The organism is Pseudoalteromonas xiamenensis (genome assembly GCF_030994125.1).
Lineage (GTDB): Bacteria > Pseudomonadota > Gammaproteobacteria > Enterobacterales > Alteromonadaceae > Pseudoalteromonas > Pseudoalteromonas xiamenensis_B.
This window is the reverse complement of sequence record NZ_CP099917.1, coordinates 3,017,672-3,479,044: the sequence shown is the minus strand read 5'-3', so window position 1 is coordinate 3,479,044 and position 461,373 is coordinate 3,017,672. Positions and strand designations below refer to the sequence as shown.

Here is a 461,373-nt window from a genome sequence, read left to right as displayed (position 1 = left end):
AATTAACGACATGACCACGTTAATCGCTGCTGCAACGGAAGAGCAAAGCAATGTTGTGGCGGATGTTGGAAGAACGATTGAACAAATTAGTGGTATTAGTGACGATGTCATGAGCGATCAGCTTGCTACTGAAAAATCAATTCAAGCTCTTGCCGATTCCGCACGTGCATTGGATACACTTGTTGCCACGTTCGAACGATAACATTACGTTACAATCTAACATAGTCTGTCCTCAATTTTCGTACTACACTGAAACGAACAGTAGTAAAAAGTTGAGGACAGTGCCATGCGCCAAACAACTTTTAGAGTTACCTCCGTTTTCATCATTTTATTGTCGCTCGCGGGATGCCAAACAACGAATCAAACAACCGCTTCGCACCCTTATGAGCTTCTAAAACAACCTCAATTTCGGTCTATGCCCGTGGAGTCTCAAAAGGAAATTTTTGCTTTAGATGCCGATATTCGAAGTAATTTAGACCGATTATTTGGCGATGAAGATGGCAGTGTGATGCGCGCTAAACAATTGATGGCCTTTTTGATGAAAAATGGTGATAACGCCATGTCGTATCAATCTGGTGCCAACTTGACGGCAAGCGAGACCTTTAGAAATCTCAATGCAAACTGCTTGTCCTTGTCTATTCTCGCGCACAGCATGTCTGAATACGTTGGCTTAAAGTCGCAATTTCAACGTGTCATGATCCCTGAATTTTGGGATCAAAGTCATGGCTATAGCTTGTTAACTGGTCATGTAAATTTGAAGGTCTCACAAAAACGTCTTCGCAACAATGGCTACTATTCTTACTCACTCACCGAACCGGATTCGTTGATTGTTGACTTTGATCCAAACAGTAGACAACAGCACTTCAAAACCGAATACATTACCAAAGATCGAATCACCGCAATGTTTTACAACAATAAAGGCGCAATTGCGTTAATTGAAAGAGATTACGACCAAGCGTTTAGTTACATGAAGGCGGCGATTGAACTCGATCCTGAATACTCTTCATCATGGGGTAATTTGGGAGTGCTGCTACGAGCAAGCGGCGCAATAGAGTCTGCAGAGAGGGCTTACGATCACGCCTATGAACTCGATAACAATGTTACCGCTCTTGGTAATTTAGCCATTCTCTATCGCATGACAGCAAGAGAAAACAAAGCCGCCAACATAGAAAGTCGATTAGAGCAACGTCGAGCTGCAAACCCCTACTACCAAATCATGCTAGGGAATGAGGCATTTGAGAGCCATGATCTCTATGGAGCACTTGCACACTATCGAAAAGCACGTACTTTAGACCCTCAACTACATTTCAGCTATTTTGGTATCGCAAAGGTTTACTACATGTTAGGTGATAGCTCAAAAGCCCGAGCAAATCTGGAGGCGGCTTATAAACTCGCGGATTACGATCACGACAAGCTAAAATATACCAATAAATTACGGTGGTTGAATGCGGTTGTTAAGAATTAGCCTTATTGCACTTAGCCTTTCGAGTGGAACCTCTATTGCAAATCCTCAATTAATTGGGGATTTGCAAACCTTAACAAGTCCTCAGTATCTAGGTCGAGAATCGGGGTCGTTAGAACCGAACCAGAGTGCGCAGTATTTGTATACTCGTCTGCGGGCATCCGGTTATAAGCCTCAAATTCAATCATTCGATTTTCACACTGGATGGTCCGCCAGTCAACGAGGTCACAATGTCCTCGCTGTTTTACCCTGCAAGAGAAATCCATGTCTACCGAGCATCATCATCACCGCACACTATGACCATTTAGGTGGTGTAGAAAGTAGATATTATCCAGGTGCAAACGATAATGCGTCAGGCGTGGCTGCGCTGCTCTTTCTTGCAGATAGACTGAAACAACAGCAAACTAATCGAGACATCGTATTTCTCGCGACTGATGCTGAAGAAAAAGGCTTATTCGGTTCACATTATTACGCAAGCAATACACCGCTAGAGAACATTGGGCTAAACATCAATCTCGATATGCTGGCGGTCAATAAAAAACGAACGTTGTATGTTTTATCAAGCAGACACTCAGGCTATGAACAAATCGTGCAACAGTTAGCACCTCTAAATATTAAATTCCGCTACACGGAGTCGGTAAAACGATTGGGAAAATGGACTGACACACCAAGAACTGACTGGCTCCGTGCATCCGATCATTACCCTTTCTTTAAACAAGGGATCCCGTTTCTTTACATTGGTATGGGTGAGGATGAAAAACATCATTCAGTTAGAGATACATTTCAAAACGTCGATGTCGACGCCTATCAAGATGCTGTCTACGCAGTTTCAGAACTGATCGATTCAATTGTCGCGCCACAAGTTGATACATAGAGGCGTTTTTTCGCTTTAGTTAATCGTTTTACTTTATATTCAAGTATTGCAGCTTCGCTTTTACTGCCAACCGCTATTTGAAAAATAAGCTTTAAAGGTCCCTTCCCTCGTAAGCTTTTCGCACCTTTGCCAGACTCGTGTTTTGCGATACGCATTTCCACGTCTGGCGTGATGCCGGTGTACCAAATACCTGTTGCTGTTTCAACGATGTACAATGACCAAATTACCGCTTTTTCTTCACTCACAATAAACTTTCTTCAATTTGAATGGTCGAACTTAGCCAAAAGAGTATTTAATCTTCTTAGCCACTACAGTATGATGCTCGCTATAAAAAATAAGGATACACCAAATCATGTTGTCTTATAAAACGCTTCTAGCGCGACTTTTTTCAGCGCTACTCATTGTTTCTTTGTCTGGTTGTGCAAACTGGGTTTATCGTATCAACATTCCTCAGGGTAACTATTTGGAACAAAGCGATATAGATAAGCTACGGATCAATATGACGCGTGAGCAAGTGTTGTTTGTACTTGGTAATCCTGTTGCAAAAGACGCCTTTGGTAACGACTCATGGCATTATGCCTATACCCTGAATTTGGGTCGTGACACTGAAGAACGCCAAAAGCTCACCGTGTATTTCGATAACGACAAGTTGACCAAAATTGAAGGTGATTTTGAAACACCTAAAGATTTTAATGTACCTCTTGAGAAATAAGTAAACTCGGCGTGGACATTGGACTTACGCACAGTCAGTCTAAACAAAACAGGCACCTTATGGTGCCTGTTTTGTTTAGCGTTATTTAAGCGGTCTTCCGCCTGTCACCGGGTTTGCTCGACCTTCTTGCTTGGCTTTTTCTGCTCGATTTCTGCGAGCAGCTTTAGGGTCTGCAATCAAAGGGCGATAAATTTCTATTCTGTCCCCTTCGCGAACAACTTGATGACCTTTACAGGTTCGATTCCAAATGCCCAACGTTAAGTTAGTTGGATCAATTTCTGGACATTTTTCCAAAATACCGGACTGTAAAACCACCTGCTCAGCTGTTGAACCTTCAGCCACATCAACAGACAAACACGTGGCCTGCTGTGGTAATGCATAAACAACTTCCACTTTGATCACTATCGGACTCCGTATACCTGTTTAGCTCGCTGTGTAAAAGCCGCCACCATGTTTTTAGCAACCTCGTTAAACACTTTACCAAAAGCAAGCTCTACCAACTTATTTGAAAACTCAAAGTCTAATTTAAGCGCTACTTTACAAGCGTGTTCATCCAACGCGATAAATTGCCAACGCCCTTTTAAAAATTTAAAAGGGCCGTCTACTAACTGCATAGCAACTTCGTGATTTTCTACCAGCTGATTTTCAGTGGTAAACCATTTACTCATACCTGCCTTGGAAATTTCCAAACTCGCCGTCATTTTTTGACCTTCTACGGCAATGACTTTTGCACCAGAACAATGCGGTAAAAACTCAGGGTATGCATTCACTTCATTGACTAAGTCGAACATCTCTTTGGTGCTATACATGACCAATGCACTTTTTTCTATCTGCGGCATAGTTACTCCAAATACTTTGCGGTATTCTATCAGCCTTTCTCGTTGATATGCCATGTTTTAGTCGCTTACGACATTTTTGAACGGAAAAGAAAAAGCACTGTCAAGTTTTCAGCTTTAAAGGTAAACTACGTCATTATGACAAAGAAAAAATCTCCTAAATCAACCAGTAATACCATCGCGTTAAACAAAAAAGCACGCCATGAGTATGCACTGCACGACAAATACGAAGCTGGCCTTGAGTTACAAGGTTGGGAAGTAAAAAGTATTCGCGCAGGTAAAGTAAATATCTCAGATACCTATATCCATTTAAAAGATGGCGAAGCATTCCTGTTAGGTAGCCAAATCCAACCTCTCAACAGTGCATCGACTCATGTTATCTGCGATCCAATGCGCTATCGTAAACTATTGTTGAGTCGCCGAGAATTAGACCGTTTAGTCGGTGCTGTCGAACGTGAAGGTTTCTCGCTCATTGCTACGGCAATGTACTGGCGAAAATGTTGGGTGAAACTTGAATTCCATCTTGCCAAAGGTAAGAAAACTCACGATAAGCGAGCAGACATTAAAGACCGTGACTGGGCTCGAGATAAAGACAGATTAATGAAACATAAGGCAAGGTAACTTGCCTTTTTTATATAAATCCCCCCTCAGGCTTATCAATTTTTCTGCATTCTTAATTCAACACGTTTTTCTGTGGATTCACCTTACCGATACATGTTTTGTTGCAATTTATGCGTTATCTAGACGTTCATTTATCACTACACTACAGTCAAGCAGTGGTATACAAAAAATAGAATTATGAACTTAACCAAAATTGCACTCAAAAACCCAGCTGGCGTAATCGTTGTGCTGGTGTTAGTTGCCTTGTTTGGCACACTCAGTATTTTTAAGCTCCCTATTCAACTCACACCAGATATCGAGGAGCCTCAAATTACCATTATTTCCGGATGGCGGCAGGCTGCACCGGAAGAGATGGAATCCATGATCATTGAGCCCCTTGAAAACGCGGTGAAAAACACCCCTGGGGCACTCGAAGTAAACACCAATATTAGCCAGGGATTTGGTTCAATCAATTTGACCTTTGCTGTAGGTACCGATATGCAGCAAGCGACACTCGATGTTCTGACAAATTTAAACCAAGCTCCACCTTTACCACTTGATGCAATGGATCCAATTGTGAGTGCCGGTGGCAGTGGTCAGGCGGGCGGCCCCAATGTCGCTACGTTACTTGTCGTGCCATTGGTGTATGGCGAACACACGGACATGGCCCAGTACCAAAAAGCCATCGATGACTTAATTGAACCACGTCTTGCACGTATCCCTGGTATTTCTCGAGTTAACTTAGCCTCCGAACGTCCCAAAGAGCTTCGTGTTACATTCGATCCTCACAAAGCGGCTGCGCTGGGCATAAGTATTAACGATATTCGTCGTACTCTTGCTTCCGCAAACGACACCTCAGGTGGTGTCGCTGACGTAGGAAGACGTCAATATACTGTACGATTTACGGGAAAGTACGATATCAATAATCTCGCACAAATGCGCATTGGCTATTCTCAAGAAAGACCTATTTACTTGGGGGACATCGCAGAAGTCTCTGAAACGACGACAGACCGTAGAGCACTTACATTAAGAAATGGCAAGCCCGCATATTACATTACACTGTCGCGAAGCAACGGGGCTAATACCGTTGCTGTTCTCGACGAATTGAACCAAACACTTAAAGAGCTTAATGAAGGTGTGTTGAAAGAAGCCGGTCTATCAATCGAGCTCAGCTACGATGCTTCCGTTCATATCCGTAATGCTCTGCAATTGGTGAAAAGCAACCTAGGTCTCGGTGTACTGCTCGCGCTCAGTATCTTATGGTTATTTTTACGTGGTATCCGAACCACGTTGATTATTGCCTCGACGATACCCGTTTCACTGTGTGTCGCATTTCTTGCATTAGCGGCATTTGACCGCAGTTTGAACGTTGTGTCTCTTGCCGGACTCGCCTTTGCTGTTGGCTTAGTGTTGGATGCGGCCATCATCGTTCAAGAAAACATAAGCCGTCTTAAATCGGAGGGGCTCGAAAACAATAAAGCGGCGCTTCGCGGGGCAACACAAGTTGCAGGAGCCTTATTTGCATCAACAGCAACCAGCGTCGCTATCTTCCTGCCCATCTTATTTATGGCAGGTATCGAAGGCCAGCTTTTCTCCGATCTAGCACTAACCTTATCCATTGCAGTGGTTGCCTCGCTGATTAGCGCAGTCACATTAATCCCTATTGCAAACCGTTATTGGCCAGAAACGCCTAAAGCCGACCCTTTTTCGAAGTATTGGCATCGCTTAACCGCAACAATTATGAAATCGACCAACACCAAGGTAAAACAACTTACTTGGATTGGTGCGCTTTTGGGCGGTTCTGCCGCCATTACCATTTTAATGTTGCCACAGACAGACTTTATGCCAAGAGCGCCAACTGACGGATTCTTTTATTCACTTATTACCCCTCCAGGTGGCAACATTGGTTACATGGAGGATGAACTCGCAAAACGCGTCAAAGCAAGGCTTGACCCGCATTACCATAAAGAGAAAGCACCCTATATTAAAGACTACAACTTCTATGTTTTCGGTTCAAATGCAGGAGGCTTTGTCTACTCCGCTGACCCACAACGTGTAGAAGAATTGATGAAAGTCGCACGTGAAGAAATTTTCACGGACCTACCTGATACACAAGTATTTCTGTTCCGTGGCTCGATGATCCAAGTAGCAAATGGCGGAGATGGTCGCACCATAAACTTGGATTTGAGTGGCCCAGACATGCCCGCATTGTTGGATGCGGCAAAAACAGCCCTTGCCGCTGTAACGGAGGCCATGCCTGATGCAACGGCTCAGCCACAGCCCAGTCTCGACTTGTCAGAACCAGAATTGCGTCTAGCACCAAACGATCGTCGAATCACACAAGCGGGATTAACACGTCAAGACGTAGCTCAAGCAGTGCAAGCGTTTACCAATGGTATGTTTATCAGTGAGTACTTTAACGGTAATGAACGCATGAACGTCATTTTACGTTCAAAACCATGGCAGAATCCGGAAGAGTTGTCCGAACTCCCTATTTCAACACCGTTGTCCGGAATTCAAACACTTGGTGAATTGACGTCGATTGAACGCACTGTGGGCCCAACACAACTTCGTCGGATTAATGGAAAACGTACTGTCAGTGTCCTAATAACACCACCCGCAAGTATGAGCTTACAAGAAGCACAAACAATCCTTCAAACCCAAGTATTACCTAAAGTGAAAGCCGTGCTCCCCGCAAGTTCCAGTGCTATATTGGCTGGCAATGCGCAAAAGATGAATTCTGCTATTGATGAAATGACCATCAATTTCTTTCTAGCGCTGTTTATTCTTTTCTTATTGATGACGGCATTATTCAAGTCTGCAAAAGATAGCATCTTGGTGTTGCTTGTCATGCCTATGGCGGTAGCAGGTGGAGTCATTGCACTGTGGTTATTAAATTTGTTTACTTTCCAGTCTCTCGATTTACTGACGATGATTGGTTTTATCATTCTGCTTGGTCTGGTCGTCAATAATGCCATTTTGCTAGTTGATCAAACACGCGAAGGGGAACGTGATGGTTTAACAAAATCAGAAGCAGTAAAGCAAGCAGTACTTATTCGTGCTCGTCCTGTCTATCTTAGTACTTTAACTAGCCTCTTTGGCATGCTGCCATTGATGCTCATGCCTGGCGTTGGCTCAGAAATCTATCGGGGCCTCGCTACCGTTATCGTTGGCGGTATGGCGGTCAGTGCAATATTTACGCTTTTCTTGATGCCAAGCCTGCTACTTCTTGGGAAACAACCAAAACCAACAAGTAAACAAGAATCGCAGAAGCCGCATCTCAATTTAGTTGCCAATCAATAGGAGTTATTATGTTAGGCAAATCAAAATTTCTATTATTGTCTGCATGTTTGTGGATTTACCCAGAGGCGTGGGCCGCACTTCCAGTAAAAGTGGAAAACTTAACATCGGAGCCCCTTATTTCTGAGTTGCAAATCCATGGAACAGTCAATGGTAAAAACGATGTTGAATTAGCCGCGGGGACGGCAGGATTGCTTGAAATGGTGATGCCTCCGGGTTCCTATATAAAGCAAGGTGAGCTGATTGCTAAAATTGATACCATTTCGCTCGAACTCGAAAAGGCACAGTATCAAGAGACTCTGAATCGCGCCAAAATCAATTTGCATTTTTATGAACAAGAGCTTACCCGATTAACGTCGCTTGCCAAAACAAACAGTGCCGCTGTGTCACAAGTGGACTCGATGCGAAATCAACGCGATCTGGCTAAGTCGGACATCGCGATGGCTGAAATTCGTTTACGGCAGGTCGACGACAAGATAAATCGTGCTTCGCTTCGTGCTCCTTTCGATGGTGTGGTAAGCGAACGGATGAAAATGGCAAACAGTGAGGTTAATCGTGCAGATGAACTTGTAAAGTTTATTGATATTAACAACTTAGAAGTCAGAGTTTTCGTCCCAGTGAAATACATTGATGCTGTCTCTTTGCAACAGGTTGTAAAAATTCAATCGAGCAGTAGTCTCAATACGGCTCGAGCAGAAGCTCAGGTTGATGCGATTATTCCTGCTACAGATACTCGTTCTCAAACCTTTGAAATTCGCGCCACACTTGAAAAACAAGCTTCAGGTAAATGGGCAAGTGGGCAATTGGTTGATGTTACCGTGCCGCTGCTTAACCAAAAGAATGTGCTGCTTGTTGACCGTGATGCACTTATTCTTCGTCAAGGTGGCGTACATATTGTTAAAATTAACGATGACAATACAGCGAAGCGAGTTACGGTTACAGTCGGTAAAGGACAGGGAAATCGTGTTGAAATCACCCCTGAAGATACGTCATTGTTAAAAGTTGGGGACAAAATAGCGGTTCGCGGTGCTGAACGTTTAAATGACGGACAAGCCGTAGAAATCCAATAACCTCCTCTCAGGCAGGTTACGATTCAACCTGCCTTGTGACCTCATCTTTCTAAAACACCGACTCGACTATAAAAATGCAAGTAATTGATGCCCTGCTGCAACCGAATGCGTTTCACCATGAAACACATTGTCTGCAGTTTGGCTGACAAATACTCCGCTTAACCAATCAAATACTTCTTTGTTGAAAGCAACCAAAAAAGGATAAGGAATATCTTGTGCATTTTCGACAATCGCCAGTTTTTTCGCTACTTCATCAATGATGAGTGCTCCATCGTTGAACTCAATACAAAAATACAGATTGTTAGCCACTTCTTGAAAACGTTGAGCGATATTTTTAATTCGTTGTGGTGATATACCTTGTGATTCCAAGAACCCAATCTCGGTGTCCACTTCTTCAATTGATTCAAGAAGTGCAGATAGGTCACTGGCTTCGATTGGTTGCTCAGACATAAATACTTCAGCAGAAATCGGGGGTTTTTCATCTCTGCCTGCAAGCGCTCCATTCATACCGGGCGAAAAGTCGAAGAATGCCTCTTCAAACAATTCACTGGTGTCTGCATCTCGCAAACTCGACGCGTAAATTTTTTCGTTTTGTATTAACGCATCGACCACCTCGTGTTCTTTCCGTAGTCCTCTCTCAATACTTGACCTGTGTTTAATATAGAATTGTTTAAAAATTTTATTTGAATCGCGGATTTGAGTGGCCAAGTGCTTCATATTGGTCAAATCTTTTTGGATTGAAATGTAATGCGTGACCTTACCGTCCGTATCTTTAATTTCGCTGATATTCCACTCAACAGGATAAATCGAACCATCTTTACGGTAGTTGACCGATGCACCATAGAAAAAACCTTTCTCGGCTAATTCTGGTTTTATCCTTTTTATCACTTGAAAGTTACTTTCAGGGCCTTGAAGTATTCTCGGCGACATGCCAACGAGTTCCGCCAATGAATAGCCGGTATTTTTGCAAAATACCTGATTTGCATAAACAATTTTATGCCCATTGTCTTCATCGGCGTCAGTAATGACCACTGCATGATGCGAGTGCATTAAAAGCTGTTTCAAAAGTTCCAGAGCCGAGCATTGCGCGACGAGTTGACCGAAAAACATGTGTTCTTCAAGCTCTTGTTCTCTCACTGACATACAAATTCTCCAAAGCAGATTACTGAAAGTCTAGTCAGCAATTCGTACCTTGTCAGAATCTAGCGAAAGAATTATTTCCCATTACTTCGCTGCTGCCACCGAAAAAATTCTTGCTGTTCACGAGTAAGACTTCCCCCTTAGATTCCACAATCTGACCATGCTCGGCCAGCATAGCTTCAGCGTTGTGCTCAATGGCGGCAAGGGTCACTTTCAATCGTTCAATATCATCATTTTCCAAACCAGCAAGTAGCTTCTCTGTCCTAAATTCAATTAATTCAACCAGTTTCCGATAGAGTACAACGCCTTCATCACTCAACATTACCGGCTTTGCTCTGCCCACGGAAAGTTCTGCCGGTTTCACTAAGCCGCGTTTAGTTAAGTCGTTTATTGCTCTGGTCACAGAGTACGGATCCAGTCTCGACTGATAGGCAACGTCCGCTGCCGTAATCGGTGAGTATGACCCGATGTTTAAAAGTACTCGAATTGAACGCGCATCGAGATCCATTTCGTAGCGAATTAAAGGATCTCTATCCAAGATCAGTAAGTTGCTTACTATCGCGATTCGATACGGAAAATGAGCCAATAAATCAAAAGGCTTTTCAATCTCTGTCGAAAGTACAAAAGCATCTCTTCGTGCTTGTGTTGGTTTTTTTGTAGACATTTATTTCAAACACTCTTACATTATGTTGCATATGCAACATAAATAAACAACAGGAAATATACCATGCCATTAGTTACCCCTTTGCCGCAAGATGCAAATGAAGAAGTTAAAGCGCTCGCGACCTTTTTCAATGAAACGTTAGGGTTTTGTCCAAACAGTGTGTTGACCATGCAGCGTAGGCCGCATATTGCAAAAGCGTTCATTAATTTGAACAAAGCGGTAATGGAAAATCATGGCCGAGTCACCTCTGAACAAAAGCGACTCATTGGCTATCTAACTTCAGCAAACACAGGATGTAACTACTGCCAGGCCCACACGATCTTAGCTGCACAGCGCTATGGCGGTAGTGATGAACGCTTGGCTGCCATTTGGCAATTTAGAGAAAGCACGTTGTTTAGTGCCGCGGAAAAAGCCGCATTTGAATTTGCACTTGCTGCTTCAAGTGTTCCTAATGCCGTAGATGAAATCATTGAACGCAATCTATCTTTGCATTGGGACGAAGGAGAAATCGTCGAAATTCTTGGCGTTATCTCACTTTTTGGCTATTTAAACCGTTGGAATGATTCAATGGCAACGACATTGGAAACCGGAGCAATTGATGCAGGGAAAACGTTGTTAACGACGTCGGATTGGCAGGTAGGTAAACATACCCAGTAGTAAAGTGAAAGCGCGCTCGGCGCGCTTTCTTATCGAGCTTGTGTCAGTGTTGACAAATCTAGTTTTAGAATTTTTGAACGTCGTTGGTAGTTGTATAGCGATTTTTTCTTCGCCGGTAAATCTTCAACATCCGCAAATTCAAAGCCCTGCTCTAAAAACCAATGAATACTACGTGTTGTTAATGCAAACAGTGTTTTGAACTGCATGTGTTTCGCTTGGTTAATCACAGAGCGCAGCAATACACTGCCTCGGTCAGCATCACGATATTGTGGATGTACCACTAAACACGCAAACTCTCCAGCTTCTTCTTCAGGAAATGGGTAAAGCGCCGCACATCCAATAATCAGACCATCACGGTCTATTACGCTAAATTGTTCAATTTCCATTTCAAGCTGTTCACGAGAACGACGCACTAAAAAGCCTTGTTCCTCAAGCGGACGGATCAAATCCAAAATACCACCAATGTCGCCGATGCAGGCGCGTCGGAGTTGCTCCGAACTCTGTGGTGCGATTTGCGTACCAATCCCATCGAGCGAGAATAACTCTTGCAGCAATGCACCATCTTCGCAGTAACTGACAATGTGACAGCGATGCACGCCTCCACGACACGCCTCGATAGCCGCTTGTAAAAAAGCAACTGTACTCATGCACGGTGGAATAATTTTGCGGTAGCGCTCAACGACTTTCTCCGCTTCGTTTGGCATCAGTTCAGGAATTACTTCACCTTTTTCATCGACAACACCACTCTCCATACAAAAACCGATCATTTTATCGGCCTTTAACTTAAGTGCTACTTGAGTCGCGACTTCTTCTGCCGTTAGGTTAAAGCTTTCACCGGTAACTGAAGCCGCCACCGGCCCAAGTAATACAATCCCATTGGTGTCTAATTGGCGACGGATGCCATTTACATCAATGCGTCTAACACGACCTGAATGACAATAATCCACCCCTTGGTCAACGCCCAAAGGTTGAGCGATTACAAAGTTACCACTTACGACGTTAATGTGGTTTCCCATCATTGGCGTGCTACTTAAAGACGTGCTCAAGCGCGCAGTAATATCTAATTGCATCGCTCCCGCGACTTGTTTGATCACTTTAAACGACGCATCGTCCGTCACACGGACGCCTTCATGAAATTGACAATCAATGCCTGACATCGCCAATGCTTCATCAATCTGAGGACGAGCGCCGTATACCAGCACAATTTTAATCCCAAGACTATTTAATAGCGCCACATCGTTAATAATACTGCGGTAACCACGTTGATTTACCGCTTCTCCACCGAGCATAACCACAAAGGTCTTGCCGCGGTGAGCATTAACATAAGGTGCTGACTGACGAAAACCATCAACAAGTTCGGTTGTACGCACTGATTTACTTTCCTCTTTATAAAACGTGAGCCAATCTCAACAATAGAAAGGTGACTATAGAGAATTTATATTCACAAATAAAGAATTAATATTCGTTTTTATCATTTTTTTATTTCGCTAATTTATGCGCTTCTCAATTTCCAAGTAAACATTTGTTTATGACCGTTCTGTCGTAAAGCTTATGCAAGACACTTTGACGGTTCTTTTTATGCTGCCGCAGGCTTAAACGCAATGCAACAAGACTCACAATGAGTATTTATTCATCACTAAATTATGTTATCCCGTTGCTGTGTTGACGCAGCTATCTTTACCTCCGCAAGTCATCAGAAGATGCGCCTTCCATTTTTTGATAGCTAAAATAATAGTCAGTGATTTTCTCTCCGCCAATTTGGAAGGCATCTTTCTCAATCGACATCAGAGTAAAGCCTGCACGCTCAAGTACTTTCATCGATCCAACATTGCCCTCGGAAACGACCGCGGCAAATTCGGTTACTTCTATCTCTATCTCACACCAACGAATCAGTTCATTTAGTGCTTCACTTGCGTATCCTTTACCATGAAACTCAGGTAAATAAAGATAGCCAATTTCACGGACCTGTTTTTCGTTAAATGAATACCCCAAAATCCCTATTTTTTGACCATCCTGCGTAAGAACACATAAACACAATGGCATTGATGTACTGTGATTCCCGCTCCCCAACCGCTCCGCAAATTTCAGTTGAAGCTCTTTATTGGTCGGTGGGTCAAAACATTGAGCGATAACACTTGGCGTTCGATGTAATGTTTCAAAAAGCACCCAGTCTTCCTTTGCCAAAGGCCGCAATTGCAAACGCTCCGAGTAAATTTCCAATTTCTTATTCATTTTAGAATTCCTTTAAAACCATATTGATAAACGGATAATTACAATTTCTTACTTGAATCTCAACCATGGCTTGGTTACCGTCTAACTTATAGCTTTTACGTTCAAGGAATGACATGCTCAAGCGAGTTACCTTTGCAATATCCTGTGTTGTCTTAATTTGCTTAGGTAGTTGGCAGTATAGAAATTCAATTGCTCTGTACATGATTAACCATTATCTGAAGCAGTATGATGCCCACGTGACATGTTTAGCCTTTTCATTGGACAAGCAGGCAAACATCCATATTGAATCCATGTGCATGGACTCCCCTATCGTTGCTGGGGTAATCAATAATATCGACATTATCTGGTCTTTCGAAGATAGACTTGCGCCTCGCATCCATTCTATTTCTATTCTATCTGCTGCTCTCGAGCAACTGACTTTAGCGCCGATGCCAAACGCTCAGCCAATGTCGATAGAAGACCAAGTCAATTCGGCGTTTATTCAACTGACCTCGATTAAAGTCCCCTTCTCCGTAGAGATTGCCAAGTTGCAAATGCTGTTGCCTGTTATCAACGAGCCCGTTTTACTTCGTGCGAAGTTATCCAGCACGAAAAAGTCTTTCTACATTAAAAACACAGAGCCAGCACAAAACCTTGCTTTGACATTAGAGATTGGCGAAGACGAGATATGCGCCGAGGGTAAAATAAACCTTCACTCAATTCATAGCCGACTCAAAGCTGTTCCACCATATGCCGAGTGGTTAAATACGATCACTAAGCTGGAAGGCGAGTTGGCCTATAAAATAGTGTGGGACAAACATCGATTAAACGCGCATGTAACGACAAACGGTCTTGACCTTGCACTTAGTAAAAAAAATCCCGACTATCCAATCTCTGTATATGGTGAACTCATTGCCGACTTTATCTTAGAAAAAAACCTACTTTCGATAAATATGCGTGACCAGCCTAAATTTAATGTGCAGTTTTCGACGCACCACTTCAACGAGTTGCTGGAAACGTACCAGTTGTCTGCTGCCTCATCGCAGTTCGTTTTGGAAAACGTATCCCCTTTATTCGAAATACAACCGAAAGGTCAACTCACGTTCAACCTTAACACGTTTGAAACCACGGCCGACGCGTTCAGTATTACGAATCAAAATCTCCAGTTTGAACTCGAATCGCTGCGTTATCACTTGAACGAAGAACAGGTAGTTTTATCTTTACTAAGCAAGGGTGAGTTATCTCTTGCATCTCTCTCCCCTCAATTTGTAAGCACTATGCATTACAACGGTCACGTTCAGCTGGTCCATGCAAAAGAACGAACGAATGTCATCATCGCACCTATTGAGCTATCGACACCTTTACTAAACGATGAGTTAACAGCACTAAAAGTTCAAAAACCAACTCTCACTTTATCTGGGTATGTGAACTTAACACCGAATCAAGCACCTGAATTTGAGTTAAAGCTTACTGCGAAAAGCGAGAGTGTGGCTAAAAACACCGATTTCATCGTGCCAGAAGTGACGACCGACTTCACTATTTTGGGTTCTGAAGGGAATGTTACGATAAGTGGTGAAGTGCTCAGTGACGCACTGCCCCTTGGCCGGTTAAACGTGCATGGCCCGATTAGCGCAACTCATGTAACCTTCAGTGGTGAAAAGATAAACGTGGCTAAACTCTTAAAGCAGATTAAAGCTCACGCTCTATCGCCCCTAAAGCCAACCAGCGGAACGCTCTCTTATAATTTTGAGTTAAACAATCTCAATCTATTTGAACCAAAACTAAACACCGCAAACGCGTCAGTAACCTTTCATAAGCTGTCAGGCAAGTGGCAAGATACGGCGTTTTCAACTTTAAGTTTCCATGATCAATTTAGTTTCGAAGACGCTCATTGGCAGAGCCAATCCACCGATGGTGTGCTTACTGTTGCCAGCATGCTGTCAGATAATACGCTGACTTCTCTACGTACAAACGTAAAGTTACGTCAAGTTCAGGAGTCATTCACTGTGCAGTTGCAAAATTTATCTGTAGAGGTGATGGGTGGGCAATTGAGTGTACCAGCCTTGCAATTGCCATTGGGTGAAGTGCAATCCATTGTCGTCTCAGTTGATAGCTTAAGTTTAAAGGAATTAGTCTCGGCACAACAGTCGCAAGGTATTGTTGTTGAGGGAACGATTTCAGGCAAGCTACCCGTGGAAATTGGCCAAAACACGAAAGGCGATGTTTCCATCCTTATTTCCAAAGGCTTGTTAAAGAATGATGGAGATGGCGTGATAAAAGTGAAAGATAATCCCGCGGTGTCTAGAATGAAGTCGCAACAAAGTAACTTGAGAATCGCATTTGAAGCCCTAGAAAATCTGCAATATCACTTGCTGAGCGCAAAAGTAAACATGGATGAAACGGGAGAAATGATACTGGATACCAAAATCCAAGGATATAACCCAGATATTGATAACGATGTAAATTTTAACTTGAACTTGAACTACGATTTACCCGGTTTACTTCAATCTTTGCTAATTGCCGAGCAGCTTGAGAAGAAGTTAACGGATCGCCTTATCCCAAAGGAGTCAAAATGAAACAGTTACTACTGAGTTTGCTTGCGGCAAGTGCACTTGCCGGTTGCACACATCGAATTGAAGTTGCAGCAAAAGAGCCAATCACCATCAACATGAATTTGAAAATAGATCATGAGATCCGCGTCAAAGTAGACAAGGAACTCGACACTTTATTTGAAGAAAACGAAAGCCTATTCTAAGGAGCAGACATGAACTTATTACACGTAATTAAAACTTCTGCCGTGACTATGATTGCATTGGCGTTCAGCGCAAGTGTGTTTGCTATGAGCTTACAAGATGCCAAAGACCAAGGTTTAGTTGGTGAACTGAGAAATGGCTATTTAGGGGTTGCTGTATCAAGCCAAGAAGTTGAAAGTTTGGTTAAAGACATCAATCAGAAACGTAAGATAGCCTATGAAGAAATTGCTGAGCGCAATAACCTCACGCTGGACCAAGTTGCGGCTCGAGCTGGGATAAAAAACCTCGAGCGAACGCAAGCGGGATTGCTGGTCGAAAATGCTCAGGGCCAATTAGTAAAAAAATAAACTTAAAAAAACAGGGGCATACTAATTGCCCCTCAACGTTTTAAGACCAGCCAAGAAAGACAGAAACGTTTTGAGGTGAATTCGATTAACAAAACACCGCCTATTCTGACATCCTACATCCCCAACAAAGGAAGGTGTTTGCGTTGGTGATAGGTAAGCGCTACTTCTACGCAATGTTTGATAGATGAAACAGGCCAAGGCTCCGCCAGATTTAATACAATTGCTCGATTGCCCTGAAAAACAAGCTCTGTGCCATACACTTCTTTGAACGTCTCAACTAACCGTGTTTGACAATGAAAAAAAAGAAAGCAATTTGTCGGGGAAGATACTGTCCAATCCATTCTAAGCGGACTGCCTTTGCTTACACTAAAACTAGGCGCACCCCATTTAAGTGACTCCGTCACGTCCCCCAATTTCAATTCATTGGCAAGTTCGAACACCATTTCACGAAGGTAACCTAACCTCACACGTGCTGTTTCAGGGTAGTTTGCAAAATGCTGTTCAATGTCTCTATTCATTTACGCTCCTTGTCACCTTACTTGCCAACTCGTACAACACCTAAAAATTCCCTTGGATAACAATAGCCTAATTATTTGCTTGGGTTCGCCTGGAGTTGTTGAAAGATACTCAGACGGTCGGCAACTTGCCAGTGTCCCGATATTCTATTATTTTCAAAAAAATACACGGTAGCGCCTGACATATGCAGTGTCTTTCCTGATGAGGGAAAACCGGCGATTTCACCTAAGTGTGTCCCTTTCCACAACCATGTCATACAAACATTGTCTTCATTTTCAAACAGCGATTGTATTTCAAAGCATTGATCTGGCACTGGCGCACGTGAAATCAATACCCTATTCTGAAATCCTGCGACATCTAACGTCATGCCATCCCATGGATCCCCAGGATCATGCATAATGTGATAAGAATCGGCCAAATATTCAGAGATAGCGCTTATGTCACCCTCATTCCAGACTCTTTGAATAAAATCTTTTAATATCTCTTTTTTCATCGTAAATCGCCCTTTTTATGATTAAACATCCTTGTTTTCATGCATTACAGCAAGGTCTTCAACAAAACAGATAGCTGATTTTGTTGAGTGTTATCTAGCGATGAAAACAACACGCGAGACGATTCAGTAAAAGACACTTTAGCCTCTTCATAAATCTGTTTTCCCGTCGCTGTAAGTTTGACTAGGCTTACTCGACTATCTCGCGGATTCGTTTCTTTTTCCACCAGACCGATTTTTTCTAGTGGATTTAATAGACGAGTGATCCCTGACGGGCTCAAACCGACTCGCTCTGCTAATTCATTACGACTCATTATATGTGAAGTCGTAATATACAACTGATTTAAAACGAAATAGTCTGATAAACCTAAACCATGAATAGAAAGCGAACTGCCTACACGCTTTTGAATCTTACTTTGCAGATTCATTAAATCTATCACCAACTGATCGACTGACTCTCCTAACATTTCACATATCCTTGATATATATTTGACTACACAAACATACATCAAAGATACTTGCTTAGTCAAGCATATATCAAAGATCAAGCATCAAAATTCACACAGCTCTAAATTATTTGAGGAATGTGGTATGTAACAAAATGACAGGATTGATTATTTTTTCAAAATCCCCCTGTATTAGACACACACTTTATCATCCGAACATAGTGATAGCAGCCACCCAATGAGTCGTTCGCCTGCTACCATTTCAGCAAAATTAACTTACGACAATATCTGCGATATTTTTAATACAACGTCGAGCCGTTTCGCTTATCCCGGATAATTGAAAAAATCCATGTATTACACCAAGATAACGCTCACAGTACGCATCAACACCTTGCGTCAACAAGTCCCTATACAACGCTTCACCTTCATCGCGGAGCGGGTCAAATTCGGCCGTAAAAATGTACGTAGCAGGCAAACCGCTATAATCCATTCCTTCAACTAAATTAAGTTCAGCTAACGTTTTGTGCGTTGCCCCGTTTCCCGCGTAAAGTGAAAAACCGGAAAGTAACATTTGTGCGGTAATGACAAAATCATCACCATATTGACGGTAACTTTCAGAGCGACCAAATGGGTCAAGCATTGGATAAATTAGAACTAACTTACGCGGTAGTGCAAAGTTATTGCGTTTCAAACGTAGCGCAGTTGCCAGTGCCAAATGTCCACCTGCACTGTCTCCGGCGAAAACCACGTTAGCAACGTCGCCGCCGACAATACAACCTTGCTGCATAATACCTTGCACAGCATGAAACACATCATCATGCGCTGCGGGGTAAGTAAATTCAGGCGCGAGACGATAAGAAATACACACGACAATGGCATTCGCCGCAGTTGCGATTTGTCGCAGCTGTATTTCATGAGTTTCAGTACCTCCACTGATAAAACATCCACCGTGAAAATAAATAACAATAGGCAACGTTTCGCCATGCACTGGACGATACACTGTAATTGGGATGCCGTTCGCCACATCCGTATGCTTTTCAATAGCACCGTGACATTCCCCCGCTAAAACCGTACTGGCTAAGTAGCCTGCTCGTCTTTCGTGAATGCTGCTTTTGGAGGGGCAAGGCTTCCCGATTGCTTGAAACTCATCGACTAGCTTTTGGATCCCTGATTCTAGAACATTGCTCATGTTAATTCAGTTTAAATTACAGTATATGGTCGCAATAATACCGCAACAACCCATGTATATAAACACAGTAATGGCCAATAAACTGTCATCGATGATCACGATTTATTCTATGCCGCGTGTTCAATCAACATACTGAGAACGTTGAGATTTGAGCGTTGCATCCGCCACCAAAGTTCACGTATGGTGAACAGAATAGCGTCAATTCTTTTAGCACATAGGTTCACACGTCGAAAGGACCTTCCATGACATTTCACTGCTGATGCTACTTCTCATATCCACAAGGTTGTTTGCGTACATCGGTGAGATCCAAGGTACACGGGAAAGCGCACTAAAGCATGCTTAGGCTAAAGCAAGCATCATAACTTAGAACGATGGAAAGTTTACTGTTGCGGACACATGAAAATGGCTTTGTCTGCCTTGTGTTCAGCGGTGAACATGGTCGATTAGAACCTTCGTGTCTAAATCGGGCAACCATGACCGCCGATTTTTCCAGTGTATGAGTACCAAACACACATGCTGCGAAACGGATACACATAGAGCCAATTTATTATGATGGTTTCTGAAGATTTGCGTTTGGTTCGTTTGTGTCACTCTTTTTATCAATCGGACTGTCACTAGCCCAATTTGTAAATCGGCCTCGTACAACGACGGTATTGGATATTTTATCTTGAATGGCCTGACGATTCGGATCCCAATAAATTTGGAAAAAGCCCATTAAACCTGTTGCAAATCCAGCACCGTAACCGCCATAACGACCAAACGTGTCCATTAACGAAAGTGCTTTACCATTGAGGTTAACTACGCTGATACCAAGAAGTCGTTTACCTGGTGTTTGCCCATCCCAAAGTAAGGTAAACAAACTAAAATAAGCAGCAGCCCAGCCAAATCCGAAGCCTAAATCTTCTATTAAGTCGCGGCCGTAATCTAAAATGCTGGTTGTGGGCTGTTGTGTGTCTTTTGTTAGGGCTGTAATTTCAGCTGGTTGACTAGTTGCCGTATGCTTGGGCGCAACAATTGACGTTGTACTCTCAGGCTGTGTCGAAACCAAGTCGACCATATCACCAAATACAACTAATGAAGTGATGACCATCATCCCAATCGCAATCAGTTTAGCCGGTTTTCGCCAAAGGAATGCGAGTCGGTGACTCATGCCTCGTTTTTGACTCAGATAAAAACCATAAGAGAAAAACAACCACAAGAGCGTGCTGCTCACCTCAGTCGCTAAAAAAATTAAAGCCACATCAATCATCATCGCTAAACCTCGTTCCCAAGGCTTCGCAAGTGGAAACCCCAGCAGTGGTTTGTGTACTTTAAATGCGTAAGGTGTAATGATTTCACGCGTTTCTTTATTCGTGAGGTGTAACGCTTCAAAATCTTTGGGTTCCATGCCTAAAGTCTCTTTTTTATTTTTACATTCGCTGTACTCAGTTTCACTCAGCCATGAAAGCCGCTAAGATATCTTTGACGCTAGTCATCTTAACGTGTCCATTTATTGTCAACAAGTGAGACTTTACTAGGCACTTGAGAGCAAACATTTTAAAAAAATAGACCATTATCACCTACGGAGATCGCCATGGATAGCGCAGCTATCGAGTTTTTAAGCTTACTCAAAAATCGTAGCAGTCAGCAAATTCGTGACGCGTTTGTACAGCTAGACGATTCTGCTAAAAATCACGTTTTAGAATGGCTATTTAAACAAAGCTCAAACCCCGAAGTCTACTCGGACATGCAAGGGCTCAGCGTTTTACTCATCGATGTTGACTCAATCCCAACGGGCTTTATGTCTTCTCTCGTAGAGGAAGATCGATTTGCTTTTTTTTACCTTGCTCTGCAATCAAAACAGCTATTACAAATGCAAAACCATCAAGGTAATACCCTGCTCCATCTGATGTTTGCGAACCCAAAGAAAACCACTCCACCATTCAATTTTATTCGTTCCCTACTGCTTTTTGAGCGAAATGAAGACATCGCAAAATGTTTGACGGTTCGAAATCAACAAGGCCTAACGCCGATTGAAGCCTACCTAGCCCATCACACTTCACTTGCGCCACTTGCCACGCCTGAAATGGGCGCGCTGATTGGTCTGATGGAAGCAGAAAAATCGCAACTCACCTCGGTGGACTTGAACAACTTGGGATTGATCTTAAAACACCTTTGCCATGTTCATGGCAAAACCACACTACTTAAAGCAAAGCATCGCCTAATTTTGCTTGGTGCGTATTTCAATTACAGTGAATCTGACATAGAGCAGCGCATACACGCAGCTCTATTTTAAGGCGGGAGAGCTATAATGCTGTTTGTCCGACATCAAAAACAACAAGCGCATTATTCTTTCCAAGTGCCACAAACAACAATTGTTTGTGTTCATCTAACGTAATGGATGAAATACCGCTGAGCTTCCCTTTTGAAGTATGAACAAGCTTCCGTTGCAAACTTAAGTGCCCTGCACTATCAATATTGAATTCTAACAACCCTTCTCCCCCTCTCCTGCGGCGAAAAGTCGTTTTCCGTTACTTGAAAGTGCCAAACTACTCGCCCCCTCTAATCCGCTTCCACCGATGTCTCTACTGTCAATAATGTCGAAAGGGACAAATAAGTCATCTGCAGAGCGCTTAAACACGTTGATTGCACCGCTTTTTGCCGAGGCTACGTACAGAAATCGTCCATTTTTTGAAGCGACAATTTTTTGCGGTTGAAGTAAGTCCTTAACACCATTTTCGCCGTTTTTGATGACTTGCATTAACGTCAAGGCACCTTGATCATTGCGGTGGAACACGGTGACTTGATTTCCTTCAAACCCGCTAACATATAGCTCATGATCATTGTCAGCTAGTGCAAGTCCAATTGGATTACCAAGTGATTGTGCGTCATCCTCAGTCGCTTTTATAATGTGTGATAAGGTCAACGTATTCGTCGCTGTAATGTTAAATACCGCAACGGCATTACTCATGTAACTTGCAACAAACAGTTGGGTTGAATCCTTCGTTTTAACAACGTCCCAAGCACCTAGCAATCCGAGCTTGTCTAAAGCACCAACAGACTCGTTGCCATGGAACACCTGTTCATACCCAAGTTTATCTGAAAGTGTTTGTAGTGAATGGAGACCGTCACTCTTGGCCGTAAATACTGAGATTGCGCCGTCATAAAACCCAGAGACAACCGCTGAACTATTACCTAGCGCAACAACACCGGTTGCTCCTTCTAGACCAAAGGTATCTGGCTGAGAATTCTTTGCAATACCTTGAAATGACAGTGTTCCACTGGCATCAATTGCAAATGTCGCCAACGCGTTGTCATCACCGCTTGCAACAAAGACACGTAAGCCATCTCCCGATACGGCTATGTTACGAGGGTTTCCTAGTCCATCTACTCCCATCACGTCATCGAGAAGATATTGTTTCAGCGCCAACGGATTTGTTGCCTCGTTTGCGTTACACAGCCATGTTAAACCCGCGCATAACGCAAGTATTACGCTTCTTTTACGCATAGTAAGATTCAACTTCCTTTCGTTGGTATCGTATTTATTTTGATTGGTGCTTGGTTATGTCGTGATATTGCCATAGCACATTGATAATTTGCCAGTTACCTTGTTCATTTTTGACCAGATGCATGTAATCTATCCAATCATCTGCGGTCAATTTAACTGAGGCAACACGGTTGGTGATATCTAAGATTTGGATCTCTTTTTTAGGCACCTTGGGGAATTTATCCCCCGCTATGTTGTACGTTTTCGCGACACTCAGCATAACCGATTTGTCAGACTCCAATAGGGTGTCATTACCCTCGCCGTCAAGCCAATAGGTCCGTTTCGCGAGTTTAGAGTGCAATGCCCTATCCATTCGCGCTTCATTTGATTGGTGTTGTGATTCGATGTAATCAAGCGCGGCTTGTCTAACTTTATCCTCGTCCGAGGCCTGAACGTGTCCCGCAATGGATAAAAATAGGAGGCTTCCTGACATCAATAATTTCATTTTCTTAATTCCTTAATAAATTCAACTTCACCATCATCATACCGCTTAACGAGCTTCCAGCCGTTTTTCAAATAAAAACGAGCAGCTCGTGTATTGTTGTCTGTTGATAGATTCGCATGTGTATGTCCTAAGTACGCTAACCACGTGATCATTTGTGACATTAATTTTTGGCCGATCCCCAGTCGTTCAAATTCAGGGTCGATAAACAGCGCCCAAATGTTCGCCGTATCACGATTCGCTGCAGCAAAACCCACAATTTTACCTTTGCTTTCACACACCCAAGTACGCCCACATTTATCCAGATAGTCCACGTACATCTCTGTCGTCACTTTTCGAGGGTCGCTCAAAATGTTCTCTTTAACTGCACCACGGATTACTTGTAATTGAGGTATGTCGTTAGAAACGGCTAATCGATAGATAAACTGACTCAATGGGATTCCTCATGAAAGTTAGGTCTCTGTACTAGACCTATATATTGTTGAATTTATTTCAAGTAGTTTACCTGATTAACACGCTTTCGCCTGTCGTAAAAAAGTTTGCATTTCGTAACAGTATGTTAAGTTTGATTTGTTCGGGTCAGACATAACACATAAGGAAGCACATTTTGGAAATAGCAATTTATCAAGTAGATGCGTTTGCAAGCCAGGTATTTTCAGGAAACCCTGCCGCGGTTTGCCCCTTAAGCGAATGGCTTGAAGACGGACTATTACAATCGATAGCCGAAGCAAATAATTTGTCTGAAACGGCCTTTTTTGTGTTCAAGCAGAATTTCGTTGAACTCCGATGGTTTACCCCAAATAGCGAGGTCGACTTGTGCGGACATGCGACGCTTGCGGCCGCTCACGTGTTGTTTCAACATCTCAACTACTGTAAACAAGCCATCCATTTTCAGACTCGTAGCGGTGAACTCGTTGTGGAGAAAAACGGTGACGCTTACGCGCTGAATTTTCCTGCCTCTATGCCGACTCTAACTGCACCACCTCCTGCGCTACTTGAGGGTTTAGGCGTTGCACCTAAAGCCGTCTATTGTGCATTTGATTATATTGTCGAACTTGAAGATGAAGCGAGTGTTAAGTCTCTCGAACCTAATTTAATGGCATGGAAACAATTAGATAAACGCGGTGTTGTGGTCACGGCTCCAGGTCTTTGCGTTGATTTTGTGAGTCGTTGTTTTTTCCCCCGTCTTGACGTAGATGAAGACCCTGTAACCGGTTCAGCGCACTGCGAACTCGCGCCACTTTGGTCAAACCTACTGGAAAAAAAGACGTTACAAGCAAAACAATGCTCCAAACGAGGTGGTGAAATGACGTGTATCGTCGAGGGCGAACGAGTTACGCTCATAGGTCATGCGGTTGACTATATGAAAGGCACCATCACACTCGACTCGACCTGCAGGTAATGGTTTTTTGTCATTGCTCAATGGCGACGCATAACACGGCATGCTTCGCCATACTTAGATTTCGTTAAAGTACATTAAACATGTTCGAACTTGTAACCCACGCCATAAATAGAATGAATGAATTCAAGTTCAGGAGCGATGGTCGCAAGCTTCTTCCGCACCTTTTTTATGTGACTGTCAATTGTGCGGTCACTCACAATGCGATCGTCTTCATAAATACTATCCATAAGTTGGTCGCGGTTATAGATTCGCCCAGGATGCATATACAGTTTTTGCAATAATTGAAATTCAACGGCTGTCAAACTGACTTTATTTGACTGAAAGGTGGCAAATAATGTTGTTTCATCAATAGCCAGCCCTTCATTTTGCTGGATTTCCACGGGTGTCTGCATAAACGATACCCGTCTCAAAATCGCTTTAACTCGGGCAACCACTTCTCTTGGGCTGTAAGGTTTGCACACGTAGTCATCTGCACCCAGCTCAAGCCCTAACAGGCGATCAACCTCTTCCACTTTAGCGGTAGTCATCACAATAGGCACCGTAGAACGTTGACGAATGTGTTTACAAATAGTGATACCATCAACGTTTGGCAGCATAAGGTCCAACAGGACCACGTTTGGTTGGAACGCTTCAAATGCCGAAATCGCTTCACCACCGTCGTACACCACTTTTACCGAATAATTACTCTGTTCAAGGTATTTCGCCAGTATATCCGCAAGTTTCTTCTCGTCCTCAACTACTAGAATGCGCTCAGACACCTATTACTCCTTAAAAAACTCTATTTGCATTGACACACCACCTAATGGACTGGTTCTCGCTTGAATTTCACCGTGGTGGGCTGAAACTATGCTACGACAAATCGCCAAGCCGAGTCCAGAACCACCAGAGGCTCGGTTTCTATCATCTTCAACACGATACAAACGCTCAAATAGTTTCTCAATTTTATCCGCACTCACACCCGGCGCACTGTCTTCCCAATTGACGAAAATACGTTCAGCCGATTCGGCAATCGTAACTTGAATTTGGCCCGGCTGAGTGACACTTGAATCAGTATAGCGCAATGTATTTTGCATGAGATTATCAAAAAGTTGAGTTAAGCGCTCAGCGTCACCGAGTAACTTCCCACTAGAAACCGCGTCAAATTGCACTTGGAAGCCACGCTGTAACAAGATCCCCTCATGCTTATCCAACACTCTGCGCACCACATCGCTGACATTGATTGTTGCCATGGTGTAAGTCAGCGCGCCTCGGTCTGCAAGTGACAACTGATGTAAATCGTCAACTAAACGGGTTAAGCGGGCCATTTCATCATGCAACGATTTAACCGCATAGTCATTCATTTCAATAATGCCATCCATCATGCCTTCGAGCTCTGCTCGAATAACGGCGATAGGTGTCCGTAATTCGTGGGAAATATCTGCAATCCATTGCCGTTGAGCTAACCTATTTGCGCTCAACGTTTCAGCTAGACGATTCATATCACGTGCAAGCTGCCCAATTTCATCTTTGCTTTTGGGTTTTAATTTTACTTGATAGTTTCCACTCGCCAGTTCACGTGCATTGAACCGCAACGTTAAAATGGGTTTGACGAGGTATTTACTGAATGGCAAGGCAACAACGAAAGACAATATAAGGACAATGATTGCGATGTAGGTAAACTGCCTTTGTTGTTCTTTTTCAAACAGCAGATCAAACTTTGCGTTTACGCGAGAGCCATTCTCAATGCCCAAATAACCTAATATTCGGCCAGTTCCTGCTGTTTCACCGCTATCATCGCCTTCGCGTAACGGGATCCAAAGTGCGGATTCCGCCATACGCTCAGTACCAAGAATAATTAGGTTCGACGCTGTTTTAAACATCAAACGTTCTTCACCCGCGCCTCGTCTTGGTGGTCTTGGTTCGAATCCTGAATCATCGCGAGGCCGGCGGAACTCGTCTTCATCTTCAGGTCGCGGTCTTCTTAGTCGACCTTCATCTTCGGCTCGCGGTCTCTGAAAGCCATTATTGTCATCGAACCGCGGACGTCTTGGCCGTTCACCTTGCTGATCGTCTCTTGGTGGCGGAGGTGGTGGTGGCCTTCTTGCGAAACCATCCTGTTGATTTTGTTGATATCCAAGCTCATTTCTGCGCTGTATGGCACTGGGGGAAAGATCCCCTTTTTGGCGATAAACCATCACAATAGCTTCAAACGGCTCACTGCCTGGATGGATCCAGTCAACGTTTTGTTGTTGCTTTAGCTCTTTAACGAATGCCTCAATGACGGGAATCAACGATACCCGAGCAGTACCTTGAATGTATTGAGAAAAACTCTTTTCGAACGCGATTTGATTCGCAATAAAAATAGCCAATACGACAAGCGTATTGGCTGCTAAGATCATTACAAGTAGTTTGGCTCGAATCGAGTTCAACATTTTAAAGCGGATTGCCTCGCCCATCGGTTGCATTAAGCCTTAAATTATCAGGATTAGTTTGTTGATTGCTAGGAATAAATTGAGAAATACACGTTTTATCTTTCGCACAATGATCAGTAAGTGATTCTAAGAACGCCACCAAATCCTGTTGTTGCGCTTGGTTTAGTCGCGCAGGCTGGAAAGGTGACTGCCCAAGTAAACGCAATGCTTCTTCCGAGTTTTCAATTGCATTTTGGTTCAAAGTCTCACAATCGGTAAAGCGACTGAACTGACGAAGGCTACATGCTCCTCCTCTTGCAAAGAACGCATCAACACTCGCAGGTGGATTGGTATAATGGCGTACCACTTCCGGCAAGTTACGGTAAGCCCCAGCATGTCCGTAAGGTGCTGTAAGAGAGACGTTAATCAAACTTGGTACTTTAAAAGCAAACTGATCGCGAGGTACGTTTGACAGTAAACCTCGACCTTTATCACTGTGATCGGCTTCCTTTCCAGGACCAAGCTGTGGAAACGCTAAGTTAAAGAAACCGTCATTGGTGAATCGCTCGCCACTATGACATCCAACACAACCTGCTCCACCTTGGTTTTGCGGTGTAAAGAATAAAACTGCGCCGCGTTTTTGCGCGTCATTTAATGCGGCTTTGTCACCTCGAACATAACGGTGCCAGTCCGTATCTACAAAGGTCATGGATTGTTGGTAGCTGCTTAGCGCCATTGCAACACTGTCAAACGTGATTAACGATTCTCGGCTTTCATTCGAATTAAACGCACTTCTGAATTCAGTAAGCCAATCATTCGTCGCTAAATCGCCTTCTTCTGAACCATAATCCCCAATTCGAGAAGCAATGTGTTGGCGAATTTCTGCGGTAGTTGTCGCCTCTGGAAATCCAGTACCTCGCATTTCCTCCGTAGACGTGACTGGAAAACGAGATAACGCATCGACTAGATTATCCGGTACAGCCACATCAATTACACCTAAACCAGAATCTGGCGTGCTAACACCCGTTGCAACACTGCCATCCGGTTGTGTCTGAGTCACTCGCTCAACACGCCCATCCCAGAAAAGCGCTCGCGGTGCGAGTCCTGTGTTAAACACAGTGGGAGAGTTGCGAGGAATATTAATTTCCTCATCCACAGGACGTCGACCAGGTCCTACAACGTCTTCTCGAACAGCATTCACGCCAACGGCTAACGACAACGAATCCGTGCCGCCGAGCGATGGATGATGACAGCTTGCACAAGCAACCGACTTTTCGCCACCGATCCCTTTGGTAAAGAACAGTTTCATTCCAAGTTGAGCAATCGGGTCGCTAATATGTGGCTGATGTTCTGCAGCAGGGATAACACCTGTCAGCCCTTGATTTTGAATAATTGTCGCCAGTGTATCGTCTAATGCACCAGTCTCTACCGTTGGTGGAGGCGGGTTACGTGGCGGAGGCGGTGGTGGTAAAGGTCTCGGTGCAAACGCTGCTACACTCGGTAAACTCACAACCGCGGTTGATAAAATTCCTATCGCTAAAGCCTGTTTCATGACGTTCATTGTTCTTCTCCAACGGTATCCTTACCATGAAGATGAACCAGAATTGTGCAAACAATATGCACAATGCAAAAATAATACAACAAAGCCTATTTTATAAGCTCGCTCTCATCAGGGTAATGAACTACAGGAAAACTGAAGGCAACTTTCGTCATAAACAAAAAACTGGCAACAAACATCCAACGCGATAAATCGAGAGCAGAAACAAACAGTAAGCCAACAGCTAAACACAACCCAGCAACAAACAATTGCAAACGGTGACCGTTCAACAAGTTAACTAAAGTAGCCATTAAAATGGTCACTACCCACACAAAACTCGCTTCAAGCAAAAACGCATTCAATAACAAAGCAAAGAGAAGAATATGAACATGAGAGGCAATAAACCACCAGCGACGTTTCTCGTTTTCCATGTAATAGCGATTTGTCCCACGAGTGAAATTTGCCAGACAACCGCAAAGGACATCCGCTAGAATGATGTGTGCAATAACAACACGCCAAGGGCTGACCGAATTGCTCGGTTCAAGCCACGGTGTATAGAAATACAACCAAATAAATAACGTACCGACCACACCAAATACGAATGTAGCCGCTATTTCAAATGGACTTTGTTGTTTGCCAAATACCTCATGAAGAGATTTTGGCATCGGGTTAGGTTCAAACATAAACAACTCCTTGCCGTTCTAAAAGTTTGAAAACAATCAGCGTGAATTTGACACTGAATGAGTATGACACCAGTAATAGATTAACTCGGGGTTTTGGTCAGCTGCCACCCATTTCTTACCACCATTGCGCTCGATCACTTGTTGTGACGCCCGATTTGTTTTATCTGCAATAACAAGGACTTTGTCTAACCCCAAGTTTTTCGCTGCAATCAAGGCTTGTTTTAGCATTTTTGTCGCGACTCCTCTGCCGCGAAAGCTCGGTGCGACGTCGTATCCGATATGCCCCACCTCCCTTTTTAAAAAAGGACTCTCGATATGATGTCGAATTCTTATCGCGCCAACAATTTGATTTATTTCATCACAAAACCAAAAATGATGGCACGGTGGCATATCTCCTTGGTTTTTATATTGTTGAGCTTGTAACCACTCAACATATTCAGAAAATGGCAGATTAGATTGATAAAATGCCGCATTGTCAGGGTCTCGTGCTTTAAAATCAGCTAAGAATGCTTGAAAAGCGAATTCGAGTTCTTCGCAGGGTGACACTAACCGCATGGGATTTCCTTATTTCTGAATTAACACTCAACGTGCGCTTCCAAACAAACGTTAAACTCCTTTGCTTTTATGACCATATCAATGGGTGAGCCGTAAGTTTGGAACGTAAATCTGAGATTAGGTAGGCAAATTTCGGATAGCAAAGTGATTGCGACAGACTCACTTTCTGTCGCGTTAAAGGTATGGAATTAAAACAAAAATGACTGCAGATAGGAAAATTGAAACCTTATCTGAACTTAGAGAGCAGATGATTTTTCACACTAGGCCATTCATGGGCCAAAATTGAATACACTGCCGTATCTCGGATTGAACCATCCTTCAAAATTTGATGGCTGCGCAAAATCCCATCCTGCTTGGCACCTAGACGCTCTATCGCTTGTCGCGAAGCCTGATTAAACACATGTGTTCTAAACTCCGCTGCGATGGCCTTTTCTCGTTCAAACAATTGAGCCAACAGCATTAACTTACATTCTGTGTTTACCGCGGTGCGTCTAACTGCATCCGCATACCACGTGTAACCTATACAGGCCCGCTTATGTTCATGACTTACGTCGTAATAGCGCGTAGTACCTACCACCTGAGCGGTTTGATTATCACGTACTGCGTAGGCAATATTGCCCTTTTTTGCCATCTCCATCGCGTTTAAAACATACGCGCTCATTTCTTGTGGTTTGGGCACATTCGCATACCAAAGATTGAAATGTTGGCCGTCCATAACTGCGACTTCCAACGCTTCTATATGTGCTTCACTTAAGAGTTCAAGGGTGACGTGCGCCCCTTTCAATTCAGAGGGTTGTTCAAACATTTTTATTCTTCTTCCGTTATTTGAGAGACATCGATCATGCTCACAGTAGCGGAGTGTAAGGCATCCATTTTAGTAACCCAAGCATTAAATTGTGGTTTTTCACGGGCGGTTAATTGCACATCACTCACGCCTTTTAATGAAAGTGGATTAATGGCTTTATCAAATTGATGAACTTCATAGTGAAGGTGGCGACTTTGACTCAATCCCGTATTACCAAGATACCCAATAACTTGCCCCTGCTTGACTTTTTTGCCTACTTTGATGGCGTTGCCAAAGCCTTTGAGGTGGGCATATAACGTGGTGTAACCATTATTATGTTTAATTTTTACCATGTTGCCGAAGCTACCGGCTCGACTCGCGTGCACGATTTTGCCATTTCCCGCCGCCATAACTGGTGTGCCGAGTGGCGCACTAAAATCTAACCCTTTGTGTACACGTGTATAACCAAGTACGGGGTGATGCCGCTTGCCAAATTTAGAAGATAACTTGGCCCCATCCACTGGCGTTTTCAAAAGAAAACTTTGTGCCAGCGTGCCATCTTTATGGTAAAACGCGCTGTTTCCCTCGTCATCAGTGAAACGGTAAAGCGCAAGCTGGTGTAATTGTCCCACTAAGGCAACTTGTTGCAGCTCTCCGATCAGCTGCTCTCCTCGGCTATTTTCAAGTACTTCATAGACAATATTGAGTGTGTCACCTTGCCGAATATCTCGTTGAAAATCCACAAAGTGAGAAAGCGCCAACATCAGTTGGTTAAACACATCCATAGAGACATTTGTGTTGCTGACTAACTCATACAAACTCGACTCGATTCGAACAGACGCAGTGGCATATTGGCTTGTGACCTCAAAATGCTGATCTTCGCGAAGCCATTCAGAATCCACTTTAACTAAACAAATTTCCTTTTCAAAACTGCTTTTCATGCATATTTTTGTAAGAACATTGTGCTCCTGTGTAATTGCAAATTGCACCCCCGACTTTAGTTTATTCACTTTAATTTCGGGTGAGACCAGTTTTGCAAACAAATAGAGTTCTTTAGCAGAAACCCCCAACGGCTCAAACAATGACGTTAATGTTTGACCTGACTGTAAAGTTAAAATCGCTTGATGAACCATTTCACGTTCCGGAAATCCATCTAAGTCAGGCTCCAAAATCACGGCTTGCGATTCGACTTTCTCATTAACAACGTCGGTGTTTTTAACTGCAGTTGGTGTTGCATTTTCTTCCCCCTCACAACCTTGTAAGAAAAAAGCACGCAAAATCCTAGCCCTTTTACCAATTTGGTAAGGGACTTCGTGTTTAACTTTTTCATGTTTAATCCAATTTTATAGGGTTTACGACTCGGTTGTTTTCATGAATTTCAAAATGAAGATGAGGTCCTGTTACCTTCCCAGTTTGTCCAACCGTACCTATTATTTGACCTGCTAAAACGTAGCTGCCAACTTTAACGTCGATGGAGTCTAAGTGAGCATAAACAGACTGAACCTGAACATCATGTTCAATTACGATGACATTTCCGAAACCTTCAGGGTAAGTCTGGTTATCCGCAATACGAACTCGGCCAAATTTAGCGGCTAAAACAGGTGTCCCCACTGGCGCTGCAAAGTCAACACCGCGATGAGGATTGTTATTACGGACAGGGTGCACATGACCAAATCGACTGCTGATATTTGGCTTAACTACGGGAATGACCCAATCACTGATTTCCTGTGAAACCAACCTAGCACCCGCGGAAGGAATAAATGAAAGTGCACACAATAAGCTTACAAACACCATTGAGAGCACAGTAGAGTGAGTTGATTTTGGACGTACAATTACTTTGATCCGTTCTTCAATCACGTTATTTGGTAATGCATGTGCTGCAATGGCTTGATGCAAATGATATTTCGGTTGTTGTTTTGCGAATTTTAGATTTTCAATAATGGTGTTTGCATATAAACGACTCGCATCCGTGAACGAAAGCTCATGATGTCGAACCAAATGCTTTACGACATTCTTATCACAGCGAAATTCTATCGCTTCGTTATACCAAACCGGTAACGCACGAAAAAGCGGGTTGAACCACAGCAATGACTTTAAGACTGAGAATAGCGATAGCCACAACGGATCCCTAAAATGAATATGCGTTTGTTCGTGTGTTACAACCACTTGCTGCTGCACAGTCGTTAACTGATGAAAATAGCTTGGTACGTAAATTTTCGGTTGCCACCACCCTATTGCAAATGCACTTGGCATTTCATTTGATTCGTAAAGTGCATGTCCCAATACAGATGCACGACGTAATCGACACCTAAACAACCATTGCCGATAAAGTAGACGCATCAGGTTTATCAAGCTTATTGCAAGGACGGATAAGATGAGTAAAATCGTGTCCTGCCCACTCCCAAGTATAATGCCTGTTTGATTTTCAACGACGTCTAAGGTGTTGACTAAAGAGATACGCTGAAACGATGTCGCGTTCAAGTTAGGTAAATTAGGAGATGGCGAACTAAAACAAAGGTACGTGACTGTACAGTTTAACAGTACTAATAATTGTAACTGACGCGGTGAAAACTGGATTGCAAAACGTCTGCAAATAGACATGCCTAACCAAATGAACACTCCACTACTAATAAATAATACCAAGAGCACCAAACTATCAGTCATGGCCTTTCTCGTGCTCAGCATTATTCACAAGCTGTTCGAGTCGTTTGATTTCATCTTCAGACATCATTTTACTGTCTGAAAACATCGCGATAGGTAATGGCCCTTCGAAATCAAAAACTTTTTTAAAAAAGTCTTTGGCGACACCCGCAAGGGTTGGTACTTTTTCAAGGGGCGTGCGATAAAAGTTTTTATTGCCATGACTCACGACACTTAAAAGGCCTTTGTCAGACATTCTTTCGAGTGTCTTTCGCGTTGATGAGTAGGTCCAATCAAATTGAGCGGTCAGTTCATCGTGAATTTGTCTTGCACTGCGAGGCTGCTCTCGCCACAACGATTTGAGAATCGCTAATTCTGGCTCTGTTAACATCTTTACTTTCCAACTTCTTCGGGATACAGATATAGTGCGACAAATGTCGCACTATATCAATGAAAAATTCTGATGGATGCTAATTTTAACGTAACGCTATTTAAACCAGAGAGTTAGTGATAATACTAAAGGCGTTAGATTGGCACAGGCGACAACCATCGCCATTGTTTTTGGCGAGCGCCGAATATCCTTTTTGAGTTCAATTAATTTGGTCAACGCCACAACACCAAGCAGTAAAGGCATTAAAGTCAGCAAACTCAAGACAGGCAACATTGCTGATACGACTAAGCTTATCAACAAGATAATGGCTAACAGGAGAAAAACACTGTAAACCGTAATTGCCATATCATCTCCATAGGCTATCGCCAAGTGACGTCGACCGCCTTGACGGTCAGCTTCAATATCGGGAAGTTGATTAACTATCAGTAAATTATTTATGGGAAAAAGGGACACAAACGAGACTAACAAAATCAGCATGCTAGCTGGGGCATTTTGGGTTAGATAACCCCCAACGGACATCAACACACCAAATCCAACGCCCGGCGCGATTGCACAGAGCCAAGGTAATTTGTTCAGTTGTCGAGTGTAAGTCAACACAATAACAACACCTAAACAGCCAATGGGTATGAGCGAAGTGCCTAACTCGTAGACAAGAACGGCTCCGACTAACAACGTGACCGCCGCACTGAGGTAGAGCCACCCTTTCACCGCGTTAAAAAGCGCTGGGGTTTGCACCAATATGCCACTTCCACCGCTAAAGGGGGTACGCAGAGTTAGAAAATCCAATCCACTGGTAAAATCCTGAAGTTCATTGAGCGTATTCACCCATATTGCTGCAAAAATGGCCCCGACGAGGGCAAGCATGGCAAACCATTCCGAAAACGCATGACCTTCATAATGTGCGGTTGCAAGTCCTACGTTAACACAAATAGGCGCGAGAATAAGAAAAGGTGGTCGAATTGCGGGTATCGCTTTGAAAAATGATCGCATAAAAAACTCCCTTTAGTCGCGATGCACTTCAGTTTAAAAAATCGCCTGTACGACCACAACCTTTACCGCTTTTACCTTTGATAAAGATCATGATTCTTAAGCTCATTAGTTCGCCAATGCGTAAACATTCTTAGCGACATTATAAAACTTGAGATAACCATTGCTCGAATTGAACTCGTGGCAATGCACCCGAGATTCGAGCGACTTCTTTACCCTGTTTGAACACCATAAGTGTAGGAATCGAACGGATCTGGTAAGTGCTTGAAACCTGTTGATTCGCATCCGTATCCAGTTTAGCAAACACCGCTCGGGAGCCCCAATGCTGGGCTACCTCTTCAAAAATCGGCGCAAAGTTTTGGCAAGGACCACACCAAGTAGCCCAGAAATCAACGACAACAGGCAAATCCGTTTTCTCAATACTACGTTGGAAATTACTATCAAATAATGCGATGGGTTTACCAACCAAAAGCTTCTCTTTGCATTTACCACACAGAGGATTAGCGTCAATTTTGGTACTTGGAACTCGATTAATACCGCCACAGTAGGAGCAAACAAGTTGTGTCGAAGAATTCATTTAAATGGCTCAATGGGTAGTCTAGGTTTGTAAACTAATAAATGGGGCTGCATTGCGCTTTTTCAAGAAAGCGTGTCACCCTAAGCCGACTAGTTACTTGAGCAAGTCACGTTTCATCAATACCGCATGTTCGCCATAGGTGGTTGGTAAACGGGCTACACCTACACGTTTAAATTCGAAACGAGACCAAAAACCTTGGCTGTTTTGAATGGAAATTAACATCGCCTCTTTCAGGCCACTTGCTTTAGCCGCTTGTAATACCGCTTGAACAAGTTGTTGACCAATAGACCGACCACTACCTCGCGTTGAAACCGCTAAGTCATGAATAAACAGCATGGTTCCTTCATTTTTTGTTGTGGACGTATAGAGCGATGGAGGACGCGAGTCATTCCATTGATGCGCAAGAATATAAGCGATAGGAACACCTTTTTCGTCTCGAAACACGAAGCAAAGATCCGGTGACGTGCGCCACTTGCTAAGCAACGTTTCTAAGGACTCTGGTTCAACGTCAAAATAAACTTGTGACTGAATAGCAAGAATGTCTTCCCAGTCCGATGTTTCAATACTAGATATTCCCATCACGCCATGCTTTCTCCTGAGATAACGACGATATAACCCTGTTTAGCCATGGCATTTTAACTTTTGTGAACCTATTTTACGTAAAGATGAGACCAAAACTTAAAAACTAGAGTGCGGCATGGAAAGGAAGGCAACCTCCTCGTCAGTGGAACGCCGACCCAGTTGTTTATTTCGGTGTGGATATCGACCGAACTGTTCGATGATACTGCGGTGCTTACTTTCAAAATCAACCGTCGAAGCGGATGTGAATTCTTGAAAAAATGGCTCAGCATAATGATGAATAGCGAGTGATTCGCTGTGCATAAAAGGTAAAAGCAAAAAATTACATTCAATTTGTGTTAACCGATGCAGCGCCCCATGTGAAATAGCCTCTTGAGCTAACACCAACGCCATCGCGTCATTTTTAAATGCATCGGCCTGGCCGCGATACACATTACGAGAAAATTGATCCAATACAATGATTTCCGCCAAACGTCCTTCAGAACTGTTTCGCCACGGAAATAATTCGCCCGCTTCAGCCTGTTGTAACACGTCACCAAATCGCAGCTGGATTAATTCATCAAACTGTTCATCAACGGTAAACCATTGTTTAGATTCTACTTCTTCAAACCAAAAATGCAGTACTGCTTGTTGCATAAACGTCCTCCTTGATAGGCTATGACGATACTGATGTTAATATCTTGATCCTAGCCTACTGCGATTCGAGTTGCCAAATTCTTGTGCGGCAATTGGCCACCTTGCAAGGGACCAGTATGACAGACTCACGCGTTACAATTTAGAAGTCTAAACCAATAAAAGCGCCTCGATTACGCTTTGCAACAGCCTGCATGAACGCTGCGAATTGTGCGGCATTACCATCATGAGGCCGATAAAAACCAACACCATGTATACGCATCTTCGATTTTCCCTGACTATCCCGATTCAGACGTGTGATTTCTGTTACGACGTCATCCAGCGTGCCAGGTCGGTAGTCATCACCAAACACATACAACGAGACTTTGCCTGGTTCTTTTTTGTACAAACTAAGAGCTCGTTTTATGCCGACTTCAGGGGCACTCGCTCCCCCAGTAAAACTGGTCAAGCGCGATATCACTTTCTGTCTGAATGTTGGCGTATCGGTTAACCAACGCCCTTCTCGGCCTGAATACATGTGTTCACCATCCGCCGCTAAAATCTGAAAGCCTTTCATTTGTGGGTGATTTTTCAAAATATCGGATACGACTGACACAACCTGCTTCCACTTTCCACCAGATGACATCGATCCCGAATTATCAATTACGAAAATGACGTAATCCGCATCGGTTGGTATTCCCCCAACGGCTTGATCTGGCATAGCCGGTTTACTTTCGTTGTTGAGACGGGCATTGGCTAGGCGCACTTCCTGCAAAAGACTCGCTGCTTGGTCACGCAATTGCTGGAGTGTCGCTTCTGCTCGAGGGACAGCACCACTCAGTTGGTTTGACTGTGCCCTGCGCTCGGCTAAGGTTAACTCTGCGTTGTTCACCTCTTGTTGGGTTACGTCTACTTGCTTTACAAGGCTATCAAGCGACGCTTTAGCTTGGGCGACCTCTTTTATCAAATTTTGGATTGGAGTAGAGATAATGGCTACATCCTCATCGCCCTTTTTGGACATCAACACTAGCATCACTATTGCAGCAAATGCACAGGAGATAATGTCTAAAAAACTTAACGTAAAAATCTCGAGCGGCGGTCGGGCAATTTTCTTCATTGTGGCCACTCCTGTGCAGGCGCTAAAAAGCGACCACCTGTGACTTGAGTCCAACTCCAATACATTGACGAAGCATAGGGGTCGCCTTCAATTGGCAGCAATATCACGTTCATATGCGCTGATTTTTTAAATCGCGAGATCGTTTCTAATAACAACTGTTGTCTGCATTCTGAAGAAATGGATTTTTTATTGGTGAGTAAGCCTTTACAGCGAAGATTCAAACCATCTCCAAGTGTTGGTAAGCCATCCGTAATTAAGTAAATATCACTCACATTCGGCTGTGTAGACAACGCGGTTTGTAGGCCAAGTTGCAAATTCGTTCCTCCGTTTGGCACCACGTCATGTGCAGACTGTGCTAAAGCAATTAACTGGCGACTGTCCTTTCCACTAATTATTTTACTTTGTCCGAGCGTTTTCGCCGTATCTGAAAATGCGATAAGAGAAACTTCAGAATCTGATGGCACTCGCGCGAACAACCAATTTACAACTCGTAATGTTCGTTGCCATTTTGCTTTTGCCTTTCGAGCTTTATCATTGAGCGCCATCGCACTCAACACCCCCACCAAATTGTCGTCCATCATCGATGCACTTTTATCAAGCAAAACAACTATGTGCTTGCCTTCGACTTTCATCCCTGTCAGGTACTGCTGTGCATATTTACCCTGTATTTCAAGCGTAGATTCTTTGGCTGGAATACTGGATACGGCTTTGAGTTCGGCTTCGAGCTTTGCAATTATGGCTAATTGTGTCGATATCTCATTAAGAAGCGCGGCTTGCTCATCATTTGCAGCCGCATCCTTCGCATTTTCGGTTTTCAACTTAGACTTAATGGTTTCCAGTTGAGCCAATAAAGAGTCATGAGAACGCGTGTATTCTGTAATTTTTTCTTGAGTCGACTGCAGTGATTGCTCTAGCCGAGTTTCTTCCTCCGTCGGAGGGTGTCCCCCCGAAAAGTCCACCAAAATAAAAATGAGGATTACAGCGCCCAAGCCACATGCCATTACATCTAAGAATGACATATTGAAGCCATCGACTACCGCTCGCTTTTTTCTCATGAGCAATATCTTCTACTGATGAAGATGAGCAAGTAAATGACGCTCACAACTTTCTTGAGTTTTCAACACCATAGAATCTTGGCGACTGTTAAGTAAATGCATGAAGTACATCAAAATAAGCGAAATAAACAGCGCAACTAACGTGGAGTTGAAGGCAACACCGAGTGAGGCAGTCATGCCTGAAATGTCGCCTGCAAGCGCCTTATCAGCCTGCGCTAACGCTTGTCCTATTCCTCTAACCGTACCGACGAAACCAATGCTTGGGATTGCCCAAATAATATATCGGATCATGTTATTTCCGCTTTCTAATTGAGCGGCAAGACTGTCAACAGAAGAAGCGATGGCGCTCGCTGCATGCTGTACATTGCGGGTGTTTTTATAGCGGCGGATACAATTAATCCACGTTAACATCGCTGGATTTTCACGGAATGTAGACGACTCCAACTCATGTAGGGCAATGTCTATATCCAATGGTTTTGACTTGTCGTAGTCTGCTAGAAAATCACAGGTATAAATGGCTTCTTCATCCAGTAATCGCCAGAGTTTATAGCCCATCAGAAACAAACAATAAAACAGCAGTGAGAAACAGATCTGCTGTTCCATGTCTTTCAAGATAACCCAGACAGAAGAAAGCGATTGCGACCCTTGCGCCATTAATACCGCTTCTGCTTTAGGCGTAATCCAACCTGCAAACAGCACCTGCATCAATGTGAAACAGCCGAGCAAGACCAAGGCGCTTAACCATAAAGGTGGGTTCATCGTTGCATTTGATGTTCTGTTACTCATACCACCGCCTCTAAATATTCACGGGAAAATCTTGTGGTGCGTCCAAAGACACGAAATACGCGCTTGCGGCGCCCATCAACATGAGCAGCGTCAAGCCAAGCAATAGTTTCTTTTTCATCTGTATTCCTATTTCCTATAACCAGTTTGGCTAACGTGCCTCGTAGCGTGCAATCCTAAAACCAACGTCTTCTAATTGACCATCGCTTTTGCCTTTAACGCTTGCGCGGAGCATCTTTAACCGCCCGGTTTTGAACGACCCACCCTTAATGACGTGGTTCAGTTCCTCTATTGCTATAATTGGATTTATCAAAACGTTAGCATCACCCACTTTCATCACTTGATACCCATCGCTCACCCATTCACGCACGTTGCCATCAAGGTCATACAATCCATTCCGGTCTGCATTAAAACTTTTCACAGGGGCTCTTTGTGCAAAACCATCTTGATACTTTTCTAAAATAAAGGTTTGCTTTCCTCGTATACTTTCATCAGCAAAATTGCCTTGTCCTTTACGAACACGGTCCTCATTGCCCCAAACGTAGGTTGTGCGCGCCGCACGTTGGAAATGTTTAGCAACAAATTCCCACTCTGCTTCCGATAGCAGCCGATAGCCTTCTGTTAATTCTGGAATTGATACTCTGCTACCTTGTACTCGATAAAACGGTTTCAACCCTTCTCGTTCGCTTAACCAATTACAATAGCGCACTGCGTCAAGCCAAGTCACGTTGACCATCGGTAAGTTCGAAGGTGTAACGGACTTATCAAACGAGTTATATTGCGCTTCTGTAATTTCTGTTGTCGCAACCAAAAAAGCGTTCGTCAATTCTACAGATAACTGATGTTCATCTCTAAAGCGCTCAGCTTCGTTCACCGGCGACCCCATTTCAAATGAGCCTCCTGCGACTTTGATAAAATCAATACCGAGTTTGGATACCGCCGATGGCTTCCCCTCTTTTCGACGCGCCTCAAATTCAGTGAGTAACTCCACTTCAACATTCAGCGCGTTTTTCCTCACTGGCAAAATGGTTCTAGTTTGGCTTCGGTAGCCTTGTTTTGAAAAGGTGACATCGAGTGGCACCGTCTGTAACGACAGGGACAAAGGCGTGTGACCGAGCGTTTTGCCATTGACACTAACCGTCGCATTAACGTTGCTGGAAAACTTCACTTGACCCAAGTCGGGTTCAAGCGACAGCGCTAATTCGCCTTGTTGCTTTGGCGATAACGTAACGCGTCGAACTTGTGTAATAAATCCTTGTTTTTGGTATTGCACAGTGAGCAACGTATTAGCATCGACACTGATTTTAGCGCCCTCATCGGGTGTTTTAGGTATACCGTTGACGGTTAACAACCCGCCTTCTGGTAAAAGTGTCATCTTGAGCGTCGCTTGTAATGGCATCAACGTATAGGTGCGTTCAATTGCAGTAATCGACTGATTTAGTGAAAACTGATCCAACGATTGTTCATACCCCTCGGCTTGAATACCAAGTTGGTAGTTGCCTGCACTCCACGTTGCTTGATAGGGCGTTATCCCAACTACATTTCCATTTATACTGACAGCAGCCCCCTTTGGCACAGAAGCAATCGTCACGGTGCCTGCGCGTTTCGTCGGATGAAGTTGAACCTCATCGTTACTTGCTTTGACTGCATCGTAATTGAGTACGGTGTTTTCATACCATTCATGTTTGGCGATAATTTCATGGCGTCCTGGAGCCAACTCAATTTCAAGGGCATTGCCACGTGTTTTCCTGTTTCCAGTGCACCGATTCGACATCGGTTGTAAAACGAAGTACAGCTGGTTTGGGCAATAATTCAATCAATTTCAAGGGCAGTAGATTCGACGGGGTTTGTGCATTTACCTGAATCACTTTTGATTTAAACGTCGTTGCTTCAATTTGAAGTTCTGCTTCACCAAATAGAACATAAGCGGTTTGGTTACGTATAATGCCAAGGCCTTTATTTATCGAAATGCTTGCTTCTTGCTGTGCGTCTATGGGTGAAATTGAAACGTTAAAACCTTTCACTAGAAATAGAACCGACAAATAAACACTCAAAAAGGCGATGAATATCGTCACGCCTACAAGCACTAGACTTTTTCGACGTGTTTTTGCCTTTTTAATTTGACTGTCGATGGTATGCTCAAAAGCCATACTACACTTTCTCCTTGCACATAAGCGTTACTTCGAGTGGCTTTATCGTCTGCTGGACATCAACCTCTAGAATTTCAGTTTTGTAGCCTTTTCGACTTGCTTCAAAACGATACCGACCTGGTTTAAGCTCAATTTGCTTACTTTTAATTTCACCTATCACCCCAACACCCAAAACCTTGAGTGTTGAGCGGTTATCACTATGCACTGTCACATTGATTTTTGAACTATAACTTTCAACTTCTCGGCTCAACAGGTCTGCGCGTTTCGACAATTTAGGACTCTGGAGCAATAACGGCTCAATGGATTTTAGAAACTCCGTGGCTTTTGTTTTAATCCCAACATCACTCAACCTTTCGGCACGCGATAAATAACTAGCGAGCTTTTTATCCGCACGCAGTATTTCTTCTGCAGTCTGACTCACTTGCGCAAAACTCACATTGTCAGGAAACCGAGCGGTTGCTTTGTTGGCAATAAGCGCAACCGTTTCCCACTCATCATTTTGTTGGAACAATTTGAGTTGTTCGCTAAATTGCTGGGTCTGCTGGTTATCCGAAAGCGCCTGAATTTGTGCATTTAATGTCGCTATAATTGGATTTTGCGGCTCGGCTTGCTGGGCTTTGCGTAGCGCATTTTTAGCCTCTTCAACCCGTTGGTTTTTGATGGCTACAAGCACCTGTTCAACTAATCTCTCAAAGTGGTTAACTGCACTTTGTTGCTTGACTTGCGCGAGCAATTCGTGTGCCTCTTGATTCTGTGTATCAGCACTTACTATTTGTTCCAACGCCCTAATTTGCGTTTGAAAGTCACCTTTTGCTTTTGCTGCTTTGAATTGTTCAAACCATTTCGCAACATCGCCCTGAATAGCAATACGCGTCAGTAGATTTTCAGCATCAACGTGGTTAGGGTTGATTAGAAGTACATGTTCAAGCAACCCCTTTGCGGCGTCAAATTCCATCTTGTTGAACGCAATGATACCAGCCTGATAGGTGCTTTCTAGCGTGGTTTGATAGTCGTTTGCGATACGTTGTACTTCATCTAACAACTCCTCCAATTGATCCGATAATCCAGTAAATTGTCCCTGTGCATAGTGAGCATAAGCGCCCTGTAAACCAGCCGACACCGAATCAATTCGTTTAGCAGCCCATTTTGACAACGCCTCGTCTGCCTGAACCCTATCAAGTGCATTTTGCAGCGCCAGTAAATTTTCCTGCAATTGGTGGCGCTGCGCTTGTGTAACTTCGCTCGCTTGTTGCACTTGTGACTGCTCGTCGGAGTTTAGCTTTGATGTAACGTCACTCGATTCAAATGAGATATAAACACCTATCACCAATAACAAGCTAACCAGAGCCACACCGCCTAGCACCTTCCACTTCTGTTGCTGCTGATGTTTTACCGCATTTAATGTAGAGTCGAGCGACGAACCATTTGGAGTCATTTTTTCCATTACAGCGCAGTATCCGGTGTCGCTTCTAACTGATAAATTTCATACAATTTTTGGCGCAGTTGACCATATTGCTCTTTCGCTGTACCACTCAATTCAATTGTTTGATCGTTAAACTCAACAACTTGTGGTGTCACTTTAATGTCTAGATTTTGGCCTTGCTCTTCGAGCATTTCTCGCTGAGCCCCTATCGCTTTATTTTGCTGAACTGCATCCGCCAAATTATATGCGCCAATCGCTGTGGCCACGACAGCACCGATATTTCCAGCGGTTGAATCCGAATTCTTACTTAATAACACGCCACCGATGATACCAACTGCAGCCCATGCTTGTGCTTTAGTACGTTGCGCCTTCTTACGGCGGATCTCAGCTGCAATCGGCAGAGCCTCTCGTTGATAAGTACGGTATGCTTCGTTCGTTTCAGCGTAAAACGCTTCATAATTGGTCTGCAGATTGTCAACAAACTGTTCATCTTTAGCCCTAACCTGATCAATTCGCAGGAACATAGGATCTTGTTCAGACGGTAAGCCATTTAATGAAAATTGCTGTTTTCGATTTTGGTTAAGATAAGATCCAAAGCTTTCAGGGCTGTACATTGCCGCATATCGCATATCCGCAATCTGCTGTATTTGCTCTTTTTCTGCATCACTACGTTTCACCATTAATCGAAATACATAATTTGCAATATCGCGGAATACAGGGCCATAAGGGTCTTCACTTTGGCGTAATGCATCTCGGAAAAATCCTTCATTTACTTGATGTTCGAAGGTTTTTTCACCCCAAATCACGTTGCTTGCATCTATTACACGGACGCCGATATTCACAACTTCTGCATCAGAATGGTTTATCCGACCAATTATAAAAAGATCTGCCGATGAGGAGGCATCTGGCGTAACACTAATTGCCCCAAACGCTTTTGTTGTTGCGAGGGCCTTTTTAGTCTCGATGGCGAAACGATTCGCTTCCAAGCGACGAACTTGTGGCCAAATATCTTGCTCAACCATTTCTTCATCATCGATTTGACCACTCTTAGTTAGTGGAAAACCAGGGTCAAAAACAGGAATTGCCACGTCCATAAAAACTCGACCATCATACGGATATGGCTTTTCCATTGTGCCTTTCAAGGAGGCACTACTTGGGCCTGACATGCTTGGTCCAACAGTGGTCACTCGACTGAGCTGATTACTAGAAGTAGATTGGCAACCCGATAAAAACACCAAGACACCGAAAAAAACCACTCGAGTGACGTTTAGGTGTTTTCCAAGTTGAGATAAAAAATTGACTTTCATTGCGTGTATCCTTTTACTCGCAGCGGTATTCTTTTGCTAGTTTTTCAAAATGTTGTTTTTCATTGTCGGTTTTTGCCTGCGCTAAACCTTGCTTGATAGCATCACACACCGCGGAAGAGCCGCCAGAGACTTTCCCCTTGATGTGTTGTTTGGAATTCGACGTCTGGGTGGGATTAGTTTCTTTTTGTTGTGATGAAACTGAATTCATCTCCTCTGGACGTGACTCCTCGTTTTGCTCTTTCGCATGACTTTCGCTAACTGAAGAAGACTCTCCACTGCGGCTATTTGACTCTCGAAGGCGCTGTTGGTTGGACTGCATAGCCTCATCCATGCACTCTGCAGAGCTGTTTAAGCTTGCTTCAAGCTTTTGTTCTTTGAGTAAAATGCGCTCTGCTTGGGTTAATTCTGCTTCATCAATGTCCTCAAACTTCATCACGGAACAATCTCGGTAATAACTCGGTTTATTTGGTGTGGAAGTTTGAGGGTTAGATTGAGATTCCGCCGCATGGGCAAGCATGTTTACTGCATTGAAAACAGTCAGTAAAGAAACAAAAGTAACCAATATTCGATTCATAACAAGTCCTACATCACGTTACTCACAACAAATAGTTGCTCGTAATAAACGTTATACAAAAACTTTTGCTTCAACACTTTAGGAAAATTGTAAAAACTCGTAATGAGTCTTTACAAATTCTCCGAGTAACTCGGTCTGTCAGTCTATCGCGTAAACAGGTTTATCTTTTCCTTCAATAACCCAGTTAACCCATATCTTGTGGTCAGTGCCCATTTTCAATGTAGTGAAATTACGCGTACGAATATATTTATCACCGCCTGTCGGTTTAATCATGCGTGCCACAATATGTTTGGCCCCATCTAAATATTCATCGTCATCGTTGGTCAGTGCACAAATACCCAACCATTGCATAAATGTTGGTGATGGATGCACTATACCTGATGAAATCACTTGGTGAATACGCGTGATGTCTGACTGACTTTCGTCTCGTATAATACCTAGTGCGCCAACATGTACATCGCCTGACAACAATACCGTCTTACCTTGGCGACGCTTTGCGTTTGCCAGCAACCGCATGATCAGTCGGCTTCGCTCACCTTCATGTTCTTTTGCTCGCCAGTGATCTTTCAAGTCATCGGTAACTTCTTCTTCCCACGGTGTTGCATCGACCGCTCGCTCTGCAAACGAGAAATCACGGTACACCACGGGCACGCCTGTCATTACGAGTAAATCACCCGAAGTACAATTGTCCAAAAAGTGAATGACATCCTGCCAATGAGCTTCGCTCATGACGCGATTTAATGTACGTTCGCTGCGATTATCGAGTACTAATATTTGATAGTTCTTAAACTGAACAACAGCACCAAAATGGCATGGTTCAGCTTGGTTTACATTTGCTGAAGCCTTCCTTAATAAGGTGGAGTTTTTGTTGGCACTGCGTAATTGCAGTAAATCGAAATGGTTTTTCGCTTCGGCAAAAATGGCCCCATAAACCTCACACGTTTGAATGTCTTCAGGGTAACTTCCCCATCCATCGAAAATATCGTGATCATCCCACATCATAATAGAGGGAATAGACGCGAGCATTTTAGCGACGTCTGGTTTGTTCCAACGGTCCAAGTACAACTCGCTATAAAAACGGCGAATTTGCGCTTTCATTTGTTTACTTGCCTTGGCTTTAATTTTCTTTTCTCTTGGCAATTCATTCCATTGTTTAAGTGATGGAACCATTGTCCAAATCGAATCAGCGTAAATCTGATCGCCGCCCATTAGTAGCAACGAAAAAGGTGCTTCGTCATGCTGTTCAGACATCGCTTGCCAAAGCGCATACGGCCGCTCCGTTGAGGTCATTAATTTGAAATCTGAAAAACCATTGCACGAGGCATAAGCGAGTTTAGGTGTTTCAGTTTGTGCAGGAACATGAAACGACCACTGAGACTCTCCTGATTTACTGGTCGCGAATTCATTTTCTATCAGTATTCGGTAATTCACACAGGAGTTTGGTTCAAGATGCGGGTCAAATTCAACTCGCCAAACCCGCCCAATATGTAAAGTACCCACCAGTTCAAACGACAAAGTATCTTGATGGATTTCGAGTAACACACTGGACACCGTATCGTCTGTAACCACTAATGTGGTGTAAAGCGTGTCAGATTCAAGACCTAAAATTGGCCCGAGCAAAAGTTGATTGGACATATCAATCCTTGTAAAGAATTCCAAAATCTGATCCTAGATTTTAGCAGTATATTCTTAGAATGTTTGCTTTTCGATCGAGTTAGAATCGTTAGTGAAGCGTATTGAACTCGAATTAATTTACCCAGAGCGCTTGAAAAAAGCCGATTGAAATTAAGACGACAAAAAAAACAGAAATGCGGCGTTGGTTCTTATGAAAATCGTTTATTTTGGGGTCATCCACTGTCGCCAGAAAACCACTCAGCATCGACGCCTCTAGATTAGCCATAAACGCAGCTCTGGCGCTCAATTTCATGGGATTTTTTTGTAACCGGTCCCATTCTTCAGGGTAGTGTTTTTCAATATGTTTAGACAGTAATTTCAGCTGATGTACTCGAATCCACAAATATAATGACACCAATACGACGGGGACCCACATTATCATTTTTATGTCGCGCTCTTCATAGTGTTAACCAAACAAGTATGCACGAGTCTTCTTCGCTAAATCAACAAACTATGCATTTTCTTCTATTAAATACTCTCGTTGATCATGATGCTAAGTCGACTCGATTATTTCACTTTATACAAAAACCTTTCACTAAACCGTCATCGATTTGTAAAAAAGCACTCTTAGGATAGGGACATTAAATCTGGACTAGACCAGAAAATTAACCCAAAGAGACTCTAAATCATGAAAAAACATTTACTCACTGTGGCCACCTTGTTGGCATTAAGTCCCCTGTCCTCTTACGCAGCCAGTAAGATTGTTGGTTCGGTCAACGATGGCAAGCACCAATTGTCTGGCGCGACCATACGCATCCAAGGCCAAACCCAGTCTACGGTGACGGATTACCAAGGCCGCTTTGAGTTACCTTCTTTAGAGTCTGGTCAATATACTTTGGTTGTGACTTATTTGGGTTATCCGGAAAAAACGCTCGACGTAACCGTCGTTGATGGCAAGTTGACGCAACTAGCACCTATTGTGCTTGCCAATCAAACATCTGAAATCGAAGAAGTCGTGTCAATTGGACGCATTGTGCGTGGTGAAATGGCTGCTGCAAATAACCAAAAAAATGCCAGCAACATTCGCAATATTATTTCGGCAGACGGCATTGGCAAACTACCCGACCGCAACGCGGCAGAAGCGGTTCAGCGTATTCCGGGTGTATCAATTGAACGTGACCAAGGCGAAGGCCGATTTGTAGCCGTACGTGGTTTACCTTCGCAGTGGAGCTCAGCAAGCATCAATGGCAATCGCCTGCCAACCGCAGAGGAAGAAACCACAAGCCGTGCAACCGCCTTTGATTTCTTTCCAAGCGAACTCATTGAATTTGTAGAAGTATCGAAAGCGATAACGCCGGATATGGAAGGTGATGCAATCGGCGGTAACGTGAACTTTGTGACCAAAAAATCGGCTGATGATTTCCTTCTTAAAGCCTCTGTTGCTGCAGGTCAAAATGAGTTAGCTGATGGCTCAAACTATTCCGCTAATCTGGTTTATGGCGATCGTCTTTTAGACGACAAATTAGGTTTTATTGTCAACGCAACGGCATGGAAACGCGAATGGGCAACCGACAACTACGAGCCTCGACGCGGCAATGATGGAATTGGTATTTATCGTTTAGAACTGCGTGATTACACAGGCACCCGTGAGACGTATGGCCTTAACGGTTCGATGGAATATCAACTCGACAATGGCTCAATCAGTGCTAGCGCTCTCTATGGCACGCTTCGTGATGACGAAACGCATTACAAACATCGTATGCGCTTTGACAAAGACCGCGTCGAACTTCAGCACATTCGCAATGAACTAATCACAGAAATGAAAGGCTTTGAATTGGCTGGCGAACACGATTTCGGATTTGATAAATCGCTCAATTGGCAAGTCGCCAGCTATGAAAATGAATTCCGTTACGGTGATAGCCCAAACGCTGACGATCACAGCTATTTTGTGGTGCGTTTCGATCAGAAGAACGTCGGCTATGTGGGGCTTGAAGACCGTGATACGGGTAAAAACTACGCCTACAACACCGTTGATGGTGGTCAAGATCCGTGGAATGCCATCCGCAACCACCTACCGAGCGGATTTACAATGGACCCCACACAAAGCAAGCTTTCGTGGGTCGAACTCTACAAAGTTTACGTGAATGAAAAAGACCGTGTGGTCGCTAACATCGATTTTGATTGGCAATATTCACAGCAACTCGCCTTAAAATTTGGTGCTAAATATCGCGACAAAGTACGCACAGCCGATTTTGCTGATGAATTTTATAGTTGGAATAGCGACGTGTATGGTGATGCCCCTACGCTTGCTGATTTTCCGCTGTCGGACCAACCCGGTAGAAAAGATTATTTAAGTGAAGCACACTTCGATTACCAATCTCAGTTCTCACAGGTTGCCAATACCGATACGCTCGCAAAATTCTGGACGGCAAATCGTGATAAGTTTGTCCTAGACCCAAGTGAGTCCGCGCTTATCAGTAATGGTGGTGCATTGGGCCGAAATTTTGATGTCAACGAAACACACACGTCGGTTTATTCCATGGGCACATATCAACTCGATAGCCAATGGGAAATTCTTGCAGGTTTACGATTAACGCACACCGAAACTGAGGTCAAAGGATTTACGTATCTCGCCGACTCGAACGAAGTCGCAGCCAATGCAAGCAGTAACGATTATTGGTCAGTGCTACCGGCGATACACGTAACTTACCGCGCAGATGATTCAACTAATTATCGTTTGGCGCTCACTCGCACGTTTGCTCGCCCTGATTTTGGCTCATTAACACCGGGAGGTTCCTACTTAGAGCAGGACAACCAACTTATTTCGGGTAACCCGAGCCTATCACCGACTTACTCAAATAACCTCGATGTAATGTATGAGTATTATTTCGATCGCGTCGGATTAGTTTCTGCTGGTATTTTCTACAAAGACATCCAAGATCCGATATTCCAAGCAACGCGCGTAGGCGAATACAACGGTAAACAAGGTGTCACACTCATTCGTCCAGAAAATGGTGACAGTGCGTGGCTTGCCGGTATTGAATTGGCGTTCAACCGCTCACTTGAGTTTGTGGATGAGTCACTGAGTGACTTCGGGATCATGACCAATGCCACGTTTATGGATTCAGAAATGACTATCCCTGAACGCGCTGATAAAGTCGCCATCCCACGCCAAGCCAATGCGTTGTACAACTTTACGCTGTATTACGACAACAACCAATTTGCCGCACGTTTAGCCGTAAACCACAAAGGTGCTTATATCGAAGAGCATGGCGCAGATAAAAACACGGACAGCTTTTACGGTGCAAATACCAGCATTGATTTCACCACCTCCTATCAGCTTAGCGACAACGCACAGGTTTACCTTGAGTTGAATAACTTAAGCAATGAACCACTGAAGTACTACTTAGGTAATGAAGACCGTCCATTGCAAGTCGAATATTACGGCGTGCGTGGCATGCTTGGCTTTAGCTACGAGTTTTAAGTCCACGTTTTCGATTTACTGACCAACTCGCCCAAGCCTATAGGCTTGGGCATCGAGGTGTTAGATGTTTGCTCCTTTATTTCGTCATCCACCCACTTGGCTCGCGAAAGCCCAAGGGACTGCGTTTGTGGTGTTTGCGGCCACCAGCGCATTTTTAACCTATTTCAGTATGTATGCTTTTCGAAAGCCTTTTTCGGTCAATACCTACAGCGAATTCGACAACAAGCACTGGCTGGTGAGCTTCAAAATTGCCCTGATTTTAGCGCAGGTGTTTGGTTATTTGTGTGCCAAATTTATTGGTGTAAAAGTCGTTTCGGAAATGCCCCCTGCTCATCGTGGTAAAGCCATTCTGTTTATGATCTTAGGGGCACAGTTCGCGTTGGTGATGTTTGCTATTACACCAATCGGTTGGAATATCCCTTGGCTATTCATCAACGGCCTGTCACTTGGCATGATCTGGGGGATCGTATTCAGTTTTTTGGAAGGTCGTCGTACGACTGAAATTCTCGGCGCGGTGCTCAGTGTCACCTTTATTTTAGCCTCTGGGTTAGTCCGTACGGTCGGTAAATGGTTAGTAACCGAAGTCAACGTACCCGAGCTTTGGATGCCTGCCGCAACGGGTGCGTTGTTTTTACCTTTGCTAATCCTCAGTGTTGCATGTTTAACCTCCTTGCCAAAGCCGACGCTCGACGATGAAGTTGCTCGCCAAAAGCGCGCACCGATGGACAGCAAAGCGCGCTGGTCCTTCTTTAAAGCCCATTGGTTTGGAATTACCGTTCTTATCTTGAGTTTTTTACTGTTTACGGGCTTTCGCGACTTTCGTGACAACTTTTCGGCCGAGATTTGGCAGGCACTCGGCTACGGCGAAGAACCCGCAATCTTTGCCTACGCCGGTATTCGTATCGCGTTTATCGTGTTGTTGGCGCTCGGCGCGCTCGTGCTGATAAAAGACAATACTAAAGCCTTTTTTGTCAATCACGGCTTTATCCTCTTTGGTGCTGTGATGCTTGCCGCCAGCACCTACGGATTTGAACAACAATGGCTGGATGCAAAATCATGGATGGTGCTGCTTGGCGCGGGCTTATACATCAGTTACATCCCGTACAATTGTTTTTTGTTTGACCGCATGATCTCTGCGCTTGGCAGTACGGCAAACGCAGGGTTCTTAATTTATCTCGCGGATTCAGCGGGATACGTTGGATCTGTTGGCATTTTGCTTTATCGCACTTTAGAAGCACCCGAATTAAGTTGGCTGACGTTCTTTATTTCGGCGTGCTATTGGGTTGCGTTGCTGGCAGGTTTGTTAGTGATAAGTAGCTTACTCTACTTTATTGCACACTTGCCAAAACACACGCAACCACCGCTTGAAGCACCGGCTTCTTCAACCCCTTCACTTATCAAAGGTACTGTATGAAACATTTAGAAGCGCTCATTTTAGATTGGGCAGGCACGGTCGTTGATTTTGGCTCAATAGCCCCAACCAGCATTTTTGTTGAAGCTTTTGCAAAGGCCTACGACTTCACGATTTCGCTTGATGAGGCCCGTATTCCCATGGGCATGGGCAAATGGGATCACATCAACACCTTGTTGAATTTAGACGAGATCCAAGTACGTTGGCAGAAACAATTTGGCCGTCTGCCAAGCAAAGGCGACGTTGACCACATTTATCAAACATTTATGCCATTGCAACAAGCCAAAGTCGCCGAACGCGCTGAACCTATTACGGGTGTACTACCCGTTTTGAACCGCCTTAAAGCGCAAGGGATGAAAATTGGCAGTTGCTCTGGCTACCCCAAACCCGTGATGGACGTCTTACTACCTGCAGCCAAGGCACATGGCTATGAACCCGATCATAGTGTCGGCAGTGACGAATGCGAAGCAGGTTCACGTCCTGGTCCATGGATGGCGCTGGCGAACGTACTTGCGTTGGGTATTAATCGTGTCGCAGCGTGTGTCAAAGTGGACGATTCTGTTCCGGGGATCAGTGAAGGCTTAAACGCGGGAATGTGGACCGTGGGCATTGCAGTCACAGGCAACGCCATTGGTCTTAGCGAAGAAGAATGGAATGCCCTTTCAGAGAGCGAACAAAACGCGCTCACCTTGAATGCATACCATACACTTTACAGTGCTGGTGCACATTTCGTCATTGATTCACTGGCCGATATTGAACCTGTGCTCTTTGAAATAGAAAGCCGTTTGGCTCGCGGGGAGCGCCCTTGATGCGCTTCCAACCTTTTTGGTTTGACAGCGCCATACGCGCTGAATCGCTCAATTGCACCTTACAGTCTCTCCCCAATAGTACCGATGTTGTCATCATTGGTGGTGGCTTTACTGGGCTTTGGACTGCAATTATGACCAAGCTGCAATCACCAGAAACCGATCTTGTTGTCATTGAAAAAGGCCTCTGTGGCCAAGGTGCTTCGGGTCGAAATGGCGGTGCCATGCTCACTTGGTCCACCAAGTTCATGAGTCTGATGACGTTATTTGGTCTAGAGCAAGCTAAATTTTTAGCTGTTGCGTCCGAACAAGCCGTACATGAAATCAAAGCATTTACTGAAAAGCATCAAATAGCCTGTGATTGCCGAGTTGATGGAACGTACTATACGTATTCGAATCGTGCCCAGCATGGTGCACTTGAACCCGTGATAAAAGCGCTCAGCAGCAACGCAATCAATCACTGGCGAAAAATGACGGCTCATGATGTGACATTGACGGGGTCAACAACCAATTCCGCGGGCTGGTACTCCCCACATGCAGGCAGTGTGCAACCGGCCTTGCTCGTACGAGGTTTGCGTCGTGTCGCAATCAGTCTAGGGATCAAGGTGGTTGAACATACGGAATATCACCAGCACTCTGAAACGAACTCGTTATCTATTGAAACCAGCAAGGGAACAATCAACGCACGCAAGCTTGTGTTTGCCGTCAACGCTTGGTTGCCAAGTTTGGTCCCAAGCTTTGCCCGCAAAGTGGTCTTAGTGTCAAGCGACATGGTCATCACCAAACCAATACCCGATACCCTTCGCGAGCTCAATTTAACGCATGGTGCCCCCATCATCGACAGTCGGATCTTTGTGAATTATTACCGCACAACTTCCTGTGGTCGTTTGATGTTAGGTAAAGGCGGTAACTACTTTAGTGTTAATAACCGTGTCAGTGGGACTTTTGATGCCCCAAGTCGCTATCAAACGATCCTGAACCACTCACTAAAGCGGTTTTTTCCGAATCACGATTTTGCCATCGAACGCAGCTGGACTGGCCCATCGGATAGAAGTGTCACGGGCATGCCATTTTTTGGTCATCTCAATGGTAGTTCGAACATACTTTTTGGTTCAGGTTATTCTGGTAATGGGGTTGTGCAATCCTTTTTAGGCGGCAAAATTCTCTCAAGTCTTGTGCTTGAGTTGAATAACGAATGGACGGACTGCGCGCTGGTCGACCAAACGCTCCCTAACTTCCCGCCAGACCCAATTAGAACAATAGGTGCGTATGTGGTGCGTGACGCCATTCGTCGCAAAGAACACGCTGAAGATGAGAATAAAGTCCCTTGGCAATTGGACACGTGGCTTAGCCGCTTGAGCGGTTCTGCGGCAAAAGTCGATATGTCGGCGAAGGAGGCAACATGAAAGCCGTTTTAGACATCCTACAAGAACTGCAAGGCTTGTTTACGTTATATGGTCAAGACCATTACGAAGAAGCCTGCACTCAGCAAAGTCACGCAGAGCAATGTGCAACACTTGCTTGGCAACAAGGGTGTGATGAAGAAACACAAATTGCGGCGTTTTTGCATGATATCGGTCATTTCGTCGCCAAGTATCAACACCACCCCGACTTTACGGCGTTTGGGCTTGCCGCACACGCGTCACTTGGAGCCTGCTATTTAAAGGAACTTGGGTTTAGCTGCAAAGTCGTTGCATTAGTGCAAGGCCACGTGCTGGCAAAACGTTACTTGCTGAGTGTGGATAAGCAGTACCGATATCGCTTGTCCAAGGCAAGTCGGGAAACAGCCATTCAACAAGGAGGCACACTTTCGGAAACAGAAATCCTACAGTTCGAGTCCTCACCGTGGTGCAATGAAATGATTTTATTGCGCCGTTTCGATGACCACGGCAAAGACCCCGCTCTTCAATCATTCAAGAGTGAATATTGGTTTTCAGTGGTAGCACAACATTTAGCTCATCGCCGATAACGTCACGTGCGGCTGACCACGCAGCCGCCTCTCTGTTCATTGTATTTTCATTTTAAACGGGTGTAGTAACCATCTATTACCCACTGCACCTTATAAACTGGTCTAATAATACGGTAACAAGCCTGTTACTCACATTTATAGGAACACATAATGAAAATATTAATGATTACTGGCGACTACGTTGAAGACTATGAAAATATGGTGCCGTTCCAAGCCCTTCAAGCGTGTGGATATGAGGTAGACGCGGTCTGCCCAAATAAAGTCAAAGGCGACACCATTTCCACTTCAATCCATGATTTTGAAGGTGAGCAAACCTACTCCGAAAAACGCGGTCATAACTTTGCTCTTAATGCTAATTTCGCTGACATTGACGTCGCTAACTATGATGGTCTGTATTTGCCTGGAGGCCGAGCACCGGAATACTTACGCTTAAATGCTCGCGTTATCGAAATCATCCTAGCGTTTGAGGCCGCGCAAAAACCAATCGCGTCTATCTGCCATGGCCCACAATTGCTCACCGCGGCCAACGTTATTCGTGGCAAACGCGTTTCCGCTTATCCAGCATGTGAACCTGAGGTGCGTTTAGCTGGTGCAGATTATATTTCGCTTGAAATGGACCAAGCAATCACCGATGGTAACTTAGTAACCGCACCGGCATGGCCTGCACACCCTGAGTTTTTAAAACAGTTCATGGCGCTTTTAGCCGCACGCTAAAGGGATAAAACACGACTCATGCCAACGTATACGCGCTCGTTGGTCATTAAATCTAAGGAGGTACCGCATGTGCCAATTGTTCGTTAAAGCTGACGCTAACCTATGGGAAAGCCACACTCGTTCACTGCGCATTGCGGGTGTAGTTACCTCTATTCGACTAGAGCAGTATTTCTGGAATGTGTTGCAAGAGGTCGCCTATCGCGACCAAATGAATGTGAACCAGCTCATTACCAAACTGTATCTAGAGTCGTTAGACGCCGATCACGATATAGGTAATTTCACGTCATTTTTACGAGTATGTTGCGCCCGTTACCTTTCACTCATGGCTGATGGATACGTAGAAAGACAACTCAATTCGTCATTATCAACGCTGGAATCAGAAACCATTATGGACAAGGAAACGAAGGACATTCAGTTGCGAAAACTCACGTTTTCAAATATCCGTAACGAGCAACATTAAAGGACATCGACAATGCTTATTGCCCAGAAAGACTTATTCCGCCAGCTTGAAGTCGTTGTTGGAAAGTCCCATTTACTGACGTCGCCTCGCAAAATTGCCCCTTATGCAAAAGGCTTTCGTGAGGGTCAAGGTAAGGCAATTGCCGTTGTCAAACCTCAAAGTTTGCTGGCACTGTGGCAAACACTGGAAATACTTGTACCTAAAAATATCGCCATCATAATGCAAGCCGCGAATACCGGACTCACGGGCGGCTCCACACCGAACGATGCATGCGACCGTGACGCGGTTATCATTTCCACTCTTGCGCTGGATGACATTCACCTATTGGAAAGCCACAACCAATTTATCGCGCTCCCTGGCGCAAGTTTATTTAAGTTAGAAAAAACGCTCGACCCGTTAGGCCGCGTGCCTCATTCCGTAATTGGTTCATCCTGTATAGGTGCATCCATTGTCGGCGGTGTTTGCAATAATTCTGGTGGTGCATTAGTAGAGCGCGGACCGGCCTATACAGAATTATCACTTTACGCACACGTTGATGCGCACGGTGAATTACAACTCGTTAATGAGCTTGACGTTGACCTTGGTGAAACACCCGTGGAGATCCTCACCAATTTACAACGTCGACAGTACCAAGCACATGATATCAAGGTAACAAATAAACAAGCCTCTGATAGCGAATACAAATCGTGGGTCCGCGACACACAAAGCGATCGCCCCGCACGTTACAATGCCGATAAACGTCGTTTGCATACGGCAAGCGGCTGCGCAGGAAAGCTTGTGGTCTTTGCCGTACGTTTAGACAGCTTTGTAAAACCTGACCACAAACAAACTTTTTTTATCAGCACCAACAGCGTGCAAAGTTTAAATGCACTGCGAGTGGCGACTTTAAAATCGATGACCGAGCTACCTATTTCAGCTGAATATATGCATCGTGATGTAATCGACCTCACCGATAGGTATGGCCGCGATACCATGTTAGTGCTAAAACATTTTGGTACAGACGTCATGCCTCGCTTTTTTAATTATAAGAAATCACTAGAGCGCTTTTGCCGTTCATTTCCATTGATGCATGAACACACCGTTGATTGGCTCAGTAATCGACTCGCCAAATGCTTTCCGAGCCAAGTATCCAAACAAATTAAAGAATTAAAAACACGATACGAGCATCATTTACTGCTCACGATTAAGGGTCAGTCCTTGAGTGAGCTCAAAACTATCCTCGCTCAGGTGAATAACCTTTCGTCACTTCATATCTTGGAATGTGATGAAAATGAGGCAAAGCAAGCGTATTTACTACGATTTGCCGCAGCAGGTGCTGCCATTCAATATCAAAAGCTCAACCATCGCAGAAGTGCCGGACTGCTCGCGCTCGACATTGCGTTGCCCCGCAACTGCAGTGAATGGTATGAACAACTCCCTATCGAGCTCAAACAAAAAATCAGTCATCATTTTTATTATGGCCATTACCTTTGCCACGTATTTCATCAAGACTACATCGTGAAGGCGGGCTATGACCCTCTAGAAGTGAAAGCGGAATTATTGTCGTTCATTGATTCACGCGGCGCGGAATACCCAGCAGAGCACAATGTGGGGCACTTGTACGTTGCAAAACCCGACTTGGCGATGAATTACACACGGCTCGACCCAACCAACACCTTTAATCCAGGCATTGGTAAAATGTCGAAAAGACGGTTTTACCAATAAGTTTCTCTATCATTAAGTCAGACTCTTGACCCCATTTTGTCATACTAGATTGCTAACATCGTCGAATTGACATTGAAAATGGGGTAGCTATGTCGAGTATCAGGCATACTTTTTTCGAATTTCTCTCTTTAATTACGCTTATATTCACCGCTTTTACTGTATCAGCTAACCAGATTGAACTCGGTCCACGACCTTACTATTTGATTTCAACGATGAATGAAGGACCGTTAAAAGACGCTTTATCTAGCTGTCAAAATAGCGCCATGACAGCGAACCGATTTTCTTTAGGTCACCGTGGTGCTCCGATGCAATTTCCGGAACATACTAAGGCGGCTTATGAAGCCGGCGCACGAATGGGCGCTGGGATCCTAGAATGCGATGTGACCTTTACCAAAGACAAACATTTAGTGTGTCGCCATTCCCAATGTGATTTACACACCACAACGAACATCCTCACAACACCCCTTGCCCAAAAGTGTAGCCAAACGTTCACGCCGTTCAATGTGGCAACACAAACACCCGCGAGCGCAAGTTGCTGTACCAGTGACATTACACTTGATGAGTTCAAAACACTAAAAGGCAAAATGGATTCATTCAATCCGCACGCAACTTCGCCGGAAGATTACCAACAAGGCACGCCGAGTTGGCGTACCGATTTGTACGCACACCAAGGTCAATTGATGACCCATTCTGAAAGCATCGCACTGTTTAAATCGCTCGGCGTTGACATGACACCCGAGCTCAAAACTCCGTCTGTTACAATGCCCTTTAACGGACTTACGCAGACACAATATGCACAAACAATTATCGATGACTACAAATCGCAACATGTGCCTGCAAAGCAAGTTTGGCTTCAGTCTTTTCACCTACCAGACCATTTGTATTGGCAAAAACAGGAACCCGAATTCGCGAAACAAGCCATTTATTTAGATGACCGTGACGAACCTCAGTCTTCCGCGTTAGAGAATCAACTAAGCCCAAGAGAAATGGTCGACCATCCAGAGCGACTTAAACCCACGATGGCCGAACTTAAAGCTATGGGCATCAACATTATCGCCCCGCCTATTTGGGCACTTATACGAAATACCGATGGTAAATTGGTCCCGTCCAATTACGCCAAAGCAGCAAAAAAGGCAGGCCTTAACATTATTGCATGGAGTTTCGAGCGTTCAGCACCGCTGCACACGGGAGGCGGATGGTATTACCAAAGCGTCAATGGCACGCTTGGCGGAAAAAACCTTATTACGCGCGATGGCGACGTTTACGAAGTACTTGATGTGCTTGCTCAGCAAGTAGGGGTCATTGGTGTATTTTCCGATTGGGCGGCCACAACTACGTACTACGCCAATTGCCGTATAGCGAAAAATCGAAACAAGAGTGGTTAAAATTCATCTGAGATTTAGTTTAGGGCTGATATGCTACTACACAACTAATCGAAAAGGAGAAACCGATGAAACCATTACTCGCACTCTTAGTTGTGGTCAGTAGCGCACTCGTATTGACAGCGTGTGAAGACGCTAACGAAGTAAAAGAGTCAGCTCAAAAAGCACAAACGTCTGTCAAAGAAGCATGGAATGACGCGGTAGCAGAAGTTAAAAGTAAAAAAGACGAATGGAACAGCCAATCCATAAACGACATGGTCAAAGAAGCCAAAGAACTTGCCGCGGAAGCGACAAGTGAAGGCCAAGACAACTTATCTGACTTACTGGAAGAATCTCGCAAATTGGCCCTAGAAGCGTGGGATGAATCGAAAGACGAAGCGGGTGAGCTTAGTCAGGAAGCAAAAGAAAAACTGGCTGAACTACAAGCTAAAATCGCCGAAGCTAAGGCGAAACTAGCCTCAAAGTAATCCGTTTTAATTGAGTAAGACATCCAACCCAACCTAAAAAAAGAGCGCAAAGCGCTCTTTTATCTTCCATTCTCATTTTGTTGTGAGCACGTGCATTTTTGAATTGTTGGCTAATCAAGCGTTGTAAGACTCACAACACAAAAACGTGCAAAACGTCGAAAACAACGTATCGCTCTACCCTATCTTGCCCTGCCGTATGGTTTCTAGATTGTTGACATTGCCTAATCTTGGTTATAATCGGCTTTTCCTGCCGCAATGATTTGCCAAACAGACTGGATACCCACAATGAAAAAACTTTCTGCCGTACAATTAAAACAACAAGCTCTCGTGTTAGACGTCGCAGATAGACTTGAAGAACAAGGTCGAGCTGAAATTCCTGGCATGCTGCAATGTTGGTTCACAATGGAATACCATTTGTTTCCAAGCTCCCTGTTACTGTGTTTTCAATTTGAAAATGAACAAACCTTAGAAACGGCAAAACCGGACTTGTTGAAATGGCAAAAGCGCTTAAGTGGTGCGATGTTGAAAAAAGGCGTTATTCTAAAGGACATGCGCAAGCACCTAATTTTTACAACGAAAGGACCAGAGGACTGAGTCTCTTATTCAAACGCATTGAAAATACCAGTGATGATGCGCGACGCCAACAAGTCTTAAAAGTGTCATAAAGCAACGATACACTTAAAACGGATTTAGGAACTCTATTTGCTATGCTACTTTACCAACAAATTCGTCATCATTTGCAAGAAAGACTGGCTACAGGTGAATTGCAACCCGGTTGCAAGCTCCCTTCAGAGCGAACACTACAAGATCAATTCAACTCAACTCGTATAACCGTTAGAGAAGCGCTCGCGCGCCTCGAAGCAGAAGGGTTGATTTACAGTCAAAAGCGTCGCGGTTGGTTTGTAACACCTGAAAAACTCAAGTGGAATCCTGCAAAAAAAGTAAACTTCAATTTACTCGCACAAGAACAAAATTTTACGCCTCAAACACGCATCGTATCACTCAACACATTGTTGGATAACACGATGTGTACAGAGCTTGGCAATGGTGCACTTTATTGCCTGAGCCGTGTACGCTCTTTGAATGAACGGGCTATCATGTTTGAAGCAATTCATTGTGCCAAAGCGCGGTTTGTCGATTTAGAAAAACAACGCTTAGACGGTTCGATTACTGAGGTTATGGCAAACATCTATGCCGTAGAAATAAGCCATGAAACCTGTCAGATAAGTGTGACCGTATTACCGGATGATGTTGCCGAAGTCCTCGAAAAGAACAATGGCGCCCCTTGCTTGAAAATCACCCGCTCTCGTTATAGTGCGGACAATGATTTGATTGATTTCAATATTGAATATTGGCTTCACGACGCCATCGAGATGGTTGTTGAAGGCCATTAAGGTCGAGCCTGTGACAAAGAGACAACAAAACATTCTATTATCTTTGTTCTTTCGGTCTTTAAAAAAATAAGGCAACTACCATCTAACTGGTTCGTTATTAAACCAATAGAAGTTAGTCGCCTTCAGCTTGTTACTCTCTTTTACACTCAAAAACTACCAGAATTTTACTGTTGCAATCGCACTCAGTAATCGCTCAATGTCTTCGCGATAGATTTCGCCAATATTACCAATCCTAAAGCAATCTGCATTAGATACTTTGCCGGGATAGATGACAAACCCCTCCTGCTTCAACGCATCGTAAAAGCGCTTAAAATCGTAATTAGACGCTTTTGGCGAATAGAACGAAGTGATGATAGGTGAATGCAAACCATCTGCGAGCAAAGTTTCAAATCCTAATTCACGCATCCCTTGCACTAACAACCTTTGATTTTGTTGGTAACGTTGGAAACGCGCTTCTATGCCACCTTCTTGCGCCAACTCATCTAACGCCGTACTGAATGCACGAACGACGTGCGTTGGCGAAGTAAAACGCCATTTACCACGAGATTTTTCCATTGTTTCCCATTGTGAGACCAAGTCGAGCGATAGCGACCTCGCAATGCCTTTGGAAGCCGCCATGATGCTTTTTTTTGCGATAACAAAACCGAATCCTGGGACACCTTGAATGCATTTATTAGACGAACTGATCATTACGTCAATGTTCCAGTCAGCTAAATCAAAAGGAATCCCACCAAAGCTACTCATTGCGTCCAGAATCATGACTTTGCCAAAACGTTTTGCAAGCAGCGCAATATCTGAAACGGGATTTAACATACCCGTTGTCGTTTCACAGTGGACTACCGCAACGTGAGTAATACCTTCCTCTTCTTGTAACACACGCTCGATGACTGCAAGGCTCGGTGACTCAGTTTCACCAAACTCGAGTACCACCGATTCTATTCCTAAATACTCCGTAATTTCCGCAATTCGAGCGCCGTATGCACCGTTGTTCACCACCAACAATTTGCCTGTCGATGGGATCAGTGAACCAATCGCTGATTCGACACTTGCCGTACCACTGCCTTGCATTAACGTCACCGTATATTCGGAATTTTTTGATGCAAGTTGGCCCAACTCGGTACGAATTTTCTGAACCACATCAACATTGTAATCGTCATCCCAAGTACAGAAATCTTGCATCATCACCGCTTTAACCGATTGCGATGTACTCAATGGCCCTGGGGTTAAAAGTAAATATTTGTTTTTCATTGCTTCGCCTCTAGCTGGTCTATACCAGATATTAAACCCGCTAGGTATGACAATTTAATGGCAGAAAAAAGACATTTAGCGATTAACGAGACAGGTCACAACCCTCTCAAGCACGTACTGCATACTTTGGTCGTTTACAAAGCTTTCATTTTTTAGCAGAGGCCTCTCGGGTCAATGATTCATATTCATTCTAAGGTCAAAGTGGTATTAAGAAAGCATGGCAAGAGAAAATAAATACGGTGTAACAAAGTGTTAGATTACCTAGATGGTTATTTATGAAGATAATTTTTGGCACATTTTCCAACAAAGCGCCTTCCGGGGTTTTCACCCTCAATCCATTCATCTACCGTAAACAACTCGAACAGGCCCACTTTAATAAGTGTTGGTACAGCAAGCCGAAGTTCTTCTTCAACCTTGCCGCGCTGACCTTGATTGTACAGCGCGACATTGTGAAGCATCGTTGCGACCGTTCCGGTTTGAACTTGAGTACCATCTTTTAACACCACCGATGGCAGTACTTCTCCGTCCTTCACCACTTTTAAATTCACGCAAGCCAATTGTTCGTTGTTTTCGCTCAACTGAGTCATGCTCAATTCCTTTTGAGTCAATTTATTTTTACTTAATAACAGAGAGTTAGAGCAAAGTTAGCAGCCACAACACCGTGCCCGCAGTGCCCCATATAAAAACTGGGAGCAACTTTTTCTTGTTTGGCAGTAACAACCAGAGCCCCGACAAACAGAAAACAACAATGATGACAGCCATCACGTCCAGCATCCAGTTCCACAACTTGGGAGTGTGTCTGCCTTTATGCCAATCGTTTAGTTTTGCCATCCAGCCATAGTCAATATGAGTCGCAACAACCTCTTTTGTTTCACCATCAATTTCAAGTTGCCACTGCTCACCGGCGAGCTGAGCATCAATCAACCATAGTCCCTCATCGTGCTCGATGGTCGCATCAGCAAAATCAAAATTGGTTTTCGCTTCAATACTGGCTTGAATGTCTGCTTCGTTTACCGTGTCTGCGCCACTCGATATTGTCCATGTATGTTTGGTGATAGCAGGCTCACCGACCCAATTCGCATGGTTTAATGTAATGCCCGTAATTGCAAAGAAACACAATACAAACAGCATTAACACGGCGGTATAAACGTGAATACTGCGCGCAAACTTAACTGCCTGACTGTTTGCCTTTACAGGCCAAATAGCACGCTTAACCTTCATAACGCATCAACTGTTCTAGGTTTTTAATGTTCGCACGAAGTTCATGGCGCTCTGGGTTGTGTTTTAGCACTTTGCGAAGTAACGCAACAGCATTGGCGTAGTCTTTGTCATCAATATAGAGTTGAGCTTGGCCTAGGAGTGCAGCCTCTTTGACTTCTTCAATGGCACTGGCACGCTGATAATAAACTACGGCATCCACGCTATTGCCTGCCTCGCGATACAAATTGGCCAGTAACAGCAAGCCATTGCCGTCACTCGGTGACGTCGATAATCCATCAAGTAACAGCTTTTCAGCTTTTGAAACTTGCTTTGTTGCTAATGCGTGTTTCGCTCTCGCGAGCCACATTGCAGACGACGCTTTGCTCAGTTTACGTTTTTCACTCAAGGTAAATAAGTCTTGCAAGGCACTCCATTTTTCCAAAGACGCAAACCACGCGGCCAATTGCACAACATCATGCTCCGCTTTTGCTGTGTCTTTTTTGTCCGTTTGACTAAGTGCGGAATCAAGTGCTGTCAGACCCGCTTGCGTACTGCCATATTGAATGTGTAATTTCGCGAGTAGCAACAAATTGTCCGCGTTGTAGCTCGTCGACTTTTGCACTTTAGCCAATCGCATAGCTACGTCCAAGCGATGTAACGCTTTTTCGAATTGCTGCTGATTTAATTCTAAGAATGCAGCTTGTAGCCACCACTGCACGTTGTCAGTATCTTGATTGATCAGTTCTGCTAGCAGGGCACCGGCCTCACTGTATGCATGGGCTTGAGTTAGCGCATGCGCCAAACCTTGTTTCCACTGCACGTTGGTTGGTTCTAAAAAAAGCGCCTGACGGTAACCTGCAATCGCACTCCAAGGCCCATATTGCTGTAAATTCAAAAACGCGAGTTGACCGTATAGCGCAGCTTCGTTTGCCCCCAAACTTAACGCCGTTTGGATTGGCGCTCTTGCTTCGTTTGGTTGCTTATTTAAAATGTAGGCAAGCGCTAAACTGCGCTGCGCACTGACTAGCTCCGGCGCTTTCGATACGGCTGCATTCAGCACCTTAATGGCTTCTGGGTAACGTTTTAACGTAAGTAGAACCTGTCCTTGTAACTGTAAAAGGGCCGGACTGTCTTTTTCAATGACTCGACCTGAAAATGCTTCGGCCACTTTCGCATACTGTTGTTTTTCGAGCAGTGGCCTTAGGTCTGTCATAAAGGCGGCTTCGTGAGGTGCAACGGTCAAACTTTGTTGTTTGTCTCGATAAGTAAAAACAGGCACAGACACTGAAGGAGCTTCCAGCAACAATTCCGAGCGACTGTAATCAATACCCGCAAAGGCACTTGGCACAGCACTAAACAGACCGAGAGATAACCAGATAAAAGAAAACTTAACCATCTAAATTCTTACTATTGAGTTAATTCAATTGGCCAGACGAAACGAGCTCTGACCGCTTGTTGATTTTGTTTTGGCGCCGTAAATCGACTTTGTTTCACTAACTTGTCAATTTGCGGTTTCAGTTCAGGGTAAGGATTGCTTACAACACTCACCAGTGTTACTGCACCCTGCTCGTCTATCACGACATCCAACTTAACCAGAACCGTTTTAACGCCCTGGCTTACCAATGACTTTGGAAACACCACGCGTAAAGGTGTCAGCAGACTCGGCAGACCATCCAGTGAATCTAAATTAACGGCTTGCCAATCAACTTCTACGTCCTGCCACTGTGGATCGGTAATACTAAGTTGAGGTGTATCAATAGTGACGTCCAATGAAGGCGCCGTTAAATCAAGCGTGATAGGGAGACTTGCTCCTGCGCCAGGTACTGCCAGTGCCAACATTTGCGATTGCTGCGGTTGTTCTGCTGCAGGCGGTGGTGGCGGTGGCGGTGGAAGTGGCAAAGCCAGTTCCACTTCACGAACGGTATACGTTGGCTCCACTTCACTTTGCAGTAATTGGACCCCTTTGAGCAGCAGCATCAAGGCAGCAACTAAAACCAAACTGGCGGCAACAGCCCGTTGCTGTACTTGCTTACTTACATTTGCTTTCATCAATGCGCGCCTACTGCTTTGTTGCGATACTAACGGCAGCGGCTCCAGCCAATTTGGCTTCATCCATCACCTGAACGAGCAGTGACGTCGGTACTGTTTTATCAACTTGCAACAACACCGGTTTATCATCTTGTGCCAGCAAGGGTTGTAACGTAGCCCGAATCCCCGCGACACCAATGTTTGCACCATCGTAAAACACCTGACCTTGCGCGGTAATACCAAGCAGGATAACTCGACTTGGTATCTGACTCGCTGTCATGGATTGAGGCTTATCAACCTCAACCCCTGTTTCACGTACAAATACAGTAGTAACAATAAAGAAAATCAGCAGAATAAATACAACGTCGATTAACGGCGACATATCAATGCCTTTATCCTGTGATTCTAAACGATGTTGGAGCCGGCTTTGCATCAGTTCAAAGCTCCGCTTGATTTAGGCTTTTGTGAACCGAGTAACCAACCTGGGATAGCTAACAGTAACCCCAGTTCTGTTGTATACAAGGCATCAGCAATACCCGCGGTTAAACTGGCGCTGTCTGCCCCTAATCCTAGAGATAATGCATTGAAAGATTGTAATAACCCCACAATCGTACCAAGTAGCCCAAGTAGCGGCAATGCCGCGGTTAGTACTTGCGCTGTATCAAGCCCCAACATCACTTTAGGGCAAACTTGCTCACTGAATAAACACACAAAGCTGTAGTAATAACTTGCCGCTGCCACGACAAACATAAACCAACACAATGGATTCGTTAGGATCTCATTCATGCGGCCTCCTTCGTGATATTGTCCGCGCCGACGACTTGCTGACTCAACGACAACGCGATGCTTTCCAACTGATGGTAATAACTTTTTACCTTGCGATTAAGTAACGCATGACAAATCAATGCAGGGATCGCAACCACAAGACCGAGTTCGGTCGTGATCAACGCTTGTGAAATTCCGCCTGAAACGACTTGAGGGTCACCGGCGCCAAACAACGTCATCATTTTGAAGGTGTCTATCATCCCAGAAACCGTACCAAGTAGACCAAGCAAAGGCGCAACGGATGCGGTAATCGCGATGGCACCGACATAACGTTCTAGCTTTTCACGCGCGGCTAACAAGGTGTTATATAACTCGTCGTCACGCTGCTGACCCGGAGCGAATTGATGCCACACATGTAAAAGTTGACCAGCGATGCCCATTGCAGCAAATCGCTCAGGAGAGGACTGCAAGACACGAAGCCCTGCAACACTTGGCAGACTAGGAAGTCGCCACAATTGCAGCGCTTTGTATGCCGCGATACACAACGCGAACAGTGCAAATAGCACAATCGGAATAACCCACACACCACCTTTAGTGAGGTGCTGATAAACGGTTTCTTTGGTTTGCGCTTGCAAAAGGGCGCGGCTTTGGCTTGGATCAAACACTAACTGAGCATTTTTTTCACCCTGCCAAGACTGAGATTGCGTTGCTGAATAGGCATATTCTGCACGCCATGTGTTGTCGATGAACGACGCCAGCCCAACTTCACCGGAATGTTGGTATAGTTTTACAGGACCTAAATCTAGAATGTGCCCCAGCTCAATTTTGCCATCTGTGAGTACTAAAGACTGAGATTGCCATTTTGGCGTCAAACTCTCAGCCATGTTTTTGGCAACAACATTCAGTGCGTCTAACTGCGCTTCAAAATCAGAACCTGTATCAACTTTAACGTCACGCGCGAAAGTAGAGAGCATATGCTGTTGATACTGAGCTTGCTCTTTCCATGTTTGTAGACGTTTCTCTAGCGTACTCAAACTTAGATTTTGTTCGTCTAATACGCGCTGAGCAACCGCAGCTTGTTCACGCAACTTTTCGACTGCCTGAGATTGCTTAAATAACGCTTTTCCAAGTTGACGACGTTCTACACGGATTTGCTCTGTTGTTTTAGCAAGCGCTTGCTGACTTTTTTGAATATCGTTTAGTAGACTTTGTTCGGTAGATGCGGCATTCACATCCAGACTCGCAAACACGCAGGAAACAGCCAAAAGAGCGGGTAATGTAAAGTTAAGCTTAACCATTTGAAGGGCCTCCTAACGTCGGTGTTGCAACGTAAGGCAACTGGATAAGAGACGCCGGCTGCTGTTTGCGATACATTGCAATCGCGCTGACCAGTGCTGCAGTATCTAAGTCATTCACGGCAGTCCAAACCCATGATGTTCCCTTGGGCGCACCTACCCCAGTGGTTTTTCCATCTTTACTAATAAACCACGCTTGGCTTACGCCAACATAAAGCTGATCTACCATAAACTCTTCGCCATTGAGCTGAATTGGCGCTTCGTGAACCACTATACGTTTTTGAAAATCAGCCCACTGTTGATAAAGCGCGAGTACATCTTGTAACTGATTGGCATCCGTTTGTGCACTGATGTCTCCTTGCCATTTAAGCAAGGTCTCATTCCAAGCATTTTGCAGTACTGGCGGTAAACGCGAAACAATTTGGGTCAATTGTTTACGATGGAATTTCAACGCGGATTGCAACTCGAATTGTTGTTTTTCAAGGCGTTGCTGTTCACTAACCAACGACTCACGCTTCTGAGCGACTTCAGATTGCCCCCCTTGTTTCGAGGAGACATTCCGATTTAATGTTTCAAATTCTTGTTGAAGCAATTGCAGCTGTTGCTCTAACAATGGTTTTTCCGCCGCCCATTCGCTTTCAACTCGCTGTTGCTGCGCACTTAATTGCAGCCATTTCTCAACTAAATTTGGCATGCTGTCAGCTTGGTTATTGGCTTTAACCGACAATACTGGCATAGCCAGTATTGTCGTTACGATTAGTATCGCTTTTTTGCTTTTCCCCATCCCTTTCATTGCGTTAGTTCACCTGCACTTCTAAAGCGAGACCCAGTGAACTGCGCAGGAATTTGGCTTCTGCATCGTTCTCAAGCTCTTCGGAGACACCCGCTTTAACCCAATATCGACCAGCATCATCTAACGTGACACTCAATTTGCCCGCCTCATCCGTGGTAAACGTCCATGATTGTGGCTGGTCAAGGTACGCACCGCCTTCTTTCACAAACGTCACTTCAAGTTGGCTTGCCGCTTTACCTTGGTTGAAGAATTGCAGTTCAAACGCTTCTTCTGCAACGATATCCGCAGGCGGTGTTAACGCTTTAACATCCAGATAATTCGCTGCCACCTCCGTTGATGCCGTCGGCGCGCCAACGGTTAAGAAGCTCACTAAACGAGTGAACGTGCGCGTTGGTGGACGTTTACTTTTTGTCCCTGGCTTTGGTTTACGGACGGTTGGGCCAAACTCAGCGACTAGCTTATGCGTACCTTCATGCTGAAGTTCAACTAAAACATTACTTTTGAGACTATTAAGTGCCGTTACTTCTAATGTGTGCACTGTATTTTTTGCGTCAATCAGTTTTACAGCATCTGGTTTTAATGCTCGTTCAATTTCAAAGGGATGCTCACCAAGCGCGATATCGACATCAACAAATTGCGCACGCTCCTCCTTTGGAAGATTAAAAACAGACGGCTTAAACCACATCGTGTGGGCAGCTGCGGTTGTCGACATCAAAGCAAGTGCTGCAACAAGGATGGATTTTTTCATGAGGACTCCTAAGACTTAACAACAAACGAAATAGCGGCTAGCTCGTGCGAACCTTGCACTGATTTAGCGTCTTTACCATACTGGAAAGGCAAACATTGAATTTCACGCCCACCTTTTTCACGTGCTGCTTCAACGCAAAGACTATAGTGACCTTGTGCCAACACTTCATTGCTATCCGATAATCCATTCCATAGGATCTGATGTTGGCCCGGGCCCTTCGTTGCACCGGTGAATCCATCCAGCGCCGTTTCATTCGCACGAAGCACTCGACGGTAATAACGTTTTAGATCAGGCAACCATTTGTCTTTTTGCTTCCAAAGCGCCAAATTTTTCAATACTTGCTTGCTGTCATCTTCAATCCAGATAGCCACGTATGGGCGGTGGTACTGGCCTTCACTAATAACAGGCAACTCGACATTCAATTCATATTCAACAGCAGTTGCATTTGCCGCGGCACTCGCGACAAGGCCCCAAAATGTAAACGCTTTAATTACCTTCATATCGTTATTATTCAGTCTAATAGGATGATGTTCTGAATTATGCCCTGTATAAAATAATAGTTCAAGCGATAATTATTCTCATTTACATTGGTGTTTATGTTTGCTAGAGTTCGCTCCGATTTTAACAACAATGCCGTTATCAATTTTACGGCGCGCTCGAATAATTGGAGTCAAAATGTCTAATTCTGTTTCTTCAAAAGGTAAATTGGTGAAGCTAGCACCAATGTTGCCATTGGCTGTTGCAGGTGTTGTTAGCACCGCTCATGCGACTGAAATTAAAGAACTTGCAGTTTCAAAAGCAAAAGCTGAACAGCAGCAGAGTTACCAAGCTACGCAATCTACAAACCACAAAAACACACAATCACTTGCTGAAACGCCTAAAACAGTCAGCGTGATCACACAATCTCTTATGCAAGACCAAGGTGTTGACAGCCTACGTGACGCGCTTCGCAACGTTGCTGGTATTTCTCTTGCCGCAGGTGAAGGTGGTGCACCAACAGGTGATAGCTTGTCTATCCGTGGTTTTAGCGCAAGCACAGACATCTTCATCGATGGTATCCGTGATGTTGCTGGCTACTATCGTGACACGTATAACTTGGAAGCCGTTGAAGTAAGCAAAGGCCCAAGTTCAGCACAAGCTGGCCGTGGTTCAACAGGCGGTAGCATTAACCTTGCAACTAAAGGAGCTAAACTAGACAACTTCAACGAAGTTTCAGCGCGTCTAGGTAGCGAAAGCGATTATCGTGCGACTATCGATTCAAACGTTCAAATTAATGACACAAGTGCCGTGCGCGTAAACGCGGTCATCGACGATGCTGACGTGTCAGGCCGTGATTTTGTCAATAACAGCAAACATGCTATCGCCGTTTCAGCCGCTACGGGCCTTGGCACAGATACACGTTTCCAAATCAATGGCGAATACCAATCACAGGACAACCTGCCAGATTATGGTTTGCCATGGGTACCAACGGGTACGGTTGAAAAGCCGTTAATTGACGCTCTTAAATCGCAAGAAAACAGCGCGCCAAATGTACCGTTCTCTAACTTCTATGGCAGCGTTGACCGTGACTACGAAGAAATTGATGCACATTCGATTACGGCGAAATTCGAGCACGATTTGTCTGCGAACACAACGGTTCGCGTGCAAGGTCGTGTCGGTTCTGTAGAGCGTGAATCGATTGTTTCAGCACCTCGTTTTAAAGATGCGTCAAAGTCAGCTGAAATCCGTCTAGATACACAAAAAACACGTGATACCAAAGACAGCTTAACTGCAATCCAAGCTGACCTGTTAGGCCGCTATTTTGTGGGTTCTGTACAACATGACGTGGTTGCAGGTGTTGAATATTCAAAAGAAAGTTTCAAACGCTGGAATTTGGTTAGCGACACGGACAACTACAAGAACGACAAAGTCACGATTGATCTGTTTAACCCAGTTCAAATTGACTTTACCGGCAGCTACACTCGCGCGCCTGGTAGCACGTTAGCAGAAGGTGTAACGAAAGCAGCGTACGTATTCGATACCATAACGCTGAATGAACAATGGCAACTGACTGGTGGCCTTCGTTTAGATCACTTTGATGTTGATTATCAATATGATTATGACGACCCATCACTTTCAGTATCAAAAACAGAAAGCGAACTCAGCTGGAATGCCGCTGCACTTTACAAGCTAAACGCAGAATCTAATCTGTACTTTGCGATGGGCAACAGCTTCAACCCGTCTGCTGAAGGTTTAACTATCCGTACCGGTCGTGGCCTTGAAGACCTTGATCCTGAAGAAACACGCAGCGCGGAATTCGGTATCAAACAACAGTGGTTTGATGGTGATTTAAGCACACACGTTGCACTTTTCCGTGTTGAGAAAGACAATGCGCGTACACGTGAATTAGACGACACGTATACCTTAAACGGTGGTCAACGCGTTCAAGGTATCGAATTTAGTGCGATGGGCCAGGTCAACCGTGACTTTAACATCGTGACATCATTTAGCTTCCAAGACAGTGAAGTGTTGTCTGCAAGCGAGCGTGAGATTGCAACGGTGGGTTCAGAATTAGCACGAACGCCTAAATTCTCAAGCTCAATTTGGGGTCGCTACCAAATTTCAGAGAAACTCGCTGTTGGCTTAGGTGCTAACTACGTGGGTAAACGTTACAACAGTGCTGATGCAAACACGCGTAAAGAAGCGGACGCCTACGCCTTACTTAACTTGATGGTAACCTATCAAGTAAACAAAGATTTAGGTGTACAATTCAACGCAACAAACCTAACTGACAAAGAATACATTGAACAGCTCGGTGGTGGTCACTTTGTACCTGGCGAAGGCCGTTACATGGGTCTATCAGCGAACTATAAGTTCTAATCGCTGTTCTGGGGTAAAAGCATGTCTTTTACCCCAATTCAATCTAGAATGTTGAGGAGTAGTCATGTTACTAAAAATCCCTGGTGTTTTGACCAAAGAACAAGTCGCCCAGTGTAAAGCAAAGCTGGAAGATGCTGAGTGGCTAGACGGCAACGTCACTGCAGGTTATCAATCAAGCCAAGCAAAAAACAACTTACAACTACCTGAGCAGTCTGCAACGGCCATTGAGATTGGTGATGTCATTTTACGCGCGCTTGCACAAAACAATTTGTTTATGTCTGCGGCCCTCCCTCTCAAGATTTTCCCTCCTCTTTTCAACTGCTATCAAGGTGGTCAAAATTTCGGTATTCACGTAGACAACGCGATTCGCCAAGTCCCTGGGACACCCGTAAAGGTGCGTACAGATTTGAGCATGACCGTGTTCTTTTCAGAACCCGAAGAATACCAAGGTGGCGAGCTGGTCATCGAGGATACCTACGGCGCACATTCAGTGAAACTCGCGGCGGGCGATATGGTGTTATACCCCTCTACCAGTCTACACCGGGTGATGCCTGTGACTGCAGGTCGTCGTTTAGCCTCGTTTTTCTGGCTTCAGTCGATGGTGAGCAGCGACGAGAAGCGTACGCTGTTGTTCGACATGGACATGGCCATTCAGCAGCTCCGTTCTCAAGTCCAAGACTCACCTGATATTGTAAAATTAACAGGTGTTTACCATAACTTATTGCGCCAGTGGGCTGTGACTTAATTTAACCCTTTACCCACTCACCTTTCCTCTCCCTAGACGGTGGATGCAGAAATTGACATCTGCCGTCAAACTTACTTCGATTTCGAGTTGCACGAGTTCGCGCGCTGGCTATGATTAAAAAACCCCTTCCTTTTCAGGATTTGGATTATGTTTTTAGTGCGATTGGTCTATGTCAGTACTTTTAGCAAAGACTTTCAAAGTCAGGACATTGAAGCCATTCTCAATGTCTCTCGAGAAAATAATCTGAAGAAGTATGTCACCGGTATGTTGTGTTTTAACCGCAAGTATTTTTTACAATGTATTGAAGGTACTAGGCAGAACGTTAACGAAACCTATAACCGCATTGTGACAGATCCTCGCCACCACAATCTAATCATATTGGACTACAAAGAAATTGCGGTGAGGGAATTTTCAGATTGGTCTATGGGTTATATCCCCGAGTCAAAACTCACGAATGACATCAACATTAATTTTGGCGGCACCAGTGTTTTTTCGCCCTATGACATGTCGGGTGAGAGTGCATTTATGATGATGCTTGCGCTGAAAAGTACCGTACCAGCATTGTAAGCGACAGAAACACGTTGTATTTCTGCCGCAATAGGTAGTCTGACTAAGATTTGTCGAGTAGTTGAGTTATATCAATGAGTGGCATTGCTCGATAACTTGGCCGAGCTCCTTGTAGCAAAGTGTGTGCTCAGCAGCATTTACTTCAAACCATTTAACAAGGGCCGGACTGCTCGTAAAGTACGGCTTTTCTGCTCCTTTACTGCATTTTAAATAACCATTTTCAACGTAACAGGTCGTAGTGCCGTCGGCTTGTATACCGAATACGGCATTCAACCCTTTAAGGTGTGTTTGATAACGAGCTGCATTGTCACCCACACATGCCCAACTTAAATCAACGAATTGAGCACACACCGTGCTATTGTCGACGGCGTCCAGCTTCACTACGTTGCTCAAACTCAAAACGGCTGAATTAATCAGCTCATTTTGACCTGCGCACGAGGCAATGTCATCGCTATCCAACACACAGGCATAATTACCTTTCGTTATGACCTGACGCGGTGCAGTAAACACCTTAGCGAAGGTCAAAGCTTGATAACGGTCATCCTTACATTGGATGCTTCGAGCACTCCAAGTGCATTGATACATATCGCCTTTTACGGTGTAGTAACTGCTTGTTTTAATTGACACATTCGACTCAATTTCATTTTGGTTTGCGTCTTTTGCCACTAACTTGAATGAAGGTTCTAACGAGAAACTATCGCTTACCGTTACTTTTGTTACAGCGTTGTTTGGATTCTGAATAACGTGTTTCGTGCTGTTTGTTACTTGCCATGTTCCGTTGAACGGCTGTGCTTCGTCTTTGTTGAGTACAAGACCTGTGAGGTAAAACGAACTACCTTGCAGATACTGCTCTTCTAGGCCCGTATAGGCTTTCAATTTAGAGGTCGAAAGCACGGCATTCAAATTATGGCGAGAAACGTATGTGCCGGTTTTCAATAAGGCAACAATAGGCACAGAAGATTCTCGCAGTGGTGTGTCTATCCGAGCAGTCACGGTAACATAACGACCTTGTCTGCGCACATCAAGCACATTAAAGGTATTTAGACTTGAACTCGATTCAAGACCAATTGAATCTACAAGGTTGTTAGGGTCGCTTAACGTATAAACGTGGTCTATTTGCTCTCGAGGATAAATATGCATTGTACTCGAGCTCGTGAGCCCAATCTGACTCGCAACGGCTGCATTGCCATAATACGTGATGGTCGTTTTTGCCGTTTGCGTTTGTCCTGATTTGAGTTTCGCTGTGTAGGTAAAAAGATATGGTAATGCCTCAGCATTCACATTTGGAAACGTCACTTCTAATTGGCCTTTGCTGCTAACCACAAATTGTTGACCAAGGTTGCCAATTTCCCATTGAAACTCAGTAACCTCATCAAGGTCTATTTCTGTGACAGAAATCACCGCAGTATGACCCGTCGCTACGGCTTTCCTGTCCGCTTTTAAAATAACCGGTGAAGCCGCCGTGGCGTTTTTCACCGTCACTTTCGTCGTATCCGACGCTTGTAAACCTGATTTGGTTGTCAATTTGAGGGACACATCAAAGGTGGTATCCCTGTCCACTTCAGGTGCTTTATAGCTAAATTGTTTAGTACCAATACTGATGATTTCAGGTTCCGGTTTTGGTAGCCAATCCCATTCAATAAACTCTATTTCTTCATCTGTCATCACATTTGCAATCAACTCCCCTTCGTGGCTTTCGATTATTTCGACAGGCTCAGGTAAATCGACTGTAATGAAATGCGTGGTTTCCGCTTTTACGGCTAGTTTCGTTTTAGCTTCATACTGTGCTTGGGTAGTAGACAGGGTAACAACAACGTTAAAGTCGGCATTTTGGCTCAATGTTGGCGCGCGGAATTGTGCCGAAGTGGTGCCTGAATAGTCTGAATAATCGCTGTTTTTTTGAAGCTCTCGCGGCGTAAATCCAACAAATGACCAATCCACAGCGGTAATTGGATACGGGCTATCAAACTTCACGGGAATTTTAATAACGTCGTTTTGCTGTACAGAATATTCTGCAGCCAAGTCAAACAAAGCAACACCGGTTGGCACGTTAGGCGTTACTGTAAGAACATGGGTCTTGATCGTCGAATTATTTGCTGAGTCAGTTACCTTTGCTGTGAGCGTAACCGTGGTTAACGTTTCAACGGCTGGAATTGATACTTCAGCTTGTGAATTGCTAACATTTGAAAAAACAACACCAGCTAGACTGCTTGACCACTCAATTTTTAACGTATCATTTTCGTTGTCGTGCAACTGAGTTTTCAATACGAATTGGGATAATGCAAGTACCTTTGTTTCGCCTTCGATCACAATCGTTGGCGCTTGGTTCTTTGTTTCTACGGTGGTGCCTGTACCTGAAGAGCCTCCCCCACCACCGCAGGCTGTTAATGTAAGCATCAGACTAGCGAGCAAGCATTTACGCATAATTTATCCTTATCCATGCGAATGTTTCCAAATCAAATACTAGCTGAACATTGCTTCAAGAAACAAGCGAATCAACAAAATATTTTTCGTCTAACCTAACCACGTAACTCTTTGTAAATAGATAAATTATTGTTAAAATCTAGGGTTCAATTCTATGCCAACGTTTCGAAATTCAGAACAAAAAACCAACACATTGAAATCACACAAATTACTGGTCGCGAAAAACGCAAGAATTAAGTTCGACTCTGGAGCGATAGTTTTAGATAATGTGAGGCTGAGTGTACGTTCAATCACGTAGATTGGCATTTAATTACTGAGTTCTTCTCAACGTTCTCAAAGAACAATGAATACAGAAGGTATATATCACCATGACGCAGCTAGTTCTTATCAACCCGAAAAGCCCAACGAATGTCGGAGGAGTCATGCGCGCAGCCGGATGCTATGGCGCACAACGGGTTTGGTATACCGGAGAACGATATGGTTATGCGAGAAAATTTGCGACAGACACCAAACAGCGCGTAGATGATATTCCCCTCGAGGCCCTCGCAAGCCTTTCAGACATCAAAACAGCTGAGACTCGTGTGGTTGCCGTTGAACTCGTCGATGGCGCTACTCCGCTTCCTTTCTACGAGCACCCTGAAAACGCTATTTATGTGTTCGGGCCGGAAGATGGCTCCCTAAAACAGGATGTTTTATCGATTTGCGACGATGTTGTTTACATCCCAACTACGGGCTGTATGAATCTCGCTGCTACGGTGAATGTGGTGCTTTACGACCGCACGGCCAAGAGCCAACATACTGACTATTCGCGCGAATTTATATTAAAAAATCGCGATACCAACAATCGGGTGAAAGTTAAATAATAGGTGGTTTTGGAACCACATAAGTTGCTTGCCAAACTTAGTTGTCCAGACTAGGAAACACTATAGAGATTTTCGCTCCACCCAACTCGGAACAACCGATGTGACATGATGCACGGTGCCAAGTCGCAATGCGTTTTACTATCGCTAAACCGAGGCCAAACCCGTTGCTTGTTCGGTTATCTGACGTAAATTGTTTAAAAGGTTCAAACGCGGAATCTCTTTGCTGAACATCAATGCCGTTGCCATTATCTTCAACGGATACGATGTACTCGTTTTGGCATTCAACGAGACTAACCTTAATTTGCCCATGACCATATTTCACCGCATTTGACAGCAAATTGGAAAAGAGTCTGTCGAGTTGAGCTTCATCACCAATCACCGTCGCACTCAGGTAATGCTGAATAGCTAGTTGTACTTTCACTTCCGTCACTTTTTCACAAGCCCGAGCCACGCAATCTCGAAGGTCCAGACGTGTTGAAGGTGCTTGAACCGTCGCTTCTTCCAGTCGAGCATAGCTCAGCATTTCATCAATCAACCGTTCCATTTCGCTGATATTCTGATTAATTTCATGGTTGTGTTTAGGCTCTCCAGAACTTCGCATTGCTAATGCGAACTTGAGCCTAGCCAGCGGCGTTCTCAATTCATGAGAAACAGCGTTGACCAAATAACGCTGGCTTTCCAACAATGAAGCAACCTTTTCGGTAAGTTTCTTAATTTCACCCGTTAATGATGCGATAGCAGAAAAATGGATAGGCACGTAGTTAAGTTCAACTTTGCCCTGAGATAACTGGAAAGTGATCCGCTTCAGTTGAGTAAGATCTCGCCAAAGAGGCCTCAACCAAAGCAACAAACAGGCGATGAGTGAAAAATAAGACAACACGCTAATCGCAACTTTAATTCGCCAATCAGCAACCGGAAGTCTATAAGGCCCCATTTCATAGACTTGGTCTTCACTGGCGAGAAAGTAAAAGTTCAGCACATTTTCGCTGCTATAAAGCGTGACCAGCTCACCATTTTTAAGTGCATCTAATTGTTCAGGTAACCACGCAAAATGAGCCAAGGGTACCGTATTCGTTGAAGTTTGGGTCTGGTTACTGACGAGGTTTTTTATTTCCGTTGCCATTTGTTTAGCGAGTATTTGAATATCGGTCGCAGGTTGAACTTGCTGCCAAACATATTCACTAACGTGATTAATGACAAAAATACTAAAAAACAAGACGAGCAGTAAACTAAGGGCCAATCGACTCATAAAATGGCTTCATCCCACGCTGTCGTAGAGCACATGTAACCTTTACCCCATACGGTGAGTAGTCGCTGTGGATTCGAGATGTTGTCGCCAAGTTTTTTACGAAGTTTGCAGACCCTGATATCTATACTTCGATCGAGCCCATCGTATTCTCTGTTTAACACGCGCTGATAAATATCATCACGCTTCAATACGTGTCCTGCATTATTCGCAAGTAGCCAAAGTAAATCGTATTCTTGCGTGGTCAATTCGATGTTTTGTTCTTGGAGATAGACTTGGCGCGCTTGATGAACCAGCTTAAGTTGCCCCAATTGAACAACATTAACTTGTGGTTCCAGTGTTTGCGTTCGACGTAAGAGCGCGCCGATACGCGCCAACAGCACATAGGGTTCAGCTGGCTTTACAACGTAATCATCTCCTCCGAGCTCAAATCCTTTCACTTGGTCAAAATTATTGTCTTTCGCCGTTAAAAACAGCACTGGGCCTCGGTAACTGGGGCGTATGTGTTTACACACTGCAAAACCGTCGATGTCCGGCAACATAACATCTAAAATGACGAGATCTGGAGTTTGACGAAGAATTTGGCCAATGGCCGCTTTGCCACTTGTAACGATTTCTACAGAGTGCCCATGTTCACCTAAAAACTCTGCCGTTAACCGAGCTAACCGCTCATCATCTTCAACCAATACAATTGAGGCCATTAAAAGATACTCCACTCACTTTTTAATCGTCTTCTCAGTCTTGAACTTGTTGCCCAGACAACCTTCACCGTTTGCGTAGAAATGATCACACCTTCTTTAGAGGCGATATAAAATTCGTCTTCATTCTCAATTCTCAACGTCAATGAGTCTTGGAGTCTAACTGCGTCATTCCAACATCTTAATGTTTGCCCTTTTTGCAGCAAACAATACTGACCCTTTCGGTCAAATTGCCATGAAATTTTGACGTCCATCTCACAAAATGTCGCTTGCTTTTTAGCGATGCACGTCCCAGGAAGAATAAATTTTGACGTCGTTGTTGACTCAATCTGAGTAGAGTTGGCCGATGTTTTTAAGCTCACTAAGAGCGCACATACAGCCCAACTAAAACGCATAACTCACTGAAACGAAATAGTCAAGGGTCTGACTTTTCACCACTAATGGACTTGAGACCATGGCTGAATTGAGCTTTTTATAATTCAGCGTTACATTTAAATTCAAACTGGGTGAAATAGGTTTACGATAAGAAATACCTGTTGTGTAGGCAACACCACTTCCAAGTTGGATATAATCGAACGGATTGTTTGTATCTCGCTCACCGATTCCGAAATAATAGTTATTTAAGTGCGCGCTTTGGTAACTTAGCCCGAGCCCTAATGCAAGCGTGTCATCCTGACTAAACACGCTTTTGAAATAATGCGTTGCATTCAAATCGACATGATTACCTTGATAAACCCCCGAGATATCATGTAGCCATGTGAGTCTGACTTTGTTTGCATCATTTGGATACCAATGCATCAACAACCCTGCATCAACCGCAAGCGATCGTTTTGCCACTGTTTTAACTGAAATGGGTAGTGTTTTTTCATGATCACTAACCAGCAGTGCACCGTCGTTAAATCCAGCAAACACGTTAGATGGATGATAACGATGGAAGTACGCAGCTTGTCGGTTCAACGCGACAATGGCACTGACATCAAAACTCGCGTGCTCGCTAAACGTATAACCAATCTCTGTATTTTCTAAAAACCATTTCTCGCCGTAATAGCTGACATGAGGTACTACATATAGTGGAAAGTCCGTACCACCTTGTAATGGGTTGTCAATCTGACCGTAACCAAATGCAAGGCTAAATTGCCACGAACTCACGGGTTGACAGGGTACAGTGTCTAAGTCGCATGGTTCCTCGGCAAGCGCAGAGAACGAAAGACTTAAAGCTAAAATCCATGCCCCTTTTTTCACATTCTTCTCCACATTATGACATACGTTCACTGTAACCAATTTATTGCCCTTCAAAAAGCAGCAATAACAGAAAATAACATTCCATATCACTCAAAAACAGAAACTCAAATCGTCCTGTGCCAAGGTTAATAGCATCACGTTATACCTAAGGAGAACATCGTGAACAAACTAGCTTTGCCCTCAATTATTTGTTTAAGTGTGGTATGTGGTTGCTCGAATGAGCAAACCGTCGAAGTGAAAGTACCGGATCTTAATCAACTGCAACCCGCTATTTCTTCATTAAAGCAGGCTGATAGCGTGACTTTTGCAAGGAATTTAAAAAACGGCATCTATCAACGCAATGTAGGTGCTTGGAATAGTGGACTGTATGACTCAATCAGAGAAAATGCGCCTATTTCTGCAAGCTTCAGCCAAACTAATCGGCAAGAGCAGAACGTTGACGAAGCCAATCGAGTGCAATACAACGGCACCTACCTGTTTATTGCTGCCAATCACGCGGATGATTTAAACGCAACTCAATCACCCAACAGTTACATTCGAGTTTTAAAAACAGCGAACAACGATGTGATTACGCCCGTTTCTACAATGGAACTCGAAGACGACGATAGATTAAATGCCATGTACTTGTCGGATTCGTCGCTTGTAACCCTGCGCCAGCCCATGTTATTTGACATTATGCCATTTGCTTATCAACCGATAGAGCAAAGCGTTAAAATCGACAACTTTGACGTTTCGGATCCTGAACAACCTCATTCATCCGCCTCCTTCAGTATCGACGGACAGCTCGTCGATAGTCGTGTCATCAACGGCAACCTGTACTTGGTGATGAATTACTTTCCAACGGTTGAATCGTTAAACCAAGATAATTCCGCTGTTGCTCAAATAGAAAATTTTAATCTTATTCAACGGCAAACTACCCGCAGTTTATTGCCAAAAATTACCAATAATCTGACTAAATCAGAGGATGTGCTGTTTAATGACGATAGTTGCTTAATTGCAGAGAATGCGACGGAAAAAGATGGCTACGATGGTATTACTACGCTGATTAAAATTAATTTGAGTAATCCTGATGAACGCTCAGCGGTATGTATCAATACGCAAGTAGATGGACTGTATGCCACAGACAAATCGCTTTACGTATACACGACGGACTGGGCGGCGCAACAGCGTACAGTCTTTCATCAATTTTCACTCAACGAATCACAAATTACTTACCAAGCTTCCGGCGTTGTTGCTGGACGACTTTCAGGCACGATGGCAAATCTAAGGATCAGTGAACACGAAAATACGTTGAGAGTACTAACAACTCAAGACAATGACCTTGCCTCATTCAAACACACACTCCATATTTTGAAACCGCAAGGAAATGAATTGCTTGAAGTAGGTAAATACCCAAATGAAGTCACCGACCAACCTATTGGCAAAACAGATGAACGTGGCGAGGTTATTGAAGACGTGTACGCCGTGCGATTTTTTGGTAACAAAGCTTTTGTCGTGACATTTCAACGCACAGATCCACTCTATAGCTTCGATTTGAATGACCCAACCGCACCTAAACTTTTGGGTACACTTGAGATCCCCGGTTTTTCTTCCTACCTACATCCTATATCTGAACGTTTGTTACTCGGTATTGGCCAAGACGTAGATATTATTACGGACGATTCGGGACGAGAACTTATCCAAGGTAAAGGGACGAAAGTCGCCCTGTTTGATATTCAAGATTTACAACATCCGACACAAATTGCGTCGCACACCTTTGAACAGGCCTATACACCTGTAGAATACGATTATCATGCGTTTACGTATCTTAACGCGAATAGTCAGACGACACGCATTGCCCTTCCCCTCGAAACCTGGGTAGAACAAACCAGTTCTGACGGTATGCGTTGGGAGAACCACAACGAGCTTGCGCTTTTTGATATTCAAGATACGGACACACCAGCAATGACCTTCAATGGTACGAGTCTCGTGCAATACGAAACTCAACCTGAGTTTCCAATCGGTTATGGTTTTGACGACCGCTCAGTTATCCATAATGACACGCTTTATTACATTCATGGCAATTATGTTTGGCAGAGCCATTGGCTAACTCCGTCGGAAAACATTGGACCTAGGTAAACCTCAAAGTGCCTCATCCTACATTATTGGGGCACTTTTTTACACTGCCACACATCAGCTGTATACCCCTCATCGACACTGACAAAAATGGTTTTTTCTGAACTGTTCTAACAATGCGCATGCTTTCACGACTCCCTTCAGAATGTTTAAATATTCGAGAACTAACTGCAGTTGACGTTTAGGCGTATGTAAAATGGTGGATGAGGCATTCGACGTTTGGTCATCGAGCATTCCTTGCAACTCTATCGAATGCCTCAAAATAGCGGATTATGTATGCTGCGGCGAAGGTTCAAGCGCAGTAACCGGTGTCTGAGTTTCTGCTTTTGCCTTTTTACGGCGTAGTAAGAAGTAGAACACTGGCGTTAAAATTAAGCCAAATACGGTTACCCCTATCATCCCGGAGAACACTGCAATTCCCATTGCCTGACGCATTTCGGCCCCTGCGCCTGTCGATGTCACCATCGGTAAGACACCCATAATGAAGGCGATTGACGTCATTAAAATTGGACGCAGACGCAAGCGACTCGCTTCTTTAATTGCATTAAGCGTAGACATCCCCTTGTCTTCAAGCTCTTTAGCAAACTCTACAATCAATATCGCGTTTTTCGTTGCAAGACCAACCAATACAATAAAACCAATTTGCGTGAAAATATTGTTGTCACCGCCATATAGGATCACGCCGGTCATCGCAGACAACAAGGTCATAGGCACAATGAGAATAATCGCAAGCGGTAACGATAAACTTTCATACTGCGCAGCCAGTACCATGAACACCAACACCACAACTAATGGGAACACCAGTAACGATGTGTTGCCAGCTAGGATCTGTTGATACGTTAGCTCAGTCCATTCGTAACTCATGCCAAGTGGCAACGTCTCATCTAAGATTTTCTCAATTGCTGCGCGCGCTTGACCCGAGCTGAATCCTGGTGCTGGTGCGCCATTTACTTCCGCAGTCGGATAGGCATTGTAATGCATCACTCTATCCGGCCCTGCCGCATGCTGCACTGACAGGAACGCGCCAAGTGGTACCATTTCACCAAATTGATTACGGACTTTAATTTGACGGATCTGTTCTGGCTCTTGTCGGAAAGAGTCTTCCGCTTGCACATTCACCTGATAAGTACGACCAAAGCGGTTAAAGTCGTTCACGTACAGCGAACCTAAGTACGCTTGCATTGTATCGAAAATAGTATCCACATCAACGCCTTGACTCATTGCTTTGGTGCGATCCAAATCAACATCAAGTTGTGGCACATTCACTTGGAAGCTTGAAAAGTTGCCCGTCAGTTCTGGTGCCGCCCATGCTTTGCCCACTACCTGCTGAGTTACTTGATAAAGCGTTTCAAAACCTAAACCCGCTTTATCTTGAATCTGTAATCGGAATCCACCTATCGTCCCCAAACCTTGTACTGGCGGCGGTGGGAATATGGCAACAAATGCCCCTTGAATTGCACCGAACTGTTGATTGAGTTGTGCAGCAATTGCCCCCGCAGAAAGCTCTGGTGATTGGCGTTCTGCGAATGATTTCAAGCGCACAAACACAATGCCGCTGCTCGGACTATTAGTAAAACCATTGATGTTAAGACCCGGAAACGCTACGGCATGTTCAACCCCAGGGTGTTTCAACATAATGTCTGACATCTGACGAATCACGTCTTCGGTTCTGTCCAACGACGCCGCATCTGGTAATTGAGCAAACGACACCAAATATTCTTTGTCTTGTCCTGGCACATAACCCGTGGGCGTTGATGAAAATTGATGATACGTCAATCCAATGAGTCCAGCGTACAACACCACGATAATCCCACTCATTCGTACTAACTTACCGACACCTTTGGTGTAACTGCTGGCACCACGGTCAAACAATCGATTGAACGGTGCAAAGAGCCAACGGCCAAAGGCTTTGTCCATAAACTTGGTGAGCCAATCTTTCGGCGCATGAGGTGATTTAAGCAATAACGCAGACAACGCAGGACTCAGCGTTAATGAGTTTATCGCCGAAATCACGGTCGATATGGTGATAGTCAGGGCAAACTGTTTGTAGAATTGACCCGTTAAACCTGACATAAAAGCGGTAGGGATAAATACCGCACCAAGCACTAGTGTCGTTGCCACGATTGGCCCAGTAACTTCCTGCATTGCGCGTTTTGTTGCCTCGATTGGCGTGAGCCCTTCATGAATGTTGCGCTCCACGTTTTCGACAACAACGATGGCGTCATCAACAACAATACCAATCGCCAGTACCAGACCAAAAAGGGACAGCGCGTTGAGTGAGAATCCCATCATGTGCATAAAGGCAAATGTACCGACAAGCGAAATCGGCACGGCCACCAGCGGGATAACCGACGCTCGCCAATTTTGTAAAAACAACACCACAACAAGTACAACCAGTAAAATAGCTTCAAACAGCGTATTTACAACGGCTTTAATCGAACCACGCACAAACACGGTTGGATCGTAAACAATGCTGTAGTCTACCCCTTCTGGGAATGACTTTTTCAATTCAGCCATTTTCGCACGTACATCATCCGAAATTTGGATAGCGTTAGAGCCAGGCGCTTGGAAAACAGGCAACGCAACAGCAGGTTGATTATCAAGCAATGAACGCAACGCATAGGTACTAGCGCCAAGTTCAATTCGAGCCACATCGCGCAGACGCGTCACTGCGCCATTCTCACCCACTTTGATGATGATGTCCGCAAACTCATTTTCATCTGTTAAACGTCCTTTAACGTTGATCAACAATTGAAAATCGCTATCGCCAGTTGGTTGAGCACCTAAACTCCCCGCTGCTGCTTGCTGGTTTTGGCTTCGTATCGCATTGACAATGTCCGATGGGTTCAAACCAATTGCCGCTACTTTCTGAGGGTCAAGCCACACACGCATTGAGTATTCGCCCGCACCAAACATACGTACGTTACCCACACCGTCAATACGCGCGAGCTCATCTTTGACGTTTTGCTCAGCAAAGTTCGACAGATACAGCATGTCGTAGCGATTATCCGGTGACGTTAAATGCACCACCATCGTCAGGTCGGGTGAAGACTTTTCCGTAACCACGCCTAAACGCTGCACCTCTTGAGGTAAACGAGGAACTGCACGTGCAACACGGTTTTGCACCAATGTCGTGGCGTTGTCTGGATCAGTACCAATGGCGAAAGTAATCGTTAACGTCATACGGCCATCAGAAGTGGCTTGTGAGGACATATACAACATGTCTTCAACACCATTAATGGCGCGCTCAAGCGGTGTTGCAACGGTTTCTGCGATTACTTTTGGGTTTGCACCTGGGTAATTTGCCGTCACCACAACGGTAGGTGGCACCACTTCAGGGTATTCAGTGATAGGCAATTGCCAAACGGAAATCGCACCACCGATGAAAATCAGCAGTGAGATAACCGCAGCAAAAATCGGCCGATGAATAAAAAACTGAGAAAACTTCATCTTAGTCCTCCAAACCTAAACCCGCGGTCGCCGTTAACAGCGCCATTTGCGAATCTTCCAGCTGCTCATCTAATCGCTTTTGCAATTTGTTGAGTTGTTGAAGGTTATAGGCGTTACCCATGTCGACTTGCTGTGGCGAAACAGGCGTACCTGGTCGTACGCGTTGCAAACCGTTAACCACAATTTGTTCGTTGCCAGCGAGGCCCGATTTGATGACGCGAAGGCCTGCTATTTTATTGCCAAGTTCAACCGCGCGGTATTGCACCGTGTTCGATTCATCTAAAACCAGTACAAACTTATGGTTTAAATCAGTACCAATGGCCTTATCTTCGATCAGCACACCGTTGTAGCTCTCGCCACCGCTGAGTTTAATACGGGCAAACATACCGGGTAAAAATGAACCATCTTGGTTTTTAAAGACAGCGCGAGCACGTATCGTTCCCGTCGTTGGGTCGATTTGGTTATCCATAAAGTCCACCACACCCGAGTGCGTAAACTCCTCTTCGCCAGCAAGTTGCATAAAGACAGGGTGTGCAACTTCACGGATTTCTTGCTGGCTACTTGCTTTCGCAAAACGCATATACTCTAAGAAGGTTTGTTCATCTGCATCAAAATACGCGTACACACGATCGCTGGAAACCAACGTGGTTAATAAACTTTGGCCTGCATTCACAAAGTTACCGCGAGTGATAAGCGCACGTGAAACTCGACCGCTAATTGGGGCTTTAACTTCAGTGTACTGCAAATCAAGTAATGCAAGCTGCAATGACGATTGTACCGATTTAACTTGGCCTTCCATTTGCTGGACTTGGGCCTTGCGCTTATCGACTTCTTCTTCTGCAATCGCCGCACTTTGACGTAATTTGCTGGCGCGAGCGAACTCGGTTTTGGCAAGTTGTAGGCGGCTATTTGCTTGCACAAGTTCAGCTTCTAATCGCGCTACTTCTGCTTTGAAAGGCGCTTGATCGATAACAAAAAGCGTCTCCCCTTCTTCCACCATTGCGCCTTCAGCGAATGTAACGCGACTGATATAACCTGAAACGCGTGGACGAAGTGCTACGTGCTCCGGCGCTTCTAGACGACCGGTGAACTCGTCCCAATCACTGATTTTTTCATTAATAACCTGAGCGACCGACACTTGTGGTGCGGCGTGTGGCATAGGTTCCGAACTTGATACATCACTACACGCCGACAACGTTAATATCCCTAACATTGCAAACGCGCTGACCAATTTATTTAGTTTCATGATGCCTTCCTCATTGATGACCATTTTTCAATAAGTGCATTATGAACAGAACGAATAAATAAAAATAATTATTTGTTTATATGAAATACATCATGGATAATGATGTATATTAGAGAAGATAAATCGCAAAAACCCCGTGTTAAACGAGGTGCTTGTCTGGAAAAAAGTAAAAGAAAGCAATCCCTTGCCTTCATAGGTAAGAAATCGTTATTCGGACGCTTCTAGCGTTCTGGTCTCATCGGTTAATAACCATGCGGCTAATCGACGAACCATCGGCCCAACTACGAGGATTGTAGGAAATGCAACAACAAATGCTCCAGCCCATGCTCGAAGCCAAATGGTTAAAAGATGGTTCACGAATCCGGCATTCATAACCGTGATTACAAATGACATGATGCATGACATAAACAAAGCCATCAGAAAAGGGAATAATAGATTCTCGTATTTTCTCGGGATCATCGTCTTTTCCTTCTTCAAATTGAGACTATTTTGGTCTCAGTATTTACTGATGTGCAATTATGACCAAGTTCGAAAAATAAAAAAAATGATTTGTTGATATAGCATTCATCATATATTTTTATATATTGAATGAGGTGATAGGAGAATCGAGTTGCGAACTCAAGATTTGAATTTATTGATGGTATTTGATGCCATCATGACTGAAGGCTCGATAACTCGGGCTGCCAATCGCTTAGCCATGACTCAACCAGCCGTCTCCAATGCGTTGTCGCGCATGCGTGTCGCTTGGAAAGACGAGTTATTTGTAAAGGATGGCCGTGGTGTTCAACCCACTGCGTACGCTCGCAACTTGTGGACTCAGATCCGCGATCCATTGCGTTTACTCGAAGAAGCTGTGGATCCAGAACAGTTCGATCCCGCAACCGCTAAGCGCACATTCCGTGTTGTCGTGTCAGACATCATGGTGAACACCATTTGGGCACCGCTTCGTAAACACATTGAACAACACGCACCCAATGTGAACGTCTACGCAATTCCAAACACCATCATAAACAATGAGTCCGTGCTTCATGATGCTGAAGTCGATTTGGTGTGCGGTACGCCCATGGTGGTTGATACCGTGCTTCGCTCAGAGTTTCTTTTTAACCCTCGTTATGTTTGCGTAATGCGCCCAGAACACCCTTTGGCCTCGCCGTCTCTCAGTCTTGATGCGTTTTTAAGTGCTGACCATTTGTTGGTTTCCATGTCTGGCGATACGACGGGGCTGACCGATGTCGCTTTATTGCAAATGGGTTTGCAACGCCGTGTCGCAATGACAGTCAACCATTTTTCAGCTGTTGCCCCCTTGGTCAAATCGTCAGATTTGATAAGCGTCGTGCCCTCAATGGCCGTTGATAGAGAGATCTTTAATGGTGAACTGGCGGTTTATGAAACGCCCGTCAATATGCAATACAATCAGATAGGGATGCTTTGGCACAAACGGCAAGATAATGACCAAGGGCTTATTTGGTTAAGACGCCTCATCGGTGACATTGTGAAAGAAAGCGCGAATGACCATTTCTCTCGTCTTGAAAAATGCTGCCGCAAAGGAAATTGCCCGTCGAGACCGGGCAATTCAGCCGCCTATTTAACTGAAGTTAGTTAATTACGATGGATTAGTGAGAATGTGTTTCACCGTTTTCATGGGTGTGCACATTCGCTTCCTCATGAGCGTGAGCGCGTCGAGCCAATTGTGGAGCCGCTGAAAACGAGTTGTCAATCGTGCCTTTGAAACAATTCAGTACCCACGGATACTGATCTGTAACGTAATAACCGTACACGCCATTTCGTGTCATCCCATTACATTCATCGAGATCGCCAAGTCCAGCCTGATAGGCCCAATCACCACGAAATTGTCCGTCATAGTGGTTGCTTGCAATTGAACCTTGCCCTGCGACCGGCGTTTGATAACCGCTGACACTTTGCCTTACGCCACCATTATCTTTGAGTGTGTAGCTGCTGACCACTTTTCGCGCTTCACCACTTTGTGGATCAATGATGCAGCTGCCAAAAAGTGGAAAACCGTCTGCGGCAAACCCAATTACGCCGGACTCTATACCATTACACTCTTGATTGAAGAGCGCCATTGGATTGCCATGGTAATGATATTCACCCGAGGGTTGAACATGCGCATGATGCTCATCCGTACCAAATTGGTTTAGTGAGGACATTGGGTCATAGCGCCATGGATTATCATTTTGACTTGGTCCGCATCCAATTTTTTCCTCACCTAAAGGCTCATTTCCAACACCGTAACAGGCTGCTGCAAGTAAATCGACGGTGACACCATTAAGTAAAATAGCCTCGGTCGTACCGAGTGACAGTGCCGTGGTTGATGCCGCCATACTCGGTTGCACAACGACTTTGAAAGTCATGGATTGTTCACTCACATTCGTCGCAAACGCGGCAGATTGGTCGTTAAAATCGTGGTTGGGAATCGCATTTGAATTAAACACACAATAAGTTGTGTTCTCTATGATTTCGACGTCACCAACAAATTCCGCATTGCGCTTAATGTCTGTCACGCTCGCGTAAAACTGGCCAATATAATTTCGACAATCATTGGAGCGGTTTTCAAAAATTCGATTGGTAATGTCCGTCGAATCGCTGCTTGCCGTTATCATCACAAAATCTTTTTCTGATTGAGTGCCATTGATGGTCACTTGCAATCCAATTTCATAGGCTCCGGGGCTGTCTACCGCAAGTGTAGTCTGCTGTGCAGTCGCCTGCTGGATAGCGGCATTGCTCGTGTCAGGCTTATTCTCTAAGGTCCAAAGGTAACTTACGCTATCACCCGTCTGCGCATTACTACTGCCAGTTAACGTTGCTGTTTCACCCACGTTAACTTGAATATCCAGCCCCGCATTCGCCACTGGCGTTATGGGTGTACTGGGTGTTGAAGGCTCCGTTACCACAGGTGTTGCAACGTCATTGGATGTTGAGCTGCTTGTGCCACCACAGCCATTTAATAAAACACTACTGATTGCCATCACCAGCAGCTGAAGTTGGAAGTGAGTTTTCATTCTGCGACCCTTTAACGAACTTAACCAAATTACATTAGTTATATCTCGTTTTTGGGCAGAAAGTGTGCAAACAATGTGCATTTACACTGCTTTACGTTTTCAGACATGACGATATTTTTGTAAAGTACAATCGTTTAGAGACTCACTCGGAGCCTGCTAGCGTTAAAGCGTTGAGCCTATGATGCTAAAGTTGAAGCGTGACAAAAATGACCTGTTATAAAAAGACAACGCTCGGCCAACAAAGACCGAGCGACTGACTCACAGTTAGAATGGTTAAGCTTGAATAACACGGATCAGTGCAGCAAACGCGCTCTCCAATTCTTCAAAGGATTCCCCGGTGACCGCTTTGATGTCTTCGCCTTGATAAATTTTCAAATACGTATCGAAGCCAAAGCGCTCAATTAAAAACTGAGTAAACGCCCCTTCTTGGGTATAGGCAAGTTGACGACCTAAGCCAGACTCCGATTTATTACGTACTTTTTCACAATCGGCCAGTGGCACGAGCCCTTTATTTTCCAGCGCTTTTTCAGCGACGACCTGATAAAGGTCGCGCCCAAAGTCAGGATACTCTTGTGATTCTCCAAAACGGTGCTGTAAAAATACAGCAAGCCCATCGTCATAAAAACGATGCCCTTTACCTTCCTCTTCCCCTTGGCGATACGAACTGACAGCATAGACATGTGTCAATTCATGAATAACAGCTAATCCGGACTGTTCAGCGTTATTTTGATCATTTGAAAAAGCGGCCAGCACGCGTTTTTCGGGAATATAGATCTGATTTTTAGCTTGGAAAGGTATATTCACTTTTTTCGAAATGTTCGCAATCAATCGCTCTTTAATGGGTGTCCCTTTGTATTCAACGGATTGACTTAGATAAGCGAGCACAACTTGTCTATTTTTTTCGACGCGTTGCGAGAATTTTTTGGCGATTTCAAGTGGCACATTGTCATCGTATTGAACAGTAAAATGCTCCGTTTCATACGTTGCAGCCAGTAGATTTGCAGACCAGACGTAGAAGAAAAGACCTAACCATTTTTTCAAAACTCTTTTTCCTTTTAGTTTATTATTATTGAACAAATATAAAGTGAAAAATAACGTATAACCACTTGATATTATGTAAACAAAATTAACATACATACAAAAAAGGAACAAGATTTGAAATAACCAATATTGAGGTTACGTCATTAATATAGACTTACTCGCTAACCATAATTTTCTTTGGCGTGTAGTTAATCCAGTCCTCTTGTAAAACGATTTTTCCTGATGCGTTAAATTCTTGCCAAATCACAAACTCCCACGGCCCCATAGTCTTTCCATTGAAAGAAAACGCGTTAAATGTTCCTTTGGTCACCACGCTTTGTTGATTGATCATTTGCTGAGTGATAGTCAGCGTAGGTTGGCTATCAAGGGTTGAAAACTGCCCCGAAGACCAGTCGAAAAACGACGCTATTTGCGTCTTATTTTCCGCTACATGCCCATAAATAACATCGTTCAACTTGGCATCTTCGGCATAAAACGCCATAAACGCGTCAAAATCTGTTCTTTTCGCATACGTCGAGAAATACGCATCTACCGTAGATTGAAGCGCCTCATTTGCACGAACTGACACGCACAATATCACCAGTATCAAGCCTAAAAATCGTTTCATCGTAGTCTCCTCAACCATCAACACCTATTTAATATAATGAAAATTTCATTCAAGATACATGGCATAACGATATGCTTTACAGACAGTTGCGGACTTGGATAAGTGACGAATGTCCGATTAAGTCACACTTCAATTGGTGTCTAATCATCAATACCTGAGGCATATAACGAAAGGAATTTTGAGAATAAGTAAGGTTTGGCACAATGAAGGGATAAGATGAATCAGTCCTAACTTGCACTTTCAGATTTCTCTAATTGAACTGAATCAAATCAGACCGTCGCTTGTGCGCTAGAAGCGGACCTTAAGGAGTAACCCATTTTGCCCCATTTCGATTCAGCTTGTGGTGAAAGTTAACGAATGCCTTAAACCAATATAGGTAGGTTTTTTCTGTTTTAATGCTGTAACCACGCATACGCATTTCTTCCTGAAGACCTTTCAGAAATGGGCTTTTTAGACTCATGATAACTCCGCACCTTACAGGGCTGTGTATATACAGTGCTATTTGAATTTCTCGGATATCAAGGGAAATAATGAAAAATTTTTGCGCGTTTACGCATGAATAAATTAAGAATATTATTGTTTATCAACAAGTTATTTATTTGCGATTTGAGATAATAGGTTTGGGAAACGCGCATGCGCATTTTTCCTGATGGTATATTTAGCAGAATGCTGATAAGTTCTTTACATACAGATAGTTAACTGTGCGCGTTTTCACTGGTCCAACGAGGTAAGCGCGCATGCGCACGAATAAAATGTTATGTTCTTTCCAGCCGTGTCAAAGTGCTTATTATCAACTACTTGCAAACAATTAGCATAGTGCTTTGCATAGTGATAAGTAATAAATGAAAAAGGAGTGTATTTTATGTCAATTGAAACGTGCCCAAATACGGGCTGTGGCAAGAAATTTTCGGTAGAAGATCAAATGGGAGTGCCAGGAGGTAGCCGAGAGTCAGAGGACTACAATTGTCCTTATTGCCTTAAACATGCTGGTAGCATGAAAGCCTATGGTATCCCAGTAACTAGCAAACGTGATCACTTAAACGACAAAGATAAGAAGTAGTTCATTAGCTTGAGTTAATCCCATTTAGCGCAATAGGGTGGCTTAGAACATAACAAACTGTTTAAGGGTGATTCGCAACGCGTGGCATTTTTACTATGCGTTGCGTTTGGTGTTTAAGGTGGTATGCGGGAGCTTCGGTATTGCGTTGCTCACACCTTAACAGGGCGTTATATTTCTAGGAGAGTTCTGCTCTATGTCAGCTGAAATCATATCAATTATTGCTGTTTTAGTTGCAGGCTTATCAGCTTTATATGCTCGCTGGGCTGTTAGGGAAGCTAAAAAGGCAAACGAGCTGAATCGATTTAAAGCTCTACTTGATTTAAAAAGTGGTTACATAGCTGAGATGAATAATCAGATGAAAGCCGCTAAAGATTGGGGCAAAGATGATAGCTTTGCTCAAGCTTGCAGAGATAAATTTGCAGAAGCTGAAATCAAGTATCGAGAAGTTTGTAAAGAACTTGATATTTATCACTCACGTTTAGTGAAAAACGAAATATAACAAGGCAAGTCAGAATCGCACCTTCGGTGCTGGACTCGCTTACGCTCGCCGCTGCTTGCGGCGTTAGGAAAACCTAGTGTAGATATGGAGAAAAATGATGCTAGAACCAAATTTAGTAGGGGAGTATCTAGAGAGCGTATTAAAAGCTCGCCCTCAAAGAACTACTAACTATTCCTCTATCGCTGAGGTATTTGGCCTTCCTGACTTTGATGGGGCATGGTCATCGCACCCCTTGAGTCAGATATTTGAAGTTCTTGACCAACAGGATGCTAATTCGGGGCGCCCGTTTAGAACATCAGTTGTCATTGGTGTAAACAGTAACTCTCCTGGCCCTGGTTTTTATGAGGCTATGGAGCGACTAAACCGTAAGCCTGATCCAAAGACAAAAGAGGCCAGAGAAGAATTGTGGATAGCGGAGCTGAGTAAGGCTTACTCTTACCCATGGCCATAAGTTTACCTAACAGGGCGTTATATGCGATGTAGGAAATTTACATGGAAGAGTTTTTAGTAAAAAATGCTAGTGCAGTATTTGCTTTATCTGGAGCCATAGTAGGCTCTTTGATTACCGGCTTAATCAATTACGCTACTAAAACTAAAGAGTCTAAGCTTCGAGTAACAGAGAAACTTCTAGATAAAAAATTGGAAGCTCACGAGTCCCTACTCTCAATGGTTAGTTGGATCAGAACTATGGTCTTGCTAGGAGGCGAGGATAGCCAAGGTGAGCTAAAAAGATGTCCAATAATCATGGAGTCTCAGAAAAGTAAAGATGAGTTCCTCGAAGCATTTGTATCTCTTCAAAATAGATGCGACAGGTGGTTTTCTGCTTCAGTTAAAAGAGAAGTGAGTTTCTTCTTAGATTACTTCGTAAATCTTAATGAGCACTCAAGAGAAGCTAGTGATAATTCACTTCAAGAGGCAGGCGTTATCATACGTAACGATTTTATTGATATAGCAAGCGAATTAGAAAACTGCGCACATCAATTTTTCAATAAGGATCTGCTTAAACTAAATTATAAAACAGATAGGAACTGGCATAAGTTCACGTCAAAAGAAACAATAGCTAGATTAAACAAAACGGAATTTTATAAGCGTAAAAAGCAAGTATTGCAGGTTTTATCGGGGCGCATATAACAATCGCATTAAATCGCTCGCAGGCTCGCTGGGACAGTAACACATGGGCACTGTCGCTTCGCTCTAATTATTGCCCTTTATGCGGGCGTTGGTATGACTCCCACAGTAGTTTAGTAGTTTAAGGGGTCAGGTCTTGCTTTGTGCAGACTTTGCACGATTCAAGACCTGACCCTAGTATTCTCGTGACCCGATTCAAGACCTGACCCTAGTATTCTCGTGACCCTAGTATTCTGCGGAAGAAGTCAGGCAATTGAAGAGCGGTGACTAATATGTACTAATTCAGGCTTGATCTGACAGCTGCTTATCTCGCTTTTTTAAAGGAGTTAAATTTGCTATATCCAATGTCCGCTATGGTTTTTCTCACCTTTTTTATTGGCCTTGTAGCAATCCTCAATCGGGTACGAAGCGTCAAATGTGGAACTACAAAGGTCAAGGTTAAGTCAGCAAGAATATCTCATGTTGCCGACTTAATTGCATATTTCCTAATTAAGCCATCATAGTTTTCGCCAAGAGTGATACTATTATTTTTACCCATCGCATTCTCCTGATGCGAAATACTACCTACGATATGACCATTGGAAAATAAGCTGAATCGGTGCAAGCTCTACCTTGTTTATATAAATAAACAAGGTGTTAAGTTATAGATGATTGTTCAATTAGTAATATGGTAATAAGCTGCGTCTATCTATTTTTTAAAGCTTAGTTAAAAGAAGTGACTATGACAGGGATTATTATTGGTGCAGGGATAGGCGGGCTTTCTTCTGCTATTGCCTTGCAAGCCAAAAATATTGATGTAGAGGTATTTGATGCCACTCCTTTATTAACTGTTGTTGGTGCTGGGATTCTACTTCCGCCTAATGCGATGGCTGTTTTAGAGCAGTATCAACTTGCGGATCAAATAGAGTCGATTGGTTACCCTGTTCACTCATTTTCTATTTTGGATTACAAGGGGAAGTCTATTACACGGAGCTCGTCTTGTTATCAGGTAGCAAACCGCGAGTATCATACAATTGCATTGCATCGAGGTGTATTACAGCAAGTATTACTCAACGCTTTTGGGAAAGAGAAGGTTCATACAGGGCACGAATGTGTAAGGGTGAAGGTTGCTTCAGAGGGCGTTGGCGTTGATTTTAACAATTCGGTGAGTAAACGTGGCGACTTCTTAATCGGTGCAGATGGTATTCATTCTGTAATAAGGAAACAGCTATTTCCGAGCAGTGCATTACGCTACTCTGGTCAAAGGTGTTGGCGAGGCATTGCGAATTTTTCGCTTTCATCCAAGTGGCTAAACCAGTTTACCGAAATATGGGGTAACGGGTCTCGTTTTGGGTTTGTTCAGATTTCTAATGATCAAGTGTACTGGTATGCAACCTTGTATCAAAAGAATGTCAATATCACAGATTCTGAATGTCCCAGCGATATATTGTTACGGGAGTTCTGCCATTATTGCGCCCCTGTACTAGAACTTATAAGGCATACACCCCCTGAGGCATTGATCGATTCATTCCTGCATGACTTGTCACCTTTAGCTCAATGGTATCAAAAGTCTATTGTATTAATAGGGGATGCTGCTCATGCTATGACCCCTAATTTGGGTCAGGGAGGGGCTCAAGCAATTGAAGATTCCTTTGTTTTGGCAGAGCAGCTTGCTCAATATGAAAGTCCTGCCAAGGCCTTTCAGCAGTTTCAAACGGTACGTTTTAAAAAAGTAAGGCAGGTGGTAAGTCTATCTTGGCAGATAGGTAAAGCAACTAACCTTTCTAACCCTTGGGTATGTGCTGCGCGTAATCGGCTAGTGCGCCAGTTTTCGCCTATTTCTGGTGGCACAGCACTTCAAAATTTTTATAAATGGCCTTAGTCCAATTTGTTAGGGCCGACTTCAGTTTTTTTGTTTACTCTGCCATTTTGCCGCAGGCTTTTAAAAAGTAGTGCCGATAGAGTTGATAAAATCGGGTGATGTGCTGCGGTTTCTCACCTGCGTATTGATGCAAAAAGTAGAAATGCCAGTCTCTGCCACGAAGGTTTGGTAGCACTCTTTGTAATGCCCCGCTTTCAATATGAGCTTGAGCAATAAACTCTGGTAGAAGGGCGATGCCCATGTCTAATAGCGTAGCTTCAAGTGCCGTGATTAGGCTATTTACTTTAACGCTATGAGGCGGTGAAATTAGCTGCTTGTTCTCCAAGTGATTATCGAACACTTCTATTTTTGGTCTATGCCATGCAGTGGAGATGAATTTGTAGTGGTCAAGTTCATCAAGATTTTTAGGCATCCCAAATTGAGCAAGATAGCGTGAGGATGCGCAGAAAACTTCTGAAACGCTGCTAACTGGCAGTGCTCGGTAATCACAATCTTTAATATCCCCACCGAATATAGCCGCGTCGAGATTATGCTCTATCAGATCTTGCCATTTCTCTGTGATCACAACTTCAGGAATAAGCTTGGGGAATTCTATACACAGTTGTCGAACTGCAGGCATCACCACTTCTTTTTCCGAAAAGGGGGGAATAGACACTTTAAATGGCCCGCTGGGTTGAGTTTTCACTCGGTTGAGCTCTTTAAATGCCATATTGAGCTGCTCATCTAATAGCTCGCTACGGGCCAGTAAGGTTTCACCCGCAGAGGTTAGCACAACGCCTCGGGTACTGCGGATGAGAAGCTGCTGACCTAGATCTTCTTCTAGTCGCTTAATCTGCTGACTGATAGCGGATTTACTGATGCCAAGCTTTTTAGCGGCGGCGGTATAGGAGCGTTTTGTCGCCACTTCGGCAAAAATAAGCAGCAGTGGTGCGAGTCTTATGTTGTTCATATTTTTAAACAGAGTGTTAATTTTTTTAATATTGTTCAATCATCAGCACAATAATAAGCTATATCTGTTCATTCATCTACACAAGGAGAAACAACATGACGAGCTTTATTATTGTCGAAGCAACCGTTATCAATCCAGAAAAATTAGCCGAGTACAGTGCACAGGCACAACCCACGTTAGAGTCGTATGGTGGGCATTTTATTGCCAAGGGTGAAGTGGAAATATTGCATGGCGAAACCCTGCATACTACAAAAGCCATTATCGAGTTTCCAGATAAAGACAGCGCCAGAAACTGGTATAACAGTGAGGCGTATCAGAAACTGACCTCCCTTCGTGAACAGGGTATTCAAAGTACTTTCCAGCTTCTGTAAAAGAGTATCAGAAGCGACAATGGGTCAGCGTTTGCTGGTAGATTCGGTATCCAGTGTAAGGGGTCAGGTCTTGCTTTGTGCAGACTTTGCACGATTCAAGACCTGATCCTGGTATTTATGCGCACCTTACAGGGCTGTGTATATACAGTGCTATTTGAAATTCTCGGATATCAAGGGAAATAATGAAAAAGTCTTTGCGCGTTTACGCATGAATAAATTAAGAATGTTATTTTTTTATCAACAAGTTATTTATTTGCGATTTGAGATAATAGGTTTGGGAAACGCGCATGCGCATTTTTCCTAATGGTATATTTAGCAGAATGCTGATAAGTTCTTTACATACAGATAGTTAACTGTGCGCGTTTTCACTGGTCCAACGAGGTAAGCGCGCATGCGCACGAATAAAATGTTAACTTACGAAGGTTTATCTGCCTGATTAAAATCTGAAAGAGGATTGTAAACTGTGAGCATTAGGAAAATAAGAAATACGTAAATTATGAACCCTAATAAGCCTCCAACGAAGGCTTCTAGCTTCTCTTGAGCCCAGAAATTAGCTAAATCTGAGTTACCAACTAGTTCGAGTTCGAAATTTAAAAACATCAAAATCAAAATGGCTATAGTACTCGATACCCAATTCATTACACTAATACAGTTATATACTTTTGCATAGATTATTTTCGGTTCGATTTTTGATTTTTCAATATTATACTTTTTGAATACATTGGTGCTAAAAAATATAATGATTCTTGTAGTCAAAATATCATAGAACTTCATGTACCTATTGATTTGCGTCTTTATTTTGTGGTTCGTTTTATCAAATAATACAACGTAACTATCTTTTACTGTTTTGTTCTTTAAGTGAATAATTTGTGGTATTTTTCGAAAAGACAACAATACAGGTGGCAAAAGAGCCGCAATTGTCAACGTATAGATTAGTTTATAATCGTTAACAATGCTTAGGTAAAGCCAATCACATAACTTAATTGTTGCAATGGTAGGGAAAATGTAAAGTAAGTATTTCATCACGCATTCAATTTTCATTCAATGGTTTACAATTGTATTTATTAATTTCAATGCGTCAATGAAAAATGTAAGTTAACAAAGCATTTAAGAGTGATTCGCAACGCTTGGCATTTTCGCTTCGCTCAAGTATAGCCAAGCGCCGCTCACACCTTAACAGGGCGTTAACCCATAGAAATTTTTATGCGGAATTCGCCGAATACAGCCATCGCCCTAAAACGTTTATGTCCAGGAACTACCCTGAGCTATCGTCCGCTTTTCGCATAGCGTCTGTCAGATAAAGCCTAAATCTATTCACATAAACTGTGTTCATTTAAACTGTATCTTCTGAGATGAGCGAGTACAGATAAGAAAGCCAAGACATACACCTTGGCTTTCCCCTTGTTCACGAGTTACGATTTTTTCGCGGCAATTGCTGCGCGTGCTTTGTGAAGTTTTTGATAGCTTTCGATTAGACGTAAATGGCGGTCTAATCCCTCTAATTTCATACTCGTTGGCGTCAGACCGTAGAATCGTACGTCACCATTGATAGAACCGATAACCGCATCCATTACTTCCTTACCGAACATGCGCGTGAAGTTGTGAATGTAGTCTTCCATTTCGAGTTCTTCTTCATCCAACGCGATTTCTAACGTGGCATGCATTGCTTGATAGAACAAGTTACGCGCTACTGTATTACTGTTGAACTGCAAATACGCTTCAACTAATTCATGCGCTTCTTCAATTTCGCCTAGTGCAAGATAAATCAGAATCTTAAGTTCAATAATGGTCAGTTGGCCCCACACGGTATTTTCATCGAACTCAATACCAATAAGCGTGATGATGTCGATGTAATTGTCGAGCTGACTTTCTTCTAAGCGCTCCACAAGCGCAACGAGTTGTTCTTCGTCTAATGAATGCAGGTTTAAAATATCTTCGCGATACGCCAATGCTTTATTGGTGTTGTCCCAAACAAGATCTTCAACTGGATAGACTTCTGAATAGTCCGGTACAAGAATACGACATGCACAGCCTAAGTCCGTAAATTCAGCAATGTACGCCTCTTTCCCCATCGATTCGAGGATAGCAAACAAACGCTCGCACTCTTCTTCATTACTTCCTGAGAAATCCCATTCTACGAAGTCATAATCTTTCTTTGCGCTAAAGAAACGCCATGAGATCACACCAGTTGAATCGATAAAGTGTTCAACAAAGTTTTCTGGCTCTTGAACTGCCATACTATTGAAGGTTGGCTTCGGTACATCATTTAAGCCCTCAAAACTGCGACCCTGCAACAGTTCGGTTAGACTGCGCTCAAGTGCTACTTCAAGACTTGGGTGTGCACCAAATGAGGCAAACACGCCGCCTGTTTTCGGGTTCATGAGTGTCACGCACATCACTGGGAATTGACCACCAAGTGATGCATCCTTAACGACTACCGGGAAGCCCTGCTCTTCAAGTCCCTTGATACCTGCAACAACTTTTGGAAACTTCGCAAGAACGTCTTGCGGGACGTCCGGCAACACAATTTCTTGTTCGATAATTTGGCGTTTAACCGCGCGTTCAAAGATTTCAGAAAGACACTGTACCTTCGCTTCAAACAGATTGTTGCCCGCGCTCATGCCATTACTTAAGAACAAGTTTTCAATTAAGTTTGATGGGAAGTATACCGTTTCTCCATCTGAGTGACGTTTAAACGGCAAAGCACAAATTCCACGCTCAACATTGCCCGAATTCGTATCAATCAAATGTGAACCACAAAGCTCGCCGTCTGGGTTGTATATTTCTAGACAGTATTCATCCAAAATGCCTTCTGGCAATTCGTCTTCTTCACCCAGTTTGAACCACTGCTCATTTGGATAATGCACGAAGTCGGCATTGGCAATTTCTTCGCCAAAGAACTGATCATTGTAGAAGAAGTTACAATTCAAACGTTCAATAAATTCACCCAGAGCCGAACACAACGCACTTTCTTTAGTCGCCCCTTTCCCGTTTGTAAAACACATTGGAGACGCGGCATCTCGAATGTGCAAAGACCAAACGTTTGGCACAATGTTACGCCAAGATGAAATCTCGATTTTCATGCCTAAGTCTTCAAGGATGGAAGTCATGTTGGCAATCGTTTGTTCAAGTGGCAAATCTTTACCTAAAATAAACGTATTCGCGTCATCATCCGGATGCACCATGAGCATTGCTTGTGCATCTACATCTAAGTTTTCGACGACTTCGATTTGGAATTCTGGCCCATTTTGCACAACACGCTTAACCGTACAACGGTCGATTGAACGCACAATTCCTTCACGGTCTTTTTCCGAAATACTCTCAGGTAATTCAACTTGGATCTTAAAGATTTGGTTGTAGCGGTTTTCAGGATCAACGATGTTGTTTTGCGACAGACGGATCCCATCAGTCGGGATCTCACGCGCATTACAATATACTTTTACGAAGTACGCCGCACACAGCGCTGAAGACGCTAGAAAATAATCGAATGGACCTGGCGCAGAGCCATCGCCTTTGTAACGAATTGGTTGGTCAGCTATAACCGTAAAATCATCAAACTTGGCTTCTAAGCGCAAGTTATCAAGAAAATTAACTTTAATTTCCATGGAATGTGTCCCGACTTGGTCAGTTTAGGCCAGCAAGAAATCGTTACCATCAAACTTGATGTCGAAGGCATGCTGGTTAGATGTTCTCAATAGTAGCAATTATCCTGTTTTTTGAGGCATTAGTCTTGGACTATTTCGAATTCTTTATTTTGACAATCGATATTCGCGCCGCTTGAACCCATTATGTAAAAGGAAGGTTTGTTCGATAAGAGCAGAAAACGCCTGCTGGAATAGAGTGGCCTCGTTGATCACACCGAGGCCAGAACAGCCGTTGTTATCTTTTAAACAACACCAATTCTTTTGGCACACCGTCTTGGGCATACTCAACTTTTAAACTGCGTTCAATGAGGTTATAAACACGCTCGTCCTGTTTCGCGGTATTCAGCAACAAATGACCAAAAAAGCGCACATAGAAACCTTGCTCGCCCATATCATCAAAAAGGCGGTAAGCTTTTGTTAAGACTTCTTTTTTGCCGTTTAATGCGACCGCTTGATTAAGTAACGCAAAACCTTCAATCACATGCTGAACATCAATTCGGATACTCGGATGCGTATGGCAAACGTGCGCAATAAGAGAATGGCTTCCTTTTTTCTCCAATCCTTTTCTTTATTCCCTGCGGCTGAATAGCCGTATTTTTTGAGCAGTTTACAGGTGCTGTCCCCTATTCCATCGGTAGTTTTTAAATCGCCTTGCAAGATCGCTTCAAAAATAGGGGTATAAAAGAAAGTGCGCACACCAGTTGACCTAACTTCTTTCAAGCCACTATGCAAAGGAAGCGCTGCAGCCAACGATTTAGCAATTATCGCTGTAGGCAAAGAAGTCACCAATGGCAAAAGTTTTCTTAACCCACTCGGTTTAACATGAAGTGATTTGATAAACTTAATGTCGCTGGCGTGCATTAGATTCGTTTCAAGGTCCTGCTTCAATTCGCTTATTTGTTCAAGACTGGCAAGGTCCCAGATGATAAGGTCATCTACGATGTTTTCGATATCGCTTGAATCAATCGTTCCTTCCTCCAGTGTATGAGTAAGGTTCAAGCTTAAGTCAAACGAATTGACCGTGATCGCTTGAAGTGCCTCATAGTCCGGCATGACTGCGTCAAATTCGATATAGAAATTGCGTTTATTTCCACCGACCTTATCTTGGTATCCACGTTTTGCGACCGTTGATAATTGCACGAGTCCCGAAGTATCCCGGTTTTCTATGTATTGAATTTTATCGAAGTCTTTACTCGACGCTTTCCATTTTGCAAAACCAAGGTTAAAACCCCAAGACTGTTCAATCGTGGTGCTTTTTTGCCAAAAGAAATTCTCAATGTCGATGTCGTCACTGAGTTGCGACAGCGCCGTAATCTCTAAAATACGTCCAGAAATAGCGAGTTGATGTACTTGCGCAAACTTTGCCGGTTTCACTACAACCTCTAATATCGACTTGCTCGCTGACAAACGAGCATATTCATACGCGAAACTGAGTTCGGCTTTTTCACTCGCCGCCTTTTTAAGTTCTGAGGCAACACTCTCTTTAATTGCTTTGACTTTGGCTTGCAATTTCTGAAGTTGCTCAAGTTCATCATCAATCCCAAATCGAGCAATCAACGCTTCAACAACTTGTTTGTCGCCATCCTCTAACGTCTCTAACGAGACATAATTTGCAATTGCATCCACCACAGCCTGCGGCTGTTTAAAAATGGCCTCTAACGTCTCATCCACAAGAGTATTGAATTGTGGCGTTTCCTGTAATTGCGCCGTAATACCGGCACTGACAGCCACACCACCCCCACGATTACTTGAGCGTTTGATACCAACACGCAGGTTGGCCGGCGTAGTCGCATCTTTGGAAAACACCACTTTAAAACCGCCTTCGATCACCACCTGCATTTGTGCTTTGAGTGAAGCGTCTAGTTTTAGGTTGATCACCTCCCCTTCACCTAGCCATTGGCTGAACAGGCTCATTCGCTGTGCAAATATATCCCCCCAACTAAACGTCGCTTCTGCCTTTAGTGTGCCGACTGTATCGAAAACCATCGCTTCCGCGTGAGACAAGTTATCTAGATCACTTTGATCAAAGACAAACGGCATCACTTGAAGGTCGCTAACAATCGTTTGTCCAAGGAACTTATTCGCTTCGTGCTTTTTATAGGCTGATACATAGGAGGTGACATTAGCATTGGCGCCAATCGCTAAGTCATTTATCGAATGTTGAGCGGACCCTTTTAACGTTGTTTTCACCTTATATTTCATCCAACAAGCGTTACCATCAAATTCAATGGCAGGCGAAAGACTCGTCATATCAACCTTGCTGGGTTTAACACCGATAATAGCGTCACTGTCTGTGTCATCTTTTGAGTTGAATAACTCAATAGACAGGTCACCAGACAGTTTCCCTTTTCCTGCAGCAAAGTCAAAATTCCATGCTTCAATCGGCAGGTTTTCTTCAAAGACAGTTTGCTTGGCAAAATCGCCAAGCGAGGACGTTAGGGTATTGAAAATAGTGGTAGAGGTTTGTAAATCGATTTGCTTTGTCATAATGGGCTTCCTTGTTTGACCGCCTCAATTTGGCGAGCCAATACGTGTTTGAGTGACCTAACAAGCGACTGCAAAACGCTCGAATTCCTATAGGAGCGAACAAAGACTATAACCACAAAAATGAAACAATCAAGTTACCGTTTTGTGCTTAATTAATTACACCAGAAAGCACTAAGGAAGGCGAATTCGAACGCTCTTCACGCTCTTTTTTGATGAAAAACAAGAGCGAACCAACCGTCAGAACTCCCCCAACTAGCCCTGTTACGATGCTAAGTTGTGTCAAGAAAGAGTTCCAATTCACTTCAGAAGTTGAAAGGCTTTGATACAGCATGACACCAACCGTACCCAAATAACCGAATGAGTCAGCAAGATACGTGAGAAAGCCGACATTTGCAGGTCGATTGAATGTTGCAATTAAGCGTTCAAAAAGACTGGAGGTAAACGGCACATAGGCCAAATAAAGCCCAATGCCATTTAGAACCATCCAAGTAATGGGCTCAAGCATTTGATTGGCGTAAGCCAAGGACGTACAAAAACAAAGTAAAAAACCGACGAATATCAGAGCATGGTTTAAAACCATCGCCACATGATTGTTCCGAATAAGCTTAAGTAACGCCACGAGTGCAAGCACGACAAGCGCAATCGGAATTTCCGTGTACGTAAAGAGCGCCGGTGTGCCAGACAATCCGGTTTCGAGCCAAATGTCCGCCATGAAGCTGTCTCTCAAATCACGTAGAATAGTCAGTAAAATGTAGCCAATAATCAGCAAGGTCAAACCAAAGCCTAGAGCACGCAGCAGCGCTTTGCGGTCTGATTTGGTCATGGGCTCACGCTTTTTCCTATGAGCGATATCTTGTGGATTCGGTGGCGGTACTTGGCTTAACATCCAAACCGATAATCCGAGCAAAGGAAAAAACACGGTTGCGGTGGCAAATGGCATCCAATATTCCGATACAGACCAGTCTAACATCAAATAGCTGCCCACACTTTTCACCAATCCCGATGCCACGATAAAACTGGTGCATAAGCCGGCCGCGAGGACTTCCGTCACTCTACGCCCTTCTAAATAGCTAAAAACAATTCCCCAAACCATACCTAACGGGAGACCGTTAATGAGCATAAAGACACTATTCCAAGGTGCGGGGATGAGTGCAAATCCTAATAACGCAAGCCACGCAATCGTTACTAAGAAGAGAATCGCTTTTTCACGGCCGTGACTTTCTAATTCGGAAATAATCTTAATGCCGATAAATTTGGATAGCGCATAACCTAATATTTGCGACGCAAGGTACAGGGCTTTTAATGACAACCCAAAGAGAGACGCTTCTTGAAATAAACCAACCGCAATGGGCTTACGAAAACCATACATAAACGCGTACGTACTGCATGCTGCAATAATCGTATAAATACAAAACAACACACTATTTCGGCTGAGATAAGATTGGAGTTGAAAATTCATGCACATCACTTCGATGAAATAAGCATTTAGACGGATTTGGTATGGACCAGTACGTCATCTCTACATCATCAAAAGTGTAATAAAAGAGTATTGCAGTTGTTTTACAAACTGAATAAGGGACACGTCGCACTCGTCAGTCGGGCATACGTTGGACACGAAAAAAGAGGTGTAACGTAAATAACAGCCCCGCTAACGCGGTTTAGCCTAGCTCATTCGGCTATCAAAACAATTAACAGAGCAAACTAAAAGACTGACCATAATTACACAGGCTCCAAAGTAACGCCATACTAAGTCGCCACCACAGGCATTAAAAGTTGAGTTTGGTTTTGTTCTCAATCATAAGCGCATCGTGTCGCCAAAATTCACGATCGTACTCAAAAGGCACTCCGTCTTTATCGCGTACAATACGCGTTACTTTCAAGCCTAAAGCACCATCGTAAGTATCAAGGTGCTGCGCAATTGGGTTAAACAAACAACAGGACTCGACGCTGATATCATAGAATACGTCATGATGGTGATAATGGTTTTTTAATAATAAGGTAATGGACAGCGACAGATCATGTTTATCGATGTCAGGTAATAATTTGTTTGAGAAATTAAGATCTTCAACCACAACCGCACGGCCATCGACAGAGCGAACACGTAAAATACTGGTGATGCTTTGTCGCCCATCCAGTTCGAGTGCCGTACCAATTTCTTTTGTTGGCTTTTGTTTTCTCTGCTCAATCAATTCTGTTGAAGGCTGAAAACCTTGTGCGGTTGTGTAATGCAAAAAAGAAACGTGCTGCATGGGGTCATATTTAAGTTTACGTGGGCACACGTACCACCCACTACGATTCTTTCGATAAATTAGCCCCATATTTTCAAGCTGACCAAGAGCCTGCCGAAGCGTAGACCTTGCAACATTAAATTCGGCACACAACTCACGCTCAGCAGGTAAACTCCCTGACATGGTTTGCTCCACAATTTTTTGTGTTATCGCTTCTCGAACTTGAGCATAGGCATAGTTTGGGGTGGTCATTACTCTTCTAACTTTTCATCGTAAATCATCGACATGATATGTAAGCACAAAAAGATTAGAGCAACAACTCCAGCCCAAAAAATAAAATTTTTGGTATGTACCAAAAAATTAAATTATACATATTTCTGTAAACTCTCTGTAATAAGACGTGATTAGTATTTGTCCCGCTTTCTACTTTGGTATGTACCAATTCGTTACGAGGATAAAATGAAAACACGTACTCTCTCTGCGCTCTCTAAACCTAATTTACTTGCTTTAGCCATTGCGGCGACCTTTACAACGCACGCATTTGCTGAAGAAACAGCAACAAAAGCGACGGACAAAGAAATCGAAGAAGTCGTTGCCGTTGGCAAAAGCGTGTCTTATGCAAACAACGCAACGTCTGAAGAAATGTTCAAGCAACAATCTTCAATGACCAGTGCACTTGCCGTTATTGATAACCTTCCTGGTGTTTTGGTAAACGAAGGTGACACATTTGGTTCCGACGATTGGTCAACGACGGTGTCGATTCGTGGCTTCCAATTGAGCTTAGATGAACAGCAAGTAGGTATCACGATTGATGGTATCGCGAATGGTAACTCAAACTACGGCGGCGGTGCGAAAGCGAATCGTTACATTGATACTGAAAACTTAGAAACAGTTGAAGTATCACAAGGTACTGCGGATATCGGCTCTCGTTCTAATGAAGCACTTGGTGGTACTCTCAACTTTACAACTATTAATCCAGGTACAGACAAGGCGATTATTACCAGCCTTTCATTAGGTAACTTTGACGCGCAGAAATATTACATGCGCATTGAAACGGGTGAACTGTTTAAAGATACCTATGGCTGGGTTAGCTACTCGAACTCGACCAACAGCGACTGGATCACAGGCACCGCAGAAAACAAACGTGACCACTTTGCTGCAAAATTCGTTAACGGTATGGACAGCAACTTTGAAGTAACCGCTTACCTATCTTACGACGACGTGCATGAAGACAACTACCAACGTGTGTCTTTAGCTGATTTCAAGAAAAACCCAGAGTCAGATGGTCTTTTAGGCGAATGGACTGGCATTCCGTACGTCGATCAAGTGTACCGTCAAGGTTGGTCTACGCTTCGTGAAAACCTGTTTGGTTATGTTGAAGTCAACACCATGATCGGTGAAGTAGAGTTAAAAGCGAATGCTTACTTCCACAATAACGAAGGCCGTGGCGACTGGGTACCACCGTACTTAGTAGACGTTACAAACGATGGTACGAATGGAAACAGCGAACTGATTTCAGGTAATACGGTTCATGGCGGCAGCTCACTTGGCAAAATTTTCTTCGTGGATGCCGACGGTAAAGCGCTTGCACCAAATGCGGGTTGCCAAAGCGCTATCACCTTCCCTTACGGCGGTGCAGGTGCAGAATACGACCCTGCTTGTTACGAAAATGGCGCAATCCCAGTGGGTTCTTACCGTCATACACACTATGAAAAAGACCGCTACGGGATCAATGCGGATTTAACATGGGAAAAGAAAATCGGCGAAGACACAAACGTCGTTCGTGCGGGTTTCTGGTACGAAGATTACGAGCGTTCAGAGCACCGTGATTGGCATAAGATTCTTGATTCTAAGAGCAGCTACGAATTTGACCATACACCATACTGGGTACAATACGACCGTACATACCCTGTAGAAACGATGATGGCTTACCTTGAAGATTCTTATGAGATGGAGTCGTTAACACTCCGTGCTGGCGTGAAGCAATACTTCGTTGACCTAGAAAGCAAAGACCATTACAACAATGCGTCAAAATCAGTTAACTCAGATTCTGACTTATTGTTCTCAGCAGGTGCGGTGTGGTTCACGCCAGTTGAAGGCTTAGAAGTATTTGCCGGTTATGCCGAAAACTTCGCCGCAATTAAAGACCAAGTGCTTGAAGCAGACTCATCCGCACTTAGCAACGTTGAGCCAGAAACGGCTGAAAACAAAGACTTTGGTGTTCGCTTTAACAACGCAGCGGTAAGCGCAAGTGTTACCGTGTACAGCATCGATTTCGAAAACCGTTTAACGTTCATCGCGCCAGGCTCACAAACTGGCAACGATTATCTTGTTGGAACAAACGGGAGCTACGTCAACACAGGTGGTATTAAATCGTCTGGTGTTGAAACGGCGGTAACGTACTACCCAACGAATGAGTTCTCTATCTATGCCTCATACACCAGCAACGATTCAGAATACTCAACCGGTACTATCGGCTACGCCGCAGGTAACACGGTATTTGGCTCTGTTGAGAAAATGGGTGTGCTTTCACTTGACTGGCAGTCAGAGCAATATTCGGCTGGTATTTCAACAAAATGGCTAGGTGACCGTTGGATGGACCCACAAAACACTATCCGCATCGATGGTTATGCCGTAAGCGACTTGTACGTCGGTGTTGACCTAAAAGACTTAGGTGGCGCATTTGACGGTGCAAGCATTCGTTTCACCGTAAACAACCTGTTCGACAAGAGCTACATGGGTGGCGTTGCCGGTGGCTGGGGTGGCTGGATTGGCGCTCCTCGCACAGCAGCTATCAATTTCCAAGCTCGCTTCTAACCAGAAAGTTTGGGGCAATGGATGCCCCTTCTGCCCACATTAAGAGTCTGACTTCCCTGAGTCGGACTTTTTTCATAAACGAGTAAGAGGAATAACGATGAGAACGCTTTGTGCCCTTTTATTAACTGGTTTTTCTACCCTTTGTAGTGCTGCTCCAAACGTGGTTTTGGTGACGATTGATGGCCTTCGCTGGCAAGAAGTCTTTCGTGGCGCTGATGAAACCTTGCTATCCCATAAAGAATCCGTTAAACATCCTGAACAGTTAAAAACCGAATTCTGGGCTGAAAAACCATCCGAGCGGCGTGAAAAATTGATGCCCTTCCTTTGGCAAACCGTCTCAAAACAAGGCGTGTTAATTGGCGATCGCGATACTGACTCGCGTATGTCCGTGTCGAACAATTGGTATTTTTCGTACCCTGGCTACAATGAAATTTTAACCGGTAAAGCCGACCCTAAAATTGATAGTAATGCGTTGAAAAACAATCCCAATATCACCTTTTTAGAATGGCTGAATCAAAAACCACGCTACGAACAGAAACTCGCAGCATTTGGAAGTTGGGATGCCTTTCCCTTCATTTACAACGAATCTCGTTCAGGTTTATACGTCAATGCAAATGGTGACCGTTACGACATTCAACCTCAGTCTGAGAAAATGGCTATTTTGAATACGTTGCAGGCTATTACACCAAGTCCTTGGCAAGAAGTTCGTCAAGACAGTTTTACCCATCTGTTTGCGCTTGATTATCTCACTCACATTCAGCCAAAAACCTTAGTCATTTCGTACGGCGAAACAGACGATTTTGCGCATGAAGGTCATTATGATCGTTATTTACGTGCTGCAAAACGTACTGATGCCTACCTTGCTCAACTATGGCAAACCATCCAAACGACCCCCGGCTATCGCAATAACACGGTCATGATTGTGGTTACCGATCATGGCCGTGGTCAACGCCTTGAAGACTGGCAACACCACGCCTCAAAGCAAGCCGTGCTCGGTTACATGAAAAATTTAGATACCTTTCCTGAAGGAATTGTGGGCGCAAACGAAATTTGGATGGCCGCCATTGGACCTCAAATCAAGCCACTTGGCGTAATGAAAACGCAAACTGAAATTAAACAAAACCAAATCGCGGCGACGGTGTTGACGTTGCTTGGCGAGGATTATCAAACGTTTGATAACACCATTGGCAAACCAATTAATGAGATTGTGGCAAAATGAAAAAATTCCTATTAGCACTTAGTGCATTATTGCTGACACAAGTTGGCCAAGCAAAAACGCTCGATCATATTTTGTTTGGTTCATGCAGCCATCAAGACAAACCTATGCCAATATTTGACGCCATCAATAAGGATAACGCCGATTTGTTTATCTTTCTGGGCGATAACGTGTATGGCGACACAGAAAACATGGATGAATTACGCGATAAATATCGTCGCTTAGCCGCCAAAAAAGGCTTTCAAGAACTCTCGACTAACGTGCCAACGATTGCCATTTGGGATGACCATGATTTCGGTGAGAATGACGCAGGCCGCGAGTATCCGTTCAAGGAAACGTCCAGAGCGATCATGCTGGATTTTTGGAATGAGCCACAAGATAGTGAACGTAGAACACGTGACAGTGGCATATATACATCTTATTTGTATGGTGAAAATGAACAAACGGTACAAGTGATCATGCCAGATCTGCGCTGGAATCGCCCTGCGCTTAATTCCATTGGCGAATGGGGTTATTGGCTGCAAAGTTTCTTTAATAACAAAGGACCTTATCGAGAAGCAGACGCGCAAACATCCATGCTCGGAGAAGCGCAGTGGCAATGGCTTGAGCAAGAACTGCTAAAACCAGCCAAAGTAAAAATCATCGCATCCAGTTTACAACTGATCCCAGAATTTACAGGATGGGAGAGTTGGGCCAATTTCCCCAATGACCGAAAACGCCTGTTTGATTTCATCGCGAAACATAAAATTGGGGGGGTCGTCATGATTAGTGGAGACACTCACTGGGGCGAGCTTTCTAAGTATTATGTCAACAACAGCTACCCGTTTTGGGAAGTAACAAGCTCGGGTCTTACACAAGAATGGAAAGACGTGAGCCCGAACAAACACCGCGTGGGTGAGCCTATTTCAACCGTCAATTATGGTTTCATCGACATAGACTGGGCTAAGTCTGATCCCACTATCCAGTTTGGTTTAAAAGACGTCAAAGGCATGGTCACTCACCAGCAGTCTGTGTCGTTATCATCACTGCAATTTAAATAAACAGAGACTCTATGAAGTTTATTAAAATGATTATATTGGGCTATTGGGTTACGCTGCTTTGTGCCTGCACGTCAGCCACCCCTCCCCAAACAACACAAGTTAAAACCAGCGCCAAAGTTAAAAACGTGATTTTAATGATTGGCGATGGCATGGGTCCACAGCAAGTGGGGCTTTTACAAGAGTATGCGAAGCGTGCACCACAGTCGATTTATCATGGTCAAGACAGCGCCATTGCGCAACTCGCGAATCTTGGAGTGGTTGGCATGTCGCTGCATGGACCAGCCGATAGATTGGTGGTGGACTCGGCCTGTTCCGCAACACAACTTGCAACGGGTGAACCTGCTGGCAATGAGATGATTGGCCTCAATCGTCAAGGCATGGTGGTTCACACTATTTTGGAAAAAGCGAAAGCCAAGGGCAAAGCGACAGGATTAGTGTCAGACACCCGAATCACTCATGCGACACCAGCGGCATTTGCTGCGCATCAAATTCATCGCTCGAAAGAGAATGATATTGCGCTAGAAATGCTGACCAAAGGCCAAGTCGACGTGATGCTCTCTGGAGGGCTTAGGCATTTTTTACCGAAAGGCTACACGCTGCCATCAACGCCGACCCATCACTTCGAACAAGGTTTGAAAGAAGCGGCCTTGTCGCTTGCATCAAAACGCACTGACGATCAAAACGTGTTGTTGCTCGCTGAACAATCGGGCTATGAATTTGCCTTTAGTAAACAACAGTTAAACCAGACAAAATCCAATAAAGTCTTGGGACTTTTTGCAAACAGTGCGATGGCGGATGCGATTGAAAGTAAACAAGGTGAAAAACCGAACGAGCCAACACTGTCCGAAATGGCCATGCAGGCAGTAAAGATGCTTTCGCAAAACGACGATGGGTTCTTTTTGATGATTGAAGGCGGGCAAATCGATTGGGCTGGCCATAACAATGATGCAGGAACCTTACTCAACGAAATGGTCAAATTTGATACAGCCGTTGAAGCCGTACTCAATTGGGCTGCAAAACGTGATGACACCTTGGTTGTCGTAACGGCTGACCATGAAACGGGCGGTTTTGGTTTCAGTTACAATGCGATTGATTTGCCGCAAGCGGAAGTGCTGGCAAATCCGAATCATGACCGCTATCAGCCTAACTTCAATTTCGGACAGCTTGAAGTACTCGATAAATTGTTTGCGCAGTCAAAAAGCTACCAAAATATGTGGTCTACCGCGCATGCATTGAAAACGCCATTAGCTGAGAACCTTGTCAACGTTGTTAACGCTGCCAGTGAGTTTAAAATAAACAAAACGGATGCAGCAACAATTCTAGCGACCTCTAAAAATGCCTTTTTCAAACGCGGTCACTCGTCTCTTGGTAGTGAAACAGCAAGCACTATCAATGACTTTTCGTCGTTTTATGTTTACTTGGCTGAGCGTCCGTTAAACCTTATCGGACGCGCGCTCTCTGCACAGCAAAATATTGTGTGGTCGACAGGCACACATACGCACACCCCTGTTAATGTCTTTGCTTTTGGACCGCAGGAAGCCATTCGTCCTTTCGGTCAAATGCAAACCCATGTTGAACTCGGCAAAAAGCTACAAACGGCACTTAATCTTGAATAAGATGGATTGTTAGGCAACCAAGATTGGTTGCCTTTTTACCTACCAATCCTAGGCAAAGTACACGTCCACATCGTGACTAACGAACAAACCCGCTGCGGCTTGCACCATCAAAGAATCGCACTTCAATATCATCGCAAAGCGCGGGCTCGACCATACGAAAGTTCACCGCAACCTTTTGCTTTTGTGACTTGTCCGTCATGGTGTAGTGCGTCGTGCATCCACAGCTTGAACAGTGATGAAAGCGGATATACATGTCGCCGTGGCAATATGCCCCAGCAGCGGTTTTATCTTCAACATAAACATCAACTTCATTCGGCTCAAAGTAGCCCCACAGCGCACCAATTCGATAGCAAAATGAGCAGTTACAGCTCGTCAGTTGATTCGGCCGATGGCCAATACGGATTGAAATGTTTTTACAATGACAACGTGCTTCCATGATAACGTTCACTCCAATGAATGTAGTTTCTCCCTCTCCCACTTTGTGGGAACGCGACTTCTTGTTTTATTATTAGGTATGAAGGATAAACGTCAATAATGTTTATCCTTTTTCTAATTTAACGCATCCGTGATGACCGTTAATTCACCGATAAATCCAACCCATTGACGATATACAAGGTATTACTGTCAACTCGGCTTTGCGTGCTATCTAAGTATTTCTGTTCCAGTACGCCGTCCGTTGACCACGTGGCGAAATCATCATCATTCAACACACCTAAACGACCATCGTCTATCACCCACAGTCCTTCCATTTTGTCATGTGGGTAATTAACCACACTGACCATATCAACGATTAAATCGACTTTTTCTACGGGTGTAATACCAACTGATGCAAGCTTTGCCCATCCCGCTGAAAAATCGTTACCTACCGCATTGTTTTTAATGACTTGCTCTAACGTTTCACCCGAAAGCATTAACCCAAAGCTTGCGTCTTGTGTTACCGAACCGGACGCGATAATACTTTCTAGGTTTGTTGCGTTACTTACGTCAATTTTGTACACATGTTTCATTGCACTTGGCGTGCGATTGAAAAACGCACCGTCACGCTCAAGCACCAAAAATTGTGTTGCACTGAGTGCTTTGATGGCAGAATTCGAGTTAGAGCCTTTCTCTTGCTTATATAAATATTGTGCCTGCACACCGGTTTCGAGGTTAATGGTCACAATACGAGTAAGATCGGTTCGATTTTTACTTGGATTATCCAAACTTGATTGCATAATACCGACTAAGGTTTTTTCGTCAGGTGTGACCGTTAATCCTTCCATCCCACGGTTTGCCCATCGATTGGCAAACTCGACGGGTAAGTTAAAATGGGTACGTGCATCGTCTGGAAACGCATTGATACGATCAATTTCAACGCCGTCTGCGCTGTAATGCACAATGTGAGGACCGTATTCGTCACTGACCCAAAAAGTACCATCGCTCATTGCAACAAGACCTTCTGAATCTAATCCATCGTCGTCTGTTTTGATTGGGTTGGTGAGTGCGTCATACGGTTGACTCATGTCAACACGGATCACTTCGCCATGCGCATCATAGGGGGTTTCTCCCGTGCCACCCAGTGCTGAGCTATTCGGTAAGCCACTAATTGGATTGCCAGCTCGGTCTTTTAAAAGAATATTTTTAACAAGGGAGACCGAGCCTCCAGCGTGGATTTCAAACAAACCAATTCTCGGCGTATAATCTGGAACCGGGAACATTTTTCCACTCCCTTGAGCACCCGAAAATACCGCATTTGGCCCACGATCCGTCAAGGCATAAAACTGCATTGGGTTACTTGGGTGACCATCTAAATCTGAACCATAACCACCGTTTCGGATTTCAAACGTAGAACCCGGAATTGCGCCATTTTCGAGATCATTGCGAAGCACAGAATACGGTAAGCTCACCCCACTTGACGCAAAATTATCTGGATTACAAAGATAAGAGGTCTGCGTAACTTCACTGCTGTCCAGCAAGCCATTACGGTCTTGGTCTAATCCGGAATCAACTTGCACACCACCAAGCCAGCAGTGCGTATTGCCTGCATTAAGCTTGGATTGAAGCACCAAACTACTTAGCCCATTGACGCCATCTGTACCATTTAGTCCTGCTTGACCATCACTGCCGTCATTACATGCGGTGAGTAATACGGAGCTTGCCGCAACTAACCAAATCAAATTCCTGTTTTTCATTTTGTTTAACCTTGAGTCTTTGCAATAAAATCGGATCAAGATAAAACCTAAACATGACGAAATTGGTCAGAAAACGTTAAAGAACAATGACATTACACATCACTATGTCATGAGAAGCCGCTTTGGTTAGCGATAAAATATCGCCAACCAAATCGTGATTGGGTCAACGCTTGTTGCGCTGACTCGATGTTTCACGTGTGCGGGAATATTCACATAATCCCCAACGTTGAGGGTTTTTGTCGACCCATCAGCAAATTCCAATGTGCCTCTGCCTTGTAGAATGCAAACCCACTCATGTTCGTCTTGGTCGTACCAAGAATTTTCAGGTGTCTCATGCCCTTTTGACACAATTCGTTCGACGCGAATGGACTGGCTGGTGATAATTGATTCAAACACTTCTTCAGATAAATCCGTAGGGATTGCATTAAATAAATTACCCACTTTTACTCCTTTGATCTTTAATCGCATTATCGAGCTTTTCACTCTGGTTCAGCGCTAATGTGCCTTTTGGTCAGCGCGTAGCTTTGCCTCAACCAGCTGTTTTGTATTCGAAATTAACGCTGAAGTCCCACTCTCACCATGTCCTGGCACAACAAATTGAATATCAGGGTACGTTGCAGTGACATTCTCTAAACTTCCATACCATGTATTCAATGTTGCGTCTTTCAAATTACCAAGACTTTTTGCCCCGTTACTTCGAATAAAACAACCACCAAATAACATTTTTTGATTTGGGATCCAAACTACAACATTGTCTTTTGTGTGTCCGCCACCAGGGTATAACACTTCCAAGGTGCTACCTGCGACGTTTATTTCTCTGTCGGAACGTAACTCGTGAGTGGCTTTAGGTTTGCCTTTTTGAGACAGGATTTGATTCGTCAGGCTGCTTGCATAGGTTGCGACGCCATGTTCATTCAACCACTCAATTCCTGCTGTGCGGTCCTCATGATAGTGCGTTGACAAAGAAGCTTTTACGGAGATCTGCTGCGCTTCAATCCAATCAACAAGTGCCTCCGTGTCTTCAACTGACCAAGGAGTATCAACTATGTAGGCTTTTTGATCTTCAATAACGACGAGACCATTTGAACCAACCACACCAAATCCCGGCACAGCTTGATAAGACGTGTGCTGATATACCCCTTTGGCAATAGGCTTAATGTCGAATTTGGGCATCTCAGGTGCGGCCACTACAGAAAAAGTCGCACTCAGCGCAAGTGCCAAGGAAATGAATTTGTTCATGGTATGTTTATCCACGTTGGAAAACGTGTATCTTGACCTAGATCGTCTGAAACTACCATGAACAAAATTAACTAAGCCCTTATTTTAAATCACCTTTGGTGACTGGATACCTTAGACTTGTTGAAATGGATAGACAGATCCCAATCCTAAAAGGCCAGTCAATTCATCCAACGCAGACTGACTTTCAAGCAGCAAATTTGGATCCGCCAAATCGGATTCAGTCAGTCGATCGCGATAGTGTTTATTTATCCAAGCAGCTAGAGTTTGATAGCGAGATTCGTTTAACAGGCAGTGGCTATTTACCGCATTCAGTTCATCGCTTGAAAGCGCCACACGCAACCTTAAACACGCAGGTCCACCGCCATTTTGCATACTCTGTTTAAGGTCTAAGTAGATCACTTCCTCTATGGGGTTACTGGCTTTACACAGCGAGGCCAAATAGCGCTCTACGCCATCAATCGTCTGACATTCACTGGGGGCAATGATCGCCATTCCTCCTGTGGGCAAACTGACCAGTTGGCTATTAAACAAGTAGCTTTTCACCGCAGCCTCTACGCTGATATCGTGATTGCTGACTTCAATTAAATGAAGTGGTCGCGAACCTTGATACTTGCGACCAATTTCCTCTATGACCTGTTTTTGTTGATAAAATGCCTGCTCATGGAACAAAAATACGTTTTCATTGCCAATTGCGATAACGTCATTATGGAATACGCCTTGGTCAATAACCTCGGGATTTTGCTGTACAAAGAGTGTATGTGTATCGTCAAGCAGATGGCTACGCGCTATCGCTTCGCTCGCTTGCTTGGTCTGTCTTGCTGGAAACACCTTTGGCTTTATATTTGAATTCGCATCTTCACCGTAGACAAATATCGCCAACCCCGTGTGCCCATAACTATCGACAAGACGCGTGTAATTGGCCGCGCCCTCATCGCCAAACAGAGGGTGCTGAGGTAAGCAGGGATGATGAACAAATATCTGCTCATCTGGAAAAGTGGCTTTTAAAACCAAACTGGTTGTCTTGGCTTCTATCGCTCGATGCAGTTTGTTGCTTAAATTGGCGGGAGTGAAATGGACTTTCCCATTAGACGTATCACAACTTGGCGAGACCGTTGCTGCATTGGCCGTCCACATTGAAGATGCTGAATAACAAGCTTTCAACAGGTAAGGCTCTGTTTTGGCTACCTTATTAATCACTTGAGCGTCTGTGCCACTAAACCCGAGTGCTCGTAAAGTCTCCAGATCGGGGCGGCAATTGGGCGCGAATACACCTTGATGCAACCCAAGCTGGGTCAATGTCCACATTTTTTCTAAGCCCTGCAGAGCCGCCTGTTTTGGGTTCGCAACCTTGTTTGCATTCGATTTTGACGCAACGTTGCCAAACGATAATCCTGCGTAGTTGTGTGTTGGGCCCACTAACCCATCGAAATTGACTTCGTAATAACTCACCTTGCCCCCTTGTGGTGCATCGACTGCACCATAATAGTTCTTATGTCGGATTGGTTGCTTACGAACAAAATGCGCGTTTATTTAATAATATGACAGCGTTTCACAATGCATAATATTAGCGACCCTCATACAATTCCCGAGCTTTACGCTTTGTCGAACCCCGCTTTTTCTCCTTTTGTTCAGGATAGAAGACGAAAGAAAGTTCATGAGGCAGCTTGCACAGACTTGTATAGTTCATCCCCTTTTTATGAAGATTGACCCATTTGTAATCGCAACATCAACAACCTTGAAGAACAAATGAGTCAATTCCTATGCCAGCTTTCAAATCGAGTAGAAGCGAGAGGACATTATGTTCTCACGACGTTTTACTTATCTAGAATTGCCTTTCTTTTAGCGAAGTAAGGCTTGCTTGCAGCATTTCAAGGTATTTATCGTTGTGCTCCTTTGCAATCGACACTGCTTTTTCCATGTGTGTAATCGCTGCCGATTTATCGCCTTTTAGTGCCAGAGCATCGGCTTTTGATTTGTACGCCCACTGAGAATTTGGAAACATCGTTAGATGAACATCGCTCGCGACCAAAGCCTTATTCGCGTCTTTCAACTCGTTCACGATATGCTGTACCGGTTGTCCGATTTCCCACTCCTGACCTTGAGCCGTTGTGCCAAATTTCGCATTTATCGTTTGGTAATGTGTGATAAAACGTTGTGGGTTACTCACTACATCGTCAAAAGAGAGCAGCCAATCAGCAAATTGCGCTCGAAATGCCCCAATTTGCGACAATAAAGGCGTCGTCATATGATCTTCATTGGGAAACTCTTGAAAAACCGCATTCGGATAGACTTCTGAAAGTTTAGCTTGGTAATTTTGATAGGCTGTTCTTTGCTTACCTTGCTCGTTTGCAATACTCATATACACAAACGGCAATGTTGCTCTTGATTTGAAATCAGTGTGTTTAGCTAACACCTCGTTATCCCACCAAAGAGATGGGCTAAACAAATAGTAAGCATCAAACATATCAGGTTGTGACTGAAGGATATATGCGCAGAAAAGCCCTCCTAACGAGTGTCCTGCGACCATATTAAAACCAGAAACGCGATAATTTTTATTTATCTCTGGCATTAATTCCGACGTTAAAAATTGCGCGTAAAGGTCAGCCTTTCCTGAATCCCGTCCACTGTTTTTGTCCAAAGTCGGCGTGAAATAGGTAAATCGCTCTACCGTAGATATCGCCACAACGATAAGCTCAGGCATGACGCCTGTTGAATTCAGGAACGCCGAATTGGTGACAGTATGGTTTGCGTGTGCGTCCCCATCTAAGAGGTAAATAACCGGATAGTTCGTTTTATTAACCAAGTCATACGACTTTGGTGTATAAATTTTAACATTAATCGATTGATTTAATCGTGCTGAGTCAATATTTAACGTCGACTCTGCGGCCTGTGAACTCATCGATGTAATGAGAAACAGAAATATAAGTAATAATCGCACAAAACCTCCTTGCGCTAATATTGATAGGGTCGAAAGGCGCATTTGCTCCTTCCACGTTTAATATCATTAAGGTACGTGGTACTGATATGCATTATTGGGAAAGAGCAATGGGCTTGACGTAGACGTGTGACGTTTTGGACAGATTAAAACCAATCGATGGATAGAATGCATGGGATGCATCGCGTGCGACATTTGACCTTACAAATAGCTGCGTTAAATCATGTTCTCGCCCCCATAATTCCGCTGAGTTCACAAGCGCCTCTGCAATACCTTGACGACGAAAATTTGCGCCGACCACCAATCCCGTGATTTCAGCTGCAAAGCCAGACTCTAAAAACAACCTTTTTTCAATCACTAACCAGCCACATATCGATGTGCCTGTTACCGCGACTAATACCAAATGAACGGGAGACGCGATTAACTCACGTAACCACACGCTTGTATCTTCAACGCGTACTTCGTAGCCTAATTCCAAGGTCAAATGTGCAATCGCATCGGCGTTCTCTAAACTTGCGGGTATCACTTCAAATCGCATTTTCTCTCCATGACCTAAACTCATTTTTATTGTCTTAAAGGTGTTTTTATAAAATGAATGACTTACAGGAAGTCGCTAATCGCTACTTTCTATGGCATGTGTGTTGCAAACTACATTATTGTCGCTTTGTTACACACCAATATCCTCCATCCTGATTTGCCTGTCCCAGTGAATCACAGCGTGTCACTTTTTGCAGTGTTTTTGGTATCGATAGTTCAATCCAATGGTAGCCACTAGGCGGTGAAGTCGCCCACCCTAAGAGCGGTGCTATGGTCAATTTTTGTGGTCGAGTTGGCGACATCAATACAAAATATGGGGTTACATTGAGCCAGTTTTTACCAATAGCACCGAAAATAGTGCGTAGGCGATCCGCTTTGGAAATGGTCTGCGCGTTCGACCATCCCGTGACCCCTTTCGCTTCAATGCAAATTAAGTGAACATGTCTATTACGCTCAAACGCAATAAGAAAATCAACGTCCTCTTGCTGACCTTTAACCTCTCCATGGTTATTGTTGTATAACGATTGTGGTTGGTAGGTTTTGCAAAGTGCTGCGTAAATCCAATCAAGGTGATAATCCATTGCACAAAAAAGTGCGTCAGGAAACGAAATTCCCAAGGCCTCTTCAAGTTGACTTAAAAATTCACTCGAAGGCGAAAATGACCGGTTACCTAAAATATATCCAAGTAAATAAAAGCGTTCTTTGCTATTAAACGCTGCCAATTGTTCAATGATGTCCAACTCACTTTGACTTCTCATTGGTCACTCCATATGGCACAACCTACCTATCCAATATGCTTGATTAGTTAAAACGATACTCTCTTTTAATTTCAACAACTTGAACAATATATGATTCATACCATGTTTTGCGCCCAAGCGATTGAGCCAACGTATGCTCTGAATCACTCTTCCATTGTTTAATCGCATCTTCACTTTCCCAATAGGAAATTGCCACTTCTTCCTCGCCAGCAGTGGCGGCAACAAACTCAAGACAGCCGTACTTTTCAAATGCCAGCGTGCGCATTTTGGCGACCGTAATTTCATAGTCTTCGTCTTGAACACCCGGTTTTGCTCTAAATATAACGGCGTACATGTGATTTCCTTCAAGTAAGCGCAATGGACGATTAAGATAAACTGACGAGGGCAGAAACGCTGATAGCTAGAAACACAACCCAAGATACATGTTTGCCTCTAGAACCAAGTAACGCGACAAGACCATGCACAATGAATGTCGCCGCAATGACATAAATCAAACTGGCCTTTTCAGTTCCAGGTGTAGCTAGAAGCGCGAGAATCGCGGCAAAGCCCAGCCATGCAATTGACGTGATATGCCAAGCAAATCGTAACGTACGCTTAGTAAAGTCATCACTTCCAAATAGCTTTGGGAGATCTCGCTTAAACAATCGCGTCAAGATGTAACGTTCGCCAAGGAACGAATGAACAAACGCAATGACCAACAATAAAACGGCAGAAATGTATAAAGCAAAGCTCATTTGATTTTTGTCCTTCTAATCAAACTAACAACAGAGGTGTGCATTAATTAACGGTAAAAGTGAGTTTCTTAGCATCTGAACTCTTTCGTTTTCAGCATTTAATTGAATCCACCCGTCAGTGCCCATCATTTCGAGAGAGTAAATTTGGCACGTAAAGTCGGGTGTATCTCGCCAAACGCCTGATAATTTGAAAATCCCGAAATTCGTAGTGAGTCGATTGATCGTAAATTGCCTCATGGGAACATTCCGTTGAGTCAAAGCGAATTAGACACGTTGTTTCATAAATGCGACGGCTAAACCCGACGTAACAAAGGTGATTCCCGCCCCAACATTGAGACCATTTATAAATTTAGGTCTATTTTGTAGCCACCAACTCAATTTGGATGCAAACACACCCATTAGCGAAAAGCCAATAGCGGTGAGTAGTGCAAACCAGCCACCATAAACCAACATCTGACTGGTCACCGAACCCAGTTCTGGATTAACAAACTGAGGGACGAACGCCAAAACGAACAAGCCCGGCTTTGGATTCAATGCTGCCGATAAAAAACCAGTCCCAAAGATAGTTTTTAACGACTGTTTCTGTGCCTTCGCCAAAGAAAATAAGCTTTTGGATTTAAGCACTTTTATCCCTAACCAAATTAAATACGCGGCACCAATCATTTTTACGATGTAAAAGGCAATCGTGGACGTTTGCAATAGCAAAGTAAGGCCAAACGTTGCTGTTAACACATGGAATAATATACCCACACCAGAGGATAACCCTGACATCACCGCTGCTGCTTTACCTTGACTGAGTCCTCTACCGATGGCCAACAAATTATCGGGACCTGGAGAGAGCACTAAAAGAAGGCATGCCAACGTATAGGCTAGCCAAACATCCACTGGAAACATGGTTACTCCTGTTTATGCCATGAGCATTGGTGCTACTTAGAACAATATTGATTATTAAACACCCATTAAAATGCCCCCAAAAATGAAACTTCGCAAGCGAAAACTTCGACGATTAGCAATTAACTTCCAGCCTATTTTCTGTGTTCTGGTGACAACACACAGGCCTATTTCGATCGAAAATACTTACAGTCACGATTAGACATCATTTGAACGACCACTGCTGCTTGAAATCATAGCGAAAGCCTATGGAAATAGAGTCAAACTCAGTGTCATTTACAAATGACTTGGATAGGTATTCCAAATGAACGCGCAGTGGCGCAATGGGTAACCACTCAAGCGTCACGTTATAGCCATCGAAACTTTGATTCTCAGATGAGGTGCTGGCATAACCATCCTCGAAATCAAAGATACCCGCTTTGAGTTTGTATTGTGGTGATAATTGATAAGCCAATGACAAATCAAATGTATGGCCGTCACGCGATAGATCTGCCACCAATCGCTGGTACGTTTTATCTTGGTACGCAACGGCGGCATAAAAACGGTCAGTGAATTGATACGCTAATGCACCTGCCCAAATTTGATTTTCACCGAGCCGAGTGTCTGCCTCATACACCTTACTTTGCTGGTAAGTGACCGCAGCATGAAGACCATTCGCATCATAACTCAGCCCAGCGTTAAGCATATCGTTTTGATCATCGCCTTTTTGACCATCAAATTGACCGACTGCGATAAATGTTAAAGGTCCATATTCAAAGCGATATGACAGTAAATTATCGACGAAGAACAAGCTTTCTGGATCATACGAAAACGGGCTACTGGAGTGGTTAAAAATATCAACTGGATCGGCAATAAACAAATATTGGGCTGGTCTTTGTTTCCCGATCCCAAATCGACCATAAGGCGTTTTTAGTGCGGTATAAGCACGCCTCGATTTGCCGAAATTCCCCTCATTCGCCAAATCAATTCCCCACTCTCCTTGCAGTTCAACCTGCCAATCGGGCATAAATTCATGTGTTACTTTGAATCCCGCGTGGGAAAGTGCATCGCGTACATCCCAATTATTGCCACCAGATTCTTTAAGATAACCAAATGTCGGACGAATTGTGGCATAAAGATCAACAAACGAGCGAGTTGAAGTGAGTTCAGTCTGTGGGGAAGATGCCGTACTTGACGCACTTTGTGGGGGTTGTACTTGCTGTGCTTGCAGCCTTGCTTTTAACTCGGCTAGTTGTGCTTCCAGAGCTTCAATATCAGCCATCGTAACAGGACGTTCCGTGCTGGAGGCTGAGACGGTGAAACTTGAAAGACAGCAGAGCAACAGCAGTTCATTGCAGCGAGAGAAGGGCATTGTTTTTCACCTTCATTTATTGCCATTAATCAAATAATAGACAACACTTTTGAAGTTGGGATAATTTTTTAGGCAACAAAAAATGCAGATACGCACTAAGTTTTCGGTGACTTCCGCTGTTGTAATACTAATAATTATTTGCGTCACTACGACATCAACCTATTGGTTTGTGAGTGATTCGCTACAAACTAAAAATCATGCCTATGTAAGTGATAGCACACAATTGCTCGCTATCAGCATCGACAACTGGTTGACGGCAAAAGCTGATCAAATCAATTTAGTTAAAAGCCAAATCGAGCAACATTTTAGCTCGGATGCTTTTCAAGCTGCGCTGAATTCGCCTTTTTTCACTCAATCTTTTCTACTCGCTTTTGGGACCTTAGATAACGAGACGCAGTTACGCTCTAACGACTTGAATCGCCGTAACCCCAAAGATATCGATTTTAGGCAAAGAGCTTGGTATCAGTTAGCAAAAGAAAAACAACATACGGTTTTTACTAGTCCATATACAGATGCAGCAAGCGGTGAACTGCTTTTGTCGGTTGTATCACCGATTATTGTAGGAGGCAGATTACAAGGGGTTATTGGGGGGGATTTAAGCCTTGAGGCTATTGCAAAAAGTGTTAATACGATTAATTTTGATAACACTGGGTATGCCTTCTTGGTTGATAGCACAAGCGCTATCGTTACCCATCCTCAAAAACAATTTTACGGTCAACCGATTAGCAAAATATACCCTGAATTGTCCCTCTCTAAAACCGACCAAATTACTGAGATAAAGACCGCAGATGGAACGAAATTGTTTTACTTACATGCACTTGATAACCGTTTTGGTACAGATTGGTATCTTGCCGTATTAATTGATAAATCCCTTGCTTACAAAACCTTATTTGATATTACCTTGAACTCATTTGTCATCGCAGTACTTGCCGTATTGTTTGGCGTGATCTGTATGCGAGCATTAGCGCTACACCTGCTCAAGCCGCTTCAAGTCTTAGAAGCTGCAATTACCGGTATGGCCAGTGGTGGAGGCAACCTTACTCAGCGTTTAACCGTTAAAAATAATGATGAATGTGGTGTTGTGGCCAGTCAATTCAATCGCTTTTTAGCCTCATTACAGCAATTAGTGTGCGATGTAAAAGAAAGAGCCGATCAAGTACTTGGCAGCAGCGACGCGGCAAAAGAGCTGTCGACGCAATCAATGAAAAAGCTGGATCAACAAGTGAGTTTAATTGAGAGCTTAGCCACGGCGATGCATGAAATGAGTACCACGTCGATAGAAATAGCGGGTAACGCGCAACAAGCCGCGGGCTCGATTACGTCGGTCAATGAAAAAGCCGCGCAAGGGCAAGAAGTGTTTTTGCAAGCTAAGAACCAAATTACGGCGCTCGCCGACGATATTAACCATTCTCACAAGTTGAGTACCCAATTAGCACAGTACAGCCAAAGCATTGAAAATATTCTTTCGGTTATCAATGGTATCGCCGAGCAAACTAACTTACTAGCGCTAAACGCGGCAATTGAAGCCGCGCGAGCGGGTGAGCAAGGCCGTGGGTTTGCCGTAGTGGCCGATGAGGTCAGATCATTGGCGTCAAAAACTCAACAATCGACCACTGAAATAAAGACCATGATTGACCAAATCCAAGCATCGTCAAGTCAAGTTCAAGAAGCCATGGGCAGCAGCCGAGATAAAACCCTGAGCTGTGTGACACAAACTGAGCAAGCGACAGATATGTTGAATGAAATCTCAGAGGCCGTTAAAGAATTAATGGATCGTAATATTCAAATCGCCACGGCCATAGAGCAACAAAGTGTGGTCATTGAAGAAATAAACAAAAACACCAACTACATTAATGATATCAGTGTTGAAGTTGGGCGTTTTGCGGACAAGCAATACTGCGCCAGTGATAAACTGGCCAAACAAGCGCATGAGCAAGAAAGTCTTCTATCTAAATTTAAGGTGTAATCGTGGTGTGCGATCTGTTGGGATTCCGTGTGGCACGTCTGACAGCCAATAGTGCCGTACATCACGTATTGAGAAATGGCTTCCTCAGTGTTGGCAAATTAATGTTGCTGTTGCTCCTTTTTGCAACAAGAACCATGGCCGAACCACAATATCGCGTGAGTATCATGGTGGATGAAAGCTATCCGCCTTACACGTACATGATTAACGGTGAACTCAACGGTATCTATGTGGATCTCGTGCGCCAAGCGGCACGTTTAATTGATAGTAAGTACCAAGTTGAACTTGTACCTGTACCATGGAAACGTGGGCTTGCTGATCTCGAGCATGGTGCCGCATTCGCCATAATGCCACCTTACAAACACATTCAAAAGCGACCTTACATTTGGCCATACTCGGTACCGCTTTTGGAGGAAGTTGTGGTGGCTTATTGCAATTCGGGCTTTACCCTAAAAAATATCGAACACCGAGATACGTCAAAAAATCCGATTAATCTAGGTATTAACGCCGGTTATCTGATTTTAGATGATGTACTGACCCAGGCACTGGCACAGAATAAAATCCAAGTATGGGAAAATAAAGACACCTATTCCAATGTAATGAAATTGGTGAAAGGACGAATAGATTGTTACCTGAACGACAGATTGTCTACTGTACTGGTCATGCGAAACATAAAACGTAGTGAACCCGACATCGAGTTGAGTGGTGTTCTAGAAGACCGCGTGATACTGCGGCGTACCGCACACATTGGTTACGTCAAAGATGGGCTTGAGCAATATCCTTATAAACTTGATTTCATTGCACAAATGGATGAAGCTTTGTTGAAAGTGATGGCGAGTCAAACGCCTGAATTAGAGATCAATTAAGCACGAATAAGATAACGTCCTAACTCGGTCTTTTGCCAAGTGACTAAACGTTCTTGGTTGGCGACGTGGTCTTTCCGCTTCACGTGGTTTTTCACCGCTTTGTTCAAAACACGATCCACTTTGATTTCTGATGAAATGCACTAAAATTTACCAGGCGTCGTACGCGCGATTGCAGAAAACTCCCTTGTCATGTGTGCCTGATCGCTAAAGCCAAACTGAACCGCAACGTCAGCCAAATTTGCCCCGCTATTGTGCTTTAAATAGTCGATTACGTGCTTCACACGTATGAGACGCTGATACGCCTTCGGCGTCATTCCTAACCACAACTTAAATAGGCGCTCAATTTGCCGCTGACTGTGCGTTACAACCGAACTAAGATCTCCAACAGAATGCCCCTGTCTAATACGCGCTAGCGCATGCTCAAGTGAATGAGGTAACACTAGCGATAAGTCAAGGTAGGCCTTAGCCCACGAGTTTAACAACGCAATTTGGGCTTTCACATTTGGTTCTTTATCGAGTGAATGAAACAGGGTGTATAAATGAAACTGGTTGTCCTCAGACTCCTCAAGTCTTTGGTATCTATCAACATGAGAGCCCAACAACCCAAATCCAATTGCCGGATGAAATCGTACTCCCGCCAAACGTGCATCAGCCCCAAAAGTAATATGCTGAGTAACGTTACTCACTGGCAATAAAATCACACCTCGAGGTAAGATTTGTTCACCGATTTGAACCTTACCTGAAAAATTAAACATCAGTCCACTGCCCGCATCACAATGCAATGGCTTACGGATGACGTCACTCTGTGAAGTCACCTTTGCAGCCCATATTCCCTGCAACAACGCACTGAGCTGCCCCGATGGATGAAACAGCTCTAAATGGAATGGATTTAAGTTCAAATCGTTAGGCTTGATAGTGTCCCACCTCTGGCTTAAAGACTTTAACAATGCGATTCCAGCTATTAATCGCGTTAATGGCGAACGTCAGTATCACTAACGCTTTTTCGCCAAACACCTCTATCGCCATTTGATAATTTGTCTCATCAATTGACTTAGCCAATGTCAATTGTTCGGCCAAATCGAGCGCTGTACGCTCGCTATTCGAATACTGTGGCATATCTCGCCACGCGCTGAGCCCCACAATACGTGACCACGTTTCGCCCAGCTTTAACGCATCCTTAGAATGCATATCAATACAATAGGCGCATTGATTGATTTGTGAAACACGTAATTTTACTAATTCCCAAATAGAAATGGTCAACGTCTCGGACTGTTCAAATTGCGTTCTTAAAAAGCCTTCCTGTTCCAGTAAAATTTTCAGACCTTGTGGTGCTAGTTCAATGTAGTTTGCTCGGCTACTCATGGCTATTCTCCTGTTTTGATACGTACCAAGATACTGGCTTTACCAACTCAGGTATTGAATATTTTCGACACATAAAGAAAGGCCTTCAAAAGGCCCTTCTCTATTTATTTGAGTAATATCCGTTAGATTTTAACGCCATCTATTTGCCTTTGGACTTCTTACCGCAACTACTCTGCGCAGCAGACTCAACCAAGGCTTCACCTTCCGCTTCAGACAACAATCCCATATTAATCTGTGCATTTTTCGCATGGGCAACACAACTCACATATTGTCCATGATTTTTCCAAAGCACGCCCTCTTCGGGTCCGCTGCAAGCGCACGAATTGCCGACATTCTGTTCACCCGAACAGCCATATTGATCGACCGAAGCACCGCTTGCAGTTCCTTCGCACATGTCATCACCATCCATCACGCCATCCCCATCAGAGTCCACAACGGGAGTACTGGAACCGTCATTAGGGTTACTGCCTGCGCTCACTTCCTCACCGTCGCTAAACCCATCGCCATCACTATCTGGATTATTTGGGTCCGTTTGCGTTAACACTTCTTCTGGATCGGTAAGACCATCGCCGTCCGTATCAGGAAATTGCGTGCCAGTATTTGTTTCAAGTTTAAACATGCCCCCCGCTAAACCGCCACCGTCATAAATTAGAAAATCCAACGTATGCGTACCACTTAAGGAAACAGGGTATTGTTGTGAATACGATGTCACACCTTGAAACCCAACTAAGTTTCCATCAATGTAAACCCACGAACAATTATCCGCTAATAGATCTAATACAAATTCGCCTGTTCCCGAAACTTCTTGCGTGTAGCGAGTCCAACTTTGTCCTTGCGGCCCCTGTGAACTTAAATTGTTCCAAGCGTTAATCCAACTTGCGTAATTATTGTTTTGATTTTGCCAAGGATGAGCTGCGGTACCAAAAGAATAGGCTGAATGCGGATTAACCCAATTGTCCGCTAAGGTGATTTCGGGATTTACAACACACGGCGCAGCCCAATTGCTATAGGCTGACGCGGGATAAATCGGATCCCAAGCGGTTACACTTGAGTCACTTGTATAAACTGTATTTGCGAATACTTGAAACGACCCTATCAAGCATCCTACTATAACCGCCGTTTTAACTGGCGCTGCCAATACTTTCATTGTATTTACCTCAATAATACGTTTGTATTTATGAGCAATTCCGTGATGGTGCACCATTACAAACTTCTTCCTTGGCCCTAGATTGATGCCATTGACTATTCAAGCTCACTCAGTGAAGCGTAGAACACCCCTTCAATCATTCCAGTTTTAGCAATAAAAACAGAGAAAACGCTGAAGTAGTAAAAAAGCACTAGTACTTTTTACCAATGTTCAATTTAGAAACAACCGACAGAAAGAAATTTAACTCTTACTAAACAGCAAGTTGACCCCGGAAACCGACAACAACACAGCACAGCCTTTGTTAAAACGACCCGCTGTTTTTGGTCGAGTAAACCACTGACTTAGATACATACCGAACAATGCATAACCACTCAATGCGACCATTTCTAATAACAAAAATAGGCCGCCTAACGTCACGAACTGTTGTTGTACATTGCGGTTTACATCGACAAATTGAGGCAAGAATGAAGTAAAGATTAAAATCGCCTTAGGGTTCCCAGCAGCAAGCATAAATTCCTGTTTAATTAGCTCTTTATTACCAGAACCATTGGCGACTTTTTTGGCTATGTGCAATGCGCTTGAACACCAGAGTTTAAAGGCTAGCCAAAACAGGTAAACAGCGCCTAACATTTTAATCGTATAAAACAATGTTTCTGATGCATACAAAACAGCAGCAAGTCCGGATGCGGCCAAAGTAATCATAATAATAAACGCAACAATACGACCCAACCCAGCAATAAAGGCCACGTTAAAACCATAGTTACGCCCATTGTTCATCGCTAATAAATTATTTGGACCTGGCGCCATATTGAGTGCAAAACACGCAGGGAGAAACAACAAAAGAGACCAATACATTTTTTCAGTCCTTCAATGGCGCTTTAATGATAAACCCTTTTTCAATACCCGCTTGAAAACCGATTTTTTCGTACAATCGATGTGCTTCAGATCTTAACTCACCTGACAACAGCATGACTTTATAGCACGAATTTTCCCAAGCCAATTGCAATGCATGTTCCATTACACGTTGGCTCAATCCCCTACGCCGAAACAAAGGACTCGTTATTACATGTTCGATCACGCCAAAAGGCCTCGCACCATTAGTGAGCGTAGGAATGATCCCAAGCTGACATGTTGATGCTATTTTGCCTTCCACAAGCGCCACAATTAACTTCGTATTTGAGACTCTCAACAATTGTGCCCCGTGAAGGTCTATTTGTTGCTGATTGAGAGTGGGATCATGCGGTCGCAATTCGTTATAAAGCGATAGAATGCCAAGCAAGTCTTCTTTCTCTGCCAACCGCACACATATCATCTTAACTTCCTTATATAAATTAGTATTGCCGGGACATATTATTTAGGTTGCCAGAGCTCAATAGGGTTACCTTCTGGGTCGTAAAGTCTCGCAAACGATCCATTCGGGTAGGCTTCTGGGTCGACGGTGACGTCTATCCCCTGCGATTGCAACTGAGCAACCATTTTACCTAAATCGGTAACTCTAAAATTAATCATCCAACGCTGGCTATCTCTTCCAAAATAAGTCGTGTCTTTTGCAAAAGGCGCAAATACCGTTGGGCCTGCATCTTGTGTCCACGGTGTTTCTCCATAACTTTTCGGCACAAGATTAACCCCTAAATGTTGTTCATACCAATTTGCCAACGTCTCTGGATCTTCTGACTTAAAAAAGAGACCACCAATACCCGTAACTTTTTCCATTTTTTCTTCCATCTCATCGTGATTCGTCGTCTTAATTTAGACTACGGGGTCGAAACGAACAAAATACATCGAGCGCTTTGCGAATTTGCTGCACCATATGCTCATCGTCTAAAATGCCTTCATACGACAGCTCGGAGCCAAGTAAAGGAAGCGTTAAGCAAGCCTGCGTATCAATATTGCCCGACATCGTACGAATAATTTCATGGAGCGCATTGATTGCATGTGAAGCGCGAGGCGAGGTATTAAAAATGGCCACTCGTTTATCGACAAACTCAGCTTCACTCACTAACCAATCTAGGGCATTTTTCAACACACCACTTACACCATGAGCATATTCTGGACTTGAAATAATCAGCCCACTAGACAATGCTAAAAGCTGTTTAAGTTTCAACACGCTCTTTACGCTACTCGCTTCAACGTCTGGATTGAAGGGGGGAATGTCCGCCAATCCATCAAAGAGAATAATTTCTGTTGAATCTGGCGCCAGCACTTGGCAAGCCTTTAAGAGCGCAGAATTATAAGACTTTTTCCTTAAACTCCCTGATATTGCTAATATTTTCAAAGTCATTATCCTTAATTGATGTAGACTCACCATAACACAATTAATTGCGGTAAATAAAAACAACTTGTTGCGTTAGTACTCGCTCCAATCAATGTTATGATAACGAACACGTTAAACGCTTGCTCAACCTTGACCAGAATTATGATGACCAAACCTCTTATCGACTCCGCTCAATCTAAAGAAATGACAAAAGCCAAACGAGGTAGACCGACAGGAGATCGGGATAAAAAAAGAGAGGAATTACTCGATGTTGCAATTACAACGCTCGCACGTGAAGGTTATTCAGGTTTATCTATCCGCAAAGTGGCACAAAATGCAGGTGGCTCAACAGGAACGATTACTTACTACTTTGCAAACAAAGACGAGTTAATACTCGGCATCGCGGATGAGTTGTTTAAACGTTTTGAAGCACTTTTGGTTAGCAAAGGCGAACCGACTGATATTGCGACGGCTATAGAACAATGGTCTCTTTGGAGTAGCGCTGACAATACCGATCTGGTCCGGGCTTTTTTACAGCTTCAATCTTACGCGACCATTGAGCCAACGTTTGCTGATTTTGTGCAAAAGCGAAACGAGCTGATCCTATCTCAGGTCATCAACATGATAGAAAAAGGCCAACAGGCAAACACCGTTCGAAAGGATATTCCAGCCGACATTCTCGCCGAACAACTCAGTGCCATGGGCGATGGATTCATGATTTCACTCTCTATCTACCCAAATCGACTCTCAAAGGAGAAAGTCAACGTTCTACATCAGTGCATTAAAACGTTGATTTCCCCTAACTAAGCTAAGCGCGGTTGTTCCCACACACTAAAAATAACCGTTCAATTAATCGCCTTGTGCTTTAAAAATCAAGGCGTAGAGAATCGGTAAAACGACCATTGTGAGTACCGTAGCAAAGACGAGCCCTCCAATAATAGTGATAGCCATCGACACAAAAAAAGCGTCAAAAATCAATGGGATCATCCCAAGCGCTGTCGTCAATGCAGCCATTGCAACAGGACGTAAACGACTAACACCGGAGTCAATAATGGCCGGCAATAGTGGTTTACCTTCACCTTGCTCAAGGTTGATTTCTTCAACAAGTACAATCGCATTTTTGATAAGCATGCCAATTAAACTTAGAAAGCCAAGTAAAGCCATAAAACCAAATGGTTGATTTGTCGCCAATAACCCCGCCGTGACACCAATTACGGCCAATGGCACACAAAGCCAAATAACCAAGGTTTGTTTTAGAGAATTAAACATGATGACCGTTAATAAAATCATCGCCAAAATAAACACTGGGATCGATTTACTTAGCCCTTCTTCAGCCTTAGAGGCGTCTTCAAACTCCCCGCCCCACTCTAATGTATATCCTTTGGGCAGTGTCAACGCTTCCACTTTTGGTCTCAGTCGCGCGAACAATTCACTTGCTGTACCTTCCGTTGGATCTGCAAAAATCGTTATCGTACGCGCGCGATTTCGACGGTAAATAACTCCGTCCTCAAATTCAGTTTGAAACGATTGCACCACTTGACGCAACGGGATCATCTTTTGGGCTATCGGACTCCAAATTTGAATATTCTCAAGATTGCTAATATCAGCATGGACTTGCTCATCGGCACGTACAATGATGGGAAGCAATAAGTTTTTGTCTCGGAAGACGCCCGTTGTTACACCTTCGAAAGATTCTCGAATAGTGTGTGCGACCATCGAGCGCGAAATACCATTAAGATTGGCTTGCTCTTCAGACAATACCGCCTTCACCACTTTGACTTTTTGTCGCCAATCCGTCCGCACTGCTTTCGTATTGCTATCCTCATTAAAAATCGCTACGACTTCTTGCGCGCTTTTCCTTAGTTGGTCAATGTCCTCACCGCTTAAACGGGCTTGAATTTTTCCTACGGTCCCTGTGCCAAGTTCAAATGGTGCGGCATAAATTAACGCGTCAGAGTAGCGCTGTGATAACTGAAGCTCAACTTGGGGCATCAGTTCACTGAGTGCGGTGTAATCATCAACGCTTACAAGAAACTGAGCGTAGCTACTGTTTGAAAGCTGAGGTTGATACGTCAACAAAAACCGTAATCCTCCTTCACCAATCGTGCTTGTCACGTGTGTGACATGCGTTTGTTGCTTTAAATAGCGTTCAATCTCTTTTGCGTTCTCATGAGTTTTATCAATATGCGTGCCCTGAGGTAACCACACGTCCACCATAAATTGTGGCCGAGTTGAGCTCGGGAAAAAGCTCTGTTCTACGAGAGAAAAACCCCAAAGCGATAACGCAAATACGACCGTGACAGAGGCTGAACTAAGGTAACGGTGTCGAATGCATAGAGTTAAAAACGCTCGATATCCAGAGTAGAATGCACCGCCATAGGGGTCTCTTTGTGCTTCATTTTGTGCGGGTGGTTTTAAAAAGAGTACACACAACAATGGCGTAATTGTGACCGCGGTAACCCAACTCAATAGCAAAGACACCATCACCACTTGGAACAACGAGCGACAATATTCCCCTGTTGCGTCGTTAGAGGTACCAATCGCGGCGAATGCGAGTATGGCTATCAATGTCGCTGCCAGTAGTGGCCAAGCCGATTGGCTTACGACTTTCGGGGCAGCATTTCGCGCACTTTCCCCTTTTTGCATGCGGATCAGTACCCCATCCACGACCACGATTGCATTGTCGACTAACATGCCGAGTGCAATAATCAACGCGCCTAGTGAAATTCGCTCAAGTGCAACGCCCATAGGCTCAAGAAAAATAAATGAACCCGCAATGGTCAAAATAAGAACAAAACCAATCAACATGCCGCTGCGTATGCCCATAAAAACCAGTAATACTGCAATCACTATCACAACGGCTTCAACAAGGCTGATAACAAACCCTGAAATGGCTTCTGTCACCGCTTCTGATTGCAGCGACACATAACCAAACTCAATACCAATAGGACGTACATCTTCAAGTTCTGCTAGTCGATTTAGTACGGCTTCCCCCATATCAACTACGTTTCCACCAGACACTGTCGACACACCAAGTCCTATGCCTGATTTACCATCAAAACGGATAATGGCACTTTGCGGATCTGAATATCCGCGTTTTACGGATGCAATGTCACGTAAATAGAATTGCTTCTCAGCGCCATCGCTGATTAATAGCGATTCAAAATCAGCTAAGGAATCAAATCCACCTGTTGGTGTAACGTTCACATAGGCAGCACCTAACTTTGCGCGACCACCATCAACGACAAGCCCTTTGCTACTTAATTGCTGAATGATCATGTCGGGAGATAGACCGAGTTGCGCTAATCTATCTCTGTTGAATTCGATGTAAATCGCCTCAAGACGTTCACCAAATGTGGTGATTTTTCCGACGCCTTTCACCTGTAACAATTGCTGCTGCAACTTGTCTACGTAACGTTTCAGCTCGTGATATTCATAGCCATCGCCAGTGACCACCATAAAAATGCTGTAAACATCACCGTAGTCATCCATCACTAATGGTGTAGAAGCACCTGGAGGCAAATACGGCTGAACATCGCTTACTTTCTGACGCAGCTTGTTCCAAACTTGAGGCAGCGTTTCTTTATTATATTGCTCCTTTATCGTTACGGTGATGGTAGACAGCCCCTGCTCTGACTTCGACACGACTCTGTCGAGCTCGCCAAGCTGTTGCACCGTTTTTTCCAAAAGTTCGGTGACCTCCTGCTCAACTTCTTCGGCTGATGCACCTGGATACGAAGTAATAATTAGGGCGTCTTTAATTGTGAATTCAGGGTCTTCCAAACGGCTCATCGATGAAAAAACCATGAGACCGGCCACCAGCATAACCACGGTTAAAACTAACGTGACAATTCGATTTTTAATTGCGATACAAGCTAAATTCATACTTTTAGCCCTCTAAAGCATGAACTAATGCGCCATTGCGAAGGCTAGATAGCCCCGAAGTCGCAATACGGTCGCCTTTTTCCAGGCCTTGTTTCACTTCAACCAAATCCGCTGAGATTGCACCGAGCTCCACTGGGGTTTTATATACTGCGCCTGTTTCATTATCTAAACGCCAAACAAATGGAGAGCTGTCCGTTTCCCCAAGCACAGCATCCACTGGTATATAGAGCGCCCCCTCTTTGCCATCCGTGTTTTTAGGTTGATAAAGTACATGTCCGGTCATCCCTGGGCTTATAGAAAGATTGGAAGTGGAGGAAAATCCCACGGTCACTTTAAATGTGCGCGTTATTGAGTCTGCCTTGCCAGAAAACTCCGTGATTTGACCGTCGAAACGTTCATTGGGGAGCGCACTGACTTCGACAAAAAGCTGATCTTCCAACTTGATCTCCCTCGCAGACCGAACATTCCGCCCTTTTGCCCAATCGACCTCAGGCACTTCGACCACCATTTCAAGTTCAGTGTCACTGTGAATGTGCATAACGGGTTGTTTCGCGTAAACCGTTGCAAACTGCTCGATTTCTTTACTGGTGATTCGACCAGAAAATGGGGCGATCAATCGCGTATCGTCGAGCGCCTTTTTCGCTTGGGTTAACCCGGATTCGGCTACCTCAAAGGCACTTTTTGCTTGTTCATACGCTTGCGTGGTTACCGCATTTGCTTTGAGGGCTGCGCTGAAACGCTCAAAGTCCAACTTGGCTATGTCTTTCTCTGTTTCAGCTCGCTCAAGTTGAGCTTGATAGTCTCTAGCATCAAGCGTGGCTAATACATCACCCGCTTCGACCAAGTCACCCTCATTGACTCGCACGTCAATGATTTTTCCCGGGACTTCAAATGCGAGCACAGATTGCTTAACCGCTGACACGCTACCCGGGTAGCGGAGCGATTTTTGGATGTGTCCACTGCCCACAGCGAACAGTTTGACCGGTCTTGAAACCGGTTTGGAATTGTATTGGTCTGACGGTTCGCAGCCCATCAACAACGTAACTACACCGAGTACTGAGGCATGCGTCAGGAGCAGTCGGTAAAAGTATTTCATGCAGTTCTCCAATTTAACAACGAGGAAATTGACGTTATTTGCAGGGAATTTTATGCCTCTCACCTGATGATAAAAGCAGCAATGGACGCCCAGCGGGGGCGATTATAGAACACTTAAAACAATTAACACAACACTTGTTATGTTAATTAAGTTGGACGAATAGCGTATGCCTCGATTTCCTTGCCTGCAGAATTAAGAGAAAAGTGAACTATATCTTGGACTTGAAAACGAAGATCGCCACGAAAATGCCGAGTATAAAATTAAAACAATGTGTTGCGGTTAGAAGTGACAGGAAAATGCGTGGTGAATGAGTTGGCTGTGCGGCAATGCCGCAATGAAGGGTGAACAGACCACTCAATTAGCTATCGTTAAAAGTGTGCACACCCCACGCTAAGGTTAACTGGTTAACTTTTGTCAAATCAACGCGGACTTTCGTAAATACGTTTCTGGCGCATCAATGACTTGAAACCCAAACTTTTCATACAGTGCGGCCGCATCATTGGTACGAAGTAACCAATTTACGGTTTGTAACTTTTCATGGTTCAAAATGTGGCTTAACAATTGTTTCCCTACGCCTTTACCTTGATGGTTTTCCAAAACGAATACATCGAGTAAGTAAGCAAAAACGACCGTATCTGTGATCACTCGCGCAAAGGCGATTAATTCACCATTAACATAGGCACCAAAGCACATGGAGTGTTCTAAGGATTGTTGCACCTGTGCCATTGTTCTACCCTGAGCCCAGTAAGATTGATTTGCGAGATAGTCATGAATAATTTCTAAATCAAGGGCTCGTATGTCGTTTGAAATCGTAATTGACGTGTTCATGTTCGCTCCTTTATGTGCCGAATAGCAACAAACTCTGCAGATGGTAACTAAGTATTTCGCCTTCTTTGCTGGATATATCCATGACGAATTGCGTGCAATTGTGCGCATAGCGCTTAATTACCGCGTGCTCACTATAACAATTAAAAATATGCGAGAAAACGATGTGTTGGATAAGCTAATCAAATGAATTTTAAATACTTGCTCAAGTTTTCTCACGCTCAAATGTATCGCTTTATGTTATTGTACGCACTTACCAATTTACACATTGAAATGTCATAGTAGATTCAACTACTTTGCCCTGCACATTTTATTTGGTTCTCAAGGAAACCGAACCCCATGCGTCTATCTGTCGTTTGCCTAGCCGTCAACGCTTGCCTATTTGCACCCTATAGTGATGCGGCTGAACCTATTGAAACGATTACGGTGACTGGAAACCGAGTTGCAGAGGCAAACGTAGACCAAGCCCTCAGTGTTTCTGTTGTTGCTAACGGCACGATTAAGCAAGACAACCCGCAGCATATCGGTGAAACTCTCGCCTCTGTCGCTGGTGTGTTAGTCAATCAATTAGCTGGCGGACAAGGCCACAATTCGGCTATTCGTATGCCAATGAACTATGGTGGTTACACACTTTATTTACAGGATAATGTGCCGCTGCAAAGTGCCGCTTTTTATAGCCATAACGCGCTCTGGTGGTCGAGCAGTAATGCGGATCTAGGACGTATTGAAGTCATCAAAGGAGCTGGCACTAGCCTTTATGGCTCTGGAGCCGTCGCTGGCACCGTCAATGTCATATCTTCACCGCTCGTTAGCGACCGTAAACACATGGCCGCTACTTTTGGCGATGTTGGTTATCAACGAATTCAAATGACGATTGAAAAGAAAGACCATCTCGGTGTATCGATTGCTTCTTTGAGTAATGGTGGCTGGCGAGCCCATTCTGCTGTTGAAAAATACGAACTCAACGCTAAATACCGCACATTCATCAACACCCATACGGCAATAACGACTCACCTGATAGCGTCTTCGTTAAACCAACAACTGACCGGCGCATTATCACCGGAACAATACGCTAACGATCCGACACAATCCGCGTTACCCGAAGCAATTGAGGCCGTTGATCCGCGCCGTAAGACCGATTACCTCCGATTAAGTAGTTCAGTGGTGGTCAATGACGACAACATTGAATGGTCTGCTATACCGTTTTTGCGTTACCGTACCAATGATTACATTGCAACATGGCAGCCTAACATGCCGCAAATGGAAACGACCAACAAAAGTGTAGGTTTGCTCGCTATGTCTCGTGTTAACTTTTCGCGCGAACAGCAAAGTATTCTCGGTCTCGACTTAGAAATTACTCAAGGCGATAGCCTTTCGTATCAAGCAAACACCGTTTCGACCTCTGGTTGGAACGGTAAACTTTATCCTGAAGGTCACATTTTTTACGACAATCGGGTCACATTCAGAAATATTTCACCTTATTTTCAGCATCAATCAGAGCTATCTGACGTACTTTCGTTGTTGGTTGGGGTGCGATATGACATTAATGAATATGAATTAAATAATCATTTACAGGAATACGACGACGATGGTTTTGGTAATCGTTCTCTTGCCAACCGCCAAGATCGTATCACCCACTTATCACCCAAAGCGAGCATCAACTATCGATTGAACGAGGATGCGAATGTGTATGCACGTTTTGCCAACGCAATCCGGATCCCGACCGCAGCTGAACTGTACCAATTAAAAACGCAAGATAGCAGTGCGCAAGTTGGACAACTTTCAGAAGAAACGTCAAACACCTATGAGATTGGCTATAAACATAATTTTACTAATGCGAGTGTCGAAGCGGCGTTCTATCGCATGGATGTCGACGATGCAATTGTAACCACCTATGACGACTTTGGTGCATCGTATCGCGTCAATGCTGCCAAAGTAAGACATCAAGGGATTGAGCTGGCGTTAACCTACCCGATTTCCAAACATTGGCAACTCGCATTAGCTGCTAGCCGTTCACGTCACACCTACGTCGATTACACGCAAGATGCTGGCCGAATTGATGCGAATACGGGCGACTCTAAGGCAATCACATTAGATGGTAACGATCTTCCGCTTGCGCCTGATTACATCGCTAACCTGCGTCTAATTTACACGCCAACGTTTATATCGGGGTTTTCTGCACAGATTGAGATAAAAAGTATTGGTGACTATTACGGTGACGAAGTAAATCAACGTCGTTTCAATGGTTATACCACATCGAATTTGAAGCTCAACTATCGTATAACCAATGCATTCGCAATTAATGCCCGAATCGCAAACCTCGGCAACGACAAGTACATTCTCCAAAACGAAGTCCGCTTTGGAAAAACTCAGATCCATCCTGGAGACCCAAGAACCGCATACCTAGCGCTTTCTTATACGTTTTGAGATGTCGCCCTCCAAAATGGTATTTGGAGGGATCCACCACACTGCTTCTATAATCGATATTATGCAGTGTGGTCTGAAATAAAATGAACACTCACCGAGAAATCGGAGTGCTTTGAATTACAGATCAATACTCATTATTTTGGCATGCCAATTGGCAACACAGTACGACCAAATTGTTCATTTAAAACCGTTGCCATAGCAAGATAAATGGCCAAACAGCCCACGAATATACCTTCATATGCCGCAATGACACCAATCAATGTATGACCTGTGAAATCGCGAATGGCCAGCAAGAAAAACAACAACGTTAAACCAGCAAAAATAGCTTGTTCCACCTTGTTGTATTTAAACGTGCCTAATGTCATAAACAAGGTAAACACACCCCACATAAACAAATAGCATCCCATATATTCTGGTGATGTTGGCTCTGCCAGACCCATTTTAGGTAAAACTAAAGTCAGCACCAGACTCCACCAAAACAGACCATAAGATAGGAAAGCTGTCATACCAAATGTATTATTGCGACGATATTCCATAATACCCGCGATTATCTGAGCGAGTCCGCCATAACAAAGCCCCATCGCCAAAATCATGGCGCTAATTGGGAAAAAACCGGCATTATGAATGTTCAAAAGAACGGTTGTCATTCCAAAGCCCATTAAACCGAGAGGGGCTGGATTGGCAAAAGTGGGATTCACGATAACACTCCAAAAAAGACCCCAGTATCAGGGGCGCGGCATTGTAGAGTCGTCTTTTGAATAGAGCAAGAGTGAAGAAGATGGATTTATTTCAAGTCGCGAATCGGACCCAATAAGCATTCGCTCAATACAAGACGAGCAAGCACGCGTTGCTTTTCCTTGTTGTGACATACAATTTTTTGATTTTCCGTTTAATGCTTTAATACATTGGATTTCAAATGAATATTACACACTCAACTTACATTGACTCGACCGTCGAGCTTTTCATTAAAAACGCGATTTTTTCTATTCCGTGCGATGGTGTCCAACGCTTATATTCTGTAAACCCTTGTTTTTGATATAAAGTAATGGCTGGAGCATTAGCAGCCGCCGTTTCCACTGTTGCTTCTGTATGCTCAAAATTCGCTAAAACAAAGTGAATCAGCTGAGTCGCTATTCCTTTTTTAAAATGGTCCGGATCTACCGTTAAACTGTCAATGTCTAACTGCTCATACTGGAGTGAGACCTCGATAACCCCTGCTAACGCTTCATTTTCAAAATAACCAAAAAAATGGGTGGTAGAGTCAGCAATATCTAAAACACGACGAGATAATGGGGGGAAATGTTGTGTGCCTATAAGTTTGGCTTCTATGGCGTAAGAACGCTGAAAAACATTATATATCTGACGTGCAACATCTTTATTAGCTTGGTTCAACTTAGTGATCATATATAAACATTCTTACTGCGTCATTTTATTCTATGCTACGGGCTTCGGTTCTGATTTCAATTGTTCTTATCTATTCCCTCAATTCAAAGAATAGTTCAAATAGCACCTTAAACGTGAATAGTTTGAGTATCAAACTGCTTCGCAAAACCGCCTACCCTAACCTGAGTGATTGTTTGTCCTTGAAGTTTAATAGACGCCGATAACTTTGACATACAGCCCATGGCTCGACCTTGCTCAAACAAAAATTGCGTCTCTATACCGTCAATGTGTTTAGTTAAATAACTCGCTAGCGCACCGGTTGAACTCCCCGTCGCAGATTCTTCCGAAATACCAAACAAAGGTGCAAAGTTCCGGCAACTCGCTGTGACTTCGTGCTCCTGATTACATAATTCAAACGCATGCAATCCCACCACATTATGCTCCTTGCAAAACGCCATGAGTTTCGGCTCATCAACGATAAGACTATCAAGACTGCCATACGGAACCGCGACGATTAGATCTGACAACCCGGTTGAAACCACTTCAATAGGTAGATTGGTTGACGCTAAACGTTCAGCTTCAATACCAATAAGCGGCGCAATGAGCTCGTAGTCAAATACGTCTTTAAATTCGGGCAGTCGTTGCTCCATCACTACATGCCCCGTTGCATCGACATTTACACCAAGTAAGCCCGCTTTAGTTCTTTGGATATAGTGCCCCTCAGTGATTAAACCGTGAGCATACATCGTTGAAAACGCGGCTAACGTTGCGTGACCGCAGAAGTCGACCTCATCAGTCACCGTAAAAAACGACACGGCGAAATCAACTTCGTTATCCTGACATACGAACGCCGTTTCAGAAAAGCCAACCTCTTTCGCGATAGCCAATTTTTGTTGGTCTGATAATGAGTCTGCGTGTAACACAACACCGGCTGGATTACCGCCTGTTCCATCGGCTGTAAAGGCATTCACTAAATACGCTTGAACGGTTTCCAAAAGTTCATCTCCAACTCTGATTAAAACTACACGTTTTTGCAAATAGTGTAAAAAGGCTTACGCGAAATGCAATTCCATAATGGTTTCATCAAATTCGTCTTGTTCTACCACGTTAAAATCAAAACGTTCAAAAAAGGCTTTCATCACATCATGACCCTCAACATAACAAATTGAGACTGAATTGAATCCTTTTAATTGTTTAATTTCCTCTAAAGCCAATTTGACCGCCTCGGTGCCGTAACCTTGGCCTTGTACACTAACGTCAATGAGCAACTGATCAATGAAAATTTCGTTCGGTTTTCCATCGCCTAAATTTGGGTAATATTGAATAAAACCAACAGGTTTATCACCAAAGTAAATACCACGGTTTATATAGTGGTCATAGAATTTAGACGCTGCAATCGCTTCAGAAGGCAGCGCGACAAAGCGCTCTTGTTCTTTTGAAATTTCAAGGTTAATCATATCAACCCAATTGTCTTTCGTGATGTCTCTTAAAGTGATGGCCATTTCTCAACTTCCTTTCTGTTCTATTGAATTATCAAACCCACAAAATCCAATGAATTCTATGTGCATATCGACACGCCTGTTTTTGTTTTACCACAAACAGGAGACCGTAAGCACAAAGAATTACCCAAATCTAACACAACGCTATTTAATCGCATTGAATTAAAAAGGATTACGATGAAAAAAGACGACTCTCGATGTATGCAACTAAACCTCGCAAAACTTCAACAATGCTATTCTTTTGGAACCACCACCTCGCCATCTTTCACGACAAATGCGATGTCCTGAGTATTTAGGATAGTTTTGGTTGGTGAGTTGTTTAGCACAACAAAATTTGCTCGCTCTCCTTCATTTGTACCGACTTTTATTCCTAAGAATTCAGCAGAGTACGTTGTTGCGGCCGCGATTGCCTCCTCTGGTGTAAACCCAGCTTCAGTCAGTAATTTCATCTCGCGGTGCACGGAGTAGCCTTGAACCGTATTCCAATTTCCAGCGTCCGTACCCACTAAAACTCGAACGCCAGCCTTATGCATTGCATTAACAGCAGCAAACGCGATTCGATTACGTTCCTCAAATTCAGCCTTACGGTCTTTATATTTTTCCAAAAGGGATGGGGCTCGATATGCTGCGATGAGCGATTCAGGCACCAACTGTTTCAATAGCGGCGCATCTAAAACGGAGTCGTCGAACAGAAAATTGATAAAATCATTGTGAACAGCCAGTGTCGGTATCATTGTCATTCCCGACTTTGCCATCAACACAAGCACATCCAAAGGAATTTCCCCCCGCGGGACATGCGTAATCGCACTCGCGCCAACCTCAACGGCATCTCTTACATCTTGCCATGTCTTGATATGTACAATTGTTTTGATGCCAAATTCATCTGCCGATTTCACTAATTGCGCAAAGATTTCCTTGGATATAGATGGTTGGTCGTCAGTCGGTTGGTACACAATTTTAATTACATCGGGTTTATATTGCGCGAGGTCGTCCATTTGGCTTATCGCCTCTTCAACCGTCGTCACGGTCCGCGTTGGAATTCCATATTCGGAACAATGTCCTTTTGGCGCAGTGAAACAGGTTAAACTGGCATACATGTCGGCACCAATAAATGCGCCACTGCGTTGCTTTGCTCTTACCTCTAATAGCTTTTGTTCGTAGCCAAACAAGTCTACAAATCCAGTAACGCCAGCTTTAAGCACACGTTGAGCAATGATTTCTGTGCCGGGAGAGTCATTTTTCGCATTTGGAATGAAGTTACCATACGAGTGCGTATGCATATCAATAAGTCCAGGGATCACCCACTTCCCCGCTAAGTTGACCACTTTTCCAGAAAAATCCGATGTTAAATTGTCAACATTTGCAATTACAGAACCTTCTCTTACGATGAATACCTCATCCACAAAGCCATTTTCAGCGCTAAAAATGTGACCATTTACAAATGCCACATCGCTTACCAAATACTTGGCCTGAGGTTCATTTTGATTGTCTGATGCGCAGCCGAATACGCCGAGTGTTAAGACAAAAATCACACTTCGCTTGAGACGGGTAACCAAATTCATGTTCTTATCCCTAAATAGTTGGCAAGGCCAGTTGTTGTTTTCAATCGCGATAAGTTGAGATTTAAGGATGGCAGGTGTGAATTTGTCTATAACTATAAAGGACTCAATAACCCAACGATCTGCAATCTCGCATACCGGTCTTTTTGAATAAGACGAGAGCAATTTTCGAAAGGTTTAAAAAGCCTGCAATTATATTTAAGCGTGCCATTTCAATGCATGCTCTCCAATGGCATCGAGACTGAGCGTGACACAACCATTGAAATGTGCAAATTTTTCAAGCTCTTCTAGCAAGGCACTAAAGAATGCCTGCTCATTAAAGACCACATTTTCTAGATGTAAACTAATGACCTCAAGCCGCTTTTCTGCTCTGTGCGCTTTGCAATCCAATCGCGCCACTAATTTATCACCGAATAAAATAGGCAAACAAAAATACCCGTATTGGCGTTTATTCGCCGTCACATAGCACTCTATTTTATAGTCAAAATTGAACAACGCTTTTAGTCGTTCTCGATGGATCACCAAGTTATCAAATGGCGATAAAATCTTAAGTAACTTATTGGGAGACGTGGTCTGCTCAAGAAGTTGACTCTCAACGTAAAGATCTCCCCCTTTTTCTTGTTTAATGACCTTAATATCACCAGTTTGCACATGGTCAAGAAGGAGCTGTCGCATTTGCTCTCTCAGTGATTGTCCTTTTCGTAGATGAACGAGTTGTTTCCAATTGAATACACCATGTGCCCGTTTCGTCGTATTGAATAAATATTCTGCGAATTCGCTGATTGTAGGTACTCTGGTATTAAGCTCGCTTGGCAAGCAGCGCTCTGCTAAGTCGTACTCCTTCTCCATTCCATGTCGCTGCGTTACCATCAGTTCACCACGCATAAAAAGTTGTTCAATGGTGCGCTTCACTGGGCCATAATTCCACCAGCTGCCACTGCCACCTCCCCCACCTTGGTTATCCAGTGTTCGAAGTCGCATAGGCCCCTCAGACTTAATACGCGAGAGAACTTCGTGCTCTAATTTAGGATTGGTCTTTTGATGGTATGGGCTTTCACCATTTCGTATGCTGTTCATTTTGACGAGTGCAAATCGATAGTCATCCATCGGTAAATATGCCGCAGCATGAAACCAATATTCGAAAATAGATTGTTGTTTTACAAGTTGATTTAGGTAGTCAGGTTGATAACTTGGAACTCGACTCCACAACACATGGTGGTGTGCTCGTTCAACAACACTCAGTGTGTCGATTTGCACATAACCTAAATGTTTAATGGCTTGTTTAGTTGCGAGTAAGTCGTCATGTGCTTTAACTTCCGACTGCAATCCTTGCGAGGCAATCGCGATTCCTCTTAATTGTTCAAGCAGTTCCATATTATTTTTTTCATCCCATAAAAATCAATGGCATTGGCACTAACGACACCTTTCCAACATTCAAATATGTAACCTTTTGTACAGACAACTTACTCACAGGTCTGGGCATCCAAACTACACTCTATCGAAAAAACAAACTGACTTGATTTTCCAATAGCCTTATCACCTGTTCTAGCCAATGCTACACCTCAGATAATTGTACAGCAGCACGTATGTCTGAACGAATGAATAGAGACAAAGGTCAATTAGCAAGATTAATTAAAAATACGATTAGTAAAATTTCATTTAAAAATTTCTTAAAATTAGCAATATATCTTCACCCAATCAACCGCTATTAGTTACAATATAACCACGCCATGTGCATAAACTAGCCATCGTTGGCTAGTTATGAAAACTCGATATGATATTTTCCTCAACCTTGTTCATTACCACAAGTTTCATTCCAAGATAAAGGAGTCAAATTTTTTGTATGGCATAACGAGTTTATGGCTTATAAAACAATGATGCTTCGCTTTTAAAGCAAGTCAAGCAATTGAACAGTGATTGTTTTATTTTTTGCCGAAAGCTGAATAACCTAACTTCGCATCCTACTAACTTCGCTTTGAAATTTTCGCCGAATTTCACTTTTATTGACTATCGAATTTAAAGCTTTGCTACTGGGTGAAATCGACAAAAAATTCAGGTGTAAAGTAACTTGATTTTGGTATGAATTTTAATGTTCGAGTGATTATTTATATTACGGTTGGATTTTGAATAAAAATATTAACTTGATAAACTTCATAATGATTTTATATTAAGTGGGGATGGAATATTTTTAGGAGATTGTAGCGACTTTCACTTCGAACTGTTTGCAGTTTGAAGTGTAACATTGCAAAAAGTGACCGACCTTGTCCAATCCACGCAGACTTTACTATCGACTAACTAAATGCGATGAGAAGCCTGTGTGTTCTGCCAATCAAAATATCCCAAAAGCGGACCATCAGCGTAACTCGCTTCTGACCCAAATCGAGTTAGGTTAGCAGTTTAAATATTGTGAACTCAGGAGGTTGAAAGTGTTCGTATTACTTATTTAATCCGTCGACAAAAATTAGTAAAACAGATGACACTGATCACAACGCCAATCTTAGCTCTATAAATTGCCAGAGGGAACTTTATAGAGCATATAAGCGTAAACTTTCTACAATTACTTATTACGAATATGATTTTTGAACTGAATCAGTCGGCCTGATTTTTTTCTTCCTTAAAGTCGCAACTGGTTAAGCGAAACATCAACACCCAATCCGATAGGCATTCGGTGTCATGAATATCCCCTGGTAGGTAGGTCGTCACGTTGCCTGGTTTTACAATATTTGATCCTCGACTAACGAGAGTCGTATGGCCGTCCTGATTAGTTATTTGTTTATAGGTTGAAACTTCCATTTCCCCGCTATGTAAAGCGTAAAAGACCCATCCTGCACCATGATTATGAGGAACTCTGTATAGCGCCTTTTTTTCAAAGTGGGCAAGCAAGATAAAGCCGAGTTTATCATCCCGATGTAACTCTTGGCTTTCTGGTTTTTCTTGAAGTAAACGCTCAAACCACGGCTCTGTAACTGGGGTTTGAGCCAATCGCTGCAATTGTGCTCGCGTTTGTTCAACTGTATGAGAGTTCAACCCTTGCCAATGCGATTGAATTTCACTAATGACTTCATTTAATGTATTTTTCATCGTAGTTAACCTCTATTTTGGTTGTTTAAAAATGAAGGGTTTTAGGCAGTATTGACTTGGTTCTTACCCTTAGTCTGCTTATTAAAAAATTGAATGCTTAAAGCCGTAAATAGGGCTAGAAGTGCGACGAAATACACCATGTTTACGCCGTCAGACAAAAGAAGTGGGCTAGGCTCTGCTTGTTGAGACAAGCCTGTGATGAATGAATATAAGTTGCTGCTTATTGTAGCTCCTATCATTAGTCCCAAGTTTCTAGATAAGCTTAAAGTACCGGAAAGCAAACCTTTGTTGCTGGAATTAACTTTTAACATAGTGAGCGTATTGTTCGCTGAGGTGAAAGTCGCATATCCAGAGCCCATAATCACCAGTCCAATTATGTAACCTATAGTGCCGTCAGTTGCGGTTATCTGTGTCATCCATACTGCACCCAAGGTAATCACGGTGATACCAACAAGTGCCAAGTTGTCTAGATTAATCTTGTTAGTTAACTTACCGGACAGAAAGGCGAACATGGCAACCGTGACAGGGCTAGCTATCATGACGAACCCCGTTTCTACAATTGATAGTTGTAACGCCAATGTCAGATAAAATGGGCCAATGATAAGAGAAATCATGACGACATTAGCGATCAAGAAATTTGTAAATAGGCTGATTAATAGCGTTGGTTCTTTTAGTGTTTCCACATTGAATAAGGGTTGATTTGTTTGCCTTTCATAGGTAACAAAGGCTGCTAACATGCCGATGGAAACCATTGTCAAAATTAGAGTAAAACTGCCCAAACCAGACTCTGTTGTTTTTAAGGTTGTGGTTGAAAATGCAATTGTTAAAAAAACAGAAGGGCGGCCTTGTAATTTATCGACTGGCTCGTCTTGGTTTTATTAGCTGGCAAGTAATAAAGGGCAAGAACTAAGATTGCAGCGGCAATAGGTATGTTGATTAGAAATACACTTTGCCAGCTCCAATATTCAATCAAGAAGCTCGCCGCCACTGGACCCGCTCCTGTACCGATTGCTGACATGCTGCCAATCAACCCAATTGCGGAACCAACTTTGTTCTTTTCAAATGTTTTGCTCGCAATCACCATATTTACTGCGATTAGCATTGCGCCCCCGATGCCTTGGATAGCTCTGAAAAAAATCAAATGGTAAAGATCTGTGTTCGTACCTAAAGCGATGGATGCGCCAATGAATATCATTAGCCCGATAATAAGTACCTTTTTCTCGCCTTTTGCATCAATGACTTTGCCTGCGATGACTAGGGTTGACGTCAGACTTAACATATAAGCTATGGTCAACCATTGAACTTGTGAAAATGATACGTCCAGTTGTGTGGCAAGAATGGGGAATGTGAGATTCACGCTGCTGATTGCAAGCGAAGGTAATAGCGTAGCAAATGCCAGCATAGCTAAGATCATACGGTGCGATATTGTCTTTGGTTCTTGATTTTTTCGTCTAAGAGAGGACTTCATAGGGAACCTCTTGAAGTTAATCGGCTTGAAAACTATACTACGACTTCAAGTCGACTTGAGGTCAAGAGGTATGAGCGAAAAACCTGAACTAGATATTCAGCAAGTATCAAAATTATCAGGAGTTCCTTCTTCAACCATTCGTTATTACGAAGAAAAAGGTCTTATCAAACCAATTGGGCGCAAAGGGCTGACGCGAATATTTAAGGCAAATGTTGTGGAAAAATTGTCTGTCATTTCCTTAGCGCAGTTTGGTGGTTTTTCGCTGGATGAAATCTGTGTGCTGCTTGAGTCTGGGTTAAATGCTGAAATTGACAGAAGCCAGTTGCTTGAAAAAGCGGAAGAGATTGAAAAGAGTATCGCGTTATTAAGTGTAATCAGTGATACATTGCGACATGTAGCTCATTGTCCAAAAGCCAATCAATTTGATTGCCCCAAATTCCAAAATTTATTGAAAAAAGCCGTACGCCTGCAACATCAAGGCGTTAAGAAAATGAAGCTCAAATAGCAAAATTTACTCTAAAATAATTGAAATCACTAGCAAAAGTGCACTGAGATGCTTTCTTACAATCACGATATTAATACAAGAGACATGTTTTGTAGTTTGAAGTAACTTACAGTTCAAACAGCAAACATCATTTTGCAGTTTGAACTGTAAGTTTGCATAAAATACCAAACATACATCAACAGCTTAGCAGCATGATTGAAGCATAAGTTGACATAACAATGAAGCCTAAGTTTGCAAAAAGTTACCGACCTTGTCCAATCCACGCAAAATTTACTAGTTGACCAACTTGATGCTATGAGAAGCCTGTGTATTCTACAAATCAAAATGTCCCAAAAGCGGGCAATCAGCGTAACTCGCTTCTGCCCCAAAACGAGTCTAGTCGAGCGTCGCGAATAAGCGATAACCGGTCACTCAGATGAGTCTTTTTTAACTTAGAACGAATAAGAGGATACTTTCCTCTTTTTTACATATTTATTATATAAGTTGCATAAATCAGAATATATAGTTAGCAATAACTTATGCTTTTTGCTATTAATAGAAACTCATAAAATAAGGACGTTTTCGCGCTGAAATAGGGGAAATCCCCTGCAATAAAGCTGTTATATATTTAGGAGGACAAGTTGACACCCGAGCAACAATTACTAGTTTTAAAGTTTCAAATAGCCGCTAGCATTTTGATGGGGCTTGATTATTTTATGCCAGAATCATGGCGTGAAAAGGCAAATGAAAAAGCCAAGGCATATTTTTCAGGAGTTCAAAGTCGCGTTGATTCTGACATTACATCCACATGGGAGTATATAAAAAGTAAAATTGCAAAAATAATTACCGCAGTTGTAATGCTTGGTTTGGGATTTTTAATGCTTAACTTTAATAGTCTTCCAATTCTTGTAGAGAGTCCAGCTTTTCTATCTTTGTGGTCTATAGCTGCATTATTGTTATTAACTGGCGGATTCTTAACTCTTTCAAATATATTCATGTATATATTGATACCCGTCGGTTTAGGTGGTTTATTTCGATCGTTTACAACATTTATTCTAGGCTCCCCTAAAGGGCCATTAGCCGCAATAGGTTTTATTTGTCTTTGCGTTTCATTTGGTCTGAGATACAACTATTTAGTAAATGTATAACATATTACTTTTGATCAAAATGCGTTAACAACTTGATAAGTCCTTACTCTAGTCGGTTACGCTGATAATACTCGTAAAGTCTGCGGTATTGAAAATATTCATTTATCTGTGGTTCAACATTTACGATTTCGGTTAAGCAGAGATTTAACTCTTCCGGTGCCCATTGCTGTTCTTCAACGACCGCATCTAACAACGCTAATGCGGTTAATGGGAACCGTGTACATAAACCGGATTCGTATAGCACATTAATTACGTGACTCGGGTTGTCCGTTGGTTGTAACCAGTCCTTTACCGCTTCAAATGCAGTCGGGAATTCTCCTTTAGCTGCAATCGCAGTGCGGGCCAAATAACCTGCAAGGCGAGGTGAAACCAAATTGAGTGTTTTAGGCCATATATACAACCAGAAACGATGTGAGCGATTTATCCAATAATCTTCAGCTCGTTCAGCTGCTCCTTGAAGTGCTTGTAAAAACGCTCGTGCCGCGCTTTCTAAAGCGTTTTGCGGAAGCAAGCTGTACACCAAGCGGAGCTCTTCATTCGTATATTCTTTTGGGGGCTCTAACGCTAAATACGTCAAAAATGTCGCAAATTGGTCGTTATATTCACCTAATTTATCGTAATGTTTTGCACAGTCTAGAAACTGTGATTTAAACGCATTCAGCAAAGGGGCATATAAACGTGGAGACCAAAGAAAACCTTGCCATATCGCCATAGCCTCAGTGGTCTTATTCCAATCTAGTAAAGGTAAAAGATGTTGTTCTGTCCACCTTGGGTCTACTCGATAAAATGCTATTAGTCGGCTACCCATCAACACTCTTGCGTGGCAAAAATGCTCTAAATTTGCGTCACAAAGTGTCGTAAAAAAAGGTTTAATATCGTTCGGGAGTAAATCATAATCCTTCGGTGCGCGTTTTAACCAAAGGTTAAGCAACGCACGCGTTACATGCCCTATCGGATGATTAATCGCAGATGTTAAATAGTCATGAGTCTCTATGCCATTACGGGTTAATCGAGCTCCCGTACCAACAACCATTGGCAATGCAGTAAATCGTTGACACAGGTTTAGGAAGGCATCCTCGTCAAGATTTACAAACTCCGCGGCTTTCTCTAGCCACCTGGTTGCGGCATGAGCTACTTCAAGCAAAAAGCCATCTGGTGCCTCTTGTAAAAGCGGCGCGACACATTGCCAAGAACGATTGATATGTTCCTGCCCTTGCCACACCTCCAGTGCTTCATTCCATCGGGCGGCAGGCCACTTACCAAGAATCGTTAAATCGCGCAGTGCAAATACACTATGATAAAAGCGCGATTTACACACTTCCATCCAAGTGTCGTTATAAAAAGGACGTTGTTTTGGTAAAGATCTTACTAGCCATTTAACGAGTTCGTTTCTTTTTCGTGGGGCTATATCATCAACTTCAAGCTTCTCATAGTCAGGTTCATCGCCTGAACTCATCCAAAACATAAACTCATCGCTCTCATCTGAGTGTAATTGCCAGCAAGGGTTTGCCCGTGACAACTCGATATATTTTGAATATGCTAGCGCGCCTAGGTTAAGGCCTGAACTTTTAAGTTTGGCAAGAAATAACCAAATTGCGCGAGATGCCAAATTTTGCCAATCATTTTCTTCTAGATCGGGTTGAAACATTTCTCGCGCTGGCCCCATCAATATGGCCTTTTCTAAGTCAGCCTGGGAATCTGAATCCAAATTGTGACCTTGTATAACTAAAAGCCTTAGCACCTCTCGCCTGATACACCTGCTCCAAAGCCACCAGGCATCGTCAGCCAAAAGCCAGCTCACCCAATGCGAAGGCATGATGCAATTGTTGAAACTCGCCGTATATAGCGCCATTCTCTTAAATGTTGGATAGGGTATGTCGAACCACATTTGACCAATTCTAGAGGCTCTTGGAAGATTATTCGCGTATACATCCTCCCACCCTTTTCGCAAGAATTCTATCAAACATACCCAGTCATCAAATCTCCTGTTTTGCGGGTGCGGCGAAATTGAGGGTAGATACCAATTTGAGTGATCTGTACGGTCATCAATCTCTCCAATCTCGTGCAACAAATCTAAAGCATCTCGCAGTAATAGCTGGAAGTCTTCCATAAGGTCCGGTAATGCAGCCGTCCAAACTTTGTCAGCGTCCTTATCTAAAGTCGAGTGAGCAAAATCAGCGGTTAACTCGAGTGCAAAATCAACTTGCTTTTTCACTTGCAAAGGCGAGTCAGGACATGCGTGAAACTCGTTGTATGACTGTAAAACGTCTTTTAACCTAATTTTAGGTGTTAGTAATTCTCTTAATTCAGCACGCATTGATGCTGTCATTCCCTCGCGCTTTAAGCGCTGCTGCCAACTAATGAGAGAATGTGTGTGCCGAATTGATTTGAGTCTCCCTGTTAGCATTAGGCGCCACAGTACTTTCATCATAGGGTTCGGAATTGCTTGCGGAGATTGCAAGCGAATTTCGTCAAGTTCGGAGGGATTTTTATTTAATTCAAGTTGAGCATAATAGTCTAGTTTTTGTTCAATTATATATTTAAATCTTGGATGTAACTCTCCCCCTTGCTTCATAAGCCACATAATCAACCTTGAATCGTTTAAGTGACAAAGTAACCAGCGAGCAAGATAAAACATACAATCATCCCACATACAGCTTTCGTCGCCTCGAGAAACAAGTTGCATTCTAGGTGTTTTCTCAAAGGGTGCAGGCCGCTGAACTAAGCTAAACCGAACGTTAGGCGTTGTTTTACCGGACGGGTGCACTCCAAATCGAATCAAATCTTTCAACTCAAAGCGCTGTTGGCAAAAAGGTTCGATTAGCCAATCAAGTGGTGGTGTTGGATTAAACTCGGCAAATCGCTTAGCTGGCAAACCAGTTTTATCTGAAATCGCCCAAATCATTCGCCCTACGAAATCATCTTGTTGTGTACTAGCTTGTGGATGAGCAAGTGCATGTTTGACAACTATAGCTTCTTTTCCTTGAACTCCATCACGGTACGTTTCAGACCATGCTTGAAGAGTTTGGTGCATTGCTGAATGATCGCGGCCATCACCTGAGACCTTGTAAAGTATTGGTGTGACGCCTTTTGCTACCCATTCGATTGTTTTGCGTTGTTCTTGCCCAGGCTCACATTCACCAAACGCCCAAGCTTGATGGGTAACTTCTCCTTGCATCCTATCGGCAGCTAATGCATCCATCATATATCTAAGCACAGGGTCGTTGATACTGTACCCAACAAAGCAAACTATATAATTTCGAAATAATTCGCTGACGAAACGCGCGGCCCAACGCTCGGTAAGATATGCTAAGCCAAAATCACCACTAGTAACAATTAATCTCTGCAATGCAGACAAGTCTTCTTTTTGTGGCAACAATCCATGTAAAAAAACCAAGCCGTTCCAGCGGCTGTCTTTAGGGATAGGGAGCATAGGAGCTGCATACGTTTCAAATAACTGCCCTGAACGTTTCGCTGCAGCGTGAAACGTACGATCAAAGTTAGTTGTGACTAGTCGCAAAGCTCTATCTTCTCGACTTCGGGCTAAACGCAACAATGCTGTTTGTGTATCTAATGCCCCTTTGCGGCGAAGTTTAGGTTTCAATATCTCTGCCAGTTTTTTTCTGACAGCTACTCGTTGGCCAGGGAGACGACGTTCCAATAAATCAAGAGTTACATCGTATTGGCCTCGGTTGAATACCTCCTTCTCCATTGCTAAGAGATCAGTCCCAGTCAAGCGGTATATGTCTTTTACTAGACCTTTGAACCCGGGTAGGCCCGCTGGATAGGAAATACCTGCACCACAAAAAAATACAACACGCCCTTCTTCATGAGCTTGAAGAAGTTCGTCAGGTATATCGGGCCCATTCGTTATAAACTGCATTGGTTATGGTACCTTTAAAAAAAACGCAAATTTGGCTCGAGGCGATTCATTGGTCTTTACATACATGTATGACATCTTGTGAGAGTTAAGAACTCAGCGAATTTCTAGATAACCCACAAAAGCTTTTCTTCCAAAAACAAAAGCAAAACCAATAAGGATAATCGGTACCAGATAAAATAAAAAAGAGAAGTATTCAAATAGGTATGTGATTGGACGTTCGCCAGATACAGTGACCAGTTCGTGAGCCCAAGAGATGGCCTTAAATGATGCCAGAACAAGCAAAGCGCTGACTAAAGCACTAAATTGCCAAAAGTCAGACGCTAATTCAAATAGTTGACCTAAAGTGCTTTCAATTAACTTACGCGCCATATTTCCTCCCTTGGAAATGTTTGACAAAGGTACTTAGCTCTAAAAACATATCACCAAATTAATCAATACGATAGATTTTTAATATCGCTTGTTATAACGAAACTATAGTCAGCCAATCTAACCAACAATAAAGACATCAAATATGAAATACATATCAACCTATTTGAATCTATGTAATGAAAAAGCCCCGGTAAATTCCGGGGTTTTTATGTTTGTTGCTGCCTTTTCGGCAGGTTGATGTCATATGATGTGGTTGTATAGTTCCTGGCCTAATTTCAGCTGCCTATGCGGCAAGTCACACTCCCAGTTGGGAATATTGCTTTCCCAAATGATTTCCAGCTACCTATGCGGCAGGTCACGCAAGCTAAGCAGACTAACAAAAGCACATTCGATTTCCAGCTACCTATGCGGCAGGTCACTATTAAAGTTAGACTAAAACTTCATAAATTCCATACCATTAAGTCGAATTTCAGTAAATAACCTTTGTTTTACCATCTACACTTAACTCTTTGATATACGGCACTCCAAGAGCGATCGATATTTAAATGGCTAATACCGGAACGCTGCCTTTATAAACTTCGTTTGTTGCAAAACCATAGCTGTTAAAAGTGCTTTGTATTGAGTCTGTTGGCTCTAACCTTAAGTGCAATACAAAGTCGTTTTGGTTGTTTTTGCTTGCGATGGGTATTTTATGAAATGCGCTAATTTCTGTGTCGGTCGGCACGTACTGCGGAGTATATTCTTCACCTCTGGCTTCGGCTCTGCGTTTTGCGCGTTCCATTCTCCGACGTTTTTCGCCCATGCATAACTTACCTAAGCTTTGGTCGCGGATAATGCGAACTTCTGGGGTATCGACTGGTACTGGCTTTATGGCCGATATTTCAAACAGCTTGTCGTGGGCCATCATTTCAAAATAGTTTTGCTGGCTTAGGTATTTAAGTGCGGCTTTATCTTCACTCACAAAAGCTATCTGATTACCTAAGTCTTTGTCGGTCCATTTTGGGAAGCTTACACCAATGTGATTGCAGCTTTGTTTGTTCATAAAGCCGTGTAATATGCCAATACAGCGGCCTGCTAATAGGGTTACGTCACAATTTTTTGGTAGATAAGTAATGGTAAAATAACTTCGGCTCATTCTTTGGTCCTTTGGAATAACCCGCCTTTGATTAAAACTGCTGCTATGTAGTGAATATGGCTGGCTTGCTCTTGATTCTTTAGGCCGTTTTGATCCATTTCTTTTACGTATAACGCCACTTTTTGTAGCAGTGAATAAAAGTCTAATCGGTTGCTTGGTGCGCGTCTGGCAATTACGTTTTTGTAATCTGCGCCGTATTCGTGAATTCTTAACCGCTTGTTTGCGTCTTCATCGTACCAGTCATCAATCATTTGAATGGCTGCCCCCACTTTTTGAGAGTGAAGGCAGGCTGCGTCTTGACCCGCTACTTGGGTGTAGGCGTAAGTTCTTGCTACGTCATCGTTCTCTGCGAATGATTGGCTAGGGTAAATCTCCTGTCCAAAGTAAGTGTCGAGCTTGGCGGTTACTTCTAAAAAGCAAAAACTATATGGGTCTTCTAGCCCTGTTTGGATCACTTCTGTGAGTGTATGCAACGCGTCTTCAGCCTCGCGCCATTTGCCATCCCAGCGTAAACGGTTTGCTTTGGTAATGCTGATAGGGTCAAACCCTTCGCCAATTATCTCTAATTCCACATTGGGTGATGTTTTGTTTCGCCATAGCCACTCACACATAAGAATGTTTTTGGCGTAGCGCTTTGCCAACTCCCCAAAGCCACCATGTTGTTTGTAGGTGTTCATAAACCGTGTTAGCCAGTAACTTACTTTCGGTTCACCACATACGTTAGGTTCTAGGCTGTTTGCTTCTACTCTGAGTGAAAACCGGCAATAGAGTTGTTGCACGGTGGGCGGCACGTAACAAAGCTCTATGGTGTGTGGATTACCAAAGGCTAGGTCTTGCGGGGCTAGCTCTTTGGGTGTGGCTTCATTTTTGTAGGCTTCGGCGAAACCTGACTTTTGACCACGGATCTTTTGCCGTTCAATTTGTAGTGGTTCAAAATCGCTTTCGGGTGTTTTATAAAAGAACACCGCCTTACCTGGCGAGAGCGAACGGGTGTATGAGAGCTGGCGCGGGAGTTTCATTAGTCGTACTCAAACTTGGCTTTTTTCATAAGCATAGATGCTTTTTTGCAATGCATGGCCCAAAACCCGTGATTAAAAAAGTGCCGAGCACCAGACAATCGAACCGTGACTGCATCTACACATTCAAGCAATCCAATTACAGGCTCAACATAGCAGTGTAACTGGGTGATTGAGCCTTGCCTTGGCTTTGGTTCTTCAAGGGCTAAATAACCCAGTGCAGCTGGCCGCATAGTGGGCCGCAGCGCTAACTGCTCAGCTAGTTCTTCAAAACTGCTCACCTCAACCGAGGTTGGATAAAGCCATGAACCACCTTTAGGCAAAGAGCGAATACGCTCAAATAATGCCAATGGTTTTGCATAAACTTGGCACCAATCAACTTGATCATATAACGAGGGCGGATGAAGCGTACCACCTGCATAGCGCGATGGAAATGCCGCTTTCAGAAGGTTTTCAGACAAGTCGTTAGCAACAGCTTGATTATCAGTTTGCACTCTAAATACCAAATCAAAACATATATCGCACTTGGGTATTTGCATAATTGCCGAACGCAGTGGCACACGCTTTTGACCGTCTTTTTTGAGTTTGTTGGGCTCAGGCAACTGCTTGTTGTTGTGCAATTGAGACGAGCGAACATACGCAGCAACACCAATCACATGTACGCCAACGCCTAACAACTTTTGCAGCTTACGCTGAAATTGATGCCCCAAACCTTCAAGCGCGGTGATTGACGGCATACCCTTTAAGTAAGGATTCGGCATTGCCTCAGCGTTGTAGACGCGTTAATTCTGACAATGCACGTACTGAATATGCTCCGCCTCAAATTCATCATCTTGGTTATTTTGATGCGATAGCACATAACTAAGTTGTGCTTTTAAGATAGGCATTAGTTCTGGGTGATAAGCGTAACGCTTTAAGTATTTAAGCCCACTCATTTGCTTATTTAACTCTTGGCTTAAAACAAGCTCTAACTGCTTGTATTCTTGCGTGGCTAAAAGTTTTACTGGCTCAGAGTCTGAGTCATTTATCGCTTCGTTTTGCGCCAACTTTATGAGCTTTTCTAACCATCCATAAAGTGCTGTTCGTAACGCTTTAGTTGCAGCAATACGTGCCAAACGCTTTTGCCTTAGCGTGTTAAAAGGCTTTGACTTTGACAGCACTAGCAAAGCCTCACTCACTGTTTTGCTATTTAATGCCGACACATTAAAAAGCCGCTGCTCGTTTTGGCTGTAGTAGTCATTAACGGTAGTCGCACTGTAGGTTTTGGCAAAGTATTTAAGCACGTTCACTCTGCCGCCCAGTGCGCTTGGCAGCTCTCCCACATTTGCGGGTCGATTGTGCTCAATAACCCCACGTTTAAGCAAACCGCTGCGCGTTGCCATTTGCAGCGCAGCTAAAACGGCATGGCTCACAACGGGCGATACGCTCAAATAGTCATGTTCAATTGGAATAAGTAACTGAGGGGTGTAATTACTAATTTGCTCAGGCAGTTCTTGATTAGGGAGCTGCGCCACTATTTGCTCACACACAGCAATCACATCCTTTTTTAGCAATCCTAGCGCTCTAAACTGCGCTACCCAAAAGCCCTCTTGCTTTGCAAGCAGCTGTGCCAAACACACATATTCACCACACCAAACAAAGCCTGTTAAAAACAACTTAGCATGATTGATTTTAGCGCTATCGTGCGACCAGCCAAATTGCATTGGGTAACTGGCGCTGCTGACTACCCTAAGCCCATCATCAACCACTTGCGCCAATAGCCTTTGGTGGCTGACTCGAATATCGGGGTATTTAAAATTATGGGTGTGATACCACTTCACTTCATCAATACAGGTTTTAAGGTGTTGCTCATCGCGTAGCGCAGCTTTGGCACTACTCACACACGCTAAATCTTTGATGTCTTTTCGCTTGTAGGTGAGGTTAATTAAAATCACCAATGCTTGAGGCTCACTCCCTGTAATATCAACATGTTCAGAGTATGGGGCAAATGCCGCTCGTAGCGTTTGGGTAAGCTCTTTGCTTGAGGTATTTTGCAGTAGTGTGTGCAGTTCCATTGATCACCATGGTGGTACGAATTGTTGTTGGTTATTAGGCATGTTCGGTGCAAAAGACTGCTGTAGGTCTATAACCTGCCTGAGGTAAAACACGTTATCGCTCGGCTTTAAAAATGTATTCTTTTTAGGTGGTTGAGCAGCGGCTAAAAAGCCCTCTTCGTACAACCTAAACACTTGCTCGGTACTTGTGCCAAGAATGACTGCGGCATCAAGCATAGAAAGTAGTAGATCACCCAAGTTTGGGTGCTTTTTCTTTGGGTTTTGCTCAACGAGCTTGGTTAAAAATGTAATGATGGCCAACTGCACCGTGTTATAGCCTTGCGAGCCAGCGGCGGCCAGTTTGCTGTCTTTAAGTAAGCTGCCGAATACATCATTTAATGGTGTGTGGTTAAACGGCCTAAGCTGTTTTACTTTAGCAAGTTCAGCGGTGTTACTTAGTTCATCCTCAAATCCACTGGGCCAGTTAGAAAAGTAGCTTACAAACAGCTCGCTAAACTCATCGTCATGATAGCTGATAGCTCGCCACTGACTAAACCAAGCCAGAAGCCCGACAAGTTTTGCAACGGCGTTACTTGCAAGGGTATTTGCCAATTTCAAGTCCGCGTGACTTGCCTTTGGGCCTTGCTTGATTGCAGCGCCACACTCACAATCTAAAAACGCCTCAGACGCTCTGTAATCAATTTCAGCATCACATTGCCCACATATTCTAGTTAACTGCTGATTATGCTTATGACAGGCTTTATAGACTCTTAAATGCCAAAGGTAAGTTATGTGCACATCTTGCTTTAAACATTCGGTGCAAACAGGAATGCCAGACTTACGAAGCAACTGACGAGGCACCAATAACCCACCACGAGAAACCGCCGTGATAGCACCAAACTGCGTATTACTGCGAAGCCAGCACATATTAAGCAACTTAGACGCCTCAACTCCTGCTAACTGCGCAACCAACCGCAGCGCTCGAACCCGAAAATTACTTGATTGTGATGCCTTATACACATCAACCGATTGCAACTCGTTTGGAAAAGCTCCCTCCAGCTCATGATCTTGCGTTACCAGCCAATCCCACAAAATATCGGCCATATCAGCAAAACCAAGGTAGCCATTGTCTTGTGACAAACGAAGCAAATAGCTTTCAATGGTTTCATCTGGATAAGGAGTTGTTTGAGAAAGGAATTGCATTTAAAACCTAAACTAAGGAAAACTTAGTTTAGGTTTAGACTGTGTTAAATGTACAGTCAAATAATCTTTCCTAACATATAACGTAAAATATAGGCATGTTCTTATAGTTCAGGAGTATAGCGACTTAACTCTTTTATGATTTCGCTCCGTCGTGAACTATGAATATAACGCAAGATTAGTTCCGGATACTTACCTTTGTCTAAGTCTAAAAAACGAGAAACTCTTGAACTTAGGCTCTTTCTGTTAAAGGATCTTAGTACACCTTCGTAATCTCCATTTTCAATATAATCCGAAAATTCTTTGTAATACCTTTGGTAAATCGATTGAATATCAATAGACTCAGTCACCGTTTTGAAGTGATTTGATAAGCCTTCTACGCCAACGGCATTGTCATTGAATAGGTTTAATTTAAACTTGATATCAAATGAAGACTTTTTTGAAGCTTGGGCTTCTAGTTCCTTTTGAAACTCTTTAAATATAAAGGCTTTAACATTTTCAAAAGCAAGTGTCGGATCAAGCTCTAGGCTCTCAGCGACAAGCTTTATCAGCCCTTCTGTACAATATAAATTTTCCACCTCAGCCACATTAATAGCCTCAATACCACTCGCTTTTAATGATGCTAGCTCTTCATCTGTTCGATAATCTCTATCAATCAACCCCCTAGCATCTAAATGATGAAAAGAGGGGTTAGATCTTAAAGCTCTCGTTGATTCAATAACTTTTACACAACTTCCCCTGGGAATTACTAGATAATTGGAATAGATAGCTTGATAGATCTTATGGTCATTTTTATTTCTTTCTCCCTCAACAAAAAGGACTGGTTTCCTACTACCAATTATCTCAAGAACAATTTCTTCACTTAGTTGTTCGGTTTGAGGGACTTTCTCCCAATCCCAAGAATTGCCATCAAAAGAGCGGAGCCAGATCTTAGCACTTGTATTTCTATGGGCTGCAAAATCTAAATCATGAGTTAAGTAAACAAAACAACAATCTTCTCTCAAAGCTTCAATTTTATTCCAAAGGCTGTTTTGTAATGATCTATGTATATGAATCTCAGGCTCATCAATAATAACTATTGAATTACTTGGAGCTAGTAAACACTGGCCCAATAGGTAAAAAGTAATTCTTTCCCCATCACTTAGCTCTGAAGCAGAGTATTCCTCACCTTGCTCAGTCGATGCGATAAATTTATTACCAACCAAATCGATCTTACGCTGAGTAAAGAGCTCTTGCCATATTTCCTTCAGCACATCTAATGATGAAGCAGGCAATTTAACTTTTCTTTTTGATATTTTTACTTGGGCAACATACTCCCTATTTCTTTTATCCTCCTCTGCATATAAAAGACTTAAAACTGAATCAAAGTCCCAGGCCATACCAGTTACAGGTTCATCTCCCCAGCGACCATATTTTGGGTCCTTTTTAGCTTTTCGTTTGTTGGACGAGTTCCCAAACAATAAGTACCTTTCCGCTTCTTCGTAGTCTTGAGGCCAGACTTCCGAGTCCATTTGAGCAACTCGCTGAGCTGAAACACGATGTACGAATTGCTCTTCCACTTGATTGTATTCCATCCAATGTCCAAGACGGCTTTTTCCAGCTCCATTTGCCCCGACTATAACCATTGAACGCACATCTGTAACTTCTGTAATTGTCTGAGAGTTACCACTTTTAGGGAGTAATACTGAACATGATTTCATAGTATTTAGAATATCCTTTTTTATTAAAATCAAAACAACCCGTCATTTTTTAATCAGCTTCTTCTTTGAAGACATACGCCGTATTCGATACATTGCTAGCGTTTTTTTAGAGATGCCAGTAACACTTCTTGCTCTTTGGAGCTAAGTGTACCTAGAATTTTAATTAGCTCTGCAAGCTGAGGTTCTTCACAATAAAAATAAGCCACAGGCACACCCAACTCATCAGCGATTCGCTTCATGGTTGTATAGTCTGGTGCATGTTTACCTTTTTCGTACTGGTTCATTCTTGCACTGGCCGTGTTGGGCTCCATACCTAATGCAATGCCTAGCTGCTGTTGCGTATAGCCAGCGGCTTTGCGGGCTTCTTTTAGGCGTAAGGGCGTTGGTGATTCCATGATTACCTTAGCTACTAACTTCAATAGCTAAGATTCTCTTAGTATAGCGCCCTCATTGGTACTAAGGAATACTTAGTTAAGTAAGGCGTAATTTTTAAGTATATTTTTAAATCAACTGTAATAAAGAGCGCAAGGAATGAAGAATTGCTCATTTTTGCACGCAACAAACTAGGTAAACTAGTCTCAATTAATGACGTTCCCAATGGCAAGTTATGTCAATGCACATGTCCTGGCTGTGATGATGAACTCGTAGCAAGAAACAGAGGAAAGATAAAAGCTCACTCCTTTGCGCACACCTCAAAACCTGAGAAAAGCTCTTGCTTAATGACTGCGCTACATAGGTTCGCACAAGAATATTTAGCCGCTCAAGAGCAAATATTACTTCCTTCCGTTAAATGTAAGCACATGGGTAAAACCAAAGTACGACCCCAAAAACTCGTCAAAATATTACAAGGTTCGGTAGAGTCTTCCTTGGATAAATACAAAATGGATGTTGAATTGGAAACATCTGTGGGAAAAATATTCATCGAAGTTAAAGTCACTGCTCCCTGTAGCGATGAGAAAGTAAACTTTATAAAAAGCAACAAAGTACCAACGCTAGAAGTCGACCTATCTCAATTCATTGAGCAGCCCTTGGAAGCTGTTATTGATGCGCTTCGTAACTTAGAGCCTTACTCAAATTGGATTTATAGTTGGTGTGATGATGCGCTAAAAAATGAGATAAAAATAGAAGTCGAAGCTGAACGACTCGCTGCCCAACGAGCATTAGAGCTAGAAGTAGAGCGCAAGAAAAAAATAACCAAGCGAGCAATTGATAACCTAACTAGGAATAGCGCTATCGGTTTACCCGCAAAAGAGTTCCCATTTACGACATTTATCGGGGCCAGAGAGTATAAATTACAAGCGAAAGTACTCAATGCTGCTTCTTGGAACTTCAACAACTTCAATGTAATGATCGACACAGAGGACTATATATTAGTGACTTGCCAAATGCTGAGCAAAAAAGGAAAGGAAGGTAATAAGCTCTATATACTATTTCCATTTAATGATGATGCATTACGTAATTTTAAGCCCGTACCCAACTCTGCGGTACTTTGCAGGTTGTTTAGAAAAGGAAGCTACCCTTATAAGTGGTTATCATTTCCAGAGCCTAGCCCTCATAAGCTGCAACAGGCTCAACTAAAAGCAAAACAGCTAAAACGTGAATCACTCGAGTATTTTGAGAGTTATTAGTGAATTGTGAAAAGAATATCTCGAAAACAACCAAGCACTCAGCTAGTTCATTCCCTCCCCCTTTTGTGTTAAAAAATTTGGATTACTCATTTATTAACGCATTATTGATCCAATAGCCAAAAGCGATTAATTTCTTGAACATAAAAAACCCTTGACTATCTTCACTTGCATAAGGTAATCATAGATAAAAATAAGAGGGAATTTCGTGGACTCAAATCATTTATTTATTATAGGTAATGGCTTTGACTTGTGGCATGACATGCCTACAAATTACAAAGATTTTTATCAAAAATACCGTGAATATCTAGATCAAATCGAGCACTACTTCCCAAATGGATTACGAGAAGAAGAACTTTGGAGTGACTTTGAAAATGTTTTAGGTAAATTTGACGAGTCTATTTTGATTGATGAAAATGACTTTATGGATTTCTCTGGCGATGATTTTCCAACACAGCAAATGTATGGACTTGAAGACGCTGTAGATAATTTCAGTAGTGATGTTATCCAAAATATAACTAGAAGTTTTACTGCATGGATCAAAGGTATAAATTTAGAAAGTTCAAAGCGGCAAATGACTTTCCCTGATACAGCTCACTTCATTAACTTCAACTACACCTCTACACTACAACAGTTATACAAAATTCCTATGGAGAACGTTTATCATATTCACGGCAATGTAGAACAGGCAAAGCCTTTGATTTTTGGTCACACTGAAGCTGTGATCAATGCTACGGCTGAAAAAGATTCTTATTATACGGTAGCAATTAATAATGGTCGGAGAGTACTAGAAGCTCTTCAAAAGCCCGTAACTAAAATTATAAGAGATAGGCTTAATCCTTTATTAGAAAGTAGCAAGCATATATCAGTGATTACCGTAATTGGCCATTCACTCAATAAAATAGATGTTCCATATTTTTCGCGTATCGTTAATCAATTTCCTAATGCTCTCTGGCAGTGTTACTCATACAACCTAAACGAAGCCATTGCTCACAAAGCTATACTCGAGCAAATTGGCATTCCAAAAAATAACTTAAGTATCGGAACCTATAAGCAGCTCGTTCAAAAATATCCGTTGTAGAGGGCTATTGTGAAACAGAGAGTTTGCTATGTGGCAAGCAAGTGACTTGCCTTTGTCACGCTTTGAGTAATATTCAAAAATGAGTTGACTCAACATCTCCATAAATCAATTCAGTTTAGTTGTTCTCATTGTTTAGATTTCCAAAAATCTAAGCGATTTTGAAAGGCTTCTTTTGCTTGGTGTATTTCGGAAGAACCGCGTACAACTGGATACTCCACCTTATTAGCAAGAGGTCTAGAGACTTTAAGACCATACGCTGACTCACTAAAAGAGATTAAATCATAACAATCAAACAGCTTCATTAAATCATCAACTTCACTCGCTCCCAAAAAAACCTCTTCTTCTCGAGCCTTTTCCATAACAATAAACCATGCAGCTGCGCTAGCATTTAAAGCAGCCTCAAATGATGCTAATTTCCCGTGATGTTTTGTTGCGTTGTTTTCATCTCGTCCTTCTATTTTCAACTTGTCATTTGTAACTAATGAAAAAGGCATTAGCACTTCCAATACAGGCCAATATGTAAACCGAACCTTAATCTCTTCCCATTTCCACTCTTGAGAACTGCCCCATCTCGTTATTTCAGGCCAAAATTCTCTGCTACAAAATGCGGCCTCGTGGAGATTTGCAGCTTCATTAAGAATAGAGGTAAAAGCCAAGCTAGTAGTTTGCCTATTTTCTTCTAAACTGGGATGTACATGAAAAAATTCGTTTTCCAAGCGCTTCAATAGGTAATTAAGCCTTCTAATTAAAATATGAACAGCTCTTTCCTTATTATTCATTTAAACCTCTTTAATTCGTTTGGCACTACTACTAACTTTCCCTCTCTGATTCAGATCTATTACAATCACCTCTATAGCATTAACTGTTGGATATTCTTTGGATATTAAAGTCCAATAATTCATCAGCGCATCACGTAATTCATCAAGAGAAACACTTTGGTTATCTATTTGCCAAGTCTTATTTGTCTTGGCTGAAACCAAGAGGAATACACCACAAGATGCTCCATTGGCCCTGAGGTAATCACCAACTAATTGGTTTCTTAATCGCTCACACAACTGGTTTCCCGACCAGCTTTTGTCTAATAATTTTAGTTCAATAGGTACTGGCGCATTAACATAGTTGCTGTTCAGCCAAATATCCATTCTTTGATCATTTGCTAATTCAGGTTCTTGAGCCGTTGTGTATTGATCTCGACAATTTTGATTAAGCCAACCGGTTACTAAGTTGCGCATCTCATTTTCTTGCTCAGCCTTTTGCCAAGTTCTCCATGGACTATCGTTTCCTTGCTCTAGCCAAGTTTTCATGTTCTTCAGTTTCAAAACTCCCAGCTCAAACAGCTGCTTATGGGTTCTTGGAGTGACTAACTGATAGGTAGCATACTGGCAAACTTGCTCACAACTCCATGGCTCTAAATCAGCATCGGCTTCAGCTCGTTTATATGCTTGCTTTTTCATCCAGTGACGGTAATTAGGTTCTGGATGTTCTTGTTCTAGCTCTTTCATCGCGTCATAAGCAGCTTTGTCTGGTAACTCAGTTAGTAGTGAAAAAAGACGGTTTCTTGCATCTTGTGCATCGTCTCGAAGCCCTGGTGTATAGGCCCCGCCTGTAGATCTTTTAATATCATCTTCAGCTCGAATAAACCTATACGCTAAAATATAAAGTTGTTTTAAGTATTGAGGGGTAATGTATGTTTCCATGCCGCCAATCCCCCCGCGACCACTTCTATCGCCGACCAAATAAGTTACAAAAGTTTCAGCGGTAATTTTAGCTTTCTCATCAGACAACTCTTCTAACCACGCTTCAAGCGCAGGTATTGCTTGCTCGGCTTCCCAGTCGACCCACATGGCGTACCAACGAGCCTGAATTTCCGTGGGAGTTCCTCTGCTTAGCTCACGTTTCGCTAATGCGACCAGAGCTTCTCTAGGGTATTTCCCACCAACCATGATCTGAACACAATACTCTGGAAACTTAATGATTTTTCCTGGGTTGTTATATAGCCAGTCAAATATCGCGGGAGCAATAGCTTCATGTACCCATGGAGCTTGGTGCAGTATATTACTTAATATGTAGTGCACTTTGTCATCTTTAGAGGCATATTCAAGCTCCCAGATGACTTCTTTTGCCATCGCCTCAGTCGTTTCTAATGGATAAACTTTGAATAGTTCTTCAAGCCAACTAGGGAAGCCATTGAGTTCTTTACCTAAAAACCTCAATGCTTGATTTAATTCGGTACCTGAAAGGTTATGAGGGAATGCCGATGACTCGCGCGATTCGATTTCAAGGCCACCAAGGGCAACATTAAGAGCATAAGAGTGACTATTTATATACGACTTGTGCTCTGACTGTAGAGGCACATTGAAACTGCGCCATAGCTTTTGTGCAATTGCTCGGTACTCCATTGCTACTTTTTCACCAAACTCCGGTATAAGCTTTTGCCAATCAGCTCCACCTGCACTTGTCGTAATTAGCCCTTCTTGAACAATTTCAGAGTAAAGCCATACAATGTTATTGGATATTTTACCATTGTTAAGAAGCGATTCCACCACGAGTTGATTTGGTGCACTACGTAGCCTCTCTATCCACTCTTGCCGTTGCTGCTGTTCTTTTTTTCCACAACTTCTTGCCTTTTTCTGCTGGCATAAAGTCGCCTTTGAGTGTCACTAATTTCAGTTAGTGTTGGACCAAGCCTTACTTGCATTAACCCTTGCAAGGAAGAGTTAGTCTGAGCTGCTACTTTTAAATCGTCTAACATCTTTTTTGGTTTATTAGTCCACCAATAAAGATCAATCACTGTACTTAACGCAGCTAACTGCTCTTCCTCGCACTCTAAATTAGAAATACTTTTCAATAGCCTTGTATATGAGTTTTCGTCAATCACCCAAAAGCTATTGTGACTAGCAACACCCCAGAGTTCTGCTCCTCCATTTCCAACTTTCTCATAAGAGGTTCGAGCTTGATACAATGTCTCCCAATATAGCGCGTCATTTAATTCGGGCCACTCAGGTATTAGTTCCCCAAGACTATCCTCGTAATCATTATAGCCACTATGTCCCCAAGAAGATTTCACTTGAGCAATTGAGATGAGTACAGACAGAGCTCGTTGAGAAAACACGGACTCACACTTCGATTCAATCATTTTTTCCAACATCAACGCGGCATAACTAATCAACCAAGCATGATTTGCTGAAACCTTGCAATATTCATCGTTTATGAATGGTTTACACCTAAACAGCCTATCCAAGCCATCTATTAGCTTATTTAGCACCTCAACATTATTATTAATTGTAACTTTACATATAAAGTCATCCATTGCATTGCGCAAAGAGTAGAAGTCACTTTTTCTTTTATCACAATCAATTACTTCAAGGGACTTTAGTAGGTGTTCAACATTGTGTACATTAGGGCAGGCCTCTTCCAACAGTTCAGCTAATAGACGTTGCTCAATAGCATGAGCTGAGCAATTTAATTTAGCCCATAATTCTGCACTATAGTTGGGTTCAGCCAATGTTGCGATTGCCCTCACTCCAGCTACTCTGGCATATATATCTCTGCCAGCATCCAGAGCAATTTTCTCAAACAACACTACGGCATCAACCATTTTTCCTTGCCATACTAAACGCCCAAGAAAAAAATGGCCTCATCGTTATCAAAATACTCTTTTATTAATTCGACCGTTTTAGGTGTTAAATCTTCTCTAGCAATTCTTGCTATAGCAGTATTGTCTCTAGCGCCACGGTCATCTTTATTTGTGGCAATTTCAAGCACAATCTTCTCTAGTAACCGTTCTCGTGTCGGTAGTGGCAATATGGCTGGATCACCGCCTTCAACAGCTATTTCCGGTGCAATGCTTATTGCCTGCTGATAGAAAATATCATCAAATAGAATCAACCAGCTTAAAACTGAGCGAAGCCTTGGTGTAATTATTTTTTCGCCATATTGCTCCTTGAAAAAAAGCGCGGCAATTGAGCTTCTATCAGCTCCAGATTGCAGCAAAGAGTCAAACCACTCTGCTGCTAATAACTCTCTGATTTCTCTGTGACGGAATCTAACCGTATCGTAAATAATATCATTGAAGATACCCAGTTCTAGTAATGCTCGAATATCTTTTGGAGCCCAATCACTTAATACTTCACAGGCTTGTATTCCTTTCAGTTTTGATATTGAATCTGGAATAACAATGCCTGCGGTATCAGTTAATATAACTGCAGCCGCTAGCTTACGGGCCCCATTTAAGGCTTGTTCCAAAACCAAGTGCTGGCTGTCGGCTCTATCAACAGAGTGTTGTTCGGTCAGTTTTGATTTAATATTGTGCTTTAACAGCTCTATTCGACTACCAAGAACGCCTGCCTCTCGCCATTTATCAATGATGTTTTCCAGATCAAAAGGGCGCTCTGCTAAGGTCCACAAATTTAACCGTTCTATTTCTTCTAGAAGGGAGTCAACACTCTGTGCATCACGCGCTTCACAGTAACTTTTTATTCTGTCACTATCAAGCGGCTTTAACATCATCACGGTTAACGCACTAAGATCATTCTCTGTCTCGTCGCCATCATGGACTGAAGGCTCTTTCGTATTCTGGCACTGAGGTAGATATAATTTATCATCTACAATGCTTCTATCTTCTTTTGGCCTCCACGCATAAGGTCGACTCGAAATAAATATATGCGCTCGGTGTTTAGCGTTTGAGATGCATGTGGCGAATCTATTAATAGCTTTTTTGAAAGCATTTGGGTTTGTTAACCTAGCTTCATCGACTGAGTCTAAAAAAAACCAAGCTTCGCCACTACCATCTAACCAATCTCTAAACTCCTGCTGAGAACCTATTTCAAACGCATCCTCAAAGTCGCTATCAATGTCTTCGATACGAATAAAAAACGATGTAACACCTCGTTTCATCAAATTGGAAGCCTGTTGCCTAAACTCTTCTGTTTTGCCTGCTCCCGCCTCTGCAAGTATGACGCAACGGTATTCTTTTAGTACATCGCTCCAACCTTTTTCCTTTGAACTACCAAGAAAAGAACCCCACTCATCTTGGTATTCCCTTTCCTGACTTTCAGGTATCAAAGCAAAAGCTCTGTTTAAGTTTATGTAGTTTTCCATAAGCTCCTTGCTGCTTTGATATGTGCGAAATACAAACTAACTCATGAGTTCAAAGCTGTTGATTTTTAATGTTAGCTTATTTACATAAGCTAAAGTCAAACCTTTGCGTTTTGGCGTCTGTACGACTCACTTCTTCAACAACTGCACCAGTGACACCTTCTTACAAAACTGGGTATCAATAAATGGGTCTTCATCTTGAGGCCCATCGGGTTTAAAAGTGGAATACTGTTCCACCTCACAGCCTTGAATTTTATTAACATTCATCTCAAATACATTGTCGAGTTCTGGCCGCCATGCCTTAAACGCAGAACTTAAACATTGCTTATTTAGTGTTACAGCATCGCTTATTAGCGCTTCAGTAAGTGCTGAGTCTAAGAAGTTTTTCAGCTTTCTAAGGCAGCCATTTGAAATGGCAAAAAGTGACAATGCGATATCCAAATCCTCAAAACGAGGCTTGTCTGAAAATGGCAATCGATTTGCAAACCCTTTAAGCACACGAATAAAAAGTTGAAGATCTTCTTTTTTTGAGATTTTAAAATAAGGAATAAAGCGGCGAATAAAAATGCGTGATGACCACTGAGGCTCATCGGCTATTTGGTCTATCCAAGGCATACCGACTAATACAATGGAGATCCCCGCTTTTTCATTGATGTATTTAAACTGATTGGCAATGTCTCGGCGCTTTTTACCTAAGTTGTTTTCAACAAGTTCTTGAAACTCGTCAATAATAATTAACTCTGTACCCGAGCGCTTTAATTGCTCAACTAAACTTTCAGCCAGCGCTATCTCATTGCCATGTTTAAGTCGTTTGCTAGATTTAGCTCCAAACTGTCCTAGGTCGTGCAGCAACTGCTTTAAAGTAGATTCAATTGATGGGTTACTCGGTATTCGGCTCAGCAATACGGGGACTTTACGCCGGCCATCAGCAAAGTGCGGTGGGTTGTTATCGTAATAATGTTGAATCAGTGCCGATTTGCCACACCCAGTATCACCACTTAACATCATGCACGGCTTTTCACCTGCAAGATCATGGTGCAAACGCAGTTTGTCGAAATCATTTATGATGGTCTTTGGTATGGTGTATTCAATAAACACCGCTTTAAATTGATTGAGTTTTGCCTTTTTAGCCTCGGTCAGCATAACTAAAACGCCTCAAGATCTGAGACAAAATCATCCCAGTTATCGTCGTCTTTTTTAGGCTTAGTGTCAGCGGGGCTTGGTTCAGCTTGCTTTGCCTCTGGTATTGTCGCAATGGATTTAACTTGAGTATTATCTACGCCCTGCGCCCTAGCAATTGCTTTGGTGCCAGTGACTTTGCTTTTTGACCCTACGTTTTTAAGCTGCCGCGCTTCTTCTTTCACTCGCTCATCAATAAATTGCCGCGCCTTGGCAAGCCCCAATAGATCTACTTTGCCTTGAATATAGTCTCTGTGAAACTTAAGGTGTATTTTATGCCTGATCAGCGACAAACCCATTGTATAGCCCTCTGAATCAATGCTTGGCACTTTTATATAGTGCTCTAGCGCATCTAGGAAGACGTATACATACGACAGGTCATCTGGGTTTATTTTAACCTTAACCTTTATGCTCTTTTTGGGACTGTATCGCTTGCGATATAAAGAGAGCTCGTCACTGTCATAGTTAATATGTAGGTTTTTAATACCCCCTTTGCGCAATGTTTTCTCTTTCGCCATGCACATAACAACATCAAGCTTGTCTGTATCTTGCTGTGTAAGCTTAGCAGGAGGCAGTAGAGCAAACCCTTTGTTCCAGTCTTTATAGGGGATATATCTAAATCTCGCATCAGCGGATTGATGATGAACATCTACAATCCATTTATGAAACAGCATGGTAAAGGTGCCAAAACGCAATATGGCATCTTTTTTCGGGTTATAATCATGCCTCGCGAGCATGTTTGAGAATGTTTTACCGGGAAATGGCGAAAGCATCATTTCGTTAATGGTTTTAAAAAACTGCTCAACGAAGGGCTTCAGCCAAGGTTTGCCAACGGGGTTATAGCTAATATTTATCCCAACCTCTTCACACGCAAGCTCTAATGACTGACACCAAAATTCGGCACCATTATCAACCACTAAAGTTTCTATCTTCCCACAACACGGCCATTCATTTACGACTTCTGGATAGGTACTTTTAAGATAGCTTTTTGGCTTCATCGCATGACTTATCGCTCTGCGCACAGCATCGTAACCAGGACTCTGAAAACCAAGGTAAAAGCCAACAACGCAGTGGCTATAAACATCAATGAGCAAGGTTAGGGTTGGTCTTCCCAGTGGCACATCAAGCTCATCGTCCAATAGAATGAGATCCAATGGTGTATGGTCTATTTCAACACGCTCAAGCACTCTCGTGGGCCTTTTATGACTCATCACTTTGTTGTATTCAATGTCGGCTAAGCGTTTACCATAGCGTTCAAGCATCACCTCATATTGAGGTAGGTTATCAATGCGGTTTTTAAACGCTTTATAAGTGAGTGGTTTTAGTGGCTCACCTAACACTTTGTCATTTTCTAAAACGATTTGGTCGCAATAAAAACGGTGTGCTGATGCTACATTCGGGATCTCTTTAGTCAGATAACGTGTAAGAGCAAGTTCAAAAAATTTGTCCGTATCGGTGCGGGCTTGGCGGTTGCCCTTACGATGATGCTTTGGGATCAAAGCATGAATGTCTTCTTCGGCTTTAATATAGTCCGCGTGCCACCCAGCAACCGTACGCCACTTTGGCTTTTCTTGCCCTTGAAACTCAGGCATTTCAACGAGTAATGGTGCTAAGTTTTTTTGTGTCCAACCACCGATTAAACGCTGTTTAAGCCATTTGACGCATTTAAGTCGAGCGAGTGTGGCATCCTGCACTTCCTTGGGCAGTGACTCTAAATCACGAGGTTGAAGGTTAGGCTCTTCCGCTTTAGCGGTTTCAGCTAACTTTTGCGGTGCTTCCTCAAAGTTAAACTCGTCTTCAAACTCCATCAGTCCAAATCACCGATTCTAAGGTAAGTTCTGTGTTTAAGTCTGAATTAACATTGCCTAAAGACAATAAACGATATACCGAGGCAAACACCTCACCGATGGAGGCTTTTAGGGTCACTACCAAATCTTGAATAGTGAGTTTTCGCCATTGGTTAAGTAGCTGAATGATGGAAAGCTGAAGGTCTGTTAAAGACTGAAGACCAGAGTAACGATGAAGCAACTTTAAGTTGTCTAAAGTTGGATAAACACGAATTTGTTTGTCAGTGACTAATATCAGCTCAATGCCCATTTGTTCTTTGGCAACTAACTGTTTTTGCGCAAAGCGTGCTCTAAATTCAGGGTTTGATATTTTACTAAAGGGTTTAACTTCAATAAGTTTTTGCGGCTTTTTATGGTGCGTTATCAAAAAATCAGGAGTGTACCCGCAAACCTTGCCATTGAATTCATATCCAAATACTAACGGTTGAGCCTCAAAGGCTTTTATTTCACGAGAGTATTCAAAGTGAAAGCACGCATCGAACTCTAAGGATGATTCAACTAAGCAAGTAGTTTTGTTCTTTTGACTTGCGAACTTGTAAAGGTTTTTGACTCTGGAGCGACTTATTTTATGCCTGATCATAACCATCACCGAATATGTGAGACGATTTAAAAGTAGGCTATGCAGGGTTATATTTCAATTTTTATGCGGGGTTTTACTACAAATTTGCAGACTTACACTTCAAACAACACATTTTGCAGATTTGGGTGGCAGTCTTACCAGCCACATCCCGGCACACAAGTCATACGCTGTGGCTGCTTCGTTCCCGACCTGACCAGGTTCACGTACTATTGTTGCGAGAGGACCAATAAGACTACCACAGAGAGCCGTCTTAGGCGCGGGATGGATTATCTCGGGTTTCCCCTCGAGTTTCAAGGGAAAACCGCAAGAAAAACGTCAACTGACCAAATATCGGACAAATTGTCTTTTTATTGATGTTTTAATTCTTTTTGTACAGCACGCAGTGTCACTTTCAATTTTTCCATATTTTCAGGTCCCATACGCAAAAAGAGTTTTTGTGCATCAGAAAGTTGCTCCCACTCGGTGCTAACGTATTTGTACGTGACTGATTCTTTGATCAGTGGCAGCGGTGCTTTTGGAATGGGTGTATCTATCAGCTCTTGAATCGCACTTTCCAGCGTACCTTCAAACTGGTCACCCTCGTAACCAATCTCTTGATAGGCTTCAACAAATAATGGTTGGAACTCGTTATACATGCGCACCAGTTGTGCACCGCTAAAACGAGTAACGAGCTCAACATACGGTGTATAGCGCTCAAAACTATTTGGGTCAATCGTGACGATGTCCCCTTCTATTGCTGTAAACTTCTCTTTTGGTTGCTGTACAGGGCTGTGTTTTTTAGCGATGTCGCCCTTTGCTAGGTTATCAATAAAAACCACCGTACGACGGATTAAGTCGTCGTTTGCAAGTAACTTAACGGCTGAGTTCGTTACCTTATTTTCTATCGCTTGAATGACCGTCGCATCACTATTATCAAGACTTGGAAGCGCTGGCTTAGTAGGTTGTTCCGGCTCTAAACGTGGCGTTGATTCGGATTGTTCAGGTTTTGGCAGTTCAACCGATGCCGAGTCCTCAGGCATCATTGTTGTAGGTTCAACCAATGCGACTTGAGGCTCAAGTGGTTTTGTTGGGATCACATCTGGCACAGGCATTGGTTCAGACGATGCGATTGATTCCCCTTGCTTTGTCATTACATACGCGACAACCACCGCTAAAATCACAAGGATGGCTGACGCAAACAATAAACTCGCCTTTTTGTTATTGTTTGCAGCTTGATGGTCGGATTGTTGTTCTGACATGAAGTCTCCCTTTATATAAACTTCTTCACTTTCGATGCTGGAGCTTCCTCCAGTATTGGCATAAACTAAAATTAAATCAGAAAGTAACGTGCGTTTTCTGAATGCAACCTTACTCTCACAGCACACATACTTATTATAGGTATGAGCGCGACAAAACCAATTAGTTCACTCACATTTAATGGTAATTATGGGTAGAAAGCAACAAAACCAAGACAAACCAAACGTTGCACTGCTATTAACGGGTGGTGGTGCGCGTGCAGCCTATCAAGTTGGCGTGTTAAAGGCGCTGGCTCATAGTATGGCCAGAACAGCGCCCCTTCCCTTTCAAATCATTAATGGCACCTCTGCGGGCGCGATAAACTCCTGCGCACTGGCATGCTATGCATCCTGTATGCATTTGGCCGTTCGAAAAATCGAATGGGTGTGGAAGAACTTTCATACTTCAATGGTGTATCGCAGTGATTTTGTAGGTGTATACAGTAATATCTTTGGTAACATGCTGCGTAGTTTCCAGTCCGAACATTTAAATCATCCCCCAGCAAGTCTTTTAGATAATGCGCCTCTGCGTCGCTTGCTGAGTGAAGTGTTGGATTTGGCGCGTATTGACCGAAATATCCATCGCAATTTTTTAGACGCGGTTTCAGTCACTGCGTCTTGTTATTCCACGGGCGAATCGGTTGCCTTCTACCAAGCCCGAGATGCAGAACCGTGGAAACGTGCACGTCGCCGTGGCCAACATATGCAACTGACTATTGACCACTTGATGGCGTCGAGTGCTATTCCGCTGGTTTTTCCGAGTGTGAGAGTGAAACACCATTATTACGGCGATGGTTCAATCCACCAGCTCTCGCCATTAAGCCCACCGATTCATTTAGGTGCGGACAAAATTTTCATCATCGGTGTCGACCAACCAAAGCCAGATACCCCGGTTGGTTATGAGCCTCATTTTCCAGGAATGTCAGCGGTTGCGGGTCATTTACTCGATAGTATTTTTAGTGACACGCTCCAATCCGACTTAGAGCGGTTATCGCGCATCAATCGCACCGTCGATTCAGTTTGTGAAGAAGACAGCAAAACCGAATTAAAGCGTATCGATACGTTACTGGTTAACCCCTCCGAAAACTTTAACCAAATTGCACAAGAGCTCTACGATGACATGCCCTTGGCAATTCGCTCTATGCTTCGGTTAATCGGTGTGAAGAAAACAACCGATTCCAGCTTGCCAAGCTATCTAATGTTCGAAAAAGCGTTTACGCAGCGCTTGATCGAAATTGGTTATCAAGATGGACTACGTAAACTACCTGAAATTAGGGCATTCCTTGAATTAAATTAATCACCAAGTCTTTACCTTAAAAATTTTTTATATGCCAACAAATCGTGGTTGGTCCCATGTCATGAGGTAGATCTGAATTGCTAAGATGACGTTATGGCAAACCATCGAGCAAAAACTGCTCAGCGCGTTCAACCCGTCTTGGCTTTCCTTTTAAAAGAACCACATCGTGCGCACGAATTTGTGTTTCTTCATCCGGCATGGAAATCTCAGCGCCATTTCGCCTTAACGCACTGATCTCGACTTTGCGCTGCAACAGTCCAAGTTCTTTTATGGTTTTATTTACGGCAAACGCATTCTCGGGAAGAGCAATGGCGTGCAAAAATTCAAGTCGGTCTTGCTGTTCCATTCGCAAATCTTCCGTATCTCCTGCAAAGAACCCATGCAAAAACGCGTAGCGATTTTGACGCTCCTTGCTTACACGTCTAAGGATACGTTTCATCGGTACGCCAGACATAAACAACACGTGAGAAACAAGCATCAAACTGGCTTCCAACTCTTCCGGCACAACTTCTGTTACGCCCACTAATTTCAATTGCTCTACATGAGTGTCATCACGGGTCCGCACAAGAATATTTACTTCAGGTGCCACGCGTTTGATGGTATCAATAATCTCTAGACTCTTTTCATATTCCACGAAAGAGATGATAACGAGCCGAGCTTTCTCAATTCCAGCTGACTTTAGAATTGCTTTTTGACCCGCATGACCGAAATAGACCGCTTCTCCCGCTGCTTTTGCCTCTTGAACTAAGGTAGGGTTAAAATCGACTGCGACATAGGGGATCGCCTCTGGTTTTAAAAAGCGCGCAATAGTTTGCCCAACACGACCAAATCCAACAATAACAACATGGTTCGACAGTGAATTTAAGTCATTATTTTGAGGTTGCTCGCCTTCATCATGGCCGCCAGAGACATTGAGCTTATCAAGAATGAAATCCAGCTTATCAATGATGTATGGTGTAGCTGCCATCGACAGTACGCCTAAAGCGATGAGAAATGATGCAGTACCTGCATCAAGCATATGATGTTTGCTCGCCAAAGCTACTAACACGAAGCCAAATTCCCCCATCTGCCATAGCATTAGTCCTGCAGCAATGGAGTCACGCTTTCGTTCTCCCATCGTTTGAGCAGCGGCTGCCAATATAATCACTTTACAAACGAGTAACCCTATCAATGAGACGGCAACCCAACCCCAAACGTCTGCGAGGTAATTTAGGTTTAACTCCATGCCTACGGTAACAAAAAACAGCCCCATCAAGATGTCGCGAAATGGTCTAATCTCGGCTTCAAGTTGATGCCGATAGTGGCTTTCACCTAGCATCATACCCGCTAAAAAGGCCCCGAGCGCCATAGATAACCCAAAGGCGTAAGTCATCATGCCAGCGCAAAGTGCGACGAGTATGGTCGTCAGTACAAACAGTTCATCTGATCGTGCAGAGGCTACTTCATTGAATACTTTTGGTAGTAACCACTTACCTACAGCTAAAAGAAAGATACACACAAACGCGCCTTTCGCGAATGCAAATAAAATGGCTCCAGCCACATCTTTGCCGCCCGAATTAGCAAGAAGCGGTAACGCAATCAATAACGGCACAACGGCAATATCTTGGAACAGCAATACGCCGATAGCAAGTTGGCCTCGACGGATATTCAGAGTGCCACTTTCTTTTAATACCTTAACAACCACAGCCGTTGAAGAAAGGGCCATTAATGCCGCAATCGTAAAGGCCGTGAGCGTGTTATAGCCAATGAGCTTCAACACCATCATGCCAATACCAGTGGTGACTAGCACTTGTAACGTACCAAGACCGAACACAATATTACGCATTGCCATTAAACGCGGCAACGAAAACTCAAGGCCTAAACTAAACAGCAAAAAGACGATCCCTAATTCGGCAATAAGGTGTATTTCCTCACTATTGGTCATCCAGCCAATACCATGGCTTCCCGCTAATAGTCCTGTCGCCAGATAGGCTAAAATCGCGGGTAAACCGATGCGCTTAAATACCCATACAAGCACTACGGCAGCTGCGATTAACGCAAAGATTTGCGCAAATATGTTTTGCAAACGCTGTCTCCGTCAAACTCTTGGCTACGTGACAGTCGTTTACACGCCATCACCCCTCTTTTGCCGACCCATTGCCGCATCATTTCTTATTAAATATAGCAACCAGCTGTTTTATATCCAGTTTAAAAAACTGGCACAGTATTCGCTTAATCCAATACGAAAGTTGTACTAAAGGGGTTAACGATGGAAAATGTCCATATTCTGTCACAGCGCATGCCAACACGCGGCGAATTTTTGCCGTTTGGTTCCGCATTGCAATCGCAGTCAAGTCAAAACGAGTATCAAAAACTCGTTGAGAAATTACAGACATCTTTAGATTTAACCGAGCTCGTTACAATCTATGCTGACTTTGCTGCACGTGTTTTTAAATTTAGTGGAATGCAATTTCACTGCTCACTTGGCGTGTTTCCAATGAAAAACGCTGATTTGAGTAATACCCCATCATCATTTGAATTGCATCTAAGCGGTGAGCATTTAGGTCAACTGGTTTATTTTAGCCAATACCCAGTGTCTGAAAGCATTACCGATAAATTAGGTAAATTACATCAATGTCTTTTGTATCCGCTTCGAAATGCGTTGATGTACACGCGTGTACTAAAACTTGCAACAAAAGATTCTTTAACAGGACTTAACAATCGCAGTCAGTTTAATGAAATTTTGAAACAGAAAATTGAAACAGCCCGTCGTCAACATCGTCCGTTCGGTTTAATGCTGTTGGATTTAGACAATTTTAAGCAAGTTAACGACGTATACGGACACAAGGCAGGAGACGAAGTACTTGTCGAATTTGCGACGATTTTGGATAACAGTGTCCGCGCGACGGATTCCGTGTTTCGATTCGGTGGAGATGAATTTGCCATTCTCATTGATGACCCAGCTATCATGACCAATAAAGTTGTTGCTGAGCGCATTATGAAAACAGTGACAAAATCAGCGCTAATGAACCGTTATGGCGTAACCAGCAGTATCGGCTATACACTTGCGCTTAGCAAAGATGGAGAAGACGAGCTGTTTGCCCGCGCAGACAAAGGCCTTTATCAAGCGAAAAACGCTGGCCGTAATTGCGCTCGAAGCGCCTAAAACACGTTTGAGTTTCCCGTGGCTCAGATCCCCTTGCTGAGCCATTTTTTTATCCGCTTAATTCTTACTTTTTGCAGCAAGGCTGTTCCTGCTAGCAATAATGCAAAACCAAAGAAAAAACCAACAACTGCAAAACCAAGTGCAATGACGCTTGGGATCGGTGCAAACACGATATGAACCAAAGGCATTAGTAGGCTCAACATAAACCAAACACCGCCCTTACCATGCCAATACCCAAGTAACATTAAGGCTGACAAACCACCAAACCCAACGCCTTGTAAACCAACCGGCCAAGGTCCAGCTGAATAAGCAAACAACCCTGCTGCGATGAACGTTAAAATGACCAAACCCATTGGTGATTTGCGGATAATGCCTGAACCTATTTTTTGTTCCACCCTTGCCTCTCTACTGCGCTAACGCTTTGTGGGATTTTGGACTCAATTGCCAGCGGATCCCATTGTCGACTAAATGGGAGTGTGCGATACCAACCCCGATAATTTGCACGGGTGTATCGTTATAAAAAATCACCGGAATGTTACCGCGCTCCCAAGACGGAATTTTCGCATCTTTCAACCAGTGTTTGATGGTATTTGAACCCGGTTTGTGACTCAAGTGAATGCGAACCAATGGACAATTGAAACGAACACTGATGGTTTCGTCATTGCGCGGTAATCGAAGCCCTTTGGTTGTATGAACTTGCTCTAAAATCATCGCCCCAAAATCAATGTGAAGACCTAACTCTACTGTTTGATTTGAGTATTGCTTACAGGGTCTGACTAAATAAAGCCTATCTCGGTAGCGCTTTACAGACAGACCTTTTAGTTTAATATCGATTTGTGCGTCGTCTTTCGAGGACACCGCTTGAATACGGATTTGTTCCAAGATGGCAAAAGACGGCATTGGTAACTGTCCAAGCCTAATAAAAGCACGCAGGACATTACGTTGCCGCGATACACTCATGTCACGCACGGTGTTTAAACAGAGCGTGCCATTATCTAGTGCAGCCTGCAAATCAAGATCCGTATATTCATCCAGCAAGTTTTGCTGCTCTCGCAAAAGTGTGGCGCTTCGCGTGATCGCTCGCAGCAACCCTGGCTGCAAACGCTCCCATAAAGGGATAACGTTATTGCGTAAAAAGTTGCGTGCGAATCTATCGTCAGAATTGGATTCATCTTCAATATGTTGAATTTGAAAGGTTTCAACAAACGCATCAATCTCTTTTCGGGTAGACTCCAACAACGGTCGGAAACACAGCGCCCCATTATCTAACAAACGAGATTCTGCCATACCGGCAAGCCCAAGGCTTCCAGCACCACGTTGCAATCGAAGAAGCACGGTTTCAAGTTGATCGTTTGCATGATGTCCAAGCAAAACAATCGTTGTTTCATCTGAGTGCTTTTCAAACGCGGCATATCGCGCGATTCGAGCCTGTTCTTCAATGCTATATCGAGCTCTTTCAACAACGTGTACGGCTTCTGCATAAAAAGGTATGTTCAGCGAGCGACAACTACGCTGCGCATGTGCTTGCCAAGCATCGGCATTTATCGATAGACCATGATGTACGTACAGGGCTTTCATCTCTAACGAATGCGATTGACAAAACGTTTGGCAAAGATGCAACAGTACCATTGAATCCGCGCCGCCCGACAGCGCAACCAGCAGTGTCGTTCTGGAGGGATGTTGAGACAAAAAACACGCTAGTTTCGACTCCACGCTTTTATACAAAGGATGTGAAGAAATGAATAGTGTCATCGTCTTCCTTTTTCTGGCTTGAATACAACATAGTTTGAAATACAAAGGCTCGAAATAGAAAAAGCCGCTTAAAGCGGCTTTTTCTCACAGTTTGCATCCAAGTGCAAGTCGATTAGCAATAACCAAACGACATCAAACGCTTGTAACGTTGGTCTAGCATGTCTTCTGTGCTTAATGCGTCTAAATCGGCAAGGTCACGCTTAAGTTGATTCTTAAGATTCTTTGCCATTGCATCGTAGTTACGGTGTGCTCCACCCATTGGCTCATCAATAATGTTATTGATAAGGTCTAGCTCTTTAACGCGAGACGCAGAAACCCCCATCGCTTCAGCCGCGAGAGGCGCTTTTTCAGCACTTTTCCAAAGAATTGACGCACAACCTTCAGGTGAAATAACAGAGTACGTGCTGTACTGCAGCATGTTAACGCGATCGCCAACACCGATTGCCAAAGCACCACCTGAACCACCTTCACCAATCACTGTACAAATTGTTGGTACTTTAAGCGCCGCCATCACTTTTAAATTACGTGCGATAGCTTCACTTTGACCACGTTCTTCTGCTCCAACACCTGGATAAGCGCCCGGCGTGTCAATGAACGTGATAATTGGCATTTTGAAGCGCTCAGCCATTTCCATTAAACGTAATGCTTTACGGTAACCTTCTGGCTTTGGCATACCAAAGTTACGTTTGATCTTCTCAGCCGTATCACGACCTTTTTGTTGACCGATAACCATAACTGGACGACCATCTAAACGCGCAACACCACCTAAAATAGCGGGATCATTGGCAAACACGCGATCCCCAGCAAATTCATCAAATTCAGTGAAAATGCGGTCAATGTAGTCACGTGTATACGGGCGAAGTGGATGACGCGCTAACTGAGAAACTTGCCATGCACCTAAGTTAGCAAAAATCTTTTGTGTTAGTTCGACGTTTTTTTCTTTTAGTTTGCTGATCTCGTCTTCAAGACTTAAGTCTAAAGTGCCCGATCGGCTCACGTTTTGTAACTCTTTAATCTTTGCTTCTAGCTCCGCAATTGGAAGCTCAAAATCAAGATAATTGAGACTCATGCTCTAAACTACCTTTTAGTTAAATTCTAATTCTATTTCTTGTGCCGCCAAGAGCGATAGTCGACGGATCAAATCATCGCTTGGCGTCACACACCATTCTGTACCGAGTGTTAGCTCAGCCCATGCATCTGGACGCTGATAACCAATTTTTATAGGGCAAGTGCCAAATTTGTATGGTTCTAACACTTTTTTCAAACTTTCAATGAAGTTCGCATCAATTTGCGTCATATTCAGCGTCATTCTTAACGCTTTAATCCGCTTTTCGCGCGCTGCAGCTAAGGTACAGACGTCTCTAGCGGTCATTGTAATGCCACCAGAGAAGTTATCAAAGCTGACCTGTCCAGATATTACCAATATTTGGTTAATTTGCAGCAAATCTTGGTACATTTCAAACTGTTCAGGAAATAATCGTACATCTAATCGCGCACTTTTGTCATCAAGCGTAATTAGTCCCCAACGCGCGCCCTTTTTATTAATAAGGGTTCTTGCACTAATTACCAAGCCCGCTGCGGTAGCCTGCCCATCTCTTGGGGTAGGCTGCAAATCAACCAGTTTTCCAGAGGTATAATATTTCAGCTCTTTCCTGTATTGGTTGATTGGGTGACCCGTAAGATACAAGCCTAATGTTTCTTTTTCACCTTCGAGCCATTCTTTATCGGATAATTTCGGCACTATCACAAAAGCATTGGCAACTTCTTCCGGCTCAACCGCAAGTAAGCCGAATAAATCACTTTGCCCAAGTTGTTCCGCTTTATGGTGTTGTTCAGCCGATTTCATTGCGTCAGGTAGGCTTGCCAACAAAGTCGCTCGCCCACCTTGGGTTTTATCTGGCCCTAGATTGTCGAGCGCACCGGCATATATCAGCTTTTCGATGACGCGACGATTCATTTTCTTTAAATCTACGCGTGCGCAGAAATCAAACAAGTCTTTAAATGGTCCGTCTTTTTCACGCGCTTCTAGGATAGTTTCAACAGGACCTTCACCGACCCCTTTTATCGCACCAATGCCATACACAATTTCACGTTGTTCATTCACCGTGAATTTGTACATACCCGCATTCACATCCGGTGGCAACAACGTAAGCTTCATGTTCTCGCATTCGTCAACAAGCGTGACGATTTTATCGGTGTTATCCATATCCGCGGACATTACCGCCGCCATAAACTCTGACGGATAATGCGTCTTCATCCAAAGCGTTTGATACGATACCAGTGCATAGGCTGCAGAGTGAGATTTGTTAAAGCCGTAACCTGCGAATTTCTCTACCAGGTCGAAAATTTTCATCGCAAGTTCGCCATCGACTCCATTTTGCACAGAGCCTTCTTCGAAAGTCGAACGTTGCTTTGCCATCTCTTCTGGCTTTTTCTTACCCATCGCACGACGGAGTAAGTCAGCGCCGCCAAGACTGTAACCTGCAAGCACCTGCGCAATTTGCATTACCTGTTCTTGGTAAAGAATGATGCCGTAAGTAGGTTCAAGTATTGGTGCCAAACTTTCGTGCTGGTACTGCGCATCTGGAAACGAGATTTCTTCACGTCCGTGTTTTCGGTCAATGAAGTTGTCTACCATGCCTGATTGTAAAGGGCCTGGTCGGAATAGCGCCACGAGGGCTATCATGTCTTCAAAGCAGTCGGGTTTCAAACGACGAATAAGGTCTTTCATCCCGCGCGATTCTAGCTGGAACACTGCGGTTGTTTCAGCACGCAGCAAGAGATCAAAGCTCGGTTGATCTGTCAGTGGAATTGCGGCGATGTCGACAGGCTTTTTACCATCACGCACGAGCCGCTCATTCGCCATATCCAGTGCCCACTGCAAAATCGTCAGCGTACGAAGGCCCAAGAAGTCGAATTTAACCAATCCTGCGGTTTCAACGTCATTCTTATCGAACTGAGTAACCGGAAACTTACCTTCTTCATCGCAATAAATGGCTGCAAAGTCGGTGATTGTGGTGGGTGAAATCACAACACCACCCGCATGTTTACCGGCGTTTCGCGTACACCCTTCTAACTTGCGACACATGTCTATGAGTTCACGAACTTCTTCATCATTGTCGTAGGCTTCAGGCAAACGAGGTTCAGCTTCGAACGCCTTCGCAAGTGTCATACCGGGGTCCGGTGGAACTAACTTGGAGATTCGGTCAACAAACCCATATGGGTGACCAAGAACACGGCCAACGTCGCGGATTACCGCTTTTGCTGCCATTGTTCCAAAAGTAATGATCTGGGAAACGGCGTCTCGACCGTAGAGTGCAGAAACGTGGTCGATTACCTCATCACGTCTATCCATACAGAAGTCGATATCAAAATCGGGCATTGATACACGTTCTGGGTTCAAGAAACGTTCGAAAAGTAAGTCGAATTGCAGCGGGTCCAAATCAGTGATTTTCAGCGCATAAGCAACCAATGAACCCGCACCAGACCCCCGGCCTGGGCCGACGGGTATGTTATTGTCTTTACTCCACTGAATGAACTCCATAACGATGAGGAAGTAACCGGGGAACCCCATCTGGTTAATACAGTTCAATTCGATGTCTAAACGTTCATCGTACTCTTTACGTTTTTCTTTGCGCTCTTCATCGTCAGGGAAAAGAAAGAGTAACCGTTCTTCCAAACCATCTTTAGAAACCTTGACCAAGAAGTCTTCGATTTTTAAATCGCCAGTCGGATAATCGGGTAAGAAGTATTTACCAAGCTGCACCGTAACGTTACAGCGCTTTGCGATTTCAACGGTGTTCTGCAACGCTTCGGGAATATCCGCAAATAGCTCCGCCATTTGCTCTGGTGTTTTAAAATACTGTTCTTTAGAAAATCGCTTTGGACGCTTGGTATCATCCAACGCATAGCCATCGTGAATCGCAACGCGAATTTCATGTGCTTCAAATTCGTCTTCTCTTAAGAAAACCACTTCATTTGTTGCAACAACGGGTAAATCGTGTTGCTCGGCTAGTGCAACTGCGGCATGCAAATATTCTTCTTCTTGAGCTCGGCCTGTACGATGTAGTTCTAAAAAGAAATGATCCGCGAAATGCGTTTGGTAAAAAGAAAGTGTTTCATCTACCAAAGCGCTGTTGTTTTTTAACAGTGCTTTACCCACATCCCCATCTTTAGCGCCAGAGAGCAAGATAAGCCCTTCTTTGTATTCTTCCAGCCACGCTTTATCTACAACAGGACGTTGAAACACATGACCACGTCGATAGGCTTTCGAAATCAGCAGCGTCAGGTTTTGATAACCTTGATTGTTTTTCGCCAGCACGACTAAACGACTAGGTTCGTCAGGGAATTGATCCGAACGAAGCCATAGGTCTGCGCCAATAATAGGTTTGATGCCCGCACCGTGTGCGCCACCATAAAACCGTACCAATCCACATAAGTTCATTTGATCGGTAATTGCAAAGGCGGGCATTTCAAGTTGTGCCGCATGCCCTACTATTGGCTTGGTTTTAGCCAAACCATCTACCATCGAAAAGTCACTATGCACGCGAAGGTGTACAAACCTTGGTTCCGGCATTACCTCTCCTAACGAGTAATCTTTGTTCTTATCTGTTTACTATTTAGTTATTCAACAACGCTTGCTGAACAGGTTTGAAGCTTCGACGATGATGTGGCGTAACACCATGTTTTTCAAGCGCTTCAAAATGAGCTTTCGTGGGATAACCTTTGTGCCCTGCAAACCCATACTCAGGATATGCCGCATCCAAGTCAACCATTTCTTGGTCACGTGTCACTTTAGCTAAAATAGAAGCAGCACTGATTTCAGGCACTAAACTATCCCCTTTCACAACAGCCTGTGCAGGTACACTTAACGCAGGCAAACGATTCCCATCCACAAACACAAATTCGGCTTTGATGGAAAGACCTTCCACAGCTCGTGTCATCGCAAGCATCGTCGCATGCAGAATGTTAAGCTCGTCGATTTCAGCGACTGAGGCGCGCGCAATACAGTAGCATAAGGCTTTCGCTTTGATTTCTTCAGCAAGCAAAAGACGCTTTTTTTCACTTAATTTTTTAGAATCCGCCAATCCATCAATCGGATTGTTTGGGTCTAGGATCACCGCAGCGGTAACCACATCCCCAACAAGAGGGCCACGCCCGACTTCGTCTACACCGGCAATCAAAGAAAAATGAGGGCGTTCAATGTGCATTAATAAGTTCCTTAACGGCTAGAGCCGCTTGTGTGCTTGCTTCTAAGCGAATGCTTTCATGAATTGCCATGAATTTAGCTTTCAAAGCACCGTTGTCTTGTCTCAGCATTGGCAAAAGTGCATCGGCTAACGCGTCTGGATTACAGTCTTCTTGCAAAAACTCAGGAACTAAAGACGCATCCGCTAATAAATTGGGTAAGGAAAAATACTTAATATTGAATTTGAAGAACGTTGTAAAAATCCAATAGCTCAGCGGTTTAAAGCGATAACCTACTACCATAGGCTTTTTGTACAACATCGCTTCAAGTGTTGCAGTACCAGAAGCGAGTAAAATTGCATCCGCTGCTTTCATCGCTGTTGCCGACTGACCATCAAGCAATATCGGATGAAAGTCCGGAAGAATACGCGATAAGGCGTCGCTAAACTGTTGTTTGCGCGCGTCATTCACAAGTGGCACTACCACTTTGAGATTAGGCAGATGGTTCAGTAATTTCTTCACTGCCAACAAATAGGGTTCACTCAATAACCCCACTTCAGAACCTCGACTGCCCGGTAACAAGGCAAGGACAGTGTCGTCCGCAGACAAGCCAAGTTGCGCTCTTGCAGCTAAGGTGTCGTTGATTAGTGGTATCTCGTCCGCTAATGTATGTCCCACAAACGTGCAGGGTACTTGATGTTTGTCATAAAACGCTTTTTCAAAAGGCAGTAGCGACAAAACTAAATTGGTTGCTTCTGCGATGGTGAAAATTCGCTTCTCACGCCATGCCCACACAGACGGGCTGACGTATTGAACCGTTTTTATTCCAGCCGCTTTAAGTGGTTTTTCAACGCGCAAATTAAAATCTGGCGCGTCGATGCCCACAAATACATCCGGTGGATTATCGATAAAATATTGAACAAGTTGTTTCTTAATACGAAGTAAACGAGGCAATCTACCCAGTACTTCAATCAAGCCCATTACCGCAAGCTCTTCCATATCAAACAAAGACTCACAGCCTTCCGCTTGCATTTTGGGGCCTGCAATACCGACAAATTTTGCGTTAGGGTAATGGACTTTAAGCGCACGAATTAAACCTGCACCAAGGATATCACCTGAGTGTTCGCCTGCAACGAGGCCGATTGTGATTGGAGTGTCTGTCATATCTTTTTTAAGTACACTAAACAAAAACGCCATACTCGCAAAGGTATGGCGTTTGACTCGTTCAACCGTTGCTTAACGAATAATGCCACGGTCCGACGTGCTCAGGAAATCGAGCATTAACTTTACTGCTGGGTACGTTTGCGCATCTTCCTGAAGCGCCGCTGTCGCCTCTTCGATACTCAACCCTTTACGGTAAAGTGTTTTGTAGGCACGACGTGTAGCCATGATCTCATCAGATGAAAATCCACGACGTTTCATGCCTTCGGTATTAATAGCTGCTGGCTTCGCTGGCGTGCCTGTTGTCGTAACAAATGGTGGGACGTCTTTATTCACACCGGAGTACATGCCAATAAAGGCATGAGCACCAATTTTACAAAACTGATGTACACCTGTGTTGCCTGCAAGTATTACCCAATCACCAACGTGTACGTGGCCGGCTACACTCGCGTTATTTGCAAAAATAACGTTACTGCCGATAACAGCATCGTGAGCTACGTGGGTGTATGCCATAAATAAGTTATTGGAGCCAATTGAAGTGATCCCTTTATCTTGAATCGTACCACGGTGGATAGTCGCACATTCACGGATAATGTTGTTGTCACCAATAATTAGCTGAGTGGGTTCATCCTTGTACTTTTTATCTTGGCAAGCTTCGCCAACCGACGCGAATTGATAGATATGATTACCTGAACCGATTGTTGTTGGGCCTTTCACCACAACGTGCGATTCGATAATACAATTGTCACCAATTACGACGTCATTTCCAATATAGCTATAAGGGCCGACTTTTACGTTTTCGCCGAGCCTAGCGCCTGACTCAATAATCGCTGTAGGATGTATCACTCTATAACTCTCTTCTTGCACACATAAGTTCAGCAGTACACACTGTCTTACCTTCAACCTTTGCTTCTACTGCAAATTTCCATAAATTGCGGCGCTCTTTCAAAAATTGAACGTGCAAATGCATGGTGTCGCCTGGTGTTACAGGGTGTTTAAAACGTGCTTCGTCAATTGCTGCAAATAAGTATAGCTCATTATCGCCACGGTTCTCGACCGTTTTGAAGCCCAATAGACCCGTCGCTTGCGCTAATGCTTCCAGAATTAACACACCAGGAAAAATTGGTTGATCTGGGAAATGGCCTGTAAAAATTGGCTCATTAGCTGTCACGTTTTTAATGGCGTGTAAATACTCGCCTGGTTTGTAATCCAACACGCGATCGACCAAAAGCATTGGGTAGCGGTGTGGCAATAATTTCAAGATTTCTTGAATATCAAAGCTATTTAATTCGTTAGCCAAAATAGCATCCTTTTATTCAGGGTGTTTAAGTTGTTCGACTTGGTTTTCAAGGGCTCTAATGCGCGCCTTAAAATCCGATAAATTTCGTAAATGGGCCATGCTCTTGCGCCACTCAAGGTTTGTGCTATGTGGCACACCTGAGGAGTAAACACCAGGCTCAGTGATGGAACTAATGACCATCGACATGCCAGTGATCACAACACCATCACAGATTTCATTATGTCCGTTAATTGCAACCATTCCGCCAATCTGACAGAACTTACCTATGCGTACGCTCCCCGCTAAAACGGTCGCGCCCGCAATCGCAGTACCTGACCCAATTTCAACGTTATGCGCAATTTGACATAAATTATCAATGATCACGTTGTCGTGTACTATGGTGTCATCAATGGCACCACGGTCAATTACCGTGTTTGCGCCTACTTCAACATGATTACCGATAATGACTCGACCAACCTGAGGGATTTTAATCCAGCGGCCTTGTTTATTTGCATAACCAAAACCGTCACTTCCTATGACAGCACCCGTTTGAAATAAGCAGTCTTCACCTATTTCAACTTCATGGTAAACCGTTACATTTGCCCACAATTTTGTGCGGGCGGCAATTTTGGCATATTTTCCAATGAAACAGTTAGCACCAATTTCAACATTGTCGCCAATTATTGCTCCAGACTCGATTACCGCATTTGCACCAATATGTGCCGACGCGCTCACAACCGCATCGGAAGCAATGGTTGCACTTGGGTGCACACCATTTGCCGATGCAGGTGTTGTATCTAATTCTTGTGCAATAATGGCATAAGCAGTGTATGGGTCACTTGTAATAAGTTTATGACCCGAAAAGAACTCTGCTTCACTCGGTGCTAGGATAACTGCTCCCGCTTGAGTAGTAGTTAACTGACTGCGGTATTTCTTATTAGCCAAAAACGCAATGTCTTGGCTTGATGCATTTGCCAGTGTGGCAATTTTGTTTACCACAAAATTGCCATCTCCGTGTACTTCAGCGTCAATCAGTTTCGCAAGCATCGCGAGTGTATAGTGTTTTTCCATTACTTCTTGCTTACCACTTCAACAACTTCTTCAGACAAGTCAGTCACTTTTTCTGGGTTAAAGTAAACTGTTGTGTCTTTCGTTTTCACTTCGTCAAACTTGCCTTTCTTAGCCACTTCTTCGATAGCAGAAACGATGATCGTTTGTACCTTTTGCAGTTCCTGCTGCTGACGAGCTTTAAGTTCTTGCTCTAGTGGGCGACCTTTTTCAGCCAGTACTTTTTGCAAGCCTTGAATTTTCTCGCGAAGCTTTTCTTTTTGGTCTTCACTCATTGTTGTTTGCTCGCGCTTGAACTTTTCAGCTTCAAAACGGATGTCGCCTTGAATCTTCTCAAGCTCTTGACGGCGCTCAGCAAATTCGCTTTGAAGCGCCTGCTCGATTTTGCCCATTTGTGGAATTTGTTGATACACTTTTTGCATATCCACTAAACCCACTTTGTGCGCAAGCGCACTTGCTGATGTACCCATTAGGAATGCTGCTAGCAGGCTAACTGCTGAAGTCTTTACAAATTTGTTCACAATAATACTCCTTAGAAAGTGTTACTAATATTGAAGCTAATCGTTTCAGTGTCGTCATCTTCTTCTTTTTTGAGCGGATAAGCGAAACTGATTAGCATAGGTCCCATAGGTGAAATCCACTGTACAGAGAGACCGGCAGAAGCACGGTAGCGAGAAGGATCTGAGTAATCATCCAATTTCGCAATTTGATCTCGTTGCAATTCGGTATAACGACCTAAATCGAATTCGGTATCCCAAACGTTTGCCACATCGACAAATAAGCTTGTACGAACTGAACTTGATTTATCTTCATCCATAAATGGTGTTGGCACAATAAGTTCAACGCCAGCAAGTGCCTTCGCGTTACCACCAATACGACCGTATGGTTGTAGAACGTCGAACTGCTCGTCACCACCGATACCGGTCGTTGATGAACCATCGGCATTCGGCGTACCTGGGATTAAGTTAGGCTCGCGACGGATAGCTTGTGGCAAAATAGTGTTACGTTTGAAACCACGTAATTCCATTTCACTGATTCGGAAAAACTCTTGGAACGGCAAGGTTTGCTCTGCACCATTGGTTTTACCGTAACCATTACCGTAACCAAACGCGGCTCTTGCTGAGAATACCCAGCTGTGGTCGTTAGTGATTGGCCAATAGAAACGCGAATCATAGTTGAGCTTAAAGAAGTTCAAATCTGAGTTTGGCGTTGTCATCATAAAGGATGCAGATTGACGCGAACCATCCGTCGGGAACATACCGCGGTTAATGGTTACGCGTGACCAACCAACACTCAGTTCATATTTCGTAAAATTAAATGGTGCGTCTGGGTTTAATGGATCAGTAAACGACTCACGTAGAACACGGTTTTGTTCAAATTCGGTAATGTTATCAAGTTCTTCTTCAAGCCAACGAAGACCAAAGTTCACACGATTTACCGCATCAATTGGGAAACCGATGTTAGTACCAATACCGTATGTTTTTGAGTTATACCCAACGATACCAAAATCGCTACCATCGAAGTCACGATAAAAAATACTGCTGCCTTGTGAAACACCATCTGGCGTAAAGTATGGGTCGGTATAAGAAATACTGTAAGAGTTTGAGCCACGAGCGGTGTTGATGTTAAACGCAAGCTGGTTACCCGTTCCCAAAAAGTTAGATTCACTCACACCGATGTTAAACTGAAGACCTGCATACGAACCATAAGCAAGACCAGCTTGGAAACTACCCGCAGGCTGCTCCTTTACTTTAAAATCGACGTCGACCAAATCGTCTTGACCCGGTACTGGATTGATAGCAAAGTCTACCGTTTCCATGTATGGCAAACGTTGAATTTGTAACTTCGAGCGTTCAAGTTGCTGGTTCGACAACCAAGCACCTTCTAACTGAGTCATCTCACGGCGTACAACTTCATCTGCCGTGATTTGGTTACCTTCGACAATAATACGACGCACATAAACGCGTTTGCCTGGGTTTACGGATAGTGTCAGTTTAACTTCTTTCTTTTCATCGTCGATTTCGGGGATCGTACGAACTTCCGCATTAGCATAACCAAAACGCGCTAAGAAGCTTTTGATGAATTCTTCAGACGATGTTACAACTGAGCCGTTGTAAAGTTCGCCTGAGCGGAGCGGCAATACAGCGCGTACTAACTCTTCGCGACCAAGTAAATCACCAATAAAGTCAAAACCTTTAACAGTGTATTGCTCGCCTTCAGTCATGTTGGCTGTCACGTAAACCGCGTCCCTTTCCGGACTGACCGACACTTGCGTTGAATCAATATTGAAACGCAAATAACCACGGTCTAGATAGAAACTCTTAATTTTTTCTAAATCGCCTTCAATCGTTTTCTTTTGATAACGGTCGTTCGACAGAAATTGCCACCATGGCAAATCTTGTTGTGATTCGAACAACTGAAGAAGGTCTTCATCAGAGAATAGTTCGTTACCAACTAAGTTAATTTGGCGTACTGAGGCGGCATCACCTTCTTCAAAGTTCAACTGTAACTTCACGCGGTTTCGTGGCAACGAGGTTACTTTGATGTCCACTTTGGCGTTGTATTTACCAATGCTATGGAAGAACTCAGTAAGGCCTTTTTCAATGTTATCAAGTACGGTTCTGTCTAATGGCTCACCTTGACGGATGTTTTGCTCTTCCAAACTTTGCGTGAGCTGCTCATCTTTAATGTCTTTGTTACCATCATATTCAATCGAGCTGATAGTCGGGCGCTCAATGACCTGAATGACCAGTAATCCACCATCACGTAATACTTTGATGTTGTCAAAGTGACCTGACTGATAAAGCGCCTTAATTGTTTTTGATACAGTAAAGTCGTCAATCGTATCGCCGATGTTGATAGGGATATGAGTCAGTGCAGCACCTAATGCAACACGTTGTAAACCTTCAACTTTTAAATCTTCAACGATAAAGGAATTTTGCCCCAAGGCCGCAAAGCTTGCGCCAAGTAAACTGGTAACTGCTAAATGTTTTTTTATAGGCATCTTATTATCTTTGTCCTTTACAACTTTCTAGCGGTATTGCGCCTAAATTCTTTTTACTAATAGGTAAGAAACCTAAAGTCTCGCAACATCATTCATTAACGCAAAACAGGTTAAAGCGAGCAAAAGCATTGCACCGACTTTAAAACCTAACTCTTGTGTCTTTTCAGAGACTGGTTTTTTGCGAATTAGTTCAATTATGTAATACATTAAGTGCCCGCCATCGAGGACGGGCAGCGGCAATAAGTTGAAAACACCTAGGTTTACACTAATTAGCGCTAAAAAACTTAAAAAGGCAACTAAACCATAACTTACGCTAGCTCCAGCACCTACCGCGATGCCAACGGGCCCACTGAGGTTTTTAACTGAAACTTGACCAGTCAGAAGATTACCTATCATATCGAAACTGAGCGTGATTAATTCCCACGTCTTTTTCACGCCAAGCACCATACTATCCAATGGACCAAAATGTCTAGTTTCGATGTAATTTGTTGGCCAATTTTCTAATGCAGGTGCAACACCTAAGACACCTTGCTCAGTCCCGTTATCGGCTACTTGCAGCGCGGGTATGGCAGTGAGTGTAACCTGTTGACTTTGACGTTTTATGTCAATAGCCAATGGTTTATTCGGTGATTGCTGGATCAGCGTTACGAGTTCCTGCCAAGTGCTAACAGGAGCACCATTTACCGCTAAAATTCGGTCACCGACCAAAAGACCTGCTTTCTCTGCCGCTGAGCCCTTACTTACCAAAGCAAGGTTAAGCGTAATTGCGGGACGAAATGGCGTGATACCTAAAGATTCTGTTGGTGGAACGTCTTGTTGGTCTAGCTTCCAATTTTGAATATCAAGATGGCGATATTGGATGCGTCCTGACTCATCAGTCACTTTCAGTGTCATGTCTTTCTCGCCGAGCGAAGACATAAAGGCAAACATGACATCTTGCCAGTCATGCACCGACTTTTCATTGACTTCGAGAATGAGATCGTGTGGTTGCATTCCGCTTTGCGCTGCACGGCTTTGCTCTGCAACACTGCCAACAACAGGCTTAATGCTTTGCACACCAAGCATGTACATGGCACCTAAGGCGACGATTGCAAAAAGAAAATTAGCCATTGGCCCTGCGGCGACCACGGCTATGCGCTTAGAGACAGGTTTATTGTTAAACGCGAGATGTCGTTCATGTTCAGCGACCTCTTCTACCCGCTCATCCAGCATTTTCACATACCCGCCGAGTGGAATAAGCGCAATAACGTATTCTGTACCGAGCTTGTCGTACCAAGTAAAAATTGGCTTACCAAAACCGACTGAAAAGCGTAGAACTTTGATCCCTGCTTTTCGTGCAACCCAGAAATGCCCATATTCGTGCACCGTGACCAAAATACCAAGCGCAAGAATAAACGATCCCAGATTCCACAAAAATTCCAGCATAGCTACCTCAATTCCTCTATTACGTTTTGGGCAATACGACGCGCTTGTGCATCCAGAGCCAATATCGCGTCCAATGAATCTGTCGCCGTCATCGATTGACGACTCAGTGATTCAGCATTGACTCGATAAATATCGCAAAACCCTATTTGTTCCTTTAAAAACGCCGCAACGGCAATTTCATTTGCCGCATTCACCGTCGTTGTGGCGGCTTGTCCCACTTTACACGCTTCCATAGCTAAACGTAAGTTCGGATAGCGTTCAAAATCAGGTTTTGTGAATGAGAAATTCATGAGTGTTGAAAAATCGATTGGTGCAACACCTGCATCGATTCGATTTGGATAGGCAAGGCCATAAGCGATAGGTGTGCGCATGTCTGGTTGACCTAGCTGCGCAATCACTGAACCATCTTTGTATTGCACCATTGAGTGGATCATACTTTGAGGGTGAATCACAACTTCAATGTTATCGACTTGGCAATTAAACAACCATTTTGCTTCGATAAACTCGAGCCCTTTATTCATCATTGTCGCAGAGTCAACTGATATTTTTTGACCCATAGACCAATTCGGGTGCGTTACGGCTTCTCGCACTGTGACCTGCTCGAGGGTATCCAAAGCTCGGGTCAAAAATGGCCCACCAGAGCCCGTTAGGAGTATTTTGCTGATGCCAACGTCCGCAATATTGCCTTGGTTGTTTTGTTGTAAGCAGGTCGGCAAACACTGATATATTGCGTTATGTTCACTGTCGATCGGCAACAAAGTAGCCTTGTGTTTACGGACCTTATCCATAAACAACTGCCCAGACATAACCAGCGCTTCTTTGTTTGCTAATAAAACCTTTTTGCCCGCTTCAACTGCACTCAATGTCGGCAGCAACCCCGCAGCCCCAACTATTGCCGCCATTACGATGTCTACGCTTTCGTGCGAAGCCATTGCTTGCATTGCCTCAACCCCGTATAGCACTTCGGGTTTAACTGGCATAGAGGAGGATTTAAGGTGAGTTTCAAATACACGGGCATGCGCTTCATCACTGAGCACAACGTAGTTGGGTTGATGCGTTACACATTGTTCGAATAATCGTTCAACGTTCGTACCTGCAACCAGCGCAAAAACGTGAAACGCGCTTCTGTTACGGGCAATCACATCTAACGTGGATTGCCCTATTGACCCGGTAGACCCAAGAACAACAACTTGTTCTGTCATAGAGTAACCGTCCAGGCATAACAAAGTGCGAAAATTGGCGCTGCCGCGGTTAGGCTATCAATGCGGTCTAAAATACCGCCATGCCCAGGTAAACAAGAACCAGAATCTTTAAGTCCAACTTCACGTTTAAACATACTTTCAAGCAGGTCACCAATGGCAGAGAACAGTGCGATAAATATTGTTAATCCCGCATAAACGGCCCAAAGGCTTTTAGGTACCGCTGCGAAATAACAAAACACCACAACAAAAACCACTGACGTTGCCAAGCCACCTAACAAACCTTCTATCGTTTTGTTTGGGCTTACTTTTGGCATCAACTTACGCTTGCCAAAGTTCTTACCCGTAAAATAGGCACCGATGTCTGCACTCCACACAATACCTAAAACCACCATAATTAACGTCGAACCAAAATGGTGTTCATCAGCAAAGTGAGCGCTACGCAAGGTATTCAATGCAAGCCATAATGGCACGAGTGTTAATAACCCTGCTACGCCTCGAAGCACGATCCCTTCGCTCCATGCACTGGACATACGTGGATACTTGACGACCAATATCGTTGCGACAATCCACCAAGCAAACGACAGCGTGAAGATGTAATTCGCATCAGCGGTAAGCTGGCCCGATGATTGCCATAAAGATTCGATGGGCCAATGAAGATGAAGCGCACCAAGAATAAGGGCGACTAAAGTCGTGTAGCCAAATCGTGCACGCTTTGCCGATAATCCCATGAACGCTGACCACTCCCATGCACCTAGAAGAACAATGAGACCGGCAATAAAACTAAATTGCGCAAGAGGTGTATAAAACACCAACAGTAAAGCCAGCGGTGCAAGCACTGCTGACGTCAAAATACGTTGTTTTAACAAATTCTATACCTTCAACTCTGTTTGCTTTGAAGCGAGTAATTCTTTTATTTGTTCGCCAGTACAGCCAAAGCGTCGTTCACGCGACACATAGCAGGCAATCGCTTCTGCAAAGGCAGCCTCATCAAAATCAGGCCACAATGTTTGAGTAAAATACAATTCGGCGTAAGCCGCTTGCCACAACAAAAAGTTGCTAATTCGCAAATCACCACCAGTACGAATAAGCAGATCCAGCTCAGGCTGTTCCGCCATCGATAGGCGAGAGGTAATTGCGTCTTCTGTGATATCGGATGGTTGCAGCTTACCGCTTGCAACATCACTTGCCAATTGTTGCGCAGCATTCGTGATGTCCCAACGTCCACCGTAATTGGCCGCTATATTCAACTGTAACCCAGTATTATCTTGGGTCAATGTTTCACTGTCGACCACTTTCTGTTGCAAGTTTTCTGGAAATTTAGACAAATCACCGATGATAGTCAGCTTGACATTATTTTTATGGAGTTTCTTTACTTCCTTTGTCAACACGAACAAAAAAAGCTCCATTAATGTACTCACTTCATCTTCAGGACGGCGCCAGTTTTCACTGCTAAATGCAAATAGAGTTAGTGACTTTACTCCTAATTTTGAACAAAACTGAACAGCACTACGGACAGCATCAACGCCTTTTTTGTGGCCAAAAACTCGAGGACGATGACGCGCTTGCGCCCAGCGTCCATTACCATCCATGATAATCGCGATGTGCTTAGGTAATGACTGTTGTGAAATTGTTTCCGCGTTCAGAGCCATACTATTTCGTGAGTAAAAAAAAACGCCGCCTAGTATACCCTAGGTGGCGTTTCTAACCTAATAAATTTAGGATGCAGAAAAATCTGCGAAGCGTATTTGCTTAGAATTCCATCAACTCTGCTTCTTTTGCAGCCAGTTGTGTATCCATCTCTTTGATGAACTTGTCCGTTAGCTTTTGAACGTCTTCTTCGCCTTGACGCGCTTCATCTTCAGAAATTGACTTGTCTTTAAGCAATGACTTAATGTCACCATTTGCGTCACGACGAATATTACGTACTGCCACACGGCCCGCTTCAACTTCACCACGTACAACTTTGATAAGGTCTTTACGACGCTCTTCCGTTAACGGAGGAAGTGGAACACGGATAATCGCACCCGCCGACATTGGGTTCAAACCTAAGTCTGACGCCATGATCGCTTTTTCAACAGCTTGCGCTAAAGAGCGGTCAAATACGCTGATTGCCAATGTACGCGCATCTTCAACAGATACGTTTGCAACTTGGTTAAGCGGCGTGTCAGCACCGTAGTAAGACACTGAAATGCCATCTAATAACGCAGGGTGCGCACGGCCTGTGCGGATTTTAGAAAGTTGGCTTGCAAGCGCAGCCACACTTTTTTGCATACGCTCTTGGGCGTCTTTTTTAATATCGTTAATCACAATGCTATCCTAGTCTGTATTTTATTCAGAGGCTTGTGAAGAAATAAGCGTGCCTTCTTCTTCACCCATAATCACGCGTTTTAGCGCACCCGGTTTATTCATATTGAATACACTGATTGGCATATCGTGATCACGCGCAAGCGTAAACGCCGCCAAGTCCATCACTTTCAATTCTTGATCAATAACTTCATTATAGGTCAATTGGCGGTAAAGTGTTGCTTCTGGGTTTTTCACCGGATCATCACTGTAAACACCATCAACCTTAGTCGCTTTGATTACTGTGTCAGCTTCGATTTCGATACCACGTAAACAAGCGGCTGAATCTGTTGTAAAGAACGGGTTACCTGTACCCGCAGCAAAAATAACTACTCGGCCAGATTTAAGAAGACTGATCGCTTCCGCCCAGTTGTATGCATCACACACGCCATTAAGCGGGATTGCAGACATCAAGCGAGCATTCACGTATGCGCGGTGCAGTGCATCACGCATCGCAAGACCGTTCATTACCGTTGCTAACATCCCCATGTGGTCCCCCACTACGCGGTTCATACCAGCTTGTGCTAATGAACCACCGCGTAAGAAGTTACCACCGCCGATAACCAAACCCACTTCTACGTCGAGTTCTACTAGTTCTTTGATTTCTTGAGCCATGCGATCCAAAATTTTCGGATCGATACCAAAGCCTTCGTCTCCCATTAAAGCTTCACCACTTAATTTGAGAAGAACGCGTCTAAAAACAGGTTTTCGATTGATAGTCATAAAATCCGGGCCAATTAAAAGTGAGGTAAAAAATAACCGCGCTTATGTTCACACACAAGCGCGGCTATTTTAAAGAATTTTCGCGTTTGACGCAAAGTAAAGTGTGGTGGTCCCACCTGCAAAACGATGCGTCAAGCTAAGCGATTATTCGCCTTTTGCAGCAGCTACTTGTGCAGCAACTTCAGCAGCGAAGTCATCTACTTTCTTCTCGATGCCTTCACCTACTTCTAGGCGAACGAATGCGCTAACTGTAGCGCCGCTTTCTTTAAGGAATTCACCAACTGATTTCTTAGGCTCCATGATGAAAGCTTGACCAGTAAGAGAAACTTCACCAGTGAATTTCTTCATACGGCCTTCAACCATCTTCTCAGCGATTTCAGCAGGCTTGCCTTCGTTCATAGCGATGTCGATTTGAACTTCACGCTCTTTAGCAACAACTTCAGCTGGAACGTCTTCTGGGTTCACGTACTCTGGACGTGACGCAGCAACGTGCATTGCAACTTGCTTAAGCACTTCTTCGTTAGCAGAACCAGCAACAACTACACCGATACGGTCGCCGTGACGGTATGCAGAAAGTGTTTCGCCTTGGATGTACTGTACGCGACGAACATTGATGTTTTCGCCGATTTTAGCAACTAGAGCAACACGCTTCTCTTCGAATTGTGCTTGTAGCTCTTCAACTGTTGTAGGAGACGCGATTGCAGCATCTGCAACTTCGTTAGCGAACGCTAGGAAGTTTGCATCTTTAGCAACGAAGTCTGTTTGACAGTTAACTTCAACTAGTGCAGCAACACCAGCAGCTTGCTTGATAAGGATTGTACCTTCAGCAGCAATGTTACCAGCTTTCTTAGCAGCTTTAGCAGCACCGCTCTTACGCATGTTCTCAATCGCAAGCTCGATATCACCGTTAGTTTCAGTTAGCGCTTTTTTACAATCCATCATGCCAGCGCCAGTACGGTCGCGTAGCTCTTTAACTAGGGCAGCAGTTACAGCCATTTGAATATCCTCAAATCTGAATTCGGTTTTCTGTAAGCGGTTATCCGCTTTTTAAAGAATATCAAGTCTTCACCTATTTTAGATGAAGACTTGATGACAGCTTATTACTCAGCTTCTACGAAGTCGTCTTTCTCAGCTTGAACAACGATGTTGCGCTCACGACCTTCAGTAACTGCTTGAGCTACTGCGCCAGTGTATAGCTGGATAGCACGGATAGCGTCGTCGTTACCAGGAACAACAAAGTCAACGCCATCTGGGTTTGAGTTAGTATCAACGATAGATACTACTGGAATACCTAGGTTGTTAGCTTCGCGGATAGCGATGTGCTCGTGGTCTGCGTCGATAACGAAGATAGCGTCTGGAAGACCGCCCATATCTTTGATACCGCCAAGGCTTTTCTCAAGCTTTTCCATTTCACGAGTAAGCATTAACGCTTCTTTCTTAGTTAACTTCTCGAAAGTACCGTCTTGGCTTTGGATCTCAAGATCTTTAAGACGTTTGATTGATTGACGAACTGTTTTCCAGTTAGTCAACATACCACCTAACCAACGGTGGTTAACGTAGAATTGATCACAACCTTGAGCTGCTTCTTTCACTGCTTCGCTTGCTGCACGCTTAGTACCAACGAAAAGAATTTTACCTTTGTTTGATGCAACGTTCGTAAGGAACTTAAGTGCATCGTTGAACATTGGAACTGTTTTCTCTAGGTTGATGATGTGAACGCGGTTACGAGCACCGAAGATGAACGGCTTCATCTTAGGGTTCCAGTAACGAGCTTGGTGACCAAAGTGAACACCAGCTTGAAGCATATCGCGCATTGAAACGTTTGCCATTTGTATTTTCCTCAATTAAGGGTTAGGCCTCCACATATCCCATAGCACCAACACGTTACTTTTCAGTAATCATGCACCCAAGTGTATGTGTCGATATGTGTGTGTGTTAATATTTAAGTTAAGTGCCTTGCAAACAAAAAACGCAAAGTCGATTTCGACCGAGAATTTATTTGTAAAAAGACGGCGCGCTTTATACCATATAAATCGCGTCGACTCAATGATACGTATAAAATTTATACCACGAAAACTGTAAACAAAAATGGGAGCTTGAATGAGCGCAGTGATTAAAACCCCTGATGAAATTGAAAAAATGCGCGTTGCGGGACGTCTTGCAGCAGAAGTGTTGGAAATGATCGAGCCGTATGTCAAAGCTGGGGTAACAACTGACGAGCTGAACACGATTTGTCATGACTATATTGTCGATGTGCAAAAAGCGATCCCTGCTCCTCTTAATTACCACGGTTTTCCAAAATCGATTTGTACTTCGGTAAACCACGTTATTTGTCATGGGATTCCAAATGACAAACCGCTGAAAGATGGCGACATCATCAATATTGATATCACCGTCATTAAAGATGGTTACCATGGTGATACGTCAAAAATGTTCTATGTTGGCACGCCAACAATTCAAGGCAAACGTTTGACTGAAGTGACACAAGAAAGTCTTTATCTTGCCATTCGTATGGTTAAGCCTGGCGTTCGCTTAGGTGATATCGGCGCCGCGATTCAAAAGTATGCAGAAGGGTTTAGCTACTCTATTGTTCGCGAATACTGTGGTCATGGGATCGGAGCGCAATTCCACGAGGAACCTCAGGTTATGCACTACGGCAAAGCCGGCACGGGGGACGTACTAAAATCAGGTATGTGCTTAACGATTGAGCCTATGGTCAATGCGGGTAAACGTCATTGTAAACTATTGAAAGACGACTGGACTGTTGTCACGAAAGACCGTAGTCTATCAGCTCAATGGGAGCATACATTATTGGTCACTGACAATGGCGTGGAAATCCTTACTCACCGTAAAGATGACACCATTGAGAGGATCATCGAACACTAGGAATTTATCCGTTGGCCTTGCCGAATAAATTAAAACAGCTGCTCGATTCTGCCGAGCAGCTTCAAGAATACAAAGATTGTTCAGCTTACTTCTACAAATGGTTGCATAATGAGTTTACGAAGCAGCCAGTCAGAAACCTTATCAATGCTCGCGCCGAGTTTGTCGACCGTCTACTCATAAAATTGTTCAATCAATGCGGACTTGCTTTGCAAGCCGATATGGCATTAATTGCAATTGGCGGCTATGGCCGTGGCGAATTGCATCCCTACTCCGATATCGACTTTTTATTATTGGTCCACGATAAACCAAGCGAAACGGTTATCCAGCAGTTAGAGCAGTTCGTTACATTCCTTTGGGACCTCAATCTCGATATCGGCCACAGTGTTCGTACTCATCAAGAAGTGCTTGAACAAAAACAGCATGATGTCCACTTTACCACCAGCCTTCTTGAGAGCCGCTTAATTTGTGGCAACCACATCGCGTATGAACGGTTAAAGCGTCATATTCAAGACAGTCCTCTATGGCGTTCGGATGAATTTTTTATTGCGAAAGTCAATGAGCAAAACCTTCGACATAAGAAGTGCCATGGTACCGCGTACAACCTCGAACCAAACATCAAAGAAAATCCAGGGGGACTTCGCGATATTCAGACCATTCTTTGGGTCGCCAAAAAACACTTCCAAGCTGAAACGCTTGAAGAGTTAATAGACCACGGTTACTTAACTCACGAAGAGTCGCAGGAATTACTAGAGTGTCTGGAAAACTTGTGGAACATCCGTTTTGCACTGCACCTTGCGGCGGGTCGCTCTGAAAACCGATTGTTGTTTGACCATCAACCTCATGCTGCCGAACTGCTTGGTTTCGGTGCCGAAGGCAAAGCGTCCGTTGAGCGCATGATGAAGCGCCTATTTAGGATTATGAGTCGTATTCGCGAAATGAACGAAATGCTGCTTGCCTATTTTGAAGAGAGCATCGTTCCTGAAGAACATCAACATGTGCCGGTCCCACTTGATCGTAACTTTGAGAAAGTTGGCAACAAAATTAGAGTAAAAGACCCATCGGTGTTTTTCCGTCGTGAACAACTTTTCGTGTTGTTTGAGCACATTGCCGAAAACCCCAGCATTACCCAAATTGAACCGAATACTATTCGAACCATGCGCCAAGTTCGTCGTCGCTTACTTGGCGATCTGCAAGATTATGCAGCATGCCGCGATGCCTTACTGCGTTTGATTAAACACCCAAATGGGATGGGACGTGCGTTCACACTCATGCACAAACATGGCATTATTGCAGCGTATTTACCGCAGTGGCGAAATATTTTCGGCCAAATGCAGTTCGACCTTTTTCATGCCTATACGGTAGATGAACACACGCATAAGCTCATCAACAATATTTACCAATATTTCGACCGCTCTCAGCAAACACTTTTTCCACTGTGTTCTGAAATCGTTACGCGCATGGACAAACCAGAACTGCTTTATCTTGCTGCTATTTTCCACGATATTGCGAAAGGAAGAGGTGGTGACCACTCTGAGTTAGGTGCTGTTGATGCCCTCGCCTTTTGTAAAATGCACGGTTTCACCTCTTCGGATTCAAAACTCGTCGCGTGGCTTGTTGAAAATCACTTATTGATGTCGGTTACAGCACAACGCAAAGACATCAATGACCCCGATGTTATCGCTGAATTTGCTTCAAAAATTAAGAACGAGCGTCAACTTGATTATTTGTACTGTCTAACAGTAGCAGACATACGTGCAACCAACGACAACCTGTGGAACGACTGGAAAAATACGCTGTTAAGAGAGCTATATCTCCATACGCAGCGCGCGCTGCGACTTGGCCTTGAAAACCCGATGGACATGCGTGACCAAATCCGTGATAAAAAGCAACAAGCAAAGCAGCGCTTGGTGTTGAAAGGCTTCCGAGATGATTTAGTCGATTTAATTTGGACACGCTTTAAAGCGAACTACTTTACCGCTTTCAGTGAAGAGCAAATTTCTTGGCATACTCGACACTTATTGGAATCTAAAGATCTCAGTCAACCCAGCGTAACGGTGTCTTCGAAGCCTCTCCATGGCGGCACACAAGTATTTGTGTATAGTCCTTACGAATCCAGCTTATTCGTAAAATTAGTCAGCGTCATCGGTTCCAAAAAGGCACAAATTCAACATGCTCAAGTGATGACCACGAAAGATGGCTACGTGGTCTACAATTTCGTTATTTTGGAAACCAACGGCGATGCAATTTCCAGCAGCCGAGCTCAATCGATTCACAAAGGGATTGAGCAAATGCTCTCTGACCCGAAAAAGAAAGTTCGGATTAAGAAAAATCGTTCACAGCGTTTCAAAGACTTTAATATTAAACCGCAAGTCATTGTGCGTCCTCACGCACGTGAAGACCGGAACCTAATTGAAATTCAAGCAATTGATATTCAAGGTTTACTTACGAAAATCGCGGAAGTGTTTGAAGATCTAGAATTACACATTCACGCCGCTCGAATTACGACGGTTGGCGAACGCGCAGAAGACTTTTTCGTCGTATCAAATAAAGCTTACTTGTCACTTTCAGATGAAGAGCAAGTGAAAGTTCATCGTGCATTACTTAAAAAATTAAATGCCGAATCGGAATAAGAGGAAACTATGTCTGATTTAAAAACCATCATTGAAACAGCTTGGGATAACCGAGACAGTATTAGCCCAAGCACTGTTGCACCAGATGTTGCATCTGCAATTAACCAAGCACTTTCACTTTTGGACTCAGGCGCTGCGCGCGTGGCTGAAAAGATTAGTGGTGAGTGGGTTGTACATCAGTGGCTGAAAAAAGCTGTATTGCTGTCATTCCGTATTCGAGACAACCAACCCATGCACGATGGTGTTAATCAGTACTTCGATAAAGTCCCACTGAAGTTCTCTGATTACACTCCAGAACAGTTTAAACAGGAAGGTATGCGCGTTGTACCTAACGCAGTGGCACGCCAAGGTAGTTATGTGGGTAAAAACGTCGTGTTGATGCCTTCCTATGTCAATATTGGCGCTTATGTAGATGATGGTACAATGGTTGATACATGGGCCACCGTGGGCTCATGTGCGCAAATTGGTAAGAATGTTCACCTATCAGGTGGCGTTGGCATAGGCGGCGTTCTAGAGCCCCTACAAGCGAATCCGACCATTATCGAAGACAATTGTTTCATCGGTGCGCGTTCTGAAATCGTCGAAGGCGTCATTGTTGAAGAAGGTGCGGTTATCTCAATGGGTGTATATATTTCACAAAGTACCCGCATTTATGACCGTGAGACGGGTGAAATTCACTATGGCAGAGTCCCTGCTGGTGCAGTGGTCGTGCCAGGCTCACTTCCGAGCAAAGATGGTTCACATAGCCTATATGCGGCCATCATCGTGAAAAAAGTTGACAAGCAAACTCGTGAAAAAGTGGGTATTAACGCCCTACTTCGTTCGGTTGAATAAAAAAAGCGCCTCGTGCGCTTTTTTAACGTTAGATGCATGAGCATCTACTTTCAAATATCTGAACGAATTAAATCGCTTCTTCGTCTTCTTCACCTGTACGGATACGAATAACTCGTTCAACTTCCGTGACAAAGATTTTACCGTCGCCAATCTTTCCGGTTTGTGCCGTTTTAAGTATGACTTCGATAGCACGGTCTACGTCTTCATCAGCGAGCACAATGTCTAGCTTAACCTTAGGTAAAAAATCCACCATATATTCCGCGCCGCGATAGAGCTCAGTATGGCCTTTTTGGCGTCCAAACCCTTTCACTTCGCACACAGTCATACCCGTAATGCCAATGTCAGAGAGCGCTTCTCGAACATCATCTAGCTTAAAGGGCTTAATAATTGCTTCGATCTTTTTCATCTTTTGAGCTTTATTTTCTATTTGTTGCGTCGATTTTAGACAATCTCGAGAGTGTTCGCAAACAAACTCATTGAACCTAATACAAAAATCGCGTCATAATGAAATATATTCAGCTTCTAGGAAGTAAGTATGAAAAAGTCAGTTAGTGGTTTTACACTTATGGAAGTGATTGTTGCTATCGCAATTTTGGCGATTATTGCAAGTTTTGCTCTCATCAGTAATAAAACCTTATTAGAGACAAACAGAGCAGAAAGTTTTTTGCTCGAGCTGAAACGTAATTTTATGTTTGCACGCGCGAAATCGACCGCTTCAGATGAAATTATCGTACTTTGCGCAGCACCACCGGCAAACATCAGTGCACGATCTTCCTTTACTTGTCAGGGGAATTGGCAGGCCAATCAGGTTGTTGTATTTGTAGACTATGATGAAGATTATAACTTTGATAGCGGTACAGATGTGCTTTTAAGGACGATGGAGTTAATTCCAACGCACGATAACTTGAAAATGAGTGTCACTCGTTTCAAATATGATTCAAGTGGCCGTTTGGCGGATGGACAAGCAACCACGATTGTTTATTGCCCTAATACCGATGATGAAAACAACCAACAATTAACCGTCTCGCAAGGTGGTACTGCACTATTTAATGGCGATACGACATCGAGTTGCGGTTAGCAAAGTAATTTAGACATTACGTAGCTGGTGTTATTTCGCTTGTACACAGCACTCACCAGCTTGATGTTTTCTCAAGCTTCTTGCAAACCGCCTTTTCTAGACTAAATTTCCCTACACTGTTTGGCTTCTGCTCATTCGGCTACTCGCGGCTTTGGGTAGTAACATCTTAGTATCTAAGTAATTTCAAAAGCAGCAAGTTCAAGCAAACAAATAACTTACACAACTTCTCAGCTTCCTCACGCTACACGAGCACACTGGAACATTCAGAAAATACGTCTCTATCAAAACAAGGATTGTTTATGATGCATTTTTCCAAACAGGGCGGTTTCACGCTTATTGAAACCATAGTGAGCATGGCCATTTTAGTTATATTAACCTGTATCGGCCTACCTAATATCCATGATTTATTGCTCAAATATCGCATGCAGAACGATATGTTGAGCTACAAACACTATGTTCATTTAACGCGTCATCATGCTATCACTCACACCGCCCTTGTGACATTCTGCCCACTTGTAGAAAAACGCTGTAAATTAACCGATTGGGGTCAGAGCCCCACGATATTTGTCGATACCAATGATAATAGCGAGCTTGACCAAGATGAAAAAGTCATACACATCGGCGAATCTCTACACGAGTACGTAGAATTTGCCTATCCTAGAAAAGCCATTACTTTCAGACCTGATGGCACACCTAAGGGGCTTCACAACGGAACGTTTACTTATTGCATCAAATTATTGAATGGAGAAAAAGTAGGCCAATCACTGTCACTAAACCATTCCGGAAGAACTAAGCTTCGAGACGAATTTAAATGTGAAGAGTGATTTACAGCCAAGCAAGTCAAAGATAGCTGAAAATTGGACTACCTTTGACCTGGTTTGCCATGTTGGGTCGCTTAACGCTCCCAACAGGTGTGAGCACCACCTGATCCTGTTGCGCCTTTCACCCCTATTTCATTGATAGTTAACGTCGAACAAATCGAATCTCCACGGACAGGTCCCGCTATGGGCGTTGCCGTGATAGTAAATTCATTACCCACCACATTGACTGTAAGAGAATAAAAACCGTTCTCCGTCGTTGATTTCAAGCCTAAATTCGCTAAATCTGTCGCATAGACGCGGTTATCAACAAAGTATTGCTCTTGCTTATTTGCGGCATCAAGTAAGCTCGTCATGGCTTCTGAGCGAGCTGAACGCACGACATAATGTTGATACGAAGGTACTGCAACAGAGGCGAGGATCCCAACAATAGCAATTGTAATCATGAGCTCCATTAAGGAGAATCCATCGCTACTTTTATTATTTCTTCTCATCATGTTCTTCTTTCTTATAGATATACATTTGGATTGTTCTTAAGCCAAAGCCAATTGGCGCATTGTCATTTGTTAACTTAGCTTTACCGTCAATAAAGACAGGTTCAGGCCCTAAAATCTCCACTGGCGCCCAAGGAGTACCACCTTGCGGTCCCGCTTTTTGACTGCCATCATTAGTCGTCACTTTCTTTATCGCCGGTCCAACCATGCGAACTGTCGCCGTACATGCTTCGCTGCCCGAATTCTTTTCACAGTTAAAAAATAATTTGGGGGTATCTGGCACATCATAACTCGTTTCATATTTCAGCTGCTCGTATACCTGTGTTCCATAGTGCATATGAAACGCGTAAAGCTGTCCTTTACCACCAGAAAGTGAACACTGGTTAGTGTTAAGATCTGCAGGTGTAAAGCTTGTAAAATACGCAATACCACCCGCAACCGACGCTGCGGCGAGTGATTTTTCACCAACACCCAAACTGTATTTCCAGCCTTTGAACGAGGCTAGAGTCACTTCAATGTTGACAAAGCCATTGTAGTCGTCGACTTTTCCTTTGAATGGATCGCTCGTTATATCCATCAGATCATTTATAGTGACAGCAGCAGGAATATTTGACGTAAAGGACTGTGTAACAGTGTTTTCATCACGAATCGCAAACAGCATGTCATTTGCTGAAGTCTCATTCGGATGAGAGCGGTTACCGGACCCCAGTAATATAGCCTCATATGGAGTATCTCTTCGTGTTTTGAACACTTTCCCATCAATAACCTTGTTTGTCACTTTACTAAATACAGTTCTTGCAACCATTGGGCGATAGAAGAATTTTCGGTCACCCGCAGAATTGGAACCTGCAAGATCCGCTAGTTGAAAATGCGTCCAAGGTGTTTTCGAATCCGTTGGATTTTCTCCTGGTAAATCAACTCGCCAGACCCCTCCACCGAGATCTGAAGCATATATTCTATCCGTAAAACCGTCGTAATCAGAATCAAGTAATGCGACATCCGCAGGCATACTGTGTTTGCCTTTAAAACCGGTTGATGGTGTTAATGCCCAAACAAGTTTACCCGTTAACGCTTCTACGATGTATATCCCACGACCTTTAGTATCATTGGACTTCGTCACATTATCTTTGTTTGTATCAAAGCCAGCCGCAAAAATTGCCACAGGGGTTTTCCCCAATTTTTTAATGTAAGTAAACTTCGCGGAAGACCACGTTTGTGCAAGCTCTTGGAAATCTCCTGCACCACCTTTGATGGTCCATTTGAGAAAAGGTTGATCTGGGTTTGTAATATCAATCGCGTAATAGCTCGTTCCACCCCGACGCATACCAGCGATAACAACAACCGAGTCTCCTGAATCAACGACACCATTTTGGTTTTTATCATCAAAATGAACCGAAAGAGGACCGTCCATACCGTAATACTTCTTACTTGGCTCTTTATCCATTGTCGGTTTAAGAATAGGTAGAAGCTCGCCTGGTATAAACGCCCATGATTCCGAAGCCGTTGTGTCGCTATCTTTAAACATGTGCACAAAACCCGCGTTTGTGCCAACGAGCACTCGGATATCATTATTCCCGTAATCCATCGTTACAGGCTTAGAATGTAATGGGTCACCGAATATGTCTTCACGTCTATCGGTATAACTTTTATCACCGTCCTCATCGTTAACATCAATACCTCTAGCCCATGAGATAATATTGGCCACATCCCCGGCATTCGCATTGAACGCGGTACCTAACTTTGAAGTTGTTCCATAGGTATTTAATGCCGTTGTGTAATCGAAACTTTTGAGACTAGACCCATTGTAATTCGAATACACAGTGCGAGATGTCTGTTTAGCGAGCACCTCAGCAACCCCTCCTTGTCGCACTTGGTTCCCATCTTGAGACTGAGGCGTAGACCAAAAAGTGGTGGTCTTTTGGTCAATAAGTCCTGCATCGTTAAGCGCCTGTTGACCGCTCAAATCAACAATTTGCGCATTTTGAACTTTCAGCTTCTTAAGGTTTCCACCCCATCTCGCATTCGTTTCAGGATAAAACATCGTGAAATAGAGAGAATCTCGACTTTGAGTTTGATCTGAGCTACTAACAGCAACAGCCGGTGAACTAAAACTGTCGTTAACTTTTCGAATATTGTTGATTTGCTTTTCTAGCGCTTCAACTAATTCTGACGCTGTATTGGCGTGAAGATACTGTCCGCCGCCATCTTTTGCTGTTTGCTCAAGCAGCGTTTTGCCTGCCGATGACATACCAGTACCGAAGCCGATGGTATAAACACGTGAAAAATCTTTGGTGGTCGACGTTGCAGGATAAAGATCGACAATTTGGTCAGAAGAGCCATATAAAATTTTTGCTAACGAATTGAGATAACTACCAGATGTTGAGCTTGGGTACGAGCCAAAATAATCGTAATATTTATAGTAAATATTGTAGTTTTGCTCCGAATCATTTGTCGGATCGCCATCGGTCATTAGAATCATATTGACCGAATTATCGCAGCGAGTCAGTGTCGTGTTTGAAAAAGGGGAAATATACCGACTACTACTTTCGACGTTCTTATCTCTATCACTGTGGCTTGACGCATAATAGGTATTTTGGCCTGTCATATAAAGATACGCTTCCCACAACGTTTCCGATATCGGTGTCGAACCATTGGCTGGTAAGTTTGCAATTTGATTAACTAGACTCGATTGTGATGCCCCCAATCCATTCAGAATATAGCCCCCCTTATCGCTGTATAAACGCATTAAGCCAAAATCAATGTCGCTATTTTCTTGGACTAGTTTTGTTATGGCACTTTGCGCGACAGACAATCGGCTTGGACCACAAGTTGTTGAATAATACTCCCGATAGCGTGAGTTGTATTTATAACAGGTCGTTTTCGTTTGAGTACTGTCAAAGCAGTCAACTTCATAAAAGTAACGGTCGCGCTTGTTATAAAGGTAGCAAGCATTTCCATCATTTACATCCCAAGCCATACTCCCTGATGTATCGAACAAGATCATCACTCGCGGACGTTCTTTTGTGCTCGAGTTGTGCGTCACATAAAGCTCAATGTCTTCTGCAAAAGAAGGGCTCGGCACAATCACAAGTAACATCAGTAAAACAACAAGTTTGCGAAACATTTTAATTTACCTCCGACGTACTCAACATCTCTTGAGCGATACCTGACACCACCGTTACCCGATGCCTACTCTTCGAACCATATTCAACCGACGTTTCTAATTGAGTCATGTTACAAACCACCCCTTCGGTATAGCCATAGCTTCGAGGACAACGTAATGCTAGCGGGCCATTATTTAAATTGGTTAGAACGTTGTTTGTTTTTCCTTCGGTAAACTCTATTTTCCCGCCAGGCATTTGTGGTTGAGTACGCATGAAAACGCTCAAGTTTCCTTTTAGATCTTGTTGTTCAGAAATGATTTCTTGAACCGCACCATACAGCTGGTTTTCGGCCATTTCACGCTCTTGAGCCGCATTGGTTATTTTTAAATCGATACTACTGCTACTCATGAGCGACACCGCCACAGTGGTCACAGCCACAATCATGACCATCGCCATAACTAACACGATGCCTTTTTGACGTTTCATTACATGCGCCATAAATTTGCCCCCATATTACTCAGCTTAATAGTGGTACTAAAGACCGTTCGGCGGTATTTATCTGTGAATGTATGAACACGTTTGTTCGGATCGTGACCGAGTGTATAAGTTTGGTTTTTAAGAGATAAGTCTGCATCAGGTTCCAAACTCCGAACTAGGATAAATAATTGAACCGTTAAAATAGCATCTTCGTTTTCCCAATCCGACGCTGTCATTGCGGATGTTGCTTTATACTGGTTTACACGACCATCCGCGGTGGTATCGAGGCCAAATAACAAGCGCATGTCTTCAACCCCTTCCATAATGGCTTCATCGGTGATCCCGCCATTCACTGTCAATCTTTTGCGTCGTAGCACTGGCACAGTGAGTGATTTGCCACTTAAAATTAAGGTCTCGTTGGCAATGTAATATACATGATGGCTATAAGGCCAAAGCGTGGCGTTCACATTTAGAATCGCAGCTTGTAAATTAGCCCCAGTCATAAACTGCGATTGCTCTAATTCCGCAACAAAATAATATTTGTTTGTCAGTGCACCACCTTGATTCGCAAGTGGGCTCCCCTCTAGAAACTTGAGTTGAATGGCTTCTGTGCCCTGCTTCCCGTTTGTTACACAGCTAAGAGCTGTAGTTCCTGTTATAACGTCCGCGTAAATTGGACGAAAATTAGTCGGCTCTGTATCGGGAAAACTCCCGTTATTTAACCCACCAAAACAATCGCCAGCAGGATTACCAGGGGACGAATTATTTTGATTGGTAAACCCATCTTCATAAAATGTGCCCCAGAAACCGATTTGCTCGATGTCTCGCTGCATTATCGTCATTGCCAGACGCCCAGTTTCTTGCAGCTCACCTATCGCCATCGTGTCTCGAGTGGTGGATTTCATGCTGAGGTAAGTGAACATCACCCCCCTAAAATCAATCCCCCAATGAACAAAGAGATCATCAATTCGATCAGTGTAAAGCCCCGTACTTTATTCATGTTTTACACTCGCACTAATAGGAAGCTTGTCATTTGGACTACTCTTCGTTTATTGGACGCGGTGCCACAACTAATCGCATTTGTAGCATCTGTTCCTTCTAATTTTTGTCGGCCTTCCCAACTAACCACTACCTCAATATTGTAACGGTTGCCTTTACCTCCCGCCGCCTTTGTTGGCGTGATACAAACGGTGGTATTTTCAAGTGCCCCGGTATTCTCTCGAGCGCGGATCGCGAGTTTCCACTGCTCAATATCTAGATTTGCTATTTGCTGTGATGTGCAAGAATTAGAAAAGCAACTATTTGATTGAGATAGTGCCGTCTGACTAGTAAAGGTGACTTTATAGAGGTTTGATAACGTGCTGAAATCATTGACTCGAATACGCTGCATAATATCGTTCGCTAATGCTACGGCTGCCGCGCGTTGCATCGAATCAAAACTGGCTTGTTTGGCTTTTGCTTGAAGCGCTACGGCACCGAGTAAACCAAAACTCAGCACGAAAAATGCAATCAACACTTCAATTAAGGTAAATCCGCGATTTGATCTCATAGTTAAACTCAAACTTTTCGACACGGTAACCATAATCTAGCTAAATCTAAACACCAACAAGTATCGGATGGAAGGTTCTTCCTTCGGATAAACGGTCGTTGTCGAACGAATTTGCATTCCATTTTACTATTTATCTATTAGATATAAAAAAATAGAACGACGTACTCTTTGCAATGACAAGCGACTAACGCGCTAGAATAGTCTTTAGCTCGTGATATGCCCGACGACTTATCGCTAAAGGTTCAGCGATGCCTTTCACGCACGCGAAATGAGATTGCTCGACAGTCTTAATCCCAGTTAATAATGCTCGATTCACTATCGTGTTGCGATGAATCTGAATAAATACATCACTGTATTTTGCAACTAATTGCTTTAACGGCATATCAACGTAGTGCACACCTTCTTGATGAACGAGCTTGGTTAATTTATCTTCCGAGAATGCAGCCATGATACCGCTGATAGTGACCCAACTTGTCACATTGCCATGTTGTACTGTGATTTTATCTGGACGCTGAGAGGGCCCCAACGGGAACTGTCCAACAAGTTGCTCAAGTTTTTTTGGGTCAATTGGTTTTAGCAAGTAACCTTTAGCGAAGACCTCAAACGCATCCAACGCATGTTCTGGGTAGGCAGTCACAAAAACAAGATTCAGCGTTGGCTGCGATGAACTGAGTTTTTTTGCCAATTCGAGACCGCTCTCTTCTGGCATATTGATATCCAAAAAAACCGTCGAGGGAGAAGTACTTTGAATGACTTCAAACGCCTGTTTAGCATTTTGCGCTTCTCCTACACACTGCCAATTAAACGCATTAAGCAATCGTTTCAGCCTTTCACGCGCCAACATCTCATCATCAACGACGACGTACTTCATTGTCGATAATACCTCGGTATAGTGAGCTCCACTTTAAATATGTTATCATTTTCGCGGACTTGTAAACTTGCTTTCATGTTATAAAACAACGCAAGCCTCGCGCGAAGATTATCAAGCGCGATGCCACTTCCTTTTTTGCTTGTCGATTGTTTAGCTCTTGGATTACTCACCGAGATTGTGACTAACGTATCGTTAGATGCCACCACCACATCGATAAAACCTCCTGCACACGAAGTTTGAATACCATGCTTAATCGCATTTTCGATGAGAGGTTGGAGAATGAGACAAGGAACAATGACAGAATTGGTTTTGGTGTCGATGTCCCAGTTTACCTGCAAGCGCTCACCAATCCGCCATTTTTCAATATTAACAAACGCAAGAGCCACCTCAATTTCTTCTTCTAAAGTGGTGTGACTGCGCTCCATTAACGCATTTCGCGATAACTTGGCTAAATCGAGTAACATATTTTCAGCCGCTTGTGCATTGATATGAGTGAGTTCAGCTGCAGCATTTAAACTATTGAACAGAAAATGGGGATGCATTCTGGCTTGTAGTGCCTGTAATTTTGCTTCGGCAAGCAATTCAACTTTATGAATGTTTTCAGCGTAAAAAGACAGCACTAGCAGCATCAAAACGACAACAAGTATACTCACAAACACGGCGCTCAAGACAAATGTTGGCGATTCTTGTGCGACTAAACTTGGCTCGAACGTGACTAGCCCCAAACTGAACGATACAGTTGTGAGGACCACACTTATAGTGATGGCTACGCATTGCAGTATAAGCCCAAAACGCATGACAACGCGTTGACTAACATACAAAAGTGTCAGCGAAATAAGCAATACGCATTGAGAAAATAACGTTACTGTCCCAAGGGCTATCCATGGTTCTGCTTCGTTTAAGGGTGAAAATGCGAGTATAAAATTGAGGAGCTGGATGAGGATAATTGCGCCTAACACACCTCGAGAGCTGAATAAAGCGGGCAAGAGGTGTTGCTCAAGTTGAGTGACTGAGCGCATTTCTCTTGCCCTACAATACTAACGAAGTTCCACTGGCACGGCGAACACGATGTTCTCTTTCTCGCCAGGGTTTTCAAATACAGTTTGACCACCGAATTCTTTCAAACGGGTGATAACATTTTGTACCAACACTTCTGGTGCGGATGCGCCTGCGGTAACACCCACTTTCTGAACACCATCAAACCACTGACTCTCTAAGCAGCTCGCATCATCAATTAAGTGCGCTTTTGTGCCCATTTTTTCAGCCAGTTCGCGTAAACGGTTTGAGTTTGAGCTGTTTTTAGCACCTACAACTAGTATTAGTTCTACTTTTTCAGCTAAATCACGCACCGCATCTTGACGATTTTGTGTTGCATAACAAATGTCGTCTTTACGCGGTCCGTGGATGTTCGGATATTTAGCACGCAATGCATCTATCACTTCTGAAGTATCATCTACCGATAACGTGGTTTGACTGCAATAAAACAAATTATCAGCGTCTTTTACTTCAAGTTTAGCAACATCCTCTGGCGTTTCAACGAGGTATATTCCCCCTTTCGGGTTGTCATATTGTCCCATTGTGCCTTCCACCTCAGGATGACCGTGGTGACCGATAAGTACGCATTCCGTCCCTTTACGACTGGCTCGCGTCACTTCCATATGGACTTTTGTGACTAGCGGACAAGTTGCATCGAACACTTTGAGTTCACGTCGTTTCGCTTCACTTCTTACTGCCTGAGACACTCCGTGCGCACTGAAGATAACGATACTATCATCTGGCACTTGGTGTAGCTCTTCGACGAAAACCGCTCCACGATTACGCAGGCCTTCAACAACGTATTTGTTATGAACCACTTCATGTCTTACGTAGATTGGTTTTTCAAACAAATCTAATGCACGTTCTACGATGCTGATTGCACGATCGACGCCAGCGCAAAAACCACGAGGGTTGGCCAACAAAATATCCATTAGTTTTTGACCTCTAAAATGTCGACTTCAAACGTCACGACTTGGCCTGCAAGCGGGTGGTTAAAGTCAACCGTTACAGAGTCACCAGCAACATCACGAACAATCCCCGGTAAGTCCGTGCCATCAGGCTGAGTAAAAGCAATGATGGCTCCTACTTTCGGCTCAACTTCAACGCTAAATTTACTGCGATCAACGTAGTAAATATTATCTGGGTTTGGCATACCAAACGCGTCTTGAGGCTGAAGTTCGAATGACTTATTGTCACCTTGTTTCAAACCAAGTAAACACTTTTCAAAGTTTGCGGTTAAGCTACCGTCACCCATAACCAACTTAGCAGGCTTATCGTGGACTTTGGTAGAATCCGCGGCCGAACCGTCCGATAGTTTAACTGAGAAATGAAATACAACTTCCGAGTTTGCGCCGATCACTTGCTCACTCATGCATTAGTCTCCTGCTTATCGTTGTTGCTTCGAAAAGCATCAAGAATTAACAACCCTGCACCACAAACGATAGCGATGTCAGCAATATTGAATGCTGGGTAGTGCCATTGTTGATAATAAAAGTGGATAAAATCGACAACATAACCGTGAATTAAACGGTCTAATAAGTTACCAATTGCGCCACCTAATACCATGGCATACGCAGCGCATAGCTGCCATTGGTCTGCACGTAACTTTTTAAGCCAATAGGTTAGCAACACACTCACCGTCACGGCGATAATGCTTAAGAACCATCGTTGCCAACCACCTGCTTCGCTTAAAAAGCTAAAGGCCGCTCCATAGTTATGCATATAGGTAAAATTAAACACCGGAAGAATCTCGATTGATTCTCCCAATTGCATTGTGTTCATTACGACGTATTTAGTCAGCACGTCTGCTGCAAGTAGCAGCAGACTAAACCATAACCAAATTAAGCCGCTTTTTTCAATGGTGTATCGCTCACCAGCTACTCCTAAGCGAATTGGCGGACTTCGCCGTCTCCATCTACGTTGCTAACACAACGTCCACAGATTGTTTCATGACCTGCGTGTGCACCAACATCATCGCAGTAGTGCCAGCAACGCTCACATTTCTGCGCATCCGTTGCAGCAACCGCAATAAACAAACCGTCGATTTCAGAGTCCACGGCATGGTCTGGCTTGCTTTGTACCACTTCTACAGAAGCTTTCGATGTTAGTAACACAAAGCGCAACTCATCACCTAGCGAAGCTAACTGCTCAGCAAGCTCACCGCCTGTGTACAAGATGACTTCCGCTTGCAGTGCAGAGCCGATACGTTCTTCTTTACGCTCATTCTCAAGTACACGGTTTACTTCATCACGAACGTGTAACACTGTTTGCCAGAAGTCGTTATTGAGTGAACCTTCAGATACCGAGTTTATTACGTCATACCAGGTTTCTGTGAACACGAACGGGCTGCGTTTACCCGGTAACAATTCCCAAATTTCCTGAGCAGTGAAGCTCATGATTGGTGCCATCCAACGTGTCATTGCTTCTGCGATATGGAACAGCGCAGTTTGGCAAGAACGACGGGCATGGCTGTCACTCTTCGCGGTATATTGTCTGTCTTTGATAACATCTAGGTAGAATGAGCCCAACTCACCAGTACAGAAGTTCATTAGTTTTTGAGTTACTTCTAAAGTCTTGTAACTGTCATAAGACTTAATCAATTCTGCTTGAAGATCCGCTGCACGCGCTAAAATCCAACGATCCAACTCAACCAGTTCGTCTACTGCAACCATGTCCGTTTCAGGATTAAAGCCATTTAGGTTCGCTAACAAATAACGACCTGTATTACGAATACGACGGTAGCGATCTGCAGAGCGTTTGAAAATCTCATCCGACACGGTCATTTCAGCAGTGTAATCCGTTGAAGCAACCCATAAACGCAGAATGTCTGCGCCCATTTTATTCATCACGTCTTGTGGCGAAATCACGTTACCTAATGATTTCGACATTTTACGGCCATTTTCATCAACCGTGAAACCGTGCGTTAACACCTGTTTGTATGGCGCATGACCATTGATTGCAACAGACGTCATCATTGAAGACATAAACCAGCCACGGTGTTGATCAGAACCTTCTAGATAAAGATCAGCAGGACCCGTTAGGTCTGGACGCGCATCAACAACACACGCGTGCGTCACACCCGAGTCGAACCACACATCCAACGTGTCTAATACTTTTACATACGTTTGTGCATCATCACCGATCAACGTTTCAGCGTCTAAATCGTACCAAGCTTGAATACCCGCTTGTTCTACGCGCTTTGCGACGTCTTCAATTAGTGCTTCTGTATTCGGGTGCAATGCACCGGTATCTTTATGAACGAACAAAGCAATTGGCACACCCCATGTACGTTGGCGTGAAATACACCAATCAGGACGACCTTCAACCATGTTCGCAATACGGCTCTCGCCCCATTCTGGAAGCCATTGAGTTTTCTTGATTTCGGCAAGCGACTGCTGACGAAGACCGGCCTGATCCATACTGACAAACCATTGTGGCGTCGCACGGAAAATAATAGGCGTTTTATGTCTCCAACAGTGTGGATAACTGTGGTTAAGGGCTTTATGACGTAACAAAGCACCTTTCTCTTTAAGTAATTCAATTACGTTATCGTTTGCTTTGAAAACGTGCTGGCCTGCAAAAATCGGCGTATCTGGTAGATACACACCATTTGCGCCAACTGGATTTGCTACTTCAAGACCGTAACCTAAGCCCGCTGCAAAGTCTTCCTGACCGTGACCTGGTGCTGTGTGCACAATACCCGTACCCGAATCAGTTGTAACGTGATCGCCTAGGATCACTGGCACGTCAAATTCATAAAATGGATGCGCTACTCGTAAATTCTCAAGCGCTGCACCTTTTACGTAACCAAGAACGTGGTAATGCGCAAAACCAAAACGGTCCATCGCGTCTTTAACTAGCTCAGAGCCGAGTACTAGACGTTGCTCTTGGCCTTCGTCTTCAACTTGAACTAATGCGTATTCAAGATTCGCGTTTACTGCAACTGCGCGGTTTGCAGGAAGTGTCCATGGTGTTGTCGTCCAAATAACTGTGCTTACAAGACCTTTGCCGTTGTGACCGTCTTTGGTATCAAACGCGGCGACAACAGCTGCTTCATCAATAAAGCTAAAACGTACGTCAATCGCTGGTGATTGCTTGTCTTGATATTCCACTTCCGCTTCGGCAAGGGCTGAGCCACAATCTGTACACCAGTGAACAGGTTTTGCACCTTTGTGTAGATGACCATTTTTAATAATGCGGCCAAGTACACGAATTGCATTAGCTTCAAAATCAAAGTTCATCGTTAAATATGGATTGTCCCAATCACCAAAAACGCCTAAACGTTTAAAGTCGGCTTTTTGACCTGCTACTTGTTTCGCAGCGTACTTACGGCATTCTTCACGAAATTCAGCAGCAGTAACTTTTACGCCTGGTTTACCGATTTTTTTCTCAACTTGTAGCTCAATTGGTAGGCCGTGACAGTCCCAGCCAGGAACGTATGGCGCATCGAAATCAGATAATGTCTTCGATTTAACAATAATGTCTTTAAGGATTTTGTTTACTGAGTGCCCAAGGTGAATATCACCATTTGCGTATGGCGGGCCGTCATGAAGAATAAACGGCGTTTTACCTTTCTTTGCGTTACGGATTTGACCGTATAAATCTTGTTCGTACCAAGCTTTAAGCATTTTTGGTTCGCGTTGCGCCAAATTGCCACGCATCGGAAACTCTGTTTCCGGCAAATTTAAAGTATGTTTGTAGTCGCTCATTTATCCTACTTTCCGTATCGGCTACTGATTAATTAACACTAAACCATTGCTGTGCATCTGCCACATCTTGATGAATTTGTGTGACGAGGTGTGCTAAGGTTTCAAACTTTTTCTCGTTGCGAAGCTTATGAAGAAGCTCCACATGAATAAACTGACCGTAGATCTCTTGTTGGAAGTCAAAAAGATGGACTTCTAACAACGCTTTTGTGCCATTCAATGTAGGCTTGGTGCCAACATTGGCAACCCCTTTAAACTGTTTACCGTTTAAAGATACCTGAACGGCAAACACGCCATGCACGGGACTAACTTCACGTTTCAGTGCAACATTGGCAGTTCGAAAACCAAGCTCGCGCCCTTTCTTCCAGCCATGTATGACACGTCCAGCAATCGCATATGGGTGACCTAGCATGCCATTGGCAACACCTATCTCCCCTTTTGCAAGCGCTTCGCGTATTAGGGTGCTACTAACCCGAGCATTTAAATTCTTGAAACTAGCTGTGCTTTTAACGGCCATTCCACTTTGTTCACCAAGCGAATGCAGCATATCGAAATCACCTACACGCTTATGTCCAAAACGGAAATCATCGCCTACCGTTAACGCTTTGACACCCAACTTGTTTACAAGGATATCTTGAACAAATTGATCTGCCGCCATATTGGCGAATCGGTGATTAAAACTAACACAGATGACGCGTTCTACGCCTAACTCCGCGAGTAATTTCAATTTGTCTCTTAAACGCGTCAACCGCGCAGGCGCTTTGTCTTTTGCAAAAAACTCTTGAGGCTGAGGTTCAAACAACATCACTGTGCTCGGTAACCCCAACCTTTTTGCATCTTGCATGAGACCGTTGATCACCGCCGCATGCCCCAAATGCACACCATCAAAGTTTCCAATCGTCAGCACGCAACCAAAGTGGCAAGGACGAATATTGTGGATACCTCGAATTAACTGCATTTTTAACCTGCTTGGCCGCTCAAAAATTTCACTAAAGTGCCCGATTATACCCAAGTTATGCCCATTTGCACACACACTACAGGGTAGAATTTGACACGTCTTTGATGGTTTTAAGTCGAATGCCTAATATAAAGAGAATACTAAAGTAAACAACGCCAGCCACCATTAGCACGCCACACAGAAACCCAACTTGCTCGGCCAATGCCCAAGTTTGCCAAGAAAAGGCCTGTGATACTTGCAAGACTACAAACGCCATCACAACACTTGCGACCACGCACTTTGCCGTGAACCACACACTAAAATTAGACAATGTGTAGACGTTTTGTTTTTTCAGATGGCGATACAATAACCAAGCATTGCACGTGGCTGATAGCGATGTTGCTAAAGCCAAGCCCAAATAACCAATGAATGGGGCAAGCATTAAATTGAACGCCATATTCAACACTAACATCTTGATGCCGATTTTAACTGGGGTTTTGGTGTCCTGACGTGAATAAAAACCAGGCGCCAGGACTTTTATGAGCATAAAACTGACCAAACCTGCCGAATAGGCCATCACGCCGAGTGATACAGCTCGAACGTTGTCGACGTCAGTGGCGCTAAACGCTCCATGATCGAAAAGCACAGTAATAATGAGAGGGCTAATAACCGACAACCCTAACATCGCCGGAAAGCCAAGCAATAAAACAAAGCGAACCCCCCAGTCCAATGTGTGTTGGAAATCCTCAAGTTTCGCATTGGCGTGCAATTTTGATAGAGCGGGTAAAATAACGGTCGCAATACCGATACCAAATAACCCAAGTGGAAATTCAATCAATCTATCGGAATAATAGAGCCAAGCAATAGAGCCCTTTTCCAATAAAGACGCTATGACGGTATCTAAAAGCAAGTTGATTTGACTAATAGATACTCCAAACAGCGCTGGGATCATCAACTTACGGACTTTTGTGATTTCAGGTGAGCGCCATGCAAAGGTTGGCATTTTTAGCATGCCCAGCTTCGCCAAAAACGGTAATTGGAACAAAAATTGAACCACTCCGCCAATAAACACCCCTAATGCAAGCGCATAGGCACTCACTTCAAACTTATCGTGCAAATAAATTGCACACAATATGATTGAGATATTTAACAGCACAGGCGTAAATGCAGCAGCGGCGAAGCGATTGTAAACATTCAGCACCGCACCACTTAGTGCAACTAAACTAATGAAAAAAAGATAGGGAAACGTGAGTTTCAATAGACTCGAGGCTAATTCAAACCGATAAGCATCTTCCCCGCCTTGCCACCAATCAATAAACCACCCTGTTCCAAATAGTGCAGCAACTATGGGGGAACCAATAACACCGAGCAGCGTAACCAGCATCAAAATTGTGCCCAATGTTCCCGCTGCTTGAGCAACGAAGAGACGAACTTTGTCATCACCATGTTGTTCTTTTATTTCCGCCAGTACTGGCACAAATGCTTGTGCAAACGCCCCTTCGGCAAATAAACGGCGTAAAAAATTAGGAATTCGGTTGGCGAATAGAAAGACGTCCGCTGCCGCCCCAGCCCCTAAAATATTCGCAACCACAGAGTCGCGTACTAGCCCCATCACACGCGATATCATCGTCATCGCGCTTACAATCATCCCAGAACGAAATAAGCCTTTGGCCACAACTACTCTTCCCAAAACACCTTAACCGACGCATTATGCCACAGCTTTACAACGGCAGAGATTAAAAACCACAACATTATTAGAATTTAGACTATGCGGCATACTTCAGCTTTGTTACAATGCGCGCCAATAACTGCTTAAACGGCCAGGTGATGGTGAAATCAAGCAGTTCAATTGCCTGAGTGACCCACACTTCATTGCCAAATTGGTCAACGAGCAAGTGTACTACAGGCCAATTAATGAAGTAGTAAAAGGCGCGTGGAAGTGAAATTAACGTTGACTTTCATGGTGAAAACAGGCATAGTCCTCGGCCTTTAAATTAAGCTTATTTTAAGATTGTTAGGAGCATACCTTGGCTAACATCAAGTCTGCAAAAAAACGCGCTGTAACTAGCGAAAAAAGCCGCAAGCACAACGCAAGCCGTCGTTCAATGATGCGTACTTTCACTAAGAAAGTAATCGCTGCTATCCAAGCTGGCGATAAAGAAGCTGCAACTCAAGCACTAGCTGTAGCTACGCCAATCCTTGACCGTTACGCGTCAAAAGGTCTAATTCACAAAAACAAAGCTGCTCGTCACAAGAGCCGTCTAGTTGCTAAAATCAAAGCACTATAATTTGTTTTTGCAAGACTAAAAAAACCGGCTTTGCCGGTTTTTTGCTTTCTAAAGTCCAGCCATTTTGCTGAGACGAAATCACATCAAGCCATTAAGCTAATTCAAGCTCTGGATAAAACTTCTTTAACATTGCCGCTATTTTCTTAGGTGAAAATGGTTTTACGACAAATCCTTTCGCGCCGCGTTCAATTGCATCTTTCACATTTTCTACCGTTGAATGAGCTGACACCATCACGACATTCACATCTGGAATTATTTCGCTCAGTCGCGCAATCAGATCTTTACCGTCACCATCAGGTAACTCGATATCAAGAAACACTATATCAAAATGCCTTTCTTCGCACGCCTTTACACATTGAGTCGCCGTAGATGCCTCTCTAACATTATCAATTCCCAAGTGAGTTAGCGTTTGGTGTAAAAAACTGCGCACTGTCCCTACATCATCAACAATTAAAATTGAGATTTGTGATTCCATATTCCTTTCCCATAGGCTGACATAGCAAAATACGCTATATTAATAGCATAGAACTATTATAGAGTCCTGCAACAAAAGGCGACAAGCTTCTCATGGCAAATCAACAACAAAAAAAACAAGCACTGCTTGGTGCAACGTCGGCAAAAAAGCAAATAAAGCGTCCAGCGAGCAAAAAGCCGTCACCTCAGCAATTACAGCGCCAACAACAGCTTTTACGTCAACAGCAATTGGCACAACAAGCTGAACAACCGAAGAAATTTAATACCAAACGCTGGGGAAGCGCAGCCGTCTTGCTCATAATCGCAATCTTGTTTCCAAAGCCACAACTGATTACTTACGAAAAGTTGGGTATGGTGGCAGAAAGTGTTTACTGGCCTGGATTACCCGGCTTGAATCCGGTCTTGTTCGACTCAAACTTACACCCAAGGCCAGCGCTTGATCGCAACACACTGTATTTATGTGTTGAAGAGAACAATCCTGACAGTTGTCAGCGTTATCAAATTGTAGCAAAAAAAGGCTTTTTCGCCGCGATGATGAAATTGATTTCGAATTAAAATAACTAATCCGAAATAGAGAAAAATACTCGTTTGAAAGGTGGTTAAAGGATCACCATAATGGCCACCTTCCTGACCACCATGATTAAACGAGAAAATGCTCAACGAACTTCACTGGCTTGTAAATGTAATTCTATTAGTACTTGGCTTAGGTGCCTTTTTCATCACCCAAGTACGCTTGCTGCGCATTGCTGCGACCGCAGCATGTAGTATGCTATTTTTGTCTTTTGCTTTTGACTTAATGAATACCAGTGTCGTGTCTAATTTGAGCCTTATCTTAATAAATACGTTTTATTTATTTAAAGTGTTCACTTATAGCCCACTTAGCCTTGGTAAGCACGCTTAAAGATTGCATCCTGTCGGTTGTTCGCTAAAATCAACGCATCTGAGCTTTTCTCTGGAGCGATTGTATGGCGATGACCGATTCAGAACTTTTTTAGCTTCGATGGGCGATGTCGTTCCCTTGGCAAAGGACAACAACGTCGCCTTAAAACAAGCAAAACACGACCCAACCCTATCACAGTTGCTACGACGTGAAGCAGCGGAAAAAGAGTTAGAATTCGATCCTAATTATTTATCTACTGAATACGTTGATTTTCTCGACCCTCATGACGTTTTGGCCTTCAAAAAATCAGGGGTTCAAGATGGCGTTTATAAAAATTTGCGATTAGCAAAGTATCAAATTGATGCGACGTTGGACTTGCACGGCAAACCCTTCAGAGAAGCTAGGCAAACCCTTTTCGAGTTTATCCGCGACTGCCACCAGCGTAATATTCGTGTTCTCCTCGTGAGGCATGGAAAAGGGATCAACAGTAAACCATTTCCAGCGGTGTTAAAAAGCTACGTGAATAAATGGCTTCAGGAAATGCCTGAAGTGCTCGCATTTCATAGTGCGATGGCCTGCCATGGTGGCACTGGCTCTACGTATGTTTTACTGAAAAAAAGTGATGAGAAAAAAGCGGAAAACAGAGAACTTCACGCAAAACGATGATCTCAATGAAAAAGACATCAGGGGCAACAGCTTACATAACGTTATTATTTGCTTAATAGTATTAAATTGAAAAGCCACAATTAATTGTGGCTTTTTTGATGATTCAACTTAACGTGTGAGGTACTTGCTGGACGTTCACTTGCCTGTGCTTGGGTAAACCAAGCCGAGACACCGAGGACTAAAACAGACAGCAGAACAAAACCGAACTTAACCCCACCTTGGTTGTTTCTCATCGCTTGCACCTTTATTTTATTTTTATTATCACGCTTACGTTACTTAATGGTTACAAAATCATCAATATGTTTTTTTATACAGTAATTGACCTAATTAAGTATGAGTTTAAGCGTAATCTCAATAAAACCGATTGTTTTCTAATAGACAACGATATTTTCGAATCAATATCGCTGACTAATAACCTTTTCTTTTATCGACTAAATGTTGAATTTCTTTATTCGACGCCACATTCAATACATTCTCAGCGATTTGATGGATAGCCGTCTTGAGACAAGTCAAAGCAGCCGCATGTGGTGTGATCGTTATTTTCTCATGAGACCAAAATACATGGTTTGCCGGAAGAGGTTCAACCGTAAACACATCCAATGTTGCTGCTCGAAGCTCCCCCGCATTCAAAGCATCCACTAAATCTTGCTCGACAAGATGTTTACCGCGCGCAACATTAATCAGCACGGCATGCTCTGGCATTTTCTTAAAAAAATCTCGGTTTAGCATTCCCGTTGTCTCTTTCGTTAATGGCAGTAAACACACGACATAATCGACTGCCTCAACGAGCTGCCACAGGCCTTCCTGACCATGAACACAATGCACCCTATCGTGGTGTTTCTCGCGTGCAGACCACGCGCTCACTTCAAAGCCATTTTGTAACAGCCTATCAGCCGCGGCTTGCCCTAACTGCCCAAAACCGAGAATGCCAACCTTGTTGTGGGAGAATGCGCGGTTTGGTTTCCATATTTGCTCTTTTTGCTGACGAATGTACTGGGTAAGGCGCAATTTATGCGCGAGCACATGAGTTAAAACATATTCAGCCATATCAGTCGCGAGACTGGTGTCAACGATGCGAGCAACCTGCACCCCCTCAGGCAAAGAGTCAAAATCGATGCTGTCTACGCCAGCACCGTAAGACTGAACAAGTTTCAGGTTTGGTAATTGAGTCCAAAGACTTGAAGGCGCATTCCAAGCCAAGACTACTTCTATTGTTTCAAAGGAAGTAATGTCAGGCCAAATTTGAATATCGGTATCTGGCAAGCGTTGTTGGAGTTTATCAATCAGCTTTGAATTATCGCGATTTGGTACACAAACTAACAATGACATAGTCGTTTCCTAAGAAATTTAGCGCCAGCACCGCTACAACCGACAAAAAAATGCCACACTTTTGCAACATGCTTGTCATGTGTTCTTTTTAGGCTTGCAGCATTCTCTCTACGATGTTTGAGGTCCGTATGCTTAGCGTCGATAAGGTTATCGAAACCAATTTACCACAACTTGAAAACTCTCCCAAAATAAAAGGACTCGTAAAAAAAGGCCTCGGATATCTACTTCACGAACAAGAATTTGTCGCATTTGCGGATACTTACCCGCATCTTCAAGGGCTTGAGTTCGTTGAACAAGTTTTGGAAGAGTTAAATTTCGACGCTCGATTCAAGCCCAAACAAGTCGAACACATTCCAAGTGAAGGAAAAGTCGTTATCATTGCAAACCACCCTATCGGTTCGCTTGATGCGCTCGCGCTGGTTAGTATGATTGCCAAAGTGAGACCCGATATCAAAGTGGTCGCCAATCGAATGCTGATGTCTTTAACCCCGATGCATTCATTACTGCTTCCCGTTGATAACTTATCTGGTTCAAGTAAAAAGCAAGAACTCGCAAACATTCACAACCATCTAAAAAATGATGGTGCCCTATTGATATTCCCAGCGGGTGAAGTGTCTCGCTTAAGTCCAACTGGTGTTAAAGATTGCAAATGGAATTCTGGTTTTTTACGTATGGCTAAAAAGGCCAACTGTCCTATCTTACCCATCTTAGTTAAAGCCAAAAACAGTCCGTTGTTTTACGGCACATCCATGATTTACAAACCGCTCGCCAGTCTGTTGCTCGTTAAAGAGATGTTCAAGCAACGCCAAAAATCGCTAGAATTTGAAATTGGCGCATGTATTCCTCCAGAGTCTTATCAAGTCGGCGGCGTAGATGACAAAGAGATTGTGAATCTCATCCGCAAACAGTTGTACCGTTTAGGGTCGAAAAAAAGTCTGCCGCTTAAAACACAATCGCCAATCGCTCAGCCTGAATGTCGCAAAGAGCTTAAAAAAGCGATTGAAGCGTGTGAGCGTATTGGCGAAACACAAGATGGCATGCACATTTATTTATACAACTATCAAGGTAGTTCTACTATTTTCCGCGAATTGGGCCGCCTACGCGAAGTTGCATTTCGGGCGGTTGGTGAAGGCAGTGGGAAACGCCGAGATACTGATAAGTATGATATGCACTACATACATCTCTTATTATGGGATGCGAACCAACTTGAACTTGTTGGCGCCTATCGTTTTGCCAGCAGCTCGAAAGTGCTCGAACTCTATGGTAAAGAAGGGTTATACACCGACACACTCTTTCAATACTCAGACCATATGGCACCCTATTTTAAAGAAGGACTAGAACTCGGTCGTAGTTTCGTTCAGCCTAAGTATTGGGGCAGAAAAAGCTTAGACTATCTTTGGTATGGTATTGGTGCATTTATAAAGCGCTACCCTGAACATCGTTATCTGTTTGGTGCCGTAAGTTTGTCTAATGCGCTTCCCGAAGACGCCAAAGCACTACTTGTACACTATTACCAACACTATTATGGCAATCAAAATGCGTTAGCTAAGCCAAATCATGAATTCAAACTTACTCCATTACAGTTAGAATATTGCCAGCAAGTTTTTGCAGGCGATGACATGAAAGAAGATTTCGCAGAATTGAAATATATCTTAGGTAATATGGGCGCTCAGGTTCCGACTCTTTTCAAACAGTACACCGAATTGTGTGAACCCAACGGCGTGAGTTTTTTGAGTTTTAGTATCGATCCAGAGTTTAATAACTGTATTGATGGCCTTGTACTTGTTGATTTACAAGGTATTAAAGCAAACAAAGCGAAACGATACCTTGGGGATGCGAAGAGTTAACCAATCGATTCCACTTGCAATTACAAACGCCATTTGCGATAAGCAATTGGCGTTTTTTTATTGATAAACATGATGAAGTCCGTTCTACAGTATTTTCTTATTATTCTGGTTTTCCTCGGGCTATCCTGGTGGCAAAGCAGAAACATGTTGAACACCAACGAGTCGCCTGCGCCTTATTTCAATTTATCGACACTTCAAAACCCTGCTGCTCGAATCACTCTAAAAGCACTGCAAGGAAAACAAACGATCGTCTATTTCTTTGCACCTTGGTGCCACATTTGTCGCTATAGCATGCCCAATCTGGAAAAGCTTTATGTACAAGGCGAGATTAACGCCATTGCTATTGCTCTGAATTACGACAACCAAGACGAAGTCAATGCGTTTGCCAACTCATTATCACTGACCATGCCAATACTTCTCGGCACAGAAACAACGGCCAATGATTATCGAGTGACCGCGTTTCCATCTTACTATGTTATCAACGAACGGCTAAAAATCACTGCAAAAAGCGTCGGTTACAGTAGTGAAGTCGGCCTGCGTATTCGAAATAGACTCCAATAATGTGAGAATTTGTAATAAATTCGCACACTTAAACACATCTTTATCAAATATTTAAACGTGTTTCCTTGCATAAAATAAGGTCATTCAGCATTGGTTCAAGGAAAAATCATGAAAACGTCTTTCTCTCCCATTACACAAGCAATTGTACTTGCCTGTACATGCTTCACTTCAATTGTTGCAGCCGAAGAAGATGATCAATCACGCGCTTCTCAAAAAAGCATGGAACGCGTTGAAGTCATTTACAAACGCAGTAGCATAACGAGTGAAATCACCGAAGATGCGCAAAAACTGATGGATATGCCAGGTGCAATGGGCGACCCATTAAGCGCCGCATTTGCGCTTCCTGGTGTAGTCGCAGCAGGCGGTGCGATGGGAGCACCTGCGGTGCGAGGTTCCTCTCCAGATGACAATATTTTCGAAGTGGACTTTATGCCGGCTGGCTATATTTTCCACGACTTTGGTAGTTCAATTTTTAACAAAAATTTGGTGCAGGATTTCCAACTTTATTCTGCTGGCTATGGTGCATCTTATGGCAACGTAACGGGCGCCGTGTTTGACGTTTCACTCCGAAATCCTAAATATCAACCAATCACCACCACCGTCGATTTAAGTATGTTAAATGCAGGGGCATTTGTCGAAGGTCAAGCCACTGAAAACAGTGCTTTCTATTTCTCTTATCGTAAAAGTATGCTGCCGATATTCTTTAAAGAAGGCGAAGAACTTGAAGATGATGATGGTGAAAAAACCGGTGTAATCGTGAATGAAGCGCCTGATGATTATGATTATCAGGGGAAATGGGTGTGGGATGCGAATGACCATAATGTCTTGTCTTTTAGCGTCACAGGAGCGGAAGACTCTGCCGCCGCGGGCTTTAACGAACGAGCAGATCTTGCTCAAAAAACGCCTGAGTTTCAGGGAGATGCTCGATTCATTCGTAAGTTCAACAGCCAGTCTGTATTGTGGGAATATTTCAGCAAAAAGTTATACGTAAAAACTGGTTTAGGTACGCTTTCTAGTGACGAAAAACTGGCCTATGGTAAACGAGCCACCTTAACTGATGGCTATTTCGAACAAGCCAAATTCAGGAAAAACACACTTAAAACTCGCGTAAACTATCGATTTACTAGCGAACATCGCTTAGTTGCTGATGCCGCTTACGAAGATAACCAAACAACGTTTAATTACGATACGTTTTTATACGTCTGTACTGAACAAGATCCTGATTGTGATATCAATAAACGCGAACGTATTAATGGTACTCAAGAGGCCTCTCACGACATCATACGTGGTAGTGTCGCGCACGTGTGGAACCCAAATGACAGATGGCAAACGGATGTCGGCGTTCAGTTTACTCGCTACCAGTACTCAAAGGAAAACTTCGTTGCACCCAGAGTCGCTGTAGATTACTTTTTATCCCCAACACAAACCATTAGTGTAAAAGTGGGTGCTTACAATCGTGAGCAAGACATCAACTATTTACTGCCAGAAGTTGGTAACCCAGAACTTAAATCACAACAAGCACAGCACTTAACGCTTGGCTATAAACAACAATTAGCAAACGAATGGTCATGGTCTTTAGAAACCTACTACAAAACCATGAAAGACTTGCCGTATGCACTGGACGCAAGTTCAACATCAAACTCAGCGCTTTACAGTAACGATGTAGAAGGAAAAGCCTACGGTGTTGACCTACTCATCAACAAGAACAAAACCGAGAACTGGTACGGTTGGCTCGCAATAAGCGCATCAAAGAGTGAGCGTACGGAATTACCAACCAACATAACCCGAGATTACTTTGCTGATACGCCTTTGGTGATCAATGCAGTTGTGCAGTATGACATAAATGAAATTTGGAATATTGGTTTTAACTTTACGGCTCGAAGTGGACAAGCTTACACCCCTATCGTTGCCGTTCGAGAAAACCCTGACTTTTCTGGACACTTTCTTCCGGTATACGGTGAACCCTTTTCAAAACGCCACGATTTGTCACACCGTTTAGATATCAGAGCTGAGCGCAAGACAGATTGGTTTGGTCTTGATGGTAAACTTGTTTTTGAGTTAATGAATGCCTATGGACAAGAAAACATTGTTTACATCGATTTAGACTACGACAAAGTCCATTCGACCAATGACCTCATCATCAAAGAAGAGGAAGATGATTTCGCTATGCGACCGTCCATTGGTTACAGCTTCAAATTTTAGTATGAGCAACCCTTAAGGGAGACTCGCTCTCCCTTTTTGTAATCGCTTCGAGGCTATGGTCGGAGTAATGGACTAGAGCCCCTATATCTCAATCATGATGGTGTTTACGTCATTTCAAATACGTTCATGAGTTACTTCTGCTCATCACGGGTAATACTGAGATTCAACGAAAAACCAGAATCTGGTAAAATCCGAGACTACTTTCTTCTGTTATTTGGAATTACACCATGCCAAGAGCTTGTGCCTACCACATCCTCGTCAAAAGTGAAAAACTTTGCCTAGAATTAAAAGAGAAATTAGCGAAAGGTGCTGACTTCAATAAGCTCGCAAAGCAACATTCTACATGCCCGTCGAAAAGACGTGGTGGTGACTTAGGTGAATTTAACCAAGGTGAGATGGTTAAACCATTTGATGATGTCGTGTTTAACAAGCCGTTATTTGAAGTACATGGTCCCGTGAAAACCCAATTTGGCTATCACCTGATCAAAACGGTATATCGGAACTAATCGCTTTTTTGAATTAAGACTATCGTTTTAATTCGCTTTTACTGACAAAGAATTACGCTACACTGTGTCCAGTGATTGAAAACCAACTGGAGAGAACATGTTTACCGTAATTTTTGGCCGTGAAGGCTGCCCGTACTGCGTGAGAGCAAAAGAGTTAGCTGAGCGTTTAAAGAATGAACGTGATGATTTCAATTATCGATACGTAGACATCATCGCCGAAGGCGTCAGTAAAGCCGATTTAGAAAAGTCAGCTGGTAAACCTTGCCCTACTGTTCCTCAAATTTTTGTGGACCAAGACCACATCGGTGGTTTTACCGACTTTGAAGCTTATGCAAAGACGAATTTAGGGCTTTATCAATAATTTTGTCGGTTTTGAAAAAGTCAAACTGATTAAATTTTAACCAATAACAACCACATATAAAATAATCCTATTTTATACAAGCTTTTGCTGTTTCATTCCTGTACAATGCGCGCCTCTTTAAAATCGTTGAGGCGCATTAATGTCAGAACCAGTTACGTTTGAATCTTTGAATCTTTCTCCTGCAATTTTGAGAGCAGTTGAAGAGTTAGGATATAAGACGCCATCTGAAATCCAAGCTCAATGTATTCCGTTATTGCTAGAAAGAAAGGACGTGCTGGGACTAGCGCAGACGGGTACGGGGAAAACAGCAGCATTTGCATTGCCGTTGTTAAATAATATCGACGCATCCGTCAAGCAACCACAAATTTTAGTTTTAACGCCAACTCGCGAGTTGGCAATCCAAGTAGCAGAAGCGTTTGAAGCTTATGCGAAATACACCAAAGGTGTAGAAGTTTTGGCGTTGTATGGTGGCCAAAGCTACGGTATCCAATTAAGTGCTCTACGTCGTGGTGCACAAATTATCGTAGCAACACCTGGTCGTTTAATTGACCACATCAACCGTAAAACCATTGATTTGTCAGACTTGAAAGCATTGGTATTAGACGAAGCAGACGAAATGCTTCGTATGGGCTTTATTGAAGATGTTGAAAACATCATGGAAAAGACGCCTGAAGAAAAGCAAACATGCTTATTCTCGGCGACTATGCCAAAACAGATCCAATCGATCTGTTCAAAATACTTAGATAACGCGGAGCAAATTCGTATTTCTCCACGCAACTCAACGGTATCAACTGTTGAACAAGTGTATTGGCACGCGGATGTACACAAGAACAAAGCGATCGTTCGTTTCTTAGAAGCGGAAGAATACGATGGCGCGATTGTGTTCGTACGTACACGTAACGATACCGTTCAACTTGCTGAACTACTTGAGCACGAAGGATTCAATGCTGCACCACTAAATGGTGACATGAACCAACAAGCACGTGAGCGTACAATTGAGCGTTTGAAAAGCGGTTTAGTTGATATCGTGATTGCGACGGACGTTGCAGCACGTGGTCTTGACGTAGAGCGTCTAAGCCTAGTTATCAACTATGATATTCCACAAGACTGTGAAGCTTATGTACACCGTATTGGTCGTACAGGCCGTGCGGGTCGTTCTGGTAAAGCTATTTTGTTCGTTAAGAACTCTGAGCGTTACCTTCTTAAGAACATCGTACGTCATACTAAATCTGAGATCGCTAAGGTTGAACTACCTGGCGCAAAATTGGTTGAAGAAAAACGTAAGCACGTTCTTCAAACTAAACTTGCTACGATGCTTGAACATAAAGACATCGAGTTTTTCAATACGGTAGCAACTGAACTTGCTGAGAAATTGGAAATCGATGTTGCAACACTAGCTGGCACGTTACTTGGTTTAGCACAGCAATCTTCGCCGTTAAAAGTAGAAGAAATTGCGATTAAGCGTGAACGTTCACGTGATGGCGCTAGAGATGGTGCTCGTGGTGAGCGCAACGAACGTGGTGATCGTCGTGAACGTGGCGACCGTCGTGAGCGTGGCGAGCGCAGTGAACGTGGCGAGCGTCGTGGACGCAACAGCCAATCGGACACGCCTATGGATACTTACCGTATTGAAGTAGGTCGTGATCACGGTGTTCAAGTTAAGAACATCGTTGGTGCAATCGCGAACGAAGCAGATATTTCTAGCAAGTTCATCGGCGACATCCGTTTGTTTGATGAGCACAGTACAGTGCAGTTGCCACAGGATATGCCAGCAGATGTATTAGCTCATTTCCAAAATGTAGTTATCTGCCAACGTCCTATGAAGTTAACAAAGAGCACACACCCTGCGGATACAAACCGCGAAGGTGGTGAAAAGCGTAACTTCAGAGCGCCACGCTCAGAGCAACGCGGTCCTCGCAGTGACCGTGGCGAAAGAAACGACCGAGGTGATCGTGGTCAACGTCAAGAACGTCGTCCACGTAAAGAACGTAAAGTCGTTAGCTTTAGCTAATAAAGATTAAAAAAACCCCAGCCAAAGCTGGGGTTTTTATTTTTAAACTACATTCAACTTAATTGTTGTAAAGTCTACGCCAAGCGCAAGTACGATACCCATTACGCTCAAAATAGAAGTTGTTGCAGTTGTCATCGTAGTTGCTGTTTCCAACGTCTATGCGATAACCACTGATGTATTGATTGTGAAGCGATACAAAGTACCCATTTTGCAGCAATGAAAAATGGACGTGTGGACCACTTGATTGTCCACCTTGACAAAGCGCTTGATTATAATTACTAGCGTAACGACCAAGCCAAACACCTTGATTGATCCTATCACCGCTTTGATATTGCAAACTGTCCATATGATAGTACTGAGTTGCATAACCACTTTCATGCGTCACTCGAATATTGCAGCTTGAGAAGCGAGTCACAGTCCCTGAATGAGAAGCTTGCACCCAAGGCGTATTGCTCCCCCAACCACCTGAACCATTGTTGAAATCAAGCGAAGAATAAGGGTAACCAGAACCCGTATTAGAATGCGCACCACCACTGTACCATCCATTGCCATAAGGCCAAGGCAACATCATCGAAAAACTAGCCGCTTGAGTAGTCATATCAGCCGCTTTTTTTGACGCGGTAACTCTTTCGGTCAGTGAGTGACCAAGCAGTTCATAGTAACGATTGTACTCAGTCACTAAGTCAGCCAGAACGTTACTGTTGTTTTGACGTTCCAAAAATGAAGCAATCGCGACATTGCCTGCTGAAGTTTTACGATTAATTGAATGATTCGCGCTGGCCTGTTCAATTTCAAATGCTTTATATGCATATAAGCGCTGCGTGATAAAACCAGCCACATCCTCAAGCTGCTCATTAAAGCCAACTTTATCTGATAGCGTACCAAAAGGCTGAAGACGTTTTTCATCGGTTATTGCGCTCAAGGTTTGGTTGCCGACTTCCATCAATGCCACCAACACCGCAGGGTTGATACTGTAGTGCCCTGCAAAGTTCAAGATCGCTTCGTGTTCTTCTTTCGAAAACGGAGTGTGCTTTTCTAAAAAGTCACTCCAATCAATTTTCGCCAACGCATCATTAAACACTAATTCGTCGGTATTGAGCATTATCGGGCTTGGCATCACTAAGCGCTCAAGTTTGTCTGCCGTAAACTGGAATTGTTGCTCACGGTGATGTTGACCTTCCGCCAAAGCGGAACTCGCAGAAAAGATGCCGAGCAGTGCCAGCATAGAAGTTGCTTTCATCGTATTTCCTTACATGTTGTTTTATGAAACCCCAAATTAGGGTCAACTCAAAAACTACGCAAAGAAAAGCCCAATGTAAAATTTATGTAAAATTTAAGAAAATTAATTTGACTAATTTTTGTACAAACTACTTTACACTCGCATACTGCTGTGTGATTTAAGTCGTCAGCGGCGTGAATTACGCCGCACTCAGAATAGCGATTAACTATGGATAAACATAACTCGATTGCAACCCAAGAGGTATCCCAACCATCCAATAACCGAGCAAGAACACGGTCCAGCCGACTAAGAATGCAATACTGTACGGTAACATAAGCGCGATGAGCGTCCCTATCCCCGTGTCCTTCACGTATTTTTGGCAATACACGACAACTAAAGGGAAATAAGGCATGAGCGGGGTAATAATGTTTGAACTAGAGTCCCCTATTCGATAGGCTGCTTGCGTTAAGTCCGGCGAGATCCCTAGTTGCATTAACATCGGCACAAATATAGGTCCTAATAGCGCCCATTTAGCTGAACTAGACCCCACAAAAAGGTTCACAAACGCGGTGAGAAGAATAATGCCAACGATAGTGACACTGCTTGGGAGCGAAAGCGATTTTAAAACTTCAGCCCCTTCAATGGCTAACAACGCACCTAAATTTGATTTCGCAAAAGCGGCGATAAACAGCGCACAGAAAAACGCCATTACAATGTAATATGCCATACCTGACATTGACTTACTCATGGCTTGTACCATGTCTTTGGACGACTTGAACGTCCCCACTAAAAAACCGAAAACGATACCCGGCACCCAAAAGAGTAAAAAGATCAAAGGTACGATTGATTGCATGAGTGGTGCTTTAAAATCAGAGAGTTGCCCGTTTGGCGCACGAAGAGGTGAATCCGGACTACTTGCTGCGAAATACAATAAAGCAAGCCCCGCCAACATCACCGCACTTGAAACATAAAACGCGTTTCGCTCTTTTTGCGTAATTTCAGCAAAAACAGGAAGGTTCTCTTTGTCACCATCGATTATAACTGCCTTTAAACGCGGTTCGATAATCTTATCAGTAATATACCAACCTAAAAGCACAATAAATAAGCTGGATGCCGACGTGAAGAACCAATTATTCAAAGGATTAATTGCAATGTCAGGATCGATAATTTGCGCGGCACTTTGCGTAAAACTTTGAAGTAGCGGGTCAATACCGGAAGGAATAAAATTCGCACTGAAACCACCACTGACCCCCGCAAAAGCAGCTGCTATCCCTGCAAGCGGGTGTCGCCCCATCGCAAAATAAATAACACCTGCAAGCGGTATAACAAGCACGTAACCTGCATCCGTTGCGGTGTGGCTAACAATCGCAATAAGAACGATTGAAGGTGTCAACAACGCTTGTGGTGTGCGCTTTAGCATTAGCTTCAGTCCAGCGTTGATAAACCCGGAATGTTCCGCAACACCAACCCCTAACATCGCCACTAACACAACCCCAAGCGGCGCAAAGCCAGTAAAGGTTTTAACCATTGAAGCGAGAAAATCAGCCAACGCGTCGCCTGACAAAAGGTTATGAACGACAATGCCTTGACCCGTTCGAGGATCAATAGCGTCAAATTGAGTACCCGAAAACACCCACGACAACCCCCATATAAGGATCATCGCAAACAAAAAAATCATTGCAGGATCAGGTAACTTATTGCCCACGTGTTCGATGCTATTAAGGCATCGTTGTACAAAATTAATCTGCTCGGGTCTTGAAGTTAATTGTTCGCTGTCATTAGCCATAAAAACGCCTCAAAATGGTACTGCGTTTACATTAGCTCAGGGATTCATAAAAAGGCAACGAAATTCCCCATATTAACAACACGTTGAGACGAATCCACAGAAACCAATACAGAGAAACTTGTCATACCTCAATATTTTGCTGTTTTGACTTCGCTAAAATGGACACAGTTCGAAAGGAGTACCACCATGATTAGCGTCGATGAAAAAATTTTAAAAGACATAAAAGAAGGATTTAACATCCCTCCTAAGCCGGAGTTGCTGACCGCGTTACAGCACGAACTAGCGCAAGCTAATCCAGAGCTGAATCAAGTAGCAAAACTGATAGCAAACGATGTCGCAACGTCCGCCGCCGTACTCAAAGTTATCAACTCGCCCTGCTATGGCCTTGCAAGAACCATTACGGACATCCGCCAAGCCGTCATGTTTTTGGGGCTCGACAGCATCACGCAATTAGTAACTGGCTTTTTACTACAACAAGCATTCGAACAGAAAAAATGCTGTATCAAACTCGAACGATTTTGGGATACCGCCAGCGAAATTGCGGCGGTTGCCACCATTATTGGTCAAAAGATTAAATCAAAAGTGCCTGTTGAGAATTTACATCTTTTGGGGCTCTTTCACGATGCAGGGATCCCGGCAATGGCAATGAACTACAACGACTACGTTAAAGTGCTTGGCGCAGCGAATCGAGATTACGACATGACACTGGTTGAACACGAAGAACAACACTATCGAACCAACCACGCCGTCGTCGGTTTCTATTTAGGTAGTCAGTGGAATTTACCCAAATCCATGTGCAATCTTATTTTACGACATCACGACAGAACCATGTTTGACGAGCGTAACGATCCGGAAATTCTAATGACCCTGGCCGCACTTAAAATGGCCGAAAATATCGTCCATACACATAAGCGCTTTGTTGCCTCACCTGACTGGCCTTATATGAAAGCCACGGTGTTGGCGGTACTTGAACTGGACGACGATGATTATCAAGACATCAAAGAAGATGCGGAAGACTACTTACTACACCATTAGAAAGTGAGCTTTTTAGCTACCAAGGCTATAAGCATGATTTCATTATTGATAAACTCATTGGTATTTAGTGTCATTTGAGGTACATTGACACTTTAAATTCCAAACAAATCCAATGAGTTATACAATAACCACCCTTTTATTTGTTTGTTAGGCACCGTTACGTTTTTGCCTATGACACAGGCATTTATTCAGCGATATCATACTGGGATTCATTTTTTCCTGACCCTTGCTGCTACGTTAGTAGGTGTTTTGCTCGCGATTGCTGCTAGTAATTATGAACAAGAGCAACAGGAAAAAGAAAACCTCATAAAACAATTGGACGCGACACAAGCGCAAATAGAACTCGTCCAAACGTTTAGCGAAAAGCAGCTCGAAAATGCCAAAAACTTACAAAGCACGGAACGTTCAACTTACTGGGTAAACAACCCTCTTCCTTACCCAGAATTTTTGACAACGTTCGTCGCACAGTCGCGAACAGGCAAGCATCTATCAAAAAACACCCTAAATAAAATCAACGAATTTGCCATAAATGCTAAAAAGGTCATGTTGTACAGACAAGAAATGTATATCGACTTACTCCAAGAGCTTAGAAAGGACATCGAACAAGAAATTAAATACCAACTCGGTCAAATCAACGAAGCACAGCTCTAGTTGTCTGCTACCCAACGAATTTGATAAATCGAGAAATTGACGGTTTTTTATGAATTGGCCAATTTCTCAACTGCCACTTTTATAATTTCAACTACACTGTGTAGAGACTTAAAATTTAGAGAGTCATTCTGTGCGCTGTAGTCTTATGTTTTTCTTTGTACTGGCTTGTTCAGCGACAGCGGATGTTAAACAAAGACTCGATATATACACGGAAGAATTCCCACCTTATCAAACACTTATTTCCCCCGGCAAAGTGGGAGGCGTTGCCACAGCTATGGTTCAAGAAATCTTAGAAGAAGCGCAGCTCCCTTACCAAATTCATCTACTGCCTTGGTTTAGAAGTACCACAAACGTGACTAAATACAAGAATAGCCTGATTTATTCCCTCGCCCGTACGCAGGAGCGCGAGCCCAGTTTTCATTGGATTGCGCCGCTGTGTTCAATCGACGTCGCTTTCTATCGGCTAACAGACCGCGATGACATCGTGATTAAAACGCTAGAAGACGCCAAGAAATACGTCGTCGCCGTTGCCGCGGGTCAGCCGTCTGAATCCTATTTACTGGCAAAAGGATTTACACTGGATAAAAATTTAGTGGTGTTAGCGAGTCACGAGCAAGGTGCTGGCATGCTCGAAAAAGGACGTATTGACCTACTTTTTGGCGCAGAACAGTTCTTTGAAGGGGTGGTTACCATGCTGCAACTAGAGGGCCATTGGCAATCCATCTTAAAGGTCGATGAACTCAGTCGTAGGACGTATTTGGCAGCCAATGTAAATTCAGATCCAACTTTAATTGCCAAGCTGGAAGCGGCGTACGAGAGACTTAGCACCAATTTAAATCAGCAGGAACGCTGTCGTCGCGCCCTGCCACCATCGTTGCTGTATTCTAGGACTGAATGAACTGCTGTTGCAACTCGTGGATTTCATCACGTAATTTGGCTGCTTGCTCAAACTCCAAGTCACGTGCATGCTTAAGCATCTTGGCCTCCAAATCTTTAATCTGATCTGTAATCGATTTCGCACTTGAAACAGTTTTTGCCGCTTTGCCTTTAGTCTTAGTGACCTTTTCGCCTGATACAGAGTGTCCAGTGTCCATAACATCCGTGATTTTCTTCACAAGTGCGGTCGGCGTTATCCCATGCTTTTCGTTGTAAGCTTGCTGAATAGTACGGCGTCGCTCTGTTTCTTCAATCGCCTTTTGCATAGATTTAGTAATGACATCGCCGTACAAAATCGCTCTGCCATTCAAATGACGCGCTGCACGGCCAATCGTCTGAATGAGCGATCTTGCGGAACGTAAAAAACCTTCTTTGTCGGCATCTAAGATTGCAACCAGAGAGACTTCCGGCATGTCTAAACCTTCTCGCAGTAAGTTAATACCTACTAACACATCAAACACACCAGCTCGCAAATCGCGAATGATCTCCATCCGTTCGACCGTATCAATATCGGAATGTAGATAACGAACTTTAACATCATGGTCGTTTAAATAATCGGTCAGATCTTCAGCCATGCGCTTGGTGAGCGTCGTAACCAACACGCGTTCTTGAACGGCTACGCGCTTATAAATCTCTGAGAGTAAATCATCGACTTGAGTGGTGACTGGACGTACTTCAATCTGTGGGTCTAGAAGACCTGTTGGGCGGATCACTTGCTCTGCAATTTCTCCGGAAGAACGCTCTAGTTCAAAATCGCCCGGTGTCGCTGAAACATATATGGTTTGCGGCGCAATCGCTTCAAATTCTTCAAATTTTAAAGGGCGATTATCCAGTGCAGACGGCAAACGAAAACCATATTCCACGAGGTTTTCTTTACGGCTTCTATCACCTCGATACATCGCGCCAATTTGCGATACCGTCACGTGTGACTCGTCGATGATCATAAGCGCATCATCGGGTAAATAATCCAAAAGCGTCGGTGGTGGTTCACCCGATGATCTGCCAGACAAATAACGGCTGTAGTTTTCGATACCAGAGCAGTATCCCAGTTCTACCATCATTTCGATATCATATTGCGTACGCTGTGCTATACGTTGTTCTTCGATCAGCTTATTAGCGTCTAGCAATTGAGCACGTCGCTCTTTCAATTCAGCTTTAATTTGGTCAATAGCATCAAGAATTTTTTCGCGTGGCGTAACATAGTGTGTTTTAGGATAAATCGTTGCGCGTACTACGTGTTTTTCAACACTACCCGTCAGTGGATCAAAATGGCTGATCCGCTCGATTTCATCATCGAACAATTCTACTCGCACGGCATAAGAATCCGATTCAGCGGGGAAAATATCGATTACCTCACCACGCACGCGATAAGTACCACGACTAAAATCTAAATCGTTACGTGTATATTGAAGTTCGGCTAGACGCCTTAGAATAGCACGTTGGTCAACTGTTTCGCCCACTTTTAACAAGAGCATCATCTTCATGTACGAATCAGGATCACCAAGACCATATATTGCAGACACAGACGCAACAATAATCGCATCGCGCCGTTCTAATAAAGCCTTGGTCGCAGACAAACGCATTTGCTCGATGTGCTCATTGATTGACGCGTCTTTTTCGATAAAAGTATCACTCGCGACAACATAAGCCTCTGGTTGATAATAATCGTAGTACGAAACAAAATATTCCACCGCATTGTTCGGAAAGAATTCCTTCATTTCACCATACAACTGTGCCGCCAACGTTTTGTTGTGTGCCATGATGATAGTCGGTCGGTTTGTATTCGCGATGATATTCGCCATCGTAAACGTTTTACCTGTGCCTGTTGCACCAAGCAAAGTTTGATGGGCAAGCCCTGAATCAATACCATCACACAGCTGAGCAATCGCCGTAGGCTGATCACCACTGGGCGAAAACGGTGAAACAAGCTCAAACTTATCTATCACGAGTTACACTCCTTCAAATCTTCAGATTGGATGGAGGCCAACGTTTTGTTGAACCAGCCAAATGCGATAGCCGCTGTAAATAAGTTACCAATGGCTGCGCCAATGAACAAACCGTGAAGGCCACCAAAATGACTTCCGATAAACGCAAACGGGACGTAAAACACAAACAACCTAACCACACTTAGCATTAATGCATTCATCGGTTTGTGAAGCGCATTAAACGATGAGTTAGTCAAAATGATCACCCCTTGCAAACCGTAACTGAGCGGCAATGTGGTGATAAACAACACGATAACGCGCTGTACTTCCGCTTCCGTCGCAAACGTGTGGCTTATCAACCCACTACAAACCACGAGCAACACATAAATCAGAAGCTGCCAACCCAACACAAACTTTATCGATGTCGTGTATGCACCGAGCACTCTGCCATATTGTTTAGCACCAAAGTTTTGACTGACAAAAGGGGGCAACGTCATTGAAAGCGCTAAAATAACAAGACTTGCTATAGATTCTATACGACTACCTACTCCGTAAGCCGCCACGGCCGCAGGACCAAACCCCGCAATGACCGCGGTCATCACGGCCATCGCCACTGGCGTTAACATATTCGCCCCTGCCGCTGGGACTCCAATTTTTAAAATCTTTTTCACCGCAACTACGACTGAGCGATCTTGACGACATAAGCTTACTAATTTCTTTTTACGGATAAGTAAATGTAAAATGATCACAACGGCAACGGTCCATGACAACACACTCGCCACAGCTGCGCCTCGCACGCCCATTGCTTCAATTGGCCCAAAACCAAAAATCAAAATCGGATCTAATACCGCATTAATAATGCCTGCCCCACCCATTACAATACTTGGCGTTTTAGTATCGCCATTCGCCCGTAGCACCGAATTGCCAATCATAGGGGTGATTAAAAAGACGCTACCTAAAAACCACACTTCCATGTATTCATGGATATACGGCATGACATTTTCGTGGGCGCCAAGCAAAGAAAATAGAAAATCAATAAGCAGAAAGCCTATGGCAGAAAGCGCAATGACCAAAATCGCGGACAACACTAACGCGACGAACGCATCGAATCTCGCTTCTTCAATATCCGCACTACCGAGCGCTTTTGCGATGACTGCTGAAGTTCCGATCCCAAGACCAATCGCCAAGCTGATCACAGTGAAAGTCACGGGAAACGTAAAACTGATTGCTGCGAGCGGCTCTGTACCGAGCATACTGATGAAGAATGTATCAACGAGATTAAACATCATCAGAGTAATCATTCCAAAGATCATAGGAATGGTCATATCTTTAAGCGTTTTAGCGATGTCACCGTGTAAGATTTTGCTGTAGCTGGCGTTTTTTGTCATGAGTCTATCGAGCATTTATAAGGCAAAGTGCATTCTAAAGGATCATCATAGGGTAGGCTACGATCTATCGGCAAATAACAGAGAAACAGATATGTTCATCATTAGCAACAATCCCAAAATAATGCAAAAGTTCGAATTAGTATTAAAACTGACATTTCACAGGCATTATTTGAGTAAACCGATACATTTAGATTTATGTCAAAAAATTTACAAAAAACGATATTCGACGACTTATTTTTGCACAATCACAGTGCAAAAATAAAGCAACAAAGAGATTGACCTCTCGAAGATTAACTAAGAATGAACAGGTAATCTAAGTTATTGTTTTTACGTACGTAAAAAAAAGCGTAAAAAATACTTGCATCGCTTCTATCGCAAGCCAGACGTGGGCTAAAACCGCTTTAAAAAAAACAATAAACAAGGTTATCCACAGAAATAGTGGATAACTCTTTACAAGTCAGAAAACTTAAGGGTTTGAGAAAGATCGCTTGATCCACAAATGCTCAAATTGCGATCAATAAGAAACAATAGCGGCACTCTAAAGTTCGTAAAATTGCATTATTAATGTGCATATTTTTCCTAGTATGTCGTTTCAGTTAAAAGTTTATGTCGGACTAGATTAATTTAATATTATGTTTTTATTGAATTAATTTCCATTTATGACATAGCTAATGCATTTTCAAGGCAAAAATAGCCTAGCTTCACCACCTTAAATCGAAAAACACTGTCTATATTTTGCTCAGCTATTTTCTTGCGAAATTCCTAAAACTAGACTTAGTACACTCGCGTTCATATAAAACATACTTTTTTGTGACACTGATTAAAAATTGTTTCCCAATGACACAAAAAAGACAGAAAACTTTATCCTAGAACTGTTTTTGATCGTTAACTTGTCATAAATAAACGAAAAGATCCCTCCTCTTACCTCTCTGTTTGCATTAATAAGAATCAAATCGAACACAAAAACAGCGAATAAACATTTTTTTTGGGGTCTGATTACTTTTATGGTTGACACACCTAAGTGCTGTCATTAATATCTCGCTCCGTTGAAAGACATCACGCTTCCCCCTTAGCTCAGTTGGTTAGAGCGACGGACTGTTAATCCGCAGGTCCCCCGTTCGAGTCGGGGAGGGGGAGCCAAATTTCAACACAATTAAAACGATTCCCCCTTAGCTCAGTTGGTTAGAGCGACGGACTGTTAATCCGCAGGTCCCCCGTTCGAGTCGGGGAGGGGGAGCCACCGTTTTAATGTTTTTAGTAGTTCCCCCTTAGCTCAGTTGGTTAGAGCGACGGACTGTTAATCCGCAGGTCCCCCGTTCGAGTCGGGGAGGGGGAGCCAACTACTACTCTTCTCTAAAGCATTTCGATTCCCCCTTAGCTCAGTTGGTTAGAGCGACGGACTGTTAATCCGCAGGTCCCCCGTTCGAGTCGGGGAGGGGGAGCCAATACAAAGTTTTTGTTAGACTTTATCAATAAATTCAACTACCCTACTCTAGTTTTAATGGGATTCAAGCAACCGTTCAACGTTGCATAAAACTCTCTCGGTTCGAGTTAACAAGACGGGCATTATGGCAGGCTTTAAAAAACTAATTACCTTGCAACTTCTTTCGTGGCTTCTTTTTTCATTAATCGGCACATTTTTTGTTGCAAGAGGCTTTGACCAAGCCGTCAGTGAAGCACAAGTTAGCACTCAAACAATGGTTACCCGCTATATCGAAAACAAAACATTAGCGGACGTTTCACCTGAACACATTGAGCTTGCACTTAACAATGGAAAAGTTTTTTCAACGTTTATTGTTCGTGATTACGAAGGAAAAACCGTACTGCAAATCGCCACGCCGAATAACCTGCCCTTTGGTGTAAGTCTAATCGAAAGTATATTCAACTCAATTCGCCCTCAATTTGCGGTTAATAAAGCAAAAGACATAAAAATTGAGTTTGTCATTAACGCATCAAGCCAAGCTGACTTACTACAACAAGCGCTTTTGCTCATGTTCTTAATTTCAGCGCTTGTTGCCTTTATTCCAGTGGTATATATGCAAGCGATTTACAAGCGCTTGAATCGTCGAGTCAGTATGACCGTCGCCGATGCTGTTGAAGTTTACATCACTCAAAACCAGCAGCAATCTCTTGTTAGTTCTGATTTCAGCACCGATGATTTAGAGGAACTAGGTTCAGATTTAGCGCCTTCATTTAACCGCCTTGCGCAGTTTCTAAAAACAAAGCAAGAAGACATCCAAAATGCGGCGTTAAGCATTAAACAAGAGGCGTATAAAGACGTCGTTACTGGCCTCGGTAACCGCAATATGTTTGTTGAGTACTATGAGCAGCAAATCGAATCAAGCCCGAAAAAAAGCTTCGGGGCACTTGCAATGGTTCGTTGTAGTGAATTGCAGATTATTAACCAAACCCGCGGTTATCAAAAAGGCGACGACTACATTAAGTCTGTTTCTGAAATCATTCGCCACGTCAGCGGCACGTATTCACAAAGCCAAGTTTTTCGCGTAAACAGTTCAGATTTCGCCGTAGTGTTACCAAATGTTCCGTCAAAAGAAGCTGAGCAATTCGGTGATACCCTGCAAGCTCGATTTACACAATTTCAGCAAAATCAAGAATTAAGCTCAGTGGCAAATACAGGTATCGTGACTTATGAGTCTGGGAAACCGCTTGGAGAGCTTCTTTCAGTGGTTGATAACGCATTGAGCATGGCACAAAGTAAACAAGCGAATGCTTGGCATTTGCAGCGTGAATCAGATCTGGTGAACAACGTCAGTGCAGGTTTTGGCAATCAAAACTGGCGTCGTGTTATTCGAGAAGTCATTGACAGCAAACGCGTTAAGTTGATGATGCAAAACATCATGCCCGTTGGTAAAAACGTTAAGGCGTATGCGGAAATTCAATCTCGCTTTACCACTGAAGATGGCCAAATGTTGCCGACAGCTTCTTTCCTCGCTATGGCAGAAAAGCTGGATATGGCGGTTGAGATAGACAAACTTATTGTTGAAACCTCGATTGAAATTATCAAAACTCGTAATTTTAATGAAAAATTCTTCGGTATAAACGTCACAGCGTCGAGTGCACACAGTGACCAATTTGTTATTTGGCTTGAACGCAGATTACTCAAAGAAGTGAACTTGTCTTCAAAACTCATTTTTGAAGTCAGTGAGTTTGGGTTACAACAAAACATCAAAGCAAGTCGCCGCTTTATCGATATGGTTCACCGAGTAGGTGCCCGCATTACCGTAGAACGTTTTGGGGTTGGTTTAACGTCATTCAAATTCTTCCGTGATTTAAAACCTGACTTCATTAAAATGGATGCAAGTTATACACGAGGTCTGGAAGAAGATAAAAACAACCAATACTTCATGCGTTTGATGGTTGACCTTGCCCACCGTATTGGGGTTAGTGTATTTGCAGAAGGCGTTGAAAGCCAAGAAGAAAAACACATTGTAGAAACCCTATGTCTTGATGGTGTCCAAGGCTATTACATTGAGAAACCAAAAGAAATTTAAGAAGAGGGAGCTAAGGCTCCTTTTTTATTTTATGACACTTAAAAAGCGCTAACTATGCGGTTCAGTCGCCCTCTCCCCACTGCTATCCCTTGTAGTATTCGATTTGTGCAAATATAAGAACCCAAAACAGCGGTTAAATGAGAATTAGTGTTGGGATCTCGTCTTCATTTATTGTTAAAATTAACTGAAACCGCGATAATACCTCGATTTTAAAATGGCTTGGGACGACAATGAGTGATTATCTACTCCTGTTAGTTGGTACCGTACTGGTAAACAACTTTGTACTTGTACAATTTCTTGGATTGTGTCCGTTTATGGGCGTGTCCAGTAAATTGGATACCGCAATTGGTATGTCTCTCGCAACGACTTTCGTTCTGACGCTTGCGTCTGTGTGTAGCTACCTAGTAAACCGCTATATTTTACAGCCACTTGAGCTTGAATTTTTGCAGACCATGAGCTTTATCTTGGTTATTGCTGTGGTTGTTCAATTTACTGAAATGGTGGTTCGAAAAACCAGCCCTACTCTTTATCGCCTGCTTGGGATTTTTTTACCTCTGATCACAACCAACTGTGCGGTACTGGGCGTTGCGCTTCTGAATATTAAAAAAGATCATACGTTTATCGAATCCGCTTTATATGGTTTTGGGGCTGCCGTTGGTTTTTCCCTCGTGTTGGTCTTGTTTGCTGCATTGCGTGAACGCTTGACTGTAGCCGACGTACCGGTTCCCTTTAAGGGCGCGTCTATTGCCATGATAACTGCAGGCATTATGTCACTTGCTTTCATGGGCTTCTCTGGATTGGTGAAATTCTAATATGACATTGATGTATGCGTTAATTGCGCTTGGTCTTTTAGCCCTATTCTTCGGGCTACTTCTTGGCTACGCAGCAATAAAATACAAGGTTGAAAGCAGTCCGATTGTTGATCAGATTGATGCTATTTTACCACAAACTCAATGTGGCCAATGTGGTTACCCTGGTTGTCGTCCGTATGCTGAAGCCATCTCGAATGGAGATGACGTCAATAAATGCCCTCCAGGCGGCGAAGCAACAGTTAAAAAGCTCGCAGATCTTATGGGTGTCGAAGCGAAACCACTTGCCGGTGGCGAGGCCTCAGAACCCGTTAAAAAAGTTGCCTACATTCGTGAAGATGAATGTATTGGCTGCACTAAATGTATCCAAGCATGTCCTGTTGACGCTATCGTCGGCGCCACACGTCAAATGCATACGATTTTGGCGGATGAATGTACTGGATGTGATCTGTGCGTTGATCCATGCCCTGTTGACTGTATCGATATGATCCCGGTTGCAGAAACCAAACAAAATTGGAAATGGCAACTAAATGCCATTCCTGTTACTCAGATAGACTAAGAGGTTTAAGTGGATTCATTACTTGAACAAATTGAACGTGGTACGCTTTGGCAATTTCCTGGCGGTATTCACCCTCCTGAGCAAAAGTCTATTTCGAATACAACCGCGATTGCACGTTTGCCTTTACCAGAGAAACTGGTCATTCCTATTAAGCAGCATATCGGTGCGAATGGTGTCTTGCTTGTAAAAAAAGGCGAAGCCGTTTTAAAAGGGCAGCCACTCACTGCGATTCAAGCGAATTGGTCATTACCAGTACACGCGCCAACATCTGGTACGATTGAAGACATTACAACGGCCCCCAGTGCGCATCCATCTGCACTACCTGAGCTCAGTATTATTTTAAAGCCCGATGGTAAAGATGAATGGGCCGCGCTTCAAACAAACAGCAACTACCAGCAAATCGATAAAAAGACGTTAGTTGACATCATTCATAACGCAGGTGTTGCGGGAATGGGTGGTGCAGGTTTCCCAACCTACGTCAAAGCCGATACTCACGCAAAAATCGACTATTTGATTGTGAATGGCGTGGAATGTGAACCCTACATCACGGCGGATGATCGTTTGATGCGAGAGCATGCCGCTGAAATCGTTAGCGGTATCGAAATCATGCAATTTGTCTTGTCGCCTGAGCGTGTGATTGTTGGCATTGAAGATAACAAGCCTGATGCCCTACTCGCGATGCAACAAGCGGCCGCACACAATGACGCTATTTTGGTGCGCAGTATTCCGACGAAATACCCGTCTGGCGGCGAAAAGCAATTAATTAAGGTCTTGACCTCGAAGGAAGTACCAAGTCAGGGAATTCCTGCGGATATTGGGGTTATTGTTCAAAATGTCGGTACACTTTACGCCGTACATGACGCAGTTATCAATGGAAAACCTCTTTTAGAGCGCGTAGTAACGATTACCGGCAATACGATTACCCGTAAAGGCAACGTTTGGGCTTTGCTTGGCACAGAAATAAAACACTTGCTAGACGTTCAAGGATTCACGCCGGTATCAGATCAGCGCGTGATCATGGGCGGCCCGATGATGGGTTTTACGCTTCCAACTGTGCGTATTCCGGTTGTTAAAACAACCAACTGTATTCTTGCACCTGATTCTCTAGAACTGGCTGAACCCGGTGATGAAAAGGCCTGTATTCGCTGTAGCGCCTGTGCCGATGCCTGTCCTCAAACGTTACTTCCTCAACAACTTCAATGGTTAGCGAAAGGCAAAGAATACGACAAGTTAGAACAATACAATCTCTTTGATTGTATTGAATGTGGTGCATGTTCATACGTGTGCCCAAGTGAGATCCCACTAGTCCAATATTATCGTGTAGCGAAAGCAGAAATACGTGAACAGAAGATTGAACAGGTAAAATCGGAACGAGCTAAAGTCCGCTTCGAATTACGCAAAGAACGTTTAGAACGCGAAATGGAAGAACGCCAAAATCGTCATAAACGTGCTGCCGAAAGTAATATTAAATCAGCGGAAGAGAAGCAGAAAGTGGCCGATGCCCTTTCACGTGTGAAGTCAGCACCTAAGGATAAAGACGCTGTTGCCGCAGCCATTGCCCGCGCCAAAGCCAAAAAAGCCGAGGAAGGTGGTGAACTATTACCTGATAATAGTGAAGTTGCTCTCGAGCGAGAACGCCGAAAAGAACAGGCTCGTAAATACAAAGAAGAAAAGTCGGCTCAAACAGAAAATGCTCCGTCTGAATCTGGAAGCGATTCGAAGAAAGATGCGGTAGCAGCAGCCATTGCGCGAGCAAAAGCAAAGAAAGCGGCTCAAGCAGAGGCGGAACAAGGTCGTGTAGAGTCTGAGTCTGACGACGCCATTTCTCTTGAAGCATCAGTAGAAACGTCTGCAGACGATAAGCGTAAAGCTTCCGTTGCTGCGGCGATTGCCCGAGCAAAAGCCAAAAAAGCAGCGCAAGCTGAAGCGGAACAAGGTCGTGTTGAGGCTGAGTCTGCCGATGTAACTTCTACTGGTGAAGAACCGACAGTAGCGCCTACAGACGACAAACGTAAAGCCGCGGTCGCCGCTGCAATTGCTCGCGCGAAAGCCAAAAAAGCAGCGCAAGCTGAAGCGGAACAAGGTCATGTAGAGGCTGAGTCTGACGACGGTATTTCTCATGAAACATCAGTAGAGACGTCAGCAAATGATAAGCGTAAAGCCGCCGTCGCTGCGGCAATTGCCCGTGCAAAAGCCAAGAAAGCAGCGCAAGCTGAGACTGAACAAGGTCCTGTAGCGACTGAGTCTGACGACGTCATTTCACATGAAGCATCAGTAGAAACGTCAGCAGACGATAAGCGTAAAGCCGCCGTCTCTGCAGCAATTGCCCGTGCAAAAGCCAAGAAAGCAGCGCAAGCTGAGACTGAACAAGGTCCTGTAGCGACTGAGTCTGACGACGTCATTTCACATGAAGCATCAGTAGAAACGTCAGCAGACGATAAGCGTAAAGCCGCTGTCGCTGCGGCAATTGCCCGTGCAAAAGCCAAGAAAGCGGCGCAAGCTGAGAAAGAACATGCTCCTGTCGAGACTAAGTCTGACGACTTAACTACTGCACATAGAGAACTTGCAGAAACGTCAGCAGACGACAAGCGTAAAGCGGCTGTAGCTGCGGCGATAGCACGCGCAAAAGCTAAAAAGGCTGCTAAAGAAAATGAATCGAACGAAGAAGGAAATGAACCATCATGATGTTAACAATGGCTTCTTCTCCCCACAATCATAGCCATAAATCGCTCAGTCGATTGATGATGACTGTAATTGCAGCCTGTATTCCTGGTGTTCTCGCGCAAGTCTACTTCTTTGGGTTTGGCGTGCTTGTCCAACTTATTTTAGCATTAGTTACCGTCTCTATTGCTGAAGCGGCCACTTTGAAACTACGCAACAAACCTATCGCTGCGACGTTAAAAGATGGCAGTGCTTGGCTGACTGGTGTTCTGCTCGCCATAAGTATTCCGCCCCTATCACCTTGGTGGATCATTGTAATTGGCTGTCTATTTGCCATAGTGATGGTCAAGCAATTGTACGGAGGTCTTGGTTTTAACCTTTTTAACCCTGCAATGGCTGCGTACGTATTGTTACTTATTTCGTTTCCTGTTCAGATGACCGCATGGTCTCCTGTCGAATCTCTCCTTGCAAACCCATTGTCTTTGGTGAATGTAACAAGCGCCATTTTTTTGGAGCATGCATTAACAGGAGCTTCCCTTGAGAGCTTACGAATGACCATTGACGGAACGACGATGGCAACACCACTTGATGGCATTAAACATGCCGTTGATGCCGGAAAAACCGTTTCAGAAGCGATGACTTCTCCTGTTTTTGATACCTATGCAGGACTCGGCTGGCAATGGGTAAACATCGCTTTCTTGGCTGGCGGCATCTTCCTATTGGTTCGTAAAATTATCAACTGGCATATTCCTGTCGCCATCTTGTTGTCACTCGGGGTATGTAGCGCCATTGGTTATCTAATCGTGCCTGGACAGGAACCGGGCTCGGTATTTCATCTTTTAAGCGGTGCAACCATGTTAGGTGCATTCTTTATCGCCACAGACCCTGTTTCTGCCTGTACAACCAATAAAGGCCGATTAATTTATGGGGCCGGAATAGGATTGCTGACGTATTTAATTAGAAGTCATGGTGGTTATCCTGACGCGATTGCCTTTTCAGTGTTAATCATGAATATGGCTGTACCATTAATTGATCATTACACTCAACCACGCGTTTATGGTCATGGAGGTAAAGCATCATGATTTTTAATTCCATGTCCAAAAATGGTCTGATCTTAATGGCTTTTGCCCTAGCCACTACGGCTTCCGTTGCACTCGTTAATGAGCTAACAAAAGATCGTATTGCAAAGCAAAGCCAACAGCAATTGGTTGCGCTTCTTGCTGAAGTATTGCCTGCTGGCAGTTACGACAATGCGTTAACCGAAAACTGTGTTGTGGTGAACGATAAAAGCCTTTCGCCTAAAGAATCCATGACGATTTATCGAGCAACGCTCAACGGTATGCCTTCTGCTTTGGTCATTCAGCACAAAACGATGAAAGGCTATAACGGCAATATCGAGATGATCACCGCAATTGATAAAAGCGGCAACGTTTCAGGGGTGCGAGTCACGCAACACGCCGAAACTCCCGGACTGGGTGACAAAGTCGAGCTCACTAAATCACCATGGATTTTAAGTTTCGCCAACACTCAAATCACCAAAGAAAACGACCCGCAGTTTAAAGTTAAGCGCGATGGTGGACGTTTCGACCAGTTTACAGGCGCGACTATCACACCGCGAGCAGTGGTCAATTCAGTGTCCGCTGCAAGCTGGTTTGGTACAGCAAACTTCGAACGCATATTCAATGCCCCTAATGCCTGTAAAGGAGAATCGCATGAGTGATGTCAATTCCATCATCAAAGAAGGGCTTTGGAAAAATAACCCAGCTCTTGTGCAACTTTTAGGTTTGTGCCCGTTGCTGGCAGTTACCTCAACCGTAACAAATGCTTTAGGCCTTGGCTTCGCAACAATGTTAGTGCTCATCGGTTCCAACCTAACGGTGTCACTTGTACGAAATTGGGTACCTAAAGACATTCGTATTCCTGTTTTCGTGATGATCATTGCTGCTTTCGTTACGGTAGTTCAACTTCTCATGAATGCCTATACGTTTGGCCTATATCAATCGTTAGGTATTTTTATCCCACTGATCGTGACAAACTGCGTCATTATTGGCCGTGCTGAAGCGTTTGCGTCTAAGAATACGGCGCCGCTTTCTGCTCTGGACGGCTTCATGATGGGGCTTGGTTTTACTGCCGTACTATTTGTACTGGGTGGTATGCGCGAGCTGATTGGTCAAGGTACCCTTTTTGATGGCGCTAACCTGTTATTAGGAGACTGGGCAACTGTGCTACGTATCGAAGTGTTGCATTTTGACAATCAGCTTCTTGTCGCTATTTTGCCACCGGGTGCATTTTTGGGTTTAGGTTTATTAATCGCTCTAAAGAATATTTACGACGCCAAACAAAAGGCACAATTAGCGCAAGCAGAAGTAGAAAAAGCACCAAGAGCCCGGGTGACGAGTTTAAGTTAAGGTAACGCCGTGAATAAAGACAAAAGAATCGAGATCCTAACGCGTCTCAGAGATGAAAACCCAAATCCTGAAACTGAGCTAGAATATACCTCACCTTTTGAATTGTTGGTTGCGGTTACCTTATCTGCACAAGCAACGGACGTAAGTGTCAACAAAGCGACAAGAAAGCTCTTTCCTGTCGCAAATACCCCTGAAGCAATCGTCGCGCTGGGTGTTGAGGGTCTTAAGGAGTACATCAAAACCATCGGCTTATTTAATTCGAAAGCCAATAATGTCGTGAAACTCTCACAAATTCTAGTCGAGCAACACAACTCTGAAGTACCTGAAAATCGCGAAGCGCTCGAAGCGCTTCCTGGCGTTGGTCGTAAAACGGCCAACGTGGTCCTTAACTGTGCCTTCGGTTGGCCGACCATCGCCGTAGATACACATATCTTCCGCGTTTCAAACCGCACCAAATTTGCTATGGGCAAAGACGTCGTTGCGGTTGAAGAAAAACTCGATAAAGTCGTACCGAAGGAATTTAAAGTCGACGTACACCATTGGCTGATCCTGCATGGTCGTTATGTGTGTACCGCAAGAAAACCCAAATGCGGAGCATGTTTGATTGAAGACTTGTGCGAGTTTAAAGAGAAGACAGAGTAATTAGTTACTATATAACTCGACATTACTTTTCCTTTAAACGACTCAAGGTTTATAAATAAAGTCAACATGAAGAGCAGGCTCCCTGCTCTTCTTCGTAAAGCATATTAATGACACTTATTTATAAGCTAGCCAGCCTTTTTTGATATTGGCTCTGCCTCTCAACATCGTGAGAGGATAGCATTATCGCTTTTTTAAGCCACTTCGCTTCTTGAGTAGCATTCTTTTTCGCATGCGCTACATCAGCTAATAACACGTAGCTAAAATGTGACTCTGGGTAAAATTCTTTTGCCATTTCTGCAGCATATGCAGCGGTATCAATATGCTCCATGCTAATCATCGCACCAATTAAATCTCTAAAGTAAGACTCCGTCGGGTTCACCTGATATCCAATTCGCTTTGATAGCCCCTGAAAATGATTTTTAATGGCCTTTTTATCTTCCACTATAGAAGGAATGTATAAAAACCAATCTTTATAGATCTCTGTTAACCCACGGTATAAGCCGATATGGGGTATCGTCATATGATCTTCATTTTCAAAAAGTTGTACCTTATGAGTCGTTTTTAAAAGTGGGTATTTAAGCAACATAGTATTTAAACGAGCATAGCTGTTAATCGGCGTTGTAAACGGGGTAACCCCCTCAAATTGAAAATACACTTTAGGCTGCTTTTGGTGAGCAAACGCATTAGGTAACTGCTCAAACATCACTTCATTACCCATTGCAAAATTGGGGGCTAGAGCGAAAAAAACATCAAAGTCTGTTGCATCTTTAATATATGCATTGATCGCGAAAGAGCCGCCTAACGAATGCCCTGCAAAAATAGAATAATCAAGCGTCCGATAATTTTTGTTAATAAACCCCTTCACCTCTTCCACAATAAACTTTCTTAAGCTTTCTGCTTTTGGGTTAGGTTGTTTGTCTCGAGTAAAGGGCTTTAACTCGTTCCAGCGGTCTGGGGTAAAGATGCCAACCACAATCATTGGACTGATACCATCTGATAAGTAATGGATCATGCTAGCAGTATGGTCTAGTTGACTACTAGCATCGGTTAAATACAAGACCGGAAACTTATAAAATGGCTCATCTTTATAGTTGGATGGCAGTGACACTACAATTTTCCTTTCTTCATTTAAGTGCTTAGAGTGAATTGTAAATGTCGTTCCCAATTGATTTGCACTTACCCAAGTTACTGGCAACAACGCAAGAAAAATAATGATTAATAAAATCTTCAATTTTTTAGTCCCTTCTGTTTTACTAATTACCACTCAAGATTGCCAACACACTACATCAACATTCAATTTAGAAAGTCCTATTTTTCTCTTAGGAAAGTCTTAGGCCTTTATAAATAAGGGATTACAAGCAGTATGCATGCTTTTCAACTTGGACCATTTTTCGTTGAACCATTAAAAGGCAGTATTTCTAATGGCGATAAATCAGTCACTATTGAACCCAAAGCAATGGCGGTATTGTGTGAACTAAAAGCTAATCAAGGTGAAGTGATGAGCCAACAAGCTTTATTCAGCCTTGTTTGGCCAGATAGAGTTTTCTCACCTAGTTCCTTACAACGGGTTATCGCAATTATTCGTAAAGCCCTAAATGAAACCAGCCAAAACCCGACTTTTTTATTTACTCATCCTAAGCTTGGTTATCGTTTAGAAGTGCCCGATGCACCACAAAAAGAAGTCTTGCCTAATTTGCAAGATAACAGTCGTAAAAATTCGACAACGAACTTGATAATCTTTGGGACAATTTTGATAGTGCTACTAATTACATTTTTGTTTAATGGTGACTATCTCTTTGATAACGAATCTTCCGTTAACATCAAACCAATCACTTTTGGGCAACAAGCAGAGTTTAACTCGAAGCTTTCACACAATGGCGACTATGTGAGCTATCAAAGTAAATCAGCACCAAACTCGTTGTTTTTGAGTGCAGTGACTAGCCCATCAAGTGTCCGCCAATTTGAGTTTGATCACTCAGTGGTTGATTACACATGGCGGACTGATTCTCTACTCGTACTTACACAAAACGCTAAGAGCTTATTTTCATTAATTCAGTTGCCAATAGATGTGCAGCAACCTCGAAAGACAATTGCCGAATTTTCAAAGTGGAATAAAATTTACGAACTCACTATGGGTGACAACGGCTTTTTATGGTTTATTGGGCAATTAAAAAATGAAAACGAGCACATACTAGTACGCCATGATTTAGTCTCTAACAGTCAGCAAAAACTCCTTGAGCTTGGCTCTTCGATAGTAAATATCTCAATAACCTCTTCGCCACATGGCCTTTATTTTCACTACTTTAATGGCTCAAAATATAAGTTTGGCTTAATAAATCTTGAGCATAAAGTCGAATATATTGACATTCACACACCAGATATTGTCGATATACACTGGCACCAACAAACAGAATCGTTATTGCTCAGTAATCAACTAACAGGTGAACTGCTTGCACTGCAAGGAAATAAATTAGAGCTAATTTCAGCTCCGGGAAATGAAGTATTAAAAGATTTCTCTAGCTATCAAAATACCCTCATTGCCACGCTAACAAGAAAAGATATGGATATTGTTTACTGGCAATACGATGGTATAACAAAACCTGCACATGCTACGCTAGTTACTACCAAGCCTATTAGTAAAAAGAGTGTAGATACAAAGTTTAGTGATTACCAAGCTAGCTACAATAACAAACAAAATATCGCTTTCTTGTCGACTCGATATGGCAAGCCACAAGTTTTTATTCGTAATAACCATCAAACATACCTTGCCTTTGAAAATCACCAAAACGCTGCCTTTATTCCTCCATTAATATGGTCTCCGCTTGGCGAAAAATTGGCTTTCGTGGTACATAACAAAATTTATATACACAACACTAAAACAAGGCAAACAAACTCGCTCGACATCAAATCTGACGTTGAGCGAGTCATGAGTTGGTCACTTGCTAATAGCTTAATCGTGAGGCTAACCAACACTGAGTATATTGAATTTGATTTTATCACTGAGCAGGTAAACGTGATTGGATTTAAAAATTCAGATTTTATCGCTAAAGATCCTGATGGAAATTGGCTAGGAATTAATACCAATGAGTTGTTTTGGGGAGACAAACGTCAGCCTTTTGAGTACAAATTAAGATATGCTTTTTATCAAGACAACTTCTTGATAGCACACACTCAAAACGATGTTAATAGCAAGCTAGAAGTTTTTAACTCTAAATTAGAGTCTATTTATTCAACAAATTTAGATGCTACTTGCCATCACCTAACAGGTATCAATTTAAGTGATTTGAACAATATAGCTTGGCTCTGTACTCAGTTAGAAGCTGATGACAGTGAGGTAGTGTTTATCGAAAACCTTCACTTTAAGCTCTAAACATAATCTATTTTCATTATCTTTTGGCTGGCCGACCATTGCTGTCGATACTCGCATTTTCCGCGTATCAAACCGCACCAAATTTGCTATGGGCAAAGACGTCGTAGCGGTTGAAGAAAAACTCGATAAAGTCGTACCAAAAGAGTTTAAGGTAGACGTGCATCACTGGCTTATTCTCCATGGTCGCTATGTCTGCACTGCGCGTAAGCCAAAGTGCGGTAGCTGTTTAATTGAAGATTTGTGTGAGTTTAAAGAAAAAACTGATTAGTAAAACAGATTGAGGCTATGCAATAGACATACGTTTTTTGAGTTACGCCTGCCTATGTGTTATCTGATACAACTTACTCTATCCATTCGAAAATGACGCTGTAGCGGCTTAGTTTAGACGACTCAATTGATGTAATTATTGCTAACTGCATTTTTAAGAACCCTGCGAGTACATGTTTCTAATAAGGCGCTAATTCAAAAGGTCGCCTTCACTAGATTGACGTAGTTTTAATTGTCCTGCCCGAATGGAAATGCACTATCAATAACCTCCTTTACCAATTGGTATCGAGCAGGTAGAACTCGATTTTTCTTTGTTACACTGAATAGGGTTTCTTTTACAGATTGAGTCGAAGCGATAATTTTAAGTAGATCCTTACGATTAAAACTTTTCAAAGCACTTTTTGGTAAAACCGTAAAACCAATCCCCTGCGTAATAGGTTCCAAAATTTGACCGATTTGATTAACGAACCCCACCTCAGGTATGGACTCAACATGGAGTCGTTCAAGCGAGGGCACCCCACTTTGTGCAAAATACAAAGACACGTAATGTTCAGCATCTGGATGTGAAATAAGCCCTAATTGCATAATTAATTCATGCGTATTTAGGGACAGATCCGCCTTATGGGGAACAATCAAACAGAGCTCTTCTTCACCGATTCGTTCTACATCAAACCAGTGTTTGTGCGTAATATCTGTGACGATACCTAAAGTAACTTGACCCTGTTTTACTTCTTCCAAAATCTGGCCATTTGGCGCAGCCTTTAGGCGCATGACTAATTTAGCGTGTTTTGATTGGAGTGATAGCAGTTTTGGATAAAGCAATAGCGCAAGAGAACCAGAACACGCAATCGAGATTTCGCCGCTAAATGGGTCATCATAAGAAAGCGCCTCTCGCATACGTGCTTCGTTAAGTACCAAGTTGACCGCATATTCATACACCAACTGGCCTTGCTCTGTTACTGAAAACGACTTCTTATCTCGCTTAATTAAACTATGGCCACACGCTTGTTCTAATTTGCTGACGTGTTGGCTAACGCCTGGCTGGGTCATAAACAATTTCTCAGCAGTTTGCGTAAAATGCCCTGTCTCGACAAGTGTTACAAAAGTCTGAAGCCATATTGGGTTTAGCATGCTTAACCATAATCATAAATTATTAATTTAATTATTAATCATAATTTCAAATAATGACAGCATTTTCCTACACTCCTCTCTGCACCTGTATAGGTTAGATTCAATCAGCACGTTAGGAGCGAAATATGAAAATGAATCACGTCGGGATTATGGTCGGAGATATGGTAAAAGCAGTCGAATTTTACACTCACGTTCTCGGGCTTCGAATTGTAATGAACAACACCAAAGTTGTAGAAGAGCGAGAAACGGCAATTGGCCGCATGTGTATTGCTGTATTTGGTGAAGGGTTTGAAGGCTTCAACATTGCTCACCTAGTCACGACAGATGGTATTGGCGTGGAACTGTTTGAGATGAAAAACAGAGATGAACATCATGATCTAAATTTTGCACGCTTGGGCATCTTCCATTTTTGTTTACAATCGGATGATTTCGAGACTGTTATGCGTAAAACAGCAGAATTCGGCGGAAAAGTCAGAATGGATGTCATGCGCTATCACCCTGAAGACGAAAGCAAACCAGCTAAAATGGTGTATTTAGAAGACCCGTTTGGTAATTTGTTCGAACTTTACTCTCATAGTTACGAAGAAACCTATGCATCTGAATATGAATAACGAGCCGCGTCTTCATTAGATAACAACGCGATAAGTTAAGTTCATATCCCATTTTGGTATCAAGGTTGATGAACTCAGGCGAATCAACCTTCTTTTTTGAAATCTGGCAGTAAACCTTTTTAATCAATCTCTTAGAATGCATCTTGACGAGGCAGGCGATATTGGGATGTAACGCACAAATAGATCTGAATATTTAATGTGTGCCAAAACAGATAGTAGCCAACTTTATCATAATACACTTCGCAAGATCTAACCCCAAGCCTTCACCTATTTAAGCTCAGTCAACAATACGATATGCCTATATTCATGTATAAAATCCATGTATATTTCAATCAGTTTAGTTGCATGTTTAGGTGAAATAATGAAAAGAATACACGTCGCTATAATCACATTGCTGATTTCTAGCACGACTTACGCAGCCACAACGAATCTAGCAGGTACCCAACAAATCCAACTCGATAACATTTTGGACGGACAAATTATCGACCCTGCTCAATTAAATTATGATTTCAGTGGCAATCAAGTTTTATTTACAGCGATTGAAAGCGCAAGTGTGTTGGCTGGCAGCATTAGTAGGGATGAACAACTGATCCAGTTCCAAGTTAACAATGCCACCACTGGCGACCTGAGGTATTTTTCTGGCTTGTTTAATGGCACATCTTATATCGGCACTTGGTTTTCCAATACTGGAGCCAAAGGAGATTGGAAACTTACGCCAGAAGGTAATGCTGAATTTTATACCTGTCGAGAGATTTTAGTTGCAGGCGAAAGTATTGGCGATGGCATTTATCAGTTGATGGGCGATGAACAACAGCCTTATTCAGCTTACTGTGACATGACCAGAGATGGCGGTGGTTGGACTCTCGTTGGTACATTTCCTAAGAATGTCGCTGGTGGAACGGCTAAAACACTTAATGACTATTCTTCTACATTGGAATTAACAGCCACAAACCCTATGACTTTATCAATGTACAAAGGCAGTTTGGAACACTTCTTCGATGTTAAGGAAAGTGTATCCTGTTCAACGGACAACTGTGATGACGGCAGATCGGTATATGGAATTGGCTTCTCGACTTATGATTTACAAAAAGTTAGAACTGCTTGGGCATATCAAGAGAAAATCGCAGCAATGCCAAGCCGTTCAGACAAACCCACCTGCCAAAAAGTGTATGGTGATCCAAACTCACAATATCAAGGCTGTACTCAGCCACAATATGTTAACTATCCAAATACAGACACTTTAGTCGGCTGGCAGAATGATATTAACGGCGATTATTGCTGGGTAGCACGTGGTACCTATGCGTCCGGTTCTCTCGGTTCCGCTCGTTGTATTGGTGGCCAAGAGCCAAACGGCACCAAGTGGGCATTGCTTTGGATGCGTTAGTCTGCATATTTAAATTTAAGTTTTAAAATTAAGTAATTAAAGACTTAATGAAAATCTTTAGGGCCTAGTCTCACCAAGTGCAATATTACACTGTTCAAGACCTGACCCTACACATTACAAGCGTGCATATATTCGGCAACGACTGCATTCAACCCTTCGATAACAGATTCAACGTGAATATCACACTTGCCGTATTTACCGAGGTAAAACTGCAATCCTTTTTCATACTCGCTTTTACTTTGCACTGCATTAAAACGTGGATGCTCAAACGTCGCGTTTTCAGTTAAAAGTGACAATAGATGGGTCACATCACTGCGTTTCGAATCTTTGTGTTCTACTGCCATTTGCGCGGCAAAATATTCATCTACTTTGGCTGTTAACTCATGCGCGAATGCGAAATTAGACATTAATAGCAAAGCCAACAGTCCATTTTTTAAACTCATGTAGTTTCCTTATTAATCATGTGCTTTACGCTATGTATGCTTATTTTCATGCAGGTATTTCGTTTCGAGTAACGTAATTCGTGCATTAACTTTATAATTGCATGGGCAACATAAAAATACAAAATAAAAAACGCACTCATTCCTGTCAATAACGCAGCAGCACCGTGCTCAATAGACAGTGCTAGGGTTATTGCAATAGCGGATAGTGGAGAGGTCAGAATCCATGTATCTTTTACACTAAACAAGGCTTTATTGTGTGTTTCTAATGTTTTTAAATGTTGGCCAATGTCCCTTTTTACTCCTAATACATAGAACAAACTGAAAGTCGGCCAATTAATATAATCAACAGTACCTCGTTTAATTACAAATATCAGATATCCTAGTGCATTTCTAGTATCGAGTTGTACCTAAACAATAGTAAAGCAGCTTGCCTTTCGTCCCTAAAAAACACTTTATAAAAAAGGTACAGCAATCGTACAATAAAAAATAAAAATAAAATCAGGATACTACGACGTGAAATTTTTAAATTCAGCCTTAATGCTATGTGCCATGAGCCCCGTATCTGCTTTTGCTCAAAGTGCTTGGCCTGTGCTTGTCGAAACTGACATTAAACATATTTACTCAACCGCCAGAGACAACCACCCAGGGTTCATTGATGATGAAAATAGTTATTTTAAACAGTGGTTAGAAATAGGCTATGTACAAGCAATAGAAGCAGCAAAGTCGGCTCAATCACTGGATGATGCCCTTACTATCACGCAACGTTACATTGCGGGTTTTGCAGATGGCCACTTTGGATTTGGTGCCCAATATCAACCTAGGTATTTAACTTGGACAGGACTAAATATTGAACTTTTTGGCGATGATTATCGTGTCTCTTTTGTCGATGAAAAGCACTCTGAGCACATGCCTAGCGCATTAGCAAAACTCATTTCCTGTGATGGTGTACCAGTACAAACAATCATGGACAATGATCTGCTCCCTTATCGGTTTAACGCGCCAAATTTGCGTTTTCCCAAAGTGAGATTTGCGTCAAAACTACTTTTGAATGATGGTATCGGAAAACAAACTCAATTTAGTGCATGTCAATTTGAGCATCAGGGCAAAGTAGAAACAATCCCGTTATCTTGGCAACCAATTTCACAAAATCGATATAATCAGCTAACCCAAAACCAAACACCGCCCAAACAGTTTGCATTCGAAATGGTAGCCCCCAAGCAGTATTGGGCATCTTTTCCTTCTTTCTCTCCCAATGATAAACAACTATCCACACTTAGAACAACAATCCAAGAACTTGCCGAAGTAAGCAGCGCAGCTGAGCGCATCATTATAGACGTTAGAGGTAATGGTGGAGGCAACTCAGAGTGGGGAGTAGAAATTGCAAAAGCGCTGTATGGTGAGTCATTTATAGAATCGCATCTTCAACAAAATCCAGATAATAGCTACGCACTTTGGCGAGTTAGCTCAGCCAATACCGAGTATTTAAAACAAATATTACCTCAACTAGAAATAGAGTTTGGTAAAGATAGTGCAATGTACGCGGATTTCTCGACGCTCGCAGAAGATATGTCTGACGCGTTGCAAAAAAACCAGCGATTTGTAAAACAAGGAAGCAGTACACCTCAAAATCAGACAATATCCCCTTCTTTAGTCAACACTAAGACTCAAGCACATATTGTATTTTTAACTGACAGCCGCTGTAGCAGCGCCTGTTTGGATTTTGCAGATTTACTACTCAAACTACCAAATGTGAAGCACGTTGGCCAAGAAACAGGCGCCGACACCGTGTATATGGATGTGAGAGTCGTTGAGTTACCAAGCCGTCTTGGTATGTATTCTTTAGCTCAAAAAGTCTATCGAGGTCGACCACGCCAGCACAACGAGAGTTATGTTCCAACCTACAATTTTAGTGGTGATATCGAAGACACTAAACAACTCAAAACATGGATCAATTCGTTAGTGTTTTAAGTTCGTTTGCACTGATACTACACCCAGACAATTTATAGCTATAAATTGTTTGGGGAAATAGTCGGGTGAACAGAGCAGCTCATACAATGTTAACCCAGCCATTTCATTACGTTCTTAACATGATAAGATTAACTATCTATAGCATAGGCTGTTAGGCACAATGTCTCTGATCCAACTTATCACTACGTTAACCCCTGTCTTGAGTGTGTTTATTTTGTTGGTTCTGTGTCGACTGCCAGCAAAGCATGCAATGCCGCTTAGTTTGGCAGCAACCGCGCTTGGTGCTTTTTTTGTATGGCAAGTGCCCGCGCTTCACATGCTCGCCGCGACTTTGGAAGGGGTGATTTTGGCCCTGACCATTTTATGGATTGTATTTGGCGCGGTGTTACTTTTAAAAGTCTTGCAGCAAACTGGGGCAACCACCACGATCAAACACGGATTTGGGCAAATAAGTCCTGATAAACGGGTGCAGCTGATCATTGTCGCTTGGTTATTTGGCAGTTTTTTAGAGGGCGCTGCGGGTTTTGGTACGCCAGCGGCCATTGCAGCACCACTTATGGTTGCGCTTGGCTTCCCGCCTCTTGGCGCTGTTGTACTGGCGCTAATTGCAGACTCTAGTGCCGTATCCTTTGGCGCGGTGGGTACGCCCGCGATTGTCGGGATTGGCCAAGGTATTGTAGGGATAACGAGCGCGCAAGTGGCACAGATTGCGCTTACTGCAATTAGCATCGATATTTTCGTTGCAGCATTGCTACCGTTGATGATGGTTTTAATTTATTGCCGCTTTTTTAGTGAGTCTGGTCAATGGCGTGATGGCCTTGCTATTGCACCTTTTGCTTTGGCTGGCGCCTTTGCATTTACATTACCAGCTTATTGCGTAGCCTGGTTGTTTGGCCCAGAGTTTCCGTCGATTTTAGGCGGGTTAATTGGTTTGAGTATTATCTGCCCGCTTGCCAAAAAAGGCGTATTACTTCCCCCCTCAACCCGTTGTCATTTAGATTCAAACGATTTTCAGCAGGTTCAAGACCAAGCCGCGTCATTGAGTTTGCTAAGTGCTTGGGCGCCGTATTTGGTGGTAGCGTTATTATTAGTGCTTACTCGACTGCCCGAATTGCCATTTAAAGCCTGGTTGCAGAGTATCGAGTTTAGTTGGCAATCGATGTTGGGCACCACGATTTCTGTGCGTGTTATGCCTTTATATTTGCCTGGTAGTTTGTTTATTATCGCCGCAGCGATTGCTGTCTGGTTACAAAAAGGCACGTCAAGCCAATTTTCTACGGCACTCAAAAACAGTGCAACCATGTTACTTCCTTCACTCGTGTCGTTATGTGCAGCTGTGCCAATGGTACGTTTGTTTTTGCAATCCGATTATAATGGCGCAGGCCTACCTGCAATACCCATTGCCTTGGCAAATTGGGTTGGCGCTCATTTAAGCGATGTTTGGATTATCATTGCACCGCTTGTGGGCGCTTTAGGGGCGTTTATTGCAGGCTCAGCGACATTTTCGAATTTGATGTTTGCTAGCTTTCAACATTCGCTAGCCACTGATGCCCTTCTCGATCCTAGCTTAGTCTTAGCACTGCAAATGTTAGGCGCTAACGCGGGTAATATGATTGCCGTGGTCAATGTTGTCGCTGCGGCGAGTGTGGTGGGGTTACATGGCCGAGAAGGCGAAATCATCCGCTACACGTTATTGCCAATGCTTTATTATTGCTTGTGTGCTAGCACAGTGGCTTGGTTGCTATTTGTTTAAGAGGCACAATGTACTTTATCTTATCTTGTGCAAACGACATCAACCGGTACCAATATAAAAGGTAAACTTGCTAATGACCTCATGAACAACTACTTGATGTATTTCGCGATAAATTGAACAACCAATTCGCCTTATTCTTGCAACTGAATATCCATTTTTTGCATCGAGTTCATCGCCGACACTGCTGTACCCATTGATTCTATTGTTAATTTGCAAATAGTCTGAACTATGCGGCTGTGCTTATTTTGAAGTCTAAATTAAGGATCTATTTTGAATAAAACCAAAATTTATGGAATTTCTAAGGGATTGATAGATAGAAATTTAATTATAGGGAATTTAACGAGAAATAATTAGATAATTTGAAGTGATTTATAGATATTGGCGTCCCCTAGGGGATTCGAACCCCTGTTACCGCCGTGAAAGGGCGGTGTCCTAGGCCTCTAGACGAAGGGGACAAAAAATCTGCTTAGTGAATGATTATTCACTGATTTTTTTGTTAGCGTGAGAACGAGCTCTGCGAGTTCGGACTTCTGCTTTCAAAAAACAAAAGCGTTTTGTCACTAGGACTGGTTATTTAGACTCTGACCATACGAGTTAGTTGGCTTTGCACTTCTAGGAAGTGGCGTCCCCTAGGGGATTCGAACCCCTGTTACCGCCGTGAAAGGGCGGTGTCCTAGGCCTCTAGACGAAGGGGACAACAAAAAGCTGTCACTAGGACTGGTTATTTAGACTCTGACCATACGAGTTACTTGGCTTTGCACTTCTAGGAAGTGGCGTCCCCTAGGGGATTCGAACCCCTGTTACCGCCGTGAAAGGGCGGTGTCCTAGGCCTCTAGACGAAGGGGACAACATAAGCTGTCACTAGGACTGGTTATTTAGACTCTGACCATACGAGTTAATTGGCTTGGCACTTCTAGGAAGTGGCGTCCCCTAGGGGATTCGAACCCCTGTTACCGCCGTGAAAGGGCGGTGTCCTAGGCCTCTAGACGAAGGGGACAACATAAGCTGTCACTAGGACTGGTTATTTAGACTCTGACCATACGAGTTAATTGGCTTGGCACTTCTAGGAAGTGGCGTCCCCTAGGGGATTCGAACCCCTGTTACCGCCGTGAAAGGGCGGTGTCCTAGGCCTCTAGACGAAGGGGACAACAAAAAGCTGTCACTAGGACTGGTTATTTAAACTCTGACCATACGAGCTTTTCGCTTTTTAAAACTACGCTTAAGGACTCGAGCCTTACCGTATATAACACTTCTAGGAAGTGGCGTCCCCTAGGGGATTCGAACCCCTGTTACCGCCGTGAAAGGGCGGTGTCCTAGGCCTCTAGACGAAGGGGACAACAAAAGCTGTCACTAGGACTGGTTATTTACACTCTTACCATACGAGTACACTAGACTTGGTGGAGCTAGGCGGGATCGAACCGCCGACCTCTTGCATGCCATGCAAGCGCTCTCCCAGCTGAGCTATAGCCCCTTGCTCGATTTGATTTTTACATCACTTATCGCTGAGTGCGGGGCGCATTCTATGCACCACCACACGCAAAGTCAACAGTTTTTAGCAAACTTTTTGTCAACTGATTCTTCTTTAAACAAAGTGGATTAATTTCATCCTAAATCCCCCCTATTCTACTAACTAATATCAACAATTCAAATAGATAGTACAAAAAGAAAACAACAAAAACGTAAGTCTTTACAGCAAATATTACGGCCGATTAGATCTATTGTTATTGAAGCAGTAAGTACCGCAGTGCTTCTTCGTTACATATCTCCAAAATCATCAATCAATTTGCCAATTAGAAATCAAACTAAAAGAAGCCGTGTTTTAACACACATAGAAAGTTAATCGACTTCCGCTAATTCTATACATTTATAGAAAAACCAAATTTGAGTTGGTTTTCCTGACTAAGGAGAACACCACAGTAAGTATATTGAAGTAGTGGCGACTCATTCTTCAGTCTTAAACCGTTATTTATGGTATCGCGCTATCATAGAAAGGAGTTGTTACTCTGCTTAGTATAATAACGACTACATTAGGTAGTCGCTTCCACATTGCGTTTATCTATAGTGCGAGTAATACAAGAGGTACAATACTATCGAAGTTTAAGTAACCTATGTCGATTCATATTTTTATAAGCTCCCGACTTAACTTCCCAGTTCATCGCGATGCTTATATAGAAGTGTAACAAGGCGCCGAGGAGCACATCGATAGTCAGGTGCATAACGTCCAAAGATCTTCGAAATAAATTTGCCGAGTACTACGGAAACCCTCTCCTTTATAAATATACAAGTAAAAAGAAGCCCAATGTAAACGTTTATCAAGCTAGAGCGAAGATGGATTACGCTTTGTCGAGACGCAATCATACTCTGTCCTGATTATTTGCAATTTACAAGCGGAAAAACACGTACACTCCCCGTTGCTTATCGTGGTTTAAAACCAGCCAATATTTCTATATTTCGTACAAGCTGGTCATAAAACCCTCATACGATTCATTTTTGCGAATGTAAGTATTGACACTCTTCGAACTCTCCCTATAATACCGCCCCACACGACGATGCAAATTGTCACAAAATGTGGGTTGTTAGCTCAGTTGGGAGAGCATCGCCCTTACAAGGCGAGGGTCACTGGTTCAAGTCCAGTACAACCCACCACATTTTGCAGCGAAGTTTATTTTAGATGGGTTGTTAGCTCAGTTGGGAGAGCATCGCCCTTACAAGGCGAGGGTCACTGGTTCAAGTCCAGTACAACCCACCATCTAAAAACAGTGCGAAACACTATAACTTCCCCCTTTTAGATGGGTTGTTAGCTCAGTTGGGAGAGCATCGCCCTTACAAGGCGAGGGTCACTGGTTCAAGTCCAGTACAACCCACCATCTAAAAACAGTGCGAATCACTATAACTTCACCCCTTTTAGATGGGTTGTTAGCTCAGTTGGGAGAGCATCGCCCTTACAAGGCGAGGGTCACTGGTTCAAGTCCAGTACAACCCACCATCTAAAAACAGTGTGAATCACTATAACTTCAACATCTTTTAGATGGGTTGTTAGCTCAGTTGGGAGAGCATCGCCCTTACAAGGCGAGGGTCACTGGTTCAAGTCCAGTACAACCCACCATCTAAAAACAGTGTGAATCACTATAACTTCAACATCTTTTAGATGGGTTGTTAGCTCAGTTGGGAGAGCATCGCCCTTACAAGGCGAGGGTCACTGGTTCAAGTCCAGTACAACCCACCATCTAAAAACAGTGTGAATCACTATAACTTCAACATCTTTTAGATGGGTTGTTAGCTCAGTTGGGAGAGCATCGCCCTTACAAGGCGAGGGTCACTGGTTCAAGTCCAGTACAACCCACCATCCACTATATGCTATTCGGCAAGCATCGCCACTTCTAATAAGGGAATGGCAAACTAGTACAAATTCAGTACAACCTACCATCCTCTATATGCCATTTGGCAAGCATCGCCACTTCTTATAAGGGAAAGGCGAACTAGTACAAATTCAGTACAACCCACCATCCACTATATGTTATTCGGCAAGCATCGCCACTTTTTATAAGGGAAAGGCGAACTAGTACAAATTCAGTACAACCCACCATCCACTATATGTTATTCGGCAAGCATCGCCACTTTTTATAAGGGAAAGGCGAACTAGTACAAATTCAGTACAACCCACCATCCTCTATATGCCATTTGGCAAGCATCGCCACTTCTAATAAGGGAATGGCAAACTAGTACAAATTCAGTACAACCTACCATCCTCTATATGCCATTTGGCAAGCATCGCCACTTTTTATAAGGGAAAGGCGAACTAGTACAAATTCAGTACAACCCACCATCCACTATATGTTATTCGGCAAGCATCGCCACTTTTTATAAGGGAAAGGCGAACTAGTACAAATTCAGTACAACCCACCATCCACTATATGCCATACGGCAAGCATCGCCACTTTTTATAAGGGAAAGGCGAACTAGTACAAATTCAGTACAACCCACCGTCCACTATATGCCATTCGGCAAGCATCGCTATTTCTTATCATCAAAATTATTCTCTAGTTTAACGTTCGAATGTTTGCTTCCATCTCGTTGTAGGTAATAACAATCACAACAGCTCTCCTTTATCAGAAAAAGAGACACGGAATTGCCTATTGATTAATCGAACTAAACGCAACTTCTCTTTTCTATTCCCAAAATCAAATATTGCGTCTAGACTGTTGATATTGTGCTTAAAACTCAGATGTAAGATGGCGTTAGTAAACCTGACTAGTTCGAAAATTTTAATTGTCGAGGAACAGCCTCTTGCTCTTAATTACATTAAGCATTCCTTGGAGCGATTGGATTACCAAAATGTTCGCTTTGCGGAAAGTGCCCCAATCGCCAAAGAAATATGTCAGGTTGAAACCTTTGATCTCATTATTTGCTCCTTCGACCTAAGTAAAAAACAAGACGGCTATCAGCTCTACGAAGAACTAAAAGCAAAACGGTTAGTTCGCAATATCACTGGTTTTATCTTTGTTTCTGCAGAAACCAGTGGCGCGCTTGTTCACAGTGTATTGGAATTACAACCAGATGACTTTTTGGTAAAACCCTTCACCATCAATGAACTAAAAGCACGTATTGAACGAGTGTTAAAGCGCAAACGTGCACTTAAGAAAGTGCTCACACTCATCGACGATGGCAACGACTCCAAAGCGCTTAAATTCATCAATTCAGAACTAGATAAAAACGATCAAGCCCACACTCCCCTCTTGCTTCGTTTAAAAGGGGATGCGCTTATTCGCTTAAAACAGTACGAAGAAGCAAAGCAATTTTTCAAATCCGCCTTAGAACTACAAAAATTTACATGGGCGAAAATAGGTCTTATTGAAGCATTAATTGCCAATAATGAGCATGTACTTGCGCATCGTATGCTTAAAACGCTACTCGAAAAAAGTGAGACTCGGCTGGTCGCGTTAGACTTACTTGGACAACTCGAAATCCGATTAAATCAATTTGAACAAGCACAAGAGTTTTTGAGTCAAGCATCTGAAATAGCACCTCGCAATATCTCTAGGCAAAAGTCTCTAAGCCGAGTTGCTCAAATAAACCATGACTATGAGCGCAGTTACATTGCACATAAAGATATTGCTACCTACGCCAAAAACTCGATACATGACAGTCCAGAGGTTTATCTCAATGTGGTTCGGGCTGGTATTGATTTCGCGCTGAGCACAGATCAAAGTGAGCAAATCACTCGGATCACTCGGCAAACGCAACAATATCTACAAGATTTAAAGCACCAGTTCCCCCATGCTGACAATCAAGCACAAATTGATGTGTTAAATGCTCGGTTACATTATCTTCGTGATGAAAACCAAAAAGCAAAACGCTTGATGGAACAATTGGAAGATGAAAAGTTTATTCGCTCTATCGACGGAGCCCTTGATAAAGCAAAAGCCTTGCATGAACTGGGGTTTCATCACAAAGCACAAGCTCTTTTTAATCAAATTATTGATCACTGCGAAAAGCATAATAAAGATGACGATGACGTCATGCTTCACTACATACATCAGCAACAGTCTGAGCGTAAAGACATTACCATGGGTCCTCGTGAACTCAATAACCACGCGGTTAATCAATTTAATCGAGGCCAAATTGAAGTCGCATTGGAAGCATTTTCTCAAGCATTCCGTATCATGCCAAAGAATGCCAGCATCGCGTTGAACCTATTGCAATGTTTGCTTGATAGCAGCAGTCGAAAGGGTCAAACGTTCAACTCCAACTTAGCTGGACGCTGCGTTAAAACGTTGAAAGAAGCAAAGTTAGAACCCGAACAAGAGTCGCGCTTTGAACTCATCATGGAAAAACTTAAAGAGATGGGACTTTCGCTAAATTAAGCAGAAAAAGCGCGTTCAGCGCTTCATCATTCCACTTTGACTAATGAGAGTGCGTTAACACAATACCGCAGTCCACTGGGCTCAGGCCCATCAGGAAATACGTGCCCAAGATGGCCATCGCAAACATTACATACAATTTCAACACGCTGCATGCCATGCGAGTCATCACCAATGTACGCCACCCTTTCTGGTTTGATTGGTTGAGTAAACGACGGCCATCCTGAGCGGCTGTCAAATTTTTCAGACGCGTCAAACAAGAGTTCACCACAACACGCACATTGATACTGACCGGGTGTGAAGATAGAGCAGCTTTGAGAACTAAATGGACGTTCAGTCCCCTTTTTCCGCGTGATGTAAAATACATCCGGCTCGAGTTCTCGTTGCCATTCGTCTTGTGTCTTAACTACTTTTCTTGGCGGCTCAGGATTACCATGCTTAATAAAAAGTAAAATCGAATTCCACGTCAGCATCACAGCTCCTTGAATTAACCTCATTAACTCTTTTTCGGTGGCTCATGTTCTGGCCAATCATTAAAAAAACAGGCCAAATACTGGCTCTTCAACAGATATAAAATCACCCACGCAACCATAACCAACTGTACTGCGATAAAGCCAGAAAATTGATAGTAGGAAAGCTGTGCTTTCCAAAGTAACCAACCTAAATCTAAACAGGCGGTGAATAACATAGGGTAGCGCATAAATCGCCATAACGTCGCAATTTTCGGTGAACTACTCGGTCTTCGGAACGAATACACTGCCGCTGAAATCAACGCGCCACTCGCAATGCCCATGGCAACAAAAAAGTCATGTTTGCTATGATAAAAAATAGACATCAAATCGAGCTCAGGCTGGCGAGAAACCGCAACTAACACCCAAATTAGGAAAGGGCGAAGCAGCACAAGTAAACTGAGGTTAAACGCAATTGGCGCTCTATAAACCCCGTATTTATCCCAATATTCTGGCCCGTACTGCTTAATCATTGTTTTCTAACCTTCGTGTTTTTGCAACAGCGCAATGAGCGCTTCCTCATCCATTACCGGTACATTTAACTCTTGCGCTTTAGCAAGCTTAGAGCCCGCCTTTTCACCTGCGAACACACCATCGCTATTCTTAGATACGCTTCCAGCGACTTTTGCACCTAACGCCTGTAAGCGCGCTTTGGCATCATTCCGATTCAATTGAGTTAACGTACCAGTTAGCACATACGTAAGCCCTGCAAGTGGCAACGAATCTGCCGATTTCTCTTCTATTTGAGGCCACTGAAGTCCAACTTCAAGTAGTTCATTCACCACACTCAGATTGTGCGGCTCACTAAAAAAGGCAAATAGATGATTCGCAACCACCGTCCCAACATCAGGTACCGTTTGAAAATCATCAATGGAGGCCTGCTGCAATGCATCCAACGTTTTGAAGTGAGTAGCCAAATTCTGTGCCGTCGCTTCGCCAACTTCGCGAATACCGAGCGAATAAATGAACTTAGCAAGTGTGGTTGATTTCGCGTTTTCGAGCGCGTCAACGAGATTCTGAGCTGATTTTGGGCCCATGCGTTCTAACGATTCAAAATGTCCCTGACGCAGCTTAAATAGGTCAGCAGGCGTTTGTATAAGTTCACGCTCCACCAGCTGTTCAACAATTTTGTCACCCAGTCCGTCGACATTCAGAGCCTTCCGCGATGCAAAATGTTTAATTGCTTCTTTACGCTGTGCCGAACAAACCAATCCACCTGTACACCGAGCGACCGCCTCACCCTCAACTCGTTCAACGTGAGAGCCACACACAGGACACGCAGCAGGGAATTGAATTTCTCGCGCATCATTTGGGCGTTTTTCAAGTACAACTTGCGTTACCTGCGGAATAACATCGCCTGCACGACGGATGGTGACCGTATCGCCAATCATGACACCCAAGCGAGCGATTTCATCTCCATTGTGTAAAGTGGCATTTGATACGGTTACACCGCCCACAAAAACAGGTTCCAAACGTGCAACTGGTGTAATTGCTCCTGTTCTACCTACTTGAAATTCAACGTCCAACAATGTTGTAAGTTCTTCTTGTGCTGGAAATTTAAAAGCGATGGCCCAACGAGGTGCTCGCGCAACAAACCCCAATCTTGATTGATATTGTTTGTCGTTTACTTTAATCACGACACCATCAATTTCATAAGCCAATTGAGCACGTCGCGTTAGAATATCTTGGTAGTATGCTAAAGCGTCTTTTGCATTTTCCACTAATTTGATTTCTGGGCACACGGGCAAACCAAACTCTTTTAATTGCATCAATTGGGCATAGTGTTCGGTATCGAGTTCCATGCCTTCCACTTGTCCCATCGAGTAGGCGTAGAAGCTAAGTGGTCTATTAGCCGTTATTTTGGGGTCCAATTGACGGAGGCTTCCTGCAGCAGCATTTCGAGGGTTAGCGAACGTTTTATCGCCTCTTGCAAACGCGGTTTCATTTAATCGATTAAAGCCCGCAACATCCATAAAAACTTCCCCGCGAACTTCAAGAACCGCAGGGACTTGTTGGCCTCGCAACTTAAGTGGGATGTTGCGAATGGTTTTCACGTTTTCTGTAATATTTTCACCAACCTGCCCGTCACCTCGCGTGGCGGCTTGAACCAAAACACCCTTTTCGTAAATGATGGATACAGCAAGTCCATCTAATTTCGGTTCGCAGCAAAACGCTATATCATCCGAAATAACTAAACGCTCTTTAAGACGTCGATTGAAGGCGGTAAAGTCGGCTTCATCAAATGCATTATCAAGTGACAGCATTGGAATAGCATGTGTCACCTGATCGAATTTATTTAACGCATGACCACCTACTTTTTGGGATGGTGAGTCAGCGGTTAAAAATTCTGGATGCTCAGCTTCAAGCTTTTTAAGCTCTTTCATCACTCGGTCGTACTCAGAGTCTGGCACCGTTGGATTATCAAGCACGTAATACTGGTAGTTAAAATCTTCTAATTGGCTTTTTAGTGTTTGAATTTGTTCTAAAACGGTATTTGACATCTCAACCTCTAATGACAAAAAAGCCACTTGCTATGCGCAAAGCGGCTTTTAAAATTTTCTAAACGGCGCTGATACTCAACGCGAATTCATACCAAAGTGCAGCAGCATCCAATCATGACACCATTACGCGGCGTATTCTCGAACCTTTTCAACGTAAGTACGAACCATGGCGACCGATAACGGCTCACGATTTGAATCCAGTACTTCCGCACCAAATTCTTCAGCCAATTTTTTAGCTGCGCTATGAAGCATGTTAAACGCAGCTAAGCTATCGCCTTCGCACGGTAGAGTCATAAATAAACTCACACCTGCTGTGCTAAATTGTTCCATATTATCAATATCAAACGTACCAGGATTAAAACTGTTCACCAAACGGAACATAACAGGTCCATTTCCTGATGGTTCAACATGGCGATTAAAGAAACCTTCTTCAGAGTACTTAAACCCGAGGCTAAGTACGCACGGCAGCAATTTAGAACCGGCCATCGTTAAGCCTTCTGGCATGCTGATGTGGAGAATAATGAAGTCACTTGGCTCTGCAACAGGCTCAGACTCGCTTTCATTTTTTTCAGGCTCCACCTTGTCGTCAGCGTCACTTTCGTGCACCGCGACTGGCTCTTCGTCTACAGCAGTTAGATTTATCTCGCCAATTTCTGGCTCGTCATCTCTCACTGTACTCGTTGTCGAATTAGTTTCAGACGCGATAGCTGGATCGCTCTTTGACGCGCTTTCGCTACGCTCTTTACGACGAACTGACCATAATCCATGGATTAGTAACCCGCCAATGACTAGAGCACTGATAATGATAAGCGCCCATCTTAACTCTGTAGCCATTACTCACCTTTTGTTGTTGCTTTTGTCTAAGTTTGTGCCATTTGCACAGCTTGTTCAATATCTACAGCCACCATCCTCGATACACCTGGCTCTGCCATAGTCACCCCTGTGAGACGACCCGCCATTTCCATTGCGACCTTATTATGACTGATATAAATAAATTGCACCGATTGAGACATTTCCTCAACTAAACGACAAAAACGTCCGACGTTCGCATCATCCAGTGGCGCGTCGACTTCATCCAGCATACAAAACGGTGCAGGATTAAGCCTAAATATTGAAAACACTAATGATAATGCGGTCAGCGCTTTTTCTCCACCACTTAAGAGGTGAATTGTCGAGTTTTTCTTACCGGGAGGTCTCGCCATGATGGTTACACCGCTTTCCAGCATATCATCTGATGTTAATTCAAGATAAGCGTTACCACCACCAAACACCTTAGGAAACAGCTCATTGAGATCGCTGTTAACTTGCTCAAAGGTTTGTTTAAAGCGACTTTTTGTTTCTCTGTCGATTTTCTTAATGGCGTTTTCAAGCATGTCTAGTGCAGCATTTAAATCATCAAGCTGCGCATCTAGATATTGTTGCCTCGCAAGCGCTTCTTGATGTTCTTCAATCGCTGCGAGGTTCACCGCGCCAAGCTCTTCTAATTGGCTAACCACGTGCGATAGTTGCGTGTGATGTTTAGCTGCATCCGCATCACTTGGGAGCGTCTCTAATACTGCCTTTAACGTTGTATTGAGATCTGCCAACGGTTCTAGCGCGGCCTGTGCTTTAAGCAGTAACCCTTGCTCTTCGAGTTGCAGGGTTTGACGCTTAGTTTGAAGCGTCATTTGTTGTTTGGATACGTCTTTTAGACTCGCTTGTTTTTCGTCAAGCGTTTGCTTGGCAGAGGTAAGTGCTTCATTATGCTTTGTAATTTCTTCTTCACATTGCAGGTGAAGCGCTACAAGTGCTTCAATTTCAACATCGAGTTTCAGTAACGGCTCGGCGTTCAGTACTTGCTCTTCAAACACACTTTCAATGCGTTCAGCAGCTGATTGCTGAGCCTCATCCAGATGCGCCAACTTTGATTTTGCTAATGCTAAGTCACTGTTTACTCGTTGTTCTTGCAATTTGTACTCGTGAAGTTGCGATTGGGCATCCTGAATTCGTCGCTGTAGAGCATGTTGAGTCGATTTGACCTCAAGAAACTGATCTTCTTCTTTTTGCACCATACGGGTTTGCGACGTAACTTTTTCTTCAGCATCAAAAATGAGTTGTTCAGCCTCAACCAAACTTTCATCGAGTACTTGAAGTTGAGATTCTAAATCAAGTACTTGTGTATTCAATGCGACTCGACGACTCTGAAATCGCGTGACCTGCTCTTGAACCATTGAGATCCGAGAATTATTTGCAGCTATCCACTGAGATACTTCATGCACCGCGGATTTTTCAAGTTCCAAAAGATTGCATATCTCGTCAATTAGCAGATTGCTTGTTGAAACAGACTCCGTTAATACGTCTAAGTCAGATTGCAAAGATGGTTCAAGTGATTGCAACTGGCGCAATGACGCATATTGCGTAAGCCGCCCTTCACCCGTTTTAGGCGCTGCGGTAAAATTCTCACCATATAAAACGCCGTCCGCATTGATAGCTAAAACCCAGTGTGTATCCACGTGCTCTCGACCACCGTCCCCTAACCATTGCACATCGTTCAAAAGAGACGGAAAAACACCCGCCTTAATCAAGGTCGCCACAGAACCTGCTTTGGCAGTCTCTTTCAATGGCCAAACGTGATTGAATTCGGCACTTGTCGCTACGCCAAGATGGTCCAAACCAAGTAAAGCATGCTCAACAATGGATTCATATCCCGGCTTTACGACTAACTGCGCTAAAAAGGATTCACTCCCTTCTTTCGGTTCATCGCCAAGTACTTGAATAAGCGTCGAAACTTGGGTTTGCACTTGCTGACGTTGTTGCTTCGCCTTTTGTAGCTGCGCTTCTAGCTCCCCTCTTCGCGCCTGTTCACACTGCAATTGTTCTTTTAATACTTGCGATTGACGTTGATGCTTTGCCAACACTTCCGTTTGTTGTTTATGGCTTTGTTTTAATGCGTCCAATTGTTCGCTGGGGTCTTCTTGAGACTGTGTGTGTTGTTCCGCTTGCAGCTGAGTTAGGCGCTCTTCAAGGAGGTGGTACTTTTGCCCGTTACTTTGCTTATTGAAGTGAAGTTGTTGCAGCATTTCTTTGCTTTTTTGAAGAGCAGACTTAGCATCAAGAATGCTTGACTCTTGTTCAACAAAAAGGACTTGCTGCTGTTCATAAGCAAGTTGCAACTCATCCAATGCCGCTTCTTGAATTAGACGCGTCTCGAGAGCTTCTTCCACTTGTACAACCAAAATTTCAACGTGTTCTTGTTGTGCTCTTGTCAGTTCGGTTGTTTCTTGGGTGGATTGTGTCAATTGAGCAAGCTGAGATTGAAGACTTCGCTGTTTTTCTTGTAAATGGATTTTTTGCTGCTCGGCACGCGCTAAATCCATCTGTGTTTTATGTTGCTGATTCTTGGCTTGAGTCAATGCATCGTTTGCGATGTTAACCTGCGCTTCTAACGCGCCTAATACGTCTTCATGACCACCATGAGCGGACTCAAGAAACGCTAATTCAGCTTCTAGCTTCGCAAGTTGATTCGCTTTCTCAAGCTGCTTTGCGTGAAGCGATTGCCACCTCAACACAGCCAACTCACCTTTTAGCAATCGCTCTTGCGCTTTCAAAAGACGATATTGAGTTGCAGCTTCTGCTTGGCTAGACAAACGAGTCAATTGAGTGTTCAGTTCTTGGCGCACATCCAATAACCGCTCTAAGTTATCACGCGTGCTTTTGATGCGAGTTTGAGTTTCACGTCGACGCTCTTTGTACTTCGATACGCCTGCCGCTTCTTCGATAAAAATACGTAAATCTTGAGGCTTACTTTCTATAAGCCTTGAAATCATACCCTGCTCGATAATCGCATAGCTGCGCGGACCAAGTCCCGTACCCAAAAATATATCCGTAATATCACGACGGCGGCATTTGCTGCCATTGAGATAATAAAGAGACTGCCCGTCTCGTGTTACAACTCGCTTTATGGCAATTTGATTTCGCTCAGCGAACGACCCCGGTAAACGACCTTCTGTATTGTCAAAAGTGAGTTCAACTGATGCTTGAGAAACGGGCTTACGATGCGTCGAGCCATTGAAAATGACATCGGTCATGGCGTCACCACGTAAGTTCTTTGCAGAACTTTCACCGAGCACCCAACGTACGGCATCAATCACGTTTGATTTGCCACAGCCATTTGGCCCGACAACACACGTCATTTGATCTGGGAATGGGATTTTCGTTGCTTCTACAAACGACTTAAATCCCGCAAGTTTTATACTGCTCAGGCGCATCAGCTATCGTAATCTAGGTTGCGATTATTGTTATAATGGAGGCTCTTACCTTAACTGTGTCGTTTGATATTGTCTACAATGATCCCCGTCGCCATAGCGACATTCAATGATTCCGCTCCACCAAAAGCGGGAATGGTGATTTTATGCGTAACAAGTGCTTCAATTTCAGGGCTGATCCCGTGAGATTCACTCCCCATCACTAGTACCCCTTTATCGGTGAACGGCGTTCTGTGAACATTTTCTCCGTTCAAAAACGCACCATAAACAGGCCCCGTATAGTGGCTTAGTAGTCCATGTAAGTCGGTACGATGCGAATTGACGCGCACAAAACTTCCCATCGTTGCGCTGATGGTCTTTGGATTAAATTGATCCGCACACGTTTCATTTAGCACGATTTGCTTAAAACCGTACCAATCAGCAACGCGGATAATGGTGCCCAAATTCCCCGGATCTGATACGCCATCAAGCGCTAAAACCCAACCAGATAAGTCAATTTTTGTTTCTTTTGGAATAGGCACGATAGCTATTGCAGCGTTGTTGCTAACTAAAGTGCTCACTTTAGAAAGCACCTCTTCTTCCGTTTCGATGACGTCGAGGTGTTTGAGTGCGCTTTGATTTTGTTCGATAAATTGCGGTGTCGCAAACAACGCATCCAATTTGATTCCCGCAACAAGCAGTTCTAAGACGTTTTTTTCTCCCTGTACGAGATATTGTCCGTATTGTTTACGATACTTTTTTTGCCCAAGAGCGCGAATCAGTTTCAATTGATTTTTCGATGCCATTAATTACTTCTCCGTTTAACCGCACAAGTATAACGTCAACCACTTAATATGCGAAACACAACCTGAAAAGCAACACTTTTTACCGATGCAATTATTGCAAATTTGTCCCCAATTCGGTAAATTTATACACCTGTAACATAGGAAATTTTATAAAATGGATTCAACTACTCACTCTCAACCAGAATCAACGCTTGTTGGTGCGAAGTTCACGGGCAATTCAAAGACCTATTTCAATATTTGGATTGTGAATATCTTTCTAACGATAGTCACTCTCGGCGTTTATTCCGCCTGGGCAACCGTGCGTAACCGTCGTTACTTCTATGGCAACACCTCACTCGCCAATCATCGCTTTGAGTATCACGGTAAACCGATTCAAATCTTGAAAGGTCGCGCTATTGCGTTTGTGCTTTTTGCAATTTACATGGCGTGTAGTGTCTATTTGCCACTTGTGTCTGCGCTAATCGCGCTCGTTATCATGATTGCAACACCTTGGTTGGTGAATCAAAGTTTACGTTTTAATCTCAGAATGACGAGTTATCGCAATGTCCGCTTTTCATTTAAAGGGACTTATGGCGAGGCGTTCATTAACTTCATTCTTTTCCCATTCCTAAGCGTATTCACGCTCCACTTAATGCTTCCTTACGTAATAAAACGTATCGACATGTATATCCACAATAACATTCGTTATGGGAATCAAGCTGCTCAGGTTGAGCTGTCTACAAAGGAATACTATAAAACCGTGTTAATTTGTGTCATTGCGGGTCTAGGCATGGTGTTGGTTTTGGCGTTGTTAGGCTTTTTAATGTCTTTAGCTTTAGCGTCTACGGCCGTACTAATACCAATAGGCTTTGTTGCGCTAAATTTAGTATTTATCTCCTTTATCGCTGCGCTTTACCAAGGACGAATTCGTAACCACATTTTCAATCATGCCAATATTGGTCAGGTCGCGGAATTACATTCAAACGTTGACGAGTTTGCGTACGCTAAGCTACTCGTTGTAAACGCCTTGGCTATTGTTTTTTCCTTTGGTTTAGCATTTCCATGGGCGAAAGTGCGTAAAGCCGAATTCCTGGCACAAGCAACCGGCGTCACCTTTACAAGCGATATCGACCACGTTGTAAACACCATGGTTGAAGAGCAAAGTGCCTTTGGCGAAGAAGCATCTAATTTCTTAGATGTCGACTTATCGATCGGTTAATTTTTATGGCTCCGATATTTGGACGACTATATTCAGTGCGTGGCGGGCAACCGCGACGCGCTGTTGCAATTCTCCAAGGTAAGACGCTTATTCTTAACGTTGATGAAGTTGAGACAGAACATTACCCACTTGAGCTCGTCGCATTTGATGATCCGCTACCGGGGGTTCCTGCAAACGTTGTGCTTCCGGGCGGCGATAAATTTGAGCCAGAGGACCACGCATTTCGCTGGCCTACACAAACAGCACAAAACGCGCTCGAACGGCTCGAACAAAACAAGCGTTGGATTATTGCATCGCTGGTTGGTGTGCCTCTGCTTTTGTGGCTGATCATTACTTATCTTTTACCCTTAGTAGCGCTATATACTGCCAAGCATATGCCTGACCCCATTATTGAGCAAATGGGCATACAATCTCACGCCATGTTAAAGCGTACCGTACTTGATGAATCAACATTGAGCGTGGACGAGAAAGATGACATAACCGCCCTATGGACATCCACAGTAAACCGTCTTCAGAATCAGCATCATACTTTAGACATCAATCGCTCTTATGCGTTGTATTTTTATGATTCTGAATTACTGGGTGCAAATGCATTAGCGTTGCCGAACGGCGATGTTGTGGTGACGGATAAGCTTGTGAGAAGGCTTAAAGAGAATAAAACTGCACTCGTTGCCGTATTACTTCATGAGATTGGCCATGTTGAGCAGTTGCATAGTGCTCGTATGGCATCACAGTCGGCACTCACCACAATCGCCGCCGCAACCTTGTTTGGTGATTTAGAAAGTCTTGCCGAAGTACTTGTGGGTACGGGCATCACCGTTGCACAGCAACAGTTTTCACAGCAAATGGAATGGGAAGCCGATGCCTTTGCTCTTGAAAATCTCGCGCGCTTAAATATGCCGAAAAGTGCTCTGGGTGATGCGCTTGAAGCGATTGTTGCAAGTAAGAAAGATGAACACAGTTCTCTGGAACATTCAGTTTTGGATTCTTACCTATCGTCTCATCCGGATACCTTGGAGCGAATAGCTGCATCTCGGCGCTGAGGTCGCTTGTCATTTGAGGAGTTCAATCGTAGAGTCTTGGGCAAATTCATATTTAAGGAGAAAGAATGAAACAAACCGTTACGATTGGACTTGCACAACTCCCTGTTGCTAGAGGGGATATTTCTGAAAACCTATCGAATCACCTCAATCTAATTGAAACCGCTGCGCAACGAGGCTGTGATCTCCTTGTGTTTCCTGAACTCTCATTGACCGGGTATGAACTCGACTTAGCAGAGTCATTAGCACTTGCATTAGATTCACCGCACCTTAATTCGCTATCGGAAACGGCGACTAGCAATAAGATTAATGTGCTTGTAGGTGCACCTCTTTGGCAAGATGACAGTCGCAAACCGACGATTGGCGCGATAGTCTGCTTCTCCGATGGACACCGAGAGTTCTATTCTAAGCAATACCTTCATGATGGTGAAGAACAGTATTGCTCATCCGGTGACCATGACTACGCATTCACACTGAATGGGTTCAAAATGGCCGTGGCTGTTTGCGCGGATTTCTGTGCCTCGGAACATTCGGCACGAGCGAAAGCACAGGGAGCTGATCTGTATCTTGTCAGCGCGCTCATTTCAGAAAAGGGCTTTTCAGTTGACTCTGAATTACTTTCTGCCATTGCGGAGCGTAACAAAATGCCAACGTTGTTGTGTAATCACATCTCAAAGACCGGCGGCTGGCAAGCCCACGGGCATAATTCAATCTGGACTGCTGAGGGCACATTGGCGTTCAGTTCAAATCATAAAGACGGTGGGATTGTGTGCTGTACAATCACTAGGAATAATCCCAATGCAGATTTTGTACTGGAAAGTCACTGGTCTTAGGTGATTACCGTTTCATGAAAGTCAGTTGAATTAAACCATCTATGCCGTAACATAGTCTTCGTCTTTAGCAACAATTCCGTATATAGGAAAAACCATGTCGCCCGAAATAGCGATTATCTTACTGACACTGATTGTTTTGGTGTTTTGCTACGGTGTGGTCAACCCACGCTTTGCAGGTTCGAATTTTAATAAAATTTCACTGCAAGATTTGCTCGCATCTATCGTGGTGTTTTCGGTGGTCGGGAGTGTTTACTATGGGTCAAGTAAAACGTTTTCTCTCATTATTACTGAGGTAAACTGGTTTTGGTTTACATTAGTTGTATATGCGGCAATTGAACTCCCCTGCTTCCTTTGGTATCGCAGACAATACGGTATCTCTTTCCCTTCATAGGTAAAAAAGCCGAGCTTAGCTCGGCTTTTCATTTATTCTGGCTTGTGTTTTACTGCCCATAGATGCAGTAGTTCGTGGCCAATCGTCGCTGCAGCAAGACTTGTTAACTCGCTTTGGTCGTAGGCTGGGGATACTTCTACTACGTCCATTCCTACGATGTTAATTCCTTCAAGTGCACGAAGCACTTTAAGAATCTTGTCGCTTGTTAAACCACCACACACAGGTGTCCCTGTACCTGGCGCAAACGCAGGATCTAAACAATCAATGTCAAAGGTAAGATAAACTGGCAAATCACCAACTCGAGCCTTAATGCGTTCTGCGATTTGGCTACCCGTTAGGTCATTCCCTTCCATACCATTGATCACTTCAAAACCATGATCTTCTTCGTTGTACTCTGTACGAATACCGATCTGGATTGAATGCTCAAGACTGATGATGCCTTCTTTTGGTGCATGATAGAACATCGTACCATGGTCGTAACTTGAACCATTGCTGTATGTATCCGTATGCGCATCAAAATGCACAAGCGCCATTTTACCGTGGTGCTTATGGTGAGCACGTAGTAAAGGCAACGTAACAAAATGGTCGCCACCAAGGCTTAATAATGTTGTGCCTTGTGCTAAAAGCTTATCCGCTGCTTCTTCTAGCTTCGCAGTGAAATAAGCCGCATCACCACATGGGTAAGTAAAATCACCTGCATCATTAACCGTAATACGGTCAAATAGACTAAATTTCCAAGGAAACTTTTTGTCTTCCCATGCAAGGTTTGTCGACGCGCGACGAATTGCATCAGGGCCTAGGCGCGCGCCAGGACGACCAGAGGTCGCCATGTCGAACGGTAAACCAAGCACAACAACATCGCTTTGGATATTGTTAATATCACGAACCATAGGTTGACGTAAGAACGTCATACCGTTGGAATACAATGAATGATCTGGATGATCAAAAAGTGGCGTCATGGATTATACGTCTTCCAAATAAGTGTAGCCTTCAATACCCATCTCTAGCTCTGCTAGTGATTGAGCTTGCTCGTGCTCAGGCAGCTTGCTCTTCACAAGTTCTGCATAGCGCTGTTTAAACTCTTCAACGTCAAGATGAACATAGCGCATCATATCTGCTACGCTGTCACCTTCGTGTACATCACCTAATGTTAAGTCGCCATTGTCTTCAATGCGCGCTTCAACACTGTGAGTATCACCAAACAAATTGTGCATGTCACCTAGGATTTCTTGGTAAGCACCAACAAGGAAGAAGCCCATCAAATATGGTTTGTCCGCATTGAATTCAGGCACAGGCAGTGTCATTTCAATACCTTGGCCATCAACATAGTGCTCAACAGTACCATCCGAGTCACACGTAATATCGAGTAATACCGCGCGACGTTGTGGTGCTTCTGTTAAGCCACTTAGTGGCAACACTGGGAATACTTGCTCAATCCCCCATGCATCCGGTAACGATTGGAAAAGCGAGAAGTTCACAAAAAACTTATCTGCTAATTTCGCACTTAATTCATCAATAATAGGACGATGGAAACGGTTTTTGTTATCCATACGTTGTTGTAGTTCATAACAAACACGTAGGTTAACTTGCTCAGCCCATGCACGTTGCTCAAGACTCAACAACCCCATCGCAAACAAGTTATGCGCTTCAGATAAATCGCCTTGCGTGTCATGATAGATTTCAATCAAAGCACGGTCATCACTTTGTTTTGCAAGTGCAAGCCAAGATTCCCACATGTTGTATAACAAAATAGGATCTTCTTCTTGCGGCGCATTTACCGACTCTGGAATATAGCTTTCAGTACCAATTACGTCCGTTACCAAAACAGCGTGGTGTGCCGTAAGTGCACGACCCGACTCGGAAATGATGCGTGGCATCGGTTGGTCGTACTGCTGACACGTGTCCCCTACCGTGTAAACGATGTTATTCGCATACTCAGCTAAGCTGTAGTTCATCGAGTTGTGAGATTGACTACGAGTACCATCATAATCAACCGCTAAACCACCGCCTACATCCAAACACTTAAGGTTTGCACCAAGGCGACGCAATTCGCAGTAAAAGCGTGCAGCTTCACCTACACCAACACGTACGTCACGAATATTCGCCATTTGCGAACCTAAGTGGAAGTGCACGAGTTGCAGTGAATCTAACATGTCCGCTGTCTTAAGTTTCTCGATTACATTTAGTACTTGAGACGCAGATAAACCAAACTTCGACTTTTCACCGCCGCTTGCTTGCCATTTGCCTTTACCTTGTGACGCTAAACGAACACGAATACCTAAACGCGGTGTTACGTTTAGATCCTTCGCTTCTGCCATAACAAGATCAAGTTCAGAGCGTTTTTCAAGTACGATATAAACTTTGTGGCCAAGCTTTTCACCTAGCAACGCTAAGCGAATATATTCTTTATCTTTATAACCATTACAAACGATTACCGCAGACGTTTTTTCTGCAAGTGCCAATACCGTCAGTAATTCCGCTTTACTACCTGCTTCCAGACCGAGCTGTTTCTTTTCAGCGGCTGATTGGCTTGCAATGATCCCTTCGATTACTTCACGTTGTTGGTTTACTTTAATCGGATAAACCAATAGGTAATCTTCTGGATACTCATACGTTTGAATTGCTTGATTAAACGCATTACAAATGTTGTTTACACGTTGTTCCAAAATTTGAGGAAAACGCACAAGTGCAGGCAAGCTGTAGCCTTGAGATTTAATTTGCTCGGCGATATTCACCAAAGTCACGGCATGCTCGGGATGTGCTAAATTAGGCATAGCCGTAACCTCTCCCTGCTCATTGATGCCAAAATAGCCTTGGCTCCAGTGACGCACGTTGTAACAAGCTAACGCTTGCTCAGAAGAGGAGGTGTTGGTCATTAAAGTTCCTTATCTTATGGTCGTTAAAAGCGAGTGTACGCGGATTAAAGTTCGCGCATTAGACGGAAAAGCGCAAGCTCAGTCCAACAAGTTTTTCTTATCGTATCAATAAATATAAATCATAGCAAAACATTCAAAACTGGCACGAAAAAGGCGCTGTTAAGCGCCTGAAATTTCATTACTTTTTGATTATCCATTCACTTGAATCGGAGAGAAATGCTCAGGTGAAATGAAACAGGTTAAATTTCGTTATGGTGCCATAACGAATCGACGATTTCGGTAAACGACTTCGCGCGTTTAAATTGAGAAAGAGGACGACCCACCATTTTTGCCATGTCGATTAAATCGAAATACCCGATGACAGTTTTTGATTGTGCGTTAACAACAAGGAGATGTTCGTGCCCTTCACTTTCGAGCATTTTCAGCACGTCGACAACACGGGCGCTTTTTATTGAAGTATCCGTTACACATTTAAGGTTTGCTTTTGAGATCATTAAATCGCCAACCGTCAAATCTTTGCGAGACAATCCTGTTTTCGCGACGGCTTTTAACACATAGCTACTTGTCAAACGAGCTTTTGAAATCAAACCTAACATGTTGTTGTAACTATCAACGACCACGCTAGTCCGATTATGGGTTCTTTTTAAAATTAGAAGTGCTTCATCGATACTCGTTTCGACATCTAACATATGCGGCGCTTGGACATTGAGCGTGTGCATGGCATCAATCGCAAGGTTATCTAGAGAAACGGTTGTTGGTTCAATGTGTAAATTTGCTGGCATTTCAGCCACGCTTTGAATAGCAAATGCATTGTATGCAGACATAACTCACCTATCATATTTTAATTAATCAGAATTTTTTAATTAAATAGAGTAAGGTGGAGCTCTGGCCTGGAATGAAGCAAGTGTTGGTGATGCAAAATGATATGATGCCGTTGAAATTTGGGTGTCGACAAACAGCATACCCACAGGTGTGTGACTAACCGCGATAATGTCGCCATTGTCATCAACATTTTGATCATCAAGATTCGGAGAAAAACAGTGAAGTTCAGAATGAGGTTGCTCAACGCCTGCTTGCACAGTTTCGCTTTGCGCTAAACCTAATAGCACAATCGCAACAAAACTTGTAACAAACCAGCGCACTAACTGCATTGACACTCCAAACTTCGACAAAATAGAGCTTTTTGGTTGCTCTATACTCAGAGTATGATCTAGATCATATTTTTTCAATAGTAAAGTTAAGGAATATTTCCATTAAGATCGTCAAGATCGGTGCGCGTCACCAGCAACTGTTCTACTCGCATCCCTTCCATATCAATAGCTTCAAACTTAAAACCATTGCAAATAATGAAATCAGTCCGCTTTGGAATACGTTTTAGACGGAAGATTAGAAAACCAGCAACCGTTTCGTAGTTACCTGGATCCGGCGCATCTTCCCAGCCCAATGTGCGACATAAATCAACTATTGGGGTACTCCCATCCACCAGCCAGCTATTCGAATCACGTACGACGATCTGTTCTTCCCATGTGTGGGGCGCTAAATCGCCCATAAAACTAGTCATGATGTCTTTGACGGTAACAATACCGACAACCAGCGCATATTCGTTAATCACCACAGCAAACTGGATTGCTGCTTTTCTAAAGGCGTTCAGCGCTTCGGTCAGGGTTAACGTGTCTGGTAAATAAAAAAGCTCTTTTTCTAATATGGTTTGATTGAGCTGGACTTTATTGCCAGACAATAACTGTTTCAGAATTTGCTTGGACTCAACATACCCCACCAACTTATCTAAACCGCCATCACAAACGAGGAAGTGGTTATGTGGATTTTCCATAATTTTCGTCGTAATTGTTTCCGAATCGTCATTGATATCAAAATAAACTATCACTTCTCGTGTCGTCATAATCGTTGGCAGAGTACGTCCTTCTAACTCAAATACGTTGCCAATCAACTGATATTCTTGCGCCTGCAAAGAACCACTTTCAGCACCAGCATCGACCATAGCCACAATCTCTTCTGCTGTTACCGAATCTTGTCTTTCTGCAGGTAATCCGAGTAAACGAATAAAAAAATTAGTTAGACCGTTAAAGCACGCAACCAACGGAGAAAAAGCAAAGGTAACCATATTCATCAGATGCACAACTTTCAGTGCGACCGCTTCTGGCACTATCATCGCAATGCGTTTTGGCAGCAAATCGGCAAAAAGAATAAACGTCGAGGTAATAATGAAAAACGAAATGACAAAGCCCACTTCCTTTGCCCAAGGACCATCATAATGTTCAGTAATCCAAAGGGTTATTTTATCCGTAAGTGCCTGTTCGCCTAAGATCCCGCCTAAAATGGCAATAGCGTTAAGTGCAATTTGAACCATCGCAAAAAACGCGCCGGGATTCTCCTGTAATGCAAGTACAGCATGTGCGCCGGGCACACCCTCATCTTTCAAAACTTTGAGTTTGATTTTGCGCGACGCTGCGATGGCGATTTCTGACATCGCGAACAGCGCACTCAGCATGATAAGTGCTGCTATAGCAAGAAGATCCGACATGTTCACTACCTTGATAGGTCTATAAATTGGTTGCGATTGTAGACCTAATTTCTGGTTACACAATCACGAATGATGAATATTTGGACAAAATAAATTTATCCATACAAACAACTTTTCCTATTGATATCTTAAGTTTAGTGCATAAATACTTTGTTACCTAAAAGCTGGGCGTTAAGACCCCCTTTCGGGTATAGTTTGGCTATTAACGAGTGTCAAAATAGAGGTATATCGTGCAAATTGGTCAAGGCATGGAATATTTTTTCTCGGGTTTCTCCCTGATCACGCAAAAAGGGTTGAAACGTTTTGTGTTCATTCCACTATTAATTAATATCACCCTATTCGGTGGTTCATTATTTTTCTTGTATGACTGGCTAACACAAGGTTTTGCCTATCTAAATGGTTTGCTACCTGACTGGCTGTCTTGGCTAGAGTGGCTCATGTGGCCTATTGCAATTTTGGTTATCCTCTTCTCATACAGCATGGTGTTTTCTGTAATAACCAATTTTATCGCCGCACCATTTAATGGCTTATTGTCAGAGAAAGTCGAGCTGCATTTGACGGGGCAGAAAATAAATGACGACAGTCTTTTTGATACCCTCAAAGACGTACCTCGGATGCTCGGGCGTGAATGGACAAAACTATGGTATTACTTACCACGCGCCGTTGGCTTCTTCATCCTATTATGGATTTTACCCATCTTTGGGCAAATTCTGTGGATCCTATTTACCTGTTGGATGTACACCGTCCAATATAATGATTACCCCTTTGATAATCACAAAATAAACTTCAATCAGATGAAACAAGACCTCAAATCTAAACAAGGCCTTTCTTATGGCTTTGGCTTTGCTGTAATGCTACTAACATCCATTCCACTGGTGAATTTAATTGTGATGCCTGTTGCGGTTTGTGGTGCGACCCGCTTATGGGTTGAGAACTACCGAAATCAATATAGATAAGCATCACAATATAAATAAAAAGAGTGGCTAAACCACTCTTTTTATTTAAAATAACTTAACGACACCGCTACGAGTATACGTTTTGTGGAACGTGTTTCACGCGAATATGGACCGTGATTTCTTCACGATCATGGAACAAGTGCTTTGCCTGCAGTTCGTAATCCACATTGTACTTATCAAGTTCTTCATGGATCAGCGTTAAGCATTCTAGCACACTTTCAAAACGCTTTTTCATTGGTAGCTTTAAGTTAAAAATTAACTCTCTTGCGAACGCATTCACGATCCAATCAATCATTAAATTAGTTACGCGTATCGGCTTTTCTACCATATCGCATACAAGCCAATCAATATTGCGACGGTCTGGGCGATATTTAAACCCGTCTTCACGGTAATGTTTAACTTGGCCTGTTTCCATGAGATCATCATTCATCGGGCCATTATCAATTGCGGCAACAAACATGCCTCGACGTACTAATTGATACGTCCAACCACCAGGACACGCGCCTAAATCCACCGCTCTCATCCCAGAACGAACACGTTTCTCATATTCGTCTTTCGGAACGAAAACATGGAACGCCTCGTCCAACTTCAATGTAGAACGACTTGGTCCGTCTGATGGCATTTTAAGACGCAAAATGCCCATTGGATAAGGTGAATTATTGTTGCTAAAAGAAAAGCCAACATAAGCCGTATCTGTAGAGATAAACAAGGCGTGTAGTACGGGTTTATTTGTCATCAGCTCTCGTGATAGAACACCGCGTTTTTCGAGCGCTTTGGCTAATGGCGTGCTGAACTTTTTACAGAATTTAGACAGCTCTTTGCCCGTATTGGTATCCGGTGTTTCAACACGAAGTTCGCCACACTCAGGTAAATCGTCAACATGCTCTAAAATTGCACCCACGCGGTCATCCACAGGCATTTTGTTAACCAAACGACCGAAGAACCATTGTCTTGCGAAAACCAAGTTTGAAAACGGCAGTTTTTTCACCAAGCGAATACCAAGTTCTGGGTCAAAACATTCATAAACGACGTAGCCCGAGTCAGGCTTGGCTTTAACGTACCCTGCAACTTCAGCTTCTGCAGCTAAATAGGTGATCTCCGCTGCAGCGTCATTTTCAAATCCGCTACGACAATAAATTACAATACTCGACATGTGCTTCGAATTCCGACTAAATAGATTCGTTTGAACGAACGACTTGGGCGATTAGATAAATCCACCCGATAATAAATAGCATTCCACCAAGAGGTGTAATTGGACCAAACCATTTGATTTCTGTTAATGCTAGAGCATACAAACTGCCACAAAATAGTAGACAACCTGCAGTAAAACACCAAACTGTGACGCGTAAACGATAACCAAGGTGGACTAAAATACCCACTAAAATCAGTGCTAAACCGTGATACATTTGATACGTAACACCAGTTGTAAACACGCCAAGTGAGTAAGTACTCAGTTTCGTTTTGAGCGCGTGCGCAGCAAATGCACCCAAAATAACAGCTAACAGAGCGAATAATCCACCCAGTGATATCGCAACTTTTTTCATAGTAAAACTCGGTTAATGAAATCAGAAATAGCATTCGCCGCGGTTACGCGATGTCCTGACTCGCTATAGCCGCTAGACTTGCGCGGTTTAAAAGAATGATCACCGTCTTGCAACCACTCAAATTGGATGGTTTTCGGTATTGATAGTCCAAGTACTTCCTCTTTTGTTCCGAAGGTATCACGCTCACCCTGTACTATTAGAAACGGTACGGTGACATCACCAAAATGCTCAGTCCGCAATTTTTCTGGTTTACCAGGGGGATGAAACGGATAACCGAGTGCGATTACACCGTGAACATCCACTTCATTTTGTGCCGCTAACAAGGTTGCCATGCGCCCGCCCATTGACTTTCCAGCGATAAACAAAGGCAAATCAGACGAAATTTTTTGTCTGTTTTCCAAAAAACAGTCAAGCAATTTTGGCGCTCGATCAGGCGGGCGGCGCTTATTCAGCACTTTTGCCTGCTGCATGTATTCGAAATCAAATCGCGCAACATTTACCCCTCGCTCAGACAGTAACTCTGCGAGTTCAACCATGAAATCACTGTCGAGTCCAGCACCTGCGCCATGTGCAAACAGTAAATTGGCAGTTGGATTTTCAGCGTAATTCCAAACTAAAGACATTAAACCCACTCTTGCTCTTGCTCGACCATAGAAAGCATCCATTCTTTAAAGGCAACGATTTTACCCAACTCTGTTTGCGATTCACGCAGCACTAGGTAATACGCATTCTTACTTTCTAGATGGTGACTAAATGGGATAACCAGTCGACCAGCATCCAATTCTGGCCTAGCGAGTACACTATTGCCAAGTGCCACGCCTTGCCCGTGCGCGGCGGCTTGCAACACCATTGAAGAGTGACTAAAAATAGGCCCTGTATTCACTTGAACGTTTCGCACACCAGCCGTTTTCATCCACAGTTTCCATGGTCGACGGGTGGTGTCATGTAAAAGTGTATGTAATGCCAAATCACTCGGTTGATTCAGAGGTCTTGGTCCCGTAAGCAACATTGGGCTGCATAATGGCACTAAGTACTCGGTGTGCAGTTTGTGAGTTTGCACTCCACTCCAATGACCACGGCCATAATAGATAGCCACATCCACATCATCAGTTAATGAGTTTTCGTCGTGATCTTGCGCCTTTATTCGCACATCGATCTCTGGATGCGCCTCATGAAACAAGCTCAGGCGCGGTACTAACCATTGAATTGCAAAGCTCGGGGTTAAACTTACCGTCAGTGAACCTTTTGCACCACGGGCAAGCAACTTGTCCGTTGCATCAATCAGCTGAGAAAATATCTCTTTAATATCGAGAAAGTATGCCTGGCCTTCTTCTGTCAGCAGTAATGAGCGGTTTTTACGTAAAAACAGCTTCAAGCCAAGATGTTCTTCAAGCGTTTTTATTTGGTGGCTTACCGCCGCCTGTGTTACGTATAGCTCTTCAGCCGCCTTGGTGAAACTCAACTGACGTGCTGCCGCTTCAAATGCTTTCAACGCATTCAATGGAGGAAGTCTTCTAGACATACCTAACTCTCAATGGGCTCGTGGACCGAGCCTCGTTATTAAACGTCTGCAGCGCTGGTATCCAATGCTGGAAAACTTTTAACCAAGTCGTCCACTGCTTTCATTTGCTGCAAGTAAGCGTCTAGCTTAGCAAGAGGAAGTGCACATGGGCCATCACATTTTGCTTCATTTGGATTTGGATGAGCTTCAATAAATAATCCCGCAATGCCTAACGCCATGCCCGAACGTGCAAGTTCAGCAGCTTGTGCTCGACGACCGTCAGCTGAATCCGAACGACCACCTGGGCGTTGTAGCGCGTGAGTGGCATCGAAAATAACCGGAGCCATTTGCTTCATGTCGTCCATACCTAGCATATCAACAACTAAGTTATTGTAACCAAAGCAGCTTCCGCGTTCACAAAGAATGACTTGGTCATTTCCGCCTTCGTTAATCTTGCTGATAATGTGACGCATCTCATGTGGCGCTAAAAACTGTGGCTTCTTCACATTGATCACCGCCCCAGTTTTCGCCATAGCCACAACAAGGTCTGTTTGACGAGCCAAAAACGCAGGCAGCTGGATTACATCAACCACTTCGGCGACTGGTGCAGCTTGATATGGCTCATGCACATCCGTGATTAAAGGCACATTGAACGTTCGTTTGATTTCTTCAAAGATTTTCAACCCTTCTTCCATGCCTGGACCGCGAAAAGAGTTGATTGAAGAACGGTTAGCTTTGTCAAACGAGGCTTTAAATACGTAAGGAATATTAAGCTTTGATGTTACTTCAACGTAATGTTCCGCGATGCGCATCGCCAAATCACGTGATTCTAAAACGTTCATACCGCCAAATAGAACGAATGGCTTGTCGTTAGCGACTTCTACGTTTCCAACTTTAATTATTTGTGTATTCATTATGCTCTCTCTATTAAGCTGAAACCATTCGCAGCAACTGACCGCAAATCCATGCCATATACGTACCCAGTGCATAACCAATCACGGCAAGCAGCACGCCAACCGGAGCCAGTGCAGGGTGAAATGCCGATGCAACTACTGGCGCCGATGCTGCAGCACCAATGTTTGCTTTGCTACCTACTGCAAGATAAAAAATAGGTGCTTTAATTATTTTCGCAACGATAAACATTAACAGTACGTGGATAGCCATCCAAATAACGCCTATCACAACGTATTTCGGCGCTTCAACAATTTTGGTGATATCCATATGCAAGCCGATTGTTGCAACCAAAATATAAAGGAAAGTCGATCCAACCTTTGACGCACCTACAGCCTCTAAATTGCGAGCTTTAGTGAAAGACAATGCCAGACCAACGGTTGTAACCAATACGATTATCCAGAACAATTTACTGTGTAGTGAAAATTTATTCAGCCCTGGATAGTTTTCGATAAAAAATGGAACTGCAATATCGGCCACTAAGTGTGCCAGTCCAGTTGCACCAAAGGCAAAGGCAATAAGGATCATCAAATCGTTCAATTCTGGCTTTCTTGAATGTTGAGATTCAAAATGTTGAACTCGTTCGATTAGACGGTCGATTGAGCTGGTATCAGCACCAGAACGCGCATCAATTTCTTTGTGTCGCGCAGCCATATAAAGCAGTACGGCCATCCAAATATTTGCAACAACAATATCTACCGTCACCATGATGGTAAATATATCTCCACCAGCCCCATAGATTTCTTTCATCGCCACCATGTTCGCGCCGCCGCCAATCCAGCTACCCGCTAATGCAGCCATACCACGCCAAACCGCTTCAGGCCCAGTTACATCAAGTAACTCAGGCATAACAGCAGCGGTGATCAAGAGCGCAAGTGGGCCACCAATGACAACCCCTATCGTGCCCGTAAAAAACATGATGATGGCTTTTTTGCCAAGGCCCATCACGGATTTGATGTCGATACTTAAGGTCAACAACACCAAACAAGCAGGCAAAAGATAGTACTTTGCGACGGTGTATACGTCATTATTGCTACCATCAATAATGCCGAAGGTATTGAGTAACGAAGGCAAGAAATAACACATCAACAGCGCTGGTACGTAACTATAAAACTTCCCCCAAAACCCGCGTTTTAAGTTCGATGTGTAGAAAACGAAACCAAGTATTGTGGCTAATACGCCAAGGATCACCGCGTTGTTGGTGATTAAGGCCTGTGAAGTCTCCATGGGCTTCCTCTAATTAGTGCAGAATATTATTGTAATCCGATAATTCAGCGATCTGCATTTGAATTAATTCGATCGTGGGATCGTCTGGACATTCGTCGACGAAAAATTGTAGATCTTCTTTGGCCATCTTTGGGCAATCAAGTTGATTGAGTAGATAACCACGGTCACGACGCTCATATGGGTCGTTCCCTAAAAGACTCATGAGCATATCGACACAACTTAGCGCATGGCCAAATTTTTCTGCGCCAATAAATGCCCACTTTTGTTGTGCTAAAAACAGTTTTAAGATTTCTTCACCAATCACTAATTCAAGTGGCTCGCTATCGTCTTCATTGGCGTTTTCAGGAATGATATACCAAGACTGTTGACCATTTGTTGGGTCAATCATGTAGCCTTCTTCATCACTGATACCAACGTGAACCATAACGTCACCTTGAGTGAGGCATAGGTTACCACCGAGTTCGGCCACTTCGAGCAAATGAACTAACAGAATGGCCAATGACGTTGGACTACCACTGTGCATTTGCAGCAGATAGCACAAACTATTTAGTTGGAAATCAGGCACATCTTGGCTTGTACCGCTGAACAACCACTCGGTATAAAACAAATCGAGTAGTTTATCGATTCGTTTATGAGGATCGGGTAGTTCATTCACAAGCGCCATAATGCGCTGCTCTAGGTTCGCCAGTAATGAACAGACCTCATTGACTTTAGCCTGCGCGTCCCATTGCAATTCAGCTTGAATACAACGGTAAATCGGTGTCGGGTAATAGTCTTCAGTGTAATCCTGTTCGTCGAACCACGGTTCTGTCATTGTTACTCTACAGCTCAAAAAAATCTAGAAAGGCTAGTTTACCTATTTTTAAGCTTGATACCAATGGGGGATTAAAAGAAACAGGGCAAGTATTCACTCGCCCTGTGTTTGTAACCGAATTTGTAATGGAATACTTTACAACAAAAAAGCCGTTTTACTTACCGCAAGCTTGCCAATAAGTGCAAACAGGCCCGTAATTACAACAACTAAACCAATGCGTGTAGCCTGACTCGATGTCTTGGCTGCAACAACACCCAAACCAATATAGGCTACAACGAGTGCGATTTTTTCCAGTAACCATGGTTGAGTAACCGACATCCCACTCGATACAATTAACGCAATTGCTGACAACAATAGAAAGGTGTCAGTTGCATGAGAAGATATAAATAACACTTTGTTTTTAGACAATTTACTATCAAAAATTCGTGTCACTGAACGCGTGTAAAAAAGTAAGATACTCAAAACAACAAAGAGTAAATGGGTGTGTTTAATTGCAATATACGACATTGATTTAGTGGTCCGGATAAAGTTCTAGTATTTTTTCTAATTCATCAACAATGCTGTTGAAGATGGAAACAAGTTTGGGATCAAAGTGTTTACCACTTTGGTTTGAAATCTCAGCTTGTACTTCGGAGATTTCCCAAGCCGGCTTGTAACACCGGTTATGTCTGAGCGCGTCATAGACATCTGCAAGCGCCACAATGCGGCCAAACACATGGATTTCTTCGCCTTTTTTACCTTTTGGATAACCACTACCATCCCATTTTTCATGGTGGTCACGCGCAATAATTGCCCCCGCATTCACGATTTCACGACGAGAATCTTTTAGTATTTGAAAACCTTTGTCAGTGTGGGTCTTCATTACATTCCATTCGCCATCATCGAGTTTGGCTGGCTTGTTTAAAATCGCATCTGGAATGCCAACTTTGCCCACGTCGTGTAACGGCGCTGCAATTCGAATTAGGTCACATTCGCGATTCGACAAACCATAGCCTTTGGCCAGTGCGTAGCAGATATGAGAAACGCGTTTAACGTGATTACCTGTTTCCGTAGAACGCTGTTCTAGCGCTTCACTGAGTCGATAAACCAGCTCCTGCTGAGTGTCTTCAATTTCAGCTTGCAGCTGCACGTTTTCATAGGCTAATTGAACATTTTGAGCAAAAATTTCAATGAGGTGCTTTTGAGTCTCAGTCAAAAACTCAGGGATACCAGATACGAACAACATTGAGCTGTGGTTGTATTCACTTGAACAATAAGCAAAGAGGTAATTATCTTTGTACACGATACCTTTTTGTTTTAACGCTTCTTGGCAAGCATTTAGCTGTTCTTCGGTGAGTACTTCGCTTATCGGCTTACCTTCGCTTTTCTCAAATTCTCCACGGCCAGTAAAGACGACTAGTTGGCTGTTTTGAGTTGTAGCGGCATTGCTTGCGACTAAAGACGTGGCGTACATTGCTTCATCAACTGTACCCAATAATGACGTCAACTGTTGCAACACACCTTGAATAAAATGTTCGATAGAATGCGCTGCAAAAATATCACGTGATGCACAAATAATTTTTTCAAGACCCTGCCGTGATTGCTCGATAGCAAGAATATCGCGATAAGAGCGCAGACTAGACATAACGACTGTGAATAATTTTTGTGCAGTGAGTTCAGTTTTCGATTTGTAATCGTTAATGTCGTAATTGACGATGACTTGACGCTCAGGTGCTTGTCCTGGCTGACCGGTACGCAAAATGATGCGGATGTGGTTGTTTTTTGCCGTTTCTCGAATAAATCGTGCGACTTGTAAACCTGCATCATCGCTTTCCATCACAACGTCTAGCAGAACTATTGCCGCATCGGCATGTTCTACAATCACTTTTTTTGCTTCTTCACCAGAATAAGCAGATATAAACTCCAGTTTCTTTTTTTGGAACTCAAAGTCACTCAGCGCTAATTTGGTCACCGCATGGACTTCAGGTTCATCATCTACGATGATCACTTTCCATCTGCCTACTTCTTGTGGCTCGGCAACATCATGTGGCTCATCAGAGAATAAAAAGTCATCCATTCTAGGTTCCTTACTGGAGTAAGCTTGTCGCTAGTTAGTAAATCATGGCCATGTTGCAACCGTTATTCTGTCACACCCTGCCATATCTTTTATTGTAAGTATATTAATATACGCCAATTGTGCAAAAAAGTTGTGTATTACAGCAGCTTGATTGTAACCGTGTTCAAGCGCTATAAATCCGCCAGGAAGAAGATGCTTTCGTCCTTCGGAGATGATGTGAAACAGATCCGCATAGCCCTCTTCTTCAGCCACCAAAGCACTGCGAGGTTCAAAACGAACATCGCCTTGCGCTAAATGAGGATCTTCTGGGTCAATATACGGTGGGTTGCTTACAATCACATGAAACTGTTCACCTGCTACGGGCTCATACCAACTGCCTTGGAGAATGTTCACACGCTCGAGGGCTAAGGCTTGGCGATTACGTTTCGCCAGCTCGACTGCATCGACAGAATAGTCGATAGCGGTTACTCGCCAACTCGGGTGTTCATGCGCGAGGGAAAGTGCAATTGCCCCTGTGCCCGTACCTAAATCTAGCAGTTTTGTTTCTTCAGGCAATGCTTGTGCGAGCACCGTTTCGACTAACGTTTCGGTATCCGGTCTAGGGATCAGTGTACTGGCGTTAACGTAAAACGGTAAACTCCAAAACTCACGAGTCCCGGTAATGTGCGCAATTGGTTCACCACGCTTTCGTCTGGCAACTAATTGCGCAAAAAGAGCCTGTTGTGCATCAAGTAACAGCGCATCTGACCAGCCATATAAATAACTCTTTGGCTTTTCAATTACGTGTAAAAGTAGGACTTGAGCGTCTAATTTTGGCGAGTCAGAAATAACAGAAAATTCAGACGTAGCCCAAGCAAGTGCTTGGGCTATGGATTGGGTGCTCACGACTATTCGTCGCCCATTGCAGCCAGCATGTCTGCTTGGTGTTCTACGAGTAACGGCGAGATAACACAGTTAAGGTCACCTTCCATCACCTCATTTAGACGGTACAACGTTAAACCAATGCGGTGATCCGTTAAACGGCCTTGTGGGAAATTATAGGTACGAATACGCTCTGAACGATCACCGCTACCCACTAAGTTACGGCGCTCAGATGCCTCTGCTGCTGCGCGTTTCTCGTCTTCGGCCTGTTGTAAGCGTGCAGACAACACTGAAAGCGCTTTCGCACGGTTTTTATGTTGCGAACGTTCGTCCTGACATTCTACCACTACGCCTGTTGGTAAGTGGGTAATACGAATTGCAGAATCCGTTTTGTTAACGTGCTGACCACCCGCGCCCGACGCACGGAAAGTATCAATTTTCAAATCAGACGGGTTAATTTCAATGGCTTCTGCTTCAGGCAATTCCGCCATCACCGCGACAGTACATGCTGATGTATGCACTCGCCCCTGAGATTCAGTTTCTGGAACACGTTGAACTCGGTGCGCGCCAGATTCAAATTTCAGCTTACCAAATACACCTTCGCCTGAAATGTTGGCAATGACTTCTTTAAAGCCACCGTGTTCACCTTCGTTTGCCGAAATGATTTCTACCTTCCATTTTTGAGTTTCAGCATAACGTGAATACATACGGAACAAATCACCCGCAAATATTGCCGCTTCATCACCACCCGTTCCGGCTCGCACTTCAAGGAATACGTTGTTGTTGTCACGATGGTCTTTAGGGATCATTAGAATTTGCAATTCGCCATCAAGTTCTTCAACGCGCGCCTTGGCTTCTTTGTATTCTTCTTGTGCCATCTCACGCATGTCAGGGTCTGAATCCTTCAACATTTCTTCTGCAGTTGAGATGTCTTCTTGTGCAACTTGGTATGCTGCGAACGTTTTTACGACGTCTTCGAGTTCTGAATACTCTTTCGACAGGTCACGGAAACGGTTTTGATCACCAATGACTTCAGGATCGCTTAGTAGCGCTTGTACTTCTTCGTAACGTTCCGCAAGCGATTCCAGCTTTCGGTAAACCGAGTCTTTCATAGATATGTTATTCCTGCTCTAATCCCAAGGAGTGTTTGAGTTGCGCAACCATGGCTATATCGCCTTGTTTTGCCGCCTCTTGAATAGCCCGCGTGGGCGCATGTGTGAGGCGATTGGTTAGTTTATTCGCCAACTCAATAATAATACTTTCGGCGTCTTTGCCCGATGAAAGCTGATTCAAGGCTTTCTCGACCAACTCATTTTTTACATGCTCCGATGCGGAGCGGTATTCTCGAATTACATCTACCGATTGCATTGAACGTTGCCACTGCGCAAATTCAATGGTTCTCTGATCGATGATTTCTTCTGCTTGTTTTGCAGCTTGTTCACGATTGGCCATATTTTCACTGACAATCGCTTGTAAGTCATCAACAGAATACAAATAGGCATCATCTAATTCGCCCACTTGTGCTTCGATGTCGCGCGGAACGGCAATGTCCACAAACAGCATCGGCTTGTGCTTTCTGCGTTTGAGCGCTTGCTCCACCATTCCCTTGCCAATGATTGGCAAAGTACTCGCCGTCGAACTAATTACAATATCCGCTTGATGAAGCGTATCCGGCAGTTGGGCAAGTGCAATCACATCTCCGCCGATTTCGGCTGCAAGACCCTCCGCGCGCTCAATTGTTCGATTCGCAACCGTAATTCTTTTCGGTGAATGTTGAGCAAGGTGTTTTGCCACCAACTCAATCGTTTCACCCGCGCCAATGAGCAACACGTTGGTTTTGTCTAATTGACCATAAATATGACGCGCCAAATTTACCGCTGCATACGCGACCGATACGGCACTTGCACCAATGTCTGTTTCGGTACGCACTTGCTTCGCCACTGAAAACGTTTTTTGAAACAAACGCTCAAAATGCAAACGAATACCACCATGTTGCTTTGCACTATTATAGGCTTGTTTAATTTGCCCAAGAATTTGCGGCTCGCCTAAAACCAATGAATCAAGTCCACATGCAACCCGCATAAGGTGATTTACAGCATCGTGATTTTGATGAATGTAGACATTGTCATTCAGGGCACTTTCATTTAGCCCGTGGAAACTGGCAAGCCAAGACAACAAGGCTTGGGAATTTGCTTCCTCAACGTTACAATACATTTCAGTGCGGTTACAGGTAGACACGATAACCGATTCTTTAATCACGGGATGATGCTTAAGCTCTTGCAAAGCCGTCGACAATTGCTCTGGCGAAAACGCGACTTTTTCACGTAATTCTACAGACGCTGTTTTGTGATTGATGCCTAGTGCGATAATGGTCATAGGTGCCAGTAATATCTTAGCTTTGCTTTAAAGCTGGCAATTTTACCAAAAATCAAACGAATATGGAAAGTAAGGAACTGAGATTGAAACGATTTCATTTGATTTTGCTCATATTATTAATGTTTATAGGCGGTTGCGCTCAGAAAATCCCTCTGCAAAGCTCAGCTTCTCAAAACTGGAAAGGCGAGTTAAATCAGCTTAGTCACTGGCAATTGAAAGGTAAAGTGGCCTTTTTAGCAGAGAAGAAAAAGCAATCAGCCAACTTGAATTGGCAATTTGATCATCCTCATCACAAAATTAAATTAACCAGTTTTATTGGCACCCAAATTTTAAGCCTCGAAGAAAATGACAACGGGGTTGTTATCGAAATGGGTGACGAGCGTTTCGCAGGATTTCAAACTGATATGCTATTGAAGCAATTAACAGGCTTCCTACTCCCCGTGGGCCAAGCCCATTTATGGCTGACCGCGCAAATGCCTCTTCAAAACTCCGTTTATGACGAACAATCTCGATTAAAAAGCGGTGACTGGTACGATACAACAGGTAACCAATGGCACATTGTCTACGATAAATACCAAATGACGAATGGGCTTTGGTTGCCCTCTCGACTTTCGTTAAAAACCGCACAAATGACCATCAAACTGCAAATCAATGAGTGGACGCTATAATGGCTGTACTGACTTTGTTGGCTCCGGCCAAACTGAACTTATTTCTTCATATTAATGGTAAGCGTGCTGACGGTTATCACGAATTGGAAACCTTGTTCACGTTACTCGACTTTGGTGATGAGCTGACATTCGAGCATAACGACAGCGGCGCCGTGACGATTGATGGTGCACCGAGTGACATTATTTTAGAAGACAATCTAATTTACAAAGCCGCGCAAATGCTTCGCCCATACACTGTTGCGACTGCTGGAGCTCAGATTGTGCTTAAAAAGCGCTTGCCAATGGGAGGGGGTGTTGGGGGTGGTTCATCCGATGCCGCAACAACACTTTTAGCACTTAACGCGCTTTGGAATTGCCAGTTAAGTGTGTCTGAATTGGCAAATCTCGGCGTTAAACTCGGTGCGGACGTCCCCGTGTTTGTTCGAGGTGTAAGTGCTCATGCACAAGGAATTGGCGAGAACCTGCTGCCTGTTTCACTTTCTGAAAAGTTTTATTTAGTGGTCAGTCCTGGCGTCCATGTAAGTACGGCCGCCATATTTGGACACCCCGACTTGCCTAGAGATACGCCGAAACTCACCGAGGGTTGGAGTATGGAAAATACCCGCAATGATTGTGAGGTATTAGTCAAAAAGCTTTACCCCGAGGTTGAAAAGACACTGGAGTGGTTGCTAAAATATGCACCGTCCAAAATGACAGGAACTGGAGCGTGTTGTTTTGCGGAATTTACATCTCGTGAAGCAGCCGAGCGTGTACTCCAAACTCTTCCTGAAAATTGGCAGGGCTTTGTAGCCAAGAGTGTAAGCTGTTCCCCTGTCCATAAGCAGTTGAATATACCACTCTAAAGATGAAGTAAATGTTTAAGTTAGCCTGTATTGACTCTGTCATTGCATGTTAGTCCAAAAATTCAGTGCCTGAGGAACCCTACCGTGCCTGACATGAAGCTCTTCGCTGGTAATGCAACACCTGAACTTGCCAAAAAGATTGCAAAACGTTTGTTTATTGAATTGGGTGACGCAGTAGTCGGTCGTTTTAGCGACGGCGAGATCAGCGTTCAAATCAATGAAAACGTGCGTGGTTCAGATGTTTTCATAATCCAATCTACGTGTGCCCCTACAAATGATAACCTAATGGAACTAATCGTAATGGTTGACGCTCTGCGCCGTGCATCTGCAGGTCGTATTACCGCGGTTATTCCTTATTTTGGTTATGCTCGTCAAGATCGTCGCGTACGTTCTGCTCGTGTACCAATCACTGCTAAAGTGGTTGCTGATTTCCTATCAAGCGTTGGCGTAGACCGCGTTTTGACCGTTGATCTTCACGCTGAACAAATCCAAGGTTTCTTCGATGTACCTGTTGATAACGTTTTCGGCAGCCCTGTACTGATTGAAGATATGCGCGAACGCAATTTTGAAGACGCCGTTGTTGTTTCACCTGATATCGGTGGTGTTGTACGAGCTCGTGCAATCGCTAAGCTCCTTAACGACACTGATTTGGCAATTATCGACAAGCGTCGTCCACAAGCGAACGTATCACAAGTCATGCATATCATCGGTGACGTGGCGGGTCGCGACTGTATCATCGTCGACGACATGATTGATACGGGCGGTACACTATGTAAAGCAGCTGAAGCGCTGAAAGAACACGGTGCAAAACGCGTTTTTGCTTATGCGACTCACCCAGTGCTTTCAGGCAGTGCAGCAGAAAATCTGAAAAATTCCGTAATTGATGAAGTGATTGTAACCGATTCAATTCCGCTTTCAGACGAATTGAAAGCTATCGACAAAATTAAAGTACTTACACTTGCAGATATGCTGGCTGAGACTGTACGTCGTATTAGCAATGAAGAGTCTATCTCTGCGATGTTCCAACACTAATCGCAGCGTTAAATCGACTCTCCAAAAGCACCTATTCGGTGCTTTTTTGTTTTTTAAGTTTTGTTTTCGTAACGCCAGTGGTATAGTAGCGCGCCTTAAAAAGGTGAAACATTTGGTCGCGAATGTTTCAAATTTAATTAAACTATTGATTTTGGAGACATTATGTCTAACGAATTATACACTTTGAATGCAGAAGTACGTGCTGAGTTAGGTACTGGTGCGAGCCGCCGCCTACGCAACGCAGAAAAAGTTCCTGCAATCCTTTACGGTGCAGAGAAAGAAGCACTAGCACTTACTCTTGATCACAACAAAGTAATCAAAGCACAAGAAGACGAAGGTTTCTACTCACACATTCTTACACTAAACATTGGTGGTGAGTCTGTAGAAGCAATTCTTAAAGATATCCAACGTCACCCATACAAGCCTAAAGTAACTCACTTAGACTTCCAACGTGTTGACCCTAGCCACAAAATCCACACTAAAGTGCCAGTACACTTCTTAAACGAAGAGAAAGCTACTAAAGGTGGTAATACGGTAGCTCACCACGTAACTGAGATCGAGATTGTATGTCTTCCTAAGAACCTTCCTGAGTTCGTAGAAGTTGACTTAGCTGGTATTGAAGTTGGTCAAACAATCCACCTTACTGACGTTAAACTTCCAGCAGGCGTTGTTTCTGTTGAGCTAGCGAAAGGTGCTGATCACGACCAAGCAGTTGTTACTCTTAACGCTCCTAAAGGCGGCGCTTCAGAAGAAACAACAGAAGCAGCTGAGTAATTTTAAGGTGTTAACACCTTGAATGCATTTCAATTGCTAGTGGGCCTGGCTAATCCAGGCCCCGAATACGCCAACACCCGTCATAATGCAGGCGCATGGTTCATCGAAGAACTTGCAAAGCGCTACAACTGCATCCTAAAACTCGACAGCAAACACCATGGATTAGTCGGCAAAGTCGTGATCCAGAACCAAGAATTCAAACTTCTCATCCCTACTACTTATATGAATTTAAGTGGTAAAGCCGTAAGCAGCCTAGCAAGCTTTTATAAGATCCCACCCGAAGAAATTTTAGTCGCACATGACGAAATGGACCTCGAACCGGGTATTGCAAAACTAAAGAAAGGCGGCGGCCACGGTGGACACAACGGTTTGAAAGACATTATTGCAAAACTAGGCAATAACAAAGAATTTATGCGTTTGCGGATAGGCATTGGACACCCAGGTCACAAAGACAAAGTGACAGGCTGGGTTCTCGGTAAAGCGCCCGCAAACGAACAAGCTCACATCGACGCAGCCGTTGATGAAGCCGTTCGCTGTATGGAAATTTTAGCAAAGGATGGTGTGTTAAAAGCACAAAACAGACTACATTCATTTAAGCCATAGTGATTGGCTCAACTGAATAAACTTTAGGGTTCAAAATTATGGGTTTTAAATGTGGTATCGTTGGTCTACCAAACGTTGGTAAATCAACTCTATTCAACGCACTGACAAAAGCGGGTATCGAAGCGGCTAACTTTCCGTTTTGTACGATTGAACCAAATACCGGTGTTGTGCCAGTTCCCGATCCACGCATGGAAAAACTTGCTGAAATCGTAAAACCTGAGCGTATCGTGCCTACATCAATGGAATTCGTGGACATCGCGGGTCTTGTTAAAGGTGCTTCAAAAGGCGAAGGTTTAGGTAACCAATTCCTAGCGAACATTCGCGAAACCGATGCGATCGGCCACGTCGTGCGTTGTTTTGAAAACGACAATATTGTTCACGTAGCGGGCCAAGTAAACCCAGCTGACGATATTGACGTTATCAATACTGAACTTGTACTTTCTGATATGGAAAGCTGTGACAAGGCATTGCTTCGCGTAGCTAAGAAAGCGAAAGGCGGTGACAAAGACGCTAAGTTTGAAATCGAAGTGCTTGAGAAAGTGAAAGCTCATCTTGATGAAGGCTTAACGCTTCGCTCATTAAAGCTTGCAAAAGAAGAACATGCGGCAATTTCGTACATGAACTTCCTTACGATTAAGCCAACGATGTATATCGCGAACGTAAACGAAGACGGTTTTGAAAATAACCCATACCTTGATCAAGTGCGTGAGATTGCAGCAAATGAAAATGCGGTAGTCGTAGCCGTTTGTGCGGCAATCGAAGCTGAACTTTCAGAGCTTGATGACGAAGACAAAGCGGTGTTTATGGAAGATTTAGGTTTAGAAGAACCTGGTCTGAATCGCGTGATTCGTGCGGGTTATGAACTTCTAAACCTGCAAACGTATTTCACTGCCGGCGTAAAAGAAGTCAGAGCGTGGACAATCCCTGTAGGTGCTACGGCGCCACAAGCTGCAGGTAAAATCCATACAGACTTTGAACGAGGCTTTATTCGTGCTCAAACCATCGCTTTTGACGACTACATTCAATATCGTGGCGAAGCGGGTTCTAAAGAAGCAGGAAAAATGCGTCAAGAAGGGAAAGATTACATCGTTAAAGATGGCGACGTAATGAACTTCTTATTCAATGTTTAAACGTTGGTTTTGAACTAAATTTGAAAGGCTCACTTTGTTGAGCCTTTTTTAATTTCTCACTTTTACCCGCTGATTTGTTGAATATTTCGCTCAATCGTTTAATAAATCTTCAATCAAACTCGAGTTACCATTTTTTTGAAAAAAAGGTATTGACGTCATTGGGTCATATACGCATAATACGCCCCGCATCAGCGATGATGAACAAACAAAATAAAATGGCTACGTAGCTCAGCTGGTTAGAGCACATCACTCATAATGATGGGGTCACAGGTTCGAATCCCGTCGTAGCCACCACTTGTTTAATTCAAATTTTCTGATAGCATCTTCAAACATTTTGCGCGGAAGTGGCGAAATTGGTAGACGCGCTGGATTTAGGTTCCAGTATCTATGATGTGAGAGTTCAAGTCTCTCCTTCCGCACCATAAATGTTTGAAAAATCGTTGGAGTATCGCCAAGCGGTAAGGCAGCGGGTTTTGATCCCGCCATTCCCAGGTTCAAATCCTGGTACTCCAGCCATGCGGAAGTGGCGAAATTGGTAGACGCGCTGGATTTAGGTTCCAGTATCTATGATGTGAGAGTTCAAGTCTCTCCTTCCGCACCATCTCTCTTAGATGTAAAACAAGAAAATTTTCGTTGGAGTATCGCCAAGCGGTAAGGCAGCGGGTTTTGATCCCGCCATTCCCAGGTTCAAATCCTGGTACTCCAGCCATGCGGAAGTGGCGAAATTGGTAGACGCGCTGGATTTAGGTTCCAGTATCTATGATGTGAGAGTTCAAGTCTCTCCTTCCGCACCATCTTTGACTGATGTAAAAAGTCAACTGTTTGACGTTGGAGTATCGCCAAGCGGTAAGGCAGCGGGTTTTGATCCCGCCATTCCCAGGTTCAAATCCTGGTACTCCAGCCATTCTTTCTAAGGATCACCTTAAAAAGATAAAACGCGGAAGTGGCGAAATTGGTAGACGCGCTGGATTTAGGTTCCAGTATCTATGATGTGAGAGTTCAAGTCTCTCCTTCCGCACCATCTCTCTTAGATGTAAAACAAGAAAATTTTCGTTGGAGTATCGCCAAGCGGTAAGGCAGCGGGTTTTGATCCCGCCATTCCCAGGTTCAAATCCTGGTACTCCAGCCATGGCTACGTAGCTCAGCTGGTTAGAGCACATCACTCATAATGATGGGGTCACAGGTTCGAATCCCGTCGTAGCCACCATTCCTTTCTTCGGAATTTAAAAGCTCTTCAATGCGGAAGTGGCGAAATTGGTAGACGCGCTGGATTTAGGTTCCAGTATCTATGATGTGAGAGTTCAAGTCTCTCCTTCCGCACCATCTCAAATAGACTTTCCTCTATAACTAAAAAAGCACCTTATTGAAGAAAACACGATTTTCTGTGTTATCAGTTTCAACAATCAGACCTTATAAGGGTATTATTTTATCACTCTTTCCAGACTAGCTAGCAACCTAAAAACGTGCAATGCTATACGTACTTTGCTGCATGTCCGTCAGGCTGTGTCCACTCCCCGTTAGTGAGACACCTGTAAACTAGAGTTTTCCAACTTTGCTCGATAAGCTGCGGGCGGCAGATCGCCAAGGCTTTCATGTGTTCGTTCTTCGTTGTAATCCAACCGCCAGAACCACACCATCTCTTTTACTTGATTGAGTGTTTCAAACAAGTCAGCATCTAAAAATTCTCGTCTAAATGAGCCATTAAACTGTTCAACAAACCCGTTTTGCTGTGGTTTGCCAGGCTGGATATAAACTAATTCAATGTTATGTGCTTCACACCAATCGGTTAAACGTGCTGAGATTAATTCAGGCCCGTTATCTACTCGAATTTGTTTCGGTAAACCGCGCTCTACTTTGAGTTGTTCAAGTGTTCTAACAACTCGTTCCGCTGGCAGCGAAGTATCTACTTCAGTAGCCAAACACTCCCGAGTGCCTTCATCAACAATATTGAGCGTTCTAAATCGTTTACCGCAGTATAAAGAATCATGCATAAAATCGAAGGCCCACTGATGATCCGCTTGAGCGACAATTTCCAATGGCTGCGCAACTCGTTTTGGCAACACGCGTTTCACTCTGCGTTTTAAGTTCAAACCCATTTGGCAATACACCCGATATACGCGTTTATAGTTAAACGGATAACCTTTAAAACGAAGACGCCCATAGCATTTCCAGAATCCAGCTCTGGGGGACTTTTTTAATTCTGCATTGATGGCATCAATGATAGCTGCGTCAGCCTTTCGCCAGTCTCGTTCTGAGCGGTAGTAGGTAGCGCGACCAATACCCACAAACTTACACGCTTTTAGAATACTTAAACCCGCTTGAACCAGTGTGCTGGCGCTACTTCGCTTCTGCGCTGTCACCAACCCTTTTTTGCGAATAACTCCTTTATCGCATGGTTCTCTAGGCTGACATCTGCGTACATCTTCTTAAGCTTGGCATTCTCTTCTTCAAGCTCTTTCAGGCGCTTAACATCTGACGCTTCCATACCGCCATATTTGGCTTTCCAGTTGTAATACGTAGCACTGCTGATCCCATGCCTGCGGCACACTTCTTCAACCTTCATACCCGTATCAGTTTCTTTAAGCACAGCTATGATCTGAGATTCTGTAAAACGTGACTTTTTCATCGTTGTCTCCTGTTTGTGATATTACAGAAAACGCTAATTAAACATGTCTCATGTTAAGGGAAGTGGACAAACCGGTTTGGATTATCGTGATTAGACTAGATTCAATTGTCTTTAACGGTTCAATATGGCTAATAAACCCAGTATAAGGGCTTACAAATAGCAAAATCTTTGGCCGCTTTAACCCAACTGGAGCCGTCATCTTCACAATTGAAATGCGCTCAATTATGTCACGTTATTTTCGCGCCATTTATCACTGTAATATTTCTATTTCAGATGGTAGGGGACCTATGTATTAGGTCCCGATATGAGTTAGCTGCGTTTGATTTTAACTAGCTCTTCTTTGATATTAGCAAGCACAGCATCAAGGTCGCTCTCGTAACCTTCTTTCTTCTCGATTAACGCTGCAATTGTATTTGCTTGAGTATCGTTAACGCCATATGCTTTAGCCGCTCCATCACGAATTCCATTCTCATTCGACACAAATACATCACGGAAAGCAGCGTTTTGAACTAAAGCATCTACTAAATGTAAAACAGGCGCAGCACTATGGTAATCCGGTTTGACCACTACCTTTGAAGGTAAAGCGTGCGCATCTAGTTCAAGTTTTATTGCTTCTAGTAATGATTTACCATCATCACTGTTTCTAAACGCATTCTGTGTCTTTTCATCAATGTTAAATGCTTTAAAAAGAACATTTTCATTGTTAATAAAACTATTTAGCATTGATTGGTTAGTTGTAATTTCACTTAGTAGTTTTAATAAATTACTCATTTTTTTCCTTACTTTCCTTATTTTACGATGAATTCAATAGACCATGCTATTGAGTTAGTGTTATTGATTGTTAGGCAATGCATCAACCGAGTATCAAAAATAAAAAGATCTTTAGGCTTAACAAAAAAAGACTTTTTATTCTCTATAAATTGTTCGACAATATTTGATTCTACTTTGATAAAGTGCCCCATATGGCTATGAGGAAAATTACCAAAAGTATGTGTTTCAGGTATACATTCGAAATTTTCCACTCTCTCTTCGGTAAGTGGTATCCAACAATGAGGGAAGCCATGAGGTATCTCATCTGATGGCCCATCTTGGTGAAAGCCAGTGAAACCTTTGATTAAACTTTCTGGGTACCAAGCAAGTAATGTCGCATCATTTTCTATAAAAAATTTATCTTTATATATTTCTTTAATGATTGCATCTATGCGCTGCTTTAGTACTGAATTTATGTATCCATATAATTTTTCAGATTTATAACCTCTAGCGCTAAACTCATTAAATTTAGCGCTATTAGTAAGGTGAAGACTTTCTAAATCTTTAATTTTAAAATCAAGAAAATCATTTTCGCTAACTATAGATTTAGATAAACTTATTAGTTCTTCAAGCTCTTGATCACTAAAAAAATCCTCAACATGAATAAAACCAGCACTTCTATAATTATTTCTCATGACTCCCTTCTTTTAAATACTCTTTTAGCTTTTTATACATAACCTTTTCATTGCTACTTTCACACCATTTTAATGTAGTTAAAACAACTCCATTAGCTTTTTCATGAAGGCCGTTATTTTTTAAAATATCAATCAGCATACACTTATAAAGGCTTATCCATTGGGTTTGGCCACTTTGTTCCATAACACGAATAGATTGTTCTAAATTCTCTATATCTTCTTGGATATATGCTTTAGGCATATAAAGATACATTGAGAAATGGCCTAGATCAGAATGTTTAGAAAGCAGTATTGACATTTTATCTATACAATCACAAATGAAAGGGTTATCGCTTAATAGGTAACCGCAAATTGCACCATAGCCAAGAGACATCAACTCACTAACTGGGCTTTTTGCATTTTTACTTATTGCTATTGCAGTATGGATTGAATCTTTAGCATTAGAATTTTTGGAACATGCTTCTAGGGACGCTTTAATCATGTATAAAAAAGTTTTACTAGAGAATCCGTACTCAATACATGAATTATCCTCAAACTCTGCATCTTTAAAACAGAATATGTTTAAAGCTTTTTGAACAAAATTAAAAGACTCTGTGATATTGCCATCAAGAAGATAGCAATTAGCTACTTGTATGAAAGAGACAATTTTTTGGTCATCTGTGTAATTTAAAGTGCTAGCATTTGTTGACTCATCTAACGCGAGTTCTAATGCTTTTACTCTGTTTGATGTCATATGGTGGTAGGTCATTGTTGACCAGTTTATATGATGTAAGTAGTGAGTTAAGTCACAAGATATATCAGAGTGTTTTGATATTTTTATTAGTTCTTGATTGTAAGATGAAATAGAAAGTATTTCTCTGCTACCAGAACCTTCAATTGCTACTAAGCAGCTAATTTTAAGACAATTTATTTTAATAAAGGTGACTGGATTTTCAAAAATTTCTTTTTCTGATACTAAGTTTATGCAATTATCAAGTAAGTTATGCGCAGAAGTATAGAAACCTAATGCAGAGTAAGTTTTGGCAATCTTATATCCATAATGGGCACTTCTAAGGTATTGTTTTGAGCGATTTAGATGGTAATACAATTCTGAGATACAGTCATTTTCATTCTTCAAGCCGATAATTCTATTAGCAATATTAGAGTGATTTTTTATTTTTTCTACTTCTGAAACTGAGTCATAAGCCGCATCCCTGACCAAGGCATGTTTAAAGATATAACTGTCATTACTTACATGTCGCTGATGCACAATTAAATCTTTTGCAACGAGTTCATTTAGGTCATTTTGAATTTGGTTTTCACTTAACGATGAAACGGCGACCAATAAAGCATATTCAAACTCGCGACCAATCGTCGCTGCAAGTTGTGCTGTTTCTTTTGCATACACTAAACCATCCAGCTTTTGCTGTAGTGACTCGCGCAAACTCGATGGCACTTGTTCTAATTTATCTGGACTCACAAAGTTTATTTCGCCATTTGTCATGCAGACAAGTTTTTTCTGCTTAACCATATCGACCAATTCTTCGATAAATAGCGGTATACCATCAGTACGATTAATTAGCACATCGAGCACATTACGTGAGACAGGCTGATCATCAAATAAATTGACAATAAAGTCTTCAGAGGCTCGTTCGGTAAGCTTTTGCAGACCAATGTCAATTGGATTTAGATCATGAAGCAGGTTTGGAACGGGTTGGCGTGACGTATTAACGAGCACATCCCCGTTGTTGTTAAGTCGATTGGCAAAATGCGCAATGAACTCTAATGTTGTGGTATCAGCCCAGTGGATGTCTTCGACTATATAAAGCTTATGCTCACTTAAGCTAAAATGCTTCCCCGACAATAAAGTGGTTAAACTGTTAAATAGAATCGATTTTTGCTGTTCAGGGGCTAGAGTAGACGCTGTCAGTTCTTCACCAAACTCAATGTTTAGCCAAATCAGTAAGATTGGCAATGCTTGCTGAAGCTCCAAACTAGAATTGTGTTCAGACAATATGTCACTAAACAATTCAACTGTTTTTTCGCTGCTTAGATGGGAAATATTGTAGAGATAACGTACCAACGTTAATATAGGATAAAGTGCATTGTTCTGATGCTCAGGTAGACACTGTGCAACCAAATGCTGAAAACTCGATGCGCTTTTTCGGATTTCTTGTAATAGACGAGATTTACCAATCCCTGCTTCACCATGTATGTGAGCAACGCGACAACTCTGATTTGGACTATTAAGCATAGTAAACATTTGCTTGATTTCAGTGTGGCGACCAACTAACTCGTGGTTATTACGAGTACCGCGCATAAATCCAAATGCTTCAATCCGACGTTCACCGACCATTCTAAATACCGACTCTGTTGAAGAAGTCATGCCCAATTTCAGGTCAGCATGCATTTCAAATTCGGTAAAAGGCTCAAGTAAACTTCTTGCATGTAAGCTACACAAAATTTCATTACACTCCGCATAGCGCGCTAAAGCCAATGTGGTGTTGGCTACCTGCCCTTCAGGCGTGTTATTCGCATAGGTAGTAAAGACGCCAGTATGTATGCCCGCGTGCATATTGAGGATTGAACCGTTTACCTCTCTCATCAAAGCATTACGCTTAGTTAAGTCGCTCATCACCTCTAGGGCAGTACGTGCACATAAACGCAAGTCATTGTCGCTTGCCGTTGGGTACCCAAAGTAAAACAAGCTGGTGTCACCCAAGCTGCCAACATGATATGCGCCAAACCGTGTCGCGATGTCCAAACAATGTCCACGATGTGATTTAAATAACGCATCCAGTACGTCTTGGTCACTTTCACTGTTGTTGATAGAAGAAATGCTAAAACGCACCGCTAGAACAGTAATTTGTTTACGTTCCGTAAAGAACGTATAGTCTGTTTGCAAAGGATGATTGGGTTCATCATTACGTAATATCACCGTGGATTCACTCGGCAAATTAGTTGGCTTAAAGCTGTTTAAGACCCCCACCAAATTAGCCATATTCATGTGACTCAGTTCTAAGTACGCTTCTTCACCAGTGATTACCCGATCGTTTGCATTTTTATGTAAAAGCCGGCGTAGTAAGCCTGCGACAGGATGTCCTAAAAGGGCTTGAGGAATAGGTACTTGTGCATCGCTCAATTGCTTGTGGTAGATAGATGCTAAACTTGACCCGGTTACGGCTGGTATACCGGTTACACACTCCAAAAATAATAAACCCCATACGTACAGATCGGTTCTTTCCGTAGCGGGCTCGCCACGTAGCTGTTCGGGCGCACTGTAAGAAGGGGTGCCGAGCGTTTCTTGTGTCAGCGTTAATGTATTAAATTCTTGATGGCGGCTATCTTGTGTCAGCGTCCCAATACCAAAATCGAGTATTTTAGCGTGAGTTCGCGCTCCACCTTTACTCAACATAATATTGGCAGGTTTAATATCACGATGAATAATGCCGTGCTGGTGCGCATGGATAAGCGCATCAAGTATCTGCAACATGATATCTTGCGTAACCAACGGCGACATTTGACCATTAGCTGTTAGATAGGTCTTTAGAGACTGACCATCAACGTATTCAAATACGGCGAAAAGCAGATTTTCATTACACTGGCCTTGATCGAGCAAACGCACAATATTTGGGTGATGTAATTTACTGCTAAGTATTGTTTCTCGTTTAAACCGCTCGATATAGCGCTGTTTTGATTTTTCTTCACTATAAGATTGTATCGCGAGAAACTTAATCGCAACGAATTGGTCTGTGTTGAGTTGTTTTGCTTTATAAACTTTTCCAAAGCCGCCTTCACCGATTTTTTCAAGCAAAGTATAATTAACTGAGTGAAAAGCCGTTTTAATATATTGATCAGAGATTTGTGTAAAAGGCATAGGTTTATCAGATTTATCATAATTGGTATGTCCCATACGCTAAAGCCAACAGGTGACTTCTCTTTCTAATAACACTCCTTGCCAATTAGAAATTTCTGCTAATGCAGATTATCACAAAGCGTAACCAATTATCGTCAAAATTCCTACAACCTTTAATGAATTTTTACCATAAAACGATGCTCTAACACATTAATTACCATAAGTTAAATGCAACTATCTGAATAATGTATTTCCAAGCATGAAAATGTGACATTTTAATTAATAAAGCCCTCGGTTTTTAATGTTTTTATTTATCGCTTAGTAGCCCATTGCATGCTCTAATACTTTGGCTTTAAATGGACCCGCGTTATTTGCCATTTTTAATATAAACTCACGTGCGATACGCAGAGGCTCTATATCATTTGAAAAACCGAAATAACACGCATCCATTGTCGACATCATCAGTAAATTGTCTTTACGTCGCATACGCTCGTATGTCTTTAATGCACCACACTCACCCACATCATCAAGGCTAACAGCATCCGCTAACGCAGCAACGTCTTTAAAGCCCAAATTAACCCCCTGCCCCGCTAAAGGATTAATCGTATGAGCGGCATCACCGACTAGCACAACTCGACCTTTCACATAGTGGTTTGCATGTTGACGAGCAAGGGGAAATATCGCTGAGTTAAGCACGGTAAAATCACCAGGCAAGGTAGGAAAATGCGCTTTAATTTCCACTTTAAGTTGCTCAGGGGAAAGCTGGCTAAGTAGTTTCAATTTATTGCCATTGTCATACCAAATTAAATTTGCGTAAGGTGCTGCCATCGGAAGGAGTGCAACCGGCCCTGTCGGTTTAAATTGTTGCCACGTTTCAGTTTGCTGCGGTGCATCCAGTCGAATCAACACCCCCATGCAATGTTGGGAATACTGCCAGCCAGTAACACCAATCCCAGCAAGATGACGGACATGCGAGCGTCCTCCATCTGCGGCAATCAGCAAATTCGCTCTTAGTACTTCTTGGTCGTATGTCAATGTGACTTCCGACCCACTTTGTTCTATTTTACGAGCAGGCGTAGGAAAGTGCTTTACGGTGATAGGTAGCCCTTTAAACTGTTTCCAAAGACTAGCTTGGATGAGTTTGTTCTCAATAATGTGGCCTAGGTAACTCGCATTCACTTCTGTGTGATCAAAGCTTAGTACGTTATTGCCAGACTCGAACGCAGTTAGGCGCGTATAAGGTGCATTGCGTGAGGACTTCAGCATGGGCATTGCGCCCAAAGATTCAAGTAAACGCTCAGAAAAACGGTTGATTGCAGAGACTCGAATATCAATCTGTTCATCATTGAAAGCTTCAATGGGGTCAATAGGAAATTGCTCAACCACAATGACCTGCGCGCCTTTCTTTGCAAGTGCAACTGCCGTAGCAGCTCCAACCATGCCTCCACCAATAATGACCACGTTGTTTTTCATTATGTTTTCCCAAACTGATGTGATGTGAACATTGTAACGAAAAAAAACCAAACAGGGAGACTTTAACCGCGACAAATTACGCTTGTTTGATCCCGATAAGTAAAGTCAAAATCTATACTTGGCTAAGCGCGCGGATACATATAAAATACGCGCCTTTACGTATTGCCATATGGGCGAAAGCTCCGCGGATAGACGAATTGAAAACGAGGCATTATTTCAATGGGTAAAAAACTGCATATTAAGACCTGGGGTTGTCAAATGAACGAGTACGACTCCCAGAAGATGGCTGATCTCCTTGATGCAACCAATGGTTATCAACTTACAGAAGAAGCTGAAGATGCGGATGTTATTCTACTGAATACGTGTTCTATCCGTGAAAAAGCGCAAGAGAAAGTATTCCATCAGCTCGGTCGTTGGAAACTATTAAAAGACGACAAACCTGATCTTGTTATCGGTGTAGGCGGCTGTGTAGCCTCTCAAGAAGGTGAAACCATTCGCCAACGCGCACCGTTTGTTGATATCGTATTTGGTCCACAAACGCTGCACCGACTGCCTGAAATGATCAAGCAAGTGCAGAACAATGAAGGTTCTGTTGTTGACGTATCTTTCCCAGAAATCGAAAAGTTCGACCGTTTACCTGAGCCACGCGCAGAAGGTCCTTCAGCGTTTGTTTCCATTATGGAAGGCTGTTCTAAATACTGCACATTCTGTGTTGTACCCTACACTCGTGGCGAAGAAGTGAGCCGTCCACTTGATGACGTGCTACTTGAAATTGCTCAACTTGCAGAACAAGGTGTGCGTGAAGTTAACTTACTTGGCCAAAACGTAAACGCGTATCGTGGTGACACACATGACGGAGAAATCTGTCATTTCTCAGATTTACTGCGTTATGTTGCGGCGATTGACGGCATCGACCGTATTCGTTACACGACATCACACCCAGTAGAATTCACGCAGGACATTATTGATGCCTATGCCGACATTCCTGAGCTGGTTGATCACTTACACTTACCAGTGCAAAGTGGTTCAGATCGCATTTTGAACCTCATGAAGCGCGGTCACATGGCGATTGAGTACAAGTCAACGATTCGTAAACTTCGCAAGATTCGTCCAAATCTGAGTATGTCATCTGATTTCATCATCGGTTTCCCTGGCGAAACTCAAGAAGATTTCGAAGCGACTATGCAGCTTATTAACGACATTGGCTTTGACATGAGCTTTAGCTTTATTTACTCAGCTCGCCCTGGTACACCTGCTGCGGATTTACCCGATGACGTGTCAGAAGACGAAAAGAAGCAACGTTTATACATATTACAAGACCGTATTAACCAAATGGCTCAAGACATCAGCCGGAAAATGGTTGGTATGGAACAACGTATCCTCGTTGAAGGTCCATCGAAGAAAGATCCGATGGAACTGCGCGGACGTACTGAAAACAATCGCGTCGTAAACTTCGTTGGCCCACACTCTGTTATCGGTCAATTTGTCGATGTGAAGATAACCGACGCATTCGCTAACTCTTTACGTGGCGAATTAATTCGTACAGAATCAGACATGAATTTGCGTAAGGATGTTGCACCTTCAACCATTTTGAACCGTGCACCATCTCAACCAGAGGCTGATGAACTCGGTGTTACTACGTTCACACCGTAGATGTCTGTTGCGCCAGCGAAAGCTGGCGTAATTGTTATAGGAAGTTATTTTGAGTAACCAGTTAAGTAGTTTAGAATTTTTCTCGAACCCGCCGACAATGCTCGACTTGCCTCACTGTGTGGCGCTTTTGACGAACACCTAAAACAAATTGAACGCCGCCTAGGTGTTGAAATCGCCCATCGCGACAATGCCTTCAAAGTAACGGGTCAACCCGTTCAGTCAAAAGCAGCAGAAGACGTAATTAAAGCACTTTATATCGAAACTCAAACCCTCAAAGGCAGAACAAAAGAACTCACGCCGGATGACGTACATTTAGCGATTGCAGAGGCTAACTGTTTAGAACAAGAAGCTCCAAACGTCTGGGACAAAGAAGTTTTTATTAAAACGCGTCGTGGTGTAATTAAACCTCGTAACCCACATCAAAGTCAGTATGTTGCAAACATTCTGCGTCATGACATCACCTTCGGTGTAGGTCCTGCAGGTACTGGTAAAACCTACTTAGCTGTTGCCGCGGCAGTGGACGCGTTAGAACGTCAAGAAGTTCGACGTATTCTATTAACACGCCCAGCCGTTGAAGCGGGTGAAAAACTGGGTTTCTTACCGGGCGACTTAACACAGAAAATCGACCCATATTTGCGCCCTCTTTACGATGCGTTATTTGAAATGCTCGGTTTTGAAAAAGTAGAACGTTTGATTGAACGTAACGTGATAGAAGTCGCACCACTGGCGTATATGCGTGGTCGCACACTGAATGATGCCTTTATTATTCTCGATGAAAGCCAAAACACGACAACAGAACAAATGAAAATGTTCTTAACGCGTATTGGATTTAATTCAAAAGCGGTCATCACTGGTGACATTACACAGGTAGACTTACCTCGCGGTGCACGTTCAGGCCTCCGTCATGCAATAGAAGTATTAAGCGACGTCAACGAAATATCCTTTAATTTCTTCCAGGCTCACGACGTTGTTCGTCACCCTGTCGTAGCTCGAATTGTCGAAGCTTATGAGAAAAAAGAAGAAGCTGAACGAATTGAACGAGCTGAAAAGCAAAAAGCACGTGAAGCAGAGCGTTTTGCAAACCAAGAGAAGTCATCGTGAACATTAATCTCGATTTAGATTTACAAATTGCGGGTGAATTCGACAATTTACCCACCGCCGAGCAATTCCAGATGTGGGCAGAGAAAGCGCTCGTCAATTACTGCGAGACTGCTGAAATGACCATCCGCATCGCAACCAGTGAAGAGTCGCAACAACTCAATCACGAGTACCGAGGCAAAGATAAACCAACAAATGTGTTATCTTTTCCATTTGAAGCGCCACCAGAAATAGAATTGCCATTATTAGGTGATTTAATTATTTGTCCCGATGTGGTTTTAAAAGAGTCGATTGAGCAAGAAAAGACCTTTCATGACCATTTTGCCCATATGGTTGTTCATGGTTGCTTGCATTTACTTGGCTTTGACCATATAAATGACCAAGATGCACTCGAGATGGAAGCCATCGAGAAAGAAGTGTTAGCCGATTTAGGGATTTCAGACCCTTATCGTGATGATGTTGAATAAAACGGAGTATTAAACTGCAATGAGCGACGATAACTCGCAAAGTAGCCAGGGTTCTTCAAGTAAGAGCTGGCTGAGCCGGATCACCCAGTTGCTACAAGGGGAACCCCAAAACAAAGAAGAGTTGGTAGAAGTCATTGCCGACGCTCAGGAAAGAAGTCTTATCGACCCTGAGACCAAAGACATGATGCAAGGCGTTTTGGAAGTCTCCGAAATGCGCGTGCGCGATATCATGATCCCACGTTCACAAATGGTGACGTTGGATGTCGATGTATCAATCGAAGCCCAATTGGGGGCGATGATGGAATCATCGCATTCGCGTTTTCCTGTTATTTGTGAAGACAAAGACCACGTAGAGGGTATTTTACTCGCGAAAGATTTGCTGCCGCTCATTTTAAGCAAAGAGCCACACCTGCCGTCTTTACGCCAATACCTTCGCCCTGCGTTTGTCGTGCCTGAAAGCAAGCGTGTAGATACCCTGCTTAACGAGTTTCGTCAAAAGCGCTATCACATGGCCATCGTTATCGATGAATACGGTGGTGTGTCGGGCTTAGTGACTATCGAAGATATTCTTGAGCTAATTGTTGGTGAAATTGAAGATGAGCATGATGACGATGAAGAGCAACAACAAATCCGTCAACTCGCGAAATACACCTATATCGTACAAGCGTTAACACCTCTTGAAGACTTCAATGAGTTCTTCAAGACGTCATTTAATACGGAAGAAGCGGACACTGTTGGTGGTATCGTGTTGCACGCATTTGGCCACATGCCAAGTCGTGGTGAAACGATAGAAATTGCCCCTTTGCAGATCAAAGTAACGAATGCTGACAGCCGTCGTATCGTTCAACTTCAGGTAACCGTACCAAAGCCCCAAAATGGCGACGAAAATCAAGACTAAACTTGTCGCACTTCGCGAAAATAAAACCTTGTGGGCCGCCCTGTTTGGGGGCGGCCTTTTAACTTTTGCGTACTCACCATTTGGCCTTTGGCCGTTAGCCTTTTTCTGTATTGCCGCAGGTTTTTATGCGACAAAACAGCCTTCCGTTAAGTCGACTTTTCGTTATGGTTGGCTTTTTGGCTTTGGTTGGTTTGCCGCTGGGATTAGCTGGGTTCATGTCTCCATTGCAGAATTTGGCGGCATGCCTTTGTTTTTTTCATTGCTTTTAATGGCTGCATTGAGCGGTTATCTCGCACTTTTTCCAGCCTTCGCGTTCGCGATAGCAAAATCAATTACCCAAACAGAATTACAACGCGTTGTGCTGACTGCAGCATTGATGTTCATTTTTGAATGGTTACGCGGTCAATTACTCACTGGTTTCCCGTGGCTCAGCTTCGGGTATACCCAAACAGACAGTCCACTTAATCTCTTTGCCCCTTTTATTGGTGAAGTGGGGCTAACAGTGCTTTGTACGCTCATTGGCGGTGCGCTGTATTTGGCGGTGTCGCTAAAATCGTTTAAACCATCTTTGATTCTCGTCAGCTTAACGGTCTGTGGTGGACTTCTCATCCCTTCGTTTAGCACTACCCACTATGCCGACAAAACCATTAAGACTCTCCTTGTACAGGGCAATATCCAACAAAGTTTGAAATGGGAGCCCGAGCATTTCTGGCCTACGATGAAACTTTACCGCGATATGACCCGCTTGAAGTGGGATGGGGTTGATTTAGTTGTATGGCCTGAGGCCGCCATTCCAGAAATCGAAGAAAATGCCATTCCTTATTTGCAGTCTGTAGACGCCGCGGCCGCGTTTAATCAAACAGCGGTAATCACTGGTATCCCAGACTACCAATTTGATACACGAAATGTGTTTAATACGCTCATTGTTCTTGGAAAACGTAACGCGGAAGACACACAAGGACAATATGTATATTTGAGCAAAAACCGCTATCAAAAGCACCAACTCTTGCCGATTGGGGAATTTGTGCCTTTTGAGGATTGGCTACGTCCCATTGCTCCGCTGTTTAATTTAGTCATGTCATCCTTCACGCGGGGGAGGAAAAACAAGCTAACCTTCAAGCCAATGGACTTAATGTCCTACCCGCCATTTGTTACGAGATAGCCTTTGCTGAGCTAGTGCGAGGGAACTACAGCCCAGATTCGGATCTTTTGTTTACCGTCAGTAACGATGCCTGGTTCGGTCATTCTCATGGACCTCACCAACACATGCAAATCGCGAGAATGAGAGCACTTGAACTTCAAAGACCTTTAGTTCGTGTTACAAATAACGGTATCACGGGTGTTTTCGATCCCATTTCAGGCCAACAAACAACGTTGCCTCAATTCGTGGCGGATTCGCTGGTGACGGAAGTGCAATTAATCCGTGGTAATTCGCTCTTTAGCCAGTACGGGAATATGCCTATATGGCTGTTTTCAATCATCATTATTGTATTTTTTAGCTTGTCACATCTAACGTACCGTACAAAATCAAAGTTTGAACGAAACTTCTTATAACGCTTTTTAAATAGTTGCACTAGGTTGGTGTAAAACTTCTCTGATGGTGCAATATCTCCTTTCAAGACACATCACAAAAATACGCATCCAGTTGATTTTATTTGCTTTTTAATATTGGCACAAAACTTCCAATAGCTATGTCAACTTGGCCTGTCGGTTGGCCAAAACAAGCGAGAAGGAAAAGGCGATGTATACACTCTATCAAACCCTGTATTTATTATGGCATTTAGAAGTGTCAAGTTGGGATATGGATGAGAAGGAGAAATGCCATGAGTGAAGAAAAACTTTCTTTGTTACAGGCTGCAGTGACCCTTGTACTGCATGCGAACTGGCTGCCTTCTGAAGCTGCCGCAAAATGCCAGCTACCCACACGTACCGTCTACAAGGCAGTGCGCGCGGCACAAACTAAGCCGAATACTAAAAAGCAGAAACTCCAAGCAGCAAAAGAAAAGTTGATGGACAGCATTGCACAAATTGAAATGGAACTTGCTCAACTATGAGGTATATCATTGAGGCGGTTGCCAATCTTGACGCGAAGCTGATTGAACGACTTACAGTGTTACTTGTCGATTGCGTAAATCAAGGAGCTTCGCTTGGCTTCTATAGGCCTGCACAGACCGAACGTGTCGTTAATTACTGGCACGCGACCCGTAAGCAGCTTGAAAACAAAGACAAACAACTCTTTATTGCGTTTGACGAACAAAACAATGTTGCCGGTACGGTACAATTAAATCTCTGCCAAAAACAAAACGGTTGTCACAGAGGCGAGGTAGAAAAACTCCTAGTCGACCCAACATTCCAACGAAGCGGCATTGCAACTCTTCTAATGAGCGCATTAGAGGCATGGGCGCGACAGTACGGCATTAAACTGCTTTATTTAGATACGCAAACAGGCGATAAGAGTGAATCGTTTTATCGAGCGCGGGAATACCTACTCAGCGGCACGATTCCAAGTTTTGTGACAGACGCACAAGGCAGGTTACATAGCACCAGCGTGTATTACAAAGAACTCCGATAAACCTCATACTTAACATGAGGAAAACAAAAAAAGGCCAGCTAAGCTGGCCTTTTTATTACAGATTCTCGAGAAAATTCTCGTCAAACTCTTCTATCTTCTCTTCTTTAATTGGCGGCTTCCCATCGTACAATTCATATAATTGTCTTTGGAAATAAATGTCTTTCAAGAACAAATAAGGATCTAAGGAATCGTTTAACAACTTCTCTTGTGGAATTAAGTTTGCTCGGGCTTCAATCGCTTTTAATGCAAACAAGAGAATGCTTTGTGGTGTTGTGAGTGCTAATTCAGGTAACACGACATTGTCCATCACATCTCCGGTAAGATTACGCGCCGTTGTCGGCCCCATTCCCGGCAGCATAATGTACGGGCCATCCGATGCGCCCCACACGCCTAGTGTCTGACCAAAGTCTTCATCCGCATGCTTTAGGCCAAAACTACTGGCGACATCAAATATACCAAAAAGACCGACCGTCGAGTTAATCAAGAAACGGGCAACATTAACACCCGTATTAGCAGGCTTACCCTGCAAGGCCGAGTTCACCACATCCGTTGGTGTGGTGAGGTTAGTCGTAAAATTAACAAGTCCCGTACGGACAGGTTGTGGCGTGTAAGTCGCATAACCTACCGCAACTGGCCTAAGCAAATACTTGTCCAGTACATCCATGTTAAAATCATAGACAGGTCTGTTCATTGCCTGCAGTGGATCCCGAGGGTCCTGCTTTTCAGCAGGCACTGAAGCACACCCTACCATAATGAGGGCTAAACAGGCTGAAGCCAGCGCTTTAATCATCTGTTTTCCTTTATTAATAAACACGACTTATTGTAATTGATTGGCTATTTTCGCCTTCTTTCAATTCTAGAGTTTGAGAAACGCCTTCTAATTCGCCTTTGCTCGGTGAAACACTTTCATCAACCGACAATCTTGCAGTAACAATCACGTTCTCAAATTGCGACAATTGCAACTCGGGCATCATAGCTAAGCTGTCATCCAATGTTACCGTCAACGGGAAACGATAGTCCCGCAATTTAGCTACCGCTAACGGCATAGGTGGGCCACTGACTGCTTTTGCAAACACAAACAGCACACCATTACTTGGCATCTTATCAGCAAGCCGAGGGTCGATATCGACCGTCACTGTGATGGATTTTGCTACGTTAGTCGACGTCGAAGGCGAAAGATGACCATTAATCTCATCGATACGCGCTGCAATCATTGAGTAACGAGGGTCCGCTTTGTCCATGTTCGCGAGTAACACTTCAAACGCAGCCTTAGCCTCAGCCCAGTCTTTTCGTTCATACGCTATCAACGCCAAAAGACTAATCGCATCGATGTTGTTTGGGTCTTGAGACAATACCTTTGATAACATTCGAGCGGCTCGATTTATACCCGATTCGCTGCCTTCAATCAGCAGCACTTGGCTATAATTGACCAAAACATTGGGGTTGTTTGGGTTCATTTCAAGTGCTTTATCGAACGACTGCATTGCCATTTCAAAATCGTTAATCGACATAGCGACGCGACCAAGCAACATCCAAGCGACGGCATCGTCCCCTTCCGCGGCTAATTTGGTGCGAAGTCCAAGCGCAAATGCTTGAAGTTCATTAGCACTGAGAGGCTCGCCATCCTGAAGTACCGCACGCTCACCATACTCAGGCAATTTCTCAATGGCCGAATACCAGTCCTGAACTTGCTTAGCGTTGCCTTTCCATTGATAGAAAATAACGCTGAATAATACAACAAATAAGATGCCCGTTACGGTAAAAATACGGTTATCGCCGCGATTAGTAAGTGCTTGCTCAGGTGCAAGTTCATTGAGCAATCGCCGTTTCATTTCACGTACCGATTCATAGTGAACAAGCGTATCAATACGCGAATTGGCCAATTCTTCGTCCAATTCTGCAAGACGCTGTCTATAAATAGCAATACGTTCAGCATTTGCGTCATGATCGACACGAACAATACGCTCACGGCGCAGGAACGGTGTCATAACGAAGAGTGCGGCTAATACGACTAATAGCGCAAACATTCCCCACATTTGCTCCATTATTGCTGCTCCCTTTGTTCGTACTTGGCTATCAACGCCGCTAACTTTGTTTCGTCAGCATCAGTCCACGGCTGTACTTGAGCTGATTTACGCTGACGAACCACGATAAAACCAAAGCCCAAAGCAACTATGAGTCCCGGCAATACCCAAAGCAATATGGTCAAGGGTGTTACCGGTGGTTGATAGTGAACGAAATAGCCATAGCGATCGATCATATAATCGATTACTTCGTCTTTCGATTTACCTTCGTGGACCAGCGTAAGTACTTTGTCTCGCAAATCTTTCGCAACAACCGCATCTGAGTCCGCAATATTTTGATTTTGACATTTAGGACAACGAAGCTCATGCGTGAGCTCTTTAAACGTTTGCTCTCGCTCCACGGAGTCAAAATGATATTTGTCCTCAATCGCGTATGCGTTTATGGCTGAAATCAATAAGCCAAAACAGAAGATTAACTTTTTCATAGTGTTAACTCCTGAATAGCGGGTGCAAATTTCGTTCGCCATACACGCGTATTCATGTCACCAGTATGATGCACCAAAATTTTGCCAGCCTTGTCAACGAGGAACGTTTCCGGTGCGCCAGAAACGCCCAAATCAAGCGCCAAGCTCCGATTCAAATCTAGAATGTTAAAGGCATAAGGATTACCTGCTCGACCTAGCATGTTATTCACTTCTTCACGCAGTGCAACGACATCGAATTTATCACCGAAATCAGGGTCATATGCTTGGTCATAATACAAACCAACAATCTTAACCCCTTTATCTTTTAGCTCGGTTAAATAGCCAAGTTCTGCCAAACATGTCGGACACCATGTACCCCACACATTAAGCAGGTACACGTCACCTTGAAGATCTTTGTCTGTCCATGTCGTCTGCTCGTCCATAAGATCAGGTAAAGAAAATGCAGGCATTGTGTGGCCTAACCGACCCGTCTGGATCTCACGAGGATTACCAAAAAGCCCTTGATACAGAAAAACACTGAGCAAGATGAAAATTGCTAATGGCACAAGTCCTAATACTTTTTTATTCATGCTAATGCCTCCGGCGAGAGAGTGCGACTGCTACGGCGATAACGCTTATCTGCTAGAACAATAAAACCAGCAAAGGAGATCAATAACCCCCCTAACCACATCCAACGAACATAAGGTTTATGATAGATACGAAGCGCCCATGCACCATTATTTAGCTCTTCACCCAAAGCCAAATACAGATCACGGAAAAAACCATCGTCAATAGCGGCTTCTGTCATAAACTGCATACCTACGTTATAGCGACGTTTTTCCGCATGCAGTAAGACGACTTTTTTGCCCTCTTTTAGCACGGTCACTTCCCCTGCGTGGCCTGAGTAATTAGGACCGGAGATCGTGTTAACGCCTTCGAATCGATATTCATATTCGTTTAATGTAGCGATCTCACCGGGTTTCATGCTAACAGAACGTTCTACAGAATAGGCTGAAGTCAGTGTAACTCCCGCAATGACAAAGCCGAGGCCAATATGACCAAGCACCATAGCCCAGTAACTTAACCCTAAGCGTTTAATCCCTTCCGAGACAGTTGCTTGTGATGCCACCTTTTGAAGTAAATCTGTTGCTGTTGCAAGGAAAATCCAAACAGCCAATGCCGTACCCATGAAAGTGAGTGGAGCAACATGATCATAGCCACCAAACAACCAAGCTGCCGTGATAATAATCGCGAGCACAACATTGATAGTCCATTTCGGGAACAACGTATTAAGCTTGTTTTGTTTCCAACGCAGCATTGGGCCAATACCCAAAAGTAAGGCAAACGGCACAATTAAAATGGAAAACATTTTGTTGAAAAACGGCACGCCTATCGAAATGGCACCTAAGCCGAGCTCTTTGTGGATCATTGGCAACAAGGTACCCAACAACACAATCAGCATCGCAACCACAAGGAAAATATTGTTTAACCATAAGCTGACTTCGCGAGAAGCAAACTGATAACGTCCTTCACTCTTCACTTCTGATACACGCAAAGCGTATAGCGTCAGACTGCCACCAACAACAAGGGCGAGGAAAGCAAGGATATAAAGTCCTCTGTCAGGATCGGTCGCAAAGGCGTGAACAGAGACAATAATGCCCGAACGAACAATAAAAGTCCCAAGCAAACATAAAGAAAAAGCTGTAATGGCCAGTAAAACAGTCCACGATTTAAATACACCTCGTTTCTCTGTTACTGACAGGGAGTGCAACAACGCTGTCGCGACTAGCCACGGCATAAGGGAAGCATTCTCAACTGGATCCCAAAACCACCAGCCACCCCAACCAAGTTCGGAATACGCCCACCAGCTACCAATCGTAATACCTAAAGATAAAAACGCCCATGCAGCCATGGTCCAAGGACGCGACCACTTCGCCCACGTATTGTCTAATTTACCCGTCATCAACGCAGCAATAGCAAATGCGAATGAAACAGATAAACCTACATACCCCATGTACAAAAGGGGTGGATGGATAATCATGCCTGGGTCTTGTAACAACGGGTTAAGATCACGACCTTCTACTGGGTAATACGGCAACAACCGCTCAAATGGACTCGACATCCAAAGTGTATAGAGCATAAATCCAACACCAAGAAAGCCAAGCACGCCGAGCACTCGAGCTCGCAATACCCAAGGTAATGACTTAGACATCATTGCAACCAGCGCAGTCCATGTTGATTGCATAACTAACCAAAGCAAAATAGCGCCTTCATGCCCCCCCAAGTTGACGTGACTTTATAATACCAAGGCAGCGTGCTACTCGAGTTTTGTGCAACGTAACTTACGGTAAAATCGTCAGTAAGGGTGATGTAGATAAGAATACAGAAAGAGAAAATAACGAACAGGCATTGGCCTAGAGCAAGAGACGGAGCGGCGCGCATTAAACGTAAATTGCCGGTGTAGGCGCCCCATAGAGGAAAAATGCAGAGCAAGAGCGATAACGCCATTGCGAGCACTAAAGCGAAGTAACCTATTTCTGGGATCATGCCTAGTTTTCGCCTTTCGAGTAATTTAATTTATAGCCGGGCTTCTCATGCTTGATGCCTTTCACCGCTTCCGCGACTTCAGCAGGCATGTACTCTTCATCATGCTTGGCTAAAACTTCAAACGCTTCAACAACCGTCGGCTCAACCAAAGTACCCTGCGCAACAATCCCCTGACCTTCGCGGAACAAATCGGGCAAAATACCGTGGTAGCGCACCGTTACGAGCGGGCCTGTATCAATCAACTGGAACTCCACATTTAGTGTTGTATCATCTCGTTTTACCGAGCCTGGCACGACCATTCCACCGATACGAAGCTTTTGACCAATAAATGGCATATCGTGACTTTCACCTTTGCCATTGACCAATTCGCTAGGAGTATAAAATAAATTAATGTTTTCCTGCAGTGCATAGAGTGTTAAACCCACCGCAGAACCAATGCCCAAAATAATGCCTGCTACGGTGAACAAGCGTTTTTTACGTCTCGGATTCATTGCACTTGTTCCTCTCTCGCTTGCTTAATTCTTGCTTCACGTGCCATTTGCGTGCGAATTGACTGCTTAAGCGAATTCGTCTCAAACCATGAACTCATCAGAATGCCAAGAAGGATAAGCGCGCAAGTACCGAATGATAACCAAACATAAAAGCCGTAGCCGCCCATGGCTAAAAAATCACTGAATGATGCAAATTGCATAATTAACCTCGACTAACTAAATCGCGTACCCATGGACGATGCTGTTCACATCGTAAAATTTCATTTTTGAGTCGCATCAACGTCACCACCCCAACAAAGCCTGCAAAACCAACAATGTTGATTAGCAAAGGCCAAAGCATTGAAGGGTCTATCGCAGAGGTATCGAATTTCGTGATTGTTGAACCTTGATGTAACGTGTTCCACCACTCCACTGAAAAATGGATGATAGGTAAATTAATTACACCAACAATCGCGAGGATACTTGCAGCACGTCCCGCAACTTTCTTATCTTCAAAAGCGTGATACAACGAAATCACACCAAAATATAAAAACAATAGAATTAATTCAGATGTCAGGCGAGCATCCCATACCCACCAAGCACCCCACATGGGTTTACCCCATGCAGCACCTGTTATCAAGGCAATTGCGGTCATCGCCGCGCCAACAGGGGCCAGTGAAATAACAGCAAGCTCCGCGTTACGGATTTGCCAAACGAGTGCGATGATGGCGGCAATGGCCATCGAAGAATACGCTCCCATCGACAAAATCGCTGACGGGACGTGAATGAATATAATTCGGTAACTGTCTTTTTGTTGGTAATCGGCGGGCGCATAGGCTAACCCCCAAACCCAACCAATGACGATACACACGACTGCGACTACGGCAAAGTAAGGCATTAGCGTATTGCATAGCTGATACGCTCGCTCGGCTTTGGCATAAGGATGTAACCATTTCCACATTTTAACTTACACTCACTCTTAAAGCTGAAGATATCGCAAATGGCGCGGTAATAATGCCGACGGCTAACATCGCACCAAGGATTGCGAGTTGTCCGCCATAAGGCAATGTCATCATACTCGTATCGATGGCAGACGTCGCAAAAATAAGCACCGGGATATAAAGCGGTAAAACAAGTAAACTGAGCAAAAGACCACCTTTTTGCAGTCCAACAGTCAAGCCGGCCCCAATTGCACCGATTAAGCTCAATAACGGTGTACCAACCAATAACGTTAGCACGGTTGCGCCTAATGCTTGCTGTTCTAAATTCATAAGTAATGCAAACAAAGGCGACAACACCACCATTGGCAAGCCTGACGTCGTCCAGTGAGCACACACCTTGGCGATCACCGTTAAAGACATTGGATAGGGAGAGGCGAGCAATTGTTCCAAAGAACCATCATTATAATCATCACGAAATAATTTATCTAAACCCAGCATCGTGGACAATAACGCAGCAACCCAAATAATTCCGGCAGCCATTCTGGCTAGTAGCGCAGGCTCTGGACCGATTGCTAATGGGAAAAGGGTTATGACGATAACAAAGAAAAGTAGAGGATTAAAAATTTCAGCACGTTGGCGAAACGCCAAGGTCACATCTTTGCAGTAAACAGACTTAAATAGTTGCCAATAAGAGTGTTGAACAGACATTACAGGCGATACTCCAACACTAGCGTTTTGAGTTGTCCAAAGTGGTCAGTCAAATCTTGGTGTGTTGTCAACAAAATAGCGCCACCTGCTTGTAAATGTTCTTGAAAGCGAGCTTGCAACATCGCAACCCCTTTTTTATCTAATGCAGTAAAGGGTTCATCGAGGATCCATAACTTTGCGTTATTCATCCACATTCTCAACAATGCAACGCGCCGTTGCTGACCTGCAGACAACGTTCTCACGGGGACATCTTCCAGACCAATTAGCCCTAACTTAGCCAGTCTAGCCATCGTTTGGCCATCATCAGAGACACCGTGCACAGCCTGCCAATGTAATACATTTTCAACCGCGGTCAGCTGACCATTAACGCCCGTCTTATGACCGATAAATAATAAATGCGCTGCAAATTCATCGTAGTTTTCTTGAATGTTTTGCTCATCAAAACAAATTTCGCCTTCTTCTGCTCGAGCGAAACCCGCTATAATGCGCAATAAACTCGTCTTTCCCGCGCCATTTGGGCCTTCAACTTGCATAATTTCACCCGCTTGAAGTGAAAAACTCAACGACTCAAATAAACATCTATCTTGTTTAATGCAGGTGACTGCGTTTATCTCAAGCAAACTAACGATTCTCTTTACCCAAAATTGGGCGTTAGTCTAACATAATGGTATGGTAATACGAATATCGTACCGCAGACGTTTAACGAAAATTTGATTTAAAATAATGAATAAAGTGCCAATTTCTTCGCAGCCTACTGTCCAAACACTCGATGTTGGCACGCTTTCGAATTTACCAAAAAACACGCAGGAACTAGCGGGGCTTGATAGCCAATTCCAAGCTCGACACATCGCCGTCAATGATTCGTCATTGCAAATGGAAGTATTGATGGAAGGTCGCTGGCAAACACTAAGACTTACGCTGGATGACCCAAAACCAAAACCGTTTCAGTTAGCACAAGGTACAGTACACGTTGCGCCTGATGGTAAGACACTGACGATTACAACAGCGCCTCAGACGCACATAATAAATGATCAAAAAGCGCTTATCCGTCTGTACAACATGTTATTTACTGACAGTGAAATACTGCCAAAACAAACGGCTGTCACTTTAACCAATACTGGTATTAACTTCCCGAAGCTCGGATTGGAATTCAATGTTGATAAGCAGACTATGGCATTGCTGCGTACAGAGCCAAAATTGTATGCTGTCGTGGAGCAATCAAAAGCAGAATTATCCTTTAAAATCGTTAACGGCTACTCCGATCCACTCATGCATCTCAGTATTTCACTGAAACATCTAGCGCGACAAATTCCTGACAAATATCCTGAGCTTTATGTACAGGCAGCTCGCACTACCCTTGACATTAAAGCGACGCCTTTACCAGGAGGAAAAATATTATCACTTCCGCTAAGCGATCCTCAACAATTCGCGCCCACTGGAAAATGGAGTAAAGCGATAGTTAAACCATTTGCTGAAACGGTCAGTTTAATACGTCCTCAACAAGCGTTTGATGCAGTACTGAAGCATTCGTTAAAACAACAAATCCCCCAATTTGACCAAACATTACAAAAAGAAATACAGAATCAGACCACGCTGCTCTCACTCAGCGATCCGAAACGCTTTTCTCAAGAAGAACTAAAAGCGGCAATTGGCACTGCCATTCAGAAGTGGATAAAAACCCCTTTCATGCAACTTAAAGATTCGTTAAGTGTGAAACCCGGACGAGTTAATTCAGAGAAAGGAATATCACAGACGGAGCAAGCAACGTCGTTCTCGACACCTAAACCTAGCGTATGGCTTCAAACACCAGTTATGGCGGCTTCAGCCAATCGCCCTACGTTGTCGGCGTCAGCTGTCGGTGACTTGTTTAATGCAATACGGCATGTTACCACGTTAACCGTCAACAACGGCTCTCGTGCTGATGTTGCAATGAAGTCACGGATAAACACCTTTGTGGAAAACAACATCATCACGGTAGAAAAGCCACTAAATTCGCCAAGTGAAAAGGTAGCAAGCATTAACACACCTCTAGCTGAGGCTGCTCAGAAAAACATGTCTTCGACCAGCAACAAGGAGCGCTTAAATGAACAAGCAATGGCAAAAATCGAGACCCGAACTAGCACTGAACGAAAGCAAGTTCATGAAGCTGACTCCTTAATTAAGCTTAAAGATCAAACGCAAATTCGTTCAAGTGATCAATTGTGGCATCCTCCACTGAAATTCGAGACTAAAAGCATGCTTCAAGCTACACAAGCATCGGGCCCGATAGAGCGCCTACTAAGTGCCAAATGGGCTAAACAAGAACATCTTGCTCGTGACCCAGGATTACAACTGTCTAAAACTATTGATGAAGTTAAAACATCTGCGAGGCAATTCCCACCAGAACTGCAGCGATTAGTGAATCAAGCCTTTGAGCGCATGTGGGATGAGCGTTCACTCCATCCCGTGGCAATAAGTCAGCATGTATCCTCTGTGACGAACAACCTTCCTGTACAAAGTCCCTTTTTACAGGCACTAGACAAATTACTGGTGACTTTTCTTGCCGTGCCAAAAGCCATTCAAACACGCCCAGAGAACGTTTCTCCCGCGGAGCGCATTGAAGCTTTAGTTACTGCCCTATTTCCCAACCAGAAAATAAATCAAATTCAACATCTCGTGCAATCGCTCATGCAAACGAGTCAATTAGAGCAGCTAAGTGGCGACCTAAGCAAAATCCAAAATCAATTTAGTCATGTTGGTACTCAGCAACTTAATCAGCAGCAATCCAATGAAAACAATTGGTTGATCAATTTGTTTTTGCCTACAAAACAAAACGTAGAACAAAGACAAACGGAACTACAAATAGGCAAATATAAAAAACCAGCTAAAGCACATTTACCTGAAAAGACCGTCTGGTTTGTACGCTTAAATTTTGACTTAACACCTTATGGCAAGTTGTCAGCACAAGCAGAGTTAATGGACAAAGCCTTAGATTGTGATTTAGTGGCAGATACCAAAGCGGTCGTCTCTTTAGCGACCCCTCATCTTGATGCATTAAGGGAGAAACTCGCCTCTCACGGACTCCAAGTGGGTGATATTTCACTCAGCGAAAATCCCGAGCAAGTTAACCAATTTTATTCCTCTCATGCTATCGTCAATCTGAAAGTATAAGGAGACATTGTGGGCGACTCTATTAAACAAAAATCAGCTATCGGATTGCTTTATGAGGCGGGTAAAGCGCCCGAAGTTGTTAGCAAGGGATTTGGCAACCTTGCGGACGAAATTGTTGCCAAGGCAAAAGAAAAAGGCATACTCGTCCATCAAGATGAGCAGTTATTTGACTCTCTCGCGAAGTTGAATTTGCACGATGAAATACCTAGAGAACTTTACTACGTCATCGCTGAGTTAATCGCATTTTCATATATCCTTCAGGGCAAATTTCCACCTGGCTGGAAAGGCCTAAAAGGAAAGCTGGATATTCGTGCCTAGTGCAGAAGATATGGAGTGAGACTAGAGAATATTTGGCAGACAAGCTGTGGAGAACGACTATTTTTGTTTAAAGTGCAGCGTCATAAGTAGCTCGGCTTCTGCTTGAGGGATTTCACATTCCCGCATCACTTCGTCTAAATCAGCACCTAACTCTATCATTTTCACCGCTCGCGAATAAATTTTCGCTTCCGGATCATCATATTTTTGTGCGGAGACTGACTGCGCTAACTCGTGGCTTACCTGCTCACAATTTACAATACGTTTGCTCATACTCAATAAACCGGCTCTTACTTCTGCAATTTCACTACGTAAGATCTGCAATTGTTGAGTAAAGCTCTCAGTGCGTTTAACGTGGTCGATAAAGTGTTTTCGTTGTGTTTCGCTGTTTTTTCGCGCAACAACAAAAAGCCCCAAGCACACTACACTTAGCGTACTTGAGACAATCGTTAAACCGAGTAATAAATAAAATTGGACTGCTTCTGACACGTTAGATGTGGCTCAACTCGTCCCACTCGTCGTCAGTTAATAGCTTATTGAGGTCAACAAGAATTAACAACTCGCCTTCACGGTTTGAAACACCCTGAATGAATTTCGCGCTTTCTTCCGTTCCAATATTCGGAGCGCTGTCAATTTCAGAGCTACGTAAATAAACGACTTCAGCAACGCTATCAACCAAAATACCAATTACTTGCTTTTCAGCTTCGATGATAACGATTCTAGAGTTGTCCGTCACTTCAGCGCTTGGCAAACCGAAACGCGCACGAGTATCAATAACTGTTACGACGTTACCACGTAAGTTAATAATACCAAGTACATAATCAGGTGCACCCGGTACAGGCGCTATTTCAGTGTATCTTAGTACTTCTTGAACCTGCATTACGTTAATACCGTAAGTTTCCGCTTCAAGCTTGTACGTTACCCACTGCAAAATTTCGTCGTTACTATCTGCACTTTTATCTGCTGAAAGTAGTCTGTCTTGGCCCATGGTAAAACTCCAAAGTACGATCTATTGGACTTGCTGAACAAAAAGGCTATTGCTCTCGGCTATCGAGCCCTTTTTCCAACAGTTCTATTAAATTATCTACATCTATCAAAGCGCACATTTTTTCTTTAATCACACCAGCTAACCAAGGGCGTTTCCCTGCTGATGTGCGCCATTTTACATCGTCTGGCTGTAACGTTATGTTATTCACCAACTTTTCAGCTGACAAGCCCCAGCTACTGTCCCCAAGCATAATAAGGTACTGGTAATCGAGGTTGTCAGCGAGCTCTTGTGTATATTTCTCGGGCATAACCCAACGAGCCGTATCAATTACACTAAGCTTCTGTTCACGGTTCAACATGACACCTTGGAACCATTTTGGTTTTCCAAACAATTGGTTAATATCACCTAATTGATGAATACCACCGAGTGCTTTAAGCGGTACTGCAAGCGTAAGTCCGGCTACATCAAAGAATAAGGCCTGAAACTCGCCATCAAAATACGCGCTTTTGCTATCAACTTTAGCAGATTGTTCTTCTTGCTCTTTGATAATAGTACTATTTTGCTGATTCTCAAGCTCTTTTACATCTTGCACGGGCTCAATGGTTACATCTTCGACAGTAACTTCAACCGTTTGTTCTTCTTCGACTTCTATTTCTGGAAGTTCGGTTATTTCTTCGGCAATTTCTGGTCGAACTTGCTCTAGTAATTTTGCAACTGGCGACACTTCTGTAACCGCAGCAGATTTGAGCGGTGTTTTGTCCAACTCTGGCGCGTAAGCGACTTCCTCTTCGGTAAGTAACGCATTGAGGTATTGTTTCATCACTTGTTCATTTGCAAACAGGTGCTTGTTCATTCGCTTAATCCAACTGCATTAAATAATCTAACAATGCTTTATAGGCATATACACCCCGAGATTTCGGGCAATATTCTACAGGCACTTTTTGTGAAAGGCTTGCATCTCGAAACTTTGTATCAACAGGGATAACGCCTGGCCATACTTTGTCACCATAAGTATCTAACAACGACTTATACGCCTCTAATGACGCTTTTGTTCGTTTGTCATACATCGTTGGGATAATAGTGTATTGATATGCTTTACTTTGAGATGTTTGCATCAACTCCATGGTACGCATCATCCTATCCAAACCTTTCAAGGCTAAAAATTCAGTTTGAACAGGCACTAAAATCCGCTCACTCGCAGCAAGCGCATTTACCATAAGAACACCAAGTACCGGCGGACAATCCAAAATAGCGTAGTCATAATGCTCACTGATTTTGGCCAAGGCTTTTTTCAATACCAAACCCATGCCAGATTTATGACCCATGCTTCTGTCTAGTGTCGCTATGGCCATGGTTGCAGGCAATATATCCAAATTTTCAATCGTAGAAGGACAAAGAGACTGGAGAATTTCTTCGCTCGCCATTTGAGTACCGCGAGCAAAGATATCGTAAACGCTCACTTCGAGCTGTTCAGAATCGATGCCAAAGTAGTATGTTAATGAGGCGTGTGGATCAGTATCAATAAGAAGTACACGCTTACCCTGTAGCGCGAGTATTCCTCCAAGGCTTACTGTCGTTGTCGTTTTCCCTACTCCACCTTTTTGGTTTGCTACTGTCCAAATCTTCACGACTAAAAACCGTTCCTTAATCTATAAATCTTGATTACATTAACACCTATCGCAACCAAATTTTAGCCTACAGCGAAAATATAATTGAGTTAAAACTCAGCATCCTACTTCTTTGGCAATGCGCTGAGCAAAGTCCTGCAAAGGCAGACTTTCTGCGGCAAGCCCTGCATTGGCAACCGCCGCAGGCATACCGTAAACCACACAGGTTTTTTCATCTTGTGCCCAAATAGTTGCTCCAGCTTGCTTTAGCAATCGAGAGCCATCTCGCCCGTCGGCGCCCATCCCAGTTAACACAACTGCGAGTACGTCACCGCTATAGGCTTTTGCGGCACTCGCAAACGTGACATCAACAGATGGTTTATACGTTATTCTTGCACTGTCATCTTCAAACACGCGCAAGGTTCTTGAACCACCGCGACTTTCAACCATCATTTGCTGACCACCTGGAGCCAAATACGCAACACCCGCTTGCAGACGGTCACCATTCTCGGCTTCTTTCACTTTAATTTTACATAGCGTATTTAAGCGTTGTGCAAAAGCGGGTGTAAAGGCCGCAGGCATATGCTGGATAAGCAAAATAGGGTGCGGGAAGTTAGCCGGTAATTGCGTTAAAATCGTTTGCAATGCGACAGGCCCACCTGTCGAGGTACCAATAGCCACTAGTTGATATTTTTTACCTGAGGCTCTGGCACTGGTTATAGGCGACACAGGGCTTACAGGTGCGCTTGAACGAGAAAACGTTCTATCTGGTTGCGCAATAGATGGTCTACTCAGCCCACTTGAAAGTGGCGTATTTGGCGCTGGCGCTGAAGCTGAAGGTGTATAGGATGGTCGAACAAAACGAGGTAAACGCCTACGTCCAATTTCCTTAACTTTATTTTGCAGCGACTTAATCGCATCGTCACTATTTCGCGCAATGTCTTCAAATTTCTTCGGAAGGAAATCTAATGCCCCCGCATCGAGCGCGTCCAACGTGGCACTTGCACCTTCTCGCGTCAACGATGAAAACATAAGGATGGGTGTCGGATTCGATTGCATAATTTGTTTTACTGCACTTATGCCATCCAACACAGGCATCTCGACATCCATTGTGATCACATCGGGTCGCAATTTCGCTGCTTTTTCAACCGCTTCTTGACCATTTACTGCAAAATCAATTACCTTGATTTCAGGGTCTTGCTCTAATATTTCTGTAACTCTGCGGCGAAAGAAGCTCGAATCATCTACAACTAATACTTTGACTGCCATTGGCTACTCGTCTCAAATTCAGATCTAAAAAGTGGTGCCTAAGCACCACATTCATACTTTCTTAGTACGTGGTGGAGCCTTAGCTCCTACTTACTAGCATAGTGTTTTAATAGATTTGGTACGTCTAAAATAAGCGCAATTCCACCGTCAGAAGTGATGGTTGCACCGGCCATACCAGGAGTACCTTGGAGAAGTGCATCTAAAGGCTTAATAACCACTTCTTCTTGTCCAATAAGCGAATCCACAACGAAACCAACCTGCTTGGTTCCTATCTGCACGATGACAACATGACCTTCCGCTTTACGACGAGAACGATCAGCGCCTTTTTTCAACCAGTGTTCAAGATAGAAAAGAGGGATCGCTTTTTGTCTTACGATTATCGTCAATTGACCGTCCACGACATTCGTTTTTGTCAAATCGAGGTGGAAAATTTCGTTAACACCTGCAAGCGGTAATGCAAAGGTTTGCTCACCAACAATGACCATTAAGGTCGGTAGAATAGCAAGTGTGAGCGGTACCTTGATTTCAAGTACAGTACCTACACCAAGTTCTGATTGAATATTTACCGAGCCATTCAGTTGAGTAATTTTCGTTTTAACAACGTCCATACCCACACCACGACCTGAAATATCAGAGATTTGCTCTTTTGTGGAGAAACCGGGGGCAAATATGAGGTTATAGGCCTCAGTATCAGATAAACGACTAGCTTGGTCTGAATCAATTACGCCTTTTGTCACCGCAATCTTTTTAAGCTTTTCAGGATCCATACCTGCACCATCATCACGGATGGTTAGAAGTATATGGTCACCTTCTTGCGATGCTGAAAGCGTTACGGTCCCTTGTCTTGGTTTTCCGGCGGCTTCACGCACGTCTGGCATTTCAATACCGTGGTCTACTGAGTTTCTGACTAAGTGGACGAGCGGATCGGCGAGTGCTTCAACCAGGTTTTTATCTAAATCGGTCTCTTCACCTTCCAGCACTAGATTGATGTCTTTTCTCAAACTACGAGCAAGGTCGCGTACAACTCGAGGGAAGCGACCAAACACTTTTTTAATTGGCTGCATTCGAGTTTTCATTACAGCCCCTTGAAGGTCGGCTGTCACGACATCTAGGTTAGAGATTGCTTTACCCATTGCTTCGCTACTCGCATTGGTCGCTAAGCTTACCAAGCGATTACGCACTAACACCAATTCGCCAACCATATTCATAATTTGGTCTAAGCGTTTTGTATCAACACGAACAGTTGTCTCAGCTTGTGCCGCTGGCGGAGCTTTTTTAGCTGCAGATGCCGGCGTGGCTCTCTCTTCAACTGGTTCAGCTTTAGGTTGTGGCTTCGCTACTGGAGCGGCAGCTTTCGGAGCTGGTGCAGGAGCAGGTTTGGCTGGAGGAGGCGTTGCCGCTTTCGGTTTTTCAGGCACCTCTTCAACCGCTTTAGGTGCATTACCTTTACCGTGTAGCTCGTCAAGCAGAGCTTCAAACTCGTCATCATTAATATCTTCATCACCAGACGACGTCGGTTTTGCTGATGGCGTTGGAGCTGCTGCTTTAGGCGCCGATGGAGCTGGCGCTGACTCTATAGCAGCATTACTGCCAAATTGTCCGACACCATGTAATTCGTCTAAAAGTTGGTCGAATTCGTCATCCGTAATATCACCGTCATCTCGGCTCGCGTTCACGGGCGTTGAATCGCCACCTACGGCTGGCGCTTTTCCAGCACCGTGCAATTCATCAAGTAATGCCTCGAACTCATCTTCCGTGATTTCATCAATGCCGTTATCCGCTTCAGCAGCAGGTTTAGCACTGTTTGATGCTTCAAAAAAGATATCATCGAATTCAAATGGATCTTCCCCACCGGCCGTTGAAGGTGCAGCTTCAACATGCTCTGCAACAGGTTCGGGCTGTTCCAGAGTTTCAGCAACAGAGGTGTGAGCTTTGGGCTGGTCTTCGGATTCAGGTCGGCTTAAATCGTGGAGAGTTTCGAGTAGTCCTGGATCCGCTGGATCAGGTTGCTCGCGATTTTGAATACGACCAAACATTTCATTGATGGTATCCAATGCTTGTAAAATGACGTCCATTAATTCTGGCGACACCCTACGTTGCCCTTGACGCAATACGTCAAACACGTTTTCAGCACCGTGACACGCATCAACAAGTTCTGTCATGCTCAAAAAGCCTGCGCCACCCTTTACCGTGTGGAATCCACGGAAAATAGCGTTCAAAAGCTCTCTGTCTTCGGGGTTATTTTCGAGCTCAACTAACTGCTCGGAAAGCTGCTCTAGTATTTCGCCGGCTTCAACAAGAAAGTCTTGTAATATATCTTCATCGACTTCAAAGCTCATGCACATACTCTCCTATTAGAAGCCCAAACTGGATAGCAAATCATCGACCTCATCTTGGCCTGAAACCACATCATCTCTAGCGTCTGGGTCAATAATAGGTCCTTCCGGCCCCGACAATTCATTTGGATCGCTGACGACAACTTTCGGCTCAGCTCGTTTTTGTTTTATTGAGCTTTCGTCTGCGGTTCCGAATACAGTTAGTAGATGAATTAGGCTGTCTTCAACTTCCCTAACCAGTTCTATTACTCTGCGAATAACCTGGCCAGTAAGGTCTTGATAATCTTGCGCCATCAAAACGTTAGTCATCAAAGATTGCAACTCTTCGGTACGGTTCGGAGAGGTCTGCATAAATCGGTCGATGTCATGACATAACGACTTGAACTCGCCAAGCTGAATGTCGCGATTCATCAACCTATCCCATGTCGGTTTAATATGGGAAATATCTTCAGATAACTGTTGTGCGAGAGGAAGACTTGCTTCCACGGCGTCCATGGTTTTGTTAGCCGCGTTTTCAGTCATTTCCATTACATAATTTAGGCGTTGCTTAGCATCAGGAAGTGCTTCTGTCGTGAGGTCCGTCAATCTCGTGTCTAGTTCAAAGTTTTTTAGCGACTCGTGAAGTTGGCGAGTTAATTTGCCTACCTCAGCAAAGAGCTCTGACTGCTCTTTACTTGCAGCTTCCAAAATGAGCTGGTCCGCTTTTTCTTGTTCACCTTGCTCTAGGTATGCAACAAGCTGCTTAGCTTGTTCAAGACTGATTTGAGGCGCAGCATTAGCCGACATAAGCCTCTCCTTCTGGTTATTTTAGCCTAAACGTTCAAACACTTTTTCGAGTTTCGTTTTTAGTGTGCCCGCGGTAAACGGCTTAACAATATAACCATTCACACCAGCCTGCGCTGCCGCTACTATCTGTTCTTTCTTAGCTTCTGCAGTAACCATTAAAACTGGAATATGCTTAAGCTTGTCATCTGCACGAATTGCACGGAGCAAATCAATGCCTTGCATGCCTGGCATGTTCCAATCCGTGACTACAAAGTCAAACTCTTGGTTTTGCAACATTGGCAAAGCTGTACTACCGTCATCGGCTTCCTGAACATTTGTAAAACCTAAATCTCTGAGCAGGTTTTTGATGATTCGACGCATCGTCGAGAAATCGTCAACCACGAGAATTTTCATGTTCTTATCCAAAACATCCTCCAGTGAGGTTTGAACCCATTTTATTTGTATCTTTAGTTGATCCAGTCATTGATTTTAGCTTTAAGCCGAATCATTGCCTGACCATGAATTTGGCTAACACGAGATTCACTTACATCTAGTATCTGCCCGATTTCTTTTAAATTCATTTCGTCGTTGTAATACAACGACAAAACTAAGGCATCTCTTTCCGGTAAGGATTGAATTGCATCAATGAGAGATTGGTTAAAGCGCTCATTTTTAACAACATTAAACGGTTTGTCCAGTGACAAATCTTGATCTGCGGTAGTTATTACATCTTCGTCCACCCCGAGATCTTCAATCCCCAAAATTCTGCTCGAATTTACGTCCTGTAAAATATGATGGTACTCATCTAACGTAATATCAAGTTTTTCAGCTATTTCAGTATCTTTTGGCTCTCGACCAAGTATTCCTTCAAGCTCGGAAATCGCCTCTGCAACCATCCTATTATTGCGATGAACAGAGCGTGGAGCCCAATCACCACGGCGAATTTCGTCCAACATAGCACCACGGATCCGAATACCAGCAAAGGTTTCGAAACTCGCCCCTTTTGTCGCGTCAAAATTTTTGCTCGCTTCAATTAGACCAATCATACCGGATTGGATCAGGTCGTCTAGTTGTACGCTTGCTGGTAACCTTGCCAAGAGATGACACGCCACTTTTTTAACCAGCGGAGCATGTCGCTCCACGAGTTGTCCGAGGTAGTCTGTGGTCTGATATCCCATGGTCTTATTTACCAATGCCATACCTATCCGTTTACGAGTTGTTCAATGAAAAATTCTAAGTGGCCTGATGGCTGATGTGGAATTGGCCATTTAGCAGCTTTTGAAGCAAGGCCTCTAAACGCTACGGCGGCTGGAGAATTAGGGAATAATTCAACAATCGTCTTTTGACGACGAGATGACTTTCGCATGTTTTCATCGAAAGGAATTGTCGCCACCAACTCAAGCGCTACATCCAAGAATCTATCGGTCACTTTAGAAAGTTTAGCAAATAATTCTTGGCCTTCACGGAGACTTCGCACCATGTTGGCAACAATTTTAAATTTATATACACCGTGTTCACGGCTAAGTACTTTTATCAAAGCGTAGGCGTCGGTAATAGACGTTGGCTCGTCACATACGACAACCATAACGTCTTGCGCTGCTCTGGAAAAACTTAACACCATGTCAGAGATGCCCGCTGCCGTATCAACAATCAGCACATCAAATTCTGTGTTAAGCTCACTGAACGCACGAATTAAGCCAGCATGTTCTGCAGGGGTTAGCTCAACCATGTTCTGCGAGCCTGACGTTGCAGGCACAATTTTAATACCTGCAGGTCCTTCAACTAAGATTTCATCAAGTTCACATTCACCGGAAAGTACATGCGAAAGGTTTTTCTCAACGCGTAAGCCAAGCATTACGTCACAATTAGCAAGACCTAAGTCAGCATCAAGTACAAGTACCCGATGCCCCTGTTGTCCCATTGCGATTGCAGTGTTAAGAGAAACGTTCGTTTTCCCAACTCCACCTTTACCGCCTGTTACTGCTATGACTTTGACGCCGTGGTTATTCTTTTGATTCATTCTTCGCAGACCACTTGCTTGATCTAATACTGTGTTAATCATACATTCCTACTGCTTGAGACGCCACTGGTACAGGTCTCGAATGTTGAGCTTTTGAACGTCTAATGAATAATTGCTCAGCCTTTTTAACGAGTTTTTCAGCATTTGCAACTCGGATGTCTTCTGGCACACGCTGACCATTAGTAAGATACCCGATTGGCAGACGATTTTGAATCGCTACACTTATAATCTCGCCTAAACTTAGACTTTCATCAAGTTTTGTGAAGATACAACCACTTAAATTTACTTTCTTAAAGTGGCGCACCGTCTCTTGAAGTACGTTCATTTGCGCTGTTGCGCTTAATACAAGATAGCTGCGAATATCAACGCGTGCATTCTTCATGAGCGTATTTAATTGCTCTGTTAAGCGTAAGTCTCGCTGACTCATACCTGCTGTGTCAATCAAGACTAAGCGTTTGTTGCGTAAATGATATAACACTTCTGACAATTCTTGTGCATCTTTTACTTGTTTAACTGGACAACCAATGATGCGACCATATGTTGAAAGTTGCTCATAAGCGCCAATACGGTAAGTATCTGTTGTGATTAATGCAACTTGGTCAGCGCCAAACTTTTGTGCCCCCAAAGCTGCTAGCTTTGCAACAGTCGTCGTTTTACCCACACCCGTTGGGCCAACTAACGCGAAAACGCCGCCTTGACGTAAGATTTCATTGTTTGTTGTGTGGAGTTGGTTTTCCACCATTGATAACAGCGCGTTCCACGCTTCTTTGCGTGATACGTCATCGGGAATAAAGCAAGCCATCTGATCCGCCACCGATTCTTCAATTCCCATGCCTTTCAAACGCTCAATTAAACAAGCACGCGTTGGGTCGCGACGAGCAAGGTCTTGCTGCATTAAACCTGAAAGTTGGAATTCAAGAAGTTGACGAATCGCATTCATTTCTTCGCGCATCTTTAACATTTCACTTGAGCCAGCGTCAGCATTTTGACGAAGATCTACTTCATCGCCAAATCCTGAATCAAGTTCATCTGCCATATCCCATTGAGATTGCGCTTTAGGTTGTGCAAATTGAGGACGCGCCGTTTTGTGAGTAGGCATTTTTGGCGCGAATGCTTTTTCTGTGTCAATGCCTGATTCAGAAAACATCGAAGCAAGCTCTGGTGAACGTGGACGCGCTGAAGCTTGTCTTTCTAATAATGCTTGTAATGAATCAGCTACTTGTGCTTGAGACTCTGGCTTAGCTCGAGCGGGCTCAGGACGTACGATACGAGGAGCAACCGGTGCTATTTTCTTCTCTGCTTGAATTGGAGCTTGTGGTTGTTCTGGCGTTGTTTGTGGCGCACGATCATTGTCTACCGCAGCTACGATTTCAACACCGTCAGCCAACTTCTTGTTCGACATAATCACTGCATCCGGACCAAGTTCTTCCTTCACTTCTTTCAATGCAGTACGCATGTCTTTTGCGAAAAAACGTTTGATCTTCATTTGACAACCCCTTACTCACTATTGCTGTCCAACTGAGCTTACTATTTTGATTTGTCTCTCTTCCGGCACTTCTTGATATGACATCACTCGAAGGCCTGGAATCGTGTGTTTAACAAATCTTGATAGCACACTTCGTAACATTCCAGAGGTTAATAAGATGGAAGGTTCGCCTAGCATTTCTTGCGTCTGATGAGCTTCTCTCAATGAGTTTTGAAGCCTCTCTGCAAGACCAGGTTCGATACCTGCGCCCTCATCACCTGCGTTCTGTAATGAGTTATGCAACATCTGTTCCAACTCAGGCGCCAATGTTATGACAGGGATTTCGTCGTTATTGCCAACCGCATCTTGCACGATGAGTCGGCGAAGTGAAATTCGCACGGCAGCCGTGAGTACGTCAGGGTCTTGGCTACGTGGACCATACTCCACTAAGGTTTGCACAACCGTACGCATGTCACGAATGGCAACCCCTTCGTTGAGTAAATTTTGCAGCACTTTAACTACCGTTGTTAACGGTAAAATATCAGGTACTAAGCCCTCGACTAATCGAGGATGACTTTTCGCCAACATATCAAGTAAATTCTGAACTTCCTCATGACCTAATAACAACGAAGCATTATTGGTTAACAATTGACTAATGTGCGTAGCGACTACCGTTGCGGCATCGACTACGGTATAGCCCAGAGACTGTGCTTCATCTTTTTGGTCAGGTTTTATCCATACCGCATCCAGACCAAACGCGGGATCTCGAGTAGCAACGCCATTGATCGGACCGAATACTTGGCCTGGATTTATTGCTAACTCATCGCCATGTTTAAGCTCACCTTCGCCTGTTGCAACTCCCATGAGCGTGATTCGATACGCATTCGGGTCCAGTTCTAAATTATCTCGAATATGCACTGGCGGAACAAGGAAACCGAGTTCTTGTGAAAGCTTTTTACGGACGCCTTTGATGCGACTCAGCAGTTCACCGCCTTGAGCTTGATCAACCAATGGGATCAAACGATAGCCAACTTCCAATCCAATAACATCTACTGGCTGTACGTCGTCCCAGCCGAGTTCTTTTTGATCTAACTGACTGGATTTATTCGCGGCAATGGCACCACCTTTCGCTTCCATTTCGGCTGCTTCCGTTTCTGCTTTTGCTTTTTGCTTCTGTAGATAATAAGCTAGATAAGCTAGAAAAGTACCAAACCCTAGGAATGCAAGATGGGGCATCCCAGGCACAACGCCCATAATAAACATGATACCTGAAGCAATAAAAAGCGATTTTTCATTGCCTAATTGTTTTTGAACCTGCTCACCCATGTTTTGAGACGCATTTTCACGCGTTACCACGATGGCCGTACCAATGGAAAGCAGAAGTGAAGGAATTTGCGCGACAAGACCATCACCGATAGTGAGAAGTGTGTACACTTCCATCGCACGAGAAAAACTAAGGTCATGTTGGATCATCCCAACAAATAAACCACCGATAATATTGATAAAGAGAATAACAAGGCCTGCTATCGCGTCCCCTTTTACGAATTTACTCGCACCGTCCATTGAACCGTAAAAGTCCGCCTCGCGAGTTACTTCCTCACGACGAGCTCTCGCATCTTCCGCGGAAATAAATCCCGCGTTTAAGTCTGCGTCAATGGCCATTTGTTTACCCGGCATCGCGTCTAAGGTAAAACGAGCGGAAACTTCCGAAATACGGCCAGCACCTTTGGTGATTACGACAAAGTTAATGACCATCAAAATGATAAACACAATAAGACCAACCGCGTAATTACCACCGATGACTACAGAGCCAAACGCTTCGATTACTTTACCTGCTGCGTCCCCCCCATTGTGTCCTTCTAGTAGTACAACTCGTGTACTGGCTACGTTTAGCGCGAGTCGTAAGATAGTTGCAATAAGCAAAACAGAAGGGAACATACCAAACTCAAGTGGTTTCAACGTATAAACCGTGACTAACAACACAACGAGTGCAAGTGCGATATTGAAGGAGAAAAGCACATCTAGCAAAAACGGCGGCATGGGTAAAATAACCATACCGAGCGCGGCCAAAACAATAATCGGGGTGCCTATCCCTTTGAGATAGTCATTTCTATTTTGTTTAAACTGGTCTAGAACTGCTTTAAAATCCATAGGTTATCTTATGAAAATAAATTGACGCACTAAGTTTAAAGCAATAACTATTCCAGTAGAACTGAAAGTTAATGTTAATGCTTTAAGTTGTCTGGGATCGGTAATTCTTTTTTCAAAGGCACCGGTCTCTTTCCACGACCCTTATTGAAACGCTTCAACTGGAACACATACGCAAGCACCTGAGCGACGGCCGTAAAGAGTTGCTCCGGTATCTGGTCACCCACTTCCGTTGTATGGTAGAGCGAACGAGTTAATGCCGGTGACTCGACAATTGGGACATCATTACCAATTGCGACTTTTCTGATTTGCATTGCTAGTTCGTCCACCCCTTTAGCAATGACCATCGGGGCACCAGCCTTTTCCGTATCATATTTGAGCGCAACTGAATAATGAGTTGGGTTCGTTACAACCACATCTGCATCGGGAACGTCCTGCATCATTCTTCGCTGTGACATTTCACGCTGCATACGACGTATACGACCCTTTATCATCGGGTCACCTTCAGAGTTCTTATATTCGTCTTTAACTTCTTGAAGCGTCATTTTCAATTGCTTGTGGTGATTATAGCTTTGATATGGCGCATCAATTGCAGAAATGATGATAAGCGTACAGCTCAATGCTAAGAACATCCAAGCTAGAATTTCCAGCGCATGCACGATGCTTTGAGGCGGACTTTCAATACTTAAATGGAGAATTTCATAGAAGTAACCTTGAATAAGTAAAATCGCAAACCCGGCGACAAGCGAGAACTTTAAGATAGCTTTAACTAACTCTATACCCGCTTGAGCACCAAACATTCGCTTAAAGCCTTTCATCGGCGACATTTTACTCGGTTTTGGAGAGGCAGCTTCCCAACTAAAATTGAAACCACCTAACAAGGTGTTTCCTATTATCCCCGCAAGCGCAACGACAAACACAAACATGGCCATGGGGAAAATCAATTCACTGAATGCACTTCCCCATACGGCAAACATTTTAGTCGTATCATAGGTTTCATTGCGATTAAGAGTGAGCATACGGCCCATCAAGTTATATAAACCTTTTGCTATACCGGGTCCGTACATGAGCAGTGCAATTGCAGAAAAAATAAGAACAAAGGTTGTCCCCAATTCTTTTGAACGGGCTATTTGCCCCTTTTTACGAGCTTCATCAATTTTTTTACTGGTGGGTTCTTCGGTTCTTTCTTGACCTGAATCTTCAGCCATTCTTTACACCTACACGCTACAACCAATCATGCCACACATTAGTTCAACCATTTTGAGCCATTGAAACTCATACTGTGTGATGAAATTCCCCATTGTTGCCCAAATAATCATTAAACCAGCAACCAGTGTAAACGCAAAGCCCACTGAGAATATGTTCATCTGTGGCGCTGCCCGAGTCATGATGCCAAAGGAGATGTTAATAACAAGCATAGCAGTCAACGGTGCAAGTGACAGCGCAAGGGCAGTCGAAAACATCCACCCGCCCCACATTAAAATATCCCAGTAATTATCAACTGGCCACCACTCCCCGTTGATTGGCCAGGTTTCAAAACTAAACGCAACCATCTGGATCATCATCAGATGTCCGTTAAAAACAAAAAAAAGTAGCGTTGCTAGTATTAAGTAGAATTGCCCAACAGCAGGTACAGATAAACCATTCGCGGGATCAACGACTGAGGCAAATCCTAATCCTGTCTGCATGGCGAGAATTTGACCTGCGATAACGAACGTGTTTAGAAGTAACAAAGAGGCAAATCCGATTGCGATACCAATAAGCATCTGCTGGATCACCACAAATATCATCGACAGGGAAAATAAATCGGTAAACTGAGTCGGTGGAAGCGCGGGCACTAACACAAGCGTAGTTACAACCGCCATGGAGAGTTTAACTCGACTCGGAACGTTCTGAGCACCAAGTCCCGCCATTACCATCATCATCGAACTAACGCGCACCAACGGTAACAAGAAGTCACTTAACCACTGGATAACAACGGCAAACGGAAACTCCATTTTTCACCCCGCGATTTCTGGGATCATTTCCACGAGACGGGTAAAAAAGTCCATCAGTTCTTGTGTAAGCCAATGCCCACCAATAATTAACGCGACGATAGTAATAATCAGCCTGGGCAAAAAACTCAGTGTCTGCTCGTTAATGGAGGTAGCCGCTTGAAACACTGCGACACATAAACCAACGATCAGACCAGGAACAACAATCGCCGACACTAGCTTGATGACTAAGAAAAGCGAATCACTAAGAATATCGACGAATACTTCTGGTTCCACATTACACCCCCAAACCGAAACTTCGCGCGAGCGTCCCCATGACGAGTCCCCAGCCGTCTACAAGCACAAAAAGCATGATTTTAAACGGTAAAGAAACAATCATCGGTGAAAGCATCATCATACCCATCGCCATGAGTACACTGGCTACAACCAAATCAACGATAAGGAAAGGAATGAAAAACATAAACCCGATAATAAACGCGGTTTGCAATTCCGATGTGACGAATGCCGGAATAATAACTATAAAGGGCGTATCTTCTGGTTTATCGAGTTTGTCGTAACCCGCTATTTTAGCGAATGTTTCGAGGTCTTTAATACGCGTTTGAGAGAGCATAAATGCCTTCATTGGCTCTTTTGCAATTTCGAGTGCTTGAATGGAAGTAACTTCGTCCTTCAAATACGGTTGTAATGCTTGGTCGTTTATTTGGCTGAATATAGGACCCATGATAAAGAAAGTCATAAACAATGAGATACCAACCAATATTTGATTTGAAGGCGATTGTTGAAGACCAATTGCCTGCCGTAAAATCCCAAGAACGACAATAATTCGCGTAAATGATGTCATCATAATGACGGCGGCAGGAATAAAACTCAGCGCCGTCATTATCGCGAGCACTTGCAGTGTTACGGAATATTCCTGCGTGCCATCAGGGGTGGTGGTAATGCTCAACGCTTCAATGCCTTCCGCATTGACACCCGGGAGATAAAACAATATTGCTGTGAAGATAAGTAGCTTTAGAGCATTATTCATTTTTTTCGAAGTCTTCAGCAGTTCAGAAATCCCTTTCGCCATCATCGGCATTTCGGCTTGAGGCAAAGGTTTCTCGAGTTGATATAGGTAATTAATGCTATTGGGCGTTACCCCTAAGAGGTGTTGTTTATCGTCTAACTCAATAATCATCAATCGTTCTTTTGTGCCTAAGGGCATACTTCTCACGACTTTAAAGTGCTCAGACGCACCAAGCTGAGGATTTAATTTTTTTACAAGCCATGCCAATAACAAAATGACGATCACAACTCCAAGCAATGAAGTCATCATCGTCATCACGTTTTGTGCATCCGCTGGATTCGCAGCACATGCAAAACCACTGAAACCAAGCAAGGCTAAAAATAGCACACTCATCGTAATTTTTTAATTCGCTCTACTTGGCTAATGACGTCCGTCAAACGGATACCAAACTTATCGTTGACTACGACCACTTCACCATGCGCAATAAGTGTTCCATTGACTAACACGTCCAGCGGTTCACCCGCTACGCGGTCAAGCTCAACGACTGAACCTTGATTAAGCTGGAGTAAGTTGCGAATATTGATTTTTGAACGCCCTACTTCCATCGAAATGGTGACAGGAATGTCCAAAATCGTATCTAACTTTCTGCGCTCATCTGCACTTAGTTTCGTTCCAGAACCTTCAGAAAACTCTTCTAATTCTGCAATTTCAGGTTCTGTACCAACATCAGCTTGTTCTGCTTCGGCGAGGGCTGCTGCCCATTCATCCATTGTATCTTGATCGTCACTCATACTTTAAAACCCTGCTAAAACCTTGATTACCAATCAAGATCAACACCTTCAGACAAGTGTAGATCTTCTTCTAATTCAGCCAATTCGGCATCATTGTCGAGCTTTTTACCACCTTTAGTAAAGACATGGAGCTCAGATTTAACCGATTCTGGTCGCTTAATCTTTTCGCTAATCTGAAGCGCAACAAAATCTCTTGAACGCCCCATTTTTGCTCTAAAGGTCGGCAACTCTTCTATAAATACCGTTACGTGTTCAGGCATATCCACGGGGATTACGTCACCCGCTTTTAAGTCCATGATCTGCGCTAAACTCAAATCGATTTCAAGCAATTGTGTGGACAGATCAACTTCAACGTCCATAATTTCGTCACGTAATGCTTTACTCCACCGCAAATCCGTATCTTCTGTATCAGACTGCACACCGGCATCAAGCAGCTCTCGTATCGGCTCTAACATTGAATATGGAAGGGAAATGTGGAAATCACCACCGCCACCGTCGAGTTCAATGTGGAATGAACTTATGACGACCACTTCAGTAGGGCTTACGATGTTCGCCATCGCAGGGTTTACTTCTGAGTCTAAATATTCAAAAGACACGTCCATTACCGGTGCCCAAGCTTCTTTATAATCCTCAAAGATGATTTTTAGAAGCATCTGAACGATACGGCGTTCGGTAGGAGTAAATTCACGACCTTCAATTTTAGCGTGGTATCGACCATCCCCACCAAAGAAGTTATCTACGAGGATAAAGACTAATCGCGCTTCCATGGTAATGAGTCCAGTCCCTTTTAAAGGACGGAATCGCACCATATTCAAACTGGTTGGAACAAACAGAGTATGAATGTATTCACCAAATTTAAGCATCTGCACGCCGTTGATTGAAACTTCGGCAGTACGACGCATCATATTGAAAAGAGAAATACGCATGTGTCGAGCAAAACGCTCATTCACGATCTCGAGCGTTGGCATTCGACCACGGACAATACGATCTTGAGAAGAGAAATCATATTGTAAGGCTTTGGAGCTGCCTTCACCGTCATCGTCGTTTATGTCGTCCTCTTCAACTTCATCGACACCATGGAGTAGCGCATCAATTTCGTCTTGGGATAGTAAATCGCTCACACTCTACCTCTACTGCATTACAAAGCCGGTGAACAACACACGCTCAACAACTTTGCTACCTTCAACACTGGTTAATGCATCTTGAACTTTGTCGAGCGCGGTTAGTCGGAGCGTTTCTTTACCCGCGGTTGTGCTTAACTCATCTGCTGTTGTTGTCGAGAAAACGCTGAGCAGTGTACCTTCAATGAGTGGAATATGTTTTTTAGCAACTTCTTCGTTTCCATCACCTCGAACTAATAATTGTACTTTAATTTGTACAATTCGGTCTCGACTGGCGCCTGGGACGTTAAATACAAAGGGCCTTGGCATAGCTACATAGAGCGCACTTCCAACTTGAGCACTTGAACCATTTGCCGCTGGTGCAGCTGTGGCGGGTACTTCTTCTGCCAGCGTTTCTACTGGTTCTTCTGACGAGCCAGAAAATAAAAAGAAGCCGATTATACCTGCGACAACGACAACAGCTGCGGCGATGATTATAATAAGTTTCTTCTTGCCGCCCGTTTCTTCTATTTCAAGACTGTTATTATCTTCCGCCATCTTCTCACCCACTTTATTCTAAAAAATGCGCTATTGTGGTTATAGCATAGCAGTTGTTAGGCATAGTAATCTATTGCTGAACTTGAGGATTTTGCTTTTGTTGCCAAGTTTTCAACGTTTTGAGGCTCTGACTGCTCACTCGGTGAACGTTGGGCGCCCTGTTGTCCCATCGATTCTCCATCACCTTGATTACCGGCAAACCCCTGTTCGATGCTGCTTTCACCCAAGTTTATACCTTGCTCCGCTAACATTTCACGAAGTTTTGGCATGGATTGCTCCAATAATTCTTTTGCTTGCTGATTTTGTACAACAAAATTTACTTGCGCTTGCTCAGCATCGCTACGAATGCGGATTTGCATGCTGCCAAGTTCAGGGGGATCTAAACGGATCTCAGCCTCTTTATTGTTCAAGTTAAGCATCATTGAAACGCGATTTTGTAACTCTTTTGCAGCGTCTTGTCTTGCAATATTCATCGCTTGCAACAATTCAGGGTCTACTACGACTTTTTGTGCTGCCTGCTGAGCATGATTGGTATGTTGGGCTTGTTCTACCTGCATTGCAAATTGTTTGTTGGCTGCAGTCTCAATTTGGTTGCTCGAATCAGCAAGTTGCGCGATGGTTTGCATGACTCGATTAATGGCTGAAGGCTGCTCCGTAGTTTTGGCAGAAACATTTAACTGCCCCTTTGTTTCCTCTGCGTCTTGGTATGCGCTGATCTCTTCTTGCTCAACATCAGTCTCATCTAAAACATCCGCGTTAACTTTCGATAAATCAAGCTTCTGCTCAACATTTTGTTTTTGCAGCACTGATTCTTCGTTTGCGTTAAAGAAAGTGTTTTCTACAGCCGTCTTGTCTGCACTTTTAGTCGATGCTGCTACTTTCGATTCACCTTGTACATCTTTGGACTCTCCTTTACTAAGCTGACTATCTATTGGAGACACTAATGGCTCATTGACTCGTTTTTCCGAAGGCGCTTTATTTTCACTATTCGCTACTTTTAAGCCAACCGTTACATCCGCGTCATCACTCAATTGCGATGAATCAGCAATAGATTCAACCGCTTCTACTTCAGAAGTTCGCGCTGCCAAGGGATTGGTTACACTTGCAGCGGTAGTCGGCTGACTTTTAGAGTTATTTTCGGATTGACTGTTTTCATTTGTCGTTTTGACAGCGCTACTTTGAGAAACAAAGTCTTTTACTGAAAGCGTAACATTTCCATTTTTTGCCTCATTAAGTGCATTCTCTATCTGGCGTGCAATAAGACGTTCTTCCTTCGTCAAAACACCTTGTTCAAGCTTTTCTTCAAGTAAGGCTTTCAACTTGCCTTGTTCCTCTGCGGATAGACTATTAAGTTGCTTTTCAAGCTCATTTACTTTGAGTCCGATTGCCTTTACATTTGCGTCTTCTTTTACTTGCTCACTTTTAAGTAGCTGTGCAAACTTTATCTCCGGCTTAGAGTCCTTACTTGAAGATACACTGGATAGCGTTTCTTGCTTGTCGCTCTTTTCCATTTTAGAGACTAATTCATCGAGGTTTGTTGCTTTTACTTCGTTTTTACTGTCAGTGCTTTTTTTCGTACTAAGTTCACTCGTGATAGCCTCTGCTTGACTATCTGAGGTCAGCGTTTGTTCTGCCGCATCATCTAATGAATTATTTGTATCTATTGAAGCCGTTTCACCCAAAAGCGTACTAACATCATTTAATGACCGTTCATCTAAGGTATCTACTTCACCTTTGTACGTCCCACTTTTAACCGTTGTCACCGTGGTCAACGACGATTGTAGAAACGTTAAAAAATCATTTTCATGCTCAGACTCGTTCATTGAATCTGATTTTTCTTTAGACTCTATATCTACTTTAATGTCGTTCGGCTCAAGCAATGAATCATCATCAGACGTCTCATCACCCGCATTTAACTCTCGTTGGTCTAATTCATTACCAGTTTTTTTTGCCGATTTTTCAGGTGATTTGTCTGTAACTTCGGTATCAGTTACCTTTTTATCACGTTGAAATTGACGGTTATCGACTCTCTCTTCCGCAAATGCCAACTCCTCGGCGAAAACATCCCCCTTTTCGCTTGATAGATCTTCATCCATAAACGATTTTTGGCTGTCCTGTTTTGGATTTGATGCAACTGCAGTCGTGATTGAAAACATAGTTCACCTCAAAGAGATTGCGGCAATTTACTTCCGATTTGGCATATCAAGCCGTAATATTTATTAATAAAGCAAGTTAAGTGCCAATTACACCGCGTGACGACGTTGGAAAAACTGAATCGTGGCAAATTCGTCCAACATTTTTTGTTCTGCTTTGTCTTGCTTTTGTTTAATTGCAAGCTGTTGCTTTTCAATTAACTTCGCAATGGCTTTGGCTTTAGCCTGTTGCTGTATCCATAATTTACGTCGTTGTTCTACAACTTGCTTCGCGGTATTTACCACTTTGGCTTGCTGATTAACCGCCTCTTCAATCTTATTAATGAAGGAATGGTATTGGCGAAACGTGTTGCTCGTTAAGCCTTTTTGGGCTTTCACATGTAGCTGCTGCATGTATTCCAAACGAAATTGGCTTAAGCCGTTCATTTTTTGCTGATTATCTTGAAAATAACGCTGAGCTTGTAAAAACGTTTTGCGAAGCGTTTCTTCTTTCTCACTTTCAAGCTTATACAATAGATCGAGTTTGTTGTTAGCCATTAGCGTTGTCCTAATAATTGAGCAAGCCCTTGCAAGCAGTCATCGTAAGTAATAACGTCCTTCATCCCTTGTTGCAAAAAGTGTTTTACCGACGGCATCATGTTAATTGCTTGGTCCAAGGCAGGATCACTACCTCGTTGGTATGCACCGAGCGTCACCATGTCTCTGTTTTGCTGATAGAGTGAATAAATTTGTTTTACCGTACGTGCCTGCAACATGTGACTTTCAGACACAACTTGTGGCATCACGCGACTTATCGACTTTTCAATGTCAATGGCTGGGTAATGACCACTGTCCGCCAATTCGCGTGACAAAACAATGTGACCGTCCAAAATCGCACGAGCTGCATCCGCAATTGGGTCTTGTAAGTCATCCCCTTCACTCAGTACGGTAAAAAATGCGGTGATGGATCCCTGTCCTTCTCCACCATTTCCAGCCCGCTCAACCAAAGCGGGTAATTTGGCAAACACCGACGGTGGGTATCCTTTGGTTGCAGGGGGCTCACCGACGGCGAGCGCGATTTCACGTTGCGCCATGGCATACCGAGTTACAGAATCAAGGAGAAGCAAAACGTTTAATCCTTGGTCTCGAAAGTACTCAGCAATCGTTACCGCACTCTCACAACCTTTTAAACGCATTAACGGAGATGCATCAGCAGGAGCTGCAACAACAACGGAACGTTTACGTCCCTCAACACCCAGAATTTCTTCGATAAACTCTTTAACCTCACGGCCACGTTCGCCAACAAGACCAACCACAATCACATCGGCTTCACTACCACGGGTCATCATGCCAAGCAGAACGGATTTACCAACACCACTTCCCGCGAATAATCCCATACGTTGGCCCTGTCCAACCGTGATAATGCTGTTAATTGCTCGCACGCCAACGTCCATCGGCGCGTCGATTGGACGTCTTGCTAATGGATTTATTGGTTCAGCGGCAAACTTAAGGTGAGTTTCTGCATCAATGGCACCAAGTCCATCAAGCGGGCGACCAAGCCCATCGACCACACGACCTAGCAGCCCCATACCTACAGGAAGGCCCGCGTCATGCAATTTAGGAATAACTCGGGCCCCTGGCAACACACCCGAAATGTGATCATTCGGCATCAAGTACAACGTGTCATCATTAAAACCGACTACTTCTGCATCGATAAATCCACGTGCCGTTTCAATTTTACACTGACTACCAACAGGCGCACTAAGGCCTTTTGCTTCAAGAGTGAGTCCCACTACACGCGTTAGGCTGCCAGCAACCGCAACGGCATAGGGTTTAATAAACTTGTGATATTTACTCAGCCGCTTGGCGACTGGTGATTCGATTTCACTCATTGATGCATGACATTGGTATTTTAGATACCACTATCATGCAAAAATGTGTCCAATATTTCACGGATACGGTTTTTAACCGTCATATCGATAGAAGATTGAGCGGTTTTGACCTCACAACCTCCACGTTCTAAGGTGGGTTCAGGGATTAAATGCCAGCCTCTGTCCGCAATAGCATTTTCACCATAACTGTCTTTAACTAACTCTAAATCTTCAGGATTTAAGTGAATTCTGACTTTTGCTTCATTCAGCGGTAGTGCATCCATCGCCTTTTTTAGTGCTTGAAGAATAAGCGTAGGGTCCAACGAAAGCTGTTTAAAAATAACGGCTTCCGCCAAAGAAGCCGCCAAGGCAACCACTTGTTTCTCAGCCTGCTCATCAATTCGCTCTAATGGAGATTGCATTGCGTCAAAGATTTGACCAAGCATACCAAGCTTTTCTTCTATCAGAGGCTTCGTTTCCTCGAAACCTTGAGTTCGCCCAAGCTCTAAACCTTCTTTATAACCCGCTTCTTTTCCTTCACTAACGCCTTTATCAAAACCGTCAATGTAACCTTGCTCGTGGCCCTGTTTGATACCTTCGTCAAAAGCATCTTGGCGAATTTGCTCAAGCTCTTCCAACGTTAGTTTTGGGAAGTCAGGTTCATCAGGCGTTTCAATCACTTCATCTTGAAGGTGTTCTTTTTTTCTGTATATTTCTTCAAGTGGCGTACCCATGGCCGTAGAACGGCCACGCAATTTTCTCTCATCTCGAGACACATCGGGTATCGGCCAGTTCTTTAGAAGCTCTTCTACAGATTCGTCTAAATGAATTGGTTTGCCGCGGTACATTTTTGGATCTGCCATGGCTTATAGGAACTCCTCACCGCCGCCGCCGCCAAGCATGATCTCACCCGAGTCGGCCAAACGACGCGCTGTTGAAAGGATTTCTTTCTGCGCAGCTTCCACTTCACTGATCCGAACTGGCGGCATTGCTTCAAGGTCATCTGCCAACATCTCAGCCGCACGCTTTGACATATTCTTAAGAATTTTCTCTTTAAGTGAATCGTCAGCACCTTTCATTGCTTTCATCAGTACATCTTGCTGAACTTCACGAAGGATCGCTTGAATACCTCTGTCTTCAACATCCAACAAGTTCTCAAATACAAACATAAGATCTTGAATCTGTTGCGACATTTCTTCGTCGTGCTCACGGATTGAATCCATAAGCTGGCCTTCTACGTTGGTATCCAAATAGTTCATGATGTCTGCAGCGGCTTTCAAGCCACCCATTTTCGCCGCTTGAGCACCGGCTTGACCTGCGAACTGCTTCTCCATGATTTCATTAAGTTCTTGAAGTGCTGCAGGTTGAACCTCTTCTAAGTTCGCGATACGCATCATCAAGTCTAAGCGAACCTTTTCAGGAAATTGAGATAAAATCTCTGCCGATTGTTCTGGTTCTAAATAAGATAAAACTATGGTTTGGATCTGCGGGTGTTCATTGCGAATAATGTTTGCTACTTGCTTAGAATCCATCCACTTTAATGAATCTAGGCCTTTTGCACCTGAACCCATGACAATTTGATCGATAAGACTTGCAGCCTTATCTTCACCAAGTGCTGCGGTAAGTGCTTTACGAATAAACTCTTCCGATTGGAAACCAATCGTACTAAAGCTTTGGATCTGTTCGATAAATAAGTTATGAACGGCCGCAATTTTAGCTTGTGACAAATCATCAAGCGACGCCATTGCCATACCCACTTTCTGCACTTGCTTTGGTTCTAAGTGTTTTAAAATTTGTGCTGCATCTTCTTCGGATAAACTCAGTAGCAGAATGGCCGCTTTATCAACCCCGTCGAGTTTATTGACATCATAACCTGCGGGCAATTTTTTTTCTTCATCAGTCATCTTCAGTCAACCATGCTTTTACTACTTGAGACGAGAGTTCAGGTTCATTTGCAACCAGCGCACGAACCGCTTTCAATAAATCTTCATCACCATGTAAATCGGGCAGCTGCAATGTACCATCCGAATTGAAACCAACTGCAGATGCGTCAAATTCCGTATTGAGCAAATCAAGAGTACTATCACCAATGTCTACACCAGCAGTAAGTGCATCTTCATCATACGCTTCCAATGTATCATCTGGGTAAATGAGGCGTTTCAACATAGGTCTGACAACCGCAAGGATGAGTACAATAATGACTAACGCACCAGCACCTAAACGGGCGAGCTTGATGAACCATTCTTGCTCCCAAAGTGGTAACTCTGCAGCTTCAGTTAAATCTTCACGAACAAACGGGACAGTAACGACTTCAAGCGCATCGCCACGTTGTAAGTCAAACCCTATACCACCTTGTAATAGGCGGCGGATGTTCGTTATTTCTTCTTGTGAACGTGGCGCTAAGGTCGCTTTACCATCCGCTCCCGGTGTCGGAATATAATCTACCGCAACAGAAACACTTACTCGACGGATAACACCGGTTTGCTGGCGCTTATGAGAAATAGTCGTATCAAGTTCATAGTTACGAGTTGCTTCTTTTTGTGAGCGACTTGACGCACTGCTAGAACCGTTACTACCGTTAGCCACTTCTGGAATATTCGAATTGACCGGAGGTTGATTTGTCAAAGCCCCTGGAATGCCAGCGGCAAGGCCACCTACGTTATTTTCTTCAAACGTTGTTTCGCTACGTACAGCAGGAAGGTCTGGGTTGTAACGTTTTTGTGTTTCTTCGACTGCGCTAAAATCCATCGTTAAGTCAACTTGCGCGGTGTAATTGCCAAGTCCAACCACTGGAATCAGAATACCATCAATTTTTTCAAGGTACTCTTGTTCTCGTTTTCGTTCTATTTCAAATTCTTTACGTGAGCGTGCCGACAGCGAATCTTGAGACCCTGAATTTAACAGTCTACCATTTTGATCCGTTACGGTTACTTTAGACGGTTCAAGTCCATGTACCGCCGAAGCAATAATGTCGACTATGGAATCAACTTCTTCGCTATTTAATGTTTTGCCACGGCGCAGTGTCACCACGACGGTTGCTGATGGTTTTTTCTCAATGCGCGCAAAAACATTTTCTTTTGGAATGGCCAACAACACTTTCGCACGAGATATATCTTGTAATTCTTCAATCGTGCGAGCGAGTTGTTGCTCTCTTGAATGTTTTAGACGCTCACGCTCTAGACGCTGACTTACCCCAAAGCCCATATCTTGCATTAAGATATCCGTACCATTACTCGGCTCTTGAGTCAGACCTTCACGCGACATTTGTAGCTTGATACTCTGGTATTCCGTTTCCGGCACCATAATGGTGTTGCCTTCAAGCTGATATTCTATTTTTTGGGCGTCAAGGAAATCAAGCGTTTGAATAAGTTCTTCAGTCGGGTATTTACCTAGTGGACGCATGTCCGGTTGGCGTGCCCAAATAATGATAAAAATTGCAATAGCCAAACAAATCGCCAACGCGATGACCAACGTAACTTGACGCAGCATATCAACGCCACTTAAGGCACCAAAATAGCCAGACTTCTGCTCTTGTTGTTCTGCCCCTTCCGCGCCCGATTCCATAGAATCGTCAGTCAGCGTTAGGTCAGTTGATTGCTTCGTAGCCACGATGTTGCTCCACTACCAATTAAACTGGCATGCTCATGATTTCTTTATACGACTCTACTAGTTTGTTGCGCACTTGGACAGTCGCTTCAAACGCAACAGATGCTTTTTGGGACGCAATCATTACTTCCGCTAATGATACACTGCGATCACCCATTTCCATTGCTGTTACTTTGGATTTTGCCTCTTTTTGCAATCCATTAACAGTATTAATCGCATCTGCCAATAAATCACCAAATTGATTTGTTGACGAAGGAGCAGCCGTTTTAATTGTAGTCGACTCTACACGGTTTCTGGAAGCTTCCGTCGCCATCGACTGCATTTCTTGGAATAACGAAGTCGCGTTAATATTCATTTTGGTATCCTCGATACATTTACTTAATAGGGTAAATGCATTTTTCATACCAAAATAAGTAACTAATTTTCAATAAGTTACTTGATAATATTGTATGCCAATTCGTTGACGGGATCAAAAAAGCGAGCGTTTGCTCGCTTTTTGTTTAAATTATGCAGGGACTGGCAAACCGAGATCGCGCATTTTAGCCAGTTTGTAACGGAGAGTTCGCGGACTGATACCTAGTGCATCAGCAACTTCTTTTCGTTTACCTTGAAAACGCGTCAACGTATCGAGAATGATTTTATGCTCAGTGTCTTGCAACTCCGCCTTATAACTAAAGCCTTCATCACTTTCATCGTCCGCAACATTCAACTGCCAGACAGGTTCGATACGTTGAGTAGACTCCACAATCGTCTCATTTACTGTGGTGGTATTCATTTTGGAATCAGACTGAGCAAAAGCCTCACTCGGTTCAAAGTTCTCAATGAAGATATCACCGACTTCAATTTGACCTTGAGAATGCAATATCAATGCACGTTGCACCACGTTATCCAATTCACGGACGTTACCGGGCCAAGAATGTTGCATTAATCGATATTTTGCGGCTTCGCTCATCGTTGGAATCACTTGGCCTGCTTTAGTACAATGACGCGCCACTAGATGTTCAGCCAAAACAACAATATCCAGAGGTCTTTGACTTAGCGGTTTCCACGTGAGTGGAAATACATTAAGTCGATAGTACAAGTCTTCTCTGAATTTACCTTCTGCAACAGCTTCTTTTAAATCGCGGTTACTGGTTGCTAATACGCGCACGTCTAATTCTATTGTCTTGCGACCACCAAGACGCTCTACCTCGCGCTCTTGCAGTACACGTAGTAGTTTCGCTTGCAGCGCGAGGTCCATCTCGGTAATTTCATCAAGCAAAATAGTCCCTTTTTGCGCTTGTTCAAATTTACCTGGACAGGCTTGGATTGCCCCCGTAAATGCCCCTTTTTCATAGCCAAACAACGTAGCTTCAAGCATGTTTTCAGGAATCGCAGCACAGTTAATGGCGACAAATGCTTCCCCACTGCGAGGCGACTTGTCATGAATATAACGTGCGAGTACTTCTTTACCTGAGCCACTAGGGCCTAAGACCATTACACTCGCATCTGAACGAGCAACTTTTGCGGCTAACTCAAGCAACTGCAAAGAACTAGGATCTGCAACAACTGGCCCATCTGTTTCTTTTTCCTTTTCAGGTAGGTAACGACTTACCATGTTCAAAAGCACTTCCGGTGCAAATGGTTTAGCCATGTAATCAATCGCCCCTAAACGCATCGCTTCTACCGCATCGTCAATCGTCGCATACGCGGTCATCATCAAAACAGGTAGCTCAGGGTAATTGAGTTTTATACTGCGAAGTAAATCGAGCCCACTCATTGCCCCCATTTGCACATCACTCACCACTAAAGAAAATTTATGCTGCTTTAGTAATAACATTGCGGACTCGGCGCTGTTCGCTTCTACGCATTCAATACCTGAAATCATCAATGTATCAATCAGCGCTTCGCGCAATCCCGCATCGTCTTCAACGACTAGTACCATGTTGTTCATACAACCTCCCTAAGCGTTTCATGTGGTGCAGATTCCGCGGAAACGGAATTTATTTCTGCAGAATCCGAATTGAGGATAGGTAAGACGATGCTAAAACATGCGCCACCAGCGTCCGTATTGCGAACTTGAACTTTGCCTTGATGCGCATTCGCAACGCTGCTTACCACCGCAAGCCCTAGACCGGTACCTTGGCTCTTCGTAGTAAAAAACGGTTCAAACAATTTGTCTGCGATAGCCAAATCAACACCAGGTCCATTGTCGGTTACTGAAATCCTGACAAAATTTTGACTTTCGGTATCAAATGCCGCTTTTAACACGACTTTTGCCTCGCGCCCAATAATCTGAATGCTATTGTGGATCAGATTACCAATCGCGCTTGCTAACGCCGTCTTGTTACCCATAATTTCGATATCTGGGTCAGGTAAATCAACCTCAAGTTCACTGTCGTTCATTGTGACCATCGCATCTGAGCCCGCCTTTACCTCGCTAAGCAATTGTTGCATAGATACGGGTTCAACGACGTTTTGCTCACCACTTTTTGCAAACAAAAGCATGTCATTTACTTGTGATTCTAAATCTTTTAAGCGCGACATCAGCTTTTCTTGGAAACGGCTACGTGCACCTTCTACGAGATTATTTGAACCAAGATTCGCTGCATACAACATTGCAGCAGACAGTGGTGTACGAACCTGATGTGCAAGTGATGCGACCATCTTTCCAAGTGCGCTTAGTCGTTGCATATGAGCCATTCTTGCTTGCAAACGACGAGTTTCAGTCAAGTCAGTCATAAGAATCAACTGACCTGGCTCTGGTGCTAATGCCGTGATATCCAATTTAATTAAGCGACCATCTTTTAACGACACTTCGTGTCCATCGTCTTGCTGAGGACGGAATGAACGCTGAATTACTGAAAACCATCTCTCGCCTTCTAGTGGTTCACCTAACATGTCCATGGCGATTTGATTGGCTTTGGCAATCATACCTCTGCCGTCAAGTACAACAACGCCTGCGGGCATTGTATCCACCAAATGACTGAGCCAGCTTGCTTGCTGTCTAAGATCGCTCAGCTCTCCCACGTATGCCTCCTGCAATAAACATGGATTGTAGTTTGCAAGGTGAGCCAGTTGTGATTGCATTACTTGCGCTAGTGCCATGATGTTGCTCTTCAATAAAATTGAACTTAACAGGTATAAAGCACAGAGCGTGCCAAATTTATTTCTATTAATTTTCATGATGTTAAGTCGTTATTTTTTGCGCCACAAAAATGACACTGTATTTTTATACAGCAAATGCTACACTCAATTTTCATAATTAAACACGTAAGGAAAAACCATGTGTACACGCTGTGGCTGGGTAGACGAAACCAAAGTAGATTATGTAGCCTATCATGACGACGAATGGGGAATGCCGGTTTTAGAAGATAATAAACTCTTCGAATTCATTACCCTTGAATCAGCCCAAGCAGGGCTTAGTTGGTACACTATATTGAAAAAGCGTTCAGGATATCGCACTGCATTTTGCCAATTTGATGTAGACCGAGTGGCCAAAATGACCGATGCAGATGTGGAACGTTTGCTTACGTTTGAGGGTATTGTGCGTAATAAAGCCAAAATTGCCGCAACTATTAATAACGCAAAAGCATTCAAACGTGTTCAGGAAGAGTTCGGAAGTTTTGCTCGCTATCAATGGCAATTTGTCAAATTTAGGCCCCTCGTTCGCACCGTAAAATCTAAAGCGGATTATCAAGCGACGAGCGACGAGAGTGATGCTTTCGCAAAAGACCTAAAGAAGCGTGGATTCAAGTTTCTGGGTTCGACAACGGTGTATGCCCATATGCAAGCATGTGGCATGATAAATGACCACCATGATGACTGCTTTAAGAAGAATGAGGTTATCGCTGGGTATGATGAAGCCGCATTTCAAAAATTAGAAAACAAGTCGTAGCTTAGAGCGTTCTCTTCATCATTAGACGTAGTTCACTTTGCTCGGTGTTTAACACTGGACGGAAAGTTTGAGAGAGACGTGTCTAATAGGAAAAAGGAGCTCAAATTACATTGGCGTAAAGTAAAATCTCATGAATTTAATATTCTCGGGTGTTTGAGTACAGCTATCAAACTGCACTCAAACATTGGGCCATAGCCGAAAGTGTTAATCTCTTCCCAAGTTATATTTTTTCATTTTTTCAACGAGGGTTGTTCTGCGAACCCCTAGAATTTCAGCGGCTCTCGCTACAACATAGTCGTATCTCTCAAGCGCTTGCGTGATAAGACTAATTTCTAAATCGGCTAAATACTCTTTAAGATCAATCCCTTCATCAGGTAGCATATCTGCAGGGTAACCGCCGATTGCAGAGGATGCTTCAACTTCATCCACATCCACTGAATCTACATCATAATCACTAAACCCATCACTGAATAGATCGATGAAGGCATTTCGCTCAAGCAATTCTTCAGGATATTCCGGCTCAAATGCTTCCACTTCAATATGCTGATATTTCCGAGGTAAGTCAGATACATCAACCACTTTATCAGGGAACATAATCACCATACGTTCAACTAAGTTCGACAATTCGCGAATGTTGCCAGGCCAGGTGTGGATTTTTAAACTCTCGACGGCGCGCTCAGTAAACTTGACGCTTGTACCACTCATTTCGCTAACGCGTCTTATCAACTCTTTCAAAAGTAATGGAATGTCGTCTGCACGTTCAGATAAGGATGGATTTTCAATAGGAAAAACATTGAGTCGATAATACAAGTCTTCACGGAATTTTCCGCTTTCAATCATGTCTTCCAGATTACGATGTGTCGCTGCAATAACACGAACATCGGCCTGAATTGATTTTGTACCGCCAACTCGCTCGTAGCTTCGCTCTTGCAATACGCGTAATAACTTAACTTGCATTTGCAACGGCATATCACCAATTTCATCTAGAAATAACGTACCACCTTGGGCCAATTCAAACCGCCCTTTTCGAGCCGAAATTGCCCCTGTGAAGGCTCCTTTCTCATGACCGAATAATTCACTTTCTAAAAGCTCACCAGGAATAGCACCACAGTTTACTGGAACAAATGGTCCTTCTCGACGACGTGACAATAAATGTACGTTACGGGCAACCACTTCTTTACCTGTTCCTGATTCACCTAGAATAAGTACGTTTGCATCAGTCTTAGAGACCTGTTCAATCAAGAAACGTACATTCTGCACGGCTGGCGTTTCACCCACTAATCCATCAAATGCTTTAGCGTTACTTTTATCTGCTTTGCCAGGCATTAGACGAACGTACTGCTGGCAATCATGCAAAAGTTGGTTGGTAACTTCATGGCTAAATGGCTCAGCCATTAAACCAATAACGTTGGGTAAGCTTAGAAGAGGTCGCAGCGTTTCACCAATCAGTAAAAACGGAACCGCAGGATTCGATTTGATTAACTGTTCATGATCGACACGATTAAGCGCACCAAGAATGACGATGGTGCCATCCTGATCATCTTTCACGTGTGGCAAAGATGCATTTTCTTCAACCAACTGCACTTTTTCCCCAACAAAGGTAAGGGAAGCACACAGACCGGAAGCTCGATTGTTATTATTATCTATTATCAAAATCATCTTTAACAAACCACAAATGATATTTGTAACTTTTTATTAAATACGATTGTAAGGGACTTCAGCGGGGATGCAAGGCCTAAGTGGCAAGTTTTTGACATAATCGCCAAAAAAATGCCACTTACAACGTTTTAGATCAATTCTTTGAAGTTTATTTTCCCATCAACATCTCTATACTCAATTTTACACCTGATGCTTTCGCTCTACTGAAAGCTTCATACACAGCACTAGTCGGATACATTTTTGCCGATGTTAATGATTTGGTTTCCTTTTCAAACTCGTGAAGAAGAATCGTGCTTTCATCAACTACAAACTCATTAGGTAATTCGAGAGTTGGAATACGTGGTTGTTTTGTAACTAATTCAAATAGTTTAGCGTCATCAGAGTTTAACTCTAAAACTTCCTCTTTGAATTCGTCAGCTACCAATTTATATTTAGGCGTAGTCGTATTTAGTCTTGCTGTTAGTACATTAGGTAAATCGAACTGAGTGATTAGTAAATCCAACATTGCATCGATATGTGCTGACGTACCGAATGCAAAAAAATTCGCTTTTAAGTTTTCAAAAGCCTGAGTTGAAGCTCCCTCGAAGTATTCTAAAGGACATAACTGTTTAGTCATCAAATTATGTAAACGAGGCTGTCTGAAATGCTTGCCAAAACCTTCTAAAGATGGCTTTTCTGATGCTCGCATACAAGTATAAGTATAATCTGAAAGTACTCTAGCAAACGGTTCTCGTAAAAAAGTAACGAGTCTCAATTTGGTTAGGTTTAACTCTGAATGAACACCGAATTTACTATGGGTCGAAATAAGGGATAACTTAGGCGCATGAATTTTAAGCCTTTCCAACTCCTCATCAATGTCAATTCTATATGCATGCATATTCTTGCTTTGCAGAGAGAAACCTAGTGTATTCGAAAAAGTAATTCCACCTGATTTTTCTACGTGATAAAAAAATACCGGTGTAGAGTCTTTTTTTGCATTTAAATGATTTAAATAGATTTTCAAACCATCGCTATTTTCAGATACAAGCGATTGGAACATAGGTACTCCCATTTCAATTCAAATTTTGACTAACACCAAGTCAGATTCTTCCTGAGAAATTCTATCAACTTACGAAAACTCAGGGACGCTTCTACAACAAATTTAAAACGTTTGTAGATGCCTTGCTTGCTTGGGCGTTAATAGCCACCTTAGCTTTTTGCAAAATATCATTTGATACTCTATCAGAAATTACTCTGGCATAATCCGTATCTGATATACGACTTTTACTCGCTTCCACGTTCTCAGCTTGAGTACCTAATGCTCTAATTGTTGAGCTTAGAGTATTTTCAAAAGCACCAAATTTTGCTCGTTCATTACTTATACTATCTTTTATATCATCAACTGAGTCTATTGCAGCTTGGGCTCCAGTTTGTGTTGAAATATCAACATTCATAATACCATTAGCGAAGCTTCCATTAGTAAAAACTGCTGACTTAGAACTCCCTGCTTCCGCACCAATTTGGAAACTTGAAGTTTGACCTGAAAATAATTTAGTACCACCGAAAGTAGTATTTTCAAATGTTTCTGATATTTGAGATTGCAACTGAGCTACCTCATCTTGAAGCGCTAACCTATCACTATCAGTCAATACACCATTCCCAGCTTGAATTGACAACTCTCTAATTCTCTCAACCGCATCACCAACGCCTTGCAACGCGGAATCAGCCGTTTGAGTTAACGAAATACCATCATAGGCATTTCTCACTGCTTGGTTGTAGCCTTCCTGCTTCGAATTCATACGGTTTATGATTTGCAATGCTGAGTTATCATCAGCTGCAGAATTGACTCTTTTTCCTGAACTGATCTGTTTATCTAATTTGTTCGTCAACGAGGTATCAAATACCGGGTTACTATTTTGAATTTTCATCACTTACCTCTCAATCAAAAATCCTACCCACCTAATGCAAAAAATTTCCAGACTGGTTAAGAGAAACCAGTTCTAATTATTTATTGCTAATCAGCCCAAGTAAGAAATCTTAAGATAAGCTAAACTATAGTCCACCCTCCGTCGACACTCAAAGTTTGACCGGTCATGTAGTTTGATAGCTGGCTTGATAAATAACCTATAGCCCCTTTCAAATCCTCTTCCGTTGCCATTCTTTGAAGTGGTACTTTACTGTTGTACCTTTGTTGGAATTCTGTTGGTTGACCTCTTTCTATACCACCTAAAACGATACTGTTCACTCTAATTTTAGGACTGACCACGGCGGCCATCCATCTTGTCATTTGCATCAAACCAGCTTTGCTAGCTGCATAGGCTGCAGGGTTCCCCATATTAGTGCCTGCGTATAAATCCATTTGCGGTCCCACTACTCCATAAATCGAAGAAATATTGATAATCGATTTTAAAGGGTGTTGGAAGTTATCCATCAAAGCACAAACTTTTTGACTGATAACAAACGGAGCAGTCAAGTTTACATCTAGACATGCGCGGAATGTGGATATAGATTGTTCTTGAAACGGGACACACCAGCCTTCAAGGTCACTTGTCCCTACAAAAGCCGCATTGTTAATTAGAATATTGACTTTTCCTTCAGTAATCATTGCAATTTCTGAAATCGCCATTTCAATTTGCTTGTCTTTTGACAAATCACAACAAACCAAAAAAGTATTACTTGATTTTGCAGATACAATTTCCGTTTGCGCAACTTTCAATTTTTCCATGTCATTATCTAACAATATTACATTACCACCCAATTCTATGATGGTTTCTGCTGCAGCTTTTCCTACATACCCAGCACCGCCTGTAATGACAGCCCAAGTTCCGGTTAGGTCTTGTAATTCTCTAAAAGTTTTCATTGTTTACCTTACGCTGACTAATTAGGAAATTTGCAAAATTGAAGTCAAATTCGGTGTCAATATCAACAGCATTTTCACGCGGAACGATTGCTCCTGTGGTGTTACCAGATAACACCCCCGTACCACATTCAATGAATTTTGCAGTGGTTATATAGCCAACAGTCGTTACATCATATGTTTTTGGTACATCTTGCCTACGTACAAATGAACCAGCATCACAAACAAGCTCCAAACAATGCGCTTGATTTAGCTTCACCATATTAAAATAAGGGCTTCGATTCGCATCGGTGATACACAATGCCAAATCGGGCTTTTGATTTTCAAAAACCCTAATTAATTCGATAATATCTTGAAATTCTCTCAGCGGAGAAGTGCATGGCAAACTCAAGAATTCATCATTATCATGCATATCATAATGTTTTTTCAAATATTGAACTGCGTGTTGCCATGCATCCCATTCACTGGCTGTGTCACTAGCTAATTCGGCAGGTCTGTCTATTACACATGCGCCATATTGAAGTGCAACTTTTGCTATTTTTTCATCATCTGTCGAAACAAACACATGACATACATTCGGAATTTTTTTCGCAAGTTCTATGCTATACGCAAGTAAGGGCTTTCCATTAAGTTCTTTAATATTTTTTCCGGGCAATCCTTTAGAACCACCTCTAGCAAAAACAAGTGCAAAGATCTTTTTATTTTTACATATGACCACGTTCAATTTCCTCAATGAATTGCATCACCGCATTTCCTTGTTCCAAGGCATGATTTGAGAGATCACTTTTTTCGATTTTAGATAGAAAAAGCTGCATCATATTCACATAAGGCTGATTTGTACTTTCTTCAACTGAAATCGTTGACTGCAATCGACCATCACTTACTAGGATAGACTGCGCAAGTAAATCCCATTCAATATCCAATTTATCACTTTGAATTAACAGCTTACGTTTTGGAATATAAGAAAGCATATCAAGAGATATATAAAATCCGCAGGTTGAATTTTGGCCTGCAATTTTCGCATTTCCAATAATCTGTGCATAATTTTCACAGTCCATATCCAATAAATTATTATTGATCAATATACTGAACATCTGTTCGGGTTGAATTTCAAACAAACCGATTAAATAATCAATTTCGTGACTTAATTCACGTAAAACTCCACCACCAAGACTTTTTTGCGCAGAGACAGATTTACGATAATCCTTTCCAGTTCTCCAGCTAGGTAAATACTGTCCGACTTGGACCATAAGCTTCCAAATTTCACCTACTTGCTGTTCTCGAAGAATTGATGAAATTTTGGCATAGCCCTTTGTAAATCGAATATCATATCCAAGAAGCACAGGTACTGGGTTTTCTCTATGTAACTTTAATAGTTTACAACTCTGTTTTTCTGTTAGCGAAATAGGTTTTTCAACTAAACATGGGATATTTCGTTTAAAACACATTTCTAAATGTTCAAAATGAAAAGTAGTTGGAGAACAAATCAATGCAAGATGAAATTTTTTAGAATCTATTACACTATGAACATCACTAAAAACTGAAGTCGTTACTTTAAAATCTTCTAAAATCGGGGCTAAAGTTGCTCTTACAATATCGATATGCTTGACTTGTGTCAGTTCAAGTAAATTTCTGATATGTCGAATTGCTATATTGCCATATCCAAAGACTAAAATATTCACTAACAGTCCTAGAAATTTTGAATGAAGTCGAGTTGAGCGCGTTCGAAATCTGCCATTCTTCCTATATCAAGCCAATATTCATGTATTGGAAAAAGTGTCACCTTTTCATCTTTTTTCAAACAATTATTTATTAGGTCTGGCATATCTATAGGTTGCCCTTGTATTAGTCGATTAATGACATCTGGCGATATAACGTAAATACCTGCGTTTACAAAATATTTTTCAATTGGTTTCTCTACGATAGAGGTGACTTTATTTTCTACAGAATTGATCACACCATACGGCACTTGAAATTCATACTCTCTAACACACATAGTAATTTTAGCGTTTTCTGACTCGTGATAGCTCAACAATTCTCTAAAATCGACTTTAGTTAGCAAGTCACCATTCATTAATATTACTGCTTCATTCTGCTTAGGTAATAGACTCAAAGCGCCCCCCGTACCTAAGGGGCTTGACTCTTCAATGTAATTTAAATTAACGCCAAAATCTTGACCATCTTTAAAATGGGTCTTAATTTGGTCAGCCAGATAGTGAACCGAAATGGTAAAGTTTTGGAAACCTGAATTTGAAAAACTTTCGATAATAGTTTCTAAAATCGGCTTGGTGCCAACTTTCAAAAGAGGTTTGGGGCATTGTTCAGTTAATGGACGTAGACGAGTTCCAAATCCTCCAGCCATCAAGAATACTGTATTTGTCTTTTCTTGAATACCGCCTGAAGTTGAAATTTCAATATCGACGACTTGACCAGTTTCATTAATAACAGGAATATAGAGCAGTTTATGTTGATTAAACAGTCGTCTCTTTTGATATGCAGTTGTCTTTACAGTAAATGTAATCGGTGTACTGCACATAAAGTCATCGACTGGGGTATTAATTGTCTTACCAGCGACTATCGCTCTTCGAATATCACCGTCTGTAATAACCCCTTTGAGAATTCCTTGAAAGTCAACTAAACAAACTAATTTATAACTTGAATTGTTCAATGCATCAATTGCTTCCTGCATAGTTGCGGGTACAGATAATATTGAATTTTGCCAAGCTGCTTTCATGAGACACCCCTTTATTTCGTCGCTGTAATACACCATTCTTTGGTAATTAGCTGCTTATTTTCCGTCCTGCTAATATCACCAAAATCAATTTTCGAGAACAGTTTTAACAATGCAGGGATCTCACTCTCATCAGTAAAACGTGTTAACCCCTTACCTGCAATAGGACCGACTTCTGGCAAGTAGCAATTGTGGCTGAGCACTTTACCAGTTTCATCTCCGAGCGTTCCTTTAGCAAATGTACGCGAATATAGTTTTCCTCTAGGTTTCAGAACTCGATGAATTTCCGAATATATATTAACAGCGTCGTCAAAAGGATTATGCGTTATAGCCTCTACATCTATTACTGCATCAAAAGAACAATCGCTATAAGGTAATTTCGTGAAATCACCGCATCGAATTTCTCCGACCCACTCAGGTACCTCAAGATCTAGACGCTGAATTGCTTTATTGACTGCGGTCGGTGAACCTTCGATTGCGAACACGCTGAACCCTTCTCTTGCTATAAACCAAAGGTTAGCTCCAGTCCCACTACCGACCTCCAATATCTTTATATCTTTACGCTCTGCAACGTGGTAGAAATTCCTTGCAATAAATCGTATCACGTCTTCGCCTGGATACTTTCCCCATTCTTGCGATGTAAAAACATCTTCCCATGTACTATCCCATGCCATAGTTTTCACCTGTAGAAAATAATTCGATTAACCGCTTTACCCTGTTGTACATATTTTCTTTTCAAATCTGCATATTTTGAAGTATCGAATATCCACCCTGTGATAACAAAATCATGCTTCCGATCCGAAAAGCCGCTCTTGAAAAACATCAAAGCATCTTCATCACTATTGCTAAGGCCACCTCCTAGATGCATAAACTGAACTCCATTTTTTTGACTTTCGGTAGCCGCAATATGAATACATGCCTGAGTACTTGCATATACCATGCCTATCTTAGTTGAAGCTGAAAGATGATATTCCGCGTAACTTCCCGATTCCAAAATAATACAACCACTTACCAGTTCGTCATGCAGATAAGCGAGGTAAAGCTTAGAGCCAATTAGTTTAGATATGTCGTGAAAATAAGAATTATCATACAAATATTCATCAGTTGCGCCCAGTTCCTTCATACGCTGACTATAGAGTAGTGCAAATGATTGCCACTGTTCATCACTCTCAGCTCGCTTTACTAATACCCCACTTTTCAATGCTTTTCGAATAGCGGTACGAGCTCTGGTTTTATATGAAGGTAATAAATCTGGTATGTTTAAATCGATTGAAACTGTATAGCGATCAAACCAGCTCTCGACTAACAAAGCATTATAATTGTTTAGTAACGGCGTGTTGCGAATGAACCCACACAACACCCCCTTACTTAAAAAAGCATGTTCACATTCACTTTGATAGTTTTTAAGCAATTCTAAATTTGATATATTGGACAATAATCCACCATACCCTCTAGGTGTTTCAAAATCGATAAAACCTTCTTTTGATTTAGTAAGATATCCACTAAGATAATAGAATTGGCCCGCATGCTCTTTCAGGTAAAACACTGATTGCCTTAGCTTTCTTTGTTTTGACTCAATATAAATATATTCTGGGTCTAAAGTTGGATATCTATACCTAGCGGGCAAACGATCAAACCAATTTTTTGCGCTGACTAAATCAATAAACATGGCTCTTAATGATCTCTAGCATTTGAAAAAATTTTTTTTGTTGTTTTCTGGTGCAAGCGGAATGAAAAGGTGGTCAGTTTTTTCTACCAATCCTTTTAGTTTCAGTTCATCGCTAATCGGCCAAAAATATGGTAAGTAAATCGATTCTTTTACCAGCTCCTTTTTGATTTGGTCATACGCGTGGCTATTTATCTGTATAGGATAAAAACAAGCAAAGCTAGGTTTGAAGCTTCTGTTTTGGGAATAACTTGCAACTACTTCTAGTCGATTAAGTCGTTCAATGAGTCCATGTATACTTTTTCCTAAGCTTTTTGAAACATTCAGTGCAAACCCATCTGTTGTTGTTTCGATTTCAGTACTCTTATCTATTATTTTTTCTCCTAAAAGCAAATGATCCAAGTACTCATGTTCGAGCACAATATCGTGAGATTTACTTTCAATGTACCTCTGTTTTAACCTTAGCCCGGTCATCTTGTGCTTACTAAATTCATTTTGCCTATTAAAAATCACATCGTTAATCTGAGGATAAGTAAAGTTAGAAACCAAAACACTACCTTCAGCACAAGGAAATATTTTCCTAAAACTATTAAAACCAATCTGCTTATTCGACGAGTCATGAAATGCTTCATCAACGCTAGGAAGGAAAACACAATCATGAATAATCAAAAGGTTATTTGGCAAACCTATAGGAAGGTTCGTCAATTTCCCGAAATAGTGAACTACATAAAGACAATCGAACTTTTCAAAATCAATACCATTCAAATCTATCTCAAAATCATTTGAAACGGAGTATAGTTGTATTTGAGCATGCGTTTTCTCAAACTCGTTAAAAACTACTGGACACACATAATTGGGAATTAATATTCTTGGTGTGGAACCTAAGATTTCTATTATTCTTCTCAACGAACTTCGACCTGAGGCAAACAGTTCACTGTGTCGAAATGGAGATGTTAGCTCGCCACCAAAAATAGCCATGTACTAATCAACCTCCCTTAAAGAAATTGGCTGATCCGCAAGATAGCTATTTTTTGCAACTTTTCCTATTACCTCGAAGACATGCATCGGATTTATACCACCCACACCAGTCCGTTTTGCGACGAAGTCTTCTATACAAAACACAGTGCCAGCTTTTATATCACGAGCAGCTACCAAGAACTTTCTTGCTATATCAATATTATCGGCTTCACTTTGAGTAACTTTTTTAGTTTTAGAGCCGAGAGCTAATTCAATATGTCGAATTTCTTTAACCATTCTTGACAATTCTTCAGGTTCTAGAGACGCTTGGTGGTCAGGTCCTGGCAGTAAGCGAGATAATGTAAAGTGCTTCTCAATTATTTTTGCACCGAGTGCCACCGCAGCAACCGCAACTTCCGTACCAGCAGTATGGTCAGAGTATCCTATATCGCATAACAACTCTTCGTGTAATAGACTGAGCGCCGCCAAATTGACGTCTCCAAACGGGGTTGGGTACTGAGTGTTACAATGTAAAACTGTAAGATTCGAAATTCTACCATGTTGATTTAAAAGATTAATGGCTTGCTTTATTTCGTCAAGAGTAGACATCCCTGTCGACAAAATAACATTAATCTCATGTTTCGCGATTTCATCTAATAAGAAATAGTTTGTAATTTCACCTGATGGGATTTTTATGGTGTCTAAACCGAGCTCAAGTAAAAATGCTAAGCTTTCCAAATCAAATGGTGTACATAAATATTTAATATTTTTATGAGAGCAATAGGCCTTCAGTTGTCTATGTTGTTCAAATGAAAGCTCTAACTTTTTCACCATCTCTAACTGAGACTCTGACTGGCCTGTGGTTTCCTTCTGGTACTGAGCCTTTTCCGCTGTTTTGCATATCACAGATTCCGATTTGAAAATTTGGAACTTAATATAATCAGCACCGCTTTGAGCCGCGATATCAACTAACTGTTTCGCCATATCAAAGCTACCATTATGATTAACACCAGCTTCTGCAATAATTAGGGTTTTATTCATCTTTATCCTCGAGGTCATGAAACCTTTTTATACCTTCAATGGGGAATTTGGTATTCCTCAAAACATTGACAACTTTGCTTACCGTATTCCCGTCTCCATAAGGGTTTTCGGCAGTTTTTGCAATTTCTTGATAATCATCGTTCATTGCCAGTTTAAGCTTTATTCTTATTTCTCGAGGATCAAATCCGCAGTCAATAACATTACGTCCTTTTAATCTCCCAGATTGCCGAGAACCGATATTCAAAGTTACTTTTCCAAAACAAGGAGCTTCAACTAATCCACTGGAAGAGTTTCCAATGACAAGTTTACACAAATGAAGAGCCGACAAATAACGTCTGAAACCTAAAGAGGACACAAGTTTAACCCTATCTCTGTTTCTTTCTTCAAACGCTTTCAGTTGTTCAAGAAGTACCTCTCCACCAATGTCAAAATTAGGAAATGTAATCAAATATTGAAGTTTACTCTCAGTTTCAAGAACATCTAATATTCGTGATAATTGCATTTCTGGAGTCAAGCCTAGTTCTTGCACGACCGGATGGAAAGTAAAGAGCGCGAAAGATTCGCTTAACTCGAATCCAATACTTTGGCTCAATTCGGAAATGTTCATCATCGGGGTTTTTTTTAAATGCTCTAGTCCCGGCTCACCAACGTTAAAAATTCGGTCTGGCGCTTCTCCTAGTTGCCGAACTCTTTGTGCGTGCTTTTTGTTTGATACGAAGTGAAAATGAGATAGTTTGGTTATTGTATGTCGGATTACATCATCAATCACACCCTGTGTAATTTCACCACCTGAAAAGTGAGCTATTGGTACAGACATAAGAGCTGCAGCAGAAGCTATACCAAGCAATTCATAGCGATCACCCATAATGATTAATAAATCAGGGCGATGTCGAGAAAATACATCTGCAAAACTTAGCATACCATGGGCTGATGATTTCGTTTTAGCTGTATCTGAAACACCAGAAAACATAATTTCAACTATTTCTGTTATTTTAATTCCTTCTTGCTCGATTTCTTTAAGCGTGTATCCTTGCTCTACCGAAAGGTGATTTCCCGTGACAATCAATTGAAAATTAAATAAAGTAGAGTCCTGTAGTGCCTTTATAAGCCAATAAAACAGGCCAAATTCAGCTCTAGATGTTGTAACCAACATTATCTTTGGTCTCGAATCAACTTGTACGGTCATATTAAGATCTTTTAAATTTATATTTCGTATGATTTATCATATTATACAACGTAAATAAACTCACCTTTCCGAACTAGTTGCCCTAAGATAAAGTTGAATGGCTTTTTTGATTTAGCTAATCTAATTTTTTAATATTACGATTTTGAATCTCGCATTTTTTTAAGTTAATCGCCTAAATAATTAATAGCCGCATCTACAAAACACTCTCTTTGAGTCAAAAATTTGAGCTAATAGCCTCTCACAAATTGAAAAGATGATATGTGATTTTATAATGCACCACCTTTTAAAAAGATTGGCTACATTCTGACTGAACTAGGCAAGTTAACAACATGTTTGGCCAACCATTGGCTGACACTTAATCTCCCACACATGCAACTACTAAACATAGGCAACTCGTTCATCAATGTCCAAATCGGCCGAGTCATGACATTGTGTTGGTTCGTAGTTTCCAACAAATACTTTTTTGATGACTCGTCTGGACATATAATTGCATTCAACCAATAGTTAGATCTACAGTTAAGTGGCTCATTTACAAATTTGTACTCTGATTTGCTAAAAAACTGCCGATATTCATTCGCTAACTCTCTCTTATTTAAAAGAATCATCTCAATTTTTTCCATCTGAGCACACCCAAGAGCAGCATTGATATTTGGTAATCTAAAATTGAAGCCTATTTCATCATGATAGTATTCATATTGATGCTGAACTTTTGCTGTTGTTGTTAAGTGTTTAATCCTTTTACCGGTATCTTTAGACTGACATAAGATTGCGCCTCCACCTCCTGTGGTAATGATTTTGTTTCCATTAAAGCTCACAGCACCGTAATCACCAAATGTTCCTGTGTGTTTACCTTTATAGAAGGATCCTAAACTTTCTGCTGCATCTTCAACTAACGCGATATTCCATGACCGACAAATTTGACTAATTCTATCTATTTCAACAGGATGACCGAATGTATGCATTGGCACTACGGCTCTAACAACTTGCTTTGTTTTCTTGAGCCGACATTTATGTTCTCCATCCAAATATGCATTTTCAATTAAGAATTCTTGGAGAGCATCAGGACTCAGCCCTAAGGTATTTGCTGAAACATCTACGAATGCGGGGGCTGCACCTAACTGTACAATTGCATTGCAAGTCGCAACGAATGTTAGAGCTTGAGTTATAACTACATCATTCCGTTCGATTCCAGCAGCGTATAGCGCACATAGTAAGGCTGATGTCCCATTTACTGTCGCTACGGCCTTTGCGCACCCTGAGTAGCTTTCAATATTTTGCTCAAAAAGATCTACATATTGACCAACGCTAGATACAAATGTTGATTCTATCGTCTTAATAACATAGTCTTTTTCCCTCTGCGAAAAGTAAGGCTGATGTAGAGGTATAAATTCGCTTGAACTATATTGTTCTCGTATAAACTCTATGAGCTCTGTGACAATATTCATTACATTTTTTCTTCTAACGAACGCAGCTTTTCGATATGAGCAAATTCAGGTAACAGTCGCTCAAAGGCATCGATCAATTGCCTTTTAGTCCACGACTTATTTTGACGTAATTTCAAAATATCTTTTTCAAAAATTTCCAGAAGATCTGGATTGAATTCGAGCGATTGCTTTATCACGCCTATATGATTAAACGTATCCAGATCTAACACTTCTGAATCAGTAAAAAACTCTTCGAATTCTTTCTCGCCAGACGTATTGGAACGAGAAAACACACATGGCCATTTGCCTTTGGGCGCATTTTTCATTACGGCTCTTGCTTCCTCCTCATTTTCACAAAGTAATACTTCTAAATCCCTTGATTCTAAATATCGCTTTGCAACATCTGAAAGTGTTTGTAGTCTCAATTCACCTTTGACTTTAGGGAAATAGATATCCAAATTACTACCAAATAGACATGATAATAGGCACAGTTGACCGGATTCTTGTTCCGTGACAAAGAAACGCTGAATGTCAGAAGGGGCTGCAATTGGCTGCTTTTTTTGAGTCTCATGTCGAATCCATAAAGCAAAGATCCATCACTAAACGCAACATTTGCGAATCGAGCCATAGACACATCTAAATTACAACTTTCCCGCATGAGGAAAAGTTCCATTATTCGCTTGGATGCCCCCATCATATTTACAGGATTAGCAGCTTTGTCCGTAGAAACACTAAAGTACTTTCTTGCATTCAAAGAGACCGCTTGACGGTGAGCCTGTACTGTATAGAATATATTAGTGTAAATCATTCGCATTAATGTATATGGATCTTTTTCATTTCTAACATGTTTCAATGCTGAAAGATTTAGCACAAAATCATAATGACCGACATCTCGCATTAATGCTTCAAACTCAAGCGAACCTATATCTAGGGTAAATGTCCTAAAGTCGCCTGAAATATATCCAACTGACGAACGTATATCTCTAACAAGCTCCACCAGATTGTTTTCAGATAAATCTACAACATGTAGACAAATTGGATTTCGATGAAAAATCTCTTTAGTAACAGCCTGTCCAATCGTACCGGCTCCCCCTAAAACTAAGAAGCGGGAACTACTAACTACTTCCATTAAATATTGCTCACGTTCCAGAATGTCCTCTGTAAACAAAGCTCGGCTTCTACCTAAAATGGAAAGTAACTCACTCATCTTATTTTACTCTTTATTTGAGTCGGAATCGTATTCGCGCAATAGTTCATGCACCCAATCACACTTGGTATACCAATTTTTACGAAAGTCATTTCGAACTTCTTTAAGAAAATCCATCCAAACAGCAAACGATATTTTGAATTTCTTCAAACAATATACTTCTGAATCATAAAAATAAAGAACAGTTATCAACGGACAGTGGGTATATATTAATGTACCTTTTAATAAATGGTAAATCTGTGGTTGCTTACTCTTTTTGTAAGCTTCAATAAGTCGCTGTTGAGCAATCAAAATTGCGGTGGCCTCTTGCCTGGATTGATAAGGGCGATTACCGATGTCAATCAAATGATCTATCACACTTTCGAACTCATCAATGCCTAATGAAGCTTCAATATCGCCCAACTCAAGGGGCATAAACAGTTCCGACTTAATACGTTCAATTAAAGAAGGTTTGTCTATGGAATTCATCAAAGGCAACAGGTCGTCCTCATGAAGAGGCAGCGCCTTGTTGATTTTCGCACCATCTCCAACATTATAAATGGCATATTCGTTTGACAATGGTTTAGTCAATAGCTCAAAACTTGCTTTTGACATACTCATTAAAGATGTCGTCTGAATTTCACCGCCAAAATTACCTTCCAACGTTAATCCAGAACTTTTGACTTCAGGAAACTTATCTTTATTTTTTGCATCGCTATACACACTATGCGATGCATGAGTCTTATTTGAATCGACAAATCCATTATCGACACCAAACAAATATATCTCCTTAAAACCAATAGTTAGGGCATAGGAGAAAGAGGTATTAGATACCATTGGACCACTAGCCTGCAAAATGGAAACTAGTCGTTTCATTTTTAATCCAGTTTGCAACCTAAGAAAAACAGACGATGCTTCAGGCCCTTTTAATCCCAAACCACTCCATGCATATAAATCAGTTAGGTCGGGATAGAGAACGTCTACCCCTAAAAAGTTGATTTCTTTATAACCGCCTTCGGGACTGAGCTGTAGTTGAGCAACATAGGCATCTTTCGGACGTTCTACTAAAACGTGAAAATCAGGTTTAATATCAGCCCTTAATAAAGTTTGTAAAGCGGTACCAGAAGCAAATATAACCGCTTTATCCTGATTTTCTCTAATAAACTCTAGAGACTCATCTAAAGACGGACCATTGCCAACGACAAATGCTGGAATATTTTCTAACCAATTTCGCGCTTCATTGCTAGCAAATAAAAAGGGAGTCTGCTTTTTGACGTGATGTATAGCATGAGACAACCCCGTTATTGCATCATTATAAAACCCGTACCCTTGATGAAATCGATAATAATTGGCGAAAAATGCTTTGATCAGTTTATTCAGTTCAATTGAAGGGTAATGTTGGTAACAAAACGCGTTGATTATTGAAAACGCGCCAACGTCCGCCGTTAAAGCAAATAAATCAGTGAAGAAGTCTTCGTAGCTACTACCTACCGTAATAAACAACGACTTACCCGCTTCATCTATATCATATATAATTCTATCCCATTCAATACAGAAAAGACTCGCAAAAAACAGTTCAAAATCGGGTTCTGTAATAAACAAAAAGTCAAACGAATGCTTTTCTAAAAGTAAGGGGATGTGATAGCCCAATCCGATTCCAAAAATCATAGCTGACGGGAATACTTCTGGAAGTGTTTTTAAGATAGGTTGTTCAGGGTCCGTTACGCAGAGTTGCTGAAACAGTTTTTCCATATGTTTCATATGAATACGACTTTCGGAACTATCATCTAGACTAACTGGGCCTGTAGCAAAATAATCAGTACGTCCAAAGTGAGCATCCTTTGTATATCTTTCAATCTGCTCACGGCTTTGTGTTATAGGATCGTTATCATAGAGAGGGACAGGGCTGTCTTTAGGAATAAAGTTTCCATGCTTAGAAATCGTCACATCGATTTTAAAGTCTTCACGAGGTTGATAATCCTTTACGGAATCAGCAAGTTTGGGAAAATACTTCTCAAGGGCTATTAGGTTTTTGTTAAACCTATTATTCGCCTCCAGAGCGAAATCTTGTTCATTTTGGTTTTGTTCTGCAATTGAATTTAGTTTTGCTTCTACTTCTGCTACCAAAGCGTCGATATCTAAATCATCTTTGCTAACCATTTCTTCACCTTCAATTTTTGCTACGCTAATTACGTTTTATAGTTTCTTATAGGCTGAAGCAACTTTTTTACCAGTTTGATACTTCAAAAGCTCTTTTTTAGTTGTGTCTTTCTTTTTGGCTACTTTGGATGTGGCAGAGGCAAGTAAATATATTAGCGATTGAAGTTGCTCATAATCTTCAGAATTTAATATTATATTCTTAATCTCAATGTGCAACGATTTAGATATGCCGCTGCACAAATCTAGGTCTTCAGTTTCTATTGCTTTTTCCAACTGACTTAAAAGACTATTGGCTTCTATAAACTTATCGTCCTGTTGCACTTACATACTCTCCTGATTGAAGAGTTTGGTGTCTAACATCAGCAGGTATTGCATCCCAAGCAGATTTAATTTCTTTAAGCAACATAGACACTTCATCTAAATATGCGCTATTGTTTTCAACTGAAGCGTCAACTAACTTATCGAGCATATAACTGTATAAAGCATACAGATTCTCTGTAACTTCACCACCTACTTCGAAATCTAAACAGCCACGCAGTGCTTCTATGATTGAGGACGCTTTAGATATATGCTCTGCTTTAGCCTCTAACAGCTTTTTGTCGATAGCAACTTTCCCAAGAACGAGTCGCTCTAATGCCCCTGCCATCAACATCTGGATAATTTCGTATCGGTCAGCACCAGCAATTCTAGTTTTAAGCGCTTCTTTTTGATAATTTTTTACTTTGGCATTATACATATTCTTCAACCTCTTTATGATTTGGCTTTAGTAAAGCCAGGTAAGTTTGCTAACTGAGCACCTAAATATGCCTGAGTTTGCTGCATTTGAGCCAACAAAACATCCAGTCCTGCATACTTCTTACGTAAACCAGCTTCCAAATCAGCCATCCGTTGATCCAAACTGAGTTTATCATCTCCAACATCCTTAATTTGAACATTGAGATTATCCTCTCGCTTTTTGATTAGCCCGTCAGAATCTAAGTAGTTAGCAAGTAGAGTTTCCATTTTCTTGGCAACTCCATTTTCACCAGCAAAAGCCTTGCCAATATTATCAAAGTTATCATCCATTGCCTCGCTCAAACTCCGGACTAGTGACGATTTCTCTAGGTAATTCTCTTTTTTTACGCCAATACCAATATCAAATATCGATTCAAATGGACCTGCATCTGTCAATGTAGAAGATAATGTACCTATTAATTGATCACTCAAAGACCTCATTGAAGCATCACCATTAAGCGGCTTACCTATTCTCGTCTGAAGTCCTATTTGACCTATCAAATTATTGTAATTAGTAATAAACTCATCAACTAATGTAGATATACTATCTCTATCATATCCGATTGTAAGCTTCGCAGTATCTAATACCCCGGCATTATCCTCACTCACCTGCACAGCTTTGATTGTCATATCTTGAACTGCATCTTTAAATGTATTAGAGGAGCTAGTTACATCCAACCCATCAATACTTATAATTGCGTTTTGTGCTTTGTCCTTTGTCTGATCAATCGTCATCCCACCTGAGGGATTTAGTGTAGCATCATAAGTTTCTATCGCATCGAGCTCAGAGCTATCACTCGTTATTACTAAATCATTATCTTCGCCAGTAATACTAGAGGTAAGTACCAACTTGGAGCCAGCTGTACCGCCTGTATTTACAATATTTGCCGTTACACCAAAATTTGTTTCAGACGAGTTAATAGCATCTCGAAGTTCAGAAAGCGTCATACCTGCTGTTACATCAAGATCGAATGTTTTATCCGGCCCTGCTGCAAACGTCAATTTACCGCCAGAAGCCGAAACTACCGCATTCGAATCACTAAAGGCACCATCGGCGGATACAGCTCTGCTACCTTGGGCTAGTTGTTTCACCGCAACTTTAAAACTACCCACAGAAATATCAGAAGTTGGCGTAACAGAAATAAGGTCTCCGGATGAAGGTTGCTTTATGTCCGCAGTTCTTTTTCCAAAGTTTTCAATATCAGCCAGTTTTTTTATCGTGGTTTGGAGTTTAGAAATAGCCGATTTGACTTCGCCTAATGAGGATAGCTCAACCTTTAAAGAATCTTCTTTTTTCAGCAAACTCTGAAGTTTGGGTGTACGCTCAGCTGAAATTGAAGCAGAAATGATGCTTTCAAGATCCAAACCTGAACCAATCCCAGCAGATGTAATTAATGGCATACTAAACTCCTATTGGCTTATGCTGACTGGTTAAAAAGCAGCCCTTTACCTGATAATTTATCGGCAAGCTCGTCTAAAGCCTTAGCAACTTCGCGGAATTCTTTCGAAGGGATTTCGCGAATAACTTCTTCGTTTTCTTTGTCTACAACACGAATAAACGGAGGATCACCGGACTCATCAAACTCAAAAGATAAATTTGTTGATGTTACAGGTATATACTTGTTCAATTTTTCGAGATTTTCTTTAACCTCTGCAATTAACGTACCATCAGACAAGGCTGATTTAGTCTTGGCTTTAGCTTCGTCTTCCACACCAAAACCATTAGATTTTTCTACAGCATCAATGGGGCGCAGCGTTACGCTTTGCTTGTCATCTCTTTGCCCTAATTGCAATTCCACGGGGCTATGAGAAGGAGTAACTGCGACTTCTTTCATAGAGAGCCTCCAGAATACAAATCACCATATTAGAGTATAGGCCAAATCCAGGCAAATTGGGCCTGAATTTGGCGACTATATCAACTACCCAAGTAAAGAAAGAGCAACTTGAGGGCGTTGATTTGCCTGACTCAAAATTGAACTACTTGCTTGTTGCAGAATTTGCATTTTAGTTAAGTTCGCCGTTTCTTGAGCGAAATCGGTATCTCTGATTCGAGACTGTGCTGCAGATAAGTTTTCAGCAACATTCGATTGGTTTCGAATAGTCGATTGAAAACGGTTTTGAACCGCACCGAGCTCAGCACGTTTTTTGTCAACTACCGCTATTAAAGCTTCCATACCTGCCATGACAAGTTGAGCACCAGCTTGGCTTGAAACTGATATTCCAGTTTCAGTAAATACGACAGAAAATGCTGCATCGCTTTTAGCTATTGTTGTGCCACCGATTGCTGAGAGTGCAGAGATACCTGCATCATCTAAAATCCCCGCGATAGTAGCCGCAGTAGAGGCAAATACTTTACCGGTTACGGCAGATGCTACACCTGCTATACCAGATAACGTGAAACCACCATTTGCTGAAATGGAGTTGCCACCATTATTTGTATTACCAATCGTTTGCATGTTGAAGCCAATAGTTTGCACTGCGTCTGAGCCGACTTGGAAACTAGCTTTATACGTGCCATCCAGCAAATTTGTGCCACCAAATGTCGTATCTCCAGCGACACGGTTTACTTCGCCCATCAATGCTCGAATTTCTTCTTGAACAGCCAAACGGTCTTCATCAGTATTTGTCCCATTTGAAGCTTGCTGTGCTAGCGTGCGCACCCGTTGGAACATGGAGGTTATTTCTTCCATTGCGCCTTCTGCTGTTTGCGCTAGAGAAATACCATCGTTTGCATTGCGGTTACCTTGGTTCAAGCCGTTAACTTGACTTGATAGGCGGTTAGAGATTTGCATACCTGCCGCGTCATCAGCTGCGCTGTTGATGCGAAAACCTGAAGATAAACGTTTAAATGAATTGTCTAATGAATTACCAGAATTCATCAATTGTCTTTGTGCGTTCAGCGAACTCACATTGGTATTAACATATAAAGCCATAATAGCCTCCGCTTTATCATTATCGAAGGTGCATAGCGGGATACCCCTACCCAGCTAAACACCCGAATTAGAGTCCTAGAGTGATAGTTCTCTAAATCTTATATCGACGGGTAAAGCAGAAGCTTTAGCTTTATTTGTAATTAATTTTAAAACTATCCTTGCAACAGACTCAATGCCGCTTGAGGTCTTTGATTTGCTTGACTTAGTATTGTTTGACTTGCTTGTTGCAGAATTTGATTTTTAGTCAATTTTGCCGTTTCAAGCGCAAAATCCGCGTCTTTAATGCGAGACTTTGCAGATGCCAAATTTTCTGACACGTTTGCTTGATTTCGAATAGTCGATTGAAAACGGTTTTGAACAGCACCAAGCTCAGCACGCTTTTTATCCACTACAGCGATCAAAGCATCCATACCCGCCATCACAAGTTGAGCTCCTACCTGCGAAGATACGGAAATCCCTGTTTCAGTAAAAACAACTGAAAAAGCCATATTAGATGTAGCGACAGTTGTTCCACCAATACTAGAAAGAGACGAAATACCCTGAGCATCGATGAATCCCGCGACACTGGCTGCTGTAGACGCGAATGCACGTCCCGATACTGCAGATGCAACATTCGCAATACCAGAAAGCGTGAAACCTCCGTTGGCCGTCATCGTATTAGCGCCATTTGCTGTTGTACCAACCGTTTTCATACTGAAGCCAATCGTTTGAACAGCGTCAGCACCTACTTGAAAGCTCGCTTGATAGCTCCCATCTAGTAAATTTGTGCCACCAAATGTCGTATCTGCCGCTACACGGTTCACTTCAGCAGATAGCTGGCGAATTTCTTCTTGTACCGCAAGGCGGTCCTCGTCTGTGTTCGAACCGTTCGCCGCTTGCTGAGCTAGGGTACGAATACGTTGGAACATTGACGTAATTTCTTCCATTGCGCCTTCGGCTGTCTGTGCTAGAGAGATTCCGTCATTCGCGTTACGGTTACCTTGCTCTAAACCCATAATCTGAGAATTAAGGCGGTCAGAAATCTGCAAGCCAGCAGCATCATCTGCTGCACTGTTGATTCTCAAACCAGAAGATAGACGTTTAAACGATGTATCTAACTCAGTACCTGAGTTTGTTAATTGACGCTGTGCATTTAAAGCACTCACGTTAGTATTTACAAATAAAGCCATAATTCACTCTCTTATCTGTTACAAGTTGAAGTGGCAAGACCACTGAACTTTGAAAATGGCGGCAATCTTGCGGGCATACTACATCGGCAAAACATTGCCTTTTCTTGCCACTATGTGCCGTTAACTTGTCGTCAGAAGAATAAATGCAAAGAGCAGGCCAATTTAAATACCAAGAATAAAAATCCTCCGTATCAGTGCTGAGATTGCAATGTAAGAGCTTGAAATATCTAAAGGTCAGGTAAGGGCTACCATTCAAGAAATGTCGTTTAAATGGCTAGTTTAAGATGATGTATATGATGTAGATAAAGAAGGGGCACTGGCATGCCCCTTTGAGTGTTTGAGAGTGAGTGTCAAAACTTTTTCGTTAAGTTGGCATAGTAAATGCTTAATTTAACGTGTTCATTGTTCTGATGAACGCTTTTTGGATTTAAGCTCCTCCGCTTTATCATCCAATTCGTGTCCGTGCTAAATACCCCATCAAGCACGGACACTTCTCTTACCTATTATCCTAATAGACTCAATGCAGCCTGCGGACGTTGATTTGCTTGACTCAAAATCGTTTGGCTAGCTTGTTGAAGGATTTGCATTTTAGTCAAACTTGCTGTTTCTTGAGCAAAATCGGTATCTTTGATTCGAGATTTCGCCGCTGACAGGTTTTCTGAAATGTTAGATTGGTTGCGAATCGTTGATTGGAAACGGTTTTGTACAGCACCTAGTTCCGCACGTTTCTTGTCTACAACCGCAATCAAAGCATCCATCCCAGCCATGACAAGCTGTGCTCCAGCTTGACTTGACACTGAAATTCCGGTTTCTGTGAACACTACCGAAAACGCAGCATCACTTTGCGCTATGCTCGTACCACCAACTGCAGATAGAGCAGATAAACCTGCTTCGTCTAAAACACCAGCAACCGTTGCAGCTGTTGAAGCGAAAACTTTACCTGTAACCGCTGATGCAACGCCGGCAATACCAGATAATGTAAAACCACCGTTTGCAGAGATTGTGTTTGCCCCGTTTGCAGTGCCGCCAACCGTTTGCATACTAAAACCAATTGTCTGAACAGCATCTGCACCGACTTGGAAACTTGCTTTGTAACTGCCATCCAACAGGTTCGTTCCACCAAAAGTTGTGTCAGCAGCAACACGGTTTACCTCTCCCATAAGAGCTCGTATCTCTTCTTGAACAGCTAAACGGTCTTCATCAGTATTTGATCCGTTCGACGCCTGTTGAGCCAAAGTACGAACACGTTGGAACATAGACGTGATTTCTTCCATCGCACCTTCTGCAGTTTGCGCAAGTGAAATACCGTCGTTTGCGTTGCGGTTACCTTGGTCTAAGCCGTTAATTTGTGAAGATAAACGGTCTGCAATTTGTAAGCCTGCAGCATCATCAGCTGCGCTGTTGATACGGAAGCCTGATGATAAACGTTTGAATGAAACGTCAAGTGAATTACCAGAGTTTTGTAACTGTCTTTGTGCGTTCAATGAACTTACGTTAGTATTTACATAAAGTGCCATGATTTTTCTCCCACAGTAAACGTTGTGTTTACTCTCAAACTTTTTGGTTTGGGCCTTTGACTCTTACTTTTTACCATCAGCCCGCTTACCTTAGTTATCGGAATGGCAGAAAATTCCTTTAGTAATTTTTTTATTTTTTTTTAATTCTTTGTTTTTATTGCATTTAAATGGATTTACAGATCAACTTGCCAAATCAACACATAGATTCACTTTTTTCTAGTCAATAATTTGACGAATGATTTATCGATTAAAATTCAGAAAGTTAAATTCGATTTGTGTGAGTTTGGACGCTTAAAATTAATTTTGAATTTAAACGCCCAAAAGATTAGCGAATGTAATCAAAGAGAGAAAGATTAGACAAACGACCAAAGGTAGCTTGAGAAGCTTGAAGGGCAGTTTCATGCTTTTGCAAATTCGTAATTGCTTCTGTCATATCAAGTTCAATAATATCTGCTCGTGCGGACTTGTTATTAATATCCAGATCTGCGTTTGCCTTCGATATTAGGTCAGCTGTATTTTTTCTACCTCCTAACGAAGCTTGTGAATAGGACACTTTATTCTTTGCGTTGTCCAAACCGACGACGGCATCAGCAACGACTTGCTCGAAGTCTTCCACTGAAGTACCTGGCGTAGTAAGTCCTTTGTACAAGTTTTCTAGGGTATTCAAAACGTTGTCTTTTGCCGGTTTTTCTAAAGTAAAATCAATTGTGCCTGTTGGGCCACCCGAGAACTTAATTTCCATTCCACCTAAAACAATTTTATTGTCTGTGTAAGTTCCACTTTGTACTGGCGTCCCATTTTGCGTTAGGGCATACGTATTACCAGCGCCAAGTGTAATTTGAAAGTCATTTGCAGTTGCAGGAGCTGTCGGACTTGCGTTGTAATACGACTTATGGAATTTATCAAACTCGCCCTGTTCTTTAATGTAGACTGTACCATTTGTCGCACCACCCGCCGTTGTAGCGGTATTACTCACAACATTTAAACGATTTTCGGCCTTCTCAAACACATCAAAACCATTGTCACTCGAGCGAATTTCAACACCCTCTGCAACCTTGATTTTATGTTGACCTTGGTCACCTTGGTAAACAAATTTTCCTGTTGCAGGGTCTTGTCCATATGTTTGCGTGTTATCTTGATAGCCTGAAAAAATATAGCGTCCATCTTCCGATTTCGAATTCATCATATCTAGAACAGAAGCTTGAATTGCTTTAATTTCTTGCGCAATTGCATTTTTATCTATATCAGTAACACTGCCATTACCCGCTCGAATTGCCAGCGTATAAGCCTGGGTAATCGAGTTTTTGATGTTTTCAAGTACACTTTCCTGAGTACCTAAGCGACTTTCCAACATCGTTAGGTTCTTTGAATACTGTTCATTCGTTTCAATACGGTCAGAGTACAACATCGCTCGCGCTGTCGCAGAAGGGTCATCCGAGGCAGACAATACACGCTTTTGCGTTGTAACTTGTTGCATCGCCTTATTCACCTCAGATTGATTATCCAAGATAGAAGTTAAGTTGTTTTGATACATCAAATTATTAGATAAACGCATAATTACCTCGCCGCACTAAGCAGACTATCAAAGATAGCTCTGGCCACAGTGATCACCTGTGCCGCTGCAGAATAAGATTGTTGGAAACGGAGTAAGTTTGCCGCTTCCTCATCTAAGTTAACACCTGACATCGATTCATACCAAGTTTCAGATTGTTGAGCTAAGGCTGCAAAAGCCGCGCCATTTGTTTTTGCTTGATTCGTTGTCACACCAACGTCAGTGACAATTTTTGCATACGCTTCATTAAATGTTTTTAAATTGTCGGTATTTGGCGTGGTAATGACATTTTGACGAACAAGATCGGTTGACTGTAACTTGGCAAAACCAGACCCATTTCGGTTATCATCATAGCCGCCAGTATTAAATTCCACTTTAAAGGTGTCACCTGTCGCAGGAGCCCCTTCAATGTCGAAATCAAATCCATAGTTTGCAAACGGTGCACCAGCTTGAGCAAGCATCCCTTTAGTATTCGTACCCGCAACAAATGTTGCTGTATTTGTACCATCTGAAATAGTGTACTGGTTAGCGACTGCTGTTTTTGTTACTGTAATAGGTCCATTTGCTAAACCTGGTGTTGCCGTGAATCCAGCTGCGCTAGTGTCGGTCACCACGCCAGCAGAAATAGTCGCTGAGCTAGTATTCGCCGCGGTAGTATTCGTTCTAATTGGTGAAGCGAGTGCTAAATGTTCTGATCGCGTTGTTGCAAGTTTTAAACTACTTGCCGCTTCACTATTAAGCTTAATTAAAAACTTGTCTCCCGTCGCACCACCCGCGCCAATATTGAGTTCAAGTCCAAATGCGTCTGTCGAAGGAGCAACTAAATTCGCTGAATTAATCGTCGACGGTGGAGTACCTATATTAAAAGTCTGTGCAGTACCAACAACATTTCCACGATTATCTAACGCACTCACACTGACTTGAGTAGCGCTGACGTACTCGACTAGAAAATCATTCGCAGGTATTTCTTTGCCTTTACCGGCTTCTAACGTTGCTGTAATTACACTCGTTCCGGTATTACTTTTATAAGCGTACGCTCCTGCGGTCGGAATTTGGAATAGATCACCACCAAATTTACCATCCAAATCTAGACCATTGTGGTTTTGCTGGTTAAATGCATCTGCAACAGATATTGCCATCTGGCCCAATTGATTTTGAGCGGGAACAAGAATCTCATCTCTAAAAGCAAGTAAGCCGCCAATTTTGCCTTTTAGCGTTGCAGAATTTACATCTAAGGCAACTGCGCTCGCTCCTTTGACATCAAGTTTCAATTGCTTAAAATTTGGATCTGGGTCGCCATCCGTTGAGAACAAATTGAATGCCCCCTCTTTCATGACGAGTGATTGACCAGACCCCATAAACACGAGCTTTTCGCCGTTGTCTCCATCAAGCGTTTCAATGTCAACTAATTCAGCCAACTTCTTAATAGCTAAGTCGCGTTCATTATAAACTGTGCTATTTACCTGCTGGGCTTGAGGATTAACCAGACCGGCAATTTTGGTATTGAGGTCACCTATTTTTTTGATGAGGTTATTTGCTTCGCTCGAGAAAATATCAAGTTGTTCATTCACTATGTTTTTTTGATCAAGAACAATCCCTGAAAGTCTGTCCATTTGGTCCACCAAATTTTCTGAACTAGTGAAAAACAACGAACGACTTACTGAAGAGGCGGGTTGATTCAGTGCCTCTTGCAGGTTGTTGAACAACTTATTAAGACTGGTTGAAAGGGAGCTCGATTCTTCGGCAAATAACGTATCTACTCTTGATGCTTCAGCGACAAACTGATCATAATAAGTCTTATTTGAGAGGTCTCGGTTTAACTGCTTCAAGGCAAACTCATTTAGCAGACGCACAGTATTACCACGGCCAACTTCATTGCCAACCATGGTTGTAAATTCTGTACGCTCACGAACATAGCCTTCCGTGTTTAGGTTAGAAATGTTCTTACTTGTAGTCTGTAGCAGTTCACTATTAGCACGAATGCCCGATGAACCGATATTTAATAAATTAAACGACATCTTAGTTCACTCCCCGACGCACTATTGAGCCGAGCATGCTTTTAAAATCGGCACGTTCAAGTACATTCTTAATCTTTTCCGCATAATTAGGATCGGTTGCATAACCCGCATTTTGCAGTTCGTCTAAAAACGTCGAATTGTCTGACGTTTTTTCAAGTGCTTTCTCATACCGCGGATTCTGCTGTAGAAAATCGACAAAGTCGTCCACACTGTCTTTAATGGACTCGTACGCTCTGAAATGAGCCTGTTTTTTCACCGGAAGGCCTTGCTCAAATTCCAACGTCTGCTTTTTCGCTTTGTCACCCGTCCAACTGTTGTCCGATTTAATGTTAAACAAGTTGTTAGAGCTTGAACCATCCGTTTTCTTGATAACATGCTTGCCCCAACCCGTTTCTAAGGCAGCTTGAGCCACCATCACTTCCGGATTGAGTCCGATTTTTTGAGCAGCTGATTTTGCGTAGTCCCAAATTTGTTCGACAAAGGCTTTCGGAGAGTCAAACAAACTCGATTCTTCACTCGAAATGACCTCTTTCTCAACGTCTTTAACCTCTGATTTGGACGACTGGGCAACCTTACCCAAAAGCTTGTCAGTATTCAGTTCCGCGTCTGTTCGGATAACGCTAGCTGGTGTATAACCTTTTGCGTTGGGTGACAACTGCTGGACAATAAGATCAGCTAACCCCAAAGAGCCGTTGCTAGAGAGTTCTGTCGCAATTTGCTGATCGTGCATTTCTTGGAAGAACTTAACATCGCTTGCGTTGAATGGACTGTCTTTATCTTCAAAAGCTTCGTTCGCTTGACGCATACTTTTGAGCAGCATTTGAGTGAAGATAGCCTCAAACTGTTTCGCCGCTTTTTTGAGCGCCTCATCACTTTCTTGACCCGATTTTGCTCCAATAGCCTGTTGACGCAGGTTATTTAAGCTACTTAAGTCAAATACGTTCTGATTTTCTAGCGGTTTTAAGTCCATCGGGAAATTGACGTTTTATTCTACATATTGAGGTAAATGCAAAATATAGGCCAAAAAAAAGCCCTGTATCACAGGGCTGAAAAGTATTTAAATATTAGATAATTACAAGCTGACCACTGATGGCCCCAGCTTCTTTTAGTGCTTCCAATATCGCCATTAAGTCGCCTGGCGCTGCGCCGACTTCGTTAATCGCTCGAACCAAATCATCTAAACTGATCCCAGGGTTGAATACAAACGCTCTCGAATCATCTTGGTTCACATCTATGATGCTTTGTTTAGTCACCGTAGTCTCACCTTCAGACAATGCCAGAGGTTGAGATACGTTTTGCTGCTCAGCTATCGTCACCGTCAAACCACCGTGTGTGATTGCTGCTGGCTGTAATTTGACGTCCTTACCAATGACAATGGTGCCCGTACGTGAATTAACAATTATTTTTGCCGATGTATCTGCAGGTTTAAATTCTAAATTTTCTAATGTCGCTAAGTACGATACGCGTTGAGCGGGGTCTCGTGGTGCTATCACTCGGACCGAAGCAGCATCTAAGGCCTGAGCGCTATCGGGACCAACTAAATTATTAATGGTTTCTGAAAGGCGCTTAGCCGTAGTGAAGTCTGGTCTATGAAGATTGAACGTAATGTAGTCACCTTGGGTAAACGGACTTTTCACCGCACGTTCTACAATACCGCCATTGGCAATACGTCCAACCGTCGGAGTATTCACAATAACTCGACTACCGTCGGCACCGTCCGCACCTAAACCACCGACAACTAAACTTCCCTGAGCAATGGCATACACGTTACCGTCTAAACCTTTAAGAAAGGTTTGCAATAACGTACCACCTCTAAGACTACCTGCACTACCAATCGATGAAACCGTTACATCAATAGTCTGGCCGGGTTTTACAAACGGAGGAAGGTCCGCATGCACGGCTACCGCAGCAACGTTTTTAATTTTTGGCTTCAGTGAGTCTGGCAATGTGATACCAAAACCATTCAGCATGGCTTTAAAACTTTGCTCAGTAAAGCGACTTTGTTCCCCAGTTCCAGGTAAACCTACAACCAAACCGTACCCAACTAGTTGGTTCGAACGAACTCCCTCGACCATGCTAACGTCTTTTACGCGTACAGCTTGGGATGAGAAAGAAATAGCCGCCAATAAAATGACACTTAGAGTTTGAACAAAGCGTTTCATAATGTACTCCTAAAACGGCATCAATGTACTTAAGAAGAAACGAGCCAACCAACCAGGCGCTTGTGCCTCTTGATTCTGACCTTTACCCGAGTATTGAATTCGAGCGTTAGCAATCCGATTTGATTGCACCGTATTATCTGCCGCGATATCTTTTGGACGCACTAAACCTTCCAAACGCACAAACTCTTCACCCGTATTTAGCGTTAACCATTTTTCACCACGAACAACTAGGTTACCATTAGGCAAAACTCGCACCACATTCACCGAAATATTGCCAAATAGGCTGTTCGATTGATTTGCTTGCGCATCACCTTTAAATGAATTTCCTGCTGTGACACCGAGTTGAATACTTTCGCCACCTAAATTCACCGCATTTCCACCCAAACCAATAACAGGATCAATACTCGCAGACGTATCGCGTTTCGTTTGATTGTTGGCCGCTTTCGAGGCTTGAGTTGTTTCACGCAGAACGACCGTAATAATATCGCCTGTTCTCAAGGCTTTTCGGTCTGAATAAAGATCATTTGCAAATTCAGCATTGAACAAACTGCCTGTTGGCATGATTTGTTCACTTTGATCCTCAGAAACCACAGGAGCATAGTACGGGTCGTCCTGAACCACATTTTTATTTTGCGTTGATACACAGCCAGACAAACCTACCAAGGTCACCAAGCCGAAAATAGAGGTTCTAAGAAGGCGATTCATACTATTCTCCTACCTTATGCTGATTTAAAGCTGCTGATTAATGTAGCTAAGCATTTGGTCAACAGACGAAATGACTTTCGAGTTCATTTCATAGATACGTTGAGTTTCAATTAAGTTTACGAGCTCTTCGGTCACGTTTACGTTTGACGTTTCAAGTGCCCCTTGTACCACGCTTCCTAAACCTTCAGCTCCAGGGTTGCCTTGCACAGGAGCACCACTAACCGCGGTTTCTGTATACAAGTTTTGACCCATTGGCTCTAAACCCGATGGATTGATAAAGTCACTGATCACCAATTGTCCAACAACCACGTTTTCAGCCTGACCCGAAATACGCACAGATACTTCACCATCACGGGAAATTGTGATCGATTGTGCGTCGTCTGGGATATTCATTTCAGGTTGTACAGGATAACCCGCACCAGACGTCACAACACGACCGTTTTCATCTGTCGTGAACTGACCGTTCCGTGTATAGGCAATATTGCCATTTGGCATAAGCACTTCGAAAAAACCAGGACCTTGGATCATCCAATCCAATGAGTTTTCAGTACTCAACATATTACCTTGCGAAAAGTTCTTTTGGTTAGCGACCACTTTCGAACCCGCGCCTAACATCAAACCAGACGGCATTTCAGTATCTTGTGACGAACGACCGCCTGGTTGGTTAATGTTTTGGTAAAGCAAATCTTCAAAAATAGCACGGCTCTTTTTGTAACCCACTGTACTGGCGTTCGCCAAGTTGTTCGAGATTACTGCGATATCGGTTTGTTGAGCATCAAGGCCCGTTTTACTAATCCACAATGCTGGGTTCATAGTCTTATCCTCTCACTCATTAAACGATGCGCAGCAATGAGGTGTGACGCTCATCGATCTCTTCTGCGGATTTCATCAACTTAATTTGCATTTCAAACTGTCGTTGGTGGTTAATCATGTCCACCATTTCATGTACCGGATTCACGTTCGACATTTCGAGTGAACCACTTAGAATCTTGATTTCTGGCGCGATTTCACAAAAACCACAGGCACCATCTTCAAGTGCATCCGTTTTTGGTCTGAATAAACCGTCATTGCCTTTTTCCAATTGATTGTTATCAGCTGCAATAACTTTAATGCGGTCAACCACTTCCAAAAAGTTTGCTGGAGCACCTTGTGGGCGAATTTGTACCGCCCCATCTGGACTGATTTCAATTTTATCAATTGGAATGGGTAGGATAATTGGGCCACCTTCACCAATTACCTGCTTACCATGTGCGGTGACGAGTGCACCATCGGGTGTAATGTTTAAGGTACCCACCTTGGTGTAGGCTTCGTTACCAGCCGCATCTTGAACGGTTAACCAACCTTTATCTGTAATTGCAATGTCAAGATCTCGACCTGTTTCAACGACAGCACCTGATGTCATATTTGTACCGGGTCTTTCTTGCATTGCAAATACTCGCGTAGGAAGACCTTCACCGAAGGCTTGCATCGAACGCGCTTGAGCAAAGTCAGCTTTAAAACCAGTTGTATTCGCGTTGGCTAAGTTATTGGCTTTTAATGCCAAACCGCGCAGGCTTTGCTTAGCACCTGACATCGCGACATAGAGCATTTTATCCATAACTATTTACCTCAAAAATTAACTTACTTTAAAAAAGCAAATTACGTACCACTTTTTTTTGACGGTATTTTGTGCGGATAGAATAACGGATAAAATTAATGATGTAAGAAGAAAAAAGCCGCCTGTCGGCGGCTTGCTGGGTATTTCCGAATTAACGGATTTGTAGAATACTTTGCTGCAATGTTGAGTTAACTTCCAGCGCTCTTGAGTTTGCTTGGAAGTTACGCTGTGCACTAATCAAGTCGACTAACTCGTTTGTCAGGTTGACGTTAGACTGCTCAAGCGCTGAAGAGTTAATTGAACCTAAAGTACCAGAACCTGGTTCGCCCGCTATTGGCTCACCTGAGGTCAGACTTTTCTTCCACGCCGTGTTTCCGACTGGTTGTAGACCTTGCGAGTTGGAAAAGCGAACCATCGCAACCTGACCTAAGAACGTTGAATCACCGTTACTGTAGGAAGCAACCACTTTACCGTCAGTGCCGATGTCGATACCTGATAAACGACCTACTGTCGCACCATCTTGTTCTAGCGCTTTAACTTCAAAGCGGCTTGCATACTGAGTAGGCAGCTTATTGGTTGTATTTGCCTCATCACGCCAGTTCACCGTTACGTTTGTAGGGAACGTTGCACCGTTCGTTAGAATCGTTGATAAGTTAGTATTAGTAAGCGTCAACGGATTAAACGTAGAACCCGTATTTCCTGTACCATTGGTTTGAAATGGCAGACCACTCGCATCAAAAGTAAACGTGGAAATTGGTGTTGCAGGTGTACCTGTCGCAATTGGCGAACCATTCGCATCAAAACGAGTGCTATCTAACGTACCAAACACTTGCCACGTATTTGCAGCCGATTTTCTGAAGAACAACTGTGTCACGTGTGGTTGACCCAGAGAGTCATAAATCGTCGTTGACGTTGACGAGTTATAAGAGGCCGATTGAGTTGGGTCAAATGGGATTGTCGGTACTTGCGAACGAGAGTCCAAATTGAACGATGAATAGACTGTAGCTGTTGCGCGAGGTGAACCAGACGCGTCTGGAATTTGCAGCGCTGACGATGTACTTAAACTAACCGACGTGGTATCGCCAGTTGCAGGGTCTACAGGGAAACCTTGTAAAAAGTTACCTTGCGCATCCACAATAAAGTTATCTTTATTAAGTTTGAAGGCACCCGAACGCGTATACGTGTAATCTTGCGAACCAAACTCTTCAGCCATTGCAAAATAACCTTCGCCTGTAATCGCCAGATCTAACGAATTTTGTGTAAACTTTAACGAACCTTGGTGAAATTGCTGTGCAACCATTGTTGTTTGTGCACCATCACCATTTTTTGTTTTGCCCGAGCTGAACACGGATGCTGCATACACATCAGCAAATTCAGCACGAGATTCTTTAAAGCCAGTCGTATTCACGTTGGCAATGTTATTTGCCGTGACATCCAGATCTTTCTGAGCTGCCGCCAAACCAGTTAATGCAATATTAAAACTCATACACTCACCTCTAATATCATTTGCGTTGCAGAACAGTTAGCCAGATATTTCTGCAATATCAGTTAATTTCACAGCACCTACACTAGTATTCACGATAATTCCTGAAGACCCGTTGATGTTGACACTGTCGATATTCTTAAATGTTGCGACCGGTAAGGTAGTAAACTGCCCTGCCATATTACCTTCCGCCTTAATCTTGTACTCACCCGCAGCAACTCGGTTGCCGTCTTTATCTTTGCCGTCCCACTCAAAACGGATAGCTCCAGCCGATTTAGCACCATAGTCTATTTGACGAACGAGTTGTCCTGACTCGTCGTAAATACTCATGGTCAGTTGCTCTACTGGTTTTTCAACGACGATTGAACCTTTTCCTGTACCTTCCGCACCTAACTCAATTTTGTCTGATTCCATCAGTGCTTTTTTGCCCACCAATGTTGACGCTTGAAGGGCTGAGTTTGAGGTCATGGACGCACTTAACGAGTCAAATTTTGCATTTAAATTCGAAATACCTTCCGCCATAGTAAACGACGTCATTTGAGCAATCATTTGGTCGTTATCCGCAGGCTTACTCGGATCTTGGAAAGACAGCTGTTGTGTCAGTAACGCAAAGAAATCTTCTTGCGTTAATGCATCGCTTTTTTTATCTGACGTTGGCACTTTGTTATCTTGCCAACGCAGTGAATCCATATAGGTACTGCTTGCCGTTGAGTCTACAGAACTAGCCATGCCCTACTCCTTACCTTTGTCCAAGTTGCAATGTTTTCGTTAGCATCTGCTTAGCGGCATCAGCTACTTGAACATTTGTTTGGTATGAGCGGGATGCTGAAATCATGTTTGCCATTTCTTCAACCACGTTCACGTTCGGTTTATAGATATAACCATTTTCATCAGCACTTGGATGATTTGGGTTATATTCGATTTGCAGAGGTTTATCACTCTCAACAATACCCAATACTTTTACGCCAACAGATGAGCCGACTTCATTGCCTCGCTGCATTGTTGCCGCTTTATTTAACTCAGCAGCAAATACTGGGTGGCGAGCACGGTAAACCTTATCTTGGCTCGAGCTAATGCTGTTTGCGTTCGAAATGTTACTCGCAGTGGTGTTAAGGCGAATATTCTGCGCACTCATTCCCGTTGCTGCGATATCGAAAACGTTATACAAACTCATGATTATGCTCCTTGACCACCTAGCGCTTTCTTAAGTCCCGAAAACTTACCGGATAAGAATTGCAAACTGGCCTGATATTCTAATGCATTTTGCATATACAAGTTTCGTTCCACTTGTACATCCACAGAGTTACCATCGCCTGTATCTGCTTGATTTGGCGAGCGATATAATTCTGTATTGCCGACGAGTTGTGATTTGCCATGTAAATGACGTGAATCCGTACGTTGCAAATGATTGCCACCTTCCTGCGCTGATTGGGCTTGTTTCATTGCCGCCGCGAAGTCGATGTCTTTTGCTTTATAGCCGGGGGTATCCGCATTGGCGATGTTGCTTGCTAGCAACTCAGCACGTTGAGAGCGGATCAACATGGCATGGGGATGAACACCCAAAGCTTTATCGAAACTAATTGCCATATCACAACTCCAAAATTTTGACTTGTAATACTACAAGCAATTTGTAGGCCAAAAATTTTAGTGTCTATGAAAAGGTTTTATTAACGAGGAGATATCTGGAGTGCATGAAAAGGGCAATCATTTGCCCTTTCAGGTTTTACGACTTTTTCTGATAGATAATACCAGGATTACATCGCAGCATGTCAAACTCATTGCTGAGTCCTGCCATCGATTCCGAAGCACCTAAAAATAGGTAGCCTTTCGGATTTAATGACTGTGCAAACTGAGAAATAATTTTCGCTTTAACTTCAGGAGAGAAATAGATAAGCACATTTCGGCAAAATATAACGTCAAACTTACCGAGTAAAGCGTATGAATCTAATAAGTTTAAGTGGCGGTAACTGACCATTCTACGGATCGGCTCCACAACTTTTGCCATACCATTGCCACTATCCGTGAAAAATTTTTGACGTCTTTCAACAGATAGGCCTCGCGCCAATGCAAGAGAGTCGTACTCTGCATTTTTGCACATATCCAACATAGTATTAGAAATATCAGTGCCCGTAATTTGGACACCCATTTTCAACGAACCAGGTTGTTTGGACTGATATTCGCTTGCCGACATGGCAATAGAATATGGCTCCTGTCCTGAAGAACTCGCTGCGGACCAAATTTTAATAGGTCGTCTTAAATCCGAAAATTCAGGAAATATTTTCGTCTTCAAAAGTTCAAACGGATACTGATCGCGAAACCACAATGTTTCGTTTGTTGTCATCGCATCAACAACAGCAGCACGTAACTGACGTTCATGTGGACTGAGCGTTTTCGAGACCAATTGCGAGAGCGAATCAACGTTAAATCGAGCCATTAGCGGTGCTAGACGGCTTTTTACTAGGTACAATTTATTGTCACCTAATACGATCCCGCATTGTTGCTCTAAAAAGGTTCTAAATTGATCGTATTCGCTTTGTTCTAAATGCTTATTTTCCAACGTATTACCGCCATTAACTAATCACAATGGACCCATTTCTTCACAGCTGATGCTAGTTCATCAGGGTTAAATTTCGCGATAAAGTCGTCTGCGCCGACTTTTTCGATCATGGCCTGATTAAATACACCGCTCAAAGAGGTATGGAGTATAACATGTAACGACGCAAGCTTGGGATCTGCCTTAACTTCCGCTGTTAATGTATACCCGTCCATTTCTGGCATTTCTACATCTGAAATTAATAAACCAACACGCTCGGTAATATCACCCGTACGGCAATCGTCTCGTGCGATTTCACGTAATCGAACGAGCGCCTCTCGGCCATTTTTTGCCGTTTCAGTCTGCACTCCTAAAGGTTCGAGTGCTCGCTTAACTTGGTTACGTGCGACCGCTGAGTCGTCAGCAATAAACACGATACGTTCACCCAAATCTTTTTGCATTTCACCGTCAGATACAATATCAGCTGAGACTTCGGTTGCAACAGGGCAAATTTCATTGAGGATCTTTTCAACATCGAGAATTTCCACGAGCTCATTTTCTATCTCTGTTACCGCTGTCAGGTAAGAGTAACGACCTGCGCCAGAGGGCGGCGGCATAATCTTTTCCCAGTTCATGTTCACAATACGCTCTACTGCACCAACTAAAAAGCCCTGCACAGAACGATTGTACTCAGCGATAATAATGAAACAGTCTTTGATATTTTCAATCGGAGGTCCACCAACAGCCAAAGACATATCGATCACCGAAATAGTTTGGCCCCGAATGTGCGCAACACCACGTACGTACGGGTTGCTTTTCGGCATATTGGTTAATGGAGGACATTGCAAGACTTCACGTACTTTAAATACGTTGATACCAAAACGCTGGCGGCCTTTGAGCCGAAACAGTAACAGCTCGAGGCGGTTTTGGCCTACTAGTTGAGTCCGCTGGTTTACTGAATCTAAAATACCTGCCATCTCTTTCTCCTACCTTAACTCACTGCGCCGGAACGGACTTTGCTTTCACATACTTGAATGTGTAAAGATTATTGTTGCTGGCGTCAGACATTTGACGCAAAATCTTTATACCTTGTTTCACCCAATAAGCATAGTCGAAACAATATGAGTGTGTTAAAAAAAAGCGGTCGGTCACAGCTAATTTATTTTTTTGCGAGTTTTTCAATAATGACACAAGGTTACGCCAAAACCTATAGTCCGGAAACACTTGAACAACAAGCTGAACAATTCATCGCCAATCAGATAGAAGCGGATCCTGAAAAACGTATCGAAATCCGAGCCATGCCGCTCGAATTTAGGAACTCGGACAAAGTCTGTAATGATTCTTTAGAATTATCGACACCAAGTGTCCCTCCCTTTAATCGGCAGGTTACCGTACAACTTAAGTGCAATGATTCAATAAGTTGGTCCCAGTATGTCCATGTTCGTATCGAAGAAATGCTACCAATGGTTGTGGCTTCTACGTCCATTGCTCGAGGCGAAATTATCGGCAAGAACGCTATTCAAGTTGAATTCCGGCCAAAACAATACATTCGCGCCAACTATTATGAAACTATCGACCCTTTAATCGGCAGTCGCAGCAAACGTACGATTTCTGAGGGCATGCCCATTACTTCTGCGCAAATTTGCATGGTTTGTAAAGGAGACAAGGTGACAATTTCAGCAAATCAGAGTAATTTATCCATTAGGACTTCCGGTCTTGCTTTGGAAGACGGCAATTTAGGTGAGCTGATTCGAGTCGAAAATGTGAACTCTGGCAAAGTCTTACGAGTAAGAGTGAGTGGCGTTGAATCTGTTGAGGTCAATCTTTAAAAAATTTGCTAAAGTTATATAAACCGCGGCCGATATTAAAGTCAAGCTGGGTAATCTGGATTAGAAATCATGGTCAACAACATTAATAATGGACAAACCAATACGGGCGTCCTAAATAATGCGAAGCAGCAAAAGCTTGATCTGCAAAGACAAGACGCAAATCGCGGAAGTGCGCCTACAGCACCTGCGACAACCAAAACAGTTAGCGATTCGGTCAGTTTAACGCCGCAAGCGCAGCAACTTAAGACGGTGCATGAAAAGGCACAGCAGTCGCCAGGCTTTGACAGCAAAAAAGTTGAAGAACTGAAAAAGGCGATTAGCGAAGGTAAGTATCAAATCGATACCGAGAAGCTAGCGAAGAACATCGCCGCATTCGAGTTTGACGTGTATGGCTGATCAAACTGCACTGTGTCTACAAAAGTTAAGCCAACAAGCAACGCAGTTAGAATCGTTGCTTGAGGTGCTCGATAAAGAGCTTGATACGCTCGCGAGCAAAAGTGGCGACGGTCTTAAAGATCTTGCGCGTACAAAATTAACGTTAGTCAACGCAGTGCAAAAGCTCGACAAAGAAATTGCAACTTTTGGTGAGGAGACACTGAACTCGTCCGACGTTGTAAGCAAAATTGCGTCGATTCGCAAACAACTCGAATTGTGCCAGCATAAAAATGAAGTGAACGCACAGGCTGCTCGCCAAGCGCAACTGAGTGTTCAACAGATGAAAGAAATTCTCATAGGTACTCCAACCTCTGTCACTTATGACCAAGGTGGCAGCGTAAGAACAAGTGACTCAGGCTTAGTTCGCAACATCAAAGCTTAAAGGTTCAAATCCATTTTACGAAAAAAAGAGGCGCTGCCTCTTTTTTCTTTTCAGCTCTTGAATAATCGATCCCACTCTCTTTATGCCGCGTGCACTTAAATTGAAGACGGAAAAAGTCAACTTAGGAGGCGTTATATGTGACAAGTAACGCCCTCTTTTATTTCTAAAAACACAAAACCACTTCATTTAAAGTGGTTTCAACGCGCAATTGTCCGAGCAACAGCATCAGTTTGCTAAGTACCACACCGAAACGAATGGCTCACACGAGTGTTTTCACAACTAGTAATAAGTTACTCGTTTTACCTTACGAGGCTTTATTTCCGTGATATAAAGATCAAAAACGCGTTTCATATCTAGTTCGACTTCTGTGGTGTACACATCGCCTACGGCGTAAGCCTTTACCACCTTCGCTCCACGGATAATTCCTTGTACTTGACCTTGTAACTGATCATTCTGAGCGACGGCTCCCTGAACAGTTAAATTAGAGGCCACTTTGTGACCGTACACCTGCTCAGCTAATTCCCGAAATGCTTCAAGCTTTGATGCTTTAATTGCCATCAACATTTTTTCTGTCTCTGAATCGCCTGGCTGAGTGCTCAAAGGTGCGTATCCAATCCCCTTTAACACAGGATAATTATCTGGTTCTACATAACCATATTCGATGTGCTTATCGAAAAATGTGCTACACGCTGTCAACAAAAGTGCTGCGCACAGCGCACAAAGAAGATTTAGTTTGCTCATGTGCGTTCTCCACCATAAACTGAATGCTATAACTTCAAAGCAAAAAGTGCGCCACAAAACTGTGGCACAAGCTTTGCTTTGATCATCTATATTCACAGACGAATGTTGGAGACTCGTTATGCAAACACAAACCCGCCAATATACAGCCGCGCTAAAAGCTTGTTGCTTTCTTGTTGGGCTAGGTGTTGCATTTGAGTCGCAAGCAGAATGGTTTGAATCTACCGGATACGCCGTGATTGACGATGGTGACATTGCAAAAGCACGACATGCAGCAATTAAAGATGCCGTACGTCAAGCGCTCATTTTTTCTGGCGCGTCAGTCAGCAGTGTACAAACGATTGCTGACGGCGTGCTCTCTCAAGATCAAGTAAAAATTAAGTCGCACGGTGAAGTTCAGCAAATCAACTTAATTGAAGAACGTCAAGAATCCGGTCAATTTTCCGTCACGTTGCATTTAGATATTTTTGCAACGCATAGCCAGTGCAAGCAATCCAAATTTAACAAGCAGGTTGCAGTAACCCGAAGCCAACTTTTACAACCGCAACAAGCGCGAATGGGGCAAATATACGATTTACCTGAAGCGGCATCCCGACGCTTATTCGAAACCTTGAATAGCCGAAATATGGCGGTAAAACCAGTGCCATATATAGCCGCCCCTATCAACGTAAAACCCTTTTTTAGCCAACAATTTGACTACAAAAATGGGCTGATTGAAGAAATTGCGACACGGACTAACAGCCAATTCGTTATCTTCAGTCAAATAACCGATATTGCTGACGGCGAACAACAAAATAGCGATTATGCATTTTGGGAAGATGATTCATACAAGCGCAGCTTTAAGGCCAACTTTGCGCTCTTTGACGCCCTCACTATGGAACCACTCTGGCAACAGTATTATACCACTGAGGGGACTTGGCCTTTCAAAAAGACTCAACTCGTTGACGTAAACAGCAACCAGTTTTGGCGCAGTGATTATGGCGATAAGATCCAAGAAGTCTTTAACAAAGTAAGTTATGACCTTTCAACCGCGGTGTCATGTTTACCAACGAAGGGGAAAATTTTGCACATTGATGGTAACCGGCTGGTCGTTAATCTCGGGCTAACGCATGGAGTCAAAGAAGGCCAACTCATGTCTATCGCGCACCGTAGTGATTTGAGCGACAATGCAGGCAAACGATACAGCTTTGGTATCCAAACGATAAATCAACTGCGCGTAGTGCAAGTTAACCAACAAAGTGCCATAGTTGAAAACATCGACAAGCGCCCTCTTAGCAACATTCAACTTAATGACATTATTGTAATTGAAACCGCAGAAGATGATGGTTTTGGTTTTGGGTTTGAATAAGACCTTAACCCTTTCATTGATATATGCTGCGTCTAACCCTGCTGTTTGTTGCACTACAGACTAATTTTGAAACTAGCCTAACAACGAAAGACACCGCAGTTGCAATCCATTAGATTACTGTTACGCATATAGTATAAACATAAAGTGTTTTAAGATAATGTGTTTGCCTCGGCGGCACTCTAATTGCTTATACCGTTTACGCGCTATCTATCGAAAATCTTTCCTTCAGCATCATGCAAATTCCATTATTTATAGTGAGCCAAATAAACTTGTTCATTCAAAGTAGATTTGAGTGGGCTACATAGATACTTTACATAAAACGTAGATAGAAAATAAAAAGGGACTTTATACTTTGATTTCACTGGCAGCCCCGACAGGAATCGAACCTGTAACTACCCCTTAGGAGGGGGTTGTTATATCCATTTAACTACGGGGCCAACGAGTCACTCAATTCTATAACGTAACCGTAAAAATAGTGAAGTCTTAAAAATTCAATAAATTAATGGCGAACAAATAATTTTTGGGATAGAGGATAGGTAACAAAGCGTGTCATTTATTTTATTAAACTCAGACAATTAAATAAGGCCAAATTTCGATTTGGCCTTATTTTTAAAGATGGATATCTTGTAATACGTAGTATGGTACAACCGTACGAGCACTCGCGGCGAGCGCTTTGCTCTTCAAATTCACGACTCTAGCCTGAATTTCGACGCCTTGTTGTCGATATATCAACGAGCCGGACAACACATGATCCGCACTTAGATTTTTATTGAGTTCATCAAGCGAACGAGAAAAACTGAAATCCCCTTCACCAGCAACTTTTATGTTATCCATTACTTTAAAATCAATAGTAACAAAACCAAATCGCTGTAGCGCTTGAAGTAACCCTTCAGACAGTTGATTACCCAGCTGATTTGTCGACTGCAATGAGTGGTTCAGTTCAACAAATGACGACACTGCAATCGTCGGCGTTTCAGATACCATTAATGAGTCTGACAAGGAAAGCGCTAGTTGCTCAACATAATCATTCAATTGTTTATGATGTTTGCTCGGTGAAAACACATATTGTTCCCGAGCCTCTTCAAGTGAATCTCCTTCCATGTCTGCAGCTATGGGCATTTCTGCATTATCAACAACCGTCGGTTGCATAGTCATCACAGAAGGAGTCGTCGATTGAGGTTGATTGTCAATATTAACGATAGTTGACAGGCAACCTGTCAAGCTCGGCAAAATCAATGCAACAAGTAACTTTTTCATATTACATGCCTCGCTTCAACATCACACCATCAAGCTCATCTTTTGAGTTTAACTCGTCGATTACTTTCTGAGGAATAAAGCCTTGGGCAGTGCCAACGACCGCTTTGCTATTTATCCCAACTATACGTGCATTGACTAACACGCCATCTTGATGATTGACAAGCGTGCCTGCCATAACATATTGAAATGGCATATCTTGGCTCAATTCTAAATAATCTCGACTGAATACAAAGTCGCCTTGCTCCGTGACTCTCATGTAATCGGTTGTTTTAAAGTCCACTACGGGCACACCAAACTGATGCAGCTCGTGTACAAACCCTTCAGCAATTTGATTACCAAGTAATGTGGTGGTATTAAAATCCGCATCTAGATAGACAAAACTTGCCACGGCGATTGGTGTTTTCTGATTCACGTATTGCAGATTTGTCACTAAATCTTGCATTATGCTTTTGATATAGTGATTGATGTTTTTACCAGAACGAGTCGAGTTGACTTGTAGCGCCTGTTTTTTCACGGCCATATTTTGAAAATTGCTTGTTGGGGATGCAATTTCTCTTACACCTTCAAAGGTACCTGTTTGATCAGCATTAGAGGTTAACTGGTTATTCGCTTGCAATGCCGCACAGCCCATCATGAATAAGGGCAAAGTTAATCCTAACAAAATGTGTTTCATCTCTTTCTCCGCCTAATATTCAGTCCGATAAAGCGTGCCTTCACGCATTTGAACTTTTTCATTGGTCCACATTACATTTTTTGGTATTTCGATCGTTGCAGCAGACATGTTTAAGCCATCAACAAGACTGGTTACACGGGCATTAACAATATACGCATGCTGCTGTTCGGTTAGCGTCCCGGTTATGACATAGTCGATATTTTGACGCGTTTTTAGTTTATTCACATCTCTACTAAGAATTGTATCGGCCGATGGATGCAAAACAATAGCGTTTTCTAACCTATACTCCGTCGTCTGGTAACCCATCTGCGTAAAGTACGTGATCAAACTCTCTTGGATTTGTTGACTTAACCCTTGTCCCGGACCGGACGCTGCTTTGCTCTCCAGAGCATTGGCAAGTAGGAAGCTTGTGACCGCAATGCGTTCATTTGCCTTAACCGGAATTGTCATATCACCTAATTGACTTGCCAGCGCGCCAATATACTGATGTAAGTCATAGTGAGACATTTTAGGCGTTACCACCGGATCTCTCGTAGGAACTTTGGTTTGATTCTTAGCACATCCCCCAAGTAAGCATATTACTAGTAAGACTATGCCAAAATTGAACTGACGTGATTTCATAACGGGCCATCTCAGATACTTTGTATTTCAAAAGCAATTTTCAGGCCAAATAAAAAAGTTGATGCACTTTCAAAAGCACATCAACTTTCTCTGATTTTAGTCAAGCCACCAAATTGAGACTCGACAAGTCAACAAAATTTAGTTGGCTTCGAGTAACTTCGCTATGTGGGCTTTTAGCTCAGACGCAAATTCTTCACGTCGAAGCGCATACTCAACATTGGCACACAGATAACCCAGCTTACTGCCACAATCATGGCTTTTGCCTTTCATGGCATAAGCTTGAACCGGTTCTTGCTTCATTAACATGGCAATTGCATCCGTCAGCTGGATTTCATCTCCTGCTCCTAACGGCGTCTTATCAAACAATGACCAAATATTTTGACTTAAAACGTAACGACCCACTACAGCTAGGTTTGACGGTGCTTCATCAACGTGAGGTTTTTCTATCATTGATTGTAAGTCCGCACTTTCACCTGCTTTTAGCTTTACATCACCAATATCAACGATACCAAACTTATCGACATCGGATTGAGCCACTGGCTCTACCATGATTTGACTTGCACCCGTTTCTTTAAAACGAGCAACCATCTCAGCTAAGTTGTCTTTCTTTAGGTCGCTCGCGGCTTCATCAATCAGTACGTCTGGCAGAAGCACAACAAATGGAGAGTTCCCTATCACGGGACCTGCACAATTGATAGCATGACCTAACCCTTTAGCTTCACCTTGGCGAACGTGAATAAGCGTTACGCCTTTTGGACAAATACTTTGTACTTCTTTCAGTAATTGACGCTTAACACGCTTTTCAAGCGTCGCTTCCAATTCAAAGCTGGTATCGAAGTGGTTTTCAATGGAATTCTTACTTGAATGCGTTACAAGAACGATTTCTTTAATGCCCGCAGCCACAGCTTCATTAACAACGTATTGAATCAACGGCTTATCAACTATCGGTAACATTTCCTTAGGAATTGCTTTTGTTGCTGGCAACATTCTTGTGCCAAGTCCTGCAACTGGTATCACCGCTTTCATTCTTTCTCCTAGATTGCGACAGGGGCTTTAATGTGTGGATGTGCTTGATAATCCACTAATTCAAAATCTTCAAATTTAAAATCGAATATCGACTTAACCGCCGGGTTAATTTTCATCGTCGGCTTCGCAAATGGCGTACGTGACAATTGCTCATCCACTTGTTCCATATGGTTTAAATACAAATGCGCATCACCAAAGGTATGGACAAAATCACCCACGTCCAAATCACATACTTGCGCTATCATCATGGTCAATAACGCATAGCTTGCAATGTTAAACGGCACACCAAGGAAGATGTCTGCGCTACGCTGGTAAAGTTGACACGATAATTTGCCATCTAACACATAAAACTGAAATAACGTGTGGCATGGAGGCAACGCTTGCTTGCCCATTGCGGCATTTTCTTTCGGTGAGTAGGTAGTATCTGGCAATAACGCGGGGTTCCAAGCACTCACTATCAAACGTCGAGAATCTGGATTTGTTTTAATTTGCTCAACGACATCGGTAATTTGATCAATCACTTCACCGTTTGCACCAACCCAAGAGCGCCACTGAGCCCCATAAACAGGACCGAGTTCACCATCTTCAGTTGCCCAACCGTCCCAAATGCTCACACCATGTTGCTTAAGATACTCAATGTTCGTTTCGCCTTTCAAGAACCAAAGCAACTCATGAACAATTGATTTCAAGTGACACTTTTTGGTGGTCACTAACGGAAAACCCTCTTGTAAATTAAAACGCATTTGATATCCAAATACGCTAATTGTGCCAGTTCCCGTTCTGTCTTCTTTCTTCACACCAGTTTCTTTCACATGGCGCATCAATTCTAAGTATTGCTTCATTGTTCTTTTACACCTATTGCGCTTGGCTCTCTTGACGTTTTGAGCGATACGCCCACACCATCAACCCAATTCCAGCAAAAACCATCGGCAACGATAATATTTGACCTTGAGAAATTATACCACCGTACAACCCAATGTGGGCATCTGGTTCACGGAAGTATTCCACACAAAATCTAAAGATACCGTATCCAAACAAGAATAAACCAGACAATGCTCCGGCTGGACGAGCACGTTGTTTGAACCAAAGGAGCATAAGGAACAAGACTAGACCTTCTAGAAACGCTTCATACAGTTGTGATGGATGCCGTGCTATTGGGCCGCCCGTTGGAAAAATCATAGCCCACGGCACGTCCGTTGCGCGCCCCCAAAGCTCCCCATTTATAAAGTTGCCAATGCGGCCTGCAAATAAGCCAACAGGCACGAGAGGCACGACAAAATCCCCCACGCTTAAAATCGACTTTTTAGTTCGCCATGCGAAAACCAACACCGCAGTAATTACACCGAGCGCTCCGCCGTGAAACGACATACCACCTTGATCAACCCGGAAGAGATACAAGGGGTTTTCAATGAAATAGTTAAACTGATAAAACAGTACATAACCGATACGCCCACCTAGAATAACCCCAAGCATGCCATAGAACAGTAAGTCACTAACTTGCTCTTTAGTCCAAGTACTTCCTGGTTTTTCAGCCTCTTTATTGGCATACCACATCGCAAAGACAAAGCCGATTAGGTACATTAATCCATACCAGCGAACGCTCAAAGGCCCTACACTGAAGATTACAGGGTCAATTTCCGGAAATTGCCAAGCCATCAAATATCCTTAACTCATTAACATTTTGATTGCGATAATCACAAGTAATCCTGCGAAAACACGTTTTATTACCTTAACAGGTAAATGATGCGTAGCTTTTGCTCCAATTGGAGCCATAAACCAAGACGTTGAAACTACACCAAACAACGCTGGGAGATATATAAAACCGATAAAACCCGCTGACAATTCGAAAACATGCCACCCTGAGGTGATATATCCAACAGAACCAAACAGCGCAATTACAATGCCACAAGCAGACGCACAGCCAATGGCTTTTTTCATATCAATTGAAAAATGGCTCAGAAGCGGCACGATGAGTGCTCCACCACCTATGCCGATCATTGCAGATAATGCCCCCATCAATGCGGTAATGCTTGAAAGCAAAGGTCCTTTGGGCAGCGTAACTGACTCCTCTGCCTTTTCTTTGGAGTACAACATGCGATAAGCAATAAGTAGCACGCTAATCCCAAAAATAAAGCGAACGTAGTCTTCGGGTAGCAATGCGGCAAAAAAGCTACTAAGGAGCGCGCCAAGTGCGACGCCCCCCATAACCCAAGGTGCAATATGCCACGGAATATTGTTATTTTTATGATGAGCTAGAGCTGAAGAGGTAGAAGTAAACAAAATACTGGCAAGAGACGTGGCTATTGCTACTAGCATAACACTTGTGTCCGGCACAACCTTTAACCAAAGCAAAAGACTGGTCAATACGGGTACGATAATTAGGCCACCACCAATACCGAGTAATCCTGCTAAAAAGCCAACAGCGGAACCTAGGACTGCACATAAACCAAACAGTGTTAAAGATGTGATCATGTAGTACTTTTCGAATTATTATTGTTAGAGTGTATCACGCTTAGCCCCATGGCTTCTGGCTAATCACGTATAAACTTAAACTTTGCCTTTTTGGGTATACAACAATTCACTGAACTGCTGTTCAATCATAAACTGTTTCAACAATCGATGTACTTGCTTGGCTGAGGATTGTGCCAAACAAGCTTCGAGTAGATTTTCCATGTCAACCACCTGCAACCGTCTTAGCACCCACTTCACTTTATTGAGCGAAGAAAAGTTCATGCTTAAGCGACGATATCCCATAGCAACCAACAGAATAGCCCCTTCTGGCTCACCCCCTAGCTCTCCACACAAACTAAACGGCAATTCAAATTTTTGACAATCTTTTGCTATTTTTGCCAATACACGTAAAACGCTCGGGTGGTATGGATCGAATAACTCAGCAACCTTAGCATTTGCCCTATCGACCGCAAGTAAGTATTGCGTTAAATCATTACTACCAACCGAACAAAAATCAACTTTTTCGGCCCACTCAGGCAATAGGAAAACACTCGATGGAACTTCCAACATTACGCCGATCTCGGGTCGCTCAAGATCATAAAACTGATCAGCCCATTCTTCTTGCAGTTCAAAATACGCTTGCTCTAGTAAAGCCAACGCTTCTTCAACTTCTTCGGTATGACTGACCATTGGCAACATAATACGCAAATTGCCCAAGCCCGCATTGGCCTTGAGCATGGCTTTAAGTTGATCTAGAAAAAGTTCAGGGTGATCAAGAGACACACGAATCCCACGCCAGCCTAAAAACGGGTTGTCTTCTTGAATATCAAAATAATCCAGTACTTTGTCACCACCTATATCCAATGTTCGCATAACCACGGGATCAGGGTGATGACGAGTCAGTACTTCGCGATACCATTCTTCTTGCTCTTTTTGCGAAGGGAACTGCCCTTTTTGCATAAACCAAGCTTCTGTCCGATAAAGTCCAACGCCATCACAAAGCTTGGCGTTAATTTGCTCGGTGTTTAAGTCTAAACCAGCATTGAGCAATAAACTGATATGCTCGCCATCTTTTGTTACCGCAGGTAGGTCGTGTTCCGCCTCAAACTTATCGTGCAATAAGCTATCTTGATGTTTAAGGTGAAGGTACTCACGTACCAGCGCTTCAGAGGGTGAGATGTAAACGCGGCCTGCATAGGCATCCAAAATCAACTTCTTGCCATCAAATTGCAATAGCGGTAAGTCTTCAATCCCCCAAATCGCCGGGATGGCCATCGCTCGTGTAAGAATTGAGGCATGCGAATTCGCCGCACCATTAATACTTACAACCCCAACTAAATTTTCCTTGGGCACTTCAGCCAACATCGATGGCGTCAACGTGTGCGCAATCAGAATGGTTTTTTCAGGGTAAGGCTTAACGGCTTGTTCCGTACTAACTAAATGATGTAAGACACGGAGACCAATGTCTTTGATGTCTATTGCCCGTTCTTTAATGTACGGGTCCTGCATGGCACTAAATTGCGACACCAATCGTTCAATAACCAGTTTTAGTGCTGACTTGGCATTCCAACCCGCTTGTAATTCTGCTTCAACACGCTGACCTAAACTTCTTGCATCTAGAAGCTGTTGATAAACCTCAAAAACGGCCAATGCTTCTTTGGGAATAGTGTCGCTTAACGTATTCGCTAACACATGAAATTCATGGCGAGTGGCAGAGACAGCTTGAAGGAATTTTTTTCGCTGACTTTCTGTATCGTCACTTTTTTGCAGCTCAATACTTGAAAACTCAAGTTTGGGTAAAACCACAAAACCTTCACCAATGGCAATACCCGGTGCACTTGCAACCCCTTTGAGCATAGACGTTTGATGGGTTGAGTCGCTTTGTCTCAACACCTCTTTAAGCTCAATATTAGCTAACTGCGAGGCAAGTTGCGCAGACAAGGTAATTAGAAATGATTCTTCATCATGGCTAAACACCCTTGCCGCTTTTTGCTGAACAACGATGACCCCCAGCACTTTACGTTGGTGCACAACGGGCACGGATAAAAAGGCATTGTAGCCTTCTTCGTTGACTTCTGGAGAGAGTTTAAAGCGCGGATGAGCTTGCGCATACGCCACATTGATTGGCTCTTCACGCTGAGCTACAAGACCTACAAGACCTTCTGTAAAGCCCATGCGAAATGTCCCGACGGCACTTGGATTCAGACCGTTCGTCGCCATCAAAATAAAATTATCTTGGCTATAATCCGCAAAATAGATGGAGCAGCACTCAGTCTGCATTGCCTCTTTGACCATGCTTACAAAACGATTCAAGGCCGCATCTAGCGATGGCTCTTGAGCAACCGCTTCTGCAATTGTTCTTAACGTTGCAAGCACAATCCTCTCCTGTTGTGAAAAGCAAAGTCATAAACGCCTATTAACATTACTCGCTATCGTTTTGGGCGCCAATTTTCCTTTGCGGGCTCTCTTTTATTAAATGGCATAGCAAATGGAGCAAACTCTTTCATCACGCGTCGATAAACGTCACGTTTAAAAGACACCACTTGTCTGACTGGATACCAATAACTAACCCATCGCCAATCATCAAACTCTGGATGATGCGTATGGAGTAAATTTACATCTTCGTCTTTACAACGAAGTTTTAGTAAAAACCATTTTTGCTTCTGGCCAATACAGACCGGGCTTGAATCTCGTCGGATCAATCTCTTTGGTAATTTGTAGCGCAACCAATGTTTTGAACTCGCTACAATTTCAACATCTTCTGGATGCAAACCAACTTCTTCGCGAAGTTCTCTGTACATGGTTTGCTCTGGGGTTTCCCCTTCGTCCACACCACCTTGTGGAAATTGCCAGGAGTGTTGGCCATAACGTCTAGCCCAAAATACCTGACCCTGATTATTGCAAATTACAATCCCGACATTGGCACGAAAACCTTCGGCATCAATCACCTTAGTGCCTCATTTGTAAGTCGATTTTAAATGATTGTTCCATATCTTCTTAAACACAGCAAATACTATTGGGATTTTTCCGCAAGTTACCCACAAGTTGTGCATAAGTTTTAAAAAACACGGCTATTTAACAAACAAATCCACAATCACTTTATAAAAAACCGTATTTCTCCACAGAAACTGTGGATAATGATGTTTATATATCTGTATTTATCCAGAAAGCGAATAAAAACAACTCTACCCAAATTGACCGTTAATTTATTTTACCCTTTATTATCAATGGTATAGCCATTAAAGCCACATTCATGAACGTTCAAAAAACACGCAAATTAAAAGCAGAACAAAAAAACACCAACACACATCCCTTTTGACAGCTTCTTTGTCAATTCTTAGAATAGCGTTTTTGATTTCAGTGAGCCGATATGCTTTCTCCACCAAAAACAACGGCCGAATTAATGCAGCGCGTCGATGCTATCGCCGGCCTTACACTAGGAGAAATTGCGCATCATTACCAATTTAAGGTTCCAGAAAATCTACTCAAAGAAAAGGGTTGGATGGGTCAATTAGTTGAGTATGTTCTTGGTGCATCCGCGGGTTCAAAGCCTGTTCCTGATTTTGAATTACTCGGTATCGAGCTTAAAACCTTGCCCATTGGTTACAGTGGTAAACCGCTCGAAACGACCTACGTCTCAATAGTACCGCTGATTGATGTAACGGGGCTTCAATGGGAAGACTCCGTCGTTCGTCATAAGCTTTCCCATGTCTTGTGGTTACCTATTCTTGCCGAGAGGGATATCGCGCCTATCGACCGTACTATTGGAAGTGGATTTCTTTGGAAGCCATCCGTAACGCAGGAAGCGGCGATAAGACGTGATTGGGAAGAACAACTGGAGTTAATTGCGTTGGGTCGAGTTGAAGAAATCAACGGTCATTTAGGGGAAGTTATGCAGATCCGGCCCAAAGCGGCTAACAGTAAAGCGCTTACGGATGCAATTGGCCCTGACGGAAAGGTCATCAAAACATTGCCTCGAGGCTTTTACTTAAAAACACAATTCACCGCGAACATATTAAAATCGCAATTTGGCGCTTAAAAGCTGGATGCCTAAAGTAAAAAGCCAGACGGGTGTCTGGCTTTTTCATTCAGTCTTATTGACCTTTGATTTCAGAGCGACCTTTGTAAAGTGCTTTTTCACCAAGTGCTTCTTCGATACGTAGTAACTGGTTGTACTTAGCTACACGGTCTGAACGGCAAAGTGAACCGGTCTTAATTTGACCAGCCGCTGTACCCACCGCAAGATCCGCAATCGTAGCATCTTCTGTTTCGCCTGAACGGTGAGAAATGACCGCAGTGAAACCAGCATCTTGTGCCATTTTGATTGCATCTAGTGTTTCTGACAATGAACCGATTTGGTTAAACTTGATAAGGATAGAGTTACCGATGTTCTCTTCAATACCACGCGTTAGAATCTTCGTGTTAGTCACGAATAAGTCATCACCCACTAATTGTACTTTGTGGCCAATTTTGTCTGTTAGGATTTTCCAACCCGCCCAGTCACTTTCGTCCAAACCGTCTTCGATTGAAACGATTGGGTAACGTGCAGCTAAGTCAGCTAAGAAGTCCGCAAAACCCTCTGAGTCGAATGCTTTGCCTTCGCCTTTAAGGTCATATTTACCATCGTGGTAGAATTCTGATGATGCACAGTCAAGCGCCAACGTGATGTCTTTATCCATCTCGTAGCCCGCTGCTTTAACCGCTTCAACAATGACTTCTAGCGCTTCTTCGTTTGACTTAAGATCTGGCGCAAAACCACCTTCATCACCTACTGCTGTATTTAGGCCACGTGCACTTAATACTTTCTTCAAGCTGTGGAAGATCTCTGCGCCCATACGTAGTGCTTCACGGAAACTTTTCGCGCCAACTGGCTGGATCATAAACTCTTGAATATCAACGTTGTTGTCTGCATGCTCACCACCGTTGATGATGTTCATCATAGGTACTGGCATTGAGAATTTACCAGACGTTCCATTGATGTCTGCGATATGTTCGTAAAGTGCGACACCTTTTGCTTGTGCTGCCGCTTTCGCGTTCGCTAGAGAAACAGCAAGAATCGCGTTCGCACCAAATTTTTCTTTATTTTCAGTACCGTCTAGATCGATCATTACTTGGTCAACGTCACGTTGTGCAAGTGCATCTTTACCGATAAGTGCATTGGCGATTTCGTTGTTTACGTAATTTACCGCTGTTAATACACCTTTACCTAGGTAACGTGATTTGTCGCCATCGCGAAGTTCTAACGCTTCACGAGTACCTGTTGAAGCACCTGATGGAGCACAAGCGCGTCCCCAAGCGCCAGATTCCAAGAAAACTTCAGCTTCAACAGTCGGGTTACCGCGCGAGTCCATAACTTCACGACCAATCACTTTAACGATTTTTGACATCTTGATTCCTCTTATTCCCAAAATGGTGAGTGTCATTAAATAACCATTGCCTTAACGAGTGCCGAGTATGTCGCAGCAAAAACGCAAAAGCTATTAGCCATTCGAAGGAGAAATAGCTGACTCATTTCACACAGCAATGAAACTTAAGCGCGTTTGTGCACTCATTATCGCAATACTTACTAACGCAACGTCCTGTTCGACTTTTTTGTCGTTAAACTGGCCACAGTTTAGCGACAAAAAAGCCGTGCATAGGCACGGCTTTTCTTTATGATGATGCTTTTTGGTGACTGTGAGCAGCAGCAACAAAGCTTTCAAACAGCGGATGTCCATCACGTGGCGTGGAAGTGAATTCCGGGTGGAATTGCACCGCAATAAACCATGGATGGTCTTTGTTCTCGATGATTTCAACCAGTTTCTTATCTTCCGAAAGACCCGTAAACGCAAGTCCTGCATCTTCAAGTTTCGGCACATAATGATTGTTCACTTCGTAACGATGACGGTGACGCTCAACGATCTCTTCATTGCCGTAAACTTCGCGTACTTTAGAGCCATCTTTTAAGTAACATTTTTGCGCACCTAAACGCATTGTGCCACCAAGATCCGATTGCTCATCACGTGTTTCCACATTGCCTTCTGAATCCAACCATTCCGTGATCAAACCAACAACAGGATGCGCTGATTTGTTATCAAACTCGGTTGAATTTGCACCGTCAAGACCTGCAACATTTCGTGCGTATTCAATTAACGCAACTTGCATACCTAGACAGATACCAAGGTATGGAATTTTATTTTCACGAGCATACTTAGCTGCAATAATTTTGCCTTCGACACCACGGCTACCGAAACCGCCCGGAACCAAAATTGCGTCCAAGTTAGCAAGAACTTCCGTACCTTTGCTCTCAATATCTTGCGAATCAACATATTGAATATTAACTGTAAGGCGGTTTTTCAACCCTGCGTGCTTAAGCGCTTCATTCACTGATTTATACGCATCAGGCAATTCAATGTATTTGCCGACCATACCGATCGTCACTTCACCTGTTGGGTTTGACTCTTGGTATAGTACTTGTTCCCACTCAGATAAATCAGCTTCTGGGCACTCAAGATAGAAACGACGACACACTAAAGAATCCAACTCTTGTGATTTAAGAAGTGCTGGGATCTTATAAATGCTGTCAACGTCAGGCAGTGAAATAACCGCTTTTTCTTCCACATTAGTGAAAAGTGCAATTTTCGCACGCTCGTTGTTTGGTAATTTGCGATCTGAACGACAGATAAGAATATCTGGTTGAATACCGATTGAACGTAATTCTTTCACCGAGTGTTGCGTTGGCTTCGTTTTAACTTCGCCTGCAGCGCCAAGGAAAGGAACCAACGTCAAGTGCATGAAAAGCGCACGTTCACGACCAATTTCCGTACCTAGTTGACGGATTGCTTCCAAAAACGGTTGCGATTCGATATCACCAACTGTACCACCAATTTCAACGATGGCGACATCATGTCCTTCAGCACCTTCAAGTACACGGCGTTTGATGTCGTTTGTAATATGAGGAATAACTTGAATTGTCGCACCTAGGTATTCACCGCGACGTTCGCGACGCAATACATCTTCAAAGACACGACCTTGAGTGAAGTTATTGCGTTTTGTCATCTTAGTGCGGATAAAACGCTCGTAGTGACCAAGATCTAGGTCAGTTTCTGCACCGTCTTCGGTTACGAAAACTTCACCATGTTGAATAGGGCTCATTGTGCCAGGATCAACGTTGATATATGGGTCCAATTTAAGAATTGTGACGCGTAAACCACGTGCTTCAAGAATTGCCGCCAACGATGCAGCTGCAATACCTTTACCCAAAGAGGATACAACCCCGCCTGTTACGAAGATAAATTTAGTACTCATGCGAACCCTAGAATATCAGGAAAAGTGGAAATAATTTAGAATCAAGACGGGATCACATTTTAGCAAAAGCCAGAGGGGCAATCCAGCTAAATCTTGTCCTACCTCCTTTTCATACTGATTTGTGGGCTGCTTTAATTTGCTCCCACACTTCATCCATCTCCTGTAGCGATGCGGTATTGAGCGCTTTTCCTTGAGTTTCTAAGACTGATTCGACCTGCTGAAAACGACCAATAAATTTTTCGGTGGCTTTTCGAAGGAGTTGCTCGGCGTTAAATCCACCGTGCCTTGCAACATTGACGGTTGCAAAAAGCAAATCACCGATTTCTTCTCCACTGTGCGCGGAATAAGGATCAACATTCATCGCTTCCTCTACCTCATCCACCTCTTCTTTCACTTTGTCTAGCGCTCCTTCATACGTTGGCCAGTCAAAGCCCAGTGCGGCGGCGCGACGCTGAATTTTTTGTGCTCGCGTAAGCGCTGGTAACGAGGACAATACATCATCACCAAATTGAGCGCTCTGTCCCACTTTTTCTTGTTGCTTGATGGCGTCCCATTGCATGGACAATTCAGTTTCAGTTAGCGTTTTTTGATGTTCAAAGACATGAGGATGACGACGAACTAATTTTCGATTCAGGTTGTCAACGACGTCCGAAAAGTTAAACAAACCAGCTTCTTTACCCAATTGCGCATAAAAAACGATTTGGAACAACAAGTCACCCAATTCGTCTTTTACATTTACCCAATCTTGTTGCTCAATGGCATGCGCGACTTCATGTGCTTCCTCAAGCGTATGCGGTACGATAGAGTCAAACGTTTGTTTTTTATCCCAATCACAACCCTGTTCAGGATCACGTAACGTTTGCATGATATCGAGTAACTTTGTGATATTTTCCATCGTCCGTCTACCTTGCTTTACTTCGACGTTTACAATTGACGTTTTGCTTCAAACACACCTTCAATTTGGTGTAATTTGACTAACAAACGATTCATCGCAGACAAATCTCCGACTTCAACTTGCATGACAAAAATGGCCAATTGTCGGTCATCGTGCGTTTGAACATTCATGTTGTTGATGTTGACTTTCTCATTCGCAAGCGTCGAACTGATGTCACGAATCAAACCTTGGCGGTCCTGCGCTTCGATACGTAACGTCAAACTGTAGGACGACTTGACGTCATCCGCCCAACTCACTGCGATTACCCGCTCTGGATGCAAATCCGTAATATGGGCAAAGGAGTCACAATCACTACGATGAACAGCAATACCTCGCCCTTGAGTGATATAGCCAACAATGTCATCTCCTGGTAGCGGCTGACAACATTTTGCCATGTGGCTCATCAACGTACCTACGCCATCGACAACAACCGCATTTTTATCGCCTTTTCGCGTTGTCGGTGCTTTAAATTTTACTGGCAGCTCATCTTTGGGTTTATCTTGGACAAAATTAAGCAGTTGATTAATCCGTACATCGCCTGCACCTATCGCCACTAACAAATCATCTAGCTCACGGAAGTTAAATCGATCAATGGCAGGGTCTAAATCTTTGTAAGTCAGATCCAATTTTTGCAAATGAGCATCAAGTATCTCTTTTCCTGCCTGCAGATTTTTATCGCGATCTTGAAGCTTAAACCAACTGTGTATTTTGGCTCTTGCCCGAGACGACTTCACGTAGCCTAAGGATGGGTTCAACCAATCACGGCTTGGATTCGGTTGTTTTTGCGTTAGGATCTCAATTTGATCACCGGTCGATAATTGATAAGTAAATGGCACAATTTTGCCAAACACTTTTGCCCCAATGCAGCGGTGTCCCACATTAGAATGAATGTAGTATGCAAAATCCAGCGGTGTTGAACCTAACGGCAAATCGAATATATCGCCTTTGGGCGTAAACACGTATACACGGTCTTCCACCACTTGGTTTTTAAGTTCTTCCGCCAGCTCACTGCCGTCGACCACTTCTTCTTGCCATTGCAGTAGTTTGCGCAACCAGCTAATTTTTTGTTCATAACCTGAGCCTCGCCCAGGCAACGACCCCTCTTTATAGATCCAATGTGCAGCAACACCGAGCTCCGCATCTCGATGCATCGCTTCAGTTCGAATTTGAATTTCGACGGTTTTGCCTTCGGGCCCAAATACTACGGTGTGGATCGATTGATAACCATTTTGCTTCGGCGTCGCAATATAGTCATCGAACTCCTTGTTCAGGTGACGCCAACTGGTGTGCACTATCCCAAGCGCGGCGTAACAATCTTGAATTTCGTTCACAACAACCCGCATCGCTCGTATGTCGAAAAGTTGGTCGAATTCGTAATGCTTTTGCGCCATCTTTTTATAAATACTGTAGATGTGTTTCGGACGCCCATAAACTTGCGCTTCAATACCTGCGTCTTTTAATTTTTCAGACACCAGATTCACCATGTTTTCCATATAGGCTTCACGGTCTAAACGCTTATCCGCTAACTGCTTTGCAATGCTTTTATATTTTTCTGGATGCAAGTACCGGAAAGAAAGATCTTCCAGCTCCCACTTTAATTGACCAATCCCTAAACGATTAGCCAGTGGCGCAAAGATATTGGCAGTCGCCTTTGCCGCGATAACTCGCTCTTCTTCTTGCGCGTTTTTCACCGCACGTAAATAACAGATTTGCTCTGCCAATTTGATTACAACGGCACGTACATCTTCAACCATCGCCAACAGCATGCGACGGATATTATCAACCTGAACAGCCCCCTTACCTTGATGATGAGCGAGGGTACTAATGGTTGCCATTTGATCTACGCCCTCGAGCAAAAGTACCAGATTGTTGCCAAATGCTTCCTTTAACTTCTCAGTATCGAGTTTACCCTTCAAGTAGTAGGGTGTGAGGTATGCGGCACCAAGCGACTCAGCATCGAAATTTAACGAGGCGAGGATTTCCACCATTTCAATAGCAGTTGTCAGAAGGTCTTCACTGTCTTCTGGGCAAAAGGATTTTGCACGTTGCAGATACGCCACTTTGTCATCAGACAATGCTAATAAGGCTACCCTCGAATCGAAATCGACCGGGTGTTCTTGTTGATGGGATTGGCGAGTTGCAACCATTTAGCTTACCTCCTTTGAAACAGTGCCATACTCTCGATATGCCCCGTGTGTGGGAACATATTCATTAACCCGACTCGGGTTAATTCAAACTTTGCGGCTAATATAACGGCGCTATCACGAGCTAGAGTTACCGGATCACAAGAGACATATAAAACACGGTCAAACTGCTTAAGTGGTAGCTGTTTCAGAATTTCTTCCGCACCAACGCGCGATGGGTCCAATATCAACACATTCGCATTCGATTTAAACCAAGGTGCATTGACGAGATTTTGAGTTAAATCAGCGCAGTGAAATTCTGCATTAGCAACCGAGTTAGTGTGCGCATTTTGCGTAGCCATTGCAACAGAAGACTGAACCCCTTCCACTCCAATTACTTCATTTGCACATTTTGCAGCCGCTAAAGAGAAATTTCCTATCCCTGAAAATAAGTCAAGCACGATGTCATCTGGGGACAGGTTAAGCCAACTAAGCGCTTGTTCTATCATAGCCTCATTAACTTTGGCATTAACTTGAACAAAGTTATCAAGCTTGTACTGGAACGCCAAACCGAGCTTCTCTAATCGATATTCAGGTAAAGGATAGGATAATTCTGAAACCTCATCCTTTGGCCCTTGCCAAATGAAATGCCATTCATCACTGCCAATTTGTTGTTCAAACTGAGTTTTATGCTCTGATGAAATCGATTTTAAATGGCGGAGTAAAACAAAGCGGCCATTGTCGGCATCACTCAATTGCACATGGCTGACGGATTTGAGTTGGGCATGCTTATTTAAAGCGTCTCGAATTTTGCTCGCCACATCCGCAAAGGGTTCCGTCAACACATGACAATACTGGATTGGCACAATACGCTTTGACCCTTTTTCACGAAATCCAACTTGTAATGTGTCGGAATCTTTGTCGTGAAAACAGGCAAGCCTTGCGCTACGTCGATAATGCTGAGCTTCACTTAAAATAGGAGTTTGCCAAGGTAGCTCTGTCAAACGGCAAAATTTGCTAAAAAGAGCGGCAACCGCTTCTTGTTTATCCGTGACTTGCCCATCAATGTGCTGATGTTGTAATTGGCATCCACCACAACGCTCGAAGTCAGCACAAAATGGCTGAACACGTTGTTGGCTTGCTTCTAATACTTTAACCGTTTTAGCTTCGACGAACTTACTTTTGTTTTGGTAAGCCTCCGCTTTGACCGTTTCAGATTTTAGCGCACCATCAATAAACCACACTTTGCCATCATGCCGGGCTACGCCTCGACCTTGATGATCACACCCTGTAACCGTTAAGGTCATGACTTTTTGTGTAGATGCTTTTTTACTCGCGCGGAAAAACTGCGCCATGGAATTGCCCCTTAGCATTGCTTAACCATCTCTAAGTGATTAATCTAGCGTTAACATAAGAAAAAACACGCTAAATATGACCAAATTAAGCTTTCGAGATAGCGTTTTAACTTTGACTTTGCTGCCAACCATTATCATTGGCGTATTACTTGGTAGCTATTTTACCTTAAATCGCTTTGTTGAGCTTGAACAAATTGTTGAAGCACGTGGAACAAGTATCGTTGAATCTTTGGCTGTGGCACTTGAAGCTCCGATGATGGCAAAGGACAAAGCTCAATTACATCGCTTATTGTCTATCACGCAAAATAAGCATGGTCATTTAATCAACTCGATTGCCATTTTTGACACCGATAACAAACTCTTTCTCACAAGTAATTTCAATTCTCAATTTGCGCATTTAAAATTTCCTAGCAACGTAAGTGAACTGCTTTCAACTCGCAGCGAGCTGCATGATAAATCCATCATTGTTTATAGCCCTATCACTCATTTCAGCCAACATGTCGACTTGTGGCAAGGCCCTGCGCCAGCCAATTTAGGTGTCTTAGCGATAGAATTGAGTTTAGACGAGGCTCGTATTTCTCAACAACGCTCTGTCCTTGCGAGCATTGCAATCCTCGTTGTTACGTTGTTGATAGCGGGGATTTTAGCAATTTACTTTGGACAACGTTTTACCCGCCCGCTTCGTCGCCTGTTGCTTGCCACAGACAAACTCACGGAAGGAAAGCACGACATTGGTATCCACGACAAAATGGAAGGTGAATTTGAGCTGCTGAGACTCGGTCTCAACAGCATCAGCGACAAAATGACGCTGCAAAAAGAGGAAATGCAAAAACACATTGACCAAGCAACGAGCGATTATCGTGAAACGCTAGAACAATACGAAATGCAAAACATTCAGTTGGGCATAGCAAAGCGAGAGGCTCAAGATGCGAACAAAGTGAAGTCGGATTTCTTGGCTAAAATGAGTCACGAATTACGTACCCCCCTCAATGGTGTCATTGGCTTTACACGTCAGCTTTACAAAACGCCTCTAAATCGTCATCAAAAGGATTATTTGGACACAATCGTTTTATCTGCAAATAGCCTAATGAGCATTATTTCCGACATTTTGGATTTTTCTAAACTGGAGGCAGGTGCAATGGAGCTCGAAAACATTCAGTTCCAATTGCGTGATGTCGTCAATGAAGTCATGACGTTACTTGCGCCAAGTGCACATGAAAAGCAACTCGAATTATCGGTATACATCAATAGAAAGGTCCCTGACAATTTAATTGGTGATCCCACTCGTTTTAAACAAATCTTGATAAACCTAATCAATAACGCCATTAAATTTACGGAAAAAGGCTCTGTTAAAATTGATGTCGGTCATCGAATGCTGGATGACCAACGCGCCTCGTTGTTGGTATCCGTTTCAGACACCGGCGTGGGGATAGCCCAAGAAAAGCAAGATACCTTGTTTACGCCGTTCGGCCAGGCTGATTCAAGCATTACGCGCAAATTTGGTGGCACGGGGCTTGGCCTCATCATTACCAAACATTTGGTTGAGGCAATGAATGGCCGCATCACACTAAACTCGGCACAGGGTAATGGCAGTTGCTTTACCTTTAACGCCATATTGGAACTGCCAAATCATCTATTTAACAATGACTTACCGATTAAATCTCTTAAACATAAACGAGTACTCTTTTTCGAATCGCATGAACACACTCATCAAGCCGTTGCGGCCCTGCTTGAAGAGTGGGAAATGCAGGTTACCGCATGCATTGACGAAGAAAGCTTTCTCGCAGCCTTGCAACCTGAGTTTAATTACGATGTGTGTTTGATTGGCCATATGGCGAATGTCGACCAAATGCAGACACTCAAGTCATACATCAATAAAGTAAGAGGTCAGACAGACTATTTGTATCTGTTACTCAACACAATTTCGCACAACATGCGTGAGTCTTTGATAGGTTCTGGGGCAGATGCCAGTTTAAGCAAACCGGTAAATCACCGAAAACTTTGCGAGTTACTTGCAGCACCTTATCGACTAGACCACCCTGACGTGGGCGAAGCGAACGACGATTTTGATATCTTACCTTTAAAAGTACTGGTTGCAGATGACAACGACGCGAACCTGAAGCTCATCACGACACTTTTAAATGAACAAGTGGAAAGTATTGATAAGGCACACAACGGTTCACAAGCCATCTCGCTGTGCAAATCACATAAGTACGACATTATTTTTATGGACATTCAAATGCCGATAACTGACGGCATAACAGCCTGTAAAACAATTTTGGATGCGTCTTTGAATGAAGACACCCCTATCATAGCCGTAACAGCTCATGCATTAGCCGGTGAAAAAGACGACTTACTGAAAATGGGTTTCAAAGGTTATCTGACGAAACCGATTGATGAGGATATGCTGCGTCAAACTATTTGTGATTTCAGTGAGACCGTTTTACGTGTGAGTAAAATAGCAAAAGATGCGCCGAAGCCGAGTAAAGCGCCGTTCGACAGCCAACTTTTAGATTGGGAGCAGGCACTGTTGCATGCTGGAGGGAAGAATGACCTCGCGCTGGAAATGTTGAATATGTTGTTGTTAAGCGTTCCTGAAACATTAAAACTGATTAACGAAGCGATGGACAACAAAGACAGTGAGCATTTACTGACAATCATTCACAAATTCCATGGTGCTTGTTGCTACACAGGAGTGCCAAAACTGAAGAAACTTTCTGAAACGATTGAGACGTCACTGAAACAGGGTTTGGCGATTACCGACTTAGAACCTGAAATTTTTGAATTATTGGATGAACTTGAAAATCTATTGCGGGATTCAGGCATAGAGGCTGCTTAATGCAACCTCTCTTTCGCTTAATATCGAAAGAAACTAGATGCCTTGTCTAGCTTCTTTCATCAATTTACGCATATCGGAAACAGCTTTCGACATGCCGTCAATCGCGGCTCTTGCAACTATCGCATGACCGATGTTTAGTTCGTAGATTTCAGGAATAGCAGCGATAGCTTTCACGTTGTGATAATGTAAACCGTGCCCTGCATTCACAATGATGCCTTTCCCGTGAGCGTATTTTACGCCTTCAGTAATGCGAGCGAGTTCTTTGGCTTGTTCTTCATCCGTTGTTGCGTCTGCATAACAACCGGTGTGAATCTCAATGTAAGGTGCGCCGACCTCTTTTGCCGCATCAATTTGTGTTTTATCGGCATCGATAAAGAGTGACACCTTAATACCTGCATCTGTTAAACGTTTAACTGCATCGGTTAACTTTTCTTTTTGGCCCGCAACATCCAAGCCACCTTCCGTGGTGAGTTCTTCGCGTTTTTCCGGCACAAGACACACGTAAGCGGGTCTAATCTCGAGCGCTATCGCAAGCATTTCTTCCGTCACCGCACACTCAAAGTTCATGCGTGTTTGCAATGTTTTAGCCATCACATAGACATCTCGGTCTTGAATATGGCGACGGTCTTCTCGTAAATGGATAGTGATCCCATCAGCGCCTGCGTGCTCAGCAACGGCAGCCGCGTGCACAGGATCGGGGTAATTTGTTCCACGCGCTTGGCGAAGTGTTGCGACGTGATCGACATTCACGCCTAAAAGTATTTCTTTCATAAGCCTCCCTTTAAATGAACAGCTCTCGACTCTTTAACTCTCTATAGCCCAACAAAGGGCGTAAAACCTCACGGCTCAAACGCTTTGCCTGTTGGCGTGTTTCAATCGGTTCGTAATCATGTTGTGCGATGTTCAGCAATACCTGTCCGCGATAGCCATAAGCACTTTGTACAAAGCCACATTCAGCGACATACCGATACGTTAACTTTGGGTTAACAGAATTTCCGTCAGCATCATAATCAAACTCGATGCCGAAACCAAGTAAGTTCAACAATTCAAATTCATAACTGCGTAATACGATTTCTAATTCTTCGCCATTTTGCAATCGGAATAGGTGACTTTGATAGAGTTCGAATGCCCCTTCTAATGGCTCGTTTATCGGCATTAATCGATAACTCAGTTCATTCATGTAAAACCCGCAGTAGAGCCGCCTCCCTTGCATTGCATTACCAAGCGTGAGGAGTTCGAATTGATTGAGGTATTTCATGTCATGCCGACCAGCATATCGACAAAGCAGTGGGAAAAAAGGTTGGAGTTGCGCGTTATGTTTCAGTTGATGCTTGCCCTTGATCCGGGCAAGCATCTTAATGTGTCCGATTCCCTCAACGACTACATTGAGCATCACTTGTGAATCACTCACAGGTCTTCGATGCAACAAATAGGCGCGAGCGAAATCGCTGTCCAATTAGTCTTCTCCGTATCCTAAACTACGAAGAGCGCGCTCATCATCAGCCCAGCCGGATTTAACTTTGACCCACAGTTCAAGGAACACTTTATTATCTAGCATCGCTTCAAGATCTTTACGTGCTTCACGACCGATAACTTTAAGTTTCTCGCCCTTGTTACCAATCACCATACGTTTTTGCGATTCACGTTCAACCAAAATAAGCGCATTGATTTGCCAAACGCCATTGTCTTGCCATTTAAATTGCTCTATTTCCACCGTAACGGAATAAGGCAGTTCATCACCCATAAAGCGCATGAGTTTTTCACGCACGATTTCCGCCGCTAAAAAGCGCATTGAACGATCAGTTACATAGTCTTCAGGAAAATAAAATTCACACTCAGGCAAACGCTTACGAACTTCAGCTTTAACTAAATCGACGTTTTTACCCGTTTTAGCCGAGATAGGAATAATGCCAGCAAATTCCCCTTTTTCATGAAGCCACTGCACATGCGGGATAAGATCTTCTTTGTCTTTTACGTTATCGGCTTTATTAATAATCAAAAAGATTGGATGACCACTGTTTTTGATTTTATTGAGTACCATTTCATCATCCGATGTCCAATGAGTACCTTCAACAACAAACAGGATCATTTCAACATCACCAATCGAGCTTGAGGCTGCACGGTTCATTAGACGATTGATTGCGCGCTTTTCTTCACTGTGAAGTCCAGGCGTATCAACATAGACCGCTTGGTAGTTGTCTTCCGTATGGATACCTAAAATACGATGACGCGTCGTTTGAGGCTTACGCGAGGTGATACTAACTTTCTGTTCAACGATACAATTTAACAGCGTTGATTTACCAACATTTGGGCGACCAACAATCGCCACCATGCCGCAATGTGTATTAAGAGTCATGCTTTAACTTCTTTAGCGCCTTTTCAGCTGCTTTTTGCTCTGCCTTACGGCGCGAGCTACCTACCGAAATAATACTTTCCATACCTTCAACAATACATTCGACCGTGAACGTTTGATTATGGGCCTGCCCTTTCGTATCTATTACAGTATAGCCAGGTAATGGCAACTTGCGGGCTTGTAAGTATTCTTGAAGTAATGTTTTCGGATCTTTTTGGTTATGACCTGGTGAAATTTCTTCCAAACGGGATTCATACCACGCAAGTACTAATTGCGAGCAGGTTTCAATATTTGAATCGAGGAATACAGCACCAATGATAGCTTCAACCGCATCAGCTAAGGTTGACTCACGGCGATAGCCACCACTTTTTAATTCACCTGGACCTAAACGTAGGTAATCCCCAAGACCAAATTCCACACCAAACTCAGCCAAGGTTTGACCGCGCACTAGAGTCGAACGCATGCGGCTCAAATCACCCTCTCGTGCTTTTGGAAACTTGTGATATAGGGCATTAGCAATAACAAAGCTCAAAATAGAGTCACCTAGAAATTCGAGGCGCTCGTTGTGTTGCCCTTTGTAACTACGATGGGTCATTGCCTGCTCAAGAAAAGCAGGCGATTCGAATTCATAACCTATTTTTTTGTATAACTCTTTTACGTCTTTTTTCATCGTTACTGTATGCTACCTAGGCGCTCAAAACGAACACCAGTTGGAACAAAGCTAGGAAGAAGGCTATCAGGGCCATTCTCAAACTCAAAACTCATCCAAATGAAAACCGCTTTACCCACCAAGTTTGCCTTAGGAACGAATCCCCACATACGGCTATCTTGGCTGTTATCACGATTGTCACCCATCATAAAATAGCTGTCTTCTGGCACAACCCATTCATCTGCACGAGTATCTTGTTGTTGATAATAACGGCCTTTGCTTTCCAGCGCTTCTGGATTGATCAAGATGTCGTGTGTTTGCCCTGGCAGCGTTTCTTTCAAACGCACCAACGGCATTAGACCTTGATAGAATTCGTCACGATTAATAATGTCCATGTCTACCGCGTTGAATTCACCACAGAACATCTCACCGGATTTTTCCTGTCCTTCCGCACAGTTTGGCTTGATGTACAATCGCTTGTTACGATAAACAATGCGGTCACCAGGAAGCCCTATTGTACGTTTAATAAAATCCACTTTTTCGTCTAGTGGAAACTTAAACACCACGATATCACCGCGTTTTGGTTCATTAACCTCAACGAGTTGAGTACGCCAAACCGGGTCTTTAATGCCGTAACTGTACTTTTGAACCAAAATAAAGTCACCCACAAGCAATGTTGGCATCATCGAGCCTGATGGAATTTGAAATGGTTCAAAAATGAAAGAGCGAAAAATAGTAATCGCTGCAATCATTGGAAAAATCGACTTAGCACCTTCAGCAATGGCAGGCACAGGAGCAATTTGCGCAATCACGTCGTCATCTAAATCGGCTTGCGAAGAACCTTTCGCAATTGCGATGCGTTCACGACGTTTTGGGGCGTAAACCAAATGGTCAACAAGCCAAATTAAACCTGAACCCAGCGTCAGTAATACTAAAAATACTGAAAAGTAACCTGCCATACTTTTTCCTTAACTTATTATTTTCCTACCTTCAGAATCGCTAAGAACGCATCTTGAGGAACTTCAACGTTACCTAACTGCTTCATACGTTTCTTACCTTCTTTCTGTTTCTGAAGGAGTTTCTTCTTACGGCTAACGTCACCACCGTAACATTTTGCCAATACGTTTTTACGTAATTGTTTCACCGTTGTACGAGCAATAACATGCGCACCGATTACGGCTTGAATTGCAATATCGAATTGCTGACGAGGGATAAGCTCTTTCAACGCTTCAGCTAACTGACGACCACGTGATTGTGCGAAGTCTTTATGCGCGATAATCGCAAGTGCATCAACTCGGTCACCATTGATTAAGATATCGACTCGCACCATGTCGGCTTCTTGGAAGCGAATGAAGTTGTAATCAAGTGAGGCAAAACCACGGCTCGTTGATTTTAATTTATCAAAGAAATCCATGACCACTTCAGCCATCGGCAATTCGTACGTCACCGCAACTTGGTTGCCATGGTATGTCATCTTCGTTTGCATACCACGCTTTTCAATGCAAAGCGTAATGACGTTACCAAGGTAATCTTGCGGTACTAAGATATTTGCTTCAACGATAGGTTCACGGATTTCTTCAATGTTATTGATTGGCGGTAAGTCACATGGATTGTCGATTTGAATAATGTCGCCATTTTTTAACTTAATCTCGTACACTACGGTCGGTGCCGATGTGATTAAGTCCATATCGTATTCACGCTCTAGACGCTCTTGGATAATTTCCATGTGGAGCATGCCCAAGAAGCCGATACGGAAACCAAAACCAAGGGCTGTTGAGCTTTCTGGTTCGAACTGCAGCGACGCATCGTTCAAACTTAATTTATTAAGCGCATCACGGAATGCTTCGTATTCATCTGAAGCAATTGGGTACATACCTGCGTAAACCTGAGGTTTAACACGTTTAAAACCGGGTAAACGTTGAGGAGCTGGGTCTTTTACAAGCGTGATAGTATCACCAACAGGTGCACCATGAATATCTTTGATGCCTGCAATTACGTAGCCTACTTCGCCAGTCTTCAATATACCAGTTTTAGTTTGTTTAGGTGTAAAGATACCGATATTGTCGACTTCATAAACTTGCCCCGACGACATGATTTTGATCTTGTCTTTTTGACGTAATTCACCGTGTTTAATACGAACCAGTGACACAACGCCTTGGTAAGGGTCAAACCAAGAGTCGATGATAAGCGCTTGTAACGGTGATTTAGGATCGCCTTCTGGCGGTGGAATATCGCGCACAAGCACTTCCAACACTTCATCGATACCGATACCCGTTTTCGCACTACAACGAACGGCTTCTAGCGCTTCAATACCAACAATGTCTTCGATTTCTTCAGCAACACGCAATGGATCAGCTTGAGGTAAATCGATCTTATTAAGCACTGGAATTACTTCTAAGTTCATTTCCAATGCCGTGTAACAGTTTGCTAGAGTTTGAGCTTCAACACCTTGGCCTGCGTCAACAACCAACAACGCACCTTCACATGCGGCAAGCGAACGTGAAACTTCATAAGTAAAGTCAACGTGACCTGGAGTGTCGATAAAGTTTAGCTGATACGTTTCACCGTCGTTGGCGGTATAGTTCAGCGTCACACTTTGCGCTTTGATAGTGATACCACGTTCACGCTCGATGTCCATTGAATCCAATACTTGCTGCTGCATTTCACGCTCAGAAAGACCACCGCAGACTTGTATTAAGCGGTCTGAAAGCGTCGATTTACCATGGTCGATATGGGCGATGATCGAAAAGTTACGGATATGCTTGTGCTTCATATATTGAATTCTAAACTCTAAAAAGTCGTTAATGGGATCAAAGCCGAGATTTTACCCGTAATCAGTGTTAATCACCATCAATTTGAGTCAAAGGCAGGCTAATTGGATAAATTTTTACCAATTTTATCTCATGTTTGAACTGAGAAACACGCTGTTTAGCAACAAGCGCACCAAATATTCCACCGAGCAATGCCGACAAAATCTGTCCGCCTTCCCCCAATTCAAGGACAAGTGCTGCAAACATCGCAAAAAGAAGTGCTGCAACTAGAGGCAACAAGTACACATAAAAACTGTGTGTAACCAAATGACGGTCGTCCAGCGACAATGTGACTTTCTGACCGACTTCTACCGCTTCTTGAAAATCAAACCACAACGTTTTCTTTTCTGTTTTGAAGAGTTTATTAAAAACTTGAGAGCCGCAACGTCCGTTACAGCCCTCGCACGGTTTCTTCGCCTCAGCTTGCAACTCGCCGCGTAGACCTTTGACGGCAATCACCGTCATTGTTTGTTCGATCATAAAGGTCGCGTTACCGATTCAGCGATACTTTTTGCCGTCATTGCAGGGATATTGCCAACCACTGAAACGTCAAAGCGACCTGAGTTGTGGACGTACACAGTTGTTGCGCCTGACGTTAACGCGCCACTTGGGCGTTTACCTGGCAACGGACGCTGCACGAATACGGAAACGTCAACCAGACCATCCGAGAAAAGGTAATAGTCAGCCAATTCGTTGTTCAAATCGAGCTTATGCCTGTCCGATTTTAGTAGCTCAAACCCTTTCGGTAACCATTCAATACGCCAGTTATCTTTCGCATCTTTGGCTGCTTGAGTCGTCACTTTCGGCAACGCTTTGGGAAAATCTCGGCCAGCAATTTCGAGCAATTGCGCGACTGGCTCTTCTGTTATGCTCAGATGGGTCAACTGAAGTTGTTCAAGCATTTCACCCGTTTGATTTACAAACGCGGCTTTCAAAAGTAAGGAAGATTCAACATCAACCCACAGCCAATAGTTGTATTTGTTCTCGTCTTTTGATTCGATTCGCACCAGTTGTGCAGCTCGACCAGCGATTCGTCCTTTACCGCCTAAAACGAAATCATAGTGGGACTCAAGTATGGAAATGTCTTTGAAAAGAACTTCTGGAATAGGCCCGGCAATGCTATCAGTATCAATCGCATAAGGTTCTGATTGGGGCTCAAAATAAGTCACTTGGTTACCCACTCTGACCATTTCCAAACCAGCGCCATTTAAAAGACTTAAGAATTCAACTTCAGTGTCGTCCTTTTTGCCATGCAACCAACGATAAGGCTCCATTGCTTTTCCTTTAACAACGACATAGGACGCATCAAAATTTCGACTGTGAACCGCTTCGGCAAGGTTGGTGAGCAGTTGTTTTGCACTGACAACTTCCTGAGCTTGCGCCCAAGAAGTTGCAAAGCAGAGTATCGCAATAAACAGCTTTTTCATTAAATTAGTTTTGTTCCTCTGTCACGTCTGACGCTTTCTTCTGCTCTTCAAGCTGTTTAGCTTGTTGTAACGCGTACGCCATTCTAGACTGGCGCTGATGCTCAAGCACAAGCGCACCAATACGTTGTTGTTGAAGCTCTCTTAGGCCTTGAGCTGCATTTTCAATAGCAGGCTGTTCTGTCGACAAACTCACTGGAGAAACCGAGCCCGTAAGCGGCATCGTTTGCAAAGATGGAAGCGTGTTGTTCAACTCAGACTGTGTTGTATTATTATTTACACCAACTAAAGCAACCAAACACACACTTGCTGCAATCGCAAATTGAGCTAAAGGCTTTTTATAGCGCGCCAAAGAAATAACATTCGATTTTACATCGTCATTGACGGCCTCAGCTCGAATGTCTGGAGCTTGCTCGTTATGCGACATATTATACGTCGGTTCGCTCTCAAGTGCAGCAGCTACTTGCGCAGTAATATCAATGCAGATGGACTTTTCTTTTTCCGCGCGCATCGCATCACCGATAAGGGCGTAACGCACAAATTTGCCGTGTTCAAGTCCATTCAGCATTTCAGCAGAGCGCCCAACTTCACCATCAAAAATGTCTGATGTAGTCTGCTCTAGCGAAGCGTGTTTGTTTGCATTAGTCATAGTTAAGACTCGCCTATTAACGAATTTAAATTATTATCAATGGCTTCGCGAGCTCGAAAAATACGTGAACGAACCGTTCCTACTGGACAATCCATGACCACAGCGATTTCCTCGTAACTCATACCTTCAATTTCTCGAAGTGTGATGGCCGTTTTCAAGTCTTCGGGTAAACCTTCAATTGTTTTGAAGATTACTTCTTTGACCTCATCACTCATCAATAAGTTCTCAGGTGAAGCATTTGAACGTAATTGCTCTGCACCGTCGTACACTTCCGCTTCTTCAGCATCAATGTCGTTTGCAGGCGGCTTACGCCCAATTGCCACTAGATAATTTTTTGAACAATTCACAGCTATACGATATAGCCAAGTGTAAAACGCGCTCTCGCCTCTAAATTTAGGCAAAGCACGATATGCTTTAATAAAAGTTTCCTGCGCCACATCCGCAACGTCACCGTGATTACTCACATAACGAGAAATGAGAGCCGCAACTTTATTTTGATACTTGGCAACCAACAAGTTAAACGCATTCTTGTCTCCTTGCTGAACTCGTCTAACTAGCTCTAAATCCAAATCCTGCTCGCTCATTCGAGCCGGTACTCCTCTATTGTTTTTTATTGCTTTTCACACGACAATTACGTGCTGCGCAGCTTAGTTATCGGGGCTAGTTGCCATCTTTCACTGCTACTATGACCGACACCTGAATAAAAAGTTCTGTTTTTATGTATTTTTTTAAAATGCGGCAATAAATGACTCAGTCATCACTGCATAGAACTAACAGTTTAACTAACTCGTTGTTTTTAACAGCATCTCAGTTTAGTGACTATGATAGCAGATACCACACTGATTTGAGTACGGATCGGAAAAGTTTAATTAAGACACTTTGATATGAACGAAACCAAACACCACAGCACAGACGTTGTTATCATCGGGAGTGGAGCCGCAGGTTTATCACTTGCACTTTCTCTGGCCAATCATTGTAAAGTTAGCGTGATCAGTAAAGGGGCGCTGACTGAAGGCTCTACGCTCTATGCGCAAGGTGGTATAGCTGCCGTTTTTGATAAGAAAAACGACAGTATTGAGTCACACGTTGAGGATACCCTCCAAGCTGGCGGTGGACTATGTGATCGAGAAGCGGTTCATTACACAGCAAGCAATGCAAAATCATGCTTAAAATGGCTCATCGAACAAGGCGTTCCATTTGATATGGAGTTTGATAGTGAAGGCAAAGAACGCTTTCATTTAACCCGTGAAGGTGGACACAGTCATAGACGCATTCTACATGCTGCAGATGCCACAGGACGTGCGGTTCAGACTACGCTTATCTCGCAAGTGCAAGCACACAGCGGCATTCAATTGCTTGAGTATTACAACGCGATTGACCTTATCACCGATAAACAAAGCCAAGAGAAACACGTTAAAGGAGTTTACGTATACAACCGTAAAGCGGAACGCGTAGAAACCATCAGCGCGAAGTTTGTCGCTTTGGCGACGGGTGGAGCAAGTAAGGTTTATTTGTATACCTCGAATCCGGACGTATCAAGTGGTGATGGTATTGCGATGGCATGGCGTGCAGGCTGCCGAGTTGCAAACATGGAGTTTAATCAATTCCACCCAACGAGTCTCTATCACCCAGATTTACAGAACTTTTTAATCACCGAAGCCATGCGTGGTGAAGGTGCGCTATTACGACGTCCTGACGGCACACGTTTCATGCCAGATTTTGACCCTCGTGAAGAACTCGCCCCACGTGACATCGTAGCCAGAGCAATCGATTTTGAAATGAAGCGTCTAGGCGCGAATTGCGTGTATCTCGATATTTCTCATAAAGACAAAGACTTTATTATCGAGCATTTCCCAACTATCTACGCGAAGTGCCTAAGCGTTGGGCTAGACATCACAAAAGATCCAATCCCTGTCGTCCCTGCTGCACATTACACCTGCGGTGGCGTTATGACAAACTTTGATGGAAAGACGGACATCGATAATCTTTATGCAATTGGCGAAGTCGCTTACACCGGTCTTCACGGTGCAAACCGTATGGCGAGTAACTCTCTGCTAGAATGCATTGTTTTTGCGCATGCGGCAGCAAAAGACATCCTTGCAAAACTTGCCACACATCCAGAACCCCCTGCATTACCGGAGTGGGATGAGAGTCGAGTAACAGACTCCGATGAGGAAATTGTCATTACACATAACTGGCACGAATTGCGTTTGTTTATGTGGGACTACGTGGGGATCGTTCGTTCAACCAAACGATTAGAGCGAGCACTGCGCCGTGTTGAACTTTTAAAGCAAGAAATTCAAGAATACTACGCCAACTTCAGAGTAAGTAATAACTTACTTGAACTTCGTAACTTGGTACAAGTTTCCGAGCTAATTATTCGAAGCGCCTTGGAACGAAAGGAAAGTCGCGGTCTTCATTACACGATTGACTACCCCGAGTTAAGTGAAAATCCAACCCCGACGGTGCTTTCACCTACGGATGGTGATGCAACGATAAAATAGTCCGTCGTAATAAACGCCAAGCTTCTTGCTGCAACGATTGTGGCAAGAAGCAGACACACGTCTTCTTTTCCACACTTTGTACATAAATCACGACAAGGCCATCAAAAATACGCGATGTAGGCAATAGCCTTCCCATCAATACCACCCCTTGCCCATCATAAATCTCGATATGGCCGTCATTCAGCACCACAACGCCATCAACGATAAACCACTGATTAATCGATTTCCAAGTGTGTAGACTTAAAGGTATCCAGCCAGCTATCACCAGCACCAGCGAACTAAGGGTCGGATAGAGGAATAACAAAGAAGGACAGGTCAATACAACCCAAGCGACTAACCACTTATGGCTTGGGTTGTTATTAGAAAAATCAATCCTATACGCGGACACGGTCAAGAATGAGCGCCACCATTTTGGCTAAAATCGGGTCAGGACATTGCTCATGGCCCATAAACCAGGCAAAGAGATCTGGGTCTTCAACTTCGAGCAATTGTTGGAAAACATATTTATCCTCAGCCGACAATACATCATACGCTGCTTCAACAAATGGCTCTAACAACACATCAAGTTCTAACATGCCACGGCGACACGCCCATTTAATTCTTGCTTTTGAATACAATTCAGTCATGACTTACCCCATCATTTGATGTCGGGAAGTTTATCAAATCGTCCTTTTGCACACCAGCTTCCTATTGCAATCGCACTCTCCTGCCCATACAAAACAAAAAGATTAGCGCGTTATGAGTCATTGGCAAGCGATGCAAGCGATTTCGCTTACTTCAAGTAGACCTTTGAGTGTCGTCTGAAACCGCCTTTACAGCCGCGTCCTTGGCTTTGAAAGCCTATCGCTATCAGGTATCATAGGCACATTCTCGCTTAGCAACACGATGATGGAATCCGATTTATGCAAGCACAGGCTTTTATACTGGATGATGGTCTCATTCAAGTTACCGGACAAGACAAGTTAAGTTACCTACACGGTCAACTTACGCAAGACATGAACTTAGTGACGGATGACCAGTTTAAATGGACAGGACACTGTTCACCAAAAGGCAAACTTTGGGGTGTATTTAGACTGTTTAAAGAGTCGGATAGCTACATACTGTGGGGCTCAAAAAGTGAGGTTGACGCCTCTTTACGTGAGTTAAAAAAATACGGTGTGTTTGCTAAAGTCGAAATTGCACAAGCAGAGCGCGTCACGATTGGCATAATCACGGATTCAATTTCCAGCTCGTTGTCACAACTTAATGTGACACCAGTCGAAGGCCAAACCGCATATTACAGTGAAGCACTGGAGGCAAAAGTACTGGTACTTGATGAAAAACGACTTGTTGTTTTCGCAAAACAAAAACCAGAATTGCCGGGTACGTTTGCCTATATCCCTGACAACGCCCTGTGGTATCTTGAAAGCATCACTGCTGGCGAACCTCGTTTGGATGCACAAAGTATCGATGAGTACGTCCCACAGATGGTCAATCTGCAAGCATTAAATGGTATTTCGTTTAAAAAAGGTTGTTATACGGGACAAGAAACGGTTGCTCGTATGCGCTATCTCGGAAAGAACAAACGAGCGATGTTTATCGTGTCAGCACAGGTTGACTCGCTGCCTGAGTCACTTGATTTAGAAATGGCGTTAGAAACGAGTTGGCGACGCGCTAATACACCAACGCATTTCGCATATGATAGTCACACCAAACAATTTAGAGCACTTGTGGTACTGCCAAACGACACAACGGTAGATACTGTGCTACGGTTTAAAGATTCGCCTGAAGCGCACTTAACAATTCAGGCTCTGCCTTATTCTTTAGAAGACTCGCAATAATTTAGGAAAGATGATGAAAATTGAGCAAAATTCGGTTGTCAAACTTCACTACGCTGTACTTGATAACGAAAAAAATACCATCGACAACACTTTTGATGAAGCACCAATGGAAATCATCATGGGCGCAGGGTATTTGATCCCTGGACTTGAAGAAGCGCTAATCGGCAAACAAGTTGGTGATACGTTTAGTGTTACGGTTGAGCCAGAAAATGGCTATGGTGAGCGTTACGACAATCTAACGCAAGCGGTCCCTAAATCAATGTTTGAAGACATGGAGATTGAAGTTGGTATGCAATTCCGTGCAACAACGGACGAAGGCGACCAACTCGTTGTTATTATTGGTATTGAAGGTGATGACGTTATTGTTGATGGCAACCACCCTCTTTCAGGTATTACGCTCAACTTTGATGTTGAAGTCATTGATGTGCGTGAAGCAACCGCTGAAGAACTTGAGCACGGACACGTGCATGGAAGTGGTTGCTGTGGTCACGACCATGGTCATGATCACGACCATTAATAGTCTGTTTTAAGTGGCCTCAATTGGCCACTTTTGCTTCTAATAAATCCGTTAGTTTGCGTTGCTGATTTGTACCGATACGGATTTGTGTATCGTCTAGCAACGTTATTTCCACCGCTCTAAAGCCGTGAACACCATATACCCAGCCATCGTGGGTGATCCGCACACCAATACCATGGGCCCAAGAATTAATCACTGGCTGAACCGTTTTAATCTCCGAAAATTTAACTTCTCTTTTAAATACACCAGGTCCAAACCACCAGCGGATCGATTCATCATCGACCTCAACAGTTAAAGTTCCAAATAGGATTGCCATCACCAGTAGTAGCACCAAAAAGCCGACCACACCGATATTTGGGCCGATTAAGACCAACGCGATAGCGACAAAACTCGCTATCCAAGTGAGTAGCCCCCAGATAGCCCAACCAAATTGAGTATGTTTATACATCGATTATTGCCTTAAAAACTGTACACCAAAGTGACTCCAAGTTCGCTGTCTTTGGATGCCTTCCCTTCAACGGGCTGAGAATTGTATCGATAGGTGTAGGACGCTTTCATCGAAATCCCCCCTAGCACTTGGCTGATTAACGCCGTTTCGGACTTCAATCGAGAATTAAGCCCAGACAAAGATTGTTCAACACTTAAATCCTGATTAAAACGTGTGCGACTGGACACTAACCGTTCCCATTGCAGAGCAACACGAAGTAGATAACCAATTTGTGATCGCTCATCACCTTCTTCAAGCTCAATGTCGTCGCGAGTTCGTGACATATATAAACCAGGGCCAATATCAAAGTCGACGGTATTTTTTGTGCCTTTGTAAAAGCGATTTCCGTAACCCGTTGCGACCGTTGATTTGTAATCCAAACCACTGAATTTATCGCGCTCGTAATCGCTATAGATAAAAAATGACGCTTTCTTATCCTCAAGCTTGTAGTTACCCTGTGCAGACACAAACACGCGTGAGGCAGTAACGTCATTTTCATGGCTGCTCGAATTTGCTTCTTGGCGATACAATCCGTCTAATTTGAAATGATTTCGCCAAACGCTAAAGTCTTGATATAGATTGCTTTTGAGCTTGAAAGACGTTGATTCCGTGTTGCCTTGGCTTAAGCTTAAACCAAACTCGGTGTCACCATAGAGTAACTCGCCTTGATGCTGTTGGTGGATTTCCGCCTCAGACAAATCGCCGTATTCGTGGAAATCCTCAAACGGATCGCCTGCATAACTGAACGCACTTACACATAACAACGTAATTAAGTATTTTCTCACTACACTTATAACTTCTAATTACGAACCTAAATTTAGGTTTAGTTAACGGGAATTATTGTTGACCACGCAACCAAACGACATGGCAAAATGGCGCATCAATATCACGACTGATCAAAATCTTTGCAAATAAAAGGTCTTGCTCATCGACTTCAAGCCCAACAAGGACTTGAACAAAGGCTTCAGGCTCGATCTCGTATTCAACAAACGCAGCCCAACTTTCATCAGGCTCGCTGTCTTCTATAAACCCAGCTTCTTCGCGATGCTCATTAAAAAGTTCAATGTCATCTTCCGACAAGTTATCCGGCGCCATTTCCAAAAAGATTTCGTAGGCTTGGTTCGTTGCTTCTTCAACGCTGTGGAGTCTTGCTGACATAATACTTTCTCAACATAAAATTAGACGTCTATCATAGCAAATTACGAAAATTATTTGCTATGACTACGATAGAATTTCTGTAAATCACAGGTCATTAGCTCAACGGCACTCATAACACGTAATAAAAAATCCAACGTACAAGACCATTTCTACAATAAGCGCTAACTCTTTCTATTTCAATATATTCAACAATCACTAAACCTATTTTACTCGTCGCGCCATCCTTGGTGATTGTTTTTCATCCAACACCAATATCTCGCCTTGCTTTCTTGTTTTCATAATTCGCTTTACACTTGGAAGAAGTAGACATCAGACCTGTTATAAAAATTAGAATTCAGGCTAAAAATCATGGGATTAAGCACATGGTAAAACTAGAAATAAAAGAACAAGTCGCGTGGATCACGTTATCCAGACCGGAAAAGCAAAATGCCTTATCGTTTGAAATGTTTCAACAACTTGCAAGCGTCATCAAGCAAATAAGAAAGGATAAGAACCTGCGCGCCGCGGTGATCACTGGGGATGGCAATCACTTCAGCTCCGGGCTCGATGTGAAGAGTGTGGTAAAGTCCCCCTTTAAAATTGTCCAATTACTCTTTAAATGGCTTCCAGGAAATCAAAACCTCGTTCAAAAAGTCGTGCTTGGATGGCATTCATTACCAATTCCTACGTTTGCGCTCATTCACGGCAATTGTTTTGGTGGAGGTCTGCAAATTGCGCTTGGCTGTGACTTTAGACTCGCAGCACCCACTTCGCAATTTGCCATCATGGAGGCTCGATGGGGGCTATGTCCAGACATGGGGGCTACAATACATTTGCCAGCCCAAATGAACTACGACGATGCGCTATGGTTAAGTATGACAGCAGACCCTATTCCGGTCGAAACAGCGAAACAACAGGGTTTAATTACGCAAATATGCGATGATCCAAGACATCGTTGCATGGAAATGTTAGACATACTTAAATCGCGTTCGCCCGATGCTTTAGCAGGTATTAAGTCGCTTTGTCAGCGCGCTTACCACAATCGTGAACGGACTATACTAGCAAAGGAAACCGCCACTCAGCTGGGCCTTTTGCTCGCAAAGAACACTAAAATAGTGATGAAAAATGTCAAATCAGACTCTCCAATCCACTTTTTGCCGCGCAAATAGACTGAAAAAAGGATGATCTAAATGATTAAACAAGAAATTCAATTTATTGAGCACTACTATCAGGTCGTCAGCGAGTACTTGATGAACTACAGCATGCAACTTGTCGGGGCAATTCTAGTCTTGTTGTTTGGCCTGTGGGTTGCGAAGAAACTTTCTTCAGTTACCTCCGCGCTGATGAATAAACATAATATCGATGTCACGCTGACAAACTTCCTTAGTAATGTCGTTAAAGTGATTGTCATCGTTATGTTTATCGTGATTTCTCTTGGCAAAATTGGGATTAGCGTAACACCGTTTGTTGCCGCTATCGGTGCAGCATCTCTAGGCGCAGGTCTCGCGATGCAAGGCATGCTTTCAAATTACGGCGCTGGGCTTGCCATTATCGCCACTCGCCCTTTTGTGGTTGGTGATACCATCATGGTCAATGGCATTAGCGGTTTGGTTAAAGACATTCAACTAGGACACACTATCTTAGTTGATGAAGAACAAGTTGAAATTACAATTCCGAATAAACAAATAATCGGTGAGGTACTTCACAACTCATTTGCGAATTCGTTAGTTAAAGGAGAAGTAGGAATTGCCTATCACGCAGACCATCACATGGCGGTTAAACTTATCCAAGGCATTTTGTCTGAACACCCCAATGTAGCTAACGAGCCTGAAATCAAAGTGGGCATAGAAGCCTTCGCGGACAGTGCAGTGGTGATAAGCTATCGCTATTGGGTTCCGACGAATAAAATTATCGAGACAAAGCTTGCGGTAAACGGTCTTGTATTTGATGCAATCAACAACGCGAAAATAGAAATCCCATTCCCTCAACGCGTTGTAACACTTAAAAATCCTACGTAGTCCTTGAATTCAGTTAAGTGCGCAAGGTAATAATGGCTTTTAACCTTGCGCTACCAAAGCTACTCATTTTTTCAAAATCGGCTTTAGCAATTGGCACATGTTGGCAATCAATGGCGACCTGATTAGTTGCAAGCTCAGGGTCATGGACATAGATACTGTGACTGTCCATCGCGGTCACACACACCCAATGTGGCGCTTTTTTGCCATCTAAACGATACGTGCTGATAAGCGCAAGCACTCGTACATTGTCGTTAAGCATACTTTCAAGACTGGCCAGCTTTATATCTTCATAATTCAGAGCAACACCACAATCCTTCGCTTTCGCTACAAAATCCTCATGCACCAACGCCATGATGTTCTTTTTCTTGTCACTTCGAACACCGTCCAGAAATAGAGGCTCACTCGTGCTTAAATAAACGGCTGAATTGAATCCTCGATACTGAGCAGACAACGCCAATCCAATCGGATGACATCCACCGTGACCACTGGTCATAAATATGGTGGTCGCCTCACGCCAAATTTCTAATTCCTCCAGTTGAGATGGCTCAAACTGAGTGGATAAGCTGCCCATCGCCATCATCAATGCAGCTGGACCGCAGGTGAACTCGGTTGTTTGCATATACCACGGCACATTGAACTGCACGCCATCACCACTAAAATGGGCAATTTGCTTTTGCATACGCAGCGCTTCACTGCCATCACCATAGTAATCGCTGTAAGCGCCAAACGTTTTATAGCCAAATTTTTGGTAGAGTTTTATGGCTTTTTGGTTATTGATAGAAACCTCTAAGCGTAAGTAACCTCGCCCACGTTGACTTGTTTCCTGTTCAAGTGCACCGAGCAGCATTTCAGCAATACCACGACCTCGCGCCATTGGCGACACCGCAAGCGAATACAAGCGAGCAAGTCGAGTGCCTTTCAAACACCATACTAAGCCATAGCCAAGTACTTGCCCTTCGAGTTCCGCCACTAACAATATCGCGTGCTTCGCACTTATCCAGCGTTTAAAGCTTCGCCGACTCAGCATATCGCTCGAAAAACAATGCTTTTCAAGGTCAGTCAGCGCATTTAAGTCAGACGGTGAAGCAACCCGAATAATCGCGCTTGGTGTGTCTTCCACTTTAAGCGCTGCATTAGTCATTATCTTTGCCTCTTAACTCTAAGCGACGTTGGAATTCAGCCATGATTTGCATGTACAGCTCATCACCTAAATACGCATCTTCCACTTTTGTTTCAATGCTCGGATTGTCGTTCACTTCAATCACATAAGCCTTACCAGCAAGCTCTTTGACATCAACACCATAAAGACCTTTACCGATCACCTTACAGGCCTTTAGTGCGGCTTCAAGCACGGCGCGAGGCACTTCAAAAGTCGGCAATGTTTCCCAACCACCTGAATTAAAACGCTTAGAGTTATGGTTGTATATCTGCCAGTGATTGCGCGCCATAAAGTAACGACAAGCATAAATTGCACGACCATTCAGCACCCCAATACGCCAATCGTACTCGGTGTATAAAAACTCTTGCACCAAAACGAGAGCACTTTCCGCGAGTAACTCACCTAAACGCGCTTCCAATTCCTCTTTGTCTTTTACTTTAAACACGCCCCGAGAGAACGAGCCTTCAGGCATTTTTAAAACCATCGGGTAGCTAAACGTGGTTTCCAGCTGTTCTAAGGTATGCGCCTCTTTATCACTCACCGTTACTGTTTTTAGCGTAGGCACTTTGTTGTAACTAAAGGCATCATGTAGAAATACCTTATTGCAACAACGTAGAATCGACGTTGCGTCATCAATAACGACAATTCCTTTCGCTTCGGCTTTGCTCGCCAATTTGTATGTGACGTGATCAATCGCCGTAGTTTGACGAATAAACAACGCATCATATTGGCTTACGTCTTCTAACGTTTCCGGCGTTTTCACTTCCGCATGAATACCATGTTTACGTGCTGCTTTTACAAATTTCGCAATCGCTTCTTTGTCACTTGGCGGCGAAGGTTCATTCGGGTCAACTAAAATGGCCATTTCCCAACGAGCGTGTTTTGTTGTTTGACCAATATGCCAAGTTGATTCCGCATGAGAGGTTAATTGCGCTAGAAATGCTTGCTTTTCCTCTCCTTCTAATTCACTGAGTGAACCTTGCTTAATACGCACTTGATTCGTTTCAACTAAATACTCTAAATGCAAAATAGGTGCTGGGTATTTCTTATGCGCAATTTGTCCAACTTTTTGCCACGCCGCCTCGTTCGTTTTTCCAAAGAAAACCCAAGTACTCACGTTCGCAATCTTTGCCACTTCACTTAATTGCTTTGCAGTAAGATTGAGATCTAACGTTTCAGAGCGTAATGCATTGATGGTTTTCACTGTTGGCTGAACAACGTGTTTACGAGCCTCTGCCAACAGTGAGCAATAGTAACCTTTACTTAAATATTGCTCGGTATTACACAAGTTGATAATGCGTGTTTTCGGTTCGTCGCGTTTTGGGTAGTCCTGAAGATAACGCTCAAAAGTAAGCGTATTAGGTAGACCTAACTCTTCCACTAATGCTGTTGATTCAACCACAATTAACGTTTTAAGCATGTAAATTCCTAATTAGTACGGGCACGCATACAAGGTATAGTTGAAAATTCGTTGTGCCGACGAATAGTTTTCATTTTTTTGGCAAAAAGAACCAAAAGATCAATCACATGCACTGCAATAGCGGAATTCAGTTGGTCATTCTGCGCACTTTATAAAGCCGATTTACTTTCATCGCAAATGAAATAAATTTCTCGATAAGAGTGAGTAATTTTTATGTATTACACAGTGATTCGGAATGACCAGTAAATACGCTAAAACGCGTAGAAAACTGATATATCACCATGACTAATAAGCATAAAAAAGCCATTGTTAAAAAGAGTAGAACACCACCGAATGATTGCAAAATTACACCACCAATAAATGGTGCTAATGCATAACCCAAAGAACACAAACCAGCTGCGCCAAAATAACTCGCTTTCATCGATTCTGGCGATAGCCTATCTAGCAATACATTTAAATTTGCAAAGAGTATCGCCTCGCCAAGACTTAAAATGGCCATAGCAATTAACCAAGCCGTATAGGAGTTAACGTTAATCGCTGCCATTGTGATCTGCGAAATGAGCAGCAGGAAGCAACCTACTAGCAGCCGATTTTCAATAGACCAGTTGCGCATGAGTGCAAGTAATGGAAACTGTGCGACCACAATTATGGCACCATTCAGGACAATTAAAGACGAAATCAAAAAAGCAAGATCAGGGACATTTTCGCGCGCTAGGTATTGAACAAGGGTAGAATCACTTTGAGCGAAGACCACAAAAACAATAAAATTTGCAGCTAAAACCATTAGGAAACGCTTGTCTCGACGTAAAATAGACAACCAAGTAGAGAAAGCCGGCACGCTCGCACCACCGATTGCCACTGGATGTCGACCTGACCAAAATACCAGTAGCCCTACCCCCATGCCTAAATAGGCCAATGCCGTAAACGCAAACAGACCCACATTGCCATTTAACCCGACCAAAAGCCCAAACAGCGGACCAAACGCAGCACCCACATTCACCAAAAAATACAACGTTTGGTAAGCCAACTCTCGCTGAGATTGGTCCGGTATTTCGTCAGACATTAACGCTTTACTTGGCGCATCCCACAAAGCTCTAGGCATTGTCGCTAACGCGACGAAGGCCATAAATGAGACAAGCGATGTCATAATCGCAAGCCCCAGAAAAGCAATAATACCGAGTGCAATAGCCAACATTAAAATGGGCAAACGCCCAAAACGATCAGCGAGATAACCCGTGAAAAAACCTATTGACGTTGAGAAGACGGCTGACAAACTCAAAAGCCCTCCTACTTCAACGGCGGTCAGACCATATCGCTCATAAAGAATTACCGCAAGAAAAGGCCAAACCATAAAATAAGACGTGCGAATCGCAAAATTACCCAGTAATAATACCCACGTTAGCTTGGTGAACTGTGTCATTGTTTTGATCATGTTGTCACTCCCTTAAAAGTGACTCCACTCTAAAACCTCAATTACCCTTGAGGTAAAGTTTTATTTATGGCTCGGAATAGGAATGTACGTTTGTTGATTAAACCATTCCTGCTCCGTGTTCGATCTTGCCTAATTTGGCAATATCAAACAGTACCTACTTGCTTTTGTATCCCGCTTATTCGAATAAAAAGAAAATGGTTGAATAGCCAGATTCTATTCTACACTTGAAATGGAAAAGGATTTTAGGAGCAAAGATGAAGCTCAAACTTCTAGTCATGTCCCTGTGTGTTTCACTGTCAATTTTACCCTTATTGATTGGGGTGTATTACATCAATTTAAACACGGCTCAATATCATCGAGACCTAATGGCGAAGCAAATCGCATCACTGGCACAAATTGGAAAACGTCGTATTGAAGCGCTTGTCAACGAGACCCAAAATTACACCGCAATGACCGCAAATAATGTTGGGTTAAAGACAGCCCTCACGGGGTGGCTGAATGAACGAACTCAGAACCATTTAGAAACTCTTAAAAATACGCTACTTAATTCAACACAATCATTGAAATCACTGGATCACTTTACGGTGTACAATGCGCTTGGAAATCTAGTGATCACTACCAACTCATCTACTGCGTATACACATGTCTCGCTCGCGAATCCTTTTGAGTTACAGACGGAATTAGTCCCTGATACCTCAGGCGTTCAACTTGTCCATGTTCAACCAATTTACTTCGAGAGGGTGCTTATTGGTTTTATAAGGCTGGCATTTAGTACCGACGCCATCAATGAACTTATCTCAGACAGAACGGGGCTAGGAAAAACGGGTGAATGGCTTTTTGCTATCCAAGACAAAAACGGGGATGCCATATTTGCCGTTCCATTAAAATATGACCCAGATGCAGCTTTTCATCGAAAAGTCGCAAGTATTCGAGAAGATGTTCCAATCATTCAAGCACTGCATGGCAAATCCATTATCATGAATAATGCGCCTGACTACCGAGAAGTCCCCGTCCTTGCTGCGACTCAGTTTATACCCAAATTAGGTTGGGGACTGGTGGTCAAGATTGATGAACAAGAGGTCAATTACCTCACTTTCCAAAACCAAAATCGGGTTATTTACTACAGCCTAATGATGGTCATCTTCGCTATTGTTATCGCGCTTTTACTCGCTAAATACATTCAAAGCCCTCTGCAACTGTTAAAGGACTACGGACATAAGCTACGTACAGGAGAAAAGTTACCAACCAATAGTTATCACGGTTGGCTAGAAGCCAAAGAACTATCTGCAGAGTTTATTGCTATGGCAGAAAAGCTCCGCCACTTAAATGAAGAGCTACGGGATGAAGTCTCTGAGAGAAATCAACAGCTTCAGGCTAGTCATCTACAACTTGCGCAAAATGCGATTGAAGATCCCATAACCGGCCTCTATAACCGCCGATATTTTTACAAGCGTTTTGATGAAGAGCTTGATAGAGCCAAACGGTTTAACCGGCCACTTGGTTTGGCAATATTAGAAATCGACCAATTCCAAATGCTCCTTGAACATTGGGGGGCTGACATTACTGATATTGTTTTGTCTAAAGTCGCCACAGCGATGCGTACTATTACCAAAAAGGCCGATTGCTGTGGGCGACTAAGCGATTCTGAATTTGCCATTTTGCTGCCTGAACAGTCTCGAGACGCGATTGAACTTGCTATGGAAGAGCTCAAAGCGCTGATCTTTGGAAGTTCAATTTCGACGATTAAAGGCACCGTCAAAATATCCTGTAGCATAGGGATTTCTTTTAATGACGACGTGTCCATTTCACAAAGTGACCTTATGCAACGCGCTGGTCATGCCCTGTCTAAAGCAAAACAATTGGGTCGCAACAACCTTGCTGTGTATCAATATGAAGAAGCCGGAGGTACCGTTGAAGACGGAAGCCACCTTTAGCTCCCGGTTCGATTCTCCCTATAGTGACGCCATTGAGCTATTTTGGCTGACGAGATTTCAGCGAGTGCCCAGCTTTTTCTAACCAAGGTTCTTCAGGCCATCTGTGTTTTGGGTATCGTCCCCGCATCTCTTTGGCAACCTCAACGTAGGCATTTCGCCAAAAATGAGCCAAATCGCTTGTGGTTTGTAATGGCCTTAGTGCAGGCGACAATAACTCATAACGTAATGCGACCCTTCCGCCTGCGATGCGCAGCGATTCAACCTCGCCAAACACTTCTTGAAGACGCACGGCGACGGTAGGTACGGCATTACAATAATCAATCCGTACCTTAGTTCCACTTGGCGTTTCATAATAGTCGGGCGCTTCTTGTTCTAAAACTTGCTGCTGCTCCCAGGTTAGATTGCTTTTGAGTAGGCCGAATATGGGCACCTGTTTTAGCGCTTTAAGATTGGTGACATCAGGCAAGTAAGGTAGTAACCATTCAGCCGCAGAATTGACCAGAGTAAGTTCATTAATTTCTGGGAAATCATCGAGGTATTGCGACAACCAATGTGTTCTAGCGACCCATCGCATACACTGCTCGTTCCAATTCAACAGCGAAAGCCCTTCTTCGCTTAATAACGAGGCGATACATGTTTTAAACGTCATAGGACTTGGCGATGGTAAATTTTCGCTTTTTACCGTCAACTGTTGAAAACGCAATTCTCGTCTTCCCACCAATTTTTCTTTTGTGGCGTCGAGTTGCCAGCGCTCTTCCCTCACTAAGTGCGATTGCAGTGCCTCTAGTAGTAAAGGCTCTGATACCGGCTCAGCCAAATAAATTAAACCATCTTTATTTTGTCCATCGCAATCCACTACGACCAACCAGTCATGTTTGCAAAGAGGATCATCTGCTTTTAGACGTACACCACGACCATTCGCGAGCGTGTAGCGAGCACGTTCACTCGGGCTTTGTTTCGCTATTCTATCTGGAAAGGCCACGAGCAAGAGGCGAGCGATCAGTTCGGACAATTCTGTTGGAGAGTAGGTACTCTCAACCGGTTTCGCGTCACTTTTATGCTTAATAGATTGAAGAATTTGCTGAACAATGTTCTTTCGAACACCAAATATAGCTTGTCTTTGTAACCCCTCTAGTACCACCAGAATTCGGTCTAATAGTTGCGCTGAATGTGGCGCTAAGAGTAAATCTCGTTCTTGCAATACGGCGAGTAAAATCGAAGCAACGTGCTTCTCACTCTCGTTGCAAGCTGCGAGTTTTATTGCACTAAGTCTTGGCTCTGCCGGAATTGCATGAGCTTTAAGCCCAAGTTCGGTCAGTTTATTTGCATCAGACAAAAATCCAAGCTGACGGTTTAGCGTTTGTGCTGATTCAAAGTGCAACAATGGAGGCGCGCTCAACCAATTTGCTTCATCAAATCGAGCGATTCCCCATTTCGCTAATTCCAGCACAACGCCATCCAAATCCGTTGTCATGACCTCTTCTTTGGGGAAGGCGGCGAATGTTGAATGTTCCTGAGAAGACCACAAACGGACACATAATCCAGCTTGAGTACGACCTGCACGTCCCGCCCTTTGCACGGCAGACGAAAGCGCAATGCGTTGCGTATCCAATCGCGACAAGCCGGATTTAACGTCGAAGTTGATACGCTTTTCTAACCCCGAATCGATTACGATGGTGATATTTGGAATAGTCAAACTCGTTTCAGCAATATTGGTGCTGAGAATAATACGTCGCAGGCCACTTATCCCCCCATTTAGAATGTGCATTTGCTCATTCAAAGGCATCGCGCCAAATAGGGTAAGTAATTCAACCTCATCAGCGAATTCTTCTTTTAACAAGTTATAGACGCGGCTAATGTCGCCTTGACCCGGTAAAAAGACAAGGACATCGCCTTTTGGCATGGCAGACATGGCATAGTTGAGTGCCTTACTAACTTGCTTAGCGATTGGCTGATTATCCGAAGGTTGATAAACCGTTTCTACGGGAAAGACTCGCCCTTCGCAGGCCAAAATGGGCGCTCTATCAAGATATTCGCTGACAAATTCGCTGTCCATGCTCGCTGACATCACAAGAATACGTAAGTCATCACGAAACCCTAATCGAATTTCTTGACTCAACATCAATGCTAAGTCGGCGTGAATAGAGCGTTCATGGAACTCGTCGAAAATCAGTAATGCGGTATCAGATAACTCAGGGTCAGATTGGATGCGGCGTGTTAACACGCCTTCTGTAACAATTTCCAATTTTGTTTTTGCCGACACCTTAGATTCATTGCGGATCTGATAACCCACGGTTTCTCCAATCGCTTCTCCCAATTGCTTTGCCAAATAACCGGCAATCGATTTTACAGCGACTCGGCGCGGCTCCAACATAACGATTTTTTTGCCACCCAACCAGGTAGCACTGAGTAACGACAACGGAACAGCCGTTGATTTACCGGCCCCAGGTTCGGCTTCAAGAACGAGAGTTCCTTTAGCCTCAAGCAACTGGGCAATTTGAGAAAGGTGTTGGTGAATTGGTAACACGGATTCTTCGCATTTAAATCATCTTAATTAGGATTATACGACATCACCATGTTGCGTGAAACGCCGTAATCTTTGTGGTTAGGTTTCTAACATCACTTGGCTGTGACTTGCAAAAACCTTTAACTCGCCGCTTCGGATGAGTACTCTTGCCTGTTTTGAGAAAACTTCCGCATTTTGGTACGCGTCTGGATGTAACAATTGCGCTATCCCCATCCAAGCGTTACGACGCGTTTCTTTTGCAATGTACAAACCGACATCGGCCAGTTCCAAAGTTTGCTCCCAATTTAACCATTTATCGCGTTCAGGCACGAGCGGTAACGGTGCAAATCCAATTGAACACGTGCAGGTTAAGATGTGATCATTTATCACAAATGGATAACTACTGACCTGCAATCGAATACGCTCTGCGACCTCACATGCCTCTTGTCGTGACATGTCAGGCATAAGTAACAAAAATTCCTCTCCTCCCCAACGTACCACGATATCTGAATGTCGAGTGCACTGTTTTAGAATTTCCGCAAAACGTTGCAAAATGACATCACCCGCAGCATGACCGTAAGTGTCGTTAATACGCTTAAAATGATCTATGTCGACCAAACAAAGAACGCTTTCTCTTTGCTGAGTTTTACTGATAAAACCATCAATTACACTAAAGAAATAATGGCGATTTCTAAGTCCCGTCAAACTATCGGTAAAACTCAAGGCTTGTAAACGTTCGTTGCGCTCAGCAAGCTCCGCGGTTCTGGCTTGTACTTGTTGTTTAAGGACTATTAAATAGCGCTTGTTTTGCCAGCGCCAATACAAAAAACCACCGACACCAAACAGTAACAGCGCCAATAAAATCCACCGCTGTTGCGTGAGTCTCGCATTTTCTAGTTGCTGTTGCTGCCACTCTAATTTTTGGGCCTGCTGTGCGTTATCACGCTCGAGCACAGTTAATTGCTGTTTTTGCTGCGCGACGGAAAACTGCGCCTCCAACTGAAGCACTTTGTTACTGCGTTTTTGCAAGTTGATGGCGCGCTCAGTCATCAAGGCACGTTGAATATAGAGATGGGCTTGTTTGTACTGCTGTTGCTGTACATGCGCATTAGCCAGAATTTGCTGTAACTCCCCTTGTTCGGTGAGGTAACGCGTATCAAATGTTTGTTGTAGTTCTTTGGTTGCCAAAAGTTCAGCCTGATAGAATTCCCCTGCTTGAAGGTGACACTTGGCAAGCAATATCTGGTATTCAATCTGCTCTTTAGAGGTATACACTTGTCGAAGCGACTTAACCTCGAGTAACGCTCGACGTGCGGCTTCAAATTCGCCACTGGACAATAACCCTCGCGCGTAAAGTAACGTCACTTTTGCTTTTAGGTCATCTGGTAAGTTAGCTTGCTCAAAGAGCGGGCGCATCTTCGCAACCACCTCTCGATAGCTGCCTTTAAATTGCAATATCTGTGCTTGCCAAAGCGATAGAAGGTAAGTTGGCGTGCCGCTAATTTGACTTCTTTTCAGTGTTTTCGCAATTTTGTGCAAATAGCGTTCAGCGGCGTCAAATCGTTCCAATTCCACTTCAAGCTCAACAAAGGCAAAGTAAACATCAATAATACGTTGTTCATCATGACTTTTTTCAGCAAGTGCCAAGGCCTCAAAGTGCATGACTAGAGCATCTTTGTACGCTCCATATTGCTCAAACAATGCCCCTTCAAGAAGATAAGAATCAATGACAATGGACACATCGCCAGAACTTTTAGCTTGCTCGCGAAAAACACGAATTCTGGGCAAAAGCGATAAGTCGTAATCTCGACGCACTGCTCGTCGTAATTCATCGTACACGACGTTGAGTTGTTGCCGCTGTTCAGAAATACCAATAACTTGGCCATTTACCTCTTGCGCCTGTACACAATTTAACGCGCTTTGGATAAGAATGAATAACAATACACAACGCTTCATCGCTACCTTCCTGAACGGGCATTTGTAGGCAACATTGCCGCATTTACGGGCTTCCAATGTGCGACTCTGGAATTAATAAACCCCGACTCACGTAATGCTCGTTCAATCGTCCCCCGTTCTTTCAAGATCCGAAGTCCTTTGTTCAACGCCTTAAATACTCGCTCTCCATCAGGATGTTGTTTACTTACAACAAAATGGCGAGAATCTGGTAGCAGCACTTTGAGGTTATTGATAGGAACGTATTCGCGCCCTTCAAAATTCATCGTTAACGATTCACTGACACTGAAATTGACCAACATGGCGTCAACCACTTGGTTTTCCACCATGTTTAACATGGTTTCCCAAGGACCTATGAAGCTAATCAAATTAACAGGTAAGTTATTAAGTGCGTGCCAATCAACCTGCCAACGAGGGTTGGCAACGACGGTTATTTGATCTAATCGTTCTGCGGGTAGGTCTTGTAAAGCAACATTCCGTTTTGTTACGTAAAGGCCAGCTTCATACTGACCAACCTCAACCAGTGGTTCGCTCACAAAAAGAGACCCTTTTAAATCAATAATGTCTTCATGCCAGACTGTACGGCCAATTAGCACGCTATCCCCCGCTATCAACGCGCTGTATTCAAGTGTGTTAACTGCAGTCTGAGGTCGAAACTCCAATGGCCTACTTTCACCACCTAAACTCAACGCTTGTTGAAGTAATACCATCTCAATTATTTCGATGTGTGAGCCCTTCGTGCTGGGGTAGAAATGTTCAAGCTCAAGCGGGCTGCGACCAGCAAGAAATTCGTGATAACGAGAAGAGAAATTTTCACTCGTTAAAATATCCACCACGATAGAGGTATTTGCTTGAATTGGCATCACCACCAGCAAAGCAATGAGTTGAATAAACTGCTTCAAATACCTTTCCTCATTCGTTGACCGATAATACAAGTTCGCTTTTCACAACCGGTCCCATTTTAACCAATTGAAAACACATTTCACGATAAAATTAAACCTTTTTCATTATTTTTAATGCAACTACTTCAAAAAACAGAACAAACGCATCAAATTAACGATTAAATTTTAGTCTACTTAAGAGGGGTTATAGGTACATTGTCGTGCAATGATGGACGAAGCCACTGGTTTCGGAGTAAGTGGGATAAACAAACTAGTGTGAAGGTAAAATGAAAAAGCCCGACTACGTCGGGCTACACATTACTCAGGGGCTGATTTTCCGAGTAGATAAGCTTTGCCATTCGCCATTACATAATAGTTAATGGGCACAAGAATTAACGTAATAAAAGTTGCAAATAAAATCCCAAAACCAAGGCTTACGGCCATCGGTATTAAGAATTGCGCTTGCGTGGAGCGCTCAAACAAGAGCGGCATCAACCCGATGAATGTCGTCAATGACGTAAGCATAACAGGTCTAAATCTCGATACGCCTGCGGTGAGCAACGCTTCTTTAATTGGGGTACCGTTTTTTCGAGCGGTGTTAATAAAATCGACCAAAACAAGGCTATCGTTCACCACAACACCTATTAACGCCAAAATACCCAGTAAGCTCATCATGGTGAGGTCCATACCCATGATCAAATGTCCCGCAATAGCACCAATCGCGCCAAACGGGATAACCGACATGACCACCAGCGGTTGGCCATAGCTTTTAAACGGAATAGCCAGCAGCGCGTAGATTGCAAACAGCGTAAACAGTAGCCCTATTTCTAAACTCCCCACAGATTGACGCTGTTCTTTTGCTTCACCTTCTAGCGTATAACCGACACCCGGATATTGTGCCGTTAGGTCAGCCAGAAACTGATTTAAATCAGCTTGCAACGCCGTCATGTTAACACTTTGCTTATCAATATCTGCAGTAACGTTCAATGTTCTGTAGCGATCAATACGATAAATCGACGCAGGACTTTGACCTGCTTTGAAGGTTGCAACCTGTCCAAGCGGCACTTGCTTACCTGTCGGCGTAGAAATCAAAAACGCCCCCAGTTGTGCTAAAGAAACACGTTCATCGGTTGGCAATCTTACCATTACGCGCACATCATCGCGCCCTCGCTGAATACGTTGAACTTGCGAACCATAAAAGGCGTTGCGAACCTGACGTAACACATCTGCACGGTTTAAACCAAGCGCTAAGCCAACGTCATTCAAATCAATTTGAACTTCCTGCTTACCGTCTGAAAGGCTGTCCGCAATATCAAACACGCCCTCAAAATGGTTGAGCTTTTCTTTGATTTTCTCCGCAACAAGGCTCAATTCATCTAGATTATTGCCCGTAAGTTGGACATCAATTGGGTCACTAATGCGGCCAAACTCGGCTCTGAAGGTCAGCATTTCAGCACCCGCAACTGGACCGATAAGCTGTCGCCACTCGTTGACCAGTTGTACGCTGCTTACATCCATCACTCGGACTTCGGGTGATTGAATTTCGAAACGAACCCGCCCTGTTGAGGAGCTGTTGCTAGAACCAGATGAACCCGACGATGACAGCACGTTTAAAATAACACTTTGCCCTGTTTCTGAGTCAGTGTACTTGTCTTTCAATTCGAGCGCCGCTTTTACCATGCGATCAATGTGACCGTCCGTCACTTCAAACGGTGTTCCCGTGGGCATTGTTAGGTTTACTCGAGCGGTTTCCGATTCAATTCGAGGGAAGAAGACAAAACGCATCCACCCTGACATAATCATGGCAACAATCACAATGAAAATACCGCTGAAACCAAGCAAAGTGCTCGTTTTGTTATTTAAACACCAACGTAAAATTGGCTGATAGTATTTCAAAATGGATTGTTCAAACCCGTTCGCAAACTTTTGCTGCCAACGGCTAAAACCGCTCACGGAATCGCCATTTTTTTGCTTCAAATACTTAAGATGTGCTGGCAATACAAATTTGGATTCCACCAGTGAAAACAATAAAACCGGGATCACGACCACGGCGATTTGCGCAAACATCGCGCCACGTTGACCTTCAATCATCAGCATGGGAATGAAAGCCACAACAGTGGTAAGTACCCCGAACGTTACGGGCGTTGCGACTTCTTGTGTACCGTGAATTGCTGCATCTAAACCTGACTTTCCTTGTTGCATATGTCGAAACACGTTCTCTCCGGTCACAATTGCATCATCAACGACAATTCCCAGTACAAGAATAAAACCAAAAAGGCTCACTAAATTTAGGGAGATATTGAAATAGGCCATCGCTAAAAAGGCGCCAGTGAAACTGATCGGGATCCCAATAAACACCCAAAATGCAATCGCAGGGCGAAGGAACAAAGTCAACAATGCAAGGACCAAAATACCGCCTTGGATGGCATTAGAGGTAAGTGTCGCGAGGCGTTTTTTAACGACTTCAGAATCATCATCCCAATAGGTTAGTTTCACACCGTCTGGTAGGGTGGCTTGTTTCTTTATGGCAAAGGCTTTAGCGGCATCCGCCACATCAATCGCACTTTGCTCACCCACACGATACACTTGAATAAGCGCAGCCGGTTCACCGTTAAATCGTGTTAGCAACGGTGTTTCTTCAAAATTATCGGCAATCGTCGCGATATCGCCTAACCGCACTAAGCTGCCGTCTTCAGCTGTCTTTACAATAATTTGCGCAAATTCTTCTTTTTGATAGGCCTGACCTTTCGAACGTAAAAGAATTTCACCACTTTGCGTTTTTACGTTCCCTGCTGAAATATCTTGAGAGCTGTTGCTGATGAGCGTGCTAATTTTTGCCAGTGATAAATCATACTGACGAAGCGTATCTTGGCTTACATTTATCGCGATCTCATAATTACGAACACCTTGAAGACTGACTTGCGTGATCCCTCCTTCACGTAGTAAGTCATCACGTAAATGTTCAACCAGCGTTCTTAGCTCTCGTTCTTGCAGCGGACCTGATAACGCTAAGTTAATGACTTCCCGGTTTCGCTGCGCCAACGCAATACGTGGGCGTTCAGCGTCAATGGGTAACGTTGAAATTGCATCGACACGACTTTTGACGTCGGCTAAAAGTTCACGAGGGTCATAACCTGATTGCGTTTCTATCGTCACGCTAGCACTGCCCTCTGTAGAGCGACTGGTGATCCGTTCAATACCTTCCAAGTCTGCAACCGCTTCTTCAATGCGAATAGTCACGCCTCGCTCAGCATCTTCAGGAGTAGCACCGCGAAGTGACACGGACACAGATATTTTGTCACTGACCGTGTCTGGGAAAACTTCAAGCGGTATGTCCTTAAGCAGACTCATCAACCCCACAAACAGCAAACTGAGCATTAACAGGTTAGCTGCGACATGATTTCGAGCAAACCAAGCTATCATGCTGACTCTCCTGATTTTTGGCGAGGCTTCCCATCATGTTTGCGCTCACCTTTCCCTTTTTCAGCGGCATTGCGAGGTTTAGTCGGTCTTGCTTCAAGTGCAACGCCATCTTTTTCCACGATATTTACTGCTGTTCCACTGACCACTTGACCAAGCGGACTAATAACCAACTCATCGCCTGCTTGCAATCCGCTATCAACAACACTGTGAGAATCATTCTGCCAAGCCAGTTTCAAATCTCTACGCTGCAATCGTCCTTCATTGACAACGAAAACATAACTATTTTGGTAAAGCGCTTTGTTAGGAATTAGCAGTTGTTCATCCTTTGTTTTACCTTGAATCTGTGCGGTTACGTACTGCCCTATTTTTAGTGGCATTTTGTTTTTGTGTTGAGCACTGAACGGATCATCAATTTGTGCGATAACGTATAATTGCTGTGCATTACTATCAATTGCCGATTCAGTACGAACGATGCGACCTTCCCAAATTTCAGGCTGTCCAAACAGGGTAGAACGAATACTCACGCGCGGTAACTCCGCACGTGATTCTCCGTCACGATAATGCTCTGGTAACGAAATAAATGGCAAGTCGCGTTGTTTCAACGGTAATCGAACCTCGACGTAATCTGTCGCATAGACCTCAGCAAGTTGCGTGTTATTTCCCGCAAGTTGACCTACATCGACCTTTTTACTGAGAACACGGCCATTAAACGGCGCCATAATTTGAGTACGAGACAAGGCAAGTTCGGCAGTGGCTAATTCCGCTTTGGCTGACAATAACTTGGCTTCGGCTGCAGCCAATTGAGGTTTACGAAGTACTAACGCGGATGGTGTTTTACCTTGATTTCCGAGACGCAACCAATCTTGAAGTGCCTGTTCACCACGCGCTTTTTCTTCTATCAATGCTTGGTCCGCGCTCATCACGTTTGCTTTTGCGGTCTGCACTTTTGCTTGATAATCACGGTCATCAAGTTTGACGAGTACATCACCTTGGTTGAAAAAGCCACCTTCGCGGAATTGGCTACTTAACCACACAACTTCGCCACTCACTTGGCTTTGTAAAAGCGATTGAGTACGAGGTCTCAACACCCCAAATGAATTAAGTGTAAACCGATATGGTTCAGCCGTTATAGTTTGTACTTGAACATTAATTGCCGGAACTGGCGGCGCTTTGCGACGTTTTGCCTCCGGCTTCATAAAATGGATCAATGCCAGAATAGTGACGATAGCGATAACAATCGCGGCAGATAAACGATACTTAGGATTCATCTTAAGATTCCAAATTAAGCGAGAACAAAGCCGAGAGCGGTCGTCCCAATGCTGTTTCTAAATTGATAATTTGTTGACGTTGCTCAGTCGATAACGTGATTTTCGTCACTTCAGCATCCAATGCTCGTTTTTGTGCATCCAGTACGGTTGTGAAGCTCACCAGTCCTTTTTGATATTGTGAAAACGACAGTTCTTGGGCCATGCGCGCATTCTCAAGCGCGACTTCCGCTAAACCCACCCGCTCGCCAATGGCGTGGTAATTTGCGAGCTCCACTTCTATTTCACCGTAGGCTTTATTTAAGGTGTCTTGAAGTTTACTCTTAGCAATACGTTCGTTACTTTGTGAACGTGCATATTCGTTGGCAAGCCTACCTCCATCAAACAAAGGCTGTGATAAATTGACGACCCAGGACCACAAAAAATCCCCTTTCAGAAGCGACTTAAACTCATCGGCACTGTATCCGCCAGATGCTGTCAATTTGAAATTGGGAAACTGTGCTTTGAAAGATGCCGCTGATGCCTTATTGGCCGCCAATAATTCATACCAAGCCGCCTGTACATCCGGTCGATTTAGCGCCGTATCACTCCCGAGCGAATCATAGTTGGCGGCGCTGAACGTTGGCATCGCCGGAGTCAACTTACCTTGAGTCGATTTCACACCTGCCGCAATCTGTAGCTGACTAAATGCTTGAACCAAAGCTTGCTTTTGGCTCACTACACGGCTTTGTTCTGAGGCAACATTATTTCTTGCCAAATACACATCCAAAGCGCTCGTTAAACCTAATTGGTAATTTTCCTCTAGCATCTGCAATTGTTGACCAAGCAATGCGGCCCGCTTTTCATATAAGTCCAACAACGTTTGCGTTTGGATCATCGTTAGAAAAGCAACGCTCACTTGTTTCAGCACGGATTGTTCCGACTGAAAGCTTGTTTGCTTTGCTTGCTCATAGGCCATTACGGCTTGCTGTTCGGAATCATCGAGTTTACCTAACCAATCAAGCTCCCAACTAAAGGACAACGTTAAGTTGTTTCCATTGGCAAGCGCAGTGCTCGTTTTACGTCGACTGTGATCTATCGCGAGCTTGAGATCCGGCAATTGAGCTGCATTTGAATTGGCCAAAGCTAGACTTGCCTGAACTTCCCTTTCTTTAGCTTGGTTTAATGTAGGGCTGTATGAGAGCGCTAAGTTGAGCCAGCCATCGAGAGATTGGAGATTTTCAGGGGAAGAAACTAGCGCTGACTCTGGACGGGTCATGGGTTCGGTGTTTTGAGTGATCTGACAACCTGCCAGTATCATGGACATACACACCAATGAGAGCGTTTTATACATGGGCTAAAAAATCTGTTCCACAATAATTGACGCTAACTGTAGAGAAGCGGTCTCGAATACACAAACATATTTACGCTGATTTACACTCGTTCAGCGGTAAACTGCGTTTGGCCGATTTATGTACCAAAAACAAACGCTAAATCACCAACAAAATGAAATCAAAATGTATACAAAACAAAAGCAAAACATCTTAAAAATGTGAAATATTAGATGCTTTTCAAAATGATTAGAAAACAATCAACAATATCGATGAGTCAAACACACTTTTTCAGCAATAACTAACTAGATAATAAATATACAGTTTGTCTCTTTTACCTCCATTCGTCGCAGTTAATTGTTTCAAATTTTGTATCGCATTTACATTCTTTCACAAATATTTATTATTAAAATTCATGAACTTACAAGAAAACACTTCTTATTGTAAATACATATGCATCATTGTGAAGAATGTTTATTGATTGGGGACTCTCTTTTACATTATAGTCATTACTCTTTTTCATCCCGTTAAGACATCATCATAATTAAATACAATCCAGGGGTAGCTATGTCTAAAACAATAAAAATGTCGTCTGTCGCAGCGGCAGTCAGTGCTGTAATGTTTTCTGGTCTTGCAAATTCTGCGAGTTTCCAAGATTACAACTACCAAAACAAAGCGCCAATTGCGAAGCAATACGCTCAAATTCAAGGTCAAGTTAAGAAAAATGCATCTACAGATGTAACAACTTGGCTTGTTAAATTAAATACACCTTCAATTGCAGACCAAACCATCGCGGGTAATACGGTTGCTCTTGCTCGCCAAAACGTCGAACAAGTTCAGCACTCTGTTGAAAAAGCGATTGTCGATTTAGGTGCAGATTTACAAGTAATCACTAAGACAACTAAACTTGTGAATGCGATTGTTGTAAACGGTAAGAAATCAGACGTTGAACAATTGATTGCTAACCCACTTGTTGAAGCTGTTCTTCCTGTCTACGACTACAAACTAGACGTAGCTGACAGCGCTGACTACATCAAAGCAACGCCACTAGTTCAAGCAGGTACGGCTTCAGGTCAAGGCATCCGTGTAGCAATTTTAGATACCGGCGTTGACTATACTCATAAAGCGTTAGGCGGTTCAGGTAACGTTGCGGATTATGAAGCAGCAGCAGCAGATCCAGCGGATACACCAGCATGGCCACAAGGCAAAATCGTGGGTGGTTACGATTTCTTCCATAACGACCCAGATCCAATCGATGCAGGTTCAAACCACGGTACTCACGTATCGCATTCTGTCGTTGGTATCGCACCAAACGTAGAACTATTTGTTTATTCAGTATGTTCTGAAACGTGTCCAGGTATCGCTCAACTTCACGCACTTGAAGCAGCTATGGATCCAAACGGTGACGGCGATATCTCTGACCGTGTAGACGTTGTTAATATGTCTCTTGGTGGTGATTTTGGCGATAGCAAAGGCGGTGCTGTACAAGAGCTTATCGACAAAGCAGTGAAATTAGGCACAACAGTTGTTATTTCAGCAGGTAACGATGGTCCTACACCATTTATCGTTGGCGGTCCTAGTACAACTGAAAATGCACTTTCTGTTGGTGCGATGACTCACCCAGTTATCAAATCGCCTGAAATGACAAGTCAATTCTTAGGTGAAGCCGCTGAAGTTGGTGTATCTAGCTTCAACCCAGTAAACGAATTTGCGTTTACCAATGAAACGGCACCGTTAGCGTTCGTAGCTACAGGTGAAAACGCATCAGGTGACGCTACTTCGGAAGCGTGTGAAGCGTTCGCGGAAAATGTAGACTTTACAGGTAAAGCTGTACTTGTTGACCGTGGCTCATGTAACTTCACAGCCAAAGTGCTTAATGCTCAAGCTCGTGGCGCTAAATTAGTTATCATCGCAAACCATACGCCTAACGCAGGCCCAACTCGCCCAGGTGGTAGTGCACCAGGTATCGAAATTCCGAGCATTGGTGTAAGTTATGAGCTTGGTAAAGCGCTTAAGGCAGCTCTTGCTTCTGGTGATGTTGCATACTCAGTGAAATCAGAGCTTAAAGACCAACAAGGTGCTATCGCATCATTTACATCTCGCGGCCCATCAATGGACGGCATCTTAAAGCCAGAAATCACAGCGCCAGGTGTTAACATCATGACAGCACACCCAGGTCTTGGTGAAGGCTTGACGCCTGCAAGTGGTACTTCATTCTCAGGCCCTATCACTGCGGGTGCAATGAGTATGCTTCGCGAAGCACTTCCAGCGCGCACAGCTCTAGAAGTTAAAGCAACGATCATGAATGCTGCTAATCTTGATGTTACGATGGAACCTCGTGCAGTAAACCCTGATACAGCACTAGCGCCTATCAGCTACATTGGTTCAGGTCTAGTAGACGTAGAAAAAGCAGCTGCACTTCCAGTTGCGGCATGGGCAAAAGACACAAAGCAAGCTGCGCTTTCTTTTGGTCTTGTAACGCTTAGCGAAGTTACGAGCTATACGAAAACAGTTGAAGTGAAAAACTTCTCAAATGCAGCTAAAACGTATTCACTGTCTTTAGAGCAACGTTTTGCTGATGACATTGAGCGTGGTGCGTTGAGCATGACTTTCCCAGAGTCAATCACCGTTCCTGCTGGTCAGACGATTTCGTTTGATGTTGTTGCAACGGTAGACCCATCTAAACTGCCTGAGTGGACGCTTGACTCAAGCAACATGTACAAGCCAGAAACGACAGCTGACTTAACTACATTGGAACTTGACGGTGCATTAAACTTCTCGGAAGGCGGAAATAAAGCGTTCCATTTAGTTTACCACATGCTTCCAAAAGCAACTTCGGCGGCGTCTGTGGCACCAATGAAAACGGCTAATGGCGTTGAATATGTGTTAACAAACACAGGTGCTGTTGAACTAGAGCCATTCTTTGCACCAACTGTTGCAACGGATGCAGCAAACGACAGCGACCGTTTAGACATTATTGGCGCATCAATTGAAACGATTGAAGTACCAGCGGATTACTGTCCAAGCGGCTATATGACGTTTACTACAATGGTAACTAGTCACCCTATCTCGCACACCTATCAAGGCGGTTTCTTTGCTGATATCGACTTCGCAGCAAAAGGCGAGACTACACCAGATGGTACATACGACGTAACAATTCAAAACGGTAAGTTAGAATGGTTCTATGATTCTGCGGCTTCAGGCACAGCAATCACGTTTACACATCCTTACGACAGTGAAAATGGTAACATCACGGATGTATACTTCACTTCAGGCAACAACTACGTGACGCTATCAAGCTGTATCGAGTCTCTAGGTTTAGACGCGGCATCACTTGCTGAAGGCGTTCCAGCCAAAATTCGCTTCCGTACAGAAGAAGATACGTGGGAACCAGTACCAAGTGCATCTCTTGATGAAGTTAAGGTAGATTACACGTTCAAAGTATCGACAAGCGACGTTGCTGCTCTCGTTGACGATGCTGGTAAGCCACTTGAATCGGCACTTGCAGCTGGTCAGTCAGCGAAACTAGCTTTCTCTGGTGAAAACTTCATGATGCTATCAAGCAACGGTGCAATGCCTCTAAATGCGACACCAATGGCAGACAGTCAGGACGCGCCTATCATCACTGCAGAACAAACGTTCTCAGTAGATGAAAACACAGCTAACGACACTGTTATTGGTGAAGTTGCAGTAAGTTACGCTTCTACATTTGCAAATCCAGTGTCTGAATTCATCGTAACTAAGTCAACGTCTTCCGCTGTTACCGTTAACGCAAGCGGTAAAGTTGTTGTTGCAAACAGCACTCAACTTGACTACGACGCAGGCCTACACAGCATTGAAATCGAAGTAGCTGCGGCTGATACAGCAGGCAACGTGTCTGAGCCAGCAACTATCGTTGTAAATGTTAAGAACTTATTGGATGAAGCAAGCGAGCAACCAGTTATTCCTGTTGTTGTTCCAAACAAGAAATCATCTTCAGGTTCATTGTTCTGGTTATTGCTAGCAGCACCTCTTGCGCTATTCCGTCGTAAGAAGTAATCACTAGAAACGAAAAAAAAAGCCCACGCAATAATGCGTGGGCTTTTTTATTTATACTGGTTTTGTTTTTTAGACGTGGTACGTCGACTTTACCCTAAATACCTTATTTGATGTCAGCTCAGTCAATAAAACGTTAAGCAGCCATTAAATAAGGCACTTGGCCTTTATGCTTTGCAGCGCGTGAATAGCTCCCCTTACCTTTCTTCGCTTTTTCCACTTTGCTCTGAAATAGGACGCTGGTCACAAGCGCTTTCATCGCGTTATCTTTAATCTCACCACGTTTATGATCATGGACCATTTTATTTTTTTTACTCATCTTTTCCTCGAGTTGGTTCTTTTTAAGTTTGCTATTAAAGGCGTACACGATGTTCATCGATGGAGCCCTATTCTTTATCTGAAAATAAGTACCGCATTAGGTTAGTACAAATCTTCACCAAAAATACGCTGCGCATTATTGATAAGAGAAAAGCAAAATACAATAGGGAAATAGAAAAAAACGCAGCAAGCTGCGTTTTTAAAAACAAGGGATTAAGCGTCGGGTTCGTACCCAAGATTTGGCGATAACCACCGCTCCGCTTCAGCGAGGCTCAAGTTCGCCCGCGTTGCGTAATCCTCAACTTGGTCTTGTTGAATAGACGCAACCGCAAAATATTTTGATTCAGGGTGCGAGAAATACCAGCCCGATACAGCAGCGCCAGGCCACATTGCATAAGAACTCGTTAACTTCATTCCAATGCGTGATTCAACGTCTAATAAGTCCCAAATTTTTTGCTTTTCCGTATGTTCAGGACAGGCAGGATAACCAGGAGCTGGACGAATGCCTTGATAATTTTCACGGATAAGCTCTTCATTTGAGAGTGACTCATTTTTTGAATAACCCCAATACACTTTTCGTACTTGTTCGTGTAAATATTCAGCAAAGGCCTCTGCCAGCCGATCTGCGACCGCTTTTATCATGATCTTATTGTAATCGTCTTGTTGCTGCTCAAAGACATCGGCAAGCGTATCTTCTTCAAGGCCACCCGTAACGGCGAATGCACCTAGGTAATCAGGCGTGCCTCTTGGCGCAACAAAATCAGATAAACAATAGTTTGCAAAATCCGTTTTCTCTGTTTGCTGACGTAAATGACACGCAAGTTCTAATCGCTCGGTCCGAGACTCGTCAGTGTAAACTTCAATGTCATCCCCTACACGATTCGCAGGGAATAAACCAATTACACCAAGCGGCTGCAGTGAACCGTCTTTTTCAAGCGTATCTAACATCGTATTCGCATCGTTGAACAACTGCGTAGCTTCTTCCCCCACAATTTCATCGCTCAAAATGCGAGGATATTTACCCGCAAGGCTCCATGTCATGAAAAATGGCGTCCAATCGATGTACTGACGCAGCGTGCCAATGGGCACATCTCTAAATTCCGTAATGCCCAAATTCGCTGGCACTGGTGGGGTGTAGTTTTTCCAATCTAAAGCTAAAGCGTTATCACGTGCCTTTTCAATACTAACTGGCTTTGTACGTGGTTTTTTCCGTGCTTGTTGGTCTCGCACCACCACATATTCCTCTTTCACTCTCTCAAGGAAAGGTTGCTTCTGTGTTTTCGACAAAAGGCTTGAGACTACACCAACCGCTCGGCTGGCGTTGTTTACATACACCACCCCTTTATCATATTGAGGCTCAATTTTCACCGCGGTATGCGCCTTTGATGTTGTCGCGCCACCAATTAATAACGGCAACTCAAAACCACGACGCTTCATTTCTTTTGCTACGTGCACCATTTCATCGAGTGACGGCGTAATGAGGCCCGACAACCCAATGATGTCGGCGTTCGTATCAATTGCGGTTTGCAGGATCTTTTCAGCTGGCACCATCACGCCAAGGTCAATGACTTCGTAGTTATTGCATTGCAGAACAACGCCTACGATGTTTTTACCGATGTCATGCACATCGCCTTTTACAGTCGCCATGACGATTTTACCTGCACTCGAACCACCTTGCTTTTCAGCTTGAATGTAGGGATCGAGATAAGCGACCGCGCGCTTCATGACGCGTGCCGATTTGACTACCTGTGGCAGGAACATTTTACCTGCACCAAACAAATCGCCGACCACGTTCATACCGTCCATCAACGGCCCTTCAATGACTTCGATTGGCTTGGCAAACGAAAGACGACACGCTTCTGTGTCTTCATCAATGTATTCTGTAATCCCTTTAACGAGCGCATGTTCTAAACGTTTAGCAACAGGCCAGCTACGCCATTCTAGGTCTTCGACTTTTTCGGCTTGTGCCATACCTGAGTATTTCGGCGCCAATTCAACCAAGCGCTCACCCGCGCCCGCATCACGATTGAGGATCACATCTTCTACCGCGTTGCGTAGCTCTTCTGGAATGTCATCATAAACCGCAAGCTGTCCCGCATTAACAATGCCCATGTCCATACCTGCTTGGATTGCATGATATAAAAACACAGAGTGAATAGCTTCACGTACAGGATTATTACCACGGAATGAAAACGACACATTCGACACACCGCCCGAAATTTTACAATAAGGCAAATGTTTCTTGATGCGGCGCGTCCCTTCAATAAATTCAACCGCGTAGTTGTCGTGTTCTTCAATCCCCGTTGCCACCGCAAAAATATTCGGGTCAAAAATAATGTCTTCTGGCGGAAAGCCCAGGTCATCCACCAAAATGCGGTAAGAGCGCTCACAAATATCGAACTTACGATCAGCCGTTTCAGCTTGGCCTTTTTCATCAAACGCCATCACCACCACAGCCGCACCAAAGCGCTTGATAATTTTGGCTTGGCGTACAAACGGCTCAATCCCTTCTTTTAACGAGATAGAGTTAACGATGGCCTTGCCTTGAATACACTTTAAACCCGCTTCAATGACATCCCATTTCGAAGAGTCGACCATGATAGGCACGCGCGAAATTTCAGGCTCAGAGGCAATGAGGTTTAGAAACTTTACCATTGCCGCCTTTGAATCCAACATGGCTTCATCCATGTTGATGTCAATCACTTGTGCGCCACTTTCAACTTGCTCACGAGCAACTTCCAATGCGGTTTCGTAGTCCCCTTCCATGATTAAGCGCTTGAATCGTGCCGATCCGGTTACGTTGGTTCTTTCACCGACGTTTGTAAAAATAGCTGTCGCTTGACTCATACTTCAATTTCCTAATTCAAGTTACAGGCTTCTAAACCCGCAAGGCGCATGCGGCGCTCTATTTCAGGCAATGGGCGTGGTTCAATCTGGGCGAGTAATTTTGCAAATGCCCGAATGTGCTCTGGTGTAGTACCACAACAGCCACCAACGATATTGATAAAACCTTCTTTACCCCAATCGACAATTTCTTTTGCCATTTCATCAGCTTCTAAATCATATTCACCGAATTCGTTTGGTAAACCCGCATTAGGATGCACTGAGGTAAACGTCTCACAAACACGTGACAGTTCTTCAACATAAGGACGTAACAAATCTGGACCGAGCGCGCAATTTAAACCAATTGAGATAGGTTTTATATGACGAATCGAATTGTAAAAGGCTTCTGTGGTTTGGCCCGATAGTGTACGCCCTGACGCATCGGTGATGGTGCCCGAGATCATTACTGGCAAAGCACGACCCGCTTGTTCAAAGGCTTCTTCTACCGCAAAGGCGGCTGCTTTCGCATTTAAGGTGTCGAAAATCGTTTCAATCAGAATCAAATCCGCGCCACCTTCCATCAAGGCCAGAGTAGATTCGACATATGCATCCACCAATTTATCAAATGTGATATTACGATACCCGGGGTCATTCACATCAGGAGAAATAGAACACGTTTTAGAAGTTGGACCCAAAACACCGGCTACATAGCGCGGCTTGCTTGGATCTTTTGCGGTAAACTCATCACACACTTGACGTGCAAGTCTCGCAGACTCAACGTTGATTTCTCGACTGAGTGCGGCCATTTCGTAGTCTTCCATTGAAATGGTGGTCGAATTAAAGGTGTTCGTTTCGATTATGTCTGCACCCGCTTCAAGATATTGGCGATGAATATCGGCAATGACGTTAGGCTGAGTAAGACTCAGTAAATCATTGTTCCCTTTCACCAACACATGCCAGTCTTTGAAGCGCTCACCACGGTAATCTTCTTCTTCGAATTTGTGTTTCTGAATCATCGTGCCCATCGCACCATCCAGAATGAGAATGCGTTGTTTAAGTGACTCAACAAGGGTGGTGAGTTTATTCTGCATAGTTGTTAGTCCTTACATCTTGGCTAACCAAATTAATGTCATACGGCGTGGTTTGATATACGTAGTAGTTTAACCAGTTCGAGAATAATAAAAAGGCGTGACTTTGCCATGCCTTAGAGGGCGTGATTGTGACGTCATCATTCGGGAAGTAATGCAGTGGTTTTGGCGCATTCGGCCCTTTGGCTAAATCACGCTCGTATTCTTTTTTTAGCGTATCCGCATCGTACTCAGGGTGACCTGTAATATACACTTGGCTGCCCGACTGATTTTTAATTAAATAGGCCCCAGCTTCCTCTGAGCCCGCCAGCACGACGAGCTCTTTGCTTGCATTAAATCGAGCATTCTCAATATGACCATAACGAGAATGCGGAACATAGAAATGATCGTCAAAACCTCGAGTGAGCGCACCATGATTGAAATAACAATGGTGTTGAAATACACCACTTATTTTATCTGTACGCAAAGTACGTTTAATTCCATGGTGATGATAGATTGCCGCGTAGGCTGCCCAACACGAAAATAACGTTGAGGTCACGTGATGCTCTGCCCAATCAAAAAATTCGCATAGCTCTTGCCAATAGATGACGTCTTCGTACTCTAAATGAGCAAGTGGTGCGCCCGTCACAATTAATGCATCGTAGTTTTGGTCTTTCACATCTGAAAAATAGCGGTAGAACATGTCTAAGTGCTGTTCTGAATTTTCAGAGCTTCGATGCGTATCGAGTCGCAATAAATCAACATGCACTTGCAGCGGTGTATTGGCAAGTAGACGAATAAATTGTACTTCTGTTTCAACCTTATTGGGCATCAAATTCAAAATAGCCAATCGCATCGGACGGATCTCCTGCGTCAGCGCTCGACTTTGAGGCATAACAAAGACATTTTCATGGCGAAGTTTTGCAATGGCAGGTAAATCGTCTTTTACGGTAATTGGCATAGATCACTCCCAAGGTTGATATACCCGACATTATGACGGGAAATGGAAAATTTTCAACCTCTAGATGTATGGACGTCCATATGATTTAACCTGATTCAAACCCTTCATTGTGTTTTGCTTCTGTATATAATCGCAATGTGAAATATTGAACGACGAAAAAGAAGAATGATCATGTCATTGTTAGGGGAATCTGTTGCACTTATAGCGGCATTCAGTTGGGCGTTTTCTACCTATTTATACAAACAGTTTTCCCACCAGCTAAGCGCCTTTGAATTAAATGTAAGTAAAGGCGTGCTCGCATCGCTGCTCATGTTGAGTGTTATTCTCGTAACCCAAGACATGGCATTACCCTCTCAACCACAAACATGGCTTTGGTTGATATTCAGTGGTGTGATAGGCATAGCGGTTGGTGACAGTGCTTATTTTGCAGCACTCAAATTACTCGGTCCTGCACGTACTTTGGTGGTGGAGTCCCTCGCGCCTATGTTCGTCGTGCTTATAAACTACGTGTTTTTTTCCGTGAATCTCTCAGTACAAAGCTATCTGGCCATTACATTAACAACGCTTGGGGTCGTTATTGCGCTTTATCCTGACGACAAGCATGATGTAATGCCCAAAAGCTACC

General features: G+C 43.3%; 416 protein-coding genes, 30 tRNA genes, 1 other RNA gene and 9 pseudogenes (2 of these 456 only partly in view). 141 read left to right on the top strand and 315 right to left on the bottom strand.

Going from position 1 to position 461,373, the window contains the following annotated elements; genetic code table 11:
• The 3 genes from NI389_RS16265 to NI389_RS16255 form a co-directional block, all read left to right on the top strand.
• Positions 1-202 carry the final stretch of a methyl-accepting chemotaxis protein gene (locus tag NI389_RS16265; RefSeq protein ID WP_308360880.1) on the top strand. 1,706 nt of this gene lie to the left of the window's left edge, so 202 of the gene's 1,908 nt are visible here — the last part of the coding sequence; the start codon falls outside the window, past its left edge; the stop codon is at positions 200-202.
• An 84-nt stretch (positions 203-286) separates the two neighbouring features.
• Complete coding sequence (locus NI389_RS16260) at positions 287-1,465, top strand: tetratricopeptide repeat protein (protein WP_308360879.1); 1,179 nt, start codon at positions 287-289, stop codon at positions 1,463-1,465.
• A complete protein-coding gene (locus NI389_RS16255; RefSeq protein ID WP_308360878.1) occupies positions 1,446-2,336 on the top strand; it encodes a M20/M25/M40 family metallo-hydrolase in 891 nt (296 codons plus the stop codon). Before NI389_RS16260 ends, NI389_RS16255 begins: the two co-directional genes overlap by 20 nt.
• Here the strand turns inward: NI389_RS16255 and NI389_RS16250 are convergent.
• Positions 2,282-2,581, bottom strand: a complete 300-nt coding sequence (locus tag NI389_RS16250; protein WP_308360877.1) for a GIY-YIG nuclease family protein — start codon at positions 2,579-2,581, stop codon at positions 2,282-2,284. The genes NI389_RS16255 and NI389_RS16250 overlap by 55 nt on opposite strands.
• 107 nt (positions 2,582-2,688) lie before the next feature.
• On the opposite strand from NI389_RS16250, the gene NI389_RS16245 reads away from it, so the two are divergent.
• A complete protein-coding gene (locus tag NI389_RS16245; RefSeq protein ID WP_308360876.1) occupies positions 2,689-3,048 on the top strand; it encodes an outer membrane protein assembly factor BamE in 360 nt (119 codons plus the stop codon).
• An 81-nt stretch (positions 3,049-3,129) separates the two neighbouring features.
• Here NI389_RS16245 and NI389_RS16240 read toward each other — a convergent pair whose 3' ends face one another.
• Positions 3,130-3,450, bottom strand: coding sequence for an RnfH family protein (locus NI389_RS16240; protein WP_308360875.1), 321 nt, complete (start codon positions 3,448-3,450; stop codon positions 3,130-3,132).
• Positions 3,450-3,887 carry a type II toxin-antitoxin system RatA family toxin gene (locus tag NI389_RS16235; RefSeq protein WP_308360874.1) on the bottom strand — a complete coding sequence of 146 codons (438 nt, stop codon included), beginning with the start codon at positions 3,885-3,887 and terminating at the stop codon, positions 3,450-3,452. Before NI389_RS16235 ends, NI389_RS16240 begins: the two co-directional genes overlap by 1 nt.
• Positions 3,888-4,022: 135 nt before the next feature.
• Here NI389_RS16235 and smpB point away from each other — a divergent pair, with 135 nt between their 5' ends.
• The 3 genes from smpB to NI389_RS16220 all read left to right on the top strand — a co-directional run bounded on the left by smpB (position 4,023) and on the right by NI389_RS16220 (position 8,854).
• Positions 4,023-4,505 (top strand): SsrA-binding protein SmpB, encoded by a 483-nt coding sequence (smpB, locus tag NI389_RS16230; protein WP_308360873.1) that lies wholly within the window; start codon positions 4,023-4,025, stop codon positions 4,503-4,505.
• 177 nt (positions 4,506-4,682) lie between these two features.
• Positions 4,683-7,787, top strand: a complete 3,105-nt coding sequence (locus NI389_RS16225) for an efflux RND transporter permease subunit (RefSeq protein ID WP_308360872.1) — start codon at positions 4,683-4,685, stop codon at positions 7,785-7,787.
• Positions 7,788-7,795: 8 nt separating this feature from the next.
• Positions 7,796-8,854, top strand: a complete 1,059-nt coding sequence (locus NI389_RS16220) for an efflux RND transporter periplasmic adaptor subunit (RefSeq protein WP_308360871.1) — start codon at positions 7,796-7,798, stop codon at positions 8,852-8,854.
• Between the two features lie 66 nt (positions 8,855-8,920).
• Here NI389_RS16220 and NI389_RS16215 read toward each other — a convergent pair whose 3' ends face one another.
• Positions 8,921-9,997 (bottom strand): PAS domain-containing protein, encoded by a 1,077-nt coding sequence (locus NI389_RS16215; RefSeq protein ID WP_308360870.1) that lies wholly within the window; start codon positions 9,995-9,997, stop codon positions 8,921-8,923.
• Positions 9,998-10,049: 52 nt separating this feature from the next.
• A complete protein-coding gene (locus NI389_RS16210; protein WP_308360869.1) occupies positions 10,050-10,658 on the bottom strand; it encodes a MarR family winged helix-turn-helix transcriptional regulator in 609 nt (202 codons plus the stop codon).
• Positions 10,659-10,721: 63 nt separating this feature from the next.
• Here NI389_RS16210 and NI389_RS16205 point away from each other — a divergent pair, with 63 nt between their 5' ends.
• Complete coding sequence (locus NI389_RS16205) at positions 10,722-11,315, top strand: carboxymuconolactone decarboxylase family protein (RefSeq protein WP_308360868.1); 594 nt, start codon at positions 10,722-10,724, stop codon at positions 11,313-11,315.
• Between the two features lie 29 nt (positions 11,316-11,344).
• Here the strand turns inward: NI389_RS16205 and argA are convergent, their stop codons facing one another.
• On the bottom strand, positions 11,345-12,685 hold the full coding sequence (gene argA, locus NI389_RS16200; protein ID WP_308360867.1) for an amino-acid N-acetyltransferase: 1,341 nt from the start codon (positions 12,683-12,685) through the stop codon (positions 11,345-11,347).
• A 307-nt stretch (positions 12,686-12,992) separates the two neighbouring features.
• Complete coding sequence (locus NI389_RS16195) at positions 12,993-13,547, bottom strand: GNAT family N-acetyltransferase (RefSeq protein WP_308360866.1); 555 nt, start codon at positions 13,545-13,547, stop codon at positions 12,993-12,995.
• Positions 13,548-13,660: 113 nt separating this feature from the next.
• On the opposite strand from NI389_RS16195, the gene NI389_RS16190 reads away from it, so the two are divergent.
• The 3 genes from NI389_RS16190 to NI389_RS16180 are packed head-to-tail and all read left to right on the top strand — an operon-like array spanning position 13,661 to position 16,626.
• Complete coding sequence (locus NI389_RS16190; RefSeq protein ID WP_308360865.1) at positions 13,661-16,102, top strand: YdbH domain-containing protein; 2,442 nt, start codon at positions 13,661-13,663, stop codon at positions 16,100-16,102.
• Positions 16,099-16,281 carry a YnbE family lipoprotein gene (locus NI389_RS16185; protein WP_308360864.1) on the top strand — a complete coding sequence of 61 codons (183 nt, stop codon included), beginning with the start codon at positions 16,099-16,101 and terminating at the stop codon, positions 16,279-16,281. The genes NI389_RS16190 and NI389_RS16185 overlap by 4 nt, the downstream gene beginning before the upstream one ends.
• 9 nt (positions 16,282-16,290) lie before the next feature.
• The gene (locus NI389_RS16180) at positions 16,291-16,626 is read left to right on the top strand and encodes a YdbL family protein (RefSeq protein ID WP_308360863.1); all 336 of its coding nucleotides are present in this window, start codon (positions 16,291-16,293) and stop codon (positions 16,624-16,626) included.
• Between the two features lie 113 nt (positions 16,627-16,739).
• On the opposite strand, the gene NI389_RS16175 is transcribed toward NI389_RS16180, so the two are convergent.
• From NI389_RS16175 to NI389_RS16155, 5 genes are all read right to left on the bottom strand, one after another.
• Positions 16,740-17,144, bottom strand: coding sequence for a DUF1801 domain-containing protein (locus NI389_RS16175; RefSeq protein ID WP_308360862.1), 405 nt, complete (start codon positions 17,142-17,144; stop codon positions 16,740-16,742).
• Between the two features lie 71 nt (positions 17,145-17,215).
• On the bottom strand, positions 17,216-17,635 hold the full coding sequence (locus NI389_RS16170) for an ester cyclase (protein ID WP_308360861.1): 420 nt from the start codon (positions 17,633-17,635) through the stop codon (positions 17,216-17,218).
• A 44-nt stretch (positions 17,636-17,679) separates the two neighbouring features.
• The gene (locus tag NI389_RS16165; RefSeq protein ID WP_308360860.1) at positions 17,680-18,099 is read right to left on the bottom strand and encodes a MarR family winged helix-turn-helix transcriptional regulator; all 420 of its coding nucleotides are present in this window, start codon (positions 18,097-18,099) and stop codon (positions 17,680-17,682) included.
• A gap of 250 nt (positions 18,100-18,349) precedes the next feature.
• On the bottom strand, positions 18,350-19,267 hold the full coding sequence (locus NI389_RS16160; protein WP_308360859.1) for an alpha/beta hydrolase: 918 nt from the start codon (positions 19,265-19,267) through the stop codon (positions 18,350-18,352).
• Positions 19,268-19,814: 547 nt separating this feature from the next.
• Entirely contained in the window at positions 19,815-20,654 is an 840-nt protein-coding gene (locus NI389_RS16155) for an RDD family protein (RefSeq protein ID WP_308360858.1), read from the bottom strand.
• Positions 20,655-20,840: 186 nt separating this feature from the next.
• On the opposite strand from NI389_RS16155, the gene NI389_RS16150 reads away from it, so the two are divergent.
• Positions 20,841-21,542: a hypothetical protein gene (locus NI389_RS16150; RefSeq protein ID WP_308360857.1), complete on the top strand. Its 702-nt coding sequence runs from the start codon at positions 20,841-20,843 to the stop codon at positions 21,540-21,542.
• Between the two features lie 10 nt (positions 21,543-21,552).
• Here NI389_RS16150 and NI389_RS16145 read toward each other — a convergent pair whose 3' ends face one another.
• The 4 genes from NI389_RS16145 to NI389_RS16130 are packed head-to-tail and all read right to left on the bottom strand — an operon-like array spanning position 21,553 to position 23,669.
• Complete coding sequence (locus NI389_RS16145) at positions 21,553-21,738, bottom strand: hypothetical protein (protein WP_308360856.1); 186 nt, start codon at positions 21,736-21,738, stop codon at positions 21,553-21,555.
• Positions 21,732-22,754 (bottom strand): lactonase family protein, encoded by a 1,023-nt coding sequence (locus tag NI389_RS16140; RefSeq protein WP_308360855.1) that lies wholly within the window; start codon positions 22,752-22,754, stop codon positions 21,732-21,734. The genes NI389_RS16145 and NI389_RS16140 overlap by 7 nt, the downstream gene beginning before the upstream one ends.
• Before the next feature lie 34 nt (positions 22,755-22,788).
• The gene (locus NI389_RS16135) at positions 22,789-23,238 is read right to left on the bottom strand and encodes a nuclear transport factor 2 family protein (RefSeq protein WP_308360854.1); all 450 of its coding nucleotides are present in this window, start codon (positions 23,236-23,238) and stop codon (positions 22,789-22,791) included.
• Positions 23,235-23,669: a GNAT family N-acetyltransferase gene (locus NI389_RS16130; RefSeq protein WP_308360853.1), complete on the bottom strand. Its 435-nt coding sequence runs from the start codon at positions 23,667-23,669 to the stop codon at positions 23,235-23,237. Before NI389_RS16130 ends, NI389_RS16135 begins: the two co-directional genes overlap by 4 nt.
• Before the next feature lie 173 nt (positions 23,670-23,842).
• Here NI389_RS16130 and NI389_RS16125 point away from each other — a divergent pair, with 173 nt between their 5' ends.
• Positions 23,843-24,637, top strand: coding sequence for a PhzF family phenazine biosynthesis protein (locus NI389_RS16125; protein WP_308360852.1), 795 nt, complete (start codon positions 23,843-23,845; stop codon positions 24,635-24,637).
• 74 nt (positions 24,638-24,711) lie between these two features.
• Here the strand turns inward: NI389_RS16125 and NI389_RS16120 are convergent, their stop codons facing one another.
• The 23 genes from NI389_RS16120 to NI389_RS16010 all read right to left on the bottom strand — a co-directional run bounded on the left by NI389_RS16120 (position 24,712) and on the right by NI389_RS16010 (position 46,708).
• Positions 24,712-25,395 (bottom strand): response regulator, encoded by a 684-nt coding sequence (locus NI389_RS16120; protein WP_308360851.1) that lies wholly within the window; start codon positions 25,393-25,395, stop codon positions 24,712-24,714.
• 3 nt (positions 25,396-25,398) lie between these two features.
• Positions 25,399-27,048 (bottom strand): ATP-binding protein, encoded by a 1,650-nt coding sequence (locus tag NI389_RS16115; RefSeq protein WP_308360850.1) that lies wholly within the window; start codon positions 27,046-27,048, stop codon positions 25,399-25,401.
• 1 nt (position 27,049) lies between these two features.
• Positions 27,050-28,588 (bottom strand): cytochrome-c peroxidase, encoded by a 1,539-nt coding sequence (locus NI389_RS16110; RefSeq protein WP_308360849.1) that lies wholly within the window; start codon positions 28,586-28,588, stop codon positions 27,050-27,052.
• A gap of 86 nt (positions 28,589-28,674) precedes the next feature.
• Entirely contained in the window at positions 28,675-29,247 is a 573-nt protein-coding gene (locus tag NI389_RS16105; RefSeq protein ID WP_308360848.1) for a hypothetical protein, read from the bottom strand.
• 36 nt (positions 29,248-29,283) lie between these two features.
• Positions 29,284-29,802, bottom strand: coding sequence for a GNAT family N-acetyltransferase (locus NI389_RS16100; protein WP_308360847.1), 519 nt, complete (start codon positions 29,800-29,802; stop codon positions 29,284-29,286).
• Between the two features lie 226 nt (positions 29,803-30,028).
• On the bottom strand, positions 30,029-30,607 hold the full coding sequence (locus NI389_RS16095; RefSeq protein WP_308360846.1) for a GNAT family N-acetyltransferase: 579 nt from the start codon (positions 30,605-30,607) through the stop codon (positions 30,029-30,031).
• Positions 30,608-30,609: 2 nt separating this feature from the next.
• Positions 30,610-31,863 carry a M23 family metallopeptidase gene (locus NI389_RS16090; protein ID WP_308360845.1) on the bottom strand — a complete coding sequence of 418 codons (1,254 nt, stop codon included), beginning with the start codon at positions 31,861-31,863 and terminating at the stop codon, positions 30,610-30,612.
• A 55-nt stretch (positions 31,864-31,918) separates the two neighbouring features.
• A complete protein-coding gene (locus NI389_RS16085) occupies positions 31,919-33,250 on the bottom strand; it encodes a M23/M56 family metallopeptidase (protein WP_308360844.1) in 1,332 nt (443 codons plus the stop codon).
• Complete coding sequence (locus NI389_RS16080; protein ID WP_308360843.1) at positions 33,243-33,617, bottom strand: BlaI/MecI/CopY family transcriptional regulator; 375 nt, start codon at positions 33,615-33,617, stop codon at positions 33,243-33,245. Before NI389_RS16080 ends, NI389_RS16085 begins: the two co-directional genes overlap by 8 nt.
• Before the next feature lie 96 nt (positions 33,618-33,713).
• Positions 33,714-34,607, bottom strand: a complete 894-nt coding sequence (locus NI389_RS16075) for a prenyltransferase (RefSeq protein WP_308360842.1) — start codon at positions 34,605-34,607, stop codon at positions 33,714-33,716.
• 139 nt (positions 34,608-34,746) lie between these two features.
• The gene (gene trxC, locus NI389_RS16070; RefSeq protein WP_308360841.1) at positions 34,747-35,181 is read right to left on the bottom strand and encodes a thioredoxin TrxC; all 435 of its coding nucleotides are present in this window, start codon (positions 35,179-35,181) and stop codon (positions 34,747-34,749) included.
• A 93-nt stretch (positions 35,182-35,274) separates the two neighbouring features.
• Positions 35,275-35,760, bottom strand: a complete 486-nt coding sequence (locus NI389_RS16065) for a GNAT family N-acetyltransferase (protein WP_308362578.1) — start codon at positions 35,758-35,760, stop codon at positions 35,275-35,277.
• 99 nt (positions 35,761-35,859) lie between these two features.
• A complete protein-coding gene (locus NI389_RS16060) occupies positions 35,860-36,396 on the bottom strand; it encodes a DUF924 family protein (RefSeq protein ID WP_308360840.1) in 537 nt (178 codons plus the stop codon).
• 139 nt (positions 36,397-36,535) lie between these two features.
• Complete coding sequence (locus NI389_RS16055; RefSeq protein WP_308360839.1) at positions 36,536-37,489, bottom strand: VWA domain-containing protein; 954 nt, start codon at positions 37,487-37,489, stop codon at positions 36,536-36,538.
• Complete coding sequence (locus NI389_RS16050) at positions 37,486-38,544, bottom strand: vWA domain-containing protein (RefSeq protein ID WP_308360838.1); 1,059 nt, start codon at positions 38,542-38,544, stop codon at positions 37,486-37,488. The genes NI389_RS16055 and NI389_RS16050 overlap by 4 nt, the downstream gene beginning before the upstream one ends.
• 12 nt (positions 38,545-38,556) lie before the next feature.
• A complete protein-coding gene (locus NI389_RS16045) occupies positions 38,557-39,330 on the bottom strand; it encodes a MotA/TolQ/ExbB proton channel family protein (RefSeq protein WP_308360837.1) in 774 nt (257 codons plus the stop codon).
• Between the two features lie 148 nt (positions 39,331-39,478).
• Positions 39,479-41,044: an SUMF1/EgtB/PvdO family nonheme iron enzyme gene (locus NI389_RS16040; protein ID WP_308360836.1), complete on the bottom strand. Its 1,566-nt coding sequence runs from the start codon at positions 41,042-41,044 to the stop codon at positions 39,479-39,481.
• Positions 41,045-41,051: 7 nt separating this feature from the next.
• A complete protein-coding gene (locus tag NI389_RS16035) occupies positions 41,052-41,477 on the bottom strand; it encodes a hypothetical protein (RefSeq protein ID WP_308360835.1) in 426 nt (141 codons plus the stop codon).
• A gap of 1 nt (position 41,478) precedes the next feature.
• Complete coding sequence (locus NI389_RS16030) at positions 41,479-42,921, bottom strand: hypothetical protein (protein ID WP_308360834.1); 1,443 nt, start codon at positions 42,919-42,921, stop codon at positions 41,479-41,481.
• Positions 42,921-44,207, bottom strand: a complete 1,287-nt coding sequence (locus NI389_RS16025) for a hypothetical protein (protein ID WP_308360833.1) — start codon at positions 44,205-44,207, stop codon at positions 42,921-42,923. The genes NI389_RS16030 and NI389_RS16025 overlap by 1 nt, the downstream gene beginning before the upstream one ends.
• 13 nt (positions 44,208-44,220) lie before the next feature.
• The gene (locus NI389_RS16020; RefSeq protein WP_308360832.1) at positions 44,221-44,781 is read right to left on the bottom strand and encodes a hypothetical protein; all 561 of its coding nucleotides are present in this window, start codon (positions 44,779-44,781) and stop codon (positions 44,221-44,223) included.
• 138 nt (positions 44,782-44,919) lie between these two features.
• Positions 44,920-46,416, bottom strand: coding sequence for an alkaline phosphatase D family protein (locus NI389_RS16015; RefSeq protein ID WP_308360831.1), 1,497 nt, complete (start codon positions 46,414-46,416; stop codon positions 44,920-44,922).
• Positions 46,417-46,528: 112 nt separating this feature from the next.
• The gene (locus NI389_RS16010; protein ID WP_308360830.1) at positions 46,529-46,708 is read right to left on the bottom strand and encodes a hypothetical protein; all 180 of its coding nucleotides are present in this window, start codon (positions 46,706-46,708) and stop codon (positions 46,529-46,531) included.
• 375 nt (positions 46,709-47,083) lie between these two features.
• On the opposite strand from NI389_RS16010, the gene NI389_RS16005 reads away from it, so the two are divergent.
• The 12 genes from NI389_RS16005 (at position 47,084) to NI389_RS15950 (ending at position 60,186) form a co-directional block, all read left to right on the top strand.
• Complete coding sequence (locus NI389_RS16005; RefSeq protein WP_308360829.1) at positions 47,084-49,879, top strand: TonB-dependent receptor; 2,796 nt, start codon at positions 47,084-47,086, stop codon at positions 49,877-49,879.
• A gap of 64 nt (positions 49,880-49,943) precedes the next feature.
• On the top strand, positions 49,944-51,293 hold the full coding sequence (locus NI389_RS16000) for a DUF5690 family protein (protein ID WP_308360828.1): 1,350 nt from the start codon (positions 49,944-49,946) through the stop codon (positions 51,291-51,293).
• A complete protein-coding gene (gene phnX, locus NI389_RS15995; RefSeq protein ID WP_308360827.1) occupies positions 51,290-52,099 on the top strand; it encodes a phosphonoacetaldehyde hydrolase in 810 nt (269 codons plus the stop codon). The genes NI389_RS16000 and phnX overlap by 4 nt, the downstream gene beginning before the upstream one ends.
• Complete coding sequence (locus NI389_RS15990) at positions 52,099-53,502, top strand: FAD-dependent oxidoreductase (RefSeq protein ID WP_308360826.1); 1,404 nt, start codon at positions 52,099-52,101, stop codon at positions 53,500-53,502. Before phnX ends, NI389_RS15990 begins: the two co-directional genes overlap by 1 nt.
• Positions 53,499-54,065, top strand: coding sequence for an HD domain-containing protein (locus NI389_RS15985; RefSeq protein ID WP_308360825.1), 567 nt, complete (start codon positions 53,499-53,501; stop codon positions 54,063-54,065). The genes NI389_RS15990 and NI389_RS15985 overlap by 4 nt, the downstream gene beginning before the upstream one ends.
• A 147-nt stretch (positions 54,066-54,212) precedes the next feature.
• The gene (locus NI389_RS15980) at positions 54,213-54,779 is read left to right on the top strand and encodes a DJ-1/PfpI family protein (RefSeq protein ID WP_308362577.1); all 567 of its coding nucleotides are present in this window, start codon (positions 54,213-54,215) and stop codon (positions 54,777-54,779) included.
• Between the two features lie 67 nt (positions 54,780-54,846).
• Positions 54,847-55,239, top strand: a complete 393-nt coding sequence (locus NI389_RS15975) for a ribbon-helix-helix domain-containing protein (protein ID WP_308360824.1) — start codon at positions 54,847-54,849, stop codon at positions 55,237-55,239.
• Between the two features lie 12 nt (positions 55,240-55,251).
• The gene (gene dld, locus NI389_RS15970; RefSeq protein WP_308360823.1) at positions 55,252-56,943 is read left to right on the top strand and encodes a D-lactate dehydrogenase; all 1,692 of its coding nucleotides are present in this window, start codon (positions 55,252-55,254) and stop codon (positions 56,941-56,943) included.
• 89 nt (positions 56,944-57,032) lie between these two features.
• Complete coding sequence (locus NI389_RS15965; RefSeq protein ID WP_308360822.1) at positions 57,033-58,328, top strand: glycerophosphodiester phosphodiesterase family protein; 1,296 nt, start codon at positions 57,033-57,035, stop codon at positions 58,326-58,328.
• Positions 58,329-58,393: 65 nt separating this feature from the next.
• Positions 58,394-58,792, top strand: a complete 399-nt coding sequence (locus tag NI389_RS15960; protein ID WP_308360821.1) for a hypothetical protein — start codon at positions 58,394-58,396, stop codon at positions 58,790-58,792.
• 285 nt (positions 58,793-59,077) lie between these two features.
• Positions 59,078-59,386 (top strand): hypothetical protein, encoded by a 309-nt coding sequence (locus NI389_RS15955; protein WP_308360820.1) that lies wholly within the window; start codon positions 59,078-59,080, stop codon positions 59,384-59,386.
• A gap of 113 nt (positions 59,387-59,499) precedes the next feature.
• Positions 59,500-60,186, top strand: coding sequence for a GntR family transcriptional regulator (locus NI389_RS15950; protein WP_308360819.1), 687 nt, complete (start codon positions 59,500-59,502; stop codon positions 60,184-60,186).
• A gap of 153 nt (positions 60,187-60,339) precedes the next feature.
• Here NI389_RS15950 and phnW read toward each other — a convergent pair whose 3' ends face one another.
• From phnW to NI389_RS15895, 11 genes are all read right to left on the bottom strand, one after another.
• Positions 60,340-61,434 (bottom strand): 2-aminoethylphosphonate--pyruvate transaminase, encoded by a 1,095-nt coding sequence (phnW, locus tag NI389_RS15945; RefSeq protein WP_308360818.1) that lies wholly within the window; start codon positions 61,432-61,434, stop codon positions 60,340-60,342.
• A 269-nt stretch (positions 61,435-61,703) separates the two neighbouring features.
• Positions 61,704-62,021, bottom strand: a complete 318-nt coding sequence (locus NI389_RS15940; protein ID WP_308360817.1) for a DUF7709 family protein — start codon at positions 62,019-62,021, stop codon at positions 61,704-61,706.
• Positions 62,022-62,067: 46 nt separating this feature from the next.
• Positions 62,068-62,655, bottom strand: coding sequence for a PepSY-associated TM helix domain-containing protein (locus NI389_RS15935; RefSeq protein ID WP_308360816.1), 588 nt, complete (start codon positions 62,653-62,655; stop codon positions 62,068-62,070).
• Positions 62,645-64,030, bottom strand: a complete 1,386-nt coding sequence (locus NI389_RS15930) for a tetratricopeptide repeat protein (protein ID WP_308360815.1) — start codon at positions 64,028-64,030, stop codon at positions 62,645-62,647. The genes NI389_RS15935 and NI389_RS15930 overlap by 11 nt, the downstream gene beginning before the upstream one ends.
• Before the next feature lie 11 nt (positions 64,031-64,041).
• The gene (locus NI389_RS15925) at positions 64,042-64,683 is read right to left on the bottom strand and encodes an energy transducer TonB (protein WP_308360814.1); all 642 of its coding nucleotides are present in this window, start codon (positions 64,681-64,683) and stop codon (positions 64,042-64,044) included.
• Positions 64,684-64,693: 10 nt separating this feature from the next.
• Positions 64,694-65,095 carry an ExbD/TolR family protein gene (locus NI389_RS15920; protein WP_308360813.1) on the bottom strand — a complete coding sequence of 134 codons (402 nt, stop codon included), beginning with the start codon at positions 65,093-65,095 and terminating at the stop codon, positions 64,694-64,696.
• Positions 65,095-65,448 (bottom strand): MotA/TolQ/ExbB proton channel family protein, encoded by a 354-nt coding sequence (locus tag NI389_RS15915; protein WP_308360812.1) that lies wholly within the window; start codon positions 65,446-65,448, stop codon positions 65,095-65,097. Before NI389_RS15915 ends, NI389_RS15920 begins: the two co-directional genes overlap by 1 nt.
• On the bottom strand, positions 65,445-66,725 hold the full coding sequence (locus NI389_RS15910; protein WP_308360811.1) for a MotA/TolQ/ExbB proton channel family protein: 1,281 nt from the start codon (positions 66,723-66,725) through the stop codon (positions 65,445-65,447). The genes NI389_RS15915 and NI389_RS15910 overlap by 4 nt, the downstream gene beginning before the upstream one ends.
• Positions 66,718-67,506, bottom strand: coding sequence for a DUF3450 family protein (locus NI389_RS15905; protein WP_308360810.1), 789 nt, complete (start codon positions 67,504-67,506; stop codon positions 66,718-66,720). The genes NI389_RS15910 and NI389_RS15905 overlap by 8 nt, the downstream gene beginning before the upstream one ends.
• A gap of 13 nt (positions 67,507-67,519) precedes the next feature.
• Positions 67,520-68,263 carry a DUF4198 domain-containing protein gene (locus NI389_RS15900; RefSeq protein ID WP_308360809.1) on the bottom strand — a complete coding sequence of 248 codons (744 nt, stop codon included), beginning with the start codon at positions 68,261-68,263 and terminating at the stop codon, positions 67,520-67,522.
• Between the two features lie 8 nt (positions 68,264-68,271).
• Positions 68,272-68,763 (bottom strand): DUF2271 domain-containing protein, encoded by a 492-nt coding sequence (locus tag NI389_RS15895; protein WP_308360808.1) that lies wholly within the window; start codon positions 68,761-68,763, stop codon positions 68,272-68,274.
• A gap of 175 nt (positions 68,764-68,938) precedes the next feature.
• Here NI389_RS15895 and NI389_RS15890 point away from each other — a divergent pair, with 175 nt between their 5' ends.
• The 3 genes from NI389_RS15890 (at position 68,939) to NI389_RS15880 (ending at position 72,434) form a co-directional block, all read left to right on the top strand.
• Positions 68,939-71,122, top strand: coding sequence for a TonB-dependent receptor (locus NI389_RS15890; protein WP_308360807.1), 2,184 nt, complete (start codon positions 68,939-68,941; stop codon positions 71,120-71,122).
• 64 nt (positions 71,123-71,186) lie between these two features.
• A complete protein-coding gene (locus tag NI389_RS15885; RefSeq protein WP_308360806.1) occupies positions 71,187-71,867 on the top strand; it encodes a Fe2+-dependent dioxygenase in 681 nt (226 codons plus the stop codon).
• 147 nt (positions 71,868-72,014) lie between these two features.
• Positions 72,015-72,434, top strand: coding sequence for a BLUF domain-containing protein (locus NI389_RS15880; protein ID WP_308360805.1), 420 nt, complete (start codon positions 72,015-72,017; stop codon positions 72,432-72,434).
• A gap of 66 nt (positions 72,435-72,500) precedes the next feature.
• Here NI389_RS15880 and NI389_RS15875 read toward each other — a convergent pair whose 3' ends face one another.
• On the bottom strand, positions 72,501-74,858 hold the full coding sequence (locus tag NI389_RS15875; protein ID WP_308360804.1) for a hypothetical protein: 2,358 nt from the start codon (positions 74,856-74,858) through the stop codon (positions 72,501-72,503).
• 368 nt (positions 74,859-75,226) lie between these two features.
• On the opposite strand from NI389_RS15875, the gene NI389_RS15870 reads away from it, so the two are divergent.
• Positions 75,227-75,721: an RNA methyltransferase gene (locus NI389_RS15870; protein ID WP_308360803.1), complete on the top strand. Its 495-nt coding sequence runs from the start codon at positions 75,227-75,229 to the stop codon at positions 75,719-75,721.
• A gap of 37 nt (positions 75,722-75,758) precedes the next feature.
• Here NI389_RS15870 and NI389_RS15865 read toward each other — a convergent pair whose 3' ends face one another.
• Genes NI389_RS15865 through NI389_RS15850 form a run of 4 tightly spaced genes read right to left on the bottom strand, consistent with a single transcriptional unit; the run spans position 75,759 to position 78,907 of the window.
• Positions 75,759-76,970 (bottom strand): sensor histidine kinase, encoded by a 1,212-nt coding sequence (locus NI389_RS15865; protein ID WP_308360802.1) that lies wholly within the window; start codon positions 76,968-76,970, stop codon positions 75,759-75,761.
• Positions 76,967-77,668, bottom strand: coding sequence for a response regulator transcription factor (locus NI389_RS15860; RefSeq protein WP_308360801.1), 702 nt, complete (start codon positions 77,666-77,668; stop codon positions 76,967-76,969). The genes NI389_RS15865 and NI389_RS15860 overlap by 4 nt, the downstream gene beginning before the upstream one ends.
• Positions 77,668-78,060 (bottom strand): DUF3019 domain-containing protein, encoded by a 393-nt coding sequence (locus NI389_RS15855; protein ID WP_308360800.1) that lies wholly within the window; start codon positions 78,058-78,060, stop codon positions 77,668-77,670. Before NI389_RS15855 ends, NI389_RS15860 begins: the two co-directional genes overlap by 1 nt.
• Positions 78,050-78,907 carry a MipA/OmpV family protein gene (locus NI389_RS15850; RefSeq protein ID WP_308360799.1) on the bottom strand — a complete coding sequence of 286 codons (858 nt, stop codon included), beginning with the start codon at positions 78,905-78,907 and terminating at the stop codon, positions 78,050-78,052. Before NI389_RS15850 ends, NI389_RS15855 begins: the two co-directional genes overlap by 11 nt.
• 159 nt (positions 78,908-79,066) lie before the next feature.
• Between NI389_RS15850 and NI389_RS15845 the strand changes: the two genes are divergently transcribed.
• Positions 79,067-81,025, top strand: coding sequence for a beta-propeller domain-containing protein (locus NI389_RS15845; RefSeq protein ID WP_308360798.1), 1,959 nt, complete (start codon positions 79,067-79,069; stop codon positions 81,023-81,025).
• 267 nt (positions 81,026-81,292) lie between these two features.
• Here the strand turns inward: NI389_RS15845 and NI389_RS15840 are convergent, their stop codons facing one another.
• From NI389_RS15840 to NI389_RS15830, 3 genes are all read right to left on the bottom strand, one after another.
• Positions 81,293-84,472, bottom strand: coding sequence for an efflux RND transporter permease subunit (locus NI389_RS15840; RefSeq protein ID WP_308360797.1), 3,180 nt, complete (start codon positions 84,470-84,472; stop codon positions 81,293-81,295).
• 1 nt (position 84,473) lies between these two features.
• On the bottom strand, positions 84,474-85,718 hold the full coding sequence (locus NI389_RS15835) for an efflux RND transporter periplasmic adaptor subunit (protein WP_308360796.1): 1,245 nt from the start codon (positions 85,716-85,718) through the stop codon (positions 84,474-84,476).
• Positions 85,719-85,925: 207 nt separating this feature from the next.
• Positions 85,926-86,177 carry a DUF2798 domain-containing protein gene (locus NI389_RS15830; protein WP_308360795.1) on the bottom strand — a complete coding sequence of 84 codons (252 nt, stop codon included), beginning with the start codon at positions 86,175-86,177 and terminating at the stop codon, positions 85,926-85,928.
• A 151-nt stretch (positions 86,178-86,328) separates the two neighbouring features.
• On the opposite strand from NI389_RS15830, the gene NI389_RS15825 reads away from it, so the two are divergent.
• Positions 86,329-87,321: a LysR family transcriptional regulator gene (locus NI389_RS15825; protein ID WP_308360794.1), complete on the top strand. Its 993-nt coding sequence runs from the start codon at positions 86,329-86,331 to the stop codon at positions 87,319-87,321.
• Between the two features lie 10 nt (positions 87,322-87,331).
• On the opposite strand, the gene NI389_RS15820 is transcribed toward NI389_RS15825, so the two are convergent.
• The 4 genes and pseudogenes from NI389_RS15820 to NI389_RS15805 all read right to left on the bottom strand — a co-directional run.
• Positions 87,332-88,738 carry a YHYH protein gene (locus NI389_RS15820; protein WP_308360793.1) on the bottom strand — a complete coding sequence of 469 codons (1,407 nt, stop codon included), beginning with the start codon at positions 88,736-88,738 and terminating at the stop codon, positions 87,332-87,334.
• Positions 88,739-89,011: 273 nt separating this feature from the next.
• Positions 89,012-89,779 carry a hypothetical protein gene (locus NI389_RS15815; protein ID WP_308360791.1) on the bottom strand — a complete coding sequence of 256 codons (768 nt, stop codon included), beginning with the start codon at positions 89,777-89,779 and terminating at the stop codon, positions 89,012-89,014.
• A gap of 154 nt (positions 89,780-89,933) precedes the next feature.
• Entirely contained in the window at positions 89,934-90,386 is a 453-nt protein-coding gene (locus tag NI389_RS15810) for a nuclear transport factor 2 family protein (RefSeq protein ID WP_308360789.1), read from the bottom strand.
• A gap of 337 nt (positions 90,387-90,723) precedes the next feature.
• Positions 90,724-90,846, bottom strand: a pseudogene (locus NI389_RS15805) (phage integrase N-terminal SAM-like domain-containing protein); the annotation flags it as partial.
• Positions 90,847-91,248: 402 nt separating this feature from the next.
• Here NI389_RS15805 and NI389_RS15800 point away from each other — a divergent pair.
• The 5 genes from NI389_RS15800 (at position 91,249) to NI389_RS15780 (ending at position 94,934) form a co-directional block, all read left to right on the top strand.
• The gene (locus NI389_RS15800) at positions 91,249-91,446 is read left to right on the top strand and encodes a hypothetical protein (RefSeq protein WP_308360787.1); all 198 of its coding nucleotides are present in this window, start codon (positions 91,249-91,251) and stop codon (positions 91,444-91,446) included.
• A gap of 193 nt (positions 91,447-91,639) precedes the next feature.
• Complete coding sequence (locus tag NI389_RS15795; RefSeq protein WP_308360785.1) at positions 91,640-91,945, top strand: hypothetical protein; 306 nt, start codon at positions 91,640-91,642, stop codon at positions 91,943-91,945.
• 94 nt (positions 91,946-92,039) lie between these two features.
• Complete coding sequence (locus NI389_RS15790; protein WP_308360783.1) at positions 92,040-92,396, top strand: hypothetical protein; 357 nt, start codon at positions 92,040-92,042, stop codon at positions 92,394-92,396.
• Positions 92,397-92,437: 41 nt separating this feature from the next.
• On the top strand, positions 92,438-93,076 hold the full coding sequence (locus NI389_RS15785; protein WP_308360781.1) for a hypothetical protein: 639 nt from the start codon (positions 92,438-92,440) through the stop codon (positions 93,074-93,076).
• Between the two features lie 718 nt (positions 93,077-93,794).
• On the top strand, positions 93,795-94,934 hold the full coding sequence (locus tag NI389_RS15780) for an FAD-dependent monooxygenase (protein WP_308360780.1): 1,140 nt from the start codon (positions 93,795-93,797) through the stop codon (positions 94,932-94,934).
• A gap of 34 nt (positions 94,935-94,968) precedes the next feature.
• On the opposite strand, the gene NI389_RS15775 is transcribed toward NI389_RS15780, so the two are convergent.
• Complete coding sequence (locus tag NI389_RS15775; protein ID WP_308360779.1) at positions 94,969-95,883, bottom strand: LysR family transcriptional regulator; 915 nt, start codon at positions 95,881-95,883, stop codon at positions 94,969-94,971.
• A gap of 95 nt (positions 95,884-95,978) precedes the next feature.
• On the opposite strand from NI389_RS15775, the gene NI389_RS15770 reads away from it, so the two are divergent.
• Entirely contained in the window at positions 95,979-96,254 is a 276-nt protein-coding gene (locus NI389_RS15770) for a DUF1330 domain-containing protein (RefSeq protein WP_308360777.1), read from the top strand.
• Positions 96,255-97,666: 1,412 nt separating this feature from the next.
• On the opposite strand, the gene NI389_RS15765 is transcribed toward NI389_RS15770, so the two are convergent.
• From NI389_RS15765 to NI389_RS15745, 5 genes are all read right to left on the bottom strand, one after another.
• A complete protein-coding gene (locus NI389_RS15765; RefSeq protein WP_308360775.1) occupies positions 97,667-99,859 on the bottom strand; it encodes an OsmC domain/YcaO domain-containing protein in 2,193 nt (730 codons plus the stop codon).
• A 274-nt stretch (positions 99,860-100,133) separates the two neighbouring features.
• Positions 100,134-100,379, bottom strand: a complete 246-nt coding sequence (locus NI389_RS15760; protein WP_308360773.1) for a hypothetical protein — start codon at positions 100,377-100,379, stop codon at positions 100,134-100,136.
• On the bottom strand, positions 100,376-102,385 hold the full coding sequence (locus NI389_RS15755) for a hypothetical protein (protein WP_308360771.1): 2,010 nt from the start codon (positions 102,383-102,385) through the stop codon (positions 100,376-100,378). The genes NI389_RS15760 and NI389_RS15755 overlap by 4 nt, the downstream gene beginning before the upstream one ends.
• A gap of 148 nt (positions 102,386-102,533) precedes the next feature.
• Positions 102,534-103,844 carry a DUF5690 family protein gene (locus NI389_RS15750; protein ID WP_308360770.1) on the bottom strand — a complete coding sequence of 437 codons (1,311 nt, stop codon included), beginning with the start codon at positions 103,842-103,844 and terminating at the stop codon, positions 102,534-102,536.
• Positions 103,845-104,151: 307 nt separating this feature from the next.
• On the bottom strand, positions 104,152-104,865 hold the full coding sequence (locus tag NI389_RS15745) for a GntR family transcriptional regulator (protein WP_308360769.1): 714 nt from the start codon (positions 104,863-104,865) through the stop codon (positions 104,152-104,154).
• 207 nt (positions 104,866-105,072) lie between these two features.
• Here NI389_RS15745 and NI389_RS15740 point away from each other — a divergent pair, with 207 nt between their 5' ends.
• The 4 genes from NI389_RS15740 (at position 105,073) to NI389_RS15725 (ending at position 111,302) form a co-directional block, all read left to right on the top strand.
• Positions 105,073-107,430 (top strand): TonB-dependent receptor, encoded by a 2,358-nt coding sequence (locus tag NI389_RS15740; RefSeq protein WP_308360767.1) that lies wholly within the window; start codon positions 105,073-105,075, stop codon positions 107,428-107,430.
• A gap of 97 nt (positions 107,431-107,527) precedes the next feature.
• Entirely contained in the window at positions 107,528-108,649 is a 1,122-nt protein-coding gene (locus NI389_RS15735) for an alkaline phosphatase family protein (RefSeq protein WP_308360766.1), read from the top strand.
• Complete coding sequence (locus NI389_RS15730; RefSeq protein ID WP_308360764.1) at positions 108,646-109,686, top strand: alkaline phosphatase D family protein; 1,041 nt, start codon at positions 108,646-108,648, stop codon at positions 109,684-109,686. The genes NI389_RS15735 and NI389_RS15730 overlap by 4 nt, the downstream gene beginning before the upstream one ends.
• 11 nt (positions 109,687-109,697) lie before the next feature.
• Entirely contained in the window at positions 109,698-111,302 is a 1,605-nt protein-coding gene (locus NI389_RS15725) for an alkaline phosphatase (protein WP_308360763.1), read from the top strand.
• Between the two features lie 76 nt (positions 111,303-111,378).
• Here NI389_RS15725 and NI389_RS15720 read toward each other — a convergent pair whose 3' ends face one another.
• The 12 genes from NI389_RS15720 to NI389_RS15665 all read right to left on the bottom strand — a co-directional run bounded on the left by NI389_RS15720 (position 111,379) and on the right by NI389_RS15665 (position 121,918).
• Complete coding sequence (locus NI389_RS15720; protein ID WP_308360761.1) at positions 111,379-111,738, bottom strand: aldehyde-activating protein; 360 nt, start codon at positions 111,736-111,738, stop codon at positions 111,379-111,381.
• Positions 111,739-111,877: 139 nt separating this feature from the next.
• On the bottom strand, positions 111,878-113,473 hold the full coding sequence (locus tag NI389_RS15715; RefSeq protein ID WP_308360759.1) for an esterase-like activity of phytase family protein: 1,596 nt from the start codon (positions 113,471-113,473) through the stop codon (positions 111,878-111,880).
• Positions 113,474-113,599: 126 nt separating this feature from the next.
• On the bottom strand, positions 113,600-113,914 hold the full coding sequence (locus tag NI389_RS15710) for a cupin domain-containing protein (protein ID WP_308360757.1): 315 nt from the start codon (positions 113,912-113,914) through the stop codon (positions 113,600-113,602).
• 54 nt (positions 113,915-113,968) lie between these two features.
• Positions 113,969-114,712 (bottom strand): subclass B1 metallo-beta-lactamase, encoded by a 744-nt coding sequence (bla, locus tag NI389_RS15705; RefSeq protein WP_308360756.1) that lies wholly within the window; start codon positions 114,710-114,712, stop codon positions 113,969-113,971.
• Between the two features lie 111 nt (positions 114,713-114,823).
• A complete protein-coding gene (astB, locus tag NI389_RS15700; protein ID WP_308360755.1) occupies positions 114,824-116,161 on the bottom strand; it encodes an N-succinylarginine dihydrolase in 1,338 nt (445 codons plus the stop codon).
• Between the two features lie 373 nt (positions 116,162-116,534).
• On the bottom strand, positions 116,535-117,650 hold the full coding sequence (locus tag NI389_RS15695; protein WP_308360754.1) for an alpha/beta hydrolase-fold protein: 1,116 nt from the start codon (positions 117,648-117,650) through the stop codon (positions 116,535-116,537).
• 91 nt (positions 117,651-117,741) lie between these two features.
• A complete protein-coding gene (locus tag NI389_RS15690; protein ID WP_308360753.1) occupies positions 117,742-118,185 on the bottom strand; it encodes a GNAT family N-acetyltransferase in 444 nt (147 codons plus the stop codon).
• Between the two features lie 115 nt (positions 118,186-118,300).
• Positions 118,301-118,942: a hypothetical protein gene (locus NI389_RS15685; protein WP_308360752.1), complete on the bottom strand. Its 642-nt coding sequence runs from the start codon at positions 118,940-118,942 to the stop codon at positions 118,301-118,303.
• A gap of 43 nt (positions 118,943-118,985) precedes the next feature.
• Entirely contained in the window at positions 118,986-119,276 is a 291-nt protein-coding gene (locus NI389_RS15680) for an antibiotic biosynthesis monooxygenase family protein (RefSeq protein WP_308360751.1), read from the bottom strand.
• 31 nt (positions 119,277-119,307) lie between these two features.
• Positions 119,308-119,676, bottom strand: coding sequence for a hypothetical protein (locus NI389_RS15675; RefSeq protein ID WP_308360750.1), 369 nt, complete (start codon positions 119,674-119,676; stop codon positions 119,308-119,310).
• Between the two features lie 264 nt (positions 119,677-119,940).
• A complete protein-coding gene (locus NI389_RS15670; RefSeq protein WP_308360748.1) occupies positions 119,941-120,570 on the bottom strand; it encodes a LysE family translocator in 630 nt (209 codons plus the stop codon).
• Between the two features lie 202 nt (positions 120,571-120,772).
• Positions 120,773-121,918 (bottom strand): porin, encoded by a 1,146-nt coding sequence (locus NI389_RS15665; protein ID WP_308360747.1) that lies wholly within the window; start codon positions 121,916-121,918, stop codon positions 120,773-120,775.
• 82 nt (positions 121,919-122,000) lie between these two features.
• Here NI389_RS15665 and NI389_RS15660 point away from each other — a divergent pair, with 82 nt between their 5' ends.
• Together NI389_RS15660 and NI389_RS15655 are read left to right on the top strand one after the other, a co-directional pair.
• Positions 122,001-123,884 carry a methyl-accepting chemotaxis protein gene (locus NI389_RS15660; RefSeq protein ID WP_308360746.1) on the top strand — a complete coding sequence of 628 codons (1,884 nt, stop codon included), beginning with the start codon at positions 122,001-122,003 and terminating at the stop codon, positions 123,882-123,884.
• Between the two features lie 29 nt (positions 123,885-123,913).
• Positions 123,914-124,747, top strand: a complete 834-nt coding sequence (locus NI389_RS15655; protein WP_308360745.1) for a substrate-binding periplasmic protein — start codon at positions 123,914-123,916, stop codon at positions 124,745-124,747.
• On the opposite strand, the gene NI389_RS15650 is transcribed toward NI389_RS15655, so the two are convergent.
• From NI389_RS15650 to NI389_RS15615, 8 genes are all read right to left on the bottom strand, one after another.
• The gene (locus NI389_RS15650) at positions 124,744-124,866 is read right to left on the bottom strand and encodes a hypothetical protein (RefSeq protein ID WP_308360744.1); all 123 of its coding nucleotides are present in this window, start codon (positions 124,864-124,866) and stop codon (positions 124,744-124,746) included. The genes NI389_RS15655 and NI389_RS15650 overlap by 4 nt on opposite strands.
• A 21-nt stretch (positions 124,867-124,887) precedes the next feature.
• A complete protein-coding gene (locus NI389_RS15645) occupies positions 124,888-125,646 on the bottom strand; it encodes an AraC family transcriptional regulator (protein WP_308360743.1) in 759 nt (252 codons plus the stop codon).
• 4 nt (positions 125,647-125,650) lie between these two features.
• The gene (locus tag NI389_RS15640; RefSeq protein ID WP_308360742.1) at positions 125,651-126,109 is read right to left on the bottom strand and encodes a carboxymuconolactone decarboxylase family protein; all 459 of its coding nucleotides are present in this window, start codon (positions 126,107-126,109) and stop codon (positions 125,651-125,653) included.
• Between the two features lie 139 nt (positions 126,110-126,248).
• Positions 126,249-127,256, bottom strand: coding sequence for a thrombospondin type 3 repeat-containing protein (locus NI389_RS15635; protein ID WP_308360741.1), 1,008 nt, complete (start codon positions 127,254-127,256; stop codon positions 126,249-126,251).
• A 240-nt stretch (positions 127,257-127,496) separates the two neighbouring features.
• On the bottom strand, positions 127,497-128,111 hold the full coding sequence (locus NI389_RS15630; protein ID WP_308360740.1) for a LysE family translocator: 615 nt from the start codon (positions 128,109-128,111) through the stop codon (positions 127,497-127,499).
• A 4-nt stretch (positions 128,112-128,115) separates the two neighbouring features.
• A complete protein-coding gene (locus NI389_RS15625; RefSeq protein ID WP_308360739.1) occupies positions 128,116-128,568 on the bottom strand; it encodes a GNAT family N-acetyltransferase in 453 nt (150 codons plus the stop codon).
• 38 nt (positions 128,569-128,606) lie between these two features.
• Complete coding sequence (locus NI389_RS15620; protein ID WP_308360738.1) at positions 128,607-128,969, bottom strand: VOC family protein; 363 nt, start codon at positions 128,967-128,969, stop codon at positions 128,607-128,609.
• A gap of 31 nt (positions 128,970-129,000) precedes the next feature.
• A complete protein-coding gene (locus NI389_RS15615) occupies positions 129,001-129,531 on the bottom strand; it encodes an NADPH-dependent FMN reductase (protein WP_308360737.1) in 531 nt (176 codons plus the stop codon).
• Positions 129,532-129,672: 141 nt separating this feature from the next.
• Between NI389_RS15615 and NI389_RS15610 the strand changes: the two genes are divergently transcribed.
• Positions 129,673-130,317, top strand: a complete 645-nt coding sequence (locus tag NI389_RS15610) for a TetR/AcrR family transcriptional regulator (protein WP_308360735.1) — start codon at positions 129,673-129,675, stop codon at positions 130,315-130,317.
• Between the two features lie 42 nt (positions 130,318-130,359).
• Here NI389_RS15610 and NI389_RS15605 read toward each other — a convergent pair whose 3' ends face one another.
• From NI389_RS15605 to NI389_RS15595, 3 genes are all read right to left on the bottom strand, one after another.
• Positions 130,360-133,395, bottom strand: a complete 3,036-nt coding sequence (locus tag NI389_RS15605; RefSeq protein WP_308360733.1) for an efflux RND transporter permease subunit — start codon at positions 133,393-133,395, stop codon at positions 130,360-130,362.
• A 4-nt stretch (positions 133,396-133,399) separates the two neighbouring features.
• Complete coding sequence (locus NI389_RS15600) at positions 133,400-134,491, bottom strand: efflux RND transporter periplasmic adaptor subunit (RefSeq protein ID WP_308360731.1); 1,092 nt, start codon at positions 134,489-134,491, stop codon at positions 133,400-133,402.
• A gap of 414 nt (positions 134,492-134,905) precedes the next feature.
• The gene (locus tag NI389_RS15595) at positions 134,906-135,319 is read right to left on the bottom strand and encodes a GNAT family N-acetyltransferase (RefSeq protein ID WP_308360730.1); all 414 of its coding nucleotides are present in this window, start codon (positions 135,317-135,319) and stop codon (positions 134,906-134,908) included.
• Between the two features lie 336 nt (positions 135,320-135,655).
• Here NI389_RS15595 and NI389_RS15590 point away from each other — a divergent pair, with 336 nt between their 5' ends.
• On the top strand, positions 135,656-137,743 hold the full coding sequence (locus NI389_RS15590) for a TonB-dependent receptor (RefSeq protein WP_308360729.1): 2,088 nt from the start codon (positions 135,656-135,658) through the stop codon (positions 137,741-137,743).
• Between the two features lie 134 nt (positions 137,744-137,877).
• On the opposite strand, the gene NI389_RS15585 is transcribed toward NI389_RS15590, so the two are convergent.
• The 9 genes from NI389_RS15585 to NI389_RS15545 form a co-directional block, all read right to left on the bottom strand.
• Positions 137,878-138,441 carry an acetate uptake transporter gene (locus NI389_RS15585; RefSeq protein ID WP_308360727.1) on the bottom strand — a complete coding sequence of 188 codons (564 nt, stop codon included), beginning with the start codon at positions 138,439-138,441 and terminating at the stop codon, positions 137,878-137,880.
• Between the two features lie 238 nt (positions 138,442-138,679).
• On the bottom strand, positions 138,680-139,147 hold the full coding sequence (locus NI389_RS15580; RefSeq protein ID WP_308360726.1) for a GNAT family N-acetyltransferase: 468 nt from the start codon (positions 139,145-139,147) through the stop codon (positions 138,680-138,682).
• Positions 139,148-139,254: 107 nt separating this feature from the next.
• Positions 139,255-140,121, bottom strand: coding sequence for a PhzF family phenazine biosynthesis protein (locus NI389_RS15575; protein WP_308360725.1), 867 nt, complete (start codon positions 140,119-140,121; stop codon positions 139,255-139,257).
• A gap of 57 nt (positions 140,122-140,178) precedes the next feature.
• Entirely contained in the window at positions 140,179-140,628 is a 450-nt protein-coding gene (locus tag NI389_RS15570; RefSeq protein WP_308360724.1) for a GNAT family N-acetyltransferase, read from the bottom strand.
• Between the two features lie 230 nt (positions 140,629-140,858).
• Positions 140,859-142,187, bottom strand: coding sequence for an amidohydrolase family protein (locus NI389_RS15565; protein ID WP_308360723.1), 1,329 nt, complete (start codon positions 142,185-142,187; stop codon positions 140,859-140,861).
• Positions 142,188-142,382: 195 nt separating this feature from the next.
• Entirely contained in the window at positions 142,383-143,558 is a 1,176-nt protein-coding gene (locus tag NI389_RS15560; RefSeq protein ID WP_308360722.1) for a winged helix-turn-helix domain-containing protein, read from the bottom strand.
• A 1,215-nt stretch (positions 143,559-144,773) separates the two neighbouring features.
• Positions 144,774-145,265: a hypothetical protein gene (locus tag NI389_RS15555; RefSeq protein WP_308360721.1), complete on the bottom strand. Its 492-nt coding sequence runs from the start codon at positions 145,263-145,265 to the stop codon at positions 144,774-144,776.
• Between the two features lie 41 nt (positions 145,266-145,306).
• Positions 145,307-146,002, bottom strand: a complete 696-nt coding sequence (locus NI389_RS15550) for an MFS transporter (RefSeq protein WP_308360720.1) — start codon at positions 146,000-146,002, stop codon at positions 145,307-145,309.
• An 86-nt stretch (positions 146,003-146,088) separates the two neighbouring features.
• Positions 146,089-146,733 (bottom strand): MFS transporter, encoded by a 645-nt coding sequence (locus NI389_RS15545; RefSeq protein WP_308360719.1) that lies wholly within the window; start codon positions 146,731-146,733, stop codon positions 146,089-146,091.
• Positions 146,734-146,803: 70 nt separating this feature from the next.
• Between NI389_RS15545 and NI389_RS15540 the strand changes: the two genes are divergently transcribed.
• Positions 146,804-147,238, top strand: a complete 435-nt coding sequence (locus NI389_RS15540; protein WP_308360718.1) for a helix-turn-helix domain-containing protein — start codon at positions 146,804-146,806, stop codon at positions 147,236-147,238.
• Between the two features lie 620 nt (positions 147,239-147,858).
• Positions 147,859-148,365 (top strand): hypothetical protein, encoded by a 507-nt coding sequence (locus tag NI389_RS15535; RefSeq protein WP_308360717.1) that lies wholly within the window; start codon positions 147,859-147,861, stop codon positions 148,363-148,365.
• Positions 148,366-148,408: 43 nt separating this feature from the next.
• Here NI389_RS15535 and dsr1 read toward each other — a convergent pair whose 3' ends face one another.
• The 9 genes and pseudogenes from dsr1 to NI389_RS15490 all read right to left on the bottom strand — a co-directional run bounded on the left by dsr1 (position 148,409) and on the right by NI389_RS15490 (position 160,096).
• On the bottom strand, positions 148,409-152,248 hold the full coding sequence (gene dsr1 / locus NI389_RS15530) for an anti-phage defense-associated sirtuin Dsr1 (RefSeq protein WP_308360716.1): 3,840 nt from the start codon (positions 152,246-152,248) through the stop codon (positions 148,409-148,411).
• Positions 152,249-152,341: 93 nt separating this feature from the next.
• Complete coding sequence (locus tag NI389_RS15525; RefSeq protein WP_308360715.1) at positions 152,342-152,617, bottom strand: hypothetical protein; 276 nt, start codon at positions 152,615-152,617, stop codon at positions 152,342-152,344.
• Positions 152,618-153,158: 541 nt separating this feature from the next.
• Positions 153,159-153,752, bottom strand: coding sequence for a type I-F CRISPR-associated endoribonuclease Cas6/Csy4 (gene cas6f / locus NI389_RS15520; RefSeq protein ID WP_308360714.1), 594 nt, complete (start codon positions 153,750-153,752; stop codon positions 153,159-153,161).
• The gene (csy3, locus tag NI389_RS15515; protein ID WP_308360713.1) at positions 153,749-154,771 is read right to left on the bottom strand and encodes a type I-F CRISPR-associated protein Csy3; all 1,023 of its coding nucleotides are present in this window, start codon (positions 154,769-154,771) and stop codon (positions 153,749-153,751) included. The genes cas6f and csy3 overlap by 4 nt, the downstream gene beginning before the upstream one ends.
• Positions 154,771-155,538, bottom strand: a pseudogene (locus NI389_RS15510) (type I-F CRISPR-associated protein Csy2); the annotation flags it as partial. The gene csy3 and the pseudogene NI389_RS15510, both read right to left, overlap by 1 nt.
• A 12-nt stretch (positions 155,539-155,550) precedes the next feature.
• Positions 155,551-156,822: a hypothetical protein gene (locus NI389_RS15505; RefSeq protein ID WP_308360712.1), complete on the bottom strand. Its 1,272-nt coding sequence runs from the start codon at positions 156,820-156,822 to the stop codon at positions 155,551-155,553.
• 3 nt (positions 156,823-156,825) lie between these two features.
• Positions 156,826-158,004, bottom strand: a complete 1,179-nt coding sequence (locus tag NI389_RS15500) for a TniQ family protein (RefSeq protein WP_308360710.1) — start codon at positions 158,002-158,004, stop codon at positions 156,826-156,828.
• A 101-nt stretch (positions 158,005-158,105) separates the two neighbouring features.
• Entirely contained in the window at positions 158,106-159,701 is a 1,596-nt protein-coding gene (locus tag NI389_RS15495) for a DUF4435 domain-containing protein (RefSeq protein ID WP_308360709.1), read from the bottom strand.
• 95 nt (positions 159,702-159,796) lie between these two features.
• On the bottom strand, positions 159,797-160,096 hold the full coding sequence (locus NI389_RS15490) for a helix-turn-helix domain-containing protein (protein ID WP_308360708.1): 300 nt from the start codon (positions 160,094-160,096) through the stop codon (positions 159,797-159,799).
• A gap of 324 nt (positions 160,097-160,420) precedes the next feature.
• Here NI389_RS15490 and NI389_RS15485 point away from each other — a divergent pair, with 324 nt between their 5' ends.
• The gene (locus NI389_RS15485; protein WP_308360707.1) at positions 160,421-161,329 is read left to right on the top strand and encodes a hypothetical protein; all 909 of its coding nucleotides are present in this window, start codon (positions 160,421-160,423) and stop codon (positions 161,327-161,329) included.
• Positions 161,330-161,534: 205 nt separating this feature from the next.
• A complete protein-coding gene (locus tag NI389_RS15480; protein WP_308360706.1) occupies positions 161,535-162,407 on the top strand; it encodes a bacteriophage abortive infection AbiH family protein in 873 nt (290 codons plus the stop codon).
• Positions 162,408-162,532: 125 nt separating this feature from the next.
• Here the strand turns inward: NI389_RS15480 and NI389_RS15475 are convergent, their stop codons facing one another.
• From NI389_RS15475 to NI389_RS15435, 9 genes are all read right to left on the bottom strand, one after another.
• Complete coding sequence (locus tag NI389_RS15475) at positions 162,533-163,186, bottom strand: hypothetical protein (protein WP_308360705.1); 654 nt, start codon at positions 163,184-163,186, stop codon at positions 162,533-162,535.
• Complete coding sequence (locus tag NI389_RS15470; protein ID WP_308360704.1) at positions 163,187-164,950, bottom strand: hypothetical protein; 1,764 nt, start codon at positions 164,948-164,950, stop codon at positions 163,187-163,189. It abuts the gene before it with no gap.
• A gap of 32 nt (positions 164,951-164,982) precedes the next feature.
• On the bottom strand, positions 164,983-166,005 hold the full coding sequence (locus NI389_RS15465; protein ID WP_308360702.1) for a hypothetical protein: 1,023 nt from the start codon (positions 166,003-166,005) through the stop codon (positions 164,983-164,985).
• A 14-nt stretch (positions 166,006-166,019) separates the two neighbouring features.
• Positions 166,020-167,507, bottom strand: a complete 1,488-nt coding sequence (locus NI389_RS15460) for a hypothetical protein (protein WP_308360701.1) — start codon at positions 167,505-167,507, stop codon at positions 166,020-166,022.
• Positions 167,508-167,633: 126 nt separating this feature from the next.
• Positions 167,634-168,647 (bottom strand): TniB family NTP-binding protein, encoded by a 1,014-nt coding sequence (locus NI389_RS15455; RefSeq protein WP_308360700.1) that lies wholly within the window; start codon positions 168,645-168,647, stop codon positions 167,634-167,636.
• Between the two features lie 2 nt (positions 168,648-168,649).
• Positions 168,650-170,491 carry a Mu transposase C-terminal domain-containing protein gene (locus tag NI389_RS15450; RefSeq protein ID WP_308360699.1) on the bottom strand — a complete coding sequence of 614 codons (1,842 nt, stop codon included), beginning with the start codon at positions 170,489-170,491 and terminating at the stop codon, positions 168,650-168,652.
• Positions 170,481-171,110, bottom strand: a complete 630-nt coding sequence (locus NI389_RS15445) for a TnsA endonuclease N-terminal domain-containing protein (protein WP_308360698.1) — start codon at positions 171,108-171,110, stop codon at positions 170,481-170,483. Before NI389_RS15445 ends, NI389_RS15450 begins: the two co-directional genes overlap by 11 nt.
• Before the next feature lie 132 nt (positions 171,111-171,242).
• An RNA gene (gene ffs, locus NI389_RS15440) (signal recognition particle sRNA small type) lies at positions 171,243-171,339 on the bottom strand.
• 118 nt (positions 171,340-171,457) lie between these two features.
• Complete coding sequence (locus NI389_RS15435) at positions 171,458-172,348, bottom strand: DUF3014 domain-containing protein (protein ID WP_308360697.1); 891 nt, start codon at positions 172,346-172,348, stop codon at positions 171,458-171,460.
• 187 nt (positions 172,349-172,535) lie between these two features.
• Here NI389_RS15435 and NI389_RS15430 point away from each other — a divergent pair, with 187 nt between their 5' ends.
• On the top strand, positions 172,536-173,681 hold the full coding sequence (locus NI389_RS15430; protein WP_308360696.1) for a patatin-like phospholipase family protein: 1,146 nt from the start codon (positions 172,536-172,538) through the stop codon (positions 173,679-173,681).
• Positions 173,682-173,772: 91 nt separating this feature from the next.
• Here NI389_RS15430 and NI389_RS15425 read toward each other — a convergent pair whose 3' ends face one another.
• Entirely contained in the window at positions 173,773-175,746 is a 1,974-nt protein-coding gene (locus NI389_RS15425; RefSeq protein ID WP_308360694.1) for a cation:proton antiporter domain-containing protein, read from the bottom strand.
• Between the two features lie 183 nt (positions 175,747-175,929).
• Here NI389_RS15425 and NI389_RS15420 point away from each other — a divergent pair, with 183 nt between their 5' ends.
• Complete coding sequence (locus NI389_RS15420) at positions 175,930-176,826, top strand: GGDEF domain-containing protein (RefSeq protein WP_308360693.1); 897 nt, start codon at positions 175,930-175,932, stop codon at positions 176,824-176,826.
• Between the two features lie 23 nt (positions 176,827-176,849).
• Here NI389_RS15420 and NI389_RS15415 read toward each other — a convergent pair whose 3' ends face one another.
• The 19 genes from NI389_RS15415 to rpsB form a co-directional block, all read right to left on the bottom strand.
• A complete protein-coding gene (locus NI389_RS15415; protein WP_308360692.1) occupies positions 176,850-177,221 on the bottom strand; it encodes a hypothetical protein in 372 nt (123 codons plus the stop codon).
• A gap of 10 nt (positions 177,222-177,231) precedes the next feature.
• Positions 177,232-178,578 carry a tRNA lysidine(34) synthetase TilS gene (gene tilS / locus NI389_RS15410; RefSeq protein WP_308360691.1) on the bottom strand — a complete coding sequence of 449 codons (1,347 nt, stop codon included), beginning with the start codon at positions 178,576-178,578 and terminating at the stop codon, positions 177,232-177,234.
• Between the two features lie 112 nt (positions 178,579-178,690).
• On the bottom strand, positions 178,691-179,647 hold the full coding sequence (gene accA, locus NI389_RS15405; protein WP_208842833.1) for an acetyl-CoA carboxylase carboxyl transferase subunit alpha: 957 nt from the start codon (positions 179,645-179,647) through the stop codon (positions 178,691-178,693).
• 15 nt (positions 179,648-179,662) lie between these two features.
• Positions 179,663-183,154 carry a DNA polymerase III subunit alpha gene (dnaE, locus tag NI389_RS15400; RefSeq protein WP_308360690.1) on the bottom strand — a complete coding sequence of 1,164 codons (3,492 nt, stop codon included), beginning with the start codon at positions 183,152-183,154 and terminating at the stop codon, positions 179,663-179,665.
• A 43-nt stretch (positions 183,155-183,197) separates the two neighbouring features.
• Positions 183,198-183,788: a ribonuclease HII gene (gene rnhB, locus NI389_RS15395; RefSeq protein ID WP_308360689.1), complete on the bottom strand. Its 591-nt coding sequence runs from the start codon at positions 183,786-183,788 to the stop codon at positions 183,198-183,200.
• On the bottom strand, positions 183,778-184,929 hold the full coding sequence (lpxB, locus tag NI389_RS15390; protein ID WP_308360687.1) for a lipid-A-disaccharide synthase: 1,152 nt from the start codon (positions 184,927-184,929) through the stop codon (positions 183,778-183,780). Before lpxB ends, rnhB begins: the two co-directional genes overlap by 11 nt.
• 72 nt (positions 184,930-185,001) lie before the next feature.
• Complete coding sequence (lpxA, locus tag NI389_RS15385; protein WP_208842830.1) at positions 185,002-185,772, bottom strand: acyl-ACP--UDP-N-acetylglucosamine O-acyltransferase; 771 nt, start codon at positions 185,770-185,772, stop codon at positions 185,002-185,004.
• Position 185,773: 1 nt separating this feature from the next.
• The gene (gene fabZ / locus NI389_RS15380) at positions 185,774-186,226 is read right to left on the bottom strand and encodes a 3-hydroxyacyl-ACP dehydratase FabZ (RefSeq protein WP_208842829.1); all 453 of its coding nucleotides are present in this window, start codon (positions 186,224-186,226) and stop codon (positions 185,774-185,776) included.
• A gap of 12 nt (positions 186,227-186,238) precedes the next feature.
• Positions 186,239-187,276, bottom strand: coding sequence for a UDP-3-O-(3-hydroxymyristoyl)glucosamine N-acyltransferase (lpxD, locus tag NI389_RS15375; RefSeq protein WP_308360686.1), 1,038 nt, complete (start codon positions 187,274-187,276; stop codon positions 186,239-186,241).
• A complete protein-coding gene (locus tag NI389_RS15370) occupies positions 187,276-187,743 on the bottom strand; it encodes an OmpH family outer membrane protein (RefSeq protein WP_372588636.1) in 468 nt (155 codons plus the stop codon). Before NI389_RS15370 ends, lpxD begins: the two co-directional genes overlap by 1 nt.
• 62 nt (positions 187,744-187,805) lie before the next feature.
• Positions 187,806-190,277 (bottom strand): outer membrane protein assembly factor BamA, encoded by a 2,472-nt coding sequence (gene bamA, locus NI389_RS15365; RefSeq protein ID WP_308360683.1) that lies wholly within the window; start codon positions 190,275-190,277, stop codon positions 187,806-187,808.
• Between the two features lie 72 nt (positions 190,278-190,349).
• Positions 190,350-191,702, bottom strand: a complete 1,353-nt coding sequence (gene rseP, locus NI389_RS15360; protein WP_308360681.1) for a sigma E protease regulator RseP — start codon at positions 191,700-191,702, stop codon at positions 190,350-190,352.
• A gap of 2 nt (positions 191,703-191,704) precedes the next feature.
• The gene (gene ispC, locus NI389_RS15355; RefSeq protein WP_308360680.1) at positions 191,705-192,904 is read right to left on the bottom strand and encodes a 1-deoxy-D-xylulose-5-phosphate reductoisomerase; all 1,200 of its coding nucleotides are present in this window, start codon (positions 192,902-192,904) and stop codon (positions 191,705-191,707) included.
• Positions 192,901-193,770 carry a phosphatidate cytidylyltransferase gene (locus NI389_RS15350; protein ID WP_208842823.1) on the bottom strand — a complete coding sequence of 290 codons (870 nt, stop codon included), beginning with the start codon at positions 193,768-193,770 and terminating at the stop codon, positions 192,901-192,903. The genes ispC and NI389_RS15350 overlap by 4 nt, the downstream gene beginning before the upstream one ends.
• 3 nt (positions 193,771-193,773) lie before the next feature.
• On the bottom strand, positions 193,774-194,553 hold the full coding sequence (locus NI389_RS15345) for an isoprenyl transferase (protein WP_308360678.1): 780 nt from the start codon (positions 194,551-194,553) through the stop codon (positions 193,774-193,776).
• Between the two features lie 100 nt (positions 194,554-194,653).
• A complete protein-coding gene (gene frr, locus NI389_RS15340; RefSeq protein WP_208842821.1) occupies positions 194,654-195,211 on the bottom strand; it encodes a ribosome recycling factor in 558 nt (185 codons plus the stop codon).
• Between the two features lie 21 nt (positions 195,212-195,232).
• Positions 195,233-195,970, bottom strand: a complete 738-nt coding sequence (gene pyrH / locus NI389_RS15335) for a UMP kinase (protein ID WP_308360677.1) — start codon at positions 195,968-195,970, stop codon at positions 195,233-195,235.
• A 144-nt stretch (positions 195,971-196,114) separates the two neighbouring features.
• Positions 196,115-196,966: a translation elongation factor Ts gene (gene tsf, locus NI389_RS15330; protein WP_208842819.1), complete on the bottom strand. Its 852-nt coding sequence runs from the start codon at positions 196,964-196,966 to the stop codon at positions 196,115-196,117.
• Between the two features lie 104 nt (positions 196,967-197,070).
• Entirely contained in the window at positions 197,071-197,799 is a 729-nt protein-coding gene (gene rpsB, locus NI389_RS15325) for a 30S ribosomal protein S2 (RefSeq protein ID WP_208842818.1), read from the bottom strand.
• Between the two features lie 271 nt (positions 197,800-198,070).
• Between rpsB and map the strand changes: the two genes are divergently transcribed.
• Genes map through dapD form a run of 3 tightly spaced genes read left to right on the top strand, consistent with a single transcriptional unit; the run spans position 198,071 to position 202,320 of the window.
• A complete protein-coding gene (gene map / locus NI389_RS15320; RefSeq protein WP_308360675.1) occupies positions 198,071-198,856 on the top strand; it encodes a type I methionyl aminopeptidase in 786 nt (261 codons plus the stop codon).
• Between the two features lie 11 nt (positions 198,857-198,867).
• Positions 198,868-201,486 (top strand): [protein-PII] uridylyltransferase, encoded by a 2,619-nt coding sequence (gene glnD, locus NI389_RS15315; RefSeq protein ID WP_308360674.1) that lies wholly within the window; start codon positions 198,868-198,870, stop codon positions 201,484-201,486.
• 9 nt (positions 201,487-201,495) lie between these two features.
• Positions 201,496-202,320 carry a 2,3,4,5-tetrahydropyridine-2,6-dicarboxylate N-succinyltransferase gene (gene dapD / locus NI389_RS15310; protein ID WP_308360673.1) on the top strand — a complete coding sequence of 275 codons (825 nt, stop codon included), beginning with the start codon at positions 201,496-201,498 and terminating at the stop codon, positions 202,318-202,320.
• A 67-nt stretch (positions 202,321-202,387) separates the two neighbouring features.
• On the opposite strand, the gene glnB is transcribed toward dapD, so the two are convergent.
• Positions 202,388-202,726: a nitrogen regulatory protein P-II gene (gene glnB, locus NI389_RS15305; protein ID WP_208842815.1), complete on the bottom strand. Its 339-nt coding sequence runs from the start codon at positions 202,724-202,726 to the stop codon at positions 202,388-202,390.
• A 129-nt stretch (positions 202,727-202,855) separates the two neighbouring features.
• Between glnB and NI389_RS15300 the strand changes: the two genes are divergently transcribed.
• Together NI389_RS15300 and NI389_RS15295 are read left to right on the top strand one after the other, a co-directional pair.
• Entirely contained in the window at positions 202,856-203,398 is a 543-nt protein-coding gene (locus NI389_RS15300; RefSeq protein WP_308360671.1) for a prepilin-type N-terminal cleavage/methylation domain-containing protein, read from the top strand.
• A 299-nt stretch (positions 203,399-203,697) separates the two neighbouring features.
• Complete coding sequence (locus NI389_RS15295; protein ID WP_308360670.1) at positions 203,698-204,222, top strand: GspH/FimT family pseudopilin; 525 nt, start codon at positions 203,698-203,700, stop codon at positions 204,220-204,222.
• A 71-nt stretch (positions 204,223-204,293) separates the two neighbouring features.
• Here NI389_RS15295 and NI389_RS15290 read toward each other — a convergent pair whose 3' ends face one another.
• The 13 genes and pseudogenes from NI389_RS15290 to murJ all read right to left on the bottom strand — a co-directional run bounded on the left by NI389_RS15290 (position 204,294) and on the right by murJ (position 219,064).
• The gene (locus tag NI389_RS15290) at positions 204,294-204,710 is read right to left on the bottom strand and encodes a type IV pilin protein (protein ID WP_308362576.1); all 417 of its coding nucleotides are present in this window, start codon (positions 204,708-204,710) and stop codon (positions 204,294-204,296) included.
• Positions 204,697-207,834, bottom strand: a complete 3,138-nt coding sequence (locus NI389_RS15285; protein ID WP_308360668.1) for a pilus assembly protein — start codon at positions 207,832-207,834, stop codon at positions 204,697-204,699. Before NI389_RS15285 ends, NI389_RS15290 begins: the two co-directional genes overlap by 14 nt.
• Before the next feature lies 1 nt (position 207,835).
• Positions 207,836-208,300, bottom strand: coding sequence for a pilus assembly PilX family protein (locus NI389_RS15280; protein WP_308360667.1), 465 nt, complete (start codon positions 208,298-208,300; stop codon positions 207,836-207,838).
• Positions 208,300-209,291, bottom strand: a pseudogene (locus NI389_RS15275) (PilW family protein). The gene NI389_RS15280 and the pseudogene NI389_RS15275 overlap by 1 nt, the downstream one beginning before the upstream one ends.
• 3 nt (positions 209,292-209,294) lie before the next feature.
• Positions 209,295-209,840: a type IV pilus modification protein PilV gene (gene pilV / locus NI389_RS15270; protein ID WP_208842811.1), complete on the bottom strand. Its 546-nt coding sequence runs from the start codon at positions 209,838-209,840 to the stop codon at positions 209,295-209,297.
• A 184-nt stretch (positions 209,841-210,024) separates the two neighbouring features.
• Positions 210,025-210,711, bottom strand: a complete 687-nt coding sequence (locus tag NI389_RS15265; RefSeq protein WP_308360665.1) for a LytR/AlgR family response regulator transcription factor — start codon at positions 210,709-210,711, stop codon at positions 210,025-210,027.
• Positions 210,708-211,730, bottom strand: a complete 1,023-nt coding sequence (locus NI389_RS15260; RefSeq protein ID WP_308360663.1) for a sensor histidine kinase — start codon at positions 211,728-211,730, stop codon at positions 210,708-210,710. The genes NI389_RS15265 and NI389_RS15260 overlap by 4 nt, the downstream gene beginning before the upstream one ends.
• An 18-nt stretch (positions 211,731-211,748) precedes the next feature.
• On the bottom strand, positions 211,749-212,678 hold the full coding sequence (gene ispH / locus NI389_RS15255; protein ID WP_308360661.1) for a 4-hydroxy-3-methylbut-2-enyl diphosphate reductase: 930 nt from the start codon (positions 212,676-212,678) through the stop codon (positions 211,749-211,751).
• On the bottom strand, positions 212,678-213,118 hold the full coding sequence (gene fkpB, locus NI389_RS15250) for an FKBP-type peptidyl-prolyl cis-trans isomerase (RefSeq protein ID WP_208842808.1): 441 nt from the start codon (positions 213,116-213,118) through the stop codon (positions 212,678-212,680). The genes ispH and fkpB overlap by 1 nt, the downstream gene beginning before the upstream one ends.
• Positions 213,115-213,606 carry a signal peptidase II gene (lspA, locus tag NI389_RS15245; RefSeq protein WP_308362575.1) on the bottom strand — a complete coding sequence of 164 codons (492 nt, stop codon included), beginning with the start codon at positions 213,604-213,606 and terminating at the stop codon, positions 213,115-213,117. The genes fkpB and lspA overlap by 4 nt, the downstream gene beginning before the upstream one ends.
• Before the next feature lie 23 nt (positions 213,607-213,629).
• The gene (ileS, locus tag NI389_RS15240) at positions 213,630-216,455 is read right to left on the bottom strand and encodes an isoleucine--tRNA ligase (RefSeq protein ID WP_308360660.1); all 2,826 of its coding nucleotides are present in this window, start codon (positions 216,453-216,455) and stop codon (positions 213,630-213,632) included.
• A 28-nt stretch (positions 216,456-216,483) separates the two neighbouring features.
• Positions 216,484-217,410 carry a bifunctional riboflavin kinase/FAD synthetase gene (ribF, locus tag NI389_RS15235; RefSeq protein ID WP_308360659.1) on the bottom strand — a complete coding sequence of 309 codons (927 nt, stop codon included), beginning with the start codon at positions 217,408-217,410 and terminating at the stop codon, positions 216,484-216,486.
• 76 nt (positions 217,411-217,486) lie between these two features.
• On the bottom strand, positions 217,487-219,064 hold the full coding sequence (gene murJ, locus NI389_RS15230; RefSeq protein ID WP_308360658.1) for a murein biosynthesis integral membrane protein MurJ: 1,578 nt from the start codon (positions 219,062-219,064) through the stop codon (positions 217,487-217,489).
• A 352-nt stretch (positions 219,065-219,416) separates the two neighbouring features.
• Here murJ and rpsT point away from each other — a divergent pair, with 352 nt between their 5' ends.
• The gene (gene rpsT, locus NI389_RS15225) at positions 219,417-219,677 is read left to right on the top strand and encodes a 30S ribosomal protein S20 (protein ID WP_208842806.1); all 261 of its coding nucleotides are present in this window, start codon (positions 219,417-219,419) and stop codon (positions 219,675-219,677) included.
• Positions 219,678-219,768: 91 nt separating this feature from the next.
• Here rpsT and NI389_RS15220 read toward each other — a convergent pair whose 3' ends face one another.
• A complete protein-coding gene (locus NI389_RS15220) occupies positions 219,769-220,152 on the bottom strand; it encodes a response regulator (protein WP_308360657.1) in 384 nt (127 codons plus the stop codon).
• A gap of 92 nt (positions 220,153-220,244) precedes the next feature.
• Here NI389_RS15220 and NI389_RS15215 point away from each other — a divergent pair, with 92 nt between their 5' ends.
• The 3 genes from NI389_RS15215 to smrA all read left to right on the top strand — a co-directional run bounded on the left by NI389_RS15215 (position 220,245) and on the right by smrA (position 221,697).
• Positions 220,245-220,706 carry a hypothetical protein gene (locus NI389_RS15215; RefSeq protein WP_308360656.1) on the top strand — a complete coding sequence of 154 codons (462 nt, stop codon included), beginning with the start codon at positions 220,245-220,247 and terminating at the stop codon, positions 220,704-220,706.
• Positions 220,707-220,803: 97 nt separating this feature from the next.
• A complete protein-coding gene (locus NI389_RS15210; protein ID WP_244369656.1) occupies positions 220,804-221,052 on the top strand; it encodes a hypothetical protein in 249 nt (82 codons plus the stop codon).
• A gap of 99 nt (positions 221,053-221,151) precedes the next feature.
• Positions 221,152-221,697 carry a DNA endonuclease SmrA gene (gene smrA, locus NI389_RS15205; RefSeq protein WP_372588604.1) on the top strand — a complete coding sequence of 182 codons (546 nt, stop codon included), beginning with the start codon at positions 221,152-221,154 and terminating at the stop codon, positions 221,695-221,697.
• 80 nt (positions 221,698-221,777) lie between these two features.
• On the opposite strand, the gene NI389_RS15200 is transcribed toward smrA, so the two are convergent.
• Both NI389_RS15200 and NI389_RS15195 read right to left on the bottom strand, forming a co-directional pair.
• Positions 221,778-221,930: a hypothetical protein gene (locus tag NI389_RS15200; RefSeq protein WP_308360655.1), complete on the bottom strand. Its 153-nt coding sequence runs from the start codon at positions 221,928-221,930 to the stop codon at positions 221,778-221,780.
• A 175-nt stretch (positions 221,931-222,105) separates the two neighbouring features.
• Positions 222,106-223,026, bottom strand: a complete 921-nt coding sequence (locus tag NI389_RS15195; RefSeq protein ID WP_308360654.1) for a 2-hydroxyacid dehydrogenase — start codon at positions 223,024-223,026, stop codon at positions 222,106-222,108.
• A 128-nt stretch (positions 223,027-223,154) separates the two neighbouring features.
• On the opposite strand from NI389_RS15195, the gene NI389_RS15190 reads away from it, so the two are divergent.
• From NI389_RS15190 to NI389_RS15165, 6 genes are all read left to right on the top strand, one after another.
• Positions 223,155-224,873 carry a lysophospholipid acyltransferase family protein gene (locus tag NI389_RS15190; RefSeq protein ID WP_308360653.1) on the top strand — a complete coding sequence of 573 codons (1,719 nt, stop codon included), beginning with the start codon at positions 223,155-223,157 and terminating at the stop codon, positions 224,871-224,873.
• Between the two features lie 144 nt (positions 224,874-225,017).
• A complete protein-coding gene (locus NI389_RS15185; protein WP_308360652.1) occupies positions 225,018-225,434 on the top strand; it encodes a TlpA family protein disulfide reductase in 417 nt (138 codons plus the stop codon).
• Positions 225,435-225,542: 108 nt separating this feature from the next.
• Positions 225,543-227,636 (top strand): TonB-dependent receptor plug domain-containing protein, encoded by a 2,094-nt coding sequence (locus NI389_RS15180; protein ID WP_308360651.1) that lies wholly within the window; start codon positions 225,543-225,545, stop codon positions 227,634-227,636.
• Between the two features lie 227 nt (positions 227,637-227,863).
• Positions 227,864-228,142 carry a peptidylprolyl isomerase PpiC gene (gene ppiC / locus NI389_RS15175; protein ID WP_308360650.1) on the top strand — a complete coding sequence of 93 codons (279 nt, stop codon included), beginning with the start codon at positions 227,864-227,866 and terminating at the stop codon, positions 228,140-228,142.
• A gap of 97 nt (positions 228,143-228,239) precedes the next feature.
• Positions 228,240-228,503, top strand: coding sequence for a GrxA family glutaredoxin (locus tag NI389_RS15170; protein ID WP_308360649.1), 264 nt, complete (start codon positions 228,240-228,242; stop codon positions 228,501-228,503).
• Between the two features lie 139 nt (positions 228,504-228,642).
• Complete coding sequence (locus NI389_RS15165; protein WP_308360648.1) at positions 228,643-230,514, top strand: DEAD/DEAH box helicase; 1,872 nt, start codon at positions 228,643-228,645, stop codon at positions 230,512-230,514.
• A gap of 58 nt (positions 230,515-230,572) precedes the next feature.
• On the opposite strand, the gene NI389_RS15160 is transcribed toward NI389_RS15165, so the two are convergent.
• Together NI389_RS15160 and NI389_RS15155 are read right to left on the bottom strand one after the other, a co-directional pair.
• Positions 230,573-231,754 (bottom strand): M23 family metallopeptidase, encoded by a 1,182-nt coding sequence (locus NI389_RS15160; RefSeq protein WP_308360647.1) that lies wholly within the window; start codon positions 231,752-231,754, stop codon positions 230,573-230,575.
• Between the two features lie 205 nt (positions 231,755-231,959).
• The gene (locus tag NI389_RS15155; RefSeq protein ID WP_308360646.1) at positions 231,960-233,519 is read right to left on the bottom strand and encodes an AbgT family transporter; all 1,560 of its coding nucleotides are present in this window, start codon (positions 233,517-233,519) and stop codon (positions 231,960-231,962) included.
• 186 nt (positions 233,520-233,705) lie between these two features.
• Between NI389_RS15155 and NI389_RS15150 the strand changes: the two genes are divergently transcribed.
• The 3 genes from NI389_RS15150 (at position 233,706) to NI389_RS15140 (ending at position 236,103) form a co-directional block, all read left to right on the top strand.
• Positions 233,706-234,554: an HDOD domain-containing protein gene (locus NI389_RS15150; RefSeq protein ID WP_308360645.1), complete on the top strand. Its 849-nt coding sequence runs from the start codon at positions 233,706-233,708 to the stop codon at positions 234,552-234,554.
• Positions 234,555-234,725: 171 nt separating this feature from the next.
• On the top strand, positions 234,726-235,205 hold the full coding sequence (locus tag NI389_RS15145) for a hypothetical protein (protein WP_308360644.1): 480 nt from the start codon (positions 234,726-234,728) through the stop codon (positions 235,203-235,205).
• 130 nt (positions 235,206-235,335) lie between these two features.
• Complete coding sequence (locus NI389_RS15140; RefSeq protein ID WP_308360643.1) at positions 235,336-236,103, top strand: substrate-binding periplasmic protein; 768 nt, start codon at positions 235,336-235,338, stop codon at positions 236,101-236,103.
• On the opposite strand, the gene uvrB is transcribed toward NI389_RS15140, so the two are convergent.
• Entirely contained in the window at positions 236,090-238,087 is a 1,998-nt protein-coding gene (gene uvrB / locus NI389_RS15135) for an excinuclease ABC subunit UvrB (RefSeq protein WP_308360642.1), read from the bottom strand. The genes NI389_RS15140 and uvrB overlap by 14 nt on opposite strands.
• Positions 238,084-239,454: an MATE family efflux transporter gene (locus NI389_RS15130; RefSeq protein WP_308360641.1), complete on the bottom strand. Its 1,371-nt coding sequence runs from the start codon at positions 239,452-239,454 to the stop codon at positions 238,084-238,086. Before NI389_RS15130 ends, uvrB begins: the two co-directional genes overlap by 4 nt.
• A 1,063-nt stretch (positions 239,455-240,517) precedes the next feature.
• On the opposite strand from NI389_RS15130, the gene NI389_RS15125 reads away from it, so the two are divergent.
• The 12 genes from NI389_RS15125 to nth all read left to right on the top strand — a co-directional run bounded on the left by NI389_RS15125 (position 240,518) and on the right by nth (position 250,045).
• A tRNA-Asn gene (locus NI389_RS15125) sits at positions 240,518-240,594 on the top strand.
• A 23-nt stretch (positions 240,595-240,617) separates the two neighbouring features.
• A tRNA-Asn gene (locus tag NI389_RS15120) sits at positions 240,618-240,694 on the top strand.
• Between the two features lie 22 nt (positions 240,695-240,716).
• Positions 240,717-240,793 (top strand) — tRNA-Asn (locus tag NI389_RS15115).
• Positions 240,794-240,822: 29 nt separating this feature from the next.
• Positions 240,823-240,899: transfer RNA gene (locus NI389_RS15110), tRNA-Asn, on the top strand.
• Positions 240,900-241,022: 123 nt separating this feature from the next.
• Positions 241,023-242,966, top strand: coding sequence for an EAL domain-containing protein (locus NI389_RS15105; RefSeq protein ID WP_308360640.1), 1,944 nt, complete (start codon positions 241,023-241,025; stop codon positions 242,964-242,966).
• Positions 242,967-243,196: 230 nt separating this feature from the next.
• Complete coding sequence (rsxA, locus tag NI389_RS15100) at positions 243,197-243,778, top strand: electron transport complex subunit RsxA (RefSeq protein ID WP_208842787.1); 582 nt, start codon at positions 243,197-243,199, stop codon at positions 243,776-243,778.
• Position 243,779: 1 nt separating this feature from the next.
• A complete protein-coding gene (gene rsxB, locus NI389_RS15095) occupies positions 243,780-244,334 on the top strand; it encodes an electron transport complex subunit RsxB (protein ID WP_308360639.1) in 555 nt (184 codons plus the stop codon).
• Between the two features lie 9 nt (positions 244,335-244,343).
• Complete coding sequence (gene rsxC, locus NI389_RS15090; protein WP_308360638.1) at positions 244,344-247,019, top strand: electron transport complex subunit RsxC; 2,676 nt, start codon at positions 244,344-244,346, stop codon at positions 247,017-247,019.
• Entirely contained in the window at positions 247,016-248,077 is a 1,062-nt protein-coding gene (gene rsxD / locus NI389_RS15085; protein ID WP_308360637.1) for an electron transport complex subunit RsxD, read from the top strand. Before rsxC ends, rsxD begins: the two co-directional genes overlap by 4 nt.
• A complete protein-coding gene (rsxG, locus tag NI389_RS15080) occupies positions 248,074-248,715 on the top strand; it encodes an electron transport complex subunit RsxG (protein ID WP_308360636.1) in 642 nt (213 codons plus the stop codon). Before rsxD ends, rsxG begins: the two co-directional genes overlap by 4 nt.
• Positions 248,708-249,403: an electron transport complex subunit E gene (locus tag NI389_RS15075; RefSeq protein ID WP_308360635.1), complete on the top strand. Its 696-nt coding sequence runs from the start codon at positions 248,708-248,710 to the stop codon at positions 249,401-249,403. The genes rsxG and NI389_RS15075 overlap by 8 nt, the downstream gene beginning before the upstream one ends.
• Positions 249,404-249,412: 9 nt before the next feature.
• A complete protein-coding gene (gene nth, locus NI389_RS15070; protein WP_308360634.1) occupies positions 249,413-250,045 on the top strand; it encodes an endonuclease III in 633 nt (210 codons plus the stop codon).
• Between the two features lie 118 nt (positions 250,046-250,163).
• On the opposite strand, the gene NI389_RS15065 is transcribed toward nth, so the two are convergent.
• Positions 250,164-251,309 (bottom strand): alpha/beta hydrolase, encoded by a 1,146-nt coding sequence (locus NI389_RS15065; RefSeq protein WP_308360633.1) that lies wholly within the window; start codon positions 251,307-251,309, stop codon positions 250,164-250,166.
• 99 nt (positions 251,310-251,408) lie between these two features.
• Between NI389_RS15065 and NI389_RS15060 the strand changes: the two genes are divergently transcribed.
• Both NI389_RS15060 and NI389_RS15055 read left to right on the top strand, forming a co-directional pair.
• A complete protein-coding gene (locus NI389_RS15060; protein ID WP_308360632.1) occupies positions 251,409-253,415 on the top strand; it encodes a winged helix-turn-helix domain-containing protein in 2,007 nt (668 codons plus the stop codon).
• A gap of 19 nt (positions 253,416-253,434) precedes the next feature.
• Positions 253,435-253,683 (top strand): annotated as a pseudogene (locus NI389_RS15055) (endonuclease III); the annotation flags it as partial.
• Between the two features lie 227 nt (positions 253,684-253,910).
• Here NI389_RS15055 and NI389_RS15050 read toward each other — a convergent pair.
• Entirely contained in the window at positions 253,911-254,813 is a 903-nt protein-coding gene (locus NI389_RS15050; protein ID WP_308360631.1) for a LysR family transcriptional regulator, read from the bottom strand.
• 125 nt (positions 254,814-254,938) lie between these two features.
• On the opposite strand from NI389_RS15050, the gene NI389_RS15045 reads away from it, so the two are divergent.
• Positions 254,939-255,424: a VOC family protein gene (locus NI389_RS15045; RefSeq protein WP_308360630.1), complete on the top strand. Its 486-nt coding sequence runs from the start codon at positions 254,939-254,941 to the stop codon at positions 255,422-255,424.
• A gap of 361 nt (positions 255,425-255,785) precedes the next feature.
• Entirely contained in the window at positions 255,786-256,808 is a 1,023-nt protein-coding gene (locus NI389_RS15040; protein WP_308360629.1) for a fibrinogen-like YCDxxxxGGGW domain-containing protein, read from the top strand.
• 107 nt (positions 256,809-256,915) lie between these two features.
• Here the strand turns inward: NI389_RS15040 and NI389_RS15035 are convergent, their stop codons facing one another.
• The gene (locus tag NI389_RS15035; protein WP_308360628.1) at positions 256,916-257,251 is read right to left on the bottom strand and encodes a nuclear transport factor 2 family protein; all 336 of its coding nucleotides are present in this window, start codon (positions 257,249-257,251) and stop codon (positions 256,916-256,918) included.
• 549 nt (positions 257,252-257,800) lie between these two features.
• Between NI389_RS15035 and NI389_RS15030 the strand changes: the two genes are divergently transcribed.
• Positions 257,801-259,219 carry a S41 family peptidase gene (locus tag NI389_RS15030; protein WP_308360627.1) on the top strand — a complete coding sequence of 473 codons (1,419 nt, stop codon included), beginning with the start codon at positions 257,801-257,803 and terminating at the stop codon, positions 259,217-259,219.
• Positions 259,220-259,379: 160 nt separating this feature from the next.
• Positions 259,380-260,972 carry an L-lactate permease gene (locus NI389_RS15025; RefSeq protein WP_308360626.1) on the top strand — a complete coding sequence of 531 codons (1,593 nt, stop codon included), beginning with the start codon at positions 259,380-259,382 and terminating at the stop codon, positions 260,970-260,972.
• 379 nt (positions 260,973-261,351) lie between these two features.
• Here the strand turns inward: NI389_RS15025 and NI389_RS15020 are convergent.
• The 7 genes from NI389_RS15020 to NI389_RS14990 all read right to left on the bottom strand — a co-directional run bounded on the left by NI389_RS15020 (position 261,352) and on the right by NI389_RS14990 (position 262,443).
• A tRNA-Glu gene (locus tag NI389_RS15020) sits at positions 261,352-261,427 on the bottom strand.
• 165 nt (positions 261,428-261,592) lie between these two features.
• Positions 261,593-261,668, bottom strand: a tRNA-Glu gene (locus tag NI389_RS15015).
• 75 nt (positions 261,669-261,743) lie between these two features.
• Positions 261,744-261,819, bottom strand: a tRNA-Glu gene (locus NI389_RS15010).
• A gap of 74 nt (positions 261,820-261,893) precedes the next feature.
• Positions 261,894-261,969, bottom strand: a tRNA-Glu gene (locus tag NI389_RS15005).
• Between the two features lie 74 nt (positions 261,970-262,043).
• A tRNA-Glu gene (locus NI389_RS15000) sits at positions 262,044-262,119 on the bottom strand.
• 113 nt (positions 262,120-262,232) lie between these two features.
• A tRNA-Glu gene (locus tag NI389_RS14995) sits at positions 262,233-262,308 on the bottom strand.
• Between the two features lie 59 nt (positions 262,309-262,367).
• Positions 262,368-262,443, bottom strand: a tRNA-Ala gene (locus NI389_RS14990).
• A gap of 1,099 nt (positions 262,444-263,542) precedes the next feature.
• On the opposite strand from NI389_RS14990, the gene NI389_RS14985 reads away from it, so the two are divergent.
• The 8 genes from NI389_RS14985 to NI389_RS14950 all read left to right on the top strand — a co-directional run bounded on the left by NI389_RS14985 (position 263,543) and on the right by NI389_RS14950 (position 266,836).
• Positions 263,543-263,618: transfer RNA gene (locus tag NI389_RS14985), tRNA-Val, on the top strand.
• A gap of 27 nt (positions 263,619-263,645) precedes the next feature.
• Positions 263,646-263,721: transfer RNA gene (locus tag NI389_RS14980), tRNA-Val, on the top strand.
• A 42-nt stretch (positions 263,722-263,763) separates the two neighbouring features.
• Positions 263,764-263,839, top strand: a tRNA-Val gene (locus NI389_RS14975).
• Positions 263,840-263,882: 43 nt separating this feature from the next.
• Positions 263,883-263,958 (top strand) — tRNA-Val (locus NI389_RS14970).
• Between the two features lie 44 nt (positions 263,959-264,002).
• Positions 264,003-264,078 (top strand) — tRNA-Val (locus tag NI389_RS14965).
• Positions 264,079-264,122: 44 nt separating this feature from the next.
• Positions 264,123-264,198, top strand: a tRNA-Val gene (locus NI389_RS14960).
• Between the two features lie 44 nt (positions 264,199-264,242).
• Positions 264,243-264,318, top strand: a tRNA-Val gene (locus tag NI389_RS14955).
• 886 nt (positions 264,319-265,204) lie between these two features.
• The gene (locus NI389_RS14950) at positions 265,205-266,836 is read left to right on the top strand and encodes a response regulator (RefSeq protein ID WP_308360625.1); all 1,632 of its coding nucleotides are present in this window, start codon (positions 265,205-265,207) and stop codon (positions 266,834-266,836) included.
• 26 nt (positions 266,837-266,862) lie between these two features.
• Here NI389_RS14950 and msrB read toward each other — a convergent pair whose 3' ends face one another.
• The 6 genes from msrB to NI389_RS14920 all read right to left on the bottom strand — a co-directional run bounded on the left by msrB (position 266,863) and on the right by NI389_RS14920 (position 274,872).
• Positions 266,863-267,306 (bottom strand): peptide-methionine (R)-S-oxide reductase MsrB, encoded by a 444-nt coding sequence (gene msrB / locus NI389_RS14945; RefSeq protein WP_308360624.1) that lies wholly within the window; start codon positions 267,304-267,306, stop codon positions 266,863-266,865.
• 23 nt (positions 267,307-267,329) lie between these two features.
• Complete coding sequence (locus NI389_RS14940; RefSeq protein ID WP_308362574.1) at positions 267,330-267,812, bottom strand: DUF2919 domain-containing protein; 483 nt, start codon at positions 267,810-267,812, stop codon at positions 267,330-267,332.
• A 9-nt stretch (positions 267,813-267,821) separates the two neighbouring features.
• Positions 267,822-269,843 carry an NAD-dependent DNA ligase LigA gene (ligA, locus tag NI389_RS14935; protein WP_308360623.1) on the bottom strand — a complete coding sequence of 674 codons (2,022 nt, stop codon included), beginning with the start codon at positions 269,841-269,843 and terminating at the stop codon, positions 267,822-267,824.
• Between the two features lie 123 nt (positions 269,844-269,966).
• A complete protein-coding gene (locus tag NI389_RS14930; RefSeq protein WP_308360622.1) occupies positions 269,967-270,677 on the bottom strand; it encodes a cell division protein ZipA C-terminal FtsZ-binding domain-containing protein in 711 nt (236 codons plus the stop codon).
• A gap of 26 nt (positions 270,678-270,703) precedes the next feature.
• Complete coding sequence (locus NI389_RS14925; RefSeq protein ID WP_308360621.1) at positions 270,704-274,090, bottom strand: chromosome segregation SMC family protein; 3,387 nt, start codon at positions 274,088-274,090, stop codon at positions 270,704-270,706.
• Positions 274,091-274,140: 50 nt separating this feature from the next.
• Positions 274,141-274,872, bottom strand: coding sequence for an RNA methyltransferase (locus NI389_RS14920; protein ID WP_308360620.1), 732 nt, complete (start codon positions 274,870-274,872; stop codon positions 274,141-274,143).
• Between the two features lie 154 nt (positions 274,873-275,026).
• Here NI389_RS14920 and NI389_RS14915 point away from each other — a divergent pair, with 154 nt between their 5' ends.
• The 4 genes from NI389_RS14915 to NI389_RS14900 all read left to right on the top strand — a co-directional run bounded on the left by NI389_RS14915 (position 275,027) and on the right by NI389_RS14900 (position 278,334).
• Positions 275,027-276,070, top strand: coding sequence for a YjgN family protein (locus NI389_RS14915; RefSeq protein WP_308360619.1), 1,044 nt, complete (start codon positions 275,027-275,029; stop codon positions 276,068-276,070).
• Between the two features lie 5 nt (positions 276,071-276,075).
• Complete coding sequence (locus tag NI389_RS14910) at positions 276,076-277,113, top strand: M48 family metallopeptidase (protein ID WP_308360618.1); 1,038 nt, start codon at positions 276,076-276,078, stop codon at positions 277,111-277,113.
• Positions 277,114-277,178: 65 nt separating this feature from the next.
• Positions 277,179-277,943, top strand: coding sequence for a carbon-nitrogen hydrolase family protein (locus NI389_RS14905; protein WP_308360617.1), 765 nt, complete (start codon positions 277,179-277,181; stop codon positions 277,941-277,943).
• Between the two features lie 94 nt (positions 277,944-278,037).
• Positions 278,038-278,334 carry a hypothetical protein gene (locus NI389_RS14900; protein WP_308360616.1) on the top strand — a complete coding sequence of 99 codons (297 nt, stop codon included), beginning with the start codon at positions 278,038-278,040 and terminating at the stop codon, positions 278,332-278,334.
• 32 nt (positions 278,335-278,366) lie between these two features.
• Here the strand turns inward: NI389_RS14900 and speB are convergent, their stop codons facing one another.
• The 5 genes from speB to NI389_RS14875 form a co-directional block, all read right to left on the bottom strand.
• A complete protein-coding gene (gene speB / locus NI389_RS14895) occupies positions 278,367-279,293 on the bottom strand; it encodes an agmatinase (RefSeq protein ID WP_308360615.1) in 927 nt (308 codons plus the stop codon).
• 3 nt (positions 279,294-279,296) lie between these two features.
• Entirely contained in the window at positions 279,297-281,210 is a 1,914-nt protein-coding gene (gene speA, locus NI389_RS14890; protein ID WP_208842764.1) for a biosynthetic arginine decarboxylase, read from the bottom strand.
• Positions 281,211-281,449: 239 nt separating this feature from the next.
• On the bottom strand, positions 281,450-282,034 hold the full coding sequence (locus NI389_RS14885) for a CBS domain-containing protein (protein WP_308360614.1): 585 nt from the start codon (positions 282,032-282,034) through the stop codon (positions 281,450-281,452).
• A gap of 39 nt (positions 282,035-282,073) precedes the next feature.
• Positions 282,074-282,361: a hypothetical protein gene (locus tag NI389_RS14880; RefSeq protein ID WP_308360613.1), complete on the bottom strand. Its 288-nt coding sequence runs from the start codon at positions 282,359-282,361 to the stop codon at positions 282,074-282,076.
• Positions 282,362-282,447: 86 nt separating this feature from the next.
• The gene (locus NI389_RS14875) at positions 282,448-283,752 is read right to left on the bottom strand and encodes a hemolysin family protein (protein WP_308360612.1); all 1,305 of its coding nucleotides are present in this window, start codon (positions 283,750-283,752) and stop codon (positions 282,448-282,450) included.
• 248 nt (positions 283,753-284,000) lie between these two features.
• Here NI389_RS14875 and cysZ point away from each other — a divergent pair, with 248 nt between their 5' ends.
• Complete coding sequence (gene cysZ / locus NI389_RS14870; RefSeq protein WP_372588635.1) at positions 284,001-284,708, top strand: sulfate transporter CysZ; 708 nt, start codon at positions 284,001-284,003, stop codon at positions 284,706-284,708.
• A 67-nt stretch (positions 284,709-284,775) separates the two neighbouring features.
• Here the strand turns inward: cysZ and rlmM are convergent, their stop codons facing one another.
• The 12 genes from rlmM to hemA all read right to left on the bottom strand — a co-directional run bounded on the left by rlmM (position 284,776) and on the right by hemA (position 296,038).
• Positions 284,776-285,861, bottom strand: coding sequence for a 23S rRNA (cytidine(2498)-2'-O)-methyltransferase RlmM (rlmM, locus tag NI389_RS14865; RefSeq protein ID WP_308360610.1), 1,086 nt, complete (start codon positions 285,859-285,861; stop codon positions 284,776-284,778).
• Positions 285,862-285,877: 16 nt separating this feature from the next.
• Entirely contained in the window at positions 285,878-286,252 is a 375-nt protein-coding gene (locus NI389_RS14860) for a DUF423 domain-containing protein (protein WP_308360609.1), read from the bottom strand.
• Positions 286,249-286,875 (bottom strand): alpha/beta family hydrolase, encoded by a 627-nt coding sequence (locus NI389_RS14855; protein ID WP_308360608.1) that lies wholly within the window; start codon positions 286,873-286,875, stop codon positions 286,249-286,251. Before NI389_RS14855 ends, NI389_RS14860 begins: the two co-directional genes overlap by 4 nt.
• Positions 286,875-287,774: a transcriptional regulator GcvA gene (locus NI389_RS14850; protein WP_308360607.1), complete on the bottom strand. Its 900-nt coding sequence runs from the start codon at positions 287,772-287,774 to the stop codon at positions 286,875-286,877. Before NI389_RS14850 ends, NI389_RS14855 begins: the two co-directional genes overlap by 1 nt.
• A 38-nt stretch (positions 287,775-287,812) precedes the next feature.
• Positions 287,813-288,667 carry a 3-deoxy-8-phosphooctulonate synthase gene (kdsA, locus tag NI389_RS14845; RefSeq protein ID WP_308360606.1) on the bottom strand — a complete coding sequence of 285 codons (855 nt, stop codon included), beginning with the start codon at positions 288,665-288,667 and terminating at the stop codon, positions 287,813-287,815.
• A gap of 13 nt (positions 288,668-288,680) precedes the next feature.
• Positions 288,681-289,931 carry a DUF819 family protein gene (locus tag NI389_RS14840; protein WP_308360605.1) on the bottom strand — a complete coding sequence of 417 codons (1,251 nt, stop codon included), beginning with the start codon at positions 289,929-289,931 and terminating at the stop codon, positions 288,681-288,683.
• A gap of 13 nt (positions 289,932-289,944) precedes the next feature.
• Positions 289,945-290,745, bottom strand: coding sequence for a tetratricopeptide repeat protein (locus NI389_RS14835; RefSeq protein WP_308360604.1), 801 nt, complete (start codon positions 290,743-290,745; stop codon positions 289,945-289,947).
• 135 nt (positions 290,746-290,880) lie between these two features.
• Positions 290,881-291,252, bottom strand: a complete 372-nt coding sequence (locus NI389_RS14830) for a SirB2 family protein (protein WP_308360603.1) — start codon at positions 291,250-291,252, stop codon at positions 290,881-290,883.
• A 4-nt stretch (positions 291,253-291,256) separates the two neighbouring features.
• Complete coding sequence (locus tag NI389_RS14825; protein WP_308360602.1) at positions 291,257-292,801, bottom strand: DUF3369 domain-containing protein; 1,545 nt, start codon at positions 292,799-292,801, stop codon at positions 291,257-291,259.
• 42 nt (positions 292,802-292,843) lie between these two features.
• Complete coding sequence (gene prmC, locus NI389_RS14820; RefSeq protein WP_308360601.1) at positions 292,844-293,686, bottom strand: peptide chain release factor N(5)-glutamine methyltransferase; 843 nt, start codon at positions 293,684-293,686, stop codon at positions 292,844-292,846.
• Between the two features lie 2 nt (positions 293,687-293,688).
• Positions 293,689-294,774 (bottom strand): peptide chain release factor 1, encoded by a 1,086-nt coding sequence (gene prfA / locus NI389_RS14815; RefSeq protein WP_308360600.1) that lies wholly within the window; start codon positions 294,772-294,774, stop codon positions 293,689-293,691.
• A 7-nt stretch (positions 294,775-294,781) separates the two neighbouring features.
• Positions 294,782-296,038 (bottom strand): glutamyl-tRNA reductase, encoded by a 1,257-nt coding sequence (hemA, locus tag NI389_RS14810; RefSeq protein WP_308360599.1) that lies wholly within the window; start codon positions 296,036-296,038, stop codon positions 294,782-294,784.
• An 83-nt stretch (positions 296,039-296,121) separates the two neighbouring features.
• On the opposite strand from hemA, the gene lolB reads away from it, so the two are divergent.
• From lolB to NI389_RS14725, 17 genes are all read left to right on the top strand, one after another.
• On the top strand, positions 296,122-296,706 hold the full coding sequence (lolB, locus tag NI389_RS14805) for a lipoprotein insertase outer membrane protein LolB (RefSeq protein ID WP_308360598.1): 585 nt from the start codon (positions 296,122-296,124) through the stop codon (positions 296,704-296,706).
• Complete coding sequence (ispE, locus tag NI389_RS14800; RefSeq protein ID WP_308360597.1) at positions 296,706-297,548, top strand: 4-(cytidine 5'-diphospho)-2-C-methyl-D-erythritol kinase; 843 nt, start codon at positions 296,706-296,708, stop codon at positions 297,546-297,548. Before lolB ends, ispE begins: the two co-directional genes overlap by 1 nt.
• A gap of 84 nt (positions 297,549-297,632) precedes the next feature.
• Positions 297,633-298,580: a ribose-phosphate pyrophosphokinase gene (locus NI389_RS14795; protein ID WP_308360596.1), complete on the top strand. Its 948-nt coding sequence runs from the start codon at positions 297,633-297,635 to the stop codon at positions 298,578-298,580.
• A 162-nt stretch (positions 298,581-298,742) separates the two neighbouring features.
• Positions 298,743-299,354, top strand: a complete 612-nt coding sequence (locus tag NI389_RS14790) for a 50S ribosomal protein L25/general stress protein Ctc (protein WP_308360595.1) — start codon at positions 298,743-298,745, stop codon at positions 299,352-299,354.
• 18 nt (positions 299,355-299,372) lie between these two features.
• A complete protein-coding gene (gene pth, locus NI389_RS14785; RefSeq protein ID WP_308360594.1) occupies positions 299,373-299,957 on the top strand; it encodes an aminoacyl-tRNA hydrolase in 585 nt (194 codons plus the stop codon).
• A 38-nt stretch (positions 299,958-299,995) separates the two neighbouring features.
• Positions 299,996-301,087 (top strand): redox-regulated ATPase YchF, encoded by a 1,092-nt coding sequence (gene ychF / locus NI389_RS14780; RefSeq protein ID WP_208842745.1) that lies wholly within the window; start codon positions 299,996-299,998, stop codon positions 301,085-301,087.
• Positions 301,088-301,304: 217 nt separating this feature from the next.
• Positions 301,305-301,381 (top strand) — tRNA-Met (locus NI389_RS14775).
• Positions 301,382-301,425: 44 nt separating this feature from the next.
• Positions 301,426-301,509, top strand: a tRNA-Leu gene (locus NI389_RS14770).
• Positions 301,510-301,528: 19 nt separating this feature from the next.
• Positions 301,529-301,603, top strand: a tRNA-Gln gene (locus NI389_RS14765).
• Position 301,604: 1 nt separating this feature from the next.
• Positions 301,605-301,688 (top strand) — tRNA-Leu (locus NI389_RS14760).
• Positions 301,689-301,721: 33 nt separating this feature from the next.
• Positions 301,722-301,796 (top strand) — tRNA-Gln (locus tag NI389_RS14755).
• Position 301,797: 1 nt separating this feature from the next.
• Positions 301,798-301,881 (top strand) — tRNA-Leu (locus NI389_RS14750).
• 35 nt (positions 301,882-301,916) lie between these two features.
• A tRNA-Gln gene (locus NI389_RS14745) sits at positions 301,917-301,991 on the top strand.
• 33 nt (positions 301,992-302,024) lie between these two features.
• Positions 302,025-302,108: transfer RNA gene (locus NI389_RS14740), tRNA-Leu, on the top strand.
• Between the two features lie 33 nt (positions 302,109-302,141).
• Positions 302,142-302,216 (top strand) — tRNA-Gln (locus tag NI389_RS14735).
• Between the two features lies 1 nt (position 302,217).
• Positions 302,218-302,294, top strand: a tRNA-Met gene (locus NI389_RS14730).
• Positions 302,295-302,326: 32 nt separating this feature from the next.
• Positions 302,327-302,410 (top strand) — tRNA-Leu (locus NI389_RS14725).
• Positions 302,411-302,604: 194 nt separating this feature from the next.
• On the opposite strand, the gene NI389_RS14720 is transcribed toward NI389_RS14725, so the two are convergent.
• The 5 genes from NI389_RS14720 to NI389_RS14700 all read right to left on the bottom strand — a co-directional run bounded on the left by NI389_RS14720 (position 302,605) and on the right by NI389_RS14700 (position 310,466).
• A protein-coding gene (locus tag NI389_RS14720; protein ID WP_308360593.1) for an IS3 family transposase occupies positions 302,605-303,713 on the bottom strand; the annotation gives its coding sequence in 2 pieces (ribosomal slippage) (positions 302,605-303,467 and positions 303,467-303,713; 1,110 coding nt in all).
• 309 nt (positions 303,714-304,022) lie between these two features.
• Positions 304,023-304,484, bottom strand: a complete 462-nt coding sequence (locus NI389_RS14715) for a hypothetical protein (RefSeq protein ID WP_308360592.1) — start codon at positions 304,482-304,484, stop codon at positions 304,023-304,025.
• 17 nt (positions 304,485-304,501) lie between these two features.
• The gene (locus tag NI389_RS14710; RefSeq protein ID WP_308360591.1) at positions 304,502-305,158 is read right to left on the bottom strand and encodes a phytanoyl-CoA dioxygenase family protein; all 657 of its coding nucleotides are present in this window, start codon (positions 305,156-305,158) and stop codon (positions 304,502-304,504) included.
• Positions 305,148-309,050: a TOMM system kinase/cyclase fusion protein gene (locus NI389_RS14705; protein WP_308360590.1), complete on the bottom strand. Its 3,903-nt coding sequence runs from the start codon at positions 309,048-309,050 to the stop codon at positions 305,148-305,150. Before NI389_RS14705 ends, NI389_RS14710 begins: the two co-directional genes overlap by 11 nt.
• A 261-nt stretch (positions 309,051-309,311) precedes the next feature.
• Positions 309,312-310,466 carry an FAD-dependent oxidoreductase gene (locus NI389_RS14700; RefSeq protein WP_308360589.1) on the bottom strand — a complete coding sequence of 385 codons (1,155 nt, stop codon included), beginning with the start codon at positions 310,464-310,466 and terminating at the stop codon, positions 309,312-309,314.
• 219 nt (positions 310,467-310,685) lie between these two features.
• Between NI389_RS14700 and miaB the strand changes: the two genes are divergently transcribed.
• From miaB to NI389_RS14665, 7 genes and pseudogenes are all read left to right on the top strand, one after another.
• The gene (gene miaB / locus NI389_RS14695) at positions 310,686-312,119 is read left to right on the top strand and encodes a tRNA (N6-isopentenyl adenosine(37)-C2)-methylthiotransferase MiaB (RefSeq protein ID WP_208842740.1); all 1,434 of its coding nucleotides are present in this window, start codon (positions 310,686-310,688) and stop codon (positions 312,117-312,119) included.
• 49 nt (positions 312,120-312,168) lie between these two features.
• Positions 312,169-313,220 (top strand): annotated as a pseudogene (locus tag NI389_RS14690) (PhoH family protein).
• Positions 313,221-313,222: 2 nt separating this feature from the next.
• Positions 313,223-313,684, top strand: a complete 462-nt coding sequence (gene ybeY / locus NI389_RS14685) for an rRNA maturation RNase YbeY (protein WP_308362571.1) — start codon at positions 313,223-313,225, stop codon at positions 313,682-313,684.
• A gap of 19 nt (positions 313,685-313,703) precedes the next feature.
• Positions 313,704-314,582: a CNNM family magnesium/cobalt transport protein CorC gene (gene corC, locus NI389_RS14680; RefSeq protein ID WP_308360588.1), complete on the top strand. Its 879-nt coding sequence runs from the start codon at positions 313,704-313,706 to the stop codon at positions 314,580-314,582.
• Positions 314,560-316,136 (top strand): annotated as a pseudogene (lnt, locus tag NI389_RS14675) (apolipoprotein N-acyltransferase). The gene corC and the pseudogene lnt overlap by 23 nt, the downstream one beginning before the upstream one ends.
• A gap of 269 nt (positions 316,137-316,405) precedes the next feature.
• Positions 316,406-316,636: a hypothetical protein gene (locus tag NI389_RS14670; protein ID WP_208842736.1), complete on the top strand. Its 231-nt coding sequence runs from the start codon at positions 316,406-316,408 to the stop codon at positions 316,634-316,636.
• On the top strand, positions 316,633-317,154 hold the full coding sequence (locus tag NI389_RS14665; protein WP_308360587.1) for a GNAT family N-acetyltransferase: 522 nt from the start codon (positions 316,633-316,635) through the stop codon (positions 317,152-317,154). The genes NI389_RS14670 and NI389_RS14665 overlap by 4 nt, the downstream gene beginning before the upstream one ends.
• A gap of 55 nt (positions 317,155-317,209) precedes the next feature.
• On the opposite strand, the gene NI389_RS14660 is transcribed toward NI389_RS14665, so the two are convergent.
• The 10 genes and pseudogenes from NI389_RS14660 to ccmA form a co-directional block, all read right to left on the bottom strand.
• Positions 317,210-317,944 (bottom strand): MlaA family lipoprotein, encoded by a 735-nt coding sequence (locus NI389_RS14660; RefSeq protein WP_308360586.1) that lies wholly within the window; start codon positions 317,942-317,944, stop codon positions 317,210-317,212.
• A 13-nt stretch (positions 317,945-317,957) separates the two neighbouring features.
• A complete protein-coding gene (gene ccmI, locus NI389_RS14655) occupies positions 317,958-319,199 on the bottom strand; it encodes a c-type cytochrome biogenesis protein CcmI (protein WP_308360585.1) in 1,242 nt (413 codons plus the stop codon).
• Positions 319,199-319,663, bottom strand: coding sequence for a cytochrome c-type biogenesis protein (locus NI389_RS14650; RefSeq protein WP_308360584.1), 465 nt, complete (start codon positions 319,661-319,663; stop codon positions 319,199-319,201). The genes ccmI and NI389_RS14650 overlap by 1 nt, the downstream gene beginning before the upstream one ends.
• Positions 319,660-320,232, bottom strand: a complete 573-nt coding sequence (locus tag NI389_RS14645) for a redoxin family protein (RefSeq protein ID WP_308360583.1) — start codon at positions 320,230-320,232, stop codon at positions 319,660-319,662. The genes NI389_RS14650 and NI389_RS14645 overlap by 4 nt, the downstream gene beginning before the upstream one ends.
• Positions 320,229-322,189 (bottom strand): annotated as a pseudogene (locus NI389_RS14640) (heme lyase CcmF/NrfE family subunit). The gene NI389_RS14645 and the pseudogene NI389_RS14640 overlap by 4 nt, the downstream one beginning before the upstream one ends.
• Positions 322,190-322,191: 2 nt before the next feature.
• Positions 322,192-322,680 carry a cytochrome c maturation protein CcmE gene (ccmE, locus tag NI389_RS14635; RefSeq protein ID WP_208842729.1) on the bottom strand — a complete coding sequence of 163 codons (489 nt, stop codon included), beginning with the start codon at positions 322,678-322,680 and terminating at the stop codon, positions 322,192-322,194.
• On the bottom strand, positions 322,677-322,880 hold the full coding sequence (gene ccmD / locus NI389_RS14630; RefSeq protein ID WP_308360582.1) for a heme exporter protein CcmD: 204 nt from the start codon (positions 322,878-322,880) through the stop codon (positions 322,677-322,679). The genes ccmE and ccmD overlap by 4 nt, the downstream gene beginning before the upstream one ends.
• Positions 322,881-322,882: 2 nt before the next feature.
• Positions 322,883-323,620 (bottom strand): heme ABC transporter permease, encoded by a 738-nt coding sequence (locus NI389_RS14625; RefSeq protein ID WP_308360581.1) that lies wholly within the window; start codon positions 323,618-323,620, stop codon positions 322,883-322,885.
• A 1-nt stretch (position 323,621) separates the two neighbouring features.
• Positions 323,622-324,308 (bottom strand): heme exporter protein CcmB, encoded by a 687-nt coding sequence (gene ccmB / locus NI389_RS14620; RefSeq protein ID WP_308360580.1) that lies wholly within the window; start codon positions 324,306-324,308, stop codon positions 323,622-323,624.
• Positions 324,308-324,928 carry a cytochrome c biogenesis heme-transporting ATPase CcmA gene (gene ccmA / locus NI389_RS14615; protein ID WP_308360579.1) on the bottom strand — a complete coding sequence of 207 codons (621 nt, stop codon included), beginning with the start codon at positions 324,926-324,928 and terminating at the stop codon, positions 324,308-324,310. Before ccmA ends, ccmB begins: the two co-directional genes overlap by 1 nt.
• A 103-nt stretch (positions 324,929-325,031) precedes the next feature.
• On the opposite strand from ccmA, the gene fliK reads away from it, so the two are divergent.
• Entirely contained in the window at positions 325,032-327,458 is a 2,427-nt protein-coding gene (fliK, locus tag NI389_RS14610) for a flagellar hook-length control protein FliK (RefSeq protein WP_308360578.1), read from the top strand.
• 9 nt (positions 327,459-327,467) lie between these two features.
• The gene (locus NI389_RS14605) at positions 327,468-327,776 is read left to right on the top strand and encodes an EscU/YscU/HrcU family type III secretion system export apparatus switch protein (protein ID WP_308360577.1); all 309 of its coding nucleotides are present in this window, start codon (positions 327,468-327,470) and stop codon (positions 327,774-327,776) included.
• A 57-nt stretch (positions 327,777-327,833) separates the two neighbouring features.
• Here the strand turns inward: NI389_RS14605 and NI389_RS14600 are convergent, their stop codons facing one another.
• From NI389_RS14600 to NI389_RS14460, 29 genes and pseudogenes are all read right to left on the bottom strand, one after another.
• Entirely contained in the window at positions 327,834-328,262 is a 429-nt protein-coding gene (locus NI389_RS14600) for a DUF2802 domain-containing protein (RefSeq protein WP_308360576.1), read from the bottom strand.
• 1 nt (position 328,263) lies between these two features.
• Positions 328,264-328,761 carry a chemotaxis protein CheW gene (locus NI389_RS14595; protein WP_208842721.1) on the bottom strand — a complete coding sequence of 166 codons (498 nt, stop codon included), beginning with the start codon at positions 328,759-328,761 and terminating at the stop codon, positions 328,264-328,266.
• 46 nt (positions 328,762-328,807) lie between these two features.
• The gene (locus NI389_RS14590; RefSeq protein WP_308360575.1) at positions 328,808-329,614 is read right to left on the bottom strand and encodes a chemotaxis protein CheW; all 807 of its coding nucleotides are present in this window, start codon (positions 329,612-329,614) and stop codon (positions 328,808-328,810) included.
• 4 nt (positions 329,615-329,618) lie between these two features.
• On the bottom strand, positions 329,619-330,389 hold the full coding sequence (locus NI389_RS14585) for a ParA family protein (RefSeq protein ID WP_208842719.1): 771 nt from the start codon (positions 330,387-330,389) through the stop codon (positions 329,619-329,621).
• A 96-nt stretch (positions 330,390-330,485) separates the two neighbouring features.
• On the bottom strand, positions 330,486-331,637 hold the full coding sequence (locus tag NI389_RS14580; RefSeq protein WP_308360574.1) for a protein-glutamate methylesterase/protein-glutamine glutaminase: 1,152 nt from the start codon (positions 331,635-331,637) through the stop codon (positions 330,486-330,488).
• 86 nt (positions 331,638-331,723) lie between these two features.
• Positions 331,724-333,976 carry a chemotaxis protein CheA gene (locus NI389_RS14575; RefSeq protein WP_308360573.1) on the bottom strand — a complete coding sequence of 751 codons (2,253 nt, stop codon included), beginning with the start codon at positions 333,974-333,976 and terminating at the stop codon, positions 331,724-331,726.
• Between the two features lie 15 nt (positions 333,977-333,991).
• Positions 333,992-334,759, bottom strand: coding sequence for a protein phosphatase CheZ (locus NI389_RS14570; protein WP_308360572.1), 768 nt, complete (start codon positions 334,757-334,759; stop codon positions 333,992-333,994).
• Positions 334,760-334,780: 21 nt separating this feature from the next.
• A complete protein-coding gene (gene cheY, locus NI389_RS14565; protein ID WP_010385696.1) occupies positions 334,781-335,164 on the bottom strand; it encodes a chemotaxis response regulator CheY in 384 nt (127 codons plus the stop codon).
• A 41-nt stretch (positions 335,165-335,205) separates the two neighbouring features.
• Positions 335,206-335,916 carry an RNA polymerase sigma factor FliA gene (locus NI389_RS14560; RefSeq protein WP_308362570.1) on the bottom strand — a complete coding sequence of 237 codons (711 nt, stop codon included), beginning with the start codon at positions 335,914-335,916 and terminating at the stop codon, positions 335,206-335,208.
• Positions 335,917-335,939: 23 nt separating this feature from the next.
• Positions 335,940-336,800 (bottom strand): MinD/ParA family ATP-binding protein, encoded by an 861-nt coding sequence (locus NI389_RS14555; protein ID WP_308360571.1) that lies wholly within the window; start codon positions 336,798-336,800, stop codon positions 335,940-335,942.
• Positions 336,793-338,244, bottom strand: coding sequence for a flagellar biosynthesis protein FlhF (gene flhF, locus NI389_RS14550; protein WP_308360570.1), 1,452 nt, complete (start codon positions 338,242-338,244; stop codon positions 336,793-336,795). The genes NI389_RS14555 and flhF overlap by 8 nt, the downstream gene beginning before the upstream one ends.
• Before the next feature lie 18 nt (positions 338,245-338,262).
• On the bottom strand, positions 338,263-340,374 hold the full coding sequence (gene flhA / locus NI389_RS14545; protein ID WP_308360569.1) for a flagellar biosynthesis protein FlhA: 2,112 nt from the start codon (positions 340,372-340,374) through the stop codon (positions 338,263-338,265).
• Between the two features lie 74 nt (positions 340,375-340,448).
• Positions 340,449-341,579: a flagellar biosynthesis protein FlhB gene (gene flhB / locus NI389_RS14540; protein WP_308360568.1), complete on the bottom strand. Its 1,131-nt coding sequence runs from the start codon at positions 341,577-341,579 to the stop codon at positions 340,449-340,451.
• Between the two features lie 9 nt (positions 341,580-341,588).
• Positions 341,589-342,368 (bottom strand): flagellar biosynthetic protein FliR, encoded by a 780-nt coding sequence (gene fliR, locus NI389_RS14535; RefSeq protein WP_308360567.1) that lies wholly within the window; start codon positions 342,366-342,368, stop codon positions 341,589-341,591.
• A gap of 3 nt (positions 342,369-342,371) precedes the next feature.
• Positions 342,372-342,641: a flagellar biosynthesis protein FliQ gene (gene fliQ / locus NI389_RS14530; RefSeq protein WP_308360566.1), complete on the bottom strand. Its 270-nt coding sequence runs from the start codon at positions 342,639-342,641 to the stop codon at positions 342,372-342,374.
• Position 342,642: 1 nt separating this feature from the next.
• Positions 342,643-343,392 (bottom strand): flagellar type III secretion system pore protein FliP, encoded by a 750-nt coding sequence (gene fliP / locus NI389_RS14525; RefSeq protein ID WP_308362569.1) that lies wholly within the window; start codon positions 343,390-343,392, stop codon positions 342,643-342,645.
• 24 nt (positions 343,393-343,416) lie between these two features.
• Positions 343,417-343,677 (bottom strand): annotated as a pseudogene (gene fliO, locus NI389_RS14520) (flagellar biosynthetic protein FliO); the annotation flags it as partial.
• Positions 343,678-343,760: 83 nt separating this feature from the next.
• A complete protein-coding gene (fliN, locus tag NI389_RS14515; RefSeq protein ID WP_308360565.1) occupies positions 343,761-344,162 on the bottom strand; it encodes a flagellar motor switch protein FliN in 402 nt (133 codons plus the stop codon).
• A 26-nt stretch (positions 344,163-344,188) separates the two neighbouring features.
• Positions 344,189-345,283 (bottom strand): flagellar motor switch protein FliM, encoded by a 1,095-nt coding sequence (gene fliM, locus NI389_RS14510; RefSeq protein ID WP_308360564.1) that lies wholly within the window; start codon positions 345,281-345,283, stop codon positions 344,189-344,191.
• Between the two features lie 9 nt (positions 345,284-345,292).
• Positions 345,293-345,820, bottom strand: coding sequence for a flagellar basal body-associated protein FliL (gene fliL, locus NI389_RS14505; RefSeq protein ID WP_308360563.1), 528 nt, complete (start codon positions 345,818-345,820; stop codon positions 345,293-345,295).
• Positions 345,821-345,876: 56 nt separating this feature from the next.
• Entirely contained in the window at positions 345,877-347,976 is a 2,100-nt protein-coding gene (locus tag NI389_RS14500) for a flagellar hook-length control protein FliK (RefSeq protein WP_308360562.1), read from the bottom strand.
• 87 nt (positions 347,977-348,063) lie between these two features.
• Positions 348,064-348,510 (bottom strand): flagellar export protein FliJ, encoded by a 447-nt coding sequence (gene fliJ / locus NI389_RS14495; RefSeq protein ID WP_308360561.1) that lies wholly within the window; start codon positions 348,508-348,510, stop codon positions 348,064-348,066.
• Positions 348,510-349,844, bottom strand: a complete 1,335-nt coding sequence (gene fliI / locus NI389_RS14490) for a flagellar protein export ATPase FliI (RefSeq protein ID WP_308360560.1) — start codon at positions 349,842-349,844, stop codon at positions 348,510-348,512. Before fliI ends, fliJ begins: the two co-directional genes overlap by 1 nt.
• A 20-nt stretch (positions 349,845-349,864) precedes the next feature.
• On the bottom strand, positions 349,865-350,686 hold the full coding sequence (gene fliH / locus NI389_RS14485; RefSeq protein ID WP_308360559.1) for a flagellar assembly protein FliH: 822 nt from the start codon (positions 350,684-350,686) through the stop codon (positions 349,865-349,867).
• Positions 350,687-350,689: 3 nt separating this feature from the next.
• Positions 350,690-351,727: a flagellar motor switch protein FliG gene (fliG, locus tag NI389_RS14480; protein WP_308360558.1), complete on the bottom strand. Its 1,038-nt coding sequence runs from the start codon at positions 351,725-351,727 to the stop codon at positions 350,690-350,692.
• Positions 351,720-353,387, bottom strand: coding sequence for a flagellar basal-body MS-ring/collar protein FliF (gene fliF, locus NI389_RS14475; protein ID WP_308362568.1), 1,668 nt, complete (start codon positions 353,385-353,387; stop codon positions 351,720-351,722). Before fliF ends, fliG begins: the two co-directional genes overlap by 8 nt.
• 64 nt (positions 353,388-353,451) lie before the next feature.
• Positions 353,452-353,784, bottom strand: coding sequence for a flagellar hook-basal body complex protein FliE (fliE, locus tag NI389_RS14470; protein ID WP_308360557.1), 333 nt, complete (start codon positions 353,782-353,784; stop codon positions 353,452-353,454).
• Positions 353,785-353,934: 150 nt separating this feature from the next.
• On the bottom strand, positions 353,935-355,362 hold the full coding sequence (locus tag NI389_RS14465) for a sigma-54-dependent transcriptional regulator (protein WP_308360556.1): 1,428 nt from the start codon (positions 355,360-355,362) through the stop codon (positions 353,935-353,937).
• Positions 355,359-356,516 carry a sensor histidine kinase gene (locus NI389_RS14460; protein ID WP_308360555.1) on the bottom strand — a complete coding sequence of 386 codons (1,158 nt, stop codon included), beginning with the start codon at positions 356,514-356,516 and terminating at the stop codon, positions 355,359-355,361. Before NI389_RS14460 ends, NI389_RS14465 begins: the two co-directional genes overlap by 4 nt.
• Before the next feature lie 178 nt (positions 356,517-356,694).
• On the opposite strand from NI389_RS14460, the gene NI389_RS14455 reads away from it, so the two are divergent.
• Positions 356,695-357,306 carry a DNA-3-methyladenine glycosylase I gene (locus NI389_RS14455; RefSeq protein ID WP_308360554.1) on the top strand — a complete coding sequence of 204 codons (612 nt, stop codon included), beginning with the start codon at positions 356,695-356,697 and terminating at the stop codon, positions 357,304-357,306.
• 204 nt (positions 357,307-357,510) lie between these two features.
• Here the strand turns inward: NI389_RS14455 and NI389_RS14450 are convergent, their stop codons facing one another.
• The 35 genes and pseudogenes from NI389_RS14450 to NI389_RS14280 all read right to left on the bottom strand — a co-directional run bounded on the left by NI389_RS14450 (position 357,511) and on the right by NI389_RS14280 (position 393,572).
• The gene (locus tag NI389_RS14450) at positions 357,511-358,965 is read right to left on the bottom strand and encodes a sigma-54 dependent transcriptional regulator (protein WP_308360553.1); all 1,455 of its coding nucleotides are present in this window, start codon (positions 358,963-358,965) and stop codon (positions 357,511-357,513) included.
• Positions 358,966-359,113: 148 nt separating this feature from the next.
• On the bottom strand, positions 359,114-360,004 hold the full coding sequence (locus NI389_RS14445) for a sulfotransferase family 2 domain-containing protein (RefSeq protein WP_308360552.1): 891 nt from the start codon (positions 360,002-360,004) through the stop codon (positions 359,114-359,116).
• A 91-nt stretch (positions 360,005-360,095) separates the two neighbouring features.
• Positions 360,096-360,872: a flagellin N-terminal helical domain-containing protein gene (locus NI389_RS14440; protein WP_308360551.1), complete on the bottom strand. Its 777-nt coding sequence runs from the start codon at positions 360,870-360,872 to the stop codon at positions 360,096-360,098.
• A gap of 119 nt (positions 360,873-360,991) precedes the next feature.
• The gene (locus NI389_RS14435) at positions 360,992-361,804 is read right to left on the bottom strand and encodes an SDR family oxidoreductase (protein ID WP_308360550.1); all 813 of its coding nucleotides are present in this window, start codon (positions 361,802-361,804) and stop codon (positions 360,992-360,994) included.
• Entirely contained in the window at positions 361,791-362,519 is a 729-nt protein-coding gene (locus NI389_RS14430; protein WP_308360549.1) for an acylneuraminate cytidylyltransferase family protein, read from the bottom strand. The genes NI389_RS14435 and NI389_RS14430 overlap by 14 nt, the downstream gene beginning before the upstream one ends.
• Positions 362,506-363,483 (bottom strand): Gfo/Idh/MocA family protein, encoded by a 978-nt coding sequence (locus tag NI389_RS14425; RefSeq protein WP_308360548.1) that lies wholly within the window; start codon positions 363,481-363,483, stop codon positions 362,506-362,508. The genes NI389_RS14430 and NI389_RS14425 overlap by 14 nt, the downstream gene beginning before the upstream one ends.
• Positions 363,484-363,491: 8 nt before the next feature.
• Entirely contained in the window at positions 363,492-364,535 is a 1,044-nt protein-coding gene (locus NI389_RS14420) for a nucleotidyltransferase family protein (protein WP_308360547.1), read from the bottom strand.
• Positions 364,536-364,546: 11 nt separating this feature from the next.
• Positions 364,547-365,206, bottom strand: coding sequence for a class I SAM-dependent methyltransferase (locus NI389_RS14415; RefSeq protein WP_308360546.1), 660 nt, complete (start codon positions 365,204-365,206; stop codon positions 364,547-364,549).
• Positions 365,207-365,211: 5 nt separating this feature from the next.
• Positions 365,212-366,201 (bottom strand): hypothetical protein, encoded by a 990-nt coding sequence (locus NI389_RS14410; protein ID WP_308360545.1) that lies wholly within the window; start codon positions 366,199-366,201, stop codon positions 365,212-365,214.
• Between the two features lie 15 nt (positions 366,202-366,216).
• Positions 366,217-367,176 (bottom strand): hypothetical protein, encoded by a 960-nt coding sequence (locus tag NI389_RS14405; RefSeq protein ID WP_308360544.1) that lies wholly within the window; start codon positions 367,174-367,176, stop codon positions 366,217-366,219.
• 3 nt (positions 367,177-367,179) lie between these two features.
• Positions 367,180-368,196, bottom strand: a complete 1,017-nt coding sequence (gene neuB, locus NI389_RS14400; RefSeq protein WP_308360543.1) for an N-acetylneuraminate synthase — start codon at positions 368,194-368,196, stop codon at positions 367,180-367,182.
• Positions 368,189-369,382, bottom strand: coding sequence for a UDP-N-acetylglucosamine 2-epimerase (gene neuC, locus NI389_RS14395; protein WP_308360542.1), 1,194 nt, complete (start codon positions 369,380-369,382; stop codon positions 368,189-368,191). Before neuC ends, neuB begins: the two co-directional genes overlap by 8 nt.
• A 296-nt stretch (positions 369,383-369,678) precedes the next feature.
• Positions 369,679-370,821, bottom strand: a complete 1,143-nt coding sequence (locus NI389_RS14390) for a LegC family aminotransferase (RefSeq protein WP_308362567.1) — start codon at positions 370,819-370,821, stop codon at positions 369,679-369,681.
• A gap of 5 nt (positions 370,822-370,826) precedes the next feature.
• Positions 370,827-372,013, bottom strand: a pseudogene (locus NI389_RS14385) (polysaccharide biosynthesis protein).
• Positions 372,014-372,019: 6 nt separating this feature from the next.
• Positions 372,020-374,152: a motility associated factor glycosyltransferase family protein gene (locus tag NI389_RS14380; protein WP_308360541.1), complete on the bottom strand. Its 2,133-nt coding sequence runs from the start codon at positions 374,150-374,152 to the stop codon at positions 372,020-372,022.
• Between the two features lie 36 nt (positions 374,153-374,188).
• Complete coding sequence (locus tag NI389_RS14375) at positions 374,189-374,473, bottom strand: hypothetical protein (RefSeq protein ID WP_308360540.1); 285 nt, start codon at positions 374,471-374,473, stop codon at positions 374,189-374,191.
• Positions 374,457-374,888 (bottom strand): flagellar export chaperone FliS, encoded by a 432-nt coding sequence (gene fliS, locus NI389_RS14370; RefSeq protein ID WP_308360539.1) that lies wholly within the window; start codon positions 374,886-374,888, stop codon positions 374,457-374,459. The genes NI389_RS14375 and fliS overlap by 17 nt, the downstream gene beginning before the upstream one ends.
• Before the next feature lie 14 nt (positions 374,889-374,902).
• Complete coding sequence (gene fliD / locus NI389_RS14365; protein ID WP_308360538.1) at positions 374,903-376,327, bottom strand: flagellar filament capping protein FliD; 1,425 nt, start codon at positions 376,325-376,327, stop codon at positions 374,903-374,905.
• 17 nt (positions 376,328-376,344) lie between these two features.
• Positions 376,345-376,761, bottom strand: coding sequence for a flagellar protein FlaG (locus NI389_RS14360; RefSeq protein WP_308360537.1), 417 nt, complete (start codon positions 376,759-376,761; stop codon positions 376,345-376,347).
• Positions 376,762-376,845: 84 nt separating this feature from the next.
• Positions 376,846-377,859 (bottom strand): flagellin N-terminal helical domain-containing protein, encoded by a 1,014-nt coding sequence (locus NI389_RS14355; protein ID WP_308360536.1) that lies wholly within the window; start codon positions 377,857-377,859, stop codon positions 376,846-376,848.
• 152 nt (positions 377,860-378,011) lie between these two features.
• On the bottom strand, positions 378,012-379,028 hold the full coding sequence (locus tag NI389_RS14350) for a flagellin N-terminal helical domain-containing protein (protein ID WP_308360535.1): 1,017 nt from the start codon (positions 379,026-379,028) through the stop codon (positions 378,012-378,014).
• Positions 379,029-379,531: 503 nt separating this feature from the next.
• Positions 379,532-380,545 carry a flagellin N-terminal helical domain-containing protein gene (locus NI389_RS14345; protein WP_308360534.1) on the bottom strand — a complete coding sequence of 338 codons (1,014 nt, stop codon included), beginning with the start codon at positions 380,543-380,545 and terminating at the stop codon, positions 379,532-379,534.
• Positions 380,546-380,870: 325 nt separating this feature from the next.
• On the bottom strand, positions 380,871-382,100 hold the full coding sequence (gene flgL, locus NI389_RS14340; protein ID WP_308360533.1) for a flagellar hook-associated protein FlgL: 1,230 nt from the start codon (positions 382,098-382,100) through the stop codon (positions 380,871-380,873).
• Positions 382,101-382,102: 2 nt separating this feature from the next.
• Positions 382,103-384,115 carry a flagellar hook-associated protein FlgK gene (flgK, locus tag NI389_RS14335; RefSeq protein WP_308360532.1) on the bottom strand — a complete coding sequence of 671 codons (2,013 nt, stop codon included), beginning with the start codon at positions 384,113-384,115 and terminating at the stop codon, positions 382,103-382,105.
• Position 384,116: 1 nt separating this feature from the next.
• The gene (gene flgJ / locus NI389_RS14330; protein WP_308360531.1) at positions 384,117-385,085 is read right to left on the bottom strand and encodes a flagellar assembly peptidoglycan hydrolase FlgJ; all 969 of its coding nucleotides are present in this window, start codon (positions 385,083-385,085) and stop codon (positions 384,117-384,119) included.
• A 94-nt stretch (positions 385,086-385,179) separates the two neighbouring features.
• Positions 385,180-386,277, bottom strand: a complete 1,098-nt coding sequence (locus NI389_RS14325; RefSeq protein WP_308360530.1) for a flagellar basal body P-ring protein FlgI — start codon at positions 386,275-386,277, stop codon at positions 385,180-385,182.
• A gap of 9 nt (positions 386,278-386,286) precedes the next feature.
• Positions 386,287-386,982, bottom strand: a complete 696-nt coding sequence (gene flgH / locus NI389_RS14320; RefSeq protein ID WP_308360529.1) for a flagellar basal body L-ring protein FlgH — start codon at positions 386,980-386,982, stop codon at positions 386,287-386,289.
• Between the two features lie 24 nt (positions 386,983-387,006).
• On the bottom strand, positions 387,007-387,795 hold the full coding sequence (flgG, locus tag NI389_RS14315) for a flagellar basal-body rod protein FlgG (protein ID WP_308360528.1): 789 nt from the start codon (positions 387,793-387,795) through the stop codon (positions 387,007-387,009).
• A gap of 19 nt (positions 387,796-387,814) precedes the next feature.
• Positions 387,815-388,579 (bottom strand): flagellar basal body rod protein FlgF, encoded by a 765-nt coding sequence (locus tag NI389_RS14310; protein WP_308360527.1) that lies wholly within the window; start codon positions 388,577-388,579, stop codon positions 387,815-387,817.
• A gap of 151 nt (positions 388,580-388,730) precedes the next feature.
• Positions 388,731-390,065, bottom strand: coding sequence for a flagellar hook protein FlgE (flgE, locus tag NI389_RS14305; protein WP_308360526.1), 1,335 nt, complete (start codon positions 390,063-390,065; stop codon positions 388,731-388,733).
• Positions 390,066-390,101: 36 nt separating this feature from the next.
• On the bottom strand, positions 390,102-390,791 hold the full coding sequence (locus NI389_RS14300) for a flagellar hook assembly protein FlgD (RefSeq protein WP_308360525.1): 690 nt from the start codon (positions 390,789-390,791) through the stop codon (positions 390,102-390,104).
• 10 nt (positions 390,792-390,801) lie between these two features.
• The gene (flgC, locus tag NI389_RS14295; protein WP_308360524.1) at positions 390,802-391,236 is read right to left on the bottom strand and encodes a flagellar basal body rod protein FlgC; all 435 of its coding nucleotides are present in this window, start codon (positions 391,234-391,236) and stop codon (positions 390,802-390,804) included.
• 2 nt (positions 391,237-391,238) lie between these two features.
• Positions 391,239-391,649 (bottom strand): flagellar basal body rod protein FlgB, encoded by a 411-nt coding sequence (gene flgB / locus NI389_RS14290; RefSeq protein WP_208842659.1) that lies wholly within the window; start codon positions 391,647-391,649, stop codon positions 391,239-391,241.
• A 136-nt stretch (positions 391,650-391,785) separates the two neighbouring features.
• Positions 391,786-392,619 carry a CheR family methyltransferase gene (locus NI389_RS14285; protein ID WP_308360523.1) on the bottom strand — a complete coding sequence of 278 codons (834 nt, stop codon included), beginning with the start codon at positions 392,617-392,619 and terminating at the stop codon, positions 391,786-391,788.
• A gap of 17 nt (positions 392,620-392,636) precedes the next feature.
• Positions 392,637-393,572: a chemotaxis protein CheV gene (locus NI389_RS14280; RefSeq protein ID WP_308360522.1), complete on the bottom strand. Its 936-nt coding sequence runs from the start codon at positions 393,570-393,572 to the stop codon at positions 392,637-392,639.
• A gap of 207 nt (positions 393,573-393,779) precedes the next feature.
• Between NI389_RS14280 and flgA the strand changes: the two genes are divergently transcribed.
• The 3 genes from flgA to flgN all read left to right on the top strand — a co-directional run bounded on the left by flgA (position 393,780) and on the right by flgN (position 395,241).
• Entirely contained in the window at positions 393,780-394,424 is a 645-nt protein-coding gene (flgA, locus tag NI389_RS14275; protein WP_308360521.1) for a flagellar basal body P-ring formation chaperone FlgA, read from the top strand.
• A 69-nt stretch (positions 394,425-394,493) separates the two neighbouring features.
• A complete protein-coding gene (gene flgM / locus NI389_RS14270) occupies positions 394,494-394,820 on the top strand; it encodes a flagellar biosynthesis anti-sigma factor FlgM (protein WP_208842656.1) in 327 nt (108 codons plus the stop codon).
• Entirely contained in the window at positions 394,813-395,241 is a 429-nt protein-coding gene (gene flgN, locus NI389_RS14265) for a flagellar export chaperone FlgN (protein WP_308360520.1), read from the top strand. Before flgM ends, flgN begins: the two co-directional genes overlap by 8 nt.
• Positions 395,242-395,520: 279 nt before the next feature.
• On the opposite strand, the gene NI389_RS14260 is transcribed toward flgN, so the two are convergent.
• Entirely contained in the window at positions 395,521-395,982 is a 462-nt protein-coding gene (locus tag NI389_RS14260; RefSeq protein WP_308360519.1) for an LPP20 family lipoprotein, read from the bottom strand.
• A 118-nt stretch (positions 395,983-396,100) separates the two neighbouring features.
• Here NI389_RS14260 and NI389_RS14255 point away from each other — a divergent pair, with 118 nt between their 5' ends.
• Positions 396,101-397,327 (top strand): flagellar assembly protein T N-terminal domain-containing protein, encoded by a 1,227-nt coding sequence (locus NI389_RS14255; protein WP_308360518.1) that lies wholly within the window; start codon positions 396,101-396,103, stop codon positions 397,325-397,327.
• A 362-nt stretch (positions 397,328-397,689) separates the two neighbouring features.
• On the opposite strand, the gene NI389_RS14250 is transcribed toward NI389_RS14255, so the two are convergent.
• From NI389_RS14250 to rppH, 10 genes are all read right to left on the bottom strand, one after another.
• Positions 397,690-397,764: transfer RNA gene (locus NI389_RS14250), tRNA-Arg, on the bottom strand.
• A 172-nt stretch (positions 397,765-397,936) separates the two neighbouring features.
• Entirely contained in the window at positions 397,937-398,584 is a 648-nt protein-coding gene (locus tag NI389_RS14245) for a FlgO family outer membrane protein (protein ID WP_308360517.1), read from the bottom strand.
• A 1-nt stretch (position 398,585) separates the two neighbouring features.
• Positions 398,586-399,257 carry a FlgO family outer membrane protein gene (locus tag NI389_RS14240; RefSeq protein WP_308360516.1) on the bottom strand — a complete coding sequence of 224 codons (672 nt, stop codon included), beginning with the start codon at positions 399,255-399,257 and terminating at the stop codon, positions 398,586-398,588.
• A 12-nt stretch (positions 399,258-399,269) separates the two neighbouring features.
• Positions 399,270-399,764 (bottom strand): FlgO family outer membrane protein, encoded by a 495-nt coding sequence (locus tag NI389_RS14235; protein WP_308360515.1) that lies wholly within the window; start codon positions 399,762-399,764, stop codon positions 399,270-399,272.
• Between the two features lie 252 nt (positions 399,765-400,016).
• Complete coding sequence (gene galU / locus NI389_RS14230) at positions 400,017-400,904, bottom strand: UTP--glucose-1-phosphate uridylyltransferase GalU (RefSeq protein ID WP_308360514.1); 888 nt, start codon at positions 400,902-400,904, stop codon at positions 400,017-400,019.
• An 8-nt stretch (positions 400,905-400,912) separates the two neighbouring features.
• Positions 400,913-401,746 carry a thymidylate synthase gene (locus NI389_RS14225; RefSeq protein ID WP_308360513.1) on the bottom strand — a complete coding sequence of 278 codons (834 nt, stop codon included), beginning with the start codon at positions 401,744-401,746 and terminating at the stop codon, positions 400,913-400,915.
• Between the two features lie 13 nt (positions 401,747-401,759).
• Entirely contained in the window at positions 401,760-402,560 is an 801-nt protein-coding gene (gene lgt / locus NI389_RS14220; RefSeq protein ID WP_308360512.1) for a prolipoprotein diacylglyceryl transferase, read from the bottom strand.
• Between the two features lie 9 nt (positions 402,561-402,569).
• On the bottom strand, positions 402,570-403,376 hold the full coding sequence (locus NI389_RS14215) for a sulfite exporter TauE/SafE family protein (protein ID WP_308360511.1): 807 nt from the start codon (positions 403,374-403,376) through the stop codon (positions 402,570-402,572).
• A gap of 75 nt (positions 403,377-403,451) precedes the next feature.
• Positions 403,452-405,731: a phosphoenolpyruvate--protein phosphotransferase gene (gene ptsP / locus NI389_RS14210; protein ID WP_308360510.1), complete on the bottom strand. Its 2,280-nt coding sequence runs from the start codon at positions 405,729-405,731 to the stop codon at positions 403,452-403,454.
• A 53-nt stretch (positions 405,732-405,784) separates the two neighbouring features.
• On the bottom strand, positions 405,785-406,303 hold the full coding sequence (gene rppH, locus NI389_RS14205) for an RNA pyrophosphohydrolase (protein ID WP_208842645.1): 519 nt from the start codon (positions 406,301-406,303) through the stop codon (positions 405,785-405,787).
• A gap of 422 nt (positions 406,304-406,725) precedes the next feature.
• On the opposite strand from rppH, the gene mutH reads away from it, so the two are divergent.
• Complete coding sequence (gene mutH / locus NI389_RS14200) at positions 406,726-407,394, top strand: DNA mismatch repair endonuclease MutH (RefSeq protein WP_308360509.1); 669 nt, start codon at positions 406,726-406,728, stop codon at positions 407,392-407,394.
• 55 nt (positions 407,395-407,449) lie between these two features.
• On the opposite strand, the gene eno is transcribed toward mutH, so the two are convergent.
• The 5 genes from eno to rlmD form a co-directional block, all read right to left on the bottom strand.
• On the bottom strand, positions 407,450-408,742 hold the full coding sequence (gene eno / locus NI389_RS14195; protein ID WP_308360508.1) for a phosphopyruvate hydratase: 1,293 nt from the start codon (positions 408,740-408,742) through the stop codon (positions 407,450-407,452).
• A gap of 265 nt (positions 408,743-409,007) precedes the next feature.
• On the bottom strand, positions 409,008-410,642 hold the full coding sequence (locus tag NI389_RS14190) for a CTP synthase (protein ID WP_308360507.1): 1,635 nt from the start codon (positions 410,640-410,642) through the stop codon (positions 409,008-409,010).
• 109 nt (positions 410,643-410,751) lie between these two features.
• Positions 410,752-411,537: a nucleoside triphosphate pyrophosphohydrolase gene (gene mazG, locus NI389_RS14185; RefSeq protein WP_308360506.1), complete on the bottom strand. Its 786-nt coding sequence runs from the start codon at positions 411,535-411,537 to the stop codon at positions 410,752-410,754.
• Positions 411,538-411,566: 29 nt separating this feature from the next.
• The gene (relA, locus tag NI389_RS14180) at positions 411,567-413,723 is read right to left on the bottom strand and encodes a GTP diphosphokinase (protein WP_308360505.1); all 2,157 of its coding nucleotides are present in this window, start codon (positions 413,721-413,723) and stop codon (positions 411,567-411,569) included.
• Positions 413,724-413,728: 5 nt separating this feature from the next.
• A complete protein-coding gene (rlmD, locus tag NI389_RS14175; protein WP_308360504.1) occupies positions 413,729-415,054 on the bottom strand; it encodes a 23S rRNA (uracil(1939)-C(5))-methyltransferase RlmD in 1,326 nt (441 codons plus the stop codon).
• A gap of 76 nt (positions 415,055-415,130) precedes the next feature.
• Between rlmD and barA the strand changes: the two genes are divergently transcribed.
• On the top strand, positions 415,131-417,893 hold the full coding sequence (barA, locus tag NI389_RS14170; RefSeq protein WP_308360503.1) for a two-component sensor histidine kinase BarA: 2,763 nt from the start codon (positions 415,131-415,133) through the stop codon (positions 417,891-417,893).
• 33 nt (positions 417,894-417,926) lie between these two features.
• Here barA and pdxJ read toward each other — a convergent pair whose 3' ends face one another.
• The 10 genes from pdxJ to rpoE form a co-directional block, all read right to left on the bottom strand.
• On the bottom strand, positions 417,927-418,664 hold the full coding sequence (gene pdxJ / locus NI389_RS14165; RefSeq protein ID WP_308360502.1) for a pyridoxine 5'-phosphate synthase: 738 nt from the start codon (positions 418,662-418,664) through the stop codon (positions 417,927-417,929).
• A 10-nt stretch (positions 418,665-418,674) separates the two neighbouring features.
• Complete coding sequence (gene recO, locus NI389_RS14160; protein ID WP_308360501.1) at positions 418,675-419,349, bottom strand: DNA repair protein RecO; 675 nt, start codon at positions 419,347-419,349, stop codon at positions 418,675-418,677.
• Positions 419,350-420,249, bottom strand: coding sequence for a GTPase Era (era, locus tag NI389_RS14155; RefSeq protein WP_308360500.1), 900 nt, complete (start codon positions 420,247-420,249; stop codon positions 419,350-419,352).
• Positions 420,239-420,916: a ribonuclease III gene (rnc, locus tag NI389_RS14150; RefSeq protein WP_208842635.1), complete on the bottom strand. Its 678-nt coding sequence runs from the start codon at positions 420,914-420,916 to the stop codon at positions 420,239-420,241. Before rnc ends, era begins: the two co-directional genes overlap by 11 nt.
• A 2-nt stretch (positions 420,917-420,918) precedes the next feature.
• Positions 420,919-421,854 carry a signal peptidase I gene (gene lepB / locus NI389_RS14145; protein ID WP_308360499.1) on the bottom strand — a complete coding sequence of 312 codons (936 nt, stop codon included), beginning with the start codon at positions 421,852-421,854 and terminating at the stop codon, positions 420,919-420,921.
• Positions 421,855-421,871: 17 nt separating this feature from the next.
• Positions 421,872-423,668, bottom strand: a complete 1,797-nt coding sequence (gene lepA / locus NI389_RS14140; RefSeq protein ID WP_308360498.1) for a translation elongation factor 4 — start codon at positions 423,666-423,668, stop codon at positions 421,872-421,874.
• A 67-nt stretch (positions 423,669-423,735) separates the two neighbouring features.
• Positions 423,736-424,185 carry a SoxR reducing system RseC family protein gene (locus NI389_RS14135; protein WP_308360497.1) on the bottom strand — a complete coding sequence of 150 codons (450 nt, stop codon included), beginning with the start codon at positions 424,183-424,185 and terminating at the stop codon, positions 423,736-423,738.
• The gene (locus NI389_RS14130; RefSeq protein WP_308360496.1) at positions 424,182-425,132 is read right to left on the bottom strand and encodes a MucB/RseB C-terminal domain-containing protein; all 951 of its coding nucleotides are present in this window, start codon (positions 425,130-425,132) and stop codon (positions 424,182-424,184) included. Before NI389_RS14130 ends, NI389_RS14135 begins: the two co-directional genes overlap by 4 nt.
• Positions 425,133-425,136: 4 nt before the next feature.
• Positions 425,137-425,778 carry a sigma-E factor negative regulatory protein gene (locus NI389_RS14125; protein WP_308360495.1) on the bottom strand — a complete coding sequence of 214 codons (642 nt, stop codon included), beginning with the start codon at positions 425,776-425,778 and terminating at the stop codon, positions 425,137-425,139.
• Positions 425,779-425,780: 2 nt separating this feature from the next.
• Positions 425,781-426,362, bottom strand: coding sequence for an RNA polymerase sigma factor RpoE (rpoE, locus tag NI389_RS14120; protein WP_308360494.1), 582 nt, complete (start codon positions 426,360-426,362; stop codon positions 425,781-425,783).
• 300 nt (positions 426,363-426,662) lie between these two features.
• On the opposite strand from rpoE, the gene nadB reads away from it, so the two are divergent.
• Entirely contained in the window at positions 426,663-428,282 is a 1,620-nt protein-coding gene (nadB, locus tag NI389_RS14115) for an L-aspartate oxidase (protein ID WP_308360493.1), read from the top strand.
• On the opposite strand, the gene NI389_RS14110 is transcribed toward nadB, so the two are convergent.
• Together NI389_RS14110 and NI389_RS14105 are read right to left on the bottom strand one after the other, a co-directional pair.
• Positions 428,254-428,676 carry a hypothetical protein gene (locus NI389_RS14110; protein WP_308360492.1) on the bottom strand — a complete coding sequence of 141 codons (423 nt, stop codon included), beginning with the start codon at positions 428,674-428,676 and terminating at the stop codon, positions 428,254-428,256. The two genes, nadB and NI389_RS14110, sit on opposite strands and share 29 nt — an antisense overlap.
• Positions 428,657-428,908: an FAD assembly factor SdhE gene (locus NI389_RS14105; protein WP_308360491.1), complete on the bottom strand. Its 252-nt coding sequence runs from the start codon at positions 428,906-428,908 to the stop codon at positions 428,657-428,659. The genes NI389_RS14110 and NI389_RS14105 overlap by 20 nt, the downstream gene beginning before the upstream one ends.
• A gap of 276 nt (positions 428,909-429,184) precedes the next feature.
• Between NI389_RS14105 and ygfZ the strand changes: the two genes are divergently transcribed.
• Both ygfZ and NI389_RS14095 read left to right on the top strand, forming a co-directional pair.
• A complete protein-coding gene (ygfZ, locus tag NI389_RS14100) occupies positions 429,185-430,102 on the top strand; it encodes a CAF17-like 4Fe-4S cluster assembly/insertion protein YgfZ (RefSeq protein ID WP_308360490.1) in 918 nt (305 codons plus the stop codon).
• A 13-nt stretch (positions 430,103-430,115) separates the two neighbouring features.
• Positions 430,116-430,619 carry an FKBP-type peptidyl-prolyl cis-trans isomerase gene (locus NI389_RS14095; protein WP_308362566.1) on the top strand — a complete coding sequence of 168 codons (504 nt, stop codon included), beginning with the start codon at positions 430,116-430,118 and terminating at the stop codon, positions 430,617-430,619.
• Between the two features lie 19 nt (positions 430,620-430,638).
• Here the strand turns inward: NI389_RS14095 and NI389_RS14090 are convergent, their stop codons facing one another.
• Genes NI389_RS14090 through NI389_RS14080 form a run of 3 tightly spaced genes read right to left on the bottom strand, consistent with a single transcriptional unit; the run spans position 430,639 to position 432,264 of the window.
• Positions 430,639-431,067, bottom strand: coding sequence for a hypothetical protein (locus tag NI389_RS14090; RefSeq protein WP_308360489.1), 429 nt, complete (start codon positions 431,065-431,067; stop codon positions 430,639-430,641).
• A gap of 11 nt (positions 431,068-431,078) precedes the next feature.
• The gene (locus NI389_RS14085) at positions 431,079-431,891 is read right to left on the bottom strand and encodes a DUF481 domain-containing protein (protein ID WP_308360488.1); all 813 of its coding nucleotides are present in this window, start codon (positions 431,889-431,891) and stop codon (positions 431,079-431,081) included.
• A 52-nt stretch (positions 431,892-431,943) separates the two neighbouring features.
• Positions 431,944-432,264, bottom strand: a complete 321-nt coding sequence (locus NI389_RS14080) for an HI1450 family dsDNA-mimic protein (RefSeq protein WP_372588603.1) — start codon at positions 432,262-432,264, stop codon at positions 431,944-431,946.
• 362 nt (positions 432,265-432,626) lie between these two features.
• Here NI389_RS14080 and NI389_RS14075 point away from each other — a divergent pair, with 362 nt between their 5' ends.
• Together NI389_RS14075 and NI389_RS14070 are read left to right on the top strand one after the other, a co-directional pair.
• On the top strand, positions 432,627-433,412 hold the full coding sequence (locus NI389_RS14075) for a crotonase/enoyl-CoA hydratase family protein (RefSeq protein ID WP_308360487.1): 786 nt from the start codon (positions 432,627-432,629) through the stop codon (positions 433,410-433,412).
• 21 nt (positions 433,413-433,433) lie between these two features.
• On the top strand, positions 433,434-434,261 hold the full coding sequence (locus NI389_RS14070; RefSeq protein WP_308360486.1) for a mechanosensitive ion channel family protein: 828 nt from the start codon (positions 433,434-433,436) through the stop codon (positions 434,259-434,261).
• A gap of 13 nt (positions 434,262-434,274) precedes the next feature.
• On the opposite strand, the gene NI389_RS14065 is transcribed toward NI389_RS14070, so the two are convergent.
• The 3 genes from NI389_RS14065 to NI389_RS14055 form a co-directional block, all read right to left on the bottom strand.
• On the bottom strand, positions 434,275-435,402 hold the full coding sequence (locus tag NI389_RS14065; RefSeq protein WP_308360485.1) for a peptidase C39 family protein: 1,128 nt from the start codon (positions 435,400-435,402) through the stop codon (positions 434,275-434,277).
• The gene (locus tag NI389_RS14060; RefSeq protein WP_308360484.1) at positions 435,395-436,840 is read right to left on the bottom strand and encodes a RimK family protein; all 1,446 of its coding nucleotides are present in this window, start codon (positions 436,838-436,840) and stop codon (positions 435,395-435,397) included. Before NI389_RS14060 ends, NI389_RS14065 begins: the two co-directional genes overlap by 8 nt.
• 211 nt (positions 436,841-437,051) lie before the next feature.
• Positions 437,052-438,272 (bottom strand): MFS transporter, encoded by a 1,221-nt coding sequence (locus NI389_RS14055; RefSeq protein WP_308360483.1) that lies wholly within the window; start codon positions 438,270-438,272, stop codon positions 437,052-437,054.
• Positions 438,273-438,526: 254 nt separating this feature from the next.
• Here NI389_RS14055 and NI389_RS14050 point away from each other — a divergent pair, with 254 nt between their 5' ends.
• On the top strand, positions 438,527-440,206 hold the full coding sequence (locus NI389_RS14050; RefSeq protein WP_308360482.1) for a sensor domain-containing diguanylate cyclase: 1,680 nt from the start codon (positions 438,527-438,529) through the stop codon (positions 440,204-440,206).
• Positions 440,207-440,243: 37 nt separating this feature from the next.
• On the opposite strand, the gene hrpB is transcribed toward NI389_RS14050, so the two are convergent.
• From hrpB to NI389_RS14020, 6 genes are all read right to left on the bottom strand, one after another.
• Positions 440,244-442,733, bottom strand: a complete 2,490-nt coding sequence (gene hrpB, locus NI389_RS14045; protein WP_308360481.1) for an ATP-dependent helicase HrpB — start codon at positions 442,731-442,733, stop codon at positions 440,244-440,246.
• Between the two features lie 78 nt (positions 442,734-442,811).
• Positions 442,812-444,668 carry a tetratricopeptide repeat-containing diguanylate cyclase gene (locus tag NI389_RS14040; RefSeq protein WP_308360480.1) on the bottom strand — a complete coding sequence of 619 codons (1,857 nt, stop codon included), beginning with the start codon at positions 444,666-444,668 and terminating at the stop codon, positions 442,812-442,814.
• Positions 444,669-444,670: 2 nt separating this feature from the next.
• Positions 444,671-445,567, bottom strand: coding sequence for a hypothetical protein (locus NI389_RS14035; RefSeq protein WP_308360479.1), 897 nt, complete (start codon positions 445,565-445,567; stop codon positions 444,671-444,673).
• 297 nt (positions 445,568-445,864) lie between these two features.
• Positions 445,865-448,969, bottom strand: a complete 3,105-nt coding sequence (locus NI389_RS14030) for an efflux RND transporter permease subunit (protein ID WP_308360478.1) — start codon at positions 448,967-448,969, stop codon at positions 445,865-445,867.
• Positions 448,966-450,237 carry an efflux RND transporter periplasmic adaptor subunit gene (locus tag NI389_RS14025; protein ID WP_308360477.1) on the bottom strand — a complete coding sequence of 424 codons (1,272 nt, stop codon included), beginning with the start codon at positions 450,235-450,237 and terminating at the stop codon, positions 448,966-448,968. Before NI389_RS14025 ends, NI389_RS14030 begins: the two co-directional genes overlap by 4 nt.
• A gap of 1 nt (position 450,238) precedes the next feature.
• Positions 450,239-451,540, bottom strand: coding sequence for a TolC family protein (locus tag NI389_RS14020; protein ID WP_308360476.1), 1,302 nt, complete (start codon positions 451,538-451,540; stop codon positions 450,239-450,241).
• Positions 451,541-452,111: 571 nt separating this feature from the next.
• On the opposite strand from NI389_RS14020, the gene NI389_RS14015 reads away from it, so the two are divergent.
• Positions 452,112-455,582 carry a S8 family serine peptidase gene (locus tag NI389_RS14015; protein WP_308360475.1) on the top strand — a complete coding sequence of 1,157 codons (3,471 nt, stop codon included), beginning with the start codon at positions 452,112-452,114 and terminating at the stop codon, positions 455,580-455,582.
• Positions 455,583-455,715: 133 nt separating this feature from the next.
• Here NI389_RS14015 and NI389_RS14010 read toward each other — a convergent pair whose 3' ends face one another.
• From NI389_RS14010 to NI389_RS13995, 4 genes are all read right to left on the bottom strand, one after another.
• Positions 455,716-455,898, bottom strand: a complete 183-nt coding sequence (locus tag NI389_RS14010) for an alternative ribosome-rescue factor A (RefSeq protein WP_308360474.1) — start codon at positions 455,896-455,898, stop codon at positions 455,716-455,718.
• A gap of 212 nt (positions 455,899-456,110) precedes the next feature.
• The gene (metH, locus tag NI389_RS14005; RefSeq protein ID WP_308360473.1) at positions 456,111-458,744 is read right to left on the bottom strand and encodes a methionine synthase; all 2,634 of its coding nucleotides are present in this window, start codon (positions 458,742-458,744) and stop codon (positions 456,111-456,113) included.
• Positions 458,745-458,755: 11 nt separating this feature from the next.
• Positions 458,756-459,811: a homocysteine S-methyltransferase family protein gene (locus NI389_RS14000; RefSeq protein ID WP_308360472.1), complete on the bottom strand. Its 1,056-nt coding sequence runs from the start codon at positions 459,809-459,811 to the stop codon at positions 458,756-458,758.
• Entirely contained in the window at positions 459,801-460,748 is a 948-nt protein-coding gene (locus NI389_RS13995; protein ID WP_308360471.1) for a homoserine O-succinyltransferase, read from the bottom strand. Before NI389_RS13995 ends, NI389_RS14000 begins: the two co-directional genes overlap by 11 nt.
• Before the next feature lie 171 nt (positions 460,749-460,919).
• Between NI389_RS13995 and NI389_RS13990 the strand changes: the two genes are divergently transcribed.
• Positions 460,920-461,373 carry the 5' portion of a DMT family transporter gene (locus NI389_RS13990; protein WP_308360470.1) on the top strand. The gene runs 437 nt beyond the window's last position, so only the first 454 of its 891 coding nucleotides appear in the window; its start codon is at positions 460,920-460,922; its stop codon lies beyond the right edge, outside the window.

What these genes read in the sequence shown, in the direction of transcription:
- NI389_RS16260 (WP_308360879.1), top strand. Translation starts at nt 287, where the DNA reads ATGCGCCAAACAACTTTTAGAGTTACCTCCGTTTTCATCATTTTATTG.
- NI389_RS16255 (WP_308360878.1), top strand. Translation starts at nt 1,446, where the DNA reads ATGCGGTTGTTAAGAATTAGCCTTATTGCACTTAGCCTTTCGAGTGGA.
- NI389_RS16245 (WP_308360876.1), top strand. Translation starts at nt 2,689, where the DNA reads ATGTTGTCTTATAAAACGCTTCTAGCGCGACTTTTTTCAGCGCTACTC.
- NI389_RS16235 (WP_308360874.1), bottom strand. Translation starts at nt 3,887, where the DNA reads ATGCCGCAGATAGAAAAAAGTGCATTGGTCATGTATAGCACCAAAGAG.
- smpB (WP_308360873.1), top strand. Translation starts at nt 4,023, where the DNA reads ATGACAAAGAAAAAATCTCCTAAATCAACCAGTAATACCATCGCGTTA.
- NI389_RS16225 (WP_308360872.1), top strand. Translation starts at nt 4,683, where the DNA reads ATGAACTTAACCAAAATTGCACTCAAAAACCCAGCTGGCGTAATCGTT.
- NI389_RS16220 (WP_308360871.1), top strand. Translation starts at nt 7,796, where the DNA reads ATGTTAGGCAAATCAAAATTTCTATTATTGTCTGCATGTTTGTGGATT.
- NI389_RS16215 (WP_308360870.1), bottom strand. Translation starts at nt 9,997, where the DNA reads ATGTCAGTGAGAGAACAAGAGCTTGAAGAACACATGTTTTTCGGTCAA.
- NI389_RS16210 (WP_308360869.1), bottom strand. Translation starts at nt 10,658, where the DNA reads ATGTCTACAAAAAAACCAACACAAGCACGAAGAGATGCTTTTGTACTT.
- NI389_RS16205 (WP_308360868.1), top strand. Translation starts at nt 10,722, where the DNA reads ATGCCATTAGTTACCCCTTTGCCGCAAGATGCAAATGAAGAAGTTAAA.
- NI389_RS16195 (WP_308360866.1), bottom strand. Translation starts at nt 13,547, where the DNA reads ATGAATAAGAAATTGGAAATTTACTCGGAGCGTTTGCAATTGCGGCCT.
- NI389_RS16190 (WP_308360865.1), top strand. Translation starts at nt 13,661, where the DNA reads ATGCTCAAGCGAGTTACCTTTGCAATATCCTGTGTTGTCTTAATTTGC.
- NI389_RS16185 (WP_308360864.1), top strand. Translation starts at nt 16,099, where the DNA reads ATGAAACAGTTACTACTGAGTTTGCTTGCGGCAAGTGCACTTGCCGGT.
- NI389_RS16180 (WP_308360863.1), top strand. Translation starts at nt 16,291, where the DNA reads ATGAACTTATTACACGTAATTAAAACTTCTGCCGTGACTATGATTGCA.
- NI389_RS16175 (WP_308360862.1), bottom strand. Translation starts at nt 17,144, where the DNA reads ATGAATAGAGACATTGAACAGCATTTTGCAAACTACCCTGAAACAGCA.
- NI389_RS16170 (WP_308360861.1), bottom strand. Translation starts at nt 17,635, where the DNA reads ATGAAAAAAGAGATATTAAAAGATTTTATTCAAAGAGTCTGGAATGAG.
- NI389_RS16165 (WP_308360860.1), bottom strand. Translation starts at nt 18,099, where the DNA reads ATGTTAGGAGAGTCAGTCGATCAGTTGGTGATAGATTTAATGAATCTG.
- NI389_RS16160 (WP_308360859.1), bottom strand. Translation starts at nt 19,267, where the DNA reads ATGAGCAATGTTCTAGAATCAGGGATCCAAAAGCTAGTCGATGAGTTT.
- NI389_RS16155 (WP_308360858.1), bottom strand. Translation starts at nt 20,654, where the DNA reads ATGGAACCCAAAGATTTTGAAGCGTTACACCTCACGAATAAAGAAACG.
- NI389_RS16150 (WP_308360857.1), top strand. Translation starts at nt 20,841, where the DNA reads ATGGATAGCGCAGCTATCGAGTTTTTAAGCTTACTCAAAAATCGTAGC.
- NI389_RS16140 (WP_308360855.1), bottom strand. Translation starts at nt 22,754, where the DNA reads ATGCGTAAAAGAAGCGTAATACTTGCGTTATGCGCGGGTTTAACATGG.
- NI389_RS16135 (WP_308360854.1), bottom strand. Translation starts at nt 23,238, where the DNA reads ATGAAATTATTGATGTCAGGAAGCCTCCTATTTTTATCCATTGCGGGA.
- NI389_RS16115 (WP_308360850.1), bottom strand. Translation starts at nt 27,048, where the DNA reads ATGTTGAACTCGATTCGAGCCAAACTACTTGTAATGATCTTAGCAGCC.
- NI389_RS16110 (WP_308360849.1), bottom strand. Translation starts at nt 28,588, where the DNA reads ATGAACGTCATGAAACAGGCTTTAGCGATAGGAATTTTATCAACCGCG.
- NI389_RS16105 (WP_308360848.1), bottom strand. Translation starts at nt 29,247, where the DNA reads ATGTTTGAACCTAACCCGATGCCAAAATCTCTTCATGAGGTATTTGGC.
- NI389_RS16100 (WP_308360847.1), bottom strand. Translation starts at nt 29,802, where the DNA reads ATGCGGTTAGTGTCACCCTGCGAAGAACTCGAATTCGCTTTTCAAGCA.
- NI389_RS16095 (WP_308360846.1), bottom strand. Translation starts at nt 30,607, where the DNA reads ATGTTTGAACAACCCTCTGAATTGAAAGGGGCGCACGTCACCCTTGAA.
- NI389_RS16085 (WP_308360844.1), bottom strand. Translation starts at nt 33,250, where the DNA reads ATGACTGATAGTTTGGTGCTCTTGGTATTATTTATTAGTAGTGGAGTG.
- NI389_RS16080 (WP_308360843.1), bottom strand. Translation starts at nt 33,617, where the DNA reads ATGTTAACAGAGCCAGAATTAGCGATTCTCAAATCGTTGTGGCGAGAG.
- NI389_RS16075 (WP_308360842.1), bottom strand. Translation starts at nt 34,607, where the DNA reads ATGCGATCATTTTTCAAAGCGATACCCGCAATTCGACCACCTTTTCTT.
- trxC (WP_308360841.1), bottom strand. Translation starts at nt 35,181, where the DNA reads ATGAATTCTTCGACACAACTTGTTTGCTCCTACTGTGGCGGTATTAAT.
- NI389_RS16065 (WP_308362578.1), bottom strand. Translation starts at nt 35,760, where the DNA reads ATGGGAATATCTAGTATTGAAACATCGGACTGGGAAGACATTCTTGCT.
- NI389_RS16060 (WP_308360840.1), bottom strand. Translation starts at nt 36,396, where the DNA reads ATGCAACAAGCAGTACTGCATTTTTGGTTTGAAGAAGTAGAATCTAAA.
- NI389_RS16055 (WP_308360839.1), bottom strand. Translation starts at nt 37,489, where the DNA reads ATGAAGAAAATTGCCCGACCGCCGCTCGAGATTTTTACGTTAAGTTTT.
- NI389_RS16050 (WP_308360838.1), bottom strand. Translation starts at nt 38,544, where the DNA reads ATGAGAAAAAAGCGAGCGGTAGTCGATGGCTTCAATATGTCATTCTTA.
- NI389_RS16045 (WP_308360837.1), bottom strand. Translation starts at nt 39,330, where the DNA reads ATGAGTAACAGAACATCAAATGCAACGATGAACCCACCTTTATGGTTA.
- NI389_RS16035 (WP_308360835.1), bottom strand. Translation starts at nt 41,477, where the DNA reads ATGGCTTTTGAGCATACCATCGACAGTCAAATTAAAAAGGCAAAAACA.
- NI389_RS16030 (WP_308360834.1), bottom strand. Translation starts at nt 42,921, where the DNA reads ATGGAAAAAATGACTCCAAATGGTTCGTCGCTCGACTCTACATTAAAT.
- NI389_RS16025 (WP_308360833.1), bottom strand. Translation starts at nt 44,207, where the DNA reads ATGAAAGTCAATTTTTTATCTCAACTTGGAAAACACCTAAACGTCACT.
- NI389_RS16020 (WP_308360832.1), bottom strand. Translation starts at nt 44,781, where the DNA reads ATGAATCGAATATTGGTTACTTTTGTTTCTTTACTGACTGTTTTCAAT.
- NI389_RS16015 (WP_308360831.1), bottom strand. Translation starts at nt 46,416, where the DNA reads ATGTCCAATCAACTTTTGCTCGGGCCAATTTTAGGTCTTGAATCTGAC.
- NI389_RS16010 (WP_308360830.1), bottom strand. Translation starts at nt 46,708, where the DNA reads ATGAAATTGAGCGCCAGAGCTGCGTTTATGGCTAATCTAGAGGCGTCG.
- NI389_RS16005 (WP_308360829.1), top strand. Translation starts at nt 47,084, where the DNA reads ATGAAAAAACATTTACTCACTGTGGCCACCTTGTTGGCATTAAGTCCC.
- NI389_RS16000 (WP_308360828.1), top strand. Translation starts at nt 49,944, where the DNA reads ATGTTTGCTCCTTTATTTCGTCATCCACCCACTTGGCTCGCGAAAGCC.
- phnX (WP_308360827.1), top strand. Translation starts at nt 51,290, where the DNA reads ATGAAACATTTAGAAGCGCTCATTTTAGATTGGGCAGGCACGGTCGTT.
- NI389_RS15990 (WP_308360826.1), top strand. Translation starts at nt 52,099, where the DNA reads ATGCGCTTCCAACCTTTTTGGTTTGACAGCGCCATACGCGCTGAATCG.
- NI389_RS15985 (WP_308360825.1), top strand. Translation starts at nt 53,499, where the DNA reads ATGAAAGCCGTTTTAGACATCCTACAAGAACTGCAAGGCTTGTTTACG.
- NI389_RS15975 (WP_308360824.1), top strand. Translation starts at nt 54,847, where the DNA reads ATGTGCCAATTGTTCGTTAAAGCTGACGCTAACCTATGGGAAAGCCAC.
- dld (WP_308360823.1), top strand. Translation starts at nt 55,252, where the DNA reads ATGCTTATTGCCCAGAAAGACTTATTCCGCCAGCTTGAAGTCGTTGTT.
- NI389_RS15965 (WP_308360822.1), top strand. Translation starts at nt 57,033, where the DNA reads ATGTCGAGTATCAGGCATACTTTTTTCGAATTTCTCTCTTTAATTACG.
- NI389_RS15960 (WP_308360821.1), top strand. Translation starts at nt 58,394, where the DNA reads ATGAAACCATTACTCGCACTCTTAGTTGTGGTCAGTAGCGCACTCGTA.
- NI389_RS15955 (WP_308360820.1), top strand. Translation starts at nt 59,078, where the DNA reads ATGAAAAAACTTTCTGCCGTACAATTAAAACAACAAGCTCTCGTGTTA.
- NI389_RS15950 (WP_308360819.1), top strand. Translation starts at nt 59,500, where the DNA reads ATGCTACTTTACCAACAAATTCGTCATCATTTGCAAGAAAGACTGGCT.
- phnW (WP_308360818.1), bottom strand. Translation starts at nt 61,434, where the DNA reads ATGAAAAACAAATATTTACTTTTAACCCCAGGGCCATTGAGTACATCG.
- NI389_RS15940 (WP_308360817.1), bottom strand. Translation starts at nt 62,021, where the DNA reads ATGACTCAGTTGAGCGAAAACAACGAACAATTGGCTTGCGTGAATTTA.
- NI389_RS15935 (WP_308360816.1), bottom strand. Translation starts at nt 62,655, where the DNA reads ATGAAGGTTAAGCGTGCTATTTGGCCTGTAAAGGCAAACAGTCAGGCA.
- NI389_RS15930 (WP_308360815.1), bottom strand. Translation starts at nt 64,030, where the DNA reads ATGGTTAAGTTTTCTTTTATCTGGTTATCTCTCGGTCTGTTTAGTGCT.
- NI389_RS15925 (WP_308360814.1), bottom strand. Translation starts at nt 64,683, where the DNA reads ATGAAAGCAAATGTAAGTAAGCAAGTACAGCAACGGGCTGTTGCCGCC.
- NI389_RS15920 (WP_308360813.1), bottom strand. Translation starts at nt 65,095, where the DNA reads ATGCAAAGCCGGCTCCAACATCGTTTAGAATCACAGGATAAAGGCATT.
- NI389_RS15915 (WP_308360812.1), bottom strand. Translation starts at nt 65,448, where the DNA reads ATGAATGAGATCCTAACGAATCCATTGTGTTGGTTTATGTTTGTCGTG.
- NI389_RS15910 (WP_308360811.1), bottom strand. Translation starts at nt 66,725, where the DNA reads ATGGTTAAGCTTAACTTTACATTACCCGCTCTTTTGGCTGTTTCCTGC.
- NI389_RS15905 (WP_308360810.1), bottom strand. Translation starts at nt 67,506, where the DNA reads ATGGGGAAAAGCAAAAAAGCGATACTAATCGTAACGACAATACTGGCT.
- NI389_RS15900 (WP_308360809.1), bottom strand. Translation starts at nt 68,263, where the DNA reads ATGAAAAAATCCATCCTTGTTGCAGCACTTGCTTTGATGTCGACAACC.
- NI389_RS15895 (WP_308360808.1), bottom strand. Translation starts at nt 68,763, where the DNA reads ATGAAGGTAATTAAAGCGTTTACATTTTGGGGCCTTGTCGCGAGTGCC.
- NI389_RS15890 (WP_308360807.1), top strand. Translation starts at nt 68,939, where the DNA reads ATGTCTAATTCTGTTTCTTCAAAAGGTAAATTGGTGAAGCTAGCACCA.
- NI389_RS15885 (WP_308360806.1), top strand. Translation starts at nt 71,187, where the DNA reads ATGTTACTAAAAATCCCTGGTGTTTTGACCAAAGAACAAGTCGCCCAG.
- NI389_RS15880 (WP_308360805.1), top strand. Translation starts at nt 72,015, where the DNA reads ATGTTTTTAGTGCGATTGGTCTATGTCAGTACTTTTAGCAAAGACTTT.
- NI389_RS15875 (WP_308360804.1), bottom strand. Translation starts at nt 74,858, where the DNA reads ATGCGTAAATGCTTGCTCGCTAGTCTGATGCTTACATTAACAGCCTGC.
- NI389_RS15870 (WP_308360803.1), top strand. Translation starts at nt 75,227, where the DNA reads ATGACGCAGCTAGTTCTTATCAACCCGAAAAGCCCAACGAATGTCGGA.
- NI389_RS15865 (WP_308360802.1), bottom strand. Translation starts at nt 76,970, where the DNA reads ATGAGTCGATTGGCCCTTAGTTTACTGCTCGTCTTGTTTTTTAGTATT.
- NI389_RS15860 (WP_308360801.1), bottom strand. Translation starts at nt 77,668, where the DNA reads ATGGCCTCAATTGTATTGGTTGAAGATGATGAGCGGTTAGCTCGGTTA.
- NI389_RS15855 (WP_308360800.1), bottom strand. Translation starts at nt 78,060, where the DNA reads ATGCGTTTTAGTTGGGCTGTATGTGCGCTCTTAGTGAGCTTAAAAACA.
- NI389_RS15840 (WP_308360797.1), bottom strand. Translation starts at nt 84,472, where the DNA reads ATGAAGTTTTCTCAGTTTTTTATTCATCGGCCGATTTTTGCTGCGGTT.
- NI389_RS15835 (WP_308360796.1), bottom strand. Translation starts at nt 85,718, where the DNA reads ATGAAACTAAATAAATTGGTCAGCGCGTTTGCAATGTTAGGGATATTA.
- NI389_RS15830 (WP_308360795.1), bottom strand. Translation starts at nt 86,177, where the DNA reads ATGATCCCGAGAAAATACGAGAATCTATTATTCCCTTTTCTGATGGCT.
- NI389_RS15820 (WP_308360793.1), bottom strand. Translation starts at nt 88,738, where the DNA reads ATGAAAACTCACTTCCAACTTCAGCTGCTGGTGATGGCAATCAGTAGT.
- NI389_RS15810 (WP_308360789.1), bottom strand. Translation starts at nt 90,386, where the DNA reads ATGAAACGATTTTTAGGCTTGATACTGGTGATATTGTGCGTGTCAGTT.
- NI389_RS15800 (WP_308360787.1), top strand. Translation starts at nt 91,249, where the DNA reads ATGTCAATTGAAACGTGCCCAAATACGGGCTGTGGCAAGAAATTTTCG.
- NI389_RS15795 (WP_308360785.1), top strand. Translation starts at nt 91,640, where the DNA reads ATGTCAGCTGAAATCATATCAATTATTGCTGTTTTAGTTGCAGGCTTA.
- NI389_RS15790 (WP_308360783.1), top strand. Translation starts at nt 92,040, where the DNA reads ATGATGCTAGAACCAAATTTAGTAGGGGAGTATCTAGAGAGCGTATTA.
- NI389_RS15785 (WP_308360781.1), top strand. Translation starts at nt 92,438, where the DNA reads ATGGAAGAGTTTTTAGTAAAAAATGCTAGTGCAGTATTTGCTTTATCT.
- NI389_RS15780 (WP_308360780.1), top strand. Translation starts at nt 93,795, where the DNA reads ATGACAGGGATTATTATTGGTGCAGGGATAGGCGGGCTTTCTTCTGCT.
- NI389_RS15775 (WP_308360779.1), bottom strand. Translation starts at nt 95,883, where the DNA reads ATGAACAACATAAGACTCGCACCACTGCTGCTTATTTTTGCCGAAGTG.
- NI389_RS15770 (WP_308360777.1), top strand. Translation starts at nt 95,979, where the DNA reads ATGACGAGCTTTATTATTGTCGAAGCAACCGTTATCAATCCAGAAAAA.
- NI389_RS15765 (WP_308360775.1), bottom strand. Translation starts at nt 99,859, where the DNA reads ATGGAAATTAAAGTTAATTTTCTTGATAACTTGCGCTTAGAAGCCAAG.
- NI389_RS15755 (WP_308360771.1), bottom strand. Translation starts at nt 102,385, where the DNA reads ATGACAAAGCAAATCGATTTACAAACCTCTACCACTATTTTCAATACC.
- NI389_RS15750 (WP_308360770.1), bottom strand. Translation starts at nt 103,844, where the DNA reads ATGAATTTTCAACTCCAATCTTATCTCAGCCGAAATAGTGTGTTGTTT.
- NI389_RS15745 (WP_308360769.1), bottom strand. Translation starts at nt 104,865, where the DNA reads ATGACCACCCCAAACTATGCCTATGCTCAAGTTCGAGAAGCGATAACA.
- NI389_RS15740 (WP_308360767.1), top strand. Translation starts at nt 105,073, where the DNA reads ATGAAAACACGTACTCTCTCTGCGCTCTCTAAACCTAATTTACTTGCT.
- NI389_RS15735 (WP_308360766.1), top strand. Translation starts at nt 107,528, where the DNA reads ATGAGAACGCTTTGTGCCCTTTTATTAACTGGTTTTTCTACCCTTTGT.
- NI389_RS15730 (WP_308360764.1), top strand. Translation starts at nt 108,646, where the DNA reads ATGAAAAAATTCCTATTAGCACTTAGTGCATTATTGCTGACACAAGTT.
- NI389_RS15725 (WP_308360763.1), top strand. Translation starts at nt 109,698, where the DNA reads ATGAAGTTTATTAAAATGATTATATTGGGCTATTGGGTTACGCTGCTT.
- NI389_RS15720 (WP_308360761.1), bottom strand. Translation starts at nt 111,738, where the DNA reads ATGGAAGCACGTTGTCATTGTAAAAACATTTCAATCCGTATTGGCCAT.
- NI389_RS15715 (WP_308360759.1), bottom strand. Translation starts at nt 113,473, where the DNA reads ATGAAAAACAGGAATTTGATTTGGTTAGTTGCGGCAAGCTCCGTATTA.
- bla (WP_308360756.1), bottom strand. Translation starts at nt 114,712, where the DNA reads ATGAACAAATTCATTTCCTTGGCACTTGCGCTGAGTGCGACTTTTTCT.
- NI389_RS15690 (WP_308360753.1), bottom strand. Translation starts at nt 118,185, where the DNA reads ATGCGATTTGAAGTGATACCCGCAAGTTTAGAGAACGCCGATGCGATT.
- NI389_RS15685 (WP_308360752.1), bottom strand. Translation starts at nt 118,942, where the DNA reads ATGAGAAGTCAAAGTGAGTTGGACATCATTGAACAATTGGCAGCGTTT.
- NI389_RS15680 (WP_308360751.1), bottom strand. Translation starts at nt 119,276, where the DNA reads ATGTACGCCGTTATATTTAGAGCAAAACCGGGTGTTCAAGACGAAGAC.
- NI389_RS15675 (WP_308360750.1), bottom strand. Translation starts at nt 119,676, where the DNA reads ATGAGCTTTGCTTTATACATTTCTGCCGTTTTATTGTTGGTCATTGCG.
- NI389_RS15670 (WP_308360748.1), bottom strand. Translation starts at nt 120,570, where the DNA reads ATGTTTCCAGTGGATGTTTGGCTAGCCTATACGTTGGCATGCCTTCTT.
- NI389_RS15665 (WP_308360747.1), bottom strand. Translation starts at nt 121,918, where the DNA reads ATGCCCTTCTCTCGCTGCAATGAACTGCTGTTGCTCTGCTGTCTTTCA.
- NI389_RS15660 (WP_308360746.1), top strand. Translation starts at nt 122,001, where the DNA reads ATGCAGATACGCACTAAGTTTTCGGTGACTTCCGCTGTTGTAATACTA.
- NI389_RS15640 (WP_308360742.1), bottom strand. Translation starts at nt 126,109, where the DNA reads ATGAGTAGCCGAGCAAACTACATTGAACTAGCACCACAAGGTCTGAAA.
- NI389_RS15635 (WP_308360741.1), bottom strand. Translation starts at nt 127,256, where the DNA reads ATGAAAGTATTGGCAGCGCCAGTTAAAACGGCGGTTATAGTAGGATGC.
- NI389_RS15630 (WP_308360740.1), bottom strand. Translation starts at nt 128,111, where the DNA reads ATGTATTGGTCTCTTTTGTTGTTTCTCCCTGCGTGTTTTGCACTCAAT.
- NI389_RS15625 (WP_308360739.1), bottom strand. Translation starts at nt 128,568, where the DNA reads ATGATATGTGTGCGGTTGGCAGAGAAAGAAGACTTGCTTGGCATTCTA.
- NI389_RS15620 (WP_308360738.1), bottom strand. Translation starts at nt 128,969, where the DNA reads ATGGAAAAAGTTACGGGTATTGGTGGTCTCTTTTTTAAGTCAGAAGAT.
- NI389_RS15610 (WP_308360735.1), top strand. Translation starts at nt 129,673, where the DNA reads ATGATGACCAAACCTCTTATCGACTCCGCTCAATCTAAAGAAATGACA.
- NI389_RS15605 (WP_308360733.1), bottom strand. Translation starts at nt 133,395, where the DNA reads ATGAATTTAGCTTGTATCGCAATTAAAAATCGAATTGTCACGTTAGTT.
- NI389_RS15600 (WP_308360731.1), bottom strand. Translation starts at nt 134,491, where the DNA reads ATGAAATACTTTTACCGACTGCTCCTGACGCATGCCTCAGTACTCGGT.
- NI389_RS15595 (WP_308360730.1), bottom strand. Translation starts at nt 135,319, where the DNA reads ATGAACACGTCAATTACGATTTCAAACGACATACGAGCCCTTGATTTA.
- NI389_RS15590 (WP_308360729.1), top strand. Translation starts at nt 135,656, where the DNA reads ATGCGTCTATCTGTCGTTTGCCTAGCCGTCAACGCTTGCCTATTTGCA.
- NI389_RS15580 (WP_308360726.1), bottom strand. Translation starts at nt 139,147, where the DNA reads ATGATCACTAAGTTGAACCAAGCTAATAAAGATGTTGCACGTCAGATA.
- NI389_RS15570 (WP_308360724.1), bottom strand. Translation starts at nt 140,628, where the DNA reads ATGGCCATCACTTTAAGAGACATCACGAAAGACAATTGGGTTGATATG.
- NI389_RS15565 (WP_308360723.1), bottom strand. Translation starts at nt 142,187, where the DNA reads ATGAATTTGGTTACCCGTCTCAAGCGAAGTGTGATTTTTGTCTTAACA.
- NI389_RS15560 (WP_308360722.1), bottom strand. Translation starts at nt 143,558, where the DNA reads ATGGAACTGCTTGAACAATTAAGAGGAATCGCGATTGCCTCGCAAGGA.
- NI389_RS15555 (WP_308360721.1), bottom strand. Translation starts at nt 145,265, where the DNA reads ATGAAAAATACATTAAATGAAGTCATTAGTGAAATTCAATCGCATTGG.
- NI389_RS15550 (WP_308360720.1), bottom strand. Translation starts at nt 146,002, where the DNA reads ATGTTAGCAGCCTTTGTTACCTATGAAAGGCAAACAAATCAACCCTTA.
- NI389_RS15545 (WP_308360719.1), bottom strand. Translation starts at nt 146,733, where the DNA reads ATGAAGTCCTCTCTTAGACGAAAAAATCAAGAACCAAAGACAATATCG.
- NI389_RS15540 (WP_308360718.1), top strand. Translation starts at nt 146,804, where the DNA reads ATGAGCGAAAAACCTGAACTAGATATTCAGCAAGTATCAAAATTATCA.
- dsr1 (WP_308360716.1), bottom strand. Translation starts at nt 152,248, where the DNA reads ATGCAGTTTATAACGAATGGGCCCGATATACCTGACGAACTTCTTCAA.
- NI389_RS15525 (WP_308360715.1), bottom strand. Translation starts at nt 152,617, where the DNA reads ATGGCGCGTAAGTTAATTGAAAGCACTTTAGGTCAACTATTTGAATTA.
- cas6f (WP_308360714.1), bottom strand. Translation starts at nt 153,752, where the DNA reads ATGAGCCGAAGTTATTTTACCATTACTTATCTACCAAAAAATTGTGAC.
- csy3 (WP_308360713.1), bottom strand. Translation starts at nt 154,771, where the DNA reads ATGAAACTCCCGCGCCAGCTCTCATACACCCGTTCGCTCTCGCCAGGT.
- NI389_RS15505 (WP_308360712.1), bottom strand. Translation starts at nt 156,822, where the DNA reads ATGGAACTGCACACACTACTGCAAAATACCTCAAGCAAAGAGCTTACC.
- NI389_RS15500 (WP_308360710.1), bottom strand. Translation starts at nt 158,004, where the DNA reads ATGCAATTCCTTTCTCAAACAACTCCTTATCCAGATGAAACCATTGAA.
- NI389_RS15495 (WP_308360709.1), bottom strand. Translation starts at nt 159,701, where the DNA reads ATGAAATCATGTTCAGTATTACTCCCTAAAAGTGGTAACTCTCAGACA.
- NI389_RS15490 (WP_308360708.1), bottom strand. Translation starts at nt 160,096, where the DNA reads ATGGAATCACCAACGCCCTTACGCCTAAAAGAAGCCCGCAAAGCCGCT.
- NI389_RS15485 (WP_308360707.1), top strand. Translation starts at nt 160,421, where the DNA reads ATGACTGCGCTACATAGGTTCGCACAAGAATATTTAGCCGCTCAAGAG.
- NI389_RS15475 (WP_308360705.1), bottom strand. Translation starts at nt 163,186, where the DNA reads ATGAATAATAAGGAAAGAGCTGTTCATATTTTAATTAGAAGGCTTAAT.
- NI389_RS15465 (WP_308360702.1), bottom strand. Translation starts at nt 166,005, where the DNA reads ATGGTTGATGCCGTAGTGTTGTTTGAGAAAATTGCTCTGGATGCTGGC.
- NI389_RS15460 (WP_308360701.1), bottom strand. Translation starts at nt 167,507, where the DNA reads ATGGAAAACTACATAAACTTAAACAGAGCTTTTGCTTTGATACCTGAA.
- NI389_RS15455 (WP_308360700.1), bottom strand. Translation starts at nt 168,647, where the DNA reads ATGCTGACCGAGGCTAAAAAGGCAAAACTCAATCAATTTAAAGCGGTG.
- NI389_RS15450 (WP_308360699.1), bottom strand. Translation starts at nt 170,491, where the DNA reads ATGGAGTTTGAAGACGAGTTTAACTTTGAGGAAGCACCGCAAAAGTTA.
- NI389_RS15445 (WP_308360698.1), bottom strand. Translation starts at nt 171,110, where the DNA reads ATGATCAGGCATAAAATAAGTCGCTCCAGAGTCAAAAACCTTTACAAG.
- NI389_RS15435 (WP_308360697.1), bottom strand. Translation starts at nt 172,348, where the DNA reads ATGTCAGAACAACAATCCGACCATCAAGCTGCAAACAATAACAAAAAG.
- NI389_RS15430 (WP_308360696.1), top strand. Translation starts at nt 172,536, where the DNA reads ATGGGTAGAAAGCAACAAAACCAAGACAAACCAAACGTTGCACTGCTA.
- NI389_RS15420 (WP_308360693.1), top strand. Translation starts at nt 175,930, where the DNA reads ATGGAAAATGTCCATATTCTGTCACAGCGCATGCCAACACGCGGCGAA.
- tilS (WP_308360691.1), bottom strand. Translation starts at nt 178,578, where the DNA reads ATGACACTATTCATTTCTTCACATCCTTTGTATAAAAGCGTGGAGTCG.
- accA (WP_208842833.1), bottom strand. Translation starts at nt 179,647, where the DNA reads ATGAGTCTCAATTATCTTGATTTTGAGCTTCCAATTGCGGAGCTAGAA.
- dnaE (WP_308360690.1), bottom strand. Translation starts at nt 183,154, where the DNA reads ATGCCGGAACCAAGGTTTGTACACCTTCGCGTGCATAGTGACTTTTCG.
- rnhB (WP_308360689.1), bottom strand. Translation starts at nt 183,788, where the DNA reads ATGCACATTGAACGCCCTCATTTTTCTTTGATTGCCGGTGTAGACGAA.
- lpxB (WP_308360687.1), bottom strand. Translation starts at nt 184,929, where the DNA reads ATGACAGACACTCCAATCACAATCGGCCTCGTTGCAGGCGAACACTCA.
- lpxD (WP_308360686.1), bottom strand. Translation starts at nt 187,276, where the DNA reads ATGGAAAAACACTATACACTCGCGATGCTTGCGAAACTGATTGACGCT.
- NI389_RS15370 (WP_372588636.1), bottom strand. Translation starts at nt 187,743, where the DNA reads ATGGGTACATCAGCAAGTGCGCTTGCGCACAAAGTGGGTTTAGTGGAT.
- bamA (WP_308360683.1), bottom strand. Translation starts at nt 190,277, where the DNA reads ATGCCTATAAAAAAACATTTAGCAGTTACCAGTTTACTTGGCGCAAGC.
- rseP (WP_308360681.1), bottom strand. Translation starts at nt 191,702, where the DNA reads ATGCTGGAATTTTTGTGGAATCTGGGATCGTTTATTCTTGCGCTTGGT.
- ispC (WP_308360680.1), bottom strand. Translation starts at nt 192,904, where the DNA reads ATGACAGAACAAGTTGTTGTTCTTGGGTCTACCGGGTCAATAGGGCAA.
- NI389_RS15345 (WP_308360678.1), bottom strand. Translation starts at nt 194,553, where the DNA reads ATGGCTCTGAACGCGGAAACAATTTCACAACAGTCATTACCTAAGCAC.
- pyrH (WP_308360677.1), bottom strand. Translation starts at nt 195,970, where the DNA reads ATGACTATCAATCGAAAACCTGTTTTTAGACGCGTTCTTCTCAAATTA.
- tsf (WP_208842819.1), bottom strand. Translation starts at nt 196,966, where the DNA reads ATGGCTGTAACTGCTGCCCTAGTTAAAGAGCTACGCGACCGTACTGGC.
- rpsB (WP_208842818.1), bottom strand. Translation starts at nt 197,799, where the DNA reads ATGGCAAACGTTTCAATGCGCGATATGCTTCAAGCTGGTGTTCACTTT.
- map (WP_308360675.1), top strand. Translation starts at nt 198,071, where the DNA reads ATGAGCGCAGTGATTAAAACCCCTGATGAAATTGAAAAAATGCGCGTT.
- dapD (WP_308360673.1), top strand. Translation starts at nt 201,496, where the DNA reads ATGTCTGATTTAAAAACCATCATTGAAACAGCTTGGGATAACCGAGAC.
- glnB (WP_208842815.1), bottom strand. Translation starts at nt 202,726, where the DNA reads ATGAAAAAGATCGAAGCAATTATTAAGCCCTTTAAGCTAGATGATGTT.
- NI389_RS15300 (WP_308360671.1), top strand. Translation starts at nt 202,856, where the DNA reads ATGAAAAAGTCAGTTAGTGGTTTTACACTTATGGAAGTGATTGTTGCT.
- NI389_RS15295 (WP_308360670.1), top strand. Translation starts at nt 203,698, where the DNA reads ATGATGCATTTTTCCAAACAGGGCGGTTTCACGCTTATTGAAACCATA.
- NI389_RS15290 (WP_308362576.1), bottom strand. Translation starts at nt 204,710, where the DNA reads ATGAGAAGAAATAATAAAAGTAGCGATGGATTCTCCTTAATGGAGCTC.
- NI389_RS15285 (WP_308360668.1), bottom strand. Translation starts at nt 207,834, where the DNA reads ATGTTTCGCAAACTTGTTGTTTTACTGATGTTACTTGTGATTGTGCCG.
- NI389_RS15280 (WP_308360667.1), bottom strand. Translation starts at nt 208,300, where the DNA reads ATGAAACGTCAAAAAGGCATCGTGTTAGTTATGGCGATGGTCATGATT.
- pilV (WP_208842811.1), bottom strand. Translation starts at nt 209,840, where the DNA reads ATGAGATCAAATCGCGGATTTACCTTAATTGAAGTGTTGATTGCATTT.
- NI389_RS15265 (WP_308360665.1), bottom strand. Translation starts at nt 210,711, where the DNA reads ATGAAGTACGTCGTCGTTGATGATGAGATGTTGGCGCGTGAAAGGCTG.
- NI389_RS15260 (WP_308360663.1), bottom strand. Translation starts at nt 211,730, where the DNA reads ATGCGCTCAGTCACTCAACTTGAGCAACACCTCTTGCCCGCTTTATTC.
- ispH (WP_308360661.1), bottom strand. Translation starts at nt 212,678, where the DNA reads ATGGATATTTTGTTGGCCAACCCTCGTGGTTTTTGCGCTGGCGTCGAT.
- fkpB (WP_208842808.1), bottom strand. Translation starts at nt 213,118, where the DNA reads ATGAGTGAGCAAGTGATCGGCGCAAACTCGGAAGTTGTATTTCATTTC.
- ileS (WP_308360660.1), bottom strand. Translation starts at nt 216,455, where the DNA reads ATGAGCGACTACAAACATACTTTAAATTTGCCGGAAACAGAGTTTCCG.
- ribF (WP_308360659.1), bottom strand. Translation starts at nt 217,410, where the DNA reads ATGCAGTTAATTCGAGGTATCCACAATATTCGTCCTTGCCACTTTGGT.
- NI389_RS15220 (WP_308360657.1), bottom strand. Translation starts at nt 220,152, where the DNA reads ATGGAATCACAAATCTCAATTTTAATTGTTGATGATGTAGGGACAGTG.
- NI389_RS15215 (WP_308360656.1), top strand. Translation starts at nt 220,245, where the DNA reads ATGGCAAATCAACAACAAAAAAAACAAGCACTGCTTGGTGCAACGTCG.
- NI389_RS15210 (WP_244369656.1), top strand. Translation starts at nt 220,804, where the DNA reads ATGCTCAACGAACTTCACTGGCTTGTAAATGTAATTCTATTAGTACTT.
- smrA (WP_372588604.1), top strand. Translation starts at nt 221,152, where the DNA reads ATGGGCGATGTCGTTCCCTTGGCAAAGGACAACAACGTCGCCTTAAAA.
- NI389_RS15200 (WP_308360655.1), bottom strand. Translation starts at nt 221,930, where the DNA reads ATGAGAAACAACCAAGGTGGGGTTAAGTTCGGTTTTGTTCTGCTGTCT.
- NI389_RS15195 (WP_308360654.1), bottom strand. Translation starts at nt 223,026, where the DNA reads ATGTCATTGTTAGTTTGTGTACCAAATCGCGATAATTCAAAGCTGATT.
- NI389_RS15190 (WP_308360653.1), top strand. Translation starts at nt 223,155, where the DNA reads ATGCTTAGCGTCGATAAGGTTATCGAAACCAATTTACCACAACTTGAA.
- NI389_RS15185 (WP_308360652.1), top strand. Translation starts at nt 225,018, where the DNA reads ATGTTGAACACCAACGAGTCGCCTGCGCCTTATTTCAATTTATCGACA.
- NI389_RS15180 (WP_308360651.1), top strand. Translation starts at nt 225,543, where the DNA reads ATGAAAACGTCTTTCTCTCCCATTACACAAGCAATTGTACTTGCCTGT.
- ppiC (WP_308360650.1), top strand. Translation starts at nt 227,864, where the DNA reads ATGCCAAGAGCTTGTGCCTACCACATCCTCGTCAAAAGTGAAAAACTT.
- NI389_RS15170 (WP_308360649.1), top strand. Translation starts at nt 228,240, where the DNA reads ATGTTTACCGTAATTTTTGGCCGTGAAGGCTGCCCGTACTGCGTGAGA.
- NI389_RS15165 (WP_308360648.1), top strand. Translation starts at nt 228,643, where the DNA reads ATGTCAGAACCAGTTACGTTTGAATCTTTGAATCTTTCTCCTGCAATT.
- NI389_RS15160 (WP_308360647.1), bottom strand. Translation starts at nt 231,754, where the DNA reads ATGAAAGCAACTTCTATGCTGGCACTGCTCGGCATCTTTTCTGCGAGT.
- NI389_RS15155 (WP_308360646.1), bottom strand. Translation starts at nt 233,519, where the DNA reads ATGGCTAATGACAGCGAACAATTAACTTCAAGACCCGAGCAGATTAAT.
- NI389_RS15150 (WP_308360645.1), top strand. Translation starts at nt 233,706, where the DNA reads ATGATTAGCGTCGATGAAAAAATTTTAAAAGACATAAAAGAAGGATTT.
- NI389_RS15145 (WP_308360644.1), top strand. Translation starts at nt 234,726, where the DNA reads ATGACACAGGCATTTATTCAGCGATATCATACTGGGATTCATTTTTTC.
- NI389_RS15130 (WP_308360641.1), bottom strand. Translation starts at nt 239,454, where the DNA reads ATGACAAAAAACGCCAGCTACAGCAAAATCTTACACGGTGACATCGCT.
- NI389_RS15105 (WP_308360640.1), top strand. Translation starts at nt 241,023, where the DNA reads ATGGCAGGCTTTAAAAAACTAATTACCTTGCAACTTCTTTCGTGGCTT.
- rsxA (WP_208842787.1), top strand. Translation starts at nt 243,197, where the DNA reads ATGAGTGATTATCTACTCCTGTTAGTTGGTACCGTACTGGTAAACAAC.
- rsxB (WP_308360639.1), top strand. Translation starts at nt 243,780, where the DNA reads ATGACATTGATGTATGCGTTAATTGCGCTTGGTCTTTTAGCCCTATTC.
- rsxD (WP_308360637.1), top strand. Translation starts at nt 247,016, where the DNA reads ATGATGTTAACAATGGCTTCTTCTCCCCACAATCATAGCCATAAATCG.
- rsxG (WP_308360636.1), top strand. Translation starts at nt 248,074, where the DNA reads ATGATTTTTAATTCCATGTCCAAAAATGGTCTGATCTTAATGGCTTTT.
- NI389_RS15075 (WP_308360635.1), top strand. Translation starts at nt 248,708, where the DNA reads ATGAGTGATGTCAATTCCATCATCAAAGAAGGGCTTTGGAAAAATAAC.
- NI389_RS15060 (WP_308360632.1), top strand. Translation starts at nt 251,409, where the DNA reads ATGCATGCTTTTCAACTTGGACCATTTTTCGTTGAACCATTAAAAGGC.
- NI389_RS15050 (WP_308360631.1), bottom strand. Translation starts at nt 254,813, where the DNA reads ATGCTAAACCCAATATGGCTTCAGACTTTTGTAACACTTGTCGAGACA.
- NI389_RS15045 (WP_308360630.1), top strand. Translation starts at nt 254,939, where the DNA reads ATGAAAATGAATCACGTCGGGATTATGGTCGGAGATATGGTAAAAGCA.
- NI389_RS15040 (WP_308360629.1), top strand. Translation starts at nt 255,786, where the DNA reads ATGAAAAGAATACACGTCGCTATAATCACATTGCTGATTTCTAGCACG.
- NI389_RS15035 (WP_308360628.1), bottom strand. Translation starts at nt 257,251, where the DNA reads ATGAGTTTAAAAAATGGACTGTTGGCTTTGCTATTAATGTCTAATTTC.
- NI389_RS15030 (WP_308360627.1), top strand. Translation starts at nt 257,801, where the DNA reads ATGAGCCCCGTATCTGCTTTTGCTCAAAGTGCTTGGCCTGTGCTTGTC.
- NI389_RS15025 (WP_308360626.1), top strand. Translation starts at nt 259,380, where the DNA reads ATGTCTCTGATCCAACTTATCACTACGTTAACCCCTGTCTTGAGTGTG.
- NI389_RS14950 (WP_308360625.1), top strand. Translation starts at nt 265,205, where the DNA reads ATGGCGTTAGTAAACCTGACTAGTTCGAAAATTTTAATTGTCGAGGAA.
- msrB (WP_308360624.1), bottom strand. Translation starts at nt 267,306, where the DNA reads ATGCTGACGTGGAATTCGATTTTACTTTTTATTAAGCATGGTAATCCT.
- ligA (WP_308360623.1), bottom strand. Translation starts at nt 269,843, where the DNA reads ATGTCAAATACCGTTTTAGAACAAATTCAAACACTAAAAAGCCAATTA.
- NI389_RS14930 (WP_308360622.1), bottom strand. Translation starts at nt 270,677, where the DNA reads ATGGCTACAGAGTTAAGATGGGCGCTTATCATTATCAGTGCTCTAGTC.
- NI389_RS14925 (WP_308360621.1), bottom strand. Translation starts at nt 274,090, where the DNA reads ATGCGCCTGAGCAGTATAAAACTTGCGGGATTTAAGTCGTTTGTAGAA.
- NI389_RS14920 (WP_308360620.1), bottom strand. Translation starts at nt 274,872, where the DNA reads ATGGCATCGAAAAATCAATTGAAACTGATTCGCGCTCTTGGGCAAAAA.
- NI389_RS14915 (WP_308360619.1), top strand. Translation starts at nt 275,027, where the DNA reads ATGGATTCAACTACTCACTCTCAACCAGAATCAACGCTTGTTGGTGCG.
- NI389_RS14910 (WP_308360618.1), top strand. Translation starts at nt 276,076, where the DNA reads ATGGCTCCGATATTTGGACGACTATATTCAGTGCGTGGCGGGCAACCG.
- NI389_RS14905 (WP_308360617.1), top strand. Translation starts at nt 277,179, where the DNA reads ATGAAACAAACCGTTACGATTGGACTTGCACAACTCCCTGTTGCTAGA.
- NI389_RS14900 (WP_308360616.1), top strand. Translation starts at nt 278,038, where the DNA reads ATGTCGCCCGAAATAGCGATTATCTTACTGACACTGATTGTTTTGGTG.
- speB (WP_308360615.1), bottom strand. Translation starts at nt 279,293, where the DNA reads ATGACGCCACTTTTTGATCATCCAGATCATTCATTGTATTCCAACGGT.
- speA (WP_208842764.1), bottom strand. Translation starts at nt 281,210, where the DNA reads ATGACCAACACCTCCTCTTCTGAGCAAGCGTTAGCTTGTTACAACGTG.
- NI389_RS14885 (WP_308360614.1), bottom strand. Translation starts at nt 282,034, where the DNA reads ATGTCTGCATACAATGCATTTGCTATTCAAAGCGTGGCTGAAATGCCA.
- NI389_RS14880 (WP_308360613.1), bottom strand. Translation starts at nt 282,361, where the DNA reads ATGCAGTTAGTGCGCTGGTTTGTTACAAGTTTTGTTGCGATTGTGCTA.
- NI389_RS14875 (WP_308360612.1), bottom strand. Translation starts at nt 283,752, where the DNA reads ATGTCGGATCTTCTTGCTATAGCAGCACTTATCATGCTGAGTGCGCTG.
- cysZ (WP_372588635.1), top strand. Translation starts at nt 284,001, where the DNA reads ATGGAATATTTTTTCTCGGGTTTCTCCCTGATCACGCAAAAAGGGTTG.
- rlmM (WP_308360610.1), bottom strand. Translation starts at nt 285,861, where the DNA reads ATGTCGAGTATTGTAATTTATTGTCGTAGCGGATTTGAAAATGACGCT.
- NI389_RS14860 (WP_308360609.1), bottom strand. Translation starts at nt 286,252, where the DNA reads ATGAAAAAAGTTGCGATATCACTGGGTGGATTATTCGCTCTGTTAGCT.
- NI389_RS14855 (WP_308360608.1), bottom strand. Translation starts at nt 286,875, where the DNA reads ATGTCTTTAGTTTGGAATTACGCTGAAAATCCAACTGCCAATTTACTG.
- NI389_RS14850 (WP_308360607.1), bottom strand. Translation starts at nt 287,774, where the DNA reads ATGTCTAGAAGACTTCCTCCATTGAATGCGTTGAAAGCATTTGAAGCG.
- kdsA (WP_308360606.1), bottom strand. Translation starts at nt 288,667, where the DNA reads ATGAATACACAAATAATTAAAGTTGGAAACGTAGAAGTCGCTAACGAC.
- NI389_RS14840 (WP_308360605.1), bottom strand. Translation starts at nt 289,931, where the DNA reads ATGGAGACTTCACAGGCCTTAATCACCAACAACGCGGTGATCCTTGGC.
- NI389_RS14835 (WP_308360604.1), bottom strand. Translation starts at nt 290,745, where the DNA reads ATGACAGAACCGTGGTTCGACGAACAGGATTACACTGAAGACTATTAC.
- NI389_RS14830 (WP_308360603.1), bottom strand. Translation starts at nt 291,252, where the DNA reads ATGTCGTATATTGCAATTAAACACACCCATTTACTCTTTGTTGTTTTG.
- NI389_RS14825 (WP_308360602.1), bottom strand. Translation starts at nt 292,801, where the DNA reads ATGGATGACTTTTTATTCTCTGATGAGCCACATGATGTTGCCGAGCCA.
- prfA (WP_308360600.1), bottom strand. Translation starts at nt 294,774, where the DNA reads ATGAAAGACTCGGTTTACCGAAAGCTGGAATCGCTTGCGGAACGTTAC.
- hemA (WP_308360599.1), bottom strand. Translation starts at nt 296,038, where the DNA reads ATGACCATTATCGCACTAGGCATCAATCACAAAACAGCGTCTGTAGAA.
- ispE (WP_308360597.1), top strand. Translation starts at nt 296,706, where the DNA reads ATGGCTGTACTGACTTTGTTGGCTCCGGCCAAACTGAACTTATTTCTT.
- NI389_RS14790 (WP_308360595.1), top strand. Translation starts at nt 298,743, where the DNA reads ATGTCTAACGAATTATACACTTTGAATGCAGAAGTACGTGCTGAGTTA.
- ychF (WP_208842745.1), top strand. Translation starts at nt 299,996, where the DNA reads ATGGGTTTTAAATGTGGTATCGTTGGTCTACCAAACGTTGGTAAATCA.
- NI389_RS14715 (WP_308360592.1), bottom strand. Translation starts at nt 304,484, where the DNA reads ATGAGTAATTTATTAAAACTACTAAGTGAAATTACAACTAACCAATCA.
- NI389_RS14710 (WP_308360591.1), bottom strand. Translation starts at nt 305,158, where the DNA reads ATGAGAAATAATTATAGAAGTGCTGGTTTTATTCATGTTGAGGATTTT.
- NI389_RS14705 (WP_308360590.1), bottom strand. Translation starts at nt 309,050, where the DNA reads ATGGGACATACCAATTATGATAAATCTGATAAACCTATGCCTTTTACA.
- NI389_RS14700 (WP_308360589.1), bottom strand. Translation starts at nt 310,466, where the DNA reads ATGAAAAACAACGTGGTCATTATTGGTGGAGGCATGGTTGGAGCTGCT.
- miaB (WP_208842740.1), top strand. Translation starts at nt 310,686, where the DNA reads ATGGGTAAAAAACTGCATATTAAGACCTGGGGTTGTCAAATGAACGAG.
- corC (WP_308360588.1), top strand. Translation starts at nt 313,704, where the DNA reads ATGAGCGACGATAACTCGCAAAGTAGCCAGGGTTCTTCAAGTAAGAGC.
- NI389_RS14670 (WP_208842736.1), top strand. Translation starts at nt 316,406, where the DNA reads ATGAGTGAAGAAAAACTTTCTTTGTTACAGGCTGCAGTGACCCTTGTA.
- NI389_RS14665 (WP_308360587.1), top strand. Translation starts at nt 316,633, where the DNA reads ATGAGGTATATCATTGAGGCGGTTGCCAATCTTGACGCGAAGCTGATT.
- NI389_RS14660 (WP_308360586.1), bottom strand. Translation starts at nt 317,944, where the DNA reads ATGATTAAAGCGCTGGCTTCAGCCTGTTTAGCCCTCATTATGGTAGGG.
- ccmI (WP_308360585.1), bottom strand. Translation starts at nt 319,199, where the DNA reads ATGGAGCAAATGTGGGGAATGTTTGCGCTATTAGTCGTATTAGCCGCA.
- NI389_RS14650 (WP_308360584.1), bottom strand. Translation starts at nt 319,663, where the DNA reads ATGAAAAAGTTAATCTTCTGTTTTGGCTTATTGATTTCAGCCATAAAC.
- NI389_RS14645 (WP_308360583.1), bottom strand. Translation starts at nt 320,232, where the DNA reads ATGAATAAAAAAGTATTAGGACTTGTGCCATTAGCAATTTTCATCTTG.
- ccmE (WP_208842729.1), bottom strand. Translation starts at nt 322,680, where the DNA reads ATGAATCCGAGACGTAAAAAACGCTTGTTCACCGTAGCAGGCATTATT.
- ccmD (WP_308360582.1), bottom strand. Translation starts at nt 322,880, where the DNA reads ATGCAATTTGCATCATTCAGTGATTTTTTAGCCATGGGCGGCTACGGC.
- NI389_RS14625 (WP_308360581.1), bottom strand. Translation starts at nt 323,620, where the DNA reads ATGTGGAAATGGTTACATCCTTATGCCAAAGCCGAGCGAGCGTATCAG.
- ccmB (WP_308360580.1), bottom strand. Translation starts at nt 324,308, where the DNA reads ATGTCTGTTCAACACTCTTATTGGCAACTATTTAAGTCTGTTTACTGC.
- fliK (WP_308360578.1), top strand. Translation starts at nt 325,032, where the DNA reads ATGAATAAAGTGCCAATTTCTTCGCAGCCTACTGTCCAAACACTCGAT.
- NI389_RS14595 (WP_208842721.1), bottom strand. Translation starts at nt 328,761, where the DNA reads ATGGGCCAAGACAGACTACTTTCAGCAGATAAAAGTGCAGATAGTAAC.
- NI389_RS14590 (WP_308360575.1), bottom strand. Translation starts at nt 329,614, where the DNA reads ATGAACAAGCACCTGTTTGCAAATGAACAAGTGATGAAACAATACCTC.
- NI389_RS14580 (WP_308360574.1), bottom strand. Translation starts at nt 331,637, where the DNA reads ATGGCAGTCAAAGTATTAGTTGTAGATGATTCGAGCTTCTTTCGCCGC.
- NI389_RS14575 (WP_308360573.1), bottom strand. Translation starts at nt 333,976, where the DNA reads ATGAGCTTTGAAGTCGATGAAGATATATTACAAGACTTTCTTGTTGAA.
- NI389_RS14570 (WP_308360572.1), bottom strand. Translation starts at nt 334,759, where the DNA reads ATGTCGGCTAATGCTGCGCCTCAAATCAGTCTTGAACAAGCTAAGCAG.
- NI389_RS14560 (WP_308362570.1), bottom strand. Translation starts at nt 335,916, where the DNA reads ATGGGATATCAGACCACAGACTACCTCGGACAACTCGTGGAGCGACAT.
- NI389_RS14555 (WP_308360571.1), bottom strand. Translation starts at nt 336,800, where the DNA reads ATGATTAACACAGTATTAGATCAAGCAAGTGGTCTGCGAAGAATGAAT.
- flhF (WP_308360570.1), bottom strand. Translation starts at nt 338,244, where the DNA reads ATGAAGATCAAACGTTTTTTCGCAAAAGACATGCGTACTGCATTGAAA.
- flhA (WP_308360569.1), bottom strand. Translation starts at nt 340,374, where the DNA reads ATGGATTTTAAAGCAGTTCTAGACCAGTTTAAACAAAATAGAAATGAC.
- flhB (WP_308360568.1), bottom strand. Translation starts at nt 341,579, where the DNA reads ATGGCTGAAGATTCAGGTCAAGAAAGAACCGAAGAACCCACCAGTAAA.
- fliR (WP_308360567.1), bottom strand. Translation starts at nt 342,368, where the DNA reads ATGGAGTTTCCGTTTGCCGTTGTTATCCAGTGGTTAAGTGACTTCTTG.
- fliP (WP_308362569.1), bottom strand. Translation starts at nt 343,392, where the DNA reads ATGAATAATGCTCTAAAGCTACTTATCTTCACAGCAATATTGTTTTAT.
- fliN (WP_308360565.1), bottom strand. Translation starts at nt 344,162, where the DNA reads ATGAGTGACGATCAAGATACAATGGATGAATGGGCAGCAGCCCTCGCC.
- fliL (WP_308360563.1), bottom strand. Translation starts at nt 345,820, where the DNA reads ATGGCGGAAGATAATAACAGTCTTGAAATAGAAGAAACGGGCGGCAAG.
- NI389_RS14500 (WP_308360562.1), bottom strand. Translation starts at nt 347,976, where the DNA reads ATGTTTTCAATCACGACTGCAGTTGCATCAAATCCAAAACAGGACAGC.
- fliJ (WP_308360561.1), bottom strand. Translation starts at nt 348,510, where the DNA reads ATGGCTAACAACAAACTCGATCTATTGTATAAGCTTGAAAGTGAGAAA.
- fliI (WP_308360560.1), bottom strand. Translation starts at nt 349,844, where the DNA reads ATGAGTGAAATCGAATCACCAGTCGCCAAGCGGCTGAGTAAATATCAC.
- fliH (WP_308360559.1), bottom strand. Translation starts at nt 350,686, where the DNA reads ATGGCAGATCCAAAAATGTACCGCGGCAAACCAATTCATTTAGACGAA.
- fliG (WP_308360558.1), bottom strand. Translation starts at nt 351,727, where the DNA reads ATGACTGATGAAGAAAAAAAATTGCCCGCAGGTTATGATGTCAATAAA.
- fliF (WP_308362568.1), bottom strand. Translation starts at nt 353,387, where the DNA reads ATGGAATCGGGCGCGGAAGGGGCAGAACAACAAGAGCAGAAGTCTGGC.
- fliE (WP_308360557.1), bottom strand. Translation starts at nt 353,784, where the DNA reads ATGAATATTAACGCGACTTCGTTATTCCAAGAAATGCAGTCGATGGCG.
- NI389_RS14465 (WP_308360556.1), bottom strand. Translation starts at nt 355,362, where the DNA reads ATGAACAACATGGTACTAGTCGTTGAAGACGATGCGGGATTGCGCGAA.
- NI389_RS14460 (WP_308360555.1), bottom strand. Translation starts at nt 356,516, where the DNA reads ATGGCACTAGCGCAAGTAATGCAATCACAACTGGCTCACCTTGCAAAC.
- NI389_RS14455 (WP_308360554.1), top strand. Translation starts at nt 356,695, where the DNA reads ATGTGTACACGCTGTGGCTGGGTAGACGAAACCAAAGTAGATTATGTA.
- NI389_RS14450 (WP_308360553.1), bottom strand. Translation starts at nt 358,965, where the DNA reads ATGATTTTGATAATAGATAATAATAACAATCGAGCTTCCGGTCTGTGT.
- NI389_RS14445 (WP_308360552.1), bottom strand. Translation starts at nt 360,004, where the DNA reads ATGTTCCAATCGCTTGTATCTGAAAATAGCGATGGTTTGAAAATCTAT.
- NI389_RS14440 (WP_308360551.1), bottom strand. Translation starts at nt 360,872, where the DNA reads ATGAAAATTCAAAATAGTAACCCGGTATTTGATACCTCGTTGACGAAC.
- NI389_RS14435 (WP_308360550.1), bottom strand. Translation starts at nt 361,804, where the DNA reads ATGAAAACTTTTAGAGAATTACAAGACCTAACCGGAACTTGGGCTGTC.
- NI389_RS14420 (WP_308360547.1), bottom strand. Translation starts at nt 364,535, where the DNA reads ATGAAAGCAGCTTGGCAAAATTCAATATTATCTGTACCCGCAACTATG.
- NI389_RS14415 (WP_308360546.1), bottom strand. Translation starts at nt 365,206, where the DNA reads ATGGCATGGGATAGTACATGGGAAGATGTTTTTACATCGCAAGAATGG.
- NI389_RS14410 (WP_308360545.1), bottom strand. Translation starts at nt 366,201, where the DNA reads ATGTTTATTGATTTAGTCAGCGCAAAAAATTGGTTTGATCGTTTGCCC.
- NI389_RS14405 (WP_308360544.1), bottom strand. Translation starts at nt 367,176, where the DNA reads ATGGCTATTTTTGGTGGCGAGCTAACATCTCCATTTCGACACAGTGAA.
- neuB (WP_308360543.1), bottom strand. Translation starts at nt 368,196, where the DNA reads ATGAATAAAACCCTAATTATTGCAGAAGCTGGTGTTAATCATAATGGT.
- neuC (WP_308360542.1), bottom strand. Translation starts at nt 369,382, where the DNA reads ATGACCGTACAAGTTGATTCGAGACCAAAGATAATGTTGGTTACAACA.
- NI389_RS14380 (WP_308360541.1), bottom strand. Translation starts at nt 374,152, where the DNA reads ATGGTTAGCAAAGATGATTTAGATATCGACGCTTTGGTAGCAGAAGTA.
- fliS (WP_308360539.1), bottom strand. Translation starts at nt 374,888, where the DNA reads ATGTATAATGCCAAAGTAAAAAATTATCAAAAAGAAGCGCTTAAAACT.
- fliD (WP_308360538.1), bottom strand. Translation starts at nt 376,327, where the DNA reads ATGCCATTAATTACATCTGCTGGGATTGGTTCAGGTTTGGATCTTGAA.
- NI389_RS14360 (WP_308360537.1), bottom strand. Translation starts at nt 376,761, where the DNA reads ATGAAAGAAGTCGCAGTTACTCCTTCTCATAGCCCCGTGGAATTGCAA.
- NI389_RS14355 (WP_308360536.1), bottom strand. Translation starts at nt 377,859, where the DNA reads ATGGCTTTATATGTTAATACCAATGTGAGTTCGCTGAACGCACAAAGA.
- NI389_RS14350 (WP_308360535.1), bottom strand. Translation starts at nt 379,028, where the DNA reads ATGGCTTTATTTGTAAATACTAACGTGAGTGCTTTAAATGCACAGCGT.
- NI389_RS14345 (WP_308360534.1), bottom strand. Translation starts at nt 380,545, where the DNA reads ATGGCACTTTATGTAAATACTAACGTAAGTTCATTGAACGCACAAAGA.
- flgL (WP_308360533.1), bottom strand. Translation starts at nt 382,100, where the DNA reads ATGCGTTTATCTAATAATTTGATGTATCAAAACAACTTAACTTCTATC.
- flgK (WP_308360532.1), bottom strand. Translation starts at nt 384,115, where the DNA reads ATGTCGTTTAATTTATTAAATATCGGTTCATCGGGCATTCGTGCTAAT.
- flgJ (WP_308360531.1), bottom strand. Translation starts at nt 385,085, where the DNA reads ATGGACTTAAAACCGCTAGAAAATCAGAACGTATTTGACTTAAGTAGC.
- NI389_RS14325 (WP_308360530.1), bottom strand. Translation starts at nt 386,277, where the DNA reads ATGAAACGCTTTGTTCAAACTCTAAGTGTCATTTTATTGGCGGCTATT.
- flgH (WP_308360529.1), bottom strand. Translation starts at nt 386,982, where the DNA reads ATGAATCGCCTTCTTAGAACCTCTATTTTCGGCTTGGTGACCTTGGTA.
- flgG (WP_308360528.1), bottom strand. Translation starts at nt 387,795, where the DNA reads ATGAACCCAGCATTGTGGATTAGTAAAACGGGCCTTGATGCTCAACAA.
- NI389_RS14310 (WP_308360527.1), bottom strand. Translation starts at nt 388,579, where the DNA reads ATGGATAAAATGCTCTATGTCGCGATGTCAGGTGCTAAGCAAAGCCTG.
- flgE (WP_308360526.1), bottom strand. Translation starts at nt 390,065, where the DNA reads ATGAGTTTTAATATTGCATTAACTGGTTTGGCGGCAGCTCAGAAAGAT.
- NI389_RS14300 (WP_308360525.1), bottom strand. Translation starts at nt 390,791, where the DNA reads ATGGCTAGTTCTGTAGACTCAACGGCAAGCAGTACCTATATGGATTCA.
- flgC (WP_308360524.1), bottom strand. Translation starts at nt 391,236, where the DNA reads ATGAGTTTGTATAACGTTTTCGATATCGCAGCAACGGGAATGAGTGCG.
- flgB (WP_208842659.1), bottom strand. Translation starts at nt 391,649, where the DNA reads ATGGCAATTAGTTTCGATAAAGCTTTGGGTGTTCATCCCCATGCCATG.
- NI389_RS14280 (WP_308360522.1), bottom strand. Translation starts at nt 393,572, where the DNA reads ATGGCAGGTATTTTAGATTCAGTAAACCAGCGGACTCAACTAGTAGGC.
- flgA (WP_308360521.1), top strand. Translation starts at nt 393,780, where the DNA reads ATGACACAAGGTTACGCCAAAACCTATAGTCCGGAAACACTTGAACAA.
- flgM (WP_208842656.1), top strand. Translation starts at nt 394,494, where the DNA reads ATGGTCAACAACATTAATAATGGACAAACCAATACGGGCGTCCTAAAT.
- flgN (WP_308360520.1), top strand. Translation starts at nt 394,813, where the DNA reads ATGGCTGATCAAACTGCACTGTGTCTACAAAAGTTAAGCCAACAAGCA.
- NI389_RS14260 (WP_308360519.1), bottom strand. Translation starts at nt 395,982, where the DNA reads ATGAGCAAACTAAATCTTCTTTGTGCGCTGTGCGCAGCACTTTTGTTG.
- NI389_RS14255 (WP_308360518.1), top strand. Translation starts at nt 396,101, where the DNA reads ATGCAAACACAAACCCGCCAATATACAGCCGCGCTAAAAGCTTGTTGC.
- NI389_RS14245 (WP_308360517.1), bottom strand. Translation starts at nt 398,584, where the DNA reads ATGAAAAAGTTACTTGTTGCATTGATTTTGCCGAGCTTGACAGGTTGC.
- NI389_RS14240 (WP_308360516.1), bottom strand. Translation starts at nt 399,257, where the DNA reads ATGAAACACATTTTGTTAGGATTAACTTTGCCCTTATTCATGATGGGC.
- NI389_RS14235 (WP_308360515.1), bottom strand. Translation starts at nt 399,764, where the DNA reads ATGTCTCACTATGACTTACATCAGTATATTGGCGCGCTGGCAAGTCAA.
- galU (WP_308360514.1), bottom strand. Translation starts at nt 400,904, where the DNA reads ATGAAAGCGGTGATACCAGTTGCAGGACTTGGCACAAGAATGTTGCCA.
- NI389_RS14225 (WP_308360513.1), bottom strand. Translation starts at nt 401,746, where the DNA reads ATGAAGCAATACTTAGAATTGATGCGCCATGTGAAAGAAACTGGTGTG.
- lgt (WP_308360512.1), bottom strand. Translation starts at nt 402,560, where the DNA reads ATGGCTTGGCAATTTCCGGAAATTGACCCTGTAATCTTCAGTGTAGGG.
- NI389_RS14215 (WP_308360511.1), bottom strand. Translation starts at nt 403,376, where the DNA reads ATGATCACATCTTTAACACTGTTTGGTTTATGTGCAGTCCTAGGTTCC.
- mutH (WP_308360509.1), top strand. Translation starts at nt 406,726, where the DNA reads ATGCTTTCTCCACCAAAAACAACGGCCGAATTAATGCAGCGCGTCGAT.
- eno (WP_308360508.1), bottom strand. Translation starts at nt 408,742, where the DNA reads ATGTCAAAAATCGTTAAAGTGATTGGTCGTGAAGTTATGGACTCGCGC.
- NI389_RS14190 (WP_308360507.1), bottom strand. Translation starts at nt 410,642, where the DNA reads ATGAGTACTAAATTTATCTTCGTAACAGGCGGGGTTGTATCCTCTTTG.
- mazG (WP_308360506.1), bottom strand. Translation starts at nt 411,537, where the DNA reads ATGGAAAATATCACAAAGTTACTCGATATCATGCAAACGTTACGTGAT.
- relA (WP_308360505.1), bottom strand. Translation starts at nt 413,723, where the DNA reads ATGGTTGCAACTCGCCAATCCCATCAACAAGAACACCCGGTCGATTTC.
- rlmD (WP_308360504.1), bottom strand. Translation starts at nt 415,054, where the DNA reads ATGGCGCAGTTTTTCCGCGCGAGTAAAAAAGCATCTACACAAAAAGTC.
- barA (WP_308360503.1), top strand. Translation starts at nt 415,131, where the DNA reads ATGACCAAATTAAGCTTTCGAGATAGCGTTTTAACTTTGACTTTGCTG.
- pdxJ (WP_308360502.1), bottom strand. Translation starts at nt 418,664, where the DNA reads ATGAAAGAAATACTTTTAGGCGTGAATGTCGATCACGTCGCAACACTT.
- era (WP_308360500.1), bottom strand. Translation starts at nt 420,249, where the DNA reads ATGACTCTTAATACACATTGCGGCATGGTGGCGATTGTTGGTCGCCCA.
- rnc (WP_208842635.1), bottom strand. Translation starts at nt 420,916, where the DNA reads ATGAAAAAAGACGTAAAAGAGTTATACAAAAAAATAGGTTATGAATTC.
- lepB (WP_308360499.1), bottom strand. Translation starts at nt 421,854, where the DNA reads ATGGCAGGTTACTTTTCAGTATTTTTAGTATTACTGACGCTGGGTTCA.
- lepA (WP_308360498.1), bottom strand. Translation starts at nt 423,668, where the DNA reads ATGAAGCACAAGCATATCCGTAACTTTTCGATCATCGCCCATATCGAC.
- NI389_RS14135 (WP_308360497.1), bottom strand. Translation starts at nt 424,185, where the DNA reads ATGATCGAACAAACAATGACGGTGATTGCCGTCAAAGGTCTACGCGGC.
- NI389_RS14130 (WP_308360496.1), bottom strand. Translation starts at nt 425,132, where the DNA reads ATGAAAAAGCTGTTTATTGCGATACTCTGCTTTGCAACTTCTTGGGCG.
- NI389_RS14125 (WP_308360495.1), bottom strand. Translation starts at nt 425,778, where the DNA reads ATGACTAATGCAAACAAACACGCTTCGCTAGAGCAGACTACATCAGAC.
- rpoE (WP_308360494.1), bottom strand. Translation starts at nt 426,362, where the DNA reads ATGAGCGAGCAGGATTTGGATTTAGAGCTAGTTAGACGAGTTCAGCAA.
- nadB (WP_308360493.1), top strand. Translation starts at nt 426,663, where the DNA reads ATGAACGAAACCAAACACCACAGCACAGACGTTGTTATCATCGGGAGT.
- NI389_RS14105 (WP_308360491.1), bottom strand. Translation starts at nt 428,908, where the DNA reads ATGACTGAATTGTATTCAAAAGCAAGAATTAAATGGGCGTGTCGCCGT.
- ygfZ (WP_308360490.1), top strand. Translation starts at nt 429,185, where the DNA reads ATGCAAGCACAGGCTTTTATACTGGATGATGGTCTCATTCAAGTTACC.
- NI389_RS14095 (WP_308362566.1), top strand. Translation starts at nt 430,116, where the DNA reads ATGAAAATTGAGCAAAATTCGGTTGTCAAACTTCACTACGCTGTACTT.
- NI389_RS14090 (WP_308360489.1), bottom strand. Translation starts at nt 431,067, where the DNA reads ATGTATAAACATACTCAATTTGGTTGGGCTATCTGGGGGCTACTCACT.
- NI389_RS14080 (WP_372588603.1), bottom strand. Translation starts at nt 432,264, where the DNA reads ATGTCAGCAAGACTCCACAGCGTTGAAGAAGCAACGAACCAAGCCTAC.
- NI389_RS14075 (WP_308360487.1), top strand. Translation starts at nt 432,627, where the DNA reads ATGGTAAAACTAGAAATAAAAGAACAAGTCGCGTGGATCACGTTATCC.
- NI389_RS14070 (WP_308360486.1), top strand. Translation starts at nt 433,434, where the DNA reads ATGATTAAACAAGAAATTCAATTTATTGAGCACTACTATCAGGTCGTC.
- NI389_RS14065 (WP_308360485.1), bottom strand. Translation starts at nt 435,402, where the DNA reads ATGACTAATGCAGCGCTTAAAGTGGAAGACACACCAAGCGCGATTATT.
- NI389_RS14060 (WP_308360484.1), bottom strand. Translation starts at nt 436,840, where the DNA reads ATGCTTAAAACGTTAATTGTGGTTGAATCAACAGCATTAGTGGAAGAG.
- NI389_RS14055 (WP_308360483.1), bottom strand. Translation starts at nt 438,272, where the DNA reads ATGATCAAAACAATGACACAGTTCACCAAGCTAACGTGGGTATTATTA.
- NI389_RS14050 (WP_308360482.1), top strand. Translation starts at nt 438,527, where the DNA reads ATGAAGCTCAAACTTCTAGTCATGTCCCTGTGTGTTTCACTGTCAATT.
- NI389_RS14040 (WP_308360480.1), bottom strand. Translation starts at nt 444,668, where the DNA reads ATGAAGCGTTGTGTATTGTTATTCATTCTTATCCAAAGCGCGTTAAAT.
- NI389_RS14030 (WP_308360478.1), bottom strand. Translation starts at nt 448,969, where the DNA reads ATGATAGCTTGGTTTGCTCGAAATCATGTCGCAGCTAACCTGTTAATG.
- NI389_RS14025 (WP_308360477.1), bottom strand. Translation starts at nt 450,237, where the DNA reads ATGAATCCTAAGTATCGTTTATCTGCCGCGATTGTTATCGCTATCGTC.
- NI389_RS14020 (WP_308360476.1), bottom strand. Translation starts at nt 451,540, where the DNA reads ATGTCCATGATACTGGCAGGTTGTCAGATCACTCAAAACACCGAACCC.
- NI389_RS14015 (WP_308360475.1), top strand. Translation starts at nt 452,112, where the DNA reads ATGTCTAAAACAATAAAAATGTCGTCTGTCGCAGCGGCAGTCAGTGCT.
- NI389_RS14010 (WP_308360474.1), bottom strand. Translation starts at nt 455,898, where the DNA reads ATGAGTAAAAAAAATAAAATGGTCCATGATCATAAACGTGGTGAGATT.
- metH (WP_308360473.1), bottom strand. Translation starts at nt 458,744, where the DNA reads ATGAGTCAAGCGACAGCTATTTTTACAAACGTCGGTGAAAGAACCAAC.
- NI389_RS14000 (WP_308360472.1), bottom strand. Translation starts at nt 459,811, where the DNA reads ATGCAGAATAAACTCACCACCCTTGTTGAGTCACTTAAACAACGCATT.
- NI389_RS13995 (WP_308360471.1), bottom strand. Translation starts at nt 460,748, where the DNA reads ATGCCAATTACCGTAAAAGACGATTTACCTGCCATTGCAAAACTTCGC.